The sequence below is a fragment of the Gordonia sp. SCSIO 19800 genome (assembly GCF_018132775.1).
Classification (GTDB): domain Bacteria; phylum Actinomycetota; class Actinomycetes; order Mycobacteriales; family Mycobacteriaceae; genus Gordonia; species Gordonia hongkongensis.
The window spans coordinates 1-459616 of the sequence record NZ_JAGRQM010000001.1 but is presented as its reverse complement, the minus strand read 5'-3'; the positions used below and the strand labels follow the sequence as shown (position 1 = coordinate 459616).

General features: G+C 68.6%; 411 protein-coding genes, 3 tRNA genes, 1 rRNA gene, 2 pseudogenes and 2 riboswitches (1 of these 419 cut by a window edge). Of the genes and pseudogenes, 231 read left to right on the top strand and 186 right to left on the bottom strand.

The window, feature by feature from the left end; translation table 11 throughout:
• The 6 genes from KB201_RS02080 to KB201_RS02055 form a co-directional block, all read right to left on the bottom strand.
• On the bottom strand, window positions 1–314 hold the 5' portion of the coding sequence (locus KB201_RS02080; RefSeq protein WP_058250859.1) for a LysR family transcriptional regulator. It extends 559 nt beyond the left edge of the window; 314 of the gene's 873 nt are visible here — the first part of the coding sequence; the start codon lies at window positions 312–314; the stop codon falls past the left edge of the window.
• A gap of 6 nt (window positions 315–320) precedes the next feature.
• Window positions 321–1223, bottom strand: a complete 903-nt coding sequence (locus KB201_RS02075; RefSeq protein ID WP_068972417.1) for a LysR family transcriptional regulator — start codon at window positions 1221–1223, stop codon at window positions 321–323.
• Window positions 1224–1325: 102 nt separating this feature from the next.
• Entirely contained in the window at window positions 1326–2087 is a 762-nt protein-coding gene (locus KB201_RS02070) for a crotonase/enoyl-CoA hydratase family protein (protein ID WP_211538215.1), read from the bottom strand.
• Between the two features lie 34 nt (window positions 2088–2121).
• Window positions 2122–3246, bottom strand: coding sequence for an MBL fold metallo-hydrolase (locus KB201_RS02065; protein WP_058250857.1), 1125 nt, complete (start codon window positions 3244–3246; stop codon window positions 2122–2124).
• Window positions 3247–3372: 126 nt separating this feature from the next.
• Window positions 3373–4158, bottom strand: coding sequence for an alpha/beta fold hydrolase (locus tag KB201_RS02060; RefSeq protein WP_065630903.1), 786 nt, complete (start codon window positions 4156–4158; stop codon window positions 3373–3375).
• A 56-nt stretch (window positions 4159–4214) separates the two neighbouring features.
• On the bottom strand, window positions 4215–5819 hold the full coding sequence (locus KB201_RS02055) for an ABC-F family ATP-binding cassette domain-containing protein (protein ID WP_068972406.1): 1605 nt from the start codon (window positions 5817–5819) through the stop codon (window positions 4215–4217).
• Window positions 5820–6033: 214 nt separating this feature from the next.
• On the opposite strand from KB201_RS02055, the gene KB201_RS02050 reads away from it, so the two are divergent.
• Window positions 6034–7044 (top strand): enoyl-CoA hydratase/isomerase family protein, encoded by a 1011-nt coding sequence (locus KB201_RS02050; protein ID WP_068972407.1) that lies wholly within the window; start codon window positions 6034–6036, stop codon window positions 7042–7044.
• 170 nt (window positions 7045–7214) lie between these two features.
• Here KB201_RS02050 and KB201_RS02045 read toward each other — a convergent pair whose 3' ends face one another.
• Complete coding sequence (locus KB201_RS02045) at window positions 7215–7943, bottom strand: hypothetical protein (protein ID WP_307848016.1); 729 nt, start codon at window positions 7941–7943, stop codon at window positions 7215–7217.
• A 28-nt stretch (window positions 7944–7971) separates the two neighbouring features.
• The gene (locus tag KB201_RS02040) at window positions 7972–9582 is read right to left on the bottom strand and encodes a peptide chain release factor 3 (protein WP_211538214.1); all 1611 of its coding nucleotides are present in this window, start codon (window positions 9580–9582) and stop codon (window positions 7972–7974) included.
• Between the two features lie 142 nt (window positions 9583–9724).
• Between KB201_RS02040 and KB201_RS02035 the strand changes: the two genes are divergently transcribed.
• Complete coding sequence (locus KB201_RS02035) at window positions 9725–10612, top strand: DUF559 domain-containing protein (RefSeq protein WP_211538255.1); 888 nt, start codon at window positions 9725–9727, stop codon at window positions 10610–10612.
• Between the two features lie 63 nt (window positions 10613–10675).
• Here KB201_RS02035 and KB201_RS02030 read toward each other — a convergent pair whose 3' ends face one another.
• Window positions 10676–11692, bottom strand: coding sequence for a beta-ketoacyl-ACP synthase III (locus tag KB201_RS02030; protein ID WP_004022635.1), 1017 nt, complete (start codon window positions 11690–11692; stop codon window positions 10676–10678).
• A 291-nt stretch (window positions 11693–11983) separates the two neighbouring features.
• Between KB201_RS02030 and KB201_RS02025 the strand changes: the two genes are divergently transcribed.
• Both KB201_RS02025 and KB201_RS02020 read left to right on the top strand, forming a co-directional pair.
• Entirely contained in the window at window positions 11984–13051 is a 1068-nt protein-coding gene (locus KB201_RS02025) for an ATP-binding cassette domain-containing protein (protein WP_058250852.1), read from the top strand.
• The gene (locus KB201_RS02020; protein ID WP_058250851.1) at window positions 13048–13812 is read left to right on the top strand and encodes an ABC transporter permease; all 765 of its coding nucleotides are present in this window, start codon (window positions 13048–13050) and stop codon (window positions 13810–13812) included. The genes KB201_RS02025 and KB201_RS02020 overlap by 4 nt, the downstream gene beginning before the upstream one ends.
• 307 nt (window positions 13813–14119) lie before the next feature.
• Here KB201_RS02020 and KB201_RS02015 read toward each other — a convergent pair whose 3' ends face one another.
• From KB201_RS02015 to KB201_RS02005, 3 genes are read right to left on the bottom strand one after another with little or no spacing between them, the layout of a single operon-like run.
• Window positions 14120–15199, bottom strand: coding sequence for a beta-ketoacyl-ACP synthase 3 (locus KB201_RS02015; protein ID WP_211538213.1), 1080 nt, complete (start codon window positions 15197–15199; stop codon window positions 14120–14122).
• Between the two features lie 49 nt (window positions 15200–15248).
• Window positions 15249–15815 carry an aminoacyl-tRNA hydrolase gene (gene pth, locus KB201_RS02010; protein WP_058250849.1) on the bottom strand — a complete coding sequence of 189 codons (567 nt, stop codon included), beginning with the start codon at window positions 15813–15815 and terminating at the stop codon, window positions 15249–15251.
• A gap of 45 nt (window positions 15816–15860) precedes the next feature.
• Window positions 15861–16508 carry a 50S ribosomal protein L25/general stress protein Ctc gene (locus KB201_RS02005; RefSeq protein WP_078112141.1) on the bottom strand — a complete coding sequence of 216 codons (648 nt, stop codon included), beginning with the start codon at window positions 16506–16508 and terminating at the stop codon, window positions 15861–15863.
• A gap of 240 nt (window positions 16509–16748) precedes the next feature.
• On the opposite strand from KB201_RS02005, the gene KB201_RS02000 reads away from it, so the two are divergent.
• Window positions 16749–17195, top strand: a complete 447-nt coding sequence (locus KB201_RS02000) for a limonene-1,2-epoxide hydrolase family protein (RefSeq protein WP_058250847.1) — start codon at window positions 16749–16751, stop codon at window positions 17193–17195.
• A 24-nt stretch (window positions 17196–17219) separates the two neighbouring features.
• Here KB201_RS02000 and arsC read toward each other — a convergent pair whose 3' ends face one another.
• From arsC to glmU, 3 genes are all read right to left on the bottom strand, one after another.
• Window positions 17220–17561, bottom strand: a complete 342-nt coding sequence (gene arsC, locus KB201_RS01995; protein ID WP_058250846.1) for an arsenate reductase (glutaredoxin) — start codon at window positions 17559–17561, stop codon at window positions 17220–17222.
• Between the two features lie 227 nt (window positions 17562–17788).
• The gene (locus tag KB201_RS01990) at window positions 17789–18766 is read right to left on the bottom strand and encodes a ribose-phosphate diphosphokinase (protein WP_004022643.1); all 978 of its coding nucleotides are present in this window, start codon (window positions 18764–18766) and stop codon (window positions 17789–17791) included.
• Between the two features lie 57 nt (window positions 18767–18823).
• Window positions 18824–20284, bottom strand: coding sequence for a bifunctional UDP-N-acetylglucosamine diphosphorylase/glucosamine-1-phosphate N-acetyltransferase GlmU (gene glmU / locus KB201_RS01985; RefSeq protein ID WP_065630938.1), 1461 nt, complete (start codon window positions 20282–20284; stop codon window positions 18824–18826).
• A gap of 316 nt (window positions 20285–20600) precedes the next feature.
• Between glmU and fabG the strand changes: the two genes are divergently transcribed.
• Window positions 20601–21356 carry a 3-oxoacyl-ACP reductase FabG gene (gene fabG / locus KB201_RS01980; RefSeq protein ID WP_058250845.1) on the top strand — a complete coding sequence of 252 codons (756 nt, stop codon included), beginning with the start codon at window positions 20601–20603 and terminating at the stop codon, window positions 21354–21356.
• 119 nt (window positions 21357–21475) lie between these two features.
• Window positions 21476–21547 (top strand) — tRNA-Gln (locus tag KB201_RS01975).
• 68 nt (window positions 21548–21615) lie between these two features.
• Here KB201_RS01975 and KB201_RS01970 read toward each other — a convergent pair.
• Both KB201_RS01970 and KB201_RS01965 read right to left on the bottom strand, forming a co-directional pair.
• On the bottom strand, window positions 21616–22956 hold the full coding sequence (locus KB201_RS01970; RefSeq protein WP_211538212.1) for an NtaA/DmoA family FMN-dependent monooxygenase: 1341 nt from the start codon (window positions 22954–22956) through the stop codon (window positions 21616–21618).
• Window positions 22953–24125 carry an LLM class flavin-dependent oxidoreductase gene (locus KB201_RS01965; protein ID WP_211538211.1) on the bottom strand — a complete coding sequence of 391 codons (1173 nt, stop codon included), beginning with the start codon at window positions 24123–24125 and terminating at the stop codon, window positions 22953–22955. Before KB201_RS01965 ends, KB201_RS01970 begins: the two co-directional genes overlap by 4 nt.
• 187 nt (window positions 24126–24312) lie before the next feature.
• Between KB201_RS01965 and KB201_RS01960 the strand changes: the two genes are divergently transcribed.
• The 3 genes from KB201_RS01960 to KB201_RS01950 all read left to right on the top strand — a co-directional run bounded on the left by KB201_RS01960 (window position 24313) and on the right by KB201_RS01950 (window position 26236).
• Entirely contained in the window at window positions 24313–25455 is a 1143-nt protein-coding gene (locus KB201_RS01960) for an LLM class flavin-dependent oxidoreductase (RefSeq protein WP_211538210.1), read from the top strand.
• 1 nt (window position 25456) lies between these two features.
• A complete protein-coding gene (locus tag KB201_RS01955) occupies window positions 25457–25651 on the top strand; it encodes a hypothetical protein (RefSeq protein ID WP_211538209.1) in 195 nt (64 codons plus the stop codon).
• Window positions 25652–25726: 75 nt separating this feature from the next.
• Window positions 25727–26236, top strand: a complete 510-nt coding sequence (locus KB201_RS01950) for a pyridoxamine 5'-phosphate oxidase family protein (protein ID WP_068971917.1) — start codon at window positions 25727–25729, stop codon at window positions 26234–26236.
• 14 nt (window positions 26237–26250) lie between these two features.
• On the opposite strand, the gene KB201_RS01945 is transcribed toward KB201_RS01950, so the two are convergent.
• From KB201_RS01945 to KB201_RS01930, 4 genes are all read right to left on the bottom strand, one after another.
• Window positions 26251–27186: a glycine betaine ABC transporter substrate-binding protein gene (locus KB201_RS01945; protein WP_207624970.1), complete on the bottom strand. Its 936-nt coding sequence runs from the start codon at window positions 27184–27186 to the stop codon at window positions 26251–26253.
• A gap of 146 nt (window positions 27187–27332) precedes the next feature.
• Window positions 27333–28151 carry an ABC transporter permease gene (locus KB201_RS01940; protein ID WP_058250826.1) on the bottom strand — a complete coding sequence of 273 codons (819 nt, stop codon included), beginning with the start codon at window positions 28149–28151 and terminating at the stop codon, window positions 27333–27335.
• The gene (locus KB201_RS01935) at window positions 28148–29482 is read right to left on the bottom strand and encodes an ATP-binding cassette domain-containing protein (protein WP_065630916.1); all 1335 of its coding nucleotides are present in this window, start codon (window positions 29480–29482) and stop codon (window positions 28148–28150) included. The genes KB201_RS01940 and KB201_RS01935 overlap by 4 nt, the downstream gene beginning before the upstream one ends.
• The gene (locus tag KB201_RS01930) at window positions 29479–30123 is read right to left on the bottom strand and encodes an ABC transporter permease (RefSeq protein WP_058250824.1); all 645 of its coding nucleotides are present in this window, start codon (window positions 30121–30123) and stop codon (window positions 29479–29481) included. Before KB201_RS01930 ends, KB201_RS01935 begins: the two co-directional genes overlap by 4 nt.
• A gap of 149 nt (window positions 30124–30272) precedes the next feature.
• Between KB201_RS01930 and KB201_RS01925 the strand changes: the two genes are divergently transcribed.
• From KB201_RS01925 to KB201_RS01915, 3 genes are all read left to right on the top strand, one after another.
• Window positions 30273–30923: a vitamin K epoxide reductase family protein gene (locus KB201_RS01925; protein WP_211538208.1), complete on the top strand. Its 651-nt coding sequence runs from the start codon at window positions 30273–30275 to the stop codon at window positions 30921–30923.
• 56 nt (window positions 30924–30979) lie between these two features.
• On the top strand, window positions 30980–31681 hold the full coding sequence (locus KB201_RS01920) for a TetR/AcrR family transcriptional regulator (RefSeq protein ID WP_058250822.1): 702 nt from the start codon (window positions 30980–30982) through the stop codon (window positions 31679–31681).
• 169 nt (window positions 31682–31850) lie between these two features.
• Window positions 31851–33434, top strand: a complete 1584-nt coding sequence (locus KB201_RS01915; RefSeq protein ID WP_211538207.1) for a cation:proton antiporter family protein — start codon at window positions 31851–31853, stop codon at window positions 33432–33434.
• Window positions 33435–33469: 35 nt separating this feature from the next.
• Here the strand turns inward: KB201_RS01915 and KB201_RS01910 are convergent, their stop codons facing one another.
• Window positions 33470–34042 (bottom strand): GNAT family N-acetyltransferase, encoded by a 573-nt coding sequence (locus KB201_RS01910; protein ID WP_211538206.1) that lies wholly within the window; start codon window positions 34040–34042, stop codon window positions 33470–33472.
• A gap of 104 nt (window positions 34043–34146) precedes the next feature.
• Here KB201_RS01910 and mfd point away from each other — a divergent pair, with 104 nt between their 5' ends.
• Both mfd and KB201_RS01900 read left to right on the top strand, forming a co-directional pair.
• The gene (gene mfd, locus KB201_RS01905; protein WP_211538205.1) at window positions 34147–37725 is read left to right on the top strand and encodes a transcription-repair coupling factor; all 3579 of its coding nucleotides are present in this window, start codon (window positions 34147–34149) and stop codon (window positions 37723–37725) included.
• Window positions 37726–37819: 94 nt separating this feature from the next.
• Complete coding sequence (locus tag KB201_RS01900) at window positions 37820–38728, top strand: MazG family protein (protein ID WP_211538204.1); 909 nt, start codon at window positions 37820–37822, stop codon at window positions 38726–38728.
• Window positions 38729–38821: 93 nt separating this feature from the next.
• On the opposite strand, the gene KB201_RS01895 is transcribed toward KB201_RS01900, so the two are convergent.
• From KB201_RS01895 to KB201_RS01885, 3 genes are read right to left on the bottom strand one after another with little or no spacing between them, the layout of a single operon-like run.
• The gene (locus KB201_RS01895) at window positions 38822–40159 is read right to left on the bottom strand and encodes an amidohydrolase family protein (protein ID WP_307848013.1); all 1338 of its coding nucleotides are present in this window, start codon (window positions 40157–40159) and stop codon (window positions 38822–38824) included.
• Window positions 40156–41169: an isopenicillin N synthase family oxygenase gene (locus KB201_RS01890; protein WP_211538203.1), complete on the bottom strand. Its 1014-nt coding sequence runs from the start codon at window positions 41167–41169 to the stop codon at window positions 40156–40158. Before KB201_RS01890 ends, KB201_RS01895 begins: the two co-directional genes overlap by 4 nt.
• Window positions 41170–41209: 40 nt before the next feature.
• A complete protein-coding gene (locus tag KB201_RS01885; protein ID WP_211538202.1) occupies window positions 41210–42391 on the bottom strand; it encodes a nitrate ABC transporter substrate-binding protein in 1182 nt (393 codons plus the stop codon).
• Between the two features lie 299 nt (window positions 42392–42690).
• Here KB201_RS01885 and KB201_RS01880 point away from each other — a divergent pair, with 299 nt between their 5' ends.
• From KB201_RS01880 to KB201_RS01865, 4 genes are read left to right on the top strand one after another with little or no spacing between them, the layout of a single operon-like run.
• Window positions 42691–43470 carry an ABC transporter ATP-binding protein gene (locus KB201_RS01880; RefSeq protein ID WP_065630925.1) on the top strand — a complete coding sequence of 260 codons (780 nt, stop codon included), beginning with the start codon at window positions 42691–42693 and terminating at the stop codon, window positions 43468–43470.
• Complete coding sequence (locus tag KB201_RS01875; RefSeq protein WP_249144937.1) at window positions 43467–44354, top strand: ABC transporter permease; 888 nt, start codon at window positions 43467–43469, stop codon at window positions 44352–44354. The genes KB201_RS01880 and KB201_RS01875 overlap by 4 nt, the downstream gene beginning before the upstream one ends.
• A gap of 51 nt (window positions 44355–44405) precedes the next feature.
• Window positions 44406–45437, top strand: a complete 1032-nt coding sequence (locus tag KB201_RS01870; RefSeq protein ID WP_211538201.1) for an isopenicillin N synthase family oxygenase — start codon at window positions 44406–44408, stop codon at window positions 45435–45437.
• Between the two features lie 34 nt (window positions 45438–45471).
• Window positions 45472–46122, top strand: coding sequence for a GntR family transcriptional regulator (locus KB201_RS01865; RefSeq protein WP_058250812.1), 651 nt, complete (start codon window positions 45472–45474; stop codon window positions 46120–46122).
• Window positions 46123–46143: 21 nt separating this feature from the next.
• On the opposite strand, the gene efeB is transcribed toward KB201_RS01865, so the two are convergent.
• Genes efeB through efeU form a run of 3 tightly spaced genes read right to left on the bottom strand, consistent with a single transcriptional unit; the run spans window position 46144 to window position 49564 of the window.
• Window positions 46144–47463, bottom strand: a complete 1320-nt coding sequence (gene efeB / locus KB201_RS01860; protein WP_211538200.1) for an iron uptake transporter deferrochelatase/peroxidase subunit — start codon at window positions 47461–47463, stop codon at window positions 46144–46146.
• Window positions 47460–48668: an iron uptake system protein EfeO gene (gene efeO / locus KB201_RS01855; protein ID WP_211538199.1), complete on the bottom strand. Its 1209-nt coding sequence runs from the start codon at window positions 48666–48668 to the stop codon at window positions 47460–47462. The genes efeB and efeO overlap by 4 nt, the downstream gene beginning before the upstream one ends.
• On the bottom strand, window positions 48665–49564 hold the full coding sequence (gene efeU / locus KB201_RS01850) for an iron uptake transporter permease EfeU (protein WP_249144936.1): 900 nt from the start codon (window positions 49562–49564) through the stop codon (window positions 48665–48667). Before efeU ends, efeO begins: the two co-directional genes overlap by 4 nt.
• A 324-nt stretch (window positions 49565–49888) precedes the next feature.
• Here efeU and KB201_RS01845 point away from each other — a divergent pair, with 324 nt between their 5' ends.
• From KB201_RS01845 to KB201_RS01795, 11 genes are all read left to right on the top strand, one after another.
• On the top strand, window positions 49889–51295 hold the full coding sequence (locus tag KB201_RS01845) for a sulfatase (RefSeq protein WP_211538197.1): 1407 nt from the start codon (window positions 49889–49891) through the stop codon (window positions 51293–51295).
• Between the two features lie 140 nt (window positions 51296–51435).
• Window positions 51436–52245: a Stf0 family sulfotransferase gene (locus tag KB201_RS01840; RefSeq protein WP_058250810.1), complete on the top strand. Its 810-nt coding sequence runs from the start codon at window positions 51436–51438 to the stop codon at window positions 52243–52245.
• Complete coding sequence (gene cysD, locus KB201_RS01835; protein ID WP_264186743.1) at window positions 52242–53231, top strand: sulfate adenylyltransferase subunit CysD; 990 nt, start codon at window positions 52242–52244, stop codon at window positions 53229–53231. The genes KB201_RS01840 and cysD overlap by 4 nt, the downstream gene beginning before the upstream one ends.
• Window positions 53231–55153 (top strand): adenylyl-sulfate kinase, encoded by a 1923-nt coding sequence (cysC, locus tag KB201_RS01830; protein WP_078112123.1) that lies wholly within the window; start codon window positions 53231–53233, stop codon window positions 55151–55153. Before cysD ends, cysC begins: the two co-directional genes overlap by 1 nt.
• Window positions 55150–56079 (top strand): formylglycine-generating enzyme family protein, encoded by a 930-nt coding sequence (locus tag KB201_RS01825; RefSeq protein WP_374193862.1) that lies wholly within the window; start codon window positions 55150–55152, stop codon window positions 56077–56079. Before cysC ends, KB201_RS01825 begins: the two co-directional genes overlap by 4 nt.
• Window positions 56080–56256: 177 nt before the next feature.
• The gene (locus KB201_RS01820) at window positions 56257–57045 is read left to right on the top strand and encodes a lytic transglycosylase domain-containing protein (protein ID WP_058250808.1); all 789 of its coding nucleotides are present in this window, start codon (window positions 56257–56259) and stop codon (window positions 57043–57045) included.
• Window positions 57046–57229: 184 nt separating this feature from the next.
• Window positions 57230–58513, top strand: a complete 1284-nt coding sequence (eno, locus tag KB201_RS01815) for a phosphopyruvate hydratase (RefSeq protein WP_058250807.1) — start codon at window positions 57230–57232, stop codon at window positions 58511–58513.
• Between the two features lie 12 nt (window positions 58514–58525).
• On the top strand, window positions 58526–59200 hold the full coding sequence (locus KB201_RS01810) for a septum formation initiator family protein (RefSeq protein ID WP_058250806.1): 675 nt from the start codon (window positions 58526–58528) through the stop codon (window positions 59198–59200).
• A complete protein-coding gene (locus KB201_RS01805) occupies window positions 59197–59733 on the top strand; it encodes a DUF501 domain-containing protein (protein ID WP_058250805.1) in 537 nt (178 codons plus the stop codon). Before KB201_RS01810 ends, KB201_RS01805 begins: the two co-directional genes overlap by 4 nt.
• On the top strand, window positions 59730–60677 hold the full coding sequence (locus KB201_RS01800; RefSeq protein ID WP_078112122.1) for a Ppx/GppA phosphatase family protein: 948 nt from the start codon (window positions 59730–59732) through the stop codon (window positions 60675–60677). Before KB201_RS01805 ends, KB201_RS01800 begins: the two co-directional genes overlap by 4 nt.
• 30 nt (window positions 60678–60707) lie before the next feature.
• The gene (locus KB201_RS01795) at window positions 60708–60884 is read left to right on the top strand and encodes a hypothetical protein (protein ID WP_171011688.1); all 177 of its coding nucleotides are present in this window, start codon (window positions 60708–60710) and stop codon (window positions 60882–60884) included.
• Window positions 60885–60895: 11 nt separating this feature from the next.
• On the opposite strand, the gene KB201_RS01790 is transcribed toward KB201_RS01795, so the two are convergent.
• The 4 genes from KB201_RS01790 to KB201_RS01775 form a co-directional block, all read right to left on the bottom strand.
• Window positions 60896–61393: a DUF4395 domain-containing protein gene (locus tag KB201_RS01790; protein WP_065631995.1), complete on the bottom strand. Its 498-nt coding sequence runs from the start codon at window positions 61391–61393 to the stop codon at window positions 60896–60898.
• A 101-nt stretch (window positions 61394–61494) separates the two neighbouring features.
• The gene (locus tag KB201_RS01785) at window positions 61495–61986 is read right to left on the bottom strand and encodes a hypothetical protein (RefSeq protein WP_065631996.1); all 492 of its coding nucleotides are present in this window, start codon (window positions 61984–61986) and stop codon (window positions 61495–61497) included.
• A 90-nt stretch (window positions 61987–62076) separates the two neighbouring features.
• Complete coding sequence (locus KB201_RS01780) at window positions 62077–63234, bottom strand: fatty acid desaturase (RefSeq protein ID WP_374193870.1); 1158 nt, start codon at window positions 63232–63234, stop codon at window positions 62077–62079.
• Between the two features lie 127 nt (window positions 63235–63361).
• The gene (locus tag KB201_RS01775) at window positions 63362–64477 is read right to left on the bottom strand and encodes a ferredoxin reductase (protein WP_078112119.1); all 1116 of its coding nucleotides are present in this window, start codon (window positions 64475–64477) and stop codon (window positions 63362–63364) included.
• A 161-nt stretch (window positions 64478–64638) separates the two neighbouring features.
• Between KB201_RS01775 and KB201_RS01770 the strand changes: the two genes are divergently transcribed.
• On the top strand, window positions 64639–65301 hold the full coding sequence (locus KB201_RS01770; RefSeq protein ID WP_065631999.1) for a TetR family transcriptional regulator: 663 nt from the start codon (window positions 64639–64641) through the stop codon (window positions 65299–65301).
• Window positions 65302–65335: 34 nt separating this feature from the next.
• On the opposite strand, the gene KB201_RS25145 is transcribed toward KB201_RS01770, so the two are convergent.
• A complete protein-coding gene (locus KB201_RS25145; RefSeq protein WP_307848011.1) occupies window positions 65336–65719 on the bottom strand; it encodes an Lrp/AsnC family transcriptional regulator in 384 nt (127 codons plus the stop codon).
• Here KB201_RS25145 and KB201_RS01760 point away from each other — a divergent pair.
• The 4 genes from KB201_RS01760 to KB201_RS01745 all read left to right on the top strand — a co-directional run bounded on the left by KB201_RS01760 (window position 65714) and on the right by KB201_RS01745 (window position 69896).
• Window positions 65714–66076 carry a rhodanese-like domain-containing protein gene (locus tag KB201_RS01760; protein WP_211538196.1) on the top strand — a complete coding sequence of 121 codons (363 nt, stop codon included), beginning with the start codon at window positions 65714–65716 and terminating at the stop codon, window positions 66074–66076. The genes KB201_RS25145 and KB201_RS01760 overlap by 6 nt on opposite strands.
• Before the next feature lie 199 nt (window positions 66077–66275).
• A complete protein-coding gene (locus tag KB201_RS01755) occupies window positions 66276–67454 on the top strand; it encodes an LLM class flavin-dependent oxidoreductase (RefSeq protein WP_078112211.1) in 1179 nt (392 codons plus the stop codon).
• A gap of 67 nt (window positions 67455–67521) precedes the next feature.
• Window positions 67522–68649, top strand: a complete 1128-nt coding sequence (gene sfnG, locus KB201_RS01750; RefSeq protein WP_058250796.1) for a dimethylsulfone monooxygenase SfnG — start codon at window positions 67522–67524, stop codon at window positions 68647–68649.
• Window positions 68646–69896: an SfnB family sulfur acquisition oxidoreductase gene (locus tag KB201_RS01745; protein WP_078112117.1), complete on the top strand. Its 1251-nt coding sequence runs from the start codon at window positions 68646–68648 to the stop codon at window positions 69894–69896. The genes sfnG and KB201_RS01745 overlap by 4 nt, the downstream gene beginning before the upstream one ends.
• 24 nt (window positions 69897–69920) lie before the next feature.
• On the opposite strand, the gene KB201_RS01740 is transcribed toward KB201_RS01745, so the two are convergent.
• Entirely contained in the window at window positions 69921–71132 is a 1212-nt protein-coding gene (locus KB201_RS01740; protein ID WP_078112116.1) for a TerD family protein, read from the bottom strand.
• 215 nt (window positions 71133–71347) lie between these two features.
• On the opposite strand from KB201_RS01740, the gene KB201_RS01735 reads away from it, so the two are divergent.
• From KB201_RS01735 to KB201_RS01725, 3 genes are all read left to right on the top strand, one after another.
• Entirely contained in the window at window positions 71348–72928 is a 1581-nt protein-coding gene (locus tag KB201_RS01735; protein WP_078112210.1) for a serine/threonine-protein kinase, read from the top strand.
• Window positions 72928–73872: a hypothetical protein gene (locus KB201_RS01730; protein ID WP_078112115.1), complete on the top strand. Its 945-nt coding sequence runs from the start codon at window positions 72928–72930 to the stop codon at window positions 73870–73872. Before KB201_RS01735 ends, KB201_RS01730 begins: the two co-directional genes overlap by 1 nt.
• A gap of 162 nt (window positions 73873–74034) precedes the next feature.
• Window positions 74035–74880, top strand: coding sequence for a hypothetical protein (locus KB201_RS01725; RefSeq protein WP_176455889.1), 846 nt, complete (start codon window positions 74035–74037; stop codon window positions 74878–74880).
• 15 nt (window positions 74881–74895) lie between these two features.
• Here KB201_RS01725 and KB201_RS01720 read toward each other — a convergent pair whose 3' ends face one another.
• The 5 genes from KB201_RS01720 to KB201_RS01700 form a co-directional block, all read right to left on the bottom strand.
• On the bottom strand, window positions 74896–76233 hold the full coding sequence (locus tag KB201_RS01720) for a YibE/F family protein (protein WP_078112113.1): 1338 nt from the start codon (window positions 76231–76233) through the stop codon (window positions 74896–74898).
• 83 nt (window positions 76234–76316) lie between these two features.
• Window positions 76317–77255 (bottom strand): MetQ/NlpA family ABC transporter substrate-binding protein, encoded by a 939-nt coding sequence (locus KB201_RS01715; protein WP_058250790.1) that lies wholly within the window; start codon window positions 77253–77255, stop codon window positions 76317–76319.
• Window positions 77256–77342: 87 nt separating this feature from the next.
• A complete protein-coding gene (locus KB201_RS01710) occupies window positions 77343–78050 on the bottom strand; it encodes a methionine ABC transporter permease (RefSeq protein WP_078112112.1) in 708 nt (235 codons plus the stop codon).
• Window positions 78047–79090, bottom strand: coding sequence for a methionine ABC transporter ATP-binding protein (locus KB201_RS01705; protein WP_211538195.1), 1044 nt, complete (start codon window positions 79088–79090; stop codon window positions 78047–78049). Before KB201_RS01705 ends, KB201_RS01710 begins: the two co-directional genes overlap by 4 nt.
• Window positions 79087–80541, bottom strand: coding sequence for an LLM class flavin-dependent oxidoreductase (locus KB201_RS01700; protein WP_211538194.1), 1455 nt, complete (start codon window positions 80539–80541; stop codon window positions 79087–79089). The genes KB201_RS01705 and KB201_RS01700 overlap by 4 nt, the downstream gene beginning before the upstream one ends.
• Window positions 80542–80610: 69 nt before the next feature.
• Here KB201_RS01700 and KB201_RS01695 point away from each other — a divergent pair, with 69 nt between their 5' ends.
• Window positions 80611–81114: a DinB family protein gene (locus KB201_RS01695; RefSeq protein ID WP_078112110.1), complete on the top strand. Its 504-nt coding sequence runs from the start codon at window positions 80611–80613 to the stop codon at window positions 81112–81114.
• Between the two features lie 259 nt (window positions 81115–81373).
• Here KB201_RS01695 and KB201_RS01690 read toward each other — a convergent pair whose 3' ends face one another.
• Window positions 81374–81787 carry a hypothetical protein gene (locus KB201_RS01690; protein ID WP_065631983.1) on the bottom strand — a complete coding sequence of 138 codons (414 nt, stop codon included), beginning with the start codon at window positions 81785–81787 and terminating at the stop codon, window positions 81374–81376.
• A 128-nt stretch (window positions 81788–81915) separates the two neighbouring features.
• Between KB201_RS01690 and KB201_RS01685 the strand changes: the two genes are divergently transcribed.
• The 3 genes from KB201_RS01685 (at window position 81916) to KB201_RS01675 (ending at window position 84201) form a co-directional block, all read left to right on the top strand.
• Window positions 81916–82845 carry an LLM class F420-dependent oxidoreductase gene (locus tag KB201_RS01685; protein WP_078112109.1) on the top strand — a complete coding sequence of 310 codons (930 nt, stop codon included), beginning with the start codon at window positions 81916–81918 and terminating at the stop codon, window positions 82843–82845.
• A 108-nt stretch (window positions 82846–82953) separates the two neighbouring features.
• A complete protein-coding gene (locus KB201_RS01680; RefSeq protein WP_078112108.1) occupies window positions 82954–83343 on the top strand; it encodes a hypothetical protein in 390 nt (129 codons plus the stop codon).
• A gap of 21 nt (window positions 83344–83364) precedes the next feature.
• Entirely contained in the window at window positions 83365–84201 is an 837-nt protein-coding gene (locus KB201_RS01675; protein WP_078112107.1) for an alpha/beta hydrolase, read from the top strand.
• A gap of 15 nt (window positions 84202–84216) precedes the next feature.
• Here the strand turns inward: KB201_RS01675 and KB201_RS01670 are convergent, their stop codons facing one another.
• The 5 genes from KB201_RS01670 to KB201_RS01650 all read right to left on the bottom strand — a co-directional run bounded on the left by KB201_RS01670 (window position 84217) and on the right by KB201_RS01650 (window position 89830).
• A complete protein-coding gene (locus KB201_RS01670) occupies window positions 84217–84663 on the bottom strand; it encodes a hypothetical protein (protein WP_078112106.1) in 447 nt (148 codons plus the stop codon).
• Between the two features lie 110 nt (window positions 84664–84773).
• On the bottom strand, window positions 84774–86255 hold the full coding sequence (locus tag KB201_RS01665; protein ID WP_078112208.1) for an alpha/beta hydrolase family protein: 1482 nt from the start codon (window positions 86253–86255) through the stop codon (window positions 84774–84776).
• A 75-nt stretch (window positions 86256–86330) separates the two neighbouring features.
• The gene (locus KB201_RS01660; protein WP_078112207.1) at window positions 86331–87140 is read right to left on the bottom strand and encodes an alpha/beta fold hydrolase; all 810 of its coding nucleotides are present in this window, start codon (window positions 87138–87140) and stop codon (window positions 86331–86333) included.
• 44 nt (window positions 87141–87184) lie between these two features.
• The gene (locus KB201_RS01655; protein ID WP_078112206.1) at window positions 87185–88117 is read right to left on the bottom strand and encodes an alpha/beta hydrolase family protein; all 933 of its coding nucleotides are present in this window, start codon (window positions 88115–88117) and stop codon (window positions 87185–87187) included.
• Window positions 88118–88405: 288 nt separating this feature from the next.
• On the bottom strand, window positions 88406–89830 hold the full coding sequence (locus KB201_RS01650) for an aldehyde dehydrogenase family protein (protein WP_058250781.1): 1425 nt from the start codon (window positions 89828–89830) through the stop codon (window positions 88406–88408).
• 184 nt (window positions 89831–90014) lie between these two features.
• On the opposite strand from KB201_RS01650, the gene KB201_RS01645 reads away from it, so the two are divergent.
• Entirely contained in the window at window positions 90015–90335 is a 321-nt protein-coding gene (locus tag KB201_RS01645; protein WP_058250780.1) for a putative quinol monooxygenase, read from the top strand.
• Window positions 90336–90341: 6 nt separating this feature from the next.
• Here KB201_RS01645 and KB201_RS01640 read toward each other — a convergent pair whose 3' ends face one another.
• The 3 genes from KB201_RS01640 to KB201_RS01630 all read right to left on the bottom strand — a co-directional run bounded on the left by KB201_RS01640 (window position 90342) and on the right by KB201_RS01630 (window position 94484).
• Window positions 90342–92705: an MMPL family transporter gene (locus KB201_RS01640; protein WP_211538193.1), complete on the bottom strand. Its 2364-nt coding sequence runs from the start codon at window positions 92703–92705 to the stop codon at window positions 90342–90344.
• Window position 92706: 1 nt separating this feature from the next.
• Entirely contained in the window at window positions 92707–93366 is a 660-nt protein-coding gene (locus KB201_RS01635; protein WP_082652880.1) for a TetR family transcriptional regulator, read from the bottom strand.
• 104 nt (window positions 93367–93470) lie between these two features.
• Complete coding sequence (locus KB201_RS01630; protein ID WP_058250777.1) at window positions 93471–94484, bottom strand: LacI family DNA-binding transcriptional regulator; 1014 nt, start codon at window positions 94482–94484, stop codon at window positions 93471–93473.
• Window positions 94485–94603: 119 nt separating this feature from the next.
• Here KB201_RS01630 and KB201_RS01625 point away from each other — a divergent pair.
• A pseudogene (locus KB201_RS01625) lies at window positions 94604–96061 on the top strand (MFS transporter).
• Window positions 96062–96101: 40 nt separating this feature from the next.
• On the opposite strand, the gene KB201_RS01620 reads toward KB201_RS01625, so the two are convergent.
• The 6 genes from KB201_RS01620 to KB201_RS01595 all read right to left on the bottom strand — a co-directional run bounded on the left by KB201_RS01620 (window position 96102) and on the right by KB201_RS01595 (window position 104042).
• On the bottom strand, window positions 96102–97337 hold the full coding sequence (locus tag KB201_RS01620; protein WP_211538252.1) for an alpha-hydroxy acid oxidase: 1236 nt from the start codon (window positions 97335–97337) through the stop codon (window positions 96102–96104).
• A gap of 20 nt (window positions 97338–97357) precedes the next feature.
• Window positions 97358–98845: a rhamnulokinase family protein gene (locus KB201_RS01615; RefSeq protein WP_058250775.1), complete on the bottom strand. Its 1488-nt coding sequence runs from the start codon at window positions 98843–98845 to the stop codon at window positions 97358–97360.
• Window positions 98842–100878 carry a bifunctional rhamnulose-1-phosphate aldolase/short-chain dehydrogenase gene (locus KB201_RS01610; RefSeq protein ID WP_058250774.1) on the bottom strand — a complete coding sequence of 679 codons (2037 nt, stop codon included), beginning with the start codon at window positions 100876–100878 and terminating at the stop codon, window positions 98842–98844. Before KB201_RS01610 ends, KB201_RS01615 begins: the two co-directional genes overlap by 4 nt.
• A gap of 48 nt (window positions 100879–100926) precedes the next feature.
• On the bottom strand, window positions 100927–102087 hold the full coding sequence (gene rhaI / locus KB201_RS01605) for an L-rhamnose isomerase (RefSeq protein WP_058250773.1): 1161 nt from the start codon (window positions 102085–102087) through the stop codon (window positions 100927–100929).
• A gap of 125 nt (window positions 102088–102212) precedes the next feature.
• Window positions 102213–103586, bottom strand: a complete 1374-nt coding sequence (locus KB201_RS01600; RefSeq protein WP_058250772.1) for an MFS transporter — start codon at window positions 103584–103586, stop codon at window positions 102213–102215.
• Window positions 103587–103694: 108 nt separating this feature from the next.
• On the bottom strand, window positions 103695–104042 hold the full coding sequence (locus tag KB201_RS01595; RefSeq protein WP_065631970.1) for an L-rhamnose mutarotase: 348 nt from the start codon (window positions 104040–104042) through the stop codon (window positions 103695–103697).
• Window positions 104043–104219: 177 nt separating this feature from the next.
• Between KB201_RS01595 and KB201_RS01590 the strand changes: the two genes are divergently transcribed.
• A complete protein-coding gene (locus KB201_RS01590) occupies window positions 104220–105074 on the top strand; it encodes an SDR family oxidoreductase (RefSeq protein WP_058250770.1) in 855 nt (284 codons plus the stop codon).
• Here the strand turns inward: KB201_RS01590 and KB201_RS01585 are convergent.
• The 4 genes from KB201_RS01585 to KB201_RS01570 form a co-directional block, all read right to left on the bottom strand.
• Window positions 105071–105289, bottom strand: a complete 219-nt coding sequence (locus tag KB201_RS01585) for a hypothetical protein (protein ID WP_004020299.1) — start codon at window positions 105287–105289, stop codon at window positions 105071–105073. The genes KB201_RS01590 and KB201_RS01585 overlap by 4 nt on opposite strands.
• Window positions 105290–105517: 228 nt before the next feature.
• Window positions 105518–106213, bottom strand: a complete 696-nt coding sequence (locus KB201_RS01580; protein ID WP_139114196.1) for a hypothetical protein — start codon at window positions 106211–106213, stop codon at window positions 105518–105520.
• Window positions 106214–106584: 371 nt separating this feature from the next.
• Window positions 106585–107952: a hypothetical protein gene (locus KB201_RS01575; RefSeq protein ID WP_211538192.1), complete on the bottom strand. Its 1368-nt coding sequence runs from the start codon at window positions 107950–107952 to the stop codon at window positions 106585–106587.
• Between the two features lie 200 nt (window positions 107953–108152).
• Window positions 108153–108226 (bottom strand) — tRNA-Leu (locus tag KB201_RS01570).
• Between the two features lie 189 nt (window positions 108227–108415).
• On the opposite strand from KB201_RS01570, the gene KB201_RS01565 reads away from it, so the two are divergent.
• From KB201_RS01565 to KB201_RS01545, 6 genes are all read left to right on the top strand, one after another.
• Window positions 108416–109294 carry an oxygenase MpaB family protein gene (locus tag KB201_RS01565; protein WP_307848009.1) on the top strand — a complete coding sequence of 293 codons (879 nt, stop codon included), beginning with the start codon at window positions 108416–108418 and terminating at the stop codon, window positions 109292–109294.
• Entirely contained in the window at window positions 109237–109653 is a 417-nt protein-coding gene (locus tag KB201_RS25140; RefSeq protein ID WP_307848008.1) for a hypothetical protein, read from the top strand. The genes KB201_RS01565 and KB201_RS25140 overlap by 58 nt, the downstream gene beginning before the upstream one ends.
• 53 nt (window positions 109654–109706) lie before the next feature.
• Window positions 109707–111977, top strand: coding sequence for an MMPL family transporter (locus tag KB201_RS01560; protein WP_211538191.1), 2271 nt, complete (start codon window positions 109707–109709; stop codon window positions 111975–111977).
• A 55-nt stretch (window positions 111978–112032) separates the two neighbouring features.
• Complete coding sequence (locus tag KB201_RS01555) at window positions 112033–112719, top strand: TetR/AcrR family transcriptional regulator (protein ID WP_058250756.1); 687 nt, start codon at window positions 112033–112035, stop codon at window positions 112717–112719.
• Between the two features lie 144 nt (window positions 112720–112863).
• Window positions 112864–113730 carry a Bax inhibitor-1/YccA family protein gene (locus KB201_RS01550; RefSeq protein ID WP_055474978.1) on the top strand — a complete coding sequence of 289 codons (867 nt, stop codon included), beginning with the start codon at window positions 112864–112866 and terminating at the stop codon, window positions 113728–113730.
• A gap of 133 nt (window positions 113731–113863) precedes the next feature.
• A complete protein-coding gene (locus tag KB201_RS01545) occupies window positions 113864–114424 on the top strand; it encodes a DUF6790 family protein (RefSeq protein ID WP_211538190.1) in 561 nt (186 codons plus the stop codon).
• Window positions 114425–114440: 16 nt separating this feature from the next.
• Here KB201_RS01545 and KB201_RS01540 read toward each other — a convergent pair whose 3' ends face one another.
• Together KB201_RS01540 and KB201_RS01535 are read right to left on the bottom strand one after the other, a co-directional pair.
• Window positions 114441–115664 (bottom strand): acetyl-CoA C-acetyltransferase, encoded by a 1224-nt coding sequence (locus tag KB201_RS01540; RefSeq protein ID WP_211538189.1) that lies wholly within the window; start codon window positions 115662–115664, stop codon window positions 114441–114443.
• Window positions 115665–115729: 65 nt separating this feature from the next.
• Window positions 115730–116665 (bottom strand): SGNH/GDSL hydrolase family protein, encoded by a 936-nt coding sequence (locus KB201_RS01535; protein WP_374193861.1) that lies wholly within the window; start codon window positions 116663–116665, stop codon window positions 115730–115732.
• An 88-nt stretch (window positions 116666–116753) separates the two neighbouring features.
• On the opposite strand from KB201_RS01535, the gene KB201_RS01530 reads away from it, so the two are divergent.
• The gene (locus KB201_RS01530; protein WP_078112090.1) at window positions 116754–118148 is read left to right on the top strand and encodes a cystathionine beta-synthase; all 1395 of its coding nucleotides are present in this window, start codon (window positions 116754–116756) and stop codon (window positions 118146–118148) included.
• Between the two features lie 10 nt (window positions 118149–118158).
• On the top strand, window positions 118159–119331 hold the full coding sequence (locus KB201_RS01525) for a cystathionine gamma-synthase (RefSeq protein ID WP_058250752.1): 1173 nt from the start codon (window positions 118159–118161) through the stop codon (window positions 119329–119331).
• A 15-nt stretch (window positions 119332–119346) separates the two neighbouring features.
• On the opposite strand, the gene KB201_RS01520 is transcribed toward KB201_RS01525, so the two are convergent.
• A complete protein-coding gene (locus KB201_RS01520; protein ID WP_058250751.1) occupies window positions 119347–120453 on the bottom strand; it encodes a class I SAM-dependent methyltransferase in 1107 nt (368 codons plus the stop codon).
• Window positions 120454–120616: 163 nt separating this feature from the next.
• On the opposite strand from KB201_RS01520, the gene KB201_RS01515 reads away from it, so the two are divergent.
• The 4 genes from KB201_RS01515 to KB201_RS01500 are packed head-to-tail and all read left to right on the top strand — an operon-like array spanning window position 120617 to window position 128862.
• The gene (locus KB201_RS01515) at window positions 120617–121324 is read left to right on the top strand and encodes a PIG-L deacetylase family protein (protein ID WP_058250750.1); all 708 of its coding nucleotides are present in this window, start codon (window positions 120617–120619) and stop codon (window positions 121322–121324) included.
• Window positions 121325–121354: 30 nt separating this feature from the next.
• A complete protein-coding gene (locus tag KB201_RS01510; protein WP_058250749.1) occupies window positions 121355–124357 on the top strand; it encodes a BTAD domain-containing putative transcriptional regulator in 3003 nt (1000 codons plus the stop codon).
• A 49-nt stretch (window positions 124358–124406) separates the two neighbouring features.
• Window positions 124407–125606 carry a threonine ammonia-lyase gene (gene ilvA, locus KB201_RS01505; protein WP_058250748.1) on the top strand — a complete coding sequence of 400 codons (1200 nt, stop codon included), beginning with the start codon at window positions 124407–124409 and terminating at the stop codon, window positions 125604–125606.
• 28 nt (window positions 125607–125634) lie between these two features.
• Window positions 125635–128862: a BTAD domain-containing putative transcriptional regulator gene (locus KB201_RS01500; RefSeq protein ID WP_078112088.1), complete on the top strand. Its 3228-nt coding sequence runs from the start codon at window positions 125635–125637 to the stop codon at window positions 128860–128862.
• Here the strand turns inward: KB201_RS01500 and KB201_RS01495 are convergent.
• Both KB201_RS01495 and KB201_RS01490 read right to left on the bottom strand, forming a co-directional pair.
• Complete coding sequence (locus KB201_RS01495; RefSeq protein WP_058250746.1) at window positions 128844–129677, bottom strand: ABC transporter permease; 834 nt, start codon at window positions 129675–129677, stop codon at window positions 128844–128846. The genes KB201_RS01500 and KB201_RS01495 overlap by 19 nt on opposite strands.
• A complete protein-coding gene (locus KB201_RS01490) occupies window positions 129674–130744 on the bottom strand; it encodes an ATP-binding cassette domain-containing protein (RefSeq protein ID WP_058250745.1) in 1071 nt (356 codons plus the stop codon). Before KB201_RS01490 ends, KB201_RS01495 begins: the two co-directional genes overlap by 4 nt.
• Before the next feature lie 292 nt (window positions 130745–131036).
• On the opposite strand from KB201_RS01490, the gene KB201_RS01485 reads away from it, so the two are divergent.
• Complete coding sequence (locus KB201_RS01485) at window positions 131037–131789, top strand: hypothetical protein (RefSeq protein WP_058250744.1); 753 nt, start codon at window positions 131037–131039, stop codon at window positions 131787–131789.
• 15 nt (window positions 131790–131804) lie between these two features.
• Here the strand turns inward: KB201_RS01485 and KB201_RS01480 are convergent, their stop codons facing one another.
• Entirely contained in the window at window positions 131805–132323 is a 519-nt protein-coding gene (locus tag KB201_RS01480; RefSeq protein WP_058250743.1) for an SRPBCC family protein, read from the bottom strand.
• 208 nt (window positions 132324–132531) lie between these two features.
• Between KB201_RS01480 and KB201_RS01475 the strand changes: the two genes are divergently transcribed.
• Window positions 132532–133467, top strand: coding sequence for a hypothetical protein (locus KB201_RS01475; RefSeq protein WP_078112087.1), 936 nt, complete (start codon window positions 132532–132534; stop codon window positions 133465–133467).
• A gap of 152 nt (window positions 133468–133619) precedes the next feature.
• On the opposite strand, the gene greA is transcribed toward KB201_RS01475, so the two are convergent.
• From greA to KB201_RS01460, 3 genes are all read right to left on the bottom strand, one after another.
• On the bottom strand, window positions 133620–134111 hold the full coding sequence (gene greA, locus KB201_RS01470; protein WP_004020945.1) for a transcription elongation factor GreA: 492 nt from the start codon (window positions 134109–134111) through the stop codon (window positions 133620–133622).
• A 128-nt stretch (window positions 134112–134239) separates the two neighbouring features.
• A complete protein-coding gene (locus tag KB201_RS01465; RefSeq protein WP_058250740.1) occupies window positions 134240–135013 on the bottom strand; it encodes a queuosine precursor transporter in 774 nt (257 codons plus the stop codon).
• A complete protein-coding gene (locus KB201_RS01460) occupies window positions 135010–135507 on the bottom strand; it encodes a DUF4307 domain-containing protein (RefSeq protein WP_055474887.1) in 498 nt (165 codons plus the stop codon). Before KB201_RS01460 ends, KB201_RS01465 begins: the two co-directional genes overlap by 4 nt.
• 48 nt (window positions 135508–135555) lie before the next feature.
• Here KB201_RS01460 and mca point away from each other — a divergent pair, with 48 nt between their 5' ends.
• The 3 genes from mca to KB201_RS01445 are packed head-to-tail and all read left to right on the top strand — an operon-like array spanning window position 135556 to window position 137307.
• Window positions 135556–136452, top strand: a complete 897-nt coding sequence (mca, locus tag KB201_RS01455) for a mycothiol conjugate amidase Mca (RefSeq protein ID WP_055474886.1) — start codon at window positions 135556–135558, stop codon at window positions 136450–136452.
• The gene (locus tag KB201_RS01450) at window positions 136452–136781 is read left to right on the top strand and encodes a hypothetical protein (RefSeq protein WP_058250739.1); all 330 of its coding nucleotides are present in this window, start codon (window positions 136452–136454) and stop codon (window positions 136779–136781) included. Before mca ends, KB201_RS01450 begins: the two co-directional genes overlap by 1 nt.
• Before the next feature lie 22 nt (window positions 136782–136803).
• Window positions 136804–137307, top strand: a complete 504-nt coding sequence (locus KB201_RS01445; protein ID WP_058250738.1) for a TspO/MBR family protein — start codon at window positions 136804–136806, stop codon at window positions 137305–137307.
• Here KB201_RS01445 and rocD read toward each other — a convergent pair.
• Window positions 137273–138529, bottom strand: coding sequence for an ornithine--oxo-acid transaminase (gene rocD / locus KB201_RS01440; protein WP_058250737.1), 1257 nt, complete (start codon window positions 138527–138529; stop codon window positions 137273–137275). The two genes, KB201_RS01445 and rocD, sit on opposite strands and share 35 nt — an antisense overlap.
• 97 nt (window positions 138530–138626) lie before the next feature.
• Here rocD and KB201_RS01435 point away from each other — a divergent pair, with 97 nt between their 5' ends.
• Window positions 138627–139073: an Lrp/AsnC family transcriptional regulator gene (locus KB201_RS01435; protein ID WP_058250893.1), complete on the top strand. Its 447-nt coding sequence runs from the start codon at window positions 138627–138629 to the stop codon at window positions 139071–139073.
• 249 nt (window positions 139074–139322) lie between these two features.
• The gene (locus tag KB201_RS01430) at window positions 139323–140411 is read left to right on the top strand and encodes a 3-deoxy-7-phosphoheptulonate synthase (protein WP_058250736.1); all 1089 of its coding nucleotides are present in this window, start codon (window positions 139323–139325) and stop codon (window positions 140409–140411) included.
• 235 nt (window positions 140412–140646) lie between these two features.
• Here the strand turns inward: KB201_RS01430 and KB201_RS01425 are convergent, their stop codons facing one another.
• The 4 genes from KB201_RS01425 to KB201_RS01410 all read right to left on the bottom strand — a co-directional run bounded on the left by KB201_RS01425 (window position 140647) and on the right by KB201_RS01410 (window position 145358).
• Complete coding sequence (locus KB201_RS01425) at window positions 140647–142296, bottom strand: alkaline phosphatase (protein ID WP_058250735.1); 1650 nt, start codon at window positions 142294–142296, stop codon at window positions 140647–140649.
• A 115-nt stretch (window positions 142297–142411) separates the two neighbouring features.
• A complete protein-coding gene (locus KB201_RS01420) occupies window positions 142412–143971 on the bottom strand; it encodes a PepSY-associated TM helix domain-containing protein (protein ID WP_374193859.1) in 1560 nt (519 codons plus the stop codon).
• 107 nt (window positions 143972–144078) lie between these two features.
• The gene (locus KB201_RS01415; RefSeq protein ID WP_307848007.1) at window positions 144079–144630 is read right to left on the bottom strand and encodes a hypothetical protein; all 552 of its coding nucleotides are present in this window, start codon (window positions 144628–144630) and stop codon (window positions 144079–144081) included.
• 59 nt (window positions 144631–144689) lie between these two features.
• Complete coding sequence (locus KB201_RS01410; RefSeq protein WP_058250734.1) at window positions 144690–145358, bottom strand: hemolysin III family protein; 669 nt, start codon at window positions 145356–145358, stop codon at window positions 144690–144692.
• Window positions 145359–145472: 114 nt separating this feature from the next.
• Between KB201_RS01410 and KB201_RS01405 the strand changes: the two genes are divergently transcribed.
• The gene (locus KB201_RS01405) at window positions 145473–146255 is read left to right on the top strand and encodes an isoprenyl transferase (RefSeq protein ID WP_058250733.1); all 783 of its coding nucleotides are present in this window, start codon (window positions 145473–145475) and stop codon (window positions 146253–146255) included.
• Window positions 146256–146282: 27 nt separating this feature from the next.
• Here the strand turns inward: KB201_RS01405 and KB201_RS01400 are convergent, their stop codons facing one another.
• Complete coding sequence (locus tag KB201_RS01400; protein ID WP_058250732.1) at window positions 146283–147746, bottom strand: PLP-dependent aminotransferase family protein; 1464 nt, start codon at window positions 147744–147746, stop codon at window positions 146283–146285.
• Window positions 147747–147828: 82 nt separating this feature from the next.
• On the opposite strand from KB201_RS01400, the gene KB201_RS01395 reads away from it, so the two are divergent.
• Both KB201_RS01395 and KB201_RS01390 read left to right on the top strand, forming a co-directional pair.
• Complete coding sequence (locus tag KB201_RS01395; RefSeq protein WP_058250731.1) at window positions 147829–148608, top strand: SDR family oxidoreductase; 780 nt, start codon at window positions 147829–147831, stop codon at window positions 148606–148608.
• A complete protein-coding gene (locus KB201_RS01390; RefSeq protein ID WP_058250730.1) occupies window positions 148605–149114 on the top strand; it encodes a carboxymuconolactone decarboxylase family protein in 510 nt (169 codons plus the stop codon). The genes KB201_RS01395 and KB201_RS01390 overlap by 4 nt, the downstream gene beginning before the upstream one ends.
• Here KB201_RS01390 and coaA read toward each other — a convergent pair.
• Window positions 149086–150027: a type I pantothenate kinase gene (gene coaA, locus KB201_RS01385; RefSeq protein ID WP_058250729.1), complete on the bottom strand. Its 942-nt coding sequence runs from the start codon at window positions 150025–150027 to the stop codon at window positions 149086–149088. The genes KB201_RS01390 and coaA overlap by 29 nt on opposite strands.
• A gap of 97 nt (window positions 150028–150124) precedes the next feature.
• On the opposite strand from coaA, the gene KB201_RS01380 reads away from it, so the two are divergent.
• The 5 genes from KB201_RS01380 (at window position 150125) to KB201_RS01360 (ending at window position 156793) form a co-directional block, all read left to right on the top strand.
• Window positions 150125–151357 (top strand): hypothetical protein, encoded by a 1233-nt coding sequence (locus tag KB201_RS01380; RefSeq protein ID WP_058250728.1) that lies wholly within the window; start codon window positions 150125–150127, stop codon window positions 151355–151357.
• Window positions 151358–151408: 51 nt separating this feature from the next.
• The gene (gene glyA / locus KB201_RS01375; protein ID WP_058250727.1) at window positions 151409–152716 is read left to right on the top strand and encodes a serine hydroxymethyltransferase; all 1308 of its coding nucleotides are present in this window, start codon (window positions 151409–151411) and stop codon (window positions 152714–152716) included.
• 43 nt (window positions 152717–152759) lie between these two features.
• The gene (locus KB201_RS01370) at window positions 152760–153626 is read left to right on the top strand and encodes an acyl-ACP desaturase (RefSeq protein ID WP_058250726.1); all 867 of its coding nucleotides are present in this window, start codon (window positions 152760–152762) and stop codon (window positions 153624–153626) included.
• Window positions 153627–153967: 341 nt separating this feature from the next.
• On the top strand, window positions 153968–155260 hold the full coding sequence (locus tag KB201_RS01365; protein WP_058250725.1) for a PhoH family protein: 1293 nt from the start codon (window positions 153968–153970) through the stop codon (window positions 155258–155260).
• A 558-nt stretch (window positions 155261–155818) separates the two neighbouring features.
• Window positions 155819–156793 (top strand): L,D-transpeptidase, encoded by a 975-nt coding sequence (locus KB201_RS01360; protein ID WP_211538250.1) that lies wholly within the window; start codon window positions 155819–155821, stop codon window positions 156791–156793.
• A 393-nt stretch (window positions 156794–157186) separates the two neighbouring features.
• Here KB201_RS01360 and KB201_RS01355 read toward each other — a convergent pair whose 3' ends face one another.
• Entirely contained in the window at window positions 157187–157834 is a 648-nt protein-coding gene (locus KB201_RS01355) for a response regulator transcription factor (RefSeq protein ID WP_211538188.1), read from the bottom strand.
• 171 nt (window positions 157835–158005) lie between these two features.
• On the opposite strand from KB201_RS01355, the gene KB201_RS01350 reads away from it, so the two are divergent.
• On the top strand, window positions 158006–159724 hold the full coding sequence (locus KB201_RS01350) for a GAF domain-containing sensor histidine kinase (RefSeq protein WP_211538187.1): 1719 nt from the start codon (window positions 158006–158008) through the stop codon (window positions 159722–159724).
• 357 nt (window positions 159725–160081) lie between these two features.
• Here the strand turns inward: KB201_RS01350 and KB201_RS01345 are convergent, their stop codons facing one another.
• The 4 genes from KB201_RS01345 to glpX form a co-directional block, all read right to left on the bottom strand.
• A complete protein-coding gene (locus KB201_RS01345) occupies window positions 160082–160768 on the bottom strand; it encodes a PIG-L deacetylase family protein (RefSeq protein ID WP_211538186.1) in 687 nt (228 codons plus the stop codon).
• 5 nt (window positions 160769–160773) lie between these two features.
• Complete coding sequence (locus tag KB201_RS01340; RefSeq protein ID WP_211538185.1) at window positions 160774–162198, bottom strand: class II fumarate hydratase; 1425 nt, start codon at window positions 162196–162198, stop codon at window positions 160774–160776.
• 8 nt (window positions 162199–162206) lie between these two features.
• Complete coding sequence (locus tag KB201_RS01335; protein WP_058250888.1) at window positions 162207–163904, bottom strand: fumarate hydratase; 1698 nt, start codon at window positions 163902–163904, stop codon at window positions 162207–162209.
• A gap of 89 nt (window positions 163905–163993) precedes the next feature.
• Window positions 163994–164989 carry a class II fructose-bisphosphatase gene (gene glpX / locus KB201_RS01330; protein WP_058250720.1) on the bottom strand — a complete coding sequence of 332 codons (996 nt, stop codon included), beginning with the start codon at window positions 164987–164989 and terminating at the stop codon, window positions 163994–163996.
• 135 nt (window positions 164990–165124) lie between these two features.
• Between glpX and KB201_RS01325 the strand changes: the two genes are divergently transcribed.
• Together KB201_RS01325 and KB201_RS01320 are read left to right on the top strand one after the other, a co-directional pair.
• Complete coding sequence (locus KB201_RS01325; protein ID WP_211538184.1) at window positions 165125–165706, top strand: DUF4245 domain-containing protein; 582 nt, start codon at window positions 165125–165127, stop codon at window positions 165704–165706.
• A gap of 57 nt (window positions 165707–165763) precedes the next feature.
• Complete coding sequence (locus KB201_RS01320) at window positions 165764–166093, top strand: hypothetical protein (RefSeq protein ID WP_211538183.1); 330 nt, start codon at window positions 165764–165766, stop codon at window positions 166091–166093.
• Window positions 166094–166099: 6 nt separating this feature from the next.
• Here the strand turns inward: KB201_RS01320 and KB201_RS01315 are convergent, their stop codons facing one another.
• From KB201_RS01315 to KB201_RS01305, 3 genes are read right to left on the bottom strand one after another with little or no spacing between them, the layout of a single operon-like run.
• Window positions 166100–166342 carry an exodeoxyribonuclease VII small subunit gene (locus KB201_RS01315; protein ID WP_058250718.1) on the bottom strand — a complete coding sequence of 81 codons (243 nt, stop codon included), beginning with the start codon at window positions 166340–166342 and terminating at the stop codon, window positions 166100–166102.
• Window positions 166339–167625 (bottom strand): exodeoxyribonuclease VII large subunit, encoded by a 1287-nt coding sequence (xseA, locus tag KB201_RS01310; RefSeq protein ID WP_211538182.1) that lies wholly within the window; start codon window positions 167623–167625, stop codon window positions 166339–166341. The genes KB201_RS01315 and xseA overlap by 4 nt, the downstream gene beginning before the upstream one ends.
• Window positions 167622–168326: a lipid droplet-associated protein gene (locus tag KB201_RS01305; RefSeq protein ID WP_211538181.1), complete on the bottom strand. Its 705-nt coding sequence runs from the start codon at window positions 168324–168326 to the stop codon at window positions 167622–167624. The genes xseA and KB201_RS01305 overlap by 4 nt, the downstream gene beginning before the upstream one ends.
• A 52-nt stretch (window positions 168327–168378) precedes the next feature.
• Between KB201_RS01305 and KB201_RS01300 the strand changes: the two genes are divergently transcribed.
• Window positions 168379–169332 carry a 4-hydroxy-3-methylbut-2-enyl diphosphate reductase gene (locus tag KB201_RS01300; RefSeq protein ID WP_058250715.1) on the top strand — a complete coding sequence of 318 codons (954 nt, stop codon included), beginning with the start codon at window positions 168379–168381 and terminating at the stop codon, window positions 169330–169332.
• A gap of 28 nt (window positions 169333–169360) precedes the next feature.
• On the opposite strand, the gene mycP is transcribed toward KB201_RS01300, so the two are convergent.
• Together mycP and eccD are read right to left on the bottom strand one after the other, a co-directional pair.
• Complete coding sequence (gene mycP / locus KB201_RS01295) at window positions 169361–170758, bottom strand: type VII secretion-associated serine protease mycosin (RefSeq protein ID WP_211538180.1); 1398 nt, start codon at window positions 170756–170758, stop codon at window positions 169361–169363.
• A complete protein-coding gene (gene eccD, locus KB201_RS01290; RefSeq protein ID WP_211538179.1) occupies window positions 170758–172311 on the bottom strand; it encodes a type VII secretion integral membrane protein EccD in 1554 nt (517 codons plus the stop codon). Before eccD ends, mycP begins: the two co-directional genes overlap by 1 nt.
• A 97-nt stretch (window positions 172312–172408) precedes the next feature.
• Here eccD and eccCa point away from each other — a divergent pair, with 97 nt between their 5' ends.
• The 12 genes from eccCa to KB201_RS01230 all read left to right on the top strand — a co-directional run bounded on the left by eccCa (window position 172409) and on the right by KB201_RS01230 (window position 187437).
• Window positions 172409–176488: a type VII secretion protein EccCa gene (eccCa, locus tag KB201_RS01285; RefSeq protein WP_211538178.1), complete on the top strand. Its 4080-nt coding sequence runs from the start codon at window positions 172409–172411 to the stop codon at window positions 176486–176488.
• Window positions 176489–176504: 16 nt separating this feature from the next.
• Window positions 176505–177851, top strand: coding sequence for a type VII secretion-associated protein (locus KB201_RS01280; RefSeq protein WP_211538177.1), 1347 nt, complete (start codon window positions 176505–176507; stop codon window positions 177849–177851).
• Between the two features lie 206 nt (window positions 177852–178057).
• Window positions 178058–178501: a 50S ribosomal protein L13 gene (gene rplM, locus KB201_RS01275; RefSeq protein WP_058250710.1), complete on the top strand. Its 444-nt coding sequence runs from the start codon at window positions 178058–178060 to the stop codon at window positions 178499–178501.
• Entirely contained in the window at window positions 178498–179019 is a 522-nt protein-coding gene (rpsI, locus tag KB201_RS25040) for a 30S ribosomal protein S9 (protein ID WP_065629913.1), read from the top strand. Before rplM ends, rpsI begins: the two co-directional genes overlap by 4 nt.
• A 2-nt stretch (window positions 179020–179021) precedes the next feature.
• Window positions 179022–180368: a phosphoglucosamine mutase gene (gene glmM, locus KB201_RS01265; protein ID WP_058250709.1), complete on the top strand. Its 1347-nt coding sequence runs from the start codon at window positions 179022–179024 to the stop codon at window positions 180366–180368.
• Window positions 180365–181069, top strand: coding sequence for an HAD family hydrolase (locus KB201_RS01260; protein WP_058250708.1), 705 nt, complete (start codon window positions 180365–180367; stop codon window positions 181067–181069). Before glmM ends, KB201_RS01260 begins: the two co-directional genes overlap by 4 nt.
• Before the next feature lie 164 nt (window positions 181070–181233).
• Complete coding sequence (locus KB201_RS01255; RefSeq protein WP_058250707.1) at window positions 181234–181614, top strand: hypothetical protein; 381 nt, start codon at window positions 181234–181236, stop codon at window positions 181612–181614.
• Window positions 181611–182738: a hypothetical protein gene (locus KB201_RS01250; RefSeq protein WP_058250706.1), complete on the top strand. Its 1128-nt coding sequence runs from the start codon at window positions 181611–181613 to the stop codon at window positions 182736–182738. The genes KB201_RS01255 and KB201_RS01250 overlap by 4 nt, the downstream gene beginning before the upstream one ends.
• Window positions 182735–182995: a hypothetical protein gene (locus tag KB201_RS01245; RefSeq protein WP_058250705.1), complete on the top strand. Its 261-nt coding sequence runs from the start codon at window positions 182735–182737 to the stop codon at window positions 182993–182995. Before KB201_RS01250 ends, KB201_RS01245 begins: the two co-directional genes overlap by 4 nt.
• Before the next feature lie 10 nt (window positions 182996–183005).
• The gene (locus tag KB201_RS01240) at window positions 183006–183995 is read left to right on the top strand and encodes an alpha/beta hydrolase (protein WP_058250704.1); all 990 of its coding nucleotides are present in this window, start codon (window positions 183006–183008) and stop codon (window positions 183993–183995) included.
• A gap of 100 nt (window positions 183996–184095) precedes the next feature.
• On the top strand, window positions 184096–185958 hold the full coding sequence (gene glmS, locus KB201_RS01235) for a glutamine--fructose-6-phosphate transaminase (isomerizing) (protein ID WP_058250703.1): 1863 nt from the start codon (window positions 184096–184098) through the stop codon (window positions 185956–185958).
• A gap of 9 nt (window positions 185959–185967) precedes the next feature.
• Complete coding sequence (locus KB201_RS01230) at window positions 185968–187437, top strand: NAD(P)H-hydrate dehydratase (RefSeq protein WP_211538176.1); 1470 nt, start codon at window positions 185968–185970, stop codon at window positions 187435–187437.
• On the opposite strand, the gene KB201_RS01225 is transcribed toward KB201_RS01230, so the two are convergent.
• Window positions 187385–187924, bottom strand: coding sequence for a hypothetical protein (locus KB201_RS01225; RefSeq protein WP_231742303.1), 540 nt, complete (start codon window positions 187922–187924; stop codon window positions 187385–187387). The genes KB201_RS01230 and KB201_RS01225 overlap by 53 nt on opposite strands.
• Before the next feature lie 126 nt (window positions 187925–188050).
• Between KB201_RS01225 and alr the strand changes: the two genes are divergently transcribed.
• From alr to groL, 8 genes are all read left to right on the top strand, one after another.
• The gene (gene alr / locus KB201_RS01220) at window positions 188051–189217 is read left to right on the top strand and encodes an alanine racemase (RefSeq protein WP_058250701.1); all 1167 of its coding nucleotides are present in this window, start codon (window positions 188051–188053) and stop codon (window positions 189215–189217) included.
• The gene (locus tag KB201_RS01215; protein ID WP_058250700.1) at window positions 189214–190350 is read left to right on the top strand and encodes an alpha/beta fold hydrolase; all 1137 of its coding nucleotides are present in this window, start codon (window positions 189214–189216) and stop codon (window positions 190348–190350) included. The genes alr and KB201_RS01215 overlap by 4 nt, the downstream gene beginning before the upstream one ends.
• Window positions 190347–190823: a tRNA (adenosine(37)-N6)-threonylcarbamoyltransferase complex ATPase subunit type 1 TsaE gene (gene tsaE, locus KB201_RS01210; RefSeq protein ID WP_058250699.1), complete on the top strand. Its 477-nt coding sequence runs from the start codon at window positions 190347–190349 to the stop codon at window positions 190821–190823. Before KB201_RS01215 ends, tsaE begins: the two co-directional genes overlap by 4 nt.
• Window positions 190820–191524 carry a tRNA (adenosine(37)-N6)-threonylcarbamoyltransferase complex dimerization subunit type 1 TsaB gene (gene tsaB / locus KB201_RS01205; RefSeq protein ID WP_058250884.1) on the top strand — a complete coding sequence of 235 codons (705 nt, stop codon included), beginning with the start codon at window positions 190820–190822 and terminating at the stop codon, window positions 191522–191524. The genes tsaE and tsaB overlap by 4 nt, the downstream gene beginning before the upstream one ends.
• Window positions 191521–192030, top strand: a complete 510-nt coding sequence (gene rimI / locus KB201_RS01200) for a ribosomal protein S18-alanine N-acetyltransferase (protein ID WP_058250698.1) — start codon at window positions 191521–191523, stop codon at window positions 192028–192030. The genes tsaB and rimI overlap by 4 nt, the downstream gene beginning before the upstream one ends.
• The gene (tsaD, locus tag KB201_RS01195) at window positions 192027–193073 is read left to right on the top strand and encodes a tRNA (adenosine(37)-N6)-threonylcarbamoyltransferase complex transferase subunit TsaD (protein ID WP_058250697.1); all 1047 of its coding nucleotides are present in this window, start codon (window positions 192027–192029) and stop codon (window positions 193071–193073) included. The genes rimI and tsaD overlap by 4 nt, the downstream gene beginning before the upstream one ends.
• A 195-nt stretch (window positions 193074–193268) precedes the next feature.
• Entirely contained in the window at window positions 193269–193568 is a 300-nt protein-coding gene (groES, locus tag KB201_RS01190; protein WP_004019185.1) for a co-chaperone GroES, read from the top strand.
• A 132-nt stretch (window positions 193569–193700) separates the two neighbouring features.
• The gene (groL, locus tag KB201_RS01185; RefSeq protein ID WP_058250696.1) at window positions 193701–195317 is read left to right on the top strand and encodes a chaperonin GroEL; all 1617 of its coding nucleotides are present in this window, start codon (window positions 193701–193703) and stop codon (window positions 195315–195317) included.
• Window positions 195318–195416: 99 nt separating this feature from the next.
• On the opposite strand, the gene KB201_RS01180 is transcribed toward groL, so the two are convergent.
• Window positions 195417–195713, bottom strand: a complete 297-nt coding sequence (locus KB201_RS01180) for a WhiB family transcriptional regulator (RefSeq protein ID WP_010841865.1) — start codon at window positions 195711–195713, stop codon at window positions 195417–195419.
• Between the two features lie 416 nt (window positions 195714–196129).
• Here KB201_RS01180 and KB201_RS01175 point away from each other — a divergent pair, with 416 nt between their 5' ends.
• The 3 genes from KB201_RS01175 (at window position 196130) to KB201_RS01165 (ending at window position 198909) form a co-directional block, all read left to right on the top strand.
• A complete protein-coding gene (locus tag KB201_RS01175; protein ID WP_058250695.1) occupies window positions 196130–197089 on the top strand; it encodes a hypothetical protein in 960 nt (319 codons plus the stop codon).
• Window positions 197090–197264: 175 nt separating this feature from the next.
• On the top strand, window positions 197265–197852 hold the full coding sequence (locus tag KB201_RS01170; RefSeq protein WP_010841867.1) for a sigma-70 family RNA polymerase sigma factor: 588 nt from the start codon (window positions 197265–197267) through the stop codon (window positions 197850–197852).
• The gene (locus KB201_RS01165) at window positions 197836–198909 is read left to right on the top strand and encodes an anti-sigma-D factor RsdA (RefSeq protein ID WP_058250694.1); all 1074 of its coding nucleotides are present in this window, start codon (window positions 197836–197838) and stop codon (window positions 198907–198909) included. The genes KB201_RS01170 and KB201_RS01165 overlap by 17 nt, the downstream gene beginning before the upstream one ends.
• 136 nt (window positions 198910–199045) lie before the next feature.
• Here the strand turns inward: KB201_RS01165 and KB201_RS01160 are convergent, their stop codons facing one another.
• On the bottom strand, window positions 199046–199435 hold the full coding sequence (locus tag KB201_RS01160; protein ID WP_058250883.1) for a DUF5319 domain-containing protein: 390 nt from the start codon (window positions 199433–199435) through the stop codon (window positions 199046–199048).
• Between the two features lie 146 nt (window positions 199436–199581).
• On the opposite strand from KB201_RS01160, the gene guaB reads away from it, so the two are divergent.
• From guaB to KB201_RS01140, 4 genes are all read left to right on the top strand, one after another.
• Window positions 199582–201093: an IMP dehydrogenase gene (guaB, locus tag KB201_RS01155; RefSeq protein ID WP_058250693.1), complete on the top strand. Its 1512-nt coding sequence runs from the start codon at window positions 199582–199584 to the stop codon at window positions 201091–201093.
• 87 nt (window positions 201094–201180) lie between these two features.
• The gene (locus KB201_RS01150) at window positions 201181–202338 is read left to right on the top strand and encodes a GuaB3 family IMP dehydrogenase-related protein (RefSeq protein ID WP_058250882.1); all 1158 of its coding nucleotides are present in this window, start codon (window positions 201181–201183) and stop codon (window positions 202336–202338) included.
• A gap of 226 nt (window positions 202339–202564) precedes the next feature.
• Window positions 202565–204352 (top strand): FAD-dependent oxidoreductase, encoded by a 1788-nt coding sequence (locus KB201_RS01145; protein WP_078112082.1) that lies wholly within the window; start codon window positions 202565–202567, stop codon window positions 204350–204352.
• 95 nt (window positions 204353–204447) lie between these two features.
• Window positions 204448–205383 carry an epimerase gene (locus tag KB201_RS01140; RefSeq protein WP_058250691.1) on the top strand — a complete coding sequence of 312 codons (936 nt, stop codon included), beginning with the start codon at window positions 204448–204450 and terminating at the stop codon, window positions 205381–205383.
• 9 nt (window positions 205384–205392) lie between these two features.
• Here KB201_RS01140 and KB201_RS01135 read toward each other — a convergent pair whose 3' ends face one another.
• From KB201_RS01135 to KB201_RS01125, 3 genes are read right to left on the bottom strand one after another with little or no spacing between them, the layout of a single operon-like run.
• Window positions 205393–205995 (bottom strand): energy-coupling factor transporter transmembrane protein EcfT, encoded by a 603-nt coding sequence (locus KB201_RS01135; protein WP_058250690.1) that lies wholly within the window; start codon window positions 205993–205995, stop codon window positions 205393–205395.
• Complete coding sequence (locus tag KB201_RS01130) at window positions 205992–206666, bottom strand: energy-coupling factor ABC transporter ATP-binding protein (RefSeq protein WP_058250689.1); 675 nt, start codon at window positions 206664–206666, stop codon at window positions 205992–205994. The genes KB201_RS01135 and KB201_RS01130 overlap by 4 nt, the downstream gene beginning before the upstream one ends.
• A gap of 23 nt (window positions 206667–206689) precedes the next feature.
• Complete coding sequence (locus KB201_RS01125; protein ID WP_058250881.1) at window positions 206690–207328, bottom strand: biotin transporter BioY; 639 nt, start codon at window positions 207326–207328, stop codon at window positions 206690–206692.
• Between the two features lie 160 nt (window positions 207329–207488).
• Between KB201_RS01125 and guaA the strand changes: the two genes are divergently transcribed.
• Complete coding sequence (gene guaA / locus KB201_RS01120; RefSeq protein ID WP_058250688.1) at window positions 207489–209036, top strand: glutamine-hydrolyzing GMP synthase; 1548 nt, start codon at window positions 207489–207491, stop codon at window positions 209034–209036.
• 60 nt (window positions 209037–209096) lie between these two features.
• Here the strand turns inward: guaA and KB201_RS01115 are convergent, their stop codons facing one another.
• Together KB201_RS01115 and KB201_RS01110 are read right to left on the bottom strand one after the other, a co-directional pair.
• Entirely contained in the window at window positions 209097–209327 is a 231-nt protein-coding gene (locus KB201_RS01115; RefSeq protein ID WP_211538175.1) for a hypothetical protein, read from the bottom strand.
• Window positions 209324–210862, bottom strand: a complete 1539-nt coding sequence (locus KB201_RS01110; protein WP_211538174.1) for a PspC domain-containing protein — start codon at window positions 210860–210862, stop codon at window positions 209324–209326. Before KB201_RS01110 ends, KB201_RS01115 begins: the two co-directional genes overlap by 4 nt.
• Window positions 210863–211035: 173 nt before the next feature.
• On the opposite strand from KB201_RS01110, the gene KB201_RS01105 reads away from it, so the two are divergent.
• Window positions 211036–212304 (top strand): ATP-binding protein, encoded by a 1269-nt coding sequence (locus tag KB201_RS01105; RefSeq protein WP_058250685.1) that lies wholly within the window; start codon window positions 211036–211038, stop codon window positions 212302–212304.
• Window positions 212301–213041: a response regulator transcription factor gene (locus KB201_RS01100; protein WP_211538173.1), complete on the top strand. Its 741-nt coding sequence runs from the start codon at window positions 212301–212303 to the stop codon at window positions 213039–213041. Before KB201_RS01105 ends, KB201_RS01100 begins: the two co-directional genes overlap by 4 nt.
• 16 nt (window positions 213042–213057) lie before the next feature.
• Here the strand turns inward: KB201_RS01100 and KB201_RS01095 are convergent, their stop codons facing one another.
• Window positions 213058–214317, bottom strand: a complete 1260-nt coding sequence (locus KB201_RS01095; protein WP_211538172.1) for a serine/threonine-protein kinase — start codon at window positions 214315–214317, stop codon at window positions 213058–213060.
• Between the two features lie 78 nt (window positions 214318–214395).
• On the opposite strand from KB201_RS01095, the gene KB201_RS01090 reads away from it, so the two are divergent.
• The 4 genes from KB201_RS01090 (at window position 214396) to KB201_RS01075 (ending at window position 219514) form a co-directional block, all read left to right on the top strand.
• Window positions 214396–215421, top strand: a complete 1026-nt coding sequence (locus KB201_RS01090) for an Rv2578c family radical SAM protein (protein WP_065629888.1) — start codon at window positions 214396–214398, stop codon at window positions 215419–215421.
• 258 nt (window positions 215422–215679) lie between these two features.
• On the top strand, window positions 215680–216528 hold the full coding sequence (locus KB201_RS01085; RefSeq protein WP_211538171.1) for a hypothetical protein: 849 nt from the start codon (window positions 215680–215682) through the stop codon (window positions 216526–216528).
• Window positions 216528–218201, top strand: coding sequence for a DNA polymerase Y family protein (locus KB201_RS01080; protein WP_211538170.1), 1674 nt, complete (start codon window positions 216528–216530; stop codon window positions 218199–218201). Before KB201_RS01085 ends, KB201_RS01080 begins: the two co-directional genes overlap by 1 nt.
• An 83-nt stretch (window positions 218202–218284) precedes the next feature.
• Window positions 218285–219514: a UPF0158 family protein gene (locus KB201_RS01075; RefSeq protein ID WP_211538169.1), complete on the top strand. Its 1230-nt coding sequence runs from the start codon at window positions 218285–218287 to the stop codon at window positions 219512–219514.
• A gap of 1 nt (window position 219515) precedes the next feature.
• On the opposite strand, the gene KB201_RS01070 is transcribed toward KB201_RS01075, so the two are convergent.
• The 3 genes from KB201_RS01070 to KB201_RS01060 form a co-directional block, all read right to left on the bottom strand.
• Window positions 219516–220598 carry an alanine racemase gene (locus KB201_RS01070; RefSeq protein ID WP_211538168.1) on the bottom strand — a complete coding sequence of 361 codons (1083 nt, stop codon included), beginning with the start codon at window positions 220596–220598 and terminating at the stop codon, window positions 219516–219518.
• The gene (locus KB201_RS01065; protein ID WP_211538167.1) at window positions 220595–222538 is read right to left on the bottom strand and encodes an SDR family oxidoreductase; all 1944 of its coding nucleotides are present in this window, start codon (window positions 222536–222538) and stop codon (window positions 220595–220597) included. Before KB201_RS01065 ends, KB201_RS01070 begins: the two co-directional genes overlap by 4 nt.
• A gap of 156 nt (window positions 222539–222694) precedes the next feature.
• A complete protein-coding gene (locus KB201_RS01060) occupies window positions 222695–224626 on the bottom strand; it encodes a heavy metal translocating P-type ATPase (protein ID WP_211538166.1) in 1932 nt (643 codons plus the stop codon).
• Window positions 224627–224904: 278 nt separating this feature from the next.
• On the opposite strand from KB201_RS01060, the gene KB201_RS01055 reads away from it, so the two are divergent.
• The 4 genes from KB201_RS01055 (at window position 224905) to KB201_RS01040 (ending at window position 229717) form a co-directional block, all read left to right on the top strand.
• Complete coding sequence (locus KB201_RS01055) at window positions 224905–225267, top strand: metalloregulator ArsR/SmtB family transcription factor (RefSeq protein WP_058250675.1); 363 nt, start codon at window positions 224905–224907, stop codon at window positions 225265–225267.
• 24 nt (window positions 225268–225291) lie between these two features.
• Window positions 225292–226092: an enoyl-CoA hydratase gene (locus KB201_RS01050; protein WP_211538165.1), complete on the top strand. Its 801-nt coding sequence runs from the start codon at window positions 225292–225294 to the stop codon at window positions 226090–226092.
• A gap of 46 nt (window positions 226093–226138) precedes the next feature.
• Window positions 226139–229426, top strand: a complete 3288-nt coding sequence (locus KB201_RS01045) for an error-prone DNA polymerase (RefSeq protein ID WP_058250674.1) — start codon at window positions 226139–226141, stop codon at window positions 229424–229426.
• A gap of 63 nt (window positions 229427–229489) precedes the next feature.
• Window positions 229490–229717: a DUF167 domain-containing protein gene (locus KB201_RS01040; protein WP_058250673.1), complete on the top strand. Its 228-nt coding sequence runs from the start codon at window positions 229490–229492 to the stop codon at window positions 229715–229717.
• Here KB201_RS01040 and KB201_RS01035 read toward each other — a convergent pair whose 3' ends face one another.
• Together KB201_RS01035 and KB201_RS01030 are read right to left on the bottom strand one after the other, a co-directional pair.
• Window positions 229718–230182 carry a tRNA (cytidine(34)-2'-O)-methyltransferase gene (locus KB201_RS01035; protein WP_058250672.1) on the bottom strand — a complete coding sequence of 155 codons (465 nt, stop codon included), beginning with the start codon at window positions 230180–230182 and terminating at the stop codon, window positions 229718–229720. It lies immediately after the preceding gene.
• 55 nt (window positions 230183–230237) lie between these two features.
• Window positions 230238–231170: a serine/threonine dehydratase gene (locus tag KB201_RS01030; RefSeq protein ID WP_058250880.1), complete on the bottom strand. Its 933-nt coding sequence runs from the start codon at window positions 231168–231170 to the stop codon at window positions 230238–230240.
• Window positions 231171–231210: 40 nt separating this feature from the next.
• On the opposite strand from KB201_RS01030, the gene KB201_RS01025 reads away from it, so the two are divergent.
• The 3 genes from KB201_RS01025 (at window position 231211) to KB201_RS01015 (ending at window position 234194) form a co-directional block, all read left to right on the top strand.
• Window positions 231211–232086, top strand: a complete 876-nt coding sequence (locus KB201_RS01025; protein ID WP_175404280.1) for a bifunctional methylenetetrahydrofolate dehydrogenase/methenyltetrahydrofolate cyclohydrolase — start codon at window positions 231211–231213, stop codon at window positions 232084–232086.
• A 101-nt stretch (window positions 232087–232187) separates the two neighbouring features.
• Entirely contained in the window at window positions 232188–232460 is a 273-nt protein-coding gene (locus KB201_RS01020) for a DUF3017 domain-containing protein (RefSeq protein ID WP_058250878.1), read from the top strand.
• A 168-nt stretch (window positions 232461–232628) separates the two neighbouring features.
• Window positions 232629–234194, top strand: coding sequence for an Hsp70 family protein (locus KB201_RS01015; RefSeq protein ID WP_078112076.1), 1566 nt, complete (start codon window positions 232629–232631; stop codon window positions 234192–234194).
• Window positions 234195–234226: 32 nt separating this feature from the next.
• On the opposite strand, the gene KB201_RS01010 is transcribed toward KB201_RS01015, so the two are convergent.
• Window positions 234227–235381: a homoserine O-acetyltransferase gene (locus KB201_RS01010; RefSeq protein WP_058250670.1), complete on the bottom strand. Its 1155-nt coding sequence runs from the start codon at window positions 235379–235381 to the stop codon at window positions 234227–234229.
• 16 nt (window positions 235382–235397) lie between these two features.
• Window positions 235398–236732, bottom strand: coding sequence for a bifunctional o-acetylhomoserine/o-acetylserine sulfhydrylase (locus tag KB201_RS01005; protein ID WP_058250669.1), 1335 nt, complete (start codon window positions 236730–236732; stop codon window positions 235398–235400).
• 62 nt (window positions 236733–236794) lie between these two features.
• A riboswitch (SAM riboswitch) is annotated at window positions 236795–236915 on the bottom strand.
• A gap of 268 nt (window positions 236916–237183) precedes the next feature.
• Here KB201_RS01005 and KB201_RS01000 point away from each other — a divergent pair.
• Both KB201_RS01000 and KB201_RS00995 read left to right on the top strand, forming a co-directional pair.
• A complete protein-coding gene (locus KB201_RS01000) occupies window positions 237184–238884 on the top strand; it encodes a cutinase family protein (protein WP_211538164.1) in 1701 nt (566 codons plus the stop codon).
• Window positions 238885–238975: 91 nt separating this feature from the next.
• Window positions 238976–240253 carry an MFS transporter gene (locus KB201_RS00995; RefSeq protein WP_211538163.1) on the top strand — a complete coding sequence of 426 codons (1278 nt, stop codon included), beginning with the start codon at window positions 238976–238978 and terminating at the stop codon, window positions 240251–240253.
• Between the two features lie 78 nt (window positions 240254–240331).
• On the opposite strand, the gene bfr is transcribed toward KB201_RS00995, so the two are convergent.
• The gene (bfr, locus tag KB201_RS00990; RefSeq protein WP_058250877.1) at window positions 240332–240817 is read right to left on the bottom strand and encodes a bacterioferritin; all 486 of its coding nucleotides are present in this window, start codon (window positions 240815–240817) and stop codon (window positions 240332–240334) included.
• A 100-nt stretch (window positions 240818–240917) separates the two neighbouring features.
• Window positions 240918–241100 (bottom strand): bacterioferritin-associated ferredoxin, encoded by a 183-nt coding sequence (locus KB201_RS00985; protein ID WP_058250667.1) that lies wholly within the window; start codon window positions 241098–241100, stop codon window positions 240918–240920.
• Between the two features lie 149 nt (window positions 241101–241249).
• Here KB201_RS00985 and KB201_RS00980 point away from each other — a divergent pair, with 149 nt between their 5' ends.
• From KB201_RS00980 to KB201_RS00970, 3 genes are read left to right on the top strand one after another with little or no spacing between them, the layout of a single operon-like run.
• Window positions 241250–242086, top strand: coding sequence for an exodeoxyribonuclease III (locus KB201_RS00980; protein WP_078112073.1), 837 nt, complete (start codon window positions 241250–241252; stop codon window positions 242084–242086).
• A gap of 23 nt (window positions 242087–242109) precedes the next feature.
• Window positions 242110–243165 (top strand): tryptophan--tRNA ligase, encoded by a 1056-nt coding sequence (trpS, locus tag KB201_RS00975; RefSeq protein ID WP_058250876.1) that lies wholly within the window; start codon window positions 242110–242112, stop codon window positions 243163–243165.
• Between the two features lie 49 nt (window positions 243166–243214).
• The gene (locus tag KB201_RS00970) at window positions 243215–244315 is read left to right on the top strand and encodes a YhjD/YihY/BrkB family envelope integrity protein (protein ID WP_078112072.1); all 1101 of its coding nucleotides are present in this window, start codon (window positions 243215–243217) and stop codon (window positions 244313–244315) included.
• Between the two features lie 21 nt (window positions 244316–244336).
• On the opposite strand, the gene KB201_RS00965 is transcribed toward KB201_RS00970, so the two are convergent.
• The 4 genes from KB201_RS00965 to KB201_RS00950 form a co-directional block, all read right to left on the bottom strand.
• Entirely contained in the window at window positions 244337–245626 is a 1290-nt protein-coding gene (locus KB201_RS00965) for a D-alanyl-D-alanine carboxypeptidase family protein (RefSeq protein WP_078112204.1), read from the bottom strand.
• A gap of 10 nt (window positions 245627–245636) precedes the next feature.
• Window positions 245637–246416 carry a type 1 glutamine amidotransferase gene (locus tag KB201_RS00960; protein ID WP_058250664.1) on the bottom strand — a complete coding sequence of 260 codons (780 nt, stop codon included), beginning with the start codon at window positions 246414–246416 and terminating at the stop codon, window positions 245637–245639.
• Between the two features lie 73 nt (window positions 246417–246489).
• The gene (locus KB201_RS00955) at window positions 246490–246969 is read right to left on the bottom strand and encodes a hypothetical protein (protein WP_223258988.1); all 480 of its coding nucleotides are present in this window, start codon (window positions 246967–246969) and stop codon (window positions 246490–246492) included.
• 47 nt (window positions 246970–247016) lie between these two features.
• On the bottom strand, window positions 247017–248222 hold the full coding sequence (locus tag KB201_RS00950) for a cytochrome P450 (protein ID WP_058250663.1): 1206 nt from the start codon (window positions 248220–248222) through the stop codon (window positions 247017–247019).
• A gap of 164 nt (window positions 248223–248386) precedes the next feature.
• Here KB201_RS00950 and KB201_RS00945 point away from each other — a divergent pair, with 164 nt between their 5' ends.
• Window positions 248387–248965 (top strand): TetR/AcrR family transcriptional regulator, encoded by a 579-nt coding sequence (locus KB201_RS00945; RefSeq protein WP_058250662.1) that lies wholly within the window; start codon window positions 248387–248389, stop codon window positions 248963–248965.
• A 42-nt stretch (window positions 248966–249007) separates the two neighbouring features.
• On the opposite strand, the gene KB201_RS00940 is transcribed toward KB201_RS00945, so the two are convergent.
• From KB201_RS00940 to sdhC, 4 genes are read right to left on the bottom strand one after another with little or no spacing between them, the layout of a single operon-like run.
• On the bottom strand, window positions 249008–249796 hold the full coding sequence (locus KB201_RS00940) for a succinate dehydrogenase iron-sulfur subunit (RefSeq protein ID WP_058250661.1): 789 nt from the start codon (window positions 249794–249796) through the stop codon (window positions 249008–249010).
• Window positions 249796–251550: a succinate dehydrogenase flavoprotein subunit gene (sdhA, locus tag KB201_RS00935; protein ID WP_058250660.1), complete on the bottom strand. Its 1755-nt coding sequence runs from the start codon at window positions 251548–251550 to the stop codon at window positions 249796–249798. The genes KB201_RS00940 and sdhA overlap by 1 nt, the downstream gene beginning before the upstream one ends.
• Window positions 251551–251564: 14 nt before the next feature.
• Window positions 251565–252020, bottom strand: coding sequence for a succinate dehydrogenase hydrophobic membrane anchor subunit (locus KB201_RS00930; protein WP_058250659.1), 456 nt, complete (start codon window positions 252018–252020; stop codon window positions 251565–251567).
• A 12-nt stretch (window positions 252021–252032) separates the two neighbouring features.
• A complete protein-coding gene (gene sdhC, locus KB201_RS00925) occupies window positions 252033–252437 on the bottom strand; it encodes a succinate dehydrogenase, cytochrome b556 subunit (RefSeq protein ID WP_058250873.1) in 405 nt (134 codons plus the stop codon).
• A 224-nt stretch (window positions 252438–252661) separates the two neighbouring features.
• On the opposite strand from sdhC, the gene KB201_RS00920 reads away from it, so the two are divergent.
• The 3 genes from KB201_RS00920 to KB201_RS00910 are packed head-to-tail and all read left to right on the top strand — an operon-like array spanning window position 252662 to window position 255527.
• Entirely contained in the window at window positions 252662–253066 is a 405-nt protein-coding gene (locus tag KB201_RS00920; protein WP_058250658.1) for a cytidine deaminase, read from the top strand.
• Window positions 253063–254400: a thymidine phosphorylase gene (locus tag KB201_RS00915; RefSeq protein ID WP_211538162.1), complete on the top strand. Its 1338-nt coding sequence runs from the start codon at window positions 253063–253065 to the stop codon at window positions 254398–254400. Before KB201_RS00920 ends, KB201_RS00915 begins: the two co-directional genes overlap by 4 nt.
• Window positions 254397–255527 (top strand): adenosine deaminase, encoded by a 1131-nt coding sequence (locus KB201_RS00910; protein WP_068971758.1) that lies wholly within the window; start codon window positions 254397–254399, stop codon window positions 255525–255527. Before KB201_RS00915 ends, KB201_RS00910 begins: the two co-directional genes overlap by 4 nt.
• A 44-nt stretch (window positions 255528–255571) precedes the next feature.
• Here KB201_RS00910 and KB201_RS00905 read toward each other — a convergent pair whose 3' ends face one another.
• The 3 genes from KB201_RS00905 to KB201_RS00895 all read right to left on the bottom strand — a co-directional run bounded on the left by KB201_RS00905 (window position 255572) and on the right by KB201_RS00895 (window position 258316).
• Window positions 255572–256861: a primosomal protein gene (locus tag KB201_RS00905; RefSeq protein ID WP_211538161.1), complete on the bottom strand. Its 1290-nt coding sequence runs from the start codon at window positions 256859–256861 to the stop codon at window positions 255572–255574.
• 124 nt (window positions 256862–256985) lie between these two features.
• Window positions 256986–257945 (bottom strand): C40 family peptidase, encoded by a 960-nt coding sequence (locus KB201_RS00900; protein ID WP_211538160.1) that lies wholly within the window; start codon window positions 257943–257945, stop codon window positions 256986–256988.
• The gene (locus KB201_RS00895; protein WP_068971760.1) at window positions 257942–258316 is read right to left on the bottom strand and encodes a type VII secretion target; all 375 of its coding nucleotides are present in this window, start codon (window positions 258314–258316) and stop codon (window positions 257942–257944) included. The genes KB201_RS00900 and KB201_RS00895 overlap by 4 nt, the downstream gene beginning before the upstream one ends.
• A gap of 119 nt (window positions 258317–258435) precedes the next feature.
• On the opposite strand from KB201_RS00895, the gene upp reads away from it, so the two are divergent.
• From upp to KB201_RS00880, 3 genes and pseudogenes are all read left to right on the top strand, one after another.
• The gene (gene upp / locus KB201_RS00890; RefSeq protein WP_058250653.1) at window positions 258436–259065 is read left to right on the top strand and encodes a uracil phosphoribosyltransferase; all 630 of its coding nucleotides are present in this window, start codon (window positions 258436–258438) and stop codon (window positions 259063–259065) included.
• 77 nt (window positions 259066–259142) lie between these two features.
• Window positions 259143–260025 (top strand): annotated as a pseudogene (locus KB201_RS00885) (integrase core domain-containing protein).
• Window positions 260026–260142: 117 nt separating this feature from the next.
• Window positions 260143–261402, top strand: a complete 1260-nt coding sequence (locus tag KB201_RS00880) for an HNH endonuclease signature motif containing protein (RefSeq protein ID WP_211538159.1) — start codon at window positions 260143–260145, stop codon at window positions 261400–261402.
• Between the two features lie 349 nt (window positions 261403–261751).
• Here the strand turns inward: KB201_RS00880 and KB201_RS00875 are convergent, their stop codons facing one another.
• Both KB201_RS00875 and KB201_RS00870 read right to left on the bottom strand, forming a co-directional pair.
• Window positions 261752–262417, bottom strand: coding sequence for a hypothetical protein (locus KB201_RS00875; protein ID WP_078112066.1), 666 nt, complete (start codon window positions 262415–262417; stop codon window positions 261752–261754).
• A 41-nt stretch (window positions 262418–262458) separates the two neighbouring features.
• Window positions 262459–263262, bottom strand: coding sequence for a purine-nucleoside phosphorylase (locus KB201_RS00870; protein WP_078112065.1), 804 nt, complete (start codon window positions 263260–263262; stop codon window positions 262459–262461).
• Window positions 263263–263363: 101 nt separating this feature from the next.
• Between KB201_RS00870 and KB201_RS00865 the strand changes: the two genes are divergently transcribed.
• Window positions 263364–264062: an enoyl-CoA hydratase/isomerase family protein gene (locus KB201_RS00865; protein WP_211538158.1), complete on the top strand. Its 699-nt coding sequence runs from the start codon at window positions 263364–263366 to the stop codon at window positions 264060–264062.
• Complete coding sequence (locus tag KB201_RS00860; RefSeq protein ID WP_058250648.1) at window positions 264062–265261, top strand: amidohydrolase; 1200 nt, start codon at window positions 264062–264064, stop codon at window positions 265259–265261. The genes KB201_RS00865 and KB201_RS00860 overlap by 1 nt, the downstream gene beginning before the upstream one ends.
• A gap of 11 nt (window positions 265262–265272) precedes the next feature.
• Here KB201_RS00860 and KB201_RS00855 read toward each other — a convergent pair whose 3' ends face one another.
• Window positions 265273–265752 carry a gamma-glutamylcyclotransferase gene (locus tag KB201_RS00855; protein WP_004021668.1) on the bottom strand — a complete coding sequence of 160 codons (480 nt, stop codon included), beginning with the start codon at window positions 265750–265752 and terminating at the stop codon, window positions 265273–265275.
• Window positions 265753–265995: 243 nt separating this feature from the next.
• Between KB201_RS00855 and KB201_RS00850 the strand changes: the two genes are divergently transcribed.
• The 3 genes from KB201_RS00850 to KB201_RS00840 all read left to right on the top strand — a co-directional run bounded on the left by KB201_RS00850 (window position 265996) and on the right by KB201_RS00840 (window position 269358).
• Window positions 265996–267399 (top strand): NAD(P)H-quinone dehydrogenase, encoded by a 1404-nt coding sequence (locus KB201_RS00850; RefSeq protein WP_058250647.1) that lies wholly within the window; start codon window positions 265996–265998, stop codon window positions 267397–267399.
• Between the two features lie 109 nt (window positions 267400–267508).
• Complete coding sequence (locus KB201_RS00845; protein WP_211538157.1) at window positions 267509–268912, top strand: hypothetical protein; 1404 nt, start codon at window positions 267509–267511, stop codon at window positions 268910–268912.
• The gene (locus KB201_RS00840) at window positions 268909–269358 is read left to right on the top strand and encodes a hypothetical protein (RefSeq protein WP_223258846.1); all 450 of its coding nucleotides are present in this window, start codon (window positions 268909–268911) and stop codon (window positions 269356–269358) included. The genes KB201_RS00845 and KB201_RS00840 overlap by 4 nt, the downstream gene beginning before the upstream one ends.
• A 22-nt stretch (window positions 269359–269380) precedes the next feature.
• Here KB201_RS00840 and glpK read toward each other — a convergent pair whose 3' ends face one another.
• Window positions 269381–270868, bottom strand: coding sequence for a glycerol kinase GlpK (gene glpK / locus KB201_RS00835; protein ID WP_211538249.1), 1488 nt, complete (start codon window positions 270866–270868; stop codon window positions 269381–269383).
• Between the two features lie 76 nt (window positions 270869–270944).
• Between glpK and glpD the strand changes: the two genes are divergently transcribed.
• Complete coding sequence (gene glpD / locus KB201_RS00830) at window positions 270945–272687, top strand: glycerol-3-phosphate dehydrogenase (RefSeq protein WP_137809901.1); 1743 nt, start codon at window positions 270945–270947, stop codon at window positions 272685–272687.
• A gap of 90 nt (window positions 272688–272777) precedes the next feature.
• Entirely contained in the window at window positions 272778–273200 is a 423-nt protein-coding gene (locus KB201_RS00825; protein WP_211538156.1) for a pyridoxamine 5'-phosphate oxidase family protein, read from the top strand.
• A gap of 16 nt (window positions 273201–273216) precedes the next feature.
• Here the strand turns inward: KB201_RS00825 and KB201_RS00820 are convergent, their stop codons facing one another.
• Together KB201_RS00820 and KB201_RS00815 are read right to left on the bottom strand one after the other, a co-directional pair.
• On the bottom strand, window positions 273217–274008 hold the full coding sequence (locus KB201_RS00820) for a DNA-formamidopyrimidine glycosylase family protein (protein ID WP_211538155.1): 792 nt from the start codon (window positions 274006–274008) through the stop codon (window positions 273217–273219).
• Between the two features lie 8 nt (window positions 274009–274016).
• Window positions 274017–278630, bottom strand: a complete 4614-nt coding sequence (locus tag KB201_RS00815) for an ATP-dependent helicase (protein ID WP_211538154.1) — start codon at window positions 278628–278630, stop codon at window positions 274017–274019.
• A gap of 61 nt (window positions 278631–278691) precedes the next feature.
• Window positions 278692–278786: riboswitch (cobalamin riboswitch) on the top strand.
• Window positions 278787–278846: 60 nt separating this feature from the next.
• On the opposite strand from KB201_RS00815, the gene KB201_RS00810 reads away from it, so the two are divergent.
• The 4 genes from KB201_RS00810 to KB201_RS00795 all read left to right on the top strand — a co-directional run bounded on the left by KB201_RS00810 (window position 278847) and on the right by KB201_RS00795 (window position 281809).
• A complete protein-coding gene (locus tag KB201_RS00810) occupies window positions 278847–279083 on the top strand; it encodes a CbtB-domain containing protein (RefSeq protein WP_211538153.1) in 237 nt (78 codons plus the stop codon).
• A 43-nt stretch (window positions 279084–279126) separates the two neighbouring features.
• Window positions 279127–279957, top strand: coding sequence for a CbtA family protein (locus tag KB201_RS00805; protein WP_211538152.1), 831 nt, complete (start codon window positions 279127–279129; stop codon window positions 279955–279957).
• 17 nt (window positions 279958–279974) lie between these two features.
• On the top strand, window positions 279975–280472 hold the full coding sequence (locus tag KB201_RS00800; protein WP_211538151.1) for a histidine phosphatase family protein: 498 nt from the start codon (window positions 279975–279977) through the stop codon (window positions 280470–280472).
• Between the two features lie 113 nt (window positions 280473–280585).
• On the top strand, window positions 280586–281809 hold the full coding sequence (locus KB201_RS00795; protein ID WP_211538150.1) for an acyl-CoA dehydrogenase family protein: 1224 nt from the start codon (window positions 280586–280588) through the stop codon (window positions 281807–281809).
• A 48-nt stretch (window positions 281810–281857) separates the two neighbouring features.
• Here KB201_RS00795 and KB201_RS00790 read toward each other — a convergent pair whose 3' ends face one another.
• Entirely contained in the window at window positions 281858–282121 is a 264-nt protein-coding gene (locus KB201_RS00790) for a three-helix bundle dimerization domain-containing protein (protein WP_211538149.1), read from the bottom strand.
• Window positions 282122–282334: 213 nt separating this feature from the next.
• Between KB201_RS00790 and ppk2 the strand changes: the two genes are divergently transcribed.
• Window positions 282335–283168 (top strand): polyphosphate kinase 2, encoded by an 834-nt coding sequence (gene ppk2 / locus KB201_RS00785; RefSeq protein WP_211538148.1) that lies wholly within the window; start codon window positions 282335–282337, stop codon window positions 283166–283168.
• Between the two features lie 65 nt (window positions 283169–283233).
• Window positions 283234–286014: a cation-transporting P-type ATPase gene (locus KB201_RS00780; protein ID WP_211538147.1), complete on the top strand. Its 2781-nt coding sequence runs from the start codon at window positions 283234–283236 to the stop codon at window positions 286012–286014.
• A gap of 12 nt (window positions 286015–286026) precedes the next feature.
• On the opposite strand, the gene KB201_RS00775 is transcribed toward KB201_RS00780, so the two are convergent.
• The 7 genes from KB201_RS00775 to KB201_RS00745 all read right to left on the bottom strand — a co-directional run bounded on the left by KB201_RS00775 (window position 286027) and on the right by KB201_RS00745 (window position 295708).
• Entirely contained in the window at window positions 286027–287364 is a 1338-nt protein-coding gene (locus KB201_RS00775) for a diacylglycerol kinase family protein (RefSeq protein ID WP_211538146.1), read from the bottom strand.
• The gene (locus KB201_RS00770; protein WP_176455883.1) at window positions 287361–288812 is read right to left on the bottom strand and encodes a hypothetical protein; all 1452 of its coding nucleotides are present in this window, start codon (window positions 288810–288812) and stop codon (window positions 287361–287363) included. Before KB201_RS00770 ends, KB201_RS00775 begins: the two co-directional genes overlap by 4 nt.
• A 102-nt stretch (window positions 288813–288914) precedes the next feature.
• Window positions 288915–289343: a hypothetical protein gene (locus KB201_RS00765; RefSeq protein WP_078112053.1), complete on the bottom strand. Its 429-nt coding sequence runs from the start codon at window positions 289341–289343 to the stop codon at window positions 288915–288917.
• Window positions 289344–289520: 177 nt separating this feature from the next.
• Window positions 289521–292286 (bottom strand): molybdopterin cofactor-binding domain-containing protein, encoded by a 2766-nt coding sequence (locus tag KB201_RS00760; RefSeq protein WP_078112052.1) that lies wholly within the window; start codon window positions 292284–292286, stop codon window positions 289521–289523.
• Window positions 292283–293131 (bottom strand): FAD binding domain-containing protein, encoded by an 849-nt coding sequence (locus tag KB201_RS00755; protein ID WP_078112051.1) that lies wholly within the window; start codon window positions 293129–293131, stop codon window positions 292283–292285. The genes KB201_RS00760 and KB201_RS00755 overlap by 4 nt, the downstream gene beginning before the upstream one ends.
• 181 nt (window positions 293132–293312) lie before the next feature.
• Entirely contained in the window at window positions 293313–294809 is a 1497-nt protein-coding gene (locus KB201_RS00750) for an MFS transporter (RefSeq protein WP_078112050.1), read from the bottom strand.
• Between the two features lie 113 nt (window positions 294810–294922).
• On the bottom strand, window positions 294923–295708 hold the full coding sequence (locus tag KB201_RS00745) for an SGNH/GDSL hydrolase family protein (RefSeq protein ID WP_078112201.1): 786 nt from the start codon (window positions 295706–295708) through the stop codon (window positions 294923–294925).
• A 524-nt stretch (window positions 295709–296232) separates the two neighbouring features.
• Here KB201_RS00745 and KB201_RS00740 point away from each other — a divergent pair.
• Window positions 296233–299622: a pyruvate carboxylase gene (locus KB201_RS00740; RefSeq protein ID WP_078112049.1), complete on the top strand. Its 3390-nt coding sequence runs from the start codon at window positions 296233–296235 to the stop codon at window positions 299620–299622.
• 37 nt (window positions 299623–299659) lie between these two features.
• On the opposite strand, the gene uraH is transcribed toward KB201_RS00740, so the two are convergent.
• Together uraH and uraD are read right to left on the bottom strand one after the other, a co-directional pair.
• Entirely contained in the window at window positions 299660–299986 is a 327-nt protein-coding gene (gene uraH / locus KB201_RS00735; protein ID WP_055475092.1) for a hydroxyisourate hydrolase, read from the bottom strand.
• Entirely contained in the window at window positions 299983–300486 is a 504-nt protein-coding gene (uraD, locus tag KB201_RS00730; protein WP_078112048.1) for a 2-oxo-4-hydroxy-4-carboxy-5-ureidoimidazoline decarboxylase, read from the bottom strand. Before uraD ends, uraH begins: the two co-directional genes overlap by 4 nt.
• A gap of 51 nt (window positions 300487–300537) precedes the next feature.
• Here uraD and KB201_RS00725 point away from each other — a divergent pair, with 51 nt between their 5' ends.
• Window positions 300538–301122 carry an NTP transferase domain-containing protein gene (locus KB201_RS00725; RefSeq protein ID WP_078112047.1) on the top strand — a complete coding sequence of 195 codons (585 nt, stop codon included), beginning with the start codon at window positions 300538–300540 and terminating at the stop codon, window positions 301120–301122.
• 129 nt (window positions 301123–301251) lie between these two features.
• A complete protein-coding gene (locus KB201_RS00720; protein ID WP_078112046.1) occupies window positions 301252–302022 on the top strand; it encodes a hypothetical protein in 771 nt (256 codons plus the stop codon).
• A gap of 22 nt (window positions 302023–302044) precedes the next feature.
• Here KB201_RS00720 and KB201_RS00715 read toward each other — a convergent pair whose 3' ends face one another.
• Genes KB201_RS00715 through KB201_RS00705 form a run of 3 tightly spaced genes read right to left on the bottom strand, consistent with a single transcriptional unit; the run spans window position 302045 to window position 305645 of the window.
• Window positions 302045–304147 (bottom strand): xanthine dehydrogenase family protein molybdopterin-binding subunit, encoded by a 2103-nt coding sequence (locus KB201_RS00715; protein WP_211538145.1) that lies wholly within the window; start codon window positions 304145–304147, stop codon window positions 302045–302047.
• On the bottom strand, window positions 304144–305127 hold the full coding sequence (locus KB201_RS00710; protein ID WP_078112044.1) for a xanthine dehydrogenase family protein subunit M: 984 nt from the start codon (window positions 305125–305127) through the stop codon (window positions 304144–304146). Before KB201_RS00710 ends, KB201_RS00715 begins: the two co-directional genes overlap by 4 nt.
• Window positions 305124–305645, bottom strand: coding sequence for a 2Fe-2S iron-sulfur cluster-binding protein (locus KB201_RS00705; RefSeq protein WP_055475121.1), 522 nt, complete (start codon window positions 305643–305645; stop codon window positions 305124–305126). The genes KB201_RS00710 and KB201_RS00705 overlap by 4 nt, the downstream gene beginning before the upstream one ends.
• A 75-nt stretch (window positions 305646–305720) precedes the next feature.
• On the opposite strand from KB201_RS00705, the gene KB201_RS00700 reads away from it, so the two are divergent.
• Entirely contained in the window at window positions 305721–307031 is a 1311-nt protein-coding gene (locus KB201_RS00700; protein WP_055475086.1) for an NAD(P)/FAD-dependent oxidoreductase, read from the top strand.
• A gap of 105 nt (window positions 307032–307136) precedes the next feature.
• Window positions 307137–308264 carry a nitronate monooxygenase gene (locus KB201_RS00695; RefSeq protein WP_055475085.1) on the top strand — a complete coding sequence of 376 codons (1128 nt, stop codon included), beginning with the start codon at window positions 307137–307139 and terminating at the stop codon, window positions 308262–308264.
• A 49-nt stretch (window positions 308265–308313) separates the two neighbouring features.
• Here the strand turns inward: KB201_RS00695 and KB201_RS00690 are convergent, their stop codons facing one another.
• Window positions 308314–309843, bottom strand: a complete 1530-nt coding sequence (locus KB201_RS00690; protein WP_091344278.1) for a PAS domain S-box protein — start codon at window positions 309841–309843, stop codon at window positions 308314–308316.
• Between the two features lie 178 nt (window positions 309844–310021).
• On the opposite strand from KB201_RS00690, the gene KB201_RS00685 reads away from it, so the two are divergent.
• From KB201_RS00685 to KB201_RS00660, 6 genes are all read left to right on the top strand, one after another.
• Complete coding sequence (locus tag KB201_RS00685) at window positions 310022–311194, top strand: acyl-CoA dehydrogenase family protein (protein ID WP_065632763.1); 1173 nt, start codon at window positions 310022–310024, stop codon at window positions 311192–311194.
• Window positions 311195–311244: 50 nt separating this feature from the next.
• On the top strand, window positions 311245–311607 hold the full coding sequence (locus KB201_RS00680) for a hypothetical protein (protein ID WP_058250620.1): 363 nt from the start codon (window positions 311245–311247) through the stop codon (window positions 311605–311607).
• 76 nt (window positions 311608–311683) lie between these two features.
• Window positions 311684–312961, top strand: coding sequence for a Rieske 2Fe-2S domain-containing protein (locus tag KB201_RS00675; RefSeq protein WP_055475082.1), 1278 nt, complete (start codon window positions 311684–311686; stop codon window positions 312959–312961).
• Window positions 312954–313451, top strand: coding sequence for an aromatic-ring-hydroxylating dioxygenase subunit beta (locus KB201_RS00670; RefSeq protein ID WP_055475081.1), 498 nt, complete (start codon window positions 312954–312956; stop codon window positions 313449–313451). Before KB201_RS00675 ends, KB201_RS00670 begins: the two co-directional genes overlap by 8 nt.
• Before the next feature lie 14 nt (window positions 313452–313465).
• Window positions 313466–314218, top strand: a complete 753-nt coding sequence (locus tag KB201_RS00665) for an SDR family NAD(P)-dependent oxidoreductase (RefSeq protein WP_058250619.1) — start codon at window positions 313466–313468, stop codon at window positions 314216–314218.
• 41 nt (window positions 314219–314259) lie between these two features.
• Entirely contained in the window at window positions 314260–315210 is a 951-nt protein-coding gene (locus KB201_RS00660; protein WP_211538144.1) for a PDR/VanB family oxidoreductase, read from the top strand.
• Window positions 315211–315216: 6 nt separating this feature from the next.
• Here the strand turns inward: KB201_RS00660 and KB201_RS00655 are convergent, their stop codons facing one another.
• Genes KB201_RS00655 through KB201_RS00645 form a run of 3 tightly spaced genes read right to left on the bottom strand, consistent with a single transcriptional unit; the run spans window position 315217 to window position 317448 of the window.
• Window positions 315217–315852 carry a response regulator transcription factor gene (locus KB201_RS00655; RefSeq protein ID WP_374193855.1) on the bottom strand — a complete coding sequence of 212 codons (636 nt, stop codon included), beginning with the start codon at window positions 315850–315852 and terminating at the stop codon, window positions 315217–315219.
• Window positions 315849–316127 carry a hypothetical protein gene (locus tag KB201_RS00650; RefSeq protein WP_058250617.1) on the bottom strand — a complete coding sequence of 93 codons (279 nt, stop codon included), beginning with the start codon at window positions 316125–316127 and terminating at the stop codon, window positions 315849–315851. Before KB201_RS00650 ends, KB201_RS00655 begins: the two co-directional genes overlap by 4 nt.
• 25 nt (window positions 316128–316152) lie before the next feature.
• Window positions 316153–317448 (bottom strand): amidase, encoded by a 1296-nt coding sequence (locus tag KB201_RS00645; RefSeq protein WP_058250616.1) that lies wholly within the window; start codon window positions 317446–317448, stop codon window positions 316153–316155.
• 157 nt (window positions 317449–317605) lie between these two features.
• On the opposite strand from KB201_RS00645, the gene KB201_RS00640 reads away from it, so the two are divergent.
• From KB201_RS00640 to KB201_RS00630, 3 genes are read left to right on the top strand one after another with little or no spacing between them, the layout of a single operon-like run.
• Entirely contained in the window at window positions 317606–319060 is a 1455-nt protein-coding gene (locus KB201_RS00640) for an MFS transporter (RefSeq protein ID WP_058250615.1), read from the top strand.
• A 39-nt stretch (window positions 319061–319099) separates the two neighbouring features.
• Window positions 319100–320272 (top strand): flavin reductase family protein, encoded by a 1173-nt coding sequence (locus tag KB201_RS00635; protein WP_058250865.1) that lies wholly within the window; start codon window positions 319100–319102, stop codon window positions 320270–320272.
• On the top strand, window positions 320269–320826 hold the full coding sequence (locus KB201_RS00630) for a nuclear transport factor 2 family protein (protein WP_058250614.1): 558 nt from the start codon (window positions 320269–320271) through the stop codon (window positions 320824–320826). The genes KB201_RS00635 and KB201_RS00630 overlap by 4 nt, the downstream gene beginning before the upstream one ends.
• Before the next feature lie 22 nt (window positions 320827–320848).
• On the opposite strand, the gene KB201_RS00625 is transcribed toward KB201_RS00630, so the two are convergent.
• Window positions 320849–321211 carry a DoxX family protein gene (locus tag KB201_RS00625; RefSeq protein WP_058250613.1) on the bottom strand — a complete coding sequence of 121 codons (363 nt, stop codon included), beginning with the start codon at window positions 321209–321211 and terminating at the stop codon, window positions 320849–320851.
• A 155-nt stretch (window positions 321212–321366) separates the two neighbouring features.
• Here KB201_RS00625 and KB201_RS00620 point away from each other — a divergent pair, with 155 nt between their 5' ends.
• Window positions 321367–322215 carry a sigma-70 family RNA polymerase sigma factor gene (locus tag KB201_RS00620; RefSeq protein ID WP_058250612.1) on the top strand — a complete coding sequence of 283 codons (849 nt, stop codon included), beginning with the start codon at window positions 321367–321369 and terminating at the stop codon, window positions 322213–322215.
• Window positions 322216–322245: 30 nt separating this feature from the next.
• On the opposite strand, the gene KB201_RS00615 is transcribed toward KB201_RS00620, so the two are convergent.
• The gene (locus KB201_RS00615; protein ID WP_211538143.1) at window positions 322246–323955 is read right to left on the bottom strand and encodes an HNH endonuclease signature motif containing protein; all 1710 of its coding nucleotides are present in this window, start codon (window positions 323953–323955) and stop codon (window positions 322246–322248) included.
• A gap of 217 nt (window positions 323956–324172) precedes the next feature.
• Between KB201_RS00615 and KB201_RS00610 the strand changes: the two genes are divergently transcribed.
• Together KB201_RS00610 and KB201_RS25225 are read left to right on the top strand one after the other, a co-directional pair.
• Window positions 324173–324841: a DUF433 domain-containing protein gene (locus KB201_RS00610; protein WP_307847998.1), complete on the top strand. Its 669-nt coding sequence runs from the start codon at window positions 324173–324175 to the stop codon at window positions 324839–324841.
• Window positions 324768–325151: a hypothetical protein gene (locus KB201_RS25225; RefSeq protein ID WP_374193854.1), complete on the top strand. Its 384-nt coding sequence runs from the start codon at window positions 324768–324770 to the stop codon at window positions 325149–325151. The genes KB201_RS00610 and KB201_RS25225 overlap by 74 nt, the downstream gene beginning before the upstream one ends.
• A 106-nt stretch (window positions 325152–325257) precedes the next feature.
• On the opposite strand, the gene KB201_RS00600 is transcribed toward KB201_RS25225, so the two are convergent.
• From KB201_RS00600 to KB201_RS00580, 5 genes are all read right to left on the bottom strand, one after another.
• Entirely contained in the window at window positions 325258–326163 is a 906-nt protein-coding gene (locus tag KB201_RS00600; RefSeq protein WP_211538138.1) for a hypothetical protein, read from the bottom strand.
• On the bottom strand, window positions 326156–329356 hold the full coding sequence (locus KB201_RS00595) for a type I restriction endonuclease subunit R (protein WP_211538136.1): 3201 nt from the start codon (window positions 329354–329356) through the stop codon (window positions 326156–326158). Before KB201_RS00595 ends, KB201_RS00600 begins: the two co-directional genes overlap by 8 nt.
• A 58-nt stretch (window positions 329357–329414) precedes the next feature.
• Window positions 329415–330464: a restriction endonuclease subunit S gene (locus KB201_RS00590; protein WP_282958879.1), complete on the bottom strand. Its 1050-nt coding sequence runs from the start codon at window positions 330462–330464 to the stop codon at window positions 329415–329417.
• A gap of 76 nt (window positions 330465–330540) precedes the next feature.
• Complete coding sequence (locus tag KB201_RS00585; protein ID WP_211538132.1) at window positions 330541–332166, bottom strand: class I SAM-dependent DNA methyltransferase; 1626 nt, start codon at window positions 332164–332166, stop codon at window positions 330541–330543.
• A 56-nt stretch (window positions 332167–332222) separates the two neighbouring features.
• Window positions 332223–334115 carry a hypothetical protein gene (locus KB201_RS00580; RefSeq protein ID WP_211538130.1) on the bottom strand — a complete coding sequence of 631 codons (1893 nt, stop codon included), beginning with the start codon at window positions 334113–334115 and terminating at the stop codon, window positions 332223–332225.
• 189 nt (window positions 334116–334304) lie between these two features.
• On the opposite strand from KB201_RS00580, the gene KB201_RS00575 reads away from it, so the two are divergent.
• The 5 genes from KB201_RS00575 (at window position 334305) to KB201_RS00555 (ending at window position 337724) form a co-directional block, all read left to right on the top strand.
• A complete protein-coding gene (locus KB201_RS00575; protein WP_211538129.1) occupies window positions 334305–335723 on the top strand; it encodes a Fis family transcriptional regulator in 1419 nt (472 codons plus the stop codon).
• Entirely contained in the window at window positions 335723–336076 is a 354-nt protein-coding gene (locus tag KB201_RS00570) for a hypothetical protein (RefSeq protein ID WP_211538127.1), read from the top strand. The genes KB201_RS00575 and KB201_RS00570 overlap by 1 nt, the downstream gene beginning before the upstream one ends.
• 137 nt (window positions 336077–336213) lie before the next feature.
• Entirely contained in the window at window positions 336214–336597 is a 384-nt protein-coding gene (locus KB201_RS00565) for a hypothetical protein (protein ID WP_211538125.1), read from the top strand.
• A 144-nt stretch (window positions 336598–336741) separates the two neighbouring features.
• A complete protein-coding gene (locus tag KB201_RS00560; RefSeq protein ID WP_065632781.1) occupies window positions 336742–337293 on the top strand; it encodes a hypothetical protein in 552 nt (183 codons plus the stop codon).
• A gap of 113 nt (window positions 337294–337406) precedes the next feature.
• The gene (locus KB201_RS00555; protein WP_249144933.1) at window positions 337407–337724 is read left to right on the top strand and encodes a hypothetical protein; all 318 of its coding nucleotides are present in this window, start codon (window positions 337407–337409) and stop codon (window positions 337722–337724) included.
• Window positions 337725–337751: 27 nt separating this feature from the next.
• Here KB201_RS00555 and KB201_RS00550 read toward each other — a convergent pair whose 3' ends face one another.
• The 5 genes from KB201_RS00550 to KB201_RS00530 form a co-directional block, all read right to left on the bottom strand.
• Window positions 337752–338114, bottom strand: coding sequence for a GNAT family N-acetyltransferase (locus KB201_RS00550; protein WP_211538123.1), 363 nt, complete (start codon window positions 338112–338114; stop codon window positions 337752–337754).
• A gap of 145 nt (window positions 338115–338259) precedes the next feature.
• Window positions 338260–340062 carry an acetyl/propionyl/methylcrotonyl-CoA carboxylase subunit alpha gene (locus KB201_RS00545; RefSeq protein ID WP_211538122.1) on the bottom strand — a complete coding sequence of 601 codons (1803 nt, stop codon included), beginning with the start codon at window positions 340060–340062 and terminating at the stop codon, window positions 338260–338262.
• A gap of 206 nt (window positions 340063–340268) precedes the next feature.
• Entirely contained in the window at window positions 340269–341822 is a 1554-nt protein-coding gene (locus KB201_RS00540) for a condensation domain-containing protein (RefSeq protein ID WP_211538121.1), read from the bottom strand.
• A complete protein-coding gene (locus KB201_RS00535) occupies window positions 341819–342256 on the bottom strand; it encodes a SufE family protein (RefSeq protein WP_058252692.1) in 438 nt (145 codons plus the stop codon). The genes KB201_RS00540 and KB201_RS00535 overlap by 4 nt, the downstream gene beginning before the upstream one ends.
• Window positions 342257–342269: 13 nt before the next feature.
• Entirely contained in the window at window positions 342270–343166 is an 897-nt protein-coding gene (locus KB201_RS00530) for a sulfurtransferase (RefSeq protein ID WP_055475116.1), read from the bottom strand.
• Window positions 343167–343318: 152 nt separating this feature from the next.
• Here KB201_RS00530 and KB201_RS00525 point away from each other — a divergent pair, with 152 nt between their 5' ends.
• A complete protein-coding gene (locus tag KB201_RS00525) occupies window positions 343319–344302 on the top strand; it encodes a metalloprotease (protein ID WP_249144932.1) in 984 nt (327 codons plus the stop codon).
• A 115-nt stretch (window positions 344303–344417) separates the two neighbouring features.
• On the opposite strand, the gene KB201_RS00520 is transcribed toward KB201_RS00525, so the two are convergent.
• The 3 genes from KB201_RS00520 to KB201_RS00510 are packed head-to-tail and all read right to left on the bottom strand — an operon-like array spanning window position 344418 to window position 346968.
• Window positions 344418–345086, bottom strand: coding sequence for a nucleoside triphosphate pyrophosphatase (locus KB201_RS00520; RefSeq protein ID WP_211538119.1), 669 nt, complete (start codon window positions 345084–345086; stop codon window positions 344418–344420).
• Window positions 345087–345088: 2 nt separating this feature from the next.
• Window positions 345089–345307 (bottom strand): acyl-CoA carboxylase subunit epsilon, encoded by a 219-nt coding sequence (locus KB201_RS00515; protein WP_171011626.1) that lies wholly within the window; start codon window positions 345305–345307, stop codon window positions 345089–345091.
• A 32-nt stretch (window positions 345308–345339) separates the two neighbouring features.
• The gene (locus KB201_RS00510; protein WP_055475049.1) at window positions 345340–346968 is read right to left on the bottom strand and encodes an acyl-CoA carboxylase subunit beta; all 1629 of its coding nucleotides are present in this window, start codon (window positions 346966–346968) and stop codon (window positions 345340–345342) included.
• Between the two features lie 158 nt (window positions 346969–347126).
• On the opposite strand from KB201_RS00510, the gene KB201_RS00505 reads away from it, so the two are divergent.
• A complete protein-coding gene (locus tag KB201_RS00505; protein WP_211538117.1) occupies window positions 347127–347918 on the top strand; it encodes a biotin--[acetyl-CoA-carboxylase] ligase in 792 nt (263 codons plus the stop codon).
• 3 nt (window positions 347919–347921) lie between these two features.
• Here KB201_RS00505 and KB201_RS00500 read toward each other — a convergent pair whose 3' ends face one another.
• Entirely contained in the window at window positions 347922–348533 is a 612-nt protein-coding gene (locus KB201_RS00500) for a hypothetical protein (RefSeq protein WP_211538116.1), read from the bottom strand.
• A gap of 141 nt (window positions 348534–348674) precedes the next feature.
• Between KB201_RS00500 and KB201_RS00495 the strand changes: the two genes are divergently transcribed.
• Genes KB201_RS00495 through KB201_RS00485 form a run of 3 tightly spaced genes read left to right on the top strand, consistent with a single transcriptional unit; the run spans window position 348675 to window position 351371 of the window.
• Window positions 348675–349295: a PH domain-containing protein gene (locus KB201_RS00495; protein WP_211538115.1), complete on the top strand. Its 621-nt coding sequence runs from the start codon at window positions 348675–348677 to the stop codon at window positions 349293–349295.
• Complete coding sequence (locus tag KB201_RS00490) at window positions 349292–349966, top strand: response regulator transcription factor (protein WP_159370539.1); 675 nt, start codon at window positions 349292–349294, stop codon at window positions 349964–349966. Before KB201_RS00495 ends, KB201_RS00490 begins: the two co-directional genes overlap by 4 nt.
• A gap of 7 nt (window positions 349967–349973) precedes the next feature.
• Window positions 349974–351371 carry a HAMP domain-containing sensor histidine kinase gene (locus KB201_RS00485; protein WP_058252699.1) on the top strand — a complete coding sequence of 466 codons (1398 nt, stop codon included), beginning with the start codon at window positions 349974–349976 and terminating at the stop codon, window positions 351369–351371.
• Here the strand turns inward: KB201_RS00485 and KB201_RS00480 are convergent.
• Entirely contained in the window at window positions 351343–351903 is a 561-nt protein-coding gene (locus KB201_RS00480) for a GtrA family protein (RefSeq protein WP_197414684.1), read from the bottom strand. The genes KB201_RS00485 and KB201_RS00480 overlap by 29 nt on opposite strands.
• Window positions 351904–352085: 182 nt before the next feature.
• Here KB201_RS00480 and KB201_RS00475 point away from each other — a divergent pair, with 182 nt between their 5' ends.
• Both KB201_RS00475 and purE read left to right on the top strand, forming a co-directional pair.
• Window positions 352086–353282 carry a 5-(carboxyamino)imidazole ribonucleotide synthase gene (locus KB201_RS00475; RefSeq protein ID WP_175404351.1) on the top strand — a complete coding sequence of 399 codons (1197 nt, stop codon included), beginning with the start codon at window positions 352086–352088 and terminating at the stop codon, window positions 353280–353282.
• Complete coding sequence (gene purE / locus KB201_RS00470; protein ID WP_055475043.1) at window positions 353279–353791, top strand: 5-(carboxyamino)imidazole ribonucleotide mutase; 513 nt, start codon at window positions 353279–353281, stop codon at window positions 353789–353791. The genes KB201_RS00475 and purE overlap by 4 nt, the downstream gene beginning before the upstream one ends.
• Before the next feature lie 12 nt (window positions 353792–353803).
• On the opposite strand, the gene KB201_RS00465 is transcribed toward purE, so the two are convergent.
• The 4 genes from KB201_RS00465 to KB201_RS00450 are packed head-to-tail and all read right to left on the bottom strand — an operon-like array spanning window position 353804 to window position 357492.
• Window positions 353804–354634 carry a dienelactone hydrolase family protein gene (locus KB201_RS00465; RefSeq protein WP_058252701.1) on the bottom strand — a complete coding sequence of 277 codons (831 nt, stop codon included), beginning with the start codon at window positions 354632–354634 and terminating at the stop codon, window positions 353804–353806.
• Window positions 354635–354638: 4 nt separating this feature from the next.
• Window positions 354639–355013 (bottom strand): nitroreductase family deazaflavin-dependent oxidoreductase, encoded by a 375-nt coding sequence (locus tag KB201_RS00460; RefSeq protein WP_058252702.1) that lies wholly within the window; start codon window positions 355011–355013, stop codon window positions 354639–354641.
• A 38-nt stretch (window positions 355014–355051) separates the two neighbouring features.
• The gene (locus KB201_RS00455; protein WP_058252703.1) at window positions 355052–355768 is read right to left on the bottom strand and encodes a TIGR03089 family protein; all 717 of its coding nucleotides are present in this window, start codon (window positions 355766–355768) and stop codon (window positions 355052–355054) included.
• Window positions 355756–357492, bottom strand: a complete 1737-nt coding sequence (locus tag KB201_RS00450; RefSeq protein WP_374193851.1) for an LCP family protein — start codon at window positions 357490–357492, stop codon at window positions 355756–355758. Before KB201_RS00450 ends, KB201_RS00455 begins: the two co-directional genes overlap by 13 nt.
• Window positions 357493–358085: 593 nt before the next feature.
• Here KB201_RS00450 and rfbD point away from each other — a divergent pair.
• From rfbD to KB201_RS00435, 3 genes are read left to right on the top strand one after another with little or no spacing between them, the layout of a single operon-like run.
• Window positions 358086–359036, top strand: coding sequence for a dTDP-4-dehydrorhamnose reductase (gene rfbD, locus KB201_RS00445; RefSeq protein ID WP_058252705.1), 951 nt, complete (start codon window positions 358086–358088; stop codon window positions 359034–359036).
• A 5-nt stretch (window positions 359037–359041) separates the two neighbouring features.
• Entirely contained in the window at window positions 359042–359920 is an 879-nt protein-coding gene (locus KB201_RS00440) for a glycosyltransferase family 2 protein (RefSeq protein ID WP_175404348.1), read from the top strand.
• Window positions 359921–359964: 44 nt separating this feature from the next.
• On the top strand, window positions 359965–361098 hold the full coding sequence (locus KB201_RS00435; protein WP_058252707.1) for a sugar phosphate nucleotidyltransferase: 1134 nt from the start codon (window positions 359965–359967) through the stop codon (window positions 361096–361098).
• 20 nt (window positions 361099–361118) lie between these two features.
• On the opposite strand, the gene KB201_RS00430 is transcribed toward KB201_RS00435, so the two are convergent.
• On the bottom strand, window positions 361119–361766 hold the full coding sequence (locus KB201_RS00430) for an O-methyltransferase (RefSeq protein WP_055475035.1): 648 nt from the start codon (window positions 361764–361766) through the stop codon (window positions 361119–361121).
• A gap of 292 nt (window positions 361767–362058) precedes the next feature.
• Between KB201_RS00430 and sigE the strand changes: the two genes are divergently transcribed.
• The 4 genes from sigE to tatB all read left to right on the top strand — a co-directional run bounded on the left by sigE (window position 362059) and on the right by tatB (window position 365472).
• Window positions 362059–362679, top strand: coding sequence for an RNA polymerase sigma factor SigE (sigE, locus tag KB201_RS00425; protein ID WP_055475034.1), 621 nt, complete (start codon window positions 362059–362061; stop codon window positions 362677–362679).
• A gap of 234 nt (window positions 362680–362913) precedes the next feature.
• The gene (locus KB201_RS00420; RefSeq protein ID WP_055475033.1) at window positions 362914–363444 is read left to right on the top strand and encodes a hypothetical protein; all 531 of its coding nucleotides are present in this window, start codon (window positions 362914–362916) and stop codon (window positions 363442–363444) included.
• Window positions 363441–364961, top strand: coding sequence for a S1C family serine protease (locus KB201_RS00415; protein WP_211538114.1), 1521 nt, complete (start codon window positions 363441–363443; stop codon window positions 364959–364961). Before KB201_RS00420 ends, KB201_RS00415 begins: the two co-directional genes overlap by 4 nt.
• Before the next feature lie 31 nt (window positions 364962–364992).
• Window positions 364993–365472 (top strand): Sec-independent protein translocase protein TatB, encoded by a 480-nt coding sequence (gene tatB, locus KB201_RS00410; RefSeq protein ID WP_058252709.1) that lies wholly within the window; start codon window positions 364993–364995, stop codon window positions 365470–365472.
• Between the two features lie 4 nt (window positions 365473–365476).
• On the opposite strand, the gene KB201_RS00405 is transcribed toward tatB, so the two are convergent.
• The 4 genes from KB201_RS00405 to KB201_RS00390 form a co-directional block, all read right to left on the bottom strand.
• Entirely contained in the window at window positions 365477–366622 is a 1146-nt protein-coding gene (locus KB201_RS00405; protein WP_055475030.1) for an Mrp/NBP35 family ATP-binding protein, read from the bottom strand.
• Between the two features lie 58 nt (window positions 366623–366680).
• Window positions 366681–367808: a lytic transglycosylase domain-containing protein gene (locus KB201_RS00400; RefSeq protein WP_058252710.1), complete on the bottom strand. Its 1128-nt coding sequence runs from the start codon at window positions 367806–367808 to the stop codon at window positions 366681–366683.
• A gap of 241 nt (window positions 367809–368049) precedes the next feature.
• The gene (locus KB201_RS00395; protein ID WP_055475028.1) at window positions 368050–368565 is read right to left on the bottom strand and encodes a DUF1003 domain-containing protein; all 516 of its coding nucleotides are present in this window, start codon (window positions 368563–368565) and stop codon (window positions 368050–368052) included.
• Window positions 368562–369908, bottom strand: coding sequence for a magnesium transporter MgtE N-terminal domain-containing protein (locus KB201_RS00390; RefSeq protein ID WP_058252711.1), 1347 nt, complete (start codon window positions 369906–369908; stop codon window positions 368562–368564). Before KB201_RS00390 ends, KB201_RS00395 begins: the two co-directional genes overlap by 4 nt.
• 135 nt (window positions 369909–370043) lie before the next feature.
• On the opposite strand from KB201_RS00390, the gene KB201_RS00385 reads away from it, so the two are divergent.
• From KB201_RS00385 to KB201_RS00365, 5 genes are all read left to right on the top strand, one after another.
• Window positions 370044–370532 (top strand): general stress protein, encoded by a 489-nt coding sequence (locus KB201_RS00385; protein ID WP_055475026.1) that lies wholly within the window; start codon window positions 370044–370046, stop codon window positions 370530–370532.
• A 220-nt stretch (window positions 370533–370752) separates the two neighbouring features.
• Window positions 370753–372165 carry an extracellular solute-binding protein gene (locus tag KB201_RS00380; RefSeq protein WP_211538113.1) on the top strand — a complete coding sequence of 471 codons (1413 nt, stop codon included), beginning with the start codon at window positions 370753–370755 and terminating at the stop codon, window positions 372163–372165.
• Window positions 372162–373382, top strand: coding sequence for a sugar ABC transporter permease (locus tag KB201_RS00375; protein ID WP_307847989.1), 1221 nt, complete (start codon window positions 372162–372164; stop codon window positions 373380–373382). The genes KB201_RS00380 and KB201_RS00375 overlap by 4 nt, the downstream gene beginning before the upstream one ends.
• A 4-nt stretch (window positions 373383–373386) precedes the next feature.
• Window positions 373387–374217 carry a carbohydrate ABC transporter permease gene (locus KB201_RS00370; RefSeq protein WP_055475025.1) on the top strand — a complete coding sequence of 277 codons (831 nt, stop codon included), beginning with the start codon at window positions 373387–373389 and terminating at the stop codon, window positions 374215–374217.
• Window positions 374218–374220: 3 nt separating this feature from the next.
• A complete protein-coding gene (locus tag KB201_RS00365) occupies window positions 374221–375396 on the top strand; it encodes an ABC transporter ATP-binding protein (RefSeq protein WP_058252713.1) in 1176 nt (391 codons plus the stop codon).
• A 28-nt stretch (window positions 375397–375424) separates the two neighbouring features.
• Here the strand turns inward: KB201_RS00365 and KB201_RS00360 are convergent, their stop codons facing one another.
• Window positions 375425–376282 (bottom strand): hypothetical protein, encoded by an 858-nt coding sequence (locus tag KB201_RS00360; RefSeq protein WP_055475023.1) that lies wholly within the window; start codon window positions 376280–376282, stop codon window positions 375425–375427.
• Window positions 376272–376961 carry a metallophosphoesterase gene (locus KB201_RS00355; protein WP_159370549.1) on the bottom strand — a complete coding sequence of 230 codons (690 nt, stop codon included), beginning with the start codon at window positions 376959–376961 and terminating at the stop codon, window positions 376272–376274. The genes KB201_RS00360 and KB201_RS00355 overlap by 11 nt, the downstream gene beginning before the upstream one ends.
• Window positions 376962–377019: 58 nt before the next feature.
• On the opposite strand from KB201_RS00355, the gene KB201_RS00350 reads away from it, so the two are divergent.
• The 3 genes from KB201_RS00350 to KB201_RS00340 all read left to right on the top strand — a co-directional run bounded on the left by KB201_RS00350 (window position 377020) and on the right by KB201_RS00340 (window position 378689).
• Entirely contained in the window at window positions 377020–377613 is a 594-nt protein-coding gene (locus tag KB201_RS00350) for a suppressor of fused domain protein (protein ID WP_058252715.1), read from the top strand.
• Window positions 377614–377772: 159 nt separating this feature from the next.
• Window positions 377773–378489, top strand: a complete 717-nt coding sequence (locus KB201_RS00345) for a HemK2/MTQ2 family protein methyltransferase (protein ID WP_159370550.1) — start codon at window positions 377773–377775, stop codon at window positions 378487–378489.
• The gene (locus tag KB201_RS00340; RefSeq protein ID WP_058252716.1) at window positions 378486–378689 is read left to right on the top strand and encodes a CDGSH iron-sulfur domain-containing protein; all 204 of its coding nucleotides are present in this window, start codon (window positions 378486–378488) and stop codon (window positions 378687–378689) included. Before KB201_RS00345 ends, KB201_RS00340 begins: the two co-directional genes overlap by 4 nt.
• 40 nt (window positions 378690–378729) lie before the next feature.
• Here KB201_RS00340 and KB201_RS00335 read toward each other — a convergent pair whose 3' ends face one another.
• The 3 genes from KB201_RS00335 to KB201_RS00325 form a co-directional block, all read right to left on the bottom strand.
• Entirely contained in the window at window positions 378730–379767 is a 1038-nt protein-coding gene (locus tag KB201_RS00335; protein ID WP_211538245.1) for an iron-containing redox enzyme family protein, read from the bottom strand.
• Between the two features lie 140 nt (window positions 379768–379907).
• Window positions 379908–380567: an endonuclease gene (locus KB201_RS00330; protein WP_211538112.1), complete on the bottom strand. Its 660-nt coding sequence runs from the start codon at window positions 380565–380567 to the stop codon at window positions 379908–379910.
• A 46-nt stretch (window positions 380568–380613) separates the two neighbouring features.
• A complete protein-coding gene (locus KB201_RS00325; protein WP_058252770.1) occupies window positions 380614–381699 on the bottom strand; it encodes a magnesium and cobalt transport protein CorA in 1086 nt (361 codons plus the stop codon).
• 42 nt (window positions 381700–381741) lie between these two features.
• Between KB201_RS00325 and KB201_RS00320 the strand changes: the two genes are divergently transcribed.
• On the top strand, window positions 381742–382362 hold the full coding sequence (locus KB201_RS00320) for a MarC family protein (protein WP_211538110.1): 621 nt from the start codon (window positions 381742–381744) through the stop codon (window positions 382360–382362).
• Between the two features lie 58 nt (window positions 382363–382420).
• Window positions 382421–383371 carry a glycine betaine ABC transporter substrate-binding protein gene (locus tag KB201_RS00315; RefSeq protein WP_211538108.1) on the top strand — a complete coding sequence of 317 codons (951 nt, stop codon included), beginning with the start codon at window positions 382421–382423 and terminating at the stop codon, window positions 383369–383371.
• Window positions 383372–383666: 295 nt separating this feature from the next.
• Here the strand turns inward: KB201_RS00315 and KB201_RS00310 are convergent, their stop codons facing one another.
• Window positions 383667–384494: an SDR family oxidoreductase gene (locus KB201_RS00310; protein WP_137810058.1), complete on the bottom strand. Its 828-nt coding sequence runs from the start codon at window positions 384492–384494 to the stop codon at window positions 383667–383669.
• Window positions 384495–384520: 26 nt separating this feature from the next.
• Window positions 384521–386083, bottom strand: a complete 1563-nt coding sequence (locus KB201_RS00305; RefSeq protein ID WP_211538106.1) for an NAD(P)/FAD-dependent oxidoreductase — start codon at window positions 386081–386083, stop codon at window positions 384521–384523.
• A gap of 188 nt (window positions 386084–386271) precedes the next feature.
• Between KB201_RS00305 and KB201_RS00300 the strand changes: the two genes are divergently transcribed.
• Window positions 386272–386856 (top strand): TetR/AcrR family transcriptional regulator, encoded by a 585-nt coding sequence (locus tag KB201_RS00300; RefSeq protein ID WP_249144950.1) that lies wholly within the window; start codon window positions 386272–386274, stop codon window positions 386854–386856.
• Between the two features lie 16 nt (window positions 386857–386872).
• Here KB201_RS00300 and KB201_RS00295 read toward each other — a convergent pair whose 3' ends face one another.
• From KB201_RS00295 to KB201_RS00280, 4 genes are all read right to left on the bottom strand, one after another.
• Complete coding sequence (locus KB201_RS00295) at window positions 386873–387352, bottom strand: DUF4383 domain-containing protein (protein ID WP_159370554.1); 480 nt, start codon at window positions 387350–387352, stop codon at window positions 386873–386875.
• Between the two features lie 103 nt (window positions 387353–387455).
• Entirely contained in the window at window positions 387456–388874 is a 1419-nt protein-coding gene (locus tag KB201_RS00290) for a condensation domain-containing protein (RefSeq protein ID WP_211538105.1), read from the bottom strand.
• A 6-nt stretch (window positions 388875–388880) separates the two neighbouring features.
• The gene (locus KB201_RS00285; protein ID WP_211538103.1) at window positions 388881–390377 is read right to left on the bottom strand and encodes a condensation domain-containing protein; all 1497 of its coding nucleotides are present in this window, start codon (window positions 390375–390377) and stop codon (window positions 388881–388883) included.
• Between the two features lie 16 nt (window positions 390378–390393).
• Complete coding sequence (locus tag KB201_RS00280) at window positions 390394–391851, bottom strand: condensation domain-containing protein (RefSeq protein ID WP_211538102.1); 1458 nt, start codon at window positions 391849–391851, stop codon at window positions 390394–390396.
• Between the two features lie 600 nt (window positions 391852–392451).
• On the opposite strand from KB201_RS00280, the gene KB201_RS00275 reads away from it, so the two are divergent.
• Genes KB201_RS00275 through KB201_RS00265 form a run of 3 tightly spaced genes read left to right on the top strand, consistent with a single transcriptional unit; the run spans window position 392452 to window position 395198 of the window.
• Window positions 392452–393453 (top strand): ATP-binding cassette domain-containing protein, encoded by a 1002-nt coding sequence (locus KB201_RS00275; RefSeq protein ID WP_058252726.1) that lies wholly within the window; start codon window positions 392452–392454, stop codon window positions 393451–393453.
• Window positions 393450–394280: an ABC transporter permease gene (locus KB201_RS00270; RefSeq protein ID WP_058252727.1), complete on the top strand. Its 831-nt coding sequence runs from the start codon at window positions 393450–393452 to the stop codon at window positions 394278–394280. The genes KB201_RS00275 and KB201_RS00270 overlap by 4 nt, the downstream gene beginning before the upstream one ends.
• Before the next feature lie 39 nt (window positions 394281–394319).
• On the top strand, window positions 394320–395198 hold the full coding sequence (locus tag KB201_RS00265; RefSeq protein WP_058252728.1) for a glycosyltransferase family 2 protein: 879 nt from the start codon (window positions 394320–394322) through the stop codon (window positions 395196–395198).
• A 28-nt stretch (window positions 395199–395226) separates the two neighbouring features.
• Here KB201_RS00265 and KB201_RS00260 read toward each other — a convergent pair whose 3' ends face one another.
• Complete coding sequence (locus tag KB201_RS00260) at window positions 395227–396558, bottom strand: glycosyltransferase (protein WP_231742518.1); 1332 nt, start codon at window positions 396556–396558, stop codon at window positions 395227–395229.
• Window positions 396559–396737: 179 nt separating this feature from the next.
• On the opposite strand from KB201_RS00260, the gene KB201_RS00255 reads away from it, so the two are divergent.
• Genes KB201_RS00255 through KB201_RS00240 form a run of 4 tightly spaced genes read left to right on the top strand, consistent with a single transcriptional unit; the run spans window position 396738 to window position 402265 of the window.
• A complete protein-coding gene (locus tag KB201_RS00255) occupies window positions 396738–398090 on the top strand; it encodes a glycosyltransferase (protein ID WP_254859556.1) in 1353 nt (450 codons plus the stop codon).
• Window positions 398087–399556 (top strand): hypothetical protein, encoded by a 1470-nt coding sequence (locus tag KB201_RS00250; protein WP_058252731.1) that lies wholly within the window; start codon window positions 398087–398089, stop codon window positions 399554–399556. Before KB201_RS00255 ends, KB201_RS00250 begins: the two co-directional genes overlap by 4 nt.
• Before the next feature lie 31 nt (window positions 399557–399587).
• Complete coding sequence (locus tag KB201_RS00245) at window positions 399588–400970, top strand: hypothetical protein (RefSeq protein ID WP_058252732.1); 1383 nt, start codon at window positions 399588–399590, stop codon at window positions 400968–400970.
• Window positions 400967–402265: a glycosyltransferase gene (locus tag KB201_RS00240; protein ID WP_058252733.1), complete on the top strand. Its 1299-nt coding sequence runs from the start codon at window positions 400967–400969 to the stop codon at window positions 402263–402265. Before KB201_RS00245 ends, KB201_RS00240 begins: the two co-directional genes overlap by 4 nt.
• A 64-nt stretch (window positions 402266–402329) precedes the next feature.
• Here the strand turns inward: KB201_RS00240 and KB201_RS00235 are convergent, their stop codons facing one another.
• From KB201_RS00235 to KB201_RS00220, 4 genes are all read right to left on the bottom strand, one after another.
• Window positions 402330–406172 (bottom strand): multifunctional oxoglutarate decarboxylase/oxoglutarate dehydrogenase thiamine pyrophosphate-binding subunit/dihydrolipoyllysine-residue succinyltransferase subunit, encoded by a 3843-nt coding sequence (locus tag KB201_RS00235; protein WP_058252734.1) that lies wholly within the window; start codon window positions 406170–406172, stop codon window positions 402330–402332.
• A 183-nt stretch (window positions 406173–406355) separates the two neighbouring features.
• The gene (locus KB201_RS00230) at window positions 406356–410291 is read right to left on the bottom strand and encodes an ABC transporter ATP-binding protein (protein WP_211538101.1); all 3936 of its coding nucleotides are present in this window, start codon (window positions 410289–410291) and stop codon (window positions 406356–406358) included.
• A complete protein-coding gene (locus KB201_RS00225; protein WP_058252736.1) occupies window positions 410285–411043 on the bottom strand; it encodes a hypothetical protein in 759 nt (252 codons plus the stop codon). The genes KB201_RS00230 and KB201_RS00225 overlap by 7 nt, the downstream gene beginning before the upstream one ends.
• Window positions 411040–412110 carry a glutathione S-transferase family protein gene (locus KB201_RS00220; protein ID WP_058252737.1) on the bottom strand — a complete coding sequence of 357 codons (1071 nt, stop codon included), beginning with the start codon at window positions 412108–412110 and terminating at the stop codon, window positions 411040–411042. Before KB201_RS00220 ends, KB201_RS00225 begins: the two co-directional genes overlap by 4 nt.
• A gap of 265 nt (window positions 412111–412375) precedes the next feature.
• Between KB201_RS00220 and KB201_RS00215 the strand changes: the two genes are divergently transcribed.
• The 4 genes from KB201_RS00215 to KB201_RS00200 all read left to right on the top strand — a co-directional run bounded on the left by KB201_RS00215 (window position 412376) and on the right by KB201_RS00200 (window position 418288).
• Window positions 412376–413932, top strand: coding sequence for an MFS transporter (locus KB201_RS00215; protein ID WP_058252738.1), 1557 nt, complete (start codon window positions 412376–412378; stop codon window positions 413930–413932).
• Between the two features lie 50 nt (window positions 413933–413982).
• Window positions 413983–415173, top strand: a complete 1191-nt coding sequence (locus tag KB201_RS00210) for an exonuclease SbcCD subunit D (protein WP_058252739.1) — start codon at window positions 413983–413985, stop codon at window positions 415171–415173.
• Window positions 415170–418160 (top strand): AAA family ATPase, encoded by a 2991-nt coding sequence (locus KB201_RS00205; protein WP_211538099.1) that lies wholly within the window; start codon window positions 415170–415172, stop codon window positions 418158–418160. The genes KB201_RS00210 and KB201_RS00205 overlap by 4 nt, the downstream gene beginning before the upstream one ends.
• A gap of 55 nt (window positions 418161–418215) precedes the next feature.
• Window positions 418216–418288 (top strand) — tRNA-Arg (locus KB201_RS00200).
• A 157-nt stretch (window positions 418289–418445) separates the two neighbouring features.
• Here KB201_RS00200 and KB201_RS00195 read toward each other — a convergent pair.
• Window positions 418446–418814, bottom strand: coding sequence for a VOC family protein (locus tag KB201_RS00195; protein WP_058252741.1), 369 nt, complete (start codon window positions 418812–418814; stop codon window positions 418446–418448).
• A gap of 157 nt (window positions 418815–418971) precedes the next feature.
• Here KB201_RS00195 and KB201_RS00190 point away from each other — a divergent pair, with 157 nt between their 5' ends.
• Window positions 418972–419844, top strand: a complete 873-nt coding sequence (locus KB201_RS00190) for an alpha/beta hydrolase (RefSeq protein WP_058252771.1) — start codon at window positions 418972–418974, stop codon at window positions 419842–419844.
• Window positions 419845–419858: 14 nt separating this feature from the next.
• Here KB201_RS00190 and KB201_RS00185 read toward each other — a convergent pair whose 3' ends face one another.
• From KB201_RS00185 to KB201_RS00175, 3 genes are all read right to left on the bottom strand, one after another.
• A complete protein-coding gene (locus tag KB201_RS00185) occupies window positions 419859–420287 on the bottom strand; it encodes a bifunctional 2-polyprenyl-6-hydroxyphenol methylase/3-demethylubiquinol 3-O-methyltransferase UbiG (protein WP_058252742.1) in 429 nt (142 codons plus the stop codon).
• An 81-nt stretch (window positions 420288–420368) separates the two neighbouring features.
• Window positions 420369–421262 carry a DUF305 domain-containing protein gene (locus KB201_RS00180; protein ID WP_058252743.1) on the bottom strand — a complete coding sequence of 298 codons (894 nt, stop codon included), beginning with the start codon at window positions 421260–421262 and terminating at the stop codon, window positions 420369–420371.
• A gap of 76 nt (window positions 421263–421338) precedes the next feature.
• Entirely contained in the window at window positions 421339–422157 is an 819-nt protein-coding gene (locus KB201_RS00175; RefSeq protein WP_058252744.1) for a DUF3105 domain-containing protein, read from the bottom strand.
• Window positions 422158–422307: 150 nt separating this feature from the next.
• On the opposite strand from KB201_RS00175, the gene argS reads away from it, so the two are divergent.
• The 6 genes from argS to rho all read left to right on the top strand — a co-directional run bounded on the left by argS (window position 422308) and on the right by rho (window position 431152).
• Entirely contained in the window at window positions 422308–423960 is a 1653-nt protein-coding gene (argS, locus tag KB201_RS00170) for an arginine--tRNA ligase (protein ID WP_058252745.1), read from the top strand.
• The gene (lysA, locus tag KB201_RS00165) at window positions 423957–425378 is read left to right on the top strand and encodes a diaminopimelate decarboxylase (RefSeq protein WP_058252746.1); all 1422 of its coding nucleotides are present in this window, start codon (window positions 423957–423959) and stop codon (window positions 425376–425378) included. Before argS ends, lysA begins: the two co-directional genes overlap by 4 nt.
• Window positions 425375–426715, top strand: a complete 1341-nt coding sequence (locus KB201_RS00160; RefSeq protein ID WP_058252747.1) for a homoserine dehydrogenase — start codon at window positions 425375–425377, stop codon at window positions 426713–426715. Before lysA ends, KB201_RS00160 begins: the two co-directional genes overlap by 4 nt.
• The gene (gene thrC, locus KB201_RS00155) at window positions 426708–427793 is read left to right on the top strand and encodes a threonine synthase (protein WP_058252748.1); all 1086 of its coding nucleotides are present in this window, start codon (window positions 426708–426710) and stop codon (window positions 427791–427793) included. Before KB201_RS00160 ends, thrC begins: the two co-directional genes overlap by 8 nt.
• A complete protein-coding gene (gene thrB, locus KB201_RS00150; protein ID WP_058252749.1) occupies window positions 427774–428745 on the top strand; it encodes a homoserine kinase in 972 nt (323 codons plus the stop codon). Before thrC ends, thrB begins: the two co-directional genes overlap by 20 nt.
• 337 nt (window positions 428746–429082) lie before the next feature.
• Complete coding sequence (rho, locus tag KB201_RS00145) at window positions 429083–431152, top strand: transcription termination factor Rho (protein WP_058252750.1); 2070 nt, start codon at window positions 429083–429085, stop codon at window positions 431150–431152.
• A gap of 330 nt (window positions 431153–431482) precedes the next feature.
• Here the strand turns inward: rho and KB201_RS00140 are convergent, their stop codons facing one another.
• The gene (locus KB201_RS00140; RefSeq protein ID WP_058252751.1) at window positions 431483–432415 is read right to left on the bottom strand and encodes a heme transporter; all 933 of its coding nucleotides are present in this window, start codon (window positions 432413–432415) and stop codon (window positions 431483–431485) included.
• Between the two features lies 1 nt (window position 432416).
• Window positions 432417–433625 carry a sulfite reductase subunit alpha gene (locus tag KB201_RS00135; protein ID WP_058252752.1) on the bottom strand — a complete coding sequence of 403 codons (1209 nt, stop codon included), beginning with the start codon at window positions 433623–433625 and terminating at the stop codon, window positions 432417–432419.
• A gap of 301 nt (window positions 433626–433926) precedes the next feature.
• Here KB201_RS00135 and rpmE point away from each other — a divergent pair, with 301 nt between their 5' ends.
• The 16 genes from rpmE (at window position 433927) to KB201_RS00055 (ending at window position 448465) form a co-directional block, all read left to right on the top strand.
• Complete coding sequence (rpmE, locus tag KB201_RS00130; RefSeq protein WP_010842972.1) at window positions 433927–434139, top strand: 50S ribosomal protein L31; 213 nt, start codon at window positions 433927–433929, stop codon at window positions 434137–434139.
• A gap of 120 nt (window positions 434140–434259) precedes the next feature.
• A complete protein-coding gene (gene prfA / locus KB201_RS00125; RefSeq protein ID WP_058252753.1) occupies window positions 434260–435336 on the top strand; it encodes a peptide chain release factor 1 in 1077 nt (358 codons plus the stop codon).
• A gap of 5 nt (window positions 435337–435341) precedes the next feature.
• Complete coding sequence (locus tag KB201_RS00120; RefSeq protein WP_058252754.1) at window positions 435342–436250, top strand: HemK/PrmC family methyltransferase; 909 nt, start codon at window positions 435342–435344, stop codon at window positions 436248–436250.
• Window positions 436251–436254: 4 nt separating this feature from the next.
• Window positions 436255–436914: an L-threonylcarbamoyladenylate synthase gene (locus KB201_RS00115; RefSeq protein WP_058252755.1), complete on the top strand. Its 660-nt coding sequence runs from the start codon at window positions 436255–436257 to the stop codon at window positions 436912–436914.
• Window positions 436911–438170, top strand: coding sequence for a serine hydroxymethyltransferase (glyA, locus tag KB201_RS00110; RefSeq protein ID WP_078112010.1), 1260 nt, complete (start codon window positions 436911–436913; stop codon window positions 438168–438170). The genes KB201_RS00115 and glyA (KB201_RS00110) overlap by 4 nt, the downstream gene beginning before the upstream one ends.
• A 51-nt stretch (window positions 438171–438221) precedes the next feature.
• Complete coding sequence (locus tag KB201_RS00105) at window positions 438222–439421, top strand: glycosyltransferase family 4 protein (protein ID WP_058252756.1); 1200 nt, start codon at window positions 438222–438224, stop codon at window positions 439419–439421.
• 285 nt (window positions 439422–439706) lie between these two features.
• Window positions 439707–440120, top strand: coding sequence for a hypothetical protein (locus KB201_RS00100; protein WP_004021250.1), 414 nt, complete (start codon window positions 439707–439709; stop codon window positions 440118–440120).
• Window positions 440117–440866, top strand: a complete 750-nt coding sequence (gene atpB, locus KB201_RS00095) for a F0F1 ATP synthase subunit A (protein ID WP_055474992.1) — start codon at window positions 440117–440119, stop codon at window positions 440864–440866. Before KB201_RS00100 ends, atpB begins: the two co-directional genes overlap by 4 nt.
• Window positions 440867–441002: 136 nt before the next feature.
• The gene (locus tag KB201_RS00090) at window positions 441003–441254 is read left to right on the top strand and encodes a F0F1 ATP synthase subunit C (protein WP_004021252.1); all 252 of its coding nucleotides are present in this window, start codon (window positions 441003–441005) and stop codon (window positions 441252–441254) included.
• A 47-nt stretch (window positions 441255–441301) separates the two neighbouring features.
• Entirely contained in the window at window positions 441302–441790 is a 489-nt protein-coding gene (locus KB201_RS00085; RefSeq protein WP_055474991.1) for a F0F1 ATP synthase subunit B, read from the top strand.
• 2 nt (window positions 441791–441792) lie between these two features.
• Window positions 441793–443217 (top strand): F0F1 ATP synthase subunit B/delta, encoded by a 1425-nt coding sequence (locus KB201_RS00080; RefSeq protein WP_211538097.1) that lies wholly within the window; start codon window positions 441793–441795, stop codon window positions 443215–443217.
• 86 nt (window positions 443218–443303) lie between these two features.
• Window positions 443304–444932 (top strand): F0F1 ATP synthase subunit alpha, encoded by a 1629-nt coding sequence (gene atpA, locus KB201_RS00075; protein ID WP_055474989.1) that lies wholly within the window; start codon window positions 443304–443306, stop codon window positions 444930–444932.
• Between the two features lie 45 nt (window positions 444933–444977).
• Window positions 444978–445901 (top strand): F0F1 ATP synthase subunit gamma, encoded by a 924-nt coding sequence (locus KB201_RS00070; protein ID WP_055474988.1) that lies wholly within the window; start codon window positions 444978–444980, stop codon window positions 445899–445901.
• A 69-nt stretch (window positions 445902–445970) separates the two neighbouring features.
• Window positions 445971–447419, top strand: coding sequence for a F0F1 ATP synthase subunit beta (atpD, locus tag KB201_RS00065; RefSeq protein ID WP_010842985.1), 1449 nt, complete (start codon window positions 445971–445973; stop codon window positions 447417–447419).
• Between the two features lie 9 nt (window positions 447420–447428).
• Window positions 447429–447809 (top strand): F0F1 ATP synthase subunit epsilon, encoded by a 381-nt coding sequence (locus KB201_RS00060; RefSeq protein ID WP_055474987.1) that lies wholly within the window; start codon window positions 447429–447431, stop codon window positions 447807–447809.
• 215 nt (window positions 447810–448024) lie between these two features.
• On the top strand, window positions 448025–448465 hold the full coding sequence (locus KB201_RS00055) for a DUF2550 domain-containing protein (RefSeq protein WP_058252759.1): 441 nt from the start codon (window positions 448025–448027) through the stop codon (window positions 448463–448465).
• Here KB201_RS00055 and KB201_RS00050 read toward each other — a convergent pair.
• A complete protein-coding gene (locus KB201_RS00050; protein WP_211538096.1) occupies window positions 448462–449106 on the bottom strand; it encodes a cob(I)yrinic acid a,c-diamide adenosyltransferase in 645 nt (214 codons plus the stop codon). The two genes, KB201_RS00055 and KB201_RS00050, sit on opposite strands and share 4 nt — an antisense overlap.
• Before the next feature lie 97 nt (window positions 449107–449203).
• Here KB201_RS00050 and murA point away from each other — a divergent pair, with 97 nt between their 5' ends.
• The 7 genes from murA (at window position 449204) to KB201_RS00015 (ending at window position 457911) form a co-directional block, all read left to right on the top strand.
• The gene (murA, locus tag KB201_RS00045; protein ID WP_058252773.1) at window positions 449204–450460 is read left to right on the top strand and encodes a UDP-N-acetylglucosamine 1-carboxyvinyltransferase; all 1257 of its coding nucleotides are present in this window, start codon (window positions 449204–449206) and stop codon (window positions 450458–450460) included.
• A 138-nt stretch (window positions 450461–450598) separates the two neighbouring features.
• Complete coding sequence (gene mdo / locus KB201_RS00040; RefSeq protein WP_004021262.1) at window positions 450599–451870, top strand: NDMA-dependent methanol dehydrogenase; 1272 nt, start codon at window positions 450599–450601, stop codon at window positions 451868–451870.
• Window positions 451871–451945: 75 nt separating this feature from the next.
• Window positions 451946–453055 carry a MoxR family ATPase gene (locus tag KB201_RS00035; protein ID WP_058252761.1) on the top strand — a complete coding sequence of 370 codons (1110 nt, stop codon included), beginning with the start codon at window positions 451946–451948 and terminating at the stop codon, window positions 453053–453055.
• Between the two features lie 5 nt (window positions 453056–453060).
• Window positions 453061–454617 carry a VWA domain-containing protein gene (locus KB201_RS00030; protein ID WP_058252774.1) on the top strand — a complete coding sequence of 519 codons (1557 nt, stop codon included), beginning with the start codon at window positions 453061–453063 and terminating at the stop codon, window positions 454615–454617.
• An 86-nt stretch (window positions 454618–454703) separates the two neighbouring features.
• Window positions 454704–455879: an iron-containing alcohol dehydrogenase gene (locus tag KB201_RS00025; protein ID WP_078112007.1), complete on the top strand. Its 1176-nt coding sequence runs from the start codon at window positions 454704–454706 to the stop codon at window positions 455877–455879.
• The gene (locus KB201_RS00020) at window positions 455879–457258 is read left to right on the top strand and encodes a GAF domain-containing sensor histidine kinase (protein WP_058252763.1); all 1380 of its coding nucleotides are present in this window, start codon (window positions 455879–455881) and stop codon (window positions 457256–457258) included. The genes KB201_RS00025 and KB201_RS00020 overlap by 1 nt, the downstream gene beginning before the upstream one ends.
• On the top strand, window positions 457255–457911 hold the full coding sequence (locus KB201_RS00015) for a response regulator transcription factor (RefSeq protein WP_058252764.1): 657 nt from the start codon (window positions 457255–457257) through the stop codon (window positions 457909–457911). Before KB201_RS00020 ends, KB201_RS00015 begins: the two co-directional genes overlap by 4 nt.
• Window positions 457912–457946: 35 nt before the next feature.
• Here the strand turns inward: KB201_RS00015 and mftM are convergent, their stop codons facing one another.
• Window positions 457947–458810, bottom strand: a complete 864-nt coding sequence (gene mftM, locus KB201_RS00010; RefSeq protein ID WP_058252765.1) for a mycofactocin oligosaccharide methyltransferase MftM — start codon at window positions 458808–458810, stop codon at window positions 457947–457949.
• Window positions 458811–459543: 733 nt separating this feature from the next.
• Between mftM and KB201_RS00005 the strand changes: the two genes are divergently transcribed.
• Window positions 459544–459616 (top strand): 16S ribosomal RNA (locus KB201_RS00005); the annotation flags it as partial.

The following is a 459616-nucleotide window of genomic DNA, read 5'->3' as shown; positions in this document are numbered from 1 at the left end:
GGCCCGACCGCGGTCGCGGCGAAGGCCAGGATCTCGAGGTGGCCGGTGAGTTCGTCCGCCGAGGCGGAGAGCAGATCGTCGACGGCGTCCATGTCGCGCACGATCTGTCGCGCGGGACCGACCATCGTGCGCCCGGCCGCCGACAGGACCATCCCGCGACCGATGCGGTGAAACAGCTGGACTCCGAGTTCGCGTTCGAGCGCCCGGAGTGCTTGGGACACGGTGGGTTGCGCGACACCGAGAGCCGACGCGGCCCCGCCGATGCCCTTGTTCTCGACCACCGCCAGGAAGTACTCGACCTGTCGCAATTCCATGGCGTGTCACCAATCCCGTGGTTCGGCGGGGTCCGGCGCGATCCCGCAGTGGACCTTCGCCGCGGAGATGAAGGCGAGGGCTGCCGGCGAGGGGAGCCCGGATCGCAGCACGAGACCCCACGGTCGGGTGAGTGGTGGGTCGAGCGCGAGCCGACGAAGTCCCGCAAGCTGCCGGTCGGCCACGGTGCGTGGGAGAACCGTTGCGCCCGTGCCCTTCTTGACCAGACTCCACACCGCGGACGGTAACTGGCAGTCGACCACCACGTTCTTGGCGTTGTCGTCGAGGAGTCCGCTGAGGAGTTCCGCGCTGATCGGGTCGCTGTGATCGACGACGAGTGGCAGCGAGCGCACCGCAGACTGCGGTATCGGTTCGGGCAGACCGTCGGCGAGCGTCGTCGGCGCCGCGACGATGAGTTCCTGCTCGGCCATCGGGATGGCGGTGAAGGTCGCGTGCTCGGCGGCCGAGTCCATGATCCCGATCTCGGCGTCCCCGGATCGCAACGCCGACAACACCCCGGTGGGACTGTCGGCGGAGACGACTCGAACCGACAAGCGTGGGAACCGTTCCCGGAACAGTCGGACGATGTTGACCACCGGGTCCACACTGAACGCCGCGTAGGTCACGATGTCGACGCGACCGGCGCGCAGTTCCCGAACCGCGTCGACCTTGGCCTTGGCGCGGTCGACGTCGGCCAGGATGCGCCGGGCGGCTACGTCGAGTTTGCGTCCGGCCTCGGTGAGTTCGAGGCGTCGTCCGGTGCGGTCGAACAGGGTGACGCCGAGACGTCTCTCGAGCGTGCGGATCGCCTGGGACAGCGACGGCTGTGAGATGTAGAGCGACTGGGCGGCCTTCGTGATGCCGCCGTGGTCGACCACGGCGACGAAGTAGGTCACGAGGTGCAGGTCCACCCCGGTCACTCTATCCGGCGCCGGGAGCGGACCGAGCGGGCCGAATCAGCCCGGCGCCGGGAGCGGAGCGAGCGGGCCGAATGAGTACTGCGCCCGGACCTGTCACTTGCCGGTCCAGCGCGGCGCGCGTTTCTCGGCGAAGGCGACCGCACCTTCCTTGGCGTCGTCGGAGACGAACACCGGACCGAGGAAGTCCCACTGCTTCTTGATGAGTTCGGGATCGGTGTAGCCGATCGCCATGGAGGTGACCTGTTTGGTGGCGCGGACGGCGAGGGGGCCGTTGGCGGCGATGACGGCGGCCAGTTCGCGGGCCCCGGCGAGTGCCTCGCCGGGTTCGGTGATCCGGTTGACCAGGCCGAACTGGTGGGCGCGTGCCGCGGTGAGCGGGTCGCCGGTGAGCGCGAGTTCCATGGCGAGCTGGTAGGGGAGGATCTTCGGGAGGCGTAGGAGGCCACCGGCGGCGGCGGCGAGTCCGCGCTTGACCTCGGGGATGCCGAACTTGGAGTCGTTTGCCGCGACGACGAGGTCCGCCGACAACGCGAGTTCGCATCCGCCGGCCAGCGCCCACCCCTCGACGGCGGCGATGAGGGGCTTGGTCGGCGGGGCCTCGGTGAGGCCGCCGAACCCGCGTCCGTCCAGCGCGACCTTCTCGCCGCGGGCGAAGGCCTTGAGGTCCATCCCGGCGCAGAACGTGCCACCGGCACCGGTGATGATGCCGATGGTGAGGTCGTCGCGCGAATCGAGTTCGTCGATCGCGGCGGCGATACCCTCCGACACCTCGAGATTCACGGCGTTCTTCGCCTCGGGGCGGTTGATCGTGATGACGGCGACGCCGTCGGCGAACTCGGTGAGCACGGCACTCATGGGGACTCCTGGAGTTGGTGGACGGGATGGGCGGTCAGGTGTTCTCGGATGTGGAGATCTGTTGCGGCTCAGCCGGTGTGGGCTCGCCGGCGGCAAACCAGCGGATCGGTTCCGGGGTGGTCGGATCGGTCGCCGTCTCATCGGGAACGTGGGCGTCGAGGACGCCGCGTTCCTGCAGGACGACGAGATGGGCGTGCGTCTCCCGCAACGCGAGTCGGCTGAGGGTGAGGGACAGCTCCTCGAACGGACGCGACCACGTCACCGACCGGGTGATCTCCCAGGCCGTGCTCTCCGGATACCGGGTCACGGTCGAGGCGATCTCATCGAGCCGCTCCTCGTGATGCGTGAGGAGACCGGTGACGCGGTCGCCGAGGCCTCGGAACCGGTACTCGTGGGACGGCAGCGCCTCGTGGTCACGCATCTTCTCGGTGTTGGCCAGCGAGATCAGGTAGTCGGCGAGGGGACTGTCGGTCTGCATGGGATTGGTCGAGATGTTCGGACTGATCCGCGGCAGCAGGTGGTCGCCGGTGAAGACGATGCCGGCGGTGTCGTCGGCGAAGCAGAGGTGCCCCGCGGTGTGGCCCGGGGTCCAGACGGCGCGGAGATCCCAGCCGGGGATGTCGAGCGGGGCGTCCCCGGTCAGCTCGCGGTCGACGGTCCGCCCGTCGGGCAGGCGGATGAAACCGACCAGCCCCTCGTCGGCGACCTCGGTCGGTGCGCCGAGAGCGCGGAGTTCGGATCGCGCCTGGCCGAGTTGGGTCTCCACCTCGGTATCGGAGTAGTGGCGCAGGTACCGGGAATCGTTGCGATGCATCCACAGCTCGGCGTCCACGTGCTCGAGTAGACGCGGCACGAGCCCGAAATGGTCGGGGTGCAGATGGGTCACGCCGATGGACCTGATGTCGGCGAGGTCGTGGCCGGTGGAGCGGATGCCTGCGACGAGGATGTCCCACGACTTGTCGGACGGCCAGCCGGCGTCGATCAGTGCGAGACCGCCGTCGGGCAATCCGAGGGCGTAGACCAGGACGTATCGCAACGGATTGGATCCCATGGGGACCGGGATCGACCACAGCTGCGGCCGGACCTCCTCGACCGGGGGCAACACCTTGTCGGCCCAGGCCTGCTTCTGCAGCGTGCCGGTGACCTCGATCGTGCCCATCCAGCCTCCCGCCGGGTCCGTCGCGTGGTGACACCGCTGATGATCGTTGCAGTGATCAACAGTCATCCGATCACGAGAGGCGATCGCGCTCAAGCTGGGGGCGGCTCAGACATCCTGAGGTAGGACCTATGGATCCAGGTCGGCGAGTCCGGCCGCGGCGCCGTCGCAGCTCGCCGCGACGTCGTGAACCAGTCGCCCGGCGAGTTCCGGTTGGATGAGCGGGAAGAGATGGCTCGCCCCGGGGACGATGGTCAGCGACGCGTGCTGTGCTGCCTCGACGAAACGTTGTTCGTGGACCCGGAACTGGTCTTGGCTACCGTTGACGAACATCGTTCGGCCGGGGTAGCGCCGGACCTCGCCGAGCGCGTCGAACCGCTTGATCTCGGCGACGACGTCGGCGATCGACCCCAGTGCCAGTCCGCCGATCTCCATGTCGGCGGACACCTGACGTCCCACGGCGAGGCGGGTGGCCACCTGACTGATGATCGCCGCCTGACGCGGCAGGAACGCGGTGACCGCACCGAACGTCTCGAACGGCGCGGCCAGCAGCGGACTGGGCTGCGCGGTCGCGCACATCGGGACGAGGGCCGCGACGGCTTCCGGATGGCGTCCGGCGACCGCCATCGCCACGTAGCCGCCCATCGACATCCCGGCCACGACCGCCGGCCGGCCGAACCCGCTGATCTCGGCGAGCACGGCGTCCACCGCGCCGGACATCGTGAACGTCTCGTCGCGGCGCTGCCCGTGGCCAGGGAGGTCGGGGGTGGCGACCGCGCGCCTCGGGTCGGGACCGGCCACAGCCGCCGCGACCCGGTGCAGGGTCGCGCCGCTCACGCGCAAACCGTGGACGAGGACGACGGGCGTGGGTTCGACCACCGGCGCGTCGACGGGAACGGGTGCGGGCTCGGCCATCGCACGCAGTATGCCGCCGAACGGTTCTCGACGCCGCCGGCGTCACCGACTGTTCGTCAGCGGTCTGCTTCGACGTCGGTTTGTTCGGCACCGATCTGCCCCGGCGTTCCCGCCGGTTCGCCCGGTGGGGGCACCGGTGACACGCGCCGACCGATGCCGATGCGGTCGAGGAAACCGGCGTCGTGGGAGACGACCAGCAGTGCACCGGTCCAGGCCTCTAGTGCGTCCACGAGTTGCGTGACGGTGTCGAGATCGAGGTTGTTCGTCGGCTCGTCGAGGATCAGCAGCTTGGGTGTCGGGTCACCGAGCAGTGCGTCGGCCAGTGCGACGCGCAGCCGTTCGCCGCCGGACAGTTCGGCGAGTGCGCGATCGGCGCGCGCACCCCGGAACAGGAACCGCGCGAGATGCGCCCGCACCTCCTGCGTCGAGATGTCCGGGTGAGTCCGCGCGAGGTGCTCCGCGATCGAGACGGTCGGGTCGGGGAAGGTGATCTGCTGCGGCACGAAGGCGAACGGTACGACGACGGATTCGGAGACGATCAACTCCGCGATCAGTGTCGATTTCCCGGAACCGTTGGGCCCCACCAGAGCCACCCGCTCGGGTCCGTCCAAGCGCAGGCGGTCATCGACGACGATCTGGGCGCGCGGGGCCACGTCCGGCGTCGGCACGACGATCCGCGCGGTGCGGTCGGTGCGGATGTCCTCGCGGGCCTCGTCGAGACGTGTTGCCGCAGAGGCCACGTCGTCACGATGGGCGTTGCGCAGTTTGCCCGCCGACACCTGCGCCTCGCTCCGGCGGTTGTGTGCCACGATCTTCGGCACCCGCTTCTCGCGTTCGGCCGTCGCGCCCGTCCGGGCCCGCCGATCGAGTTTGATCAACGCCTCGGTCATCTCGCGGCGCTGCTTGCGCAGATCGCCGGCGGCGGTGGCAACCGCCGCCTCGGCGGCGTCTTGTTCGGCGTCGATGATCTCGCGGTACCGGGAGTAGGGGCCGCCGAACAGCCGCACCCGACCTCGGTACAGCTCGACTGTCGTATCGACACGTTCGAGGAGTTCGAGGTCGTGACTGACCACGACCACCGTGCCAGGGAACGACTCGATGGCGTCGAAAAGCCGGGCGCGGGAGTCGATGTCCAGGTTGTTGGTCGGTTCGTCGAGGAGCAGGATCGTCGGGTCGGCGATGAGTGCGGCGACGATCGCCAGCAGGGTCGCCTCCCCGCCGGACATGGCGCCGACCGTGCGGTCGAGGTCGGGCGGCAGTCCCATCTGCTCGAGGAGTCCGATGGCACGCTCCTCGACGCCCCAGTCGTCCCCGACTGCGTCGAAGTCCTGCGGATCTACCGAACCGCTCTCGATTCGTCGTATCGCACAACGAATCTCGTCGATGCCGAGCGCTTGCGCCACGGTCGACGACGGGTCGGACTGCGGGTCCTGCACGACCACAGCGACATCGGTCGTCGACGTGTCGCCTGCGATCGTGATGCTGCCCGACGCCGGGCGTGATCGACCGGCGATCAGGCCGAGGAGGGTGGACTTGCCCGCACCGTTCGCGCCGATGAGGGAGTAGGTCTCGGCGCCCAGGGCGAGGTCGAGGTGTTCGAAGACGACTGTCCCGTCGGGCCAGGCGAACGAGACGTCGGACAGCACGATGGAAGACGGCATGAGCGCTCCTGAAGTGGGTCGGGTACACCGACAGGGCGTCGGTGGGGTCCGTCGGCGGTGCCGACGGCCGGGGCCACTTCAGTTCTTCATCGCGGTGGATCACTCCTGGCGGGTCTGGGGGGCAAGTGGTGACCACCGTAGCGGACGCGCTCGGAGTTGCCAACGGAATTAACCGCCGACGAGTCGGTTCCGGGCTCACCGCTACGGTTGGGGTATGTCATTTCTCCGCACCTCGGTGTCCAACGGCGTCGGCGAGATCGTCCTGGACCGGCCCAAGGCTCTCAATGCGTTGGACCAGAGCATGATCGACGACATGTACGTCACGCTCGGCGAATGGGGTGACGACGACGCGATCGACACCGTCCTGGTCACCTCGGCGAGCGACCGGGCGTTCTGCGCCGGAGGCGACATCCGTGCGATCCGCGAGCACGCCATCGACGGCGACCACGCCTCGATCAGCCGCTACTTCGCCGGCGAGTACCGGCTCGATCAGCTCGTCGCCGACTACCCGAAGCCCTACATCAGCCTGATCGACGGGGCGGCCATGGGCGGGGGTCTCGGGATCAGCGTGCACGGCGAGATCAGGGTCGTCACCGAGAAGGCGATGATCGCCATGCCCGAGACCGCGATCGGGTTCTTCCCCGACATCGGTTCGACCTACTTCCTGCCGCGGCTCCCGGAGGGCGTGGGCATGTGGCTCGGACTCACCGGCGCCCGGATCCGCGGTGTGGACGCGGTCGCCGTCGGACTGGCAACGCATTTCGTGTCCTCCGCCGACCTGCCGGCGGTCGCCGACAGCATCCGTTCCGGTGCCCCGCTGGCCGACGCGCTGGCCACGTCGGGGACCGAGGACACCAGCGACGTGCCGTTGCGCAAGATCGGCGAGTACTTCGCCGACGACAACGTCAACGCCATCCTCGGCGGCCTGCGCGGCGCGGTCGGCGACGACTGGGCCCAGGAGATGGTCGGTCTGCTCGAGGGTGCCTCACCCACCAGTCTGTGGGTCACCGCGGCGATGATCAGCGCCGGGGCGAGGTCGGGGATCGACGAGTGCTTCGACCGGGAACTGCATGCCGCAGAGGAGATCACGAAGACCCACGACTTCCGCGAGGGGGTGCGGGCCGTGCTCGTCGACAAGGATCGCAATCCCGAATTCGATCCGGCGCGCATCGACGACGTCGATGCCGCCGTCGTGGCCCGGATCGTCGGTGCCACCGCTGGTTGAGCCGCCTCCCCTCCTGCTCCCTGAGGTGCGAGCGAAGCGAGCCACGAAGGGTTGTGGTGAGATGCGTCGCCGACCCTTCGTGGCTCGTCGCTATCGCTCCTCGCACCTCAGGGAGCAGAGCCTCAGCACGTCGCCAGGCTGGAGACCAGCGGTTCCTCGGATCCTTCGGATTAGGGCGTGAGCTGAAACCACCCCGACAACGACACGCTGTCGGTCGAGTTGCCCTCGGACTCCGGCTGTTTCGTGGCCGACGACTCGTCGAGGTCGTAGCGGACGTCGTCGTCGGGCGCGAGCGGGTTGGCCTCGACCCGTGTCGCCGTCGGGCAGGTGAACGAGCCGGCCGCGAGTGAGCCCGACATGCCGCTCACGCTGAGCTGGCACGCGGACGAGTGGTGGTAGTCGCCGTTGATCGAGACCCCGATCTGGGCGTTGATCGGTCGTGTCAACGGCCCGACGGTCGGACGCGTCGCGCCCACCGGTGGCAACAGGCCGCCGGTCAGTTCGCTGATCAGGAACTCGATCTGCGCGCCGCCGGTGCCGGCGTCCTTGAACACGAAGAGCAGCGAGTCCGGCGGCACGTCGGGCCGCGCCGGGCCCCACCGGTCGAACTCATAGCAGTTGGGCTCGTCGGCGGGGGTGGCGCCCACCGCGGGTCCGCGTCGGGAGTCCGCCGGCGTGTCCGCGACCGCGATTCTGATGTTGCCGTGACGGAACTCGAAGTTCTGGCCACTGCGGTCGACGTTGCCCTGCGGTGGTTTCTCGGTGCAGAGCGTCGAGTCGACCGGGCGTGCGGTCGGCGCCGGCGTCGAGGTGGTGGGCGTGGACTGGGGCGGGGAGTCGGAGCCACAGGCGGTGACGAGCGACGACACCGCCGCGCACATCAGCACGGCGGCGCGCACCGGCCGTCGCCGTGCGCTCGTCGACCGGTCAGTCCGCTGCCGCGACAAGGGGTTCGAGAGTGAGGTCGGGGTGTTCCTTCTCGATGTACTGCAGGCGCCATTTGTCGCTGAAGAGCGCGAGGACGGCGCCGTCGGTGCGGGTGAAGACCTCGACGCCGCGTTGCCGATTCAGTTCGGCCGCGCTGTCGGCATCCGTGCGACGGGCGAGGGTGTAACCGAGCGGCTCGATGATGGTGTCGACGTTGTACTCGGCCTTCATCCGCGCGGTCACGACCTCGAACTGCATCGGTCCGACGGCGGCGAGCACCGGCGACGCATCACCGCGGGTGTCGTTGCGCAGGACCTGGACCACGCCTTCGCTCTCGAGCTGGTCCATGCCCTTGCGGAACTGCTTGTACTTGTCGGCGGTGGTGGCACGCAGGGTCGAGAAGTGTTCGGGCGCAAAGGACGGGATCGGCGGGAACTGCACCTTGGGGCCGTCGTAGAGAGTGTCGCCGGGCGCGAGCGCGGTCGCGTTCACCAGCCCGACCACGTCACCGGGGTAGGCGGTGTCGACCGTCGAGCGGTCGCGGCCGAAGACGGCCTGCGCATACTTGGTGGCGAACGGCTTTCCGGTCTGCGCATGGGTCACGACCATGCCGCGTTCGAACTCACCGGACACGATCCGCATGTACGCCAGGCGATCCCGGTGGCTGGAGTCCATCCCGGCCTGCACCTTGAAGACCACCGCGCTGAACGGGTCGGTCACCGGCCGGGGATCGCCTTCGACGTCGGCCCGCGGCCCGGGCGGGGGAGCGAGCTCCACGAGGACCTCGAGGAGTTGCCGCACACCGAAGTTCAGCATCGCGGACGCGAAGATCATCGGCGAGGTCTGCCCGGCGAGGAACAACTCCTGATCGTGGTCCTGGCCCATCTCGGTGAGCAGTTCGCTCTCCTCGAGTGCCGAGGTCCACTCGTCGCCCTCGCGAGCCAGCGCGTCGTCGGCGGACATGATCTCCTCGGGCGCGATCTTCGCGCCGCCCGCGGTACGTGTGAAGTGCACGTACTCGCCGGTGCGCCGGTCGAGGAGGCCGCGGAAGTCGCCGGCGATGCCGACCGGGAAGAACAGCGGGGTCGGGGTGAGGCCGATGCGCTCGGTGATCTCGTCGATGAGCTCGAGGGGACTCTGCCCCGGCCGGTCCCACTTGTTGATCACCGTGATGACCGGGATGCCCCGGTGGCGACACACCTGAAAGAGTTTGAGGGTCTGCGGCTCGAGTCCCTTGGCGGCGTCGATGAGCATCACCGCAGCGTCGACCGCGGTCAGCACGCGGTAGGTGTCCTCGGAGAAGTCGGCGTGACCCGGGGTGTCGACGAGGTTGATCACGCTCGGGATCTCGGGGTCGGCCTGGGCCGCGGCCGAGTAGTTGAACTGCAGCGCCGTCGAACTGACGGAGATGCCGCGCGCCTTCTCCATCTCCATCCAGTCGGAGACGGTCGACTTACGACCGGCCTTGCCGTGGACGGCGCCGGCCTCGCTGATCATCCGCGCGTGCAGCGCCAACGCCTCGGTCATCGTCGACTTGCCGGCATCGGGGTGGGAGATGATGGCGAAGGTACGACGACGCGTCACTTCGCGACTGATCACCTCGGAACTCACGAGGTTCCAGGCTACCGGGCGTGCAGGGGGCGGCCAAACTCGCTCGCGGCGGAGTGCCGGGGCAGGTTGTGCCGGTATGCGGCACCTTGTGCCCCCGCCCAAAAACTGGGAACCCGTCACCGTTGCTGTGCGTCTGATGGTCGTGCAGCTTCCACCGGGCCTTCGGCGCCGCGTTCTCGCCCGTGACGGGGTACTGACCATGGCGGATGCGCTCGAATTCGGCCTCACGCGGTCCGCGGTCCGGCGTCGAGTCGATTGCGGAGACTGGATGCCGCGCACGCGCGGGGTGTATTTGCTCGCCGATCATCCGACGACGCCGGCCACCCGTGCGCGACTGGCAGTCGCGAGCGTGGGCCGAGGTGCGGCGCTGTCCGGATCGGGAGCGGCGTGGTGGCACGGGCTCCTCGACGAGCCGCCGAAGAAGTTCACGGTCACCGCACCGCGATCGCGGCATGGCTCTCCGGTCGAGGGCGTTCGGGTCCGGCGCCGCTGCCTCGCGGACGCGGAGGTGGTGACCCGCAAGGACTTGCTCGTGACAGCCTTGCCGCTGTCCGTGCTGGAAGCCGCACTCGAGCGCGACAGTGGAGTCCTCGACAACGCGCTGCTCGTTCGCAAGGTCTCGCTGCGCCAGCTGCGCGTCGCCGCTGATCGTCGACGTGGCAAGGAGGATGGACCCGGGATCGCGGCCCTCGTCGACGGCGTCGAATCCGGCGCGCGCTCGGTGGCGGAGCGGCTGGCTGTCGACGTGTTGAGCGCCGGAGGTGTGAGCGGTTGGTCGTGCGGTCACCCGGCCGGCGGGTACTTCATCGACCTCGCGTTCCCGGATCGGCTGTTGGCGGTGGAGATCGACGGGATGGCGTTCCACCGCGACGCGGAGACGTTCCAGCGAGACCGCCGACGCCGAAACGACCTCATCGCTTTGGGTTGGACCGTCCTCAACTTCACGTGGAGTGATCTGCGGGAGCGGCCCGACGACGTCGTGGCGCGTGTCCGCCAGGCGCTCGGCTTGCAGCACGACCGGCCGGCATGACAAATCCGGGGGCATCATGAGCCGCTGAGCGGATCAGATTGCCCCCGGACTCGATACGGCGCCCTACTCGAACGGAACCGGCGGCATGGTGACGACCTGCGCGGCGTAGGAGAGTCCGGCGCCGAAGCCGAGGAGTAGTGCGGTCTGGCCAGGCTGTGCCTTGCCGGTGGACAGCAGGTCTTCCATGGCGAGCGGGATCGAGGCGGCGCTGGTGTTGCCGGTGTACTCGATGTCCTTGGCGACGACCGCGTCGTCGCGGAGTTTGAGGTTTTTGGCGAGGAGTTCGTTGATACGGGCGTTCGCCTGGTGCGGCACGAAGACGTCGAGGTCCTCGGAACCGAGCTTCGCGGCCTCGAGGGCGCGGTGGGCGACCTTGCCCATCTCGAAGGCGGCCCAGCGGAACACCGCGGTGCCCTCCATGCGCAGGTAGGGGCGCTGGGTGCGGTCGCTGTCGAGGAAGGTGACCCAGTCGAAGTCCTGGCGGATCGCGTTGAACTGGGAGCCGTCCGAGCCCCAGATCACCGGGCCGAGCTGTTGCTGTTCGGTGGGTCCGACGACGACCGCGCCGGCCCCGTCGCCGAAGATGAAACAGTTGGTGCGGTCGGTCATGTCCATGGTCACCGAGAGTTGCTCGGCGCCGATGACCAGCACGTGGGTGGCGCTGCCGCCGCGGATCATGTCGGACGCGAGTGCCATGCCGTAGCCGAAACCGGCGCAGCCGACGGTGACGTCGAAGGCGGGCACGCCGTTGCAGCCGAGTTCGGTCGCGACCTTGGTGGCGCCGGCCGGGGTCAGCAGCAGGTGGGTGTTGGTGGCGAGGATGACGGCGTCGATGTCCGAGCCCTGGAGCAGCGCATTGGCGATCGCCTTGCGGCCGGCGTTGACCGACATCTCCATGACGCTCTCGTCGCGACGCGCGAACCGGCGCGTCTTGATTCCCGTACGGGTGTAGATCCACTCGTCGGAGGAGTCGATGTGCTGGCAGATCTCCTCGTTGGTGACGACGCGTTCGGGGCGGTACGCGCCGATGCCGAGCATGCCGATGTTGTTGATGCCAGTGGTGTCTGCGATGACCGCCATGGTGAACCCTTCCCAAAACGTGCCCGGCGAATATGTGACCCGACATACGACGGTACTCACACCGCCTCTTACTGGGAAGTAGCGGGACCCCGCCCGCAATCGTTACGGAGTCGCGGAACGCGGACCGAAGTCGTCCTCGATGAGGGGAATGCTGGTCCGCAGGTCGATCGAACACCGCCGGGGCGTCGGAAAGCGGCCAGCGGCCACGACGATCAGCACACGATGACGTGCGCGCAGCGCCGAACGCACGAGTCAGTACACCATTCGACGACATCGAGAAGGGGAGTCCGCATGATCCACGCACGCGGGTTGGTCCAGGTGTTCAGCACCGGGAAGGGAAAGAAGAAGCGCGAGGTGAGGGCCGTCGACGGCGTCGACCTCGACATCGCCGAGGGGGAGGTGGTCGGGTTCCTCGGGCCCAACGGCGCGGGCAAGACCACCACGCTGCGCATGCTGACGACCCTCCTGCGGCCGACGGCGGGAACCGCGACCGTCAACGGTTACGACGTCGTGGCCGACCCGGTCTCGGTCCGCCGCAGCATCGGTTACGTCTCGCAGGCCGGCGGCACCTTCAGCCAGGCGCAGGCGGGCGACGAGATCGTCGATCACGGCATGCTCTACGGGCTGTCCCGGGCCGAGGCGACCCGCCGCGGCCACGCCCTGTTCTCCCAGCTCCAACTCGACGGCCTGTGGGAACGCCAGCCCAAGAACATGTCCGGCGGGCAGAAACGCCGACTCGACATCGTGATGGGATTGGTCCACGAACCGTCCCTGGTCTTCCTCGACGAGCCGACCACGGGCCTCGACCCGCAGGCGAGGGCCAATCTCTGGGACCACATCCGGCGCCTGCGCACCGAGCGCGGCGCGACGGTCTTCCTTACGACGCACTACCTCGACGAGGCCGACGAACTGTCCGATCGGATCATCATCATCGACAACGGCCGGATCGTCGCCGCGGACACCGCCGACAACCTCAAGGCGCAGGTGTCCGGCGACCTGGTGGCACTCGAGGTCGCCGACTCCGCGGCCGTGTCCACCGCCGCGGAGAAACTGGCCTCGGTCACCGGTGGCCGCGCGGACGGCCGGATCGAGATCGACGGCCGGCACGTCCGGAGCCGGGTGCCGCGGGCGGGCCGGGCCGTCCCCGGACTGCTGCGTGACCTCGACGCCGCGGGCATCACCCTCGACTCCATCGAGGTCATCCGCCCGACCCTCGACGACGTCTTCCTCACCCTCACCGGTCGGTCGCTGCGTGACGCCGAGACCGAGCGGGGCAACGAGATCCATTCGGAAACAACCGATTCGACGAACGCCGACGCCCAGTCGGCCGAACTCCGTCAGCAGGGAGCCAACCGATGACCACGTTCCTCCGCGAGAGCACCATCGTGTTCCGCCGACAGATCCGCATGAACCTGCGCAACCCGGCCTGGGTCCTCATCGGGGTGATGCAACCGGTCCTCTACCTCGTCCTCTTCGGGCCGCTGCTGAAGCCCCTCGTCGCGCAGTTCCCGGGCGGCGCCGACAATCCGTACACGTTCCTGGTCCCCGGTCTGCTCGTGCAGCTCGGTCTGTTCGGCGCGTTGTTCGCCGGATTCAGCCTGATCGGGGAATGGCGCGAGGGTGTGATCGAGGCCGAACGGGTGACCCCGGCCAGCCGCACCGCCCTGCTCACCGGTCGACTCATGCGCGACATGCTGCAACTTCTCGTGCAGGCGCTGATCCTGGTGGTGCTGGGCTATCTGATGGGCATGCGGGGTTCGGTGATCGGCGTGATCCTCGGCATCATCATCACGATGCTGATCGGTGGCGCGTGCGCCGCGGCGTCGAACGCCCTGGCGCTGACCACGAAGAGTGAAGATGTGATGGCGCCGCTCATCAACATGGTCATGATGCCGGTCCTGTTGCTGTCGGGCATCCTGCTCCCGATGACCCTCGGGCCGTCGTGGCTGCAGAGTCTCAGCGACTTCATGCCGTTCCGGTGGATCGTCGACGCGGTGCGCGACACCTTCTCCGGCGACCTCGCCAGTGCTCAGGTCCTCTGGGGCGTCCTCGCGTCGCTCATCCTGGCCGGACTCGGAACCCTCTGGGGCACTTCGGTGTTCCGCAAGGAGAACGCCTGAGGCGTGAGCCGCGAGCTCGCTCCTCAGTATCTGCGCCCGTGTTCTGCGCGAGCCCAATGACTGCTCCCTGAGGAGGCCGGAGCTTGCGAGCTCGACCCCTGCTCCCTGAGGAGCGAGCTTGCGAGCGTCACGAAGGGTCCTGGCGAGATGCGTCGCCAGACCCTTCGTGACGCGCCCTCCGCAAGCTCCGGGCGCTCCTCAGGGAGCGGGGGTTGGCCGCGGCCTCCGCAAGCTCCGGGCGCTCCTCAGGGAGCGGGGGTGACGCTCGCGAGCTCGCTTCTCCAAGAGCAGGGTCGGGCCCGAAGGTTCAGTCGAAACTGGTGATCGCCGGGGCCGGGGGCAGGGTGACGACCGCGCCCGCGTAGCTCAGGCCGGCGCCGAAGCCGAGGAGCAGCGCGGTCTGTCCGCCCCTCGCCTTGCCGGTGGCGAGCATCTCCTCCATGGCGAGCGGGATGGAGGCCGCCGAGGTGTTCCCGGTGTTCTCGATGTCGTTCGCCATCGGCAGGTGGTCGGGGAAGCCGAGGTTCTTCCTCATCAGGTCGTTGATGCGGGCGTTGGCCTGGTGGGGCACGAAGACTTCGATGTCCTCCACGCCGACGCCCGAGGTCTCCAGCACGGTGGCGAGGGCCCGGGGCAGGGTGACGGCCGCCCAGCGAAACACCTTGGGTCCCGCCATCGTCACCACCATGCGACCGACCGGGTCGGTCTCGGGGTCTTTGTCCTGGTAGGCCTGCGCGCGGTCCATGTACTCGGGGATGTCCCAGTTCTGGCCGATCGCCTCGGCGTTCTCGCCGTCGCTGCCCCAGACGGTCGGGGAGATGCCGTTGTCCGCGCTCGGACCGACGACGACCGCACCGGCGCCGTCGCCGAAGATGAATGCGGTGTTGCGGTCGGTGGGGTCCATGACCACCGACATGGTCTCGACACCGACGAGCAGGACATACTCAGCGCTGCCGGCACGGACGGTGTCGGCAGCGACCCCGAGGCCGTACCCGAAGCCGCCGCACCCCGCAGCGACGTCGTAGGCGGGGATGCCGTTCAGCCCGATGTCGGAGGCGACGATCGGCCCGCCGTGGGGGATCTTGGTCTTCCAGCTGTTGGTGGCGAGGATCAGCGCACCGATCTTCTCCTTCGCCACCCCGGAGTTCGCGATCGCCCGCTCGGCGGCTGCGGCGGCCATCGATCGGGCCGACTCGTCGCCGCTGATCCAGCGGCGGTTGCGGATGCCGCTCCGCTCGAAGATCCACTCGTCGGAGGAATCGAGGACCTGGCAGACCTCGTCGTTGCTGACCAGGCGTCGCGGACGGTAGGCGCCGATGCCGAGCATCGAGACGTTCTGGTGTCCGGTCTTCACCGAGAGGTTGACCACTGTTGCCGATCCCTTCATTGCCCGCCGCAGCGATTCTACGGCCGCGCGGCCGCCGAATTCGGTGTCCTCACCAGGCGTGCACGGTGTTCTGCGCGGACTCCAGATCCTGTCCGAGCAATAGTTCGACGGCGTCGCAACCGTTGGCGATGAGGAGTTCGACCTCGCTGCGAGCGGAGGACGGAAACGGTTTCAACACGAAATCGGCTGGGTCCTGCCGGCCGGGTGGCCGGCCGATGCCGATGCGCACGCGCAAATAGTCGCGCGTACCGAGTGCCTGACTGAGCGACCGCAGCCCGTTGTGGCCGCCCTCGCCGCCGCCCCGTTTGAGACGGACGGCGCCGAAGTCGATGTCGAGTTCGTCGTGGACGACGATCAGGTCGTCAGTCGTGACCGAGTAGAACTTGGCGAGCGGGCCGATCTGACGGCCGGACTCGTTCATGTAGGTGCGGGGTTTGGCCACGAGTACCGACTGGCCGCCGAGGCGTACCTCGGCGACCTCGGCACCGGACTTCTTGTGCACCTTCCAGCGCTCGCCGGCCGAGGCGACGAGGCCGTCGGCGACCATCGCGCCGACGTTGTGCCTCGTCTTCTCGTACTTGGACCCGGGGTTGCCGAGTCCGACAATGAGTTTCACCACTTACGCAGTTTCACCACCCGAACCGGGCAGTCGGTGGTCGGATTACTCCGACTCCGCAGCGGCTTCCTCGGTCGCCTCGCCCTCGGCGTCGCCCTCGGCTGCGGCGTCTGCCGAGCCGTCGGCGTCGGACTCGGTGGCGGCGAGCTGCGCCTCGGTGACCGACACGATGAGGGTCTCGGGATCGGCGGTGAGGGTCACACCCTCGGGCAGGTCCAGATCAGAGGCGTGCACGGACAGGCCGATCTCGGCGCCCTCCACGCTGACGACGATCTGCTCGGGGATCGACAGGGCGTCGGCCTCGACCTCGACGACGCTGGCGTCCTGGACGACGAGGGTGCCCGGGGCGGCGTCGCCCTCGACGATGATCGCGATCTCGACGGTGACCTTCTCGCCACGACGGACGATCAGCAGATCGGCGTGCTCGATGTAGTTGCGGATCGGGTGGACGTCGACCTGCTTGGTGAGCGCGAGCTGGCTGGAGCCCTCGATGTCGAGGTCGATGACGGCGTTGAGGCCGCTGTTACGCAGGATGGCGGCGAACTCGCGGGCCGGGAGGTGCAGGTGCTGGGGGTCGGCGCCGTGGCCGTACAGCACGGCGGGGACCTTGCCCTCGCGACGCGCGCGGCGGGCTGCGCCCTTGCCCTTCTCGGTACGGGTGCTGACGGACAGCTTGCTGGTCTGGGTGGCCATGACGGTCTCCTCGCGATCGGTGGGTACGTTCTGTCGGCGTCGCGACGAGCAACACCGGGCACGAGTTCCGACCGCGGGCGTTCCATTCGCCCGGAGGGCGTGAGGAAGACCTGCGATGGCCGCGCCGATCACGGTGACTGGGTCACCCTCGCCGAGACAACGGCGATCAGAGTAGTCGATGACCTGCCGGGATGTCACATCGCCCGCTCGGTTCGCCGCGCTGGGGGATACTGGTCTGCCATGACCTCACAGACGCCGATCGAGATCGTGACGACCCTGCTGGACGAGTTCGCGCGGGGCGACGTGCCCGCCGCGCTGGAGACCATCGACGACGACATCGCCTACACGAACGTCTCGCTGCCGACGATCCGCGGCAAGCGGAAGGTGGCCGGTGTCCTGGGCGGGGTCACGCGCAAGGAGTCGGTGGGCTTCAACTACCAGATGATCAACGTGTCCGCCGACGACACCGGCGTGGTGCTGACCGAGCGCGTCGACGAACTCCGGTTCGGGCGGCTGCATCTCCAGTTCTGGGTCTGCGGCCGGTTCGAGGTACGGGAGGGTCGGATCACGGTGTGGCGCGACTACTTCGACTACTTCGACATGACCAAGGCGCTCGCGCGGGGCGTCGTGGCACTGGCCGTGCCGTCGGTGCAGCGGCCGCTGCCCGCGCCGGCCGTGCCGGCCTGACCTGAGCGCTGCCGCGCCCCTGAGTCAGAGGATCTCGTCGAGTTTCTCGATCGGCCGGGGGATGCGAGTGCCCTTGTCGGTCACCACGATCGGACGTTCGACGAGGATCGGGTGCTCGACCATGGCATCGAGGATCTGCTCGTCGGTGGCCGATGCGAGATCGAGCTCCTTGTAGAGGGCCTCGCGTTTGCGGACCGCCTGTGTGGGTGTGATCCCGGCGTCGGCGAACAGCTCGACGAGTTGTTCGCGGCTGTACGGCTCGTCGAGATACTTCACGACTGCCGGCTCGATCCCGGCGTCGCGCAGGGCCTGCAACGCCTTCCGCGAGGTCGAGCACTTCGGGTTGTGATAGATCGTCGCGTCCACGGGTGACACGGTACTCGGTGGGGCGCAATCTGCTCCCTGAGGAGGGCGCGTCACCCCCGCTCCCTGAGGAGCGTCAATCCCTCTGCTCCCTGAGGTGTGAGGAGCGCAAGCGACGAGCCTCGAAGGGCTGGCTACATCATCTCGCCAGGACCCTTCGTGACGGCCTCCGCAAGCTCCGGCCTCCTCAGGGAGCAGTGGTTGGGCTCGCTCCTCAGGGAGGGGGGCACTCAGGCGATGCCGTCGAAAAGACTTGTGACAGAACCGTTCTCGAAGACCTCGCGGATCGTCTGGGCGAGCAGCGGTGCGATGGAGAGGACGGTGAGGTTCTCGAAGCGCTTCTCGGCCGGGATCGGCAGGGTGTCGGTGGCGATGACCTCCTTGGCGCCGCAGGACGCGAGACGCTCGGCCGCGGGATCGGAGAACACGCCGTGGGTGGTGGCGATGATGACGTCACCCGCGCCGGCGTCCTTGAGGACCCGTACGGCGCCGGCGATGGTGCCGCCGGTGTCGATCATGTCGTCGATGAGGATGCAGGTGCGTCCCTCGACCTCGCCCACCACGCGGTTGGACTTGACCTGGTTGGGCACGAGCGGGTCACGCGTCTTGTGGATGAACGCCAGCGGCGCGCCACCGAGGGTGTCGGCCCACTTCTCGGCGACACGCACGCGACCGGAGTCGGGGGAGACGACGGCGATGTTGTCGGTGCCGTACTTGCCCCGGATGTACTCGGCGAGCTGTCCCTGGGCGTGCATGTGGTCGACCGGGCCGTCGAAGAAGCCCTGGATCTGGTCGGTGTGCAGGTCGACGGTGATGATCCGGTCGGCGCCCGCGGTCTTGAGCAGATCGGCGATGAGGCGGGCGGAGATCGGCTCACGCCCACGGTGCTTCTTGTCCTGGCGGGCGTAGGGGTAGAACGGCAGGATCACGCTGATGCGCTTCGCCGAGCCGCGCTTGAGGGCATCGATCATGATGAGCGCCTCCATGACCCACTGGTTCAGCGGGTACGGGCAGCTCTGCAGGACGAAGGCGTCCGAACCGCGGACCGAGTCCTCGAAACGAACGAACAGTTCGCCGTTGGCGAAGTCGCGGGCGGTCTGCGGGGTGACCTTGATGCCCAGTTCATCGGCGACTGCTTCGGCGAGTTCGGGATGGGCACGACCAGAGAACAGCATCAGGTTCTTCTGGTTGTCAGTGGTCCAGGTCATGAAAACTCTTCTGTTCGTGTCGTTTCGGATCTGCAGGGTCGAGCGCGGGTCGGGGTGTCAGGCCGTCCCGGAGTCGTTGTCGCGTGCCTCGAGGGCCGCGCGCGCCGCCGCGGTGTCGGGCCGCTTGCGCACGACCCAGTCCTCGATGACGCGTTGTTCGCCCGCCGAGACCGCGAGGGCTCCCGGCGGTACATCTTGCCGCACCACGGTTCCGGCGCCGGTGTATGCCCCGTCGCCGACGCTGACCGGCGCGACGAACATGTTGTCCGAGCCGGTGCGGCAGTGGTCGCCGATCACGGTGCGGTGCTTGGCAACCCCGTCGTAGTTGACGAAGACGCTCGACGCGCCGATGTTGGAGTGCTCGCCGATGGTGGCGTCGCCGACATAGGTGAGGTGCGGGATCTTGGACCCGGCACCGATGGTCGCGTTCTTGGTCTCGACGAAGGTGCCGATCTTGCCCGCGTCTCCGAGGGCCGTGCCCGGTCGCAGGTAGGCGAAGGGCCCGACGGTGGCCTCGGCGCCGATGACCGCGTCACTGCCGTGCGTGCGGATCACCTGCGCGCCGCGTCCGACGGTGACGTCGGTGAGAGTGGTGTCGGGTCCGATCACGGCGTCGGCGGCGATGTGCGTGCGCCCGTGCAGCTGTGTGCCGGGCGCGATGTGCGCGTCGGGCTCGATGGTGACGTCGGTGTCGATCCAGGTGGTGGCGGGGTCGACGACGGTCACCCCGTCGAGCTGATGACGACGGATGATGCGGCGGTTGAGCTCGGCGCCCAGGGCGGCGAGTTGGGCACGGTCGTTGCAGCCGGCCACGAGCACCGGATCGGCGACGGTGTGTCCGCGGACGGCCCGCCCCTCGCCGCGGGCGATCTCGACGATGTCGGTGAGGTAGTACTCGCCCTGCACGTTGTCCGTCGACAGCTTCGACAACCCGTCGCGCAGCGCAGCGGCGTCGAAGGCGTACACGCCGGCGTTGACCTCGGTGATCGCGCGCTGCTCCGGGGAGGCGTCCTTGTGTTCGACGATCGCGGTGACGGCGTCCCCGTCGCGGATGATGCGTCCGTATCCGGTCGGGTCGTCGGCGACGAAGCTCGTCAGCGTGACCGCGGCCCCGCCGTCGGCGAGATGGGTGTCGATGAGCGCGCGCAGGGTGTCGGCGTCGAGGAGGGGGACGTCGGCAGCGGTGACGACGACGGTGCCGTCGAAGTCGTCGGGGAGTCCGCCGAGGCCCACCCGGGCGGCATCACCGGTCCCGCGGGGCGCGTCCTGTTCGGCGATCCCGATCACGACGCCGAGGCCTGCCCCGATCTCGCCGATGGCAGCCGAGACCCGTTCGCGTTCGTGGCTGACGACGGCGATGAGATGCTCGGGGTCGATGCCCGCGGTCCCGTGGAGCGCGTGGCCGACGAGCGAGCGGCCGCCGATGGTGTGCAGGATCTTCGGGGTCTTGGACTTCATACGGGTACCGGCACCCGCGGCCAGGACGATCACGGCCACGGACGGCGACGTTCCCGTCATCGAATGCCCACCCTCTTCCTGATCGGTGACTGCCACGATCATGTCTGTCCGACGGCGCCGGCGGGGGTCGCTGACCGGGTTCGCGGTCGCACGTCGGGTGCGATCCTACGCATCGGTACCCGATGGCAGAAATGCAGCGCGCTGTTTGTGGCGAAACCTCGCGACCGGGCCTGATAGAACACATAGGGACCGCAACGCCGAGCGATCAATCGGTAGATCATTGCCGTTGTCGCTGACGGAACAGGGTGGGTGCGGGGGAACCAACCATGCGCGCCGGAGTTGTCCGGCTCGCGAAACGACCACACGGAGGTAGTGAATGAGCACGCAGAAGACGGCGATCGTCACCGGGGCCGCACGGGGGATCGGTGCGGCGGTGGCCAAGCGCCTGGCCGACGACGGGCTCGCGGTGGCCGTCCTGGACCTCGACGCCGACGCCTGTGCCGACACCGTCAAGGCGATCACCGACGCCGGTGGCAAGGCGATCGCGGTGGGTGCCGACGTCGCCGACGAGGCCTCGGTGAACGCCGCGGTGGACAAGGTCGTCGCCGAACTGGGAAAGCCGACGGTCGTCGTGAACAACGCGGGCATCACCCGCGACAACCTGCTGTTCAAGATGACCGTCGATGACTGGGACGCCGTCATGGCCGTGCACCTGCGGGGCGCGTTCAACGTCACCAAGGCCGCCCAGAAGTACATGGTCGAGGCGGAGTGGGGACGCATCGTGAACCTGTCGAGCACCTCGGCACTCGGCAACCGGGGACAGGTCAACTACTCGGCGGCCAAGGCCGGCATGCAGGGCTTCACCAAGACCCTGGCGATCGAGCTCGGCCGGTTCGGCGTGACCGCGAACGCCATCGCGCCCGGGTTCATCGAGACCGAGATGACCGCCGCCACCGCCGAGCGCGTCGGCGTGCCCTTCGAGGACTTCAAGCGCGCCGCCGCCGGCCAGATCCCGGTCAACCGCGTCGGCGTGCCCGAGGACATCGCCCACACCGCGTCGTTCTTCATCAGCGAGGGTGCCGGCTTCGTGTCGGGGCAGGTCGTCTACGTGGCCGGCGGCCCCAAGGACTGATCACTCCCAGACGTCGACTCGACTCCCAGATCTCGATCGAAGTCTGTGAGTCGAGTTGACGTCGAGTGGTCACCTGGCGTGAGTGCCCGCGGGCTGTGGCACAATCGTCAGCGCAGTGATCCGCCATGGTGTAATCGGCAACACTCCTGATTTTGGTTCAGGCATTCTAGGTTCGAGTCCTGGTGGCGGAGCTCATGAGTCGCGGCGCAGCCGCGGCCTCCGGAGAGGCTCACGACGAGCAGCGGGTCCCCGGCGAGGCTCAACCCCCCGGGCGCGCCAGTCCCAGATTGTCCCGCAGCGTCGATCCCTCGTAGTCGGTGCGATATACGCCCAGCTCCTGCAGCACCGGCACCACCTCGTCGACGAACCGGTCGAGCCCGCCGGGCACGATGTGGGGCACCAGGATGAAACCGTCGGCGACGTCGGCCTGCACGAAATCGTTGATCGTGTTCGCGATCGTTTGCGGCGAGCCGACGAACGACTGGCGGCCGGTGACCTCGATGATGAGTTCACGCGTCGTCAGGTTCTTCGCCTCGGCCAGGTCGCGCCATTCGCGCGCCACGGCGACCGGGTCACGGTGCATGCGCACGCTCGCGCGTCCCTTCGCGACCGTGTTCTCGCCCGGGATCGGATCCACCTGCGGCAGCGGACCGTCGGGGTCGTGTTGGGACAGATCCCGGTTCCACAGCTGTTCCAGGAACTTGATCGCCGTCTGCCCGCTGACCTGTTGCAGGCGCACCTCGTGGGCGAGTTCGGCTGCCTGCGCGTCGGTGTCGCCGACGACGAAGGTGGCGGCGGGCAGTACCAGGAGCTGTTCGGGGCGTCGGTCGTACGTGGCGAGTCGCCGTTTGACGTCGGTGTAGAACGCCTGGCCGGCGTCGTAGGTGGCGTGCCGGGAGAAGATGGCGTCGGCGGTCGCGGCCGCGAACTCCCGGCCCTCGTCGGAGTCCCCGGCCTGGAAGATGACCGGTCGCCCCTGTGGCGGACGAGGGGTCGGGAAGTGCCCGCGGATGTCGAACTGTGAACTGGTGAAGTCGAATTCACCCGCCTCGAGGCGTGCCAGGAACCGGCCGTTCTCGGCATCGGCGACGACGTCATCGTCGCGCCATGAGTCCCAGAGAGTCGCTGCGGCGGTGAGGAATTCCTTCGCGCGTGCGTATCGCTGGTCCTCGGGCAGATAGCCGCCACGACGGAAGTTCTCGCCGGTGAACTCGTCCCACGAGGTCACCACGTTCCAGGCCGCGCGTCCGGCGGACAGATGATCGAGGGTGGCGAATTGCCTTGCGACGTCGACGGGTTCGTTGAAGGTCGAGTTGATGGTGCCGGTCAGGCCGAGGTGGGTGGTGACCGCGGCCAACGCGGACAGCACGGTGAAGGTGTCCGGTCGACCGACCACGTCGAGGTCATAGATCAGCCCGTTCTGCTCGCGGAGCCGCAGTCCTTCGGCGAGGAAGAAGAAGTCGAACTTCCCGCGCTCGGCGGTCTGCGCGAGGTGGACGAACGAGTCGAACTCGATCTGGCTGCCCGACGCCGGGTCGCTCCACACCGTGGTGTTGTTGACCCCGGGGAAGTGGGCGGCGAGATGGACCTGTTTGGTCATGCGACACCGGCCTTTCCAGTGGCAAAATAATTGGACGGGCGCGCCAGGCCGAGGTGCCCGCGCAGCGTCGAATGGCTGTACTCATCGCGGAACAGGTTGCGGCGCCGGAGTTCCGGTACGAGCTCTCGGGTGATCGCGCGCAGGTCCTCGGGCAAGGCGGCCGGGTGCAGTCGTATTCCGCTGATCCCTGACACCGCGGCCCAGCGCTCGATCTCGTCCGCGAGTCCGACCGGTGTGCCGGTGAAGACCGCGCTGTCGGGCGTGAACGGTCCATCGGCTAAGTCGTCGAGCCGCGCCCGACGGTCGTCGGCCTCCGCCTCCGATGCGGCGAGCACGACGAACAGGTCGACGAACAGGAGTGCTGGATCGGTGATCTCGCGACCGGCGTCGGAGTGTGCGGTGCCCACGGCGTCCACCGCGCGTACGGCGTCGTCGACGTCGCGCGGGCTGATGAACCCGAGGTCGGCGCCCCGACCGATCAGCCGCAGATCGGTGGGGTGGGCGCCGGTCGCGGCGATGACCGGCCGGCCCTGCGGCGGGCGCGGTGTGATGGCGGGGCCGCGCACCGAGAAATGGTCACCGGCGAAGTCGATGTAGTGCAACTTGTCCCGGTCGATGAAACGGCCGGTCGCGACGTCGCGGATCTCGGCGTCGTCTTCCCAGGAATCCCAGAGCAGTCCCAACACAGTCGCGAAGTCGAGGGACTCGGACGCGAGGTCGGCGAGCACCGCCGGGTCGTCGGGGAATCTCCTTCGACCGAACAATACGGCCTCGTCGGGATCCGCGGTGGTGCGCACCACGACTCCGGCACGGCCGTGGCTCACATAGTCGAGGGTCGCGATCGCCTTGGAGACGTGGAAGGGTTCGGTGTGGGTCGCGGTCGCCGTCGGGATCAGCCCGATCGAACGGGTCGTGGGAGCGAGACGGGAGGCGAGTAGTACCGAATCGAGTCCTCCCGTCGCCCGGTCGGTGCGGGGATGCCCGCGATGCAGGGCGAAGGTATCCGCGAGGGTGACGAAGTCGAGGAGCCCGGCTTCGGCCTCGCCGACCAGTTGCTGCCAGTGCGCCGCTGTCGTGAGCGCGTTTGCCCGGGCCCCGGGCGCACGCCACGCACCCGGATGCGACCCGCAACCGTCCAGCGCCACGGCGACGCGTACGTGTTCGGTCATCGAGTCTCCCCTCGAGTCGTGTCGTCGATGTGTGTCTCCGTCTCGAACAGAGGCGGCATGACACGGGATTCCAGGACCAGGCCATCGGATCGGCGTGGGCCTAACCCTTCCGATGTCCCGCCGATGCCGCTTCGCTGATCAGGATGAGGTGTGTTCGGCACAGGACTCGAGACGGTCGGGGAGCGGTATGACGGGACATGAACCCATACCGCTGTCCGTGCTCGACCTCGTGCCGGTCACGGAGGGGAGTGACGCGGCGACGGCGGTGCGCCGCAGCGTTGCCTTGGCCCGGCACGCCGAACGTCTGGGATATCACCGCTTCTGGCTCGCCGAGCATCACTTCGTGGCAGTGGCCAGCTCGTCGACGACCACGCTCATCGGACTCATCGCCGGCGCGACCGAGTCGATCCGCGTGGGATCGGCGGCGGTCCAGAGTGGCCTGCACACCCCGGTGTCGATTGTGGAGGCCTTCGGGACCATCGACGCGCTCCACCCCGGCCGACTGGACCTGGGTCTCGGTCGTTCCGCGCAGCGTCGCACCGAGTTGGCGACCGCCGACCGGAGATCCGCACCCCGCGAGCCCGCACCCCGACAGCCCGACGAGGTCGTCGACGGCCTACTCATACCGTCGCCGTTCCCTGTCGAGTCGATCCTGAACGCACCGCGGGTCGTCGCCGCGTTCGAGGCCTCGCAGTTCGACGGTGCGTCGCCGCCGGACTTCGACGACGCCGTCGGTGATGTCCTGGCGCTCCTGACGGGCGGGTTCAGTCACCGCGACGTCGAACTGACCGCGGTGCCGGGGCAGGGCGCCGACGTGGCGGTCTGGATCTTCGGGAGCAGCAAGGGGCAGAGCGCCCAGACCGCAGGTGCGCGCGGGTTACCGTTCGTCGCGAATTATCACGTCAGCCCGAGCACGGTCCTGGAGGCCGTCGAGGCCTACCGAAGTGCGTTCCGGCCGTCGCCGGTCCTGGCCGAGCCGTATGTGGTCGTCTCCGCGGATGTCGTTGTCGCCGAGGATGAATCGACCGCACGGCACCGTGCATCCACCTACGGACACTGGGTGTACGGCATCCGCAGCGGAGCCGGCGCGCAACCGTACCCGGACCCTGACACGGCACGGCCGCTCGACGATGACGCGCTCCCACTGGTCGACGATCGCGTGCGCACCCAGTTCGTCGGCGACCCCGACACCGTGGTGGACGGGCTGCGCACCCTCGTGCGGGTGACCGGCGCCGACGAACTGCTCGTCACCAGCGTCACCCACGACTTCGACCACCGGCTGGCGTCGCATGAGTTGCTGGCGGCCGCATGGGGATTGCGAGGGAAGTGAGATGACCGGCTACGCGGCAGAGGGTTTCGGACGACGCGCCGGTGTGCGGTCGTCGTTGAGGGCCCTGTTCACCGGCATCCGGCGTCGCGTCGACGTGGATTTACTCGCCGTGTGTGCGGCGCTGCATCCGGAGGCACCGCACCTGGGTCTCCCGCTGGAGTCAGCAAGAACGGTCGGCCGCGGAAAGGTCTCATAACCGGGTCCCGGTGGCACCATGAGGTTCTCCGGTGACGACGGTCGTCGCCGACGAGCAGCCACGAGGACGCCCACCATGTACGAGACCCCGGATGAACTACACGAACTGCAGACCCTTCTCGACGCGTCCCTGTCCCGATCGACAGATCATCTGCGGTCCATCATCAGCAGCGAGAACACGGTCGACGCACCGCAATTGGTTGACATCCTGACCGGCATGCGTGTTCTCGCGCTCTCGACCGTGACCGCGGCGGGCGAGCCGAGGATCAGCGCCGTCGACGGGCATTTCCTCCACGGGAAGTGGATCTTCGGCACGGCGCGCACAGCTGCGAAGGCTCGGCACCTCGCCGCCCGTCCGGCCGCCAGCGCGGCTCACATCCAGGGCGAGGAACTCGGGGTGTTCACGCACGGGACGGTCGAGATCCTCAACCCGCTCGACGGCGACCGCGCCGATGACTGGCCCGAGTTGGTGGCCCACTTCAAGAAGATCTACGGCGATGATGCGTTCGACTGGGACGTCGAGGTCATCTACTTTCGCCTGCACCCGCATTGGATGACGGTCTACGCACCGAGCCAGTCTCATTGACTGTGAGTCGACGGTCAGTCGACCGGGACGATGAAGCCTTCTTTCACGAGCCAGTCGTAGGCGACGTCGGAGGGGTCGGCACCATCGATGTCGATGAGTCCGTTGAGTTCCTGCATGAGCTCGTCGGTGAGTTTCGCCGACACCGGAGCCATGAGTTCGGCGATCTCCGGGTTCGCGTTGTTGACGCCGGTGCTCACCACGAGGCAGCCGCTGTAGGGCAGGAAGAACTTCTTGTCGTCTTCCAGGACGACGAGGTCGAGGTTCTTGATGCGACCGTCGGTGGAGTAGACCATGCCGAAGTTGCAGGGTTCGCTCCGTGCGGTCGAGGTGTAGACGACGCCGGAGTCCATGGTCGTCACGTTGCTCTTGGGCACGCCGCCGGGGGCGTCGAGCGGGATGTCGTATGCCTCCAGCATGGGGATGAAACCGTCCGCGCGCGAGAGGAACTCGTCGTTGATGCAGAACGTCCGCTCGGATTCGGGCAGCTTCGCGATGTCGGACATCTTGGTGACGTTCAACCGCTCGGCCGTCGGTGCCGAGGCGGCGAAGGCGTAGGTGTTGTTGAACGACGAAGGCGGCAGCCACTCGACACCGTTGGCGCGTTCGGCGTCGCGGACGCGCTCGTACAGCTGCTGCGGATCCGCGATGGTCTCCGTCTCGCCGAGATAGGTCTGCCAGGCGGTGCCCGTGTACTCCCACACGATGTCGGCGTCACCGTTGAGAACCGCTTGCCGCGAGGACATCGATCCCGGTGCGTTGGTGAGGTCGTCGACGTCGGCCCCGGCCGCGGCCAGATAGGTCGCGGTGATCTTGCCGAGCAGGACCTGTTCGGTGAAGTTCTTCGACGTCACGGCGACCGACGTGCCCTCCAGCGGGCGTTCGCCGCCGGGAAGGGAAGCGGGACGGAAGGTTCCGGACGAACTCACCAGACCACACGCCGACAGCGTCATCACGAGGGCCGCCGACGCGGCCAGGATTGCGAGTGCCCGGGAGCGGAGCGAGCGGGCCGAATGTGACCGGCGCCGGGAGCGCAGCGAGCGGGCCGAATGTGACCGGCGCCGGGAGCGCAGCGAGCGGGCCGAATGCGACCGTGTCATCATGCGATCCCCCGTGGTGTCGCGACGAGTTCGACGAGGCGGCCGAGCCAGTCGATCGTCATGGCGAGCAGGGCGACCAGGATCGCGCCCGAGACCAGCAGCTTGGGCAGGAACAGTGTGATGCCGGTGGTGATGAGGGTGCCCAGGCTGTTCGCGCCGATGAACGTGCTGAGGGTGGCGGTGCCGACCAGGATCACCAGTGCGGTCCGCACCCCGTTGAGGATGACGGGTACGGCGAGCGGGAGTTCGACCTGGACGAGGGTGCGGACGGCGGACAGGCCGATGCCCCGGGATGCCTCGACGGTCCGTTGATCGACCTGACGCAATCCGACGATGGTGTTCTGCAGGATCGGGAGTACCGCGTAGACGACCAGGCCGACGACGGCGGTGTTGAACCCGGTCCCGAGCCAGAAGGTGAACAGCACCAGCAGACCGATCGCCGGCGCCGCCTGCCCGATGTTGGCGATGTTCACCGCGATCGGGTTCAGCCACCGGAGCGACGGTCGGGTGAGCGCGATACCCAGTGGGATCGCGATCACGACGACGATGACGGTGGCGACGAGAGTCAGCTGGATGTGATCGAGGATGGTGGCGCGCAGCGCGGCCCACGACATCGACGCGCTCTCGGTGGTGGTGAACGTGGTGTTCGCGTACCAGATGGCGAAACCCACGCCGACGACCACGATCACGAGCGGTTCGAACCACACGTCGATGGGGATACGGGAGAGCCGTCGTCGAAAGCCGCTCGGGACCGACTCCGGGGCAGGCGGTTTCGCGGTCTCCGTGATCCTCGCCTCTTCGGCGATGAAACCCGTCACCGCTCGGCGCTCGTCTCGGGCGTGCCCACCGGCGCTGTCGCGGAACCGGCGCCTGCGGCAGGTTCCAGGCCGGGCTCGTCGTCGGCCGCGACGACCGGGGTCTCGACGGGAGCCGAACCCTCGGCGTGGTCGAGATAGCCGCCGTGGTCGTCGTCCTCCCGCACCGTCGCGAGCTGACCGCGGATCGCTTCCATCACCGAGGCGATGTTCAGCGCACCGACGACCGCGCCGCGTCCGTCGGTGACGAGCACGCCACCCTGGCTCGTCGCGAGCATCGAGTCGAGAGCGTCGTTCAGCGTCGAGGACTTGGCCACGACCGGGAGGCGATGGTCGAGGTAGTCGGAGACCTCCGGCTTGGCGCGGATCTCCTCGACCGACGGCCATGCGCGTGGGCGGCCGTGTTGGTCGACGACGGCGACCCAGTCCTCGCCGGCCGCCTTCGCGCGGGTCACCACGGCGCCGGACGGTTCTCCGACGCGGGCGGTGATCACCTCTTTGAAGTCGACATCGCGGACGCGAGTGAGGGTCAGGTGGGCGAGAGTCGCACCCGATCCCACGAACTCCTCGACGAACGGGCTCGCCGGATTGGCCAGGATCTCCTCCGGCGGCGCGAACTGTTCGATGTGACCGCCCTCGGAGAGGATCAGCACCTTGTCGCCGAGTTTCGTCGCCTCCTCGAAGTCGTGGGTGACGATGACGATGGTCTTGGCCAGCTCGTGCTGGATCGCGATCAGCTTGTCCTGCAGGCGTGTTCGGGTGATCGGATCGACGGCGCCGAACGGCTCGTCCATCAGCAGCACCGGGGGATCGGCGGCGAGGGCGCGTGCGACGCCGACCCGCTGCTGCTGGCCGCCGGACATGTCCTTGGGGAGCCGGTCGGCGAAGGTCGCGGCGTCGAGTCCGACGAGGTCGAGCAGGTACTCGGTGCGCTCGGCGATACGTTTCTTGTCCCAGTTGAGGATTCGCGGGATGGCGCCGATGTTCTTGCTCACCGACCAGTGCGGGAAGAGTCCGCCGGACTGGATGACGTAGCCGATGGACTGCCGCAGCTTGTCCGGGTTCTCCGCGGTGACATCGCGTCCACCGATGTAGATGCGACCCTCGGTGGGTTCGATGAGGCGGTTGATCATCTTCAGCGTCGTCGTCTTGCCACATCCGGACGGGCCGACGAAGGCGACGATGTCACCGGCGTCGATCTCCAGGTCGAGACGGGCGACGGCCGGCGTGGTGGCTCCCCGGTAACGTTTGGCCACGCCGTCGAGCCGGATGGACTCGCCGGTGACGTTGCGGTTGTTGCCGTTCGGCGCGGACGAGGTGGCGGAGTCGGTCATGAGAGTCCCTTGGAGATGGTGAGTCGGCCGAGCAGAACCAGGAGAGCGTCGAAGACGAGGGCGATGATGACGATCAGGATCGTTCCGGCGAGCGCCATTTCGAGTGCATTGGCACCACCGAGGCGGGAAAGCCCGTTGAAGATCAGCGATCCCAGGCCGGGGCCGAGGACGTAGGCGACGATCGCGGCGACACCGACGATCATCTGGGTCGACACGCGGATGCCGGTCAGGATCACCGGCCAGGCGATCGGCAGCTCGACGGTGAGCAGGATGCGCCATCTCGAAAGCCCGATGCCGCGGGCGGATTCGACCACGGCCGGCGGCACGGACCGTAGACCGACGACCGCGTTGCCGATCACCGGCAGCGTGGCGAAGAAGGCCAGCATCAGAAACGACGGCGTCACACCGAGTCCGAACGGCACGATCAACAGGGCCAGGAGGGCAAGCGACGGAATGGTCAGCGCCACACGGCTCGACGTCAGCGTCAGCGCGCTGGCGAGCGGGAGGCGATAGACCACGGCGGCGATGAGGATCGCCACGGCCGTACCCACGAGCACTGTCTGAAATGACAGAGACGCGTGTTGATATGTCAGAAAAGTGAGTGATCGGGCGTTCTCGCTGAGGTAATCCCACAATTGCACTGTCGGTGTCCCATCCCCGGTGTCCCACCCCCGGTGTCTGCGTCGACATTACGCAGAGTTGAACGAGACTGCCGACATTTGGACCGATCCAGTGTGACTTTCACGCGGCGTGGGTCGATCTCCGCTCGACGCGGTGCCATCCTGGATGGGTGAGTGAGACTGCGCTGACCAGCTCGGAGGTCGGACCCGACGACGATCGGGCCCACCTGGCCGAGGCCGTGCGTTCCTGGACGCGCATCGTCGCCTGGGTGCTGAGTGTCGGCGGGGCCATCGGCTTCGTCGCGGCGTTCGTGCTGACCGTGGAACGATTCGAACTGGCCGCCGACCCCGACTACGTGCCGTCCTGCAACTTCAATCCGGTGCTGAGCTGCGGTTCGGTGATGGCGCAGCCGCAGGCGGCGCTCTTCGGGTTCCCCAACCCGCTGCTCGGGATCGCCGGTTTCGCGGTCGCGATCACCACCGGGATGGCCTTGCTGGCCGGGGCGCGCCTCGCCGGCTGGTACTGGGCGGGGCTACAGGTCGGGGTCACCGCGGCGATGGTCTTCATCGGGTGGCTGATCTATTCGAGCCTCTATTCGATCGGGGCGCTGTGTCCCTACTGCATGGTCGTCTGGGCGGTCACACTGCCGATCTTCGTCCTGGTCAGCGTGCGCAACGCGCACGCGAGCGGTCTCACCTCGCGGTCCCGTGTCGCGCTCGCCCTGGCCCGCAATCACGCCCCCATCCTCGTCGCGGGGGTCGGCCTCGTGATCGTGCTGATCGCGGTGCGATTCTGGTCGTACTGGTCCAGCCTCTACTGAACCCGACCTCGCGCGACCGCTCGGAATCTCCCGAGATGCACCACTACGCTGGGCCCATGGCTATCGGGCGTCCATCGGAGGGTTCGGCGGAGGTGCAGCGCGCGCCGCGGGCGCGGATGACCGGCGCGCAACGGCGATTGCAGCTCATCGAGGTGGCGCGCGGACTGTTCGCCGAACGGGGTTTCGAGGGCACGTCGATCGAAGAGATCGCGCAGCGCGCCGGTGTCTCGAAACCGATCGTCTACGAGCACTTCGGCGGCAAAGAAGGTCTGTACGCGGTGGTCGTCGACCGTGAGATGGAGACCCTGCTGGAGATGGTGACCTCGTCGCTGTCGAAGAACCGCTCGCTCTATCGCATCCAGCAGGTCGCACTCGCGCTGCTGACGTACATGGAGGAGCGCACCGACGGCTTCCGCATCCTGGTCCGCGGCGACAGCACCGCGAGCACGGACGAGACGGCGACCTACTCGAGTCTCCTGAACGACGCGATCAGTCAGGTCGAGCACATCCTGGCCGGGGACTTCGAACGACGCGGCTTCGATCCCGCCCTCGCACCGCTCTACGCCCAGGCGCTCGTCGGGATGGTGTCGGTCACCGCGCAATGGTGGCTCGACGTCCGCGAACCGTCGAAGGAGGTCGTGGCGGCACACCTGGTCAACCTGTGCTGGAACGGGCTCACCCGACTCGAACCCGATCCCGAACTCGTCGGGCCCGACTACGTCGAATCGCTCAAGCGGACCACCGTCGACGACGCCTGACCGGGGGCCGCTCGCGTCCCGGCCCACACCCGACCCGAGGTGCACGGCAGTGTGCCCCAACCGCGTCTATTGTTGATTCACTCTGCGTCCCCCGTCCGGAAGGATCAACCGATGTCGACCCCGCACGGCGCCGGCCGGCCGGCCATCGCATCCCGCTGAGGCGCCGCGCGTGGAGACCGTCGGCATCTACCTGGTCGTCATCTTCGCGTGCGGGTTCCTCGCACGTGTGGCCCGCCTGCCGACCCTCGTCGGCTACCTCGCCGCCGGGTTCATCCTGCACGCACCGGGAATCGACGAACTGCCGATCATCGACACGATGGCCGAACTGGGCGTCACGATCCTGCTGTTCACCATCGGGCTCAAGCTCGACGTGCGGATGCTGCTCCGGCGCGAGGTCGTCATCACCACGGCGGCGAACCTGCTCGTCATCCTCGGTCTCACAATGGGTTTCCTCGGCGTCCTGGGTGCCATCGGGGTGCGGCTGCTCGCCGGTGAGGGCTGGGAGACGGTGGCGCTGTTGGGATTTGCGCTGTCCTTCTCGAGCACGGTGTTCGTCGTCCAGGTACTCGACGAGCGGTCGGAGTCGCATTCCCTCTACGGCCGGATCGCCATCGGCGTCCTCGTGCTGCAGGACATCGTCGCCGTCGTCTATCTGACCGCCATGCAGGGCGAGCCGCCGAGCCCCTGGGCGCTGGCCCTGGTGTTGCTGATCCCCGGCGCGTGGATCGTCCGGCGGTTGTGGAACACCCTCGGCCACGGCGAGTTGCAGACGTTGTTCGGGATCGTCATGGCGCTCGTGCCCGGCTACTGGTTCTTCGAATCCGTGGGTGTCAAGGGCGACTTCGGCGCGATGATCATCGGCGTCCTCCTCGCTTCGCACCCGCGTGCGGGGGAGTTGTCGCGGACGTTGTTCGGTTTGCGTGAGCTGCTGTTGGTCGGTTTCTTCGTGTCGATCGGCCTGCACGTCACACCGACGACCGAGACCGTGCTGCTCGGCCTGCTCCTGCTCATCCTGCTGCCGCTCGAGGGAGCGGTGTACACGCTGGTCCTCTCGCTGTTCGGCCTGCGTCGCCGGACGTCGATCCTCACCGGACTCGCCTTGGCCAACTTCTCGGAATTCGGGCTCATCGTGATCGCGACCGGTGTGGGGGCAGGCATCATCGGCGAGGACTGGCTGGTGGTGACATCGGTCGCGGTGGCGGGAAGCTTCGTGTTCTCCACCCTCGTCAACCGTCGCGGCACGGGCCTGGTGACCCGGCTGTCGGCGTTCGTCCCGACCACGGCCGCCGCCCGGGCGCACCCCGACGACGCGCCGATCGTGCTGGCGCCGGCGCGCGTACTCGTCCTCGGGATGGGTCGCGTCGGCCACTCGGTCTACGACCGGCTGGTCGACGAATACGGCCTGCCCGTGATCGGCGTGGAGAACGACCCGCTCAAGGCGAGCGAACTGGCCGAGCAGGGTGTCCGGGTACTCGACGCCGACGCCACCGAGACCGACTTCTGGGACCGGGCCGTCGGCGTCGGCGAGCTCGAACTGCTCGTCCTGGCCATGCCCTTCCACGGCTCGAATCTCGTGGCGCTCGAACGGATCGAGGAGCTCGGCGTCACCGGGACCATCGCCGTCGTCGCGCAGTACGACGACGAACGCGACGAGTTACTCCAGCGAGGGGCCGACGTGGCGTTCCACATCTACGAGGGCACCGGCGTCGGACTGGCCGACGCGGCCGCCGAGGCCGCGGGTCTGGAACGCTGAGCGACGGCTCACCCCGACCCGGTGGACCAGGCCGGTCAGGCGCCCGCGACGGGAGCATCGTCGCCGTTCCAGAGGTCCTTCTGCATGTAGACGCAGTCGATCCACTGCTCGGCCTTGTGACCGATGGCGCGCAGGCGACCCACCTCGTCGAATCCGAACCGCCGGTGCAGTGCGATCGAGCCCTCACCTCCGGTCGCGGCGATGACCGCGACGATCTGGCGGACGTTGTCCGGGTCGGCGCGGGCGAGCAGCGCGGACATCAACGCGGTGCCGATCCCGCGCCCCCCGTGACCGGGCCGCACGTAGATCGAGTCCTCGGTCGACAGGTCGTACGCGGGCATCGTCCGGAACGTCCCCAGGTAGGCGTACCCGACGACGTGCTCGACCCCGTCGTCGATGGCCCGGGCCACAACGAACGGCCGGCCCGCAGCGGTGATCGCGGCGTGCTTGGCATGCCACTGCGAGACCGACGGAACCAGGTAGTCGAAGGTCGCGACGGTGTGCTGCACGTAGTGCGCGTAGATGTCCGCGACGCCCTCGCAATCGTCGATCGTCGCATCGGACACGCGGATCGGGGGCGAGGTCGCGCCGGAGGTGCGGTCGCTCATGCCGATGAGGGTAGGGCAGGGGCGCCGACGGCGAGAACTCCGTCGGCACAACTCCCGCTGACCGGGCGGGGACGGGCGGATCGGCGACCCATACAATCGACGGAGTGTCGACGCTGTCTGCCCTGTCCGGTCTGGCCACACTCGCGTGTGCGGACAAGTCCTTCCGCGAGGTGCACAAGCACCGCGACGAGCGCCGACTGGACATCACCGCGCCGGATGCCGCGCGCCCCTTCCTCGTCTCGTGCCTGGTCACCGATGCGCAGGCGCCGCTGTTGGTCGTGTCGGCCAACGGCCGTGAGGCCGACGATCTGACGGCCGAGCTGGGCGAACTCCTCGACGATGCCGGGGCCGTCGCACAGTTCCCGTCGTGGGAGACGCTGCCGCACGAGCGGCTCTCGCCGAGCGCTGACACCGTCGGACAGCGTCTGGCCGTGCTGCACCGCCTGGCGAACCCCGGGGACACCCCGCTGCGGGTCGTCGTGACCACTGTTCGTTCGCTCGTCCAGCCGATGGCACCGGGCCTCGCCGACGTCGCCACGGTGACCCTGCGTGAGGGCATCGAGGTCGACTTCGACGCACTGCTGTCCCAGTTGGTCGAGATGGCCTATGAGCGCGTCGACATGGTCGGCCGACGCGGCGAGTTCGCGGTACGCGGCGGCATCCTCGACGTCTTCCCGACCACCGCCGATCATCCGGTGCGCGTGGAGTTCTGGGGCGACGAGATCACCGAGATGCGTGCGTTCTCGGTGGCCGACCAGCGCAGCCAGCCCGAGGTCGAGACCAGCGAGGTGCGGATTCACCCGTGCCGTGAACTGCTCCTGACCGAGAAGGTCCGTGCGCGGGCCGCCGATCTCGCGGCCGCCGACTCGGGCGACACGACCATGACCGAGATGTTGGGCAAACTCGCCGAGGGCATCCCGGTGGAGGGGATGGAGGCGCTGATCCCCGCGCTCGTCGACGGCGACATGCAGTTGCTGACCGAGGTGATCCCCGACGGCACCCGGGTCCTCATCCTCGACCCGGAGAAGGTGCGGACCCGGGCCTCCGATCTGTCGAAGACGGGTGCGGAATTCCTCGAGGCGTCGTGGACGGCGGCGGCCATGGGCGCCTCGGCGCCGATCGACGGCCGGTCGTCGGAGAGCCTCGGCATCGACCTGCAGGCCAGCGCGTACCGCTCTCTCGACGAGGTTCGGAAGGCGACGCTCGCCGCGGGCCGGCCCTGGTGGACCCTGAGTCCGCTCGCGACCGGCAGCGGTGACGAACTCGAACTGGACCTGGCTCCCGGCCCGGCGCCACGGGGCGACGACCGCGAGATCGCGGCGACGTTCGCGCAGTTGCGCGCCCACGTCTCCGACGGCAAGACGGCGGCGATCGTGGTGGCGGGCAAGGGCACCGCGCAGCGTGTCGGCGAACGACTGTCCGACGCCGAGGTGCCCTGCGTGCTCGCCGAACCCGGGCATCGGCCGCAGCCCGGCGAGGTGACCGTCTTCTGCGCGCCGCTGCGTGCCGGGATCGTCTGTCCCGACGCGGGTCTCGTGGTGGTCGCCGAGGCCGACCTCACCGGCACACGGGTCGCGAACGTCCGGGACGGCCGCCGGCTGCCGGCCAAGCGGCGCAACCAGGTCGACCCGCTCGCCCTGGCCGCCGGCGACCTGGTGGTGCACGACCAGCACGGCATCGGTCGGTTCGTCGAGATGATCGAGCGGACCGTCTCGGGTGCCCGGCGCGAGTACCTCGTCCTGGAGTACGCCTCGAGCAAACGCGGCCAGCCGGCCGATCGGTTGTATGTCCCGATGGACGCACTCGACCAGCTCTCGCGGTACGTCGGCGGCGAACAACCGTCGCTGTCGAAACTCGGCGGGTCGGACTGGCAGAACACGAAACGCAAGGCGCGCAAGGCTGTTCGCGAGATCGCCGGCGAGCTCGTACAACTCTATGCCGCCCGCCACGCAGCGCCCGGACATGCGTTCGGTCCCGACACCCCGTGGCAGCAGGAGATGGAAGACGCCTTCGACTTCACCGAGACCGTGGATCAGCTCACGGTCATCGCCGAGGTCAAGGCCGACATGGAACGTGCGGTGCCGATGGACCGCGTCGTCGTCGGCGACGTCGGTTACGGCAAGACCGAGATCGCCGTCCGTGCCGCCTTCAAGGCCGTCCAGGACGGCAAGCAGGTCGCGGTCCTGGTCCCGACGACGATTCTCGCGCAACAACATCTGCAGACCTTCACCGAACGGATGAGCGGCTTCCCGGTGCGCGTGCGCGGCCTGTCGCGTTTTACCGATGCCAAGGAGTCACGCGAGATCGCCGAGGCGATGTCGAAGGGCGAGGTCGACGTCGTCATCGGTACCCACCGACTGTTGCAGACCGGGATCGTATGGAAAGACCTCGGACTCGTGATCGTCGACGAGGAGCAGCGGTTCGGTGTGGAACACAAGGAACACATCAAGTCGCTGCGCACCCATGTCGACGTGCTGACGATGTCGGCCACCCCGATCCCGCGCACGCTGGAGATGTCGATGGCCGGGATCCGCGAGATGTCGACGATCCTGACCCCGCCCGAGGAACGGCACCCGGTGCTCACCTACGTCGGTGCCTACGCGCCCAAGCAGGTCGCCGCCGCCATCCGCCGCGAGCTGTTGCGTGACGGCCAGGTCTTCTACGTGCACAACCGGGTGTCGACCATCGACAAGATGGCCAAGGACATCGCGGCGATGGTCCCGGAGGCGAGAGTTGTTGTCGCACATGGGCAGATGGGCGAGGATCAGCTCGAGCGCACAGTGTCGGGATTCTGGAATCGTGAGTACGACGTGCTGGTCTGTACGACGATCATCGAGACCGGTCTGGACATCTCGAACGCCAACACCCTGATCGTCGACCGCGCCGAGAACCTCGGCCTCTCGCAGCTACATCAGCTGCGCGGTCGCGTCGGTCGCAGCCGCGAGCGTGGATACGCCTACCTGCTCTACAGCCCCGACCGGCCGCTGACCGAGACCGCCTACGACCGGCTGGCGACAATCGCGCAGAACAACGAGCTCGGCGCGGGAATGGCGGTGGCGCTGAAGGATCTCGAGTTGCGCGGCGCCGGAAACGTGTTGGGCGCCGAGCAGTCCGGGCACGTCGCGGGCGTCGGCTTCGATCTCTACGTCCGGCTGGTCGGCGAGGCGGTGGAGGCCTACCGCGCGGCCGCGGACGGTAAGCCCGTCGAATCCCGGGAGACGGGCGAGGTGCGCATCGACCTTCCCGTCGATGCGCACATCCCGGTCGAGTACGTCGATTCCGACCGCCTGCGTCTCGAGGCGTACCGCAAGCTCGCGTCGGCGACCGACGACGCCGCGGTCGACTCGGTCCTCGTCGAACTCAACGACCGCTACGGCCCACCGCCGGTGGAGACCACGCGGCTGGCGTCCATCGCCCGGCTGCGCTTGCGATGCCGGGAGCGGGGGATCACCGAGATCGGTCTCGCCGGACAGGGAATGAAGATCTCACCGCTGTCGCTGCTCGACAGCGAGCAGGTGCGTCTTCGTCGCCTGTACTCGTCGGCCACCTACCGGGCGACGACGTCGGTGGTCACGCTGCCCATCCCGCGCACCGGAGGCGTGGGGTCGGCGCGCCTGCGCGACGACGAGCTGATCGAGTATCTGACGACCTTCCTCACCCAACTCCGGCCGGACCCTTCGTGACGCGCCCTCCGCAAGCTCCGGGCGCTCCTCAGGGAGCGGGGGTAGCGCGCCCTCCGCAGGCTCCGGGCGCTCCTCAGGGAAGGGCGTACGACGAATGACGGTGGTGCTGCTGGACCCGGCACGGCCGGATCTGATCCCCATTCGGGCACGCTCATGTCTCGCCGGGCCGGTGCAGGTCACCGAGGACGTGCCCGCGGCGATGCTGTGGGAGTTCGACCACGTCGAACCCGTCTTCGACGACGCACCCGTTGATCCGGGATCGGTGCTCGTCAGTACCGATCCCGAACATCCGCTGGTGCAGGCGCGAATTGCGCGCGGGGACGTGGTCATCGCGGCGCAGACGGTTTCCGGCATGGCGCTTCTCGAGTCCGTGGCGTTGATGGACACATTGCGTCGGAACGGCCCGTGGGAGAGCACGCAGACGCACCACTCGTTGCGGCGTTACCTGCTCGAAGAGGTCTATGAGTTGCTCGACGCCATCGAGGCCGGTGACCCCGTGGAGCTCTGTGAGGAACTCGGCGACCTCCTGCTGCAGGTGCTGTTCCACGCGCGCATCGCCGCCGACGACCCGGAGTCGCCGTTCGACATCGACGACGTCGCACGGAGTTTCACGTCGAAGGTGACCGGCCGGACTCCCGGTGTGCTGTCCGGCGCCCACTCGGATCTGGAGACCCAGATCCGGGAATGGGAGGAACGCAAGGCGGCCGAGAAGCGCCGCGGCTCGGTGTTCGATGGCGTCGCCACGACCCAGCCCGCTCTCGCCCTGGTGCAGAAGGTCCTCGAACGGCTCACCGCGGCCGGTTATCCCGTCGACACCATCCCCGCGGAGACCCTGACCGTGACGGTCGTCGCCGGCGGCGACAGCGTCGAGGCGCAGGCGCGGGACCGAGCGCTCGCGTTGATGGCCGACGTGCGCGCGGCAGAAGCGCGTGCGGCCGAGCGAGGCGTCACCCTCGACTCGCCCGAGGCGTGGTCGGCCGTGCTGGGCGAGAACCCGGCCTGATCATCAAGCGGCGCAGTTGTCGCGTTTCGTTGCGATCCGCGCAACGAAACGCGACGACTGTCGCGGGGTGTGGGAGATGAACCGGATCGAGGCTCAGACGGACAGTGCGGTCAGCTGTTTCGTGAACTCCGCCTCGTCGATTCGCGTGTGGCGTCCGTCCTCGATGACGATCTCGCCGCCGACCATCACCGTGTCGACGATGGACCGTGATCCGGTGGTGAGCAGCGACGCGCCGGGATCCCGGACGGGGAGGGTGGCGTAGTCGCGGTCGAACCGCACCAGGGTGAGGTCCGCGGACGACCCGATCGTCACGCCGCCGGCCACCGGCGACAGACCGAGCGCGGAGTTGGCGCCGCCGCAGGCGATGTCGAGCATCTGGGGGAACCCGAGCAGGTCCGCACGCCGGTGGACGGCACGTTGCAGGTAAGCGGCGATGCGCAGCGTCGCCAGCATGTCCTGGGTGTCGTTGCTGGCGGCGCCGTCCACGCCCAGCCCGACCGCCAGGCCGCGCTCCAGCATCGCCGGGATCGGGGCCACCCCGCTGCCGAGACGCATGTTCGACAATGGATTGTGCGACACCGCCACCTTCCGGGCGGCGAGGGTGCGCTGGCCGGCGTCGTCGAGCTCGACGCAGTGGACGGCGAGCACGCGGTCCCACAGGAAGCCGTTGCGGTCGAGGTGGTCGACGGCCCCGAAGCCGGTGTGCTGCCGGCACATCTGCTCGTCGGTGCCGGTCTCGAGCAGGTGGATGGAGACCGGCAGTCCACGTTCCTGCGCGAAGTCGCGGATCTTTCGCATCCCGGCGTCGGTGACCGAGCGCGGATTGGGTACCGCCAGGGCCATCGAGATCGCTGACCCGGCAACCTCGTTGCGGAGATGGTCGACGTGGTCGAGGACTTCGCCGAGGGGTTGCATCAGCCGCGGTTCGAACCCCCACTTGCGGCTCGGGTCGGTGCGGTCGGCGACCCCGCGGCCGAGGAGTGCGCGGATTCCGGTGTCGCGCAGTGCCTGTACGACGGCGTCATGGATCTCGTGCGACGGGTGCGGCCACATGTGTTCGACGACGGTCGTCGTGCCCGATCGCAACAGTTCGAGGCAGGCCGAGACAGCGGCGAGGTAGGCCCGCTCGGGTGTGATCGCCACCGATTCCTCGCCCACGGCCAGCAACCATTCGAGCAACGGTGTGCATTCGGCGATTCCCCGCATGAGCGACTGCTGGAGGTGCGTGTGGGTGTTGACGAACCCGGGGATGACGTAACCGTTACCGGTTTCTTCGCCCGGACGGGCGGTGGGTGCGATCGCGGTGACGATCCCGTCGACGACATGGACGTCGTGATGGGCTTTCCACTGCCCGGCCGTGTAGACGGTGACGTCGCGAAAGGCCGGGGCCGCCGCGGTGACGGCGGCCCCGGGCAATGATGTGTCGGTCACTTCGCGAAGTTCGCGGCGATGCGCTGGGCGAGGTAGTCTGCGGCGGTGATCGGCGGGTAGGTGCCGCCCGCGCTCTCGATCAGCACGTCGGAGTTCGCTTGGGCGAAAAACGCGAGCGTGTAGCGCGGACCGGTGTACTCGCCCCGGCGGGGAGCCCGGACCCGATGGAAGTTCGACGGCAGTCGGTCGTCGGACCAGCGCATCAGCATGTCGCCGATGTTGCAGGTGATGGCGTCGTCGGACGGCTCGACCGACGTCCAGGCCTCGCCGTCGGCCTCGGCGCCCGGTAGCACCTGCAGACCTCCCTGACCGGACCGCTGGAACAGCAGGGTCAGTGCGTCGAAGTCGGTGTGTGCGCCGGCGCGCCAACTGTTCTCGGAGTCGATCAGTTCGTCGGGGAACGCGTAGTAGTGCAGCAGCCGCAGGGTGCTCTGGTAGGTGTCCGCCGTCGGGTCGTGCGCCCGGGTGAAGAAGTCGCGGTCGAAACCCAGACGCTCGGCGAAACAGCTGAGCAGGGTCATGGCCACCGACCAGCACCGGTGCTCGAAATCCTCGATGGTGGAGCGAAATCCGGCGAGCTCGCGCTCACTCGGCCACAGTCCGTCCATGCGGGGCCGGGTGAACTGGTAGGACTCCTTCTGGTCCGGTGTGCCGATCGACGGGCGTACCTGGGTGCGGTACTCCCAGCCCGCGTTCTGGCCCTTCTTGAGCGGATACTGCTCCTTGATCGAACGGGGGAGCGCGAAGAACCGGGCGGACATCTCGAACGCGTGGTCCACCGCGGCCAGGTCGATGCCGTGGTCGATCACCTGGAAGAAGCCGATGTCGGTTGCGGCCGACCAGAGTTGGTCGGCGATCTCGTCGCGGCGGTTGTCCAGATCGGCCAGACTGATCCGGCGGATCTCGCGGTCGGTGGTCTCGGTTCCCAGCCCGCCCATCCGGCGTTCCCGGTCGAGCTCGGCCAGGCCGGCCGAGGCGGCCGGCGATGGGGGTGTGGTGGTCTCGGTCATCGTGTGTCTCTCTGTGGTCGGGGAAGACGTGGGCGTCGGGTCAGCGGATCTGCTCATCGATGAACTGGGTCGTGAACAGCTGGTCGGCGGGCAATGCGGCCGGCAGGTCGGCGCCTCCGCCGTTCAGGATCGGCACGAGGTCGTTGACCACGTTCTGCGCCTTCACCATGTCGTAGCTGCCGTAGACACCGTCCGCGCCCGGGGCGATGACCGCGCGATCCTTCAGCAGGCCCGCCGAGTACGCCGCCTCCCCGGCCGAATACGGGGTGAAGGAGACGTCCTGGGACACCCAGTCGACGATGGTGGCGTTGACCACGTCGGGCGAGGCCACGTAGTCCTTACCGGTCTGCTGGATCATCGGGACCAGCTTCTCCAGACACGGCGACATCTCCTCGACGTCACCGGCGCGGACCGAGACGTTCGACGCGTAGACGTCGTACCCGGCGTCCTTGACCATCGCGTAGGCGACCGGCTTGTTCCACGACGGGGTCTCGTTCTCGTAGGTGTAGGGCTCGGAGTTGGCGAACCCCTGCTGGGTGATCGACGGGTCGCCGACGAAACGTGCCGGGGCGCCGTCGTAACTGGTGTCGAGCTGATCCTGCTGCAGCAGCCCCTTCGCGACCAGCCACTGCGGGAAGATCTGATCCTTCGACACCACCACGCTGGCGTCGGATCGGCCGATGTCGGCGATCGTCTTCACGTCCGGGTGGGTTGCGGGGTCCCACATGATGATCGAGGGGTTGTACTGCAGCAGGGGCGTCACACCGACCACGCGTTGGTCCTTGGCGGCGGAGATCATCTGGTCGCCGTGGACGAGACCGAGGTGGATGGAGTCGTCGGAGTACATGGCCGAGGGCACCGACTGGAATCCGATGGCCGGTCCGCCGGCGCGCAGCGTGATGTCGACGCCGGTGTCCATGCCGTCGAAGACGAGCGGTCCGGAGACCGACTTGTTGTCGGTGTCGACGGTGTACCCGGGTCCGAGAAGTCCGATGACCCCGGCCATGTCCGACTGCGGTTGCCACTGCAGTTGAACCACCACGTTGTCGGGGCAGGTTCCGGCGAGGGTGGATTCGGCCGGCGCCGAGGGGAGGCTCGACGACGCGGTGTCGTCGGACCCGGAACTCGAGCAGCCGGCGAGAACCGCTGCGCAGATCGTCGCCGCCGTGGCGGCCACGGCCAGACGCGACGTGCGGAGGCGGGACGGTGGGTGAGGGGTCATGGGATCTCCTGGACTGATGCCGTTCATTCGCGACACATTCGCGATCTACATGTGAAAGCTAGGTGGACGTTCCGGATTGCGCCAGCCGGGAACGGTGGTGTCTCGAACGTGTCGAATTCGGCCGTAGATGTGCATTGAACTGGACTTACGGGTCGAAATGCGCGATGTGAGGGGCCCGGTCCGCCGCGGCTGGTGACGCAGTGTTTACACACGGTCATCAACCTGAAATACATGTAACCAATCATCGATTGGCAGTAAGACTGCAACAGTTACATGTAGACAGCACAGGGGAAGGCCGGATGAAACTCTACGACACGGTGAGGGATGTGGATGCGCGTCATCTCACCAAAGATGTGGTCGCGTCCGTCTCCGGGGTGACGAAGCGATTCGAGTCCGGGACCCAGGCGCTGGACCGGGTGGACCTCGACGTGCGCGCCGGCGACTTCGTGGCCGTCGTCGGACCGTCGGGTTGTGGTAAGTCGACCCTGCTCCGGATGGCCGCCGGTCTCGAGAAGCCCACGGAGGGAAGCGTGGCACTGTCCACGGAGTCGGTCGGGTTCATCTTCCAGGAACCGACCCTCCTCGCCTGGCGCAGTGTGCGGGGCAATGTCGAACTCTGCGCCGAGATCGCCCGGCTGCCGCGGGGTGAACGACGACGCCGGGCGCAGGCCGCGATCGACGCGGTCGGTCTCACCGGGTTCGAGTCGCAATTGCCGCGCATGCTGTCCGGTGGCATGAAGATGCGTGCCTCGCTGGCCCGCGCGTTGACCTCCGAGCCCGAATTGTTGCTCCTCGACGAGCCTTTCGGCGCTCTCGACGAGATGACCCGGCTCGACATGCAATCCGAGCTGCAACGGCTCTACGCCGAACGCCGGTTCACCGCGATGTTCATCACGCATTCGGTGTCCGAAGCGGTCTTCCTCGCCAACCGGGTGATCGTGATGTCCGCACGCCCCGGGCGGATCGTCGCCGACATCGGCATCGACTTCGCTCACCCACGCCACCCGGATCTGCGCTACGACAGCCGTTTCACCGACCACGTCGCCGAGATCTCCGAGACCCTCCGAGGTGCACGATGACCACCGCCGCCCGATCTCGTCCCGCCGCCGGCGAGCACCACGGACCGGTCTCCGCGCCGCAGCCCGAACCCACACGCGGCGAACGGTCGTCGCGGAAGAGTGGCGCCCGCCGTATCACGGCAGCCGTGCTGAGGTACGGAGCACCCCCGGTCCTCTCCCTCGCCGTGGGAATCGCCGCCTGGTACGCGGTCAGCTATCTCATCCTCACTCCGGAACGGCGTTTCCTGCTCCCGCCGCCACACAGCGTGCTGACCGAGTCGCTGCTGGACCCGGACAGCGTCGGCCCCATGCTCGACGCGCTGTGGGTCACCGCGAAGGTCTGTCTCGTGGGCTTCGCCTTCGCCGCGCTGATCGGGGTCGCCATCGGCGTCCTGATGAGCCGGGGGTCCTTCCTCGAACGCGCGATCTACCCCTGGGCCGTTGTGCTGCAGGTGATCCCGGTGCTCGCGATCGTTCCGCTGATCGGGCTCTGGTTCGGCTACGGGATGGTCGCCCGCACGATCGTGTGCGTGATCATCGCGATCTTCCCCATCATCGCCAACACGCATTTCGGGCTCGTCTCGGTCGACAAGTCCTCACAGGAGCTGTTCACCCTGTCGAAGGCCTCACCGGTGCAACGCCTGCTGATGCTCGAGTTCCCGTCGGCGCTCCCGTCGATGATGACCGGCTTCCGGACGGCCTCGGGGCTGGTCGTGGTGGGCGCCATCATCGGTGACATGTTCTTCGCCAAGGGCGAACCCGGTATCGGGACCCTGCTCGACATCTATCGGGCTCGCCTCCAGTCCGACGACCTCATCGCGGCGATCGTCCTGGCCTCGGTGTTCGGCATCCTCGTCTTCGGCGCCTTCAGCATTCTCAACGCCGCCGTGAACCGTCGTCGCTGAGGCTATCTCCGCGCTCGCAACCACCTCGACCCGAACCCATCCGGAGGATTCATGTTCACCGTTCCCACCATCGACATCTCGCCCTACCTCGACCCGGAGAGCTCGGCCGCGGCGCGGGACGACGTGGCGCGCGCCCTCGACGACGCCTGTGGCGGAGTCGGTTTCGTCCAGGTCGTCGGTCACGGGATCGCCCCCGGCGTCATCGACGGACTGACCGCGGCGCTCGACGAGTTCTACGCGCTGCCCCTCGAGGTGAAGAAGCAGTACGCCCGGCCGGGGCAGAATCGCGGCTACAGCCCGCCGAAGAGTGAGTCGCTGAGCATGAGTCTGGGTGTGGCCGCGGCGAATCAGATGAACGACTTCTACGAGGCGTTCACCGTCGGCTCGGAGGGGTCCTGGTTCCCGGGCCTCGACCTGCCGGAGTCCAGCTACCCGACGAACACGTGGCCGGACGCGGCGCCGGGATTCCGCCCGGCGGTCGAATCCTGGTTCGACGCGGCGCGGGGCCTCTCGCGAGTTCTGCTCACCGCCTTCACCGATGCGCTCGGTCTGCCGCCCGGTTACTTCGACGGGATGACCGATCACTCCATCGACGCGCTGAAGCTCAACAACTACACCCTCCCGGAAGGCGAGATCGAACTCGCCGGGGAGCTGACCGGGATGGGTGCGCACACCGACTTCGGCATCCTCACCGTGCTGTGGGCCGACCAGGTGCCCGGGCTCCAGGTGCTCGATCACGAGGGGCGGTGGCACGACGTGGCACCCGCCGACGGCGCCCTGCTGGTCAACCTCGGCGATGCCATGGCGCGGTGGACGAACGACCGGTGGCGATCGACTGTCCATCGCGTCGATCCGCCCGTCGTCGACGGCCGGATCCTTCGTCGTCGATCGGCGGCGTTCTTCTTCGACGGCAACGCCGATGCCGTCATCGAGACGCTGCCCGGGTGCGCGCGTACCGACCACCCGGGATATCCGCCGATCACCGTCGCCGAGAACATCGATGCGAAACTCGCCGGGATGAAGAGCGGAATCGCACCCGTCGGCGCCGGGCGCGAGGCGCAGCGCGTGATGGCCGCGGGATGAGGTCGGGGCATCGGCCTTCTACGCTGGGACGATCATGACGGGAAACGGAGACGACGGCGCGCTGCTCATGCAATCGGTCCTGCGCCGGATACGCGACGAGATCTTCGACGGCACGCTGGAACCCGGTGCGTCGCTGTCGGTTCCCGGTCTGGCCGCCCGACTGGACGTGTCCCGCAGCCCCGTGCGCGAGGCGGTCCAACAACTCGTCATGGACGGGCTGGCGGTCTACACGCCTCGTGTCGGTGCGAAGGTCGCCGTCCTCGACGACGAGATGCTGCGGCACGTCTTCGAGGTCCGCGAGGTCCTCGACGGACTCGCCGCCCGCCAGGCCACCATCCGGGTGACCCGTGCCGAGCTGACCGGGCTCTGGGATCGGGTGCGTGAGCAGGAGCGTCTGCTGGAGACCGAGCCCGATCACCGACGCGACGCCGAACTCGATCTCGACTTCCACACCGCGGTCCGGTCGCTGTCGGGAAACGCCCCGCTGTGCGACGCACTGCTGAAGCTCGACACCCAGTCACATCTCTACCGATCCGACATGTGGTCGCACGAGGACAACCGTCGGCACGCCGTGACCGAGCACCGCCGGATAGTCGCGGCATTGGAGGTCGGTGACGCCGACGAAGCGGACCGGGCCGCGCGCGCCCACGCCGCCGGCGTACTAGTCCGGCTGCTCCGCACCTGAGGCCCTTTCAGCGGCCACGGATCAGTCGAAGAGGTGTTGTCCCCACCATTCGCCGGGGGCGAGTCCGGGTGGTATCGCGAAGACCGACGACCCGTTGGGGATGAGGTACTCGGTCATCGCGTCCTTGCGGGACAGGGCATGTTGCATCGGGACGAACTGGCGGCCGGTGTCGCGGTTGAACGCGATGAAGAACAGGCCGGCGTCGAGGTGGCCGAATCCGTCCGAGCCGTCGGTGAAGTTGTACCCGCGCCGCAGGATCCGGACACCTCCGAGGTTGTCGGGATGCGCAAGCCGGATGTGGGCGTCGCGGGGGATCACCGGTGTGCGGCCGGAGGTGACCGCGAAGTCGGGTGTGTCGAATTCGTCGGTCTGTCCCAGCGGTGCGCCGGCCGCTTTCGTGCGGCCGACGATCTGTTCCTGTTCGAGTAGGTGGGCGCGGTCCCATGGCTCGATGTCCATGCGGATACGTCGGGCGACGAGGTAGGTACCGCCGGTCATCCAGCGGGCGGCCGGCGGGTTGTCCTCGGCGCCGACCCACACCCAGCGGTCGAGCAGCTCGGTGTCCTCCGCCCGGAGGTTGTTGGTTCCGTCCTTGAATCCGAACAGGTTGCGCGGGGTCGACTGCGACTGGGTGGTCGACGAGGTGCGGCCGAAACCGAGTTGGGACCACCGCACCGCGGCCACGCCGAAGGCCATGCGGGCCAGGTTGCGGATCGCGTGGACCGCGACCTGAGGATCGTCGGCACATGCCTGGATGCAGATGTCTCCGTAGGACCGTGCCGGTTCGATCTTCTCCGCCGCGAAACCGGGGAGATCCTGCAGGGCAGCGGGTTTACGATCGCCGATGCCGAATCGGTCGGGGCGCGCTGGGTCGGCGGCGCTGGGACCGAACAGTCCCGGACCGAAACCGATGGTGAGGGTGAGGTTCGCGGCACCGAGGCCCAGTGCCTCGCCGGTGTCGGCCGGCGGTGTGTAGTCACCGAGTCCGGCCGCGCCGTCGTCGACGGTCTCTTCCCCGCGGGTCATCCGTTCGGCCGCCGCGGTCCAGCGTTGCAGCATCGCGATGAGGTCGGCGCGGGAGTCGGTGACGACGTCGAAGCTCGCGAAGTGGAGCCGGTCCTGCGCCGCGGTGATGATGCCCGCCTGGCGCTCGCCGCGGAAGTCGACGATCTGGGTGGGCGGGGACTCCGAGGACGCGGACGCCCGCCCGATCGCGACCCCGCCCGCGGCGACGACCAATCCGGCGCCGCCGATCACCGCGCGGCGGGAGAACCCGCGCCGTGGGGACCGGGGCGGGGCGTCGGACTCCGCGTCGCGGGGGTCTGGGGCCGGATCACTCACTGGGCCAACACGATCCCGGGAACCTGCGACAGGGTCGCCGACAGGGCGTCGATCTGGTTGGACATCGCCTTGCGCCGGTCGGCGGAGACCTCGGTGTAGGACACGTACCCGTCGCCGGAGCGGTAGGTGTTCACCGAGTCGCGGACCGTGGCGAACTGGGCGGTGATGGTGTCCATCAGCTGCGGGTCCTTCGCCGCGATGATCGGCTGCAGTGTCGCGATCGCGGTCTCCGAGCCGTCGAGGTTGCCGGCGAAGTCCCACAGGTCGGTGTGGGAGTAGCGGTCTTCCTCGCCGTCGATCTTGGTGGCGGCCACCTCGTCGATGAGCGCCTGGGGGCCCTTCACGAACGACCCGGTCTCGAACTCGAACCCGGGTGCGTTGACCTCGTCGCGGAGCTTCGTCACATCCGCGAGCAGCTGGTCGGCGACCGGCGCAATCGTCTGCGGGTTGTCGGTGGCGGCCGCGTTCTGTGCATCGGCTGGGGTGATCTGGCCGGGCGCATCGCCGATCTCGGCCGGTTGCGGCGGCCACAGGAAACGTTCGATGCGGTGGAAGCCGGTGAACGGCTGGGCGCCGTCTTCGGTGTCGTCCCAACGCATGTCGATGGCGGGGTCGAGGTCGGGGAAGGACTCGGCGACCGGCTCGATGCGCTCGTAGGGCGTGCGCGCGAGCCCGAACTGGGCGCGAGCGGCGTCGAGATCGCCCGCCTTGACGCTGCCGACGAAGGCGGTCACCTGCGCGTGCAGGGTGTTGAGCTGGTTGCGGACGTACTCGAGGTACTGGCCTTTCGCGGCGGTCACGTCCGCGGGTACGTCGGCCTTCTCCTTGCGCTCGCCGCCGACGGTGAGTTCGGTACGGATACCGGTGCCGACCATGCCGGGTTTGCAGGCCACGGTGTACGTGCCGGGTTCGACGATCTCGACACTCAGGTTGCCCGACAGCCCGGGGCCGATGTTCTCGACCTCGCCGAGTACACGGTTGTTGTTGCCGTACACGTAGAACTCGGTGACCTTGTCGCCGGAGTTGGTGACGGCGAAGTCGACGTCGCCCGTGGTCGCCTCGCTGCTCGCCAGGTCGCACGCATCGTTGGTGGAGGTGACCGTGATCGCGCCGTCCGAGGTGGCCTTCTGGGTGCAGCCGGCCAGCAGCACGGGCAACACGAGTGCCGCGGCCGCGCCGGCGGCCATCACGGTTCTGCGATTCACTGAGGGTTCCTTTCGGTTGCGGATTCCGCGGATGCGGGGTTCTGCGTGGTCGTCGTTCCCGGTGCGGAGGTGCCGGTGGGGGAGGCTTCGGTAGCCGGGGTCAGTTGCCGTCGGCAGAAGATCGTCAGCACGACGGCCACGTACACGACCCAGGCGACGACCTGCAGGACGGTGGGGTCGGGCCGGAAGTTGAAGATGCCGCCGAGCACGGTGCCGTACCAGGACGACGCGTCGTAACCCTCGGAGATGTCGAAGGCGACGGCTCCGTGCCCGGGCAGCCACCCGACGGTCTGCAGGGCGCCGATGCCGTACGTCAGGATCCCGGCCGCCACGAAGATCAGGAAGACCCCGGTGTAGATGAAGAACAGACGCAGATCCAGTCGGATCGCGCCCTGGTAGATCAGCACGGTCAGCGCGACCGCGGCCACGACCCCGAGCAGCAAGCCGATCAGCGGCCACAATCCGCCGGAAACACTCTCGGCGTAGCCGACCATCAGCAGGGCGGTCTCGAACCCCTCCCGCCCGACGGCGAGGAACGCCAACCCCATCACCGAGGCCCGGCCGGCGACGAGTGCCCGCGACATCCCGCTCTTGAGATCGGTGGAGATGTGCCGGGCGGCCTTGCTCATCCACAGCACCATGAACGTGACGATGACGACCGCGACCAGTGAGGCGATCCCGGCGATGGTCTCGGCCGCGAGCGGGGTCATGGTCGACGTGCCGAAGTGGATCACCAGGAACACCACGACGACCATCGCCACCGCGGCGGCCACGCCCGACCAGATCCACTTGAGCGCATCTCGCCGGCCGGTCTTGACCACATACGCGACGAGAACCATGACCACTATGCCGGTTTCGAGCCCTTCGCGTAACCCGATCAAGCCACTGCCGAACATCTGCGTGAACGTCGAAGGCGCGTCGCCCGCTGCTGCGAGCAAGCGGCCATGCGCCGCAACCAGTGTCACGAAAGTCGTCCCTTCTCGGTGCCCCTCGTGCTCGAAGGTTCGCTGAGGCTAACCAACCATGAACGTTAGACCCGAAACGACGTCCGGGATAGGGCGAATCGACCCGTTCGGCCGCCTGTGTCCGCGGATTCCCGCCCGGCCTGGACTTTCACCCACGATGATTTGATGTCGTCTCGCTGTGCGGTGAGCGGATTGTCGGAATCGGTCCGAACGGGTGGCACCCGGGACGAGAATCAACTGGGTCATCATGGGTGCATGGTCTCCACCCCCGGCACCGCGCACAGTGACAACGTGATCCTGGTGCACTGGCACGATCTCGGTCGCCATCTGCGGTGTTACGGCGCCGACGGCGTCGAGAGTCCCGTGCTCGACGACCTCGCCGCGTCCGGTATCCGGTTCGCCGACGCGCACGCGACGGCGCCCCTCTGCTCGCCCGCCCGCGGTTCCCTGTTCACCGGGCGCTATCCGCACGGCAACGGTCTCGTCGGCCTCGCACACCACGGCTTCGAGTACTTCCCGGACGTGCAGACCCTCCCGGCGCTCCTCGGCGGCGCCGGGTATCGATCGGCGCTCTTCGGGATGCAGCACGAGAGCGCCGACCCGGGCCGGCTCGGCTTCGACTCGGTGGACGTGTCGGATTCGCGATGCGACTACGTGGTCGACCGCTCCCAGGACTGGTTGCGGCGTCATGCCCACGACGATCGGCCGTTCTTCCTGACCGCGGGCTTCTTCGAGACGCATCGGCCCTACCCGGTCGACGAGTACAAGCCGGCGGACACCAGCACGATCGCGGTGCCCGGATTCCTGCCGGACACCGACGACGTGCGCGACGATCTGGCGGGTCTGCACGGCTCGATCACGAAGGCCGACTCGGCCGTGGGCCGGCTCCTCGACACCGTCGCCGAACTCGGTCTCGACGACTCCACCTGGATCGTGTTCGTCACCGATCACGGTCTGGCGTTCCCACGGGCGAAATCGACGCTGTACGCAGAGGGCACCGGGATCGCATTGATCATGCGCCCGCCGTCGCGGCTGGGGATCACGCCGACGGTCTACGACGATCTGTTCTCGGGGGTCGATCTCACGCCGACGCTGCTCGACCTGGTGGGCGTCGACATCCCGGACACGGTCGACGGTGACTCGCACGCCCCCGCGCTGGTGGGAACCGAATCCACGGCCGTTCGCACCGAGGTGTTCACCGAGAAGACCTACCATGATGCCTTCGACCCGATCCGGGCCGTGCGCACCAAGGACTTCAGCTACATCGAGAACTACGCGGCGCGGCCGGCGTTGTTGCTCCCGCTCGACATCGCCGACAGTTTGTCGGCGCGGTCGCTGGATCGGCAAGAGGTGCAACAGGATCGGTCGCGGGTCGAGCTCTACGACCTGCGTTCCGATCCGCATGAGCGCAACAACCTCGCCGACGACCCGTCGTATGCGCATGTCCGGGACGAGCTCGCGCGGGCGTTGGCCGATTGGCGCGAGCGCACCCATGACGACTTGCCCGATGAAGCGGCCGGCACGGCGACGGCGGAGGCCTTCATGGACGCATTCCACGCCAAGGCGGCGCAGGTCGAGGCCGAGGAGGAGGCATTGCCGTCCCGGCGTCCGCTGGGTGCCCGTCGCGAGTTGGCGGGGGACATCACATCGGGCGAGCGCTGAGGGGCGTCGGCACGAAAGCGTCATCTCGGACACGCGATCTCACGACACCCACAGCGCGGTCTCGGTGTCAATGGTTTCGACCCGGCTGCGCGTAAAAGGCCAGCTTGCGGTGCTTTTCCCGCTCGCTAGACTCGTCTTTCATGTCAGCGAAGTCCTCGTCGGGACCGGCAAATTATCTGGTGTGTGCCAGCCAGCGCAGCGGCAGCACGCTGCTGGTGGAGTCGCTCGCCGCGACCGGCGTCGCGGGTCGTCCGGAGGAGTTCTTCCAGTACTTCTCGGATTCCTCGGCGGCTCCGCAGCCGCGTGAATGGTTCGCCGGTGTCAGCGATCCCACCATCCTCGAGCTCCTGGAGCCACTCGATCCCGGGGTGGTGGACACCCGCGATTCGGCCACCTGGCGCTCGGACGTGCGGGCGGCGGGTCGCACGCCGAACGGGGTGTGGGGCGGCAAGCTCATGTGGAACCAGACTCCGCTGCTGATCTCGCGCAGCCGGGTCGCGTCGGGTTCGTTGCGCGGCGCCGTCCGCTGGCTGTTCGACGGAGCCGATCCGCTCTACGTGCACGTCCATCGAGAAGATGTTGTGCCGCAAGCGGTGTCGATGTGGCGCGCGGTGCAGACCCGCGTGTGGCGGCACGACGGCTCGGACACCGACGAGCACGACGAGGCGGTGTATCACGCCGGCGGTATCGCCCATCTCGCCGGCATCTTGAGCGACCAGGAACGACAGTGGCGCAACTGGTTCGCCGCCGAGGGGATCGAACCGCTCGAGATCGGGTTCCGGGACCTGGTCACCGATCCCACGAAGGCGACCGCACTGGTGCTGGAGAAGATCGGGCAGGACCCGGAGCTGGCGCCGCCGCCACCGCTGAAGCCACAGTCCAATTCGCGGTCCAAGGAGTGGGCCCGACGCTATCGAGAAGACGCCGAACGAAACGGATACCCACTGTGACCGCTGTAGACGAGACCTCGCTCGACCGGGCGACCGGCGACCGGGCCCGGCCCGGGGACGCCGACGACTTCGACCATGTGACCGCCATCCGGGTGTTGGAGGCCGAGGCGGTGCACATCATCCGCGAGGTGGTGGCGGAACTGGAGCGGCCGGTGCTGCTGTTCTCCGGCGGCAAGGACTCCATCGTCCTGCTCCGGTTGGCCGAGAAGGCATTTCGGCCCGCGCCCCTGCCCTTCCCGATCATGCACGTCGACACCGGCCACAATTTCGACGAGGTGATCGAATTCCGTGACCGACGGGTCGCGCCGACCGCCGAGAATCCCGAGGGCATCGAACTCATCGTGGCCTCGGTCCAGGAGTCCATCGACTCCGGACGAGTCGCCGAGTCCACCGACCCGTCGGGTTCGCGGAACCGCCTGCAGACCCGCACCCTGCTCGATGCGCTGGAGGAGGGCGGATTCGACGCCGCGTTCGGCGGCGCCCGCCGCGACGAGGAGCGTGCCCGCGCCAAGGAGCGCATCTTCAGCTTCCGCGACGAGTTCGGGCAATGGGATCCCCGCGCCCAACGACCCGAACCGTGGTCGCTGTACAACGGGCGGATCCGTCGTGGGGAGTCGGTGCGTGTGTTCCCGCTCTCGAACTGGACCGAGACCGACATCTGGCGCTACATCGAGCTCGAGGGCCTCGAGCTGCCCTCCATCTATTTCGCCGCCGAGCGGGAGGTCTTCGACCGGGACGGCATCCTGCTCTCGGTCTCGGAGTACTCACGGCCCCGCGACGGTGAAGAGGTACGGACCGAGTGGGTGCGCTACCGCACCGTCGGTGACCTGACCATCACCGGGGCGGTGCGCTCGCGGGCCACCACGATCGCCGAGATCATCGCCGAGATCAGCGAATCCACCGTCTCCGAACGCGGGGAGACCCGCGCCGACGACCGCACGTCCAGCGCCGCCATGGAAGACCGCAAGCGCGAAGGATACTTCTGATGACTCTCACCTCGCCACAGCCGGTCGTCCCCGCCGGTGACGAAACAAGCACGTCCGCAAGGCAATTCCTCCGGATCGCGACCGCGGGCAGTGTCGACGACGGCAAGTCCACGCTCATCGGCCGGATTCTGCACGACACCGGCAGTCTGCCGACCGATCATCTCGCCGCGGTCACCGACGGCGACGGTGATGTCGACCTGGCCGCCCTCTCCGACGGCTTGCGCGCCGAACGCGAACAGGGCATCACGATCGATGTCGCCTATCGCTTCTTCTCCACGCCCACACGGAGTTACGTCCTCGCCGACACCCCCGGACACGAGCGGTACACCCGCAACATGTTCACCGGGGCGTCGAACGCGCACGTGGCGATCCTGCTCGTCGACGCCCGGCACGGCCTGCTGCGGCAGACCCGACGCCACGCCCGGATCGCAACTCTCGTGGGCGTGCCGCACGTGATCGCGGCGGTCAACAAGATCGACCTCGTCGATTACTCCGAGCACCGTTTCGACGAGATCCGGGCCGACCTCGCCGAACTCGCGGTGCAACTCGGGATCGGGGAGATCTCGGCGATCCCGGTGGCCGCCAAGCACGGGGACAACGTCGTGCACCGCTCGTCGAACACCCCGTGGTACTCCGGGACAACGCTGTTGGAGTACCTCGAGGACGTCGAGCTCCACGCGCCCGCGCCGGTGACCGAGGAACTGCGCCTTCCGATCCAGTGGGTGTCGCGTCCCAGCGAGTCGAACCGGCGTACCTACACCGGCCGGCTCGCCTCCGGAACACTGCGCGTCGGTGACGAGATCGTCGTGCTGCCGTCGGGAAGCCGGTCGACCGTCACGGCGCTCGATACCCTCGATCCCACGAGAGACGTTGCGGTGGCGCCTCTCTCGGTGGGAATCCAGGTCGCCGACGACATCGACATCGGTCGCGGCGACGTCATCGTGAGCGGTGCGGACGGAGCGCATGTACCGGTCCTGGCCCGCGAGATCGATGCGCACGTGTGCTGGTTGTCGAACTCGCCGCTGCGGGCCGGTGACCGCGTCGCCCTCAAGCACGGCCCGTCGACGGTCCGCGCCACCGTCCAGTCCCTCGAGCGGCGCCTCGACCCGGACACCCTCATCGAGCACGTCGCCCCCGGTGAGCTCGTGCTCAACGACATCGGCACCGTCACGCTGCGGACGTCGTCGGTGGTGCCGGCCGACCCCTATGCGAGCAACCGCGACACCGGCGCGTTCATCCTCATCGACGAGGCCTCGAACGACACGGTCGGCGCGGGGACGATCCTCGAGCCGCGCGAGGTCATCCCGGGTAAGGCGACGCGCAACGACATCAAATGGCATCCGAGTTCGCTGGCGCGTGCGGAACGATGGGCGCACACCCAGCAGCGCGGAGCGACGGTGTGGCTCACCGGTCTACCGGCGTCGGGCAAGTCCACCGTCGCCGTCGCGCTCGAGCGGGCCGTCGTCAGCCGCGGGCGCGTCGCCTACCTCCTCGACGGCGACAACATCCGGCACGGGATCTCCGACGACCTCGGCTTCTCCGCCGGTGACCGCGCGGAGAACATCCGCCGTGTCGGCCACGTGGCCCGACTCTTCGCCGACGCCGGGGTCATCGCGATCGCGTCGATGGTCTCGCCGCTGCGTTCCGACCGGGAGATCGCGCGTGAACTGCACCGCGCCGCCGACCTCGACTTCATCGAGGTCCACGTCTCCACGCCGGTCACCGAATGCGAACGCCGTGACCCCAAGGGCCTCTACGAACGCGCGCGTCGCGGCGAACTCCGCGGGCTGACCGGCATCGATGCGCCCTACGAGAGTCCGGAGAGCCCCGATCTGCGATTCGACACCACCGGCGCGGACATCGACCGGCTGGCGTCGCTCATCCTCGGTGCGCTGATGGATCGCGGCATCATGGCGGGGTGAGTTGCTGTCATCCCCCGGGACCCGCGCACGGCGGCCCGGGTGCGCCGTTCCCGCCGGCCGAGCACGCCGGTGGCGGTCCCGGAGTGCACCCGATCGAGACGGTGGACATCCCGGCCGGGGGCTTCGCCATGGGCGACGCCTTCGACGAGGGGTACCGCACCGACGGTGAGCGACCGGTGCACGACGTCGAGCTCGGTGCGTACTCGATCGACGCGACGACGGTGACCAACGCCGCGTTCGCCACGTTCGTCGCGGCGACCGGACACCAGACCGATGCCGAGCGCTTCGGTGGTTCCGCGGTGTTCTACACCTACGCCACCGCGCCGGGCGAACCCGTGCCGGGAACGCCGTGGTGGCTCGCCGTCGAAGGTGCGTCGTGGCGCCACCCGGCGGGTCCCGGCAGCCGGGTCGACGATCTGGCCGACCACCCCGTCGTCCACGTCAGCCACCGCGACGCGCAGGCCTATTGCGTTTGGGCCGGACGTGTCCTGCCCACCGAAGCGCAGTGGGAGAACGCGGCGCGGGGTGGGTTGCGCGGGGCCCGATACCCCTGGGGGAATGAACCACCCACCGCAGAAGCGCCCCGCTGCAACATCTTTCGCGGCGAGTTCCCGGATGCGCCGACCGCCCGGGTCGGTACCGTGCCCGTGCGGGACTTCGAGCCCAACGGCTTCGGCCTGTACCAGTGCGCCGGCAACGTCTGGGAGTGGTGCGCCGACATCTTCGGCGCGCGGTACTACCGCGTCTCCGAACGCATCGATCCGGGCGGGCCGGGGCGGGGCCGCGCTCGCGTCCTGAGGGGCGGCAGCCATCTCTGCCACGACTCGTACTGTCATCGCTACCGGGTCGCCGCGCGATCTCACAACACGCCGGAGTCGACGGCGAGCAACATCGGGTTCCGGACCGTCGGTCCCGCGGCCGGCTGACATCCATCCGGCCGACAACCCGTCCACACGTCGCTGGGAACCGAACTCCGCCGTGGTCAGTTGGATCAGCAGACTGTGTGTCGATTTCCGGGAGACCCGATCGGCTGTGCGATCGTGGTTCCCCTCGGGCGGTGTCCGCCCGAAAGTCGTCGGACCGGAGAGGGGAGTAGGGCAGGAATGCGTGTGGAGGGCCGGGATGCGGCGCGTCGGGAGTCGAGGCGGCCGAACCCGTGGAGGAACGGCCTCATGGCCTCGGCCGTGGCGGTCGCGTCGTCGGTGCTGCTGGCCGGCTGCATCGACCTGCCGTCGCTGACCAGGCCGGACATCCCGGAGGGCATCCCGCCGGGGGCGGGCGTGCCCCAGCCCTACATCGACATCAACGCACCCGGGCGTACCGCGGACAGGATGCACGACTGGGCCGTGCCCATCGCGGAGTCCACCGGTATCCCGGTCGTCTCGCTCCAGGCCTACGGCAACGCCGCCGAGATCCAGCGCCAGCAACACCCCGAGTGCGGACTGAACTGGACCACGCTGGCGGGGATCGCCGGCGTCGAGAGCAAACACGGCCACTACCGCGGCTCCGACGTGGCCGACAACGGCGACGTCAACCCGCCCATCCGGGGCGTCAAACTCGACGGCACCCGCGGCAACATGGAGATCCTCGACACCGACGGCGGCGCACTCGACGGCGACGCCACCCACGATCGAGCGATGGGGCCGTTCCAGTTCATCCCGGAGACGTGGAAGCGCTACGGCGTCGACGCCAACGGTGACGGCGTCCCCGACCCCGACAACATCGACGACGCCGCCCTCTCGGCGGCCCGCTATCTGTGTGTCTCCGCCGGCAACGACATGACGACGCCGGAAGGGTGGGAGAAGGCCGTCCGGACCTACAACAACTCGATGGCCTACGTCCTCGACGTGCGCGATCACGCCAACGCCTACTCGATCAACGTCCGCTTCTGAACCCTGCCGGGAAGGCCTTCTGCGCTTGCGTCGACCTTGTCACGTGCGGCTTCGGCGCAGCCACTAGGCTCTTGCCTATCGGCCGGCACCAGACCCGGCCGTCGTCGGCGTAGGCGGCCCCGTCGGAGGACACATCTCCTGGGATCACGCCGACGAACTCGTCCACCGAGATTGGGGTGCAACCGTGGCAATCATCGAGCAGGTAGGTGCGCGTGAGATTCTCGATTCGCGGGGCAACCCGACGGTCGAGGTCGAGGTCGTCCTGGATGACGGCACCTTCACCCGGGCCGCCGTGCCGTCCGGGGCGTCGACCGGCGAACACGAGGCCGTCGAACTGCGCGACGGTGGCGACCGGTACCTGGGCAAGGGCGTCACCAAGGCCGTCGAGGGTGTCCTCGGGGAACTGGCCCCGGCCGTGATCGGGATCGAGGCCGAGGAACAGCGCCTCGTCGACCAGGCACTGCTCGACTGCGACGGCACCCCCGACAAGAGCCGTATCGGCGCCAACGCGCTGCTCGGTGTCTCGCTCGCGGTCGCCAAGGGCGCGGCCGAATCGGCCGGGCTGCCGCTGTTCCGTTACATCGGCGGACCCAACGCCCACATCCTGCCGGTGCCGATGATGAACATCATCAACGGTGGCGAGCACGCCGACAACGGCATCGACTTCCAGGAATTCATGATCGCCCCGGTCGGCGCGCCGACCTTCAAGGAGGCGCTGCGGTGCGGTGCCGAGGTCTACCACGCCCTCAAGGGCGTCCTGAGCAAGCAGGGCATGAGCACCGCACTCGGCGACGAGGGTGGCTTCGCCCCCGACCTGCCCAACACCGAGGCGGCCATCGCGGTCATCGGTGAGGCGGTCGGCAAGGCCGGCTACAACTTCGGCCGCGACGTCGTCATCGCGCTCGACGCCGCAGCGACCGAGTTCTTCTCGAACGGTGCCTACAAGCTCGAGGGCAAGGAACTCGGCGCCGACGAGATGGTGTCGTTCTACGAGAAGCTCATCAGCGACTTCCCGATCGTCTCGATCGAGGACGGTCTGTCCGAGGACGACTGGGACGGCTGGGCCAAGCTGACCGAGTCGATCGGCGACCGGGTGCAGCTCGTCGGTGACGACCTGTTCGTCACCAACCCCGAGCGTCTCGAGGAGGGGATCTCCAAGGGCATCGCCAACGCGCTGCTCGTGAAGGTGAACCAGATCGGCACCCTGACCGAGACCCTCGACGCCGTCGCACTCGCGCACAACAACGGCTACAAGACGATGATGAGTCATCGGTCCGGTGAGACCGAGGACACCACCATCGCCGACCTCGCCGTCGCCTGCAGCTGTGGACAGATCAAGACCGGCGCTCCGGCCCGCTCCGAGCGCGTCGCCAAGTACAACCAGCTGCTGCGGATCGAGGAAGGACTCGGCGACGCGGCACGGTACGCGGGCGACCTCGCCTTCCCGCGTTTCTCGTTTGGTTCGTGATTAGCTGTCTGCATGGCTTCGCAGCGACGTCACCGCGGTGACGGGCGTCAGCGTGGGCGCGATCGTCGGGTAGACGCGCGCTCACGCGAACGCGCCCGTCGCACGCGGCGGCACGCTCGTCCTGCGTCGTCGGCGGCGCCCGAGGAAGCGGTCGAGGCGGCCGGGCACGAGGTTCCCGCCGATCTCGACGCACCGGTCGCCGACGACACCTCGGATTCCGGGGTCCGTCGGGTGGCGCCGGAGCGCGTGCCTCGAACCCGCCGACGTCCGGCCCGCGCCGGCATCGGCGCCCGCCTGCGTGGTGTCGAGATGACCCCGGCCGGCCTTGCGACGCTCGTCATCACCGTCGTGGTGGTGTGCGTGGTGGCACTGACGCTCGCGATGCCGCTGCGGACGTACTTCAGTCAGCGTTCGGAATTCCGTCAGCTGACCGCGTCGAACGAGCAGCTGCAACGCGAGGTCGCGGACTATCAGCAGAAGGTCAACGAGCAGAACGATCCCGCCTACATCGAGGCCCAGGCGCGGACGCGCCTGCAGTTCGTCAAACCAGGAGAGATCCCGCTCGTGATGTTGTTCCCCGCCGACGAGGCACGGCGCGAGGCCGCCGAACGTGCCGAAGAGCGCGCCCGCGCACCGTGGTACGGAAATCTCTGGGACACGCTGTCGACCCCTCCCGGCGTGCAGTGAGCTCCTCCTCCGGCCACGGTGTCTCCGCGGAGGATCTCGCCACGGTGGCCGCCCAGCTCGGACGCGAACCGCGCGGGGTCCTCGAGATCAGCTACCGCACACCTGACGGGAAGCCCGCGGTCGTCAAGACCGCGCCCCGGCTGCCCGACGGCACACCGTTCCCGACGTTGTACTACCTGACCGATCCGCGTCTGACCGCCGAGGCGAGCCGCCAGGAGTCGGCCGGTGTCATGAAGGGCATGACCGCGCGCCTGCACGACGACGCCGAACTCGCCGCGGCGTACCGCCGTGCGCACGAGGACTATCTCGCCGAACGCGACGCGATCGAACCCCTCGGCACCGATTTCACCGGTGGCGGTATGCCGGACCGGGTGAAGTGCCTGCACGTCCTGATCGCGCACTCCCTGGCCAAGGGCCCCGGGCTCAATCCTCTCGGTGACGAGGCGGTGGCGCTCGCGGCCGCGAACGGGTTGCGCGGCAGCGCGATTCCGGAGGACTGGCCCGAGCCGTCGGATACGGGGACCGACGAGTGACCGTCGTCGGAGCCGTGGACTGCGGCACCAACTCGATCCGCCTGCTCGTGGCGAAGCCGGGCCCGGACGGGCGACTCGTCGATCTCCATCGTGAGATGCGTGTGGTCCGACTGGGTTACGGCGTCGACGCGACCGGGATGTTCGCCGCGGAATCGATCGAGCGGACGCGGGTCGCCCTCAGCGACTATGTCGACACGATGGAAGCGCTCGGCGTCGAGAGAGTGCGGATGGTCGCCACCTCCGCGACCCGCGACGCGTCGAATCGCGACGAGTTCTTCGCCATGACCGCCGATCTGCTCGGGTGCGTGTCCGCAGGCGCGATCGCCGAGGTCATCACCGGCGACGAGGAGGCGCGGCTGTCGTTCCGCGGGGCAGTCGGCGAATTGGATGCGGCGGATGGGCCTTTCGTGGTCACCGACCTCGGCGGCGGTTCGACAGAAGTCGTCCTGGGCGATGCGGACGGTGTGACCGCGGCGTACTCGGCCGACATCGGGTGTGTTCGGCTGACCGAGCGTGCTCTGCCGTCCGACCCGCCCACGCCGGCGGAGCTGGCCGCGGCGACCGAATTCGCACGCGCACGTCTCGCCGAGGCGTTCGCCGCGGTGCCGGTTCAGTCCGCTCGCACCTGGGTGGGCGTCGCCGGCACGATGACGACGCTCGCCGCGCTCGGTGCCGGCCTCCCCGAGTACGACTCGGACGCGATCCATCTGTCGACGATCTCGCTGCCCGAACTCGACCGGGTCTGCCGGAACCTGATCGGTATGACACGCGCCGACCGCGCGGCGCTCGGACCGATGCACCCCGGGCGCGTCGACGTCATCGGCGGCGGATCACTGATCACCCTCGAGCTCGCGAGAGTGCTGTCGGAAAGTGCCGGTATCGACGAACTAGTCGTGAGCGAACACGACATCCTCGACGGGATCGCGTTGGGAATACTCGACTGAGCAATGCTCGATCCAGTTACCATGCGTCGCATGGCATACAACCTGCGTTGCCCCTGCGGTGAGTCCATCACGGCCCTCGAAGCCGACTTCGTGCCGTCGGTCCAGGCCCACCTCGCCGCCGAACATCCCGGCCGCGACTACAGCGAGACCGAGATCATGATGATGGCCATGACCGTTCCCGACCGTTCGGTGAAGTCCGACGGCTGAGCGGCGTCGGATCAGACGGCAGCCGGATCGCGCAGCGAGATGTTGTTGCACGCCTCGCAGACCGACTCGGGGATGACACCGCGGCGCTGCAGGAATCCGAAGATCGTGCAGCCCAGGCAGAAGCCGAAGACGGCCTCGAGCGTAGCGGCGGCGATCAGCACGCCCGTGGCGAGTTGGGCGGCGAGCCCGTAGCCGAGCAGGCTGAGCACGAAGGCGGTCCCGCTGACGACGAGGCCAATGGTCTGGGCGAACCGCTTGGGCGGCCCCGGGACCAGCTTCTCCTTGCGGATGATCTTCGGCACGAGGAAGCGCACCGAGAGTTGCCCGAAAGGTGACAGGGTCGGTCCCGATGCCACACGCAGCGCGAACCCCAGGGCGAGGATGCCATAGAGCACGGGCGTGTTCACCGACACCGCGATGATCGCGAGGACGACGACCAACCCGGCGGTACTGCGCGCGGCGTAGTCGTTGACCGGGTTCGGGAACGTGAGGACAGAGCGCACCGACATCGGGCAACAACCTCCGGAGAGCGGGGACAATCGCCGACCAAGGTACGTGCGACGGCCCCATCGGGCAACGATTGCGCCCAGGGTGAATCGATCGGTGCCGGTCAGGACCCTGCGGTCGGGTCCATTCGCGGCTCGGACGCGGCGATGTCCCGCGGGTCGTCGACGTCCGGTTCGTCCTTGTCGGTCTCGCCGCCGTCGGAGGCGAGTTCCGCCTCGCGGGAGACCTCGCCCTCTTGGTCGATACCGGTCTGCTCACCGACGTCGATGCGGTCTGGCAGTTCGTCCATGTCCACTCCGGTCACCTCTCTGGCCTGTTCGGATTCGGCGTACGGGGCCGAGGTGTCCACCTCGGACGATGCGTCCGCGAACTCGGCGTCGATGATGCCGCTCGCGTCGTATCGCGGGTGGGCGTCGGCTTTGGCCTTGCGGGCCGCCTCGCGCATCTCGAACCCGTCGGTCACGATCTCACCGATCTCGCGGGTCACGCCCGCGACGGCTCCGGTGATGATGGTCGCTATCCGGCCGACGTGGGTGGCCGTGGACTCGATCAATTCCTGGAACAGATCCTTGTTGCGTTCGATGCTGTCGACCATCGCTTCGGGAATCCCCCTGCAGTTGATTGCGGCTGGAGCCTGATCGGTGTGCCCAGAGCCTACCCCCGAGGCACACCGATCAAACCGGCGTCAGGCGACCGAGGCGGGCTTCTCGCGCTCGACGATGACGGTCAGATCGTTGTCGTCGCGCGTCATCCAGTTGGGCAACGACAGCTTCGCGATCTTCTTCCAGGTCGACGCGAGCTGGTGGCTCAGCGAGCCGGTGTTGTACGGCAGTCCGTAGCGTTCGCAGATCTCCCGGACCTCCGCGGACATCTCGGGGTAGCGACTGGCCGGGATGTCGGGGAAGAGGTGGTGCTCGATCTGGTGCGAGAGGTTGCCGCTCATCACATGGAACAACGGGCTGCCGGTGATGTTGGCCGAACCCAGCATCTGCCGCAGGTACCACTGGCCCCGCGTCTCGTTCTGGCATTCCTCGGACGTGAATGTCTGTGCACCGCTGGGGAAGTGGCCGCAGAAGATGATCGAGTAGGTCCACACGTTGCGCACCAGGTTGGCGGTCGCGTTACCGATGAGGGTCGGGACGAAGAGCGGGCCCGTGAGCGCGGGGAAGACGACGTAGTCCTTGAGGACCTGACGACCGGCCTTGCGCCACATGCCTTTCACCAGGCCCTTGATGTCACTCCACTTGCGCTTGCCGGCGATGACGTTCTCGGCTTCGAGGTCGTGCAGCATGACGCCCCACTCGAAGAGCAGCATGAGTGCGGTCGCGTAGCCGAGGTTGCCCAGGTAGTAGGGGTTCCACTTCTGATCGCGGTCCATTCGCAGGATGCCGTAACCGATGTCGCGGTCCTCACCCAGTATGTTGGTGAAGGTGTGGTGCAGGTAGTTGTGGCTGTGCTTCCACTGATCGGCCGGACAGACGGTGTCCCACTCGAACTCGCGGGAGTTGTAGGTGTCCTCGCGCATCCAGTCGTACTGACCGTGCATGACGTTGTGGCCGATCTCCATGTTGTCGAGGATCTTCGACACCGAGAGGGCGCCTACCGCGGCGATCCACGCGGGCGGGAAGAACCCGAGGTACATGAGTGCGCGTCCGCCGATCTCGAAACCGCGCTGGGCGCGGATCACCGAGTAGAGGTAGTCGCGGTCCTTCTGGCCCAGGTCGGCGACGATCCGGGCCCGCAGGGCGTCGAGGTCTTGCCCGAGCGCCTCGACCTGCTCGTAGGACATGACGACGGTGTTGGGATCGTCCGCGACCTTCTGGTCGGCGCCGACGCGATGCATCGCGGGCAGGTTGTCGTCGATGGTGGTCTCGACGTCACGGCTGATGTCGATGGTCATGGCATTGCCTCCTTCTCGGAGAGGAGATGTGGCTGGGAAGGGTGGATCTGGGGCGGTCAGTTCGCGGGCATCAGATGTCGATGTCGACCGAGCCGACCGGCGCGCTGATGCACAGCTGGATCTGGGTGTCGGACTCGTCGTCGATCTCGCCGGTCAGGACGTTGCGGGTGCACCCCGACTTCTTCGTCGCGACGCAGGAGAAGCAGATCCCCATCCGGCACCCGGATTCGGGCGTGAGCCCGGCCGTTTCGGCCTGGTCCAGGATCGGACGGCCGTCGTTGGTCGCCGACGTCCCCGACGAGGAGAACGTGACCTCGCCCTCGACGGAGTCGGGGTCGACGGCGGGGATGACCGGCGCGAAGGCCTCGCTGTGCAACGGCTGGCTGATGGCGAGTTCGGCATGGACCAGTGCGACCTCGTCCATGAGGGCGGCGGGGCCGCAGACGAACACGTCGGCGTCGGACAACCCCGGGATTCCCTCGAGGTGGTCGGCGCTGAAGTGTCCGTCGTCGCGCGTGTGGTACACGCGCAGGTCGAACCGGGGATGGCGGTCCGCGAGTTCACGCAGCTCGTCGCGGTAGGCGACGTCGGCCGGGGTGCGCGCATAGTGCACGAACGTGATCGGTCCCGCGTACTGTCGGGCGACGAGTGTTCGCGCCATTGAGAGTACAGGTGTAATCCCGCTGCCGCCGCTGACGAAGACCGCCGACGTCGGGTCGGTGTCGGGAAGCACGAACTCGCCGTCGGCGGCGGACAGCCCGACGACGTCCCCGGCCCGGGCGTGCTCACGAAGGTGGGTGGACACGAAGCCGTCGTCGTGTGCGGTGATGGTCAGCTCGATCTCGCCGTGCGGGCCCGCGGCGGCGTTGGCCGGCGAGAAGCAGCGGGTGTGCCGAACGCCGTCGATGACGACCTTGAGCTGCACGAACTGGCCGGCCTCGTGGCCTCGCCACTGACGGGTCGGACGAATGGTGAGGCGGACGGTGCGCGCCGTGGGACGCTCGACACGGGTGATCTCGCCGCGCAGATCGCGCCAGGTGATCATCGGATCGAGCAACTCGAGGTAGCGGTCGACCGGATGCGGCGACAGCGCTGCCTCCACGATCGAACCGACCAGACGGCTCCACCGGCCGGGCTCGGCGCCGGTGTCGGCGCGGGTCTGGTCCTGGGGTGTGCGGATGCTCATGGGCTGGGCTCCGTTCGGTCTGTTTCGGTGTACATGTGTACACCGGCAAGTGTGACACAGCGCGATGGTCGATCGTCAAGTGTTCGCTGATGTGACTGCCGTCACGACACCGCCTGTGCCTCTCCGCCGCGTCGGCTGACCCGACGCATAGACTCGGATGCGTGACACGCACGCGAGAGCCGAGCCGGCGCGATGCGCAGACCCGTGCGGACCGCAAGAACCAGACGCGACAGGCGTTGCTGGACACCACGCGGTCACTGGTCGGCGAGCGCAGTTTCGGCAGCATCAGCCTCCGTGAGGTCGCCCGTGGCGCCGGGATCGTGCCGACCGCCTTCTATCGCCACTTCGCATCGATGGAGGATCTCGGGGTCACCGTCGTCGAGGACTCGATGCGCGTCCTGCGACGGGCGCTGCGTGAGGGACGACGCGACCTGGCGGCGCGTGACGCCCTGCCCACCGCACAGAACTCGCTGGCCATCCTGCTGCGGCACGTCCGCGAGAACGAGTCGCAATTCCGGTTCCTGGTGCGCGAGCAGCGGGGCGGCATCGCCGAGATCCGTCGTGCGATCGACACCGAACTCCGGTTGTTCTCCAAGGAACTCGCGATCGATCTCGCCCGGATGCCGGATCTGGCACGCTGGCAATCCGACGACCTCGAACTGGCAGCGGAGCTGATCGTCATCATCATGCTCACCGCGGTGGCCGATCTGCTCGACGGTGAGTATCGCGGACGTTCCGCCGAGCAGGAGATCGTCGAGCGCACCGAGCGACAACTCGTGATGGTCTTCCTCGGTATGGGTCAGTGGCGCCCGTCGACCGACTGAGCTGCGGGGATCGGACGCCCTGGTAGTTGCCGACCTACACCTTGTCGGCGCTCTCGGTGAGTCCCGACCCGCCGGGCGGGAGTAGCGGGCGAGGTGGCAGCGGGGAGGAATAGACCACATTGGTGGTGACGCTGCCGAGGGTTCCGACCATGCCGCTGACCCGTTCCAGGTGCTTCATGTCGGTGGCGACGACCTTCATGATGAAACAGTCGTCGCCGGTGACGTGATGCGCCTCGATGACTTCGGGTAGCTCCGCGAGCAGGGTGTGCAACGGCTCGTACCCGCTGCTGGGATACCGCAGCCGTAGGAAGGCCAGGATCGCGAACCCGAGCCGCTCGGGGTCGACGCTGGCGCTGTAGCCGCTGATCACCCCGGATTCTTCGAGGCGGGCTTCGAGACCGATGCGTCCGACGTGCACGCCGATCAGGAACGCGGTGTGAACTTCGTCTTGATCGACTCACGAGGTGAGGCGGCGTGGGCGCAGGGGCGCATCGTCGGAGCCGTGCACATGCCGACGTCACAGATCGCCGCGCGCGCTGTCGACGAGATAGCAACGAGCACACCGGTTGTGACGTACTGCTGGGGGCCAGGATGCAATGGTTCGACGCGGGCCGCGCTGGAGTTCGCCAAGCTGGGTTACCGGGTCAAGGAGATGATCGGCGGTTACGAGTACTGGGCGCGCGAGGGCTACCCCGTCGAGAATGATCACAGCCGGATCATCAGGTCCAAAGACCCGCTCACCGTGCCACTGGACTCGGTGGTCTGCGACTGCTGAAACAGTCGTACCCGCCGACGCCTAGCGGCCGGGCCCCGCGGTTGTCGATTTGCCCTCAGGGCGATTTCAACTGTGGTCCGCCGACGCGATGGTGCCGGACACTGGGCCGAGGCACCGCGCCGGCCCACTCGCCCCGAGGCGGGAGTCGAGGCGGTGTCGTGCTCGTCACGTGCCGACCCGACCGAAAGGTGCCCTCGCGGTGTCTCTGCATTTCCACTGGTTCCTGCCCACCTACGGCGACTCGCGCAATCTGATCGCGGGCGGCCACGGCAGCCAGATGACAGGGGACCGGCCGGCCGATCTGCGGTACCTCAAACAGCTCGCCGGCGCCGCCGAGGCCAACGGCTTCGAAGCCGTCCTGACCCCGGCAGGTCTCTGGTGCGAGGACGCCTGGCTGACCACCGCCGCTCTGATCGACGCCACCGAGAGCCTCAAATTCCTGGTGGCGTTCCGCCCCGGGCTCATCTCGCCGACGCTGGCCGCCCAGATGGCCGCCACGTTCCAGTGGCATTCGCAGGGCCGCCTTCTGGTCAACGTCGTCACCGGCGGCGAGTCGAGTGAACAGCGCGCCTTCGGCGACTTCCTGGCGAAGAACGCGCGGTACGAGCGTTGCGACGAGTACCTGGAGATCATCCGGCGGCTCTGGACCGAGGAAGAACCCGTCGACGTGGTGGGGAAGTACCTGCGCGTCGAGGGTGCGCAGCTCGGACGCCGCCCCGATCCGACGCCGGAGATCTTCTTCGGCGGATCGTCGCCGGCCGCCGGTGACGTCGCCGCCAAGCACGCCGACACCTACCTCACCTGGGGCGAACGTCCGGACGCGGTGGCCGAGAAGATCGCGTGGGTCAACGGCCTCGCGGCCGCGCAGGGCCGGGAACTCTCGCACGGCATCCGTTTTCACGTGATCGCCCGCGAGACGTCGGAGCAGGCCTGGGCCGAGGCGGCCCGTCTGCTCGGTGCGCTCGATCCGGCGCAGGTCGCGACCGCCCAGCAGAATCTGGCGCGCTCGGAGTCCGAGGGTCAGCGACGTATGTCCGAACTCCACGGTCGTGGAGCCGGTTTCGCCGACCACAACGATCCGCACTCGCTGGAGATCCACCCCGGCGTGTGGGCCGGGGTCGGACTCGTCCGTGGTGGTGCGGGTACGGCGCTGGTCGGCTCCTACGACGAAGTGGCCGCACTCATCGCCGAGTACGCCGCGCTCGGACTCGACCACTTCATCCTGTCGGGCTATCCGCATCTCGAAGAGGCGTACCACTTCGGCGACGGGGTCCGGCCCGCTCTCGCCCGGCTCGGACTGCTCGACCCGGCGTCGGCCGGCCCGTCCGTGGCCGTGCGCACCGCGTTCCTGCCGCGTCTGCAGGCCGCATCATCCTGATCGACAACACTTTTCACCTTCACCACGTCCCTTCTCGCCATGTAACCGACACCTCGCGGAGGTAGCCATGTCCACCGAGTCCATCGCGGACCAGATCAAGTTCGCCTACTGGGTGCCCAACGTCAGCGGTGGCCTGGTCACCAGCACCATCGAGCAACGCACCGGCTGGGACTACGACTACAACGTCAAACTCGCGCAGACCGCCGAGAACAACGGTTTCGAGTACGCGCTGTCGCAGGTGCGGTACGAGGCGAGCTACGGAGCCGAATACCAGCACGAATCCACCAGTTTCAGCCTCGCACTCCTGCTCGCCACGCAGCGGCTGAAGGTGATCGCGGCGGTGCACCCGGGGCTCTGGCATCCGGCCGTCCTGGCCAAGCTCGGCGCCACCGCCGACCATCTGTCCAAGGGTCGCTTCGCGATCAACGTCGTCAGCGGCTGGTTCAAGGACGAGTTCACCCACCTCGGCGAGCCGTGGCTCGAGCACGACGAGCGGTACCGGCGCAGCGGAGAGTTCCTCGAGGTGATCCGCAAGATCTGGACCGAGGACGAGGTCGATTACCGCGGCGACTTCTACCGCATCCACGACTTCACGCTGAAGCCCAAGCCGCTCAACACCGTCGAGCGTCCGAACCCCGAGCTGTTCCAGGGCGGGAACTCCTCGGCCGCCCGCAACAACGGCGGACGCTACGCGGACTGGTACTTCTCCAACGGCAAGGACTTCGACGGCGTGACCGAGCAGCTCGACGACCTCCGCGCCGTCGCACGTGCCCACGAGCGCGAGGTGAAATTCGGGCTCAACGGCTTCATCATCGCGCGGGACACCGAGAAAGAGGCCCGCGACACTCTGCGCGAGATCGTCGAGAAGGCGAATCGCCCTGCGGTGGAGGGCTTCCGGGACGCCGTCCAGCAGGCCGGGAACTCGACAGGCGACAAGAAGGGCATGTGGGCCGACTCGTCGTTCGAGGACCTCGTCCAGTACAACGACGGCTTCCGGACCCAGCTGATCGGCACCCCGGAGCAGGTGGCCGAACGCATCGTCGCCTACAAGCGTCTGGGCGTCGACCTGATCCTCGGCGGCTTCCTGCACTTCCAGGAGGAGATCGAGTACTTCGGTGAGAAGGTGCTGCCTCTGGTGCGCGAGATCGAGGGCGCCCAGAGCGACACCGCCCCGACGCCTGCGGGAGTGGCGTGACCGCAGTGAGCCAGGCGCGGGTTCGGTCCGCCGTGCGGATCGGGTCCGAGGCCGAGGCGCTGTCGATCGCGCGCGAATTGGCCGCCGAATTCGCGGTCGGGGCGGCCGAGCGCGACCGCGAACGTCGGTTGCCCCATGCCGAGATCGACCGTCTGTCGCAGTCGGGGCTGCTGGCACTCACCGTCCCGGCTCGGTTCGGCGGTCTCGACCTGCGTCCCAGTGCGCTCGCCGAGGTGGTGTCCATCCTGGCCGCCGCGGACGCGAGCATCGCGCAGATCCCGCACAGCCACTTCGTCTACCTCAATCTCGTCCGCCTGTCCGCGGGAGAAGTGTTGCAGGAGCGAATCTTCGCCGACGTCCTCGCGGGTGGACGGGTGGCCAACGCGCAGTCCGAGCGGGGCGGCAAGACCATCGCCGACATCTCGACACGGTTGAGTCCGGTGGCCGATCGAGCATCGACGCGTTTCGTCCTCGACGGTGAGAAGTTCTATTGCACCGGTTCGTTGTTCGCGGACACCCTCGCCGTCCTCGCGCGGCTGGACGTCGCCGTCGGCGACCTCGCACCCGGGGAGTACGTGGCTTTCGTCCCGGCCGATGCCGACGGCGTGGAGATCGTCGACGACTGGGATGCGGTGGGACAGCGCACGACCGGCTCGGGGACCGTCCGGTTCAGCGGGGTCGGCCTGGGTCTCGCGGATCTGGTGGCGCGCGCACCGGCAACATCTGCGCCCACCGGTTACGGCGCCTTCGCCCAGCTGCTCCATGCGGCGATCGACGTCGGTATCGCCCGCGGTGCGCTGCGCGCGGCGTCGGAGTTCGTGCGTACGAAGTCACGACCGTGGTTCGAGGCGAATGTCGAACGAGCAGTGGATGATCCGCTGTTGGTGCAGCGCTTCGGCGAGTTGGAGGTCGAGGTCGCGACCGCCGAGGCGACCCTCGCCGAGGCCGGTCGAAGAGTCGACGGGGCAGTGGGAGGTACCCCGGAATCGTCCTCGCGCGAGTTGGTCGCGGAGGCCTCGATCGCAGTCGCGACGGCGAAGGTGGTGGCCGACCGGGTGGCCCCCTCGGTGGCGTCGGCTCTGTTCGAGGTGAGCGGGACCCGCAGTGCCGCCGGTGGTGGGGGGCTGGATCGCTTCTGGCGCGACGCCCGGACGCACACGCTGCACGACCCCGTGCGATGGAAGTACCAGCACATCGGGCGCTGGGTTCTGCGCGGCGAGGAGCCGCCCCTGCACGGCGTGATCTGACCGCGGGGGCGTCCGGCGTCGGCGTCAGAGGTAGCGGCCGACGAGCGGCACGGCCTTCTTCGGGGTCTTCGCGTTGAAACCGTCGCCGATCGCACGCAGTTTCCACTCGCCGCCGTCGCGGGAGATGACCGCCATCGCGACCGCGGTGAACGGCATCCCGCCCTTGAGGGTGTAACGGGCCAGCTCGGCGGAGGTCGTCTCGTCGACGAGCCGGCAGTAGGCGTTCTCGATCTTCTCGAACGTGTGGCCCCGGTACGACGTGACGATGAACATCAACGCGTCGATCTGGGGTGGGACCGACTGCAGCGCAACGCGGATGACCTCGTCGTCGCCCTCGCCTTCACCGGTGAGGTTGTCGCCGGAGTGCAGGATCGAACGGTTCTTGCTGTTGAGGTGACCGTAGTAGACGGTCTCGACGCACTTCCCGCCCGAGAACATGAGCACCGAGGCGTCGAGGTCGATCGAGCCCCCGCGCCCGAATCCGCCGCGCACCGGATCCCACCCGAGTCCCATCTGGATGTCGGTGAGTGCCACGCCACCCTCCTTGCGGAGGGTGACCTTCTGGCCTTTCGCCAAGCTCACCGGGGCGCCCTTGCGCAGACTGACTTCCGCGGGCTGCGCGGGTGCCGGGGGCGCGGAGGTGGGCGGCGCCGCCGGGGGCGCGGGTGACGGGGGAGTGGGCGCCGACGGCCGCGAGTAGCTGATCGGCGCGGGCGGGGCGGGCGTCGGTTGCGGCTCGTCGTCGACGCTCACCCCGTGGTCGCGGACCAGATCGGCGAACCCGCCCGCGTATCCCTGACCGACGGCACGTACCTTCCACTCGCTGTTGCGTCGGTACACCTCGAGAGCGATGACCACCGACTCGCTGGTGAGGCCGGTGACGGTGAAGTCGTACAGCGGCCGGCCCGCTTCGTCGGTGACGTGAGCGACCGGCGGCGCGAAACGGCCGAAGGTCGACGACGCGTCGTCGAGCGTGATGACCGCGCGCACCGCGTCGATGTCGGCAGGTACTCGAGCGGTCGAGATGTGCAGTCGCGCAGAACCTCCGGCGGCCTGTTCCAGCCGGACGCCGGGCCCGGTCGGCTGGTTGTAGAAGACGAAGTCGTCGTCGGTACGCACCACCCCCCGGTCGGTGACCAGCAGGGCCGACAGGTCGGCGGCGGTCGCGAGGTCCACCGAGACGATGACATCGGGGGTCGGCAACGGGCCGTTCTGGCCTTTGGTCAGGGCAGACATCTCCGGGCGTTCCTCATTTCAGTCGGGCCGAATCCGTATCGGCGCCGGGAGCGAAGCGAGCGGGCCGAGTCCGTGCCGTCCGGGTGGACGGCGTCACCAGGCACAGCGTAGTCACGCAACGGCGCGGGCTCGGGGCCCGACGCGACACCCGTACTCCGAAGGTGCAATCGAGTGGTCGACAGACGATGTCCGATTGCCGACATATGCTCCTGCGTATGGCTGGGAGTCGGGTCAACACACAGTTCGGGCCGTACCGCCTCGACGAACTACTGGGCCGCGGTGGGATGGGCGAGGTCTACCGCGCATACGACACGACCAAGGACCGGGTCGTCGCGCTGAAGCTGCTCAACCTCGGGCTGGCACACGATCCGATGTACCAGGAGCGGTTTCGCCGGGAATCGCACGCCGCGGCCCGCCTCGGCGAACCGCACGTCATCCCGATCCACGACTGGGGCGAGATCGACGGCGTGCTGTTCATCGACATGCGCCTGGTCGTCGGAGAAGATCTACGCGCGCTCCTGACGCAGGAGATGCGGCTCCCGCCCGAACGCGCGGTGTCGATCATCGAACAGGTGGCCGCGGCGCTCGACGCCGCACACGCCGAGGGACTCGTGCACCGCGACATCAAACCGGAGAACATTCTCGTCGGGGCGAACGACTTCGCATATCTCGTCGACTTCGGCATCGCGCATGCCGCCGAGGACACCCACCTCACCCAGACCGGGACGGCCGTGGGATCGATCGCCTACATGGCCCCGGAGTTGTTCGACGCCGCCCAGGTCAGCGCGGCCAGCGACATCTACGCCCTGGCCTGTGTGCTTTTCGAGTGCCTGACCGGGCGGGTGCCGCATCCGGCGAAGACGGTGAGTGCGGCGATCAAGGCGGCCGTACTGTCACCGGCCCCGTCGCCGAGTGCGGTCAACGCAGACGTACCGCCGGCGATGGACGAGGTGATCCGCACAGCCCTCGCCGCCGATCCCGCGGCCCGCCATGACTCCGCGGTCGCGCTCGCACGCGCGGCTCGAAGCGCGCTCGCCGGGGGAGTGGAGGGGGTCCGGCCGGGGCCGGATCTCGTCAAGGCGTCGCCACCGCCTCCGGAAGCACCCACCGGTGTCGTCCGCGCTCCGGACACGGTCATCGCGCCCACCGACCCCGGGTACGAACCGACCCTGGTGCGGCACACGACGGGCCCCGAGGGCGGAGCCGGGACCACGCAGTTCTCGGGGCCGCAGCAGTTCTCGGGACCGCAGCAGTTCTCGGGGGCCCAGCACTTCTCGGGGGCGCACAACTACGCAGGACCGCAACCCGGTCCGATGTACGGGCCGCCGGGGTATCCGCCCGCCTATCCGCCGCCGCAGCGGCGCTCGGTCGCGATACCGGTGCTGATCGGGTTGATCGCAGTGGCACTCGTCGGGCTCGCCGTCCTCGGCGGCATCCTGATCGCCGGCTCGGGTGACGACGCCGAGACCCGGGCCGACGAGGAGCCGACGACGCCGACCGTGACCGAGACGGTGGCGCCCCCGCCGACCGTCCAGAACGTTCCGCCGGCCCCGGCTGCGCCGCCGCCCGGTTCGAGTCCGTGCGATGCGACGGTCGGGATCGGTACATCGGTGACCAGCTGCCCGTTCGCGTTCGCGGTGCGCGATGCGTATGTGGGAGCGGGTGCGGCACGGTCGCCGCGTGTCGTGGTCGCGGTCAGCCCGGTCACCGGGCAGGCCTATGCGATGAACTGCGTTCCCGAAGGCGGGATCGTCGCGTGCCGGGGAGGCAATGACGCCGTGGTGCACATCTACTGATGGACACCACCCGACGGCCGTTGTGGCTTAAGCGGACTCGGCGGAACCGCTGCATCGTCGTGCTCGGCGCGCTCGCGCTCCTCGCCGGTTGCTCGACCGAATCCGACCCGAAACCCGTTGTGCCGGTCACCGTCACCGTGACCGCCGACCCATCGGCGTCAACACCCGCCGCACGCGCTACAGACATCCCGACGTCGTCGGCGGCCGTCCCCTCCGCATCGTATGGAGGCCTCGCGGCGAGTTTCCGCAGGGTTGCCGCGTCGACCGGACTGACGGTCGGCATCGCGATCGCACCGGTCGGTGGGTCGGCCGTCCCCGGGCTCACCCTCGGCGATGCCACACCCCGGGTGGCGTGGTCGACGATCAAGGTCCCGCTCGCCGTCGCCGCAGAACGGGCGAACGGCCCGGGCCCGGCGGCGCGGGCCGCGATCGTCGACTCCGACAACGCCGCCGCGGAGAGCCTCTGGTCCTCGCTGGGCGGCGGACAGGCGGCAGCCAACGCCGTCACCGCGGTGCTGCGGGACGGCGGTGACACCACGACGGTGGTCCCGGCGACGCAGCGTCGTGCCGGTTTCACCGTGTTCGGGCAGACGGTGTGGTCGCTGCCGGGGGCCGCGACGTTCACCGCCGGCTTGCCCTGCATCTCGGGTTCGCGACAGGTCGTCGCCCTCATGGGTCAGGTGGGCGGCAATCAGCAGTGGGGAATCGAGATCATGCCGGCGCCCCGCGCAACCGCGGTGAAGGGTGGTTGGGGTCCAGGAGTGTCCGAGGGATACCTCGTCCGTCAGATCGGAATCCTCACCTTCCGCGACGGCCAACGTGCGGCGGTGGCGATGAGCGCGGTCGGGGGCTCGATGTCGGGGGGTATCGCCGCGCTGAATTCGGTGGCGAACTGGCTCGACACCAACCTCGCCCGTCTTCCGCGCGGACGCTGTTCCGCCTGACCGGTCCTCGAAGCGGTGTGACCCCGGTCCCAGCAAGGTTCCGATTGGGTATACAGCCTGGTCCCTGGTGCGTAACCGTCCTAGTCTCATGTGTCTGAAGTGACTCAGGAGACAGATGTGAAAGTTGTGACCAGGATCGGCGTGGTGTTCTGCGCGGTGGCGATGTCGATGGTGATCGGCACGGGCTCGGCGACGGCGATACCGCTCCCCGTGCTGCCGCCGCTGCCGGAGCCCTTCGCCACGTGGTTCAAGCCACCGGAACCACTCGACAAGAAGCTCACGAAGAGCTATGCCGCACTGACGAAGTCGATGCGCAAGTCCTTGCCCGGCCAACTCGGGATCGCGATCGTGCCCGTCGGCGGGGACGAGGTCATCTCCCTCGGGTCGCTCAAATCGGGACGTGCATGGTCGACGATGAAGGTTCCGGTGTCGCTCGCCGCGCAGCGCGAGCGCGGTCCGGCGGTCGCCGCGATGGAGGACAAGGCGATCACGTTCTCCGACAACGATGCAGCCGGCGAATTGTGGGGGGTGCTCGGCGGCGGACATGCGTCCGTCGACGCTGTCAGTGCGGTTCTCCGTGAGGGCCACGACGTCCGGACGCACGTGTCCTCCGAGGTCGACAACCCCCCGTCGTACCCCGGTCACACCGCCTGGGCGCTGCGCGACCAGGCGATCTTCGGCGCCCACCTGCCGTGTCTGCCCGACAGCGAACACCTCATCCGGCTGATGAGCGCCGTCGCCCCGAATCAGCAGTGGGGTATCGCGAAGGTGGGGCGCAGTCAGGGAGCGGTGACCGCGGTCAAGGGTGGCTGGGGTCCGGCGACGTCGAAGTCGTCGGCGCACCTGGTGCGGCAACTGGGCATCATCACCACGACCAGCGGCCAGGTCGCGGTGTCGATGGCGGCGATCCCGCGGAGTGGATCGTTCACCGACGGGACCAAGATGCTGACCCGGCTCGGCAATTGGCTCGGAAAGAACCTGGCCGACCTCCCCAAAGGTCGATGCTGATCGCGGGCCGTGACCTCAGGCCGCGGCGTGCGCGGCCGGTGTACGTCCCGCGCCCGCCGGGGTCGTGAGCGCGGCGGCGATCGCCGTCGTGAGCGGAACCGACAGCGCGATCGCGATACCGCCGACGAACGAGCGGGCCAACTCCACCGCGACGACGTCGGTGGTGAGCAGTCCGCCCAACGGCTGCTGGGCCACGGAGAACAACAGCATCAGCGGCAGCGCACTGCCCGCGTAGGCGAAGACGAGGGTGTACACCGTGCTCGCGATGTGGTCGCGGCCCACGCGCATCGCGGCGCGGAAGGTCGCGAGCCGTGACGGTTCGCCGGCCGCGGCCAGCTCGAAGGCCGCCGAGGCCTGGGTGATCGTGACATCGTTCAGAACACCGAGGGTGCCGATGATGAACCCGGCGAGCAGGAGACCGCTGACCGAGATGTTGCCCTGATACACCTGCAGATTGGTGGTCTGATCCCCCGAGAGCCCCGTGAGATTCATGGTCCGGATGGCGAGCCAGCTCAGGAATCCCGCGAGCAGGAGGGAGGTCAGCGTCCCGAGCAGAGCCGAACTGGTCCGGAGACTGACACCGTGCGCGAGGTAGAGGACCACGAACAGGATCACCGCCGACGACACGACCGCCACCGCAACAGGGGACGACCCGTCGAGGATGGCCGGCAGCGTGAACACGGTGAGTATCCCGAAGGCGATCGCCAGCCCGATGATCGAGCGGAACCCGCGCCACGCCGCCACCAGCACGATCGCGGCGATGAACAGCACGGCCCAGAAGATGATCGCCGGTCCGCGCTGGAAGTCGAAGAAGCTGTACCGGTTGCTGCCGTCGGGGCCGGGAACGGTCGCGAGCCGGATGCCGTCCCCGACGTTCAACGTCGGCTGGCCGGCCTGGGGGTCGTCGAGCGTGCCGGCGGCGGGGGCCACGGTGTCGGGCCCGGATCCGGCCTGTGCCCGGTTGGTCGGGATCTCCAGGACGGTGTACTGGCCGGCCACGTCGCCGGAGGTGAACCGGCCCGCGTTGAGGATGCACGGCCCACCCGGCACCGGATTCACCGGTATGTCGGCGGTCTCGAGCACTGATCCCGCCACCGAGTTGAGGCAATTCGCATGGAACTGGTCCACGATCTCGCCGTCGACCGTGGTGATCGGCCCGCCGTCGGCGGACCGGAACTGGGTGGGGATCGGGTGTTCGGACTCCGACGGCCACAGGACGACCATGCCGACCGCGACCGCGACCGCGGTCACTGCGAGCGTGCCGATGACGAACCACCGGGCGATCGGCGACAGCGTGTGGCTGATGTCGGACAGCGAGTGCGCATGACCGTGCCCGTGATGTGTGCGGCTCACGCGGTGAGCCTATGCGCACCGCACCCGGGTCGCGATGGGCGACCCGGGTGCGGTGCTGGGGTGTGCAGCAGTGCCGACGCTGGTCACAGGGGCAGCAGGATGCCCTTGACCCGCGGATCGGTCCGCAGGAATTCCTGCACGGCAGGGTCTTTGAACGCGGCGACCAGGTTCTTGATGTTCTCGGTGTCCTTCCACTGCGTCCCGATGGTCAGCTGCCCGGCGAACTCGTCGGGAGCGGGCGGAGCGTAGATCTGCTTGGCGATGTCGATGTTCGCGGCGAGGTAGTACTCGGTGTAGCCCACGGTGGCGTCGAGGTCGGCGAGCGAGCGCGACTGGGCGGCGAAGTCGAGCAGGACGAACTGCAGGTTCCGCGGATTCGTGGCGATGTCCTTCTGGGTCGCCTTCCACTTGTCCACGCCTGGTTTCAGCGTGATGAGTCCGGCGCGTTCGAGCAGCCAGAGTCCCTGGGCTTCATTCGCGGGATCGGAGTAGAGGGAGACGCGGGCGTTCTGCGGCAGGTCGGCGACGTCGCGGTACTTGTCCGACCAGATGCCGAATCCCCAGCGGAACACCGGCGTCGCGGCTTCCTCCTGGAAGTCCGGGTTCGCCTCGAGGACCTGCGACAGCCACAGCTTGTGCTGATAGACGGTGCCCGCGACCTCCCCGTCGCTGACCGCACGGTTCAGCGTCGTGGAGTCGGACAGGCCCTTGAATGCGACCTTGATGTCGTACCGGGGTGCGACCTCGTCGGCGATGAACTCGACCAGTGCCTGCTCGGAGGCGTTGCCCTCGGCGGTGACGACGGTCAGTGTCGCACCGGCGGTCTCGTTGGGCGACGTCGAGTCGGACCCGAGGAAGCGCCAGCCGACGACGGCGGCGATCACGGCGACCACGACCAGCGCGCCGACGATCAGCGGCCAGCGGCGACGTGTCGAGATCTCGATTCCGGAACTGCCGGGCGGAGAGGGAGTCTCGCCGGATTTCGATGAGGTGCCGGTGGTGGAACCGGTGTCCTGTGTCATGGGGTGCCTTTCGGGTGTGGCTGGGTGATGCGGTGACGGGCGCTCCGCCGCTCAGGGAGCAGAGCCGGCCGGCGGTTTTGTGGTTCTTCAGTGGTTGACCCGGCGGGACGTGACCGGGTTGAGGCTACGGGCGAGGGCGTCGCCGGCGACCTGGATCACGGCCACCGTCACGATGAGCACGATGATGGTGGCGACCATGACTCCCTGATCGAATCGCTGGTAGCCGTAGGTCACGGCCACGTATCCGAGTCCGCCGGCGCCGATGGTGCCGGCGATCGTGGAGTACTCGATCATCGCGATGGTGTTGATCGTCAGTCCGCCGATTATGCTCGGCAGCGCCTCGGGAACTTGTGCCTTCCAGATGATCTGGGCGTTCGATCCGCCGGACGCACGTGCCACGTCGATCGTCGAGGCCGGGACCGACCGCAGCGAGTTCTCGACGATGCGTGTGAAGAAGGCGATGCCGGCGATCGACATCGGTACCACCGCCGCGGCGATGCCGATGTTCGTGCCCGTGACCAGGCGGGTGAACGGGATGATCGCCGTCATCAGCACCAGGAAGGGCAACGACCGACCGATGCTGATCACCCACGACAGGGGGGTGTGCAACGAGCGTCGTGCGAAAAGCCCGCCGGGAGCGAGGTTGTGGATGAGTGCGCCCAGCGGGACTCCCACCACCAGGACGACGACCATCACGATGCTCACCATCAGGACCGTGTCGATGGCCGCCGGGATGAGCAGGTCGGGGATCTCGTCGAGCGGCACCGTGATGTTCGCCGAATACGTGGTGCTCACGCGGCCACCTCGGAGCCGGTGACGGTCTCGACGGCGGTACCGCCCGCGGTCGCGGTGGCGTCGAGAAGGCGCGCGGCCAGGCCTAGTTCACCCGCGGCGCCGATGAATGCCGACGCGTGTCCGATCGGCACCGACACGGTGAGATCGCCGAAGACGGTGCCGTCGATGGTCTGCACGTTGGCGCCCAGCACCGAGATCGAGATGTCGAGTCGCCTGCCCAGCTGGGTCAACCAGTCCGCGGGGACCGTCGCGGAGTGGTAGACCACCGAGATCGGGGTTTCGGCCGAGGCCGGTTGCGCACTTGGCCCGCGCGGCCGGAGTGCCCGTCCCAGAACCGAATCCGGTTCCAGGACCACCTGTTCCAGTCTTCCGTACTCGACGATGCGGCCGCGTTCGAGACGGCCGACGGTGTCGGCGACCCGCACGACCGTGTCCATCTCGTGGGTGATGAACACCACCGCGAGATCCAGTTCGTCCCGAACGTCGGTGAGGAGCCGTAAGAAGGTGTCCGTGGCCGCGGGATCCAGACCCGAGGTGGCTTCGTCGGACAGCAGGACGGAAGGCTTGAGTGCGAGGGCCCGAGCGATGCCGACGCGCTGCCGCTGACCGCCGGACAGCTGATGCGGATACAGGTCCGCTTTGTCGGCGAGGCCGACCAGATCGAGAAGTTCGCCGACGCGAGCCGTGGTCGATCGCTTTGTCGCACCCAGATATTCGAGAGGCAAAGCGACATTCTGCGCCGCGGTTCGCCGGGACAGCAGACTCGCCGACTGGAACACGGTGCCGATCCGGCGCCGGGCGTCGCGAAGGCCCGACGTGCCCAGTGCGGTGAGATCCTCCCCGTTGACGACGACCCTGCCCGACGTCGGACGTTCCAGCAGATTCAGACACCGGGCCAACGTGCTCTTGCCGGCGCCGGACGGGCCGACGACGGCGAAGATCTCACCGGCGTCGACAGTGAAGTCGACCTCGTCGAGCACCGTCGTCGGGTCGGGCGAACCGACACCGAACACCTTCGTCAACCCCACCACCTCGATCACCGGAGGCCCCCGTTCGCGCTGGTGAGCTGAGCGGCTTCCCTGATCGAATCGTCGACGGTCGAGTTGCTCCCACCGACCCGGTACGTGGACCCGCGATGATTCTCCGGCAGTTGATCGCCACGCCCGAAGAGCTTGTGGCGCAGGGTTCCCGGGACGTAGTCCCGGTCGTAGAGTCCGCGCCGCTCGAGGGCGGGCACCACGTGGGTGATGATGTCCTCGAACGATCCGGGGGTCACCGCGTAGGCGACGTTGAAGCCGTCGACGTCGGTCTCGGTCACCCAGTCCTGCAGGGCTTCTGCCACCTCGTCGCCGGAGCCGATCAGGACCGGACCCATTCCGCCGATGCCGCCCCACGCCGCGATGTCCCGCACGCGCCATTCCTCGCCGGTGTCGCTCGCCTGCTGGAAAGCGGCGACCGCGGACTGGATCGCGTTGCTGTGCACGTTGCCGATCGGTTCGTCGATCTCGTAACTCGCGAGGTCGATCCCCATCCAGCCCGACATGAAGACCAGCGCACCCTCGGTGCTGGCGTAGGACTGGTACTCCGCGGCTTTCGCGCGGGCTGCCTCCGGAGTCGAGTCGGTGATGATCGTCAGCAGCGTGTAGATCTTCGCGTCGTACGGGTCGCGTCCGGCCAGGATCAGCTCGTCGCGCACCTTGCTCACCACATCACGCAGGATGGCCTTGGTCGGCGCGGCGACGAAGATGGCCTCCGCGTTCTCCGCGGCGAAACGCCGGCCGCGAGGCGAGGCCCCGGCCTGGTAGATGACCGGTGAACCCTGCGGCGACGGCTCGGCGAGGTGAATGCCGGGCACGGTGAAGTGGGTGCCGCGGTGCCCGATGTGATGGACCCGGGCCGGGTCGGCGAAGATGCCCGCCTCGCGATCGCGGAGGACCGCGTCGCGTTCCCACGAACCCTCCCAGAGCTTGTACAGCACGGTGAGGTACTCATCGGCCTGGTTGTAGCGTTCGTCGTGCTCGAGTTGATCGTCGGCGCCCATGTTGCGGGCTGCCGCAGGCAGGTATCCCGTCACCACGTTCCAGCCGATCCGGCCACGGGTGAGGTGGTCCAGCGTCGACAGACGCCGTGCGAAGGGGTAGGGATGCTCGAAACCCGTACCGGTGGTGACCCCGAAGCCGAGGTGTTCGGTGGCGTGCGCCATCGCCGAGACGAGCAACAGCGGGTCGTTCACGGGGATCTGCGCACCCTGGCGGATGGCGGCTTCGTCGTTGCCGGCGTACACGTCGTAGGTGCCCAGGACGTCGGCGATGAACAGACCGTCGAATCCGCCGGTCTCCAGCAAGCGGGCGAGGTCGACCCAGTAGTCGATGGTGTTGTAGTCCCACGACCGGTCGTCGGGGTGGCGCCATAGACCCGGTGACTGGTGCGCAACGCAATTCATGTCGAAGGCGTTGAATCGGATCTTACGTGGGGCATTCGGTTCTGACACCGGAGGAATGATGCTGACGGATCGTCGGAGTGGCCATCGTTGTGCCCACCGCGAACCTAAACTTGTGCCATGCGATCTACAGATGTGTTGCTCGACGGTCTCGGTCGAGTCGTTGAGAACGTTCACGCCGTCCTGGACGACATCTCCACCGAGGAATTGAACCGGGCTCCCGCGCCCGGTGCCAACACGATCGCCTGGCTCGTGTGGCATCTGACGCGCGTGCAGGACTCGCACGTCGCCGACGTCGCCGGAACCGACGAGGTGTGGGTGACCGGGGGATGGGTCGAACGGTTCGGTCTGCCGTTCGACCCCGGGGAGAGCGGGTACGGGCAGTCTGCCGACGAGGCGGCGCGGGTCGTCGTCGACGACCCGGACCTGTTGCGTGGCTACTACGACGCCACGCACGCGGTCAGCGTCGACTACATTGGCGCGCTGTCGGATTCAGATCTCGACCGCGTCGTCGACGAGAACTGGGACCCGCCGGTCACGTTGGGCGTACGACTGCTCAGCGTGATCGACGACGACACCCAGCACATCGGTCAGGCGGCATACGTCCGGGGCCTGTTGTCCTGATCCCGTCGCTGTCGCTCCGCGTTCTGAGTAATTGCGGCCTGGCGGCCGTCGTGGACCACGACAGAACCGTTGTGCGCGGTGCGAGCCCATTCACTGCTCCCTGAGGAGGCCGGAGCTTGCGGAGGCCGTCACGAAGGGTCCTGGTGAGTCGGGTTGCGAAGACCCTTCGTGACGCGCCCTCCGCAAGCTCCGGGCGCTCCTCAGGGAGCAGGGGGTTGGTCGCTATCCACGTCGCACCTCAGGCGCCGGTGCGGGACGGTCAGGACAGGCAGCCCTTGAAGGTCTGGAAGTCGCCCGCGAACGCCGGCCCCTTGCAGGTCGGGCCGTTCTTGCCGTCGACGACGACCTCGCCGCCGGGTCCGGCGATACCGATGGCCAGGCCGGGACGGATGCCGTCCATGGTGACCGTCGCTCCGGGACCGAGGGCGATGGCCGCGGGTCCGGCGAAGTTGTCGGCGGTGACGTTGGCTTCGCCGCCGTTGTCGGTGATGGCGAGCGAGAGTCCGGTCGGGCCGGAGTCGGCGCTACACGAGGCCGCAGAGGCGGACTGGCCGGGAAGTGCCGGACATACGGTGGGCGCGGCGCCGGCGGACGGCGCGGCGGCGAGCGATACTGCGGTCGCACCTGCGGCGGCGACGACGAAACCCAGAGCTGTGCGCGTGACTGTCTTCATGTTGGACTCCTTTGTCGAGGAACGGTGTCGTGCGTGGAGCGATTCGGAATGGCCGCCGGGCCGGATGGGGTCCGCTTCGCACGCCGCCTCGCCACCGGTCGTGTGCCCAGCGCGCGTAGGTTGGAAACGTGCAACTGCGAATCTTCACCGAGCCCCAGCAGGGTGCGACCTACGACGATCTGCTCACCGTCGCCAAGGCGACCGAGGACCTGGGCTTCGATGCCTTCTTCCGTTCCGACCATTTCGCCGGAATGGGCGGCGACGGCCTCCCCGGGCCGACCGACGCGTGGATCACGTTGGCGGGCTTGGCGCGCGAGACCTCGCGAATCCGGCTGGGGACGCTCGTCTCGTCGGCCACTTTCCGGCTACCCGGGCCGTTCTCGATCGCAGTCGCCCAGGTCGATCAGATGAGCGGTGGCCGTGTCGAATTGGGAATCGGAACGGGCTGGCACGAGGGTGAGCACGAGGCGTACGGAATCCCGTTCCCGCCGTTGAAGGAGCGGTTCGACCGCCTAGAGGAGAACCTCGAGATCATCACCGGGTTGTGGCAGACCCCGCTGGGCGAGGAGTTCGACTACGAGGGCACGCACTTTCGCCTCTCGAAGTCGCCGGCCCTGCCCAAACCCGTGCAGCATCCGCGCCCGCCGATCATCATCGGAGGCAGTGGCAAGAAGCGGACGCCTGCGCTGGCGGCGCGTTTCGCCGACGAGTTCAATGTCGTGTTCCAACCACTCGACGTCGCCGGGGATCTCATCGGGCGCGTCCGGACGGCGTGCGTCGACGCCGGCCGCGACCCGGAGTCGCTCACCTACTCCGCCGCACTCGTATTGTGTTGCGGCCGAGACGAAGCCGAGTTCCGGCGCCGGGCCGAGGCAATCGGCCGGGAACCGGACGAGCTGCGCGAGAACGGGGCTGCCGGAACCCCGGACGAGGTCGCCGCGAAGATCGCGAGCTACGGCGAGCTGGGCGTCACGCGCATGTATCTGCAGACCCTTGATCTGTCGGATCTCGATCACCTCGAGCTCGTCGCGTCGAAAGTCGCCCCGCAATTGGCGTGACCGCCCCACGACACCCCCGTCCCCTGGGGTGCGGCGAGAGCGGAGTGTCCACGAAGGGTTCACCCGACCCGACACCCGGGCGGACCCCGATGGGCCATAATCCACCTCATGGCCGACAGGGGCGAGCACACATCATCGAGACCGCCGGAACGTCAACGGATCAAGAAGCTGGCGCAGGCCGCGCTCAACGCCGACGTGACCGTCGAGCAACTCGAGGGCATCATCGCCGACATGGGGGAGACCCTCGACGGACTCGGCCCCACCCTGGACGGGCTGAACTCGACGATCGCGAAACTCGACGTGACGCTGGTGCGACTCTCCGGAACCCTCGACCAGGTCGACGCCACCGTCGACCGCATGTCCGACATCGTCGGGCGGCTCGAACGGGTGGTCGGGCGGGTCGAGGCACTCGTCGGTATCGGCGAGGCCGCCTTCCGTCCGCTCGGCGCCCTCGAGTCGGCAGGCAAGTCGGTCGCTGCCCGACTCGGCTGGCACTGAACACCGAAACGAGATCAGGGAATGACACCGGAAGAACACAGTTTTCGCGGCCGGCACGGGCACACCATCGTCTACGACGTCCACCGGCCCGCGGACAGCCCGCGCGGCGTGGTCGTCGTGGTGCACGGACTCGCCGAACACGGACGACGGTATCTGCATGTGGCCCGTCGGCTCGTCGACGACGGTTACCTCGTCGCGATACCGGACCACGTCGGTCACGGCCGCTCGGGTGGCAAGCGACTCCGGTTGCGCCGGTTCGGTGACTTCACCGACGACCTCGACACCGTGCTCGCCCATGTCGCCGACGGCAGCGTCCCGACGTTCCTGATCGGGCACAGCATGGGCGGGTGCATCGCTCTCGACTATGCGCTCGACCACCAGGACAAGCTCGACGGACTGATCCTGTCGGGAGCGGCCGTGCTGCCCGGTGACGACCTGCCCGATCTGGCCGTCCGATTCGCGCCGCTGATCGGCCGGATCGCACCGGGATTGCCCACCACCGAGTTGAGTTCGTCGAGCATCTCCCGGGATCCGGACGTCGTGGCCGCCTACGACGCCGACCCGCTGGTGACGCGCGGCAAGATCCCGGCCGGGCTGGGCGGGGCGATGATCGGCACCATGCGGTCGTTTCCTGAGCGCCTGCCGTCACTGCAACTACCCATCCTGGTGATGCACGGCAGCGAGGACGCGCTCACCGACCCGCGCGGCAGCGAACTCGTCGAGCGGCTCGCCGGGTCGGCGGACAAAACGCTCGTGATCTACGACGACCTGTTCCACGAAATCTTCAACGAACCCGAGCAGGCGGTGGTGCTCGACGCGGTGATCACCTGGCTGCGCGGTCACACCGCGCGCCCGTGACCATCGCGCGACCACTCACGTCAGTCGCACCACTACCCCGGCCAGCAGGACCAGCACGCCGCCGATCTCGCCCACGATGAGCGCGAGCATGAACAGGTAGGTGCCGGGAGTCGGGTCGACGAACTGATTCGTGGTGTCCCGCAGGGCGCCGTGGATGCAATACGCGGCGATCGCCGCGACGAAGAAGACGATCGGGACCGCCGCGGCGATCGCGTTGACGGTCGTCGGGAAGGCGCTGAGCTCGACCAGCGCGGCGAGCACCAGGGTGGCGAACGAGTACATCAGCGCGGCCCGGTGCGCGATGTCGACATACACATGGGCCGTCCGGTCCGGTGAGGTGCGGATGCCGTGGTACTTCCACACGCCCAAGGCGAGTGCCCAGATGAGGATCACACCGGACGCCACGACCACGACGATGGTGTCGACGCCGACGAGGTCGGCGAGATCGGGGTCGGCGGTCATGGCTGAACGCTAGCAGCAGGTGGGTCGACGGGATCGGTCCCTCACACGGTCCGTTCCCGCTCACACCTCTTCCGGTGAGCGGGAACGGAAACCGTGAGCGGGAGAGCCGGTCAGCGGGACGGGACCGGGGTGCTGCTCGAGTTACCGGGTGTGACGGGCCCCGTCGGGGCGAGCTGGGGCACGGTCGGCGTGCTCGTCTCGGAACTGGTGGCCGATTCCGGGACGGAAGCGTCCACCGACTCCGAGCCCGACACCGCGGACGGTGCGAGGTCGGCCGAGGACGACCCGGAGGCCGACGACTCCGCTGCGGACGACTCGGCGGACGAGGAGGCCGACTGAGAGGCGGACTCGGTCTCATCCGAACCACGGGCCGACAGACCCGACAGGTCGAGCGCCGGCGATTCCTCGGCCGCCTTCTTCGCCGCCAGGGTCACCTTCGCGGGGCCGTCGGGATCGGGGCTGCCCGAGGCGGAGACGACGGTCGTCTTCGTGGTCACCGGCGGGTTGTTGCGCAGTGTGGTCAGCACGTGCTCCTTGCCGTCACCGAGCGCACGTCCCCAGTTCTCCCACGTGTGGCCGCCGTAGTTCGGCAACGAGATCACCGATACGCCGGCCTGCTTGGCCTGCAACTGCATGAGCACGGTCGACACCGCGGACAGGATCTCCAGAGCCATCGCACTGAGCTGGTCCTGCGGCGACAGCTTGGCCATCTCCGACGGCGTCAGGAAACCGTTGCCCGAGGAGATGATGAGAACCTGGCCGTTGTCGGCCAGCTGCGTCAGGTTCTTGGACGGGTCGTTGTCGGTCCAGCGGGTGCCGCCCGGCGCGCCCCACATGTTGACGACGCCGTTGACGTAGTTGGACACCATGGTCTGCGTGGCGAACACGCCGAGAGCGCCGATCGGGTTGTCGGTCTGGTAGTAGCCCGACATCGCCTGCACGACCTTGAACTGCTCGGGGTGGCGCTCGGCGAGGGTCACCGCGGGCCCGCCGGACATCGACAGTCCGATGATCGCGTTGTTGTTGCGGGCCACGCCGAACTCACGCTCGAGGTAACCGGGCAGCTCCGAGGTCAGGAAGGTCTCCTGCTTGATGACCGTGTTCTTGTCACCGGCGCCGCCGTCCCAGTCGGTGTAGAACGACGATGCGCCGCCCACCGGCATGACCAGGGTGGTGTCGGCCTTGGCGTCGTAGACCTTGGCGGCCTGCACGTCGGTGGTCCATGCCGAGCGGGTTTCGCTGGCACGCATGCCGTCGAGCAGGTAGACGCCGCTGTCGCTGCCGCTCGAGGCGCGGATCTGCACGATCACGTGCCGTTTCTGCGACTCCGACCAGACCTTGCAGTTCTGGACGTAGTTCCCGGAGGAGTCCCACGTGCAGCCCGGCCGCAGCACTTCGGGATGCCCACGCAGAGCGCTGGCGGTGTTCGACGAGTTGATCAGCGTGCTCGCGCCGAACAGGCCGAGCGTGAGGATCGCGACCACCGAGATGCCGGTGAGGAGTCGGCGACGAGGTGAGGGTCGGCGTGGCGACTCGGGCGTCTGGCCCGCGGGGGTGGAGGGGACGGGCGGTTCGCTGTGCGAGTGCGACATGGAGCTCCTGACATACGCGGCCACCCGACTACACGGTGCCGATGTCAGGGATGTCGTTCGGAGAGTGGACCCGCGTTACCGGGTGAGCGCATTTTTCCGAATGATCTCGGCGGTCTCGTCCGGACGTTCCCACCAGAACATGTGTCCGACGTCGGACCATCGCGCCAGGGTGGCCTGCGGGATGAGGTCGGCGAGCCGCTCGCCCTCGGCGACCGCGATCATCTCGTCGACGTCGCCGTGGATGACCGCCGTCGGCATGTCGAGTGAGCCGATCCGGTCGCGGGTGTCGTGTGCCGCGCAGGCGCCCGCCTGCCACGCGACGACTGCCGACGGAACGCGGCGCTGCCTCGACAGCGAGACGAAATGGTCGAAGGCGCCGGCGCGGGCGATGAACTCGGGAGACAGATTGACCTCGAACGCGATGCGGGCGACGCGGTCGGCGTCGCGCGACGAGATCGCCTCGACGAGGCGGGCGGCGCCAGACGAGCCGGGTGCGCCGATGGCCCCGGGGCCGCCCGCGGTGGTGCAGCCGAGGACGAGACTGCGCACCCGGTCCGGCGAGTTCAGGGCGAGTTCCTGCGCGATCATGCCGCCCATCGACGTGCCCAGCACGTGGGCGGAGTCCCAGCCGAGGCCGTCGAGGATTCCGCGGGCGTCGGCGGCGAGGTCGGCGATGGTGAACGGTCCCTCGGCCCGACTGCTCGTGCCGATGCCGCGATGGTCGTAGGCGGCCACCGAGAAGTGCGGGGTGAGGGCGTCGAGGAGCTCATCGGTCCACATCCCGCGGTGTGCGGACATGCCGCCGATGAGCAGCAGCGGTTCGCCGTCGCCGAACACCTCGGTGTCGAGGACGGGACCGGTATCGGACGCGACGGGGATCTGCATGCGGAGATGGTAGCCACGCGGCTGACCGGATTCCGTGATTCGCCTCAGAGTGCCGGCGAGATCGCCGCCCACATGTTGGGGAGTTCCTTCTCCCAGTAGTACCAATGGTGGGTTCCGACCTCCTGCAACGCGTCGGTGAACGGCAGACCCGCACCGCGCAACAACCCGGCGAACCGGCGCGAACAGTCGCTGGTCGCGATCTCGAACGCCGACGATGCGGCGAGTACCACCTGGTAGAGGCCTTCCTCGGGCGTCACGTTCCGCTTGAGGTCGGCGGGACCGAGCCGGCCCGCACCGGAGTACAGGTACAGGGCCTTGCCGCGGAGACGGTCCAGATGCCGCGCCGGGTCGTGGTCCCGCCATCCGGCCGAACCGACCGGCCCCCAGAGGTTGTCGGCGTTCGCCCCACCCCGGGCGAGGGTGGCCCGCACATACGACTCTCCCTGCGGGGAGGACACCGGAGGACATCCGCTGATCGAGGCCACCGCGCGGTACAGCGCCGGGGCCCGTGACGCGAGCGTGAACGCCGCCTGCCCGCCCATCGAGACGCCCGCGATCCCGCGCGAACCGTTCGACTCGAAGCGGGCGTCGATGAGGGGCGGGAGTTCCCTGGTCAGGAACGTCTCCCACATCGGTTGTCCGACGCGCGGATCGCGACGCTGCCAGTCGGCGTACTGGCTGCCGTACGCACCCGTCGGGAGTACGACGTTCACGTCCTTGTCGGCGAAGAACTCGTCGGCATTGCCGGCTCCGCGCCACCCACTGTCGTTGCCGCGCGAACCCGCCCCGTCCAGGAGGTAGAGCGTCGGCCGGGGTCCGGTCTTCGTTCGTGGCGTGAGGACGAAGAGCTTGATGTTCTTGGCCATCGCCGCCGAGTAGACCCAGACCGCGGCGCGGGTCGGGGACTCCTGCACGATCGAGACCACTCGCGACGCAGCGGGTGCCGCCATTGCGGGCGCGGCGGCCAGACACAGCATCACCAGACATGCGGCACAGACCGCACGAAGAATCACTCGAAGCACCGTTCCCCCATGTGCGCCGCGCGGACGCTCTTCCCCCGAAGAATGTGGATTCGATCGGTAGGCGCCGGGCCGCCGGATCGAAGTCGTTCGGCAAGCGTAGGACGTTCGCGCAGTCCTGTCCGGGCCTTGCGAAATCCTGGGGTACCGCAGTGGGCGCGACTCCGCGGCTCTCGACGAACGACGCCGCCGGGCACATCCGTTGAGGATGCGCCCGGCGTCGACGGGAAAGGGAACGGGCTGTTGTCAGGCCCCGAAACCGAGCAGCGACTTCACTTCGAGGAACTCGTCGAAGGCGTAGTCACTCCACTCGCGGCCGTTGCCGCTCTTCTTGTATCCGCCGAACGGTGCGCTCGGGTCGAGCTGGGCGCCGTTGAGCGAGATCGAACCCGCACGGATCTGCGATCCGATGCGGCGGACCTCGTCGACGTCCTTGCCGGAGACGTAGCCGGCGAGGCCGTACTCGGTGTCGTTGGCGACCTTGATCGCTTCGTCGATCGAGTCGTAACCGATGACGACGAGGACCGGGCCGAACACCTCGGTGCGGGCGATCTCCATGTCGTTGGTGACGTTGGTGAACACGGTCGGTTTCACGTAGTAGCCGGTCTCGAGACCCTCGGGGCGCCCGGGACCTCCCACGACCGCGGTCGCGCCGTCGGCGACGGCACGCTCGATGAGACCCTGGATCTTGTCGAACTGCGCCTCGGACACGACCGGGCCGAGCTTCACGTCGGTGGTGGGATCGCCGACGGTGAGCTCGGCGGCGACCCCCTTGGCGATCTCGGCGACCTCGTCGACGCGGCCGGCGGGGACCAGCATGCGGCTCGGGGCGTTGCAGGACTGGCCCGAGTTCATCATCATCGTCGCGATGCCGCCGGCGACGTTCTTCGCGAAGTCGTCGTCGTCGAGGATGATGTTCGGGCTCTTGCCGCCGAGTTCCTGGGCGACGCGCTTGACGGTCGGCGCGGCACTCTTGGCGACCTCGATGCCGGCGCGGGTGGACCCGGTGAACGAGATCATGTCGATGCCCTCGTGGCTCGACAGCGCGGCGCCGACGCCGGGGCCGTCACCGTTGACGAGGTTGAACACGCCTGCGGGTACGCCGGCGGCGTCGAAGATCTCGGCGACGATCGCCGCGCTGAACGGCGCGACCTCGGAGGGCTTGAGGACCATGGTGCAACCGGTGGCGAGTGCCGGGGCGACCTTGCACATGACCTGGTTGAGCGGCCAGTTCCACGGAGTGATGAAGCCGCACACGCCGATCGGCTCCTTGGCGATGCGCGAGCTGCCGCGGTCCTCGACGAACTTGAAGTCGGGGAGTTGCGCGGCGGCGGTCATCAGGTGGCCGAGACCGATCGGCACCTGGGCGGCGTTCGTGAGGCCGACCGGCGAACCCATCTCCTCGGTGACCGCGGCGGCGAGGTCGCCCATGCGGTTCTGGTACTCGGCGATGATCCGGTTGAGGACTTCGAGACGTTCCTCGACGGTCGTCTGTCCCCAGGTGACGAATGCGCGACGGGCGGCGTCGACCGCTGCGTCGACGTCGGCCGCGCTGCCGATGGCGACCTGTCCGGCCGACTTCTCGGTGGCCGGGTTGATGACGTCGATGAGGTTGAGCTCGGCGGGCTCGACCCACTGACCGTCGATGTAGAACTTGGTGATGTCCGGCATGGTGCCTCCGTTGCAGCCTGAAGTGAGGACAATTGTTGTCTGTTTCACACTGTAGGCGCTGCCGCGACCGGGGTCTCGCGAATCCCGGCGTTCCGGGGGCGACACTTTGTGACCGGTTCTGGAACAGCCGTCCCAGTCGCATGCTGCGACGCTCGGCCCGGCCGCGAACGACTAGGGTCGAATCATGATCCTCATCGTCGTGAAGTTCCCCATCAAGCCCGAATTCGCCGACGAGTGGCCCGAGTTGTCCCGCGAGTTCACCGAGGCAACCCGCGCCGAACCGGGTAACATGTGGTTCGACTGGTCGCGATCGCTCGAGGACCCCAACACCTACGTCCTGGTCGAGGCGTTCGACGACGATGCCGCGGAGGCACATGTCACCGCCCCGCACTTCAAGCAGGCCCAGCAGGAACTCCCCAAGTACCTCCAGCGCACACCCGACGTCATCAACACGACGATCGAGGGCGACACCTGGTCCGAACTCGGGGAGTTCCGGGTCGACTGAGCTCTCTCAGCGGCCGGCGCGGACCTCGGAGTCCGTGTCGGCCCCCGCCGGGTCCGCCGGTCGCGCCGCGTCGTCGCCGATGCCGAGCTTCTCGCCCTCGATGTCCACGTCGGGCAGGATGCGGTCGAGCCAGCGCGGGATCCACCACGCCTTGTCGCCGAGGACGGTGAGCACCGCCGGCATCAGGGTCATCCGGACGACGAAGGCGTCCAGGAACACCGCGGCGGCCAGGGCGAAGCCCATCACCATGATGAAGGCCATGTCCTGCAGCATGAATGCGGCGAAGACCGAGATCATGATGGCCGCGGCCGCCGCCACGACGCGGGCGCTGTGGCGATATCCCTCCACCACCGCGGTCTTCGCGTCGGCGCCGTGCACGTACGCTTCCCGCATCCGGGTCACCAGGAACACCTGATAGTCCATGGCGAGTCCGAACACGATGCCCACCAACATGATCGGCAGGAACGACACCAGCGGTTGCGGGTTGTCGACGATCCCCAGGGCGCCGTCGGTGAAGAGGGCGACGGTCACACCGAAGGTCGCGGCGACGCTGAGCAGGAAGCCGAGCGCGGCGGTCAGCGGCACGAGGATCGAGCGGAACACGATGATCAGCAGGATGAAGGCGAGACCCACCACGACCAGGAGGTAGGGGATCAGCGAACTGGACAGGCGGTCGGAGATGTCGAGTTCGATCGCGGTCTGTCCGGTCACCCCGTAGGAGATGCCCGTCGTGCCCTGCACCCGGGACTCCATCTCGCGGAGCGATTCCACGAGTGCGGGCGTCGCCTCGTCGGCCGGCGCGGTCGACGGGATGATGGTGATCTTCGCGGTGTCCTGGGCCTCGTTGAGCCCGCCGGCACCGATCTGCGCCACCTCGACGTTGTCGACGCGACCCAGGTCGTCGACGAGTGAGTCGAAGGCGCGCAGGCGCTCCCCGGTGTCCTGGATCTCGCGACCGTCCGCGACGACGACCAGCGGTCCGTTCACGCCGGGGCCGTAACCCTCGGCGACCATGTCGTAGGCCCGGCGCTGCGTCTCCGACGGCTCGGCGGTCCCGTCGTTGGGTAGCGCGAGCTTGAGCCCGGCCATCGGGATCGCGAGGACGACGAGGATGCCGACGATCGCGACCGTCACGGTGCGCGGCCGGGCCACGATGCGCTGGACCCAGCGCTGGCCGTTGTGCAACCGCTCCGCATCGTGCGGTCCGACATCGGGAGCGTTGAGGCGCGGCACGCGTCCGGCGAACGCCTTGCCGCCGAACAGGCCGAGGATGGCCGGCAGGAGGGTGAGCGCGACCAGCACGGCAGCCACCACGGTGCCCGCGGCGGCGATACCCATCGCGGTGAGGAACGGGATGTTCACGATGGCCAGTGCGGCCAGAGCGATGACGACGGTGCTGCCGGCGAAGACGACCGCCGAACCCGCGGTGCCGACCGCCCGGCCCGCCGCGTCGGCGCGGTTCGCCGACCGATGGATCTCGTGGCGGTAGCGGGACACGATGAACAGCGCGTAGTCGATGCCGACCGCGAGGCCGATCATCGTCGCGAGAATCGGTGTCTCGTTGCTGAGGTCGAAGAAGTGGGTGCCCATCTGCACGCCGAGCATGCCGATCGCGACGCCGACGATCGCGGTGATGATCGGCATGCCCCACGCGACCAGGGAGGCGAACGTCAGGATGAGGATCAGCGCACCGACCCCGATGCCGATCAGCTCAGAGGTGATCCCGAGCTCGAATTGCTGTGTGGCCGAACCCTTCATCTCGACGGTGAGGCCGGCGGCCCGCGCGTCGTCGGCGATGGCGTCCATCTGTTCGCGCATGGTCTCGGTGACGTCCGAGGATGCCTTGACGTCGAAGGAGGCGCCGAGCTGCGCAACCGTGCCCGCCGCGTTGATCGGCGAAGTGGCCTGCGCGTCGGCGGCGGCCTCGTCCGCACTCTTGCCGAAGGTTTCCCGCTGGAAGGTCGCCGAGAGTTCACGGAGCTGACCGGGGGATTGCTCGGTGCCGTACGAGACGAACGGGTTGGCGATCGAATCGGGGCTCTTCACGTTCTCGACGGTCTTGAGGCCGGCCACCATCGAGTCGATGGTGCTCTGGAACCGGGGCTCGCTCAGCGTCGAACCCTCCGGTGCGCGCACGACATACGTGACACCGATGTCGGAACCGAACGTCGCTTCCCCGGGGAAGCGTTCGATCATCAGGTCCTGGGCGCGCTCCGACGGGATGCCCGGGATCGAGAACGACTCCGAGGTCGGTTTGGCCAGCAGGCTCGCGCCGATGCCCAGCCCGATCAGGACCAGAACCCAGATCGCGATGGTCTTGAGGCGGTTCTCGTACGCCCATCGCCCTAGTCGGTACAGGTGTGTTGCCACGTCAGTGCTCCTCGAGGGATGGGTCGGCGAGTTCGTTCAACGGTGGGATGGGTTGTGCGAGCCCGGACGCCAGTTGGTCGAAGGCGGACTCCAGCACGGTGGCCAGGTCGGCAGTGGTGCCCGGGGTGTCGTCGTGATGGGTCACCCAGAATTCGAGGGCGACGCGGATGGTGGTGATCGCGTTGTGCAGGACGAGGCGCGGATACAGGGTGTGTGCCGGCTGTCCGCGCTGCGCGCACAGTTCGGCGAGACGCGCTTCGACGGTGTCGCCCAACTCCATGTCGCGGGACCTGGCCGTCAGCCCCGGATCCGTGTCGAGGAGGCGCAGGAGCGCGACGATCTCGGCGGGTTCGCCGACGTCGGGCGAGGTGGCGGCCTCGATGAGGGCGGTTCGGACCGAGCAGAAGAAGCTCTCGTCCGTCGGTCGGGCCTCGATCCGCTCCACGAGCGTGTCGAACAGTGACGACACGAAGTGCAGCAGCGCATCCTCTTTGCCGCTGAAGTAGTTGTGGAACGTGCGGACCGAGACGTTCGCCTCCGCCGCGACGGCGTCGATCATCACGTGATCCATCCCGACGCTGGTGGACAACCGCAGCACAGCGCGGGCGAGCGCCGAACGGGTCGCCGCCTTCTTCGCCTCGCGGAGTCCGGGGGAGTTCACCTCACCCACGGTACGGAACTTGCAGAACCCTGCAAACTTGCAGGACTACGCAATATTAGGAGAGTCCTCACACCGTCTACCCGGCGATGGCGTGCGTCACACCTTCAGCCCAGTGTCGATGCGCGGGCGACCAACTCGGGCTGGAACACGAGGTTCGACGGGACGTGGCGTTCGGCGGGATCGTCGGCCGCGCTCATCAGCAGATCGACCGCGGTGACGCCGATGCGGGAGGTCGGCTGCCGGATCGACGACAACGGGACGACGGCCGAGCGGGCGAAATCGATGTCGTCGTAACCGATGAGCGCGATGTCGTCGGGAACGCGGACGTCGCCGCCGAGCATCGTCAACGCCTGCAGGACCCCGATCGCGAGGAGGTCGTTGGCGCAGAACACCGCATCCGGTCGGTCGCGGGGGGCCCTGGCCAGCAGGGCCTGTCCCGCCTCGCGTCCGGCCAGCACACTCAGGTTCGTCGTCTGCACGACCTCGAGCGTGGCGTCCTCGACGGCGTCGACGGCCTCCTGCGCGCCCCGCCGACGGTCCGCGACCTGCCGCAGTCCGGGCGGTCCGCCCACGAAGACGATCCGGCGACGACCGGTCTCGCACAGGTGTGACACCGCGAGCCGCCCGCCCGCGATGTCGTCGACGGCGACGGAATCGAAGGGGGAGCCGCCGGCGTCCCGGTCGACGAGGATCACCGGGGTACCGCGACGTCGCAGCGAGTCGAACCGCCGCAGATCGTCGCCGATCGGCGAGACGAGCAAACCGAACACCCGCTGCTCGTCGAAGGTGTCGAGATAGGCCTGTTCGCGTGATTCGTCGTCGTCGGAGGTGCCGAGCAGCACCGTGAGGTCGTGCTCGCCGGCCCGTTGTTCGGCGGCGCGGGCGATGTCGGTGAAGAAGGGGTTACCCACGTCGAGTACCACCATGCCGACGCAACGCGAACGGCCCGCACGGAGTTGGCGCGCGGCGTCGTTGCGCACGAAACCCAGCTTGTCGATCGCCGCCTGGACCCGCGCGACGGTCGCGGGCGAGACCTTTCCGGGCGAGTTGAGCACGTTCGAGACCGTGCCCACCGACACCGAGGCCGCCGCCGCGACATCCCGCATGCTCACACCCATGTGTCCATCTCACCAGATGCGATGCCGGTACTCGCGTTTCGCGGACTCGGGAGGGTCGCCCATCTCGCGAGCTGATTGACTACGAACACCCGCGGTACCCCCTGTAGGAAAGGCGATCCATGTCGACTCCGGCCAGCCCGTTCTCCGCGGACTACGAACCCGACCCGCGGCGCTGGAAGGCGCTCGCGGTGTGCCTGGTGGTCGGCTTCATGACCCTTCTCGACGTCTCGATCGTCAACGTCGCGCTCCCGTCCATCGAATCCGGTCTCGGCGCGAACTCGGCCGACCTGTCGTGGGTCGTGTCCGGCTACGCCCTCGCCTTCGGCCTCGTCCTGGTCCCGGCCGGCCGGGTCGGGGACGCGCGCGGCCGCAAGGTGACCTTCCTCATCGGGCTGTCCCTGTTCGTGCTGGCGTCGGCGGCATGTGGGTTCGCCCAGGGCCCGACGCAACTCGTCGTCTTCCGCCTGATCCAGGGCGTCGCGGGCGGCATTCTCGCGCCGCAGGTCTCCGGGCTCATCCAGCTGCTGTTTCGCGGGGCCGAGCGTGGCCGGGCCTTCGGCATGTTCGCCGCGACCATCGGGATCTCGACCGCGGTCGGGCCGCTGCTCGGTGGGGTCCTCATCTAGCTGGGCGGGTCCGCCGACGGGTGGCGCTGGATCTTCTTCGTGAACGTGCCGATCGGCATCGCGGCCTTCCTCGCCGCGATCCGGTTGATCCCGGCTCGGCCCGAAGAACTCAAACAACCGCTGCGGGGGAGTTTCGACCCGGTGGGCGTTGTGCTCCTGGGCACCGGGGTGTTCGCGCTGATGCTGCCGATGGTCCAGGAGCAGGAGTGGCCCGGCGGGCGGAAATGGCTGCTGCTCGTCGTCGCGGCGGTGCTGATCGGTGCGTTCGTCCTGTGGGAACGCCGGCAGGGCCGCGTCGGCCGCCAGCAACTCGTCGACCTCTCGTTGTTCTCCATGCGGTCGTACACGTTGGGGTGCATCATCGCGATGGTCTACTTCGCCGGGTTCACCACGGTGTTCTTCATCTACACGCTGTTCGTCCAGCAGGGCCTGGGCTACTCGGCACTGCAGGCCGGTCTGGCGGTGACCCCCTTCGCGCTCGGCTCGGCGGTGTCGGCCAGCGTCGGCGGTAACATCGTCAACCGGGTCGGGCGCTCGCTGGTGTTGCTCGGTCTGGGCCTGGTGGTCGTGGGGATGATCGCGACGATCGTCGCCGTCGCGCTCGTGTCTGGTCCCGGTGTCGGGTACGCCGCCGCGCTGCCGCTGCTGGTGGCGGGTATCGGTTCCGGTCTCGTGATCTCGCCCAACCTCACGCTCAGCCTCGACCAGGTGCCGGTGACCAAGGCGGGCATCGCCGGCGGCGTCCTGCAGACCGGTCAGCGCATCGGGGCCGCCGCGGGGATCGCGCTCGTCGGTGCGGTGTTCTTCGCCCAGGTGGCGAACACCGGAGGCGACTGGGCGCGGGCGTTCCAGATCGGGCTGGCGACCGCCGCGGTCCTGGTGCTGATCGCGCTGGTGGTGGGCCTCGTGGATCACTTCGCCCACCGCCGCGAGGACGCGGAGGTCGCGTAGGCGGCCGGTCTGATGCCCACGCGACCTCGGCAGTCGAGCCTCAGGAACGCGCCCGGGGCACCAGCCGCTCGAGCTGGGTCACGTGCGCGGGTGTCAGCTCGTCCAGCGAGGCGACACCGAGCAGCCGCATCGTACGTGCGATCTGCTCGCCGAGGATCTCGATCATCCGGTCCACCCCGGCCTCCCCGCCGGCCATCAGGCCGTACAGGTAGGCCCGGCCGACGAGCGTGAACCGCGCGCCGAGGGCGACCGACGCCACGATGTCGGCACCGCTCATGATGCCGGTGTCGAGCATGACATCGGTGTCCGCGCCGACCTCGCGGGCCACCTCGGGCAGGAGGTGGAACGGGATCGGTGCGCGGTCGAGTTGGCGCCCTCCGTGATTCGACAACACGATGCCGTCGGCGCCGAGGGCCGTGACGGCCTTGGCGTCGTCGACGGTCTGAATGCCCTTGACCACCAGCTTGCCCGGCCACTGCGACTTGATCCACGCCAGATCGTCGAAGGTGACGGTGGGGTCGAACATCGTGTCCAGCAGTTCGGCCACCGTTCCGGACCATCGATCGAGCGAGGCGAACGCCAGGGGCTCGGTGGTGAGGAAGTCGATCCACCACTGCGGGCGCGGGATGGCGTTGAGCACGGTCTTGGCGGTCAGCGCCGGCGGGATCGACATGCCGTTGCGCTTGTCGCGCAGACGAGCCCCGGCGACCGGCACGTCGACGGTCACCAGCAGGGTGTCGTATCCGGCCTTCGCCGCGCGGTCGACCAGGGCCATCGAGCGCTCCCGGTCCTTCCACATGTACAGCTGGAACCAGTTGCGGCCGTGCGGATTCGCATCCCGGACGTCCTCGATCGACGCCGTACCCATCGTCGACAGCGAGAAGGGGATCCCGGCCCGGCCGGCGGCGCGCGCACCAGCGTATTCGCCCTCGGTCTGCATCATCCGGGTGAACCCGGTGGGTGCGATGCCGAACGGCAGTTCCGAACGCCCGCCGAGGATCGTGCACGAGGCGTCGACCTTGGACACGTCACGCAGGATGGCCGGGTGGAACTCGATGTCGGCGAACGCCTGTCGCGCGCGTTCGATGGACAGCTCGGCCTCGGCCGATCCGTCGGTGTAGTCGAAGGCCGCCTTCGGGGTGCGGCGCTTGGCGATCGCGCGCAGGTCCTCGATGGTGAGGGCGGCGTCGAGACGGCGCTTCTTCGCGTCGAACTGGGGCTTCTTGAACTGCATCAGCGGCGCGAGGTCGCGCGGTTTGGGAACTCGACGCTTCATGGGAGAACTGCCTTGCATGGTCATGCCTTTCCTGTCCCCACCGCGGTCCGGGAGCGCGTGCCGCGGGAGTGTCGGGGTGCGTAGTGTTGCGGCGGGAACCTATCGGCGACGATAGACCTCATCGCCTCGAGGTCGCCATCGATCAGGCCGTGGGCGCGGGCGGTGATCAGCACGTTGCCCAGCGCGGTCGCTTCCACCGGACCGGCCTGCACCGGCAGACCCAGCCGGTCGGCGGTGAGTTGGCACAGCAGCCGGTTCTGCGAGCCGCCGCCGACGAGATGGACGGTCTCCACCGTCGTGCCGGACAGTTCGGCCGCTCGCGCCACCCCGTCGGCGAAGGCCGCCGCGAGGCTCTCGACGATCGCGCGCACCATCTCGGCGCGCGTCATCGGCGGACGCATGCCGCGCTCGTCGTACCAGTCGCGAATGCGTCCGGGCATGTCTCCCGGTGGGAGGAACCGGGCGTCGTCGGTGTCGAAGATCTCGACCGTCGCCGGCGCCTCGGCGGCCTGCGCGAGCAGTTCACCGAGATCGGCGCGATACCCTTCGCGCTGGTACTGGCGGACCGTCTCGCTGAGCAGCCACAGGCCCATCACGTTGTGCAGGTAGCGGATACGGCCGTCGGCGCCGACCTCGTTGGTGAAGTTGGCCTTCCACCCGTCGCGGGAGACGACCGGCTGCTCGAGTTCGACGCCGACCAGACCCCAGGTCCCGCACGAGATGTACGCCGACCGCGACGGGTCCATCGGGATGGCGGCGACCGCCGACGCGGTGTCGTGGGACGCGACCGCGGTGACGCGGGTCGACGTCGACAGTCCGAGGCGCTCGGCGACGTCGCCGAGCAACGGGCCCTGGTCGGTGCCGGTCTCCACGAGGTCGGGGAACAAGCCGACGGGCAATCCGAGACGCTCCATCATCGCGGTGTCCCACCGCCCGTTGATGCCGAGCAGTCCGGTGGTCGAGGCGTTGGTGCGTTCGGTGCCGCGCCGGCCCGTGAGCCAGTACGTGATGAGGTCGGGGATCAGCAGGGCGGTGTCGGCCTGATCGAGCAACCCGTCGGCCTTCTCGGTGGCCAATTGGTACACGGTGGTGAACGGCAGGAACTGTAAACCGTTGCGCACGTACAGGTCCGCGGGACCGAGTTCGGCGTGCACGGCGTCCACCCCAGCCGCGCTCCGGGTGTCCCGGTAGTGGTGCGGCAACCCGAGCATGCGGCCCTCCCGCAGGAGCGCGTAGTCCACCGCCCAGGAGTCCACCCCGATCCCGACCAGATCGTCGGACTGCCTGCCCGCCTCGGCGAGGCCGGCCGACGCGGCGCGGAACAGCGCCGGGACTTCCCAGTGCAGAGCGGACCTGCGCCCGTTCCAGATGTGGACCGGGTCGTTGGTGAACCGGGCGACCTGTTCGAGCTCGAGTCGTCCGCGCGAGACGTCGGCCAGCATGACCCGGCCGCTGGTCGCGCCCAGGTCGATCGCGGCGACCTGGGCGGACCGGGTGGATCGGCTCATCGCAGGAACGCGGCGGCGACGCCCGCGTCCACCGGCACGTGCAGGCCGGTGGTGTGCGAGAAGTCGGACGTGCAGAGTGCGAACGCGGCGTTGGCGATGTTCTCCGGCAGCACCTCGCGCTTGAGCAGGGTGCGCTGCGCGTAGAACTTGCCGAGATCCTTCTCCTCGACGCCGTAGACGGCAGCGCGCTTGGCGCCCCAGCCGCCGGCGAAGATCCCCGAACCACGCACCACGCCATCGGGATTGATGCCGTTGACCTTGACCCCGTGCTCGCCGAGCTCGGCGGCCAGGAGACGGACCTGATGGGCCTGGTCGGCCTTCGTCGCCGAGTAGGCGATGTTGTTCGGCCCGGCGAAGACCGAGTTCTTCGACGAGATGTACAGGATGTCGCCGCCGAGCTTCTGATCGATGAGGGCGCGTGCGGCGGCCTTGCTCACCAGGAACGAACCGCGGGCCATCACGTCGTGCTGGAGGTCCCAGTCGGCGGCGGTGGTGTCCAGCAACGACTTCGACAGCGACAGGCCGGCGTTGTTCACGACGAGGTCGATGCCGCCGAAGGCGAGCACCGTTGCGTCGATCGCGGACTGTACGGCCGCTTCGTCGGTGACGTCGGCGGCCACCCCGATGGCGACATCGGTCGAACCGATCTCCTCGGCGGCCGCCCGTGCCTTCTCGGCGTCGAGGTCGGCGATCACCACGCATGCACCTTCGGCGGCCAGACGCGTCGCGATGGCCTTGCCGATGCCGGATGCCGCCCCGGTGACCAGGGCGATGCGGGTCGCGAGCGGCTTGGGCTTCGGCATGCGGGCGAGCTTGGCCTCCTCGAGCAACCAGTACTCGATCCGGAACTTCTCCGACTCGTCGATCGGTGCGTAGGTCGAGATGGCCTCGGCGCCGCGCATCACGTTGATGGCGTTCAGGTAGAACTCGCCGGCGACACGTGCGGTCTGCTTGTCCTTGCCGAAGCTGAACATTCCGACGCCCGGGATCAGCACGATGGCCGGGTCGGCGCCGCGCATCGCGGGGCTGTCCGCGGTGGCGTGACGGTCGTAGTACGCGCGGTAGTCCTCGCGGTAGGCCTCGTGCAGTGCCGTGAGGCGCTCCTTGCACTCCTCGACGCTCGCGTCGGCCGGGAGGTCGAGGACCAGCGGCTTGACCTTGGTGCGCAGGAAGTGGTCCGGGCAACTGGTGCCGAGTGCGGCCAGGCGCGGATGCTCCTCTGCCGCCAGGAATTCGAGGACCGGGTCGACGTCGGTGAAGTGACCGACCTGCGGCTTGTCCATCGAGGCGAGGCCGCGGATGAACGCGGCGAGCGCCGCGGCCTTGGCCCGGCGTTCCTCGGCGGGCAATGCGCCGTAGCCGTCGATCGGGCCGCCGAAGGGTTGCGGCCGACCGTTGGCGGCGATGTACTCCTCGGCGGTGCGGATGATCTCCAGCGAATGTGCCTGCGCCTCATCGGAGGTGTCGCCCCAGGCGGTGATCCCGTGGCCGCCGAGGATGCAACCGATGGCCTGCGGGTTGTCCTTCTTGATCGCCGAGATGTCCAGCCCGAGCTGGAAACCCGGACGACGCCACGGCACCCACACGACGCGGTCACCGAAGATCTTGTGCGTCAAGACCTCGCCGTCGGCCGCGGTCGCGATGGCGATACCGGAGTCCGGGTGCAGGTGGTCGACGTGCGCGGCGTCGACGAGGCCGTGCATCGCGGTGTCGATCGACGGTGCGGCACCGCCCTTTCCGTGCAGGCAGTAATCGAAGGCGGCGACCATCTCGTCCTCACGGTCGAGGCCGGGATAGACGTCGACGAGCGCACGCATGCGATCGAGCCGGAGCACGGCCAGGCCCTTCTCGGTGAGGGTGCCGAGATCACCGCCGGAGCCCTTCACCCAGAGCAGTTCGACGTCTTCACCGGTGACCGGGTCGGTGTCGGAGCCCTTGGCGGAGGTGTTGCCGCCGGCGTAGTTGGTGTTCTTCGGATCCGATCCGAGTCGGTTGGACCGCTCGATGAGGGCGGCGACTGCGGGATTGGTCATTAGGGGTGATCTCCTCGGGAGTTCAGGGAACTGGGGCTGGGGGAGGGCTCAGGCGCCCCAGGACGACTGGGTACCGCCGACACGCTCGGCGACGATGCGCTCGTGGTATCCGGAGTCGACGTATGCGGCCATCGGGTCTGCGGGCAGGCCGCGACGGACACGACGCTCGGCGAGCATCGGACGGACGTCGGTGTAGAACGCGTCCATCACGATCGCGTTCGCGCCCAACACGTCTCCGGCGGCCTGTGCCTCGGTCAGCGCATCGGTGTCGACGAGTAGTGCGCGGGCCGTCATCTCCTCGACGTTCAGCACCGAACGGAGCTGGCCGGGGATCTTCTCCTCGACGTTGTGGCATTGATCGAGCATGAGAGCGACCGGCGACCCGGCGTCGAGCCCGCCGCCGCGGATCACCTCGAACAGGATCCGGAAGAGCTGGAACGGATCCGCGGCACCGACGATGAGGTCGTCATCGGCGTAGAAGCGCGAGTTGAAGTCGAAGGAACCCAGCTTTCCGAGGCGAAGCAGCTGCGCGACGATGAACTCGATGTTGGTTCCCGGCGCGTGATGGCCGGTGTCGAGGCAGACCATCGCCCGCTCGCCGAGCGCGGTCACATGGGCGTAGGAGGTGCCCCAGTCGGGGACGTCGGTGACATACGTCGCGGGCTCGAAGAACTTGTACTCCAACACGAGTCGCTGGTCGTCGCCGATGTGCTGGTAGATGGTCGCGAGCGACTCGGCGAGCCGGTCCTGGCGTCCGCGGATGTCGCCCTGTCCGGGGTAGTTGGTGCCGTCGGCCAGCCAGATCTTCAAATCGCGCGAACCGGTCGCGTTCATCACCTCGATGCAGGCGAGGTGATGGTCGATGGCCATCTGCCGCACCGTCTTGTCGGTGTGGGTCAGGCTGCCGAACTTGTAGGCGTCGTCCTGGAAGGTGTTGGAGTTGACGGTGCCCAGGCCGACGCCGAGATCCTTCGCGTAAGCGGCCAGGGCGGTGTAGTCGTCGACGGTGTCCCACGGGACGTGCAGGGCGACGGTGGGTGCCAGCCCGGTCAGCTCGTCGACCTTCGCGGCGTCGGCGATCTTCTCGTGGATGGTGCGGGGGGTGCCCGGGGTGCCGAACACCTTGAACCGGGTGCCGGAGTTGCCGAACGCCCAGGAGGGGAGCTCGATCTCGAGGTTGTCGAGGATCGTCTCGTCAAAGGTGGCCATGAAATTTCTTTCGGTTGGGATTCCCCGCCGCCGGCGTCGGGGTCAGCCGGCGGCGGGGAGGTCTGAGTGGAACATTCGAACTGGTGGAACGTTTCAATCGCGCACCGCGCGATCAGGCCGTGGTGTCAGGCCGGGGCCCGGTGTCCCGACTCCGCGGCCGGGTTGGTGCCCGGGGTCGGGTGCGCGGCGGATGCCGGTGTCTCGATGAGCTCGGGTGACAGCGGAGCGCCGTAGCGCTCGACCTCGATCTGCTGCAGCGTCTTGCCCTGGGTGTCCGGAGCCGCGATGGCGCCGATGATCAGCGCGACGGTGAGCAGTGCGACCAGCAGGATGCCGACCGTGGTGAGTCCGGTCGCCGCGAGCATGGTGGGGAAGAAGTAGCTCAACAGACCGGTTGCGGTGCGGACGGCGAAGAACATGACGCCCTGGGCGCTGGCCCGATAGGGCGTCGCGAACATCTCGCTGGCCCAGAGGCTGTAGAACGCTTGCGCGCCGATGCCCGAGGAGATGCCCCACAGGACCGCGAAGACGAGCATCGTGGCGACACCGCTGTCGGTGAAGGCGACCAGCACGATCCAGGCGACGATGCCCAATGCGGCGCCGAAGACGTACAGGGCGCGCTGGGAGACCCGGTCGGCATATCGCATGAAGCCGAAGTAGGTCGCGAGGACGGTGCATCCCCAGACCAGCACCTGCAGCAGGTTCTGCTGGACCGCGCTCTCGACGCCCGCGGTCTCGTAGACACGCGGCATGAAGATGCCGGCCTGTCCGGCCACGGTGTTCCAGAAGAGGTAGATGCCACCGAGCAGGAGTAGTGCGGTGATGTTGACCTTCTTGGAGAACAGGCCCTTGATTCCCCGGGCGCCGACGGAAGCGGTGAGCTCACGGGTCTCGTTGACCGCCTCGTCGGACCAGATCTTGGACTCCGCGAGCCCTTGGCGAATCCACCAGACGACCGCGGCGACGACGAAGAGGTGCAGGAAGATGATCCGCGAGCCGAGTAGGCCCATCGGGGCGAGCGCGGCCGCCAGTGCGAAGCCGATCAGGGGTCCGACCGACCAGGCGAGCTGGGCGGTGCCGACGTGTTTGGCGCGTTCGACCGATGGCGCCTCTTCGGCGATGTAGGTCCAGGACGCGGGTACGCCCGCGCCGACCGCGAGGCCGGTGATGATGAACGCCGCCAGCAGCATGGTGAAGTTGAGCGCGAAGGCGGCGAGCAACACGCCGGCCATGTAGACCAGCAGGTCGTAGGTGTAGATCGCCTTGCGGCCGTAGCGGTCGCACAGCGGTCCGCCGATGGCGGCGCCGACCGCCGCGCCGAACGCGTTGGCGCTCAGTGCGGCCAGCAGGCCGACGGCGAAGTTGCTGATGCCGAACTCGTCCTGCCAGAAGGTCAGGCTGGTGGCGATCGCGATGATCGAGCCGGCTTCGATGTAGTTCGACATGGCAACCGAGATGGTCGCCCGCCAGCCGGTGGTGGAGCGCGCTCCTACTTTCATGGGATTCCTAGCGTCGGAGATCAGTAGAGAGGGTCGGGATCGGAGGGGTCAAGCCGGGTTCGCTGATGTCGGTGTGCCCGTCAGTACGCGTCGTGTGTTCGATGTCGGTCAGTCGAGGTGGAAGTACTCGAGGAGTTCGGTACGGATGGTGTCGGGATTGGCGCCGTCGGCGTCTCCGCCGGTGGCCGGGAGGAAGTACTCGGACATGTGCGCCTGCCACCGGGCGTTGACGTCCGTTGCCTCCATGGCGGCGGCGGTCGTCGCGAAGTCGTCGGTCTCGAGGTAACCCACGACCATGCCGTCGTCCTTGCGGAGGAACAACGAGTAGTTGCGCCATCCGGTCTCGCGCAGGGCGTCGAGCATCTCCGGCCACACCTCCGTGTGGGCGTCGAGGTAGTCCTCGACGCGCTCCGGGCGGAGCTGGAGCACGAAGCAGACGCGCTGGGTATCGGGCATGGCTGCTCCTGACAAACGACGTGATGGGAAACGCAGACCGTCGAGAGAGGATCAACCCGGCGAATTAAAACGTTTCAATTTGTGATGGCAGCAACACTAAGAGCGGCCTGTGAGGATGTCAAGACCCGGTTCGCACAAAGCGCACCCCGCCGGAACGGGATCGGTCATGCTCTGTTCGTGCTGGAATTCGGGAAGACGCGCGGAGCAGATGTCGGGGGCAGGATCGCGATCGTGACCGGGGGCGGGTCCGGTATCGGGGCCGCGCTCACGCGCGCGCTGGTGACCCGGGGAGCCCACGTCACCTGCGCGGACATCGCCCTACCCGCGGCGCAGCGGGTGACGGACTCCTTGTCCGGTGGGCCGGGCACCGCACGGGCGGTGCAACTGGATGTGACGGATGCTGCCGCTGTGCAGCGGGTGGTCGACGAGGTCGTCGCCGAGTGGGGGCGCCTGGATCTGATGTTCAACAACGCAGGGATCACCTGGGGTGGTCCGACCGAGATGCTGACGCCGGAACAATGGGACGCGATCATCGACGTCAACATCCGGGGCGTCGTGCACGGGGTCGCGGCCGCGTACCCGGTGATGATCGAGCAGCGTTCCGGACACATCGTCAACACGGCGTCGATGGCCGGGCTCGTCGCCGCCGGACTGATCACGAGCTACGTGATGACCAAACATGCGGTCGTGGGGCTGTCGCTCGCACTACGGACCGAGGCTGCGGGCCGCGGGGTGAACGTGCTGGCGGTGTGTCCCTCGGCAGTGGAGACCCCGATCCTGGACAAGGGATCGGTCGGCGGATTCGTCGGTCGCTCTTATTATCTGGCGAGTCAGGGTTCGTCGACCGCGTACGACGCCGACCGCCTTGCCCGGGACACGCTCGCCGCCATCGAGCGGAATCAACCACTGCTGGTCGTCCCGCGTCGATCCCGGATCACCTGGCGCGTCCAGCGATTGGCGCCCGGCCTCACGAATCGGCTTGCCGCGCAATTCATCGATCGGCAACGCGCGGAGTTGCGGCCGGAGGGTTAACCGCCGGCGGTGCTGCTCAGGATGGCGATGATGACACCTGCCACGGTCAGTACACCGACGACCCAGGCCATCGTGATCGCGACCCGTCTGCGTCCGAACCGGGCCGCGTTGATTGCGATCCCGAGGCACACCAGGACCGCGATCGAGTACACCGAGATACCGAGGGTGAGCAGGGCGACGGAGGAGTCGGCGAGCAGGACAACCCGAGTGGACATGACACCGAGTACATCATCAGCGGGCTCGGGGGATGCACGCGGATCGAGACAGCCCAGTGGCGTGCCGGCTTTCCGTGACACTTCGTCTCGTGCTTTCGACGCAACGCGTTTGCAACGACGCAGGTAGCGGGATCAGGCGCAGAGGTCTGGCGGTGTTCTTGACGTGCTCCCGCGCAATTGGGATGTCGCCGTTGCGCACTGCGGAGTGAGTCGGGATGGGCGATCTGGCTATCGGTTCGGAACAAGCTCCCAACGACCTTGCTCCCAGGTGTAAGAATCCCTGATCCCTGAGTAATCGAAGGGCAGGGTGACAAAATCCTCGCCATTGTCGCGCCTCAGGTCATAGCGCACAGTTTTGCCGTTGACGATGAAGCGCAGCCGCAGGAACCACATGGTGGGTCGACTGGTGGTGTACGCGTGTACTCGGAAGACTTCGGTCGAACCTTGTGGTATTTCGAAGCGAAATGGCACGCGTGGGGCACTTGGGTCGTCACCGCGATGGCATACAAGTGTTTCGTCATCGAGTGACACGAGGAGATAGTTACCCTCTAATGGCCCGCCCGCGGGCGGAGGGAGAATCGCTATGCCATCGACACTGCCGAAGCCGGGCCGCAAGACGGGTTTACCGCCCGTCAGGGCAACGGTCGCATTTTGAGCTTGTACTTCGAACTCGAACACGGTGTGCCCCAGCTCGATTCCCCTGTTCTCATTGATCCAATCAAAGGGCTTACTGTAGCTGGTCCGAGAACCTAGATCCCGCAGCTCGGTCAACTCGTCCGGCGTCCCTACGGGGAAGAAGAAGCGTTTGACCCTCATGTCACCGAAGGTGTCATAGTCCTCGTCGACGCTAACTGTGACTCGGGATCGACGCAGATAGGCCTGCGCCGCTTGTCCTGCCAATGCCGCTCCTGCTACCGGGTCCATTCACATATCCTCTCACTCCCGGCGTTTCTGCCGAGCCAAAATGTTGGCGTCCGAGTTCGGGTTGCGCCGACACTCGGCGACTGCGGGCCAGGCGTAGGTGTCGTCCGCCGCACGATTTTCCCTGCGGTAGCGGGCGGCCGCGAAAGGCGAACGGCATCGCTAAGCCTGCGCCACACGTTCGCGGAGATGCAACTTATGGAGGGGAGCACTTCATGTGGTCAGCCGGTGGATGGGTCGCAGCACCTTCACCCCACACACTCGACGCCTACGGTGACTGGATTCCTGAGGAAGGCGGCGGCGCACTGAACGATTTGCCCGATCCCTCCCAGCTGATTCCGCATGAGGCCCCCGAGTCGTCGGATGACGTTCCTCTATTCGGACGGTGAAGGTAAATGGGCGTAGTTGCTCGCGTACGTCAAGACACGTGGCGCGAGTAAAATGTAGGGCGGAACCGGAACCTTCCGTGTGAACCCTAGACCGGACTGCAACGCGTAAAGACCCTCTTTTCCTTCGAAACGGTCGACAAGGTCTTTCACAGTCGCGACATCGTCAGCGATATCGGGATACAGAATCGCATCCAGTTGGTCTTGTAGTTCAGCAATCTGAGGTTGGGCGGCCTTGATCATGTCCAAGACGCTAGGATCGTAGTCGATGGCCTCGAGTTCGGTGATCTTGATCCATTTTTCTCGTGCAGCCCTGTTGGATTTGATCATGTAATCACGGTCCATAAACACGTTCGCGGTGCTCTCGCCTTCTAGGCGAGCATTGAGTTCAATCTTGAAAGCATTAATGTCGCCATGAAGCAGGGCGTCACGCATTTTGATTAACCATCGGTAATCAAACGATGACACGAGCAGATCATCAAACAGATCGAGAGCTTGTTTCTCCTCTACGGTCTTGCGGCCGAACTGCTCGCGAACTGCGCGGATGGACTGATCTCTATGACTGTGGAGCGCGCTAGTGAAAGATATGAGCGCTGAACGGATTCGCCTTCGGCGCTCGTCGAAAGCATCTTGATCGGACAGTGAAATTCGCCGACTAGTGACATCGGAAATTACTGCAATAAGCAAATCGCAGAATCTCTCATTTTCATCAGAAATGTGCTGGAGAAGTTCGCTGTCAATCATGCGGCGGAGGCGCTCGTGTGCCGTGCGATACTCTGCGTCTTCATCTGCAGTGAATGAGCAGAGCTTTTTGAAGATGATAGCAGCATCGATACCCGGATCGGAATATCCCAACATTGCTCCGTACGGGTCGGAGGCGGCAGCTGCGTCGTCGTCAGCGTCCTGTTTTATCTGTTGCTCTCCCTGTTCCTGTATCTTATTGAACACCGACAGAGAATTGGTGATTATTTCGCGAATCTCATCTTCTGTCGGGAGCTTTGTAGATAGCCAGTTGCGAGCGCGCTGAGCGACTTCTTGTAGTGCGGTGCGCATTGAGTTCTGGACGTCGTTTCTCGTCATTCGGTCGCGGGCGTCTGGTGTGTTCGCGTAGTCCATTGCCGCGGAGGCCAAGACCTCCGCTTGAGCCCGCATTGTCTCCAGCACAATGACCATGGCCGCGCTCTGAGGCGGTGGCGCGGTTTCCCTGGAGATTAGGTCCCGCCACGCGTCCATGAAGTGTTCGCAGAAGTCAAATGGGCTGTCGCCGTCGAATTCGTCTAACTTGGCGATCAGTCCGTCTAACTTTCGTATCCAGTCTTCCAAACTGGTCTTGGCTTCATCGTCTTCCGGTGGCACACTTCGACTCCTGTCATGCTCGAACTTCGCGGCCTCGTCGTGGACAGCCTGTAAGCATCGCACGTACGCAACTCATTGCGTCTGACATCTGATCCCGCGTGTCGCGCTGATGCGGCAGCTTAGGTAGCACGGGGGTGGCACTGTAATCGTTCGGATGACGCGAGGGAACGGCAATAGTCAATCTACCTGCGGCGATGCGGTGCCCCCAGTCGGACTCGAACCGACACTGTGCCGATTTTAAGTCGGCTGCCTCTGCCAATTGGGCTATGGGGGCGAAGGGTCCGCTCGACGACGGTCCCCACGGTGAGCATAGTCAGCCGCGGCAGCGTGTCCGAATTCGTCCGGCGTTGCCACCGACAGACGTCAACTCGACCGCCAGACCTCGATCGAGGTCTGGCAGTCGAGTCGACGTCTGGGAGTCAGCCGTCCTTGACCGGCCCAGTCGCCGGGGTGATCATGGGGCATGGACGCGGCAGCGGTGACCGGGGCACGCAATTGGGAGGCCGTCCGAGAACGGCATCCCGCCATCGTCGAGCGCCTCGAGGCGGGTCTGACGCAGGGTGATCCGCTCGCCGACACGGTGATCGTCGAGGCCAGAGAACGCGGAATCTCTTTCTCCACACTGGTCGCGCTCTTGGAAGAGCACACCTCCGCCGAGGAGGAGACCGATGTCGAACACCTCGAGATGCCCGCCTCGATGACGCATCTGTTGCAGGTCGCGAGCGCCCCACCTCCGTGGTTCGACCCGGCCTGGGCGGAGGCCGGCGCCCGCGCCTGGTGGCGGTTCGGCACGTTGCAGTCGTCGACGCTGTATCAGTCGCTGATCTACGGGTTCAAGGCGCAGGGATTCGTCCGTCCGCTGGTGGCCACCGGCCGGCTGGGATCGGGGACACGTGATCGAGTCGAGTCGACGGCCCGCTGGGTCGCCGAGGCGACCACGCCCGGATCGATGCTCCCGGGCCGTCCCGGTTGGGTTGCAACGCTTCGTATTCGGCTGCTACATGCCTACATCCGCGACGTCCTGCGGCACCCGCCCGGCGGCGATCCGACGGACGACGCCGGGGCCTGGGACGAAGGGGAGTGGGGCGCACCCATCAACCAGACGTATGCCGTGATGACCATCTCGTGCGGCTTCCTGGCTCTACCTCTCGTCGTCGCACGGGATTTCGGGATCCACTACAGCAGTGCGGAATGTGAGGCGATCACGCATCTGTGGCGCTGGATCGGCTGGGTCATCGGGGTCGACGACGACCTCCTGCCGCCGAGTTACGAGCGTCGAGCGAATTGTTCCGTATCGCAGGCGAATTCGAGCTGCAGCCCGACGATTCGTCGAAGGTGCTGATCAAGGCGCTGCTTCGCGAGGGGTACGACCTTCCGCGCGTCGTGCACGGGGCCGCGCCGATTCCGGTGCCGGGGTTGCTGGTCTCCGCGGTGGATGCGATCACCAGACCCCTGCTCATGTCGTCGTTCTCGGCCATCAGCACCAGATGGGTCGAGCGCCCGGTCGCCCGGCGGATGGGTCTGCGCCGGACGCCGTTGCACCATCTCGTCGACGTCGCACGGCCCGCCGTCAGGCTGCGCGAGATCGCGCGGGCGACCGGACTGCTCGGATCGGAGTCGACGGTGATCGAGCGCGAACTGCGAACGGTCCGACGCGGACTCGGCATGCCGCACGTCCCTGAATCGTCCTTGACCGCCTAAATTACTGCTGATAACTTAACGCCGTAAAGTCGACCGACGCGACAGGGGTCCGCATGCTGGTCAGATTGACACGGCTGGTCATATCCATGCCCAAACGAGTGCTGCTGGGTGCACTCATCCTGCTGGTGGTGTGCGGCGCGTACGGCGCCACCGCGGCCGAACATCTGCTGGCCGGAGGGTACAGCGATCCGAACTCGGGGTCGGCGCGGGCGGAGAGAACGCTCGACGAGACGTTCAACCGCGGCGGGGTCCAGGTCGTGCTCAAACTGGACGGTCCCGACGGAGTCGACGTCTCCCGCGACCCGACGGCCCGGGCGGTCGGTGAGGACATCGTCGCCGACCTGAATCGCAATCAGTACGTGCAGGACCAGATTTTGTCGGTGTGGGCCAATCCGGCGCTCGACTCCGCGCTCGTCAGTCGCGACCGGACGTCGACGCTGATCATCGCCTCGCTCGACGGTGGCGAGGATTCGGCGCCGGGGCACGCCGAGGAGATCGCCGCGGCCCTGGCCGGTGACCGCGACGGGATCACCGTGCAGGTCGGCGGTCAAGGAATGGTCTTCGCACAGGTCAACGATCAGACCGCGTCCGATCTCCTCGTCGCCGAGGCCATCGCGATCCCGATCACGTTCATCGTGTTGATCTTCATCTTCGGCGGATTGCTCGCCGCGGCCGTCCCGGTCGGCATCGGCATCGTCTCGATCATCCTCACCTTCGCGCTGCTCCGGGCGATCGGATCGGTCACCGACGTCTCGGTCTTCGCGCTCAACCTCACCACCGCACTGGGTCTCGCGCTCGCGATCGACTACACGCTGCTGATCCTGACGCGCTACCGGGAAGAGGTCGGACACGGTCTGAGCCGGCCCGACGCGATCGTCCGGACCCTGGCCACGGCCGGGCGGACGGTCGCCTTCTCCGCGGTGACCGTCGCCCTGTCGCTCAGCGCGCTCGTGCTGTTCCCGCAGTACTTCCTGCGCAGCTTCGCCTTCGCGGGTCTCGGCGTCGTGGTCGTGGCCGCGGTGTCGGCGCTCGTGCTCACGCCGGCCGTGCTCATGCTCCTCGGTGATCGCATCGACGCGTTCGATGCCCGGAAGCCACTCCGGCGCCTGCTTCGGCTGCCGCCGGCGCGGCCCGTCGAACCCGAGGACACCTGGTGGTACCGGCTCGTCCAGTGGGTGCTGCGCCACGCCTTGCCGGTCGCCGCGGTCGTCACGGTTTTCCTACTGGTACTCGGTGCGCCGTTCCTGTCGATGAAACTGGGGTTCCCCGACGACCGGGTGCTCCCCGAGTCGGCGAGCGCCCACGCGATCCAGCAGGAGATCCGAGACGACTACGAGGACGACCTGTCCGCAGCGGTCACCGTCGTCGTGCGGGGGCCGGTGGACGATGCGGCCCTGGCCGACTACACCCGCGCCCTGTCGACGGTCGGAGATGTCAACTCCGTAGGGTCGTCGGCCGGGACGTTCGTCCGGGGTGCGCCGGCCGCACCGGGCAGCCCGGACGACACCCGGGGCGACGTACACGTCCTGCAGGTGTCGACCGACCGCGACCCGATGAGCGAGTCGGGGATCGCCCAGCTCGACGAGCTGCGGGCGGTGCCGCCGCCGGCGGGAACGGAGACCCTGTTCAGCGGGCTCGCCGCCGCCACCGACGACACCGTCGGGTCGATCTACGCGCATCTGCCGTGGGTGCTCGGACTGATCGCGATCGCGACGTTCGTGCTGCTGTTCCTGTTCACCGGGAGCGTCGTGTTGCCGCTGAAGGCGCTCGTCCTCAACATCCTGTCGCTGTCGGCGACGTTTGGCGCGATGGTCTGGTTCTTCCAGGAAGGGCACCTCGGAGGTTTGGGGACCACCGCGACGGGCACCCTCAGCGCGACCATGCCGGTGCTGCTGTTCTGCGTGGCGTTCGGCCTGTCGATGGACTACGAGGTGTTCCTGTTGGGACGGATCCGCGAGGAGTGGTTGCGATCGGACCGGACGCGGGGGGCCACCGACCATGCCGTGGCCCTGGGCTTGGCCCGGACCGGCCGGGTCATCACGGCCGCGGCACTGCTGATGAGCATCGTCTTCGCCGCCATCGCGGCGTCGGAGGTCTCGTTCATGCGGATGTTCGGGGTCGGTCTCACCCTGGCGGTCCTGATGGACGCGACGATCATCCGCATGTTCCTCGTCCCCGCCTTCATGCGGCTGGCCGGGCGGGCGAACTGGTGGGCGCCGGGTCCGCTGCGACGGCTACATGATCGGATCGGGTTGTCCGAGGAGGCCCCGGAGGTCGGGCGTCCCGAGAAAGCGGCGCCGGACACCGCGCCGACGAGGGTCTGACACCGAATACGTCATGGCGACGGATGAACGGCGGCGGGACAGGTGCAGGAGTGCAGTGACGACACGTAGACGAGCGAGATCACCGCGCGGGTCCGGAGAGAACCTCGCGGAGGAGATCATCGAGGCGGCCGGCGAGCTGCTGGTGGAGAACGGTGACGACACCGCGATGTCGATCCGTGCGGTCGCCAACCGGGTCGGTGTCACACCGCCGTCGATCTACCTGCACTTCGCCGACAAGGAAGCCCTGCTCGACGCCGTGTGCGCGCGCTACTTCGAGCGTCTCGACGACGAGATGGCGGCCGCGTCGGAGGGCGTCGACGACGCCTTCCGGCGCGCACTCAACCAGGGGATGGCCTACGTACGCTTCGCCGTCGCCACCCCGGTGCTCTACCGGGTGGCGTTCGGCAAGCCCACCTCCGCGGGGCATCCGTCGAAGGTCGACGAGGTACTCGCCGCCAGTGCGTACTCGCGGTTCGCCGGAACCGTCACCGAGCTGGCCGACGAAGGGGTGTTCGATCACGCCGAGATCGCCGACATCGTTCTCGAGTTCTGGGCCGCCGCCCACGGGATCGCGTCGCTGATGCTCGCCAAACCGGGTCTCGCCTGGGGGGACGACTTCGCGCGTGCGGAAGCCATGCTCACCGCCATGTGCCTGGGCCGGGCCTCGCTCGCGACCGACGGCGGTATCGATCAGACCGCAGTGGGCCGCCGGTTGAGGTCGCTGCGCGACCGGGTGAACTGACCCGGTGGCGGGTGTCTGACGACAGAAGGGTCAAGAGTCGGTAAAGTCGACGTCGACTCGGTCGTTGCGAGCTCTCGTCAGGGAACTCTCAGAAACGGCCCGACGTTGAGACGGCAGACATCCGTACCGATGAAGGAGCGCTTCGTGCGAGAAAGCAGCAATCCGGTGATGCGCGGCGTGGTCCGCGACAATCAATCCGGATACGCGGGTTTCGGGGCCGGCATGGCCGGCGCCGGCGCCGCGGCCAACCAGTTCGGTCAGGCCACTGACCCCTACACCCAGCCGGCACCGCCGGCCACTCGTCAGCTCACGATCGACGACGTCGTCACCAAGACCGCGATCACGCTCGGAGTGCTGACGCTGGCCGCCGCTGCCACGTACTTCGCGATCAGCAGCCGCGCCACCGAGGCCGCCCAGGCGGCTCTCGCCACGCCGCTGATGCTGGTCGGCGCCATCGCCGGTCTCGTTCTCGTCCTCGTGGCGAGCTTCGGTCGCAAGCAGGACAACCCGGCCATCGTGCTGGCCTACGCCGCGTTCGAGGGCCTCTTCGTCGGTGCCATCTCGTTCGTGTTCGCGAACTGGGCGGTCGCCGGTGACACCTCGGCCGGTGCGCTGATCGGACAGGCAGTCCTCGGCACCTTCGGTGTGTTCTTCGGCATGCTGTTCGTGTACAAGGTCGGCGCCATCCGCGTGACGCCGCGATTCACCCGCATGCTGTTCGCTGGCATGATCGGTGTCCTGGTCCTGATGCTCGGCAACCTGGTCATCGGTCTGTTCACCGGTGAGGCCGGAGTCCTGCGCGACGGTGGCCCGATCGCCATCATCTTCTCGCTGGTCTGCATCGCCCTCGCCGCGTTCAGCTTCCTGCTGGACTTCGACGCCGCGGATCGCCTGATCCGCGCCGGCGCACCCGACCGGGCCGCCTGGGGCGTGGCACTCGGCCTGACCGTCACCCTGGTCTGGCTGTACGTCGAGATCCTGCGTCTGCTGACCTACTTCAACTCCGACTAGTCAGTCATGTGACAGTGGCCCCGCACCTCGGCAGGTGCGGGGCCACTGTCGCGTCAGGGTCGGTTGGCGACAAAGTGTGCCACCCGGTGCGTTTGCGGGAACAACCCAATCACCGCGGTTCTACCGTGCGGACATGGTGTTCTTTCTGATCCAGCTGGCGCTGATGATCATCGGCGCCGTCGTACACATACTGGTGGACCGATCGACGCGACGACGCACCGTCGGCCGCGCAGCCGAACTCGTGCTGCTCTGGATACTCGTCCCCGGCGGCGCATTCGGCATCCTCGCCGGGGTCGGCCACGTCGGCCCGAACGCCCCCGAGATCGCCGAGGGCATCGGGCCGGACTTCATCCCGTCCATGTTCCAGTGGGAGCTGGGGTGGAACGACATCGCCGTGGGCGTGCTCGGCGTGCTCTGCTACCGGGTGCGCAATCGTGGCGGATGGCTCGACGCCGCCGTGTGGGCACTGGCGATCAGCTACGGGGGAGACCTCGCCGGTCACATCTCGCAGTACTACATCCACGACAACACCGCGACGAACAACGTCTGGGCGATCCCCGCCGAGATCTACATCGTCGGTGCCGTCGTCATCGCCTGGTTCGTGTACCGGCGAACGACCCCCCGCAGCGTCGCGGTCCTGGGACCGAACGCGGCGAGGGATGTCGACGAGACGGAGACGGCCTCGCTCAGCTGAGGCGCTCCAGCACTGATCAGCTGAGGCGCTCGAGGACCATGGCCATGCCCTGACCGCCACCCACGCACATCGACTCGATGCCGAAGGTCTTGTCGCGGGTCTGCAGGTTGTTGAGCAGGGTGGTGGTGATGCGGGCGCCGGTCATCCCGAACGGGTGACCCAGGGCGATGGCGCCGCCGGACACGTTGAGCTTGTCGTGGTCGATGCCGAGATCACGGGCCGAACCGAGGACCTGCACGGCGAAGGCCTCGTTGATCTCGACGAGGTCGATGTCCGACAGCGACATCCCCGAGACCCGCAGCACCTTTCGGATCGCCTCGATCGGACCGAGCCCCATGATCTCCGGCGACAGGCCGGTGGCCGCGGTGGCGACAACGCGCGCCAGCGGGGTGAGGCCCAGTTCCTTCGCCTTGGTGTCGCTCATGATGACCAGCGCCGCGGCGCCGTCGTTGAGCGGGCATGCGTTACCCGCGGTGATCGTGCCGTCCGGGCGGAAGACCGGCTTGAGCTGCGAGATCTTCTCGTAGGTCGTGCCCGCGCGGGGGCCGTCGTCGGCGGTGACGAGCGTGCCGTCGGGCAGGGTGACCGGGTCGATCTCCCGCTCGAAGAAACCGGACTTGATGGCTTCCTCGGCGCGGTTCTGGCTCAGGACGCCCCACTTGTCCTGGTCCTCGCGCGAGATGCCGGTGAACGAGGCGACGTTCTCGGCGGTCTGGCCCATCGCGATGTACACGTCCGGGATGACCCCGTCCTTGCGCGGATCGTGCCAGATGCCCGCGTCACCGGCGGCCGCCTTCTCCGTGCGGGCCATCGCGTCGTCGAACAGCGGGTTCTTTGAATTCGGTGCGCCGTCGGCGCCGCCGGAGATGCCGAAGCTCGACACGCTCTCGACGCCACCGGAGATGAGGACGTCGGCCTCGCCGGCCTTGATGGCATGCAGCGCCATCCGGGTGGTCTGCAACGACGACGAGCAGTAGCGGTTCACCGTGACGCCCGGGATGTGGTCATGACCCAGCTCGACCGCGATGACCCGGGCGATGTTGTAACCGCCCTGTCCGCCGGGCTGGCCGATGCCCCAGTGGATGTCCTCGATCAGCGCCGGGTCGAGCTCCGGCACCTTGGCGAGCGCGGCTTCGACCATCTGACGGGACAGTTCGTCGGGTCGGATGTCTTTGAGGGATCCCTTGGCGGCGCGGCCGATCGGGGAACGGGCGTGGGCGACGATGACGGCTTCAGGCATACCTCGAAACTACCGCACCAAGCATCTGCTTGGTCGCGAGGCCGGTCAGCCCGGGTCGTGGCTGGTCACCGACGTGTCAGGCGTCTCCTGAGACGTGTGACGAACCGTGTTTCTTCGACGGCCTCGGACACCTTCGGCGGTTCGGGCAGCGGCGTCGGACCCCACTCGCCGATCGAGGCGAGCACCTCGGGCACCAGGATGTCGGCGGCGAGCTCATACCCCGCGGCCGACGGGTGGAATCGATCGGGCGACAGCATGTGCTCGGGGCGCGCGAGGAACTCCTCGGTCAGCAGGTCGGCCAATGGGACCGGCCGCCCCCCGGCGGCCCGGACCGCCGATCGCTGCGCCGCCGCCAGCGTGAGTCCCCAGCGTCGCAACACCATTCGCAGGGGCTGGGGGATCGCGGTCACCACGCCGAAATCCGGGCAGGTGCCGACGACGACCTTCGCGCCTTCGTCGACGAGTGCGTGGACGGCATCTCCGAGCCGGCGCGCCGACGGGAGCGGACTGTTGCGGGCGGTGACGTCGTTGGCGCCGACGAGGATGACGGCCACGTCGGGTCGCTCGTGATGGACGAACATCGCCTCGATCTGGGCCGCGAGCCCCTTCGACGTCGCGCCGACGATGGCCTTGTTGGCGTAGCGGACCACCCGATCGGTCTCCGCGGCCACGCGGCGGGCGATCTGGACTCCTGGCGTCTCGTCCGCGGTCTCGGCACCCAGTCCGGCCGCGGTCGAGTCCCCGAACACCACGAGATACAGGTCGTACACGGTGTCCCGGGTGAAACGTGCGCTGGTGCCGTCGGGGCGGTACACGCCGTCGCCGTCCGGGGCGTTGTCGGTACGGTGCGGGATCACCACGCGGGCCTCGGCGGCCTGACTGTTCAACAGGTTGTAGGCGGCCCAGCCGGCGCCGGCCGCGCCCGCGGTCGCAACCGCTGTCGCGCCGACGTCGCGCACGATCCTGGCGGGGACGATTCCTCGACGACTCGAACCGGACACGAGTGCCAGTTTAGGCGTTCAGCGGGATCTGCTGACTGGGGCAGCGGCCGGGTGTCGCTGTTCGCGGTGGCTCTGGGACCATGGACACATGCGCATCGCCAATCACGTCGTCGACCTGGTGGGCAACACCCCGCTGGTCAAGCTGAACTCGGTGACCTCACCCGGATCGGGCCTGGTCGCCGCCAAGGTCGAGTACCTCAATCCCGGTGGCAGCAGCAAGGACCGCATCGCCGTGCGGATGATCGACGCGGCGGAGGCCTCGGGTGAGCTGAAGCCGGGCGGGACCATCGTGGAACCGACGTCGGGAAACACCGGCGTCGGCCTGGCGCTCGTCGCCCAGCAGCGCGGCTACAAGTGCGTGTTCGTGTGCCCGGACAAGGTCGGTGAGGACAAGCGCAACGTCCTGCGCGCCTACGGTGCCGAGGTCGTCGTCTGCCCGACCGCGGTGGAGCCGTCCCACCCGGACAGCTACTACAGCGTCTCCGACCGCCTGGTCACCGAGATCGACGGTGCGTGGAAGCCCAACCAGTACGCGAACCCGGCCGGTCCGCAGAGTCACTACGAGACCACCGGTCCCGAGATCTGGGCCGACACCGACGGCAAGGTGACGCACTTCGTGGCCGGCGTCGGCACCGGCGGCACCATCACCGGCACCGGCCGGTACCTCAAGGAGGTGTCCGGCGGCTCGGTGAAGATCGTCGGCGTCGACCCTGAGGGGTCGGTGTACTCCGGCGGGACCGGGCGCCCCTACCTCGTCGAGGGTGTCGGGGAGGACTTCTGGCCGTCGGCCTACGACCCGGACATCCCCGACGAGATCATCGCGGTCTCCGACGCCGACTCGTTCGACATGACCCGGCGTCTCGCCCGCGAGGAAGGGCTGCTCGTCGGCGGCTCGTGCGGGATGGCGGTGGTCGCGGCCCTGCAGGTCGCCGAACGCGAGGGACCCGACGCCGTCGTCGTCGTACTGCTGCCCGACGGTGGCCGCGGCTACATGGCCAAGATCTTCAACGACCAGTGGATGAGCAGCTACGGCTTCCTGCGGACGCCGCTGGACGCCACCACCAAGGAATCCCTCGTCGGAGATGTGTTGCGCGGCAAGACCGGCGCCCTGCCCGACCTCGTGCACACCCACCCGCAGGAGACCCTGCGCGACGCGATCGAGATCCTGCGCGAGTACGGCGTCTCGCAGATGCCGGTCGTCGGCGCCGAGCCACCGGTGATGGCCGGCGAGGTCGCGGGTGCGGTCACCGAGCGCGACCTGCTCAGCGCGGTCTTCGAAGGTCGTGCCAGCCTCGCCGACCCGGTGTCGGCGCACATGGGAGAGCCGTTCCCGCTCATCGGTTCCGGCGAACCGGTGTCGGCGGCCACCAAGGCGCTCGGCGACTGCGACGCGCTGATGGTCGTCGAGGACGGCAAGCCCATCGGCGTGATCACGCGCCACGACCTGCTCGCCTTCGTGTCGAGCCACCCGATCGTCGGATAGGAGCATCACCGTGAGTGAACGACGCAGTGCCGCGGATTCGGTTCGCTGGCAAGGCTTCTCGACCCGCGCCATCCACGCCGGCTACGATCCGGATCCGCAGACCGGGGCGGTGAACGTCCCGATCTACGCCAGTTCGACCTTCGCCCAGGACGGCGTCGGCGGACTGCGCGACGGCTTCGAGTACGCGCGCACCGGCAACCCGACCCGACGCGCCCTCGAAGCCAATCTCGCTGCGCTCGAGAGCGGCACCTACGGACGGGCTTTCGCTTCCGGTATGGCCGCCACCGACTGCGTTCTGCGTTCGACGCTGCGGCCGGGCGATCATCTGGTGATCCCCAACGACGCCTACGGCGGCACCTTCCGGCTCATCGACAAGGTGTTCAGCCAGTGGGGCATCACCTACTCGGTGGCCCCGGTGTCCGACGTCGCCGCGGTGCGCGACGCCATCCGGCCGGAGACCAAGCTGGTCTGGACCGAGACGCCGACCAACCCGCTGCTCAACGTCGGCGACATCGAGACCCTCGCCGCCGTCGCGCACGAGGCCGGCGCGAAGCTCGTGGTCGACAACACCTTCGCCTCGCCGTACCTGCAGCAGCCGCTCGTCCTGGGCGCCGACGTGGTGCTCCACTCCACGACCAAATACCTGGGCGGGCACTCGGATGTCGTCGGCGGCGCACTGGTCACCGACAGCGAGGAGCTCGACGAGGCGTTCGCGTTCCTGCAGAACGGCGCCGGGGCGGTCCCCGGACCGTTCGACGGGTTCCTCACCCTGCGCGGCATCAAGACCCTCGGCGTCCGGATGGACCGGCACTGCGACAACGCGGAGAAGGTCGTCGACTATCTGAGCGGCCACGACAAGATCGACGCCGTCCTGTACCCGGGCTTGGAGAACCATCCGGGCCACGAGGTCGCGGGCAAACAGATGAAGCGCTACGGCGGCATGGTGTCGGTGCTGGTCAAGGGCGGGCTCGACGCCGCCAAGGAGTTCTGCGCCCGCACCGAGGTGTTCACGCTCGCCGAATCGCTCGGCGGCATCGAGTCGCTGATCGAACACCCCGGTGCGATGACGCACGCCTCGACGGCCGGATCGCTCCTCGAGGTCCCCGCCAACCTCGTCCGGCTCTCGGTCGGTATCGAGGACATCGACGACCTCCTCGGGGACCTGGAGAACGCGCTGCGCTGAGGAGTCGGGTGGGCGTCAGACCCGCGCCTCGAGGAGCAGGTTCGACGCAGTGGTCGCCGCGACACGCGCCGAGGTCAGACCGGCCGCCCGGAAGGTGTCGAGCAGTCGAGTGGGGCCGGCCTGGGCGCCCAGCGAGGTCGTGCCGTCGGCGATGCTGTGCGGTACGCAGAGGTATGAGCTACCCGAATAGAACAGCAGTGCAACGGGATTGGTCAGATTCTCGGCCAGTGTGTCGTGCGCCAGCGGTTCGACGGCGATCACCTGACCGCCGGGACGCAGTGACGACCGTGCGTGTGCGAGCGCACCCACCGGATCGCCGAAGTCGTGCAGGGCGTCGAAGATCATGATCGCGTCGTGGTCGCCGGCGTACGACTGGGCCGTGGCCACCTCGAAGCGGACCCGGTCGTCGACCCCGGCCGCATGGGCGGCTGCGGTGGCGCGCCGGACGGACTCCTCGTGGCTGTCTACGCCGACGAACGTGGAGTTCGGGAAGGCCTCGGCGAGCAGGATCGTGGGGACCCCGTACCCGCACCCGACGTCGAGAACGCGGATGCCGTCGGTGAGGCGCTGTCCGAGGCCGTCGATCGCCGGAACCCACTCGCTGAGCAACGACGCGCGGTAGATCGTGCCGTAGAACCGTTCGACGCCGGAGAACAGCCGGGAATCGTGGGCGTGCCAGGGCACGCCGTCGCCGGTCGCGTACGCATGCGCGAGCTGGTCGACCGAGGACCACACCGCGGCAGCGACCTCGAAGCCGGCCACGATCGCCGCCGGACTGTTGTCCTCGGCGAGCACCATCGCGTGCTCGGCGGGGAACACGAACACCTCTGGGCCATTCGCGGCGTCATCGCCGGCGTCGTGGAGCAGGACGTATCCGGCCGCGGCCTGCACGCACAACCATTCGTGCACATACCGTTCGGCGAGTCCCGAGCGTTCGGCGAGCTCGGCGCTCGTCGCCGAACCGAGTTGCGCCAGAGCCCGCCACAGTCCCAGGCGGTCGCCGAGGTAGGTGCTGATCGAGTGATAGGCATGGGTGAGATCGGCGCTCACCTGGCCGGCGAAGGCCTCGACCCGAGCGAAGTCGGTCGCGGTGCCGGAACCGGCGGCGTGTGTGGTGGTCATGGGATGAACCTCTCGTGTGCGATGTCGTAACCACGCCGGGCGGCGTGTGCACCGAGCGTGCGCCGGCGTCCTGTCGCGGCGCTGTCATGACCGGACCGTGACCCGCTGGGCGGTGAGCCGATGGTGACAGCCCCGTGACAGCGGGCTCGGAGACCGTCGACGCATGAGAACAACACAGATCAGCGACCTGGGCACCGTGATGTCCATCTGGGCTCACCCCGATGACGAGACCTACCTCGCCGGCGGCGTGATGGCCGCCGTCCGCGACGCGGGTGGGCGCGTGGTGTGCGTGACCGCGACCCGCGGCGAAGCGGCCGACGAGAATGCCACCGCCGCAGAGCGTTCGGAGCTCGCCCTGGTCCGGACCGGCGAGCTTGAGAAGGCTTTTATCGAGCTCGGCATCCAGGAGCACCACTGGTTGGACCTACCCGACGGTTCACTGGCGGCGATCGACGAGAGCGGCCCGGTCGGACGCATCACCGCCCTCCTCGACGACGTGTCACCCGACACCGTCCTGACCTTCGGTCCCGACGGCGTGACCGGGCACCCCGACCACCGCACCGTCAACCGGTGGGTCCGCCTCGCCGTCGACCGTTCGTCGACCTGCCCGCGAATCCTTCACCCGGTGGGCACCGGGCGGGGGATCGAGTTCGACCTCGCCCGTGAGTTCGACATGTGGGCGCTGGGCGGGCCGCGCCAGTGTCCGAAGGAGATGGTCGCGTTGCGAATCGATCTCGACGGGGCCGAACTGGACCGTAAGGTGCGAGCCCTGCTGGCTCAGCGCTCGCAGACCGCGGACCTGGCCGCGGCGATCGGCCTCGAGCGATATCGAACATGGGTGTCGGTGGAGACCTACGCTCATCCTGCATAGGCCGTCGGAGAACAGAGAGCGACGATCGGGATGGTGGTGCGCGAAACCGAAGACGGGCACGTGTCGCCCGCGGTCGAGGTCGGCCTGCTGGGTGCACTGAGGTTGCGGGTCGACGGTGCCGAGGTCGCGGTCCCCGGGGAACGACGACGCGCCCTGCTCGCGCTGTTGACCGTCGCCGGCCGGCACGGCATGGGTATCGGGCGGCTCGTCGACGCGCTGTGGGGCGACGATCTGCCGCGGGAACCGATTGCCGCACTGCACAATCTGGTGTCCCGGCTGCGACGCCATCTCGGCCGACACGCCGATCTGTTGGAACGACGCCCCGACGGCTACCGGCTCCGGGTGTCCGTCGTCGATGTGACGATCGTGCGCGACCTGCTCGCATCCGCCGCCGACACGCCCGATCCCGCCGAGCGTCTCCGTCTGACCGTCCGGGCCCGCGAACTCTGGCGCGGCGAGCCGCTCGGCGAGTTCGCCGGCATCCCGGACCTGGACACCGAACGCGTTGCGTTGGAGGACCTCCACAATCGGCTCGCCGACACCCACGTCGAAGCGCTGGTGGAGTGCCGCGACCCGAGCGCGACCGCGACAGCGAGGGCCGGTGTCGCGTCCGCGCCGCTCCGCGAGAGTTCGGCACGACTGCTCATCCGCGCACTCGCCGCCGACGGGCGTGTCGGCGACGCGATGGCGGTCGCGATGGAGTTCCGCGACCGGTTGCGCGAGCGGACGGGTCTCGATCCGAGCCCGGCCCTCGCGTCGCTCGAGCAGCGGGTGGCGGCGGGCTCCGAATACGGGCAGGCCGAGACGAATCCGGGGCCCGGCGTGACGTCGCGGCGTCGACCTGCTGCGCCGGCCGGGCCTCTGGTGGGGAGGGAGCGAGAACGCGCCGAGATCATCCGGCTGTTGTCGGCGCATCGGGTCGTGACCCTGACCGGTACGGGCGGCGTCGGCAAGACCAGTCTCGCGCTCGACGTCGCCGCCGACCCCGCGGTGTTCCCCGGGTACGGCGTTGCCGTCGTCAACCTCGCCGCGGTCGCGCGAGCCGACCGCGTCCTCCCGTCGGTGGTGTCCACCCTGGGTCTCGAGGTCGGGGTGGGTGCTTCCGTGGACGCGATCGCGCGCGCCGTCGACGGGTCGCTCCTGCTCGTCCTCGACAACTGCGAACATGTGTTGTCGTCCTGCCGCGAATTGGTCGCGGCGATCGTCGAACTGGCTCCTGCAGTGCGGATCCTGGCCACCTCCCGAGTCGTGCTCTCACTCTCCGCCGAGTACGTCCTGCGTCTGCAGCCCCTGACCTTTCCCACCCGCGTCGACGACGTCGACGCGGTCGTTCGGCAGCCTGCAGTGCGCGCGTTCGTCGAGCACGCGCTGCGACGCAATCCGACCTTCGCGGTGTCGAGTCGTGAGCTCACGGACCTCGTCGACGTCGTGCGCCGTGTCGACGGGCTCCCGCTCGGCATCGAGCTGGCGGCGCGTCAGGCCGCCGTGATGCCGATGTCGGCCGTGGCCCGAATGCTCGATGGTGCACTCGATCTCGCGACGGGAACCGGAGCCGACGACCAGCGGCGGCTGACGCTCCGCAGCAGCATCGACATGTCATTCCGACGGCTGAGCGTGGTCGATCAAGCCGTACTCGCCGCCCTCGCACCGTTTCCCGGCGGTGTGTCGCTGCGCACGTTCGAATCCGTCGCACTGAGCGTCGAAGCGGAGGTCGTCGGCGCAGCGGGCATCGGCACGCGAGGTGACGGCGGGCTCGACCCGGTGGAGACCCTGCACCGTCTGATCGACAGCTCGTTGCTCGTCGCCGACGCGTCGGGCGGCAGATACCGTCTCGTGCATCTCATCCGCACCCATCTGCTTGATCACCTCGACCGTGCGGGCGTGCTCGCCGCGGCCGAGGACCGGTTCCTCGACGAATGTGTCGCAACGGTGCGGGACATCGGCGACGAGTGGCTCGGCGTCGCGGAGTTCGAGGCGAATGAGCGTCTCCATGCCGAGATGGACAACCTGCGGTCGGCGCGGGACCTGGCACTGGCGCGCGGACGCGTCGACGTACTCGTGGCGATCACGACATCGCTGTCGCTGATCAGCACATGGCGCAACCTCAACGAATTGTGGACGTGGGCCGTCGAATCGGCGCGTTCGGCGTGGCTCGATGGTCATCCCGATCGCGCCGAGATGCTGTCCGCGGCGGCCGAGGCCGCGCGGCTCGTCGGCGAGTTCGACCTCGCCGTCGACTTCGCGACCTCCGCCCTACGTCCCGATGCCTCCGGGGCACCACCGGATCCGGATGCGCCCGCGTTGGTCGGCGCGCGGGCGGCCAGGGCGGCGGTCGCGCACTTCCGTGGCGACTTCGCGGTGGCGGTACGGGAATGGACCCGCTGCGGCACACACCCGTCCCTGGGGTCGGCGTTCCTCGCGTCTGCGGCGCTCGCCGCGTCGTACTCCGGTGACTCGAGCGGGGCTGCCCGGCTGTTGGCCGAGGCCCGGTCGACGCTGGACCCGTCGGCGGGGCCGTCGCAGCACGCCTTCCTCGACTACGTCCACGGCGAGCTGCTGTCCGCGCACGACCCGTCCAGCGCGCTCGCCCTCTACGAACGCGCCCACGAACGGGCCGCCGGCGTCGGGGCGACGTTCATCGTCGGGGTCGCTCGTGTCGGCGCGGCGGCGTGTCTCGTCCGCGTCGGCGATGTAGCGCGTGCCGCGGAGGCCTACGTCGTCCTGCTCGGGGCATGGCGCGACAGCGGTCAGCCGACGCAGCTGTGGACCACGGCGCGCGACGCCGCCGCACTGCTGCGCGTCCGGGGCCGGATCGACGTGGCCGACCTGCTCGTCGAGTGTGCCGATCTCGACCCCGCCGCGGCCTTCGACACACGCAGAGGTGCCGCGGACCGTGCTTTCGGGGACCTGGTGCACGCCGACAACACGGTCCACGCCGACACCGAAGTCGTGCTCGACCGGGCGATGCGCGAACTCCGAGAGATCAGGGAGTCGACGTCATCGGACGACCGCGGGAGCTCGGCGGCGCGATGACGTCTCCTCGGGTGGCTCCTGCAGGGCGGAGATGGCCGATACTGGTCGCATGCTGCTGACTGCCGACGACGTCGACCGCGCGACCGACGAGCTTGCGTCCGTGATCCGGCGGACCCCGACGATCGCGTCGCGGGTGGTGTCCGAGCGGAGCGGTGCGCAGGTGTGGCTCAAGTGCGAGAACCTGCAACGCACCGGATCTTTCAAGCCACGCGGCGCGTACCTGCGTATCTCGCGGTTGTCGGCGGGGGAACGTGCCCGTGGGGTCGTCGCGGCCAGTGCGGGCAATCATGCGCAGGGAGTCGCCTGGGCGGCATCGGAACTGGGGATCGCCTCACGGGTCTACATGCCGGTCGGAGCCGCGCTGCCGAAGATCGCCGCGACGAAAGCCTATGGCGCAGAGGTGGTGCTCGCCGGATCGACCGTCGACGAGGCGCTCGTCGAGGCGCAGCGTCATGCCGGTACGACGGGCGCGGCTCTGATCCACCCGTTCGATCATCTCGACATCGTTGCCGGACAGTCGACGGTCGGCGTCGAGATCCTGGAGCAGATCCCGGACGTGTCAACGATTCTCGTGCCACTCGGCGGCGGTGGGCTGCTCGCCGGCGTCGCCGCGGCGGCGCGTCTGCGACGACCGGAGGTCGAGGTGATCGGCGTGCAGGCGGCGCAGGCCGCGGCCTGGCCGACATCACTCGCCGAGGAGCGACCGACGCCGGTCGCGGCGATGAACACCATGGCCGACGGCATCGCCGTCGCGACACCCGGGAAGGTCCCGTTCGCGCACGTCTCCGAGTTCGTCGACCGGATCGTCACGGTCAGCGAGGAAGAGTTGAGCACCGCGCTGCTGCTCATGCTGGAGCGGGCGAAGCTGGTGGTCGAGCCTGCCGGGGCCGCGGCGGTGGCGGCGGCGGTGAGCGGTCGGCTCGCGCTGTCCGGGACCGTGTGCGTCGTGTTGTCCGGCGGCAACATCGACCCGCTGCTGCTGCGCCATGTGACGACCCACGGCCTGACCGCCGCCGGACGATTCCTGACCGTGACCGCGACCGTCTCCGACCGGCCCGGTGGACTGGTCGCACTGCTGGAACTGCTCCGCGACCTCGGCGCGAGTGTGCTCGACGTCGTCCATTCCCGCGTCGCCGACGATTTGTATCTCGGCGAGGTGCAGGTGACCGTCAGTGTCGAGACCCGCGGACACGACCACCAGCACGACGTCCGGCGGGCCCTCGCCGACGCGGGGTTCCTGCGGGACTGAGGGCGAACGTCGGCGCTAACCTGTCTGGGTGGCTGCCGACGGACCCGCCCTGATCGGTGTGCTGGGCCCGATCGCGGTCGGCGCGTGCCCGGTGGGCGCCGAGAGCCCCGATCGGCTCGTCGCGGTGCCGGGGCTGCGGGCCCGACGCCTGCTCGTGTCGCTCGCCCTCGCCGACGGGCGCGTGATCTCGGCGGACCGCCTCATCGACCACGTCTGGGCTGACGATCCGCCGCGTTCGCCGCACAGTGCGTTGCACACCCAGGTGTCCCGGCTGCGCAAGCTCCTGCCCGAGGGGGTTCTGGAGGGCACCGAGAACGGTTATCGACTGCGCAACAGCCGCACCGACCTCGACGTGGTCGACACGCTGCTCGCCGAAGGCGGCCGGGATGCCCACGACCGGGCCCGGCAGTGGTGGCGCGGCGTGCCCGGAGACGATCTCGGGGACGGGTCCCCGGTGACGGTGACACTGTCCGCACGCATTCGACGTACCCAGGACGCGCTCGACGGTGCGCAGCTGACGGCCTCGCTCGCCGAGGGTGACTTCGCGACCGCGCGATCCATCGCCGAACAACGCTGCGCGCGAGACCCGTTCGACGAGCCGGCACACACCGCCCTGATGCGGGCGCTCGCCGGGGAAGGCCGCGCCGCCGACGCGCTCGTGGTGTTCGACCGGCTCCGACGGCGGTTGTCGACCGAGCTGGGGACGGACCCGGGTACCGAGATGGCGCGGGTCCACGCCGAGATCCTCACCGCGACATCACCACCTGAGATCAGCGCGCCACGGCCGGTGCGTGCCGTCGGATTGCGCTCGCCCACCACCGAACTCATCGGACGCGGTGCCGACCTCGACGCCGTGGCGAGCATGCTCGACACCGGGCGCGTGGTGACCGTGCTCGGTCCCGGCGGCGTCGGCAAGACGCGGATCGCGACCGAGATCGGCCATCGGCTGCATGCGGCGGGCGCCCCGGTCTACTTCGTGTCGCTCGCCTCGGTGCGGTCCGGCGAGGACGTGATCCCGGCGATCGCCGCGACGCTCGGGGTCGGCGAATCCGATCTCTCCGCAACCGGCCGTCCCCGCATGACCCCCGGAGACCTGACCGCACGTCTCGAGGACGCGCTGCGCGAGCGGGCGTCGGTGGTGATCCTCGACAACTGCGAGCAGATCATCGGCGCGTGCGCCCGGATCGTCGCCGAACTCACCGCGGCCGTGCCCGGCGTCCGCGTCCTGTCCACCAGCCGAACGCCGCTGGCCATCGTCGGCGAGCAGGTGCATCAGCTACCCGTACTTGCGGCGGTGGACGTGAATTCATCTGCGGTGCAATTGTTCCGGACCCGCGCTCGGGCTGTGCGTCCCGACGCGGAGCTGCCCGCGGGGCGCGTCGTCGAGCTGTGCCGCCACCTCGACGGACTGCCGCTGGCCATCGAGCTGGCGGCGGCCCGGATCCGGACGATGACGGTCGAGGAGATCGCCGACCGCCTGGGGGAGAAGTTCGCGCTCCTGCGGTCCGCCGACCGCACGACGCCGGATCGCCATCGCACCCTCTACGCGGTGATCGAGTGGAGCTGGGAACTGCTCGACGACGCCGGCCGGGCAGCGCTGGTGCAGCTGTGCCGCTTTCCCGGTGGGTTCAGCCGATCGGCTGCCCGGGCGGTGACCGGGGCCTCCGGGACGGTTCTCGACGACACCCTCGAGAGTCTGACCAACCAGTCGCTGCTGTCGGTCGTGGAGACCGACGGTTCGGTCCGTTTCCGCATGCTGGAGATGGTTCGTGAGTTCGGCGAGACCCGGATGGCCGCCGACCTGGCGGCCCGGGTCGAGTCGCAAATGCGTGGCTGGGCCATCGAATTCGTTTCCCGTATGCGCGACCTGGCCGAGAACGGCGACCACCCCGCCGGTGCCGGCGGTTTGGCCCGGGAGGCCGACAACCTGACCTGGATTCTCCGGTCGGCCTGCGAGTCCGCGGTCGTGGCGCCCACCGACGACATCGTCGCGGTACTCACGACGCTGTACCCGGCACTGGCGTATCACTGGACGGTTCGTGGTCTGCACGGGGAGACGCGCGCGTGGGGCGCGCGGGTCCTGATGGCGTTACCGCGCCCACCCGCGGCACCCGACGACGCCCTGCGCGAGAACTGGCAGGTGACCGCCATCGTCGGTGCGGTGCACGGCATGATGACGGGCGAACTCCGAGTGCAGGCCACCGCCCGGTTCCTCTTGCGCTCGCTCCATCGTGCCCACCTCACATTCCACCGGGCGAGCGAGTTCCTGTCGGCCGTGGCGCTGGCCTCGACGTCGACGGGCGCGTACCGGATCATCTGCGAGGCGGCCGAGACCGCGGTCGACGACGAGGTCCGGGCACTGGCCCTGACGCTACGGTCACATCTCCGAGAGAATCGCGGGCTGGTCGGTCCGGCACTCCGGGACTCGACGGCTTCCGGCCGATGGCTCGCGGGCAGCCGCTACGCCTCGTGGTTCCAGGGCATGCGGCAGTCGAGCACGGGCGGTCTGTACGGACAGCAGGGCAGGTATTCCGAAGCCGCGGCGACCTATCGAGCCGGAATCGACTTGCTGGCACCACTGGGCGCCGTCGAAGACGTCCGCCAGATCAGGACCATGCTGGTCCTCACCTTGCTCGCCGGCGACTTCCCGGACGACGCGCGTCGCGAACTCCACGTGATCACCGACGACTGGGACCTCGAGGCCGAGGACCCACAGGGCAATCCGGAGGTGATCGGGCCCGCTCTGCTGGGTGTTGCCGAACTCGCCTTCGCAGACGGCGCGTCGAATCCGGAGGTGGCCGCGGGTTTTCTGCGCGCCGCACGGGTCATGCTGCGGGAACACCCCTTCGGCGTCGCCGACCCCGCGGTGCTCATGGTGGTGTCCGCCGCCGTCGCGGGCCTCGTCCGCAGCGGAGATGTCGACGCCGCGTGGGAGCTGGTTCCGGAAATGGTGAAGGGACTCGACGACATGACGTTCGGTCCGGGGTGGCAGGACCTGCCGCAGGCGGGCACGGTGGCATCGGCCTTCACCGTGCTGTGGAACGCCGGCCGCCCCACGGATTCCGTCGGCCGACGCCTCGTCGAGTTGGCGGTGAGTCTGCCCGGACGACGAGACTGCCCGTCGCTGGACTGGGCATGGCACTGGACACAGGAGCAGGCCGGAAAGGACGGGGTGGCGCGACACCCTGCGGTGCCGCGCCACGTGGCCGTCGAGGAGCTGCAGCGACTACTGCACGATCAGGCGTTTCGCATATAGGCCCGCACGGCGAGTGGTGCGAACACCGCGGTGATCACCGCGGCGCCGATCAGGGCCCACACGACGTGGATTCCGGCGTGACCGGAGTTCGTCAGTTCGCGGACCGCCGTGACCAGATGGCTGACCGGGTTGACGTTCACGAAGCCCTGCAGCCAACCGGGCATGCTGTCGACCGGGACGAAGGCATTCGACATGAAGGTCAGGGGGAACATGATCATCATCGAGATGCCCTGCACGGCTGATGCTTTGCTCATGAGGCAGCCCATGAGTGCGAAGATCCACGAGACCGCGAAGCTGCACACGATGATGAGTGCGGCCGAGGCGATGACACCGAGAACATCGGGGCGCCAGCCCATCAGCACGCCCATCACGACGGTCAGTACGGTGGCGATGGAGTAGCGGATGACGTCGGCGAGCAGGGCGCCGGCGAGTGGGCTGATCCGGGCGATCGGTAGCGAACGGAACCGGTCGAAGACGCCCTTGTCCATGTCCTCCCGCAACTGGGTGCCGGTGACGATGGAGGTCATGATCACGGTCTGCACGAGGATGCCCGGAATGATCACCGGGAGATAGGCTTCCACGTTGCCGCTGATCGCGCCGCCGAAGATGTAGGTGAACATCAGCGTGAAGATGATCGGCTGGAAGGTGACGTCGAAGAGCTGTTCGGGGTTGTGCCGGATCTTGAGCACACCGCGGTAGGCCATGCTGAAGGACTGCCGGAACGACTCGGCAAGGCTGATGGAGGTCTTGACCTGCGCGCGTGCGGCGCGGGTTGTGATCGAGGTCGACGGGGGATTGTCGAGGGTCGTGGTCATGAACGGGCCTCCTGGGTGGTGTCGGAAGAATCTGTGTCGGATGGCCGGTGCCCGGGTGCGCCGGTGTCGGCGTCGGATTCCGCGGGCCTACCGGTGATGGTGAGGAACACCTCGTCGAGGCTCGGCTTCTGCACGGTGATCTCTTCGACGCCGATCCCGTTCTCGCGCAGTGCGATCAGGACGTCGGGCACAAGCTCGGCCGAACTCAGCGGCACGGTCGTCCGCGCGGCCTCCGGACTCAACGTGGCCTTCTGCCCGAGGATCGACTCGGCGATCTCGCACACGCGGGGTGCGTCGGCACGGTCGGCCGCGACGAGCTGGAGTGTGCTGGCGCCGATCGAGTGCTTGAGTTCGTCAGCCGTGCCATCGGCGATGACGCGGCCGTGATCGATGACGGCGATCCGGTCGGCCAGCTGATCGGCCTCGTCGAGGTACTGGGTGGTGAGCAGGACTGTCGATCCGCCGGCGACGAGCCGGCGGATCGTGTCCCACATCTGGGCGCGGGTTCGCGGGTCGAGGCCGGTCGTCGGTTCGTCGAGGAACAGCAGCGGCGGGGTGTCGATCAGGCTGGCCGCGAGGTCGAGGCGCCGTCGCATACCGCCGGAGAAGTTCTTCAGCGGTCGAGCCGCGGCGTCGGTGAGGGCGAATGCTTCCAGCAACTCGTCTGCGCGCGAGCGGGCCGCGGTCCGTGAGAAGCCGAGCAGGCGGGCGAAGAGCACCAGGTTCTGGGTGGCGGTGAGGTCCTCGTCGACGGAGGCGTATTGACCGGTGACGCCGACGAGCGAGCGCACGGCGACCGCGTCGTCGACGACGTCGTAGCCGAACACGCGCGCCTCTCCGGCGTCCGGCCGCAGCAGGGTCGCCAGCATGCTGACGGTGGTCGTCTTTCCCGCACCGTTGGGGCCGAGGACGCCGTACACCGATCCGGTCGGCACGGCGAGGTCGACGCCGTTGACCGCGCGGGTCGAACCGAAGTGTTTGACGAGGCCGCGAGCGTCGATCGCGAGGTCGGTGCGGAGGGACCGGGCCGACCCGACGTCGGGCCGGGGAGTGGTTGTCGTTGTCATGCCGACAACTGTGGCGCCGTCGCCTGTCGTCGGGCTTGCGTCGGCTTACGTGGTGCTGTCGCGCGGGGCGAAGTGTTCCGCGGAACGCTCCGGAGGGACGTCGCCGCCGACGGGAGACCGGCGTGGATTCGACGCGGCGGACACGAGGAGTTCTGTGGATGGGCTTTCTGCTGTGGATTCCCGCCCGGCTGCGATAGCGGGACAGATTACGTTGCCCGCCATGGGACGACGTACACACTCCGCTGAGGCGGCCTGGACACCGCGGATTGCTCACCGCGTCCGTCACGAGCTCATGGATGACGTTCACGAGCAACGACGGAAGGCCTACCGGCGGCTGGACGAACTCGAGGCCGAAGCGAGTCTGCTGGCCGAAGATCTCAACGATGCGGACGATGGCTCGCTGCATCTCGATCCGGACGAGTACACCGACAGGGAGGCCGCACTCGAGGAGGCGGACCGACTCCTCGGCCTCATCAACTGGTGGTCTTCGTCGCTCGCGGTGACGGTGTTGAATCTCGCCGACGCGCCGGTGCACTGGGTCACTGCCCCGGCAGTAGAGCTGATCACAGGCGTGCGGAACGAGGAAGCCACCGCCGGGGGTGGCGGTGTGGACACCCGCGTCCTACCAACATTGGGTAGCGCCGGTCTCGCCTTGTTCGAGAGGTCCGCCGGACGCCATCGACCATCGAAGAGATGTCCGGGTCTCGACAATCGCGACGTCGGGATCGACGGCTTGTGCTGGTGGCGAGCAACACTCGGTGGGGAGAACTCGCCGCCGCCCGTCGTGGACATGATCACGCTGCACGTGCTGACCCGCGACCGGAAGCTCTGCCGCTCCGCAGTGGTCGACGGGCGACGCCCGGCGGTCGTCGACGTGGATGCGTTCACCGTGGCGGTCGAGCCTGCGTGGACGGGGAGCGCACAAGCGTCTCCATCGGTTCGCGTGCTGATGCGTCTCGCCGATGACCTGGTCCGGGGCACGCTGACTGCCTCGCCTGTGCCGACGACGGGTCGAACTTCGGCGGCCGTCGCGGTGGTGGCCTGACAACCGGCCGGCGGCTCACTTCGCAGGTTCGAGGTTCGCGAAGTGCTTGAGGGTGTCGGCCTCGATGGTTTTGTAGACCGTCGACGACGCGGGACCGGAGAACGCGGTGACCACACGGGACGAGGTGGGCAACTCGAGCGCGAAGGTCCAGCTGAGTCGGCAGCCCACGTCGGCGGGCAGGATCTCGGTCGCCTCACCAAAGCGTCGGATGCCGGGTACGTTCGCCCTCAGGACCCGGAAACCGTTGCGGTAGTGACCGTTCGCCGGGTCCTCGGTCCAGTCGAAGAAGTCCTCGTCGAGGGTCACGTAGCCGGGACCGAGGACCGCGCGGCGTTGCGTTCCCACACCGTACGGCGGCGGTGAGACGAACTCGATCTTCTTGATCGCGCGGCACCAGTCCAGCGTGTGCTGACGGGTGAACTCGGCCCACGCGCGTTCCGGCGTGACCGGCAGGCGCACGTCGATGACGTGCCGCACCGGCGCATCGTCGAAGAAGTCGAGATCGAAGGACTCCAGCTCATGGGAACGTGCCATGGGTCACATTGAAGCACGGTCTTCCGGGTCGAGCCTCGGGCGAGCGTGGTCGAAACAGGGTCGGCCTCCTGTTCAGGTCTACCGGTGCACTTCAACTCGACTCCTGGACTTCGATCGAAGTCCAGGAGTCGAGTCGAGGTTCGCCGGTCGTGGGGTGCACGACCCTCGCAAAATGGATCCGCCAGCGGCCCTGGTGCGTCCTAGTGTCATGACCTCTTTCCCCACCGACAGGTACGGGCTGATTCGCCGCACGGCAACGCTGCGACTCGGCATCAACGACGACGCTGTGACAGCCGCCGTACGGCGCGGCGAACTGATTCGTCTTGCCCCGGGGGTCTGCGCACTGGCGGCCGACGAGGCGTCCGCCGAGGACCCGGGTGACCGTCTGTACCGACTCAGATCGATCGCGGTCGCGACGTCTGTTCGAGACTGTGACGCGTCGATCCTGAGTCACGACTCGGCGGCAGCCGTTCACCAGCTGCCGCTGCTGCACCCGGAACGCGAGGTCGTGCATCTGACGAAGAAGTCGAAGGTGGGCGGGTTCGGGCACGGGTTACGGATCGTCCATGCCGGGCCGGTGGCGCCCGACGAGGTGGTCGACATCGGCGGAATCAGGGTCACGTCTCGTGAGCGAACCGCTGTAGATGTTGCGATGTCCGGTGACTTCGCCCAAGCGCTGGTCGTGTTCGATCGCGCGCTGGCGTCCGGCGCCGACATCGCCACGGTGACCCGTATCCTCGCGTCGCGGAACCGTTGGCGCGGTGCGGGGACCGCGCGTCGTGCCCTTGCGCATGCGGACGGTGCGTCGGAGAGTGTCGGGGAGTCGTGGAGCCGGGCGCAGATGATCGAGGCCGGGTTGCCGACTCCGCGACTGCAGCACACGTTTGAGACGGGCGCCGGAGACGCGCGGACCGACTTCGACTGGGACGGAACACTTGTCGGTGAGTTCGACGGACTACAGAAGTACGGCCGACTGTTGCGCCAGGTTGAGAGCCCGCGCGATGCACTCATCCGGGAGAAGCGTCGGGAGGATGCGCTGCGCGCACAGGGGATCATGGTGATCCGGTGGACGTGGGGAACGCTCCAACGCGGCGAGCTCGCCGATATGCTCCGGCCGTGGTTGGACAAGCTGACCGCGGCTTGACCGATGAACCCCAACTCGACTCCTGGACTTCGATCGAAGTCCAGGAGTCGAGTCGAGGTTCGCCGGTCGCGCGACCGGCGGTAGTTCACGGGCACCCTGAAAACACGAAACCCGGGACGGTCATGCCGTCCCGGGTTGTGTTCGTCGTCCGATCAGCCGTGGTAGGGCTCCGCGCTGACCAGGGTCACCTTGATGGTGGCACCGCTGGGCACGGAGTACTCGCGGGTCTCGCCGACCTTGGCGTCGATGAGGGCGGCACCGAGCGGGGAGCTCGGGGAGTAGGTCTCCAGGCCGCCCTGGCCGCTCTCCTCGCGGGTGGCGATGAGGAACGTCTCGGTGTCCTTCTCGTCACCGTCGTAGTAGACGGTCACGACGGAACCGGGCAGTGCGACGCCGGACTGGGTCGGCGCCTCGCCGACCTTCGCGTTGTTCAGCAGTTCCTGCAGCTGGCGGATACGCGCTTCCTGCTGGCCCTGCTCCTCGCGAGCGGCGTGGTAGCCACCGTTCTCCTTGAGGTCGCCTTCTTCGCGACGCTCGTTGATCTCGGCGGCGATGACCGGACGGTTGGCGATCAACGAATCGAGCTCGCTCTTGAGGCGGTCATGCGACTCTTGGGTCAGCCAGGTCACCTGGGTGTCGGTCATCGGTCACTCCTTTGTGTTGTCCGCGCCCCGGGCGACCGTTTACACCAGGGGCATATGGACTGCTGAAAATGCAGCAACACGACCCCTCGCGGAGCCGTGTATCCGTTCAGGGTACCAGGTGGTGAGACCTATGGCACATCGGTACTGCCGCGCGACAGCGCGCCGAGAGCGTCCTGATACGTCGGTTCCATCCGTTTCAGCCATCCCACAACGAAATACGTCACAGGCATGAGGATGACCTCAACAAGTGTTTTCCAGACGAATCCGACGATCGTGTAATTGACGAAATCTCCCCAGGTCGAGATACCCAGGGCGGTGGCGGCGATCGAACAGAAGACGATGGTGTCGGCCAACTGGCCGACAATCGTCGAACCCAGCAGGCGCGCCCAGAGACGATTTTCCCCGGCGCGTTCCTTCATTTTGACCAGGACGAAGGAATTGAGGAATTCGCCCACGACATAACCGGCCAATCCGGCTAGCAGGAATTGTGGGACGACTCCGGCAACCGTCTCGAAAGCCGCCTGGCCTTCATAGAATTCAGCGGCCGGGAGGTGAATGGTCAACCAGAAACACAACGACGCGAGAATCAGGACCGCGAACCCGGCGAGGATCGTCCGGCGCATGGCACGGAACCCGTAGACCTCGCTGATCACGTCGCCCAGCACGTACGCGAGCGGGAACAGGAAGAAGGCGCCGTCGGTCACCAGGCCGTCCATCTGGATCGGCCCGAGATCGACCTGCAGCCATTCGTCGAACAGGACGACGCCCTTGGTGCCGGTGACGTTGCTGATGAGCATGACGCCGACGAAGACGGCGACCAGAAGGGGGAAGTAGCGGCTGCCGATGGAGGCGAAGGCGGCGCGCGGCGACGGCAACTCACTGCCGGTGGACGCGGCGGTCACGAGGCCGACGGCTTCAGGTAGGCCGGCACGTCAAGGGTGCACCCGAAGACCTCGCCGATGACCGGTGGTTTCGACGTCGTGACCTCGGTGCGGACGCCGATCCGTTCTGCGGAGTCCGCGGGGATCAGGATCTCGCGACGCCCGGTCTCGCCGCCGTCGCGGGAGCGGCCGCGCACCACACAGGCAGCCGCCCGGCTCGGATCGGAACGCTCGACGGTGAACTGCACCGCGACGGTCGAGCCGTCGATGATCTCGTAGCCGGTGGCCTCACCGGTCACGTCCGCCGACGAGAACTTGCTGTAGCCGATGACGGCGAGGGTCACGCCGGCCGCGACGACCAGGATCGACAGGGCGATGAACCAGCGACGACGCCCAGAGGCGGTCTCCGAACGCTCCGGATAGGTGGCGCGCGGACCGCTGTGCGGTCGCAAGGTGTCGGGTGTCGCGCGCGGCGCGTCACCGGCGTCTGCGGCGCCCCCGTCCGAACTGTTCACGCGTCAATACCTACCATGGGAGGAGTAGCGATCCGAAGGTGAGGAACTGTGACCGAATCCCACGTCGGCGACCCCAAGTCGGGTGTGTTCCGGCTGATGGCGGTGCACGCGCACCCAGACGACGAGTCGAGCAAGGGTGCCGCCACGACCGCGAAGTATGCGGCCGAGGGCAACGAAGTGCTCGTCGTCACACTCACCGGCGGTGAGCGTGGCGACATCCTGAATCCGGCGATGGACCGCCCGGGCATCAAAGAGCGGATGACCGAGGTCCGTCGCGAGGAGATGGCCAAGGCCGCCGAGGCGCTCGGCGTCCGACAGACATGGCTCGGCTTCGTCGACTCGGGCCTCCCCGAGGGCGACCCGCTCCCGCCTGTTCCGGAGGGTTCCTTCGCCTCGGTGCCGCTCGACGAGGCCACCGAGGCCTTGGTGCGCGTGGTCCGCGAGTTCCGCCCGCACGTGATCGTCACCTACGACGAGCACGGCGGATATCCGCATCCCGATCACATCCGCTGCCATGAGGTGTCGGTCGCGGCGTACGAGCAGTCCGGCGATCCGGACGCGTTCCCGGACGCCGGCGAACCGTGGACGGTGTCGAAGCTCTACTACACCCACGGGTTCATCCGGGACCGGATGGTCCTGTTCTCCGACGAGTTCGCGCGGCACGGCCAGGAGAGTCCGTTCGCCGAGTGGCTCAGCAAGTGGGACCCGAGCCGTGGCGATCTGATGGGACGTGTGACGACCCAGGTCGAGTGCTCCAAGTACTTCCCGCAGCGTGACGACGCGCTGCGCGCCCACGCCACGCAGATCGATCCGAACGGGGTGTTCTTCGCGGTGCCGCTGGAGTGGCAACAACGCCTGTGGCCGACGGAGGAGTTCGAGCTCGCCCGGACCCGGGTCAAGACCGCGTTGCCGGAGACCGATCTCTTCGCCGGGATCGAGGCGTGATGGGCACCAGCACAGTCGTGAACGACACCCTGATGGTCCTGGCGCAGGAACCCCAGGGGCCGGAGTTCGGCAAGGCCTCACCGCTGGGCCTGCTCGTGATCCTGTTGCTGCTCGTCGGGACCGCGTTCCTCATCTGGTCGATGAACCGGCAGCTGAAGAAGCTGCCCGCGTCCTTCGACGCCGAACACCCGGAGGCCGACCAGGCCTTCGACGAGGGAACCGATTCGCCGGGCCCGGCCGGTTCGGACGCGGTCGCACCGAACCCGCCCGGGACCCCGGGTGCCACCAGTGCCGCGGGCACCGACGACCGGCGGCCCGCCGACACCTGAGTCGAGGCGTAGAAGTGGAGTCATGCGCATCTCCACTCTGATCGGGACGTCACTCGCGACCGCTGCGGCGGCAGCCATCGGCAGTGTGGTCACCAAGCCGGCGGTCGAGACCTGGTATCCGAAGCTGGCGAAACCGTCCTTCGTACCACCGAACTGGGCGTTCCCGCTCGCCTGGACCTCGCTCTACGCCGACCTCGCGGTGACCTCGGCAGTCACCCTCGACGACCTGGCCGACGACGGCGACCACGAACAACGTCAGCGGTATCTCGCGGCGCTCGGCGCCAACCTCGTGCTCAACGGCGGGTGGAGCTGGATCTACTTCGGCCGGGGCGCCCTCGGAACCGCGTCGGTCGCGGCGGCGGCGCTCACCGTGAGCAGCGCCGACCTCGCCCGGCGCACCGCACGGACGAACCGGACGGCAGGTGCCGCGCTCGCCGCCTACCCGGCGTGGTGCGCGTTCGCCACCGTGCTCTCGACGAGCGCCTGGTGGCTCAATCGTGGTCGGCGGTCACCGGCGCCTGCCTGAGCGTCGCGGCGAATCGGTCCATCGCCCAGTCGATCTCGGATTCCGTGACCACGAGCGGTGGTGCGAGTCGCAGCGTCGAGCCGTGGGTGTCCTTGGCGAGGACATTGCGTTCGGACAGCCGCAGACAGAAGTCCTTGCCGGTGCCGAGCGCGGGGTCGAGATCGATCCCTGCCCACAGGCCGAGGCCGCGCACCGCCACCACCCCGTTCCCGACGAAGTCGCGCAGTCGGGCGTGCAGATGATCGCCCAGTTCCGCCGCCCGTCGTTGCCAGGTCCCGTCGGCGAGCATGTCGACGACGGTGTGACCGACGGCTGCGGCGAGCGGGTTACCGCCGAAGGTCGATCCGTGCTGACCGGGATGCAGCACGCCGAGGACGTCGTGGTCGGCAACCACCGCCGACACCGGTAGGAGCCCGCCGCCGAGTGCCTTCCCCAGCAGGTAGACGTCGGGTTCGACGCCCCAGTGCTCTACTGCGAAGGTCCTACCGGTGCGGCCCAGACCGGACTGGATCTCGTCGGCGATGAACAGCACGCCGCGTTCGGAGCAGAGGGCCCGCGTGCCGGGCAGGTAATCGTCGGGAGGCACGACGACGCCGGCTTCGCCTTGGACGGGTTCGAGCAGGACGGCCACCGTGTTCTCGTCGATCGCGGCATCGAGGGCAGCCAGGTCGCCGAACGGGACACGAACGAATCCCGGTGTGTAGGGGCCGAATCCGGCGCGCGCCTCGGGGTCGTCGCTGAACGAGACGATCGTCGTCGTGCGGCCGTGGAAGTTCCCGGAGGCCACCACGATCGTGGCGCGGCCGTCGGGTACGCCTTTGACGTCGTAACCCCACTTGCGGGCGACCTTGATCCCGGATTCGACCGCCTCCGCACCTGTGTTCATCGGCAGGACCATGTCCTTGCCGCACAGGGAAGCCAGTGCGGCGCAGAACGGTTCGAGTCGATCGGACCGAAATGCGCGGCTGGTGAGGGTGACCCGCGCCAGCTGATCGAGTGCGGCGGCGACGATGCGTGGATGGCGGTGGCCGAAATTGACCGCGGAATAGGCCCCGAGACAGTCGAGGTGTCGACGGCCGTCGATGTCGGTGATCCAGGCCCCCTCGGCGGTGGCCGCGGTCACCGGGATCGGCGAATAGTTGTGCGCCACATGAGGTTCGACGACGCCGAGCGGTGCGCCCGCGCTGGTGTGGGTGCCGGTGCCGGGGCTCGTCATCGTCATGAATCGAGGGTATCGTCGAGGTCTGGTGCAAACAATCGACGTCGATTGCGTCTGAACGCAACGGATCGCCGGTATGGAAGCAAAGGGGAGCGGTCTGTTGCGGACACTGGACGACCTCGACGAGAGGGTGCTCGCGCACCTCACCCGGGACGCCCGGGCGACCTACCAGCAGATCGGGCAGCAGGTGGGGTTGTCGGCCCCCGCGGTGAAACGACGCGTCGACCGCCTGGTCGCCGACGGCGTCATCCGGGGTTTCACCGCGGTCGTCGACCCGCACGCGATGCAGTGGACCACCGAGGCATACGTGTTGGTGTACTGCCGGGGCAACATCTCGCCCGACGAGTTGAAGGCGGCGTGGGAGCCCATACCGGAGGTGGTGGGTGCGGCGACGGTCACAGGTCAGGCCGACGCCGTCCTGCGCGTGATGGCCCGCGACGTACGGCACCTCGAGCAGGCGCTCGAACGCATCCGGCGGGCCGGCCCGGTGGATCGATCAGAGTCGATCCTCGTGCTCAGCGAGCTGATCGACCGGGGGCACCCGTGAGAATCGGGGTGTCGAAACCGTTGTGCTAGTGTGGTCGCCGTGATCAGCACCGTGCGCGCGTATTGGCGCTTTATCGAGGCTCCGGGTGGGGCCACGATGATGCGTTGACCTGACGCGCGCACGACACACCCGGAGCCCGAGCAGCGACCCCACGGTCGCTGCTCTTGTCATTTGAGCGGGGCTCCGACCACACCCAGGGCATGCCTCGTCACCACAACGACACGGGCATGACCTCGAAAGGCACACAACGTGACCACCTTGCCGGACCTCCCGATCCGATCCGACGACAACGCCGAATCGACCTCCGACCGCCGCATCCGGGCGTTCCGTCCGATCCCGTCGCCCGACACCGTGCGCAGCGAATTGCCCCTCTCGGCACGACGAGCCGTCGCCGTCCAGCGCGACCGGGACGAGATCGCCGACATCCTCGCCGGCCGCGATGACCGGCTGCTCGTCATCGTCGGGCCCTGTTCGGTCCACGATCCGATCGCCGCCATCGACTACGCCCGGCGCCTCGCGCCGCTGGCCGATGCCTACTCCGAGCGACTCAAGATCGTGATGCGCGTCTACTTCGAGAAGCCGCGCACCACCGTGGGGTGGAAGGGCCTGATCAACGACCCCGGGATGGACAACACCTTCGATGTCGAGCGTGGCCTGCGCACCGCCCGGTCGTTGCTGCTCGACATCATCGACCTCGGTCTGCCCGTCGGATGTGAGTTCCTCGAACCGACCAGCCCGCAGTACATCGCCGACGCGGTCGCGTGGGGTGCCATCGGCGCCCGCACCACCGAGTCCCAGGTCCACCGGCAGCTGGCGTCGGGCCTGTCGATGCCGATCGGCTTCAAGAACGGCACCGACGGCAACGTCCAGGTCGCCATCGACGGCGTGAAAGCCGCTGCGGCCGAACACGTCTTCTTCGGAGTCGACGACTTCGGCAACGGTGCCGTGGTGGAGACCGCGGGCAACGAGGACTGCCACATCATCCTGCGCGGCGGCACGCGCGGCCCGAACTTCGACGCGGAGTCGGTGTCGGCGGCCGCCGAGGCGCTCGCCGCGGCCGGCCTGCCCGCCCGGGTCATGATCGACTGTTCGCACGCCAATTCGGGCAAGGATCATGTCCGTCAGGCGGAGGTCGCCACCGAGATCGCGACGCGACTCCGGGCGGCGCGCGAGGCCGGTGAGCCCTCGAACGTCAGCGGCGTGATGCTGGAGAGCTTCCTCGAGCCCGGCGCGCAGTCGACCGAGGCCACCCCGCTGGTGTACGGCAAGTCCGTCACCGACAAGTGCATGGGCTGGGAGGCCAGCGCCCAGGTCCTGGCGGCGCTCGCGCGGGGCTGACCCTTCCCTCGCCTCAGTATCTGCGGCTCGGCGGCCGTCGTGGACCATGAAAGAACACTCGTGAGCGTCCGAATCTCATGCTCCCTGAGGTGCGAGCGAAGCGAGCCACGAAGGGTGTAGCAACGTGTCTCACCAGGCCCTTCGTGGCTCGTCGCTTGCGCTCCTCGCACCTCAGGGATCAGTGGGTTGTGTGCTTCTTTCGGACCGGGGAACGATGGGAGACGCTTCGCTCGGGTCAGACGACGTCGACCTCAGACGTCGAGTCCGGGATCGTGATCAGTGCTCGACGACGCAGTGTTCCGCGGGGCGACCGTACCGACGGCGCCACGCGGAACTCGGCCTCCCACCGATCGGAGTGGATCCGGTTGAGCAGGTAGCCGCGTTGCGAGTTGCCGAACCGGACGTGGGGTGACGCTTCCTTGAGGCGGCGGTCGCCGTCGTCGCTGTCCTCCCCGTCCCCGCCGGAGGTGATCGACGTCGCGGCCAATTCGACGCCGCGCGTGAGCGATTCATCGGTGTAGGAGGTCCGGAGGTCGGCGACCACGCTGCGATGGATGTCGCCGGCGAGGGACACCAGATTGCGCACGCCCCGGTCGGCGGCGCCGCCGAGGATGCGGGAGCGCGAGGCCTCGTAGCCGCTCCACCCGTCCATGCTGACCGCCCGGGTCGAGCCGACGGTTCGGGCGAGGTCGGCCATCGGTACCTGCTGGGCGAGGACGTTCCACCGGTGCCGGGACGAGGCGAAACCGTCGAGCACCCATCGTTCCTGTTCGGCGCCGAGGATGGTGCGGGAGACGTCCGCGGTGCGCGCGTTCTGCCCGGTGTCGTTGTCCCCGTTGGCCTGATCGCTGCGGTGACTGCGGGTGTCGAGGAGGGTGAGGTCGACGAGATCGCCGAAACCGAGCCGCCGATGCGCGCGGATGACGGTTCCGTTCGGTCGGGCCGCCACCCGCACCGGCGTGTTCTCCCACCAGGCGCGCAGCGCGCGGGCGCGACGCAGCGCGAACGCGGTGAGTGGGGTGTGGTCCTCGGGAATCGCTGCGGCCCAGTTGTTGTCGACCTCATGATCGTCGAAGGTGATCACGAACGGTGCCATCGCGTGGGCGAGTTGGAGGTCGGGGTCGGACTTGTACAGCGCGTAGCGCTCGCGGTAGTCGTCGAGGTCGACTGCTTCCCGTGTTGCCGAGAGAGGAAGCACCGCATCGGGTCTCGCACCACCATGAACCGGGATCGGCTTCTCGTAGATGTAGTCACCGAGGTGGAGCACCACGTCGGGTGCATGCGCCGCCAGGTCGGCGTACGCATGGTAGTAGCCGTCGGACCAGTTCTGGCAGGACGCGACGGCGACCGTCATCTTCTCGACGCGTGCGAAAGGTGCTGGTGCCGTTCGGGTCCGGCCGACCGTCGAGACCTCGCCGAGTGCCCGGAACCGATAGAAGTAGTCGGCGGCGGGCGCGAGACCGCGGACATCGACGTGCACGCTGTGCCCCCATTCCGCGGTGGCGTGGACCGTACCCCGACGCACGATGCGGGTCATGGATTCGTTGGCGGCGATCTCCCAGTCGACTCGCACCGGGCGTGGTCCCATGCCGCCACCGGGCGCGAACGGGTTGCGCGACAATCGCGTCCACAGCACAACGCCGTCGGGGAGGGGGTCACCGGACGCCACCCCGAGTCCGAACACGCCGGCGGGGTGAGCCGGTGTGGGTAGGGCCGGCGAGGTGCCGCCGAGGAGGCCGGGCGTGAACGCGAGACCGGCGACGAGTGCCGACCAGGTGAGGAAGCGGCGTCGGGAAGTGCCGCCGCGGAGCGTGAGGTCGGGATGACAACGGATGGTCGACGGTGTGAGAAGGGCCGGTGATGCGTCGGCCGGGTTTCCCCGCATGGCCTCAGCCGACCAGGATCACCTGACCTGGGCTCCACCTGCAGACGGCGGGGACATGATGCGGAGGTGAAGTCTCCGACCTCCACGCGTACGTCCCCGCCGCCTGCCCGACGGGCTACCGCGAGTCGATCAACCCGCTCGACTCGCTCTCGGCGTCGGTCACGACGCCGACTCGCTTGCGACGGGCGCGGATTCCGAGTGCGGCGTCGACCACGAGGAACCCGAGCAGGCTGAGTCCGAGCAACGGCACGAACCAGCCCACCACCGCGGCCACCACCACGATCGCGACCGCGCCGGCCACCGGCACCCGACGCAGTGCACCCCGTGCCGGCGGGCGACCCACCGCGACCGCGCCGCCACGCTTCGGCCGCCGTTGCCACCACATCTGATAGCCGCGGACGATCAACACCACGAGCGCGATCGCCAGGAGCAGGAGAACCAGCTGGCTCACCCAGCCGAACAGGATGCCCATGTGCAGTGCGATGCCCCAGGTCGTGAGTTTCGCGGCGAGCGGCCAGTCGGCGAACCGCAGTTCGTCGACAACGGCACCGGTCGCGCCGTTCACGGTGACGGTGTCCTGGGCGAACTGCCAGGGCTGCCTGGTCTCGGCGATGGTGAAGGCGGTGTCCGCATCGGTCGGGATCGAGACCTCCACCTGGCCGTCCACACCGGCGGCCCGAGCGGTGCCCAGCACCCGGTCGAGCTGCGCGATCGTCTGCCCGGACGCTTCCGGAACGTGCTGCTCGTGACCCGCGCCGCCGTGATCGCCGTGCCCGCTGTGATCACCCAGCCCGTCCGATCCGGACGTCGATCCGGACAGCGAGGTGTCGACCGTCGGGGTCGTCCAGCTCAGCGCCGTGCGCACATCGGAGACGTGCTCACCGGCGTACTTCGACCAAGTCAGACCGGTGGCCGACAAGAACACCAACCCCACCGCGATCCAGACGCCGATCACGCCGTGCCGGTTGCGGGTGCGGTTGCGTCCGGTCGCCGATCGGTCGAAGGCGACCAGGTCGGCGGCGCGTCGTTTTCGGCGCGCGCGATACGCGGAGATCCACAGCGTGAGGCCGGCCACGGCGATGACCCACAGCCAGGAGGCGGCGAGCTCGCTGTAGATCCGGCCGGGCTCGCCGAGATGGAGGTGACGGTGCAGTTCGCTGATCCAGGTGCGCATCGGCAACGCCGCGCTGCTGCCGTAGGACACCAGCTCTCCGGTCGATTCCAGGGTCACCGGATCGATGAACACGGCCTGGCGCTTCGACGCCCCGAGGGAGGGATCGTCGAACAGGACGCGGGTCGTGTCGCCGGCCTCGGCGGCCGGGCGCACCGCGGACAGGGTGAGGTCCGGGCGGAGCCGGGCCGCCGCCTCGACCTGTTCGGAGATCGGACGTGCGTCGCCGGTGCTGTCGGTGGAGAGTTGATCGCGGTAGACGACCTGTTCCAGCGACGGGGAGATCGCGTAGAGCCCGCCACTGACCGCCGCAACGATCAGGAACGGCGCGATGAAGATGCCTGCGTAGAAGTGCAAGCGGCGCAGCAGAGGTTGCCAGCTGTTCGGGGTCACCCGCCGGTCTGGTGCGGCGGCTGGTGGAGTGGGGTTGTCGTCGGATGTTTTGGGACGGGGGTCGGGCGGCCCGGTGGGTTCACCGGGGCGGGACAGGTTCGACAGGGACACGGTGGGCCTCTCATGCGGAAGACGGCGCGCGGCATCGACCGCGGTCAGGCGGGATGGCAGACGCGCACCGACCGGCCCGTCGGGTGACGGGTCGGCGGAGTAGGGAATCAGCGCGTGAGGGCCGGGGGTCCGCGGGTGTCGAGAGCGGCGATGGCGCGCAGGCGGGGCCGCGCGTCGTCGTGGGTCGCCCGCGGGGCGCGCAGGATCGCGTCGTCAGCGGGCGGGTCGAGGACGGCCCGGATGAGAGCGACGACCGCGGTCAGGACGCTGAGCAGGGCGGGTTCGACGACGTGGATGGCGGCGGCGGCGAGCAGAGTCGCCACCGCGTGGACGAACAGCATGGTCCCGCTCGGCGCGTGTGCAAGCGCACTCACACCGGCGTGGTGCGCCGACGAGGCATCGAGCGCGGTGAGGGACACGTGTGCGAGCACCTGTCCGGCCGCGAGGAGCCCGATCGTGCCGAGCCACCCGGGACGACGACGGGCCGTCGCGCCGATCGTCCAGCCGAGTACGGTGCACGCCGCGATCATGAACACCAGAGATGAGGTGGCGGGGAGAGAACCGGCCGCGAGCCCGTGCGCGGCCACCGCGGTGCTCGCCGACAGCGCGCCGACGACCCCACCGCGAAGGCGGTGGAGGGCGCGCACGTCCGGGTTCACGGAAGGAGCATAGCGACGGCGGTCATGCCCGAACCGCGCGCGGTCAGCGAACGGGCAGGTCAGCCCAACACCAGGAGCCAGGCGGCGACGTAGTGCAGCAGGGCCGCGACTGCGGTGCATGCATGGAACACCTCGTGATGACCGAAGGTCTCCGGCCAGGGGTCGGGCCAGCGTGCCGCATAGAGGACGCCACCGACGCTGTAGAAGACACCGCCGAGCGCGAGCAGGATCAGAACGGGCAGACCGGTCTCGCCGACGAGCGCCGGGGCGACGGCCACGATCACCCAGCCCAGCACGATGTAGAGGGTGACCCCGAGCCAGCGGGGTGCGCCGGGCCACGCGATCTTGAGGGTCGCACCGGCGGCTGCGCCGGCCCAGACGATGCCGAGGACCCACCAACTGGTCGGCGAGGGAAGCCCGAGGGCGCAGAACGGCGTGTAGGTGACGGCGATGAACAGGAAGATCATCGCGTGGTCGGCACGTTTCATCCGGGTCCGCGCGCGGGCGGTCTTCCACGGAATCCGGTGGTAGCCGGCGCTGATCGCGAAGAGTCCGAGCACGGTGACCGCGTAGACGGCACACGGGACGACGGCGACGGGGTCGCCGACCGTGGCCGCGCCGATCACCAGGGCCAGCCCCGCGACCGCGGCCACATAGGCGGAGTAGTGGTGGATGACCCCGCGCAGTCGTGGGCGGACGTCAGCCGGCGGGTTCAGCAACGTGCTCACCGAACCTACGGTACCGTAACTTCGCGCGTCCACAGCGTCACCGGCAAGGCGCGATGCGACGCGTAAGGTGTCCTGCGTGACACGAGGCCGACACGACGCGGGAACGACGCGAGGATGAAGCTCCTGCCGGACCGGCTTCGACGACCCGTTCTCTCCGTCTACGAACGGCGGCTCATCCAGCTCCTCGACACCGAGCGCCTGCCGCGTCACGTGGCGATCATCTGCGACGGCAACCGGCGGTGGGCGCGTGAGGCTGGTTTCGAGGACGTCAGCCACGGACATCGCGTGGGTGCCCAGCGCATCGCGGACATGCTCGGCTGGTGCGCCGGCCTGGGCATCGAAGCCGTCACGATCTACCTGTTGTCGGCCGAGAACCTCAACCGGTCGTCGGACGAGCTCGACGCACTCCTCGAGATCGTGCCGGACATCGTCGACGAGATCTCCGCGTCCGAGGGCGAGTGGCGGATCCGCATCGTCGGCACCCTCGACGCACTGCCCGAGCCGGTGGCCGGACGTCTGCGGGCGGCCGCCGACCGCACCGCCGAACGGCAGGGGATGAACGTCAACGTCGCCGTCGGATACGGCGGGCGCCAGGAGATCGTGGACGCGGTTCGCGCACTCCTGGAGGAGAAGGTGACCGCCGGGGCGACTGCGGCCGAGATGGTGGATGCGGTCACCGTGGAGGCGATCGACGCCAATCTCTACACCAAGGGTCAGCCCGACCCGGATCTCGTGATCCGGACCTCCGGAGAGCAGCGGCTGTCGGGATTCCTGTTGTGGCAGAGCGCCTATTCGGAGATCTGGTTCACCGACGCCTACTGGCCGGAGTTCCGTCGGGTGGACTTCCTGCGCGCCTTGCGCGACTACTCCGCGCGGAGCCGGCGGTTCGGCAAGTGACTCCGCCGGTGTCGATCCGCGCCGGGTTCAGCGTGCGGCGGAGTCGGCCAGGAGCCCGGTCAATGCGGTGAGATCGGCGCCGAAGGTCGACGCCGCGGGAGTGCCGAAGCCGACGCCGATCCCGCCGGAGGGCAGCGGGTCGGCGTCGGGATGCCGGAACAGGGACTGTCCGGTCACCGCGATTCCGCGTTCGTAGGCCCGGTGGACGATGGTTCCCTCGTCGGCATGGTCGACGGGGATCAACGCGTGCAGTCCGGCGGCGATGCCGGGGAGTTCGAGTCCGATTCCGGCCAGGGCCGACACCAGCGCATCGCGCCGGGTCCGGTAGGCCTGACGGCTGCGCCGGATGTGCCGGTCGTAGGCTCCGGAACCGATCAGTTCGGCCAGCGTGAGCTGATCGACGATGCTCGCGTCGGCCTCACGGAAGCCCTTGCCGCGCAACACCGGTTCGACCAGGTGGGCGGGAGTGGCCAGCCAGCCCGCGCGTACCGCCGGCGACAGGCTCTTGCTCAGCGAGCCGGTGTGGACGACGACGTCGGGGCCGAGCGCCTGCAACGCACCGACCGGTTCGCGGTCGTAGCGGAACTCGCCGTCGTAGTCGTCCTCCACGATGACCGCGCCGGTCCGCCGCGCCCAGTCGACGACCTGCATCCGGCGCGCCGGCGAAAGAGCGACACCGGTGGGGAACTGGTGGCTGGGGGTCAGCACGACCGCGGCCGCCCCGGTGCGTTCGAGCTCGTCGATCACCATGCCGTCGGCGTCGATGCGCACCGGTACGACCCGCGCGCCGCCGCGCTCGAGGGCGTGCCGATGAAAGGGCAGACCGTGGCTCTCGACCGCGACGACACCACCGATCACCGTGCGCGCCAACAACTCCAGTGCCGACAGCACCGACGTCCCGAGAACGATCAGGTCCGGTGCGGTGCGGACACCCCGCGTGCGGGCCAGGTAACCGGTGAGGGCGTTCCGCAGCTCGAGGCGCCCGCGGGGGTGAGCCGGTCCGAAGGCGTCGTCGGGGGTCTCGGTCAGGGCGCGTCGGGTGGCGCGGATCCAGTCGTTGCGCGGGAACATCCCGGCGCAGGGTCGTCCCAGCGAGAAGTCGTGACGCAGGGCCGGCAAGGCGGTGGACGCACCGGGATCGTCGATGGCCGGTGGCCGTGCCGCACCGTCGGCGACCCGGGTGGCCGAGCCCTGGCGCGCGGTCAGCCACCCTTCCGCGATCAGTTCGGAGTAGACCGCCGACACGGTGCCGCGAGCGAGACCGAGGTCCGCGGCGAGGGATCGGTACGGCGGCAATGCGGTGCCCGCGGGCAGCCGGTTGTCGAGGATGGCCGAGCGCAGCGCCTCGGTGAGGGCCCGGCGCAGGGTGGCACCGCGCCCGCGTGCACCCGCGCCCGGATCGGGCTGCAGATCGAGGAAAAGGTCCGCGCCAAGCCGCTCGGCTACTTCGGCCCAGGGATCCGCCATCGAATTGACCCGCTTTTCTGCCATCGGATTGGACCACTTTCTTGAGCTAATTGCGGCATAGCCTAAACCCACAACACAGAGCTGTCCGTCCTTGAGGAGGAACGAGATGAAGATCGTGGTCGTGGGTGCCAGCGGTGCGCTGGGAAGTCGGGTCGCCGACCTGCTCGTCGAGCGGGGCCACGAGGTGGTGCGCGCCAGCCGGGCGACCGGCGTCGACGCCTACACCGGAACGGGTCTGGCGGCGGCGTTCGACGGTGCCGACGCCGTCGTCGACTGCCTCAGTCTCCAGACGCTGAAGGCGAAGGAGGCGATCGACTTCTTCGAGACCACGGCGACCAAGATCGGCCGCGCCGCGACGACGGCCGGCGTCGCGCACGTCGTCGTGGTGTCGATCGTCAACGCCGGCGATCCGGCGGTCAACGCCAAATTCGGTTACTACCAGGGCAAAGCGGCACAGGAGGCCGCCTACGGCGAGGTCGTCGACCCCGCGGCACTCAGCATCCTTGCGTCGGTGCAGTGGTTCGAGCTCGCCGAGCAGATGATGTCGTCGATGGGGTTCGGTCCGATCGCCGCGGTGCCCAGGATGCGGTGCGCCCCGGCCGCGGTCGCCGACGTGGCCGTGGCGGTCGCCGACGTGGTGACCGCGGGTCCGACCGGGAAGCGGACGATCGAGGTGAGCGGACCGGTGGAGATGGACCTGGTCGATGTGGCGAAAGCGGTTGCTGCGCAGACCGGCTCACCGCGATGGATATTCGGCGTCCGGTTCGGGGGGCCGGCGATCCGCGGGGGCGGACTCGTGCCCGCCGATCCCGACGTCGTCACGTCGACGACGCTCGACGGGTGGCTGGCCGGTCGCGAGAGTGCGAATGCCGGGGAACGGCGATGAGCGCCGCCGCCCGGCCGGCGACGAGAATGTGGATACCGCAGGACAATCCGTCCGTGTACAAGGCCCTCGTGGCTCTGCAGCGGGCATCGTCGGCCGGCGTTGACCCAGAACTCGCCGAACTGATCGTCATCCGGGCCTCGCAACTCAACGGGTGCGCCTACTGCCTGCACATGCACACCTCCGATGCCCTCGCCAAGGACATCGACCCGCACAAACTGATGATGATCGCCGCGTGGCGGGAGGCCGGATCGGCGTTCACCCCGGCCGAACGGGCGGCGCTGGCTCTCACCGAGAGCGTCACGCTGATCGGCGAGAACGGTGTCCCCGACGACGTGTTCGATTCCGCACGAGCCTATTTCGACGCCGCCGCGATGGGTCAGCTGGTCGCGTCGATCGTGATGATCAACGCGTGGAACCGCATCGCGCTGGCCGGCGGGTACCCGGCCGGACTCGACGAACGCCGGGCCGCGTCGTCGGTCAGAGCTTCCGCAGGCGCACCCGGTTGATGGAGTGGTCGTAGTCCTTGCGCAGCACCAGTGACGCCCGCGGCCGGGTGGGCAGGATGTTCTCGATCAGATTCGGACGGTTGATCGAGGTCCACAGATCCCGGGCCGCGGCGGTCGCCTGATCGTCGGTCAGCGACGCGTACGCGTGGAAGTGCGAGTCCGGGTTGGCGAACGAGGTGGTCCGCATCTGCAGGAAGCGCGAGATGTACCAGGATTCGATGTCGTCGATCTTGGCGTCGACGTAGATGGAGAAGTCGAACAGGTCCGAGACCATCAGCGTCGCTCCGGTCTGGAGCACGTTGAGGCCCTCGAGGATCAGGATGTCGGGCTGGCGCACATAGTGATAGACGTCGGGCACGATGTCGTAGGCGAGGTGCGAGTAGACCGGCGCGGCGACCTCGCGCGCACCCGACTTCACCTCGGTGACGAAGCGCAGAAGGGCCCGGCGATCGTAGGACTCGGGAAATCCCTTGCGGTGCAGAATGCCCCGACGCTGCATCTCCGCGGTGCGCAGCAGAAAACCGTCGGTGGTGATCAGGTCCACCTTCGGGTGGGACTCCCAGCGGGCGAGCAGGGCGGCGAGCACGCGTGCCGTCGTCGACTTCCCGACCGCCACACTGCCGGCGATCCCGATGACGAAGGGCACCTGCCGATTGGTCTGTCGCTCACCGAGGAAGGTGGAGGTCGCGGCGAACAACCGTTGCCGCGCAGCGACTTGCAGGTGGATCAGACGAGAGAGCGGCAGATACACGTCGGCGACCTCGTCGAGGTCGATCTGCTCACCGAGGCCGACGAGCTCGGCCAGTTCGTCCTCGTTGAGGACCAGGGGCATCGACTCGCGGAGTTCGCGCCACTGCCTCCGGTCGAGTTCCAGGTACAGACTGGGATCCCGATCGGTGGCGTTGCGGGCCATCAGGGCAGCTCCGCCGATGTCGGTTCCGCCGCTCCCGGAGTGATCATGCGTACAGCTTAGGGCGACGTGTGACAGCGTCGATCGGTAGCCTGCCGGTATGCCGTCCCCGACCGTCGCCGACACCGACCACGCCTCGGACCCGCTGGTGGCCGAGTACCTCCGCCTCGGCCTCGCTTTCGACCGCCTCGAACGGGGCTTCGTCGACGCCTACACCGGCGATCCCGCGCTGAAGGCGGAGGTCGAGAACGCGTCCGCACCCGATCCCGCCCGGCTCGCCGACCGCGCGCGCGGGCTGCTCGCCGACCTGCCCGGTGCTCTCGACGCGGCGCGCGCCGAGTTCATCGGCGCCCACCTGCGCGCGCTGGAGTGCTCGGCGCGCAAATTCGCCGGCGACGACGTCGGATTCGTCGACGAGGTCCGCGCCTACTTCGACGTCGACATCGCGATGGCCGATCCGGACCGGTATCGGCAGGCGCACGCCGACCTGGCGGAGGCCCTCGGCGTCCCGGGCGCCACCGGCGACGAGCTCCGCGACATCTACGCCGCGCACCGGCGTGCCGACGAGATCCCGCCCGAGCGGGTCGACGAGTGTGTCCGCGCGTTCAGCGGCGCGCTCCGCGAACGAGTTCGGTCCGCATATCCGTTGCCGGACAACGAGATCGTCGAGTTCGAGGTCGTCACCGACAAGCCGTGGTCGGGATTCAACTACTACCTCGGCAACTATCGCTCACGCGTCGCCATCAACGCCGATCTCACGCAGTACATGTCCTCCCTGCCCGCGCTCATCGCGCACGAGGCCTACCCCGGTCACCACACCGAGCACTGCCGTAAAGAGCAGTTGCTCGTCGGCGCGGGGCACGACGAGCAGTCGATCTTCCTGGTCAACACCCCGCAGTGCCTGATGGCCGAGGGCCTCGCCGACCACGCGCTGGCCGCGATCGTCGGTCCCGAGTGGGAAACGTGGGCACAGGAGATCTACGCCGACCTCGGACTCCGCTTCGACGCCGGCCGGGCGATGGGCGTCGGACGCGCCACCGCCGGGCTCCTCGGCGTTCGTCAGGACGCCGCGCTGCTGCTGCACGACCGCCACGCCGACGCCGACACCGTCGCCGAACATCTCCGGCGCTGGCTTCTCGCACCCGAGGAACGGGCCCGGCAGATGCTGCGATTCCTCACCTCGCCGCTCTGGCGCGCGTACATCAGCACCTACGTCGAGGGATACCGATTGGTCGAGGCGTGGCTCGAGCAGGCCGACGACCGCGCGGCCGCCTTCGGTCGCCTACTCGACGAACCACTCATCCCGGCGAGTCTGCGGCGCGAACTGCTGTAGACACTCGGCCCGCTCGCTTCGCTCCCGGCGCCTGGTACCTAGAATCGGGGCATGACCGCGAATCCGTCATCCTTGAACTCGATGTCCCTGGCCGAGCTCGACCCCGACGTCGCAGCCGCCATGAACGGTGAACTCAGCCGCCAGCGGGACACCCTCGAGATGATCGCCTCGGAGAACTTCGTGCCGCGTGCGGTGCTGCAGGCCCAGGGCAGCGTGTTGACCAACAAATACGCCGAGGGATATCCGGGACGTCGCTACTACGGCGGGTGCGAGTACGTCGACGTCGTCGAGGACATCGCCCGCAACCGGGCGAAGGAACTGTTCGGCGCCGACTTCGCGAACGTGCAACCGCACTCGGGTGCCCAGGCCAACGCCGCGGTGCTGCAGGCCCTGATGGAGCCGGGGGAGACCATGCTCGGTCTCGACCTCGCGCACGGCGGTCACCTCACCCACGGCATGCGCCTGAACTTCTCCGGCAAGCTCTACGAGAACGCCTTCTACGGCGTGAGCAAAGAGGACTTCCGCATCGACATGGACGAGGTGCGCAAGATCGCCCTCGACGTCAAACCGAAGGTCATCGTCGCCGGGTGGTCGGCCTACCCGCGCACGCTCGACTTTGAGGCGTTTCGCTCCGTCGCCGACGAGGTCGGTGCATACCTCTGGGTCGACATGGCCCACTTCGCCGGTCTCGTCGCCGCCGGCCTGCATCCGTCGCCGGTCCCGCATGCCGACGTCGTGTCCTCGACCGTGCACAAGACCCTCGGCGGCCCGCGTTCGGGGATCATCCTGGCCAAGCAGGAGTGGGCCAAGAAGCTGAACTCGGCGGTGTTCCCCGGTCAGCAGGGCGGGCCGCTCATGCACGCGATCGCCGGTAAGGCGGTGGCCCTGAAGATCGCCGCCACCGACGAATTCGCCGAGCGCCAGCGGCGCACCCTGTCCGGGGCGCGGATTCTCGCCGAACGCCTCAACGGCACGGATGTGGCCGGCGCCGGCGTCTCGGTCCTGACCGGCGGTACCGACGTCCACCTCGTGCTCGTCGATCTGCGCAACAGCGCACTCGACGGCCAGCAGGCCGAGGACCTGCTGCATCAGGTCGGCATCACCGTCAACCGCAATGCGGTGCCGTTCGATCCGCGGCCGCCGATGGTCACCTCGGGCCTGCGCATCGGCACCCCGGCGCTGGCCACCCGCGGCTTCGACGACGAACAGTTCACCGAGGTCGCCGACATCATCGCCACCGCGCTCGCGGCCGGCGACGCCGCCGACGTCTCGGCGCTGCGTGGTCGCGTGTCCAAGCTCGCGCTCGACTTCCCGCTCTACGACGGTCTCGAGGAGTGGGGCCTGATGAGCCGGATCTGACCTGGATTGCCTGTCCCGGCGGCGCGTCCGTATCCTTTCAGCGATGAACGCCCTCACTGAAGACGACCTGATCATCGCGCTCGAGAAGGCTCTTCCCGAGATCGCCGAAGACCACCAGTCGGCCGCGGCTCCGTGGAATCCGCACGACTGGGTGCCGTGGGACGACGGACGCAACTTCGGGTTCCTCGGCGGAGCGGATTTCGATCCGTCGGAGGCCTTCCTGTCCGATGAGGCACGTGCGGGACTGCTCGCCCTCCTGCTGACCAAGGACAACCTGCCGTCGTACCACCGGGTGCTGGCCAAGCACTTCCCGGCCTTCTCGGACTGGCGGCAGCTCGTGGGCGTGTGGACCGCCGAGGACAACCGCCACGCGATCGTCCTGCGCGACTACCTCGTCGTGCGGCGCGCGATCGATCCGGTGGACGCCGAGGAGCGTCGTCGCATCCACGTCACGCAGGGGTATCGGCAGACGCCGGAGCAGGTCGAGCCGCTCGGCCCGCTCGACGTGCTCGCGCTGATGGCGGTACACGAGAACCAGTGCGTGCACTTCATCAAGCGCCTGTCGGCGGTTGCCGGCGACGAGGCGCTCGTGGAGATCCTGACGAAGATCTCCAACGACGACCAGGGCCAGGCCACCACCTTCGGCGCGTCCCTCAACGCCGGTGTCGTCGCCGACCAGGACACCACGGTCCTCGCCATCGACCGGGCGCTGGCCCTCGACGAGCCGATCGGCCACGACATCGCCGACTTCGACGCCGAGCGCGCACTCCTCGCCGACTACGAGAACGCCGAGGTGAAGGCGGCCATCGCGGCGGCCCTGGCCGACGCGGTCAAGCTCGACACCGTCTCCGGTCTTGGTGAGGAGGCGGAGGCCGCGCGCACCCGCATCCTCGCCCGCACCGGCCGCTGACGACTCGCGCCCAGTACGAACACGGCGCCACCGGGACGACGAAAGTCCTGGTGGCGCCGTGTTGCGTCTCCGGTGGAAACGATACGGCGGTTTACCCACAATTCACGCCGACACACCGGATTCCGGCGCGCCGCCAACGATTTCCGCGCGTACGTTGGCGAGTGACGGACCGCGGGGAAGCGGTTCGTTCGGGAGGTTCAATTCGTGGTTTGTGCGAGCAACGCGAGGGGACCGGCCCCGGTCCTCGTCCCCCTCGGCTGACGCCGGGACAACGGACAACTGGACCGGCCGGTCGACCAACACTGGTTTGTGCGGGAGCCGCACGAACGTAGGAGCCCCACGTGACCACACGCACCTACGTCCTCGATACCTCCGTGCTGCTGTCCGATCCCTGGGCGGTCATGCGTTTCGCCGAACACCACGTCGTGCTGCCACTGGTGGTCATCAGCGAACTCGAGGGCAAACGTCACCACCACGAACTCGGCTGGTTCGCGCGTGAGGCGTTGCGCATGCTCGACGACATGCGACTCGAACACGGCCGGCTGGACCTGCCGCTCGAGATCGGCGACGAGGGCGGCACCCTCCAGGTGGAGCTCAACCACACCGACCCCGCGGTGCTGCCCGCCGGCTTCCGCACCGATTCGAACGACTCCCGGATCCTCGCCTGCGCACTGAACCTGCGCGCCGAGGGCAAGGACGTGACCCTGGTCTCGAAGGACACACCGCTGCGGGTGAAGGCCGGCGCGGTGGGCCTGGCCGCCGACGAGTACCACGCGCAGGATGTCGTGGTCTCGGGGTGGTCGGGCATGACCGAACTCGATGTCGCCACCGCCACGGTCGACACGCTGTTCGCCGAGGGCGTCGTCGACCTCGACGAGGCACGCGAACTGCCGTGTCACACCGGTGTTCGACTGCTCAGCGCCACGTCGAGTGCCCTGGGCCGGGTGAACGCGGACAAGCGGGTGCAACTGGTCCGCGGCGACCGCGAGGCCTTCGGACTGCACGGACGGTCGGCCGAGCAGCGGGTCGCCCTCGACCTGCTCCTCGACGAGAGCGTGGGGATCGTCTCGCTCGGCGGCAAGGCCGGTACCGGAAAATCGGCGCTCGCGCTTTGTGCGGGACTGGAAGCGGTCCTGGAACGGCGTACCCAGCGGAAGGTCGTCGTGTTCCGGCCGCTGTACGCCGTCGGCGGACAACAGCTCGGCTATCTGCCCGGTAGTGAGTCCGACAAGATGGGTCCGTGGGCGCAGGCGGTCTTCGACACGCTGGAGGGGCTCGCGTCGCCGGAGGTCATCGACGAGGTCTTGAGCCGCGGCATGCTGGAGGTGCTGCCCCTGACGCACATCCGCGGGCGGTCGCTGCACGATTCGTTCGTCATCGTCGACGAGGCGCAGTCGCTGGAACGCAACGTGCTGCTCACCGTACTGTCCCGCCTGGGGTCGGGATCTCGCGTGGTGCTGACACACGATGTCGCGCAACGTGACAATCTTCGCGTGGGCCGCCATGACGGCGTCGCCGCGGTCATCGAGAAGCTGAAGGGACACCCGCTCTTCGCGCACATCACGCTCACCCGCAGCGAGCGGTCGCCGATCGCCGCACTCGTGACCGAGATGCTCGAGGAGTTCGCGCCGTAGGGTCGGCGCCGACCTCTGGGTTCCAATTGCTCGGTGGCCGTAAGGATTTCGCCGCCGGAAACTCGAAGGCCGCGTCGACTCCGGAAGGGAGTCGACGCGGCCCTCGTGTGTCAGATCAGGCGGTCGGCGGTTCGATCGGGGTGAAGTCGCGGAGCGAATTCAAGAGGTCGACGATGGCGGTGAGCAGTTCGACGTTCTCCAAGGATGTCATTGTTCTCCTTTAATCGAATGGCTATCCGTTTCGACGGCCGCCTTTATTCGACGCCGTCGTTCGCAACAGTAATGATCTGATAACAAACGCGCAAACAAAGTCCAAGAGAATTCGACCCCTTTCTCAGATTAATTCGTCGAATGCGTTTTTGTACTGCATCTCGAATCATGGCAATTCGGTGTTTTCGAATCGAGAAATCGACCTCGACCGAGTGAATCCGGCTTCTGTCCATACGCTGACCGACTCGTCGCCGACACCCGATCCGAACCGCACCGTGACCAGGACGTGACTCATGGTCTCTTGCGTACTGTCAGACTGGCATGGTGCAGAAGTTACTGATGAGGCGAATGAGACTGCTGGGACTGTTGGTGATCGCGGTGCTCGCCGCGGTTGTCGGCGGCGCCGGGCAGTCGGTCGCCGCCCCAGAGACAACTACACCCGAGACATCCACGCCGGGGACGTCCACCACGCCTAGTCCGGGAACGACGCCCGGGTCGGGCATGCCGCTGCTCGACGGCATTCTCGACCAGCTCGCCGGTGGGACCGGGTCGGACGACGGCACCGGCGGTGCCGGTGTACCCGGGGCGGGTGGGCCGACGAGCCAGATGATCGTCGTGACCGCGCCGAAGGCGTCCGACACCACCGCCACCCTGACGGCCTTCGACCGGGGCGCCGACGGCAGTTGGAAACCCGTCATCGGCCCGACGAAGGCCTACCTCGGTTCGCTGGGCATGGGCGAGCCGAAGGACAACGTCCACCGGACCCCGCAGGGCACCTTCCCGCTCGACCAGGCCTTCGGCCGTGCGGAGAATCCCGGGACCAAGATGCCGTATCGCAAGGTCGACCAGCAGGACTGGTGGGACTCGAACATGAAGTCGCCGACCTACAACACGCACGTGCGTCAGCCGCAGAGCCCCGGCGGAGACAGTGAGAACCTCTACAACTCCGGACCGGTCTACGACTACGCGGTCAACATCGCGCACAACCCGCAACGCACCCCGGGGCGGGCGTCGGCGATGTTCCTCCACGTGACGAACGGTGAACCGACCATGGGTTGTGTCGCGATCGAACGCGAGCTGATGAAACAGATCCTCGTGTGGCTCGATCCGGCCAAGAACCCGAAGATCACCATCGGTGTCAACCAGGGTGCACCCGCAGGCGACGTGCCCGGAGCAACCCCTCAAACCGCTCCGGGCACGACGCCGGGGGCGACGCCTCCCACCACCTCGGGCGTTCCGGGTGCCGACGTCCTGACCGGTCTGCTCTCGCAGCTCGTCGGCGTGGTTCCGGCCCTCTTCGGGCTCGGCGGTCAGGCGGGCTGATCGGTCCGGCCGGGCCGGGCGCGAACGTCGGACAAACTCATCCGGGCACATTGGCAGCCGGGGCACCACGTGGCCTCGGTGCCGGTGTGCCACCCGTTGACCCGGGCGAGATCGTCCAGATCGGACTGGCGGAGCGGCGTACGGATCGCGAACGCGCGTCCGCAACTACCGCAGTGCCGGTCGGAGGGGGAAGTCCCGGTTTCCACGAATGCGGAAACAACTGTCATCTCGATGGATCTCTCTGTCACGGTTCGGGCGTCGGTCCGCACTCGTCCGAGAGCCCTCCCAGTCGGACGAGCGACCATTTCAGTGTCAGCTTATGTGATGTAGATCTCAAGAGTCGAATGACACATCGTTCGATCGACCCCTCCGCGTGGCCCCCCGCGCGGCGTTTCAGCGTCGTCGGTCGCGGTTCGCGGTCTTCGCCGCGTACACCGCCGCCTGGGTCCGGCGCTCCATGCCGAGCCTGCCGAGCAGTCGCGAGACATAGTTCTTGACGGTCTTCTCGGCGAGATGCATCCGCGCGGCGATCTGCCGGTTGGTCAGGCCCTCGCCGAGAAGGGCCAGCAGCGTCCGATCCTGCTCGCTGAGTCCGTCGTCCGCCGGTTCCGCGGCGTCCTGCCGGGCGCGTAGCCGATCCATCAACGCCGCCGCGGCGCGGTTGTCGAGCAGAGACCGGCCGGCGCCCACCTCGGCGATCGCCCGCGCCAGTTCCAACCCGGTGATGTCCTTGATGACGTATCCGCTGGCCCCGGCCAGGATGGCGTCCATCATCGCCTCGTCGTCGGTCAGTGAGGTCAGCATGAGGCAACGCAGGCCGTCCACCCTGCTGAGGAGCTCACGGCACAATTCGATGCCGTTGCCGTCCGGAAGCCGGACGTCGAGCACGGCGACATCCGGAGACACCGCGGGAATGCGCGCGAGCGCCTGCGCGACGCTGGCGGCCTCGCCGACGACCTCCACGTCGGAAACGGAGTCGAGCAACTCGACGAGTCCCCGTCGGACGATTTCGTGGTCGTCCACCAGGAAAACCCTGATCATGCCGTCTCCCTCCGGATCGGACACCTGAGTCGGATTGTAGGACGGGCCGAACGAATTAGACGAATGTGTGCAGGTCTAACCAAATGTCATCGCTCGTGTCCCAACCCGAGCGAAACCGCGTTCGAACCCGAAGTGCAGCACCCGGAAATGAACCTGACTATGATCCGGTACATGGTTTCCGAATTCTCGGAACTGGATCCGAGATCGCTCGAATTGCGGAAAGCGCTGTCGCAGATGCGTTTGCGCGAACTGCTCGACGAGGTCTCCGACCGGATCAGCCAGATCGCCGACGTACGCGATCAGACCGACGGGCTCCTGCAGGCGATGCTGGTCGTCAGTTCCGGACTCGATCTGGAAACCACCCTCGAATCGATCGTGGCGTCGGCGATCCGTCTCGTCGACGCCGAGTACGGGGCGCTGGGCGTGCTCGGGAGCGGGCATCACCTGTCCGCGTTCCTCTCCCAGGGCATCGACGCCGAGACCCGGGTACTGATCGGCGACCTGCCCACCGGTGGCGGCGTCCTCGGTCAGCTCATCGACCAGCCCGAGCTCCTGCGGTTGTCCGACCTGTCCGAGCACCCCGAATCGGTGGGTTTCCCCGCCAACCACCCGCCGATGACGAGTTTCCTGGGCACACCGATCCGGGTCCGCGACGAGGTCTTCGGCAATCTCTATCTGACCGAGAAGAGGAACGGCGGCGTCTTCACCGAGGACGACGAGGTGGTCATCCAGGCACTGGCCTCGGCTGCCGGGATCGCGATCGACAACGCCCGGCTCTACGCGCAGGCGCAGAACCAGCTGGCCTGGATCGAGGCCAACCGCGACGTGATGACCGAATTGCTGACCGGCGCCGATCATCAAGACGTCCTCGAGCAGATCGCGCGGAAGGTGCTGACCCTGGCCGATGCCGACCTGGTCTTCATCGCCGAGCCCCACGACACCGAAGAACCCGTGGAACTGATCGACGAACTGGTGATCACGGTCGCCGAGGGAGAAGACGGACACGTCTTCCGCGGCCAGAGCATCCCCATCACCGGGTCGACCTCGGGGACGGCGTTCGTCCAGCGCCGGCCCGTGCTCCGGAATCACCTGGAGTACGAGGTCGGCGATTCGACGCGCTACGGGCCGGTCATGGCCGCCCCGCTGCGCACCGTCGATTCCACACGAGGCGTGCTGATCGCGATGCGGGCCGACGGGCGGGAGCCGTTCGCCCGGGATCTCCTCGGGCTGAGCGCCGACTTCGCCGACCAGGCCGCACTCGCGATGCAGCTGGCCACCGCGACGATGCAGGCCCACCACATGCGCGTGCTCGAAGACCGCGAGCGTATCGCGCGCGACCTCCACGATCATGTGATCCAGCGGATCTTCGCCGAGGGGCTCAGCCTACAGGCGACGCTGCAGCGCACCCACTCACCCGATATCCGGTCGCGGCTCACCCGCTCGATCAACAACCTCCAGGACATCGTCCAGGAGGTGCGCTCGACCATCTTCGACCTGCAGACGGAGGACATGACCGTCACTCGGTTGCGCCAGCGTGTGCAGGAGGTCATCGACCAGCAGATCGACGACCTGCCGATCCAGATGCACGTGCGGACCTCGGGTCCGCTGTCCGTGGTCGATCGCCCATTGGCCGAGAATGTCGTCGCGGTGATACGCGAGGCGGTCAGCAACGTCGTGAAGCACGCCCGGGCCACGACGGTGACGGTGTCGATCACGGTCGCCGACGAGCTGGTCGTCGAGGTCATCGACAACGGCATCGGGCTGCCGGCGGACGTGACTCCGAGCGGTCTGGCCAACCTCGCGCTCCGGGCCGAGAAGGCCGGCGGAACGTTCACGACGACCCCGCCGCCGGGCGGCGGTCTCGCGCTGCGGTGGTCGGCGCAGCTCTAGTGACACACCACTAGGGGGCGTCCGCCTCGGCCGGTAGTCGCCATGCCGACATGCGTTCGGTCAGCCAGGCGACCGTTTGGAGTCCGGTGAGCACGCCGAAGAGCACGAGCAGCCACACGGACAATCCGATGATCGCGCAGACGGCGAATGCGGCGAGGAAAGCGACGAGAACGGCCGTGAGAGTGATGACGGTCCCCCTGGGAGAGCTTGCTCCGACTGTGTGCGGAGAAATTGACCCTCACACCATCCACCGACGTCGCGCCCGCCGGGAGGGGCCGAAGGTCACCGATCCGAGGGGCCAAGGAAACGTCGGGTCGTCGCCGCTGCCGCTGCTGATGCGCGGCGGGTCGTGCCGACTCAGGCGGGCCGACCCCGTTTGAGCTCGAAGCCGGTCACATGACGGGGGTCGCCCTCTCGAGGCGCGGTCGCCATCTCGATCTGCGCCCGCGCCTGGTCGACGACCGGGGTGTCCGGATCGAGGACGGAGAGGTAGCGGTCGTGGGCGGCGAGTGCTCGAACGGCCGCGTCGAGTTGTTCCTCGACCTCGACGCCGTGGGTCGCCGCCGGACCGTTCTCGAACAACCACGACGGCGGGGCTTCCAGGGCGTCGTAGGCCTCGAGGACCGCCGCGGCGAACTCCATGTGGTCGCGCTGATTGGGCATGCCCGGCGCCCACTCGGGTCCACCGAAGAGCGAGACGATCACCTGCGGCCGCACCCGTTCGACGGTCTCGGTGATCTTGTCCCGCAACTCCGGCACGTTGCGGATGTCACTGTCGGGGAACCCCCAGAACTCCACCTCGTCCACGCCGACGATCGACGCGGACGCGCGCTGCTCCGCTTCCCGCAGGGGGCCGCACTCGGCGGGCGGCAGACCCTCGATGCCCCGCTCGCCGCTCGAGGCCAGCGCGTAGACGACGCGCTTGCCCTCGCCGGTCCAGCGGGCGACGGCCGCCGCCATCCCGTACTCGGGGTCGTCGGGGTGGGCGACGAGCACGAGCGCGGTCTGCCAGTCGGTGGGGAAGGGGAGCAGCTGCGCCGTCACGGTTCTCAGCGCTCCCGGTCGAGATTGGCCATCTTCAGCACGTCGAGCCGGGCGTCCAGTTCGTCCTCGGTCAGCTTGTCGCCGACCAGGCCACGTTCGAGGACGGTCTCGCGGATGGTCTTGCCCTCCTTCAGTGCCTGCTTGGCGACGGCCGCTGCCTCCTCGTAGCCGATGGCGCTGTTGAGGGGGGTGACGATCGACGGCGAACTCTCCGCGAGCGTGCGCAACCGCTCGGTGTTGGCCTGCAGACCGGTAATACAGCGGTCGGCGAACAACCGCGAGACGTTCGCGAGCAGCTTCAGGGACTCGAGGACGTTGCGCGCCATCATCGGGATGTAGACGTTGAGTTCGAAGGCGCCGTTGCCGCCGCCCCAGGTGACCGCGGCGTCGTTGCCGATGACCTGCGCCGCCACCTGCGTGACAGCTTCGGGCAGAACGGGATTGACCTTGCCCGGCATGATGGAGCTGCCCGGCTGCAGGTCGGGGAGCAGGATCTCGCCGAGCCCGGTGAGCGGACCCGAGCCCATCCAGCGGACGTCGTTGGCGATCTTGGTCAGCGACACCGCGATCGTCTTCAACTGGCCGGAGAGTTCGACGAGCCCGTCACGGGCCGCCTGCGCCTCGAAGTTGTCCTTCGCGAGGGTGAGTGACTCGACGCCGGTGAGCGACACGAGTTCGGCGACCACCTTGGTACCGAAGCCATCTGGCGCATTGAGGCCGGTGCCGACCGCGGTACCGCCGATGGGCAGTTCGCCGACGCGCGGGAGGGCGGCGGTGATGCGCTCGATGCCGGCCTCGACCTGACGCGCGTAACCGCCGAATTCCTGTCCGAGCGTGACCGGTACCGCGTCCATCAGATGCGTGCGCCCGCTCTTGACGACCTCACGCCATTCGGTTGCCTTGTCGGCCAACGTCTTCTGCAGATGTTCGAGCGCCGGGATCAGGTCGGTGACGGCGGCCTCGGTGGCGGCGACGTGCGTCGCCGTCGGGAAGGTGTCGTTGGACGACTGGGACATGTTGACGTGGTCGTTCGGATGCACCTCGACGCCGTTGGACTTGGCGATCGACGCGATGACCTCGTTGGTGTTCATGTTCGAGCTGGTGCCCGAACCGGTCTGGAACACGTCGATCGGGAACTGGTCGTCGTGGCGTCCGTCCGCGATCTCGGTGGCCGCGGCGACGATCGCGTCGGCCTTCTCCTTGTCGAGGAGACCGAGGTCGGCGTTGACGGTGGCGCAGGCCGCCTTCAGCAGTCCCATCGCCCGGATCTGCGTCCGTTCGAGGGGGCGTCCGCTGATCGGGAAGTTCTCCACGGCACGTTGCGTCTGTGCCCGCCACAGGGCGTCGACGGGTACCCGGACCTCGCCCATGGTGTCGTGCTCGATGCGGTACTGCTCGCCCTGCGCGTCGGTCTGTGTTTCCTCGGTCATCGGCGTGCCTACTCCTTCGATCGAATCCTTATGCCGCTCAGCGGGACGTTGACGGCCCCACTCGGGTCGGTGAAAAAGTCGTTGCCCTTGTCGTCAACGACGATGAAGGCGGGAAAATTCTCCACCTCGATCTTCCACACGGCCTCCATGCCGAGTTCGGGATACTCGATGATCTCCTGGCTCTTGATGCAGTCGAGCGCGAGACGTGCCGCGGGCCCGCCGATGGAGCCGAGGTAGAAACCGCCGTGCGCGCCGCACGCCTCGGTGACCTGCTTGGATCGATTCCCCTTGGCCAGCATGACCATCGAGCCCCCGGCGGCCTGGAACTGCTCGACATAGCTGTCCATCCGGCCGGCCGTCGTCGGACCGAACGATCCGGAGGCCATGCCCTCGGGGGTCTTCGCCGGCCCCGCGTAGTAGACCGGGTGGTCGCGCAGGTAGTCGGGCATCGGCTCGCCGGCGTCGAGGCGTTCCTTGATCTTGGCGTGGGCGATGTCGCGCGCGACGACCAGCGGTCCGGTCAGCGACAGGCGCGTCTTGACCGGATACTCCGAGAGCTGCGCGAGGATCTCCGGCATCGGGCGGTTGAGGTCGACCTCGACCACCTCGCCGCCCGAGATGTCCTCGGCCACACCGGCTGCGGGCATATAGCGGGCCGGATCGGTCTCGAGCTGCTCGAGGAAGACGCCGTCGGCGGTGATCTTGCCGAGGGCCTGACGGTCGGCCGAGCACGAGACCGCGATCGCCACCGGGCACGACGCTCCATGGCGGGGCAACCGGACCACGCGCACGTCGTGGCAGAAGTACTTGCCGCCGAACTGCGCCCCGATGCCGAACGACTGGGTGAGCCGGAAGACCTCGTCCTCGAGCTCGAGATCGCGGAAACCGTGCGCCGACATCGATCCCTGCGTGGGCAGGTTGTCGAGGTAGTGCGCCGACGCGTACTTGGCGGTCTTGAGCGCGAATTCGGCTGAGGTGCCGCCGATCACGACGGCCAGGTGGTATGGCGGGCAGGCCGCGGTGCCCAGTGAGCGGATCTTCTCGTCGAGGAACTTCAGGATGCTCGTCGGGTTCAGGATCGCCTTCGTCTCCTGGAACAGGAACGACTTGTTGGCGCTGCCACCGCCCTTGGCCATGAACAGGAACTTGTACTCCGGACCGTTGGGCCCCTGCTCGGTGGCGTAGATCTCGATCTGGGCGGGCAGGTTCGAGCCGGTGTTCTTCTCCTCGTACGTCGTCAGCGGGGCGAGCTGCGAGTACCGCAGGTTGAGCTGCGTGTAGGCGTCGTAGACACCGCGGGAGATGGCTTCGGCGTCGTCGGTGCCGGTCAGGACCCCTTCGCTCTTCTTGCCCATCACGATGGCGGTGCCGGTGTCCTGGCACATCGGCAGCACGCCGCCGGCGGAGATGTTGACGTTCTTCAGCAGGTCAAGGGCGACGAACCGGTCGTTGCCCGAGGCGTCCGGGTCGTCGATGATCTTGCGCAACTGCGCGAGATGAGCCGGGCGGAGATAGTGGCTGATGTCGTGCATGGCCTCCGCGGTGAGCCTCCGGATGGCCTCCGGGTCGACCTTCAGGAAGGTCCGACCGTCGACGGAGAACGTGGACACACCCTCGGTCGTGATCAACCGGTACGGGGTCTCGTCGGCGCCGGTCGGGAGCAGATCGGAGTAGAGAAACTCGGGGGCTGAGGCTGGTTTACTCACGGACCGCATCGTATCGCCCACGACATCGGCCCCACGCCAGAGGTTGACTCGTGAAGTCACCGGTGTTGGTGTGGGGCCGATGTCGTGTCTCAGAGATCGATTCGGGAGTAGCCGCGAAGCTTGGCCGGCTTGTGGACGGCCTCGATGCGGCGGACGGTGCCGGACTTCGAGCGCATCACCAGCGACCGGGTCGTCGCGCCATTGGGCCGGTAGGTGACGCCGCGCAGCATGTCGCCGTTGGTGACCCCGGTGGCGCAGAAGAAGGCGTTCTCGCCGCTGACCAGGATGTCGTTGGTCAGCACCCGGTCCAGGTCGTGGCCGGCATCGATGGCCTTCTGACGTTCGTCGTCGTTGCGAGGCCACAGCTTGCCCTGGATCTCGCCGCCCATGCACTTCATCGCGACGGCGGTGATGATGCCCTCGGGAGTGCCGCCGACGCCCATCAGCATGTCGACGGTGGAGTAGTCGTCGGCGGCCGCGACCGCACCGGCGACGTCGCCGTCGGAGATGAGGCGGATCTTGGCGCCGGCCTGGCGGATCTCACCGATGAGATCGGCGTGGCGAGGACGGTCGAGGACGATCACGGTCAGATCGGCGACGTCGATGCCCTTCGCCTTCGCGACCGAGTTGATGTTCCACTCGACGGACTCGTTGATGTTGATGGCGCCCTTGGCCTCGGGCCCGACGGCGATCTTGTCCATGTAGAAGACCGCCGACGGGTCGTACATGGTGCCGCGCTCGCTGACCGCGATCACCGAGATCGAGTTGGGGCGGCCCTCCGCCATCAGCGTGGTGCCGTCGATGGGATCCACGGCGACGTCACAGTCGGGGCCTTCGCCGTTGCCCACCTCTTCGCCGTTGTAGAGCATCGGCGCCTCGTCCTTCTCGCCCTCACCGATGACCACGACACCGCGCATCGAGACCGACGACAACAGTTCGCGCATCGCGTCGACCGCCGCGCCGTCGCCGCCGTTCTTGTCGCCACGACCGACCCAACGACCGGCCGCGAGTGCAGCCGACTCGGTCACGCGGACCAACTCCATCGCGAGGTTGCGGTCCGGGGCCTGATGGGTGCTGACGGTCATGGGCAATCGACTCCTCTGTTCGGCGCGGGTCGACTCCAGCGGCGCCGAGTGATGGTGGCGGTGGTCTCGACCACCATCCTTGCATGTCACACCGGGCATTCGGTCAGTGACCCTGCTGGTGGGATACTCGGCGCCATGGCAGACAAACCCCGCATTCTGAACAACGGCAAGGACATGTTCTGGTCGTTGGTCCCGTTGCTCGCGCTGTGTGCGCTGGTGGCGATCGCGTCGGGGAACTGCTCGATCGGGGCCTCCAAGGACGTGGCCGACAGCAAGCTGCCGCCGTTCGACGTGGTCAGCGCATTGAACGCCGACGCCGCCCAGCTCCCGTTCCCGATCCGCCGCCCGCCGACGCCGGAGGGCTGGCGGCCCAACTCCGGTTCGTCGGACGCGATCGAGGGGCACCGGGTCAGCACGGTGGGATGGCTCAGCAGCGACGGCGCCTACGTCCAGCTCAGTCAGTCCGATGCGCCCGAGGACGTGTTCGTCCCCTACCTCGGCCGCGGCAGCGGGGGTGATTTCGCCGACATCTCCGGTACCGGTACGCGCCAGGCGGGCGGGCGGCAGTGGGTGACCTACGAGACGTCGGAGGGCAAGCGGTTCTGGATCACGGACCTGGGCAAGGTACGCATCGCGGTCCTGTCACGCGGCAGCGACGCCGACATCGAGACGATCGCGTCGTCGGTCGTCGCCCAGCAGCCGCTGCAATTGGGGTAGCGCACTACTCGTGAGAACCCGGCCCGCGGTTCCTAGCGTCTTCGGCAGGAGGCGCTCATGGATGGGGGATCGGGGTTCGGCTTGCACCTCGTGTGGGCCAGGCTCGTGCTCGTCGCGGTCCTCGTGCTGCTCGTGGTGACCGTTCCGGTGCAACAGGCGGGCGCCATTGATGCGCCGACCGACCCGCGATCCGGGGCCGCGACCGCATCCGGTCTTCCGTACATCGTCGGGCCGCCTCCGGATTGCGCTGTGGGGCGGCCGCTTTCCTCCTCATCGAGGGGTGGGGAGGATCGTCGGCCGGTCCTCGCGCGGGCCGGTGCGCGACCGACCGCCGAGCACACGCGCATCAGTGTTCTCGACCGCGAGGCGCTCACCCGGTTCGACTGATCGGTCTCAGTCGTCCTCGGGGTCGTCGGGATCGGAGCCGGTGCTGATGACCGCCTCGATGCGCTCGCGGGCACCGCGCAGGTGCTCCTCGCAGCGGGTCGCGAGGGCCTCGCCACGCTCCCAGAGCGCCAGCGAGGCGTCGAGGTCGAGTCCGCCGTGCTCGAGGGCGGTGACGATCTCGGCGAGTTCGTCGCGTGCTTCCTCGTATCCGAGTTCCTCGATCGGAGTGGATGATTCGTCGGTGCTCACGCATTTCCTCCGTGTTCCGGCATGGTCGTGGGTTCGTCGACCCGGGCGGTTGCGGCGCCGTCGGCGACCCGGATGCGCAGGGGTGCACCCGGCGGCAGGTCCGCGAGCGTGCCGACCACATGGGGTGGGTCGGTGTCGGTGCGCTGTACCACCGCGTAGCCGCGGGCCAGGGTCTGCGCGGGACCGAGTGTCGACAGGCGCGCACCGAGATGGTCGGTACGTCGTTCCTCGGAGTCGATGTGGCGCAACACATCTCGGCGCAGGGCGCGGACCAGCTCGGCCACCTGCCCGGCTTCGGAGTCCACGAGCACCCCGGGACGGGCGAGCACCGGCCGCGCCCGCAACGCGGCGACGACGCCGGACTCGCGGCGCACCCAGTTGCGCAGGGCCTGCGCGCTGCGTCGCCGCAGATCCGCGATGCCCGCGAGTTCGGCCTCGACGTCGGGAACGACGCGCTTGGCCGCATCCGTCGGAGTGGCGGCGCGCAGATCCGCGACGAGATCGAGCAGTGGATTGTCGGGTTCGTGCCCGATCGCGCTGACGACCGGGGTCCGGCACCGCGACACCGCGCGCAGCAACGCCTCGTCGGAGAACGGGAGCAGGTCTTCGACGCTACCCCCGCCGCGCGCGATGATGATGACCTCGACATCGGGGTGGGCATCGAGATCGGCGAGGTGGGTCAGGATGCGGGCGACCGCCGTCGGCCCCTGCACGGGGGCCTCGCGGATGTCGAAGCGCACGTTCGACCATCGAGCGGCCGCGACGCTCACGACGTCGTGCTGCGCTGCGCTCGCGCGGCCACTGATCAGGCCGACGGCGCGCGGCAGGAACGGCAGCGGCCGTTTGAGCCGTGAATCGAAGAGGCCCTCGGCGGCCATGAGCTGCCGCAGCCGTTCGATGCGCAGCAACAGCTCGCCGATGCCCACGGCCCGGATCTCGCTGACCCGCAGCGACACCGTGCCGCGCCCGGTGTAGTAACTCGGCCGGCCCAGGACCACCACGGAGCTGCCGTCCGTCAGCGGGACCTCGGTGCGTGCCAGCAGGTCGGGGCTGCACGTCACCGAGATCGAGATGTCGGCAGCGGGATCGCGCAGGGTGAGGAACGCGGTGCGGGTCCCCGGCCGCCGGCTGATCTGGGTGACCTGTCCCTCGACCCAGATCTGTCCGAGCCGATGGATCCAGTCGGCGATCTTGGTGTTCACCGTCCGGACCGGCCAGGGATGCTCGGCCGAGTTCGGTGACGAGGAACGTCGCGGTGTGTCGCTCGTGTCGGCCCCGGTCACGCTTCGGTGGAGCGCTTGTTCTGCGCGGCGATCCGGTTCTCGAGCATCGTCACGAACGGCGCGCGGTCGCGGCGGGATTTCTCATAGTCGACGAGTGCGATCAGGTCCTCGACGGCGACCGACCGCAGGCGGGCCCGGAGTTGCGCGAGGGTGAGGGTGTCGTAGTCGATGAGCTCGACGATCTCGGGCCCCGAGCCGTCGGCGGAACCCACCGCCTCGGTGCCCGGCACCTCGGCCGCGACGACCTCGTCGGGGGTCGAGCTGTACAGCGCGAACCGCCCGGCATCGGCGCGCGGCGGTGCGGCGAGATCGGCGTCGGCGGCCGCCTCCTCGATCTCCTCGTCGATGGTCGTGGGTGACGGGGTCGTCGCGGCGGCCTTCGGCTTCTCGTCCTGCACAGACGTGTCGGTGATCGCCGCGGGCGCGGCGGGCGCGACCGGGTCGGGACCCGCTGCGTCGTCCTCGTCGAAACGTGCCCACTCGGGCTGTTCGTCGGGCCGGTCGAAGAGCATCTCCAGGGCGGCGTCGCCTTTGATGGCCAGTTCGGCGATGTTCTGTTGCGCTCGCATACCGGCCTGGAGGGTCTGGCTGATGGCGGTCATCGGCAACGTGATGAGCAGCGCCGGGAGTTTCCGTGTCTCCTCGAGGGCGGTGACGATCAGACCTGCGGCTATCCGGGCGGGGTACGGTGCGCGATCCATGCCAACACTCTGCCATCACGGGCAACGCCGCGTAACCCGTACCCTGGGAAGCATGTCTGAGACGAAGCGTGTCCTGCTCGCCGAACCCCGCGGCTACTGCGCTGGTGTCGACCGTGCGGTGGAGACGGTCGAGCGTGCCCTCGACAAGCACGGCGCTCCCGTCTACGTGCGCAAGGAGATCGTGCACAACCGGCACGTCGTGGAGACCCTGGCCGAGCGCGGGGCGATCTTCGTCGGCGAGACCGACGAGGTGCCCGAGGGTGCGTTGGTCGTGTTCTCCGCGCACGGGGTGTCCCCGCTGGTGCACCAGACCGCCGCGGAGCGCAACTTGCGCACCATCGACGCCACGTGTCCGCTGGTCACGAAGGTCCATCAAGAGGCGAAGCGATTCGCGCGCGACGACTACGACATCCTCCTGATCGGCCATGAGGGCCACGAGGAAGTCGAGGGCACCGCCGGCGAGGCCCCACAGCACATCCAGCTCGTCGACGGTCCCGACAGCGTGGACGCGGTCGAGGTCCGTGACGAGTCGAAGCTCGTCTGGTTGTCGCAGACCACCCTGTCCGTCGACGAGACCATGGAGACGGTCCGTCGACTCCGCGAGAAGTTCCCGCTGCTCAACGACCCGCCCAGCGACGACATCTGCTACGCCACCCAGAACCGGCAGGTCGCGGTCAAGGCGATGGCTCCCGAATGCGACCTGGTGATCGTCGTCGGATCGCAGAACTCCTCGAACTCGGTGCGCCTCGTCGAGGTGGCCCTGCAGGCCGGCGCGAAGGCAGGCCACCTGGTCGATTACGCCCGTGAGATCGACGACTCGTGGCTCGACGGTGTGACGACTGTCGGGGTCACCTCTGGCGCGTCGGTGCCCGAGGTGCTGGTCCGGGGGGTTCTCGACTACCTGGCCGAACGCGGCTACGGCACGGTCGAGACGGTCAACACGGCCAACGAGACGCTGACCTTCGCGCTCCCGCGCGAGCTGCGCCCCGCACGTTCGTCCAGCTGACCTCGGGCCACGATCCGGCGTCGACAGATCAGAACTCGTCCGGGTCGAGCTTGCGCACCCGTCGGTGGGGTAGTGCGATCGCGAGGACGGCGGCGATGACGATCGCCGCGACGGCGCTGCCGATGATCGCGACGTTGCGCGCGGAATCGTCCGGTGGCTGCGCCACGGGAGGTGCGGCGATGGGCGCCGAGGCCCGGTCCTGCTGCTGATCGGCCGGCACTTCGGCGGTCAGGGCGGCGACCGGATCGATGACACCGTGTCCGATCCGCTGATCGCGCCCGGTTCCCGGGGAGTGGGCGGTGGCGATGATGCGGTCCATCACCTCGCGCGCGGTCAGATCCGGGAAGCGGGCCCGGATCAGCGCGGCGGTGCCCGCGACGTACGGCGCGGCGAAACTCGTGCCGATCAAGGGCACCGGCCCGCCGTCGCTCTGCTGGGCCGACGCCAGCCGGCTCGAACCGCGCTTGCTGTCCAGGCTCACGATGTCGGTGCCCGGCGCTGCGACGCTCACCCACGGGCCATGCAGGCTGAAATCGCTCGGTGAGCCGGTGTCGGCGTCCACCGAGCCGACCGTCAGCACGTACGGCGAGTACCAGGCGGGACTGGCGACGGTCGCGACCGACCGCCATCCGTCGGGGTCGTCGGCGGCGGGAGCCGGATTCTGGTTCTGGCAGGCGCCGTCGCGCGTCAGGTTGCCGGCTGCCACGACGACCACGACGTTCCGGTCGTAGGCGTGCCGGATGGCCGCACCGAGCGCCCGGTCGTCGACCGAATCCGCCGCCGACGCGCACGCCACCTCGGAGATGTTGATGACGGTGGCGCGTAGATCGACCGCGCGCACGATGGCGTGCGCCAGCGTCCGGACGGACCCGTAACCCGAGCCGACCACCGGCGCGGCGTCGTCCCGGGCGCGGTCGTTCTTCTTCTGGAAAGCGCTGCTGGACTGGCGGATCGCGATGATCGATGCCGCGGGCGCGACGCCGGCGAACGCGTCGGCGGTGCTGGGCCGGGCGGCGATGATCCCGGCGACCAGGGTGCCGTGGGCGTCGCAGTCGTCGAGTCCGTTGCCGCCCGAGACGTAATCGCCACCGGCGACGACGCGACCGAGCCGCGGATGGGGCGTCACCCCGGTGTCGATGACGGCCACTCGCTGACCCTGTCCGCGACTGAACCGCCACGCCTCCGGGAGATTCATCATCGCCTGCGCCGCGGTCGGTTTCGTCACGGTGCGCGTCAGTTCCGGGATGTTGCACAGGTGCCGCTGCTCGGTCGGTTCGAGCGGGGCGACCGGGGCCGACCGGACGAGGGCGCCGGGATCGATCCGAGGCGGGGTCACCGCCGCAGCGGGCGTCGCCGAGGCCCCGACGAGTGCCGCGACGAGGGTCGTCGCGAATACTCCAGCACCACGGACACGGTTGTCGCGCATCAGATCTCGCGGACCATTCGGTACAGGTCGAGCAGCCACAACAGCAGGGGCACGATCAGGGCGACGAGGATGTACTCGCCGATCTCGGCCCACCGACGCATCACGGGTGAGAAGTCCTGGTTCGGTGCGACGACCCCGAAGACGAGGGCGCCGATCACCACGAGGATGCCGAGGGCGAAACCGATCACCGGCCACTGGTCGTCGCCGAACGCGAGACCGGTGATCAGGGTGATCACCACGAGCGATCCGCCGATGACGAGGATTCCCGCCTGGAACAGGTCGCTGTGAGAGCGGCCCCGCAGACACAGCACGACGCCGATGATCGCGGCGTAGACGGCGTTGCGCCATTCGAACCCGGCGAGCGGGGCGGCGGTGAGCACGGCCGCGATGGCGGTGACGATCGTGAGCCCGCCGACGATGCCGGTCAGGTACGCGTTGGCGAGGTAGGAACGACGTTCCAGCGCATCGGCTTTGGGAAGGGCGGTTGCGCCGATCGCCCCGATGCCCTCGATGGCCGGTCGCGGTTCGATGTCCTTGACGTCGATGGCGGCACCCGCGGTCGGCACCGGGGGCAGCGGCAGTTTCGCGAGCAGGATCGTCGTGCGGGGAGCCAGACCGATGCACAGCAGACCGACCGCGGCGATGACGGCGGCGACATCGGCCACCGGCGCATCGATGAGGAGTCGCGCCCCACAACCGGTGGCGCCGAGCAGCGCCGCGCTGGTCACGGCGCTGTGTGCGGTCGCCCCGGCCGCGGTCATGCGATAACTGACGACCGCGGCGACGAGTGCGAACGCAAAGCCCAGGGTGAGGTGTGCGGCGCCGTATGACCCGGGCGTCACGATCATCCCGGTCACGAAGGCCATCGGTGCGGCACACAGGGACAGCACCGTCGAACTCTGCTCGTCGCGGTAGTAGCGGGACACGATCGTCGAGGCGGTGACGAATCCGACGACCGCCAGCCCGGACAACCCGGCGAACCACAGGGCGCCGGTGCCGGACCGGACCGCGGCCAGGGACGCCGCCGCCGCGACCGCGGCGACGAGTGCCAGTGCGTAACCGACCTTCCGGGCGGACGCCGCGGTCCAGTCGACGAACTGCGATTCGTTCAATCGGGCGACAGCGTCGACCACATCGTCGAACAGCACCGGGGACTCCCCGGTCCGCGTGGAGGTCAACAACAGCAGGTCGCCGTCACGGATACCCGACTCCGACAGCGACCGGTGCAGGGGTAGTGGGTCCTGTCCAACGAGCGCGAGCGTCCACTTGTTCTGCCGGTCGTGCGGGCGGCCGGGATTGCGGGCGTCGGCATCCGGGTCGTCGGGGTCCGACCTCGTGGGATTGCGCGATTCGATCTGGGCGACAAGGTCACCGATGAGTCCGGCGATGGGGATGCCGGCCGGCAGTCCGACGTCGAGCTGGGTGTTGCCGCCCAGCACGGACACCCGTACGAGTTGCGGCTCGACGGCCCCCTCACCCCGCCGGCGATCCCCGGTGTCCGCGTCGGCAGCGGTGGCCGGGTACCCCGGTGCGAATCCGTCCACAGACGACATCAGGTCAATCCTCCCCCTAGATTCAGCAGCTAACATAGCCAACCGCGGCGGGTTCGACCGCCCGGGGATACACAGCGCGACATGTCAGGGGGGACGTGTGGTCACGACGACGGAGGGCTTTGTGCGTCGCCCGCGCATCACGCCCCCACGCACGCCCGGAGGCGAGGTCAACATCCAGGCGCCGCCGGATGTGCCGCGGGTGGTGCCCGGCGGCCTCCTGATGAAACTGCTGCCGGTGGTGATGGTCGTCGCCGTCGTCGGCATGGTGGCACTGATGGTCGTCACCGGTGGGCGCAACATCCTGACCAACCCGCTGTTCATGATGTTCCCGCTGATGATGCTGATGTCGATGTTCGGCATGTTCGCCGCCGGCGGCCGTGGCGGGGGCAAACGCGCCGGAGAACTCAACGAGGAACGCAAGGACTACTTCCGCTATCTCGGCCAGCTGCGCGGCCAGGTCTTCGAGACCGTCGACAACCAGCGCGCGGCACGCACCTGGAGCCACCCGGACCCGCGTGCGCTGCTCGACGTGATCGGCAGCAGGCGCATGTGGGAACGCCGCCCCAGCGACGCCGACTTCGCCCATGTGCGCGTCGGGGTGGGTGTCCAGCGACTCGCCACGCGGCTCATGCCGCCGGAGACCGGGCCCCTCGAGGACATCGAGCCGGTGTCGATGGTGGCCCTGCGCCGGTTCGTGCGCACGCACTCCGCGGTGTACCGCCTGCCCACCTCGATCTCGCTGCGCGGCTTCCCGGCCATCAACATCGAGGGTGCGCGGCAGGAGACCCGCGAACTCATCCGGTCGATGGTCGTGGAGCTGTGTGCGTTCCACGGTCCCGATCATCTGCACATCGGCATCGTGACCGGTGATCCGGCGGGGGAGGCCTGGGACTGGGCGAAATGGCTTCCGCACGTGGGACATCCGACGCTGCGCGACGGCGTCGGGGCGATGCGGATGATCTATCCGACGCTGGCGGACCTCGAGAACTCGATGGCCGCGGACCTCCTCGAGCGCGGCCGGTTCAGCCGGTCGGCGCCGCCGAACGCCAACCGCGCACACCTCGTGGTGATCATCGACGACGGTTACGTCGTCGGCGACGAGCGGATCATCAACGACGCCGGCATGGAAGGCGTCACGATCCTCGACCTGACCGCGCCGCCGGACGGTCTCGCGGTGCGGCGCGGGCTGCAACTCGTCGTGCGCGGGGGCAAGGTCTCCGCGCGCAGTGCCGCCGGCGTCGAGGAGTTCGCCGACATGGACTCGCTGACGATTCCCGAGGCGGAGGCGATCGCCCGGCGCATGGCGCGCTACCGGCTGGCCACCGCGGCGACGCTGGCCCACCTCGAGTCCGAGGCGACCTCGGCCGACCCCGGCCTGCCCGCGCTGCTGGGCATCGACGACGCCGCACGCTTCGATCCGGCGACGGCCTGGCGCGGTCGTACCGGCCGGGAGCGCCTGCGCGTGCCGATCGGTTACACGCCGACCGGCGCGCCCGTGGAGATCGACATCAAGGAGAGCGCGCACGGCGGCATGGGTCCGCACGGGCTGTGCATCGGCGCCACCGGATCGGGGAAGTCGGAGTTCCTGCGCACGCTGGTCCTGGCGATGCTGGCGACTCATTCGCCGTCGGAGCTGAATCTCGTGCTCGTCGACTTCAAGGGCGGCGCGACGTTCCTGGGCCTGGAATCCGCGCCGCACGTCGCCGCGATCATCACGAACCTCGAGCAGGAACTCTCGATGGTCGACCGGATGAAGGACGCGCTCTCGGGCGAGATGAACCGGCGCCAGGAGGTGTTGCGGGCGGCGGGCAACTACGCCAACGTCGCCGACTACGAGCGCGCCCGCGCCTCGGGGGTGCGCCTCGATCCGCTGCCGGCGCTTTTCATCGTCGTCGACGAGTTCTCCGAACTGCTCTCGCAGAAGCCCGATTTCGCCGAACTGTTCGTCGCCATCGGTCGTCTGGGTCGCTCGCTGCACATCCATCTGCTGCTCGCCTCGCAGCGGCTGGAAGAGGGCAAGCTGCGTGGCCTGGACTCGCACCTGTCCTATCGGATCGGCCTGAAGACGTTCTCCGCCAACGAGTCCCGCTCGGTTCTCGGTGTTCCCGACGCCTATCACCTGCCGAGCGTCCCGGGTTCGGCATACCTCAAGTGCGATTCGGCGGACCCGATCAGGTTCAACACCTCCTACGTGTCGGGGGCCTACTACTCGCCGACGGTCACGGAGTCGGCCGATCCGACGACCACGGCGTCATCGCGTCGCGGAAACCTCAAGGTGTTCACCGCACTTCCGGTGCCGCTGGACGAGGGCGCGTCGCGTTCGCTGCTCGACCAGGCCGAGAGCCTGCTCGACGAGGAACCGCCGGCACCCGAGGCGCCCACCGAGTTCGAGCCGGTCTCGGCGCAGGTGCCCACGCTCATGGAGACCATCGTCGAACGCATGGAGCACGCGGGCCCGCCGGCCCACCGCGTGTGGCTGCCGCCGCTGGACGACTCGCCCACCGTGGAACATCTTCTCGGCGAGCGGGACTGGTCCCACCCGGCGGTGCCGGGGCATCTCACGGTTCCGATCGGCGTCGTCGATCGGCCCTACGACCAGCGACGCGACCCGCTCGTCATCGACCTCGCGGGGGCCGCGGGCAACGTGGCGGTGGTCGGCGGTCCGCAGTCGGGCAAGTCGACGACGCTGCGCACGATCATCATGTCGGCCGCCGCGTCCCACACGCCCGAACAGGTGCAGTTCTACTGTCTGGACTTCGGCGGCGGCAGTCTGGCCGGTCTCGCCGGCCTCCCGCATGTCGGCTCGGTCGCCTCGCGCGGCGACATGGACGCGGTCCGCCGTACGGTCGCCGAGGTGGCGGCCGTGGTCCGGTCGCGCGAACTGCTGTTCACGCGGCTGGGCATCGAGTCGATGCGCGACTACCGGTCCCGCCGGGAAGCGTGGTTCCGGTCCGGCGTCACCTCGCCGGCGTCGGACCCGCTGGCGCAGGACCGGTTCGGCGACGTGTTCCTCGTCCTCGACGGCATGAACGTGCTGCGTACCGAACTGGAATCGCTCGAGGAACAGATCACCGCGATCGTGGCCCAGGGGTTGAGCTATGGCGTCCACGTCATGGTCACCGCGTCCCGATGGGCCGAGGTGCGCCCGGCGGTCCGCGATCTCATGGGTACCCGGATCGAGCTGCGGCTGGGCGACCCGATGGATTCCGACATGGGTCGTCGCGCCGCCGCGCTGGTCCCGCAGAACCGACCCGGCCGCGGCCTGACCGGGCAGGAGCTGCACATGCTGATCGCGCTGCCCCGGCTCGATTCGGTCAGCAGTGCCGAGTCGTTGCCCGCGGGCGTCGCCCAGTCGGTCGAGAAGCTCACCGCCGCCTATCCGGGCCGCTCGGCGATGGCCGTGCGCAAGCTGAGCACCGAGATCGACTACGCATCGGTGCAGCGCGCGGTTGCCGCCGCCGGGCTGACGCTGGCACCCAATCAGGTGGCGATCGGTGTCGGTGAGCTCGAACTCGCCCCGGTGGTCCTCGATTTCACCGCCCAACCGCATTTCATGGCGTTCGCCGACGTCGAACACGGCAAGACCAACCTGCTGCGGACGATCGTCACCGGGCTGGTCGCGGGTGCCACACCCGAGCAGGTGCGCATCGTCTTCGTCGACTACCGCCGCACGATGCTGGGGATCATCGACGGCGATCATCTTGCCGGCTACGCGAGTTCGCCCGACCGCGCGGCGTCGATGATGACGGAGCTGGCGGCGTATCTGAAGAACCGGATGCCGCCTGAGGACGTGACGGTCCAGCAACTGCGGGACCGCACCTGGCTCGAGGGCCAGCCCGAGGTGTACGTGGTGGTCGACGACTACGACATGGTCGTCACCTCGACCGGCAATCCGATGCTGCCGATCGTCGAACTGGCCTCCCATGCGCGCGACATCGGGCTGCACATCGTGCTCGCCCGACGTTCCGGCGGCCTCGGTCGGGCGATGTTCGATCCGCTGATCGCGCGCCTCAAGGACCTGTCGTCGGACATCCTGCTGATGAGCGGCGACCGGGACGAGGGATTCATCACCGGCCGGTCGAGGCTGCAGACGCTGGTGCCCGGCCGCGGCGAACTGGTGTCGCGCGTCCGGCCGCAGGAGATGATCCAGGTCGCCCATCTCCCGATCGGCGACTAGGGGTGGGTCGGGCCGGATGACACAGCCGGGCGAGGTGCAACCGATCGGCGACGGGAACCGTCCGACGGTGGTCGATCTCGCGTTCGGGACGCCGCTGGTCCATGACCCGGAGCGCGGGCTGCGCCGGGTGGATCGCGATGTGCGGCCGCTGCTCGAGTCGGTGGACCAGATGAGTGTCGTGGCCGACGGTCGGCGCGAACACCTGCGCCAGGTGTGGCGACGGGTCTTCGCCGGCCTCGACTTGCCCGCGGGCCGACCCCTCGTCGTCGGGCACCCGAGCACCTGGGGACCCCGTCGGGCATCGACGCTCGCCGACCTCGGCGACGGCCGCGCGCCGGTGGCACTCCTACCGCGGGCGGTGCTCGTCGCGCGCAGTCACGCCGATCTCACCGTGCGGCGGTGCGCCGTCGTCGAGACCACACATCTCCCGCGCCCGCCCGCCGATCCCGGCCACCCGCGACCGGCGTGGTGGGACGTGCAGATCGTCGGGCGCGGTCCGGACGGCTGGGTGATCGAGCGCTCCGGGCTCATTCGTCCCGGTGCCGACCGTGCGCCGCGCTCCTCGTCGAACGCGGACGGCCTCGACGTCATCGACGACTCGGTCGAGGCGGTGTTCGTCGACGGGGACCGCCCGGACGAGGTGTCCGCGGCGATCGGCGTCATCGCCGGGCACGCGGTCGCGGGACGCGTGGTCGCCGTCGACCGCGAGCTCGTGGTCCGGCTCGGCCACCGCACCGGCGGTGCGGACGAGGACACGATGGCCCCGGGCGCCGATCCCGGACCCTCGCTCCCGGTCGGCGCCACCCGGCGCCGGTCGGGGACGCTGCTCGCCGCGGCGGTGATGGCGATCCTGGTCGTGAGCGGTGCGATCGGGGTGGGACTCTGGCAGCGCGGCACCGCACCGGACGCGGCGTCGACGGAGGTCGGCCTCGGGCGTGCGACGCTGGCGGTGCCCGGCGACTGGCGGCAGTCCGAACAGCGGACCCCGAGCGGTTCGGCCGACGACCCCTCGACCACTCGCGCGGTGTTCGTCGATCCCGACGACGGCCGGCGCATCATCGCCGTCCTCACCGAGGTGCGCGCCGGCTCCACCCGGGAATCGGTCGCGGGGAGCCTGCGCAACCGGATCGAGCAGCGCGGCGACGACGTCGTCACCGAGTTCTCCGCCGCCACCCGGTTCGGCGGGCGGGACGTCATCGGCTACCGCGAGTCACCGGCCTCGGGCGGCGCGATCCGCTGGTACGTCGTGGTCGACGATGGTCTGCAGGTCTCGATCGGTTGTCAGGCGGGTACCGCGGCCGAGTCCCCCGACGACGAATGCGCGGCGGCGGTGCGGTCGGTCCGGGTGTCGCCGTCGTCGTGAGGGCCGAGTCCGTTGTGACCCCGGCCGGAGGCCGAGTCCGTTTTGACCCTGACCAGCGCGGTCGCGTAGCCTGGGTCGCTGGTGCTCGGCGCCTGGCGCACAGCTGTGTGTCCAGGTCAGCGGAGGCCCGGGTCCCCACTGGTCGCCGGGAACAATCTCTGCCGTGCACCCGACCAGCATCCATTCGACAAGAGTTGAGGACAACTGTGCCTACCTACACCCCGAAGGCCGGTGACATCACGCGTACGTGGCATGTCATCGACGCCGAGAACGTGGTGCTCGGCCGGCTGGCCGTGCAGGTCGCGAACCTGCTTCGCGGCAAGCACAAGCCGACCTACGCCCCGCACATGGACGGCGGCGACTTCGTCGTCATCATCAACGCGGAAAAGGTCGCGCTGACCAGCAACAAGGCTGATCGCAAGCTGAACTACACCCACTCGGGGCACCCCGGTGGCCTGAAGTCCCGCACCACCACCGAGCTGCTCGCGACCTACCCCGAGCGGGTCATCGAGAAGGCCGTCAAGGGCATGCTGCCGTCGACCAAGCTCGGCCGCGCCATGGCCTCGAAGCTGAAGGTCTACGCCGGCCCGAACCATCCGCACGCGGCCCAGCGCCCCGTCCCCTTCGAGATCAAGCAGGTGGCCCAGTGAGCAACGAGAACATCAACGACGCCGTCGAGGCCGTCGACGAGGCTGCCGTCGAGGTCGTGGAGGCCGTCGAGGTCGCCGCTGACGACTACGACGCCGCTGTCGTCGAAGAGGTCCGCGAGCCGGTCGTCATCGACCGTCCGATCCAGACCGTCGGCCGCCGCAAGGAGGCCGTCGTCCGCGTTCGCCTGGCGCCGGGTTCCGGTGAGTTCACCCTCAACGGCCGTTCGCTGGAGGACTACTTCCCCAACAAGGTGCACCAGCAGCTGATCAAGGCCCCGCTGGTCACCGTCGAGCGCACCGAGTCGTTCGACATCTACGCCAAGCTCGTCGGCGGCGGCCCCTCGGGCCAGGCCGGCGCGCTGCGTCTCGCCATCGCGCGTGCGCTCATCGAGGTCACCCCGGAGGATCGTCCCGCCCTGAAGAAGGCCGGCTTCCTCACCCGTGACCCGCGTGCGGTCGAGCGCAAGAAGTACGGCCTCAAGAAGGCCCGCAAGGCGTCGCAGTACTCCAAGCGCTGATCTTGGCACGCCTTTTCGGAACCGACGGCGTCCGAGGCCTGGCCAACGACGAGCTCACCCCCGAGCTCGCGTTGCGCCTGGCCTCGGCCGCCGCGGTCGTTTTTGCAGAGAGTTCGGCGACCGAGTCGCACCGGCGTTCGCGCGCGGTCGTCGGTCGTGATCCGCGGGCATCCGGCGAGATGCTGGAAGCCGCGGTGTGTGCGGGGCTCGCCGCCACCGGAGTCGACGCCATCTGTGTCGGCACCGTGCCGACCCCGGCGGTCGCATTCCTGACCGCGGACTACCACGCCGACTTCGGCGTGATGATCTCCGCGTCGCACAACCCCATGCCCGACAACGGGATCAAGTTCTTCTCCGGCGGCGGGCACAAGCTCGACGACGCTGTCGAGGACCGCATCGAAGCGACCATGGACGGCGAGTTCATCCGCCCGATCGGGGCTGCGGTGGGCCGGATCGTCGCTGCGCCGGACGCCGGCGACCGCTACCGGCGCCACCTCGCACAGGCCGTCGACACCCGCCTCGACGGATTGACCGTGGTCGTCGACTGCGCGCACGGCGCGGCGTCGGAGCTCGCTCCGCAGGCCTACGCCGACGCCGGGGCGACGGTGATCGCGATCCACGCCGAGCCGGACGGCCTCAACATCAACGCCGACTGCGGGTCCACCCACATGGACAAGTTGCAGGCGGCCGTGCTCGAGCACGGAGCCGACCTCGGACTCGCTCACGACGGTGACGCAGACCGTTGTCTCGCAGTCGATTCCACGGGTCAGATCGTCGACGGCGATGCCATCATGGCCGTGCTGGCGACGTCCCTGAAAGACCAGGGCAAGCTCCACGACGATGTGCTCGTCGCGACCGTCATGAGCAATCTCGGACTGCACATCGCCATGCGCGAGGCCGGGATCACCGTGCACACCACCGGAGTCGGGGACCGGTACGTCCTCGAGGAACTGCGGCGGGGCGGTTATTCGATCGGCGGGGAACAGTCCGGTCACATCGTCGTCCCGGGTTCGGGCACGACGGGTGACGGCATCCTGACCGGGCTGATGCTGATGGCGCGGATGGCCGCCACGTCGACGCGGCTCGCCGACCTGGCCGGCATCGTGACGGTGCTGCCGCAGGAGCTCATCAACGTGCGCGTGGGCGACAAACACGCAGTGGCGCAATCGCAATCGGTGAAAGAAGCGGTCGTGGCCGCCGAAGCCGAGCTGGGGGAGACCGGTCGCGTCCTGCTGCGTCCGTCGGGAACCGAGCAGCTCGTCCGCGTGATGGTCGAAGCCGCGACCGCCGATCAGGCGCTGGCGGTGGCCGGCCGTCTGGCCGACGTCGTCCAGGGGGCCGGGGCATGACCGGTTCGGTTCCGCGCGCGGTCCTGTTCGACTTCTCCGGCACCCTGTTCCGCTTCGAGGCGCGCGACGAGTGGTTCGCCGACCTGCGCGACGACACCGGTGCCGAGTTCGACCGCGACCGTCAGGCGGACATCATCCGGCGCATGGTCGCACCCGTCGGTCTGCCCGACGGCGTCGTCGGTGCCGACCAGGACGCCTGGGAACGTCGCGATCTCGACCCGGCGCTGCATCGGACCGGTTACCTGGCGTTGCTGCGCACGGTCGGGATGAGCAATGTCGACCACGCGAACGCTCTCTACAACCGGGTGCTCGACCCGGCCTCCTGGGTTCCGTTCGCCGACACCGTCGCGGTGCTGCAGAAGCTCGGTGCGGTAGGGGTTCCGGTCGGCATCGTCAGCAACATCGCCTTCGACCTGCGCAAGGTGCTGGCCCTGCACGGCGTCGAGGACCTTGTCTCGGCGTTCGCGCTGTCCTACGAGGTCGGGGCGATCAAACCCGACCCCCGGATCTTCCACGCCGCGCTTGATCCGCTGGGTGTGCCGGCCGACGAGGTGCTGATGGTCGGGGACAGCGAGACCGCCGACGGCGGGGCGCGCGCCCTCGGCTGCGCGTTCGCGCTGGTCCACGACGTCCCGGCCGCCGACCGGCCCACCGCTCTGCTCGACGCCGTGACCTCGCACGGCATCGAACTGCCCGACTGACCGCTCGCCTGATGGCGCACTGGCGCCTCGCCCCTCCGTACGCGACAATTCCCTGCGTGTCCGGAGAAGTCCCGGGAACCGGCGGCCGCTGCCGTGCGTCCAAGAATGCAAGGCCGCTCGGAAGATCGCGGTGAACTGGCGGACGCGCGTCGGGGAGGGGTGACATGAACGGCGACGGTGCGGACGGTGTCGGGTCGCGCCCGATCTCGATGGACACCGCCCAGGTGTCCGCGGTGTCGGCGTACTACCGCAGGTCCTCGCTGGTGTTGTCGGCGGTCGCCGACGATCTGGCCGCACACGACTTCGGGACCTGGGCTCGGGAGTCGATCGCAGGAGACGGGAACCCGGTCGCCTTCGGGCCGTCGGCCGCGGCGTACGCCGAGATGAGCGCGACCCTGTCGCGCCGGTTACGGGTGCAGGCCACGGCCGCTGCGGCGCTCGCGGACACTCTCCGCAACAGTGCGCTGACCATGGCGGACGGGGATCGGCGCGTGGCGGACGAGATCTCGCGAGCGCTGCCGCCTTCGGGGGTGGACGGCCGGTGAGACGAGGCGTGGACTCGTTGTCGGTGCTCAGGTCCGACGCCCGGGGTGGCGTCGAGGCGTTGATCGAACTCGTGTCGGCCGGTCGTCTGATGGGGGTCGCCGCCCCCGACGATGCCACCCTCCGCAACGGACTCCGCGTGGTCGACGGATTCGACATCGCGGCCTTGTCCGCGGACAGTCGCGCCCTGGTGTCGGCGCACCGGGCCGTGTCCGAACAACTCCACCATCTCCCCGAACAGCAGGTCCGCCTCGACGACGGCTGGAACAGCGAGTCCGCGACTGTCGCCCTCACGACGGTCATCGACCATCAGCGTCGCGCCGAATCGGACCTGCACATTCTGCGCACCCTCACCGACGCCACCTCGGCCGCGGCGTCGGGCATCGACCGCCTGCTGCGCACCTTCTATCTGACCGTCGCCCGGTTGTCGGCACCGACCGCGGCCGGGGTGCCGCCGGCGGAACTGCCGCAGGCGGTGCTCACCGGTCGCGTGCCGATCGGGGTGGCGGTCGAGGACATCTCGTCCCGGCTGGCCCTGTTCAGCACCTCGCAGGAGACGACGACCCGCGGGATCGCCGGAATCCTCGACCTCCTGAACCGGTCCGTCGACGGCATCGACGACGAGTCCTATCCGGTCGACGCCGGGCCCCCGGACGCCGTCCCGGTCGTGTCGCCGGGATCACCGTCGGCGGCGGCACCGGCTCAGACCGTCGCCGCGCCCGCATCGGGACCCCAGACCTGGATGGCCGAATCGACCACCGATGCCCGGCCGGCGGAAACCGGGGCGGCGACCGCCGCGGCACGATCAGAGCCCCCGGTGTCGGTGTCAGGTGCGGCCGCGTCCGAGCCCCCGGCGTCCGTACGGTCGTCGGAGCCCGACGAGTCGGCGCGCGCACCCCGCGACGACGGCGTCGACGTCCCGTTCCGGCTGGGCGGCGCCGAGGGACACGACGCGCCCGTCGCGTCAGGGCCGACGGCCTCGGCCACCGTCGAGGCGGCAACCGGGGCGGTCGCCGAAACCGAAGCCGCGGAACCGAATCGGTCGAAACAGAATCGGTCGGGGCCGGAACCGGAGGCATCGCCGGACCGATCGTCGGGTGATCTGGCGTTGGCGGGTGACCAGTGAACCTCGCCGACCAGATCGAGGCCCTCGCCCGCACCGCGACCGCCGGCGTCGCGGAGGCGTCACACGTGTTCTCCGCTCGACAGCGGGACCTCGAACTCGCCATGGACGAGCATCGCCGCAACGCGGTGCGGTCGGAGACGCAGCAGCTCCGGGACGAGCTCGAGAACGCCGCCGACGCCGCGGACGCCACCCCGGGCATCATGTTGCCGGCCGACGTGGCCGACGCCAGTCCCCATCTGCCGCCGCGCAACACATAGGCTGTCTGCTGTGCCAGGCAAGAAGCAGCAGAAGCCGACGCAGTCGCCCGCGAAGCTGATGAAGGTGCTCGCCCGACGCGGCCCCCATCGCGTGTTGCGCGGCGACCTCGGGATCGTCGGGACCCCGGGTGTCGTGTTCACTCCCGCCGAGGGCGAACGACTCCCCGCCATCGCGTTCGGGCACGGGTGGATGACGTCGGTCGAGCGCTACCGCGACCTGTGCCACCACCTCGCGTCCTGGGGCATCGTCGTCGCCGTCCCGGCGGGTCAGCGAGGCCTGCTCGCGTCCGACGACACGATGGCCGCCCAGCTCCGTTCAGCGCTGTCGATCGTGACCCGGGTCCCACTCGGCTTCGGCGAGATCACCGTCGACCCGCGCAAGATCGGGTTCGCCGGCCACGGCTTCGGTGCCGCCGCAGCGGTATTGGCCGCGTCGGAGGGCGTGCTGCACGGTCAGCCGCAACCGCCGGCGCGGGGGGTGGTCGCTCTGTTCCCGGCGCCGACGACTGCGCAACTCCTGCCCGCGGCCCGCCGGGTGAGTGCTCCGGGACTCATCGTGTCGGCGATCGGCGAACTCGACACCATCGACGGCAACGCCCTGCCGCTGGCACAGGCGTACGGGTCGGAGTCGGCCGCCGATCCCCGTCCCGGTGTGGTGCTGCGTACCCCGCCGGCCGCGACCTCCCGCGGGCTGATCGAGCACCGATCGATCAAATCACTCCTCGGCGGCAACGGCGCCGACAAGAAGACGCACACCGCCGCACGCGCCCTGACCACGGGATTCCTGCTGCACACCCTCGACGACGACAGCCGGTACGAGGCCTTCGCCGACTCCGACACCGAGCTCGGCAAGGTGCCCGCGGTGGACCTCGACGATCCGCCGGAGATCCAGGACAAGATCGCCAAGTTGCTCGGCGCGAAAGAACGCAAACGCCGCCGCGCGGCGAGTCCGGTGCCGTCCCGGGCCCCGAACGCGGTGGTGCCCGACACCATCGAGTGACGTCCGTGCCGCGGCACCCGACGGCGGCCTGCTGTGACCCCCGCTCGGCACCCGACGCGCCGCGCTGCCGCTCGCGCGTCCGCAGGTACCCTGACTAGCTATGTGTGGAATCGTGGGATACGTGGGGCGGCGCGATGCCCTGGACATCGTCGTCGACGCGTTGCGGCGGATGGAATACCGCGGGTACGACTCGGCGGGCGTCGCAATCCTCGACGGCGAGGGAAGCACCGCGATCCAGAAGAAGGCACTCCGGCTGGAGAACCTCGAGAAGCAGATCGCCACGGTCGGGCGCGAGTCGCTGTCGGGCACGACCGGGATCGGACACACGCGGTGGGCCACGCACGGCAAGCCGACCGATCGGAACGCGCATCCGCACGCCAGTGACGACGGCAAGCTCGCCGTCGTCCACAACGGCATCATCGAGAACTACGCCGAGCTACGCGCCGAACTCGAGGACGACGGCATCGAGTTCGTGTCCGAGACCGACACCGAGACCGCCGTGCACCTCGTGTCGAAGTACTACGCGTTCGGGCCGACCGCCGGCGACTTCGTGGCTAGCGCGTATGCGGCGCTGCGTCGCCTCGAAGGTGCGTTCACGCTCGTGTTCACCCATGCCGACCACGCGGACACCATCGTCGCCGCGCGGCGGTCGACCCCGCTCGTGGTGGGTGTCGGGCAGGGCGAGATGTTCCTCGCGTCGGATGTCACGGCCTTCATCGAACACACCCGGGACGCGGTCGAGCTCGGCCAGGACGAGGTCGTGGTGATCACCGCCGACTCGTACACGGTCACCGACTTCGACGAGAACGCCCGGGACGGCAAGCCGTTCCACATCGACTGGGATCTCGCGGCCGCGGAGAAGGGCGGCTACGACTTCTTCATGCTCAAGGAGATCGCCGAGCAGCCGCGCGCGATCGCCGACACCCTCCTCGGGCACCTGCAGAACGGTCGCATCGTGCTCGACGAGCAACGCCTGACCGACGACGATCTGCGCGACGTCGACAAGGTGTTCGTGGTGGCCTGCGGCACCGCCTACCACGCCGGGCTGCTCGCCAAGTACGCGATCGAGCACTGGACGCGCCTCCCGGTCGAGATCGAACTCGCCAGTGAGTTCCGCTACCGCGACCCGGTTCTCGACCGGTCGACCCTGGTGGTGGCCATCTCGCAGTCCGGTGAGACCGCCGACACGCTCGAGGCGGTCCGGCACGCGAAGGACCAGAAGGCACGCGTCCTCGCGATCTGCAACACCAACGGGGCACAGATCCCCCGGGAATCCGACGCGGTTCTCTACACCCACGCGGGCCCCGAGATCGGCGTCGCGTCGACGAAGTGCTTCCTCGCGCAGATCGTCGCCGCCTATCTCGTGGGGCTCGCGCTTGCGCAGGCACGCGGCACGAAGTACGCCGACGAGGTCGCCCGCGAGTTCGCGGCCATCGAGGCGATGACCGACTCGGTCGCGCAGGTGTTGGACACGATGGAACCGGTCCGGGAGCTGGCGCGTTCGCTGGCGCACCACAACACGGTGCTGTTCATCGGCCGGCATGTCGGGTATCCGGTGGCGCTCGAGGGCGCTCTCAAACTCAAGGAACTCGCGTACATGCACGCCGAGGGGTTCGCGGCCGGCGAGCTCAAGCACGGGCCGATCGCGCTGATCGAGGACGGGCTCCCGGTGATCACGGTCATGCCCTCGCCGGACGGCCGCGCCGTGCTGCACTCGAAGATGGTCAGCAACATCCGCGAGATCCAGGCCCGCGGAGCCCGCACGATCGTCATCGCCGAGCCCGACGACGCGGCCGCCCGTGCCGTCGCCGACGAGTTCATCCCCATCCCGAAGACGCCGACGCTCCTGCAACCGCTGGTCTCGACCGTGCCGCTGCAGGTGTTCGCGGCGAGCGTCGCGCAGGCCCGTGGCTACGACGTCGACAAACCGCGGAACCTGGCCAAGTCGGTGACCGTCGAATAGCGGTTCCGCATGCCGATCCGGTACCTGACGGCCGATGAGGTCCGCGCCGCCGAGCGGGCGACGGGGAACCTGCTCACCGACGGCGTCCTGATGCGCCGGGCGTCGCACGGCGTCGCCCGGGTGATCGCGGCAGAGCTGAGCCGGACCGGCGGATGTTATGGACGGCCGGTCGGGCTGGTCGTCGGTGCGGGGGACAACGGCGGCGACGCGCTGTTCGCCGGTGCCGAGCTGTGCCGCCGCGGCGTGCGGGTCGACGCGGTCCTGCTCGCCCCGGACCGCGCCCACGCCGCCGGGCTGCGGGCATTCCGCGCCGCCGGCGGACGGATCGGCGAGCGGCTACCCGACGGCCTCGAGGTGATCGTCGACGGCGTGGTCGGACTCGGTGGCCGGGGGCCGCTGCGGGCGAACGCCGCCGAGGTCTTCGCGGGTGTCGATCCGGACACCGCGGTCGTCGCGGTGGATCTGCCGTCGGGTGTCGACGCCGACACCGGTGAGGTCCACGATCCGGCGGTCCGTGCCGACATCACCGTCACCTTCGGCTTCCGTCGCCGCGCGCACCTGCTCGCCGCCCCACAGTGCGGGCGGGTCGTCCTCGTCGACATCGGCCTCGATGACGCCGGCCTCGGCGACCCCGCCGATTCGGCGCTCGCCACCTTGACCGACGACGAGATCGATTGGCCGACACCGGGTCCCGGGGACGACAAGTACACGCAGGGGGTGGTCGGGGTGATCGCCGGGTCGCATCGGTACCCCGGTGCGGCCGTCCTCGCCACCGGCGCGGCGGTGACTGCGACCTCCGGAATGACCCGGTTCGTCGGCTCCGCCCACGCCGAGGTGGTGGCGCAGTGGCCGGAGGTCGTCGCCACGCCCGACCTCGCCGGTGCCGGACGCGTGCAGGCGTGGGTCCTCGGCCCCGGCATGGGTACCGACGATGCGGCCGCGACGACCCTGCGCACTGTCCTGGACACCGATCTGCCGGTCCTGGCCGACGCCGACGCGCTCACCCTGATCGCCCGCGACCCCGGGCTCGTCGACGGGCGGACGGCACCGACGCTGCTGACCCCGCACGCCGGCGAATTCGCCCGCTTGACCGGTACCGAACTGGGCGCCGACCGTCTGACCGCCGTCTCCGGTCTCGCTGCACGGTGGGGCGTCACGGTGCTGCTGAAGGGACGTATCACGCTGGTCGCCGACCCGACGGGTCACGTCCTGGGCACCGACGCCGGGTCGTCGTGGGCGGCGACCGCCGGGGCCGGCGACGTCCTGTCGGGGATCGCCGGGGCCCTGCTCGCCGCCGGGAGGTCGCCGCTGGTCGCCGGTGCGTCGGCGGCGCGCGTCCACGCCCGGGCGGCGCAGCTCGCGAGTGGCGGCGCGCCGATCGGGGCGTCGACGCTGCTGGGGGCGCTGCGGCCGGCGATCCGTGAGTTCACCACGCCGCCAGCACGAACGCGAGCGGGTACAGCGCCGTCAGCACGCTGAACGCGGTGACCGACGACAGCACGATCGCGTCGGCGATGACGCCCGGGCGCCGAAAGGCGCCGTGCCTGACCCGCTGGACGAATGACACGACGAGACCTGCGCAGGCGGCGATCGTCGCGAGTACTCCGACGCCGAAGGCGACGAGAGCCGCGACCCCGTACCCGTCGGCGGGTTCGCCCGCCATGGCGTGCCCGAGGGCGAGCAGGAAGAGCACCGCGGCCGTGGCGAACGCCACCCACCCGATCGTGTTGGCGGCCCACGACGTGAGCGATGCGCGCAGGCCCGGCCGACCCGGGCGCGCGGGCGGGACGATCGGGTCGACGGGCACGAAGCCGGCGGGCACGAAGCCGGCGGGCACGAAGCCGGCGAGGTCGTGGGCTGGGCGCAGGCGGACCGGGGCGAGAACGGCGGGGTCCTGCGGATTCGAGTTCGTGTACATGGTGACTTCCGGTGGATGCGGCGGTTCGGGATCAGCGTCGGGGTCCACTCAACCGTCCTCCCCGACGCCGCGCATCGGTGTGACTACTCAGACCATCTCCGCAGAACGACGCGCACCTCACGCCGGAGGCAGCCGGGACGAGCCGCACCCGGCGATCTGGGACAATGGTCGACGATGACTTCCCCTGCTCTGACCGCGACCGTGGATCTCGGCGCGATCGCCCACAACGTCGGCGTGCTGCGCGCCGCTTCGGGCGCTGACGTGATGGCGGTCGTGAAGGCCGACGCCTACGGCCATGGCGCCCTGCCGGTGGCCCGCGCCGTGCTCGCCGCCGGCGCCGCCGAACTCGGGGTCGCGCACCTCACCGAGGCCGCCGCGCTTCGCGCCGCCGGCATCGACGCCCCGATCACCGCGTGGCTGCACACGCCGGGAGCCGACTTCGCCGGAGCGATCGTCGACGGCATCGACATCGCACTCTCGTCGATCTCCCAGCTCGACGCGGTGATCGCGGCGGCACACCGCACCGGCCGGTCCGCGGTCGTCACCGCGAAGGTGGACACCGGCCTCAATCGCAGCGGCGTTGCGGTGGACGAGTGGGCGGATTTCGCCGAGCGGGTGGCGAAGGCGCACGTCGACGGCTCGGTGACCCTGCGTGCGGCGATGTGCCACCTCGCGCGCGGCGACGAACCCGAGCACCCGCTGAACGACGCGCAGGCGCAGCGACTCGACGCCGCGGTCGCCGACCTGGCCCGCCTCGGCGCTGCACCGCAGGTGGTCCACATCGCCAATTCGCCTGCCGCGCTGACCCGTCCGGATCTCGCCCGCGACCTGGTACGGCCGGGGGTCGCCGTCTACGGCCGGACCCCGGTACCGGCACGCGGCGACTTCGGGCTGATCCCGGCGATGACCCTGACCGCGACCATCGCGCTCGTGAAGAAGGTCGCCGCGGGGCAGGGTGTGTCCTACAGCGAGACGTGGATCGCGCCGCGCGACACGGTGGTGGCCGTGGTCGCCGCGGGGTACGCCGACGGCGTGCCGCGCCTGCTGTCGGGCCGGATCCGGGTCCGGATCGGCGAGCGGATGTTCGACGGGGTGGGCCGGATCTGCATGGATCAGCTGGTCGTCGACCTCGGACCCGACGGCGCGGGTGTCCGCGAGGGCGACCAGGCCGAACTGTTCGGCACCGGCGCCTCGGGCGGCCCCACCGCGAAGGACTGGGCGGACGCGATCGGCACCATTGACTACGAGATCGTCTCCCAGGTCGGGACGCGCGTGGTCCGTCGTTACCTCGGCGAGAGGCAGGTCGGGCTCGCCGCCGAGACAACGGAGACCGGACAGTGAGCGAGGCAGCAGTGGTGGAATCCGACCGGGTCGGACTGCTGGCCGGGGTGGCGGGGATCGCCGCCCTGGGCGGCATGGCAGCCGTCGGGGCAGCGCGCAACATCGCCCGCAAGAGCGTGGTGGGCCGGCCGGACCCGCACGCCGATGTCGATCTCACCGCGCTCTACCGCGAGCGGGGGACCACGGTCACCGCCGATGACGGCCTGGATCTCGCGGTGCGGATCGTCGACCTCGGGACGGTGTCGGAAGGCTCCGTGCCCGACCTCACGATCGTGTTCGTGCACGGCTTCAGCCTCCGGCTGTCGAGCTGGCATTTCCAGCGCGAGCAACTCGCCGCCGAGTGGCACGATCGCAACTACCGGCTGGTGTTCTTCGATCACCGGGGGCACGGGGAGAGCGACCCGGCCCCGACCGAGACCTGCACGATCGCGCAGCTGGCCGACGACGCGGCAGCGGTGATCCGTGCCACCGTACCCATGGGACCCGTTGTGCTCGTGGGTCATTCGATGGGCGGGATGACGCTGATGGGGCTCGCGCGCCGGCACCCGGCATTGTTCTCGTCGCACGGTCCGGTCGCCGGGGTGGCGCTGGTGGCGACGGCGTCGCGCGGTGTCACCGACGCCGGACTCGGTGAGGGACTGCGCAATCCGGTGGTGGATGCCTTCCGGATGAGTGTGCGCCGCGCGCCGCGCCTGGTCCAGGCGGGCCGCGGCCTGACCCGCGCCGCCCTCGAACCGGTGCTGGTCGCGGCGAGTTTCGGGCCGACGTTCTACAGTCCGGCCCTCGGCGCCGCGGTGGACACGATGATCCAGAGCACGCCGATCGAGACCATCGTGAACTTTCTGCACGCCTTGGAGATCCACGACGAGTCGACCGCCCTGCCGGTGGTCGCCCAGGTGCCGACCACGGTCGTGTGCGGAGACCGGGACCGGCTCACACCATTACGCAACTCGGTCCGGATGTACTCCCAACTGGGCGCCGATTCCCGCCTGGTCGTCGCCAAGGGCTCCGGCCACATGGTCCAGATGGAGGAGCCCCGGCTCGTCAGCGACGCGATCGCCGAACTGGTGGATCGCGCGCGGATCGCTCTGCCGGCCCCCCGTCGGCGCTGGTGGAAGCGAGGCCGCCGATGAGCGGCGTGGGTCCCCGCGGTACGCGCGACCTCCCCGAGGTCGATGACACCGAGGCCTTCGGCGCCGAGCTGGCGTCGACCCTGTCCGCAGGTGACGTGGTCATCCTCGACGGTCCGTTGGGCGCGGGAAAGACGGCGCTGGCCCGCGGGATCGGTGCCGGTCTCGGCGTCGAGGGACGGGTGACCTCGCCGACGTTCATCATCGCCCGCGAGCACCGGCCGGGCCGGCCCGACCGCCCGGGGATGGTCCACGTCGACGCCTATCGGCTCGGCGGTACGGGAAGCGGGTCCGGGATGCTCGACGAACTCGATGCCCTGGACCTGGACTCCGACCTGGACGAGGCGGTCGTCGTCGTCGAGTGGGGCGAAGGTGTGGCCGAGCGGCTCGCCGACCGGCATCTGGTCGTGCGGCTGCGACGGGACACCGAAACCGATGTGCGACACGCCGAGTGGGAGTGGGTGAGCGCGGAATGAGTCAGGGTCTGGTGCTGGCGGTCGACACCGCCACCGATTCGGTGGTGGCCGGAGTGGCCGAACTGCGCGACGGTGAGGTGCGCGTGCTGGCCGAACGGGTGGTCGCCGACCACCGACGGCACGCGGAACTGCTCACCACCCTGGTCGCCGAGTGTCTTGCCGAATCCGGCACGGCCCGAACCGAACTGACCGCGGTGGTCGTCGGCTGCGGGCCCGGGCCGTTCACCGGACTCCGGGTGGGGATGGCGACCGGCGCCGCCTTCGCCGACGGGCTGGGGATACCGGCGTATGGCGTGTGCTCCCTCGATGCGCTTGCCGTCGACGCCGGTCCGGACGACGCAGGATCGCGGGCTCTGGTGGTGACCGACGCGCGCCGGCGCGAGGTCTACTGGGCGCTCTACGAGGGTGGCCGCCGTGTGCGCGGCCCCGAGGTGACCGCGCCCGCGGTGGTCGCCGAGGAGCTCGCCCCCGATGTCGCCGGGGGGCGGATCGGTGCGGTGGCGGGTTCTGCGGCCCACCTCGAACTCGCCGGCTGGACCGGTGATCCACCCGCGACCGGCGTGCCGACCGTACGCGGGGTGGTCATGGCGGCTGCCGCCGACATCGTCGCGGGCGCCGAACCCGAACCCCTTGTGCCGCTGTATCTACGACGCCCCGACGCGGTCGAGCAGAAGGCCCGTCGGGCGGGTGCGGCGCGATGACCACACCGGAGCTGGTCATCGACGCGCTCACCTTCGGTGACATCCCGCGCTGCGCCGCGCTGGAACGGCGGATGTTCGCCGACGACTCACCCTGGCCCGCCGCGGCTTTCCGCGCCGAACTCAACGCCCCGTACAACACCTATTTCGCGGCTCGGGAGCGCCTCGGCGCCGACGTCATCGGTTACGCCGGGATCTCCACGCTCGGGCAACCCGACGCCTGGGAGTGCGAGATCCACACCATCGCCGTCGATCCGGACCATCGGGGACGGGGAGTGGGCCGGGCGCTGCTCGAGGCCATGCTCGCCGTCGCGGACGAGAACGACGCCGCGGTGTTCCTGGAGGTACGCACCGACAACGAGGTGGCGATCGGGCTGTACTCACATCACGGGTTCAGCACCGCGGGTATTCGCCGCAACTACTATCAGCCGTCCGGCGCGGATGCCTACACGATGTTGCGGCTCCCGGTGTCGGGCCGGCCGCTCGAACCGGAGGAGGGCCCGGCGTGATCGTTCTCGGCATCGAAAGCTCCTGCGACGAAACGGGTGTCGGCATCGTCCGGTGGACGCCGGGCGACGGCGACACACCCGGATTCGCGACGATGCTGGCCGACGAGGTCGCGTCGAGCGTGGACGAACACGCCCGGTTCGGCGGCGTGGTCCCCGAGATCGCCTCCCGAGCGCACCTGGAGGCGATCGTCCCCACGATGCGTCGGGCGCGGGAGGCGGCCGGGATCGACCGCCCCGACGCCATCGCGGTCACCATCGGGCCGGGACTCGCCGGCGCGTTGCTCGTCGGGGTGGCCGCGGCGAAGGCCTACGCACTCGCCTGGGACGTGCCGCTGTACGCGATGAACCATCTCGGCGGGCACGTCGCGGTGGACACCCTCGAGCACGGACCGATGCCGGAGTGCGTCGCACTGCTGGTCTCCGGTGGACATACGCACCTGCTGCACGTCACCGATCTCGCCGAGCCCATCGTCGAACTGGGCACCACGGTCGACGACGCGGCCGGGGAGGCCTTCGACAAGGTCGCCCGCCTGCTCGATCTCGGTTTTCCCGGGGGGCCGGCGCTGGACCGCGTCGCCCGTGAGGGTGACCCGGGTGCGATCGCCTTCCCACGCGGTATGACCGGTCCCCGCGACTCGCGGCACGACTTCTCCTTCAGCGGACTCAAGACCGCGGTCGCACGGTATGTCGAGAAATGCGTGCGCGACGGTGTGGAGGCACCGGTGGCGGACGTCGCGGCCTCGTTCCAGGAGGCGGTGGCGGACGTGCTGACGATGAAGGCAGTCCGGGCCTGCGGTGACCTCGGGGTGGACACCCTGGTCCTCGGCGGCGGTGCCACCGCCAATTCGCGCATCCGATCGCTGGCGGAGGAACGCTGCGCGGCGGCCGGGATCGACCTGCGGGTTCCGAAGCCGCGCCTGTGCACCGACAACGGCGTCATGATCGCGACGCTCGGCGCTCATGTGATCGGCGGGGGCGCGGCGCCCTCGCCGCTGACCGTGGCGTCGGACCCGGCGATGTCGGTGCGTGTCAGTCAGCTGTAGCGGACGGAGCCCGGCCGTCTTCGCGGGGAGCGAACACGGCCGGGTTTTTGCAGCCTCCACCCTTGAGTGCTGGCACTCGCATGTATAGAGTGCTAGATGGCGCTGACCGAAGCCTCGGACACCCGCGACGACGGGGTTTTGCAGGGCCGTGAACGTGCAGATTCTTTCTCAGTACGAAAGTTGAGGACTCACATCGTGGCGAGCGTGAACATCAAGCCGCTTGAGGACAAGATCCTGGTGCAGGCCGTCGAGGCCGAGACGACCACCGCGTCGGGCCTGGTCATCCCGGACTCCGCCAAAGAGAAGCCGCAGGAAGGCACCGTCATCGCTGTCGGCGAGGGTCGGGTCACCGAGCAGGGCAACCGCGTCCCCGTGGACGTCAAGGAAGGTGACACCGTCATCTACAGCAAGTACGGCGGCACCGAGATCAAGTACGCCGGCGAGGAGTACCTGATCCTCTCGGCGCGCGACGTCCTCGCCGTCATCGGCAAGTAGGACCGGCACCGAACTCCGGCCGAGTTAGACCCCGCGAGCCTTCATCGCGTCTCACATCGCCCCGGCGCCCCGTGCAGGGGTACCGGGGCGATGTGCGTTACGCCGACAGGCTCCCGTTGCAGAAAGTGATTCATGGCCAAGCAGATTGAATTCAACGAAACCGCGCGCCGGGCGCTCGAGCGAGGCATCGACCAGCTCGCCGACACCGTGAAGGTCACCCTCGGCCCGCGCGGACGGCACGTGGTCCTCGCCAAGGCGTTCGGCGGACCGAGTGTCACCAACGACGGCGTCACCATCGCGCGCGACATCGAGCTCGACGATCCGTTCGAGAACCTCGGCGCGCAATTGGTGAAGTCCGTCGCCACCAAGACCAACGACGTGGCGGGCGACGGCACCACCACCGCGACCGTGCTGGCACAGGCGATGGTCAAGGCCGGCCTGCGCAACGTCGCCGCCGGGTCCAACCCGATCGCTCTCGGGCAGGGCATCAGCAAGGCTGCCGATGCGCTGAGCGAGGCCCTGCTCGCCGCTGCGACCCCCGTCGCCGGTGAACAGGCCATCGCCCAGATCGCCACCGTGTCCTCCCGCGACGAGGAGATCGGCGAGATGGTCGGCAAGGCGATGACCGCGGTCGGCGCCGATGGTGTCGTGACCGTCGAGGAGAGCTCGGGGCTGAGCACCGACCTCGAGATCACCGAGGGCGTCCAGTTCGACAAGGGCTTCCTCTCGCCCTACTTCGTCACCGATCTCGACAGCCAGGAAGCGGTTCTCGAGGACGCGCTGGTCCTGCTCTACCGCGACAAGATCAGCTCCCTGCCGGACTTCCTGCCGCTGCTGGAGAAGGTCGTCGAAGCAGGCAAGTCGCTGCTGATCATCGCCGAGGATGTCGAGGGCGAGCCGCTGTCGACCCTCGTCGTGAACTCGATCCGCAAGACGATCCGCGCCGTCGCCGTCAAGGCGCCGTTCTTCGGCGACCGCCGCAAGGCCTTCCTCGAAGACCTCGCGATCGTCACCGGCGGAACCGTCGTCTCCTCCGACATCGGCCTGAGCCTGCCGACGGTCGGTCTCGACGTGCTCGGCTCGGTCCGTCGCGTCGTCGTCACCAAGGACGCCACCACCCTCGTCGAGGGTGCCGGCACCAAGGACGCGATCGCGGACCGTTCGGCGCAGCTGCGACGGGAGATCGAGCAGTCCGACTCCGACTGGGACAAGGAGAAGCTCGCCGAGCGTCTGGCGAAGCTCTCCGGTGGTGTCGCGGTGATCCGCGTGGGTGCGGCCACCGAGACCGCGCTCAAGGAGCGCAAGCACCGCGTCGAGGACGCCGTCGCGGCGGCCAAGGCCGCCGTCGAGGAGGGGATCATCCCCGGTGGTGGCTCGGCCATCGTGCAGGCGTCGAAGAAGCTCGACGCCCTCGCCGAGTCCCTGACCGGTGACGAGGCCCTGGGTGTGCGGGTCGTCCGCGACTCCGCGCGGGCGCCGCTCTACTGGATCGCCGCGAACGCTGGACTCGACGGTGCGGTCGTGGTCGACAAGGTCGCCGGTGGGGCCGAGGGCTCGGGGTTCAACGCCGCGAGCCTGTCCTACGGCGACCTGGTCGCCGAAGGCATCATCGACCCGGTGAAGGTCACCCGGTCGGCGGTCGTCAACGCCGCGTCGGTGGCCCGCATGGTGCTGACGACCGAGACGGCGATCACCGATCAGCCGGCCGACGAACCGGCCGGTCACGCGGGACACGGGCACGCGCACTGACGTAACTCCGCGCAGTTCGACGAACACGAGAGCCGGGCATCCTCGCAGGGATGCCCGGCTCTCGCGGTCGTGGTCTGGTCGGGTTCGACGCCCCTGGCCTCAGCTGGCCATCCGGCGGCCGACGCCCCGCTTCATCAAGATGCTGCGCTCGGATTCGGACAGTCCGCCCCAGATGCCGTACGGCTCCGCCACCGCGAGTGCGTGCTCCCGGCATTGCGCGATGACCGGGCACTGGTGGCACATCTCTTTGGCGCGTCGCTCACGCTGCGCTCGGGCGCGGCCGCGTTCGCCGTCCGGATGGAAGAACATCGACGAGTCGACGCCGCGGCAGAGTCCTGACATCTGCCAGTCCCAGATGTCAGCGTTGGGGCCGGGGAGATGATTGGGCTGAGGCATGACAGCTACTCCTTGTCGTGGGCCGCACCGGGGTGCTTCGGTGGGAAACGTCGATTTCCTGCAACGCTGAACTCACATTAAGCGGGCCTGAGAAATTGCGTCAATAGCCCTGAAATGGGACCGGATTGCTGCGAAAGTCTCAGAAATGTTAACGGCGGGTTAGGTGATCGCGGTTGGATAGCACAGCGCGGATGCGTCGTTGCGGTGCCCCCTGATCCGGGGTGACCGACCCGGTGTGACCTGCAATGATGACTGCCGGGTCCAGGTGTCTGTCCAGTGCGTCGGACGTAGGGGTGTGGTGACGTCGATCGAACCGATTTACACGGCGGAAATCTTCCGATGATGCACCCGTGATCTGTCCAGAGAATTAACGTTGGGAATCGTTCGTTAAATTCATGCAAACCGAAAAAGATCGAGTGACCAAGAACACCTCCTCGACGCTCGACAAAGCCGTTGAGCTGCGTCGACACCCCTCGATGCGACCTTCGGTGGTCCCGCTGCTGCATGCGTGGGCCGCGGCGGTCTCCGCCGGCGGGGACGGGAACTACGCCCGCGCGCTCACCGAGCTCGCGTCCCTCGAACGGGTCGCCGGTGTGCGAGCGCGGGGATTCGCGCCCACCGACCCCCACCTCGCCGTGCTGTCTCTGTGTCAGAGCACGCGGGCCTCGCTGATCCGCCAGGCCGGGCGACACCACATCTCGCATGGGGTCGACGGTCGAGCCCTCCTCACCGTCGGAATCTCCGGCGCCCGGGCCGAGCCGGGTGCACCGGGCCCCGGGCCACGCGAGGTCTCGCTCATCCGAGCGGCGGTCGCGGACGGACTCGTCGGGCTCGCGGCCGACAATCTGGGTCTGCTGCGGTTCGATGCGTCCCGTCGGCTGCTCGACCGGGCGCGAACGGTCCTCGATCCCACGGACGAGCGGCCGGTCGGGGCGAACCCCGAACAGTGGTCCTGGCGGCCGGCGGACGCGGACTGGATGACGGCCACGCGCTGCCGCCTGCGCTGGGAATGGGTGAGCGCCGAACTCGGTCTGTACCGCGGTGACGTGGCGTCCGGGCTCGAACACGCCCGAGCGGGGGCACTGCTGGTGCGGGAGATGCACGACGCGGCGACTCCGGTCCCGGCCCGCCATCGAGTGAAGACCGCGTTGATCGCCGCGGCTGCCGCCGCGGGCGCGGGGGATCGGGGTGGCACCGCGAACGCGGCGCGGGACGTCGTCGCCGACGCTCGCGACGAGGCCCTCCTGCCCCTGGAGTGGGCGGCGATGAGCCTGCTGCTGGGCACCGGAGCCGCGTCCGGCGACGAGGCCGTTCACCACCGCCGGCTCCGCGCCACGCTGATCGGCAAGGGCATGGCGCTGATGCCGGACGGTTGATCGCTAAGGTGTGTTGGGGTCTGCCACGTCGTCGCCGCCGGAGACGTCGCCGGAACGCGCTCTCCAGCCGCGTGCCACGACGATCGCCACCGGCGGCGTCACCGTGCCGGGGCCCGGACCAGGACCGGCAATTAGACCGGTTGGCCGACTTGTAACACGGGGATTCCTACGCGCGATGAAGTTGACAGGTGGTGAGTTGAACGACGCCGTTCGGGCCGCGGGCCAAGGCGATCGGGCAGCTCTCACGTCAGTTCTCGAAAGCGTGCAGGAACCGATCCTGCGCTACTGCCGAGGACGCATCGGGGTAGGGGAACGGCATCTGTTCTCCGCCGACGACATCGCGCAGGAGGCATTGATGGCGGTGATGACCGCGTTGCCACGGTACCGTGACCAGGGCAAACCGTTCATGGCCTTCGTCTACGGCATCGCCTCGCACAAGGTCGCCGACGCCATGCGGGTGGCGGCACGGGTGAAGTCGGACCCGGTCGAGGAGATCCCCGAGGTCTCACACGTCACCGGTGGCCCCGAGCAGTTCGCGATCGATGCCGACGGCAGCAGGCGGATGAGAGCCCTGCTGGGCATCCTCCCCGAGAAACAACGCGAGGTACTGGTCCTGCGGTTGATCGTCGGGATGTCGGCGGAGGAGACCGCGCAGGCGATCGGCAGCACCGCGGGAGCAGTACGAGTCGCCCAGCATCGAGCGCTGGCGAAATTGAAAGACGAGTTGAGACGGACAGGAGGTCACGATGAGCGGACAGTCTGATTGGCGTAGACGCCGTGTCGCCGGTGGTGACCAGCCGAATCGACCCGGTCAGCCGCCGGCGCACCGTCGCGCGCCCGGTTCGAGCGGCCCGGCGCCCGCCGGGCCCGGACCCCGCCCGGTTGACCCGTTCTCCTCGGACGCGGAGTCCGGACTCGACGCGTTCGATCTCTCCGCTTCCGATGACGCGCTCGATCTCTCCGAACTGAACTTCGACGAGAACTTCCTCGACGCGCTGACCCGCGATGTGCCGGTGCCGACCCGCGACGCGGCCGAGTATCAGCTGGCCGAGATGCTGTCGGGCTGGCGGTCGGAGATCGTGTCCACCCCCGAGCCCGAGCTGCTGTCCGTCGACGACGTCGAGCGGGCAATCGGGACCAGCGAGCGCGCGAGTCGCGGCCGCCGCATGGTCCGTCACCTGCGCGTCGTGTCGGGTGCCGCCGCGATCGTCATCGTTGCGGCTGCCGGCCTGACCGTGCTCTCCGAGGGCTCGCAACCCGGCGACCCGCTGTGGGGCATCAAACAGGTCGTGTTCGCCGAGGCCGCGTCGCAGACGCAGGCGGCCCACGACGTCCGGAACAACCTCGAGCGTGCCGAGGCCGCGATCGCCGCCGGTGATCCGGGTGCGGCGGCCAGCCTGCTGGCCGAGGCGCAGGAGCGCATGGGTCCGATGGACAACGAGATGCGTGACGAGATGACGGACTGGATGAACCGCATCCGCGCGGGTGCGGGTCTGCCGACCGAGACCACCGATCCCGCACCGTCGACCGGTGCGGAACAGCCCGGGACGATCGACCCGACCCGGCCCGATCTCCGGAACTCCGAGGACCAGCCCTCACCCGACGCGTCGACGCCTCCGGGCGGCGGGACGGATGAACCGACCACGCCGTCCGAGCAGACGAGCGAACCGCAGGAGCCGTCGTCGGTCCCGCCCTCGAGCGAGCCGGCAGAACCGTCGACGCCGTCGTCGAGCACGAAGGTCACCCGTTTCCCGGCCGAGTTCCCCGAGATCCCGTGGACGCCGCCGCCCGGCGTGGACGCCGGTCGGCCGATCGGCTGACGCGACCGCACCATCGCCGGCCCCAACGGTCGTTGGAGATCATGAGCGAGGCCCCGCACCGGATCGATCGGTGCGGGGCCTCGCTCATTGGTGGTGCCGGAGAGTCGGCGACAGTTACCGCCGCGTCCGTGGAGGATCAGCGCTCGTCGTCGAGATGACTACGGGCGTCGGCGTAACCGCGGCAGTAATCCCACGTGACGTAGGCGTCCGGACGGGGATCCACCGCGGGCTCGTGCGGCCGGACGGTGCCGTCGATGAGAAGCTGGATCAGGTTGGCGCGCAACATGTCCCAGTCGTGGTAGTGGTCCTCGCGGCAGTCCTCACACACGACGACCAGGCCGCGTACACCGCGATTGGCCAGTAGGGCCTCGTAGAGTGCGAGATCGGCGAGGTCTTCTTCGACCGCGAGCCGCTCGTTCTCGTCCAACGGGATACCCGGCTCCACGCTGTCCAATGCGGATGCGGGATCGCTGGGATCGTCGGCGAACGGATCCGGCGGGAGGCCGGGTGGCAGGTGGTCACGCACCACACCACCGTAGCCGATCCGCGGGTGCGCGCGCCGCAGGCGTTCACCGGTCGAGCGCACCTGTTGAGAGTGGGTCGGGCGACCTCATCGGCGCGAAGACTCCTGTGTGACGATCGCCGCAACAAGGGACTCGATACCATGGTCCGATGACTGCTGTTCGTACCGGTGGAGACGATCCCGGCAAGGTCGCGATGCTCGGCCTGACCTTCGACGACGTCCTGTTGCTGCCCTCGGCGTCGGACGTGATACCCAGCGAGGTCGACACCTCGTCGCGGGTGACCAAGAACGTGACGCTGCGTGTCCCGCTGGTGAGTTCGGCGATGGACACCGTGACCGAGTCCCGGATGGCGATCGCGATGGCGCGCGCCGGGGGTATGGGTGTCCTCCACCGCAATCTGTCGATCGAGGAGCAGGCCGGCCAGGTCGAGACCGTCAAGCGGTCCGAGGCGGGCATGGTCACCGATCCGGTGACGTGCACCCCCACGCACACGCTCGCCGAGGTGGACGCCATGTGCGCGCGCTACCGCATCTCCGGTCTGCCCGTTGTCGACGACAAGGGTGAGCTCGTCGGCATCATCACCAACCGCGACATGCGGTTCGAGGTCGACCAGAGCCGTCCGGTCGCCGAGGTGATGACCAAGGCCCCGCTCATCACCGCCCAGGAGGGCGTCTCCGCAGAGGCCGCACTGGGACTGCTCCGCCGGCACAAGATCGAGAAGCTGCCGATCGTCGACGGCAACGGTCGCCTGACCGGACTCATCACCGTCAAGGACTTCGTCAAGACCGAACAGCATCCGCTGGCGACCAAGGACTCCGACGGACGGTTGCTCGTCGGGGCGGCCGTCGGCACCGGTGACCCGCAGTGGGACCGGGCGATGGCGTTGGCCGACGCCGGGGCCGACGTGATCATCGTCGACACCGCCCACGCGCACAACCGGCTCGTGCTCGACATGGTGGCCAAGTTGAAGGCCGAGGTCGGCGATCGGGTGGACGTGGTCGGCGGCAACGTCGCGACCCGCGAGGCCGCGCAGGCCCTCGTCGACGCCGGCGCCGATGCGGTGAAGGTCGGCGTCGGACCGGGCTCGATCTGCACCACCCGCGTCGTGGCGGGTGTCGGTGCCCCGCAGATCACCGCCATCCTCGAAGCCGTGGCGGTCTGTCAGAAGGCGGGAGTGCCCGTGATCGCCGACGGTGGTCTGCAGTACTCCGGCGACATCGCCAAGGCCCTCGCGGCGGGGGCGTCGACCGCGATGCTCGGTTCGCTCCTCGCCGGCACCGCCGAGGCCCCCGGCGAGCTGGTCCTGGTCAACGGCAAGCAGTTCAAGAGCTACCGCGGCATGGGTTCGCTGGGTGCGATGCAGGGTCGCGGACAGGCGAAGTCGTACTCCAAGGACCGCTACTTCCAGGACGACGTCCTCAAAGAGGAGAAGCTGGTTCCCGAGGGCATCGAGGGACGGGTGCCGTTCCGCGGTCCGCTGTCGCAGGTGATACATCAGCTCGTCGGCGGCCTTCGTGCCGCGATGGGCTACACCGGCGCGTCGACGATCCCGGATCTGCAGACCGCGCGGTTCGTCCAGATCACCGCGGCCGGCCTGAAGGAATCCCACCCGCACGACATCACGCTGACCGCAGAGGCACCCAACTACTATTCCCGCTGAACTCCCCGAGGTCGTTCCCGCCGGACTCGTCCGGGGGGCCAGGCCGTAGGGTCGTTGTGCAGCTGAACTCCGCAGAAAGGCGCAGTGGTGCGTGACCTCGTCGAAATCGGCATGGGCCGGACAGCCCGACGGACCTACGAGCTGGGGGACATCAGCATCGTCCCGTCCCGTCGGACCCGTTCGTCCAAGGACGTCTCCACCGCATGGCAGATCGATGCCTACCGGTTCTCCTCGCCGATCCTGAGCCACCCGACGGATGCCCTGGTGTCGCCGTCGGTCGCGATCGAACTGGGCAAGCTCGGCGCGCTCGGCGTCCTGAACGGTGAGGGGCTGTGGGCCCGTCACCGCGACGTCGAGGCGAAGATCGCCGAACTCGTCGCCATCGCGGCGGAGGACCCGGATCCCTATGCGGCGGTTCGACACCTGCAGCAACTCCACTCGGCCCCGCTCGACAGCGGGTTGCTCGGCGAGGCCGTGGCCCAGGTCCGCGACGCGGGGGTCACCACGGCCGTCCGCGTCAGCCCGCAGCACGCACCCGAGCTGACCCCGGCGCTGCTGGCCGCCGGGGTGGAGATCCTGGTGGTGCACGGCACGATCATCTCGGCGGAGCACGTGGCGCAGGTCGATGCCGACGGCACGCAGCGGGAACCGCTGAACCTGAAGACCTTCATCGCCGATCTCGACGTACCGGTCATCGCGGGCGGCGTGCACGACCACCGCACCGCGCTGCACCTGATGCGGACGGGTGCCGCGGGCGTGATCGTCGGCTACGGTTCCGCCGCGGGAGCCACCACGACGGGCGAGGTGCTCGGCATCGGTGTGCCGATGGCCACCGCCATCGCCGACGCCGCCGCCGCGCGTCGCGACTACCTGGACGAGACCGGCGGCCGCTATGTCCACGTCATCGCCGACGGCGACATCCACAGCTCGGGCGACATCGTCAAGGCGATCGCCTGTGGAGCCGACGCCGCGGTCCTCGGGACCTCGCTCGCCGCAACGAGTTCCGCGCCCGGCAACGGGTGGTACTGGCCGTCGGCCGCTGCTCACCCCGACACCCCGCGCGGCGCCCTCCTGCAGGTCGCCGCGGGCGAGGACCGACCGAGTCTCGAGCGGGTCCTCTACGGCCCCTCCGACGACCCGTACGGCGAGCTGAACGTCGTCGGCGCACTGCGTCGGGCCATGGCGAAGGCCGGTTACTGCGACCTCAAGGAATTCCAGCGCGTGGGGTTGTCCGTCCGCGGCTGAGCTGAGGAGCGCCCGGAGCTTGCGGAACGGCAGCGGCCCCTCCGCTCCCTGGGGAGCGCTCGGAGCTTGCGGGACGGCAGCGGCCCCTCCGCTCCCTGGGGAGCGCTCGGAGCTTGCGGGACGGCAGCGGCCCCTCCGCTCCCTGAGGAGCGCCCGGAGCTTGCGGAGGGTGCGTCACGAAGGGTTAGGGTGACCTGGGTCTCGTTATGTGACAAGGCGCGTTAGTATGTTCGGCATGGGATTCGACAAGTCGACCGAACGCGCCACCGACTTCGACGTTCTGATCGTCGGCTCCGGGTTCGGCGGCAGCGTGAGTGCGCTGCGGCTCGTGGAGAAGGGGTACCGCGTCGGCGTGGTCGAGGCCGGTCGTCGGTTCGAGGACGAGGACTTCGCCAAGACCAGCTGGCGCCTCAACCGGTGGTTGTGGGCACCGAAGCTGGGCCTGTACGGCATCCAGCGGATCCACGCCCTGAAAGACGTGATGATCCTCGCCGGGGCGGGCGTCGGCGGCGGCTCGCTCAACTACGCCAACACGCTCTACAAGCCCCCGACGCCGTTCTTCACCGATCCCCAGTGGAATCACATCACCGACTGGGAGGACGAGCTCAGCCCGTACTACGACCAGGCCCGGCGGATGCTCGGCGTGGTCACCAACCCGACGGTCACCGCGTCCGACCGCGTGGTCGCCGAAGTCGCCGCCGAGATGGGTGTCGGGGACACGGTGACCCCGACGCCGGTCGGTGTGTTCTTCGGTGCGAAGACGGGTCTGTCCGGGGCGCCCGGCGAGACCGTCGCCGACCCGTACTTCGGCGGTGCGGGTCCGGACCGGACCGCCTGCACCGAGTGCGGCGCGTGCATGACCGGGTGCCGGGTGGGTGCCAAGAACACCCTGCTGAAGAACTATCTCGGCCTCGCGGAACGCCACGGCGCCACCATCATCGACCGGACCACGGTGGACTCGCTCCGGCAGCGCGCCGACGGTGTCTGGGAGGTGGGCACGCATCACTCGTCGTCGTGGGGTCCGCTCGGACGCCGTCGACGCACGATCACGGCGGGTCAGGTCATCCTGGCGGCCGGCACGTTCAACACCCAACGACTGCTGCACCACGCGAAACTCGGTACGCTGCCGCAGATCTCGGACGCGATGGGTCGGCTCACGCGCACCAACTCGGAGTCGATACTGGGTGCGATGGGGTCGCGGATCGATCCGGAGAACGACTACTCGCGCGGCGTCGCGATCACTTCGTCGTTCTATCCCGAGCCGAACACGCACATCGAACCGGTGCGATACGGCAAGGGCTCCAACGCGATCGCGTACCTGCAGACCCTGCTCACCGACGGCGGGTCCCGGCGCAATCGGTTCGGGCAGTTCCTGCGTCAGGTCGCCCGCAACCCGTTCCTGCTGGTGCGGTTGCTCGTGGTGCGACAGTGGAGCGAGCGGACCGTGATCGCCCTGGTCATGCAGAACAACAACAACTCGCTGACCACCTTCGTCCGCAAGCGCGGACCGGTGCGGTACGTCACCAGCAAGCAGGGCCACGGCGAGCCGAACCCGACGTGGATTCCGAAGGGCAACGAGGCAACTCGCCGGATCGCGGCGAAACTCGACGGCGGCGTCGCCGGCGGGACCTGGGGCGACATCGTCAACATGCCGCTGACCGCGCACTATCTCGGCGGCTGCGCGATCTCCGACGACCCGGACAACGGCGTCATCGATCCCTACCAGCGCGTGTGGAACTACCCGACGTTGCACATCGCCGACGGCGCGTCGGTGTCGGCGAACCTCGGCGTCAATCCGTCGCTGACGATCTGCGCGCAGGCGGAACGCGCGGCGGCACTGTGGCCGAACAAGGGCGAACAGGACCGGCGTCCTGCGCAGGGCGACCCGTACCGCCGCATCGAGCCGACGACGCCGGCGTCCCCGGTGGTGCCGGCCGACGCACCCGGCGCCCTGCGGCTGCCGATCACCCCGGTCGTCCCCGCCACTCCACTCACGGCACAACGCATCTCGTAGCGCCGGTGCGCCGTCACGCGCACTGTGACCACGAAATCCCGGTCGGAGGCGTCGGCGGGTAGTGTCGTCGTCCAGTGCCGAACGGGGGGAGACGCATGTCGGGTACAGAGCCGCTGACCGTGGTGTTGGCGGGCGGAAGTGGCTCGCTGGGAACGCATCTGGCGACCGATCTCGCCGAGCGTGGATACCATCCGGTCATCCTGACGCGGCGGGTCGATCCGTCGTCGCCGTTCGAGCAGGTGGTCTGGGACGGCAGGACCCAGGGCGACTGGGTCGAGACGCTGGCCGCAGATCGTCCGACGGCGGTGGTCAACCTCGCGGGCAAACTCGTGGATTGCCGCCCCACGGACGCCAACATCGCCGCACTGCGGAACAGTCGGGTCGACGCGACGCGAGCACTCGTCACCGCATCGCGCGAACGCACGACGCCGATCTCGTACTGGCTGCAGTCCAGCACGACCGCGATCTGGAGCGACGCGGGTGAACTGTGGTGCACCGAATCGACGCCGATCCCGGTGGGCCTCCCGCAGATGACCGGTGTGGCGCAGCCCTGGGAGGAGGCGGTGGACGGCGCGAACACCGACCATCTGACCGTGCTGCGCACCTCGATCGTGCTCGATGCGGATTCGCCGGCCATCCGACGCCTCGTGGGCCTGACCAGGTTCGGACTCGGCGGGCGGGTCGGCGACGGCCGGCAATGGTTCAGCTGGATTCACATCGACGACTGGCTCGCGATCGCCCGCGCGGCGCTGCGGGTCGACGGCGCGGTGTCGCTGCCCGACGGTGTCGTCGTGGCGGCCAGTCCGAATCCGGTGCGCAACTCCGAACTTATGGCGATGCTGCGCGCGGAGATCGGACGGCCGCCCGCGCCGCCGACGCCCGCGTGGTTGCTGAAGCTCGGTGCGGTGGTGCTGCGCACGGACCCGGCCCTCGGACTCACGGGGCGCCGCGCGCGGTCTGATGTACTGGCCGACGCCGGTTTCGAATTCCGCTTCCCACGGCTCGAGGACGCACTCTCCGATCTGCTCTGAGAGGTCGCCTCAGTCCAGTCCGCGCGCGGTGAGGGTGTCGGCGAAACCGTCGGCGGTGCGCAGGGCGGCGAGGACAACCGGCGCGACGAGGATGCGTGGACCGGGCCGGAGCCCGCGAGCCTTGCGTGCCTCGTCGACCTCCCGCACCACCTCGACCATCAGCGGGATCGCCCGAATGGTCAGCGCCAGCGCGAGGGCGATGAGGTCCACGCGCACCCCGAGCCGTCTCAGGGGGCCGAGCGCACGGACGATCGTGTCGAGCATGTCCGTCGTGCGGGTGGTCAGCGAGACGGCCGCGGCGAGTGCGACCGACAGCGCGAGGACGCCGCAGACGATTACCGCCCGCCGCCAGTCGGTGAAGACGACCTGGAACGCGAAGATGAACAGCAGCAACCACATCAGTGGCCGCAGCTGCCGCCACGCCTCGCGCGGCCCGATCCCCGCCAGCGCGTAGACGACCGCGACCCCGGCCGTCGCGATGCCGAGGGCGGTGAGCGACCGGACCGTCAGCGACAGCACCAGGATCACCACGCCCATCGCGACGAACTTGACGCCTGCGGGCAGTCGGTGCAGCAGCGTGTTGCCGGGACGGTAGACGCCGAGGACGTTCACGACATCATCCCGCGGTAGGCGGCCAGCGCAGGCCGAGGTTCGTCGTCGACGACGACCCGCCCCTCGTCGATGACGATGACGCGGTCGAAGTCGGCCAGGATGTCGAGATCGTGGCTGACGACGACGAGTTGCTCGTCGAGGGTCGCGAACACGTCGGTGAGCATGCGGGTGTTGCGCAGGTCGAGCAGGGTGGTGGGTTCGTCGGCGACGATGATCGCGGGGTCGGTCACGAACACCGACGCCAGGGCGAGGAGCTGCTTCTGCCCGCCGGAGAGCCGCTGGGCCGGATGGTCCGCGTGGTCGGCGAGGCCGAATCGGGCGAGCACCTCGCCGGCACGCTCGGCGCGCGCGGACTTGTCGAGATCGGTTCGACGAAGCGACAGTTCGATGTCCTCGCGGACCGTCGGCATGATGATTTGACGGTCGGGGTCGGAGAAGATGAAGCCCACCCGGCGTCGGACCTCACGCTTGTTCTTCGCGACCGATAGCCCGTCGACGATGACGGTCCCGGAGTCGGGCACGACGAGCGCGTTGATCATCCGCGCCAGCGTCGACTTGCCGCTGCCGTTGGCGCCGACGATCCCGATCCGGTTCTCCGACAACGTCAGTGAGACCTCGCGCAGGACGACCCGGTCGCCGTAGGCGTGGGTGACATCGGTGAATTCGATCATCGCCGCTGGGGTGGGGCGGCTTCTCAGCCGGCCACGGTGCCGGATCGGCGCGCGCGCAACGGTTCGATGAGGCCCGGCCGGCCGCGGTGGACCTGGGCCGCGACCAGGGCCGCGATGACGCACTTGGCGATGTCGCCGGGGATGAACGAACCGTTGGTCGCGATGGCCGCCCACAGTGTCAGGTCGGTCCGCACCAGCAGGCCGAGCACCCCGCAGGCGTAGAGGACGACGATGCCGCCGAGCGCGTTGATGCCGATGCCCCACAGCACGCGATATTTCCCGGAGCCCGTCTTCCCGCCGGTCGAGACCATGAGTGCGGTCAGCACCCCGATGACGATGACCGCCGGGAGGAACCCGATGAAGTATCCGGCCGTCGGGGAGGACAGCGCGGTGAGGCCGTTGCGTCCGCCCGAGAGGATCGGGAGTCCGGCGATCGCCAGCACCATGAAGATGACCACGGCCAGCGTGCCCTTCCGCGGGCCGAGGACCGCCCCGGCGAGGATGACCCCGAGCGACTGGAACGTGATCGGCACACCGCTGGTGCCGATGTTGATGGTCCCGGGCAGGCCGAGCGCGGCGATCAGCGCGGCGAACACGGCGGCCTGGGTGAGGTCGCCGATGCTCAGCGACCAGCGGTTGGGGGATTTCGGCGATGCAGTCATGTCGATTCCGGAGTATTTCACGCGGCGGCGGCGCAGCCGCACCCACCGGGCGGGGTGACCAGGTATCGACGCCGGTCCGCCCACTAGACTCGGCCCGGTGACAGACACTTCTTCTGCGAACTCGTCCTCTCCCGAGGATTTCCTCGAGGGCCCGCGGCCGGTGCTCGTCGTCGACTTCGGCGCGCAGTACGCGCAGCTGATCGCGCGTCGGGTGCGGGAAGCGCGGATCTACTCGGAGGTGATCTCGCACGAGGCGCCGATCGCGGAGATCCAGGAGAAGGATCCGGTCGCGATCATCCTGTCGGGCGGACCGTCGTCGGTGTACGCGGAGGACGCGCCGGACCTCGATCCCGCCCTCTTCGACCTCGACGTCCCGGTCTTCGGCATCTGCTACGGCTTCCAGGCGATGGCGGACAAGCTGGGCGGCGAGGTGGCCAACACCGGCGGGCGCGAGTTCGGCCGGACGACGTTCACGACCAACGGCGAAGGCGTTCTCCACCAAGGTCTCTCGGACACCCAGCCGGTCTGGATGAGCCACAACGACGCCGTCCAGTCCCCGCCGGAGGGGTTCACCGTCACCGGGTCGACGCCCGGCGCGCCGGTCGCATCCTTCGAGAACCTGAAGCGCCGGATGGCCGGTGTGCAGTACCACCCCGAGGTGCTGCACACACCGCACGGCCAGCAGATCCTCACCCGTTTCCTGTACGAGATCGCCGGTCTCGAGGCCACCTGGACGGCGGCCAACATCGCCGACGCGCTGATCGACGCGGTCGCCGACCAGATCGGTGACGGGCGGGCCATCTGCGGGCTCTCCGGCGGCGTGGATTCCGCGGTGGCCGCCGCGCTGGTGCAGCGCGCCATCGGCGATCGTCTGACCTGTGTCTTCGTCGACCACGGTCTTCTGCGCGCCGGAGAACGCGAACAGGTACAGCACGATTTCGTCGGGGCGACCGGGGCGAAGCTGGTGACGGTCGACGCCGCCGACACCTTCTTGCGTGAGCTGTCCGGCGTCAGCGACCCCGAGACCAAGCGCAAGATCATCGGCCGCGAGTTCATCCGGTCGTTCGAGGGTGCGGTCAGCGAGGTCCTCGGCGAGGAGGCCGAGGCGGGGGAGAAGGTCGACTTCCTCGTGCAGGGCACGTTGTACCCCGACGTCGTCGAGTCCGGCGGCGGCAGCGGTACCGCGAACATCAAGAGTCATCACAACGTCGGCGGTCTGCCCGACGACCTCGAGTTCAGTCTCGTGGAACCGCTGCGTCTGCTGTTCAAGGACGAGGTGCGTGCGGTCGGCCGCGAACTGGGGCTGCCCGAGGAGATCGTCGCCCGCCAGCCGTTCCCCGGGCCCGGCCTGGCGATCCGCATCGTCGGCGAGGTGACCGGCGACCGACTGGAGACGCTGCGCAAGGCCGACCTGATCGCGCGCGAGGAACTGACCGCCGCCGGCCTCGACTCGCAGATCTGGCAGTGTCCGGTCGTGTTGCTGGCCGACGTGCGCAGCGTGGGCGTGCAGGGAGACGGCCGCACCTACGGCCACCCGATCGTGCTGCGCCCGGTGTCGAGCGAGGACGCGATGACCGCGGACTGGACGCGTGTGCCCTACGAGGTCCTCGAGATCATCTCCACCCGCATCACCAACGAGGTCGCCGAGGTCAACCGGGTGGTGCTCGACGTGACGAGCAAGCCGCCGGGCACCATCGAGTGGGAATGAGCTGACGAGAGCGGCCGGTGGCGTCTGCCACCGGCCGCTCTCGTCTGCGCGTGCCGGGTCTCAGCGCCGGGAACGCGTGCCGGACACGATCAGCACGAGTCCGACCAGCAGCCCGATTCCGACGACGACCCATCCGAGGTCGGCGGCGTCGGGAAGTGCCGGCCCGTCGGCGAGCCCCCACCCGGCGACCGCAAGGGCGGCGATTCCGAGCAGCCCCAGACCGGGAGCGCGATGGGTCGCGCCACAACCTCGGTCGTCATCGGTGCCGGAAGCGTTCATCTCGGTGCTCATCGCAGGACCTCGACCTCTCCCAATCCGGTGCGGGCCTCGATCTGCAGGACCGGGCCATCGGTGCCGTCACGTCCGCCGTCGAGCCCGGTGGGGCAGTTGTAGTCGCCGACACCGGTCTGGCAATCGGCACGCACGTTCATCGTCTCTGGCACGTGCACCGTGATCTTGCCGACCCCGCTCTCGAGTCGTACGGTCCGGTCGGCGGTGAGTTCGACCGCGCGTAGGTCCAAGGCCATCTCGCCGATGCCGAGTGAGTACTCGGCCTGGATGTCGTTCTCGGTCAACGGCTTCCACTCGCGGTCACCGACCCCGCCGGGCGGCAGCGGGCCGGACAGGCCGTTGACCCCGGAGATCACGGTGGTGACGATGACCGCGGCACCGAGAGAGACCGCGATGGGCGCCAGGCCCGTGCTGTGCTCACCGGTGCGGCGCTTGACGACGGCCGCGACGAGGAGTCCGGCTCCGATCACGGCGAGGGAGAGCGACAGGATGTGGGGGACGGTGAACCACTCGACACCCATCTGGTGCAGGCCCGCACCGATCGCACCCACGATGGTCGCCAGACCGACCACGATCAGGGTCAGCGGTGAGCGTCGGTGCCGACGGACGGCCGGTTCGGCCGGGCGGGTCGGCTCGGGCAGATCCCAGGCGAACCGCGCCGCTCCCAACGGATCCCACGCGGGTGGACTCGCCTCGAAGTCGGCATCGAGTTCTCGACTGCTCTGGGTCTGCACGTCGCTCGACCCTCCGCTCCCTGAGGTGTGAGGAGCGTCAGCGCCCCTCTCTCCGCTCCCTGAGGTGTGAGGAGCGTTAGCGACGAGCCTCGAAGGGTCCTCTGACAGTTCGACGCCCGGCACCGGGGTGGCCGGGTGTTCGGTGGCCGGATTCCCGCCGATCGCGGACGTGCCCGGTGCTTTGGTCATGGATACTCCTGGGGTCTGGGGGCCGTCCGTGGGGGTGACCGCGCCGGGGGCCGGGTGGCTCATCGCGCGCGGCACCCACCGTTCGAACTGCCCGGCCGCCGGTGGCGGGACGACGATGTCGGTGACCGCCGCGGTGTCGATGCTGGTACCGGCCGGTGGAGTCGGGGTCCGCAGGTACAGCAGGTACCAGCCGCCGAGCATCAGGATCGCGCCGACGAGCCCGCCCGAGCCCCAGGTGCGATTGGGGCCGAATGAGGTGACGATGACGATCGCGAGCACGACCAGCAGGATCACCTGCGGATTCCCCAGGCCGTGCATCGAGTTGTGCGACGCGGTGTGACCGGCCCGGGGGGAATCGACACGGAGCGCATCGGCGCGGGCGCGTCCGGCGCCCGGGAACGCGACCCAGGCCGCGAGGTAGAGGATGAGTCCGCTGCCGCCGAAGAAGGCGGCCACCACGAACGCGACCTTCACCAGAGTCGGGTCGACGCGATACCGGGCGGCGATGCCGGTGCACACGCCGGCAATCGTCCGATCGTCGGGCCGATACGGACGGGTCGCCCACAGGCCCTGGATCTGCTGCTGGAACTCCTTGGTGTCCATGACGATCATCGTGCCGCCCGTCCGGCCCCGGACACATCGGGTGATCCCCTGAATTGTCCCCCGGAGAATCCGCCAGGCCCGGGGGCGGCGGAGCGGACACACCCTGAGATCGCGGCGCATGAACCGGGGTTGACCCCGATGTCGCGAAGCCGATCGCATGGGACGATCGAGGAGTGAGTCGAATGGAGGTCGAGCCGGTCCCGAAACTGGTGCGCCGCGACGGCGGCCGCGTCGTCGCCGGTGTCGCCGGCGGATTGGCCGATCATCTCGGGGTCGAGGTCTTCCGCGTGCGGATCGTCTTCGTGGTCCTGGCCGCGCTGGCCGGCGCCGGGGTCGCCGCCTACGGGCTGCTGTGGTTCTTCTGCCCGCAGGGCGACGACACCGCGTCACCGGCACCGGGAGAGCGTCGTCAATCCCTCGGTCTGGCGATGGTCGGGCTGGTGGCCATGGGCGTGGTCGGATTCGCGGCGTCGGGGACCCCGGCGGAGTACCTCATCCCGTTCGTCTTCATCGCGTTGGGCGCCGCCCTCGTGTGGCGCGAATTCGATACATCCCCGCGCGCACCCCGCACCCCACTGCGCACTTGGACGCGGTTGATCGGCGGCGTCGCGCTCGTTGTCGGCGGCCTCGTGGTCGTGGTGGTGGCCGGGGATCGCAGCTTCGGCGGTCTCAATTCCACGATCCTCGCGGTCGGGGCGACCCTGATCGGCGTCGTCCTGTTGACCGTGCCCCTGTGGATGCGGATGCTGCGCACCATCAACGAGGAGCGCTCGGCCCGCATTCGCAACGCCGAGCGCGAGGAGATCGCCTCGCATCTGCACGACTCGGTCCTGCAGACCCTGGCCCTGATCCAGAAGAAGGCGGGCCGCCCCGAGGAGGTGGCACGCCTGGCCCGGAGTCAGGAACGCGAGCTGCGGGCCTGGCTGTTCGGCGACCCGGCCACCGAACGCGGCTCGCTCGCGGCCGCACTCCGGAGTGTCGGCGCCGAGGTCGAGGACGCCTACGGTATCGAGGTGGAGATCATCACCGTCGGCGATCTGCGTCCGGACAACACCCGGGACGCCAAACGCTGGTCGGCTCTCGTGGGGGCCACCCGCGAGGCGCTGGTCAACGCCGCCAAGCACTCCGGTGAACGCACCGTGGACGTGTACGGCGAGATCACCGACGACGAGGTCGAGGTGTATGTCCGTGACCGGGGAATCGGTTTCGACCCCGACGCCGTCGACGACGACCGCCAGGGCATCTCCCGGTCGATCCGCGCACGTGTGGAGAGGATGGGCGGCCGCGTGCGGATCACGTCGACCCCCGGGCGCGGGACGAACGTGGGTCTGATGATGCCGCGTGGTGACGGGGGATCGGGATCGATCGACGAGAGAGCGGACGACACCCGACGCTCTGCCGAGGTGACCGTCGACGCGGTCGCCCCGACCGACAACAGGAAGGCACGATGACGCCGAGTTCCCCGAGTTCCGACCCGACCGGCCCCGGTCCGGTGACCTTCTATCTCGTCGACGACCATGCGGTCTTCCGCTCCGGGGTCCGTGCCGAACTGGCCGACGAGCCGGGCCTGCGCGTCGTCGGCGAGGCGGGCACCGTACCCGAGGCAATCGACGGGATCGTGGCGGCGGCTCCCGATGTGGTCCTGCTCGACGTGCACATGCCGGCCGGCGGCGGGGTGGCGGTCCTGCGCGGAGTGCTCGATCGACTCGGATCGAACGGAACGGGTTCGAATGCAACCGGTTCGAATGCCACGGGTTCGACACCGCCGGTCTTCCTGGCCCTGAGTGTGTCGGACGCGGCCGAGGATGTCATCGCGACCATCCGGGCCGGTGCCCGCGGTTACGTGACCAAGACGATCGCGGGCCCGGAACTCGCCGACGCGGTCCGCCGGGTCGCCGACGGCGACGCGGTGTTCAGCCCACGTCTCGCGGGTTTCGTCCTCGACTCGTTCACCGGGAAGTCCGCGGCACCCGAACCGCCGCTCGACCCCGAACTCGACTCGCTGACCAGGCGCGAACTGGAGGTGTTGCGCCTGCTGGCGCGCGGGTACACCTATCGGGAGATCGCCGAGGAGCTGTTCATCTCGATCAAGACGGTCGAGACACATGCGTCGAACGTTTTGCGGAAGACCCAGCAGTCCAACCGCAATGCCCTCACCCGATGGGCGGCCACCCGTCACATCGGCTGACCGCAGCGGCGCCGGCTCAGCGCAACAGCGCGATCGCGAGTACGACGACGACCGCGAGCACGGCGAAGAACACGAAGATCGACACCGCCAGTGCCGTGCTCGACGTGCCCGGCGCCGGCGGACCGGGGTTCGGTTGCCGGGATCCGGATGAGTACTGCTGGGAGGCAGGCGGTCTCGGCGTCGACGAATGTGGTTGCGGCGTCGACATCAGGGTCGGGGACATGCCGCGACGTGTGTCCGGAAGGTCGCGGGAGCCGCGATCGGCGGACATCGTCGGGGCGTATGGGGGCAGGGTGGCACCGGCCGGACGATGCGAACCGGTCGTCGACGACCGGCCGCCGCGCTGTGACCAGGTCGGCGTGCCCGCTCCGGGCCGGGTGATGAGGCCGGTCAGGACCGCCTCGCGGGTGCCTCGGGAACCGGCCGCGAACGAGGTGAGCATGTCTCGTGCCTGACTCATCGTCGGGCGTTTGGTCGGGCTCGGTTCCAGGAGGCGCAGCAGGATCGGCTCGAGCTCGGCGGCATTCTGCATGGGATTGATGCGTGCGCGTGCGACCTTGTGCAGCAGCGCGATCGAGTTGTCGTCGACACCGAAGGGCGGCTGACCCTCCACCATCGTGTAGACGGTCGCGCCCAGCGAGTAGACGTCCGAGGCCTCCTGCGGATCGGCGCCGCGCGCGACCTCGGGTGCGAAATACGCAGGCGTTCCGGTGATCACGCCGGTCTGGGTGAGAGTGACATCGTCCTTCGCCCGCGAGATCCCGAAGTCGGTGATCTTGACCAGGCCGGTCTGCCGTCCGCCCTCGGCGATGAGGATGTTGCCGGGCTTGATGTCGCGGTGCACGATCCCCGCGGCGTGGGCCTCGACCATCGCATCGGCCACCTGGGCGCCGATCTGGGCGGCCTCGGCGGGCGCGAGAGTCTTTGTGGCGTGCAAGATCTGGGCCACACTGCGGGAGGGTAGGTATTCCATGACCAGCCAGGGCTCGCCCCGGTCGAGGGCGACATCGTGCATGGCGATCGCATTGCGGTGGGAGAGCTTTGCGGCGATCCGCCCCTCCCGCATGGCCCGCTTGCGCACGTTGTCGGCGGAGTCCTCGGTGAGGCCCTCGGTGGAGACGACCTGCTTGACGGCGACGTCACGGTCGAGGAGTTGGTCGCGGGCGAGCCACACGGTTCCCATGCCGCCGCCGCCGATGCGCGACTTCAGACGGTACCGGCCGGCCACCAGGTACTGGGGACCCGGCGCATGGTGGGTTCCGGCGGTCGTCGACATACGGAGATGATAGCGGCGAGGTCGACGCCGCGGGCACCGCACTTGACAGCCATCTCGTACGTATGTTCGACTCCCATCATGCGATGGTCGGATCAGGCGGTCGAGGTCGACGACGGGTCGCTCCCGGGGCTGAGCCGCTCGGGTCTGGTGCGGTCGGTGCGTACGCCCGATTTCGAGGGTGTCACATTCCACGAGGTACTGGCCAAGAGTGCGCTCAACCGCGTGCCGGAGGCCTCGCAGCTCCCGTTCCAGTTCACGGTCAACACCTTTCGTGGGTGCACGCATGCCTGCCGCTACTGTTTCGCCCGTCCGACGCACGAGTATCTCGACCTCGACGCGGGCACCGATTTCGACACCCAGGTCGTGGTGAAGCTCAACGTCGCGGCAGTGCTGCGCAAGGAGCTCAAGCGCCGGTCGTGGACCCGGGAGACGGTGGCGCTGGGCACCAACACGGACCCGTATCAGCGTGCCGAGGGGCGGTACCGACTCATGCCCGGCGTGATCTCCGCGCTCGCCGAGTCCCGGACGCCGTTCTCCATCCTGACCAAGGGCACCTTGATCCGTCGGGATCTTCCGCTGTTGCGTCAGGCTGCGGGGGAGGTCTCGGTCAGCGTCGGGATCTCGCTGGCGATCCTCGATCAGGACCTGCAGAAGAAGATCGAACCGGGGACGCCGTCGCCCCAGGCGCGGCTGTCGGTGATCCGCGATCTCGCCGACGCCGGCATCGCGCCGCACGTGATGGTGGCCCCCGTCATCCCGTACCTCACGGATTCGACCGCGCATCTCGACTCGTTGCTAGAGGCCCTCGCCGAGGCGGGCGCGTCGGGTGTGACCGCGTTCCCGATGCATCTGCGCTCCTCGACCAAGCCGTGGTTCCTCGAGTGGCTGGCGGGGGAGCATCCGGCGCTCATCCGCCGGTACCGGGGGCTCTACGGGCGTGGCGCCTATGTCACCCCGGAGTACTCCTCGTGGCTGCGTGACCGGATGAAGCCGCTCGTGCACCGGCATGGCCTGGCCGGTTCCGGCGGTCTCCGGCAATCGGGTCCCGACTCGCCGGCGACGGTGGCCGCGCCCGAGTTGCAGCACGCCCTCACCCTGTTCTGACCCGTGCCGTCCTGACCGCGCCCGCTGAGCTGGGCGGATTCGACGTGGATACGAAAATCCTATGCTGCGCAACGGCTTTCGGCTTCGGTTGACGCTTGTCGGTGGTTGGTTCTACTCTCGAACAATCGAAACAGTGTTCGAATGATCGGCGGACGAGGGGCCTCCCTCGGGATCGTTCGGGAACTGTGTCGAGAACCCTGATGGCGCGCACCTTCCCGGCTCGTCGAGAACTACTCATGTCGACTGGAGGGTGCCGGAATGGATGTCTCTGCTGGTGTGGCCGTGACCGATGCCGTGACCGATACGGCGGCCGGTGGCCGGGCCGACGAGCTGGCGGGTCTGCGCCGGCGGATGGCGGCCATGTCCGGTCGGCCCGACCAGCGGGTGGTCGAGGTCCGAGACCGGTCGGTGGGTGTCCTCCCCGTGCCGGAATCGTTGTCGGATATCTTGCCGCACAACGGCATTCCGCGAGGTTCGGTGGCCCGGCTCGACGGCGCCCGTTCGGTGCTGATCGCGATGATCGCTTCGGTGACCCGTGCGGGTGGACAGGTGGGGATCGTCGGGTTGCCCCGGTTGAGTCTGCTGCCCGCGGCGGAGATGGGCGCCGACCTGTCCCGCATCGCCACCATCCCCGATCCCGGTCCCGACCCGGTCGAGGTGGCAGCGGTGCTGCTCGACGGTATGGACCTGGTGATCCTGGACCTGGGGAGCGGCGGCGAGGGGGCCCGCCCGCGGAACGAGATGGTGACCCCCTCGCGTGCCCGGGTGGTCATGGGCCGCGTGCGCAAGCAGTCGTCGGTGCTGCTGGTGACCGGTGGTGCATGGCCGGGTGCGCAACTGGCCATCGAGGCCCGTGTCCTCACCTACCGGCACAGTCCGGTCCTGCCCGGCCGGTCTGCTCCCGCCTCCCGCGCGGCCGGTCTCGACTCCGCACGCAGCGGCTACGGCCGCATCGGCGGGATGCGGCTGCAGGTCACGGTGTCGGGTCGCGGCCGGCAATCCGAGAGCACCGAGGTCGAGCTCCGGGCGACGGGCCACGGTGCCGATCGCACGGTCGAGATGGTCGCGGCGACGACCGTCTCCCCGGTGCTCGCGGTGGCGAACTGATGCCCTCCGGAGAGCCGGGGTCTCGGCGTATCCTCGCGCTCTGGTGCCCGGACTGGCCGGCGATGGCCGCGGCGGCCGAGGCGGATCTGCCCCCGCTGCATCCGGTCGCGGTGCTGTCGGCGAATCGGGTGGTGGCCTGTTCGGCCTCGGCACGGGCCGCCGGTGTGCGGCGGGGGATGCGGAAGCGACAGGCGCAGGCGGCGTGCACGGAGATGACCGTGGTCGCCGCCGACGAGAACCGGGACGGACGGCTGTTCGAACCGGTGGTCGCCGCGGTCGCCGAGGTGATCCCCGCCCTCGAAGTGCTCCGGCCGGGTCTCCTGGTGATCGCCGGCGACCGTGCCGCCCGCTACTTCGGCGGGATGGAGGCCCTCGCGGAGGAGCTCGTCGACGTGGTGTCGGCGTGCGGCATCGAGTCGCAGGTCGGCATCGCCGACGAGATCTTCACCGCCGTCCTCGCCGCCCGGCACGGACATCAGGTGGAGCCCGGGGGTGACCGGGAGTACCTCGCCGGCCGCCCCGTCGCCGACCTCGCCGTCGAACCCAGCATGAGCGATCCGTCCCGTGCCGATCTCGTGGAGTTGCTGCGCCGGCTGGGGATCGGCACGATCGGCGCCTTCGCCGACATGTCCGTCACCGACGTCGCCACCCGGTTCGCCCGGGATGCGGTCGTCGCGCACCGGCTGGCCAATGCGGTGCCGGGGCGTGTCCCGTCGTCACGTGGTGTGCCGGCCGAACTCGACGTCGACCACACCTGCGACCCGCCGGTCGACCGCATCGACGTCGCGGCGTTCATCGGTCGCACCCTCGCCGACGTGCTGCACCGACGCCTGCGTGATGCCGCGGTGGCCTGCACGCGACTCACCATCATCGCGACCACCGAACGCGGACAACAGCATTCGCGGACCTGGCGATGTGCCCAACCGCTGACGCCGGAGACAACCGCGGATCGTATCCGATGGCAACTCGAGGGGTGGCTGACCGGCGCGGCGCGGCCCACCTCCCCGCGGGTCGAGCCGCGCGCAGCGAGGAGCAGTGCCCGACCCGACTCGCCGATCGTCCGGCTGCGGCTCGAACCGGTCGAGGTCGTCGAGGCCGGGGCCCTGCACTATCAGCTCACCGACGATCTCTCCCGTGGCGGGCTGGCCGGTGAACCGGATGTGGAGGAGCGCGCCCGGCGTTCGCTGGTGCGGATACAGGGGCTGCTGGGCGGGGATGCGGTCCGTATTCCCGTGCTGAGCGGTGGTCGTGGACCCGCCGAACGGATCACCATGGTCTCACTGGGCGACGAGCCGGTGCCGCGCCGGGATCCGTCGGCGCCATGGCCCGGACGCCTGCCACAACCCAGCCCGACGGTGCTGGTGGAGACCGCGATCCACGTGCTCGACGCCGTCGGGCAACCGGTGAAGGTGACCGATCGCGGGGCCTTCACCGCCGAACCGGTGACCGTCGCGCTGGCCTCGTCCCGGGCGCGCCGGTCGAGTTGGGGTCTGTGCTGGTGGGCCGGGCCGTGGCCGGTCGGAGGCGCCGACCGGCCCGCCGGGGCCTCGGTGCCGACCGGAGCCGCCGAGACCGGACTGACCGCGCGGGCGCAGGTGCTGCTCGACGATTCGCGCGCCCTGCTGCTGTGCTACCGCGCCGGGGAGTGGATCGTCGAAGGTGTCTACGAGTGACTGCGTCCCGCGGAGTGGCCTTCGGGAAGAAACGCCGCGACCGAAAGCGTGCGCGTTCGCCTCGAAGATGCCACTCTCGACGCATGGCACGTACCTGGTTGTCGGTCACCGTGGAATTGCTCGGTGGTCGTGGAATCGATTTGTGGCCCTGGCCCGGAAGGGTTTTCGCGGTCGGGCCGGCGCACACGTTCAAGGATCTGGCGACCGCCATCGATGACGCGTTCGCTCGATGGGATCGTTCCCATCTGTCACTGTTCACCCTGGACGACGGCCGGGTCGTCGCCGACGCCGCGCTCGGTTCCGACCTGGCCGGTGGTATCGGCGGCCCGATCTCCGAGCCCGTGGACATCGCCACGGCCAAGGTCGCCGCGTTCGCAGCGACCGGCTCCGAGTTCCAGTACACCTTCGATCTCGGCGACGGGTGGACCCATCGGTGCGTCGTGGGGGATCTGAAGGTCGACCCGGTGGACGTGTTGGGCATCAAGCCGAAAGCGCCGTTGCCGTACTTCGGGTGGGGTGACATCCCGGATCAGTACGGTCGACGGACGGCCGATGGGGACGACGACACGCCACCACGCCCCACCGTTCCTCATCCGATGCTCGTCGGACAGTGGCCCGCGCAGAAGGAGATACGTGAACTCGATCTGGGCGAGGTACGCGGGTCGATCGCGTCGTCGGATGCCGATCGTTTCCTGGATGCCGTCATCGGATGCGATCTGCACGACGCACTCCAGCAGGTCGGCCCCGGGGTACCGATGGCACTGCAGAAGCGCCGCGAGCGAGCCGAACCGGTGGCCGTGTCGATCGTCGAACAACTCAACCGACGGGGAGAGGCCGGCGACGCCGAACTCGCCGAGGAACTGCTCGCGAGCCTGCGCGGGGAACCCGCGCCGGGACGGCCGATCGCGGTGGATCTCGAGATGCTCAGCGACGAGATGGAGGGTGATCCGAACCGGTCAACCGGCGGACTCATCGACCTGAGCACCGGCTTCGTGTACAACGACGAGATGCTCGACCCGGGCGTGCTCGATGAGGAGATCGACGTCGAGGAGGACCCGGACCGCTGGCTGCGCTTCGACTGCATCGGTTCGCGCGACAGCTGGCGGGACATGGCCGATTTCGCCACGCGCACCACTGATCCCGACCTGCGAAACCGTCTGGAGCGCGCGATAGAGGGACGAGGTGCGTTCCGCAGGTTCCGGGACGTCGTCCACGAAGCGGGTGTGAGTCAGCAGTGGTACGCGTTCTCCACCGACCGCAAGTTCGGACGGGCACGCAAATTCCTGGTCCGGCAAGGAATCCGACCCGTCTGACTCAGCTGTTGCGCCCCCGCGCGATGACCGGCCACCGGCTGTCCGAGCCGTCGGTCGCCACCAGTTCGTCGACGAGATTGACCGCGGTGCAGACGTGGTTGGGCACCGCCCGGATCACGTCGCCCAACCGGGGGGCTGACGTCGATTCCGCCGGGAACTCCACCACCGCATGATGTTCGGACAACTGCACGACGCGGGCGTCGGGGTGATCGAGGAGGCGTCCGTGGCCGGTCGCCCAGGCGGCTCGGTCGGCGCCGAGGATCTTGCTGCCCGCGTCGACGACGATCCGTCCGGGTTCGCTCCGTACCACGGTCGCCACCGCAGTCAGTGCGACGTCGTCGAATCCGCAGGTGCCGATCTCGACCTGCTGGGCGTCGTTGAGGGGATACACGCCCGGACGGATCTCGGTGAGCACGCCCGCATACGCGGGGTCGCCGACGAATTCGACGGTGGGTGTGGACCCGCCGCTACGCACCCGCGGATCGATGCCCTGCGCTCGGAGACTCTCCGCCGCCGTACGCAGTGCCGCCACCTCCTGTTCCGCGGCCCGCCGGCGGGTGTCGCCGACGCCGTAGCCGTGGCCGGGAAAGGTGAAGACGCCGACGACGTCGAGCCCCGCTGACACGCCCGCCACCGCAACGCCTCCGGCGTCCCCGGGCACGGCCCCGGTGCGGTGTTGTCCGGAGTCGACCTCGACGAGCGCCTCGATCCGCTGCCCGCCGAGCAGCGCCCCGAGATGCCGTGCGCCCTCCGCCGAGTCGACACCCACCCGTAGCGACACCCGGTCTGCAAGGGCGCGCAACCGGGCGGCTTTCGCCGGGGTCGGCCAGATGGGATAGGCGATGAAGATGTCGGTGCACGAGGTGATGTCGGCGGCGTCGGCGAAGGCCTCGGCCTCGCCGATGGTGGCCACCGCCAGCCCCGTGGCACCGGAATGGATCTGCATCCGCGCGATCTCGGCGCATTTGTGGGTCTTCGCATGCGGCCGGAAGTCGACGCCCGCCGATCGCGCGCGGTCGGCGAGCACCGCGAGGTTGCGCGTCATGCGGTCGACGTCGACCTCGAGATACGGGGTGTCGATCACGCGTCCCGCCCGCCGGCGTCACGATCCGAACGGCCCAGCGCCGCCGCCGATTCGCCGAAGACCAGGTACTCCTGGTGCAGGATGCGAGTGGTCAGTCCGGGGGTGACGCGGTGCCCGATCTCGACGACGAGCCCGACCAGCGAGTCGACGCGCTTGGGTCGATCGATGATCGCGTGCAGCACGCGCGCCGCGGCCCGGTCGACGTTCCAGGTCCCGGGCTGGTTGTCGTAGGCCTCGGTGGGCGCGATCATCCGCGTCTTCACGAGGGGGAGACGGACATTGGAGAAGGTCACGTGGTCGGAAACCGTCTCGGTACCGGTGACGTCGCTGAAGGCCTCCAAGGCGGCCTTCGACGCCGCGTAGGCACCGAACCGCGGGCCACGCGACTGCACCGCGATCGAGGTCACGTTCACCACATGACCCGCCTGCCGGGCGATCATGTGCGGCAGCAGTCCGAGGACGAGGTTCACCGCGCCGAAGTAGTTGACCGCCATCACCCGGTGGTAGTCGTGAGACCGATCCACCGAGTTGACCGTGGCACGACGGATCGACCGGCCGGCATTGTTGACCAGGACGTCCACGTGACCGTGCGCGGCCAGCACGGTCTTGACGAGCGCATGGACCGATTCCTCGTCGGTGATGTCGCACTGGTATGCGGTCACCTGACCGGGCGGGATGCCCTTCTTGCTCGTCGTCGAGTTCAACTCCTCGGTCGCCGACTCGAGTTCGTCGGCGTTGCGGGCGACGATGAGGACGTTGGCCCCGCGTGCGACACACATCCGTGCGGTGGCCTTGCCGATTCCGCTCGACCCGCCGGTGATCAGGACGTTCTTGCCGACGAGCGGCCCGCGCGGATCGGTGCGCCGGTTGCGCGACCGGTCGAGGTGTCGTGACCAGTAGGTCCACAGGCGCGGGGCGTAGTCGGCGAAGGCGGGCACGGTGATGCCGAGGTCACCCAGGACCGCCACGGTGGTGTCGGCGCGGAAGTCGACCGGCAGCGTCACCGCGTCGAGTACTGCCCCGGGGATGCCCTGCTGAGCGGCGACGAGGTTGCGTCCGACGCGCGCGACCCCCATGCCGGACAACGTCATCACCGGTTCCACCGCAGCCCGTGGGATGGCGTCGAACCCCTTCGGCGCGTTGAACGCCGGTGCCAGCGCGTTGTACATCTCGGTGGTGGTGAGCGACTTCGGGTCGCTGAGATGGAACACCAGTCCGCTGCGCGTGGGGTTCACGCCGAGGAGGGCGACCATTGCGGCGGCGACGTAGTCGACCGGCACGATGTTGAGCGTCCCGAGATCGGGCATCGGCAGTCGCAGCATGGAGGGCAGTCGGCCGAGCGTCGCGAGGTGGCCGAAGAAGTAGTAGGGACCGTCGATCTTGTCCATCTCGCCGGTGCGCGAGTCGCCGACCACGATCGACGGCCGGTATATGCGCCAGCGGAGTCCCTCACGTTCGCGCACAACGCGTTCGGCCTCGAACTTGGTGCGATGGTAGGGAGTCGGAAAGCCCTGTCCGACTTCGAAGTCCATTTCGGTGAAACGCCCGCGGTGATCACCGGCCACGGCGATCGAGGAGACGTGGTGGAACAGCGCATCGTGCGCGATCGCGAAGTCGGCGGCGCGCGAGGTCCCGGCGACGTTGGCGGCGCGCTGTGATTCCGCGTCGGCGGCCATGTCGTAGATCGCCGCGAGGTGGATGACGTGATCGATCGCGGGGACGGTGTCCGGTGCGATACCGAGTCCGGGTGCGGTCAGGTCGCCGACCACGGGGGTGACGCGGTCGCCCGCGTCGAGGTCGTCGAGCATGGCGACGAACGCGGAGCGCGAGGTCTCACGTACCAGTGCGTGGATGGTGGCGTCGGGAGCGACGGTCAGGAGGCGTTCGAGTACGCGTCGCCCGATGAACCCGCTGCCCCCGGTGATGAAGTAGCTCGTCATGGATGAGATCCCATCAGATGGGCGGGCCGACGGCCCGCTGGCTGTCCACGGCCCGCGGGCCGCGGATCTGTCTGGTACTCAGGGTGACACTAACTTGCGGTGATGGCAACGACTACGCGCGCGGCGTCGCGCGCCCGAATGCGTCGACCGTGCGCCTCAAGTCTTCGATTGTGCGCCCCGAGGGCCTGACCAGGCCGACTTCCGCAACAGGCGGGCGCCGTTGAGGGCGACGAGCACGGTCGAACCCTCGTGCCCGGCCACGGCCAGGGGAAGTGGCAGGGTGCCGATGAGATCCCAGGTCACGAGGGTGAGGATCACGGTGGCGGCGATGCACAGATTGGCGATGACGTAACGGCGGGCGAGGCGGGACAGCCGTATCAGTGCGGGGACCGCGGTGAGGTCGTCACGCACGATGATCGCGTCGGCGGTCTGGACCGCGAGGTCCGCACCGCGACGACCCATCGCGATGCCGGTCCCCGCCGCCATGAGTGCCGGTGCGTCGTTGATGCCGTCGCCGACCACGAGCACGTGTCCCTCGATCTCGCCGACGATCCGGACCTTGTCCTCCGGCAGCAGGTCGGCGTGTACCTCGCGGATTCCGGTCCGGTCGGCGACGTCCGCGGCGACCGATGGCCGGTCGCCGGTCAGCAGCAGGACCGAACCCGACGTGACGTCGCCGATCAGCCGCACCGCCTCGGCGGCGTCGTCCCGGAGGCGGTCGACGAGTTCTATCCGGCCGATCTCCCACCCGTCGACGAGTACGCCGACCACCGTCCCGGTCGAGCCGGCGACGGCGCGCTCCACGGTGACGCGGCGCCCGCCGACCGCCCCCGTCACCCCGCGTCCGGGAAGTGCGCGGAAATCCTCCACCGATTCGACGCCCAGTCCGCGGTCGGCGGCGGCGGTCACGATCGCGCGACCGAGGGGATGCTCGCTGGGGTACTCGACCGCGGCGGCCAGCGCCAACACCTGTGACGGGTCGTGACCGTCGAACGCCGTCACGTCGACGACCTGCGGGCGTCCCTCGGTGAGGGTGCCGGTCTTGTCGAACGCGACGACCGAGGTCCGTCCCACCGACTCCATCACCGCGGCGGACTTGACCAGGACGCCGTGCCGACCGGCATTGGCGATCGACGCGAGCAGCGGCGGCATCGTCGACAGGACGACGGCGCAGGGCGAGGCGACGATCATGAACACGATGGCACGAAGCAGAGCCTCGTCGAATGTGTTGCCGAACAACACCATTGGGACGCCCAGCACCAGCAGGGTGGCGACGACGACGATGACAGAGTACGTCTGCTCGACCTTCTCGATGAAGAGCTGGGTCGGTGCCTTCGTCTCGGATGCCTCGGCCACGAGCGTCGCGATGCGGGCGATGACCGACTCCGACGCCGGATGGGCGACCTCGACGATCAGTGCGCCGGTGCCGTTGACGGTGCCGGACAGCACGTCGTCGCCCGCCGCCCGCACGACCGGGACCGACTCGCCGGTCACGGCCTGCTGGTCGACCTCGCTGCGGCCGTCGACGACGACGCCGTCCGCGCCCACCCGTTCGCCCGGACGGACGAGGATACGCTGGCCGACTTCGAGTTCGCGGCAGTCGATCTCGCGTGTCATGCCGTCGGGCGCATACAGGGTGGCCCGTTCGGGGGCCAGTCCGAGCAGGGCGGTCACCGAATCGGCGGTGCGCTGGGTGACGACGACCTCCAGAGCTCCCGAGGTCGCGAAGATCACGATCAGCAGCGCGCCGTCGAAGACCTGCCCGATCGACGCGGCGGCGACGGCGGCGACGATCATCAGCAGATCGACGTCGAGTCGTCGTTCCCGCAGTTCCTGCAGGCCCGATCGCGTCGGTTCCCATCCGCCGGCCAGATAACACGCGAGATATGCGGTCCACCAGGACCATTCGGGCGCCTGGCTGATCTGGAGCAGCCAACCCGCGAGAAAAAGCGCCAGCGCGAGGCCCGCCCAGCGCACCTCGGGTAGCCGAAGTCCCGTCCGGAAGATCGACGGCGGGGTGGTCCCGCGGTCTGCTCCCGTAAGCGTCGAGTCGCGGGCCGTTCGTTCCGTCGTCTCCGCCGTACCCATCGTGTCTCCCGTCTGTCGTCGGCCCTTCTGCTGGTTGAGCCGGCACCGAGTCGAAGCCACTCGCCGGCAGCCACCCTCCTGCTGGTCGAGCCGGCACCGAGCGCGAGCGAGGCGCCGAGTCGAAGCCACTCACCGACAGCCACCCTCCTGCTGGTTGAGCCGGCACCGAGCGCGAGCGAGGCGCCGAGTCGAAGCCACTCGCCGACAGCCACCTCTTAGACAGTAACAGTTCATATGAAGATGTTTTCATGTGATGTCCAGCCGGTAGCATCCGCTGCATGGGACACGGCATCGACGAAGGGATGCGGCCGGTTGCGCGGCTCGATCCGGAATCTGCCGTGCACGTCGCCACCACCCTGCAGGCGCTGGCGACCCCGAGCCGGTTGCTCATCCTCACCGAGTTGCGGTCCGGACCGCGCTCGGTGACCGATCTCGCCGACGCCGTCGGCATGGAGCAATCCGCGGTCTCCCATCAGCTCCGGTTGCTCCGCAACCTCGGCCTGGTCACCGGCACCCGGTCGGGCCGGTCGATCAGTTACAGCCTCTATGACAGCCATGTCGCCCAGCTGCTCGACGAGGCGGTCTACCACAGCGAACACTTGCGGCTCGGGCTCGCCGAGCGTCCGCAATCGGCGGGTTGATCCGACGTCACCGAAAGGCATCGCATGACCAGTGACCACACGGCCACGTCGGGAGAACCGCTTCTGCTGATCGAGCAATCCGGGCGGGTGCGGACGTTGGTCTTCAACCGTCCGGAGGTCCGGAATGCGCTCAGCTCCGATCTGATCGACGCTCTCCGTTCCGAATTGGCGAACGCGGATCACGACGATGACGTCGACGTCGTCATCCTCACCGGCGCGGGCTCGGCATTCTGCGCCGGCCTGGACCTGGCCGAGTTGGGCTCGTCGACCGACGGTGCTCGACTGCTCGATCATGCGGACGTACCTGTCGGGCATCCGTGGCGCCCCATCTCGAAGCCGATCATCGGCGCCGTCAACGGTGTCGCCGCCACCGGTGGTCTGGAGTTCGCGCTCGCGTGCGATGTCCTGATCGCGTCCGAACGGGCCCGCTTCGTCGACACCCATTCGCGGGTCGGGGTGTTGCCGGGCTGGGGTCTGACGTCCCGATTGCCGGAAGCGGTCGGCCGGGGTTTCGCGCGCCGTATGAGCCTGTCCGGGGAGTTCGTCGATGCCCAGACGGCGCTGCGGGTCGGTTTGGTGACCGAGGTGGTGGCCCACGATCAGCTGATGGCCGCGGCGATGGAACTCGCGGTGTCCATGGCCGGGAGTGACCAGCTCGCGGTGCGGACCATGCTCGACTCGTATCGGCGTGCCGAGCAGCATCTCGTCGGCCCGGCGCTCGACGTGGAGAACGACACGTCGGTCGAGTGGATGGCAGGTTTCGACCCCGCTCGGGTCGCCGATCGTCGGTCCGGCATCGTCGAGCGGGGCCGGGCCAACAGCTGAGTCCTCCCCGCTGTCTTATCGAACTTGTGTTCGATAAGCTTGGCGGGTGGGCTGGGATCAAGGACCACCGACGTGGTCGGAGATGGAACGGGTGCTCGCCGGCCGGGCGCCCGGCAGTGCCGACCGGCCCGGCACCGAGTTCGGTCCCGACCTCAGCGAATGGGCGCCGTTCCCCGGGGATGGCGGCGACAGTCCGGCCTGGTCGCGCAAACGCGGCGCCTACCAGGCCGAGGACATCGCGCGCGGCTCGTCGGCGGTGCCCTACGCCGAACTGCACGCCCACAGTTCGTACAGCTTCCTCGATGGTGCGTCGATGCCGGAGGAGCTGGTGGAGGAGGCGCAACGGCTCGGACTCCGCGCACTGGCCGTCACCGATCACGACGGGTTCTACGGCATCGTGCGCTTCGCCGAGGCGGCCCGTGAGTTCGGCATGCCGACCGTCTTCGGTGCCGAGCTGTCACTGGAACCCGACATCGCGCGGACGGGTCAGAACGATCCACCGGGCGAGCATCTGCTGGTCCTCGCCCGGGACGGTGAGGGCTACCGCCGTCTGTCACGGACCATCGCCGACGCGCACATGGTCGCGGGGGAGAAGGGCCTGCTCCGCTATGACCGCGAGGCCCTCGCCGCGGCCGGTGGCGGGCACTGGCTCATCCTCACCGGATGCCGGAAGGGTGCCCTCCGACGCGCCCTCGATCGCGGCGGCGTCCCGGCCGCCGAGCAGGCGCTGCGAGAACTGATCGAGACCTACGGCCACGACAACATCGTCGTCGAGCTGACCGCGCAGGGCATGGCCGACGACGACGAACGCAACGCGGTGCTCGCCGGCCTCGCCGCCGGGGCAGGCGTGCCGACCGTGGCCACCACCGGCGCCCACTTCGCCGCGCCCCGGCGCCGACGGCTGGCGATGGCGATGGCCGCCGTCCGGGCCCGCACCGACATCGACACCATCTCCGGGTGGATGCCCGGCGTTGCCGGATCACATCTGCGCAGCGGCGACGAGATGGCGCGGCTGCTGCCCGCACATCCCGATGCCATCGACAACGCGGTGGGCATCGCCGCGGACTGCGCATTCCACCTGGGCCTCATCGCACCGCAGTTGCCACCCTTCGACGTCCCCGACGGGTACACCGAGGCGAGTTGGTTGCGCGAACTCACCATGACCCGGGCACGCCGCCGGTACGGCACCCCCGCCGAACATCCGCAGGCCTACCGGCAGATCGAGCACGAACTCGCCATCATCGAGACGCTCACGTTCCCCGGCTACTTCCTGGTGGTCGCCGACATCGTCGATTACTGCAAGGCCAACGACATCCTCTGCCAGGGCCGGGGGAGCGCGGCCAACTCGGCCGTCTGTTACGCCCTCGGCATCACCAACGTCGACCCGGTCGCCAACACGCTGCTCTTCGAACGGTTCCTGGCCCCCGAGCGCGACGGCCCGCCCGACATCGACATCGACATCGAATCCGACCGACGCGAGGAGGCCATCCAGTACGTCTACCGCCGCTACACCCGGGAGCGCAGCGCGCAGGTCGCCAACGTCATCACCTACCGGGGGAAGTCGGCGATCCGGGACATGGCCCGGGCGCTCGGGTACGCGCCCGGTCAGCAGGACGCCTGGGCCAAGATGCCTGACACCGCTCCCGCCGACGTCGCCGAACTCGCCGGCGAGATCCTCGGCATGCCAAGGCATCTGGGTATCCACTCCGGCGGCATGGTGATCTGCGACCGGCCGATCGCCGATGTCTGCCCCACGGAGTGGGCGCGGATGGAGAACCGCAGCGTGCTGCAGTGGGACAAGGACGACTGCGCCGCCATCGGACTGGTCAAGTTCGACATGCTGGGTCTCGGCATGCTCTCCGCCCTGCACTATGCGATCGACCTGGTCGCCGAACACAAGGGGATCGACGTCGACCTCGCCACCCTCGACCTCGCTGAACCCGCCGTGTACGAGATGCTCTGTCGCGCCGACTCGGTCGGCGTGTTCCAAGTGGAGTCCCGTGCGCAGATGGCCACCCTCCCGCGGCTGAAACCGCGCTGCTTCTACGATCTCGTCGTCGAGGTGGCCCTGATCCGGCCCGGCCCCATCCAGGGCGGCTCTGTGCATCCGTTCATCAAGCGGCGCAACGGAGAAGAGCCGGTGACGGTCGAGCATCCGTCGATGAGCAGGGCGCTCGAACGCACCCTGGGGGTGCCGCTGTTCCAGGAGCAGCTGATGCAGTTGGCCGTCGACGTGGCCGGGTTCGACGCCTCCGAGGCCGACCAGTTGCGCCGGGCGATGGGTTCCAAACGGTCGCCGGAGAAGATGGAACGCCTGCGGCAACGTTTCTACGAGGGCATGGAGAACCTGCACGGCATCACCGGGGACACCGCCGACCGCATCTTCGAGAAGATGGCCGCGTTCGCCAATTTCGGCTTCCCGGAGAGTCATTCGCAGAGCTTCGCGTCCCTGGTGTTCTACTCGTCGTGGTTCAAGCTGCATCACCCGGCGGCGTTCTGCGCCGCGCTGCTACGGGCGCAACCGATGGGTTTCTACTCACCGCAGACCCTGGTGGCCGACGCCCGACGGCACGGTGTCGCGGTCCATCGCCCCGACATCAATGCCTCACTCGCGCACGCCACTCTGGAGAACGAGGGTCTCGATGTCCGGTTGGGTCTCGACGGTGTACGCGGGGTCGGGGAGGAGGCGGCGCAGCGCATCGTCGACCGCCGGTCCGACGGTCCCTACCTCGACATCACCGATCTCTCCCGGCGCGCCCGGCTGACGACCAAGGAACTCGAGGGGCTCGCCGGTGCCGGCGCCTTCGACGGGTTCGGCCTCAGCCGGCGTCAGGCCCTGTGGGAGGCCGGGGCCGCCGCGACGGTGCGCGACGATCAGCTGGCCCTGGAATCGGCGCAGGCGACCCCCACCCTTCCGGGTCTCTCCGACGTCGAGCTGGCGGCCACCGACGCCTGGGCCACGGGGATCACCCCCACGTCGTATCCGACGCAGTTCCTGCGTCCCCGGCTCGACGCGATGGGAGTGCTGGCCGCCGATCGCCTGCTGTCGGTGCCCGACGGTTCGCGCGTGTTGGTCGGTGGCGCGGTGACCCATCGGCAGCGTCCCGCCACCGCGTCCGGGGTGACCTTCATCAACCTCGAGGACGAGACCGGGATGGTCAACGTGGTGTGTTCGGTCGGTTTGTGGGCGCGGTACCGTGTACTCGCTCAGACGGCACCCGCTCTGCTGATCCGCGGCCGGGTGCAGAACGCCGAAGGCGCTGTGACCGTCGTCGCAGATCGACTGCAGCGCATGGATCTTCGGGTGGGGAGCAGATCCCGGGACTGGCAGTAGTCCTCCGGCGGACGCGCCGGGATGTCCGAGCCGGATCGGTGTTCACGAAGAACAGGAAGAGTCATGCCGCAACAGGTCGTGGTGACCGTCAAACCGAAGAGCAGCAAGGGCCCGTTGGTCGAGACGGGTCCCGGCGGCGCGATCACCGTCTACGTCCGCGAGCCGGCCACCGAGGGCCGGGCGAACAAGGCCGTCTCCGAACTGCTCGCCGCCCACCTCGGGGTCCCGAAGAGCAAGATCGCGCTCATCGGCGGTGCCACGGCACGCATCAAGCGCTACCGCGTCGGCTGATCACACCGCGCCGGCGAAACCGTGCTGACGCCACGCCTCGTAGACGACGATGCTCGCGGCGTTGGCGAGGTTGTGGGAACGACGTCCGGCGAGCATCGGGATGCGGACCCGGTCGGTCACCTCGGGTTCGTCGAGGACCTCCGCCGGTAACCCGGTCGGCTCGGGGCCGAACAGCAACACGTCGCCCGGCTGGTAGTCGACGTCGGTGTGATAGCGCTCGGCATGGGCGGTGAACGCGAAGACCCGTTCCGGCTTCAGCGTCGTCCAGGCGGTCACCAGGTTCGGATGCACGGTGACGTTGGCCATCTCGTGATAGTCGAGTCCCGCGCGCTTCACCTGCGCGTCGGACATCGAGAACCCCAGCGGTTCGATGAGGTGCAGTTCGCACCCCGTGTTGGCGGCCAGCCGGATCGCGTTGCCGGTGTTCGGCGGGATGCACGGCTGGTAGAACATGATTCGGAACATGATGGTGTCAGCGTAGTCGGTGACGACCGTCGCAGATGTCGCGCGATCGCGCCGGTCACACGGCGAGCGCGGTGTTGGCCCCGCAGAGCACGATGCACAGCGTCGAATCGGGTTGCGGCCGAACAGCTCCCGAGACCACACCGGCGACCGCGGTGGCGGTGCCGTGTTCGACGAGGATGCGGTGGGTGTCCCAGAGCATCCGTCGCGCCGCGATGATCTGTTCGTCGGTCACCAGGACGCTCCCGACCGCCGGGTTCCCGGCGACGGCGTTCCAACAGAGCCCGCCGACGCTGGTGGCGCCGAGCGAGTCCGCGGCGATGCTCTCGAGTTCGACGGGTACGGGAGTTCTCGCGGCGAGGGCCTGATGCAGACATGACGCGCCGAGTGGTTCGACGCCGACGATGCGGTCGCCCGGGCGCAGCGTCGCCGCGAGGCCCGCCAGAAGCCCGCCCCCGCCCACACAGACGACGGTCGTGAGCGGTCCGGGCACGTCGTCGATCATCTCGAGACCGATGGTGCCGGCGCCGGCGACGACATCGGGGAGATCGTAGGCGTGCAGCGCGAGCGCTCCGGTCTGCTCTGCCAGCGCGACGGCGGCGTCGGCGGCCTCGGAATAGCGCCGTCCCATGAGGTGGACGCGCGCTCCCGCGGCGCGCAGCGCGTCGATCTTGACCGGCGGCGCGGTCTCGGGGATCACCACGGTGACCGGCACGCCGACGATCCGCGCCGCGATTGTCGCGCCGATCGCGGCGTTGCCGCCGGAGGCGACGAGCACACCGGCGTCGGTCAGCAATCCCTGGTCTTGGGCGTGCAGCGTCGCCCAGAGGCTGCCGCGCGGTTTGAAACACCCGCCGACTTGGGCGTACTCGAGTTTGAGAACCACCTCGACCGGCCCGTGGACGGTGTCGATGGTCGTGCGTAGTGTCGGCGTGCGACGGAGGTGGGGTGCGATCGCCGCGCGGGCGAGGTCGACGTCGCTGCGCACCACGGTCACCGTTCCGACAGTAGCGCCGTGGAAGAATGTCGGCGTGACCGCGATACGACTCGATGGCAAGACCACGCGCGACGAGATCTTCGCTGATCTGGCCGAGCGGGTGGAGAAGCTCAGGCTGGCGGGTATCACGCCTGGTCTGGGTACCGTTCTGGTCGGCGACGATCCGGGTTCGCACTCCTATGTCAAGGGAAAGCACGCCGATTGCGCCCGGATCGGCGTTGCCTCCATCCGCAAGGACCTGCCGGCCGATGCCACCACCGAGCAGCTCAACGCGGCGATCGACGAGCTCAACGCCGATCCGGCCTGCACGGGCTACATCGTGCAGTTGCCGCTGCCCAAGCATCTTGACGAGAATGCCGCCCTCGAGCGGATCGACCCGCTGAAAGACGCCGATGGACTCCACCCGATCAACCTCGGGCGGTTGGTGCTGGGCAAGGAGTCGACGCTGCCGTGCACCCCGCGCGGGGTCATCCACCTCCTGCGACGCTACGACGTCCCGCTGGCCGGCGCCCGGGTCACGGTGGTCGGGCGCGGGGTCACCATCGGCCGGCCCATCGGGCTGCTCCTGACCCGGCGGAGTGAGAACGCCACGGTCACGCTGTGCCACACCGGCACCACGGATCTGGCGTCGGAGATCGCCCGGGCCGACATCGTGATCGCCGCGGCCGGCGTGCCGCACCTCATCACCGCGGACATGGTGAAGCCCGGCGCCGCGGTGGTCGACGTGGGTGTCAGCCGTACTGACGAGGGTCGTCTCGCCGGCGACGTTCATCCCGATGTCTGGGAGGTCGCGGGCCACGTCTCGCCGAACCCCGGTGGTGTGGGTCCGCTGACGCGGGCGTTCCTGCTGGTCAACGTGGTCGAACGTGCTGAGCAGATGCTCGCCTCGGGGAGTGGTAGCGACGCGTGACCCGAGAGGAGCACCAGAGTGGGTCCGCTCACTCCGAACCGCCCGGCGCCGCGGACGCCCGTCCCGGACACCGGGGGCGTCGTGCCGCCGACTCCTCCCGGTTGCGGGCAGTGCTCATCCAGCTCCCGTACCTGCTGGTGATGTTGGGTGTGCTGGCCGCCGCGCTGCTCGTGATGTTCGATCGCTGGCGGCGTGGGTCCTTCGTTTTCGGGGCGGCTCTGCTCGTCGGAGCCGTACTCCGTGCCTTCATCCCCTCCTCGCAGGCAGGCCTGTTGCAGGTCAGGGGCAAATCGTTCGACGTGACGGCGATGGCCACGGTCGGCGGCGTGATGCTGTGGCTGGCGGCGTCGATCGACTCTTTGGGCACGGATTGATTACAATAGAGACCTGAGCGTGACCTGGCGGACCAGTCATGCGCTCAACCAGGCAATTTTCCGCTGCTCTGCGCAGACACACCGACCGCTGGAGTTTGTATCACCGCATCACCAACCGACGGCACCGTGAATGAAGTGACGTCCATGGGCGTGTCAGCAGGGGCTGGCATGATTCACTACGTCCTCTTGACGCGTGACGATCTCGGTCGCAGTGTGGTCGATTCCCGCGTGATCGACGTGGATCCCACCGACGGCCTCGATTCCGCCGGCCGGGTCAACGCCGGGATCGACGTGATGCTCAGCGCCGCCCGCGAGACCGGGACGCGAGTGGGCCCGATCGGGGTCGCCGCACGCACGGGGAGCCAGCGTCGGCAATTGCGTTCACGGGGCAGCGGACCCCGGCGTCAGGTCCGTCTCGCCGGCGAGGACGAGGCCGTGCTGGCCTACCTGACCGACACCGGGGAGATCGACCGTTTCTCGTCTGCCGTCGTCGTCGACTGCGGCGACACCGGCATGTCGCTCTACACCGTCGATCCCCGCGAGGGTCGCATCGGCGACGCCGAGCACTCGACCGTGCTGAGCGGTCGTCGTCTCGACCGGTCCATCGTCGACCAGCTGACCGCCGACAATCCCGTCCTGGGCGACGCCACTCGGACGCGGGCGGAGCGCAGCGAGTTGCGCAGCGCGTGCCGGACCGCGAAAGAAGAGATCGCCTACGGCGGCGTCGCGGCCGCCGAGTCGGTCGTCGCGGTCTCGGCGAACACCGGTCGTGTGGCGCTGTCCGCGACCCAGGTCGAGCAGGCGATCGCGCCGATGATCGGTGATGCGAAAGAAGTGTTCGCCCGCTATGTAGCGGCCGTCAGGTCACGCGGCGTACGACCGGACGCGGTGGTGTTCATCGGCGGACTCGCCAACCTCCCCGCGGTGCGCGCGATCGCGGCAGAGCATGAGCTCGAGGTCGTGAACCCGACGGCGCCGGAGCTGGTCGTGGCCACCGGCGCAGCCTTGCTGGCCCTCCAGAGTTATTCGGGCGCAGCGCGTCTGGCGTTCATCGGGGGCAAGCCGCAGCGCGAGTGGCTTTCCGCGACCCCAATTGCGGTTGCCGGGGCGGTCATCGCGGCCACATTGATGACGATCTACGCGGTGAGCTCGTCGTTCGCCGACCGTCCGGCCGTCGAGCCGCAGCCGTCGGTCAGCAGTGTGCCCCCCGCGGCGGCGACCAGCGAGGAGGAGCCGCCGTCCACCGCGCGGCCCACCTCCCAGCCGATCACCCGAATCCCGGCCGAACCCGTCGAGCCCACCGTCGTCACTCCCGTTCCGACGCAACGGCCCGCGCCCGAGACCGGCTGGAACGACCCGCCGGCATGGGCGACGACGGAGTTGCCGCCGACGCGGCCGTCCACGAGTACCAGCACCCGCACCCTCTCGCCGTTCCCGTGGCCGGACCTGACCTTCCCGCCCGGTTCGACACCGACGATCCCGCCGGACCTGCTGCCCCCGGGTATGCGTCCGCCGAGTGTGGCGCCCACTCCGCCGCCGCCCACGTACTCGACGTCGACGTTGCGCTCCGCGCCCAGCGGCCCGCCGCGGCCGAGCAGCACCCGCGCCACCGGGTCGACTGAGATTCCGGGTGTAGCCGAACCGGGGAAATCCGTTGACGGGGAGTCGGGCTCACCGGTGACCCCGGTACCTCGGTCCGGCAGCCCGGTCCCGTCGGTGCCGGCGCCGCGCTGACAGGACGCCGCCGACAGCTGGGTTACGGTCCGTCAGGCGTCGCGACGCGCGAGTTCGACAGTGCGCTTGAGTAGATCGCTGATGGCATCGAATTCGGTGAGGAATCCGTCGTGGCCGGTCTCGGAGTTGACGACCTGGAGCCCGCCGACGCAGTTGCCCAGCTCGTCGGCGAGTTCGACCTGCAGCCGGATCGGGTAGAGACGATCGGAGTCGATCCCCCCGACGATCACCGGAACGCGGCAATTGTTGAGCGCCTTGGCGACTCCGCCGCGACCACGGCCGACGTCGTGGTGGTTGAGGACCTCGGTGAGGACGACGTAGCTGGCCGGGTCGAAGCGGGACATCAGCTTCGACGCCTGGTGGTCGAGATAGCTTTGCACGGCGTAGCGCCCGCCGGTCAGGGGATTCTCGTCGCCCTGGGCGTCGTTGCCGAAGCGGGAGTCGAGCTCCGGCTCGCTGCGGTACATGAGGTGGGCGATCCGACGCGCGATCCCCATGCCCTGCAACGGAATGCGGCCGGTGCCGTGGTAGTCGCCGCCGCACCAGTCCGGGTCGGCCTTGATCGCGGCGATCTGTGCGGACTGGATACCGATCTGATCCGCGGTCGCGCGGGCGCCGACGGCGAGCACGAGGGCGCTGCGGACGCGGTCGGGGTACTCGATGGCCCACTCGAGCGCGCGGGCGCCGCCCATCGAACCGCCGAGAACCGCACCGACGCTGCGGATTCCGAGGCGGTCCAGCAGTGCCACCTCGGCGCGGACCTGGTCGAGCACGGTGATCTGTGGGAAGCGTGAGCCCCAGGGCCGACCGTCGGGGGCGATGGAGCCCGGACCCGTCGAGCCCTTGCATCCGCCCAGGACGTTGGCGGAGATGACGCACCATTCGTCGGTGTCGATGGCCTGTCCCGGGCCGATCAGCCCGTCCCACCATCCGGCCGAGTCGTGGTCGGCGTCGGCGGGTCCGGTGACGTGCGAGTCGCCGGTCAGTGCGTGGAGCGTGAGGATGACGTTGTCGCGGGACGGCGACAACGTCCCCCAGCGCTGGAACGCCAGGGTGACGTCGTCGATCCGTGCTCCGCTGTCGAGAGGCAACGAGCCGATGGGAATGCCGACGAGTTCCCCGTCCGGGAGGGTCTCCCAGTCGGGCTGATCAGATGCTGTCGCATTCAGGTCGATACTCACCGACAAAGCTGCCTCACCTGTTTCACTTGGCCGCCGCGAATCCCTGTTCGAGATCGGCCAAGATGTCGTCGATTCCCTCGATGCCCACGGCGAGCCGGACCAGTCCCGGGGCCACGCCCGCGGCGAGCTGCTCCTCGGGGGTGAGCTGGCTGTGTGTGGTCGAGGCGGGGTGGATGACCAGCGACCGCACATCGCCGATGTTGGCGACGTGGCTGTGCAGGCTGAGCGCGTCCACGAACTTCTTGCCGGCGTCCACTCCGCCCTGGATCTCGAAGGCGATGATCGCACCCTGACCCTTCGGGGCCAATTCCTGACCGCGCTTGTACCAGGGCGAGGACTCCAGACCCGCGTACGCCACGGACTCGACCTGCGGGTGTGCATCGAGGAAGGCGGCGACCTTCTGCGCGTTGGCGACGTGGCGCTCGATGCGCAGACTCAGCGTCTCCAGGCCCTGTGCCAACAGGAACGCGTTGAACGGGGAGATCGCCGCGCCGGTGTCACGCAACCACTGCACGCGTGCCTTGAGTGCGAAGGCGGGCGCGCCCAGGTCGGCGAAGACAGCACCGTGGTAGCTCGGGTCCGGCGTGGTGAAACCGGGGAACAGGTCCTTCCCGTCGCGCTGGACCCGCCAGTCGAAGGTGCCGCCGTCGACGATGACGCCGCCGATCGCGGTGCCGTGACCGCCGATGTACTTCGTCGCCGAGTGCACGACGATGTCGGCGCCGTGGGCCAGCGGGCTGATCAGGTACGGGGTGGCGACGGTGTTGTCGATGATGAGGGGTACGCCGTTGCGGTGCGCGACCTCCGCGATCCCCGAGATGTCGAGGATCTCGTTGTTGGGGTTGGAGATCGACTCACCGAAGAACGCGCGGGTGTTGTCCTTGACCGCGGCCTGCCACGACGCCGGGTCCTCGGGGTCCTCGACGAAGCTCACCTCGACCCCGAGTTTGGGCAGTGTGTAGTGGAAGAGGTTGTACGTGCCGCCGTAGAGGCGGGGGCTGGACACCACGTGCCCGCCGGTCTCGACGGCGTTGAGGATCGCGTAGGTCTCGGCGGCCTGGCCCGACGCGACGAGCAGCGCGGCGACGCCGCCCTCGAGCGCGGCGATCCGCTGCTCGACGGCATCCTGCGTGGGATTCATGATGCGTGTGTAGATGTTGCCCGGTTCGGCGAGACCGAAGAGATTGGCCGCGTGCTGGGTGTCGTTGAAGACATACGACGTCGTCTGGTAGATCGGCAGCGCACGGGCGTTGGTCACCGCGTCCGCGGACTGCCCGACGTGGATCTGCTTCGTCTCGAAGCTCCAGTTCTCGCTGGGATCGTTGCTGTCGAGGGTGCCGTCAGGGACATCAGACATGGCGATTCATCACTTTCTACGGTCGGCAGGGCCAACTCGACCCTGTTGGGGTCCGACCTTCGGACCCGCGCTTGCCGGGGATCGCCACTGCGATCCCGCAACCCGGTCATCACCCGGAGCACCCCACCGCGGAAGGAGGGTTGCCGATCAGCCAGCCGGGGCTTCGCACTGATACTCATGACCTGGCGACAAGGATATAACACGGATGTGAGCGCCCGAGAACCGTCCCGGTCACGCCGCGCCCAACCCTTGAGAAGTGCACCGGAAGGGTGCCGGTGGCTGTCCTCCGACCGAGTGAAATCGGGTGTGGTCAGATACGAAACCACTGGTCAAGGTAGTTAGCGACGCTCAGCGTGCTGTCGGTTCCGCGATCGCGGATCTAGAGTTCGGGACAGCCCCGGCTGCACCGGAATGCTCCGCTCAGGTGGTCCGGGTTCGCACAGGAGCGCTCATGGCCGTGATGGCTCATCTCCGGACCCGACGCGTCGCTCTGTTGGTCGCCTCGATGTCGACGTTGTCGACCCTCGCCGCATTCGGCTTCACCGGGGTGGCGGCGGCGACAGCCGGCGGGCCCTCGTGCAGCGGTGCCGTCGTGGTGGTCGGGGGGACCGTCGACGCTGAGTCGCTATTGCTCGAGGGCGTCAAGGAGCGTTACCGCGAGCAGGGCTATGAGGTGATCAACGCGCCCTACCCGGCGACCATATGGCCGCTCGGAGCGACGGGGTACGACCGCAGTACCGAACAGGGGATCGCATCGACGGCGTCGGCGATCTCGTCGTATCGAGACGCGTGCGGGTCCGAGCCGCCGGTGGTGGTGACGGGCTATTCGCAAGGGGCGCGCATCGCGGGAGACGTGCTCGCCGGTATCGGCACCGGCCGGAAGTTCGATGTCGCGAACACGCCCGACGATCCCAGCGACGACGTCGTGATCTCCGACGTCGGGGTGTCGGGCGAGCTGTATTCGGATCCGCGGCAGGCCGGTGACAAGACCGGGCGAGGTATCGAGTTGTCGCTGATCGGGATCATCCCGGGCCTGACCATGTCGGGGTCGCGTGGTGCCGGCAGCACGGACGCCGGCTTCGGGACGGTCAGCGACCGGGTCGTGTCGGTGTGCATCGAGGGCGACCCGATCTGCGACCTGCCCGATCCCGTCTACGACCCGATCGGCGCCATCGACGGCATCCTCGGCTACCAGGTCAAGCATTTCCTGTATCCAGAGGAGATGTCGGGCAACCCGCTGCAGCCGGGATACACGTGGGCGAAACGTCCGGTCGAATGTGCGGACGGCGTCTGTATGGTCGCTGCGGACTCCGCACTCGCCGAACTCGTCCAGGGCTGGGCTCGCAACCTCGGCTACCAGGGCGCCATCGGCGATTTCTTGTCCGATCGTCCGACCATCGGGCTTCCGTTCGGCATCGAACTGGCGAATCTGCAGCCGGTGGTCCGGCTGGTGCAGGGCTTGCTGCCGCCACTCCCACGTCTCGGGTACGGCGCATACCTACCCGACATCTTCGTCTTCGAGGACATCCTGCAGGGCATCGTCACCGCGACACCGGCTCGGTTCGTGCGCGGTGTCAGCGCCCTGGCTGCCAGCGTGCGCAGCATCGTCCTGCTGCCGGTCAATTTCGTCCGATACTGGGCGGGCGCGCTCATCGGGCCGGTGGCGTCGGAGGGCGGCGCCGTCACGATTCTCGCGGCGGACACGTCGCACCTGCGATCGTCCACGTTCGCGCGACTGGCAGCCGTACCCGACGAGTCCGTGGGGCCGGTCCGCGCTGACGAAGTGGGCGGGTCCGGCCCCTCGTCCGAGCCGTCGGCGGCCCGGGGTGCCGAACCGGATGCCACCGACCCGTCACCGGCCGAGCAGCCCCCGGTGGGCCACACGACCGACACGTCCTCGGGGGCCGACACGGGCACCGATACCGAGACCGGTACGCCGGACGCGGAGCCCGCGCCTGCCCCGCCTCGCGACGACGACTCGCCGGCCGTCACCGATCCCTCGGGAAGCGATGTCAAGACGTCTGGAACCGACGGTCACGGGGGAGAGGACGGCGAGAGGGCCGGCTCGTCCGACACGGCTTCGGATCCAGACGGGCCCTCCCCAGATCCGTCCGAGCCCGACAGCGATGGGGGCTCCGAAGCCGGCGACTGACACCCCGCGCGATGCTGAGGACACTGCGCGTGTGAATGAACTCACCACCGGCTGAGGAATCAGCGCTGACGGGCGCGGGTTGGCATCAACCGTGCCTGATGCTCTCTCGACGACCGAAGCCCCGGCCGACCCCTCACTGACGGGTCCGTCCACCGCCGGGGAACTCCGCAGCCCCGCGCGGGCCGAATCGGCCGAGGTGTCCCGCCGGGTGCGTCGGTGGACGATCCTCGCCCTTGCGCTGGGTGGATTCGGGATCGGGACGACCGAGTTCGTCGCCATGGGCCTCCTGCCCAACATCGCCGGATCTCTGGGTGTCTCGGAACCGACTGCCGGACATGTCATCTCGGCCTACGCGATGGGTGTGGTGGTGGGTGCGCCGCTGATTGCGGCGCTCACCGCGCGGATGTCCCGTCGGACGCTTCTGATCGGCTTGATGGTGGCGTTCACGGTCGGCAACCTCGCGACCGTCCTCGCACCGGATCACGGTTTGCTGCTGGTGGCGAGATTCGTCGCCGGCCTCCCGCACGGCGCCTACTTCGGTGTCGCGGCTCTGGTCGCCGCTCATCTGGCCGGCCCGCGCAACCGTGGCAAGGCCGTGGGACAGGTGATGCTCGGTCTGTCCGTCGCGAACGTCCTCGGCGTACCGGCGGCCGCCTGGCTCGGCGAGACGTTCGGCTGGCGGTCCGCGTTCGCGATCGTGGTCGTGATCGGAATCGCCACCGTCGTCGCGCTGATCCGGGTGCTTCCCGCGCTCAGCGGGATGAAGACCACCGACCCGCTCACCGAGCTCGGTGCACTCAAGCGGTCCCAGGTCTGGTTCACACTGGTCATCGGAACCGTCGGGTTCGGTGGGATGTTCGCGTTCTACACGTACCTCAACTCTGCGCTGACCACCGACACCGGGCTGTCGGTGTCGGTCGTGCCGTTCGCCCTGATGTTGTACGGACTGGGAATGGTGACCGGCAACTTCGTCGGCGGTTATGTCGCCGACCGCAGCGTGGCGGTGGCAATCCTCGGCGGACTCACCGCCACCGCAGTCTCCCTCGGCGCTTTTGCGGTGCTGGCCGAGAATGCTTGGGCGGCATTGATCCTCACCTACCTCGTGGCGCTCACGGGATCGATGATGCTACCCGCGCTGCAGACCAGGCTGATGGATGTGGCGGCCGATGCACAGACCCTGGCCGCGGCCCTGAACCATTCCGCGCTCAACATCGCCAACGCGGCCGGAGCGCTGCTCGGTGGCGTGGTGGTCGGTGCCGGCTACGGATACCTGGCGCCGTCGGTGGTCGGGGTGATGCTCGCGGTGGCGGGTATCGCGGTCACCGTCGTGGCCCTCGCGACCGCGCGGCGCCAGCCCGTCGGGTCCTGAACGAGCGCGGCCGTTCTACCTACGACGAGGGCCGACCGGATAAGTCCGGTCGGCCCTCGTGTCGTCGAGTCGGTGCAATCAGCCGTTCGTGGGCGGTGTGGCGATCGTCTTCGACAGGTAGAGCTGCTCGCCGAGCTTGTTGATCAGCTCGAGTTGCGTCTCGAGATAGTCGATGTGTTCCTCTTCGTCGGCGAGGATCTGCTCCAAGAGGTTGGCGCTGGTGATGTCGCCCTTGGACCGGCACATCGCGATTCCGGGGCGGAGTCGTTCCACCACCTCGACCTCGATCGACATGTCCGACTCGAACTGCTCCCGGATCGACTGCCCAATACGCAGCGGCAGCAGGCGCTGATAGTTGGGCAGGGCGTCGAGGAACAGGATGCGGTCGGTCAGGACCTCGGCGTGAGTCATCTCCTCGATCGACTCGGCCCGTGTCTTCGCGGCGATCTCGGTGAGACCCCAGCTCTGCTGCATCTTCGCGTGCAGGAAGTACTGGTTGATCGCGGTCAGCTCACTCGTGAGCTGTTCGTTGAGGAGGTCGATGACCTCGGGGTCGCCACGCATCTGTCCGCCTCCCATTTCCCGTGTATGTCCGTTCGAACCGTAACACGACAAAACCCCCCGCGCGTCGTCTCGCGCGAGGTTCGTCGGGTCGGAGGTCAGGTCATGCAGCGGTCGTCGCGGTTGACGCCCTTTCGCTCAGGATGGTGTGCAGTTCGTCCAGGCAGGTCCCGCAGCCTTCGCCCGCGCCGCAGCGGTCGCTGATCGCGTCGACCGTGTACGCGCCCGCATCGCAGTGCGCATGGACCTCGTCCACGGTGACGGCGCGGCATATGCAAACGAACATCTCGGAAACTCACCTTCGTGCCTGGATTAGGCAATGCTTACATATTTTAGGGTGTCCGCACAAGGGTTGCCTTACCTTTTATCGACGCTGTCCGAGTGGCGCGATCACGGCCGATGGGCTGTCGGACCGCCGCCGTAGGATGTGGCCCCGTGCCACTCACGATCTCCACGGTGAACGTCAACGGAATCCGCGCAGCGGTCAAACATCGATCGGAGGCCAACCGCGGCCTGCTGCCCTGGCTCGACACATCTGGACCGGATGTGGTCCTGCTGCAGGAGGTCCGCGCGAGCGAGGAACTCGCCCGCGACGCGCTGGTGCCGGTGCTCGACACCGGATGGCATCTGACGATGAGCGAGTCCTCGGTGAAGGGTCACGCGGGCGTCGGTGTGCTGACACGTAGCGCGCCGTCGGCGGTGCGCGTCGGATTCGGGAGCGCGGAGTTCGACGACCTCGGCCGCTATCTCGAAGTCGACGTCGACACCGACCTGGGACCGCTGACCGCGGGAAGCCTGTACCTGCCGAAGGGTGCCGCGCTCTCCGACGCCGAGAAGGACATCGCCAAGCACGACGAGAAGGTCCGTTTCATGCGTGAGTTCGGCGCATACCTGGATCGGTTGGTCCGTCGACGCCGCCACGTCGTCGTGGGTGGCGACTGGAACATCGCGCCCGCCGAAGCCGACATCAAGAACTGGAAGGGCAATCTCAAGAGCCCCGGCTTCCTACCGCACGAACGGGCCTGGGTGGCCGACCTGCTCGCCGCCGGGTGGCGCGACGTCATGCGCGAACTCTTTCCCGACGACGCCGGGCCCTACTCGTGGTGGTCGTGGCGCGGTAAGGCCTTCGACAACGATTCCGGATGGCGGATCGACTATCAGCTCACCAACAAGATGCTGGCCGGCCGGGCGACCAAGGCCGAGGTGGAACGTGCGGCGGCCTACGACCTCCGCTGGTCCGACCACGCTCCGGTCACCGTGCGGTACGAGTGACCGGGTCTGACAAACTGGGCGTCATGACCAGCGACGTAGAGCGCAACGGAGAGCCCGCGGCCGAGTCAATGCCGACCCGTCCGCGTGTGCTGTCCGGTATCCAGCCGACGAGTGACTCCTTCCACCTCGGGAACTATCTCGGTGCGGTCCGGCAGTGGGTGGCCTTGCAGGACGACTTCGAGGCGTTCTACTTCATCCCGGACATGCACGCACTCACGGTGCCGTTCGACCCCAAGGTCCTCGCCGAACGCACCCGCCTGAGCGTCGCGCAATTGCTCGCCGTCGGTGTGGACCCCGAGCGGTCGACGATCTATGTGCAGTCCCACATCCCCGAGATCGCCCAGCTGACGTGGGTCCTGTCGTGCATCACCGGTTTCGGCGAGGCCAGCCGGATGACCCAGTTCAAGGACAAGTCGGCCAAGCAGGGCGTCGACGCGGCGGGCGTCGGCCTGTTCACCTACCCCATCCTGATGGCCGCGGACATCCTCGCCTTTCAGGTCGATCGGGTTCCGGTCGGGGAGGACCAGCGGCAGCATCTCGAACTCACCCGCGACCTCGCCCAGCGATTCAACTCCCGGTTCGGCAAGGTGCTGAAGGTGCCCCAGGCGCACATCGTCGCCGAGTTCGCCAAGATCTACGACCTGCAGAACCCGACGGCCAAGATGAGCAAATCCGCCGAGACCGACAAGGGTCTGATCAATCTGCTCGACGATCCGAAACGTTCGGCGAAGAAGATCCGGTCGGCTGTCACCGATACCGGTTCGGAGATCCGGTTCGATGTCGTCGATAAGCCTGGTGTCTCCAACCTGCTGACCATCCAGTCGGCCCTGTCCGGTGTCGGCGTCGACGATCTGGTCGCCAAATACGAGGGCAAGGGATACGGCGACCTGAAGGTCGACACCGCGGAGGTGCTGACCGAGTTCGTCACCCCGCTGCGCGGGCGGGTCGAGGAGTACCTGTCCGATCCGGCCGAACTCGACGCCATCCTGGCTCGGGGCGCGGCCCGCGCGCGTGCCATCGCCTCCGAGACGCTGGCGTCGGTCTATGACAAGGTGGGGTTCCTGGCGCCTGGCCGGTGAGACCGCATCCGCCGGACGCCGTCCCGCGATCCGACCAGGAAGGCGATCCATGACCTCCGCGCGCGACTCGGCGAGATCACCGGTGGACACGGCGAAATCGGCGGTGGACAAAGGGATGACGACCGTCGACAAGGGCAAGTCGGCCTTCGCCGCGGCGCGGGAGAAGTGGCCCGCCGTCGAGCACCTGGTGCAGACCGTCGAACGCTACAACGACCGGCGCGGAAACGTGTATGCGGCGGCCATCAGCTTCAACGGCATCCTCGCGCTCGTCCCGATCATCATGGTGGTGTTCTCGGTCGCCGCGTTCGTGTTGGCGAATCAGCCACAGCTGCTCGAAGACCTGCAACAGGCGGTTGTCGACGCCGCGCCCGGCAAGATGGGCGAGCAGCTCAGTGAGGTCATCGATTCGGCGATCTCCTCCCGCGCCGCGGTAGGGATCGTCGGTCTGATCGGTGCCGCCTTCACCGGGATCGGGTGGATCTCCGGCGTCCGGGTGGCCTTCACCGAGATGTACGGGGGTCGCGTCGACCGCAACCCCGTGCTGTCGAAGGTGTGGGATCTCCTCACGTTCGCATTGCTGGGCATGGCCTTCGCCGTGACGATGGCGCTGACGACGCTGGGCAACAGCGGGCTCACCACCACGATGCTCTCCTGGGTGGGCCTCGACGACGCGTCATGGGCCCCGGTCGTGGTGCGGGCCGTCGCCATCGTCGTGTCGGTGTTCGCCAGCTGGCTGCTCTTCACCTTCGTGCTGGCGCGGCTACCGCTGGTGCCGCTGCCGATGACGCACGCCATGAAGGCCGGACTGGTCATCGCGATCGCGTTCGAGCTGATGAAATCCCTTGGCGGGCTGTATCTCCAGTCGGTCCTGGGCTCGCCGGCCGGGGTGGCGTTCGGTCCGATCTTCGGTGTGTTCGTCTTCGCGTACCTTGCGTCGCGGATCGTGTTGTATGCCACCGCGTGGTGCGCGACCGACCCCATCAACAGCAAGTACCAGGTGGTGGAAGAGCCGGACGCGGAACTGCACCGGCCGGTCCAGATTTCGCCGACGGTCGAGGTGAGCCCGGCGCCCCGGCCCGGCGCCCTCGCGGCCGCCGTCGGACTGGGCGCAGTCGCGGCCGCGCTGATCGGAGCCCTTCGGCGGCGTTGACCTCCGGCGCTGGTCGTCTGATCAGCGGCGTCCGGCGAGCTTCAACCCGATGAGCAGGAGGATGACCGCCGCGAGTGCGGCCACGAGCCCGATGAGGATCTGGACGGAGGTCGACGACGCCTGGTCGGAACCTGTTGCGACGGCGCGGTTCTCGGTCTGCGTCGGCGCTGGTGTCGAGGTCGGTCCGGACGCGGCCGACGGCTCGACGAGGCGGCCCACCGAGATGGCGGGGTCGGTTCGGAATCCGTAGTCGAACATCGCCTTCGCCTGGTCCCAGTACGGATCCCCGTCGACGGACAGGCCGAACATCTGCACGATGATCACCGTCTGGCCGTCGCGTTCGGCGGCACCCACGAACGTCTTCCGTGCGTCGTCGGTGTAACCGGTCTTGCCGCCGAGCATTCCCGGATACCCATCGAGGAGGAGGCGGTTGGTGCTGTACATGTCGTAGGGCGGATGATCCTTGTCGCCCGGCACATCTGGACGCCGCGGGTAACCCGGGAAGCGGATCGTGGGCATCGCGATGATCTCGCGAAAGGTCGGCTCGGTCATCGCGGCCCGGAACAGCAGCGCCAGATCGTAGGGCGAGGAGGACATCCCGGCGGCGTCCAGTCCGGACGGGCTGGCAGCACGCGTGTCCGTCGCGCCCAGCTGCGCGGCCCGGTCATTCATCTTCTCGAGCGTCGCGTCGACGCCGCCGAGCTGACGCGCGAGCGCATTCGCGCAGTCGTTGCCGGACACGAGCAAGAGTCCGGTGAGCACGTCGCGAACGGTGTAGACACCACCGGGCCCCATGCCACAGGAATCACCCTCGGTGCTCGAGTCCTCGACGGTGGGCACGACCGGCGCGCCGAGGTCGAGTTCGTCGAGGACGACCAGTGCGAGCAGCACCTTGATCGTCGACGCCGGCCGGTACCGGCCGTGGGGATCCTTGGCTGCGATGACCTGCCCGGACTCGAGATCGGCGATCAACCAACCCGCGGAGGTCAGTCGCGGCGGAACGGGACCGGCCGACGGATCGGCGATGACCCCGCAACCGGCGAGTTGGTCACCGCCGACGGCCGGTGCGGGAACAGGAAGGGGAGTGGGGGTCGTCGAACCCGGTGCGACGACCTCGGATTCGTCGACGGCCGGAGGCGTGGCGACTTTGTGCGGGCAGTGATCGGTGACCGGCGTGGTGATCGCCGGAGGCGGTACGGTCGGCAGCGGGACGGCCACGGCCGGGCCGACGCGAAGGACGAGGCCGAGCACTCCGACGGTCAGCACGGCGACGAGCGCGCACGCGGTACGACGAGTCCACGTCGGGGTCATCGGCCGCACGTTACCAGCGGGGCCGTGCGCTGCCGACGACATCGTGCAACCAGCGCCGCATCACTGCCTCCGCCGTCGGCACGGTCACTTTCTCGGCGGCCGCGGCGTCGATCGGGAAGCGGTCGGTGGCCGACTCACCCAGGACCTCGGCCACCGCGGACCGTGATTCCTGGTGTGACAGCCACCCCCTGACGAGATCGCCGCCGGCTTCGAGGTGGAACTGCACTCCGTAGCAGTTGTCCACGCGGAACAACTGATTGACGCAGGCGTCGGAGGACGCGAGCAGGGTGGCCCCGGGTGGCAGGGTGAACGTGTCGAAATGCCACTGGACTGTGTCGATGTCGCGTGGTGCGGGTGCGATGACCGCCCCGCCCCACACCGGGTCGGCCATCCCTGCGTCGTTGAGACGCACCCGGCGTACACCGAGTTCCGGTATGTCGCTCGTGTGCACCTCGCCACCGAGAGCCGCTGCCAGCATCTGCGCGCCCAGACAGACACCCCAGATGGGCACACCGCGTTCACGGGCACGGCGGAGCAGGTCGATCTCGTCGGCGATCCACGGGATGCGGTCCGCGTCACCGACTCCCATCGCTCCGCCGAGAACGAGGATGGCGTCGAAATCCGCTGGATCGACGGTCGCGGGTTCGCGCCAGATCCGCAGGGTGGCCGTCTCGGTGATCGCGTGCAGGGCGGGTCCGTAGGCGCCGGGTGGTTCGGACTCCGCGTGCCGGATCTCCAAGACCCGCAACCGCTCCCGCGGGCGCTCGACCGGCTGTGTTCTGGTGCTCATGACGAGTGCAAGAGTACGGTCTCGGTGGCGATTCCTCTCGCCGACGCGGGGTCGGAACCCACGCCGGGCTGCGTCAACCGGAATGACATGAACTCGTCGGACGGGACCCGTGCGCGGTGTGGTCGGCGACCCGTTCACCGTCGACGGTGATCTCGCACCGGGCGAACCGCCCGCCGGACTGGAACAGCGCGTCGACCGGTGCCTCGGCCGCGGCCCGCGTGTACACCAACGACGCCTTGAACTTGCCGTCTGGATCTCGTTGCGACAGCGGCACTTCGGACTGTGTGCGGAGTCTTCCGTCTGCGTCCGTCCACGCTGCGGCGCCGTTGTGCTCGTGGTCGGAGATCAGCGTGATCGTGATGCGTTGCGTGTCGGTGGTGGGTGCTGCCGCGGCCGGTGCGAACACCAGGAGGCACGCGAGCGCACTCACCGCGAGTGTCAGCAGCAGCCGGAACAGAAGGGCGCGGGCCATGAAGTACTCCGTTCGATGGGCGATCACCGGTCCGGCGACGGGCCGGGTTCCTCGGTCTTCCTTCGACGCATCGGACGGCATATCGGTTCCATCGCGCTGCTGAGCGAGCGGAAGTCGGGATTCTGCTGTCAGCGGGTGATCGTCAGCGGCAGCGTGGTGAAACGACGGACGAGAACCCCGGGCTCCCACGCCGTCTGCGTCAGATCGACCCGGAAAGCGGTCGTGGAGCGCAGCAGATGCTCGACCGCGAGGCGCGCCTGCAAGCGTGCCAATGTCGCCCCGACACACAGGTGCAGGCCCTTGCCGAACGCCAGGTGCGACCGCCGCGCCGCCGGATCGAGATCGATCGCGCCGGGATCGTCGAAATGCGCGGGATCCCGATTGGCGGCACCCCACATCAGGAACACATGTGACCCCGCCGGCAATGCGGAGTCGCCCAGCGTCGTGTCGGCGACCACGTGCCGGAAATGCCCACGAAACGGGGTCTCGAGCCGAAGGGCCTCCTCCACGAACACCGGGATGAGCCCGGGGTCGCTGCGTAACCGTTCGACGACGTCGGGATGGCGGTCCAACAGCCAGACGGCACTGTTGAGCAGGCTCGTGGTCGACTCGGCCCCGGCGGCGACCAGTTGGAACAGGATCATCACCGCGGTCTCGTGATCGAGACCGCCCTCGGCGACGCGGCGTGCCACCTCGACCAGCGCGGTCGGCCCGCTCGCTTCGCTCCCGGCGCCGGTGTCATTGTCTGCGTTGCTCATCGCCGCCGACAGATAAGCCGTCAGCTCACCGACCGCCGCGGTTGCCGTCGTCAGCTGGTCCGGCGTGATGACGCCGTCGATCAGGACGTTCGTCGCGATCGCCCACCGGGTCAGCGTGGCACGGTCGGCGACCGGCAATCCGATCACCGCCGTGGCGACCTCCATCGGAATCCGTTGCGCGACAGCGCTAACCCAATCGATCCGGCCACCACGGAGATCGTCGGCCCATGCCTCCGTGATGTATCGACGAATGGTCGGTTCGAGCTCGCGGGTACGTGCCGGAGACACCGACCGCATGGCGAGCTTCCGATGATCGCGGTGCCTGGCCCCGTCGGCGGTGGCGAGGACGTGCATAGCGTCGCCCAGGCCGGCGACCGGGAACTCCGAGACCGTGCCGTCGCCGTGCCACACCATCGTGGCGGTCAGGTTCGACGAGAAGTCCTCCGGGCGTCGGACCGCGTCGGCGATCAGGTCCCAGGAGCCGACGGCGAAGAACGATGAATCCCCGATTCGCTGCACGGGCGAACCGGTGTGCAGACGCGAGTAGAAGGTCGTGGGATCGGCGGTGGTGTCCATGGAGTCCAGCGTGGGCGACCCCGGGCCGTCGACGCACGCATATCCCCGAAGTCGAGATCGGTGAGAAGTCACAGCACCATCCGGTGTCTCAGGCTAGCCTCGTGAACAGCTGGAACGTCCTTCATCGACAGGATGGTTCGTCTCACCATGAGAACGGGGGAGCGATGGCCCGGGACTGGCTGGTCGACGGAGACCGGCACGATGCTGCACGCGAGCGTCTGATCGCGCACGCGGCGGCCCTCATCGCACGCCGTGGCCTCGACGGGTTCGACCTCGACGAGCTCGGTCGTCGGGCGCACTGTTCGAGGGCGACGATCTACCGCCATGCCGGCGGTCGGTCCGCGCTGATCGAGTCCGTGCTGGCCACCACGTCGGCACCGGTGCTCGCCGCCATCCGTGCGACCGTCGCGGATCTCACCGGGCCCGATCGCGCCCAGACGGCGATCATCGAGACCCTGCGCGCACTACGCGGCGACCGGGTCATCCGGCAGTTCCTCCGGCCCGACAACCTCATCGGCGCGACGCCAACCGTCCTGTCGTCCCCCGCGGTGCACGCGGTGGCCGCCGATCTGGTCGGCGTCGACCCCGATGATCCCGCGGATGCACGGTTCCTCATCCGTTCCGTTCTCGCCCTGCTGCTCTGGCCCGCCGAACCCGACGAGGAGGCGCGGAGCGCGGAATCGATCGTCGCCGGCATCTTCCGTCGGGACCCCGGCACCGACGACGACGGCCCGCACCCCTGAGGGTGCGGGCCGTTGCCGGGCTGCAGAGAAAGTTCGAATCGGCTAGCGCGAGAACATGAGTGCGCGCTTGACCTCCGAGATCGCCTGGGTGACCTGAATGCCACGCGGGCACGCGTCGGTGCAGTTGAACGTGGTGCGGCAACGCCACACACCGTCGACGTCGTTGAGGATGTCGAGTCGCTCGACGGCCCCCTCGTCGCGGCTGTCGAAGATGAACCGGTGCGCGTTGACGATCGCGGCGGGACCGAAGTACGAACCCTCGGTCCAGAAGACCGGGCAGCTCGTCGTACAGCAGGCGCACAGGATGCACTTGGTGGTGTCGTCGAACCGGGCGCGGTCGGCCTGGCTCTGGATGCGTTCGCGGGTCGGCTCGTTGCCCGAGGTGATCAGGAACGGCTTGATCGCGCGGAACGCGTCGAAGAACGGTTCCATGTCGACCACGAGATCCTTCTCCACCGGCAGGCCGCGGATCGGCTCGATGGTGATCGTGATCTCCTTGGACTTGTCCTTCGGGAGCATGTCCTTCATCAGCAGCTTGCAGGCGAGACGGTTGACGCCGTTGATCCGCATCGCGTCCGACCCGCACACGCCGTGGGCGCAACTACGACGGAACGTGAGCGTCCCGTCCAGGTAGCCCTTCACGTACAGGAGCAGGTTGAGCAGGCGGTCGGTCGGCAGCGCCGGGACGCGGAAGCTCTCGAAGCCCTGGGCGTCGGGATTCTCCGGGTTGAAGCGGAAGATCTTGAGCGTCACCATGGTGGCCTCGTCGGGCACCGGAGGCAACGGCGGATCGTCGGAAGACGGTGCGGGCTTGTCCAGAACAGATGTCATCAGTACTTACGCTCCATCGGCTCGTAGCGGGTTTCCACGACCGGCTTGTACTCCAACTCGATGTCTGAAAGGAGGTCAGTGCCCTTTTTGTAGGCCATGGTGTGCCGCTTGTAGTTGACGTCGTCACGATCCGGGTAGTCCTCGCGTGCGTGACCGCCGCGCGACTCCTTGCGGTTCAGGGCTCCGGCCACCGTCACCTCCGCCATCTCCAGCAGGAAGCCGAGTTCGATGGCCTCGAGGAGATCGCTGTTGAAGCGCTTGCCCTTGTCATGGACTCGGATGTGGGCGTAGCGCTCCTTGAACCGGTGGATGTCGGTCAGGGCCTGCTTGAGGGTCTCCTCGGTGCGGAACACCGAGGCGTTCGCGTCCATCGAGGCCTGCAGCTCGGTACGGATGTCGGCGACGCGCTCGTGTCCGTGGTCGCTGAGCAGCAGCTCGAGCCACGAGTCGACCATCTCGGTGGGCGTCTCGGGGAGCTCGGCGAACTCGGCCGAGTTCGCGTAGTCCGCGGCCGCGATTCCCGCGCGTCGTCCGAAGACGTTGATGTCGAGCAGCGAGTTGGTGCCCAGCCGGTTGGCTCCGTGGACCGACACGCACGCACACTCGCCGGCGGCGTACAGGCCGTGGACGACCTCGTCGTTGTTGCGCAGCACCTGACCGTTGATGTTGGTCGGGATGCCGCCCATGACGTAGTGACAGGTGGGGAACACCGGCACGTACTCGGTGACCGGGTCGACGCCGAGGTAGGTACGGGCGAACTCGGTGATGTCGGGGAGCTTCTCGTTGAGGACGTCCTCGCCGAGGTGGGTCACGTCGATGTAGACGTAGTCCTTGTTCGGGCCGGCACCGCGACCTTCGAGCACCTCGAGCACCATCGACCGGGCCACGATGTCGCGCGGCGCGAGGTCCTTGATGGTGGGGGCGTAGCGCTCCATGAAACGCTCGCCGTCGGCGTTGCGCAGGATGCCGCCCTCACCGCGGACCGCCTCCGAGATGAGGATGCCGAGCCCCGCGAGACCCGTCGGATGGAACTGGTGGAACTCCATGTCCTCGAGGGGCAGGCCCTTGCGGAAGATGATGCCCATGCCGTCGCCGGTCAGCGTGTGCGCGTTCGAGGTCGTCTTGTACATACGGCCCGAGCCGCCGGTGGCGAACACGATCGACTTGGCGTGGAAGACGTGGATCTCGCCGGTCGCGAGCTCGTAGGCGACGACACCGGTCGCGACCTGCTCGCCCTTCTCGTTCTCCGTGAGGCAGATGTCGAGGGCGTAGAACTCGTTGAAGAACTCGACGTCGTGCTTGACGCAGTTCTGGTAGAGCGTCTGCAGGATCATGTGGCCGGTGCGGTCGGCGGCGTAGCAGGCCCGCCGGACCGGGGACTTGCCGTGATCGCGGGTGTGGCCGCCGAAGCGTCGCTGATCGATCTTGCCCTCGGGTGTCCGGTTGAAGGGCAGGCCCATCTTCTCGAGATCGAGCACCGCGTCGATGGCCTCCTTGGCCATGATCTCGACGGCATCCTGATCGGCGAGGTAGTCACCACCCTTGACGGTGTCGAAGGTGTGCCACTCCCAGTTGTCTTCCTCGACGTTGGCGAGTGCCGCACACATGCCGCCCTGGGCCGCGCCGGTGTGGCTGCGGGTCGGGTACAGCTTGGTCAGCACCGCGGTGCGGGCCCGAGGGGCGGCTTCGATCGCCGCGCGCATGCCTGCGCCGCCGGCGCCCACGATGACGACGTCGTAGCGATGTTCCTGCATGTTGTGGGTCTCCTTTAGCCGACGCTGTTGACGTCGAAGGTCAGGAGGGCGTAGGTGCCCATCGTGAGGACGAGGATCATCGACACGGCGAGCAGCACGTTCAGCCAGAAACGGGTCGAGTCCTTGCGGGAGTAGTCGGCGATGACGGTGCGCACACCGTTGCCGCCGTGCAGTTGGGCCAGCCACAGCATGGTGAGGTCCCAGATCTGCCAGAAGGGTGAGCTCCACCGCGCGGCGACGAACGAGGAGTCGATGCGGTGCACGCCGCCGTCCCAGGCCAGCATGATGAACATGTGGCCGATCGTCAGGACGACGAGCAGCAGCCCGGAGAACCGCATGAACAGCCATGCGTTCTTCTCGAAGTTGCCGCCCTTGGGCTTGCGGGGCGAGCGCGGGTTGTCCAGGCTCGCGGGACGGTCGTGCTGAGTACCGAGGGTCTTGGCGACACCGGTGGCTTCCGAGGTGGTCATCTCTGGTGTCTCCTACAGGTGGCTGAACATGATCTGCAGCAGGCGGACCGTGCCGGCACCGAAGACGATGACGAACAGGGTCATGGCCACCCACAGCATCTGTCGCTGGTACTTGGGTCCCTTGGACCAGAAGTCCACGAGGATCAGGCGCACACCGTTGAAGGCGTGGAACAGGACGCACGCGACCAGGGCAATCTCCATGAGACCGATGATCGGCGTCTTGTAGGTCTCGATGATCTCGTCGTACTGATTGGGGTCGACTCGGATGACCGCGGTGTCGAGCACGTGTACGAAGAGGAAGAAGAAGATCGTGACGCCGGTGATGCGGTGCAGGACCCACGACCACATGCCGGGATCGCCGCGATAAAGAGATCGTCTGCGCACCGGGTCGGGTGCGACTTCGGTCGAGGTGCTCATCGGGAAAGTGGCCTCCAACATCGTCGATGGACGCGTCGAATCGGCATGCTCCGACTCGACCATGGACCCATACGAAGAGACTCTAAACCCATGCACATTCCGGTGGTAAATTGCCCGAACCGATCTGGGCGACAAGACATTACGACTTAGGTTTGCCTTACCCAAGCTTTGCGGTGATGAAATCCGGATGAACGGCCGATGACGCCGGGCGACAGGAGATCCACGTGGTTACAGAAATCGATTGGGATGTGTTGCGGGACAAGGCCAGATCGATGATCGGTCGTGCTTACGCACCCTACTCCCGGTACCCGGTGGGCGCCGCCGGGATCACAGCCGAGGGCGGTGTCGTCGCCGGTTGCAATGTGGAAAATGTCTCATATGGCCTGGGTATCTGCGCCGAGGTCGCACTGGTCGCGGCCCTGGTGAACGACGGAGGCGGAGCGCTGCGGGCGGTCAGCGTCTGCGACGCCCGCGGGGCGGTTCTGATGCCGTGCGGACGGTGCCGACAGGTCCTGCTCGAACACGGCGGGCGCGAGCTCCTCGTCGACCACCCCGGTGGTCCCCGGATGCTCGCCGAGCTGCTTCCCGATGCCTTCGGACCCGACGATCTCGAGGCGGTCCGTTCATGACGGTCGACGCCCGGGAGATCATCCACGCGGTGTCGGTGATCGCCACCAAGCGGGGCGGACACGAACTCGCCGACGCACAGATCGCGTGGATGGTCGACGGCTACACCCGCGGCGAGGTGGCGGCGGAACAGATGTCGGCATTGCTGATGGCCATATATCTGCGCGGGATGAATCGCCGTGAGATCGCGTCCTGGACGCACGCGATGATCGACAGCGGGCGCCGGATGGACCTGTCCGGTCTGCAGCGGGACGGGCGGCCGCTGGCCACCGTGGACAAACACTCCACCGGCGGCGTCGGGGACAAGATCACCCTCCCGCTCACGCCGCTCGTCGCGTCGTTCGGTGTCGCGGTGCCGCAGCTGTCCGGTCGGGGGCTCGGTCACACCGGTGGGACGCTCGACAAGCTGGAGTCCATCCCGGGGTGGCGGGCCGAGGTGAGCACGTCTGACATGCTCGACCAGCTCGAGCGGGTCGGCGCGGTCATCTGTGCCGCAGGCGCCGACCTGGCACCCGCCGATCGCAAGCTCTACGCCCTGCGCGATGTCACGGGCACGGTCGAGTCCATTCCGCTGCTGGCGTCGTCGATCATGAGCAAGAAGATCGCCGAGGGCACCGGTGCGCTGGTCCTCGACGTCAAGACCGGGTCGGGTGCCTTCCTGCCCGACGAGGACGACGCGCGCGAACTGGCGTCGACCATGGTCGAACTCGGTCACGACGCCGGTGTCGACACCCGTGCGGTCATCACCGACATGGGCACACCGCTCGGACTCGCGATCGGCAACGCCGTTGAGGTGGCCGAGTCGGTGGAGGTACTCGCCGGCGGCGGACCCGCCGACGTCGTCGAACTGACCCTGGCCCTCGCCCGGGAGATGCTCGACGCCGCTGGGCTCGTCGACGCCGACCCCGCAACCCATCTCGCCGACGGCCGGGCGATGGACACGTGGCGGGCGATGATCGCGGCGCAAGGTGGCGACCCCGATGCGCCCCTGCCGACGGCGCGCCACCACGACACCGTGACCGCGTCGGGCGACGGCATCGTCACCGAGATGGACGCGCGCGCGGTCGGCGACGCCGCGTGGCGACTCGGCGGCGGCCGATCGCAGCCGGGGGAGGCGGTCGCGGCAGAGGCGGGAGTGACCATCCATGCGAAGCCCGGTGATCGTGTCCGAGCCGGTCAACCGCTGTTCACCCTCCACACGCAGGATGAGGACCGGATCCCCGGAGCCCGCTCCTGCCTGGCCGGGGCGACGACCGTGGGGCCCGACTCCGCCGAACACGCGGGCGGCGCGCGCACCCGTCCACTGATCATCGACCGCGTTAGGTTTCCATCATGACGACGCTGACCCCGGCGAACATCTCCCTCGCCCCGAAGGTGCTCCTCCACGACCACCTCGACGGCGGACTCCGGCCCGCGACGGTCCTCGAGTTGGCCCACGAGGTGGGATACGACGGCCTCCCGGCGGATGAGAACGGCAGGCAGATCGACGACGCCGAGACGCTCGGGCAGTGGTTCCGACGTGCGGCCGACAGCGGCTCGCTCGAGCGCTACCTCGAGACCTTCTCGCATACGGTCGCGGTGATGCAGACCGTCGGCGGGTTGGAACGCGTCGCGCGCGAGTGCGTGGAGGACCTCGCCGCCGACGGGGTCGTGTACGCCGAGGTGCGTTATGCGCCCGAACAGCATCTCGAAGGCGGGCTGACCCTCGACGAGGTCGTCGAGGCGGTGCTGCGGGGCTTCGCCGAGGGCGAGGCGGTCGCGGCCGAGCGGGGCCGGACGATCACCGTGCGGTGCCTGGTCACCGCGATGCGCCACGCCGCCCGGTCACGCGAGATCGCCGAACTCGCGGTCCGCTACCGGGACCGGGGTGTCGTCGGTTTCGACATCGCCGGCGCCGAGGCGGGGCATCCGCCGACCCGCCATCTCGACGCCTTCGAATACATGCGGGCCAACTGTGCGCCCTTCACCATCCACGCCGGCGAGGCATTCGGGCTGCCGTCGATCCACGAGGCCATCGGCTTCTGCGGGACGGACCGGTTGGGTCACGGCGTCCGCGTCTTCGACGACATCGAACTCCCGGAGGGGGTCGATCTCGCGGCGCACTCGTTCGCGGGTGCGCGGCTGGGTCAGGTGGCGAACATCGTGCGGGACAAGCGGATTCCGCTGGAGCTGTGCCCGAGTTCGAATGTGCAGACCGGGGCGGTCGGTTCACTCGCCGAGCATCCGTTCAACGTGTTGGCGCGCCTACGGTTCCGGGTGACGGTGAACACCGACAACCGACTGATGTCCGACACCACCATGAGCAAGGAATTCGGCCTGCTCGCCGATCGGTTCGGCTACGGCTGGGCGGATTTCGAACGGTTCACGGTGAACGCGATGAAGTCGGCGTTCATCCACTTCGACGAGCGGCTGGCGTTCATCGACGACGTGATCAAGCCCGGCTACGCGGTGCTGCTCGGCTGAGCAGCACCGTCGCGGCCGGTTATGGGCGGAGAGGACTGCGCCCGTCAGCCCTTCTTGGTGAGCCGGGCCTCGAAGTCGTGCTCGAGCGCGCGCCACGCCTCGGCCTCGTTGTCGAACGGACCGCTGGGCGCCATGCGCTTGGGGTCGGGGTTGACGGTGTAGTCGACGAACCATCCCAGCGGGGTGGTGGTGCCGAGGGCCTCGGAGACCGTGTTGTCACCGGCGTAGTCGGCTGCGTCGGTGAAGAGTTCGACGGCGAGGTCGAGCTGGTCGCGATCCATTCGGCGGGGGCCGTCGGCGATGTCGTCGGCGAGACCCGGCAGGACGTAGACGTTGTCGTCGATGACGTCGAACTCGAGGGATCCGTTGGTCGCCTCGGTGCGGACCTCGTCGAACGTGGACAGGTCGGCGAGGTCATGCGTGTTGTCGTCGGCGAGGAACCGCGAGAGCGAGCGCGCCGAGGTGAACACGAAGATCTTGCCCTTGGTGCCGAGGAACACCGGGTCGTCTCCGAGATAGCACCGCAGTGTCAGGTACTCGTTCGCGCTGGTGACGATCTTGATCGGGTCGATGCCGACCGACGCCCAGAAATCGTCGTCGTCGTAGTCGTCCTCGTCCTCGTCGTCCGTGTCCTCTTCGAGGTCATCGTCGTCGGCGGCGTCCGAGGACTCGGCGTCGGGGGCACCGACGATCTCGATGTCATCGTCGGTCGGCTCGTCCTCGTCCTCGGCGGACGCGGCGGCCTCGAGTTCGGCCTCGGCGGTCTCGACGGCCTTGGCGTCCACCTTCGGTGTGCTGATGACACCGTCGATGGCATCGAGCACGTCATCCCAGTGCTTGGCGATGAGCCGGCCGATGCGCACCCAGAGGTCGGTGCCCTCGCGGCCGTCGAAGTTGCGTGTGCCGGTGGTGACGGCGCCCAGGATCGGGTTGCCGTTGAAGAACTTGGTGACCGGTGTCAGTTCGCAGACCTCACCGAGGATGCGCACGATCTCGAGTGCGTCTTCGAGTTCGGCGATGACCTCGGCGGTGGGGTCCTCCGCGGCGAGCTCGGGTACGCCGACGAGGTCGTAGCTGTGGCGCTCGTCGGGGACCAGTTCATCGGCCTGCAGGCCGACCACGGTCGACCACGCCGGATGCTCGACGAGATCGTTGTCCTCGTTGGTGCGGATGAACGCGGCGAGCTCGGCGACAGAGGGCAGGACGTACAGGTCCTCGTCCAGTCCGAGGAAGGCCTCCCATTCGTCATCGCCCTCACGCCAGCGGGGTGCCCACAGGGTGAAGCTGTTTCCGTCGGTGAGTCCGAGCTCAATCGGGACGATGTCTCCGGCCATGGGGACACAGCCTAGCGATTGTCGGCGGCGGATCCAGTAGTGCCCCCACAGACGGTCGGTGGTGTGCCGACGACTTTTCGATGAACTCCTGACTCGCCCGCGGGTGCGACCATCGGCGCGGCTCTCATCGTGGACGGAAGAATCCTTCGAATGCCTGGTCGAGGTTCGAGGTTCGCACCGGCGAGACGCCTACGGGGTCACCGGCTTCGATCATTTGACCATTGCCGATGTACATCGCCACGTGGCCGGACCACACCGCGAGGTCTCCGGGCTGCAGCTGCGCCTGGGACACCTGATACCCGGCGGTGTCCTGCTCCTGGGCGAGGCGGGGGATTTCGAGCCCGGCCTGCCGGTAGGCCCACTGTGTGAAGCCGCTGCAGTCGAATCCGTCGGGCGTCGTCCCGCCCCAGACATAGGGCACCCCGCGTTGACTCAGCGCGGCCCGCACCGCGGTCGCCGCGCGTTCGTTCGGAGCGTGGGCGACCGAGCCGTCGGGCAGCGTGATGGGGACGCCGCCGGGCGTGGGGACGGGCGACAGTCTGGCGGCGTCGCCGCCTGCGACTCCGACCATCTCGGCCGGCGCCGTGCGGCGGGCCAGGGCGGCCATCGCCTCGGTGTCGGAGCCGAGCTCGGCGCGAGCACGACCGATGATCTCCACGCCGCGGCTCAGATGCTCGACGGCGATCGGCAGGACCGCGAGAAGGACTGCCGGAGTGGCCAATCCGCCGTTGAGGCCACGGACATGCCGTTCCAGGGAGTCCACGAGGCCGTTCAGCGCGGTCGACGCCATGTGGACGGTACGGCCGGCGCTCTCGACGAGCCGGCCGAACTGGGCGGCGCATTCGGTGAGTTCGGTGAGTCGGCGCTGGTTCGCCGCGGTCGCGGCTGCGGCTCCGGCGGCCCCGGCTCCGTCCCACCGCGTGCGGACGGACTCGGCGGCCGACGTCGACCGCTGGCGCACCGACTCGACGGTGCCCGCTACGGTCCGGACCTGCTCGGCGGGGTTGCCCGGTGCCAGGATGCCGGTCCCCAGCGCGGCGATCAGTTGCCGCAGTGGCTCGATGAGGAGTTCGACGGGGATCACAGCGTCAGCTCACCGGCCGTCGCGATCCGGTCGGCGGCGGCGCAGTCGCAGTCGGCGTAGGACGTTGCGGCCGAGCTCGTCGTGAGTCCGACGCGTTCCTCGCGCGCCGTCGCGGCCTCGATGGTGCGACGGTGCAGGTCGAGGAACTCGACGACGGCGGTGAGGAACTCGATGCCGATGAGACCGAAGGTGATGGCTAGTTCGACCACGGCGGCGTCGTCGCTGCCGGTCCCGCCCTCGAGCATCTGGGCGTTCGTGCGGTGTGCGCCGGAGAACTCGTGCAGCGCAGACGAATCGGCGAACAGTCGGCCACCTGTGTCCGGGCCTGGCCGGGTGGGTGCGGGATAGGGATGGGGGGAGGACGGGCTCATGGGTTTTCGACGCGGCGCGGCCCCGTTGGGTTCCATCAAATTCTCGCGGCGACCCAGACCGGCGTGGTGGAGCTCGCCCAAGCGGCACGCGAGCGCCGGGGAGGAAATAGGGTGTCGGCATGGAGTCCCTGATCGTCGACCATCCCCTCGCAGCCGCGCGTCTGACCACGATGCGTGACGAGACCACCGACAACGCCGGATTCCGGGCTGCGCTGTCCGACCTCACCCAGATGCTGATCTACGAGGCGCTTGCCGGTGCGCCGCGCGCCGACGTCGCGATCAACACGCCGATGACCGCGCACACGGGATCGAGGCTGGCATCCCCGCCTCTCCTGGTCCCGGTCCTGCGGGCCGGCCTCGGGATGGTCGAGCAGGCGCACGCGATGGTGCCCGAGGCGCATGTCGGTTTCGTGGGCCTCGCCCGCGACGAGGAGACCGCACAACCCGTGCCGTACCTGGAGTCGCTGCCGGAGGACCTGTCGGGACGGCCGGTGTTCGTCCTCGACCCCATGCTCGCCACCGGCGGCTCCATGCTCCACACCATCGAGTTGCTGGTCGCCCGCAATGCCACCGACATCACCGCCGTGTGTGTCGTCGCCGCACCTGAAGGGGTTGCGGCGCTGGAGAATTCCGGTCACCCGTGCCGGCTCGTCGTGGCTGCCGTGGACGACGGGCTCAACGAGGTCAACTACATCGTGCCCGGTCTCGGTGACGCGGGCGACCGGCAGTTCGGTCCGAGGTATTCGTGAGTATGGCTGAACCTCGCGCGGCACGTCGCTGAGACAAGCCACACGTCGTCATTCAAAGGCCCTCATGACCCGCCCTGATGTTCTTTTCGCCGAACGCCGCCGTCTGGTACTGGCAGGATGCTTCGTCGATCACCGATCACGGACGGCCGCTGCGGTGGGCCGCCGGACGGTTTGAATGCTCGAGCGACGGCCGAGAAACGGGTCGACGGCTACCGCGTTCACGGCGAAGCCGGCATGACAGATCACTCCAGCCGCCCCACCTGTCACCCAACGAACCCCGGTGCGACGTGAACGTCGAATCATCGAGCTACGCCTATCTCCCCGCCGGGACGCAGCTCCTATTGCCACGCATCTACTGCTGCGAGATCGACCGTCGAGGCGGTGCTGCGCCGATACGGGATGCCACTGTTGCGACACCTCGCCCAGGCCACCGCGCTGCCGGTACGCCGAACCCCACCGCGCCGCTTAGATCACGGCGCTCCCGGAGGCCTCCATATCGTCGACGACCACACTCGGCTGCGTACTCCGAGATCCTCACCGACGAACGCACAGAGACCGATACGCAATTCTGGGGCCGGGCACGCCCTTCTTCCACGCGCACGGCATCACGGACAAGAGTTGTTGACCGACTACGGCGGCAGTTGCCGCCCAGGGCTTTCCGCGCATGCCCTCGGCCATGAGATCGCGCACCAGAGACCCGTCTGTACCGGCCACAGACCACAACAGAGTTGAACGCTTCCACCGGTTGCTCGCCTCGGAAAGGGCCTACGCGAGGTCTACACCACTGAGGCCGCCCGAGCGGCGACCTACGACGACTGGCTGCACGACTACGAAAACCACCGAATCCACACCGGTATCGGCGGATTCGCCCGAACGCCTACGCGTCCACAACTTCACCGGGGCTACAGCGAGTCCGCGGCAAGAACACCGTTGGAAGAACGAATTCCGAAACGGGTGTGACTGAAGTTCACCACTGTCATCGATCCACGCACTGCAAACGCACGGTGGACGAAAAGCGCTGCACAGTCATTGGTTTCGTAATTTCTGGGCTTGTGGAGTTTTCTCGTAATCGAATGGATGTTCCTGTACCTTGGAGTCATGTCAGAGCTAGCCACTCTCCTCGATCAACTCATCGAGACCACCCCACCCGCCGACGACCCCACCGGCAGAGCAACATTCGACGCCCTCGACACATGGCGCCTGATCCGCAACCTTGCTGATCATCAGATCGTCACCCACGCAGCGCAACTCGACGAACTCGGCGTCGCGCAGAAAGCCGGCAGTACCACCAAGAAGTTGCTGATCGAAAGCGGCCACGCACCTGCCGCTGCTCTTCGCACCGTGCGAAGTGTCAACGCCCTACCGACGCTGCCCGTGGTGGCGCGTCACGCGGCCGACGGGAGACTGGCTGGCGAGATCGTCGACGCCATCGTGCGCGGGGTGAACGAGATCGAGAAACGTTGTCACGAAGGGCTTTCCGACGACGATCGCACCCGGCATGAGAGCGAGCTCGTCGCCCAGGCGCTGTCGGGCGCGACACCGACTGAAGTACTCAAGCACGCTCGAGCCATCGGCAACACACTCTGCGACGACTCTGACACCGGTGTACCGGCGGCCGACGACCCATCGCTGAACTCGGTCAACGCACACACCACCGACGACGGCCGCGTCGAGGTCCGTGCCGATCTCACCCAGGTGGTCGGCGAGAAGTTCCTGGCCATGATCGACGAACGCTCCTGCCCAAAACCCGAACCCGACGGAGCCGAGGATCGTCGCACCGCCGAGCAACGCCGCGCCGACGCTTTCGAGTTGATCCTCGACCAAGCCGCGATCGGCGCGACCATCGATACCGTTGGTTCCCCGCGCACGCAACTGATGCTGACGATCCCCGCGACCGGAGAGCTGGCAACGCTGCCGTGGACCGGGACGGTCAGCCAAGCGACCGCCAAAAAGGTGTCGTGCGACGGGTCCCTGACCGAGATAATCCTCGACCGTGAGGGCGTACCGCTGCAGATGGGTCACACCCGCCGGTTGTATCCGGCACACCTCCGCAAAGCAATCATCGTGCGCGACGCCTGCTGCATCAAATGCGGTGCACCACCCTCACATACCCAAGTCCACCACATCCGGTCATGGGCCGACGGCGGACCCACCGACCTCGACAACGGCTGCCTGCTCTGCCAACGCTGCCACACCCAGGTCCACCACCACGGCTGGGACATCGTCATTGGTTACGACCGGCACCCGTGGCTCATCCCACCCGCGTCGATCGACCCGCACCGCCGGCCACTACCCGCCTACAACCGACGCACCATGCGACTCGACGACGCCGCCTGACCACACCTTCGCGCAGCACCTTCCGCACCCGGGCCACACCCGGGACCGAACCTGTCCCTTGACAACTCAACAGTGTCACCCCAGCGGCAACCGCCCGTACGAGACCGGAACGTCTCGTCGTCGTGGGTGGAAGGCGACTGCCGAGCGCCGAATGAGGGCCCGGACCTGGGCCAGTGCTGCCGGGTGTTCCAAACTGCCGGGGACGGTGGTCGTCTGTGCCCCAGGCGAACTGGCGGCACGTCCAAGCGGGGGCGGCAACGTCGGCGTGGCAACGGTCGTCCCGTCACGCACGCTTCGAATTACGGTGACCGGGCTGCGCCGAACCGCGGTCAGCGAGGTGCGGCGGGTCTCAGCCGGGCAGCGACCAGTACGCGAGCATCGGCTCCTCGGTGAGCACGGCGCCGCCGTCGACGATGGTGAGACTTGTCGGCGAGACGAGGTAACGCACCGAACCGTTGCGCGCCTCGAAGGTGTCGCCGGTGCGGGTCGGGAACTGGAGTTCGATCCCGCCCTCGGGTGCGGCGCCCTTGTAGTACAAGCGGCCCGTCTGGGTGCCCACCTGGCAGATCACCACGCGCGACCGGGCGGTCTGTCCGACGGCCACGGCGGGGTCGTCGGCGGCGTTGCAGCGGGGGCCGCTGGTGAATCCCTGCCAGTCCGCGCCGGCGACGGTGGGGGTCGGCCGGACCGGGGGCGGCGGCGTCGTGGTGGTGGTCGCGGTGGTGGGGGTCGTCGTCTCCGCGGGGCGGGTGACGGTACTCGTGAAGGTCGACGCCGACGGTTGTCCGCCGTCCGCGCTGTCGCGGTCCGCGGACTCGTCGTCCGCGGGGATCAGGAGCAGCGCCGCGAGGACGCCCACCACCACCAGCAGCACGCCCGCGCCGATCGCCACCAGCACCGCCGGCGACGACCACGGGGACCGAGGCGGGCCAGGTGGCACCGGGCCCTGCGGGTAACCGCCCGACGGATAGCCATACTGGGGATAGCCGCCTGGACCGCTCGGTGGATAGGTCATCTCGCTCCTTCGGTTCGGCCGGCCGCCGGTTCCGTTCGGTCCTACAGTTCGCCGATGATCCGGGCCAACAGCTCGCCCATCCGGGTTGCCGACGCGCGGCCGACCTCCAGGACCTCTGCGTGGCTCAGGTGTTCGCCGGTCATGCCGGCCGCGAGGTTGGTGACAAGGGAGATGCCGAGCACGTCGAGTCCGGCGGCGCGCGCCGCGATGGTCTCGTGCACGGTCGACATCCCGACCAGGTCCGCACCCATCGTCCGCAACATCCGGATCTCGGCGGGGGTCTCGTAGTGCGGGCCGGGGAGCCCGGCGTAGACCCCATCGGCGAGGCCCGGGTCGATGCCGCGCGCGATCTGTCGCAGCCGCGGTGAATACGCATCGACCAGGTCGACGAACTGGGCCCCGACCAACGGGGAGCGGGCCGTGAGATTCAGATGATCCGAGATGAGCACGGGTTGCCCGACCGACATGTCCTCGCGCAGACCGCCCGCCGCGTTGGTGAGCACGACGGTGTGGACACCGGCCGCGGCTGCGGTGCGGACCGGGTGGACCACGCGAGCGAGGTCGTGGCCCTCGTAGGCGTGAATACGTCCCAGCATCAACAGGACTCGTCGATCACCGATCCGGACGGAGTGGACCACGCCGCCGTGGCCGGCGGCCTTGGGCGGGACGAATCCCGGGATCGACGCCATCGGCAACGAGCGGATGGGCCGCCCGAAGGCGTCGGCGGCGGGTGACCATCCCGACCCGAGGATGACGGCCACATCGTGTGTAGCGGCGTCGGTCTCGGCAGCGATCGTGGCCGCGGCGACGATGGCCGCGGCATCGGGGTCGGCGGTGGGCTCCATGCGCCAACCCTAAACCGTTCCCCGGCCCACACGGCCGCGCGTCGCACCGCGCCGACCGATCGGGTCGGTGGCGACGAGACCGGGAGCGATAAGGTCGGGACATGCCATTTCTGAACGGTGACGGGGAGGTCGTCGAGCTCCATCTCGGAGCGCGCGGTGAGGAGATCAGCGAGTCCAATCCGGAGAACCGCTTCCGGGCCGACTGGTTGGACGAGGTCGATGCACTGCTGGACCAGGTGGTCGCCGACCCGACACGACCGCTGGTGATCACCGCCACCGGGAAGTTCTTCTCCAACGGCCTGGACACCGACCACATCTTCGCCGCTCCCGACCAGCTGCCCGGTTACCTCGACCGCGTGCACGCCCTGTACGCGAAGGTGCTCACCCTGCCCGTTCCGACGGTCAGCGCCGTCAACGGACACGCCTTCGGCGCCGGAGCGATGCTCGCGTTGTGCACCGACCACGTCCTGATGCGCACCGAACGCGGTTTCTGGTCGCTGCCCGAGGCCGCTCTCACCATGCCGTTCACCCGTGGGATGGCCACGTTGCTGCGCACCCGACTGACCGATCGCACCGCCACCGAGGCGATGTACACCAGCCGGCGGTACGGCGCCGACGACGCGGTGCGTGCGGGAATCGTCGACGAGGCCGTGGACGCCGAGCTCCTCGTGAAGCGGGCCACCGAGATCGCGGCCGCCCGCTCCGCGACCGCCGGACCCAACCTGGCGCTGATCAAGCGCGGACTCCGTGGCCCCCTGCTCGACGACCTCGCACGTCAGACCCCGCCCGGAGTCTTCTGATGTCGGCCGCGGGAGCGGACTTCGCCGCGGCGGACGATCCCATCGACGCCTGGCTGGCCGAGCACGGCGGCGATCTCATCGCGTGGCGCCGGCAGATCCATGCGCATCCGGAACTGTCCCGGCAAGAGGTCCGCACCACCGAGCTGGTGATGAGCGAGCTCACCGCTGCCGGACTCACCCCGCGCCGGCTGCCGCTGGGCACCGGAGTGGTGTGCGACCTCGGTCCCGCCGGTGAGCCCCGTATCGCGCTGCGCGCGGACATGGATGCCCTGCCGGTGACCGAACACACCGGCCTGCCGTTCACCTCGGCGGTGGAGGGCGCGTCGCACTCGTGCGGTCACGACGCGCACACGGCCATCCTGATCGGCGTCGCGAAGCTCCTCGCCGCGGCCGAACCACTTCCGGTCGGCGTGCGTCTGATCTTCCAGGCCGCCGAGGAGGTCATGCCCGGCGGAGCCCTCGACGCCATCGAGGCGGGCGTCACCACCGGTCTCGGCCGCATCTTCGCCCTGCACTGCGACCCTCGCCTGCCGGTCGGCACGGTCGGCCTGCGGTCCGGCCCGTTGACGTCCGCGGCCGACCACATCGATCTGCAACTGCACTCGGCCGGCGGGCACACGTCGCGGCCGCACCTCACCGGGGATCTCATCTACGCGATGGGCACGGTGATCACCGGCCTGCCCGGGGTGCTGTCGCGACGGATCGACCCGCGTTCGGGCACGGTGATGGTGTGGGGCGCGGCGAATGCCGGCAGCGCCGCCAACGCCATCCCGCAGGAGGGTCGCATGCGCGGCACGGTCCGCACCGGCGATCACGCCACCTGGGCCCAGCTCGAACCGCTGGTCCGCAGCGTCGTCGGCGAGCTGCTGGCACCGCTCGGCGTCCGTTACGACCTCTCGTACTTCCGCGGGGTGCCGCCGGTCGTCAACGACGAGGTCGCGGTCGGGATGTTCGAACGGTCGGTCGCCGCGATCGGGCCCAACGCGATCGCGGACACCCCGCAGTCACCCGGCGGCGAGGATTTCTCCTGGTATCTCGAACACGTGCCGGGAGCGATGGCCCGCCTCGGCGTGTGGGACGGATTCGGACCGCAGGTCGATCTGCACGCGCCCAACTTCGATCTCGACGAACGTGCCCTCGCCATCGGTGTGCGCGCGCTCGCCGGGATCGTGCTGAACGCGACCAGCGCCGCCGGCTAGGACACCTCGTTCTATTCCGCGGGCCCCGGTCCGGGTCCGACATTGCGCGACTCGCGCAACCGGAGGTCCTGCACATACTCCGCGGGTGCGCCGGCGATCTCCGCCGCCTCGGCCATGACGCCGAGGTAGCGCGCCGAGGGCAACCCGCCCTCGAAGGCGTCGAGGACGTACAACCAGGCCAGTACCGGGCCGTCGGCGGTGTCGACGCGGGCGCGGATCTTGCGGTGGATGCCGAGCTCGGAACCCTCCCACCGGTCGAGCAGATCCTCATCCTCGGTGGTGACGTCGTAGAGAACCACGAACACCCGGGCGTCGGGGTCGTCGCGGTCCTCGGTGACCGTGGCCAGGGACCCCTCCCACCCGATGTCGCCGCCGCCGAACGTCAGACGCCAGCCGCGGAGCCATCCGGTGCCCGACATCGGGGAGTGCGGCGCGCGCTCGGCCATCTGCTCGGGATGCATGTTGGATCCATAGGCGGCATAGATGGGCACGGATGGAGCCTAGATGGTCTCCGCCGAGTCCGGAAGGCGACACCGTGGCCCGGCCCCGGTGTGCGACCACGTTCACAACGACGGACCCGCCCGACTAGTTTGGTAGGCGGCGCGAACGGGGTCGACCGTCTCGCGCGACCCGAGGAGCGTGTCACCCCGCGTTCCCGTCGAGCCACGACACACAGCCGGGCGCAGCTTCCCCACGAAGGACGCGGCGAGCCGGCGTGGAGAACAGGAGTCACAGTGACCAGGATCGTCATCATCGGCGGAGGACCCGCGGGTTACGAGGCGGCGCTCGCGGCGGCCGCCTACGGGGCCGACATCACGGTGATCGATTCGGACGGGATCGGCGGTGCCTGCGTGTTGTGGGACTGCGTCCCGTCCAAGACGTTCATCGCGTCCACCGGCATCCGCACCGAGGTCCGTCGCGCCGTCGACCTGGGCATCAACATCAAGACCGACGACACCTCCGTCACGTTGCCGCAGATCCACCAGCGGGTCCGCGACCTCGCGTTCGCCCAGTCCGCGGACATCCGCTCGCGACTCATCAGCGAAGGCGTGACGCTCGTCTCCGGTACCGCCGTGCTCGACGAGCGGCAGGTCGGCGTCTCGACGCATACCGTCGTCGCGACCCTCGCCGACGGAACCACCGAACGCTACGACGGCGATGTGGTCCTGCTGGCGACCGGCGCCTCGCCCCGCGTGCTGCCCGACGCCCAGCCCGACGGCGAGCGCATCCTCACCTGGCGTCAGCTCTACGACCTCGAGGAGCTGCCCGAGCACCTCGTCGTCATCGGTTCCGGCGTCACCGGCGCCGAGTTCGTCCACGCCTACACCGAACTGGGCGTCAAGGTGACGCTCGTGTCGAGCCGCGACCGGGTCCTCCCGCACGAGGACGAGGACGCCGCGCTGGTGCTCGAGGACGCACTCGCCGAACGCGGCGTCGAACTGGTCAAGCACGCCCGCGCCGACAAGGTCGAGCGGCACGGCGATTCGGTCACCGCGCATCTGGCCGACGGCTCGACCGTGACCGGCAGTCACGTGCTGATGACCGTCGGTTCGGTCCCCAACACCACCGATCTCGGACTCGATCGTGCCGGGGTCGCGGTCGGCAAGGGCGGTTACATCGAGGTCGACCGGGTGTCCCGCACGTCGGTCGCGGGGATCTATGCGGCCGGCGACTGCACCGGGCTGTTCCCGCTGGCATCGGTGGCCGCCATGCAGGGCCGCATCGCGATGTACCACGCACTCGGCGAGGGCGTGAGCCCGATCAAGTTGAAAACCGTTGCGTCCGCGATCTTCACGCGACCGGAGATCGCCACGGTGGGGGTGTCGCAGAACGCCATCGACACCGGTGAGTACCCGGCGCGCACCGTGATGCTGCCGTTGGCCACCAACCCGCGCGCCAAGATGAGCGGTCTGCGCCGGGGCTTCGTGAAGATCTTCTGCCGGCCGGCCACCGGTGTGGTCATCGGCGGTGTCGTGGTGGCGCCGAACGCCTCCGAACTGATCCTGCCCATCGCCCTCGCGGTGCAGAACAAGCTCACCGTCGGTGATCTGGCCCAGACGTTCTCGGTGTACCCGTCGCTGACCGGGTCCATCACCGAGGCGGCGCGGCAGCTGGTTCGGCACGACGACCTGGACTGAGCGCCGCCCGCCCGCTGTGCACAGCCGGTGCCGGTGTGCGCCGCCGGGTGCGTCGTCACGGTAGGGTCGGACGAATTCGTTCGTCCCGGCCGGCGACCAAGGGGGTGTCGTGAGCTCGCCGCAGCAGTCCTACAACACCTACGGCAGTCGCAACGACCGCGCGTTCGCTCGCGGTCGCACGCAGTGGGCGGGCATGAGCATCGACGAGATCCTCGACGTCCTGAGCACGATGGAACCCGGTCGTGCCGGCGGTGACGTCAACACGATCCTGCAGGCGATCGAGTCCGTCCGCCGCGCGGCCGAACGGATGCACGCGATGTTCGGCGACGGCATGCTCGGTCAGGCTTCCGACGCGGCGCTGGAGGCGGGCCGGTCGCTGTCGGCCGATCTGGCGACAACCTCGGAGACCGCCGGTCAGATCGGGGATGCGCTGGCCGGCGCGACGGGCATCCTCGGGTCGGCTCGCGGGCAGGAGGGACGGTTGCGTGAGCTACAGCAGCACATCCGTGACAATCCCGAGGACGCGCCGGCGGTCCGGCACGAGGTCGACCGGGCGATGACGGGCGCCTACTCCTCGCCGATGATCGGGCTGCAGCGCTCCCTGCCGAACGACCCGTCCGGGGCGAACGGGGTGACCGCAGGACTCGGCGGCGGGCCGACCGCAGGCGGTTCCGGGGCCGCGGGCTCCGGGCCGGACGCTCCCCGCGGTCAGGCCGCCAACACCGTCGACGCCGGCGACTTCGGGCGTGCCACTCCGACTGCCGGGCCGGTGCCGGTCGCTGCGGGCGGTCCACCGCCCGGTGGCGGCGGACCCGGTGCGTCGTCGACGCCGCCAGGGCCTGCGGGTCCGGGCGGCGGACCATCCGGTCGTGGCAACACGGACGGCCCCGACGGGTTGGTGCGTGGTGGTCGGGCGACGCCCGAGTCGACGACCCGCGGCGCCGCGGCTCCGGGAACGCACCGGTCGGAGGGCGCCGACGGGATCGGCGAGAACAGCGGATCCGGTTCCGGTGCCGGTGCGCCGGCGAGTGGAGGCGCCGGGGTCCCGGTCGCGATGCCCGCTCCCGGCTTGCTCCCACCCGCATCGGCGCCGACGCCGACCCCGGGCGCCGGCGGCTCACCGACGCCGGCGACCCCCGCCACCGCCGGGCCGGTTGCCCAGCGCCCGACGGGGATGCCGCTCGCCGGGGCCCCGGGCGGCGGACGGCGGCCCGGCGCCGACGACGACAGCCACCGGGCCGCGCCGTACCTGCACACACGGGAACACGGCGCGCAGCTCGTCGGCGACATGCCGCTCGTCGGTCCGCCCGTCATCGGCGACTGGATCCGGCAGGCCTCCCCGGCGGTCGACGACGCCGCGCCGGCCGGGCCGGATCAGGCCTTGTCCCTGCGGCCCGCGGCACCCGGCGACGCCGTCTCCCGGACCCCCGTCGACGGTGCGGCGCAGGGGATCTCGGACGACACCGGTGCACCGGCGGGCGGTTCGGCCACGTCGAAACCGGAGACCGTGTGAACGCCGGACTGAAGCGTGTCGACCGGTTACCGGGCGGCGTCGCCCGCCTCGTCGACTCGGTGCCCGACGAAGACCTCACGGCGTGTCTGCACCTGATCGTCGCGACCGTCCTGGACGTCACGGCGGTCTCGACGCCCGAGATCCGGGAGGCGATCAGCCAGTGGCGGCGGCAGGGCGGTGCGTCGACGGCCGGCATCGCACGTCTGCGGCTCGTCGCGGCACAGCACGACTTCGACGCCTTCGCGCATCAGCGTCGTGGCGACGTGGACGCCCAGCGCGACAGCTTTCGCCGCGCCCGCGCCGTTGACTGCCTGGTAGCCGCGATGTCGACGCCCGCCGCTGGTGAGTCACTGCGCGATGCGCTCCGCGAATCGGCCTACGAGGCCGCCGCGGCACTGGGCGGCACGGCCGGTGTGGTCGCCATCCTCGCCGACCACGTGATGTGAGGCGGCGGCGCCGTCGCGCCGGTCAGGTCAGGCCGAAGCTGTGCTCGACGGCTCGGTTCCATCCCGCGTAGAGGCGGTCGCGGTCGTCGGCGGCCATCCCGGGCTCCCACCGGCGGTCTTCGGCCCAGTTGGCGCGGATGTCGTCCTCGCTCTCCCAGAAACCGACGGCCAGGCCGGCCGCATAGGCCGCGCCCAGAGCGGTCGTCTCGTTCACGACCGGCCGCACGACGGGTACGTCGAGGATGTCGGCCTGGAACTGCATGAGCAGTTCGTTCACGACCATTCCGCCGTCGACCTTGAGCGTCGACAGTTCGACCCCGGAGTCGGCCTGCATCGCCTCGATGACCTCCCGCGTCTGAAAGGCGCTGGCTTCCAGTGCGGCTCGGGCGATGTGGCACTTGTCGGCGAACCGGGTGAGACCCACGATGACGCCGCGGGCATCGGGGCGCCAGCGCGGCGCGAAGAGTCCGGAGAACGCCGGCACGAAGTAGACGCCGCCGTTGTCGTCGGCCCCGGCCGCCAGCTTCTCGACGTCAGATGCCTGCGGGATCAGGCCGAGATTGTCACGCAGCCACTGGATGAGCGAACCGGTCACCGCGATCGAACCCTCCAGCGCATAGCGGGCCGGCTCGTCGCCGATGCGGTAGCAGACGGTGGTGAGCAGTCCGTGCTCACTGAAGACCGGCTCGGTACCGGTGTTGAGAAGCAGGAAGTTCCCGGTGCCGTAGGTGTTCTTGGCCTCGCCGGGGTCCAGGCAGGCCTGGCCGAACGTCGCTGCCTGCTGGTCCCCGAGGATGCCCGCCAGCGGCACGCCCGGTAGCGGTCCGTTGCCGCGAAGGGCGCCGAAATCGCCCGAGGAGCTGCGGATCTCGGGCAGCATGGCCATCGGGATGCCCATCTCGGCGCAGATGTCGGGATCCCACTGCTGAGTCCGGAGGTCCATGAGCATCGTCCGCGAGGCGTTCGTGACGTCGGTGACGTGCTGGCCGCCGTCGACGCCGCCGGTCATGTTCCACGCCATCCAGGAATCCATGGTGCCGAAGCACAATTCACCGTTCTCGGCGCGTTCGCGGAGGCCGTCCACCGAGTCGAGGAGCCAGCGGGCCTTCGGGCCGGCGAAATAGGTGGACAGCGGCAACCCGGTGCGGTCGCGATAGCGGTCCATGCCCACGTCGCCGGCGAGCTCGGTGCACAGGTCGTCGGTGCGCGTGTCCTGCCAGACAATGGCGTTGTGCACCGGCTTGCCGGTCTCGCGATCCCAGATCACGGTGGTCTCGCGCTGGTTGGTGAGTCCGCACGCGACGATGTCCTTGGCGGTCAGCTCGGCCGAGGCGAGGGCCGCGGCGCCGACGCGGCGCGTGTTGCGCCAGATCTCGGCGGCGTCGTGTTCCACCCAGCCTGCCCGCGGAAAGATCTGTTCGTGTTCGAGCTGCTCGACGCCGACGACGCGACCCTCGTGATCGAAGATCATCGCCCGGGTCGAGGTGGTGCCCTGGTCGATCGCCGCCACGTATTTGCCTGACCTACCCACGCCGGACAGTGTCGCACGCTGTCGAGGTCGTCGAGATCAATTAGGCTCGGCAACCATGAACACCGAGTTCAATCCGGACCGGCCCGCCGACATGGGGCCCCTCTACCGCGCCGAGGCGTGGCGGAGGTTCGGGGAGGAACAGTTCGACGTGGTGGTCATCGGTGGCGGCGTGGTGGGTGTCGGTGCCGCACTCGACGCCGCGACACGCGGTCTGCGCGTGGCGCTCGTCGAGGCACGCGACATCGCCTCGGGCACATCGAGCAGGTCGTCGAAGATGTTCCACGGTGGGCTCCGCTATCTCGAGCAGCTCGAATTCGGCCTCGTGCGAGAGGCTCTACGCGAACGCGAGTTGTCGCTCCGGTTCCTCGCGCCCCATCTGGTCAAGCCGTTGCCGTTCCTGTATCCGCTCACGCAACGGGTGTGGGAGCGGCCGTATGTCGGAGCCGGCATCTTCCTCTACGACCGGATGGGCGGCGCCAAGTCCGTTCCCGGACAGCGTCATGTCACCCGATCTGGTGCCCTGCGCGTGGCGCCGGCGCTCAAGCGCAGCTCGCTGATCGGCGGGATCCGGTACTACGACACCGTCGTCGACGACGCGCGGCACAGCCTCACGGTCGCCCGCACAGCGGCCAATTACGGTGCGGTCATCCGGACCTCGACCCAGGTCACCGGATTCCTGCGCGAATCCGACCGGGTGCTCGGAGTCCGGGTGCGCGACACCGAGAACGGCGATGTGACCGAGATCCGTGCCCATTGCGTGATCAACGCCGCGGGGGTGTGGACCGACGAGGTGCAGGCACTGTCCAAGCAGCGCGGGCATTTCAAGGTCCGGGCCTCCAAGGGCGTGCACATCGTGGTGCCGCGCGACCGGATCGTCAGCGAGACCGCGATCATCCTGCGCACCGCCAACTCGGTGCTGTTCGTCATCCCGTGGGAGACGCACTGGATCATCGGCACCACCGACACCGACTGGAACCTCGACCTCGCGCATCCGGCCGCCACCCGCGCCGACATCGACTACATCCTCGAACGCGTCAACGAGGTCCTGGTCACCAAGCTCAACCACGACGACATCGAAGGCGTCTACGCCGGCCTCCGGCCGCTGTTGGCCGGGGAGGACGACGAGACCTCGAAGCTGTCCCGGGAACACGCGGTCGCGACCGTCGCGCCCGGTCTCGTGTCGATCGCCGGCGGCAAGTACACCACCTACCGGGTGATGGCCGCAGACGCCGTCGACGCGTGCGACGACTTCATTCCCACCCGGGTGGCGCCGTCGATCACCGAACGCGTCCCGCTGCTCGGGGCGGACGGTTACTTCGCGCTCATCAACCAGTGCGAGCACCTCGGACGCCGATTCGGGTTGCACCCGTACCGGATTCGCCGGTTGCTGAACCGCTACGGCTCGCTGATCGACGACGTGCTGTACTACGCCGACGGCGACAAGAGCCTGCTGCAACCGCTGGCCGCGGCGCCGCAGTATCTGCGCGTGGAGGTGGTGTACGCCGCGGTCGACGAGGCGGCGCTGCACCTCGAGGACGTCCTCGCCCGGCGGACCCGCATCGCCATCGAATACTCCCATCGTGGCGTCGACTGCGCCGACGAGGTCGCCGACCTGCTGGCGCCCCTCCTCGGCTGGACCACCGAGCAACGCGACTTCGAGGTGGCGACCTACGTCGCGCGCGTGGAGGCCGAGGTGGCATCGCAGCAGCAACCCGACGACGACTCCGCCGACGCCCTGCGCGCCGCGGCCCCCGAGGCCCGGGCCGAGATCCTGGAGCCGGTTCCCGTTCCGAAATGACCTGGCTCCGGTCGAGTCGGGACGTTGGCCTCTGTCTCCGCCCCCTGATGCCGCGGCACGATCGGGGTGGGGGAAGAAGGAGGCGAGATCATGGTCGACGAACCGGTACGGGTACTCACTCCCGACCAGGCCTGGGATCTGTTGGGAGGAACCGAGCTCGGTCGGATCGCATTGGCCGTCAACGGTCAACCCGACATCTTCCCGGTGAACTTCCATGCGCACGACGGCCGCATCCTGCTGCGGTCCGGCGAGGGCACGAAATTGTCGGAGCTGGCTGTGAATTCCCGGGTGGCGTTCGAGGCCGACGGACACACCGAGACCGACGGGTGGAGTGTCGTTGCCAAGGGGACGGCGCGGATCCTGGTGTCGCTCCACGAGATCGAGGCGGCCGACCAGCTGCCGCTGCGCCCGTGGATCGCCACGATGAAGTACAACTACGTGGAGATCGCGGTCGACTCGATCACCGCCCGCCGCTTCGAGTTCGGGCCCGAACCGGAGCGCTACCCCGTGTGAGGGGGCCTCGGTCGGATCACACCTGGCACCGTGGACACCAGTAGACGGATCGTTCGCCGCCGGGGGATTCGAGTTCGCCCCGCTTCACCGGGGTGGCGCAGCGCCGGCACAGCCGCCCGTGGCGTCCATAGACCCACATCCGCGCATTCGGCGACGTGTTGCCCGTGGTGGTACGGGCCGACCGCATCCGGTTCGCCCACAGCAGGCGTCGGCTGAGGTCCACGACCGGCCCGAGGTCGACCTCGCCGACCGGCCGGGTCGGCAGGACTCGCCGCAGGAAACAGATCTCGCTGCGGAAGACGTTGCCGATTCCCGCGATCAGCCGCTGGTCGAGCAAGGCCGCACCGATCGTCGCGTCCGGGTCGGAACCGAGGCGTCGGATCGCCTCCTCGCGATCGAAGTCGTCGGCGAGCAGGTCGGGGCCGAGGTAGGCGAGCGCGGCGTCGGGGTCGGCGAGCAGTTCCAGTACGCCGAGGTCGAAACCGACCGCCTCATGGTCGGCGGTGCGCAGGACCGCGCGGGCCTGGTAGGCCGGGCGGCGCCACCGTTGCCCCCGCGGGTGCACGTGCCAGGCGCCCTCCATCTTCAGATGCGAGTGGATGCTGAGGGTGTCGCCGACACCCGGACCGCTCTCGGCGACGTCGATCAGCAGGTGCTTGCCCACCGATCGCACCGCGAGGACCTCGCGTCCGGAGAGGTCCGCGGTGGCCAGCGACGGGATGCGGAAGTCCGACGACTCGAGCACCCGTCCCGCGAGCCCCGCCCGCAGTCGTGCGGCGGCCGCGTAGACGGTGTCGCCCTCAGGCATGATCCGCCTCAGGCATGATCACCGAAACGCAGCCGGATGCCGCGCGGGGTCGTCGAGAATCCCGCTTCGACGAGCACCTTGCCGAAGTCGGTGGCGCGCACGGGTTCCGAGTCGATGTGGTCGATCGTCAGACGTGCGATCCGGCCCTTCCGGACCAGTGCGACCAGCGCGCCCGCGGCCGACTCCAGCCGCGGGATCGAGTCGCTGAACGTCAGCAGCGTCTTGCCGCCGCGTTCGACGAAACACACCACGTCACCGTCGACGATGACCACGAGCGCCCCCGGTTTGCGGCCCGGGCGGTGACCGGCCTCGGTGTCGCGAGACGCCGGCCACTCGAGCGCCGCCCCGTAGGGATTGGCCGGGTCCGTCGCGGCCAGCACGGTTGCCTCGCGGGGCGCTTTGCGATCGGGCAGCGCGTGCCGGCGCAATTCGTCGACGGTGGCCGGCGAGGCGAACTGCGCCCCGCCGAGGCCGTCGACGTAATAACCGCGACGAACGTGTCCGTTGTCCTCGAAGACGGTGAGGGCCTTGTAGACCCGCGCGAAGCCGCCGGTCACCTCCTCCGAGACGACGCTGCCGCGCGTGATCACGCCGTATCGGGTGAGCAACTGATCGCAGAGGCACTGCGTGGCTATGGTCGGCTCGGTGGACGGGTGGTCGAGGGCGAACCAGCGGCCACTCGCCGTCGGCGACACCGGGGGAGCGACGGAGTGTTCGGTGAGGTACCGGGCCGACAGGCGGCCGGCGCGGAGCCGGGGTGCGCGTCCGCGTGCCCGATGCGCGGGCGCCGAGCGCGGTGCGGACGGGCTGCGCCGCGGTTGCAGCAGGGCTCGGACGGGCGCGAAGCTGTCGTTGCTGACCCGCCCCGCCCACACGAGGTCCCACAGGGCACTCTCGATGTCGGCGGCCGGCGTGGTGGTGCCGGTGCTGATGTCGGCGGCGATCTGTGGGAACCGCAGGGCACCACCGGGTTCGAGTGCGGCCGTGACCCCGTCGTGGACCGGGGTGGTGTCGATCTCGTCGGCGTCGGGCAGCGTCAGGACGGCGACGTCCGCGGGATGCAGCGCCACCCAGCCGTCGGAGTTCCCGATGCGGCCGTGTCCGGACCAGATGACCTCACCGGCGCTGAGCAGTTCGTCGAGCATCGGCGCTGCGTAATCGGACACCCGGGCCGGCAGTACGAGGGACTCCCACGCCGACGCCGGCAGCGGGAACCCGGCCAGCTGGTCGATGACCGTCGCCACTCCGTCGACACCCCGGAGCTGGGTGCCCGACGACGCGTGCTGCCAGTCGAGGAGGAACCGGGTGAGGACGTCGGTACCGACGGGAGCCACCTCGGCGCGGCTCGCCGCCAGGGAACCGCGCCGGATCTGACCCAGCACGTCGCTGTGACACCACTGGCCCTCGCGAGGTGTGGCCTCGCCGCTCTCCGGCAGGAAATCACCTTCGACGACGCGTCGCTCTGATGCGAGACGGTTGAGGGTGTCGCGCACGACCCCGGTCGCGATACCCAGAGCCGCGGAGGCCTCGGGCACGGTGAACGGGCCATGGGTGCGGGCGTACCGGCCGATGAGGTCTCCGACGGGGTCGGGCACCTCCTCGAGATAGGCCGCCGGGATGCCGAGAGGTGCGGGCACCCCGAGGGCGTCACGGAGGCGGGCGGTGTCGTCGATGGCCGCCCACAGCGCACGTGCGTTGTGGTTGACCGAGATGATCTGCCCGACCCGGTGCAACTCGGTGAGCAGGTCGGCGGCCGGCTCGTCGCCGCGATACCGGGCCGCGACCTCCTCGGTGGTGAGCGGGCCCAGCCATCGCAGCAGGTCGACGATGTCCTCGGCGTCGCGCGCCTGACGCTCGGGGGACAGGCGTTGGAGCCGGGCGATCACGTCGGCGATGACCGCCGGATCGAGGAGCTCGCGCAGGTCGACGCGCCCGAGCAACTGGGCCAGCAGGCTGGTGTCGAGGGAGAGGGCGGCCGCGCGGCGCTCGGCGAGCGGCGCGTCGTCGGCGTACATGAAGGCTCCCACGTACCCGAACAGCAGCGACGCGGCGAAGGGAGACGGGCTCTGGGTCTCGGTCTCCACCACCCGGATCCGGCGCGTGCGGATGCGGGTCAGCAGATCGAGCAGGGCGGGGAGGTCGTAGACGTCCTGCAGGCATTCGCGGACGGCTTCGAGCACGATCGGGAACTCGGGGAATTTGGATGCGACGGAGAGCAGTTGGGCGCTGCGCTGGCGCTGTTGCCACAACGGGGCGCGCCGGCCCGGATCTCGGCGCGGCAAGAGCAGGGCGCGGGCGGCGCATTCGCGGAAACGGGACGCGAACATCGACGAGTCGGCCAGACCGTCGGTCACGAGTTGCTCGACCTCATCGGGGTCGAGGAGGAACACATCGGCTCCGGGTGGGGCGTCGTCGGTGTCGGGCATTCGCAGGATGATGCCGTCGTCGGAGGCGGTGGTGGCGCCCTCGATGCCGAGGGTCTCCAGCAGGCGCTGCGAGATGGCACTCGCCCAGGGGGCGTGCACACGTAAGCCGTAGGGGGAGTGGAGGATCACCCGCCAGTCGCCGAGTTCGTCGCGGAACCTCTCGACGACCAGCGTGCGGTCGGTGGGCAGGTGTCCGGTCGCCTCGCGCTGCTCGGCGATGAGTGTCGCGAGGTTGCTGCGGGCGTTGTCGGTGAGGCCGAGCCGGTCTGCCTGGTCGTCGAGCTTCCCGGGATCGGCGATCGACTGGGTGAAGGCGCCGATCGCGGCGCCCAGTTCGGCGGGGCGTCCGATCGCGTCACCGATCCAGAACGGCAGCCGGCCCGGTTGACCGAACGCGGGGGAGACGAGTACGCGGTCGTGGGTGATGTCCTCGATCCGCCAGCTGGTGGCGCCCAGCGCGAACACGTCGCCGACCCGGGACTCGTAGACCATCTCCTCGTCGAGTTCGCCTACGCGAGTGGCCTTCTCGCCGACCATGAACACGCCGAAGAGCCCGCGGTCGGGTATGGACCCGCCCGAGGTGACGGCGAGCCGCTGGGCGCCGCGCCGGCCGGTGATGACTCCGGCGTCGCGGTCCCAGTTCACCCGGGGGCGCAGTTCGGCGAACTCGTCGGACGGGAAGCGGCCCGCGACCAGGTCGAGGGTCGCGTCGAAGACGCCCCGGCCCAGTTCACGGTAGGGCGCCGCGCGCCGGACGACCTCGTACCAGTGATCGACCTCGAGGTCGTCGACCGCGGCCGCCGCGATGGTCTGCTGGGCGAGGATGTCGAGCGGATTCTGCGGGACCTTGATCTCCTCGATCGCGCCGTCGAGCATCCGGCCCACCGTCACCGTGCAGTGCAGCAGATCGGTGCGGTGCTTGGGGTAGAGGATGCCCTGGCTGATCTCGCCGACCTGGTGCCCGGCGCGGCCGATCCGCTGCAGTCCACTCGCCACCGACGGCGGGGACTCCACCTGGATGACGAGATCGACCGCACCCATGTCGATGCCGAGTTCGAGTGAGCTGGTGGCCACCACACACGAGAGGCGGCCGGCCTTCAGGTCGTCCTCGATCTGGGCGCGCTGCTCCTTGCTGACCGAGCCGTGATGGGCGCGGGCGAGAACCGGCTCGGCGCCGGAGCTCGCGCCGCTGCCCATCACGAACGCCGGGGCGCCGCCCGCGACCGACGGATTGCCGGTCGGTTCGGCAGTCTCGCCGTGGCGCTCGGCGTGGATCTCGTTGAGCCGAGCGGTGAGCTTCTCGGCGAGGCGTCGGGAGTTGGCGAAGACGATCGTGGCGCGGTTCGCCTCGATCTGGTCGACGATCGAGGCCTCGACGTACGGCCACAACGAGCCGGCAGTCGGCGAGAATGCGTCGTCCAGCGCCGCGGGATCGGCATCGGACACCGGCGGCGGGATGTTGGCCATGTCCTCGACGGGGACGTCGACGCGCAGGTCGAATGTCTTGTCGGCCTTGGGTTTGACCACCTGGCACGGCGCGGCGCCGGACAGGAACCCCGCGACCACCTCGGGCGGGCGGACCGTCGCCGAGAGGCCGATCCGCTGGGCAGGTTTGTCCAGCAGTTCGTCGAGGCGCTCGAGGGTCAGCGCGAGATGGGTACCGCGTTTGGTCGCGGCGACCGCGTGGACCTCGTCGACGATGATCGCCTCCACGCCGGTGAGACTCTCCCGCGCGGCCGAGGTGAGCATCAGGTACAGCGACTCGGGGGTCGTGATGAGGATGTCGGGTGGGGTCTTGACCAGCGCTCGCCGATCGGCGGCGGAGGTGTCGCCCGACCGCACGCCCACGGTGATGTTGGGCTCCGGAAGGTTCAGTTCCTGGGCCGCCCGCGTGATGCCGGTCAGCGGGGCCCGCAGGTTGCGTTCGACGTCGACGGCCAATGCCTTGAGTGGCGAGATGTAGAGGACCTTGGTGCCGGCGGGCCGCGAGTCCGGGTCGGCGGCGAGGCGGTCGAGGGCCCACAGGAACGCGGCGAGGGTCTTGCCCGATCCGGTGGGGGCGATGACCAAGGTGTGCGAGCCGTCGGCGATCGACGTCCACGCACCCTTCTGCGCGGCGGTGGGAGCGGTGAAGGCGCCGGAGAACCACCGTCGGGTGGGGGCGGTGAAGCGGTCGAGCACCGAAGCGCGGGGCATCTCTCCACTATGTCTCACGCGTACGACAGAACGCGGTATAGAGTCATCCCACGCCTGTGCGGGGAATCCGGTGAGAGTCCGGAACGGTCGCGCCACTGTGAACGCAGCCCAGATCGACACGGTCGACGTGACGGGGCATGCGTGAGTCAGGATGCCGTGCCGGCGTGCACCACCACCCGTGAACTCTCCGACGCGAGATCGGCGAAAGGACCCACCATGACAGCTCCCCGTACCGAGGCGGCATCACCGGTCGCCCCGGCCCGTGCCCTGCCCGTACCGAACCTGTCGGTCGCCAGTGCCGCCCTCTGGCTCAGCCTGACCGTGCTCCTGGCCGGTCTCGCCTACTACTTCCTCGGCTACGACCAGGGCGTCGTGTCGGTCTTCGGCTCCGACACCCACGTGCACGAGTTCGTCCACGACGCCCGCCACTTCCTCGGCTTCCCCTGCCACTGAGTCGGCCTGAACCGACCACGTCCGACTCAGGAGTCAACTTCATATGGAGAAGAAGTTCATCGGCGCGGGCCTGCTGGCAGGACTGATCGCCGGCATCGTCTCGTTCGTGTTCGCCCGGTTCCACCTCGAACCCGTCGTCGGCAAGGCCATCGACTACGAGAGCGCCCGCTCGGCGGCCGAGGAGGCCCTGGCCCATGCCGCCGAACCGGGTGGTCACACCCATGGTGAGGGCGGAGAGTTGTTCACCCGCGCGATGCAGGAGAACCTCGGCGCGGGGATCGGCAACGTCGTGTTCGCAGTGTGCATGGGCGCGTTCTTCGCGGTGGCGTTCACGGTCTTGTGGAGCCACGTCGGCAGCCGTCACCCGGCCACCGATCCCCGTGCGGTCGCCGGCGTGCTCGGCGGCATCGGTTTCGTCGCCGTCTTCGCCGTCCCGTTCTTCGCCTACCCGGCGAACCCACCCGCCGTCGGCGACGACGACACCATCGGCGAACGAACCGGTGCCTTCCTCACCATCACCGTGTCGTCGGTGATCCTCGCCATCGCGGCGGTGGTCCTGGCGTCGTGGTTGCGTCCGCGCATCGGTGGGTTGGTCTCGGCGTTCGCCGCCACGGTCGCCTATCTGGCCGGCATCGCGATCGTGCTCGCCTTCCTGCCGTCGTTCAGCGAGGTCCCCGGCCCGGTCCGCGACGACGCCGGACAGGTCGTGTTCCCGGGCTTCCCCGGTGACGTGATCGGGGATTTCCGGGTGTACGCGATCGCCAACCAGGTCATTCTGTGGACGGTTCTCACCGTCTCGTTCGCACTGATCGTGGGGGCGATGGCCCGGTCGCGGGCGACTGACCGCGCTCGCGCGGTCTCCGCGCCGAACTGAGGCGATCACTGCCCGGCATGCAGATCATCACCGCCGGGCGCACCGGCCCCAACCGGTCGGTGCGATTCGGCGGTGACCCGGTTCTCGATCAGCGGGGTCGACGCGACGTGCTCGTTCTGAGCGCGTCGCTCACGCGCCCGATCGACATCTGCGGCCCGGAGGCGGCGACCCGCGCCACCGCCGAGGTACTCGGCGCGACAGGCGGCCTCATCGTCGACGACGCGCTGCGGACGCTCGATGTCGGTGCGTGGTCGGGCCTGTCCCCGGAGGAGATCGACCCCGTCGACCTCGGCGGGTGGTTCACCGACCCGGAGGCCCGCCCGCACGGGGGTGAGAGTGTCGCGCAGTTCGTCGACCGAGTCCATGCCTGGCGTGCCGGGCAGGCCGAGCACGGCGATGGCTACGTGGTGGTCGCGATGCCGGTGGCGCAGGCCCTGCTGTGCGCCGATGCGGACGGGTTCTTCGCGCGGGAGGTGCGCCCGGCCACCCTCTACACCTGCACCGATGTTCGGTAGGAACAGATCTGCGACGACGTACCTAGACATCGGCAGTGACTCCTGACACAGTTGGGGACGACAAAACTGAAACGTGTTCGCCCCGGCGCGGACACCGGTCTGGGAGTGTGACGATGTTCGAGTGGTCCGACGAAGATCTGATGGTTCGGGACGCCCTGCGGGCGTTCATCGACAAGGAGATCCGGCCACATCTCGACGAACTCGAATCCGGCACGCTGCCGCCCTACGACATCACCCGCAAACTGCTGTCGAGCTTCGGTGTCGACGCGATGGCCAAGGACGCTCTCGAGAAGGAACTCGAGGCCGAGGCCAACGGGGAGAAGAAGCCCTCGGGCGACGGCGGCGGTATGGGCGGCTCGATGTTCATGATGGTCAACATCGAACTGGCGGGGGTCTGTCTCGGTCTCGTCGCATCCCTGGGCGTGAGCATGGGCCTGACCGCCTCGACCATCCGCGGCAAGGGCACGCTCGCCCAGAAGAAGCGGTGGCTGCCCGAACTGGTGACGATGGAGAAGGTCGGCGCCTGGGCGATCACCGAACCCGACTCCGGTTCGGACGCGCTGGGCGGCATGAAGACGACGGTCCGTCGCGATGGTGACGACTACATCCTCAACGGACAGAAGACCTTCATCACCAACGGTCCGTACGCCGACACCATCGTCGTGTTCGCCAAGCTCGACGACGGCAGCGGCACCCCGATGCGGGACCGCAAGGTCCTGTCGTTCGTCCTCGACAAGGGGATGCCGGGACTGACCCAGGGCAAGCCGTTCAAGAAGATGGGCATGATGAGTTCGCCGACGGGCGAGCTGTTCTTCGACAACGTGCGCGTCGGCAAGGACCGCCTGCTCGGCGAGACCGAGGACACCGGTTCGGACGCGCGCGGATCCGAAGGCGCCAAGGCCGGTTTCACCGCGGAGCGGGTCGGGATCGCGGCCCTCTCGCTGGGCATCATCAACGAGGCGCAACGGCTTTCGATCGACTACGCGAAGAACCGCAAGCTGTGGGGCCAGGAGATCGCACAGTTCCAGCTCATCCAGCTCAAGCTGGCCGAGATGGAGGTCGCGCGTATCAACGTCCAGAACATGCTCTTCAGTGCCCTGGAGCGGGGCAAGGCGGGCAAGCCGCTGAGCTTGTCCGAGGCGTCGGCGATGAAGCTCTACTCGTCGAAGGCGGCCACCGACGTCGCGATGGAGGCGGTGCAGTTGTTCGGCGGCAACGGCTACATGGCCGAGTATCGCGTGGAGCAGCTCGCGCGCGACGCCAAGTCGCTGATGATCTACGCCGGCAGCAACGAGATCCAGGTGACCCACGTCGCCAAGGGGCTGCTGCGGGGCTGACGAACAGGCCCGGTCGTGTCGGACCATGCCGACACGACCGGGCCGGGTTCAGGCACCCTCGTCGGCCCGTACCTCGGGCGCCCGCGGCGTGGTACCGGGCGTCGGCGACACGAGCGTCAGGTGGCCCGGCTGTGCCAGGAAGTCCTCGATGTCGCGTCGAGCCGCTTTCTCGACCAACAACGGCACGAAGATCCTGACCTTACAGTCGGCGAAACGTCCGTGAATGGCGCGCACACGAGCGTTGATGTCATCGACAGCCATAACCGGAAACCGTGCGATCAGGCGACGAATCACCTGTTCGACTTCGAGCATCTCCTCAACCCGAGCCATTGGGTCATTTTGCGGCAAAACCCCCCGCGGCTGCCGGCTCATCGAGGAAACGACTGGTCACGATCGAGCAGGCGCCGATTTCCCGCAGTCGCCACGACAATTGCGCGTCCTGTTCGTCGGTTACCGCGCGTATGTCTCGGACGTGGCACAGAATGACCAGTTAGTCATTCGGTCCAGCCACGGGAGCGTACGGCCATGCCTGATTTCTCATCGTCCTCGGGTGAACTGCGAGGCCCGGGTCGCGACGGCCCGCCCGCCCCGATGTCGGGCAAGAAATACCGCAAGCATCTCGAACCGCTGCATGCCGAGTTGGTCGCCATGCAGGAGTGGGTGCGTGCGACCGGGGCGAAGGTCTGCATTCTCTTCGAGGGCCGGGACACGGCAGGCAAAGGCGGTGTCATCAAGGCGATCACGGCCAGGGTGAGTCCGCGGGTCTTCCGCGTGGTCGCGCTGCCCGCGCCCACCGAACGGGAGAAGTCGCAGATGTACCTCCAGCGGTACATTCCGCATCTGCCCGCGGCCGGCGAGGTCGTCATCTTCGACCGCAGTTGGTACAACCGGGCCGGTATCGAACGAGTGCTCGGGTTCTGCACGGAGAAACAGGCCCACCAGTTCCTGGAACAGGTGCCCACGGTGGAACGGTCGATGGTCGAGTCGGGGATCATCCTGCTCAAGTACTGGCTCGAGATCAGTGAGGAACAGCAGACCCTTCGCCTGCAAAGCCGGATCGACGATCCGCGGAAGATCTGGAAGCTCTCCGACATGGACCTCGCGTCCTACAGCCGCTGGTACGACTATTCGCGGGCCCGAGACGAGATGTTCCGGTTCACCGACACGGGCTGGGCGCCCTGGTATGTCGTCTCCACCGACGACAAGAAACGGGGTCGGTTGAATGTGATCGAGCACCTTCTCGGTCAGGTTCCCTACACGCCGCTCGAACGTCCCCGGATCGAACTGCCGAAGCGGCAGAAGGCCAAGGACTATCGGCCACCCGAGCAGGCCCTGCACTGGATCCCGACCCCGTATTGACGACCCGAAACCGAACCGCAGTCGAGTAGTCACGACACCGCCCGAGCCCGAGGCAGGAGAGTTGTATGGCCATCGCACGCCCGCCGTCGTCACCGGAACGTCGGGAGGACGACGCCCCCGCACCGGCCTGGCACGTCCAGGACGTCGAATCCGTCGTGTCGGCGCTCGAGTCCGACAGCACCGGTGGACTGTCGTCGGCCGAGATCGACGACCGACGGACGCGGTTCGGCGACAACGTGATCGCCGCGGAACCGGCCCCGTCGGTGGCTGCACTGGTGCTGCTGCAGCTCAGGGATCCGATGAACCTGATGCTGATCGCCGTGGTGATCGTCAGCCTGGTGATCGCGGAGGTCTCGACCGCGCTGGTGGTCGCCGCCCTGGTGGTGCTCAACCTGGTGCTGGGCACTCGGCAGGAGCTGAAGGCCCGGGCCAGCGTGGACGCCCTGGCGCGGATTCAGGTTCCGCAGGCCCGCGTGGTCCGGGGTGGAGTCCTGGTGGAAGTTCCCGCGGCGCAACTCGTTCCCGGGGACATCGTGCAGCTCGAAGCCGGCGACTTGGTGCCGGCCGACGGACGTCTGGTGCGGGCCGCCACGCTGGAGACGCAGGAGGCCGCGCTGACCGGCGAGAGCGCGCCGATCCCGAAGGACCCCGCCGCGCTCACCGATGTCGAGCTGGCCCTGGGTGACCGCAGCAACATGCTCTTCCAGAACACCTCGGTCACCCGCGGCACGGCGACGATGGTCGTCACCGAGACCGGGATGCGGACGCAGATGGGACAGATCGCGTCGATGCTGTCGGCGATCGCCCCACAGCGGTCACCCCTGCAGCGGGAGCTGGATTCACTCACCAAGATCCTGGGCGTGATCGCCTGGACCGCCGTGGCGATCATCGTGGTGATCGGGCTGGTGCGCGGACAAGACCTGGCGACGGTGATGCTGCTCGGTATCTCGATGGGCATCTCGGCGATACCCTCCGGTCTGCCCACTTTCGTCCAGGCGATGCTGGCCTTCGGGGCCCGGCAGCTCGCGGATGCGAAGGCGGTCGTCAAGAACCTCACCGACGTGGAGACGCTCGGCGCGACGAGTCTGATCAACTCGGACAAGACCGGGACGCTCACCATGAACCAGATGATGGTGCGCTCGTTGTACTTCCACGGTCAGTGGTTCGCCGTCGACGGTGAGGGCTACGGCAAGACCGGGAGCATCACCCAGGCGGCGGGCGAGCCGGTTCCCGACTTCACCATGCTCGCGTACGGACTGTGCCTCGACAGCGACGCCACCGTGTCGGACGCCGGCGCCGTCATCGGCGATCCGACCGAGGCGGCGCTGATCGTGCTGGCAGCCAAGATGGGGGTCGACGCGCCGCTCACCCGCCAGACCTATCCCCGTCTCGCCGAGGTTCCATTCGACTCGGCCTACAAGTTCATGGCGACGTTCCACCGGCTGCCGGTGGACGGCACCGTCCGTTTCGTCGAGATGGTCAAGGGCGGTCCGGATGTCGTGCTGAACCGCTGCCGCTGGGCGTTCCGCCCCGGACGGGAGAGGGTGGAGCTGGCGGAGGTCCGGGCCGAGATCGAGGCGGCCAACGAGCAGATGTCGGCCGAGGGCCTACGTGTGCTGGCCTTCGCCGCGCGCGTGCTCGACGGCCGGGAGGACGAGGTGACCGCCGACCCGATGGCGTTCGTGGACGATCTCGTCTTCGTCGGGATGGTCGGGATCATCGACCCGTTGCGTGCCGAGGCCGTCGACGCCGTCCGCACGGCGCACGCCGCGGGGATCGATGTGCGGATGATCACGGGGGACCACACGGGAACCGCGTCGGCGATCGGTGCGCAGCTGGGACTCGGTCCCGGGGCCATCAGCGGTACCGAACTCGCCGCGATGTCCGACGAGGAACTCGCCGAGGCGCTTCCGCGGTTGCATGTGTTCGGGCGTGTCACGCCGTCGGACAAACTCCGGCTCGCCGACGTGATGCAGCGCCAGGGCGCGGTCGTCGCGATGACCGGCGACGCGGTCAACGACGCGGCCGCGCTGAAGAAGGCCGACATCGGGGTGGCGATGGGCTCGGGCAGCGAGGTCACCAAGCAGGCCGGCAAGCTGATCCTCACCGACGACAACTTCGGGACGTTGATCACCGCGATCCGGTTGGGGCGCAGCGTCTACGACAAGATCGTCGCCTACATCCGCTACCAGATGTCCAAGCTGTTCTCACTGGTGCTCCTGTTCCTGGTCGCGAGCATCTTCGACATCAACGAGGGCGTCGCGCTGGCGCCGCTGATGGTGGTCTTCCAGCACTTTTTCATCACCCTGTTCCCGGTGATCGTGATCATGCAGGACCCGCCGGCACCGGATCTGATGGCCAAACCACCACGGGACCCGAAACAGCCGATCACGAATCGCGCGTCGTTCGTGCAGTGGTTCGCCTACGGGGTCCTGCAGTTCGCGGTGACCTTCGTCGCGATGATGGTGGCGCCCGGTCCGATGAGCCCGACCGAACCGAACGTCCCGATGACCATGGGCTTCGTGGTGCTGTCCCTGGGTTCGGTGTTCGCCGGGTTGGTGATGCGGCGCGATCCGGAGTCGGGCCTCACACCGCCGATCGTCAACGCCGTGAAGATCCTGTCGATCCCGATCATCGTCACCGTGCTCGCGGTGGAGCTCGGATTTCTGCAAGACCTGCTGCAGACGACCTCGCTGACCGGCGGCCAGTGGCTCGCCTGCATCGGATGGTCGCTGATCATCCCCGTCGTGGTGGAGGCGGAGAAGTGGGTGCGACGTCGCCGGAGTCCGGCGGTGTCCGCGATCTCGGCCGTGGAAGCGGTGGCACCCCGGCGAGCTCTTCGCTGACCGAACGGGCGGCTACGAGGCCCGGTGTGGGTTCCACGCCAGGTACCACAACTGCAGCCAGTCCAGTTGCGGTGGCGCGATCCGGGTCTCGGGGCGGTGCCGTGGGACGCGGACGCGCAGCGCACCGGGCGTGATCGTGCATAGCACCGGCGTCGTGAGCTGGAGCGATTCGCCGTCGACCCCGACCGGGATGACCTCGGCGTCGGCGTCGACGGTCACCTCGGTGGCGATGCGCTGGACGAGTCCGCGGTCGTGGGTGCGCCGCAGGAGGCCGACGGCCTGCCGGGTGTCGGACACCGAGACGGTGACGACCCCGAGCCGTCCCTCGTCGATGCGGGTGCGGCGACCGAGCCCGGCCACGTCGTTGGTGGCATAGGGGCCGTTGCTGACGAGGACGGCCTGTGGATCGGCGACGGTCTCGCTGCCGATGACGGCCCGCAGACCCGACCTCGTCCCTCTCCCCAGGAGGTCGGGAAGCATGCGTAACACCGTGCGTGTCTTGTCATCTCGATACTGCGGACTCTGGACCACCTCGGCGTAGATGCCGAACGACGCGTTGTTGACGAACGGCCGACCGTTGATGTGACAGAGGTCGACATGGAATTCGACGCCGTCGCGCAGCGCGTCGAGACACCGGGCGGGGTCCTGGCGGTCGAGCCCGAGATCGAGAGCGAAATGGTTTCGGGTGCCGGCACTGATGACCAGGAAGGGTACGCCCGCCTCGGCCGCGACTCCGGCGACGAGGGCCTGGGTGCCGTCACCTCCCGCGACACCGAGCAGGTCGGCCCCGCGCGCCACCGCGTCCCGTGCCAATTGCTCCACGTCGATCTCCACCGGCCCGTCCAGCAATACGACTTCGGCGCCGAGGGATTCGGCCTTGCGCTGCAGATCGAATCGGACGACCTTCCCGCCACCCGAACGCGGGTTCATGATGATGAACGGGCGGTGGACGTCCGGCGCCGGGTGTTCGGGCATCAGGGAGTCGATGCGCGACGGCCGCAGCGCGCGCCGACCGCATCCGACCGCGGCGGCCGCCAGCAGCGCGGCGGCGATCACGACCCAGAGCTGTCGCTCGCGAAGGAGGAACACCACGAGAACCGCCACCGGCAGGACCGCGAGAGCGGCCGAGACGATGCGGAGGACACCACGGCTGATGAGGAACCAGTACACCGCGGCGACGATGACGACGGCACAGACACCACAGATCGCCAGGAGGCCCAGCAGGCGGAGGAGGCCGGCGGCGGCCACCGGCAGCAGGATCGCGGCGACGGCCAGCGCCATGGCCGCGCGCGCCCACCATCTGCGTGTCGTGGGCGGCGCGACCTCGGCGGCGACCGACGCCTGACTCATACCGTCTCGACGGCCGGCGTCGCCGCGCCGGGCGTCTCCTGATCCGGCGGATCCGACTCCTCGTTCCGGTCCTTGGCGGCCCAGTCCTTCGCCGGCCTGATCACGAGTTCGAGGATCAGGAGTGCGAGGAGTCCGAAGACGGCGATGAGGAGGACCACCAGACCGGTCGGATAGCTCCAGAAGACGAGCAGCAGCGCCGCGATGCCGATGATCGCGCTGCGCAAGGCGATTCGCGTGCGGAACAGGCTCTCCTCGAAGGCATTCGGCGGCCGCGAGCGTCGTATCCGCTGTACCGAGTCGAGCCCTTGCCCGAATCCGCGCCGAACGGCCGTGGCCGAGGCGGACCCGCCCAACAGGTAGGCCCCGACGGCGACCACGAGCCCGAGGACCGCCACGGCACGTAGCGCCAACCGCAGCGGATCGAGCACCGTGTCGATGGTGGCGGCCGCGGCATCGGGGGCGAGGATGTCGGGCGGCATCGCGTCGAGATAGAGCGCTCGGCCGATCAGCAACGCGATGGCGAGGACGAGCATGGCGAGGACGAGTGACAGTCCGGCGAGCGAGAGGGCCCGCAGACGCCGACCGCGGGGTGCGACGGCCACGGCGGCGAAGGCGAGCGCGATCGTCAGCCAGGGCAGGACGTCGGCGGCGGTGTCGAGTGCCGAGACGGCACGCTGGGCGCGGACCAGTTCTGGTGAGCGGAACAGGACGAACTGCGTGTCGACGGCGGGGATCTTCTCGGCGAAGGTGAAGCCGCGGTCGAGGAGGCGTGCCTTGACGTTGTCGATCACGGTGCCGAGCGAGATGCTGACGGTGCCGGAGTCGTCTACGGTCACCGACGACGGTCCGACGTCGCCGGTCACGACCGCGACCAGGGCGGTGTGTGCGGACCGATTCGCCTGCAGCCACAGGGATTCGAACTGATCGCCGGCGACGAACGACGACACGGTCTGTTGCACGAAGCCGCGGGCCTGGCCGGCCAGGACGGGAGCGAGGCCCTCGACCGCCCGGTCGACGCGTGGTGCGTTCTCGGTGGCCGGAACCGCGTCGGTCAGGGTCGTCAGCGCCGCCGCGGTGAGTCCCTCGACGTCGATGCGACTGAAGATCTCACCGGTGATCGTGTTCGAGATCTCGGCTTGCACTGCGGGATCCGAGGCGAGCGGAGCGACGGTGCTGACGTAGCGGTCGGTGTCGAGGATCTCGCCACGGACGAATCGCGAAGTCACCGAGGTGATGGCGAGTACGGCGACGAGGATGCACAGGACCGCGACCGCGAACCAGCGCCACCGGGTCCGACGGGTCGGGTCGGGGGTCTTGGTGGCCGGCCCGGTGCCGGCCGCGTCGCGCAGGCGCGCGACCTCGGCTCGTAGTCGTTCGAGTTCGGCGCGCTCGGAGTCGGTGATGCATACGCTCGGCTCCGCGCTCTGTCCGTTGGTGTCCGTGGTCATCTCGACGCCGCCCTTCCGGCCGCTGATCGTCTGGGGTTCCGGTGCTGACAGAACGCGCTCCACCGCCGAGGGGTGCCTCGACGGTGCAGCGGGGGTCGGGATCTAGCGGTATTCGGCCTTCGGCGGCCAGGTCGAGACGGCCCAGATGACCACGATGTCGAGAGCGATGATCAGGATCGACCACCAGGGGTAGTAGGGCAACCACAGGAAGTTGGCGATGATCGACAGACCGGCGATCACGATCGCGGTGAACCGAGCCCAGGTCGCGCCGGTGACGAGTGCGATGCCGACGCCGGCCATCACGATCCCGAGGGCGATGTGAATCCAGCCCCACGTGGTGAAGTCGAGCTTGTAGACATACTCGACGCCGCGGACGAAGACCTCGTCTTCGGCGACCGCGGCGATGCCCTGGAAGAGTTGGATGACACCGAGGACGATGAGGATGATCGCGGCGCCGATGGAGGTCCCCGCGGCGATGTTCTGTGAGGTGGATGGACGGTTGTTCTCGTGGGTGGGTGCGGTGTGAGTCATGATGACGCCCTTCTCTGGACAACCTTGACTGTGGACTACACGTACAGGGGGAGTGTCCTCCGAGTCATGCCGCCCGGCAACCGTTTCGGCGAGAGCGGGCCCAGAATTGTGACCATGTGCGGGAACTCGATGCCGTTGCCGCGCAGAATCATTGCGCATTGCTAACGAAAAAAGGGTTCAGGTCTCTTGCCGAGCGAGTCGCCAGATGCGGTCGCGTGACATCGGCGTCTCACCGGGCCGGCTCCCGAGTGCGCGACGGATGGCGTTCGCGAGCGCCGGCGCCACCGGGTTGTACGGTGACTCGCTCATCGATTTGGCGCCGAACGGGCCGAGTTCGTCGCTGGTCTCGGCGAAGTAGACCTCCGTGACGGGGATGTCGGCCATCTGCGGGACGCGGTACACCCGGAAGACGTTCGTGATCGGCCGTCCGCCGTCGTCGATCATGATCTCCTCATAGAGCGCGGTGCCGATGCCTTGCGCGACACCGCCTTCCACCTGACCGCGGCATTGCTCGGGGTTCATCACGGTGCCCGCGTCGGCCGCGTGGACCGATTGCAGGATGCGGACGGTGCCGGTCTCGGTGTCGACCGCGACGCGGAAGGCCTGCACGTTGAACGCGATGGATCGCATCTCCCCGCGTTCGGCGCCCGCGGCGACGGCGCGCGGTCCCGCGGGGTGCTCGACCCGGTTCGGCGGATCGACAGCGCCGATGAGATCGGCGAACCCGACGATCCGGCCGTCGACGAGCGCGCCCTCCGCGCCGAGTCCGACCTGTGCCGGGTTCGTTCCGGTGAGCCGCGCCGCGGCATCGACAAGGGCGTCACGCAATGCGAGACATGCTGAGTGCAGCGCCTTCCCGGCCACGGTCGTGCCCGCCGAGGCGAACGCCCCGGTGTCGTGCACGACGGCATCGGTGTCGCCGTGCCACAGCGAGACCCGGTCGAGTCCGGTCGACAGCGCGGTGGCGACGATCTGGGCGTGGACCGTGGTCGTGCCGTTGCCGAACTCGGCGGTGCCCACGCCCACGTGGTACGTGCCGGCGGCGTCGACCGCGACGGTGACGTCGGCGAAGTGCCCGCGGGGGGCCATGGTGGCGATCGCGGCGATGGCCATGCCCTCGCCGACGCGCCAGCGGTCCCCCGACGGTGCCTCGACCCCGTTGCCGGCGTGCAATGCACGCTCGGCCAGATCGAGACACTGGTCGAGTCCATAGCTGCCGTAGACCAGGTCGACCTCGGGTTCGGCGCGTGCGATGAGGAGGGGATCGCCGTCGGCGACGGCGTTGCGGCGTCGGAACTCGAACGGGTTGATGCCGAGTTCGATCGCGAGTTCGTCCATCGCGCTCTCCACGGCGAAGACCACCTGGCCGAGGCCGTAACCCCGGAACGCGCCGGACGGCGGGTTGTTGGTGTAGACGACCTCCGCGTCGAGGCGCTTCACCGGGCAGTTGTACACCGACACCGATTCCGCGCACGCGTGGAACATCACGCCGATCGCGTGGTTGCCGTAGGCGCCGGTGTCCGACAACAGGTTCACGCGCAGGCCGGTGAGCCTGCCGTCCGCGTCGGCTCCGACATCGACGGTGACCCGCATCGGGTGCCGGTACGTGGTCCGGGTCAGTTCGTCGGTGCGGCTCATCTCGTAGGCGCAGGGTTTGCCGGTGCGGAGTACGGCCAGGGCGACGAGGTCCTCGGTCAGCATCTCCTGCTTGCCGCCGAACCCACCGCCCACCCGGGCGCTGAAGACCCGGATACGCTCCGGCGGCAGATCGAAGAGGAGCGCGAGCTCGTTGCGGACCAGGAACGGGACCTGGGTGCTGGTCCGGATGACGAGGCGCCCGTGTTCGTCGAACCACCCGATCGACCCGTGGGTTTCCAACTGGGCGTGGGAGACCCGCCCGCTGGACCAGGTGCCGTGCACAGTCGCCGACGATGCGGCGAGTGCGGCCTCGACGTCGCCGCCGAACCCCTCGTGAAAGGTGGCGATGACGTTGCGATGGGCCTCGGCGACCCGGTCGGCGGGAGTGCGATCGGGGTGCAGCAGTGGGGCTCCGGGGCTTCTGGCCGCTTCCGGGTCGAAGACCGCGGGCAGAACTTCGTAGGTGACGTCGATGAGCGCCAGGGCCTGGTCGGCGACGGCCGGGGACGACGCGACCACCGCGGCGACCCGCTGACCGACGAATCGCACCACCGGGTCGAAGACGAGTGTGTCGTCGGGATCCTCGAGGCGGCTCTCGTGGCGTCCCGTGGAAAACCGCGGAGTGGAGACGTTTTCGTGGGTGAGGATCAGCTCGACGCCGGGTAGCGCGGCGGCGTCGGTGGTGTCGATGGCGGTGATCCGTGCGTGCGCGTGCGGCGAACCGAGTACGTGGATGTGCAACGTCCCGGGCGTGGGGACGTCGAAGGTGTACGGCTCGGTTCCGGTCACCACGCGCCGGGCGGCGAGCGGAGCGACCGACTCGCCCACGAATGGCCGTTGCGCGGGCTCCGCGGGCGCAGCGGGGGACGCGGTGCCCGTGGCGGCCGCGGTGATCGCGTCCCGGATGGAGCGGTAACCGGTGCAGCGGCAGAGGTTTCCCTTCATCCGCCGCGGCAGGTCGGGGAGATGCTCGGCGGTGACGGTGGAGGCGGTCACGATCATTCCGGCGGTGCAGAAACCGCACTGGAATCCGAAGTTGTCGACGAAGGACTGCTGGACGGGGTGCAGGTCGTCGGGGGTGCCGAGCCCGGCCACCGTCGTCACCGACTTCCCGGCGGCGCGGTGAGCGGGATAGATGCAGGAGTGCACGGGCTGTCCGTCGACGAGCACCGAACACGCCCCGCAGTCGCCGGCGTCGCAGCCCTTCTTGACCTCGTAGTGTGCGTGTTCGCGGAGCAGCATCCGAAGGCACTGTCCCGCAGCGGGTTCGGCGTCGAGCGACTCTCCGTTGACCTCGAATCTCATGCGCCGGCTCCGAATCCCATGTCCTTGATTCCGTTCGTCGCCGACGACAACTCCGTGCGGATCTCCTCGCCCAGCACCGCCGAGACGCCGCGGCGCCAGTCGGCCGAACCCAGCGCGTCGGTGTAATAGCCACTTGCCGAGACGATGTCGTCGTGCAGCGCGTCGCGGGTCGGTAACCCGGTGTAGCGCAGAACGGTCGGCCATTCGGTGGCCGCGGTGATCCCGAAGGTGGCGGCGCCGTCGTCGTCGACCCGGCCGGTCACCACGGCCCCCGAGCGACCGAGCTCGGCGAGGGCGATCTTGCGCACGGAGGTGCGGGCGCGTAACGCGTGGGCGGGGAAGTCGATGGCGCGCAGGACTTCTCCCGGTGCCAGGAGGTTGATGCCGTTGCCGATGACCAGCTCGACGACGGGTAGATCGCGGTCGGTGCCATCGGGACTCCACACGTGGGCGGTCGCGTCGAGCCCGACCGCCAGCGAGACCATCGACGCCGCCGCGTACGACCGGCAGATGTTGCCGCCGACGGTCGCCATGTTCCAGATCTTGAACGACGCCAGCAGTGCGTTCGCGCACTGCGCGAACATCGGGTGGGCCACGAAGCCGGGGCGCGGGGGGAGTGCGACGAGTTCGGCGATCGTGCAGGTGGCCGCGATCCGGAGACCACCTCCCGGCAGGTCTTCGACAGGTGCCCAACCCATCTCGCTCAGGTCGACTAGTCCCGTGGTCGCCGGCTGCGGCTCGGAGAACACCCAGGTGCCACCGGCGACGATCTGTTCGCCGGGGGCGGGGAACGCCTCATCCCGCGTGCGCGCGAACCGGTAGTGGGAGACGGCGGTGAGGTCCATCAGCGTGCCTTGTCGAGGAGGCGGGATGCGGCGGTGGGTGGCTCCCACCGTACGAGGCCGATGCGCCCGTCGGAGCGGATCGCGGAGATCGACGTCGAGAGAAGCACGGCGTCACGCTACGTGCATCCGGTGCGGTCCGCATCTCGTGGGCCGGCGACCCGGCCCACAGGTGACCGGGTCGTCAGACCGGGGTCTCGGTGCTGCGGCCGTGCGCGGGAATCGCGAAGGCGACCACGGCGGCGATCGCACTCATGACGAGGGCGATGGCCGACGCCCACAGGTAGCCCTCGGCGGTCGGCACCTCGATCGCGGTGCCGTCGGCGACGGGAACCGAGATCATCGACCACGTCAGCAGCATGCCGACCGCGGCGGCGGCCGTCGAGGTGCCGATGATCCGCATGAGGGCGTTGACGCCGTTGGACTCGCCGGTCTGCTCGACGCTGACCGACTGCATGATGAGGGCCGGCATCGCCGAGTAGGCGATGCCGAGACCGGCGCCGATGCAGCAGGCGATGACCATCATGTGGATCCAGGTGAGGTCCCACGGGCCGGCGATGCCGACGATGAAGATCACGTAGCCGATGCCGATGATGACCGCGCCCAGGGCGAGGGAGATGCGGGCGCCGAAGACGGCGTTGATGCGACCGCTGATGTGTGAGAACACGAACATGACCAGACCGCTGGGCGCGAGGATGAGACTCGCGTGCACCATGTCGTACCCGAAGCCGTCCGGGCTGTCCGTCGGGGCCATCAGCAACTGGATCGGGATGAGTTGCATCGCGTAGAAGGCGAAACCGGTCGCGATCGAGGCCAGATTCGTCAACAGCAGCGGGCGCTTGCCCAGGATACGGAGATCGATCAACGGACTGTCGCGACGGAGTTCGACGAGGACCCACACGCCCAGCGACACGAGGAAGCCGGCGAACAGGCCGAGCGTCAGCGGAGCGGACCATCCCCACTCGGCGCCCTTGGACAACGGCAGCAGCAGACAGACGAGGAGCACCGTCAGACCGAGGGCGCCGAGCGCGTCGAACCGGCCGCCGGAGGGCTTGGCGGTGGAGCGGACCGTGAGGGCCACGCCGACACCGGCCAGCGTCGCGGCACCCGCACACGACCAGAACAGGGCGTGCCAGCTCACGTGTTGGGCGATGAGGGCGGCGACGGGGAGCCCGAGCGCACCGCCGATGCCGAGTGAGGCGCTCATCGTTCCCAGCGACGAGCCGAGGTGGCGGGGCGGGACGATGTCGCGCATGACGCTGATGCCGAGCGCGACGATGCCGAAACCCAGCCCCTGGAGACCGCGGCCGATGATGAACAGCGGGAGCGACGTCGCGACCGCGCAGGCCACGGAACCCGCTGCGACGAAGCCGAGACTGACCAGGATGGCGAGGCGTTTGCCGTACATGTCGCCGATCCGCCCGCCGATGGGGGTGGCGACCGCGCCGAGCAGCAGCGTGATCGTGATCGCCCACGTGGTGTCGGAGGCATCGGCGTGCAGCAGCGCGGGGAGCTGAGGGATGAGCGGCACGATGATCGTCTGCATCAACGCGACGACGATGCCGGCGAGGCAGAGCACGGCCACCGCGAGCCGCGGGTGGGGCTTCTCGGCGGTGGGATCGGGGGGCGGGAGGTCCGGAGTGCTGTCCGTCGTTCCGTCGGCGTCGGTGCGGCTGGTCACGCCGTCATCCCGCTGGTTCCGCTCATCGATTGTGCACACCTCCGAACGACCAGGATATCCGGCGGGCCGCGGGTGCAGACGTTCGCACCCGGCGGGAAGCCTCGGCGTCCGGGCTACGCGAGGTCTGCCAGGCCGACGGGACGGGGCCAGCGCGGGGTGAGTCCGTCGCCCGACGAGACGCCGCGGATGCGGCGCACCACCCAGGGGCCGAGAAAGGTCCGCGCCCACTCCGCGTTCTGACGCCGCTGCTCCCGCCGGGTGGCGACCGCGGCGGCGGCCATCGTCTCGGGCGTGATGTGGTGGTCGACGCCGAGCAGGTCGAGGACCCGGCCGGCCATCTGTGCGTGACCGAGCGGCGACATGTGCAGGCGATCGGCGTCCCACATGCGGTAGTCGTCATAACCGGCCATCCGCCAGAAGTCGCAGATCAGTGCACCGTGCTTCTCGGCGACCGCCCGGACGAGTTCGTTGTAGATGGCGACCCGTCCACGCAGCATCCGGAACACCGGAGCCCATCCGGTGTCGTAGGCGGTGAAGACGACGACGGTGGCGCCCGTCGCGGTCAGGTCGCGCAGGGCCTCGTCGTACCGCGCGATCATCGCGTCGAGGTCGAGGGACGGGCGCATGAGATCGTTGCCGCCGGCGTAGATGGTGACCAGGTCGGGCTCCAGGGCGATCGCCGGACCGATCTGCTGGGCGAGCACCTCGTCGAGCAACCGGCCGCGGATGGCCAGGTTCGCATAGCCGAAGCCCGCGCCGCCCTCGGCGGGCGCCGCGACGGCGAGTTGTTCGGCGACACGGTCGGCCCACCCGCGTACCCCGTTGGGTCGGGCCGGGTCCGGATCGCCGACTCCCTCGGTGAACGAGTCGCCCAAGGCGACGTAACGGGTGAAGCCCACGGCAACGCCTTCCGGTCGGATCGGAGTGGTTCCGACGACGCTAATCCCGTGCGCCGTCGGCCGACAAAGCGAGCCCGTGACAGAGCGATCGGTCGGCATTCCGACGGAGCGATCGATCGGCATTCGCGAATTCTCGACGCCGCGGATCTCTCATTGTCGAATCCTGCTGGAGAGTATTTCTCAACACTGCGGCAATGAGTGCCACGTACATTGCGCGGCAATTGTTTTCGATCACCTCTCCGGAGGCGTCACAGTGCCGTGCAGCCGCCTTTCCGACGCGGTGGACGGCGTCGGGGAGCACGGTTTCCGAGGGGGTCGAAGGCGGTGTGAGGGGGTGGCCGAACGGCCGGTCTCGGTGAGTAGGATCACGACGTGAACTGCCCGTGGAAACGGGTCGGCGTCGTCGGGACATTCGCGTCGATCCGTGCCCGCCGGGAGTTTGTTCGCGCGATCTCCACCGCGATTGTGCGAGTCGCTGAGCACGCGCCGGACCGGCGCAGGCGTGAGAGAAAGAGAACACCACGATGTTCGACAAGGTTCTGGTCGCCAACCGCGGCGAGATCGCCATCCGCGCATTCCGCGCCGCCTACGAACTGGGTGCGCGCACGGTCGCGATCTTCCCGTACGAGGATCGCAACTCCGTGCACCGGCTGAAGGCCGACGAGTCCTACCAGATCGGGGTGCCGGGACATCCGGTGCGGGCCTACCTGTCGGTCGACGAGGTCGTCGGCGCGGCGGTCCGGTGTGGCGCCGATGCGATCTACCCCGGTTACGGATTCCTGTCGGAGAACCAGGGTCTCGCCGCCGCGTGCGCGGCGGCGGGCATCACCTTCGTGGGCCCGAGCGCCGACATCCTGGAGATGACCGGCAACAAGGCGACCGCGGTGGCCGCGGCGAAGGCGGCGGGGATCCCCGTGCTCGCGAGCTCGGAGCCGTCGTCGGATCTCGACGAGTTGCTCGCCGCGGCGGAGGACATGCAGTTCCCGGTCTTCGTCAAGGCGGTCGCGGGTGGCGGCGGGCGGGGGATGCGCCGCGTCGACGAGCGTGCCGACCTCGCCGAGGCCATCGCGGCCGCGTCGCGCGAGGCCGAGGCCGCGTTCGGCGACGCGACGGTGTTCCTGGAGCAGGCCGTGGTCAACCCGCGGCACATCGAGGTGCAGATCCTCGCGGACACCTACGGCAACGTCATCCACCTCTACGAGCGCGACTGCAGCCTGCAGCGCCGCCACCAGAAGGTGATCGAGCTCGCGCCCGCACCGAACCTCTCCGACGAGTTGCGCGAGCAGATCTGCTCGGACGCAGTGGCTTTCGCGCGATCGATCGGCTACTCGTGCGCGGGCACGGTGGAGTTCCTGCTCGACGAACAGGGTCGCCACGTGTTCATCGAGATGAACCCGCGTATCCAGGTCGAGCACACGGTGACCGAGGAGATCACCGACGTCGACCTCGTCAGCGCGCAGCTGCGCATCGCATCGGGGGAGTCGCTGGCGGATCTCGGACTGACCCAGGACACGATCCGCATCCGCGGTGCCGCGCTGCAGTGCCGGATCACCACCGAGGACCCCGCCAACGGCTTCCGGCCCGATGTCGGGCGCATCACCGCCTACCGTAGCCCCGGCGGTGCCGGCGTCCGGCTCGACGGCGGTGCGAACCTCGGCGCCGAGGTGAGTGGCCACTTCGACTCGATGCTCGTCAAACTGACTTGTCGCGGACGGGATTTCCCGACCGCGGTGCGGCGTGCGCGCCGCGCCGTGGCCGAGTTCCGAATCCGTGGCGTCGCGACCAACATCCCGTTCCTGCAGGCGGTGCTCGACGATCCGGATTTCCGCGCCGGGCGCGTCACGACCTCGTTCATCGACGAGCGTCCCGGTCTGCTGACCTCGCGTTCGTCAGCCGACCGCGGTACCAAGATCCTGTCGTACCTGGCCGACGTCACCGTGAACAAGCCGCACGGTGAGCGGCCCACCACGGTGTACCCGCGCGACAAGCTGCCCACCGTCGAGCGGTCGGTGCTCGCCTCGCCGCCGAACGGCTCGCGGCAGCGTCTGCTGGAGCTCGGACCCGAGGGGTTCGCGCGCGACCTGCGCGAGAACCCGCGGCTGGGCATCACCGACACGACGTTCCGCGATGCGCACCAATCGCTGCTCGCGACTCGCGTGCGCACCAACGGGCTGCTCAACGTGGCGCCGTACGTGGCCGCGCTGACCCCCGAACTGCTGTCCGTCGAGTGCTGGGGCGGGGCGACCTACGATGTGGCGCTTCGCTTCCTGAAGGAAGACCCGTGGGATCGGCTGGCGCAGTTGCGGGAGGCGATCCCCAACATCTGTCTGCAGATGCTGTTGCGCGGCGCCAACACGGTCGGTTACACGCCGTATCCCACCAAGGTGACGACCGCGTTCGTGTCCGAGGCGACCGACGTCGGCATCGACATCTTCCGGATCTTCGACGCGCTCAACAACATCGACGCGATGCGACCCGCGATCGACGCGGTCCGCGAGACCGGTACGGCGGTGGCCGAGGTGGCGATGAGCTACACCGGCGATCTGTCCGACCCGGGCGAGGACCTCTACACGCTCGACTACTACTTGCGGCTGGCCGAACAGATCGTGGAGGCGGGCGCGCACGTCCTGGCGATCAAGGACATGGCGGGTCTGCTGCGCGCTCCCGCGGCGACCACCCTGGTGTCGGCGCTGCGGCGTGAGTTCGATCTGCCGATCCACGTGCACACCCACGACACCCCGGGCGGACAGCTGGCGACCTACATGGCCGCGTGGCAGGCGGGGGCCGACGCGGTCGACGGCGCCAGTGCCGCGCTGGCGGGCACCACGAGCCAGCCGCCGCTGTCGGCGATCGTCGCCGCGACCGCCCACACCGAGCGGGACAGCGGCATCGACCTCGCGCGGGTGTGTGACCTCGAGCCGTACTGGGAGGCGCTGCGAAAGGTGTACTCGCCGTTCGAGTCCGGTCTCCCGGCGCCGACCGGGCGGGTCTACTCGCACGAGATCCCGGGCGGGCAGCTGTCGAACCTGCGGCAGCAGGCCATCTCCCTCGGGCTGGGCAACCGGTTCGAGGCCGTCGAGCAGGCGTACGCCGCCGCTGATTCGATGCTCGGCCGACTGGTCAAGGTGACCCCGTCGTCGAAGGTCGTCGGCGACCTCGCGCTCGCGCTGGTCGGCCGCGGCATCACCGCCTCGGACTTCGCGGCCGACCCGGCGTCCTACGACATCCCGGACTCGGTGATCGGCTTCCTGCGCGGCGAGCTGGGCGACCCCCCCGGTGGCTGGCCCGAACCGCTGCGCACCCTCGCGCTGCAGGGTCGCGCGCCGGCCCCCGAGGTCACCCCACTGTCCGCCGACGACGAGGCCATCCTCGACAAGCCGGGTCGTGACCGTCAGGTCCGGCTCAACCACCTGCTCTTCCCCGGTCCGGCAAAGGAATTCGAGGAGCACTACGAGGCCTACGGTGACACGTCGAGGCTCTCGGCCAACCAGTTCTTCTACGGACTGCGCTACGGCGAGGAACACCGCGTCGAACTCGAACCCGGTGTCGATCTGCTCATCGGGCTGGAGGCGGTCAGCGAACCGGACGAGCAGGGCATGCGGACCGTCATGTGCGTCCTGAACGGTCAGCTGCGCCCGATCGCGGTGCGCGACCACTCCGTCGACTCGGCTGTCGCGTCGGCGGAGAAGGCGGACCGCTCCAACCCGCACCACATCGGTGCCCCGTTCGCGGGCGTCGTGTCGCTGTCGGTCGACGTCGGCGACGAGGTCGCCGCCGGCGCGACGATCGGCACCATCGAGGCGATGAAGATGGAGGCGGCGATCACCGCCCCGGTCGCGGGCACCGTGACCCGACTCGCCATCGGACAGGTGACGCAGGTCGCGCCGGGGGATCTGTTGATCGAGATCCGCTGAGCAGATCGGCGGCGGGGCGCCTGGCCCCGCCGCCGGTTCAGCTACCCCGGTACGTCGAGTAGGCGAAGGGGCTCAACAGGATCGGTACGTGGTGATGTCGCCCGGGATCGTCGATCTCGAAACAGACGTCGATCTCGGGATAGAAACCCTTGATGTCGTTGTCGGCGAACCAGTTACCGGTGTCGAAGACGAGATGGTAGATCCCGGGGACGAGCGCCTCGGTGTTCACTGCGGTGATGCGACCGTCCGAATCAGTGCTGCCGCTGGACAATTCGGTCCCCGACGCATCCTGGAGGGACACCTCGAGGCCGACGGCGGGTGAACCCGACACCGCGTCGAGGACGTGCGTGGACAGACCGGTCATCTCGAAATCCCTTCGTCGGCGGCGTGCTCGGTCGACAGCATACGGAGCAGGCGGGCGCGGTTGATCTTCGCCAGTTCCGCACGCAGTACCCGGCGTTCGGTGGAGGCGTCGTTGGTCATCCGCGTCCGGAGGATGGCGAGCAGCTCGTCGGCGGGCCGCCCGTTCGCGAAGACCAGGTAGACGTGCCCGAACCGCGCCTCGTAGGCGACATTAGCGTCTCTCAGCTCGGCGAGCACCGAGGCCGACGAGCCCGCCACCCCGGACTGTTCGCGCGCCGACGAGGCGTTGTCGGGCCGGTCGCCGATCCGCGGATGCCCGGCGAGCGCCTCGTCGAGGTCGTCCTCGCTGATCTCGGCCAGTGCTCGATCGGCGGCATCGGGCACAGCGGGTACATCGCCGAAGGGCCGCGCGAGCATCATGCGCTCGACCCAGGCCGTCGATGCGCAACAGCTGCGCAGCGCTGCACGGGCTTCGTCGTCGTCCATCTCGTTGAGCCGCATGATGACCAGCCTAGGAGGCGTGGTCGCTGACGGCGCGTGGAAGATGGGGCGATGGACGACGTCACCGGGACAGCGCCCCCGGACGACCCCGCGGGACGGGTGCTCGGTGTGGTACTCGCCGCCGGAGCCGGGACCAGGTACGGGATGCCGAAGATCCTCGCGCACGACGGCCGGTGGCTCGAGCGGGCGGTCGCGGCGTTGCGCGACGGCGGTTGCTCCGAGGTGACGGTCGCCATGGGCGCCGCGGTCGTCGAACCACCGGCCGGTGCCGAGACGCTGATCGTCGAGGACTGGGCCGACGGCGTCGGCGCCACGGTGGCGGCGGCCCTGCGGTGGGCGATGGCACGACCGGACGCGGCGGGGCTGACGGTGCACGTGGTCGACACCCCGGCCACGGGCGCCGACGTCGTAGCCCGCGTCCTGGGCGCGGCATCGGGTGACCGCGCACTTCTCGCGCGAGCGGTCTTCGACGGCAGTCCGGGGCACCCGGTGTACATCGGTGCCGACCATTTCGGACCGGCTCTGCGTGTGGTCGATGGTGACGTGGGTGCTCAGGTGTATCTCCGGTCCCGGGCGGTGACCCGCGTCGAGTGCGGGGATCTGGCGCCCGGCGTGGACACCGACGAGCGGCCCTGACCGGGGATCAGCGTGCCCATTTCGAGACCTTCTCGTCGCCGTTCCGGTGCACGGTGATCCCACGTGGGACGACGTCCATGTCTAGGGTGCAGACATAGCCGGGTAACGGAGCGCTATTCGTCGAAGCGGGTGATCACCGTGGCGCACGATCGTCGTCGACGCCTCACCGCGATTCTCGCCGCGCTCGTCGTGGGAGCCGGCCTCGCGGCATGCGCCACCGGGCCCGACGGACCGGAGCGGACACCGCCGGCCCACGCCGCGCAGGACGCGCATCTGCCGCCCGGATTCGACACCACCTTCCGCTGGACCGCGACCGGTGTCCTCGATCCACAGTCCGCCGAGGGCACCTTCGTCCGAGCCTTCACCGAGTCCTTCGAACTCGCCAACGCCGGACGGTCGGCGCGGTGGGGCTACCCCGGTTTCGCCGACGCCGCGCCGTCGAACATCGACCAGATGGTGACGGCGTACCCCCCGATCCAGTCGACCTCGGGCCGCGAGGTCGGCACCGCCTTCTATCAGGGGTTGCGCCGCGTCGACGACAACGGCTGGGCGCGAATCGTGATGTGCCGTCACGGGTATCGGTCGGTGCAGCAGAACGGCGAGTGGACCGTCGGGTACGACACCCCGCGGCCGGTGGAGATCGACATCCGCCGCGTGGGAACCGATCCCGCGGCCGCACCACGCGGGGGCGAGCGGACCCCCGGCGCCGACGTGTTCGGCGGCTGGTACACCTCCCGCTACGACTTCGCGGCCCTGTATCCGACGCCGACCCCGGATCAGAAAGCGTGCGCCGCAATGACTCCGGACGGTATGCCGCATTGGCTGCCGATGGCCGACACCGAGCCGTGGCCGGCCCAGCAGCCGGTACCGGGGTGGTCGAGCTATCCGGGCGCGGCCTGACTCCGCACCGCTGGGGCAGCGACTACTGGTCGGGCAGTCCGCCGAGCAGATCGTCGAGGTGCGCCGGCAGGTTCCGGACCCGTACCCCGGTGGCGTTGTAGATCGCGTTGACCACCGCGGCGGCACTGCCGACGATCCCGATCTCGCCCGCACCGCGCGAACCCATCGGGGTGGCGTGCTCGTCGCGGTCGTCGAGGCAGATCGCGTCGACGTCGGCGATGTCGGCGTGCACGGGGATGTGGTACTCGGCGAGATCCTGCGTGACCACGTGTCCGAACCGGTGATCGCGGACGCTCTCCTCATGCAACGCCATCGAGATACCGAAGGTCATGCCGCCGATGAGTTGCGAACGGACGGTGCGCGGGTTGATGGCGCGGCCGATGGAGAACACCCCGAGCATGCGCGGGATGCGGATCTCCCCGGTGTCGATGTCGACGCCGACCTCGACGAAGTGCGCGCCGAACGAGGCCACGGTGAACTTCTCGAGATCGGGGTTGTCCGCCGCCTCCGCGCTGAGTTCGGCGTCCGGAGGCGGATCGTCGCCGAAACGTGCACGGAACTGATGCGCGGCGGTGACGATGGCCGATCCCCAGGACGAGGTGCCCGACGAACCGCCGGCGACGGTCGCGCTGGGCAGCGCGCTGTCGCCGATCTCGATGTCGACGACGTCGGTGGGTACGTCGAGCGCGTCGGCGGCGATGATCTTCAGGGTCGTCCACGCACCGGTGCCGATGTCGGTGGCGGCGATCCGGACCGTGTACCGGCCGTCGCGATGGGTGATTGACGCCGCGTTGCCCGGCTGCACCATGTGGGGATAGGTCGACGACGCGACCCCCAGGCCGACCAGCTGCCGACCGTTCCGGCGGGCCGCCGGCTCGGCCACACGCCGCTCCCAGCCGAATCGTCGGGCTCCCTCGCGGAAACAGTCGAGCAGCCGCCGCGACGACCACGGGTTGCCCGTCTCGGGGTCCTCGGGCGGTTCGTTGCGCACTCGCAACTCGATCGGATCGAGGTCGAGGGCATGTGCAAGTTCGTCCATGGCGACCTCGCCGGCGAACATCCCCGGAGCCTCGCCGGGCGCACGCATCCAGAACGGGACCGGGACATCGAGGGGGACGACGTGGTGATCGGTCCGCCGATGGTCGGCCGAGTACATCGATCGTGAGGTGACCGCGGCCTGCTCGGCGAACTCCCCGGCGTGTGCGCTGTGGGTGAATGCCTCGTGCACCATCGCGGTGATGTGGCCGTCCCGATCGGCGGCCAGCCGCAGACGGGATCGGGTGGGCGCGCGGTGTCCGACGTAGACGAACATGTGCTGCCGGGTCACCGCGAACTTCACCGGACGACCGGGCAGGCGCATGGCCGCCATGGCCGCGAGCACGTCGTGCGAGTGCGGCGAGCCCTTCGACCCGAATCCACCGCCGACGTGCGGCGCCATCACCCTCATCTGCTCGGGTTCGAGACCCAGCACCGGCGCCAGCGAGGACACCACGCCCTGGGTCGACTGGGTCGAGTCGTAGAGCGTGAGGACAGCGGCATCCGCATCCCAGGTGGCCACCACGGTGTGCGGCTCCATCGGGTTGTTGTGCTCCTCCGGGGTGGAGTACCACTGGTCGACCGTGACCGTGTCCCCGCCGGTGGTACTGGCCGCTTCGTCCAGGATTCGATCGGGGTCGCCGTCCTGTGAGGTGGGCTCGAACCCGCCGTTGACCTGTTCGGGCCGGTAGCTGTCGGGGTGATCGACGCGGAACTCGGTGTCGTGGGCGTCCTCGTCGTAGGTGACGGTCACCGCCGAGGCGGCTTCGCGTGCCGTCTCGGGACTCTCCGCGACGACGGCGCCGATCAGCTGCCCGCGGTAGGCGATTTCGGGCGACTGCAGGATCGTGAGGTCGCCGCTGGAGGTGTCGGCCAGTTCCGGTGCATTCTCGGGTGTGAGTACGTACAGCACACCGGGCGTCGATTCGGCTGCGGCCGTGTCGAATCCGGTGATGCGTCCGCGCGCGATGGTCGCGGTGATCGGCCACAGGTACGCGGCCTCGGTGAGGTGCTCGTAGGCATACGGCGCGGTGCCGCGCACCTTGTCGGCGCCGTCGATGCGGGCGTGGGAGGTACCGATCGCGGTCATCGAGTGCTCAGCTCCCGCAGGGTGGCGATCAGGGTGCGGCGGGCGAGGGGCACCTTGAACTCGTTGCCCTCGAGTGCACGGGCCTCGCCGAGTTCGGCATCGGCTGCCGCGGCGAACAATTCGGTCGACGGTCGCTGACCACGCAGCACCTCTTCGGCCCGCGCGGCCCGCCAGGGCTTGTGCGCGACACCGCCGAACGCGATCCGCGTTTCGCCGATGGCGTCACCGTCCATGCTCACCTCGGCCCCGACGGACACGAGCGCGAAGGCGTACGACGCACGGTCGCGCACCTTGCGGTAGGTCGACGACGAGTCCGGCAGGGGCGGTGGCACGTCGATGGCCACGATGACATCGTGCGGCTCGAGCACCGTGTCGCGCTCGGGATGCTCACCCGGGAGCCGGTAGAAGTCACCGATGTCCACCACGCGCTCGCCGTCGGGGCCTTGCACGACGATGCGCGCGTCGAGGGCGGTGAGGGCCACCGCCATGTCGGAGGGGTGGGTCGCGACGCAGGTCTCGGATGCACCCAGGATGGCGTGATACCGCGTGTATCCGCCGACGGCCGAGCAGCCCGAGCCCGGCGTCCGCTTGTTGCACGGGGTCGTGACGTCCTGGAAGTAGACGCATCTGGTGCGCTGCAACAGGTTTCCCGCATTGGTCGCGAGGTTGCGCAACTGCGCCGAGGCGCCCGAGAGCAGGGCGCGGGCCAGGACGGGGTAGCGGCGCCGGACGAGGGGATGGGCGGCGGTGTCGGCGTTGCGGGCGGTGGCGCCGAGCCGGAGCGAGCCGTCGGGGCGTTCGGTGATGTCGTCGAGCGGCAGGCGTGAGATGTCGAGCAGCGCCGGCGGGTCGGCGACGCCCAGCTTCATGTGGTCGACCAGGTTGGTGCCGCCGGCGATCAGCTTCGCGCCGTCGTGATCCCGCAGGAAGTCCACGGCGGTGGGGACGTCGGTCGCGCGCTCGTAGGTGAACGGGATCATCGATCGGCCGCCTGTCGGATCGCCGCGAGGATGTTCGGGTACGCCGCGCATCGGCAGAGGTTGCCGCTCATCCGTTCCCGGATCTCGTCGTCGGCCAGCGGACTCGCGTCGCCGCTCGACGACGGGTCGAGGTCCTCGGTGACGTGGCTGGGATACCCCTGTTTCGCCTCGTCGAGCATCCCGATGGCCGAGCACAACTGGCCGGGGGTGCAGTAGCCGCACTGGAAGGCGTCCTCGTCGATGAACGCCTGCTGCATGTCGTGTAGCTCGTCACCGTCGCCCAGGCCCTCGGCGGTGACGATGTCGCTGCCTTCGTAGGAGACGGCGAAGGACAGGCAACTGACGATGCGCCTGCCGTCGACCAGCACGGTGCACGAACCGCACTGGCCGTGATCGCATCCCTTCTTGGGCGAGAAGATGCCCAGCCGGTCACGCAGACCGTCGAGCAGTGTTGTTCGCGTGTCCACGACGACGTCGTGTTCGGCACCGTTCACGGTCAAGGAGACTTTGGCTTCCACGTCGCGAGGCATACCCGTCCGTAGAGGCGGTAAACACCCGCCGAGAACCGCGAAATGTCTGGAACAATCGGTCGAATGGCCCCCTCGAGACCCAGAGTTGTTGTGATCGGTGCCGGATTCGCGGGTATGCACTGCGCCCGCAGGCTCAAGAACGAGCCGGTCGACGTCACCATCGTCGACCGCGGGACCAGCCATCTGTTCCAGCCGCTGCTGTACCAGTGCGCCACCGGTCTGTTGTCCGAGGGCGCGATCTCCAGCCCGGTTCGGCATCTGACCCGTCGGCACAAGAACCTCGACGTCGTCCTCGGCGAGGCGTCGGCCATCGACGTCGAGGGTCACGAGCTGACGGTCGACCGCATCGACGGGTCGTCGTTCCGTCTCGGCTACGACTACCTCGTGGTCGGCGCCGGCATGCGCACCGCCTACCGCGGCAACGAGACGTTCGCGGAGTTCGCGCCCGGGATGAAGACGCTCGATGACGCGCTGTCGATCCGCCGCAAGATCATGGCCGCGTTCGAGATGGCCGAGACGATCACCGACCCGGAGGAGCAGCGGTCGTGGCTCACCTTCGCGGTGGCGGGCGGCGGCCCGACCGGCGTCGAGCTCGCCGGACAGATCCGGGAGGTCGCGACCCTGGCGCTCGAGCGCGAGTTCGACGCGATCGATCCGGCGCAGGCGCGGGTGCTGCTGCTCCACGGCGGCGACCGCGTGCTGCCGTCGTTCTCGACGCGGCTCTCGGCCAGCGCCCAGCGCACGCTCGACAACCTCGGCGTCGAGACCCACCTCGGCGTGCACGTCACCGGGGTCGGAGAGGACCACGTCGAGACGACCCGCAAGGCCGACGGGACCAAGAACGTCTACCCGGCGCGCACGACGCTGTGGACGACGGGCGTCGAGGCCGTCCCCTTCGCCACCACACTCGCCCGGTCGCTGGGTGTCGAACAGGACCACGGCGGGCGGATACCGGTCGAGGACGATCTCTCGGTCCCGGGCCATCCCGACATCTTCGTCTGCGGCGACATGAGTTCCTACCGAGACCTGCCCGGGGTCGCCGAGGTGGCGATGCAGGGCGGCCGGCACGCCGGGGCGGTGATCGCGGAAACCGTTGCAGGGCAACAGGAAAGAAGTCCGTTCAGATACCGCGATCTGGGTACCGCGGCCTACATCGCCCGCCGCCACGCGATCGTCCAGTCCGGCCCGCTCCAGCTGTCGGGGTTCCTCGGCTGGGTGGCCTGGGGCGTCATCCACATCGCCTTCCTGGCGGGTGTCCGCAACCGGATGGGGACCGTCATGACGTGGGGCGCAACGCTGCTCACCGACACTCGGCGGGAGCGCGCCATCACCTACGGCAGCCCGGAGACGGCGAGGCAGCCCTACGGGCAGTGAGCGGGTAGATTCGGCCCGCTCGCTTGTCCGTGACCGGCTCGCCTGGTATCCAGAGTAGAACACGTTCTAATTCTGGTCGTTCTTCCGACGGGCGAGGAGTCCTCCATGCACACCCCGATCTGCGACGAGCTCGGTATCGAGTTTCCGATCTTCGCGTTCACCCACTGCCGGGACGTGGTGGTCGCGGTGAGCAAGGCGGGCGGTTTCGGAGTGCTCGGCGCGGTCGGCTTCACCCCCGAAGAGCTCGAGATCGAGCTCAACTGGATCGACGAGCACATCGGCGACCGTCCCTACGGCGTCGACATCGTCATCCCGAACAAGTACGAGGGCATGGACTCGAACATGTCGGGCGAGGAACTCACCAAGATGTTGCAGTCGATGGTGCCGGCGGAGACCCTCGACTTCGGGCGCAAGCTCCTGCGTGACCACGGCGTGCCGCTCAACGAGGACAGTGACAACTCGCTGCAGCTTCTCGGTTGGACCGAAGCCACTGCCACGCCGCAGGTCGAGATCGCGCTCCAGCACCCCAAGGTCACCCTGATCGCGAATGCCCTCGGGACGCCGCCCGCCGACATGATCGAGAAGATCCAGTCCGCCGGCCGCAAGGTCGCCGCGCTGTGCGGGTCGCCGAAGCAGGCCCGCAAGCACGCCGATGCGGGTGTCGACATCATCATCGCCCAGGGTGGCGAGGGTGGCGGGCACTGCGGTGAGGTCGGCTCCATCGTGCTGTGGCCGCAGGTCGTCAAAGAGGTTGCGCCGGTGCCGGTTCTGGCCGCCGGCGGCATCGGCAGCGGAGAACAGATCGCGGCCGCGCTGGCCCTGGGTGCGCAGGGAGCCTGGACCGGCTCGCAGTGGCTCATGGTCGAAGAGGCCGAGAACACCCCGGTCCAGCAGCAGACCTACATCGACGCCTCCAGCCGGGACACCGTGCGGAGCCGATCGTTCACCGGCAAGCCGTGCCGCATGCTGCGCAACGACTGGACCGAGGCCTGGGAGGATCCGAAGAATCCCGATCCGCTGGGGATGCCGTTGCAGTACATGGTCTCCGGGATGGCGGTGGCCGCGACGCACAAGTACCCCGACGAGAGCATCGACGTCGCCTTCAACCCGGTCGGGCAGGTGGTCGGGCAGTTCCGCAAGGTCGAGAAGACCTCCGCGGTGATCGAACGGTGGGTCACCGAGTACATCGACGCCACGAGCAGTCTGGACTCGTTCGCGAACGCGAACGCCTAGTCGGGGCTAATTCGCGCGGCCTCGTTTCCGTCCCGCTGATTGGATTCAATCAGCGGGACGGAAACGGCGACGCGGGAGCCGGGGAGTGGCCGGCGCCGTCCTCGGCGATCGTCGCGAGAGGGAGCGTCACCTGGACGGTGGTTCCCGACGGTTCGTTCGGCAGGTACCGGATCGTCCCGCCGTGGCGTTCGACGATGTGCTCGGAGATGATCAGCCCGATTCCCGAACCGTCCTGCTTGGACGAGAACGCCCCGGACGCGAGGCGGTCCGCCGGTACGCCGCCGGTCATGCCGCGTCCCTGATCGCGGATCCACACCGAGGCCAGTCCGTCGGCTTCACCGGTCTGGATCGTCAGTTCCTTCACCTCGGTTGTCGGACGGACGATCTCGTCGAGTGCATTGACGCACAGGTTGATGATGACCTGTCCGATGAGCACGTTCTCGCCCTGGATCGGCAGGTCGCGGTCGGGGATCTCGGCGTACACGCGCACGCCCTGCTCGGCCGCGCGTAGTCGCACGAAATACAGGCTCTCCTCGACGGTCTCGTTGAGATCCATGAGCGTCGAGGTGCTCTCGATGCGTCGTACGTAGCGGCGGACCGATGCCACGATGTCGGCGGCGCGGCGGAGTTGCTTCTCGATCTGGTCGATGCCGTAGGCGAGGCTGCGGGCGTCGACGGTCTCGGCGGAGACGCGGGCCTTGAGTCCGCTCAGGTAGTTCGTCGACGCCGCGAGCGGCTGCCCGAGCTCGTGGGCCAGGATCATCGCCATGTCACCCATCGCGTGGTAACGGCTCAGATATTGGAGGTTGGCCTCCTGGTAGGCGTTGCGGCGTTCCCATTCGACGCGGTCGGTCACGTCGCGCACGGTCAGGACCCGCGAGGAGATGCCGTCGTGGGCGACGATCTCGAGTTCGCCGGCCAGCCACACGGTGCTGCCGTCGTCCTTGATGATCTCCTGTTGGATCTCGACCGAGCCCGCTCCGTCCGTCAGCCGTTCGACGACGGGGTCACTGGTCAGCCGGGGCTCACACCGGCCGAGGTCTTCCAGATGGACGCCCGACAGCTCCGCGGGGGTGCGGCCGAACAGCTTGGCGGCCAGTGGGGAGATGTCGTCGATGCAGTTGTCGTCGTCGAGCACGACGATCCCGGCCGACGTGTGGGTCATGATGCGCTGCAACGACTCCGACACCCAGGTCAGTTCTTCCTGCAACTCGACCTCGTCGGAGATGTTGCGGAACTCGACCATCACGACCGGCCCGTCCTCGCAGCGCACCAGGGTCGCGCGGGCATCGGTGAGGAACTCGGTGCCGTCCTTGGCGCGGTACTTCCACTGTTTGCGGCTCGACCCGTGCACCACCGCGGACTGGAGCCATGCCACGCCGACCTCGCGGCGGTACTGACGCTCCTGGGCGCTCATGTGGTGTGCCTTGAGGGGCTTGAGTTCCTCCAGGGTGAACCCGAAGATCCGGCACGCGGCCGGGTTGGCCCACAGGATGTTCTTCGAACTCGCCTCGTGGATGAGGATGCCGGTGCCGGTGTGCAGGATCATCTGCTCGAAGTCCCGACGGGCGGGGAACATCGCCATCACCTCACCTTCGCCGAGTTCTCGTCTTCGCCCCCGCCACGATGCCATGCGGGTGAGGACACGCAAGTAAGGAATTGCTTACCCGCGGCGCGGGAAATCCCGATACCGCGTCGGGTCCCGCGTCCATAGTGTCGGACTCGAGATCGAGAGTCGATTCCGAACGGAGACAGTGATGACCGCGGAGAGCCTGACCGAACGGGTGTGTGCGGAACCGGCGGGGGCGGCGCGCGACGCCGCGTTCGACCACGCGCTCGACGTGCTCCGGGATCGTCGGGACGAGTTCAACTCGCAGCGCTACGTTCCCGCCGACTTCATCGCGTTGCTGAAGCGTGCCGGCATGTACCGGGCCTCGACGCCGGCGGCGTTCGGTGGCGAGCCGATGGCACCGTCGGATTTCATGTCGCTGGTCGAACGCATCTCCGCCGTCGACCCCGCCACCGGGTGGGTGTCCAGTTTCGGATCGTCGCTGGTCTACTTCGCCGCGCTGCCGGCCGAGACCCAGCAGAAGATCTACGCGCACGGTCCCGATGTCGCCTACGCGGGCGGGCTGTTCCCCATGCAGGAGGCACAGCGGGTCGACGGCGGCTACCTGTGCTCGGGGGTCTGGCAGTTCGCCAGCGGATGTCGCGGCGCCGACCTCCTCGGGATCGGTCTGGCCGGCGGACCCGAGACCGGCGGCAAACCGCTGACCGCGCTGGTCGATCCGGCCGAGGTCGAGATCGTCGACAACTGGGATGTCGCCGGGATGAAGGCGACCGGCTCCCATGCCATCCGCGCCGACCGCGTGTTCGTGCCCGAGGAGATGACCTTCGTGCGCGGCGGCGCTCCGCAGATCGACGAACCCCTGACCCGGTACCCCGCGCTGGCCTACGCCGCGCAGGTGCTGGCGGTGGTGACCCTAGGCGCGGCCCGGGGCGCCCTCGACTACGCGATCGAGGTCGGCGCGGCGCGGACCTCGATCACCGGAGGTGCCAGCAAGGGCAACCGGCCGGCGTACAAGAGCGGCCTGGCGGTCGCCGAGGCCGAATTGCGTTCGGCGCGAGCGTTCTTCTACGACAGCACCGACCGGGTGTGGGCCAAGGCCGTCGCGGGACAGCACATCTCGACCGACGATCAGGCCCTGTTGCGGTTGAGTGCCACCCACGCCGCGCACGTCGGGCGCAGCGTCGTGCTGCAGGTGTTCGACCTCGCCGGCACCGGGGCCATCTACGAGACCCATCCGCTGCAGCGGTTCCTGCAGGACGCGTTGGTGCCCGCGCAGCACGCGATGCTGCAGACCAACACCTACGAGGCCGCCGGTGCACTGCTTCTCGGCCTCGAGGCCGGAATCCCCAGCTTTCCCTGACCCACCCGTCATCCAGCCCAGACGTCACGACCGCGAGGAGACCATCACCCATGTTCGACGAACCGTTGCGCACGCTGTTCTGTGTCGGGAACAATCAGAACTTCTTCGACCTGCCCAAGGCCGACATCGGTCCGGTGTGGGAGGCCACGATGGAGTTCCTCACGAGTCTGAAGAACCTCGACGGTGTCGAGATCATCGGGACCTTCGACGACGACGCCCACATGGTCGGCCCGTCCGACGGCTGGCCGTGGACGTTCTACGTCCTCGCCGACGTGCGCGACCAGCCGACCGTCCGGGCGGCCTGCAACCTGTTGCGCACCATCATGGTCGGTGAACATGCGCTCTGGAAGTACTTCAAGGTCGAGGCGCGGATGGGACGAGCCCTCACCATCCGCGACGACGTCCCCTCATGAGCACCGCCTCCTGATCTCTCGCGCACCGACAGCCCCTCTCCGCGCCCCGGCGCGGTCGACACACGAAGGAACATCGATGACCACCATCGAGCGGCCGACCCGCGGCTTCGCGGACCTCGCCGAGAAGGACCGCGTCGCCGGTCAGCTGTACACCGATCCCGAGATCTTCGCCGAGGAGATGCGCAAGATCTTCTACCGCACCTGGGTGTGGGTCGCGCACGAGAGCGAGGTCCCCGAGGCGGGCTCGTTCAAGACCACCCAGGTCGGGGATCAACCGGTCATCGTGACACGGGATCGCAAGGGCAACTTCAACACCCTGCTCAACCGGTGCCGGCATCGCGGGGCGACGGTGTGCGACCAGCGCAGCGGCAAGGCCAACGGCTTCACCTGCCCGTACCACAACTGGTCGTACACCCTCGACGGTCGACTGCGCGGCATCCCGTACCCGGACGGTTACGAGGGCGTCGTCGAGAAGAACGACTTCCCCCTGCAGAAGCTGCGCACCGAGAGCTATCTCGGCATGATCTTCGCGACGTTCAACACCGAGATCGAACCGCTCGAAGACCACCTGGGTGATGCGAAGATCTGGATGGAGCGATTCCTGAAGCAGTCCAACGGATTCCCCACCAAGGTCCTCGGCAGTCACAAGTTCCGGTTCAAGGGCAACTGGAAGATCCAGCTCGAGAACACCACCGACGGTTACCACTTCCCGATGGTGCACAAGTCGTGGATGGCCTCTGTCGACGCCGAGACCGCGAACATGATGTCGTTCATGGACGATCCGGCCGCCGAGACGCACGCGCTCGGCAACGGTCACAGCGTCGCGATCATGGCGGCCGCGCACGCGGACCTCGACATCGACGACGGTTCCGAGGAGGTGCAGCCGCGGTTCCAGCATCTCGTCGACGAACTCGCCGAGGCGGGGGAGAGTCCCGAACGCATCCGTCGCTACATGCGCTCGATGCACGGCTGCGGGTTCAACCTCAACATGTTCCCGAACATCGCCATGTCGTCGTCGTTCTTCCGGGTCCTCATCCCGATCAGCGTGGACGTGACCGAGGTGTGGCACATGGCGATCGGCATGGACGGCGGGCCGGAGAGCATCAACCGCGAGCGCTTGCGGATCCACGAGCACTTCCAGGGCCCCTTCGGCTTCGGCAGCCCCGACGACGCCGAGGGATGGGATCGCGTCCAGATCGGCGCCGGTGGCAACCCGAACATGCCGATCCTGGTCAACCGCGGGGAGAACCGCGAGTACACGACCGAAGAGGGTTGGCCCACATCGCATGTCACCGACGAGACGGGGATGCGTGAGTCCTACGCCATGTGGAAGAAGATGATGAGCGATGACTGAATTGCACAGTTTCAACGACCCGCGCGTCCTGCGCGCGATCGCGCTCGTGTGGAAGGAAGCCGAACTCCTCGACGCCAAGGACTACCCGGCGTGGGAGGCCCTCTACACCGATGACGCGCACTACGTCATCCCGATCGATCCCGACACCGACGATTTCGACTCGTCGCTGAACATGGTGTACGACGACCAGCGGATGCGGCGCCTGCGCGTCGAACGGATGATGCAGGGTTACGCACCGTCGGCGGTCGCCGCTGCCCGCACGGTCCGGGTCATCTCGCGGTTCACCGTGTCGGACGTCAGCGACGACACCGTCATCCTGCGGTCCGCGCAGATCCTCAACGCGTTCAAGCGCGATGCCTTCTCGACGATCGGCGCCGAGCTCACCCACACCATCAGCCTCGGTTCCGACGGTAACGACCGGATCAGTCTGAAGGTGGCCCGTCTCATCGACAGCGAGGACGCGGTCAGCGCCTCCGGTTACCTGGTGTGAGGACGGACCTGGACATGAGTTCGACGAACAAGGGGATCGCGGTCGTCACCGGTGCCGCCGGCGGCATGGGTTCGCACATCGCCCGCCGGCTGCACCGGGACGGTCATCGCGTCCTGCTCACCGACATCGCCCTCGATCCGGCCCAGCGCATCGCCGAAGAACTCTCGCCCGACGGGTCGGCCGCACGGGCGGCCGTCCTCGACGTGGCGCACCGGCAGGGTTTCGTCGACGCGCTGGCGCATGTGCAATCCGTCTGGGGCACACCGACGATCGTCGTGAACAACGCGGCATTGACCCAGGCGGCCGATCTCATGACGCTCGACGAGCCGGACTTCACCCGCGTGCTGAACACGAACGTCAACAGCATCTTCTTCGGCTGCCAGGTCTTCGGGGCCGCGATGGCCGACGAGGGGTACGGCCGCATCGTCAACATGGCGTCGCTGGCCGGTCAGAACGGCGGCACCGCCACCGGCGCGCACTATGCCACGTCCAAGGGCGCGATCCTGACGGTCACCAAGATCTTCGCCAAAGAGCTTGCGGCCAAGGGTGTCACGGTCAACGCGATCGCGCCCGGGCCGCACGACCTGCCCGTCGTGAAGGCGACCGTGCCGCCGGAGAAACTCGACGCCGTGATCGCCGGCATCCCCGTCGGGAAGCTGGGCCGCCCCGAGTTCATCGGGGACATGGTCGGCCTGCTGACCGCCGAGAACGCCTTCTTCGTCACGGGTGCGTGCTGGGACGTCAACGGCGGGCTCTTCGTCCGCTGATCGCACCTCGAGAATTATTCGCCACCACCAGGAGCACCGCCATGGCCCTCACCGACGTCGTCGTCTCCGCGATCGTCCAGGAGACCCCGAGCATCAAGACCTTCTACCTGTCGAGGCCCGACGGCTCGACGATGGGGGAGTACACGCCCGGAGCGCACATCGATGTCGTCGGGCCGACCGCCATCACCCGCCAGTACTCGCTGTGCAGCCGGCCCGACGGGCGGGAGTCCTTCGCCGTGGCCGTCAAGCGCGAGGATCAGTCCCGAGGTGGTTCGGCCGCACTGCACGAACTGCGCGTCGGCGACCGGCTGCAGATCAGCGAGCCACGGAACCTGCTCGGGATCGATTCCACGGCAACGCATCACGTCCTGGTGGCGGCCGGCATCGGGATCACCCCGATGCTCAGCATGGCGCGCTACATGGACGTGCACGGGATCAGCTTCGAACTGCACTACTTCGCCCGGACGGTCGATGACGCGGCGTTCCTGCCGCTGCTGCGGGAGCGTTGCCCGGAGAAGCTGCACGCGCATGTCGGCGTCGGTCGTGAGGCCCACGGACCGATTCTGACCGCCGCGCTGGAATCGGCGCCGCAGGGCTCGCATGTCTATGTCTGCGGCCCGGACGGGTTCATGACCAAGGTCCGCGAACTGGCGGAACAGTACATCCCGGCCGACGCGGTCCACTTCGAGAACTTCCACGCCACCGATCAGCCGGATGCGTCGGAGAACACGCCCTTCGACGTCGAACTCGACGGCGAGACCTATCACGTCCCGGCCGACCGGAGCATCGTCGAGGTCCTCGAGGAGAACGGCTGCGACGTCGACACCTCGTGTCAGGAGGGCATCTGCGGTACCTGCATCATGCAGGTCCTCGCCGGTGAGCCCGAGCACCGCGACAACGTGCTGACCAAGGCCGAGCGAGAGTCCGGAGAGGTCATGGCGGTCTGCGTCTCGCGGACCACCGGCGAGAAGATCGTGCTCGACTATTACTGACCCCGATCAAGGGTTGGTCGGCACCTCGACGTCGAACCGCAGGATGTCCCGGACCAGCGTGCTGATGCTGTCGGCGTCGGTCTTGCTCTTGATCCGGGCACGGTGCACGTCCACCGTCTTGACGCTCATGTCGAGGCGGCGGGCGATGTTCTGGCTGGGTAGACCTTCGACGACCAGCGCGAGGATCTCGCGTTCCTGCGGGGTCAACAGCGCGACCTTCGATTCCACCCACCGCTTCTGCGCGTGGGTGCGGAAGCGTTCGACCGCCTTCTCCATCCCCGCCTGGACGGCGTCGAGCAGCCGCTGCGGGTCGTAGGGCTTCTCCAGGAAATCCATCGCGCCGGCCTGCAGGGTGGACACCGACATCCGGATGTCGCCGTGCGCGGAGACGAAGATGATGGCGACGTGCGGTGCTAACTCGTTGAGCTTCTCCTGCAGCCGCGGGCCGCTCATCGTCGGCATGCGGACGTCGAGCACGATGCACGCGGGGGTGTCCCCGGAGTACTGCGCGAGGAAGTCGTCGGCACTGTGGCAGATCCGCGGCGAGATCCCGATGCTGCCGAGCAGCCAGTCGACCGATTCGCAGAGTTCCGGGTCGTCGTCGACGACGTACACCGCCGCGGTCACATCCGATGCGGTCACGTCCACGCCGCGTCGGCCGTCCAGTAGTTCATCCCGACGGCACTCACCTGATGGCGCCACTCCGACGTCCGGTTGAGCCAGGGTTCCTCGCGCCGGACCGACTCGTCGGCCGCCTCCGGGCCGTCGGCCTCGACGGTCCAGTGCACCCAGTTGACCTCCCGGCCGTACTCGTCGTGCACGAACAGGTCGACATGGTGCCAGCCGTAGTTGAAGGTGTCCTCGTAACACGTGAGGAACATCCGGTGGTGCGTCTCGGGACGGGGTTTGACTGTCATGCAGATCTTCTCTCTCGCAACCGGATCAGACCGGGACGACCGGATGGGACCGGAGCTCGTTCTCGAGCACCGCGGCGACCTCGAACAGGGCCGACTCCCGCCCCGGCAAGCCGATCACCTGTAGTCCGAGGGGCATCCCGGAGTCCGTGGTCGCCCCCGGGACGACGACGACCGGGCAGCCGAGCAGCTGCCACGGTCGGCTCAGGACCGGCGACCCGGTCGCGTCGAGGCCGCTCGGTGCGGGGCCGGGTGCGGCGGGACCGACGATCACCGTGTGATCGCCGAGCGTCTCGGCCAGCAGATCCCGCGAGCGGTCGCGGCGGATGAGGGCGGCCGCGTGGTCCGCGGGCCGGACCGCGCGGCCGGCGTCGACGAGGTCGAGCAGCGCGGGGCTGAGCGCGGCCGCATGGTCCCGGACGACATCGTCCAGGGTCTCGGCCGCCTCATGGGACATGACGGTCACGTGGTCGTCGGCCAGGGTGCGGACATGATCGTCGAATTCGAGTGCGCGGGTCTCGACGTCGGCTCGCTCGAGCAGGTCCGGCAGCCGGTCGACCAGGTCTGCCATTGCCGGGTCGATCGGGTGCAGGTCGCTGCCGCCCCACACCACCACGGTCCGGACGGTGGAGCGACCGGGAACGATCGGCGAGCGGCCGGTGAAGGCGGTGTACACGTACTGCAGGTCGGCGATGTCGCGGGTGAGGATGCCCAGCGAGTCCAGCGACTCCGAGAGTCCGGTGACGCCGGACAGATCCGTCGAGCCGTGCGCGAGGACCATGCCCGCGGCGCCGCAGTAGGCGGCCGGCCGGGTCAACGAGCCGGCGGTCTGCGTACCCAGCGCCACCGGGATGACGCCAGCCCCGACGGCGGCGGCCGAACCGCTCGACGACCCGCCCGGCGTGTGCCCGGGGTGGTGCGGATTGCGCGTCGGCCCGGGCGAGAAGTAGCCGAACTCGGTCGTGACCGTCTTGCCCTGGATCACCGCGCCCAGATCGCGAAAACGACTGACACAGGGCGCATCCGACGCCGCCGGCGACGACGACGTGACGGGTGAACCGGCACGGGTCGGCAGACCCTCGACGTCGATGAGGTCCTTGACCCCGAGCGAGACGCCTCGCAGGGGCCGGCGACCCGGTATCCCATCCTGCCGTCGTGCCTCGTCGACGACGCCCGGGGACAGCTCGACCCACGCGCGCAGATCGGTGTCGGTGCCGACGATCTCCTCACGGACCTGTTCCGCGAGAATTTCCGCCGACACCACCTTCTCGTGGACCGCGGTCGCCTGCTCACTGATGGGCTGTTTCCAGTAGGCCGAGCTCACCGTTCCTCCTTCATGTGCTGGGACCAGTCTGCCCTGTCGCGCATCGCGGCGACAGTAAAGATTTCCCTCGTATCCCCGTAGGGACGGGTGGCCATAACGTCGTTGCCAGCCCCCGACAGCCCGGCGTCTTCGCACCCTGCCAGTCCAAGGAAACCCAATGAGCCTCAGAGAACCCGCGGTGACGACGCCGTCGTCGCCGACCGCCCCCGATCGACGAATCGACTTCGGCCGCATGTCGAGACGGGCCTGGATCGTCACCGGCATGCTCGTGCTGTTCCAGATCATCGCCTTCGCCGACAAGGCGGTGCTCGGCCTGGTCTCGGCCGACGCGATGCCCGAACTCGGCTTGACCGCAACCGAATTTGGATTCATCGGCAGTGCCTTCTTCTTCCTGTACGCGATCGTCTCGGTCGTCACCGGGTTCCTGGCGTCGAAGATCTCGGTGAAGTGGATCCTGTTCGCGATGGGCGTCACCTGGGCGGTGCTGCAATTCCCGATGCTGCTCGGCGGCGGCGCCGCCATCCTGCTGGTGACGCGGATCATCCTCGGCGGCGCCGAGGGACCCGCGACGGCCATGTCGCTCACCTCCGCGCACACCTGGTTCTCGCCCACCCGTCGTGCGCTGCCGTCGAACCTGATCGCCGCCGGCTCCACGCTGGGACCTGTCTTCGCGGCGCCGCTGCTGGCCTGGGTCATCGCCGTGTGGGGTTGGCGCTGGGCGTTCGGTGTTCTGGGAATCATCGGCCTGGTGTGGGTGATCGCCTGGTGGGCGATCGGCGCGGACGGTCCCTACCGTCCCAAGAAGGCCTCGTCGCCGGACGAGCCGGCACTCGACACCGACGAGACGGTTGACGATGCGAAGGAGGTCGCGACCTCCGCGGTCGACGAGCAGAAGCCGGTCAAGATCTGGCGTGCGCTGCTCAGCTTGGCGTTCATCTCCGCCGTGATCGGCGGGGCGTCGAACTTCTGGGTGCAGGGCTTCCTGACGACCTGGCTGCCCCAGTACCTGGGCACCGTGGTCGGGCTGTCGCTCGGTGAGGTCGGTGCGGTGACCACCGTGCCGTGGGTGGTCGGCGCGCTCGTCCTGCTCGGACTGGGTGCGCTCGGGCACCGGATGCTGCACCGGGGGAGTTCGGCACATCGGGCGATCGCCGTCCCGTTCGGCTGCGCCGCGGTCCTGGCCGGGTTGTGCTTCATCGCCATCCAGGCGTCGTCGGGGATCACGGCGGTCGCGCTGCTGTGCCTCGCCGGTGGATGCAGCCTGGCGTTCCCGATGACCGCCACCGCGATCGGTTATGCGGTCGGCGCTCGGCAGCGACCGATCCTCATGGCCACCCTCGGCGGCGTGGCGTCGTTCGGCGCGGTCATCTCGCCGATCCTGGTCGGCTGGCTCATGACCGACGCGGGGTATGTGTCGCCGCCGAAGGGTGAGAAGCCCAGCGCGGAGATGGCCGACAACATGGCGGCCGGCGTGCACCAGGCGTTCACGATCACCGGCATCGTCCTGCTGGTCGGCGGCGCACTGTGCATCGCCTTCCTCCGGCCGGAGCGACTCGGTGCCATTCTGCAGAAGCGTTACGTCCAGGAGCCGGTCGAGGCCCGGTCCGCCTGAGTGCCCGACCACCGCGACGATTCGATCCCAGGAGAAGACATGTCCGACAATGTGATCAGTGCCATCGACCCAGGCATCTTCCGAAATGTGATGGGGCACTATCCCACCGGCGTGGTCGTGGTGACGGGACGCGGTGACGACGGCTCCGTGCTGGCCATGGTCGTCGGGACTTTCAGCTCGGTGTCGATGGACCCGCCGTTGGTGTCCTTCATGCCGATGAAGACCTCGCGCACCTTCGAGAAGATGCGGGCCTGCGAGTCGTTGTGCATCAACATCCTCGGCGGTGAACAGGAGGACGTCGTCCTCACCATCGCGCAGCGTTGGGAGGACAAGCTCGCGGGCATCGACTGGTTCCCTTCGCCGTCGGGCGATCCGGTTCTCGCGGATTCGGTGGCCTGGATCGACACCCGCATCAGCAACGTCGTCGAAGCAGGCGATCACTGGATAACGCTCTGTGAGGTGCGGGATCTGGCCGTGACCAACCCGGTGTCGCCGCTGATCTTCTTCCAGGGTGGTTACGGCAGTTTCGTGTCGACGTCCCTGATGGCCCGGATGGACCACGAGATCCTGCCGACGATCCATGCCGCACACGCGGCGCGCCCGCAGGTGGAGGCATTGGCGACGTCCGTCGGCTGCGAGGTGTCGGTCCTCACCGCGGTCAGCCGCGACGAGATGGCCGTCGTGTTGTCGGCCACCGCGCCGGGCGTCGACCGTGACGAAGGCCTCGCGTACCGCATCCCGATGGTGCCGCCCATCGGGGACACGTACGTGTTCGACCAGGACGACGAGACCCGGGAGCGGTGGCTGGCGAAGCTCCGGCATGCCGACGATGATGTGCGACAGGTACATCGCGACCGTCTCGACTTCGTGCGGCGGCACGGTTACCTGGTGTCCTTTCTGCCCGATGCCTCATCGACTGCGTACGAGGAGATGCGAGAGGCGACGAAATCCTATGAGCGGGGCCGGTTGACGCCTTCGCAGGAACGCGAGATCTGCGAGTCCATCGGGAAGTCGGCCGTCGACTATCGCCTCCGCGAGGTGCGACCCGATCAGACCTATGACGTCGGTTCCGTCGTGCTGCCGATCCGGGACGCACGTGGCGGATACTCGATGACGCTCCGGTTGTCGCAGTTGCCGCTGGGCGTGAACGGCTCTGAGGTCGAGGCCTGGATCTCGGAGGCGCGTGCGGTGGTCGAGGTGCTTGGCCGATGAGCGACGACGATGCCAGGATCTCGGCGCTCGTCGCGCGGGTCGAGATTCTGGAGGCCGAAGCCGAGATCCGACGAATCCAGGCTCGATACATGTTCCTCTGTGACACCCCGTGTCCCGAACCCGGTCTCGCGGATGACGCCGAGCGCATCGAGCGCATCCTGGACCTCTACACCGACGACGCGGTGTGGGAGGGCGTCGGCGAGTACTACGACGGACAGTTCGGGCGTGCCGAGGGCAAGCCGGAGATCCGCGAACACTTCCAGCGCTTCTGGGATGAGAAGCGGGACCCGGCACTGGTGCTCAACGCGCACTACCTGACTTCGGAGCAGGTCCATGTCGACGGCGATGACGCCGAGGGACAGTGGATTCACATGCAGCCGTGGCTCTTCGGCGACGGCTCGGCCCTGTTGCGGTCGAGTCGGCTGAACAACGCCTTTCGCAAGCACGACGGCCGGTGGCGGATCACTCGTACCCGCACCGAGAACGTCTTCATCGCGCCGCTTCCCGACGGATTCGCCGAGAGCTACCCCTCGGCGTCGGCGTTGATGGGCTGAGGCGTTCGACGCCGGTGACGGGTCACGCGCCTGTGGTCAGTCGGATCATGTAGACCGTAGCCGCCACGCCGAGGAGCAGGAAGGCGCCCGGGAACGCGATGTTGTAGAAGACGCGGGCCCGCACATGGGCGATGACCGCGCCGACGAAGAACAGAGTGAGCCCGGTTCCGGCGGCGACGCCGATCCAGGGTTCGATCGTCAACCCGAGGACAAGCCCTGCTGCTCCGGCGGCCTTGAGTGTCGCGAGGTGGGGCAGGAACCGAGGTGGGACGTGGACCTCGGCCGAATTGGCCAGCACGAACTCGGCCCGGGCGAAGTCGGCGATGGCGATACCGCCATTGGCCACGATGCAGATGATCGTGGCGACGAACAGGGTGGTGGTCATCGCCGGGGGCCCTTCGCTGGTCGGGTTCCGCCGCGCGGTGGCCGGGTCGGTACGGTCGACATGTGTCCTCCTCTGAGGTGGGTTGTCGGATGGACGATGTGAGTGTGGTGCTCTCATCCGTACCGACGTCCTACCCCACGAGAAGGTGACATCCGGTGGTACCGACCTCAGAGTTCGAAGATCTACGACCGCAGCTGACCGCCATGGCGTTCCGGATGCTCGGCTCGATCCACGACGCCGAGGACGCCGTGCAGAGCACGTGGCTCAACTCGCTGCGTGTCGACGGCACCGAGATCCGCAACCCTGCCGCATGGTTGACGACAACACTCACCCGGGTGTGTCTCGATCAGTTGCGCGCCCGCGGCAGACGACAGGAAGATCCGCTGTTCGCCGACGCTCTCCCCGCGGAGGCTGTCGCGGCCGACGAGCTCTACCTGCAGCGCGAGAACGTGTCACGTGCGCTGATGGTGGTCCTCGATCGGTTGACGCCGTCGCAACGCGTGGCCTATGTGCTGCATGACCTCTTTGCGGTTCCGTTCGGTGAGGTCGCAACGATCCTCGACACCAGTGTGGACGGTGCGAAGAAGCATGCGAGCCGGGCACGCGGACGGATCGCGTCTTCGCGGTTGAACTCCGAGCTGGACCCTGAACTGCCGTCGGGTGATGCGTCCCTGGTCGTCGACGCCTTTCTGGCCGCGGCGCGCGGCGGCAGTCTTGATGCGATGGTCGCGCTGTTGGGCGAGGATTGCATCCGTGTCGCCGACCGGTCACTGGTACCGCCGGACACACCGACCGTGGTCCGGGGCGCCCGGGCGGTCGCGGAGGAGACCCGATTCTTCGCCGACCGTATCCGGGCAAGCACGCCGATGTGGCTGGGAGGTCGGATGGTTCATGTGATCGCACCGGGCGGTCACCCGCTCGCCGTCATCGACATCGCCGTGAAGGGTGGGCGAGTCGTGCGGATCGACATTCGTCGCATGACGTCACCCGCCGTGTCCAGGTAGTCCTGACCGGCGATGTGGCCTCTGCGGTGTTCAGAAGGGCGGCGGGTTGGCGTCGTTCCAGCGCTTCTCGGCGCGTTGGTGGCGTCGGAAGTCGTTGTCGCGCTGCGTGTCGAGTCTGTCGCGGGCGGGATGATCGGGTGACCGTCTGGGGAAGAGCTTGTTGAACAGGTCGCGTCCGCTGAAGGCGTTGCCGACGAACATGTGCCCGGTGGGGGTGGTGAACCAGGCGGTGCGGGACTCGTCTTGGTGGTCCTGCCAGCTGGTGAAGGTCTTGATGCGGTGATGGAACCGGCACAGCGGTTTGAGGTTGCGCGCATCGGTCGGGCCACCGCGACGCGGGTCGGTGTGATCGAAGGGTTCGGTGTGGTCGAGATCGATCTGCCAGACCGGGGCGTTGCAGCCGGGGAAGGTGCAGCACAGTTCGCCGGCGCGCACCAGCGCCTGGAGCTTCTTCGAGGGGGTGTATCGCGTTGTCGAACTGTCCGCGTCGGGAGCCGGTGAACCGTCGGGTGCGTCGGGTGCGGGATGGATGTAGGTGCGGCGGGCTTCGGCGAGGAGTGTTCGGGCGGTGTCGGCGTCGATGATGCCGTGGCGGTCGAGGAAAGCGGGGTCGTTGTCGAGACCGAACAGGGTCGACAGGTTCACCACGATGTGAAAGGTCGCGCGCGGCGCCAGCGATGACGACGGCGACGCGTCCGGACCCGGAGGGTCGGCGACAACCGTGTCGCTGTCCGGGGTGTTGGTGTCATCGTTCCCGGAGTGGCGCGCGGGTGCCTCAGTCGTGTGGTCGGCGGTGTCCACTGTCGCTGCGTCGACGTCCCCGGTGGTGTCGGCTTCAATGTCCATTGCGGCAGGTCGGCAGTCGTCGCATTCGCACGCGATAGAAGCTTCGCCCCGCGCGAGCGCTTTCAGAGCATCGACCCGGCGGTTGGCCAACTTTCGAGGGTCGCCGGCGTGGACCGCGGTGGCCATCGCCGTCAGGCGGGCGTCGAACTCGGCGGCATCAGCATGGGGCAGCGTGCCGGAGATCCGGGACTGCCCGGGTGTGAAGCGGTCGGGGGTGACGGTCACCTTGCGGTCGGATTTCACTCGCTCCTTGCGTCGGCGGATCGCGTCGGGTGCCCACTTGGCGACGATGGAATCGACCATGGCGGTGAACCGGGCCGTGGACATCGGTGCGCGGGCGAAGATCGCTTCGGCGAGATGGGCGTCGACGGTCTGCATCTCCTCGTCGTTGGTGATGAGGTCGGTGCGTTTGAGGGCGATGAGGAAGCGGCGCTTGTCGATTCGACCGCACGCGAGTGCGTGTCCGGTGAAGGAGAGTCGGTAGCGCAGTGCGTCGCCGGCTTCGATGAGGTTTTTCGCCTCAGCCGGTGTCACGGTGAGGGTGGCACCGACTTCGGCGATGGCCTGCTCGAGACCGTTGGGCCCGAACTGCTCGTAGGGGTTCTCGCCGGCAGCCACTCGCGCGGACAGGTGCTCGAAGGCTTCGATGGAGTCGAGTTCGCCGCTGTGCGTCTCGGCGCGCCGCTGGGCGTAGTCCATCTCGCGTTCATCGTGAATGAGGCTGGCAACGACCATCATTCGATGCGCGGACGCCGCCGCCAGGCCGGCGCAGTGATTCAAGACCTCGATGAGTTCAGAAGCGGAGAGTTCATGGTCGGGACGAAAGCGTGGCTCGACCGACTCCTGTGATGGGTCCACCGATGTGGTGGATCCGGCCCCCGCCCCCGATGACATGCCACCACTATACTCGAACATGCGTTCGAGTCAAGTGTTGATTATCAACTTCCTCAGACTCTTGTCGAATGAAATCACGACGCACCGACAGGTCGGAGGGTGCTCACTGCCTACCGCAGTTGGTGTGCAGACTCCTCAGAGCTGCTCACGGTGCCATCATGGTGTGGCTACAACCGACAACTTGTAGTCCAGGGTCAGGCGGGAGGTAGAACGCAGCGTGACCACCATCGGCGATCCTCGCTTTGATGCAGGCATTCTCACCATGAGCGATGCGGCTCGCTATCTAGCCATCAGTCAGCAGACGTTTCACCGGTGGGCGAAAGGCTACGACCGTGGGGAACCGCTTCTACATGTGGTGGACGCGCCACAGCGACAAGCAAACGTGTCCTTCATCGCCCTGACCGAGGCATACGTACTCGACGCCCTTCGCAGCGCAGGCGTTCACGTTCGCAAGATCCGTCCCGCGCTCGAGCAGCTGCAACGGGACTTCGGTCGTGACTACGTGCTGACAGCGCCGAATCTGGCCACAGGCGGTGTTGATGTCCTGTGGGACTTCGCCAAGACCCGAGCCGGTGCCGGGCTCATCGAAGCGCGATCCGGGCAGAATGTCATCCGCGAGATCGTCCAGGACTACATCTCATATGTCAGTTGGGACGGTGAGCATCCGAACCGCCTACAACTACGCGAATGGGAGCCGGAGAAGGTCATCGTCGACCCAGATGTTGCGTTCGGGCAGCCTCGGTTCGGAGCATCAGGACCTCGCCTTGCGGACGTCGCTGCAATGCTGAAAGCCGGAGAGGACGGCGAGGTCGTTGCCGAGGAGTTCGACATCTCGAGATCCCAGGTTCGAACCGCCGCCCGCGTCCTCCTGGGCCGCACCGCCTGAGTTCTATCTGGACGAGAATATCGCCGGCAGGACCTTGCGGCGATCGATCGAAGAGCTCGGCTATATCGTCCATACTCCGGCTGCGGTGTACGGAACTCGCGCGGCAGCCGAGGGGACGCCAGATGAACGCTGGCTCCGTGATGTCGGCCGGAACGGGTGGGCGGCAATAGGTCGGGACACCACAATTCTCGTCACGCCCTCGGAATTGCAGGCCTACAAGCGCGCTCGCATCCACCTGTTCCTGTTTCACGGTCAGGCAACCAGGCAGCAGCTGGTTGATACCCTCCACGCGAACCTGCGCGACATCTGAACGCACTGCATGAGCGGCACCCCGTCCGTGTGGCGCGTCTTCGGTGACCCACGCCCGCGTCTCGAGCAGTTGATGTAGCCGTCGTCGTTGGCCTCCAGGCGTGACGTCAGCGATGTCCATGGGGCGGGCCGATGCGGACAAGGCGTGGGTCCTGCGTGATCTCGCGTACCTCAAACGACGGGTCGATGTCCTCGGTGAAACGTTCGACGACCAGAGAACCGTTGCTGTCGAACCCGATTCGGTGATGAGTCAATCTTGTGGTGAACTTCCAGACGGCCATCTCTTCGATGTCGGTGGTGACAGAGTCTTCGCACTGGACGCATTCCAGTGCCTCGTCGCTGTCCGGGTCGTCGGTGTGTTCGTCGCACGGCTTCCACTCGGAGGTGACGAGATACCCGGGGGTCCACAGTGTGGCGTCGGTCGGAGGCCATTCGACCGAGTACCACTCGCCAGGGGCGACGCCGTACGCGCTGGCGGCTTCGTCGAGGGCGATCTTGCGGTCGGCTTCGGTCCATACGACCCGGGGCGGAATCGCCACGTCTTCGATGGGATCGATTCCGGCGTAGTCGGCGGGATCGCCGAGCAGTTCGGTATCGGTGGCATCCTGCTGACTTGCCGGACCACCTGAGCGGTGCGAGTCGAGCGTCGCTGCTTCGGCTGTCGCCGCGTCGATCTCGGCTGCGAGATACGCAGCGGAGTTCATCCGCTCATGAACCGATTTCGCTGGGATCCGCGAGACGAGCTCGTCGATCACTGCTTGGTCGGCGGCGTACAGCACTTCGGAAACCTGGCGCAGAGCGGTTTTTCCATCCTGCACCGGGATTTCGGACGCCTTGGAGTCCCACGTTTTGGTGGCGATCTGATCGCGCCGGTCAAGCATGTCTGACACGAGCGAACTGATGTCGTCTGCGGACGTCGTGTCAGGGAGGAGCGACAGCTCCCTCAGATCGGAGATGACACGCGTGAATCGATCGCGTGCATCAGAAGACCAATCGATCCAGCGCTCAGTCATCGTCGTCTCCCGGGGCGTTCTCTGCTGCGAACCTAGGTGCCATCATCTCCATCTGCTCGAACACCGTGGTGATGGCGGCCGGCTGCTTGTCCGGCGGGTATTTGTACTTGACCAGCAAGCGTTTGATGGAGGACCGCAGTTTCGCGCGCACGTCGTCGCGGACGGTCCAGTCGAATTTGGTGTCGCGCTGCATGATCCGGACCAGCTCGCGCGCGATTTGGGCGAGGACTTCGTCGCCCTGGAACTCGACCGCCGACTCGTTCTTCGCAACGGCGTCGTAGAAGGCGAGTTCGTCCTCGCTCAGAGCGGGTGAGAAGCGTTCACCGCGGCTTCCCTCCGCCGCCACTTCTTTGGCCATCGCGATGAGCTCGGCGATGACTTCGGCGGAGGTGATCTGTTGGTTTGTGTAGCGCTTCATCAGATCGGTGATCCGCTCGGAGAAGTCACGCTGCCGAACGACGTTGTTCCGCGTTGCACGCGCCGATTCCTCGGTCAGGGTCGCGCGAAGCGCTTCGATCGCCAGGTGCGGGTTGGTGGCGGCCTTGGCCTTGGTCTCGAAGTCGGGCCCGAGGTCGGACAACGACGGCTTGGGAAGTCCTGCCGCGTCGTAGATGTCGACGATCTCACCGCTCGCGGTGGAGCGCGCCACCAAGGACGACAGCAGGCGTTTGATCTCCTCCGGAACCGGGCGACCTTCGGCCTGCCGGTCGGCGGCGTCGAACTTGCCCATCCAGACGCGGACTTCTTCATAGAACTGGACCGTCGGCCGCAACTCGCCGAGCGACTTCTCTCCACCGGCTAGTGCCCAGGCTCTTGCGAGATGGGCGGAGAGGGAGCGGTAGCGTCCGCCGAGAGTCTCCTCGTCTTCGGACCCTGCGTTGCCCGGGGTTTCGGGCGAGCGCAGGTACTCGGTCAGGCCGACGGCCGCTTTCATCCACCCGCGGTCGGGGTCCTTGGCCTTGCTTCGCCAGTCGTATCCGGAGCACACGTCATCGAGTTGTGCGAGCAGCTGCTGGGTGAGTGCGACCGCCTCGTCGATGTTCCGGCCGACCGGTTGCTGTGCCTGGTCGGTCTCGGTGTATTCGGCGAGTGCCTTGTGCAGGTTGTCGGCCAGGGGCGCGTACGCGACGAGCAAACCGGACGGCTTTCCTCGAAAGGTCCGGTTCACGCGCGCCAAGGTCTGCATGAGCAGTGCGCCCTTGAGAGGACGATCGAGATACAGCGTGTGCAACGGAGGCGCGTCGAAGCCGGTGAGCATCATGTCCTTGACAATGACGATTTGCAGCTCGTCATCGGCGTCCTTCAGTCGCTTCTGGATTATCTTGTTCTGTGCATCCCGCCGAACGTGCTTTGCGACGAGGCCCTGGTCCTTGGCGCTTCCGGAGTAGACGACCTTGATGATTCCTCGGTCGACCGCGTCGTCGTGCCACTCCGGACGGAGTGTGACGATCTCCTCGTAGAGCCGGGCGGCGATGTCACGGGTGGCGGTGACGACGAACGCCTTACCGGGGGTCGAGATGAAGGTCTCGAGGGATGCCGACCGGCCGTCCCAGTGTTCGACGATGTCGGCAGCGAGTGCTTTGACGCGTTCAGGAGCGCCGTACACCGCGTTGATGACGGCCACGGACTTCTCGATCTGAGCGCGTTCGGCGTCGTCGAGGCCGCGAGTTGCTTCGTCGGCGGCGCGGTCGAGATCGTCCTCGGTCACTTCGTCGGTGAGTCCGACCTTGATCAGTCGCGGCTCGAAGTAGACCGGCACGGTGGCGCCGTCGTCGACGGCCCGGGTGAGGTCGTAGATGTCGATATAGGGGCCGAAGACCTCTCGGGTGTTGCGTTCGGCGAACGAGATCGGGGTGCCGGTGAACGCGATCAGAGTCGCGTGCGGCACCGCATCGGCGAGATGTCGGGCGTATCCGTCGAGGTCGTCATAGTGACTACGGTGCGCCTCGTCGACGACGACGATCACATTGCGACGGTCGGTCAACAACGGGTGGTCGGCGCCCGCCTCGCGCTCGGCTTGTGTCCGACTGAACTTCTGCAGGGTGGTGAAGTAAATGCCGCCGGTCGTTCGGTTCGACAGTTCATCCCGCAGTTGTTCTCGCGAAGTAACTTTCACCGGCGATTCGTCGAGGAGTTCGGACCGGTTGAAGGTCTCGAATAGTTGTCCGTCGAGTTCACGTCGGTCGGTCACCACGACGATGGTCGGGTTCTTGAGCTTCGGTTGACGTGCCACGAGATGCGCGTAGAGCTCCATCTCCATGGACTTGCCCGACCCCTGGGTGTGCCACACGACGCCGGCCTTGCCGTTGCTCTCCGCAGCCGCAACGGTGTTCCCGACGGCCTTGGTGACCGCGAAGTACTGATGCGGCTTCGCGATTCGCTTCAGGTAGCCGTCGGCGCCGGCGTCGAAGGCGGTGAAGTTGCGCAGAATCTGCAGAAAGCGTTCCGAATTGAACACGCCGTCGATGAGGTACTCGAGTTCGAGGCCGAGCTTGTCGGGATCGTTCGAGTGGCCCGACGCGATGGGCTTGCCGTCGTCATCGACGTTCCACGGTGCGAAGTGCTCCAGCGGCGTGAACGGTGTGCCGTACCGGGCGGTGATTCCGTCACTGATCACCGAGATGACAGCGAACCGGAACACCATCGGGAATTCGTGCAGATAGGTCCGGAGCTGAGCGTGGGCCGACGCGAGGTCGGCCTGCGCCGAACCTGCCTGTTTGAGTTCGAAGAACGCAACCGGGAGACCGTTGAGGTACACGACGACATCGAATCGACGCTGGTGCTCCGAGTTGCGCACGGTCACCTGCTGGACCGCGAGCATCTCGTTGTCCTCTGGGCGAGCACCGATAAGACGGATGGTCGGGGTCTGCTCGAGGCCTTCGTGATCGACGTAGGAGATGCCTCGGAAACCCTTGACGAGGATCTCGTGCAGCCGATGATTCTCCGCCAGTGGGTCTCCCGACTCAGGAGCGAGAATGGCCGCCCTCGCCTGAACGAGATATTCGTAGGGCACATCGGGATTCAGCTCTCGCATCTTCGTGAGAAGCCGGTCGGGGAGGACGATGTCGTCCCACGCCGTACGACCGTCCTCGGTGCCCGGTGCGATCTCGGAGCCGTGTGTCGGCTGCCACTCCTGGTCAGCCAGCCACTCGAGTGCCAACGTCTCCCACTCGGATTCGGGAATCATACTCATCTAGTGGTCCTCCGACTGTCGATGTCCGCGGATGTCGATGCCCCCGCGTCGGTGTGTGTTAGACGATGTCTTCGATGGTGCCCTCGACGTCCTTGACTGTCACCCTTCCAGACATCAGCAGGGGGAGGAGCTGGTCGCGGGTTTGGGCGAGACAGCGGGTTTGCTCTCGTAGGGATTTCGCGAGCTCGAAGTCGCGCTCGAGCCGCCTCGCCAGCTGTTCTGCGTCCGAGCCGAGAGGCACTCTCAAATACTGGCCATACGCTTCATCGCGATTGAGGCCCGGTACAGCCGAATCCGAATTGAGTTCACTCAGTCTGGCGGCGCGAAGCGCGTAGTAGAGAATGTACGGCGACACGCCAGGCTTGGGAACCACATAGTAGGTGGTGTCGATTGGAAAGTGCGGGCCGTCAGACCAATAGAGTGCGCCGACCGTGCCCTTTCTACCGACAACAATTCCGGGGCCGTCGACCAGCGCCGTGTCGTGGGTGCCGACCGCACCGCCGCTGCCATAAACAGTGACAATCCCGGTCGTCCTCGATGCGACGGGGAGTGCTTTTCCATACAAGAAATCTGCGACCGTGCGAACTGTGCTCGGCGCAACAGTCAACGCTTGCTGGTTGACCGCCGCCTCGCCGAGATTGTCAAGGAGACGGCCTACCCGCTCATTCGCCGCGATCTTGTCGTCGAGAACGCCGAGGACATCCGCGATCTCCTTCTGCTTGACAGCATCCGGAACCTCGATTGCCATCTTGTCAACTCGAGTGATGTAGATGTGCTTGATGGTCGAACCATCTGCGTCCGCAGCCATTGCTGTTTGGTATCTCGGAGCCTGCAAAAGGTACGCCAGAAATCGTGGGTTGACGTCTGACTTTGGCTGCAGGAGGGCAACTGACTGATTGATACAGATGTCGTCCCGATCGCATACGGCAACGCGGCCAATACTTCCATCCTTGGTCAAGAGGATGTCTCCGACTCGTGGCCGACTCTTGTCGGTTAACCTTTCTCGGAACGCTTCAGCGGACGTATGGCGCACGGTGCTGTAGTCAATGCGGCCTCCCCGGATGTCTTTCGCAGTCACCATGGTGGGTCCGGAGTCTGTAGTCGGCATCGGGTTGGTGAAACCGTACGTGATGCGTGTCAAGAGGTCGCCAAGCTGGACCTGTTGCCACGAGGTATTTTGTGACTTAACCATGAAGCCGCTCCATCTGCGCGCGAACAACCTTCTCCAGCCGCGTGGATTCATCGAGAGCGGCAAACAGCTCCGTCCGGAGGCGAGCGACCTTCTCATCGATCGGCTCGCCGTCATCCTCGACCTCGCGTGCGTCCACGTACCGCCCGGGCGTCAGCGCATAGCCCGCAGCCTTGATTTCCTCGAGCGTCGCCGACTTGCAGAACCCCGGGACGTCCTCGTAATCGACCTCTTTCTCGGCAGCCGAGGTGGACCCGCGCCAGGCGTGGAACGTATCGCTGATCTTGACAATCTCCTCGTCGGTCAACGCGCGTTCCGCGCGGTCGATCATGTAGCCCATCTCGCGGGCGTCGATGAACAAGACCTGTCCGCTTCGGTCGACTGACCCCTGCTTGCCCTTCGTCTTGTCCTTCGCGAAGAACCAGAGGCACACAGGGATTCCGGTGCTACGGAACAGCTGCGTCGGTAGCGCGATCATGCACGACACCAGGTCGGCATCTACGATCTGGGCGCGTATCTCGCCCTCGCCGTTGTTGTTCGACGACATCGATCCGTTCGCCAGCACGACGCCCGCCTTGCCGCCAGGAGCCAGCTTCGACAAAATGTGCTGCAACCAGGCGTAGTTGGCGTTCCTCGCAGGCGGAACGCCGTACCGCCATCGGGGATCCTCCTCGTTCCTGGACCAGTCCTTGATGTTGAACGGCGGATTGGCCATCACATAGTCCATTTGAAGATCCGCGTGCTGATCCCGTGCGAACGTGTCACCCCACCGAGCGCCGAGACCATTGTTGTCGATGCCGTGGATCGCGAGATTCATCTTCGCCATCCGCCATGTCTCCTCGATGGCCTCCTGGCCATAGACCGAGACCTGTTTCGGGTCGCCGTCGTGCTCGTAGATGAACTGCTCGGTCTGCACAAACATGCCACCCGAGCCACAGCATGGGTCGTAGACGCGACCCTTCGAGGGCTCGAGGACCTCGACGATCACCCGGACGACGCTGCGCGGGGTGAAGAACTCGCCGCCCCGCTTTCCTTCCGCACGAGCGAAGTTGCCCAGGAAGTACTCGTAGACCTCACCCATCAGGTCACGCGCCTTGTGTTCACCTTGGCGGCTGAACCGGGCGCTGTTGAACAGGTCAACGAGCTCGCCGAGGCGACGCTGATCGATGTTGTCGCGGTTGTAGATCCGGGGGAGCGTACCCGCGAGCGACTTGTTGGCGGCGATGACCGCGTCCATCGCCTCGTCAATCAATTGGCCGATGTTCTTGTCTGGCGAACCGTCGTCGGAGGCGAGACCCTTGGCGTTGTCCGCCAGAAATGACCAGCGTGCGATCGGCGGGACCACGAAGACCCCGGCACCCTGGTACTCGCCGGCGTCGTCGATGACATCGGCTATCTGCGACTCGTCGAAACCGTCATCGGCCAGTTCGCGTCGGATGTCTTCTCGACGTTCGTCGTACGCATCCGAGACGTACTTGAGGAAGACCAGCCCCAGGATCACGTCCTTGTACTGACTCGCCGACAGCGACCCGCGGAGCTTGTCCGCCGCTTTCCACAGTGTGTCCTTGAGCTCTTTCATCGTCGACGGAGCCGACGGCTCTGCCTTGCGCCTCGCGGCCATTGGTGGTTCCTCTCTATCGAAGCTGCGGTTGGGACAGGGGAGCGGTCATCGACCACTCATCCCCGCCCCGCCGTTGTCCTCACGGCCGTTATGCCCGGTGTGGTTTCGGTGGTGTCAAGGGAGATGTCGCCGGCGGCGACGCCATCGATGAGCGCGACGGTCAGTTCTCTGGCGGCCGCCACCTTTCGCTCGACGGCGCGCTGGTAGTCCGCGACGTCGGCGAGAGCTCGTTCGAGTTGGTCGGACTCGGTGGAGGTGAGCCCGGGTACACGCCAGGTCTGCCACTCGGAGCCGGGTTCGCATCGCGAGTTGATGATCGCCGCGAGCGTGTGGGGACCGAGCGGCGCCCGCGGGTCGATTCGCAGGAGCTTCGCTGGAGCCTTCACGAGCGACCCGCCCACGTTGTCGATGACCGCGTGCGGGACCGGCTTCTCGACGAACACGATGTCGCCCGGATCGGTTCGTCGGGCGCGTGGATAGCGTTGCGCCGCATCGAACGGATCGAAGCGTAGCGTTCCCTCCGGCAAGACAATCACCGTTCCATGTGGGTCGGCATCCGACTCGTCGAAGCGGTTTCCCGAGCGCACCGTGATGAGTTTGCTCTCCTGTAACTCGGCTAGCGACTGATCGTGCGTCCGGAACCGTCCGGACGCTGCCTTGATGAGCACGTCCACCGTGCGTGCGGGAGTCGACGTCTGCAGCGTGGCGTGGTGGACACGGTCAGCGTGGTCGGCGAGCGCGCGGGATCGGAGGCGCGGCGCACTGGTCCCGCGGGGAACGACCGTGCCGCTTCCCCGGATCGCGATCAATTCGCGCGACCGAAAATACCGGTGGGCGCGCCGGGCATCCCGGTCGAGGATCGCGGTGACGTCGCTGGCGAGGTCGCCCAGGTCGTCGACGGAGAACCTGTCCAGGTCGGCAGTGCCGATGAGGTCCGAATCCGTCCCGCCCCGACAGATCCACAAAGCCTGGCTTTGCCGATGTGCCTCGCGCCAGAGACCGCGCGGAAGGCGTAGTGCCGCAACGACACTGCCGAGCTTGAGCGTCTCGGATCGGCGGATCTGCAAGTCGCCGGCGAGGTGATCGGTGAGCGCGGCCGCCGGTGCCATGACCACCGCGACGTCGCCGTCCCGCAGATCGAGAAGGAGTGCATCCACAGCTTCGAGCACATCGCACACCTCGGACCCGATGAGCGAGGCGACAACTGCGCCGCGTGCCTGTACGGCGGTGCTCACGTCGACTCTCGCGATCGCCGCTCGCCGCCGGAGATCCCGGGCCTCGCTGTCGGTGCCCCGGACGACCAGCTCCGACGCCAGGTCGGCGCACGCGAGCGCCAGGGTCGGGTCGCCGGCCGGGACGATGGACACATCTGCGTCGAGGTGCGCCACTGCGGCGCCGACAACTCCGCGGACGAGACCCAGAGCGTCGGGGGTCAGGTCGCGTACGCCGCGTGCTCTGCCCAACCGTCCTCGCTCCAGACGCGTCAGCGCATCAGGTGTGCCCAGGGAGGCGTCGACGAGCTGCTCGGTGAACCGCACCGAATCCGATGTTGCCGTGAACGCGTCGATTTCGCGTCGGATCAGTTGATCGTCAGGGTCGACTCGCGCGGCCGCAGTGGTCAGTTCGCCGTGTGATGCATCCGCGAAGTCGACGCCTGACAACGCGTACAGAGCCAGTAGGCAAACGACATCGTCGAACCGGACGTGCTCCGGCACTGCCAGAGCGTCGACGTCCAGATGTTGTTCGGCGCGGTTCTTGCCACGACCCGTTCGGTCGAGCCACTCCACGATCTCGGTGCGGTCGAAATGTTCGATGCCACCGATCGTCGAGACCGCAGTAGGGAAGGGGAACGACTCGCCGCGCACGATCGGGCGTTTGCGCCACTGGCTGACTGCCGGCCGCGTTACTCTCGCAAGGTCGGCGATGTCCTGCATCGTCAGTGTGGTCATTGCGGTCACCTCCTCGCCCTTGTCGACTGCTCATCGTTTCCCGGAGAACACTACCCAGCCGGCACTTGTACAGGTTCGTCTCACTGTTAAGGCGGCTTAACAGTGAAATAGTATCGGCAAACGGCGGCCCCGGCGCAGTCTGTGTTCGGCAGCCGATCCCCTTGGTCGGCCAGACCGGGAGGAGCTGAAATGACCGAACCGAAAGCACCCGCACACTTTGATGAACTGGCCGCAGCCGTCGTCATCGAAGGGGTGACACTCCGAGACAAAGACGTTGTCCGCGAAGCGCAGCGATGGACCACCGGCGAACGAGGGCCGATCGTCGAAGACCAAGCGACCCTCGTCGAGGCGGACCTCGGAGATTTCGTTGCCAAGGCGATCACCATTGGTTCTCACGCCCTGTCGGCGACCGGCGACGCCCAGGAATCGCGTGCCCTCAAGCGGATGATCACCGAACTCGGTGAGAGGGCTGCGTCGTCGACGGCAGAGGCCGCTTCGATGACCGACCGCAGCGTGAAAGCCGCGTCGGAGGCCGTCAGCAAGGCTGCCGCGGAAGCGCAGAAGAACCTTCGCGAGGCCGACGAGGCAACTCGCAAGTCACTCTCGGAGGCCATTGCACTGATGCGCCGCGAGACCGAAGCCGAACTCAAACGGCTGTTCGGAGGTACCGACCCGGAGGTCGTCGACCGCTTCGCGCCACTGCTCGAACGTTTTGCCGCGAACCTCGACAAACGAGCCGCCGAGAACACCAGCGAACTGCTCGCCAAGGCGGCCAAACAGTTCGATCCTGCCGACCCGACATCTCCCATGGCCAAGCACACCGCAGACCTCGCCAAGCGTCAGGACGCTCTGACTGCCCAACTCGCAGAACAGCACTCGGCGGTGGCCCGGCGGCTCGACGAGGTGGTCACGGCGCTGAAGGTAGCCGAGGCGAAAGCGTCGGTGAGCAAGGTGTCCCCGATCAAGGGGAGCACCTACGAGGCCGAGATCCATCAGGTTCTCCACCAGGTCGCCGCCGGCCTCGGGGATGAGTACCTCGAAACCGGTGCCGTCGTCGGCTCGGTCGTTCGCTGCAAGAAGGGCGACGGCGTGCTGGTCGTCGACGGCGGAGACGCGCGCGTCGTCGTCGAGGTGACCGACTCGAAGCGGGATCATTGGGGGGCGTACTTCGACGAAGCTGAACGAAACCGGAACGCCACTGCCGCGATCGGCCTGGTCCGGTCCGTGGAACAGAACTGCGGTGAGACGATCCGCGTGCTCGGTCGGCGTCGAATCGTGCTCGCTTTCGACCCGACTGCCGATGACCCCGACCTCATGCGTGCGGTCGTCATGCTCCTGCGGACCGCATCCCTGGCTGCGGCCACCAGGTCGGGCGCGCAGGAGATCAACACCGCGGAGGAGAAGATCACCGCCGCAGTCAAACAACTCGAAAAGATCGACGAGATCAAGAAGTCTGCCGGTGCGATCGCGAACAACGTGCGCAAGATCGAGAGCACCTGCGGGGCTGTCTACTCGGCCATCGACCGACTGCTGGCCGACGCACTGAACGCGCTGGCGGGCGTGGATTCTGACGACTCGGCAATCGCCACCGAACGCGGCGTCGCGTGATGCCGGAGCCTGTCCGACTTCCCGACGCGATGGCGCCTCCGGCCGTTGACTGTTCCGTCAACACAGGGTGGTATCCGCTTCTGGTCCGTCTCCATCGTCAACTCACCGCCGTCACCGACGATTTCACCTACGTGCAGATCAAGGAGAAGTTCGGGGTCCTGCGCTGCTACGTGAACTACGGAGACTCGGTCGACGAATTCACCCGCGGTGTCTGCGAGCTCCTGATCGACGCCAGCGTGGAGGAGTCCAGCACGATCTGCGAACTGTGTGGCCGGCGCGGACGAATCCGAACGGGCATCGCCCGCATCCGTACCGCATGCGAGTGGTGCTTCCGAGGAGTCGACATGCAGTAGGCATCCATCGGCTGTCGGGCGACCAGACGATTGCCTGGTCGGCCCTGTCAATCACGCGGGTGAATTCCGTCCGACACGCACACGTGCGCTGTGTCCGCGGCGTCACCTGGAACCATCGCTACACAAGGAGAATTGAAATGCGCAAGATCATCCGCACGGCTCTCATCGGCGCCGGAGCCATCATCCCCGCGCTCGCACTCGCGGTCCCTGCCGAGGCCGTGATCACCGACCAGTACGACCGCGTGAAGACCGTATTCTGTTCGTCCGAGCGGTACGGCAACGACGTCGAATACGACAACGGCAACCGCCACTACGATCAGCGGGTCCAGCTGTCGGAGCGGAACAACGGACTGTGGTGCGGATCGTCGAGCTTCACCGAGTACAAGGAGTACGGCCAGTACATCTCGGCAGACATCCAGAACGACAACGCGAGCTACGTGTACTGCGCGATCTGGATCAACGGGCAGATCGCTGAACGCGACGAGGACCGCTCCGAGTACGGCGCTTGGGCCATGTGCTGATCGAAGCCTGCTCGACCGGGGCGCCCTTGTCTGGACGTGTAGTCCGTCCGTACCAATTTGAGCCGCGGGCCATCCGTTGAGCGCGCTGTCCGTATCGAGCCGTGGGACGATGCCGTGTCTGTCGGTACTGAGAAAGGGTCGCACATGCGTCGGATCGTGCTGGGAATCATCGGGATCGCCGCTCTGGGTGTGATCACAGGGTGTGCGGAGGAGCAGGCGCCTGCGCCGGAGACGGTGACCGCAACCGTCACCGCCACTCAGGCCACCAGCTCCACGACCGCGGTCTCCACCGGTGCCGCCGCATACTCGTCGGGGACCAGTGCTGAAGCGAGTGCCGACGTCGATGCGATCCGGTCTGTGAAGCTGGAGTTCTACAGCGGGGACAAAGTGGGAGACAAGATGATCCAGCTCAATCGACGCGGCGGTACGAGCTTCCCGGGAGTGAGCTGGACGTCGCGGTCGGAGGACGGCGACCTCGAGTCGGATGACTGTGCGGTGGTGATCGATGTGACCGGTCCAGGCGATGTCGATGAACGGTACCGGAGCGATGAATGCAGCGGCGGGCGGACGTTCAGCCAGATGCCATCGATCACCGTACCGGGCGACTACCGGATCACGGTGTCGGTGACCCCGCCCATTGGTGGACAGCCGATCGTGGCCACCGAGACGATCAAGGTGATCGGAGTCGGACAGTGAGGTGGGACGATTCACCGGTCCGGAGGACAGACCTGCTTGATCTTGCACCGTAGATTTCGTCCAATGCGTGGAGTCTTCGATCCGCGCACTTCGCGCATCGGAAGGGATGACCAATGAGAAAACGATTGACCGCCACGATGGTTGCGAGCGCTGCGGCACTGACACTCGCGGTGGGCGGAGCAAGTGAAGCATCCGCAGCGCCGACCCAGTGCACCAAGGGTGGGGGCTTCACCTACTCAGATGCGTTGTGCAAGGGCGGAAACGGTTCGTACCAGGCATATGCGGTCTGCTTCAACACAGTCAACCCCAAGCTGTTCGGGAAGAAGTTCGTGCAGAGTTCGTGGCAGAAGGCGAGAAGCGGTAAGACGGCCCGAGTGTGGTGTCCCGCGCCGTATGCCGTCGAGAGCCGCGGCATCGGATTGAAGAACTAGGTCCACACCGTCCGCTGACTACGGACCTCAGCCGATGCCGCGCGAAAATGGTTGCTCGACAGCCAGACCCAGCGCACCCTCGGCAAACCTCGAGACCGGACCGACGGCGGTGTCCAGCGCCTCGTCGTAGCCGTCGCGAGCCCGGCCCCACAGGCGGCCCGACGAGCCGTTCGGCGTGACCCCGATCAGGGCGATGAGCTCACCGGTGGTGGGGATGCAGATCGCCCAGACGAATCGTGTCTCCGACTCCCAGTCACGCTGCGCCGCAGCGACGTACGCGGCGGGGTCGTCGACCTCGAGATGAGACAACGCCGGGACGTCGGTGATCCGCTCGTCCGCACGAAGCGCACGCAGATACCACGTTCCGGCGTTGATCTCGACTGGTTGCACAACGTCCCTTCGATGCGCTTGCGCCCACTGTTCCCTGAGGTGCGAGCGAAGTGAGCCACGAAGGGCTGGCGAGATCGTCTCACCAGGCCTTCGTGGCTCGTCGCTATCGCTCCTCGCACCTCAGGCAGCGAGGGAGCGGTGTGTCTTACTTCAGCTCGAGCAGCACCGTGCCCTGGGTGACGGCAGCGCCGGCCTCGATGGTGAGGCCGGTGACGACGCCGTCCTTGTGGGCGGTGACCGGGTTCTCCATCTTCATGGCCTCGAGGACGACGACCAGATCACCGGCGGCGACCTCCTGGCCCTCCTCGACGGCGACCTTGACGACGGTGCCCTGCATCGGAGCTGCCACGGCGTCGCCGGAAACGGCTGCGCCGCCACCCTTTTTACGCGAACGTGCCTTCGGCTTCTTGCGGACGACGCCGTTGGCCGAGCCACCACCGCCACCGAGGGCGAGATCGCCGGGCAGCGACACCTCGACGCGACGGCCGCCGACCTCGACGACGACGTTCTGCCGCGGGGCGGCCTCCTCGTCCTCGATGGGCTCGCCGCCGGTGTACGGCTCGATCGGGTTGTCCCAATCGGTCTCGATCCACTTGGTGTAGACGTCGAACTTCTCGCCGTCGCCGATGAAGGCGGGATTGGAGACGATGTGCCGGTGGAACGGGATGACCGTCGCCAGGCCCTCGACCTCGAACTCGGCCAGTGCACGACGCGAACGCTCCAGCGCCTGCTCACGGGTCTCGCCGGTGACGATCAGCTTGGCCAGCATCGAGTCGAACTGGCCGCCGATGACGTCGCCCTCGACGACGCCGGAGTCGACGCGGACGCCGGGGCCGGTCGGCTCCTTGTAGACCGAGATCGGTCCCGGGGCGGGCAGGAAGTTGCGGCCGGCGTCCTCACCGTTGATGCGGAACTCGAAGGCGTGGCCGCGCGGGGTCGGGTCCTCGGTGATCTCCAGCTTCTCGCCGTTGGCGATGCGGAACTGCTGACGCACGAGGTCGATGCCCGCGGTCTCCTCGGTGACCGGGTGCTCCACCTGCAGGCGGGTGTTGACCTCGAGGAACGAGACCAGCCCGTCGCTGCCGACCAGGAACTCGACCGTGCCGGCGCCGTAGTAGCCGGCCTCGCGGCAGATGGCCTTGGCGGACTCGTGGATCTTGGTGCGCTGCTCGTCGGTCAGGAACGGGGCCGGGGCCTCCTCGACCAGCTTCTGGAATCGACGCTGCAGCGAGCAGTCGCGGGTGCCGGCGACGATGACGTTGCCGTGCTGGTCGGCGATGACCTGGGCCTCTACGTGGCGGGCTTTGTCGAGGTAGCGCTCGACGAAGCACTCGCCGCGACCGAACGCCGCGACGGCCTCGCGGGTGGCCGACTCGAACAGGTGCGGGATCTCCTCGATCGTGTACGCGACCTTCATGCCACGTCCACCGCCGCCGAATGCCGCCTTGATGGCGACCGGCACGCCGTGCTCCTGGGCGAAGGCGACGACCTCGTCGGCGTCCCTCACCGGATCCTTGGTGCCGGGGGCCATCGGTGCGTCGGCCTTGAGCGCGATGTGGCGCGCGGTCACCTTGTCGCCGAGGTCGCGGATCGACTGCGGGGACGGACCGATCCAGATCAGCCCGGCGTCGATGACGGCCTGCGCGAAGTCGCCGTTCTCGGACAGGAAGCCGTAACCGGGGTGGATCGCGTCGGCGCCGGACTTCTTGGCCGCGTCGAGGATCTTGTCGAAGACCAGGTACGACTCCGCCGATGTCTGCCCGCCCAGTGCGAAAGCCTCGTCGGCGAGTTTGACGAACAGTGCGTTCGCGTCGGGCTCGGCGTAGACCGCGACGCTCGCGATGCCTGCATCCCGGGCGGCGCGGATCACGCGGACAGCGATTTCGCCACGGTTGGCGATGAGGACCTTGCTGATTGCGGACGGAGTGTTCGCAGAGGTACTGGGCACTTGTTCTCCTGGGCCTTACTCGTACTCAGGTGCACGACGCGGTAGCGCACGCGACACGTTGGGCGGACGTCGGTCAAGTCTGGCGGCCCGCCGTCACCGGCCGGGATGCGGACGGCGAGGGCGATGCGACACCTTCGCGGTGCAGGTGTCGCGACCTTCCGGGCAATACCCTAGCCCACCGAGCAATCGTTCGGTGGAGCCCTGGGTCACAACGCCGGGGAGAATGTGCTCGCATCACCGAGGCGTCGGACCAGTTCGGCGAAAGCACGCAGGTAGGCGTGGACGGGACCACCTGTCGGGTCGATTGCCCAACCGTCTTCGGAACGGGCCTCGGCGGCGGGAAATGTGACGTTTCCCTCATGTTGTGCACCCGGGGTGTTCGCCGAGGCGGCGACGCCGAGCTCACGCAGTGGCGACTCGCGCGGGAACCGGGCGGAGTACCGCAGCCCCGACGGGGTGCGGTTGATCCAGATGTACACCTCGTCGGGCGAGTAGCTGTGACTGCGGAGGACCTTCGCACGCCCCGCGTCGGCGGCCCCGGCGCCCGGCGCATAGCGCGTGTCGATGAACGAGATGACGAACCGCGGGCCACCCTCGTGCCCGATCAGGTCGGCCACCCGCAGGAACGGCAGCGAAGCGCCCTGACGCCCGTGCTTGAGCGCGGCGGTGGATCGGACGACGGCCTGGTCGAACGTCGGGGAGTCGGACATGTCCAGACAGAAGGGAGCGACCCCGACGAACCAGCCGAGGGAGGTCAGCCAGCGGGCGTCGTCGCGCGTGTGCCGCGGCAGCACACACCGGAACTGCCGATCGCCGGTCAGTTCGTGGTGCACGACGGCGAAGGCCGCCAGCACCCCGGCGGTCAGCGTGCCGCCGGCCTCCGAGCAGATCGCGGTGAACCTGTTGGCCGTCGCGTCGTCGGCGACGACACCCCACAGCGACTCCTGGGGGAGTGCCGCGTCCTTGTCGACATCGTCGGGAGCGGCATCGTCGTGGGTGCGGTGGCCGGTGGCCGGGTCGGCCGTGTGCAGACCGGGCATGTCACCGTTGCCGGCGGCCAGGAACTCCGACCACAGGCCGACGGCCGGATGATCGCGCCCGGTCTGGTCGGCGAGCCGGCGTTCCTCGGCGCTGAAGTCGACATAACTGCCGACCTCGGGCAGATTCGCGCCGCGATGCTCCCGCGCCGCCCGGTACATCGACACCAGCTCCTGCTGGGCCATGATCAGCGAGTACCCGTCGACCAGCGAGTGATCGGCGGCGAAGAGGAGCGTGAACGAGCGTTCGCGTCCGACCGTCGCGAACCGGTAGGCCGGCCAGTGCAGCGGCGCGGTGGCGCGATCGAACGAGCCCGCCAGTTGCTCCACGAGCGGACCCGACTCGGCGTACCAGCCGACCCGGCCCATCTTGAGTTTCACGGTCCCCGGCGCGGTGGTCAGCCGCTGCAGGCCGGACCCCTTGATCACGACGTGACTACGCAGCACCTCGTGCCGGTCGATCCACTGGGTCAGCACCGACCGGATGGCCGGAATCGACAGCGGCTCGTCGAACTCGATGCTCAACCCGAGCCAGGCCTCACGTCCGCCCTCGCGACGCGTGCGGACCCGGTACTCGAACGCCGCCCGCAGATGTTGCTCGTGATTGTGCGAGGTCAGGCGCGAGTCGTAGTCCCAATTGCCCAGTCCGCCAGGCACATACGGCGTCCACTCGACGAGACCGCCGGGCGCGATGGGTTCGTCGCGGATCTGGATGAACTTCATGCCCCGGGGGTGTCGGGCACCTGGGCGCGAACCTGCGCCTTGATGCGGCCCAGCATGCCCGCCATACCCCGCAGGCGCAGCGGACTCACGGCGCTGCCGAGTCCCAGGTCGTAATAGAAATCCGATGGCACGTCGAGGATTTCGCGCGCCGACGCGGTGTCGAGTCCCTGATGCAGGATGGCGGCGAAACCGCGGGTCGTCGGCGCCTCGCGCGGAGCGCTGAAATACAGCCGCACCGACGACGGGTCCGCGGCGTCGACGGACAGGAAGACCGGCGACTGGCACTCGGGTACCGGTTCCATCGCATCCTGCTCGAGATGCGCCGGTATGTCCGGCAATTCGCCGGCGAACTCGAGCAGGAGGGTGACCTTGTCGGAGTCGCCGAGTGCGCCGAAGTCGTCGACGATCTCGGCCAGGGCTGGAGGCAGACTCATCGTGCGGTCGGGTTCACTCGGTGCCGGGAACGGCGCCCGGCTCCTCGCCGACGGCGATCGGCACGCGCACCGCGTTGCCCCACTCGGTCCACGATCCGTCGTAGTTGCGGACCGCGGTGTGCCCCAGCAGATGTGTCAGCACGAACCAGGTGTGGCTCGACCGCTCACCGATGCGGCAGTAGGCGATCGTGGGCGTCTTCGGGTCGAGCCCGGCGTAGATCTCGTCGAGTTCGGCGCGGCTGCGGAAACGGCCGTCGGGGGCGGCGGACTTCGCCCACGGGATCGAGATGGCGGTCGGGATGTGCCCGCCGCGCAGCGCGCCCTCCTCCGGGTAGTCCGGCATGTGCGTGCGCTCGCCGGTGTACTCCTGCGGGGAACGGACGTCGACGAGGGGCTCGGTGCCCAGGGCCTCCAGGACCTGCGGCGCGAACGCGCGGATCTTGGCGTCGTCGCGCTCGACCACCGGGTAGTCCGACCGCGGGTAATCGGGGACGTCGAAGGAGGTGTCACGGTCCTCGGCCATCCAGGCGTCGCGGCCACCGTCGAGCAGGCGGACGTCCTCGTGGCCGAACAAGGTGAAGACCCACAGCGCGTAGGCGGCCCACCAGTTGCTCTTGTCGCCGTAGATCACGACAGTGTCGTCGCGTTCGATTCCCTTGCTGCGCATCAGTTCCGCGAACTGCTCGCCGTTGATGTAGTCGCGAGTGACCGGGTCGTTGAGATGAAGGTGCCAGTCGATCTTCTGAGCGGTCGGGATGTGGCCGATGTCGTAGAGCAGCACATCCTCGTCGGACTCGATGATCTTGAGTCCTTTGGCGCCGAGATGCGCCGACAGCCACTGGGTCGTCACCAGCCGCTCGGGGTGGGCGTAGTCGGCGAAGGCCGGATTCGGGTCGGTGTCAACGCTCACGGTGCTCTCCAGCTCGCTGTTCGGACGTTCCGCGTGGATCACGCGCGGACCATCTGCGGTCCCGCTGATAAAGCGTAGGGCATCGGCCGGAGCGTGCTTCGATCAGACGACAAACCCCAGGTGAAGCGGGTCCCGCCTGCTACGTTCGCCGAATGATCGATCGACGCGGGCCCCTCGCGATGCGGTGGGCGGTCGCTCTGGCCGCCGTGGTGACACTGACCGTCGGAAGCGGATGCGCACTCATCCCGTCCGAGAATTCCGGGGAGTCCCGTCCGTCGTCCGCGTCGACGAGCAGCGCACCGAGTCCGACGCTGTCGCGCTCAGCGGACCCGACCGGCCACGCCGACGCGGCGCAGTGCCGGCCCGACGACTGCCCGAAGTTGCCGACGCCGACCGCGGAACTCATGACCAGCGGGGTCACCCCGGCCAACGTGGACACCGCGGTGCCCGACTACCTGACCACGCTCCTCGACGACCTCGACCAGACATGGGGTGGGTGGTTCGACGAACTGGGCTGGGGCGACCCGGCACCGGGACGGGTGCTGATCGAGTCCGGCACCTCCTTCGCCACGGAGTGCATTGCCGGCGACGAGGATTCGAACCCCGTACCGATCCCGTCCGACGAGGCCAACGCGTTCTTCTGTGGAGTGGACACCGAACCGAACGGAGAGGGCACCCCGACCGAGGGCAGCATCGTGCTCCCGGTCGACACCTTCGCGGCCATCTGGGACGGCAACGTCTTCGGGGTGCCATCGCCGATCGTCGGCGACTTCACCGCGGCGATCGTGGTCGCGCATGAATACGGCCACAACGTCGTGTTCCGGATGGCCGAGGCGTTCGACATCCCCGACAGCCGTCTCCCGGCCGGCAAGAACAGCGAGCTCATCGCCGACTGCCTGGCCGCGAACTGGGGTGCAACCGCCTACCAGCGTGATGCGCTCGGCGCGCGGGAGATCCTGCAGGTCGCGACGCTGCTGCCGATCATCGGCGACACCGGCGGCGCCTCCGGACACGGCTCGGCGCGCGAACGTGCGGTGGCGTTGACGGTCGGACTGACCGGCCCGCAGTTCAACCGCCAGGGTCAGCCGGTCGACTGCATCGAGCGGTACTGGCCGGAGTTCTTCGAGGTGGAGTGACCCTTCGTGACGCGCCCTCCGCAAGCTCCGGGCGCTCCTCAGGGAGCGGAGGGGGTTGATGCGCTCACCGCAAGGAGCCGGGCCGGGCGGTCGCGCCTCAGGGAGCGGGTCGTCGTCAGTGGCGCCAGAAGTCGGTGACCGAGAGCCCGACGTCGGCCAGGAGGGTGCGGACCAGCGGCAGGCCGATACCGATGACCGACGACGGGTCGCCCTCGATGCGCTCGACCAGCCAGCCACCCAGACCGTCGAGGGTGAATGCGCCGGCCACCTGTAGAGGTTCACCGCTGGCGACATACCGCTCGATGACGTGGTCGTCGGCGGCGGCGAAATGGATCGTGGTGGAGCTCGTCCCGCCGGCGGTCGCGGGCCGGTCGAGGCGGATCAGGTGATGGCCGGTCAGCAGGTCCGCGCTACGACCGCCCATCTCCGACCACTGCGCGACGGCGCGTTCGGGGGTGTGCGGTTTGCCGAGCAGCCGGCCGCCTAGATGGAGCATCGAGTCGCAGCCGATGACGGCCACGGCGCTGCCGGACCCGGCGAGTTCGGCGATCTCCGGAAGTGCCGCAACGGCTTCCGCCTTCGCGCGGGCGAGTTCGGCGACCACCACACCGGCCGGTGTGGAATCGGGGATCGCGGCGAGGAGCGCATCCTCGTCGACATCCGACACCCGCACGACCGGCTCGACGCCTGCCGCCCGAAGGATGCGGAGCCGGGCAGGGGAGGCCGAACCGAGTACGAAGATCGGGCCGGGAGTACCCGGCCCGATCTCGGATTCGGATGTCATCGTCAGTAACGCAGGTTGGTGAAGCTTCCCGGACCGCCCCACTGCGGACGCAGCCGGTCGATCGGGTGGCCCCAGTCGTTCCGGGTCTCGGGCTCGGCCGAACCGCCGCCCGAACCGGCACCGGCGAGGACGGTCACCAGCACGGCGAGGTCCTCGTCGGTCGGATTGCCGCCGACGACCGTCAGGAACGGACGCTCGGACTTCGTGGAGTCTTCGCTCACGGAATTCTCGCTCTCGGAACTGACCGCTGGTGTCACAGGGGGATGTTGCCGTGCTTCTTCGGCGGCAGGTTGACCATCTTGCGCTCGAGCAGCTTGAGCGCGGTGGCGATCTGACCGCGGGTGTGGCTCGGCGGGATCACCGCGTCCACGTATCCGCGGGCGGCCGCGACATACGGGTTGACGAGGGTGTCCTCGTACTCCTCCTGCAGCTGCAGACGCAGTGCGTCGACGTCCTCGCCCTTGGCGGCCGCGTCCTTGAGCTGGCTGCGATACACGAACCCGACCGCACCCGAGGCGCCCATGACGGCGATCTGGGCGGTGGGCCACGCCAGGTTCACGTCGGCACCCATGTGCTTGGAGCCCATGACGTCGTACGCGCCGCCGTAGGCCTTCCGGGTGATGACGGTGATCTTGCCGACCGTCGCCTCGCCGTAGGCGTAGAGCAGCTTCGCACCGCGACGGATGATGCCGCGGTACTCCTGATCGGTGCCGGGAAGGAAGCCCGGGACGTCGACCAGGGTGACGATGGGGATGTTGAAGGCGTCGCAGGTGCGCACGAACCGGGCGGCCTTCTCCGAGGCGTCGATGTCGAGGCAGCCGGCGAACTGCGTCGGCTGGTTGGCGACGATGCCGACGCTGCGGCCGTCCACCCGGCCGTAGCCGATGATGATGTTCGTCGCGTACTCGGCCTGCACCTCGAGGAACTCGTCGTCGTCGAGGATGCGACGGATGACCTCGTGCATGTCATAGGGTTGGTTCGGCGAATCCGGGATCAGGGTGTCGAGCTCGAGGTCTTCTTCGGTGAGGGTGTCCTCGATGGAACCGGCGGCCGGCTGCGCGACGGGCAGACGCGGGGCATCGGCGCGGTTGTTGCTCGGCAGGTAGCTCAGGAGTTCCTTGACGTACTCCAGGGCGTCCTCTTCGTCGGAGGCGACATAGTGCGCGGTGCCCGACTTCGACATGTGCGTGTGCGCACCGCCGAGCTCCTCCATCGTCACCTCTTCACCGGTGACCGTCTTGATGACGTCCGGACCGGTGATGAACATCTGGCTGGTCTGGTCGACCATGACCACGAAGTCGGTGAGCGCGGGGGAGTACACGTGACCGCCGGCCGCGGCGCCCATGATCAGCGAGATCTGCGGGATGACACCGGAAGCACGCACGTTGCGGTGGAAGATCTCGCCGTAGAGGCCGAGCGAGACCACGCCCTCCTGGATGCGGGCGCCGGCGCCGTCGTTGATGCCGATCAGGGGGCGACCGGTCTTGATCGCGAGGTCCATGACCTTGACGATCTTCTCGCCGTAGACCTCGCCGAGACTGCCGCCGAAGACGGTCGAATCCTGCGAGAAGACGCAGACCTCGCGACCGTCGATGGTGCCGTAACCCGAGACGACGCCGTCACCGAGCGGGCGGCGCTCGGCGAGTCCGAAGTTGGTGCTGCGGTGCCGGGCGAGGGCGTCGAGTTCGACGAAGGACCCCTCGTCGAGCAGGTGGGTGATCCGTTCCCGCGCGGTGAGCTTGCCCTTGGCGTGGGTCTTCTCGACGGCGGCCTCACCCACCGGATGCTTGGTCTCCTCGAGACGATTGCGCAGATCGGCGAGCTTTCCCGCCGTCGTGTGGATGTCGGGAGCGGCGGCGTCGTCGCGCGAAGCAGTGGTCATGACTGACGATGCTAACTACCCGAGTGTGAGCCACGTCAACCGGATCAACGTGAGATATCCCTCAGGTTTACGAGCGATCGGTCGGTGGGCCGGCGGGTCGACCGTGAAACCGGTGGTATCCGTTCGTGCAAAGGCGGCGGCCAGTAGTTTCGTCAGGTATGAGTCTCGACGCCGATCTGCTCCGCACCCGTCTCACCGGCACCCGCTGGCACCGGATCGAGGTGGTCGAGGCGACCGGTTCGACCAATGCGGACCTCGTCTCGCGCGCCTCCGGCGAATCCGTCGGGGGCATCGTGCGGATCACCACCGACCAGACCGCCGGACGTGGCCGCCACGCCCGCACCTGGACCGCGCCGGCCGGCACGCAGCTGGCCATGTCGGCCGCGCTCGACGTCGCCGACCACACCGAGGACCTGGGCTGGCTGTCGCTGCTGGCCGGACTCGCCGCCGTGCAGGGTGTCGACGACGCGATGGGGATCCGTCCGACGCTCAAATGGCCGAACGACGTGCTCATCGACGGCAAGAAGGTCGCGGGCATCCTCTCGGAATACACCCGCAGCGAGCATGCCGCAGGGGGCCCGGGAGGCGTGGCGGTGATCGGCACCGGGCTCAACACCACGATGGCGGAGGAGCAGCTGCCGGTCCCGACCGCCACCTCGCTCCGGCTCGCCACCGGCCGCGACGTCCCCCTGACCGAGCTCGCCGCGTCGTACCTGCGGGCGCTCTCCGAGCTGCTCGACCTGTGGCCGCACGACCTGGACGGGCTCGCGGCGCGGTACCGCGACGACAGCGACACCATCGGCCGTCGCGTACGGCTGGTCCTGCCCGGCGATCGTGAGGTCGTCGGCACCGCGACCGGTGTCGACTCCTCCGGCCGGATCGTCGTCGACGCCGACGGTGAGCAGGTGGTGGCCGCCGCGGGGGACGTCACCCACCTGCGGCCGGAGTGACTACTAGCGCTGGACGCTCTTGCCGGCCATCGCCGGGATGATCGTCAGCGAGGGCAGACCGATCACCAGGTGCACGATCGCGGTCTCGATGCCCACCGAGATCTGGTTGTAGGTCAGGATCGGGATCAGCACGGCTGCCACCAGCAGCAGGCCGACGATCCACCGGTAGAACTGATCGGGTGACGGCGTGATGAGGTGCAGCACGTACCAGAGCGCACCCGCGGCGAGCGCGCACAGGAAGCCGACGACGCCGAACCAGAGCTCGCTGGCGGCGACCGGGTTCCACACGCCGAACTTGCCCGACTCGTTCACCTTCTCCACGAATGCGGAGATGATCCAGGCGACGAGCCATGCCGCGAGACCGGTCACCACGCCGGTCATGACCACACCGCCGGCGAACGTGACGGGGTTGATGTCCGGGCCACGACGGGGCTTGGCGGGTTGGCCGGGCCGGCCGTAGGCGCCCTGGCCCCCGTACGGATCCCCCGCATAGGGATCGGCCGCGTATGGATCGCGCGCATACGGGTCGTTCTGGCTGCTGTAGGCACGCGACTCGGGTGTGTAACCGGACTCGTAGCGCGCGGTCCGCGGGGCGCGGGGATCCTGGTAGCTCATGGCGTTCTCCTCCCCGACCGGTCGTGGGAGCCGATGGTCGGATCTGGTGTCGGTCGGATCTGGTGTCAGGGCCCTGGCATGCTCACGGCACGAGGACGGCGGTCGGCGTGATTGGCAGTCTACTGCGGCACCCGGCCGTTTATGCTGAGCCGCATGGCCTATCCGCGGGAGAACCTGGCGTCGGGGGAACGCGTCGTCCTCCATCGGCACCCGCACTGGAAATGCCTGCTCGGGCCGTTCCTGTTGTTCGGGCTCCTCACCGCCGCCGCCGGCGTACTCCTCGGCGTCATCACGTCGTCGGGGTTGCGGTCGACACCGCAGACCGTGCTGCTCATCGCGGTCGCGGCGGTCTGGGCCATCGGCTTCTGCTGGTACTTCGTCCGCCCGCTGATGTCCTGGAAGACAACGCATTTCGTGCTCACCGACCGGCGGGTGATGTTCCGCAACGGAATCATCACCCGGTCGGGCATCGACATCCCGATCCGCCGGATCAACACCGTCGAGTTCCGGCACGGCCTCGTCGACCGGATGCTGCGCACCGGCACGCTGGTCATCGAGTCGGCCTCCGACGAACCGCTGTCCTTCGACGACATCCCGCAGGTGGAGAGGGTGCACGCGCTGCTGTACCACGAGGTGCTCGACGTCCACGACGACGAAGATCATCCGTGGGACGGACACCGGCGAGACTCCTACGACCAGCCCGCCGACGGTCCCGTGCACCCCGGTGACCGGGCGGAGAACCGGGGGGTCCGCGACCGATGACGACCGTGCTGCTCGCCGAGGACGACGCCGCGATCGCCGAACCGCTCGCGCGGGCGCTGTCGCGTGAGGGTTACGGCTGCGAGGTGGTCTCGACCGGGGCGGATGCCCTGGAGAAGGCCCTCGATACCCGCTTTGAACTGCTGATCCTCGACCTCGGGCTACCGGTGCTCGACGGTCTGGAGGTGTGCCGGCGGGTACGGGCCCAGCGACCCGCGCTCGCGGTGCTGATGCTGACCGCACGCACCGACGAGGTGGATTTCGTGGTCGGCCTCGACGCCGGCGCGGACGACTACGTCGGCAAGCCGTTCCGCCTGGCCGAGCTGCTGGCGCGGGTGCGTGCCCTCCTGCGGCGTCGCCAGCCCGGCGACGTCGTCCTCGAGGGCGGTGCCCTGCGCCTGGACGCGCGGGCACGCCGCGTCCTGGTGAACGGACACGATCTCACCCTGGCCAACCGCGAGTTCGACCTGCTGCGCTTCCTCATGGAACGCGCGGGCGAGGTGGTGACGCGCGAGGAGATCCTCACCGAGGTGTGGGGTTCGGCCGACCTGCGGTCGTCGAAGACCCTGGACATGCACATCTCGTGGCTGCGCCGGAAGATCGGCGACGACCGCCACGACCGTCCCCGCCACATCGTGACCGTGCGCGGCGTCGGCTTCCGGTTCGACCCCTAGTCGTCTCATGCGCCGTCGCCTGCTCACGACCATGATCGCCGTCCTGCTGGCGGTCGGTGGGCTGCTGGGCATCCCGCTGAGTGTCGTCGCGTGGTGGTGGGTCGCCGACAACGCGCACCAGGACCTCGACAACCGGCTGAAGGTCATCGCAGACCAGCTGATCCGGCAGGAGGGGGCCGACGGCCGGATCCCGCCGGAGTCCCTCGACCGTGAGGCGTTCCAGCTGCTGCTGCCGCCGAACGGCAGCCTGATCGTCACCTTCCCCGACCCCACCGGCACCCTGCAGCGCACGGTGGTCGGGGCGGACATCAGCGAGCCCCGGCTCTCGGAGTCCATCTCGCTCGGCGCAGCCGGGACGCTGACCCTGTCCATCCCGCGCGACGAGGTCCGCAACGACCAGTTCACCGCCGCGTCGATCGTGGCCGTCATCGTCGTCGCGTCCGTCATCGGCGGCACGCTGGTCGCCGCGGTCACCGCGGGTCGGATCGTCGATCCGCTGACCGATCTCGCCGATCGGGCCGCGACCATGGGCCGGGGCGACTTCCGGACCCAGTGGAAGATGTACGGCATCGCCGAACTCGATCGGGTGTCGCGTGCACTGGCCGACGCGAACGCCGAACTCGCCCTGCGCCTCGAGCGCGAGCGAGAGGTCGCCGGTGACGCCTCCCATCAGCTGCGCAGCCGCCTCACCGCGATCCAGCTACGCCTGGAGGAACTCTCCCTGCACGATGACCCCGCGGTCGTCACCGAGGCCGAGGCCGCCCTCGATCAGATCGAGCGGCTCGCCGCCGAACTCGACGAGCTGGTCGAGGCGTCCCGGGCCGACGAACCCGCGCCCGAGTTCGTCGACGTGTCGGACATGCTGACGACGCTGGTCGGGGATTTCCGGCACGCCTTCGAGGCGAGGGGCCGCGAACTGCTGGCGACCTTCGACGGCGTCCCGCACGCGCTGACCGCGAACCCGGGTCGTCTCCGGGAGGCGGTCAGTGTGCTGGTCGACAATGCCCTGCAGCACGGCCGCGGGACCTGCCGGATCCACGTCGGCACCCTGCCCGCGGGGGACCTGGTGCGCATCACCGTCGCCGACGAGGGTGACGGGGTCGCCGACGAGATCGCCGCACACATCTTCCGTCGGGGTTTCTCGGCCGGCCGACGGCCCGGCGCGGGCCGGAGCGGGGTCGGCCTGTCACTCGCGCGGGCACTGATCGAATCCGACGGTGGCCGACTCGAACTGACCGTCCGGCGACCGCCGGTGTTCGCGATCGTCGTGCCCGCGCGGCTGGTCACCGGACGCGATCAGCTCGGCACCGACCGGGGCGACTCCGAACTCGCCGACGAGATCGACGAGAACTCTGGTCGGCCCCCGCGATCGGGCGTCAGGCGTGACCGAGTTCCTCATCGTTGAGCTCGGCGAGCGAGGGGTGCAGGTCGGTCGATCCGGCGTCCCCGCCGCGCAACTGTTCTTCGGGGAAGGCGAACTTGCGCAGTGCCCAGAACCGGAACGCCATCTGCATGAGGTTGCCGATGATGTAGCCGAGCACGAAGTCGATGACCACGATCTCGGACACGCTCAGGTTGGAGCGCATGTCGAAGATGTTGTTGGCGACGAACAGTGGAGCGGCCTGGAGGATGACGCCGATACCGCTGATGGCGAAGAACAGCATCGCCTCGTGGTGACGTTCGCGGCCGCCGCGGTTCTTGAACGCCCACTCGCGATTGAGGATGTAGCTCAGGATGGTGGCCAGGACGCCGCCGATGACCTTGGCGATGACCGGCTTGGTCTCCAGGACCGTGAGGCTCAGGCTGTAGAAGATGGCGAGGTCGAAGACGAAGGTGGTCCCGCCGACCATCGCGAACTTGATCAGTTCGTGGTGCCGCATCACGAGCCGACGGACCGGCGCTGGGAGGCGGGCGATCATCTCGTCGATCAATGGCACAAGATCCGAGTGTACGAAACGAAACCGCCGGGACACGTGCCGGGCGGTTGTGCGAATGATGCCGCATACATGCCACGATGGTGCGCGTGAATTCACGCGAGCAGGTCGGCGGGGCCGTGTCCCCGTCGTCGCAGGTGCCGCCGGTCCCTGAATCGGGGCGCCCGGGCGGCCGGGCGTCGGGGATGCCGACCGTGACGATGATCGGCGGTGGGCAGCTCGCTCGGATGACCCACCAGGCCGCCATCGCCCTGGGCCAGTGCCTGCGAGTGCTCGCCGCGTCCGAATCGGACCCGGCCGCCCAGGTCAGCGCCGACATCGTCCTGGGGTCGCACGACGACCTCGACGATCTGCGGCGCGCCGCGTCCGGGTCGGTCGCGGTGACCTTCGACCACGAGGGCGTCCCGCTGGCGCACCTGCAGGCACTCGAAGCCGACGGGGTCGCGGTGCTGCCGCCGTCGAAGGCGCTGCATTTCGCGCAGGACAAGCTCGCCATGCGGTTCCGGCTGGCCGAGCTCGGCCTGCCCGTGCCCGACTTCGCCGACCTGTCCGGGGACCGGGCCGCGGCCCGGTCTCGTCTGATCGAGTTCGGCGAGGCCAACGACTGGGCCATCGTCGTCAAGGCGGTCCGCGGCGGTTACGACGGCCGCGGGGTGTGGCTCGTCGACGGCGCGGACGACGCTCTCGCGGTCTTCGACGAGTACCCCGACGACGCACCGGCGCTGCTCGCCGAACAGAAGGTGCCGATGCGACGAGAGTTGTCGGCGATGATCGCGCGGTCGCCGTTCGGTCAGGGTGGGGCGTGGCCGGTGGTCGAGACCATCCAGCGCCACGGGCAGTGCGCGGTCGTCCTGGCACCGGCTCCCGGGCTCGACGACGAGGTCGCCGCGCACGCACAGCAGATGGCCTTGCGGCTCGCCGACGAGCTCGGCGTGGTCGGTGTGATGGCGATGGAAATCTTCGAGACCGTCGACGGCGAGCTGGTCGTCAACGAACTGGCGATGCGTCCGCACAACAGCGGGCACTGGACGATGGACGGTGCGGTGACCTCGCAGTTCGAGCAGCACCTGCGCGCCGTCCTCGACTATCCGCTGGGCAGCACGGCACCGAGTGCGCCGGTGACGGTGATGGCCAACATCCTCGGTGCGGCGGACGCACCGGCGATGTCGATGGACGAGCGGCTGCACCACCTCATGGCCCGGATGCCCGAGGCCAAGGTGCATCTCTACGGCAAGGGCGAGCGACCCGATCGCAAGATCGGGCATGTGAACATCGTCGGGCGCGAAGGGGATCGGCCGGAGTCGGTACGGGAGCGTGCCGAACGCGCGGCCCAGTGGATGTCGCGGGCGACGTGGACCGACGGATGGGATGAACATTCATGAGTGAGACGCACGGCCCGCGGGTGGGCCTGATCATGGGCAGTGATTCGGACTGGCCGACGATGAAGGCGGCCGCCGAGGCCCTCGCCGAGTTCGACGTGCCGTTCCAGGTGGGTGTCGTCTCGGCTCACCGCACGCCGCAGCGCATGCTCGACTATGCGGCCGGCGCGGCAGGCCACGGCATCGAGGTGATCATCGCGGGCGCCGGTGGCGCCGCGCATCTTCCGGGCATGGTCGCGTCGGCGACCCCGCTGCCGGTGATCGGGGTACCGGTCCCGCTGCGGCATCTCGACGGACTGGATTCGCTGCTGTCGATCGTGCAGATGCCCGCCGGGGTCCCGGTGGCCACGGTGTCGGTCGGGGGTGCGCGCAACGCCGGGCTGCTCGCGGTCCGGATCCTCGCCGCGGCCGACGCCGACCTGCGCGCCCGAATGGTCGAATTCCAGCAGGGGCTCGAACAGATGGTTCTCGACAAGGACGCGGCACTCCAGCAGGAACTGTTGGGGGAGTAGCACTTCCGCCGATCAGATCGTCGGCTGCAGGCCGAGCTTCGCGGTGAAGAAGTCGATGACCCGATCGTAGGCCTCGCGGGTCGGCTGCCCTGGCTCGTCGAGGAGGTCCTCGGTGAGCACCGAATGTGGCCGCGGCAGCATCGAATCCGGGTTCGCGGACTCGTCGGGTAGCTCGATGCCGATGAAGGCGTCGCCGAGGATCTCCCGGAGATACGCGAATCGGGCTCCCGGCACCAGACGGTCGCCCTGGAAACGCAGACCCATCACCTCGAGGCCGCGTGCGCACCGCGCCTGCACCAGAGCGAGATCCGACTCGCTCACGTCGATGGCCCGCGCGCGTCCCGGCAACACCGCGAACGGCAGTGAGGGCTGGGACAGCACCGGGGCGAGCATCCGCTCGTCGGTGGCCATCGCGAGTGCGAACCCGCCGGTGAAACACATCCCGACGGCACCGACCCCGGGGCCGCCGCACCGGTCGTGTTCGCGGGCGGCCAACGCCCGCAGCCACGACGCGACCGGTGACGTCTTGCCGGTGGCCAGGATCGTGAACTCGCGGGTGATGCATGCCCGGGCGATGGTGCCGAGCATGTTCGTCGCCGAGCCGACCGCGCCGAGGTTGTCCGGGCGAGGATCACGGCCGTCGACGCCGAACAACGACGGCAGCACCGCGGTGGCGCCCGCCCCGGCCACCCGGCGCGCGACGTCGGCGACCTTGGGGCTGATCCCCGGCATCTCGGCGATGACGATGACGGCGGGACCACTGCCGAGGCGATGCACCCGGCGGGTGGTCCCGTACAGGGTCACGTCCTCGGCGTCGAAGTCGTCGAGCGGGTCGTCGGCCATCAGATCACGCCGCGTGCAGTGTGCCGAGGAGTGCGGAGTCGAAAAGTCGCGCCGGGATGCGGGCACCCCGGGCGATGTCCGGCGAGTCCGACGGCACCACCCGCGGACCGGTCACCCGGTAGTGCCGGTTCTTGCGGATCAAGCCGAAGGTCCCGGCGGCCTGCACGTTGCGGACCCAATCGGTGTGCCGCCCGTACGTGAGGATGATGGTGAGCCGATTGCCGTCGACCCACGCCATCACCGGGATGGAGTAGTGCTTGCCGGACTTACGTCCGACGTGCTCGACCATCGCGAACGGAGCCAGTCTGGGCGCCCATTGTCGCTGGATGGGGTTGGTCACTCGCTTGTTCAGCCGGGCCACCGCGCGGGGGATTCGCATGTCCCCACTGTGCCCGATCGGCGGCGTGCCCGCGGGGTTCACGACAGGATCAGGGTGGCCTTTTCCATCTCAGCGATGGCCGCGAGCCGTTCCGGTGAGGCCGCGGAGACGTGGACGAGGCTGCCGCCCGCCAGCAGAGGTGCCAGGAGGTGAGCGTTCACCCGGTCGCCGGAGTACCACGGCCGGGTGGACACCACGCGGGCGCCCGGTCCGATTCCCTCGCGCTCAGCCGTCGCCCGGGCGTCGTCGAGCACCTCGCCGATGGGGGCGCCCTCCAGGGTGGCCGATGCAGGGTACCGAGACGAGAACTGATCGCCGTGGACGCGGACCACGCTGCCGTAGTCGCCGACGCCGGGCGGCAGGTCGCGCAGCGGCAGCGCGAACGGATCGAGCGAGGCGACCACGACCTCGTCGACGTCGGGATGGCTGCCCAGGCGATCACGGCTGGTGAACACGATCATCGGGACTTCGGTGGAGTCGAAGTGCACCTCGGCGCCCGCCCAGAGCGCGCCCAGCAGGATGCCGGCCGTCTGCCAGTGCTCCGGGAGATCGACCGCGACGACATCGCCTTCGGCGACCCCGATCTCGTCGCGTAGGTAGTTCGCGGTCTTGGCCGCCCAGTTGCCGAGGGTCGCCGCCGAGAGCTCGGTGCGCTCACCGGTCGCGTCGTCGTAGTAGGTCAGCAGCGGACGCGAATGATCGGCGACCGCGGCGAAGATCGCGTCGGTGAGAGTGTTCGGAGTCAGTTCACGCACATGGGCCCCTCGTTGCCCGCGGTGATCGGCGGGCGCTTGTTGCCGACACGCTCGCTCGCCGGGGTGTTGTCGGTCTGGTCGCCGGTGTCGCTGATCGAGCCCGGACCGGCGTAGGTGTTGGTCAGCACCACCTTCAGCTGGTCGTCGGCGAGAGCGGGATCGGCGACGACCTGGGCGCCGCCGAGATCCTTGGCGAGGAGCCGAGCGGCGTCGCTCTCCTCCTTGGCGTACACGATCGAGTCCTTCGTGTCGGCCTTGCCGCTGGAGGTGGCTCCGACCCGGAAACCCTTGTTGGTCAGGATGTTCGCGACATTCGAGGCGAGCCCGTCGATGGTTCCTGCGTTGACCACGTCGACCGTGTAGTCGCCGCGCTGGATGCCCTGCGTCTGCTTCGGTGCCAGCAGGTCACCGGTGAAGGCCTGGACCTCGCGCGGGTCCACCTGGACGACGCTCTGCTGACCGTCCTCGCTCCAGCCCTGCTCCGTCACGATCGGGATGGTCGCGAACTTCACCCGGCCGCCGCTGAGATCCTTGAGCTGTTCGGCGAACCGGATGATGTCCCAGTCGTCGTCGATGACCACCGACCGCGACACCGCGTCCTGCAGCTCCGACAGCTTACCCGGATCGGTCAGGGTGTTCGCCGAGATGATCTTCTGCGTCAGCGACGCCATGAACGCCTGCTGGCGGGTGATGCGGTCGAGATCGCCGCGGGGGAGGCCGTGACGCTGGCGCACGAAGCTGAGCGCCTTGGGCCCGTCGAGAGTCTGACGGCCGGCGCGGAACCGCGCGCCCGTAAAGGGATCCCGGACCGCGTCGTTCAGGCAGACGTCGATGCCGCCGGCCGCGTTCGTCAGCAGCACGAAACCAAGCAGGCCCACCTCCGCGTAGTGGTCGACCTGCACGCCGGTCAGGTTGGCGACGGTGTCCACCAACGCCTTCCGGCCCGCCAGGGTGCCCTCGGACTCGGCCTCGCTCTCGGACTTGCCATCGGTGACCGCTTGCGCGCGAACGGTTTCGCGCGTCGTGCCGTAGGCGGCGTTGATCTTGCTCATCCCGACACCGGGTACGTCGACATACGAGTCGCGGGGGATCGAGATCGCGGTCGCCGACGAGCCGTCGTCGGGGATGCGGATCAGCAGGATGGTGTCGGTGTTGGTCGCGACCTCGTCGCCCGACCGCAGGAGTCGGAGTTCCTCCGGCGACAGCGGATTGCCCTTGGCGTCGGTCCGCGAATCGGTGCCCACGAGGAGGATGTCGACGGCCCCGTCTTCGGCGCCACCGCCGAGATCGAGTCCGCCGAGCTGGGTGATGCGGGTCTGCAGGTCCGACATGGTGTTCCAGGCGTATCCGGTGCACAACAGCACCGCCACCGAGGCGACCGCGATGAGCGCACGACCCCAGCCGGCCCCCGGGGTGCGGGCACCTTTGCGTCGGCTGTCGGCCGGCGGCTTCGACGGTGGTTCGGGTGCCGACGACGTCGCCGCCGTGCGCCGGTCGCCGGACTTCGGTCCGGCCGATTTCGGTCCGGTCTGTTTCGGTCCGGTCGGCTTCGGGTCGGTGGACTGACGTGCGGTCGGCTTCCGCGGGCTCGTCTTGGGGTCGCCTGGCTTCTGCTCGGACGTCCGCTTCGCGGCCGGGGCCGGGCGGGTGTGGATCTCGCCGGAGGTGCGTCGGACGGGCCGCGGCTCGCCGGGGCGGCGCTGCCGGGTCGGGGTGGGTTCCACGGCTTCTGGCGTGGCTCGTCGATCGCCGGGGTCGCGACGTTCGGAGTTACGGGGGTCGGCGGCCGGCCGACGCCGGGGGTCGCGGGGTTCGCGTGGATCGGCAGCGCGACGTCGCGGGTCCGGCGGGGGCTGGCGTCGCGCTCGGGGTGGGGGATTGCCCGGTTCACCGGGGAGCGGTGCCGCGCGGCGCGGGGATTCGCGCCCATCTGGTCCACCGTCGTACGGGGGCCGGGCCGGGCGCCTGCGCGCGCCGGGCTCCGGGGCGCGCCGATCGCCGGACATCGGCTGACGCCCGTCCGGACCCGGCCGTGCCGGACGGCGCGGCTGCGCGCGCCGACGCGGGCCGTCGGATGGTGAATCCACTGGTGAGCGGTCCCTTTCGAGGTCGGCACATCGGGTCCGGGGTCGACGCGGCGAGCGTTACGCCTGAGGATGTCGATGCTGATGTGCAAGGCGGGTCGGCTGTTGTGTGCTGTCGCCAGGCTACTGAAGTGATTCGCGAATTCGAGAACGCAACGCCGGTCGTGTGAGTAGCCGTCGTCACGTGTGCCGGCGAGCGCGTCGCCGCGTGGGTACCGCCGGACTCCGGCACGATGGTGCTCATGCGTGTGACGCCGAGCAACCCCACCGTGTACATCGTCGGCGCCGGCGGGCAGCTGGGAACTGCCCTGCAAGCACGGTCGACCGAGGTTCCCGACGTCGTCGTGCGGCCGCTCACCTCAGCCGACGTCGACATCGCCGACCCGACCTCGGTGGCCGCCGCGCTGGGCGACCTCGGCCCCGACGACATCGTGGTGAACTGCGCGGCCTACACCGACGTCGACGGAGCCGAGGCCGACTCGGAAGGCTCGCGGCGGGTCAACACCACCGGGCCCGAAGTGCTCGCGCGCCGGACCGCCGACGCCGGCGCGTGGTTCGTGCACGTGTCGACCGACTACGTGTTCCCCGGGGCCGCCGCGGAGGGTTCCCGGCCGGTCGAGCGGAACGGATACGAACCCGACGACGTGAGCGGAACGCCCGCGACCGTGTACGGCCGCACCAAGCTCGACGGCGAACGCGCCGCGCTGTCGGCGGACCCGCGGGCCACCGTCGTGCGGACGGCATGGGTCTACACCGGCGGACCCGACAGCCGCGACTTCGTCGGCACGATGCGGCGGCTCGAACAGTCACGGGAGACGGTGTCGGTCGTCGACGACCAACTCGGGTCCCCGACCTACTCGTACGACCTCGCCGACGGGCTCTGGGAACTCGTCGTCGCGGGCCCGCGCGAAGACGTGTGTGGCGCGGTTCTGCATGCGACGAACTCGGGCACCGCCACCTGGTTCGACGTCGCCCGCGGGGTCTTCGAAGAGGTCGGGGCGCAGCCCGACCGGGTCCTGCCCACGACGACCGCCGACTTCCCGCGCCCGGCCCCGCGGCCGGCGTTCTCGGTGCTCTCCGGCCACTCCTGGGAGGCCGCCGGCCTCACCCCGCTCCGGCCGTGGCGACCCGCGCTGCACGCGGCGATCGCCGCGTCGGACGCCGACCCCGGTTCGTTACCCTGAGCGGCGTGCCAGTTCAGCCAGCCGTGGTGACGGTGACCTATTTCTCCGGCGATCACCTCGTGACCTTCCTGCGCAGCCTCGACGCCGTCACCGACGTCATGCCGCAGGTCATCATCGCCGACAACGGGTCCGACGACGGCGCGCCCGAGCGGGCCGAGCAGGAGTACGACACGGTCACGCTGGTCCGCACCGGCGGCAACATCGGCTACGGCGGTGCGATGAACCGCGGTGTCGCCGAGCTCGACCCGGATGTCGAGTTCGTGCTCATCTCCAATCCGGATGTCGAATGGAAGCCCGGTGCCATCGACGAGCTGATGGCCGCCGCGCAGCGCTGGCCGCGAGCGGGTTCGCTCGGGCCGCTCATCCGCGAACCCGACGGCTCGATCTACCCCTCGGCGCGGCGCGTTCCCGACCTCGTGTCGGGCACCGGACACGCGATCCTCGGCACGGTGTGGAAGTCCAATCCGTGGACCGCGGCCTACCGCGCGGACGACGAGACACCGTCGGAACGTCCGGTGGGGTGGCTGTCGGGCTCCTGCCTGCTCGTGCGGCGCGAGGCCTTCGACGCCATCGGCGGCTTCGACGCCCGCTACTTCATGTACATGGAGGACGTCGATCTCGGCGACCGCCTCGGCAAGGCCGGGTGGCAGAACGTCTATGTGCCGAGCGCGGAGGTCGTGCACACCAAGGGGCACAGCGCCGGTCGGCATCCGGAGAGGATGCTGCCCGCCCACCACCGCAGTGCCTACCGGTTCCAGGCCGACCGCAATCCGGGACCGTGGCGGGCGCCGCTGCGCCTGGCGTTGCGCATCGGCCTGGAGGTCCGATCCCGGCTCGCCGTGCGCGCGGCGCGACGCGCGTCGGCGAGCGAGAACTCCCGATGAATGCTGAAGTGAACACCAGTCACCTCGAGGAAGGACCCGATCCAGTGGACAACTACACCGTGCGTGAGTCGGTGGAAAGACCGTCCGTGGGGGGATCGGACAACATCAGGGAGGACGTCGAGGCCGTCGTCCTCGTCGGCGGGAAGGGAACCCGCCTGCGCCCACTCACCCTGTCGGCGCCGAAACCGATGCTGCCCACCGCCGGGCTGCCGTTCCTGACCCATCTGCTGTCCCGCATCCGGGCGGCCGGTATCCGCGACATCGTGCTCAGCACCTCGTTCAAGGCCGAGGTCTTCAGCGAGTACTACGGCGACGGTTCGAAGCTGGGCCTGCGCATGCGCTACGTCACCGAAGACGAGCCGCTGGGCACCGGCGGCGGTATCCGCAACGTCCTCGACGAACTGACCGCGAGCACGATCGTGGTGTTCAACGGCGACGTCCTCGGTGGCACCGATGTCGGCGACGTCATCGACAGTCACCGCGCCGCCGACGCCGACGTCACCATCCACCTCGTGCGGGTCAGCGACCCCCGCGCGTTCGGCTGCGTCCCGACCGACGCCGACGGCCGGGTCACCGCGTTCCTGGAGAAGACCCAGGACCCGCCGACCGACCAGATCAATGCCGGCACCTATGTGTTCAAGCGCGAGGTCATCGAATCCATCCCGGCCGGCCTGCCGGTGTCGGTCGAGCGTGAGGTGTTCCCCCGGCTGCTCGTCGAGGGCAGTCACGTCCACGCACACGTCGATCACGCGTACTGGCGGGACATGGGTACGCCCGAGGACTTCGTCCGCGGCTCGGCCGACCTCGTCCGCGGGATCGCGCCGTCGCCCGCCCTGGGGGACCGTCGCGGCGAGTCCCTCGTGCACGAAGGCGCGGGAGTGGGCCCGGGTGCCCTTCTGATCGGCGGCACGGTGGTCGGCCGTGGCGCCGAGGTCGGCCCGCGCGCCCGTCTCGACGGCGCGGTCGTCTTCGACGGCGCCGTGATCGAGGCCGGCGCGGTCGTGGAACGGTCGATCATCGGCTTCGGTGCCCGCATCGGGCCGCGTGCGCTGGTCCGGGACACGGTCATCGGCGACGGTGCTGACATCGGCGCCCGTTGCGAGTTGCTGCGCGGCGCCCGGGTGTGGCCGGGAATCGAGATCCCCGACAACGGGATTCGATTCTCGACGGACGTCTAGTCCAGCAGGAGCGCGGCCGACTAGCGGATCTTCGCGGCGGCGAGCACGCCGGGCCCGAGCGGGATGACCACGGGAAGCAGCTGCTCGTCGTCGGCGATCAGCAGGGCCGCCTCGCGGGCCGCCGCCGTCGGCGGTTCGGTGCGGGCCGGGTCGCCGACCGTTCCGTGCGCGGTCGCGTTGTGGACGACCACGACACCTCCCGGTCGCAACATCCGGACGGCCTCACGCACGAACCGGGGCAGGTCCAGCAGTGGTCCGTCCACGAAGACCAGGTCATAGGACGCGTCGGACAACCGCGGCAGCACCTCGACCGGCGTGCCGTTGATCAGCCGGGTGCGGCCCGGGGCGATGTCGGCGCCGGCGAACGACGCCCGTGCGGCCCGGTGATGTTCGGGCTCGGGATCGATCGTGGTCAGCACGCCGTCGGCCGACATGCCGTTGAGCAGCCAGAGGCCGCTCACCCCGGTGCCGGTCCCGATCTCCACGACGGCCCGCGCATCGGCCGCGCGGGCCAGCAGAGCCAGTAGCGCGCCGACCGCCGGGCTGACCGGTGTCGCGCCGAGCTCCTCGGCGCGAGCGCGGGCGGCGATGACGGCGTCGTCCTCGACGATGGCCGACTCGGCGTAGGCGATCAGGTCGGGGCGTGTGGACGGCGTTGACTCGGTCACGCGTCGAGGTTAGTCCGGCCCCGCGGCGGAACCCGATCCGGCACGCCAGACCTGGGCGAATCCGCTCACGGCGAGACCGCCGACGCATCCTCAGGCAACACTCAGGCGCCTCATACGGCGGCCACACTCCGATAGGAGAGGGTGAGAGCTGTTCCGGTTGGGACAGGTCCCGGGAGGTCGGTGTGAACTCCCTGGCAGCTCGGGAATACCCAGCCGGAATCATCCGTTCGTCTTCGGTGAGTGCTTGGGTCACCGGGTGCGTGTTTCACGAGAGAGGAACCGACCACCGACCATGACCGATCCCCGCGATCCCGCCGACGCCGTGCCCGCCGTTCCGGCGGGCACCGCAGGTTTCGACGCCACCGGCGACGAACTGCTCATGCCGTCCTGGGACGACCTGGTCCGCGAACACGCTGACCGCGTCTACCGTCTGGCCTACCGTCTGTCGGGGAATCAGCACGACGCCGAGGACCTCACGCAGGAGACCTTCATCCGGGTCTTCCGCTCGTTGTCGAACTACCGTCCCGGCACCTTCGAGGGCTGGTTGCACCGCATCACCACCAACCTGTTCCTCGACATGGTCCGTCGCCGCAGCAAGATCCGGATGGAAGCCCTGCCCGAGGAGTACGACCGGGTGCCGGCCGACACCCCGGATCCGCAGCAGGTCTTCGACGCGACGAACCTCGACCCCGACCTGCAGCGCGCCCTGGACTCGCTGGCTCCCGACTTCCGCGCGGCCGTGGTGCTGTGTGACATCGAGGGCCTGTCCTACGAGGAGATCTCCGCCACCCTCGGTGTCAAGCTGGGTACCGTCCGCAGCCGCATCCATCGCGGTCGGCAGAGCATCCGCGACGCACTCGCGGCCCAAGGACACACCAGTAGCCGTTCGGTCGCGCTCGGCTCGCACGCCTGAGGTCGCTGCCGGGAACCCTGCTCCGCCGAGCATCGTTGAGAGTCTCGGATACGCTGAGACGTTGCCTGTGTCACGGGACACGATGCGATCGGAGGCCGCAGCCCGCGGACGCCCGCGCGTTCGGGGGACGGCATCGGATGCCGCCGGTCGGTACCGTGGCAGACAGCAGCAGAGCCCAGTGGCAACACAGGATTCATCGTGCGGCGGTTTCGTCGTGGAGAGGGGTGAACGACGATGATGGACGGCGATCGCGGGCGTCCGACCGGAAGTGGCGGTGTCGAACCGCCGACTCCCAACCTTCGTCGCCGGCGGTCCTCCTGGACCCCAGCCAGGTGGAATACGAACACCTGGAGTCCGGCTCCCTCGTCGTTCCTGCCCAACCGCGGCTACCGCGCGCCGGGTACGGCCGGCGGACGCGGCTTCGCACCCACCGAGCACCTGGCCCCCGAGGCGGTCGCCGCCTTCGTCGACGGCGAGCTCGGGATGTCCGCGCATGCGCGGGCCGCTCATCATCTGGCGCTGTGCCCCGAGTGCGTCACCGCGGTCGAGGCGCAGTCGTTGGCCCGCACCCGACTCCGCGAGTCCGGCCGCGTGTCGATCCCGGACTCCCTCCTCGGTCAGCTCTCCCAGATCCCCACGCGTGAGATCGATCTGAGCTCCGAGCCACCCCGCCCGGCAGGGTTCGGGCCGACCGTGTCGCCCGATGCGCCGACCGACGGCATCCCCGCGGCCCGCGGCCGCGCCTTCCGTCGCCGGGGCCGGTGACCGTGGCCCCCGACGCCGATTCTCCCGATACCGGTGACGCACAGTTCGCGCGGCGCGCCGAACCGCCCGAGTCGCAACGTCTGACGCCGTCGCGGACCCGGCACTCGCCCGTGTCGCCGTCCACCGCGCAGGTGTTCGGCCGCCCGTCGGGTGTGCGCGGCTCGTTCGCCACCTCAGACGGCGACAAGCGGCCGCCCGAGCCGCAGATCGCACCCCCGGACCCGGTGCTCGCCGAGGCCTTCAGCCGGCCGGCCGGATCGAGCGACACCCTGCAGCGGGATCCGCTCGCGACCTACGGCCACACCGAGCAGCCGCAGGCGCCGGACGACCCGTGGCGCGACCCGGAGAGCCCGGCGCGGCTGGACGCACCCGCGCTGGCGTCCGCATCGTCGGACATCCCGACCGAGACCGGCCCCAAGCTCGGTGTCCGCGACATCCTGCTCGGCAATCGCCTGAGCTGGGTCGCCCTGGCCACGCTCGCGGTGATCGCGTTGCTGATCGGGCTCGTCGGCGGGCTGATGGGCCGGTACACCGCCGAGGTGGCCGCGCCGCTCACCAGTGACACGGTCGAGTTGTCCACTGAGGACACCGGCGGCGACGCCGGACCGCGGTCGTCCGTGGCCGAGGTGGCCCGGGCGGTGGAGAAGTCGGTCGTCGCCATCGACGTCCGCGCGGCGGGCGCCTACGCCACCGGGTCGGGATTCGTCATCGACAAAGAGGGTTACATCCTCACCAACAACCACGTCATCTCGATGGCCGCGAACGACAAGAGCGCCAAACTGGAGGTCGTGTTCTTCGACCGTCAGCGGGTCCCGGCGCGCATCGTCGGTCGCGATCCCAAGACCGATCTCGCCGTGTTGAAGGTCAACAATGTCGAGAACCCGACGGTCTCGGTGCTCGGTCGCTCGGGCGACCTGCAGATCGGCGAAGAGGTGGTCGCCTTCGGATCTCCATTGGGGCTCAACCGAACCGTGACAAGCGGCATCGTCAGCGCGACCGACCGTGCCGTGGCGCTGACGCCCGACGCGGAGTCCGACACCGACGCGGTGATCGACGCGATCCAGACCGATGCCGCGATCAACCCGGGCAACTCGGGCGGTCCGCTGGTCAACGGCGAAGCCCAGGTGGTCGGCATCAACACCGCCGGGCGCCTCGGCGCCGGGGGCGGCAACATCGGGCTCGGATTCGCGATCCCCATCGACGAGGCCAAGCCCATCGCGGAGGCGCTGATCCGCGACGGCCGCGTGAACCACCCGCAGATCGGCGTCAACGCCAGTTCGGTGCGCAACGAGCGCGTGCTGGGCGCACAGGTCCGCAACGTCGTCGCCGGCAGCCCCGCCGAACGCGCGGGCATCCGGGAGAACGACGTGATCACCTCGTTCAACAATCGCCCGATCGAGAGCGCCGACGAGCTGAACGTCGCGATCCGAACCGCCAGCATCGGCGAGTCGGTCCCGTTCCAGTACTGGCGGGCGGGTCGCACGTTCAGCGGTACCATCACTCCGGCGAGCGACTAACCACACCACCGCACAGGTCAGGACGAGGCACATGTTCAGCAGCATCGGATGGGGCGAGATAGCGATCCTGGTGGTCGCGGCACTCGTCATCCTCGGCCCCGAACGTCTCCCCGGTGCCGTCTCCTGGACGATGCAGTCGGCCAAGAAGGTCCGTGATTACGCGACCGGTGCGAGCAATCAGCTGAAGGACGAGCTGGGTCCCGAATTCGACGACCTGCGCAAGCCGCTCGCCGACCTCAACGAACTGCGGGGTATGACGCCGCGGTCGATCGTCACGAAACACCTTCTCGACGGCGATGATTCACTGTTCCGGCTGAACGAGAGCGCCACCACGGTCGACCGGAAGACCACCCCGGCGGCGCCAGAGATCAAGCCCGTGTCGGCGCCCCTGTCGTTCGAGAAGCAGGAGAGCGGGAATCAGGACTCCGCCGGCCCGGCGGGATCCGCGGCGTCGGACCGCCGGTCGCGGTCGGGGTCGCGTCCCGCCGCGGCCGACTGGGACGCGACCTGACCGGTCAGGAATTCCGGATGGTGTCGAGTCCCAGACTCATACCCGCCAGGCCGCGCTTACGCGCCGCGAGCTTGCCCGCGATGGCGCGCAGGGCGGAACCGGACGCCGATTCGGGTGCCGACAGCACCACCGGGACACCGGCGTCGCCGCCTTCGCGTAAGGCCGTCTCGAGCGGTACCTGACCCAGCAGGTCGACCTGGGCGCCCACCGCGCGCGTGAGGCGTTGCGCCACCTGCTCGCCGCCGCCGGACCCGAACGGTTCCATGCGGCTGCCGTCGGGCAGTTCCAGCCACGACATGTTCTCGACGACGCCGAGGATCTTCTGCCGCGTCTGCAGCGCGATGGCCCCGGCGCGCTCGGCGACCTCGGCCGCGGCCTGCTGGGGTGTCGTCACCACCAGGATCTCCGCGCCCGGGATGAGCTGCGCGATCGAAATCGCGACGTCACCGGTGCCCGGCGGCAGGTCGAGGAGCAAGACGTCGAGATCGCCCCAGTAGACGTCCGCGAGGAACTGCTGCAGGGCTCGGTGCAGCATGGGACCGCGCCAGGTCACCGGCGTGTTGCCGTCGGTGAACTGTCCGATCGAGATGAAGCGGACGCCGTGGTTGCTGGGCGGCATGATCATGCGTTCGACCTGCGTGGGTTTGGCGTCGCTCCCGAGCATGCGGGGGACCGAGTGGCCGTAGATGTCGGCGTCGAGAACGCCGACGGTGAGCCCGCGTTCGGCGAGCGCCGTGGCGAGGTTGACGGTCACGCTCGACTTGCCGACGCCGCCCTTACCCGACGCGACGGCGTAGACACGGGTCAGTGAGCCGGGCTGGGCGAACGGGATGACCGGCTCGGCCTTGTCCCCGCGGAGCTTCTTGCGCAGCTCGGTGCGCTGCTCGTCGTCCATGACGTCGAGTTCGACGCGGATCGCGCCGACGCCCGGGACGTCGGCGACTGCTGTTTCCACGCGCTGCGAGATCTCGGTGCGCATCGGGCACCCCGATGTCGTGAGGTACACCCCGACGTCGACGCTCGCGTCGTCGTTGATCGTGACCGACTTGACCATCCCGATGTCGGTGATGGGCTTGCCGATCTCGGGATCCTTGACCTTGCCCAGAGCGGCGCGAACTGCCGATTCCGTGGGCGCGACTCCTGTTGTCATCTGGCCCAGACTACCGGCGGCGCCGACGGTTCCGGGCGCAGGTCCTCCGGTGGCGCCGTCAGCGGACGGGAACCGGGGTGCTCGCCCCTCCGGGCCTCTTCGGACCGGCGTTCCCCGCCGGTCCCTGTTGTACCGCCGGGGCCTCCCTCTTGGTGGGCGGGGGAGCGGGCTGGCCCGGGAACAGCGGCGGGATCGACGGCAGGCAGACGATGATGCACGGCGGCGGCGGAGGGCTCGGCCGCCGCGTGGTGGAGGACGACGACGACGACGAGGACGACCCGGACTCCGGCTGCCTGGGCTTGCTGGACGAGCTCGAGCTGCTCGACGGCTTGCGCTTCATCTCCGGGATGGGGTCGGTCGGCATCACGCCCGTCGCGTAGGCCCCGGCCCAGCCGAGGACGTTGGCGACATACTCCATCGAGCGGTTGTACCGCAGCACCGCCGACACGCGAGTGCGCTCGTTCATGATGTCGGTGACGCCGGCGCAGAGATACCGGCCGGCCGAGTACGTGGCGTCGAAGATGTTGTTGGGGTCGGGTTTTCCGTCGCCGTTGGCGTCGGAGCCCCACGCTGCCCACGTGCTCGGGATGAACTGCATCGGGCCCATCGCGCGGTCGTGTCCGGCGTCGCCGTCGATGCGTCCGCCGTCGGTGTCCTTGATGACCGCGTTGCCGGCCAGCGAGCCGTCGAGGACCGGCCCGGCGATCGGGTTGATCGTCGTGCCGTACTGATCGACCGAGCCGTTGCTCGCATGATTGGACTCGATGCGTCCGATGCCGGCCAGCAGGAACCACGGCAGTTTGCAGGCCGCGCTCTCGGCGGCGACGCGGTTGGCGGCCAGCTTGTAGGCCTGGAGTACGACGCCCGGGATCCCCAGCGGGCCCGAGGGGAGGTCGCTCGCGAGCCGGAACTGCGGCGCCGGCAGCGCGGTCGCGGGCTTCTCCGGCGGCGGCGCGAAGCCGAGGAGTGCGCCCGGCGAACCCGCGACGAGTTCGGCCACCATCACGGGGGCATCGGGCTCGACGACGGCCGACGCGACGTTGCCGCCGGAGGCGCTCGACGTCGCGGTCCCCAGGACCAGTGCACCGACCAGACCGCCGCCGACGACCAGCGTCGCGGCGCGTCGTGGGAACGAGGACGGACGGCGCGGACCACGGCGACGGCGGACGAGGTCGAGGGGCCTCACCGGAGGCCTCCTGCACATCGTGCGGCCCCGGGCCGCTGCCCGGTCCTGTTCACTCCGTTGTCAACACACACTTCTGCCCCCGAGAACGCGGCGATGCTCACCCGCGGCCCAGGTCCAGAGCCGCTCACATGGATGTGTCGGAGAATCTCGTCGCGCCGTGACAGACGCCGGGATCCGGTCCGAACTGTGACCCACCATACATATGGGTCTGACGTCCCAGACACGAACCCGGCTTTTGGTGTCAGTGATCCTTGGAACCGCGGCGGCCGGATTCGTCGCCGGCGGGGGCGCCGAGCCGTTCGGTGAGTTCGTCGAGCAGGTCGTCCAGTTCTTTGCGCAGGTAGTCGCGCGTGACGGTGTCGCCGACCGCGAGACGGACCGCGGCGAGCTCCCGGGCCAGGAACTCGGTGTCGGCCTTCGTCTGGGCGGACCGCATCCGGTCCTCTTCCAGCGACACCCGGTCGCGGTTCTCCTGCCGGTTCTGGGCCAGCAGGATCAGCGGCGCCGCGTACGCCGCCTGCGTGGAGAACGCGAGGTTCAGCAGGATGAACGGGTACGGGTCCCACTGGATCGACACCGCGACCAGGTTCAGCACGATCCAGACGATGACGATGACCGTCTGGATCGCCAGATATCGTCCGGTGCCCAGGAACCGGGCGATCCGCTCGCTGTACATCCCGACGACGTCGGAGTCGAGATTGAACGAGATCGTGCGGCGGGTGCTGGGGGTGTCGAGCTTGCGTCCCGGCTCGCTCATCGGATCCGCACCTGGGGGCCGCCCGATGCCGGTTCCGGGCCGCTCCCGACGCCGTACCCGTCGGCCTCGACGACGTCCTCGGGTTCGGTCTCACGCCAGTCGCGCGGCAGGATCTCGTCGAGCAGGTCGTCGACGCTCACCGCGCCGAGCAGGTGGCCGGCCTCGTCCACGACGGGGCCGCAGACCAGGTTGTAGGTCGCGAAATATCTCGTCATCGTCTCCAGGGAGTCCTCGGGATGGAGTTGGGCGAGGTCGGTGTCCAGGATGCCGCCGACCAGGTGCGCGGGCGGTTCCCGGAGCAGGGCCTGCAGATGCACGCATCCGAGATACTTGCCGGTCGGCGTCGAGGTGGGCGGGCGGACGACGAATACCAGACTCGCCGCGGCCGGCGTCAGGTCGGGGTTGCGGACCCGGGCGAGGGCCTCGGCGATGGTGGTCGATGCGGTGACCACGACCGGCTCCGAGGTCATCACGCCGCCCGCGGTGTCGGGGGAGTGCAGCAGGAGTCGGCGGAGGGGCTCGGACTCCACGGGGTCCATCTCCTCGAGGAAGGCCTCGGCCTCGGTGTCGGGCAGTTCGCCGAGGAGGTCGGCGGCGTCGTCGGGGTCCATCGCCTCGAGGATGTCGACGGCGCGGTCGCGTCCGAGCGCGGCCAGCACCTCTTTCTGGTCGTCGGGCGGCAACTCCTGCAGCACGTCGGCGAGCCGTTCGTCGTCCAGGGCCGCTGCGATCTCGTCGCGACGTTTCGCGGGCAGTTCGCGCAGGGCGTTGGCGACGTCGGCCGGGCGCATGCCCTCGAACTGCAGGAGGGCCTGCGCGACTCCTTGTCCGGGCAGGTTCAGCGAGCTCTGGGTGATGCCCTGCACGCTGGACCACTCCACGACCTGTGTCTCGTGGCGCCGGCGCAGGCCGCGACGTCCCGCCCGGATCGCGACGCGGGAGACGACCCAATCGCGGGTCCGGGTCTTCTCGATCCCGAGGTCGATCACCGTCACGTCGGCGTCGGCGAGCTCGGGGAGATCCGGATCGACGACCCGGACGTGGGTGTCGAGGACCTGTCCGATGGCGAGCGCCTCGCCGGGCCGCAGGTGGAGCCGGCGGAGGCTCACGGTGCCGGTGTTGAGGGCCACGGCCTGGGGCTCGATCGCGGTCACCCGCAGCATCGGCACGAAAATTCTACGCCGAGTGGTCAATTCGACCGCGAGACCGAGGACGCGCGGTTGCTGCCCGGACATGCGGATCGAGATCACCACGTCGCGGACGCGTCCGATGGACTCGCCGTCGGGACCAAGGACGGCCAACCCGACTAATCTGGCCACGAACACCTTGCTCACCGACGACATGGGAGTAAGGGTAGTGCCATCGGTGCAGCGGAGGCCGACGGCAGACACGAACGCCCACCGGTGGGAGACCAGTCCCACTGTCGGGTCTCACCGCGACGTTCAGCACTGGAGTCTGACAACAGGGAAGGCCCCGATATGACCAATCCCATGCGCCCGAGCCGCGAGACGCCGGGACTCCCCACCCCGCCCAAGGGCTGGCCGATCGGTTCGTACGGAACCTACGCCGAGGCCCAGCGCGCGGTGGACTTCCTCTCCGACGAGAACTTCACCGTCCAGGACGTCACCATCGTGGGCGTCGATCTGATGCAGGTCGAGCGGGTCATCGGCCGGCTGACGTGGGGCAAGGTGATCGGCGGCGGGTTGGTCTCGGGTGCCTGGCTCGGCTTCTTCTTCGGCTGTCTGGTGGCGCTCGTCTTCGCCGGCTCGCCCATTGCGCCCATCCTGGTGGGCATCGTCGGCGGCATGGTCTTCGGTGTGATCTCCGCGACCATTCCGTACGCGGCGACCCGGGGCCAGCGGGATTTCGCGTCGACCATGCAGCTGGTCGCCGGCCGCTATGACGTGCTGTGCGACCCGAAAAGCGCAGAGAAGGCGCGCGACATGCTCGCCCGTCTCACCTTCTGACGTCGCCTCCCGCGGTCGGACACGGAGCGATCACAATCGCCCGCGGAATGGCACGCCCATGCCGAATGTGTTGCATGTCACGAATCCTCACGTATAGCGTTGCTCTTCGGACGCTCACGGCGGAGCACCGCTGCGGCGCCGCGTACGACATCGAGGAGGCTGCGTGCGGAGCAGGGTCAGCACGGACGGATCCATCAGCACCGACGGATCTACCAGGCGCGTGAGACGAAAGGTCCTCGCCGCGGCGGTGGCAGCGGTGGCCATGCTGCCCGTGCTGTCCGCATGTGGCTCGGGATATGAAGCGGGCGTACTCAATTTCTATCCGCCGGCCGACGGCGCGGACACCTTCGCCGAGATCGGCGACAAGTGCTCGGCGGATTCCGGTGGTGCGTACAAGGTCGTGACCACCCCGTTGCCCAAGGGCGCCGACGATCAGCGTTTGCAGCTCGCGCGGCGCCTCGCGGGCAACGACAGCGGGCTGGACCTGATGGGCATGGACGTGGTGTGGACGGCCGAATTCGCCGACGCGGGTTGGATGGTGCCGGTGCCGGACGCCATGGCCGCCGAGGTGTCGGCGCGCACCCTGGGTGGTCCGCTCGACACCGCGGTCTGGAAGACCGACGACGACGAGCGGGAACGGCTCTACGCCATCCCGTTCTCCACGAACACCCAATTGCTCTGGTACCGACCGGATGTGCTCGTCGAGGACGTCGACCGCCGGCGCCCGGCATCGACGTGGAACGGCATGCTCGAGGACGCGCTCGTCAGCGGTCGCAACGGCGGACCGACCTACATCATGGTGCAGGGCAGGCAGTACGAAGGCCTGATGGTGTGGTTCAACTCGGTACTCGCCAGCGCCGGTGGGCAGATCGTCGACCCGGACGACCCCGACAAGGTCACCCTCAACGACACCCCCGAACACCGCGCCGCGACGGTCCGCGCACTGGAGACGCTGAAGCGGGTCGCCACCGCGCCCGGTGCCGATCCGTCGCTGACCAACTCCGACGAGGGCGCCGCGCGGCTCGGCATGGAGAGCGGTGAGGCCCTGTACCAGGTGAACTGGCCGTTCGTCTTCGCCGGGATGCGCGAGAACGCCGTGGCGGGCAGCGTCGCCTTCCTCGACCTCACCGAATACGCGAACCTGTACGCGGACACCGCGAATCCGCCGACCCCGGCGCAGGTGGTCCCGCTCAACCGCGAGATGCGGCAGGTCTTCGACTTCGCGCCCTATCCCGGCTTCGAGGGACTTCCCACCAAGACGACCCTGGGCGGCATCAACATCGCCGTCGCGAGCACCTCGCAACAGCAGGACCTCGCCTACCAGGCCGCCGAGTGCATCACCAGTGAGGCATCGCAGAAGGCGTTCTCGTTCAGTGCGGGTCCGCCGCCGGTCATCGAGTCCATCTACGACGACGCCGATTTCCGCCTCGCGTACCCGATGGCCGACGAGATCAAGCGGCAGCTCGAACCCGAGCACGCTGCTCTGCGGCCGAAATCGCCCGACTATCAAGCAATCTCGACGCTGCTGCAGGCCAAGTTGAGCCCGGTCGGCGCCTGGGAGCCGGAGGCCCTGGTCGACGAGCTCGCCGAAGCGGTCCAGAAGGCCATCGACGGGGAAGGGCTGGTCCCGTGAGCGACAACGACACTCCGCGCAACGACGCCGAGAACGCGGGCGGCAACCCCGACGACGCGGGGTTCCGCGCCGGGCGACACGCCCTCCCGGATGATGCGCCACCGCAAACGGGTCCGATCCCGATCGTCGGCGACACACCCCCGGTGCAGTCCGATCAGGTGTGGACCGCTCCGCCGGGAGGTCGGCACGAGGTGACCGCGGCGTCGTCGCACACCGACCGGCCCGCCCCGGATCCCGCGCCCGCCTCGCTGTCGAAGCCGGCGACCGGGACGGGCGGGGGTACCGCGGTGATCGATCGGCCCCGGGCCGACACGCCGCCGGCCGCCCCGCGCAAGCGCAGCGAGGGCAAAACCGCCGAGCGCCGGCTGGCCTTCTGGCTCGTGGCGCCGGCCGCACTGATGATGCTCTTGGTCACCGGATACCCGATCGTGTACGCGGTCTGGCTCTCGCTGAACAAGATGAGCCTCTCGGCGCCGGGGGAACGCGAGTTCGTCTGGTTCGCCAACTACGCCACCGTCCTCACCGACAACTACTGGTGGACGGCTTTTGCCGTCACGGTCGGCATCACGGTCGTCTCGGTACTCATCGAACTCGTGCTGGGCATGGCGATCGCGCTCGTCATGCACCGGACGATCTTCGGGCGGGGCACCATCCGCACCGTCGTCCTGATCCCGTACGGCATCGTGACCGTGGCGGCGGCGTTCTCCTGGTACTACGCGTGGACGCCGGGCACCGGATATCTCGCCAACCTGCTACCCGACGGCTCCGCACCGCTCACCGAGCAATGGCCGTCGCTGGCGATCATCGTCCTCGCCGAGGTCTGGAAGACGACGCCGTTCATGGCCCTGCTCCTGCTGGCCGGCCTCGCGCTCGTCCCGGACGATCTGCTCAAGGCGGCCCAGGTCGACGGTGCCGGGGCGTGGACGAGATTGTGGCGCATCATCCTTCCGCTGATGAAGCCGGCGATCCTGGTGGCGCTGCTGTTCCGCACACTCGACGCGTTCCGCGTGTTCGACAACATCTACGTCCTCACCAGCGGGTCCAACAACACCTACTCGGTGTCGATGCTGGGTTACGACAATTTGTTCGGCGCCTTCAATCTCGGCGTCGGCTCGGCGATCTCGATTCTGATCTTCATCTGTGTCGCGATCATCGCGTTCGTGTTCATCAAGGGGTTCGGCACCGCCGCACCGGGTTCCGACGACGAGGGGAGGTAAGCCGTTGAATGCGAGCGGAAAGTCCAAGGCCTGGTGGTCGATCGCCAACATCCTGGTGATCCTGTATGCACTCATCCCGCTGCTGTGGATCATCAGCCTGTCCTTCAAGCCGGCGAGCAGCGTGACCGACGGGAAGTTCTGGCCGAGTGAGTTCACCCTCGACAACTACAAGAGCATCTTCGAGACCAGCGCCTTCACCTCGGCGCTGATCAACTCGATCGGCGTGGGTCTGATCACCACGGTGATCGCGGTGCTGCTGGGGACGATGGCGGCCTATGCGGTGGCCCGCCTGGACTTCCCGGGCAAGAAGCTCCTGATCGGTGCCGCGCTGCTGATCGCGATGTTCCCCCAGATCTCGCTGGTGACACCGCTGTTCAACATCGAGCGGGCCATCGGGTTGTTCGACACCTGGCCCGGCCTGATCCTGCCCTACATCACCTTCGCGCTGCCGCTGGCGATCTACACCTTGTCCGCATTCTTCCGCGAGATCCCATGGGAGCTGGAGAAGGCCGCCAAGATGGACGGCGCCACCCCGTGGCAGGCCTTCCGCAAGGTCATCGCACCGCTCGCCGCCCCGGGCGTCGTGACGGCGGCGATCCTGGTGTTCATCTTCGCCTGGAACGACCTGCTCCTGGCCCTGTCGCTGACGTCGACCGAACGGGCGATCACCGCGCCGGTGGCGATCGCGAACTTCACCGGCAGTTCGCAGTTCGAGGAACCGACCGGGTCGATCTCGGCCGCCGCGGTGGTCATCACCATCCCCATCATCATCTTCGTGCTCTTCTTCCAACGTCGAATCGTGGCCGGCCTGACCTCCGGCGCCGTGAAGGGATAACCCATGGCAGACATCGTTCTGGACAACGTCTCCAAGCAGTATCCCGACGGCTCGACCGCCGTACACGGGGTCGACATCGAGATCGCCGACGGCGAGTTCGTGATCCTGGTGGGCCCGTCGGGATGCGGGAAGTCGACGACGCTCAACATGATCGCCGGACTCGAGGACATCTCCGGCGGCGAGCTGCGGATCGGCGGGGAGCGGGTCAACGAGCGCGCACCCAAGGACCGCGACATCGCGATGGTGTTCCAGAGTTACGCGCTCTACCCGCACATGTCGGTGCGCGAGAACATCGCCTTCCCACTGACTCTCGCGAAGATGCCGAAGGATCAGGTGGCCGCGAAGGTCGACGAGGCCGCGCGCATCCTCGACCTCGGGCAGTACCTCGACCGCAAGCCGGCCAATCTCTCCGGCGGTCAGCGGCAGCGCGTGGCGATGGGCCGGGCGATCGTGCGCTCCCCGAAGGCGTTCCTGATGGACGAGCCGCTGTCGAACCTCGATGCGAAGCTGCGCGTGCAGATGCGTACGGAGATCTCACAGCTGCAGCAGCGCCTGGGGACCACCACGGTCTACGTGACCCACGACCAGACCGAGGCGATGACTCTCGGTGACCGGGTCGTCGTGCTGCGCAACGGGTATGTGCAGCAGATCGGTACGCCGCAGGAGCTGTACAACAATCCGACCAACGTGTTCGTGGCCGGTTTCATCGGCTCCCCGGCGATGAACTTCCTATCCGGTCGCCTCGGCAGCGAGGGCATCGAGACCGCGATCGGCACGATCGTGCTCGACGACCACCGTGCGGTGGTCTCCCGCGCCGGCGACGTCGGCAGTGGCGGCGATGTGCTCATCGGCATCCGGCCCGAGCACCTCGAAGACGCGTCGCTCGTCGACTCGACGACCCGTGGGCACGGCGGGACCTTCACCGCGAACATCGACGTGCTCGAATCGATGGGGTCCGACATCTACGCCTACTTCGGCGTCGGGTCGAGCCGGGCGTCGAGCGACGCCCTCGCGGAGTTGTCCGCCGATTCCGGAACCGATCTCGGCGGCAACCAGTTCATCGCGCGACTGTCCCCGGACTCGAAGGTGAGCCGCGGCGGTTCGGCGGAGCTGTTCTACGACGCGTCTAAGATCGCGGTGTTCGACCAGAGCTCGGGGCAGTCCCTGCGCGTCCGCTAGTGTCCCGCCGGTCCCTGCAGGCGTCGGCTCAGCGCCGGCGCCTGCGGGAGTGGTCGAGCAGTTCGTCGAAGACGTGTTCGTCCCAGATGTGCCTGCGCACAAGCCGATACCGTTCGCAGGCCACCCACATGTACAGCTCGGCGTCGCTGTCGAGGTCGGGCCGGATGCCCGCCCGGCGCGCCATCCGCACGACCGGCAGGAACTCCTCACCGAACCAGCGCCGGGCGGTCTCGGTGCGGTTGAGGAACTCGCCGATCTCCTGGCTCAGGCGGAAGCCCCACGCCTCGACGTTCTCGGCGAGTTCGGCGTAGTCGAACGGGAAGCTGAGTCGGATGGCCTCGGCCTGGGAGCCCTCGAGCGGCACGCGTGACAGGAAGATCCGACGATGGTCCTTGAGGACCAGGTCGGAGGTCGCGGTGATGCCCTCGGGGGAGATGCGCGTGTGGATCAGGGTGACGTAGGCGTCGATCGTGACCCAGTTCCGCGCGATCGCGATGGACACGCGGTGATGGCCGTCGATGACGAAGTGCATCGATCCGATCCGGTACAGCTGTACCGGAGGGACGGATTCGCCGCGGCGTTGCGCGGCCGCCAGCCGCTGCCAGCGCTCCCGGCCGCGCGACGAGGTGGGCCGGAAGTAGCGGTCGAAATCCTTGGTGCGGTCGACACTTCCGACGATCGAGGACACCTCGACGACCTGCAGTCCGAGTGAGGTCTCCCCGGTCCGTCCGAGCGCGGCGACGACCTCGTCGAACGGGAGGATGGTGTTCACGTCGGCGGGCTGACGCATGAACCACTGCGCGAGCCGCGCGCGTTCGGCCTGGCGTCGCATCCGGGCGAAGTCGTTCTCCGCGTCGGCGTCGGGAAATCCGGTGTCACGCGCCATGTCTGCGCCTCACGATCTCTACCTCCCGGGTGGCGGGATCGAAGTCGAACTGGCAGTAGCCGACGACGTTCATCGAGGTCGTCGAGGAGCCGATGGGCAGGTCAGCGGGTTGTTCGCCGTACGGATGGACGTGGCCGTGAACCAGCAGCGCCGGTTGCAGCGACCGGACCAGCGGGTGGAAGCAGTCGAAACCCCGGTGGGGCAGATCGTCGCGGTCGCCGACGCCGCGAGCAGGGCTGTGCGTGAGCAGGATGTCGGCACCGCGGGGAGGTGACAGGGCGGTGGTGCATCGTAACCGGAGGGACCGCAACCGCTGCTGGGTGTCGGTGTACTGGTTGGTGCCGTTGTTGTAGCGGCGACTGCCGCCGAGGCCGCTGATACGGAGTCCGGCGACCGTCACGGTCCGGCCGTCGGCGTTGATTGCACCGCACGGTCCGGGGTCCTCGACGGGGAGTCCGGCGCGCGTCCAGCCGGTGCGGCCGCGGCGGTACCCGCGCAGGTCCCGGTCGTGATTGCCGGGCACGAACACGCACGGCGCGTCGCACAGGGACGACAGGATCTCGAGGTACTCGAACGGGAGGTCACCCGCACCGAGGATGAGGTCGGGCCGGGACTCGATCCCCACCCCGAAGGTGAGGGAGTCCACCACCTCGTCGGCGACCGCCAGAACCCGGACCATTGCTCCAGGCTAGAGGAGCACCCCGGGCCCGTGCGCCGGAGTCGGTAGCCTGTCGGATGTGAGCGAAGCCGTGACTGAGGTCGTCGGACGATTTCTCGAAGACCGGCTGGGGGCGACCCCCCAACGTGCGTCGGTGACGTTCCTCGGTGTCGAACCGATCGACGTCCTGCGGTTCGTGCCCGACGAGGCCGGCGATCGGGGCGAGGTGGTCTACGTGACGTCGGGGTGCGCACGGCACCCGATGTCCGATCCCACCGACCTGCACGCCGATCCGGTCCGCGGCCCCCGCGCCGAACTCGTCGTGCGCGTGTCGTCGGGAACGCCGCTGCCCGGTCTGCACAAGCGCATGGCGACGCTGGCGGCCGCGCCGGCGGTCGAGGGCCTCGTCATCGCCGCCGATGCGCTGGTCGACCTCGGCGAACCCCTGTGGGACGGTTCGCCGTTTACCGCGGTCCTGCTCGAGGCGGACGAACTCGGGATGGTCGAGCTGCCCACGCCCATGGACCCGGTCAGCATGCTCCGGGCGGTGCCGATCACCGCCAACGAGGCCGCGTGGGTCCGACTGAAGGGTGCCGACGCACTCCGCGAGGCCTGGCGTGAGGCGGGTATCGATGTGCGGCGGCCGGATCGGGCCTCGGCAACCCCGGCCTGACCGGCCGGCGGATTCCCGGCGGACTCATCCGCGTCGAGGTTTCGGAACGTATGACAGAGGGAACATCTGACCAACTGAGTACGGTCCGTCTGAGAAGTGAGGGTGCATGGAGTCACGGGGAGCAGGGACCATCGGCACGACGGACGGGCGGTGCCCGGCGTGACCATCACCTCATCGTCGCTTCCCACAACGACCGCAGCGCGACCCGAGCTCGATGTCTACCTGCCACAGCAGGACACCCAGTTGCTGATCGACACCCTTCGTTCCCGCGGCGTCTCGGGGGCCCGCGTGCTCGATCTCTGCACCGGCAGCGGGGCCATCGCGATAGCGGCCGCCCGGGCGGGTGCGTCGCACGTGACCGCGGTGGACGCATCGGCGGACGCGGTCGCCTATGCCCGGCGCGCGGCAGCCGACGCCGGCGTCCGGATCGAGGTGGCGCACGGTGATCTCCGGCGTCATCAGGGTCACTACGACGTCGTCACCTGCAACCCCCCGTATGTTCCGACCCCGCCGGAGTCCGAGTCGGAACTGCATCCGGCCGGCCCGTCGCACGCCTGGGACGCCGGACTCGACGGCCGGGCCGTCCTCGACCCGCTGTGCGCACGCGTTCCCGAATTGCTGGTGCCCGGCGGCGCTTTCGTGTTGGTCCACTCGGAATTCGCGGACGAGGAAGCCTCGCTGCGCGCCCTGCGCGCCGGGGGACTGACCGCAGAAGTGGTGGCCGAGCGGGTCATCCCGTTCGGTCCGGTCCTCACCGCACGCGCGGGCTGGATGGAAGAGTGCGGCATGCTCGAACGCAACCGTCGCATCGAGCGTCTCGTCGCGATCGTCGCTGTCGCCCCGGGTGGTCCCGCCCCGGCCGGAGCGTCGCGGTGAGCGGGGACAAGAAGCCGAATGCGGTGCGGGTGATCCGAGGCGGACCCGTCCTGGTGTCCGGTCCCGTCGACATCGAACTCCCCGACGGCGCCCGGGTGCAGTCGGATCGGTTCATGGTCGCGGTGTGTGCGTGCGGGCGGAGCAAGAACTACCCCCTGTGCGACACCAGCCACCGCAAGAAGCGCCGCCGCGCGACCTGACGGCTCACGAGCGCCCGCCCGAACGAGCGCCTTGCCCGGATCAGATACCCGGGAAGGCGCTCTTTCCGTCGTCCCACGCGGACAGCACATGCCGGTCGAGGGCGTCCTCGACGAACAGGAAGGCGCGGATCCCGAAGATCACATCGGCTTCGGTGTCCGGCTCGGTGCGGATGAGATCGCCGACGACATCGGTACGCAGGATCTGCTCGTGCACGGCGTCGGCCTCGACGTGTTCGCGATAGAACCGCCGGCACGCCTCCGGAGCGTCGAGCTGCTCCAAACCGGCCAGCAGGCGCTGCGAACCGGGCGGCGAGGTGATCTCGGTGGCCGCCAGATGCCCGACCGCCGCGCCCCGGTAGCGCCGGTGAAGCCCGAACAGCGACATCAGATTGACCGGCGTGAGGGCGACGCCGGGAACGGTGTCGAGGTAGCCGAGGTAGTCGGCGCTGAGATCGGCAGCGCGGAGCAGATCGGCGAACAACTCCTGATGTACGGCGTCGCCGCGCCCGCCGCCGAACTCGTCGAACTCGACAGCGACGTAGGCGGCCTTGGCGTGCCCGCGCAGACGTGGGATGGCGAAGGCGTGCGGATCGGCCTCCTTGAGGTGGTACAGCGAGCGCAGGGCGAAGAGCTGCCGGTACTGCTCCCACGTCCCGGCGTCGCGGAGCCGGTAGGAGGCGCCGTCACCGTCGGGGTTCTCGATGCACAGCTCGTCCATCTCGTGATCGGCGGAATCGTCGGCGGTCATCGCCGGGACGTCGCGATGTAAAGCGGCGAGGAACCGCTGCTCGAGGGTGGCCCGGACCGTGAGCAGGGCCGGACTCCATTCCCAACCGGCGTCGGCGTCGACGAACCCGACGTAGTGCATCTCGTAGCAGAGGTACAGCGCGAGCTGCAGATCGTCGCCGTAGGGGTCGGCATCGACGACCCTCGGGTCGTCGGCCGGCAGGTCGAGGACTGATGCGGACGTAGGGTCACCGCGGAGGAGATCGATCACGAGGGCCGAGAGCGGTCCGCGCGCACCAGGCAACAGGGGGCGTCGGAAGGCCGTGTCGTGCGCCGTCGGATCGTCGACCATCGGGTCAGCTGACACCTGGGAGTCCTCCTGTCGGGTACGGGCGTCGGGCACCGCGGTGCGCGGCGGACGCCGGCTCTCCTGGGTAACCGGATCGGGGACGGCACAAACCATCACCGGGTGGTTGTGACCGTCGTCCCAGCCTAGGCCCGGTTGTCGGATCCGGCGATCTCCGCGCGCAACTGCTCGTCGAGCGAGACACGCACCAGCGCCGCTGCCAGCACCTCGGGCCGGCCGTCGGCGAGATCGGCGAGCCGTGCCGGGTCCTCGGGTAGTCCGAGGTCGCGGGCGGCGGCGAGCGCGCGTCTGTCGAAACGCGGCGCGACCCACTCCCACACCGACTGCACCTCACGCAGGAAGATGTCGGCCCCGACCGGACCGATGCCGGTGAAATCCTGGAGCAGTTCTGCCGCCCGGGTGGGGTCGGAGTCGGCGTCGTCGGCGAGCCGACGGAGATCGCCGTGGTAGTCGTCGAGGACCTTCTGCGCCGCCTCGCCGAGGCGGGTGGCGGTGCTCTCGTCGTAGCGGACGTAGTGGCCGCGGCCGAGCGCGTCGACCAGCTTCTGCCAGTCGGCGCGGGCCATCTTCTCCGGGGTCCGGTAACCGGCGGTGAACAGTTCGCGCGCGGCGGCCACCGCGATGTCCGCGGAGATCCGCGTACTGAGGAGCAGGGCGAGCACCAACAGTTCGAAGAGCGGTGACGGCGTGTTCTTCAGCGTGATGCCGGCGTCCTGCGCGTAGGTGCGGCCGGCGCGGTCGATCAGTTGTCGCGCCGTGTCCTCGGCGTGGTCCGTGCGGGTCATCGAAGCCGGTTACCCACGCCGGTGCGTGGGCAATCCCAGTCGCGGGTCACAACCAGTGACTGCGGCGGAACACGACGAACAGCGTCGCGCAGAGGGCCACCAGACAGCCCAGCACGACGGGATAACCCCACTCCTGGTGCAGTTCGGGCATGTGGTCGAAGTTCATGCCGTAGATCCCGGCGACCATGGTCGGCACCGCGGCGATCGCGACCCATGCCGAGATCTTGCGCATGTCGGTCGACTGCTGGATGCCGACCTTCGCGGCCGCGGCCTGCAGGAGGGAGGTGAGCAGTTCGTCGTACTCGAGGACCCGGTCGATGACGGTGGTGAGATGGTCGGCGACGTCGCGGAACTGGCGCCGGATCTCCTTGGGCACCAGTGGATTACCGCTCGCCGTGAGACTCTGCAGCGGGGCCGCCAGCGGTGTCACCGCACGACGGAGTTCGAGCACCTCGCGCCGCAGGAGATAGACGGGATCGATGTCGAGTGCGTGACCCTGCCGACCGAACACGACCTCCTCGATCGCCGCGACATCGGCGTCCATCCGGTCGGTGACGGCGAGGTAGCTGTCGACGACCTTGTCGGCGACGGCGTGCAGCACCGCGGTCGGGCCGAGGGCCAGACGCTCGGGGTGCGTCTCCAGGCGACGGCGCAGTTCCGACAGTTCGGTGTGCTCACCGTGGCGCACGGTCAATACGAAGTCCGGCCCGGCGAAGACCATGATCTCGCCGGTCTCGACGACCTCACTCGCCTTGGCCATCGTCTCGTGCTCGATGTACTGCACGGTGCGCAGGACGAGGAACTGGGTGTCGTCGTAGACCTCGAGCTTCGGCCGCTGGTGCGCGTGTACCGCGTCTTCGACGACGAGTTCGTGAAGGCCGAACGTGGCGCCGACGTCGGCCATCTGAGCGTCGTCGGGGGCGTGGAGTCCGACCCATACGAAGCCCTCGCCGGCGGCCCGCACCCGGGCGAGACCCTCGGTGTAGCTCACCCGTCCCGGTTGCCGGTGGCCGTCGACGTACACCGCGCAATCGACGATCGCCCGCGCCACGGGGACGCGGATCTCGGGGAGCGGGCGGCGCTCGCGGCGCGGTGACAACCCGCGCGGACCAGGCCGGGGGATCGAGGGCACGAGTGCCGATGCTACCCGGCGGGCCCCGTACACTCTCCGAACGTGTCCTTCGACGTCACGGTGTACACGACGACGTTGATCACGCTGCTCGTCATCATGGACCCGCCTGGCCAGATCCCGCTGTTCCTCAGCCTGGTCGGTCAACGCTCGCCGGAGTACCGGCGGCGCGCGGCCTGGCAGGCGCCGCTCGTCAGCCTCCTGGTGATCAGTGTGTTCGCCGTCGCCGGCAAAGCCATCCTGAACTATCTCCACATCGGGATCCCGGCGCTGCAGGGCGCCGGCGGTTTGTTGTTGCTGCTCGTGGCGCTGCAATTGCTCACCGGCCTCGGCAACGCCGGTAAGCCCACGGCCGCCGACGACGTCAACGTCGCGCTCGTCCCGCTCGGCACCCCGCTGCTCGCCGGACCGGGTGCCATCGCCGCGGTCATCGTCGGTGTGAGCGGCGTCGACGCCGGATCGGGTGGTTATCTGGCCATCGCGGCAGCCATCGTCAGCGTTCACCTGGTGGTGATGTTGGTCCTGCGCTATTCGACGGCGCTCATCCGCCTCCTGGGCATCGGCGGCATCACGCTGCTCGCCAAGATCGCGGGCCTGCTCCTCGCCGCGATCGCCGTGCAGCTCATCGCCGACTCCGTCATGGGATTCATTGCCGAGGGAGCGTGAGCCGACCCGGGGACCCGCCTCGTTCGGACGTGGGACGTGCTGCGGATACGGTGGCGGGGTGACTGAACGTCGTGTCCGCAAACGTCTCATCACGGTGGCCGGTCTGATCGTCGTCCTGGCGGTGGTCATCGCCGGGTGCGCCGACGACTCGTCGTCTCCACCACGCGGGGTGGTGATCGGCTCGTCGGAGGATCCGGCGATGCGCGTGATGGCCGAGGTGTACGCGGGTGCGTTGCGCAATTCCGGATCGGTGGTGTCCGGTGACCAGCTCCGCGGCGACGCGCCGGCGCTGTTGGACGAGATGGACCGCGCTGCGCTCGATCTCTTCCCGGCTTTCACCGGGGAACTGCTGACGTTGTTGTCCCCGTCGTCTACCGCGATCGGCGCCGAGGACGTCTACAACGACCTGAACCGCTCACTCCCGCAGGGGGTTTCGGTCGGCGATGAGACGCCGGTGTCGGCGGCGCCGCAGATCTTCGTGTCGACGGCCCTCGCCGGGGACGTCGGGGCCACCGGACTCGAGGACTGCGGCCGACTGCCGGCGGGCCTGCCGGTCGTGGCCGTCGCCGAACCCGATGACTCGACGATGCGTGCCTTCGCCGACGCCGGTTGTGCCTTCGGTCCGGTCGAGGTCACCGCCACCGGAGAGGAGGTACTCCGACGTGCCGCCGACGGCGGCGCGGTCGGACTGCTGACCCCCCTCGAGATCGCCGGCGAGGACGCCGACGGGGCGTCGTCGGAGGTCCAGGCGCTCCGCACATCACCGGGTGGCGGCGACACCGCGGACGGTGCCGCGGCTGCCGAACCTGCGGACGAGACGGGTCCGCGGGCGGAGGTGCTGGTCCCGGTGTTCCGTTCCGCGGCGCTGAACCGCGATCAGGTGAAGGCCATGAACAAGGTGGCGGGCGAGATCACGACCGCCGATCTCGCCACCATGGCGGCCGAGGTCGACGGCGGTGCGGACCCGCGCGACGTCGCGCTGGCCTGGCTGGGCGAACACGGGCTGTAGGGACGACACGACAACGCCGTGCTCATTCGGCCCGCTCGCTTCGCTCCCGGCGCCGTGCTCATTCGGCCCGCTCGCTTCGCTCCCGGCGCCGTGCTCATTCGGCCCGCTCGCTTCGCTCCCGGCGCCGTGCTCATTCGGCCCGCTCGCTTCGCTCCCGGCGCCGTGCTCATTCGGCCCGCTCGCTTCGCTCCCGGCGCCGTGCTCATTCGGCCCGCTCGCTTCGCTCCCGGCGCCGTGACACCGACACGCCCCGACCGCGTGTCGGTGTCACGACCCGTGCGCGAACACGGACCTATTACGCCTTCGACAGCGCCCAGCCGGTGAGCTTCGCCGACACCCACTGGTACTTCGAGGCGACGAGGCGCACTGCGAGGTCGAGGATCTTGGCGTCGGTGCCGACCAGGATGCGTGCCTTGTTCTTCCGGACGCCCTCGATGATCACCTCGGCCGCATCCTCACTCGTCATCCGGGCGAGGTAGCGGTCGAAGAACGCGGCCGTGGCCTTCTGGTCGTGATCCCCGGACACGGTGGCGTTCCGGGCGATCGCGGTCTTGATCCCGCCGGGATGCACACACGACACCTCCACCGGGTGCTTGGCGATGATCATCTCCTGCCGCAGCGCCTCGGTGAATCCGCGCACCGCGAACTTGGCGGAGTTGTAGGCGGCCTGGCCCGGTTCGGCCAGCAAGCCGAACAACGACGAGGTGTTCACGATGTGCCCGTCCCCGGACGCGATCACGTGCGGCAGAAACGCCTTGGTGCCGTTGACGACTCCCCAGTAGTCGACGTCCATCACCCGTTCGATGTCCTTGAACTCGGTGCGCTCGATCTCACCGTGGTGGGCGATGCCGGCGTTGTTGAACACGACATTGACCACGCCGAAGTGCTCGGCGACGGTGTCGGCGTAGGTGAGTACCGCTTCGCGCTCGGCGACGTTCAGCAGCTGCGAATGCACCTCGGCGCCGGCCTCTGTCACCAGCTTCTCGGTGACGGCCAGGCCGTCGGGGGTGACGTCGGAGATGGCCAGCCGCGCACCGCGACGCGCGAGCTTGACGGCGATGTCACGGCCCATTCCCGAACCGGCGCCGGTGATCACGACGACCTTGCCGCGAAAGTCCTTCATGTCTTGTCTCCTGTGGGTGGGTTCGGTCAGGCGTTGGCGGTGGCGGGCGACGCGATGTCGTCGCCGGTGGCGGAAGCGGCCGGCACCGCGGGTGCGGCGGATCGCCGGGCACCGCGGGTCACATCGTAGGCGGCGACGTCGAAGGAACGGGTCGTCTGCCGGAACGCGAAGGTGAAGCCCGGCCACAGCGTGGTGATGTTGCCGTTGGCGTCCTTGTACCAGGAGGCACACCCGCCGTTCACCCACACGCTGTTGCGCAGCTTGTGCTGGATTCCGGCGTTGAACTCCTGCTGGGCGGACAGCTTCACCTCGGTCCGGGTGATCCCCAGCGCGCGAGAGGTTTTCAGGTAATCGACGAGGTAGTTCAGCTGCGACTCGATCATGTACACCATCGAGGTGTGGCCCAGCCCGGTCGACGGGCCCACCATCAGCATCATGTTCGGGAAGCCGTGGACGAACGAGCCCTTGTAGCCCTGCATACCGATCTCGTTCCACACCTGCGCGAGGCTGCGGCCGTCCTTGCCGATGATCTTCTCGAACACGGGGGAGTCGGTGACGTGGAATCCGGTGGCGACGACGATCACGTCCACCTCGCGGACGGTGCCGTCCTTCGACACGATCCCGGTCGGGGTGATGCGGTCGATGCCGTCGGTCACGAGATCGACGTTCGGGCGGGCGAGGGCCGGGTACCAGTCGTTGGACCGCAGGATGCGCTTGCAGCCCACCTGGAAGGTCGGGGTGGCCTTGCGCCGCAGCTCGGCGTCGCGGCCGATGCCGCGCAGGATGTTGGCGCGGCAGAGCAACTCGACCGGCTTGAGGGCCTTGGGGGAGTAGGTCAGACCGAACGCGACGACCTCGTTGGCGGCGTAGATGCCACCGCGGACCGCGGATTGGTACCCGGGGATGTTCTTGTAGGCCCAGTGCTCGACGGAGCTGTAGGCGCGCTCGGTGCGGGGGACGATCCACGGTGCGGTCCGCTGGTACACGTCGAGGCGCCCGGCGACCTTCGCGACCTCGGGAACGAGCTGGATCGCCGACGCACCGGTGCCGATCACCGCGACGCGCTGGCCGCCGAAGTCGTGGTCGTTGTCCCAGCGGGCGGAGTGCACGATCTTGCCCTCGAAGGACTCGATGCCCTCGATGTCGGGGAGGTTGGGCTCACAGAGCGGGCCGACACCGCCGACCAGGACTCGTGCCCGCACTTGATCGGTCTTGCCGTCCTGCAGGGTGTCGATGATCCACCGGCCCTCGTCCTCGTTCCATGCGGTCCGCGTCACCTCGGTGCCGAAGCGCGCCTTCGCGGGGATGCCGAACCGGTCGGCGACCCCGTTGATGTAGTCGTGGATCTCAGGCTGGTGAGAGTAGGACCGCGACCAGGTGGGGTTCTTCGCGAACGAGAAGGAGTAGAGCTGCGAGGGCACGTCGCACGCCGCGCCCGGGTAGGTGTTGTCGCGCCAGGTCCCGCCGAAGTCGCTACCGCGATCGAGGAGCACGAAGTCGTCGAAGCCGTTCTGCTTGAGACGGACCGCGGCGCCCAGACCCGAGAAGCCGGCACCGATGATGGCGATCTCTACATCGTTCGTTGTCATGGTGTCACCATAAGGTGGTACTGAACACGTGTCAATAGCTATTGAACAACACTCAATAGAGGGTAGGCTGGCGGCGTGCCCAGTAGACGAGGACGTGCGCGGTGTCGGTGACCAACGGCAAGGCGATCGGCGACGAGTCGATCGGCGACGACGGCGGTGACCGGCGCGTGCCGCACAAACGCACGCGCATGAGTCCCGAGTCACGTCGTGACCAGCTCATCGACTACGGGCTCGCGATGGTCAGGGAACGACCGCTGGAGGAGATCACGATCGACGCGATCGCCGAGGCCGCCGGGGTGTCGCGCGCCCTGCTGTTCCACTACTTCGCGTCGAAGCAGGAGTTCCACGTCGCGATCGCACAGGCCCAGGCCGACCGGATGCTCGCCCGCACCGAGCCGGACGAGTCCCTCGGCGACCCGATCGCGATCCTGACCGCGTCGATGGCGGCCTTCGTCGACTACGTGAGCGAGAACCGGACCGCCTACACCGCGCTGATCCGCGGCGCGTCGAGTTCGGACGCGGCGATGCGGGAGGTCGTCGACCGCACCCGCGAGGTGATGGTCGGCCGGGTTCTCGACCACGCGCCCGTGTTCGGGGTCGAGGTGACGCCGATCGTTGAGATGAGCGTGCACGGCTGGATCGCGTTCGTCGAGGAGACCACGATCCGCTGGCTCACCGCCGAACCGATCGACGCCGAAGCGCTCACCCGAGACGAACTGCTCGCCCTCATCACCGCCGCGCTGCCCGCCCTCGCGGCGGCGACGATCCAGTAGAGGCCGGCGACCGGGTTCAGATCCGCTGACCGCCGACCGGTCCCGTGCGGCGGGTGCCGGCCGGCACCGAACGACCGCGCAGGAGCAGGCCGAGACCGACCATCCCGACGCCGAGTACGAAGTGCAGCCAATTGTCGGCGGTGTTCACCGGGACGAAATTGGCGGCACTGTGCTGGTCGATCAGGAGTCCGTACACCCAGAGCACCAGGTACACCGCGCCGCCGGCCACGAGGTACAGAAACGACGACGACGCCGTCCGCGCCATCAGGATGCCCGCCACGCCGAAAAGCAGGTGGACGATGTTGTGCAAGATCGACACCTGGAAGATCCCCAGCAGGGCAGCCTCGGAATGGTGGCTCGCGAAGGTGAGGGTGTCGTAGCCGGTGGTGATGCCCGGGATGAAACCCAGGATGCCGACGAGAAGAAACACCGCACCGACAGCCAGTGCCGCGATCTGGATGGGTGACCGGGCGGTTCGCGCGTTCGCAGATGTCATGAGAGCCGACCTCCGGAAGAGACCTGGATCGTCGCGGCGGTTTCTTCACCACGGCAGGGGACGACTGGGGGATATCCACCTCGCGACCTCCCAAACCTGGTGGTCAGAGACCGACCACGTGCGCGGTGTCCGCGCCTCCGTCCAGCTCCTCGATGTCGGTGTCGCCGGCCGCCGCCAGTTCGACGCCCGCCCGCAGGGTGCGGATCAGCTCGTCGGTGAACCGGCGGATGGTGCGATGCGCGGTCAGCGTGTCGGGGTGCCGGGCGCGCAGCGCGAGTCCGTCGTCGGTGCGCGAGATCCAGAACTGCGCGTCGTCGGCGGTGGTCGCGTTCGAGATGTGGTGGGCGTCGATGGTCCGGTGCCGGTCGGCGCCGGGGAGCAGCCGGTAGTCGACATAGGACACCATGAAGATGTCCGAACGGGTGCGACGGAGTCCGCCCATCGCCTCGATCACCTGTGGGACGGGAACCTCGCCGAGCGCGACCGCGCGACGGAGCTCGGGCCCGGTACGCCGGATCGTCTTCAGCAGGTCGCCGGTGCCCACGACCCGCAGCGGGGCATTGGTGGTGAACCATCCGACCGCGTTGCGCCACCTCTCTTCCCGTCGCGTGTGCATCGGGAACAGAAGGGGCAGTTCGGGTCCGCCGCCGCAGCGGCGCACGGCGTCGGCCATCGCGGCCAGCGTCCCGCCGAACACGCTCGCGCCGCTGCGCCGGCACAACTCGGCGAACTGCTCCGTCGCCCGCCGGTCGAGGAGTGCGCGCACCTCGGTGGCCTGTGGCGCGGTGGCGCCGGGTTCGACCCCGAGATCCAGCGGGAAGGTGGGCAGTGTGCCGTCCCGGTCGTCGAAGAACCGAAGCCACCGGCGCATCCGCGGGTCGGACAGTGCGACCGGGGGCGCCTGTGACTCCGCGGCGCAGAAGTCGACGAAACTCCCGCTCATCGCCAGGGCGGTGGGATCGAAAAGCTCGCCGTGGCAACGGAATCCGTCGTACAACCGGTGCAGGTCGTCGATGACGATGGAGATCGAGTAGGCATCCACATGGGAGTGGTCGAATCCGCAGATGATCGTCGACGCGTCGTCGCGGTCGATCGCCGCGAACAGGAACGCGGGGTAACCGAAGGGGTGACACGCGTGATCGAGGGTGTCACGAAGCCGGTCGCGCAGGACGGTGTCGGCGGTCGTGTCGACCACGCTGCCGAGGTGCAGGACCAGGTCGTCCGGATCGTATGCGTGTCGCCGGATTCCCGCGGGGCCCGCCGAGAACGACGACCGCAGGGTGCCGTGCCGGGCGATGAGCGCCCGGTAGGCGGACCCGAGCGCCGCACGGTCCACGCGCCCGCGGACGGTGAACGCGGCGGCCAGCCACGTACTCGAGTCACCGGCCGTGGCCAGGTGCACGGTCTGGTTGAACGACGGTGGTACGTCGGACATCTCGGGCCGGGCGGCCGAGACGTCCACGGTCCAGGTCAACAGCTCGCCGGCGGGCGGGCAGTAGCGATCGATGGTGGTGACGTGCACGCCCGCTCACGCTCCTCTGCGTAGCGCCGTGTCGGTGGGCGGGGCAGATCGCCCGGAACCGGCCGCCGGCGCCTGGATCCGCCGGTCGCCGATGGCGGCGATGTCGGTCATGATGTCGCGTAGCCGCTCGTAGTAGGGGCGGGCCACCGACTCGGCGAAGCGCGTGCCCGGGATCTGGCTACCCAGGTAGAGCTCGTCGTGGTCGCGATTGATCCACGCCGACGCGTTGGCCGTGCGCCCCTCCCCGGTGAACAGCGCACCGCGCCGGAAGGCCTCGCGCGAGGTGCCGGGGAACCAGCGGAAGTCTATGTACGACAACAGGTTCGGTGCGGTGATGATCGCGTCCGGGGTGGCCCCGGCGGCGGCGATGGCGGCCAGTGCGGCGGCGACCGGGACGGCGGCCAGGTCACGAGCGCGGCGACGGGCCGCATGAGCCGCCGGGATGAGTTCGGAGAACGTCGACGCACCGGCGAGGGAGAACTCGACCGGGGCGAAGTTGCAGAACCATCCCTGCGACGTCGCGTACCCGTCGAGCGCGGCCCGGGTGTTGAACACCGTCATGCCGTAGTAGTCGTCGGCGCCGGCCAGTTCCCGGTCCGCGACGGCGATGGCGGCGTAGATGCCGTCGACGAACCGACCCCCCGCCGCCCGGCAGACGGCGTCGAAGGCGACGATGCCGGCACGATCGAGCAGTGAGACCTCGACCCCGGCCACCTGCGCTGTCTCTCCCGGCCCCAGGCCGAGGTCCAGTGGGAAACGCGGCATCTGGAGGTCGTGGCGTCGGAAGATGTCCTGCCATGCCCTGGTCTGGGGCGATCCGGCCAGATGCACGGCGGTCACCTCCGCTTCCGCGGCCGCATAGGCGAAGTAACTCCCGGCGGCGGGCGTCGCGGGGTCCGACTCGGGGTGGCCGTGCCCGTCCGGCCGGATCAGTTCGGCGTAGATCTGCGCGATCTCGTCGAGGGCGAGGGCCTGTGAGGCGCCGTCGGAGAGCGCGTGATCGCACGCCAGGAAGATGGCGAAGCCGCCCGGGCGGCGGATGGCTCCGAAGGAGAAACCGGGGAAGGAGTCGCTCGGGGTCTCGCGGTCGAATCGGTCGACGAGATAGGGGTGGATGTCCTCGGTGCTCGCCAGTTCGCCGTCGACGTGTGCCTCGAACTCGATGTCGGACGGCTCGACGACATGGGCGGTGACCTCTCCGTCGCGGCATTCGAACCAGGTGCGCAGCACCTCGTGTCGCCGGACGAAGAGCGTCAGGGCGGTCCCGAGTGCCACGGTGTCGAGGTCGCCGTCGATCTCCGTGCCCGATCCCAGGTACCCGCGATGAGTACGGCCCGCGGCCCGGGCCACCGCAGCACCGCGGACGTGGTTCTGGGCCAGGAAGGTCACCGGTGCGGTGTGGGCGGGAGTGGCCGCCGCGGCCTCGCGGCACGCCTCGGTCGGATCGAATCGCACGGCGGTCCCCGGTTGTGGGCGCCAGTTGCCCATGGCCGTGATTCTCATCGGGTCCTCTCGTCGGTCATGCGGGGCGGGCGCCGTCGATCGCGGTGGCGCCGGCGAAGTTCGCGTGGGTGTAGGAGGACAGGGCCAGTCCGGTGCCGGTGGTGGCGAGCACTCGCAGCACTGTCGCGTAGGTCGTGACGAGGTCGCGCATGCTCGCGTCGGCGGGGTCATGGCCGGGATGCCGGGCGGACAGGGTGATCCCGCCGGGTACACGCGCGATCCAGAGGTAGACCTCGCGGTCCGACCGTGAGCCGCCCCGCAGGATCTGCGCGCGGGCCGCCTCCCATTCGGCCGCCCCGGGGACGTGGCGGATGTCGAGATACGACACCACGAACTCGGGTTCGCCGCCGCTACCGAGCAGTTCGACGATGCGCTGATAGGGGAAGGACGGCAGATGGCGCACGGCGTCGATGGCGGCCGCGGTCGCGTCGAGCGCGTCGTCGAACGTGTGGGCGGCGGTGAGGTCGACCTCGAGCGGCGCCAGACCGACATACCAGCCGACCGACCCGGCATACCGTGCCTCGGATCGGGTGTGCATCGGCATCGTGAGCCGCAGCGTGGCCCGGCCGGTGAGTGCGCGGAGGGTGACCGCGAGGGCGGCGAACACCGCGGTCTGAGTACCGTGTCCGCGCGCACGCGCCGTCGAGGTCATGAAGGTCGCCTGGTTGTCGGTGGCGACATACTCGGAGATGCCGCGCTGGCGCGGGGTGCGCGCACGGTCCCGGGTCTGCAGGTGCGGACGGACCAGCGGGAGGTCGAAGCCCGGGGACTCGGCGGAGCTGTCCAGGAAGGCGCGCCATCGTGCGACGACGGGGTGATCGACGGTGAGTCCGAGTCCCACCGCCCGATCGTGGACGCTGAAGTCGAGGTGGCTGCCGACCTCCGCCATCTCGGTGGACGAGCCGTGCCGTGGGGAGAGGTAGAGCCGGCGGATCTCGCTCATGCTCAACAGGATCGAGTACGCATCCATCACCACGTGGTCGGCGGCGAAGGCGACGGTGAAGCCGCGCTCGGACTCGATCGTGGCCACGATGCAGTGCGGCCACCGCGTCGGCGCGAGCCTGGTGTCGAAGACCGCGGTGAGCAGCTCGCGGACGTCGTCTCCCGAGTCGAATCCGCCGACCGCCTCGGCGTCGACGCCGAGATGCGCACCGCGGTAGGTGCGGCGGCCGTCGTGCGGGTCGTCGGCTGTCGGGTCCGAGGTCGAGCGGAGGGCTTCGTGCCGGGTGATCCACCCCCGCAGGCAGGCATCGAAGTGCTCGTCGTCGAGATCATCGTCGATCTCGAAAATGGCCCCGAGCCAGGAGGTCTCGTCGGAGTCGTAGGCGGTCGACCGTCGTATCGAGGCGGACTGGTCGTAGGTGAACGGTCGCGGATCGGTGTGCCAGCCCGCGGAATCCGCGCGTGTGGTCGGTGTCCAGATCGTCACCGTCCCGGGCGGGACGGGATAGTCGGACAGTTCGGTGAACTTCATTCGCGGTCGTCCATGCGTCGGTCATCCGTTCTCGGGCCGCGACGCCATGCCATGCCTTCGCCGGCAAGGCCCCCCGGCCCATGAGTTCTGATCTGAGACAACAGGAATCGCCCGTACCCCGATGCACGCGCACGACCTTGTCCGACGACGTCCCGGAGGTCTCTCCGGTCGAACGGACCGCATCACGGCCGCCTGTGTCTGAACCGAGCCTAAGCGGTCACATCGGACATGTGCAGCGGCAGGAGTCCGTGAGCTTCATCACGGGGACGGTGTCCAGGTGTGCACGGACGCACCGCCGGTTTCGGAATCGCGCTGCGAGACAGAGGTTTTTAATCCGAATTGGGTGTTCGGACCTGCGGTCAAGGGCGTTTCGTTGCGTTCATGTAAAGAACTCATGACGAGCGGCTGCCGCACAGGGGTGGCATCGGAGGGAATGCGCGGTCAGGCCGGGTTGCGCCGAAATGCATTGCCGGGCAGCACGGTATGCCGGGACAGGTCACGTTGCGGCACCCGGAGAGCTCACCTACCGTGGGCCGAGAAGGGTGCCGGCAGCGGATCGAGCGGGCCCACTCGAAGTCGAATACACGCATCGGGGGTGCCATGTCCACGACCGTCCCGGCCATCGAGGCCCACGGTCTGACCAAGCAGTACGGCGGGACGCGTGCGGTCGACGCCGTCGACCTCCACGTACCCGCGGGCGGGGTGTTCGCTCTGCTCGGAACCAACGGTGCGGGCAAGACCACCACCGTGCGCATGCTCGCGACCTTGCTGCGCCCGGATGCCGGGGGCGCCCGGATCTTCGGGCACGACGTCGTCGCGGAGGCGACGGCGGTTCGATCGCTCATCGGGGTCACGGGGCAATATGCCTCGGTCGACGAGGATCTCACCGCTCGCGAGAACCTGATGATCTTCGGTCGTCTGATCGGGTCGTCGCGCCGCCGAGCCCGGGTGCGTGCCGACGAACTGCTCGAGGAATTCGGGCTGGGGGCGGTCGCCACCCGCCGGGTGGGGCACTTCTCCGGCGGGATGCGCCGGCGCCTCGATCTCGCGGCTTCGCTGATCACCCGGCCACGCCTGCTGTTCCTCGACGAGCCGACCACCGGACTCGACCCACGGACGCGGGCGCAGATGTGGCAGACGGTTCGTGAGATGGTGGCGCGCGGTTCGACCGTGCTGCTGACCACCCAATATCTCGACGAGGCCGATGAACTCGCCGATCACATCGCGGTCATGGATCGCGGCCGGGTGGTCGCCGACGGGACCGCCGACGAATTGAAAGCCGGAGTCGGCGACATGAGTGTGAAACTCGAATTGGCCGATGCGGACGATCTGATCGCCGCGGCAGAGGTGTGCGCGCCGTTCACCGCGAACGGCGAGGCGACGATCGCGCGCGGCGAGGGCATCCTCGTGCTGCCCATGTCCGACATCGACCCCCTCGCCGACATCCTCGGTGCGCTCCGCGCGCGCGGGCTCGGGCTGACGTCGGTCAACGTCGTGCGCCCGACCCTCGACGAGGTGTTCTTCGCGCTGACCGACGGGGGCGACCCCACGCGATCGGCACCGATGGCCGCACGGGCGGATTCGGCAGGAGCCCGCGCATGACCACCGGTTCCCTGCAGCCGAGCGCACTCGCCGCCGGCGACGCCCCGGCCGAACCCCACGACCGCGTTCGGCCGACCGCCGCGGTGATGCAGTCACTCACCATGACCCATCGTGGCCTGCTGAAGATCAAACACAACCCGCAGCAGCTGTTCGACGTCATCGTGCTGCCCATCGTGTTCACGGTCATGTTCTCCTCGATCTTCGGCGGCGCGATCGCCGGGAACGTGGTGGGCTATCTGCCGCTGCTCATTCCCGGCGTACTGGTCCAGGTGTGTGTCGCGGCGTCGGTGGTCACCGGCGTCCAGCTGCGCGAGGACCTCGATCGCGGGGTGTTCGACCGGTTCAAGTCGCTGCCGATCGCGCGCATCGCGCCGCTGGCCGGCGCCCTGGTGGCCAACACGTTGCGGTACGTGGTGGCCTCGGCCATCACGGTCTGCGTCGGGGTGATCATGGGGTACCGGCCGGCGAGCCCCGTGGGGGTCGCCATCGCCTGTGCCCTGATCGTGGTGGTGGCATTCTCGCTGAGCTGGATCTTCGCGCTGCTCGGCGTCCTGCTCGACAAGGCGTCGACCGTCCAGGGCGTCTCGATGCTCGTGCTGATGCCGATCACCTTCGTGTCGAACGCCCTCGTCCCGATCGACACCATGCCCGGATGGATGCAGGCCTGTGCGTCGGCGAATCCGGTGTCCCATCTCGTCACGGCAGCGCGCGGACTGGCCGCGGGCGAAGACGTGGGAACCGACATCGCCTACACGCTCGTGGGCGCGGCGGCCGTCCTCGCCGTCGTGGTGCCGGTGACCCTGCGGACCTACATGCGGCGGACCTGAGTGTCCGCACCGAACCGATCAGCGCAAGGAGTAGCCATCATGGGCACGCCGCTCACCTTCTCGGTGGTCGTCCCGGTCTTCGACGAGGAGGACACGATCGGCGACTGTTTGACCCGCCTGGCCGCACAGTTCGACCAGATCACCGAGATCGTGGTGGTGGACAACAACTCGACCGACGGCGGCCGGGCGGTGATCGATGCCTGGTGTTCGGCTGATCCCCGTGTCCGGGTGATCGACGAAGCACGACAGGGGTTGGTCTACGCGCGCAACGCCGGACTCGACGCCGCGACCGGTGATCTCATCGCCCGCATCGACGCCGACACCCGGGTGCCGCCGGACTGGGCGCGGACGATCGTGGAGTTCTTCACCGCGGATGTCCGCGGTGACTGGGCGGCCCTGTGCGGGCGCGGGGAGGCCTACGACGTGCCGCTCGCCGGCAGGTTCGACCGGTGGAAGACCCGGCTGCACCCGCTGAACAAGTTGCGGAGCGAGAAGTCCGTGTCCGAGGTGCCTGTCCTGTACGGCTCGAACATGGTGCTGCGCCGTGCGACCTGGGTGCGGATCCGGGACCGTGTCAGCATGCGACGCAACATCTTCGAAGACGTCGACATGGGACTGTGTGTCGGTGACGCCGGGGGCCGTAACGCGTTTCTCCGCTCGCTGACCGTCGGGGTGTCACCGCGCCGGATGGAGACCGGCATGGTGCCGTTCGTCCGCTACATGAGTTTCCTGCCGCGAACGTTCCTGCTGCACCGTCGCTTCGGGTTGGCAGCGGGTTCGGCGGCGGTGTACGTGCCCGCTATCACGGTCGCGCATGCGCTACGACTTGTCGTGTTGCGGTCCTACGACTCCCGGACCGGGCGCGTCGACCCGCGAAACCTGTTGCGGGGCGGTGGTTCCGATCGAGTCCTCCCGTAGGGTCGGGCGGTCGGTCGGCGTTCCGGGATCAGCCGGCGCCGCGCACCGTCGTGACGCGCACCGTGTCCTCGACGATGTCGGCCGCCGTGTGTACGGCCTCGTCGGGGGCGATGAGTCGACTGCGGAGCTCGGCGGACCGTCCCCGGACCTCGGTGTCCAGGATCGTGTCGAGGGCGCCGATCAGCGACTCCGCTGTCACCCGAGCCATCGGCAGCGTGGCCCCGACCGCGGCCTTGCTCACCGCCCGGCCCCAGATCGGCTGATCGGCGCCGACCCACGTGATCAGCGTCGGCAGGCCGGCACGCAACCCGGCGGCCACCGAACCCGCGCCGCCGTGGTGGACCGCGGCCCGACACCGCGGCAGCACGGTGTCGTGATCGACGTGTCCGACGACGCGGATCGCATCCGTGAGTCCCGATGCCTCGGATTCAGATGTGGCAGAGCCGGATTCGGTCGACATGAAACCGCTCCAGCCGCCCGACACCAGCAGGCGGATCCCGAGTCGCCGCGCTGCGGTCCGGAATGCATCGGCCAGACCGTCGGGGTCGGCGGGCAGCATGCTGCCGAAGCCGACGTACACCGGGGCGTCGCCGGCGTCGAGCCAGTCGGCCAGCGTCCCCGCTCCCGAGGCCCCGTCGAGTCCGGCGTCGCCCACCCCGGCGCGTTGCGCGGCCGCAAGGGTGAAGAACCCGACCAGCGGCCGGCGCCGGCCCCACTGGGTCGCGAGTCCGTCGAAGAGGGCCGGATCGTAGGCCTGGATCTCGGGAACGCCGGTACGGCCGATGAGTTCGGAATACGGGTGGTTCAGCGGCGACAGTCCGAGATCGGCCCGCAGCGTGGTCTCCGCCGAGCGGGTGGCGAGCCACAGGGCGCGTTCGGCGACGCGCCAGCTCAGGTCGTTGACGATCGCCGGGGCGTCGATGCCCAGGTGCGCGAGCAACGACACCGAGCTGTTGCGCCGGATGGGGCAGTAGTGCAACGGGATGTGGGGGATGCCGAGGACCGCCGAGACATTGTGGGCGCGTTCCTGACCGGCGCTGCTCGCGATGATCGCATCCGCGCCGTCGGCGAGTTCGAGCAACCGCTGCTGCATCGCCCGGCCGTCCCGCACCGACATCGCCGACACCGCACGCAACCGGGTCCGGGGGTTCTTCGACCGCATGTCCTCCCGGACCATCTCCGAGTCGAGCAGGGCACGGGTGCTCGACCCGTACGACTCGGTGGGAACCCCTGCGCCGCTGCCGAAGTCGACCAGGTCGGGTGGCAGCGCGAGAGTCGCCGTGTGGCCCCGGCCCACGAGCTCGGCGGCCAGGGCGACGGCCGGCTGGGCATCGCCGCGACTGCCGTTGACTGCGATCACGAACCTCAACGTCGAACCCCTCACGTCTGGGTGCGGTCGGATGGGCGACCCGTGCCCGGCGGTGGCGGATCGGGACCGATTCTAAACACGGTCGGCCACCGCGGCGCGCGGCCGGAGACCGGGATCACCACCCGGCCGGGAACCAGGATCACCGGGCGGTCGGCATGAGGATCTCGTTCGTGATCAACGGAACCCGCGGGGACGTCCAACCGGCGACGGTGCTGGCCTGCGCGCTCGCGCGGCGCGGACACGACGTCCGTCTCGGGGTGCCGCCCAACATGATCGGGCCGGCTCTCGATTGGGCAGACGGCATCACCGGGCTCGAGGTCGTGCGTCTCGGCTTGGACACCCGGGCCCACCTCGAGTCGGTGGCGCGAGCCCGGAAGCAGGCCGGCCGTCATCCGCTGCGACGGCTGCGCGTGCTGCTGTCGCTCCGGAACGCCGGGTGGGACCAGCTCGTCTCCGACATGGCCGAGGTCGTCGACGGTGCCGATGTCATCGTCACGGGATTGATCACCGAACAGCCCGCTCTCGCCTTCGCCGAGTCCGCCGGCGTCCCCCTGATCTCCCTTCATCACGCGCCGGTGCGGCGTAACAGTCGGGTCGCACCGGTGCCCGGTCACCTCCCGGGCGGACCGCGTGCCGTCCGGACGCAATGGGTCGCCTACGACGCCGCGTTCGCCGTCCTCACCCGACGGCGAGAGCGCCGGCTGCGCATGCACCTCGGGTCGCCCGGGTCGTCGGCGTCCTACGCCGCCCGACTGCGGGCAGCGCCCGGCCTCGAATTGCAGGCCTACGACCCGATGTTCGGCGTGGAGCACGAACGCAGGTGGACCGCCGACTCCGCGGTTCGTCGTCGTCCGACGGTCGGTTTCCTCGGATCGCCGGCAGACCAGCCCGTCGCCGGGTCCGACGCGCTCACGTCCTGGCTCGACGCCGCGGACGCCCCGATCTATGTCGGATTCGGGAGCATGCCGCTGCGGGGAGAGGCGGCCACCTTACGCGTCGTCACCGAACTCGGTCGGCGGCTCGGTCGACGAGTCCTGGTGTGCGCCGGCTGGACCGAAATGGACGCCGAGGTCCGGGCCGAGATCGCATCCGAGGCGGTGCGGATCGAGTCCCAGGTCGATCACCGCACGGTCTTCGGCCGATGCGCGGTGGTGGTCCACCACGGCGGCGCCGGAACCACGGCGGCCGTTCTGCGCGCGGGCCGGCCGTCGGTCGTCTGCTGGTACGGCGCGGATCAGCCGTTCTGGGGCGCCGAACTCGAACGCCTGGGGGTCGGCGTGGCGATGCCCATGGCCCGCGCGGGACGGGACCTGGACGTGGACCGGTTGACCGACGCCGTCGCGTCGATGCTCGATCCCGCAGCCGCCGAGCGGTCCGGACGGCTCCGCGACGCCCTGGTGGCCGAGGATGTGGCGCTCGGGGACGCCGTGCGCGAGATCGAGCGTTCGGTGACAAGCTCGAGCACGGGGCCACGGCTCCCACAGGGACCACACAGTCACAGCGCAACGAAGGTGGACGTATGACGACGACGAAGTCGCCCATGGCCGAACAACCCGACGCCGGGCGGGCACCGGGTCTGCGTGGCCTCGCAGCCCGGCTCCGCGACGAGCGGGCGGCGATCCGAGGCGAGCGCCTGACCTCCGAGGACGCCCCGTTCTGGTTCGTCACGCCGGCACTCGGCTGGTCGGTGGTGCTCCAGCTCGTGTGGGTGTTCGACGAGGAGGTCTCGATCGAGACGCTGACCGCGATGAACGCCGCGTTCGCGCGAGGGCGCCTCAACCGCATGCTCGTCGTACCGGATGTCGTCGGAGCCCGCCCGCGGTGGGTTGCCGCGCCCGACGCACCCGGGCTGGCCGCCGACAGCCGACCGGTGCCGGAGGCGGAGATCGACGACTGGGCGACCGCCGAGATGTCCTCGGTTCCCCTCGACGCCGAGGGCGGGCGGTGCTGGCGCCTGCGGTCGGCGCCCACCGCGTCGGGTGGAACGGTGGTGTCCCTCTGTGCCCTGCACGTCGTCACCGACGGTCGCGGCATGCTCGCGGCGGCCGCCGAGGCCGCCTCGGCGTCGGAGGTGCCACTGGCTCGCGACGCGGACCGGGCGTCCGGGGCCGATCCGGCGGCGACGACGCGTCCGCCGGTCTCGTGGCGGCGGCAGCGGATCGGCGACCTCGCCGACGCCGGGTCGCAGGCCGGCGCGGTCCTCGCCGGGCTCGTGCGGGCGGCACTCGAGCAGCGCAAGGCCGGTGGCCCCGAACCCGACCCGCGTCCGGTCCGCGCGCCGATAGCCGAACGGTCGCCGGCCGCCGACTTCACCTGGGCGACCGCGACGGTCCCCGCGACGGACTTCGACCGGGTCGCCGCCGAGCACGACGGCACCGCGAACACGCTGTTCATCGCGGTGGTCACCGGCTTGCTGCGCTCCAGTGGCCATGCGCCGCTGCCGAATCCGATCAAGGTCGGGGTCCCCGTCGACCGTCGTGAGAGCGAGGCGGACACCCGGTCCAACCCGATCGCCGGTGTGTCGGTGTACCTCACCGACGAGCCGGTCGCCGGTGGCGATCTCGGCGGCATCCGGGCGGCGTGCAAGGCGGCTTTCGTCCGGCTGTCGGAGGGTCGCCGGGCACCGCACATCCACCTGCGGCCGTTGGCCTGGTTCCTGCCGCCCGCGGTCATCGTGAAGCTGGTCAGCGCGGGCAACGGGATCCCCGACGCGGTGATCTCCAACCTCGGCGACATCCCCCCGGAGGCAACGGTGCTCGGCGGGCGGTCGGCGCGCAAGGTCGCATTCCGCGGCATGGCTCAGGGCGTCGACGCCTCGGTCGGCCAGCGCTTCGGTGACGGCGTCCAGTCGTGGCTGGTCCGCACCCGTGATCAGGTGACCTTCACCGTGCTCGGTTGCGACGAGACGAGTTTTCCCTCCGATGCCGTGGTCGCGGACCTGCTCGACCGGGAACTGACGGCCTGGGGTCTGCCCCATGAGATCTGGTGATCATGACACCTCGTGAAGCTGAGGAGCACACGTGACGGCAACGGCAACCGACACCCGTCCCGCCGAGGTACTCCGCGTGACCGGCCCCGACGAGTCGTACCTGCTCGTCGCGGAACTGTTCGGGATGGGTGCGCCCATCCAGATCACCTGGGTCTTCGACGACGACCCGGGGGACGCGGCGATCGAGTCGTTGTGCGCCGGACTCGCGGCCGGGCCGCTGCATCGTGCGGTGTCGCGCCGTCGGGTCCCGTTCGCCCGGCACCGCTGGGTGCGATCGACGATGCCGGTCCGACCCGGGCCGGTGGCGGTCGTCGAGGCCGACGCCGTCGGGGAGTGGGCCGACGCCGTCCTCCGCGCGAGCCGTCTCGATCCCGTGCGGGGAACCGGTTGGCAGCTCGACTCGGCTCGGATCCGCGGCGGCGGGCGCGCGGTGTCCCTGCTCGCCTCCCACATGATCACCGACGGTCACGGCCTCTACCGGCTGGTGGCCGACGCCGCGGCGGGCCGCACCGCCGGTCTGCCCGCTCCCGTCAGCGGACACTCTTGGGAGGCGGTCCGCGCCGACGCCGCCGACGCCGCCGAGTCGGTGCGCGCAGCCGCCCGATCAGCGCGAATCCTGATCCGCGAGGCCCGGGCGGCGCGAGGCACCGACACCGGGTCCGCCGACACCCGATCCGCGCCGGAATCGTCGCGTACCACGCGTCCGGCGAGACCACGGTCCGCGCCCGAGCCGGACACGACGCTGGCGACGGTCGACGTCTCGGCAACCGAATGGGCCGCGCGCGCCACCGAGCACGGCGGTACCGGCAACTCCCTGTTCACCGCCTTGCTCGCCGGTATCGTGCACCGTTCGGGTCGCCCGCTCGACGGTCCGATGAAGGTGTGCATAGCGGTCAGCAAGCGGGACGGCGACGACGACAACCGCGCCAATGCGTCGGGCGGGGTGTGGATCCGCCTTGCCGACCCCGTCGAACCGGACACCGACCTCACCGCCATCCGGTCATCGAGCAAACGGGCCTTCGTCGACTACGCCGAGTCCGGGGCCGATCAGGCCGCCGACAACCTGCAGCCGATCGTGCGCATCCTGCCGAGACGACTCATCGGTCGGTTGATGCGCGGAATCCCCGGACCCGACACCACCGTGTCGAATCTCGGGGCCACGCCCGACTCGGCGATGCGGATCGGCGGTCATACGGCGTCCCGGTTCGCCATCCGCGCGGTGATGCAGGGGATGCCCGCCCAGGAGCGGCGCGAACGCGGCCCGGCGGTCGCCGCCTGGGCGGTCACCTACGGCGACACCGTCACGCTCACGTTCTTCGGCATCGACCCCGACGATTTCGGCGATCCCGTCCGGCTGCGCACACTGATCGCCGACGAGTTGACCGCCTGGCGGATCGGACATCGATTCTGGTGACGCCGGCACACATCGCGATCATTCTGTACGGCAGCCGGGGCGACATCCAGCCCGGTATCTGCCTCGCCCTCGAACTCCAGGTGCGCGGCCACCGCGTGAGCGCCCTCGTCCCGCCGAACCTGGCCGGCCTCGCGCGGGCCACCGGCGTCCGCGACGTCCACGAGATCGGTCTGGACTCCGACACCGCGTGGTCGTCGGAGGACGCGCGGTCGGCGCGCAACAGTCGTAACCCATTGGCGCGGATGGCGTTTGCGTTGCGGACGGTCCGCGGCGGATTCGACGCCCTGGACGCCGCGCTCGAGCGACTCTTCATCGCGGGTACGGCGCCGCTGCACGACACCGACCTCCTCGTCGTCGCGCCGCTGTGCCAGGACCGCGGGCTGGCGGTCGCCGAACATCTGGGCATCCCGCTGACCGTGCTGAGATACGGCCCGATGTCGGAGAACGGACTCCTCGGCGCCGTACCGGGACTCACCGACAGATGGTCGCCGGAGTGGAAGCGGCGCTCCTGGCGCCTCGCCGACCGGTTGACCTGGGCCGCGACCGCATGGAACGAGAATCGGTTCCGGCGCCGACTCGGGCTCGACCGGGCTCGGCGACCGCTGCCGGTGCGGCTGAACGCCTCCGGGATCCCCCAGATCCAGGCCTACGATGCGGAGATGGTTCCGGGCCTCGCCGCGGAGTGGGACGATCGCAAACCCGTCGTCGGATTCTTCGACCTGCCCGCGGGAAGCCGGGCGGGTATCTCCGAGATCGACGCCGGGGCAACCGATCTCGGCCGATGGCTGGCCGCCGGCGAAGCTCCGCTGTTCGTGACGTTCGGCAGCATGCCGATCCTCGACCCGGAGGCTCTGATCGCCCGCTGGCGGACAGCCGCCCGTGCCCAGGGGGTGCGCTGCCTCATCGCCATGGGAGATCCGACCGGAGTCGATCCCGACGACCCGGACGTGTTCTACGTCGCGGGTGTGGACCACGCGTCGGTCCTGCCGCGATGCGCGGCCGCAGTCCATCACGGCGGCGCCGGCACCACCGCGGCGAGTCTGCGGGCCGGCCTCCCCACCCTGGTTTGCGCGGTCACCGCCGATCAGCCGTTCTGGGCTGAACGGGTCCGTGCCCTGGGCGTCGGGGCGGCCGTCCGGCTGTCGAGTTTCACCGACGACGACGCGCGCGCGGGTCTCGCGGTCCTGTTCGACGACGGAACCCGTTCGGCCGCTGCTGCTCTCGCCCGCCGGATGACGCCCGCCGACAAGGCCGCCGCGGCGGCCGCCGACATCTGCGAAGCCCGGCTGACCTAGAACCCACAGACGACTGCGGCCACCGACCCTCTCGGGTCGGTGGCCGCAGGCGTCGTCTGGCAGGTTACTCGCCGAAGGCCTCGTCGAGGATCTCCTGCTGCTCCACCGCGTGGACCTTGCTCGATCCCGACGACGGCGCGGACATCGCGCGGCGCGAGACCCGGCGCAGTCCGCCGAGCACATCCGGCAGCACCTCGGGCAGCCAGAGGCCGAGGAACGGCCACGGACCCTGATTCGCGGGCTCTTCCTGGACCCACCGGAACTCACTCGCGTTGCCGTACTGCTCGAGCGTCTTGCGCAGGCGGCGGTGCGGCACCGGGTAGAGCTGCTCGATCCGGACGACCGCGATGTCGTCGCGCTTCTCCTTGTCGCGGCGCGCGGCGAGTTCGTAGTAGAGCTTGCCGCTCACCAGCAACACCCGCTTGACCTTGCTGCGGTCCGCGCCGTCCTTGAGGAAGTGCGGGTCGTCGATCACCGAACGGAACTTGTCCTCGGTGAAGTCCTCCACCGGGCTCACCGCGGCCTTGTTGCGCAGCATCGACTTCGGGGTGAAGACGATGAGCGGACGGCTGATGCCGTCGAGCACGTGGCGGCGCAGCAGGTGGAAGTAGCTCGCCGGCGTCGACGGCAGCGCCACCGTCATCGAACCCTCGGCGCACAACTGCAGGAACCGCTCGATGCGGCCCGAGGTGTGGTCGGGTCCCTGTCCCTCGTGGCCGTGCGGCAGCAGCAGCACGACGTCGGAGAGCTGGCCCCACTTGGCCTCGCCCGAGGAGATGAACTCGTCGATGATCGACTGCGCGCCGTTGACGAAGTCACCGAACTGCGCTTCCCACACCACGAGGGCGTCCGGGTTGCCGACGGAGTAGCCGTACTCGAAGCCGACGACCGCGAACTCCGAGAGCGGGGAGTCGAAGACCATGAACCGGCCGCCGTTGCTCTCCTCGTCTGCGGGCTGCAGGTGGTTGAGGGGGGTGTACTCCGAGCCGGTGCTGCGGTCGATGAGCACCGAGTGGCGCTGGGTGAAGGTGCCACGGCGCGAATCCTGGCCGGACAGACGCACGGTGCGCCCCTCCATGACCAGCGACCCGAACGCCAGCAGTTCGGCGAACGCCCAGTCGATGTTGCCCTTGCGGGCGGCCTCGGCGCGGCGCTCCAGGACCGGCTTCACACGCGGGTGCGGGGTGAAGCCGTCGGGCACGTTGACGAACGCGTCGCCGATGAGCTCGAGCGTCTTGCTGTCGACCGCGGTCACCAGCTTCGTCGGCAGCGTCTGGTCGGCCTCGACCGAGGGCGACGGCTCGACACTGAACTTCTCGAGTTCCTTGACCTCGTTGAAGACGCGCTCGAGCTGTCCCTGGTAGTCGCGCAGAGCGTCCTCGGCCTCCTTGGTCGAGATGTCACCGCGGCCGATGAGGGCCTCGGTGTAGCTCTTGCGGACGCCGCGCTTGGTGTCGATCACCTCGTACATCGCCGGTTGCGTCATCGACGGGTCGTCGCCCTCGTTGTGTCCGCGACGGCGGAAGCACACGAGGTCGATGACGACGTCCTTGTGGAACGCCTGGCGGTAGTCGACGGCGAGCTTCGCGGCCCAGACGCAGGCCTCGGGGTCGTCGCTGTTGACGTGGAAGATCGGTGCGCCGATCATCTTCGCCACGTCGGTGCAGTACTCGGTCGAGCGCGAGTGTTCCGGTGCGGTGGTGAAGCCGACCTGGTTGTTCACCACGATGTGCACGGTGCCGCCGGTGCGGTAACCGGGCAGCATCGCCATGTTGAGCGTCTCGGCGACCACACCCTGACCGGCGAACGCCGCATCGCCGTGCAGCATGAGCGGGAGGATCGGGAACCGATCGTCCTCGTCCATGAGGTCCTGCTTGGCGCGCACCAGACCCTCCAGCACCGGGTCGACTGCCTCGAGGTGGCTGGGGTTGGCGGTCAGCGACACGTTGATCTCGTTGTCGCCGAACATCTGGTAGTACTTGCCCTCGGCGCCGAGGTGGTACTTCACGTCGCCCGATCCGTGCGCCTGCGACGGGTTCAGGTTGCCCTCGAACTCGGTGAAGATCTTCGAGTACGGCTTGCCGACGATGTTGGCGAGCACGTTCAGACGGCCGCGGTGCGGCATGCCGATGACCACCTCGGAGAGGCTGTGCTCGGCGCTCTGGTCGATGACCGCGTCCATCATCGGGATGACCGACTCGGCGCCCTCGAGCGAGAAGCGCTTCTGCCCGACGTACTTGGTCTGCAGGAACGTCTCGAACGCCTCGGCGGCGTTGAGCTTGCTCAGGATGTACTTCTGTTCACCGACCGGCGGCTTGACGTGCTTGATCTCGACGCGTTCCTGCAGCCACTTCTGCTGCTCGGGCTCGAGGATGTGGGTGTACTCGACACCGACGTGCCGGCAGTACGCGTCGCGCAGGATCGACAGCACGTCCCGCAGCTTCATCTTCTCCTGGCCGTGGAACCCGCCGACCTTGAAGCTGCGGTCGAGATCCCACAGCGTCAGCCCGTAGTTCTGGATGTCCAGATCCGGATGGCTGCTGCGCGCATCGCTGTCCATCATGAGGGGATCGATGTCGGCCATCAGGTGGCCGCGGCTGCGGTAGGCCGCGATCAGCTCGAGGACGCGGGTGCTCTTGTCGACGAGGCCTGCGGGCAGGTCGCGACGCCAGCGGATCGGCTCGTAGGGCACATGGAACGCGGTGAAGATCTCGTCGTAGAACGCGTCGTCGATCAGCAGCTCGTGGATGGTGCGGAGGAAATCGCCCGACTCCGCGCCCTGGATGATCCGGTGATCGTAGGTCGACGTCAGGGTCATCAGCTTGCCGACGCCGAGTTCGGCGATCTGCTCGTCGCTCGCGCCCTGGAACTCCGCCGGGTACTCCATCGCGCCGGCGCCGATGATGGCGCCCTGGCCCTTCATCAGGCGCGGCACCGAGTGCACGGTGCCGATCGTGCCCGGGTTGGTGAGCGAGATGGTGACGCCGGAGAAGTCGGCCGCGCCGAGCTTGCCGTCGCGGGCGCGACGGACGATGTCCTGGTACGCCGTGTAGAACTCGGCGAAGCCCATCGTCTCGCATTCCTTGATCGCGGCGACGACCAAGGTGCGGTTGCCATCCTTGCCGACCAGGTCGATGGCCAGGCCGAGGTTGGTGTGCGCGGGTGTGACGACGTTCGGCTTGCCGTCGATCTCGGCGAAGTGCCGGTTCATGTTCGGGAACGCCTTGATGGCCTGCACGATCGCGTAACCCAGGATGTGGGTGAAGCTGATCTTGCCGCCTCGGGTCCGCGCGAGGTGGTTGTTGACGACGATCCGGTTGTCGATCATCGCCTTGGCGGGCACCGCACGGACGCTGGTGGCCGTCGGGATCTCCAACGACAGCGCCATGTTCTTCGCGATGGCCGCGGCGGGACCGCGCAGGACCTTGTTGCCGTCGGCGCTCTCGGACTTCTGTGCGTCCGACTTCGCGGACCCGGACTTCTGGGCCTCGGGCGCGGCGGTCTTGCCCGCCTCGGGCTTGGGCTGCGAGCGGGCCGACCCGTCGCGGCTGGCGACGCTGTGCCCCGACGCCGCCTTCGTGGCGGTCGACTCCTTGGCGGGGGTGGGTTTGCGCGGTGCCGTGCGCGCCGGGGTCTGATCCAGGGTGACCTGCTTGCGCGGCGTGGTCTCGGTGGCCGGCGCGGAGGTGTTGCGTGCCGACCCGTTGGTCGACGCACTCGTGGTCGAGGAGGAGGACGAGGTGGCCGCTGTGGTGGCCGAAGTCTTTGCGGCAGTGGGCTTTGCGGAATTCGAGGGCGGAGCGGCGGCCGGGGCGGAGCCACCGTTGTCGCCGGGTTCGTAGTTCTTCAGTAGTTCGTGCCAACTCGGGTCGACCGAGTTCGGGTCTTCTTGGTATTGCTGGTACATTTCCTCGACCAGCCACGTGTTCTGTCCGAAGTCTGAAATCGAACTGCTGCTCACAGCGGTATCTCGCCTCAATTCCCTGAAGGTGCCGGGTTCTCTGCCACGCGTCGTCTCTTGTGGAGACTATCGGTGAACCACCTGACGATGCTACGCGTCGTCGACTCGCTCACACCTACCGACCTGTTACTACGGAGTCAGTTCCGAGGTGGCCCGCGTGACCGCCGTGGCGGCCCTCCGTGCGCTGGTCGGAGCGGGTGAGTCGGGGCGGGGCACCGCCGGCTCGTCGGGATCGACGCCGGCATCCCAGAAGCCGCGGTACCTCTGTCCCAACGCGAGCAGCTCCTCGTGTGTTCCGAGTTCGACGATCCGTCCGCCGTCCACCACCGCGATGGTGTCGGCGCGGGCGGCCGTGGCCAGTCGGTGGGCGACGATCACCGACGTGCGGTGCCGGGTCACCGCCCGTCCGGCGGCGAGGACCTGCGCCTCGGTGGCCTGGTCGAGGGTCGCGGTCGCCTCGTCGAGCAGCAGCAGATCGGGCTCGACGAGTTCGGCCCGGGCCAGTGCGATGAGTTGGCGCTGGCCCGAGCTCAGCCCCTGGCCGCGTTCCCCGATGGGATGGTTCATCCGGCCGGGCAGGGCGGTGATCATGCGCAGTGCGCCGACCGCGGAGGCGGCGTCGACGATCGCGGCCCGATCGGCGTCGGGCCGGCCGTAGGCGATGTTCTCGGCGACGGTGCCGGTGAACAGGTGCGGCTCCTGCGGGACGAGGCCGAGCCGCCGCCGATATCCGGCGAGTTCGTAGTCACCGATGTCGGTGCCGTCGACCAGGACCCGTCCGGTGGTCGGATCGTAGAAGCGCGCCAGCAGCTTGACGATCGTCGACTTGCCTGCGCCCGTCCGGCCGACGAGGGCGAGCGACGACCCGGCCGGGATGTGCAGGTCGACGGCGGACAGCGCATCCGTCGTCGAACCCTGGTAGCGGAACCCGACCCGGTCGAAGTCGACGACGCCGTCGAACCCGCCGTGTGGCGGGGACTCGGCTGTCGCCGAGGTGCGCAGCGAACTCGGCGTGCGCAGCAGGTCGCCGATCCGGCGGAGGCCCACGGCGGCCTGCTGATAGCCGTCGAAGACCTGCGAGAGTTGTTGCACCGGGCCGAACAGCATCGTCAGGTAGAGGACGAAGGCGACGAGTGTGCCCGCCGAGAGCGAACCCGACGCCACCTGCCCGGCGCCGACGCCCAGCGCGATCGCGGTCGCGATGTCGGACATGAGCTGGATGAGCGGGAAGTACGAGGCGATCGCCCGCTGCGAGACCATCCGGGCCTCGACCCATTCTCCGGAGCGACGCGCGAACCGGGCCTGGGCGTCGTCGGTGCGCAGGTAGGTCTGCGTGGTCTTGATGCCGGCGATGTTCTCCTGGAAGTCCGCATTGACGACGCTGATCAGTTCGCGCGAGCGCGTGTAGGCGCGGCTTGCGACGCGGCGGAAGACGACCGTCGCGGCGATCAGGAGGGGGAAGACGGGCAGCACCAGGAGTCCGAGCAGCGGGCCGGTGATCAGGAGCGCGACACCGACGCCGACGAGCGTCAGCACCGCCACGATCGCCGAGGTCAGTCCGGTCTGCAGGAACGTCGACAAGGCGTCGATGTCGGTCGTCATCCGGGTCATGATCCGGCCCGACAGCTCGCGCTCGTAGTAGTCGAGTCCGAGGCGCTGGATGTGGGCATAACTGCGGATCCGAAGTCCGAACAGCACCCGTTCGCCGGCCCTGGTCGAGGTGATCGCCATCGACGACGCGGCGACCCAGCCGACTCCGACCAGTACGACGCCGCCGACCGTGGCCCACATCAGGGTCGACCCCTCGGTGTGTCCGGTCGAGTCGATGACCGCCCGGGCGATGCTCGGGAAGGCCAGGCCGACGAGCGTGTCGACGGCGATGGCGAGCAGTGCGGCGGCGAGCAGCCACCGGACCGGCGCGAGGAGTCCGCGCAGGGTGAAGACCGGGTTCTCGCGTCGGGCGGCGGCGACGTCGACCTCTGGCTGCTCGACCGCAGGGGGGAGTGCGTCCACCGAGGCCTGGAGCTGGGGAGTGGCCGGCATCGAACCGAGCGCGCTGGCCACGCCGCCGCCGCGACCGGTCCGTGAGCCCGCCCCCATCGCCGGAGAGGTTCGGGCCGCGACGTCGATCGAGTCGGAAGCGATGCCGGGCCACAGGCTCTCGATCTCGGTCGGGCCCGGTCCGCGCAGCGGTGGCGCGGTGTCGGCGACCGCGGCCGCGCCGGGGATGTCGTCGTGGACGCCGTCGGGTGCCGGTTGCGTGGTGCTCGACATCAGCTCGCGGAAGCGCGGTGAGGTCGCCTCGAGTTCGGCGAGCGTCCCCAGCGCGGTGATCCGGCCGTCGTCGAGCACCGCGACGCGATCGGCGAGGACGAGCGTCGAACGTCGATGGGCGAGGACCAGCATCGTGGCGCGGCGGTCGCGGAGCCCGCCCAGGATGCGCGCCTCGGTGGTGGCGTCCACTGCGGACGTCGCGTCGTCGAGCACGAGGATGCGGGGGTCGGCGAACAGGGCGCGGGCCAGAGCGATGCGCTGACGCTGCCCGCCCGACAGAGTGAGCCCGCGTTCGCCGATGACGGTGTCGTATCCGTCGGGGAGCGCCTCGACGAATTCCGCGGCGTCGGCCGCGGCGGCTGCCGCCCGAACCCGGTCGGCGGCGTCGGCCCCGGCGGCTGCCGGGCCCATCGCGATGTTCGCGGTGATGGTGTCGGAGAACAGGAACGGCTCGTCGAACACGACGGCGACGGCACGGTGGAGCGCCTCGGGCGCGAGGTCGTCGATCCGGTATCGGGTCCGGGACGGCTCGTCACCGGTGCTCTCGCCGAGCAGCGAGATCGTTCCGGAGTCGGGTCGTTCGAACCGGCTGACCAGGTCGGCGATGGTCGACTTGCCGGAACCGGGCGGACCCACGATCGCCACACATTCGCCCGGCTCGATCCGCAGGTCGATACCGGACAACACGGCGGGCGGGTCGTCGGCGTCATGGGTGTGGTGGGCGAACCCCACAGCGTCCAGTTCGACGCCCAGGGGGCCGCCGGGCAGCGTGCCGGTCGCGGCGTCGCCCGGATCGTGGGGATGGTCGATGACGTCGTAGACGCGTTCGACGGCCGCCCGCGCCAGCTGGGCGTTGACGATCAGGTTCGTCAGGAGTCGGGCGATGCCGGTCATGGTGGCGACGTACGTGCTGAACGCGACGAAGGTGCCGGCCGTGATCGCGCCGGTCATCGTGAGGTAGCCGCCCACGACGATCACCCCGACCATGCCCAGCTGCGGGATGGCGGCCAGGGTCGGGGCGAATCGAGCATTGATCCGGGCGGCGCGGAGCCGGCGAGCGAACACCGTCCGGCACCGGGTGACGAGGTCGTCGACCGCGCGTTCCTCCTGGCCGAAACCCTTCACGACCCGCACGCCGGTGACGGTCTCCTCCACGTGCTGGGCGACGTCGGCGGCGGCCTGCTGCGCCGACCACGTCGCCGCGAACAGCCGACGCCGGGTACGCCACACCTCGAGGGCGATGAGCGGGGCGATCAGCAACGCCACCCCGGTCAGGAGCGGCGACAGGTACGCCATGATGGCCAGGGCCACGACCATCTGCACCGCGGCGCCCAACGACAGTGGCGCCATGGCCAGGAGACTCTGGACGACCTGGATGTCGGAGATCGAGCGGGACACGATCTGTCCGGTGCGGATCTGGTGCTGGCTGCGGCCGTCGAGGTGCAGCAGGGTGTCGAGGAGTCGGAGTCGCAGCGTGTTCTGCACGTTCACCGCGAGCCGTCCCGCGAACACCCGCCGGCCGAGATGGCAGGCGTAACGGACGACGGCGAAGACGACCAGCGCGACGATCACGGTCTGTAGCGAGAGGCCGTCGTCGACGACGCCGGTGGCGTGGTCGATCGCGGCCTTGGTCAGCAGCGGCATCAGCACGTCCACCCCGACGGCGACCAGGGTGAAGATCATCGTGACGACGGCGACGCGTCGGTATCGCCAGGACTCGCCGACGAGCCGGCGGATCCAGCCGGGCGTGGCTGCCGACTGTGGGGACGGTGCGGCCGCCGCGGTCACCACGAACCGGGTGGGAGCGGATCCGGGGTGGGTGCCTCACTGAAGTCGACGTCGATGACCCACGTCCGGGGTGCCGGCCCGAACGCCTCGCGCGCGTTGTGGACGACCTTCCGGCCGAGGGCGCGACTCCCCACACCACCGATGACCGCACCGATACCGGCGGGCATGAGCTTGCCGAAGATCAGCGGCGCCCGGCGGATCGCGTACTTCTTGACGAGTTTGTTCACCAGGGTCTTGTTCAGTTTGGTGATCGCACCGGATGGCAGGGCGGCTCCACCGAGTCGGCGCAGCGCACCGCCTCCGGTGCCGACCACGCGACCGAGGGCCAGCACACCCTCTTCGCCCAGCGCGACGGTCATGACCAGGGCCTTGCGACGCTCGGACTCGTGCACCGGGATGCCGTGCACCTCGGCGATCGACAGCGCGAGCAGGGCCGACGCCTCGAGGAAGAACGCCGTGTCCCCGGTCATCGCCCCGAACGCGGTCATCGTGCCGACACCGGGCACCGCGGCCGCCGCGCCGACGGCGCCGCCGGAACCGGTGACCGCGTTCAGGTAACGCTTCTCGAGCCGCTCGATGATCTGCGCGGGTGAGTCGTCGGGGTACTTCCGCCGCAGTGAATCGACGTACTTCTTCACCGCGGGTGCCTGCAGTCGCTGTGCCCGGTCCAGGATTCCGCCGGTCACCTCGACGGCCTTGCCGGGGGGCGTACGGCCGTGGTCTGCCGAAAGTCCCTGTGACGCCTTGTCTTTCATTCCGCCGCCGCTCGTTCCGTCGGTACCCAGTCCGCTGCGGGCACGACCTCGGCCGGTGGTGGGGGACCGGGGGGTGTGCCGTCACCGAACGGGCGACCGCCCAGGTCGTCGCGATGGTGTGCGGTGAGCCAGCCGCGGAGGTCCGGGCCCTTCGGCACGATCTGCGTGGGATTCACGTCGGTGTGGACGATGTAGTAGTGCTGTTTGATCTGGGTGAAGTCGGTGGTGTCGCCGAAGCCGGGCGTCTGGAACAGGTCCCGGGCATAGGCCCACAGCACCGGCATCTCGCTCAGCTTGCTCCGATTGCACTTGAAGTGGCCGTGATACACCGCGTCGAAGCGCGCCAGGGTGGTGAAGAGCCGGACGTCGGCCTCGGTGATGGTGTCGCCGACCAGGTAACGCTGCGTCGACAACCGCTCGGACAACTCGTCGAGTTTGGTGAACAACCGGTCGTACGCCGCGTCGTAGGCTTCCTGGCTGCCGGCGAATCCGCAGCGGTAGACGCCGTTGTTGACCTCCGTGTAGATGCCGTGGCTGACCTCGTCGATCTCGTCGCGCAGACGCTCCGGGTAGAGCTCCGGCGCGCCGTCGCGATGGAAGGCGGTCCATTCCAGCGAGAAGTCGATGGTGATCTGCGGGAAGTCGTTGGTGACGACCTCGCCGGTCGGCACGTCGACCATCGCCGGCACGGTGATCCCCTTCGGGTAGCCGGGGATCCGCTTCTCGTAGGCGTCCTTGAGTCGCGGGATCTGCAGGACCGGGTCCACCCCGCCGGGGTCGAGGTCGAAGGTCCACGAGTTCTTGTCGTGCGTGGGACCGCACAGCCCGAGCGAGATGGCGTCCTCGAGGCCGAGTAGCCGCCGCACGATGAGGGTCCGGTTGGCCCACGGGCAGGCCCTGGCTGCGACGAGCCGGTACCGGCCGGCCTCCACCGGATAGCCGTCCCGGCCGTCGGCGGTGATGCGGGTCTCGATGTACTTCGTGTCCCGGACGAACTCCTCGCCGGTCATCACGTACGAACCCTGTTCGCCCTCGGACGCGGTGCTCTGCTCGGACTCTGTGCTCATGGGCTCCACAGTAATGATCCGGAGCGACATCCCGCCCCGAGCTGCCGCGAAACCCGTGATCGCGCGGGCCGTTCACGAATCGGACAGGGTGAGTGGTGTGTCTCGGAAACAGGCGACTGGTCTCCGGCGTTCGATCGGCGCCTGGCTGCGTTGTCGTCGGTCGAGATAGCTCCGCTATCGCTCCCTCCTCCGCCTTGCCAGCTCACCGATCGCTCCACCGGAGACCGGCCACCTCTTTCCGAGACACACCACTAGCATCGAGGAAATGCAGTCGAGCGACGCCGCCCGCGGCCAGAACGCGGGCACCGACGAGATGGTCACCGGCCGCCCGTGGGCCGCGATGCTGGCGCTCTGCGTGGGCTTCTTCATGATCCTCGTCGACATGACGATCGTGGCCGTGGCCCAGCCGCGTATCCAGGCCGACCTCGACACGAACGTCAACGGCGTCGTCTGGGTCACCAGTGCGTACCTGCTCACCTACGCGGTGCCGCTGCTGATCACCGGTCGCCTGGGCGACAAGTTCGGCCCCAAGACGATGTACCAGCTCGGTCTCGCGGTCTTCACCGCGGCCAGCCTCTGGTGCGGCCTGTCGTCGTCGATCGGTGAGCTGATCGCGGCCCGCGGTCTGCAGGGTGTCGGCGCCGCCCTCATCACCCCGCAGACGATGGCGCTGATCACTCGCATCTTCCCGGCCGAGAAGCGCGGCGCCGCAATGGGCGTGTGGGGCACGGTCGCCGGGGTGGCGACCCTCGTCGGTCCGCTGCTCGGCGGCGTGCTGACCGACGCGTTCGGCTGGGAGTGGATCTTCTTCATCAACCTGCCCGTCGGCCTCGCCGGTCTCGTCCTCGCGGCCGTTCTCGTCCCGCGGGTCAGCACCAACGACCACCAGTTCGACTGGATCGGTGTCGGTCTCTCCGCGGTGGGTCTGTCCGCGTTGGTCTTCGGCATCCAGGAGGGGGAGACCTTCGACTGGGACACCTGGATCTGGCTGCTCATCGTCGGCGGGGTCGCCGTCCTGGGGGTCTTCGTCTACTGGCAGTCCCGCATCCGCACCGAGCCCCTGGTCCCGTTGTCGTTGTTCCGCGACCGCAACTTCTCGCTGTCGACCATCGGCATCGCGTCGATGGGCTTCGCGGTGTCGGCGATGATGATCCCCCTGACGTTCTTCCTCCAGCTCGTCGGTGGGATGTCGCCGACGGAGTCGGCGGTCGTCCTGGTGCCGATGGCGGTGCTGACCGGTGTCCTGGCTCCGATCGTGGGCCGGGTGGTCGATCGCGTCCACCCACGCACGATCGTGTCCTCGGCACTGCTGCTGAACGCGATCGCCATCGCGTGGCTGGGCTTCGTCGCCCGCCCGGAGACCCCGGTCTGGTTGATCGTGATTCCGTTGTGCCTGATGGGCGTGGCCTCGGCCGGTATCTGGGCGCCGCTGGCCGCGACCGCCACCCGCAATCTGCCGTGGCATCAGGCCGGGGCCGGGGCCGGCGTCTACAACACCCTGCGGGTCATCGGTTCGGTCCTCGGCTCCGCCATGATCGGAGCGCTCCTGCAGACCCGGCTGGCGGCCGAGCTGCCCGGCGTCGACGCCGAGAACGCCCAGGACGGTGCGGCCGGGCAACTGCCGGAGTTCCTGCGCGAGGGGTTCGCGACCGCCATGGGGCAGTCTCTCTACCTGCCCGCGGCCGCGCTGCTGATCGGCGTCGTGGCGACCTTCTTCTTCGTCCGGCCCGCGCATCAGACGGTCCCACCGCAGGTCGTCGACCCGCACGCGGTGGGCGCCGACGCCGGTCGGTCCGACTCGGTGCCGGGGTCGACGGCGTAGGCGAGCGCGCGTCCCACGATCTGTCGGCACCCGACCGTAAGGTTGCGCCCATGCGGATCGTGCACACCTCCGACTGGCACCTGGGCCGGACGTTCCACGGGGTCGAGCTGCTCGCCGACCAGCGTCGCGCACTGTCGCATCTGGCCGCACTGGTCGACGCGGAGTCGGCCGACGCCGTCATCGTCGCCGGTGACGTGTACGACCGGTCCGTCCCGTCCGCCGACGCGGTCCGCGTGTACGACGAGGGCCTGGCCGAGATCGCCGCTGCGGGAGCACAGATCGTCGTCACCTCGGGCAATCACGACTCGCCCACTCGCCTCGGTGCGGGGTCGGGATTCGCCGCCGCCGGTGGCCTGCATCTGCGGACCTCGATCGCCGACATCGACCGTCCGGTCATCCTGTCGGACGCCCACGGAGACGTCGCGTTCTACGGCATTCCCTATCTCGAACCCGACACCGCGCGACGCCACCTCGGCGTCGAGTCGATCGGCGGGCACACCGCTGTCCTCGACGCCGCCATGACTCGCGTCCGCACCGATCTGGCTGCGCGCCGGGTTCGGTCCGTGGTCGTCGCCCACGCCTTCGTCAGCGGGGCCGCGGCCTCCGGTTCGGAGCGCTCGATCAGTGTCGGCGGGGTGGAAACGGTTCCCGCCGAGACGTTCTCGGGCGCCGACTACGTCGCCCTCGGGCATCTGCACTCGCCGCAACGTGTCACCGACACGGTCCGGTACAGCGGTTCGCTGCTGCCGTACTCCTTCGGTGAGCGAACCCACCGGAAGGCGGCGCTGGTGGTGGAGCTCGACGCCGACGGCGTCGCCGAGGTCCGCGCACACGAGCTGCCCGTCGTCCGCGAACTGAGCTCTCTCACCGGCGTTCTCGGCGACCTGCTGACCGACGAACGGTACGCCGCGGCGCAGGACCACTACGTCGAGGTGACGCTGACCGACCCGGTCCGCCCGACTGACGCGATGCGTCGGCTGCGCGAGCGGTTCCCGTTCGCGGTCCATGTGCAGTGGGAGCGGCCGCATTCCGGCTCCGGCGTCGACTACCGTTCCCGCGTGCGCGGCCGGACCGACGCCGAGATCATCGCGTCGTTCATCTCCGACGTGCGCGACGAGCCGACCAAGGGGGAGCGGGTGCTCCTCGAACGCGCACTCCGCGCCGTGGTCGGTGAACCCGAGTCCGACGCGGCCGAACTGACCCTGTTCGACATCGAGGCGATCGTCGCGGAGTCCGCATGAGGCTGCACCGTCTGCGCGTCCGGGCCTTCGGTCCGTTCGCCGACGAGATCACGGTCGACTTCGACGACCTCGGCGGTGACGGACTGTTCCTGCTGCACGGCCAGACCGGCGCCGGCAAGACCACGGTCCTCGACGCGGTCGCCTTCGCGCTGTTCGGCCGGGTACCGGGCGTGCGCGACACCAACCGGCGCCTGCACTCGGATCACGCTGCGGCCGAGGATGTCCCGGAGGTCGAACTCGAGGCGACGATCGCGTCCCGCCGACTCCGGATCACGCGGTCGCCCGAGCACGAACGACCCAAGAAGCGCGGCGACGGCACCCGCAAGGTGAATGCCCGGGCGACTCTCGTGTGGGTCGACGGATCCGGGCCCGACCTGACCCGCATCCCCGAGATCGGCGACGCCGTGGTCCGGCTGCTCGGGATGAGTGCCGATCAGTTCTTCCAGGTGGTCCTGCTGCCGCAGGGCGACTTCGCCCGATTCCTGCGCGCGCACTCCGATGAGCGGGAAGCGTTGCTGGAGCGGTTGTTCGACACTGAGCGGTTCGGTGACCTCGAGGAGTGGTTGCGTGACCGGGCGCGGGAGAGCGCGGCGAAGCTGACCGAACAGACCGCCGTGCTCGAGCGGGTCGCCGGTCAGATCGTGGCGGTGGGCGGGGTCGAACCGACCGCCGAACCCGACTTCGACTGGGCGCAGGAATGTCTCGAGCGTGCGCGCACCGCCGCGGAGCGCACGCGCCTCGAGTCAGGTGCGGCGCAGGCCGCGGCCGACCAGACGCAGGCCGCGTACGAGAGCGGGAGCCGGCTCGCCGAGCTGCGTCGCCGGGGGCGTGCGGCCACCGAGCGACTCGCACGGCTCGCGGACGGCGAAGCCGCTCTGAGCGCGGCGGCGCAGGCTCGTCGGCAGGCCCTGCAGGCGGCGCCCATCGTGCCGCTCGCCGACGACGCCGACCGTGTCACCCGCGAACTCACGGTCGCCGAGCAGGCCGTTACGCGTGCGCACGCAGAGCTGTGCGCGCTGCCGGAGGGTGAGTCGCTGTGCGCCGGCGGGTCAGACGAGGATCTCGACGCACGCCTGGATGCGGCGATCGACCGCTGGACCGAGGAGTCGGGGCGGTGGGAGCCCCTCGCCGAACGCGTCGCGCAGCGGCCGGCTCTGGTCGCCGAGATCCAGACCCTGGACTCGGCCATCGTCGAGGCGGACCGCCGCACTGCCCAGACCCGGACCCTGCTCGACGCCGCGCCGGGCCGTCGCGCCGAGGCCGTCGCCGCACTGGCGGAAGCGGGGGAGTTGCGGATGCAGGGCCCGAAACTCCGGGCCGAGCGCGACGCACTCCGCCGCGTACGCGACGCACTCACCGACCGGGACGAGGTGCTGGTCCGGCTCGCGACCGCGGAGAAGGAGTTGCTCGACGCCCGCGACGCCCATGCCGCTGCGCGGGAGCGCGTGCTCGACGCCCGCGAGCGTCGCCTCGCCGGGATGGCAGTGGAACTGGCGGGCGGGCTCGTCGAGGGTGAACCCTGCGTCGTGTGTGGTTCAGAGACGCACCCTCGACCGGCCACCGACGACGGCGACGCCCCGGCGTCCGAGGTCACAGCCTACGAAGACGCGGCAGCGGCCGCCGAGGAGCGGGCGAGCGCGATCAAGGCCATCGCGCAATCCGCGGTGGCGGCTCTCGTCGAACGCCGTACGCATCTCGACGCCGTGATCGGTGGTGCTCGTTCCGACGCCGTCGACGCCGACCTCGCCCGGGTGGGCGCCGAACTGGCTGCCGCGGAACGTGCCGCGTCGCGACTACCCGCGCTGCAGACGGCGGTCGATCGGATCGACGCCGAGGTCGATGGGTGGCGCACCACCCTCGCCGACGACGAGTCGGCCCAGTCCGCCCGTCGCGAGCGGGTGACCGCGTTGCGGCAGAACCTCACCGAGCTCGATGAGGCCGTCCGGGAGGCAACCGGCGGACGCGGCGGGGTCGCCGAGCGGCGCCGTGAACTCGCCGAGCTGGTCCGTCGCACACGTCGTCACCGGAACGCCCGGCAAGAAGCTGCGCGAGCGCGGGACCGGGTCGCCGAGGCGACCGATCGATTGTCCGCGGCGTGTGCCGACGCCGGGTTCGACGATGTCGCCGCCGTCCGAGCGGCATTCGCCCCGGACAAGCAGATCGCGGCGTGGGACACGTTGCTGCAGGAGGCCGCCAGTCTGCGCGCCGCTGCCGAGGAGACCCTCGCCGACGAGGATGTGCGCGCCGCGATGTCGGCTCCGGAGCCGGATGTCGAACAGCTCACCGCAGACCGTGATGCCGCCCGCCGCCGCCTGGACACCGCCGCGAAGGAACACGCCGTGGCCGGCCGGCAGGCGGCCGACCTCCAGGAGTACGTCACCCACTTCTGGGAGGCCATCGACGCCCTGGCGCCTCTGCAGGCACGCCACGCCGAACTCCAGGGACTCGCCGAATTGGTCAGCGGGCGCGGACAGAACGCGCGCCGGATGTCGCTGCGGTCCTACGTGCTGGCCGCGCGTCTCGACGAGGTCCTCGTCGCCGCGTCGGGGCGTCTCCGCGAGATGTCCTCGGGGCGTTATGAGTTCGTCCACACCGACGCCGCGGGTGTGCGGGGCCGGCGTGGCGGCCTCGGTATCGAGGTCCGCGACGAGTACACCGGCGCGCTCCGCCCGACGACGACGCTGTCCGGCGGCGAGACCTTCTTCGCATCGCTTGCCCTCGCACTCGGACTCGCCGATGTCGTCTCCGCGGAGTCGGGCGGCCGCGTGCTCGACACCATCTTCATCGACGAGGGATTCGGCACCCTCGATCCCGAGGCGCTCGACCTCGTCATGGGGGTCCTGGATGACTTGCGGGCCGGCGGGCGTGTCGTCGGCGTGGTGAGTCACGTTGACGAACTCCGGGCCCGAATCCCTGCCCAGCTGCACGTCCTCCGCGGCGAGCACGGGTCGTCGGTCCGAGTGCAGAGCCCGCTCGGCGTGTCCTGAGCTGCCGATTGGGATGTCGACGGATCGGTGCGCTAGGCTGAGTCCCGCCCGATGAGCCCCCGTAGCTCAGGGGATAGAGCGTCTGCCTCCGGAGCAGAAGGCCATAGGTTCGAATCCTATCGGGGGCACTGTGACATCCATGCCAGCCTCCGCCTGGTGTGCGCCCACTGTGTAGTTGGAAAGAGATTCGCGCGGGCGCACCATTGCCGCAGAAGCGCCACTCGCGATCAGAAGTGCCGGTGACAACCGGCGCAGAGGTCCTCGTGTGGCGTTCTTGCGTTGGCGTCACACGTACGGCTCGGTGAGCATTTCGAGCAACTGGCCCGACGGGTCCTTGAAGTACACCCGCCGGCCCTCCTCGGTCGAGATCTCGTTCGGGCGACGCATCTGCGGATCGGCCCAGTGGTCGACGCCCCTACGACGAAGTGCGTCGTAACCGCGGTCGAACTCGATGTCGTCCATCAGGAACGCCATGTGGATGGGCTCGGCGACCGGCGCCGGTGCGAGCTGCAGCAGCGTGTCGTCGTCGAGGAGGATGTTGACGAACGGGCCCCAGCCGGGGGCGGGCCGAGCCCCGAGTACGTCGAGGTAGAAGTCGGCGGATTCCTGCGGATCGTGCGCACCGATGATGATGTGATTGAAACTGACTGGCATGACGAAACTTTCGTCCTGGCGCCTCCATGCCGGACGCGGTCCGCCACCGGCACGCGACGCTGGGCAGCAGCATGCCACAGTCGTGAGCAAATCGCGACAATCCCGCGCGTGGGTGACATCGGGCGAATAGTCTCCACCTGTGCTGAACCGCTGGAGAATCCGGAACGACTTTGCGCCCGACCTGCGCCGGGTGGCGCTGATCGCGCCCGCACAACTCGTGTCCCGGCGCACGCTCCCCGTCGTCCGTCGGCTCTACCGGGTACGCAACGGACGGGCGCCGGTCACCACCGCGACGACACCCAGCGGCGTCGAGGTTCGGGTGTTCCGTCCGGCGCACTCCTCAGGTCGCCTGCCCGCGCTGCTGTGGATCCATGGGGGCGGTTACATCACGGGCAGTGCCGCCCAGGACGATCGCTGGGCGCGGGCGATGGCCGAACGTGTCGGCATCGAGGTGGTCTCCGTGGACTACCGCCTGGCCCCGGAACATCCGTACCCGGCGGCCATCGAGGACTGTTTCGACGCGCTGCGGTGGATGACCGGCCAGCCGGACATCGACACGACCCGCATCGCGATCGGCGGCAACAGCGCCGGTGGGGGACTCGCTGCGGCACTTGCCTTTCGCGCACGCGATGAAGGGGTGGGGTTGCGATTGCAGCTGTTGACCTACCCGATGCTCGACGACCGCACGCGCGAGCCCGATCCGCACCACCGCCTCTGGAACGCCTCGGCCAACGCCTTCGGGTGGTCCAGTTATCTCGGTGGTGCGGACACACAGGAGGCCGTCCCGGCGCGGCGTACCGACCTCGCGGGATTGCCGGCCGCGTGGATCGGGGTCGGCACCCTGGACCTGTTCGCCACCGAAGACCGCGACTACGCCGAGCGGCTGCGCGCGGCAGGGGTCGACTGCCAGGTGGACGTGGTGCCCGGCGCTTTTCACGGTTTCGACATCGTCGCGCCCCGAACGTCGATCGCGCAGGATTTCTTCGGCCGTCAGTGTGAGGCCGTCAGACGCGCTCTCGCGCACGACTGAGCCGACCGGTCACCTCAACCCATTGGCAACTCGATGCGCCGCAACGGATCACCGCCGTCGACAAGCAGCACTCCGCCCGGACGCAGCGCCCGGGCCACGGCCCCCACGGCCGCGTCGTAGAGATCGGGGTGTCGCCCGTCGAGTGCGCCGACGCGCAGAGCGAACGCCACGTCGAACGGGATGCGCGTGCCGAGATCGAAGTCCTCGATGGCGCTGCAGTCGAAGTCGAGTCGGTCCGGACCGAAGCCGCCGGCGATCGCGGCCCGGCGGGCGGCGTTCACGGCCTGAGGCGACCGATCGATGCCGAGTACGAAGCCGTCGGGTCCCACCCGCTGCGCCACCTCGCGTGCTGCCGGCCCGGGCCCGCAGCCGATCTCGAGGACTCGCAGACCAGGGGCCAGTGGCAACGCGGCGACCGCGGCAGCGAGGCGTGGTGAGAGCATGCCGCCATCATCGCCGTTTGGAGAGCCGCGTGGCCCGACCGAACTTGCTCACCTCACCGGCGTGCCCGCCGTGCGGGGCGCTCAGTTCAGCGGAAGTGGTTGTGCGCCACGCAGGGCCAGCATCTGGGTGATGATGGCGATCTCCTTGTCCTGGGTCCGTTTCATGCTCGACGCCAGGTCGCGGACATAGGCCTGCTCGACGTTCGCCGGGTCGGCGGCGTACTCCATCATGTGCAGACCGCCCTCGTGGTGACGCAGCATCAGCTGGAGGAACCGGATGTCGACCTCGGGACCCCGCATCGCACGGAACTGTTGCATCTCCGCCGACGTCGCCATCCCGGGCATCGGCGGCTGTTCGGCGTCGGATTCCGCGGCACCCGCCGCTGGTGCGCCGGAGGCGGGTGCGGACATGTCCCCGTGGTCCATGTCTCCGTGGTCCATGTCCCCGTGGTCCGAACTGCCGTCGCCACCGTGGCCGTGATCGTGACCGCCGGCTGTGTGATCCGCGGGATCGGAGTGGTCGTGCCCGTTAGTCTCGGAACCGCCGTGGCCCATCCACGCCATGGTCGCGCCGGGGTTGGTGACGGGCTGACCCCACCGCGTCAGCCACGACTGCATCTGGCCGATCTCATTGCTCTGGGCGGTGAGGATGTCGAACGCCATGCTCCGCACCTCGGGGTCGGTGCCGTGTTCGAGTTCGATGGCGGCCAGTTCCACACCCTGCTCGTGGTGGCGGGTCATGTCCTGCGCAAAGCCGACGGCCGCCGAGTTCGCAGCCGGGGAATCGTCGCCGGTGGAGTCGTCGGCGAGGCTCGCCTGGATCAGCAGTCCCAGGCCGAGACCGAACAGGAGGAGTGCGGCGCCGCCCAGGGCGAGCAGGATCCGTGGGCGCGACGACGGCTCGGCCGTGTCGTCCGGACCCTCGGGAGTCGTTGTCCCGTCCCGCGATTCGGGCCGGTCGCTGTTGTCGGTCATCGCTGGTCCTCGCCGATCTCGTCGGGGCGTGCGGCCCGGTCCGTTACCTGGTCTGCTGGTCGGGTGGGAACCCGCGTCAGCCCGCGGGCTGCTGGTTGCCGCCATCCATCGGGACGGCGTCGGGGCCGGGCTCACCCTCGTCGGCCGGCGGGGGGTTCGACGGATCGAACCCGGGGATGGCGGTACAGGTGGCCTGGGTCTCGGGGTACGCGGCGGTCTGCGGGTTCTCCGGGTAGACCCCGGGCATCATGTTGCGGCGTAGCGCGGTGATGAACTGGTTGACGCGCGGATCGCGGGCGGATTCGAGCTTGAGCTGGTGTCCCCAGCTCTGCAGCGACACCGGCTGGTCGAGTCCGGGGTAGGGCGAGAGGAACAGGTACTGCTCACCGCGGACGAGCTGCTTGAGGTAGTCGAGGTCCTCCGGTGAGATCGTGTCCGGGTTGTAGGTGATCCAGACCGCGCCGTGTTCGAGGGCGTGGACGGCGTTCTCCGACCGCAGCGGGTTCGGGTAGACGACGCCGGTGCAGGTCGCCCAGATCTCGTCGTGCGGTCCGCCGAACGGAGGCGACTGGTCGTAGGCGACACGCTGGGTCGCGGTGACGTGCCGCGCGGCCTCGTAGTAGCGCTTCGTGACACCCGGGATGTTCGCCGACGGATCGGGATTCTGCGGTGAGGGCACGAACTCGGACACCGTTTCCACGGCGAAGTCGTCCTTCTGTTCGGCCCGCCGCTCGTTGAACTTGGGGACGAGGTAGATCGCGAGTCCGGCGATGAGGCCGATGACCACCACGACGGCGCCGATCAGCATCCAGTCGACCTGACGTCCCGTCGCCGAGGGAACGGATCCTGCTCGCTTGCGGGACTTGGGGACGTTGGCCCCTGGTTTGCGCGCCATTGACTTCTTTCCTCATCCGACTGCGGTGGCCGAGCGGACCCGCGGGAGACCCGGCCCGCGCTCGGCGCACACGAGTGTACTGGTGGGCCCGATGGGTGGAGCAGGGTGCGATTGTCGGTGTAGTGGCCGCGGCCAATAGGATGGTGTCCTGTGACTCCCGCCGACCTGGCCGCGCTGCTGCGCGACGTGACCCTGACCGTGGTCCGCGACCGCGGACTGGACGAGAACCTGGTGCCCGACTCCATCGTCGTCGAGCGCCCCCGTCACGCTGACCACGGCGACTATTCCACCAACGTCGCCCTGCAGATGGGCAAGCGGCTCGGCGTGAACCCGCGGGAACTCGCCGGCTGGCTCGCGGAGGCGTTCGCCGCGGCCGAGGGTGTCGCGAAGGCCGAGATCGCCGGTCCCGGGTTCGTGAACCTCTGGCTCGGGGCCGCCGCGCAGAACACCGTCGTCGCGGCGGTGCTGGCCCGGGGTGCGGACTACGGCCGCGGAAACGAACTCGCCGGCTCGGTCATCAACCTCGAATTCGTGTCGGCCAATCCGACCGGGCCGATCCACCTGGGCGGTACCCGCTGGGCGGCCGTCGGCGACGCGCTCGGCCGCGTGCTGGCCGCTCGCGGTGGTGCGGTCACGCGCGAGTACTACTTCAACGACCACGGTGCCCAGATCGACCGGTTCGCCCGGTCGCTGGAGGCCGCGGCACTGGGCAACCCGACCCCGGAGGACGGCTACGCGGGCGATTACATCGCCGACATCGCCGCGAAGGTCGTCGAGACGGTCCCCGAGGTGCTGTCGCAGCCCGACGCCGACCGCCTCGAGACGTTCCGTTCGGTCGGGGTGGACCTGATGTTCACCCACATCAAGCAGAGCCTCCACGACTTCGGCACCGACTTCGACGTCTTCACCCATGAGGACAAGATGTTCGCCACCGGCCTCGTCGACGAGTGCATCGGCGAGCTCAAGGCCAACGGCAACCTGTACGAGAAGGACGGCGCGTGGTGGCTGCGGTCCACCGAGTTCGGTGACGACAAGGACCGTGTGGTCCTCAAGAGCGACGGCAACGCCGCCTACATCGCGGGCGACATCGCCTACTACCGTGACAAGCGCAACCGCGGCTTCAACCTCTGCATCTACATGCTCGGCGCCGATCACCACGGGTACATCAGCCGGCTCAAGGCCGCGGCGGCGGCGCTCGGCGACGACCCGGCCACCGTCGAGGTGCTGATCGGCCAGATGGTCAACCTCGTGCGCGACGGCACGCCGGTCCGTATGAGCAAGCGTGCCGGCACGGTCATCACGCTCGACGACCTCGTCGACGCGGTCGGCGTCGACGGCGCGCGCTATTCGCTGATCCGCTCGTCGGTCGACGTCAACATCGACATCGATCTCGACCTGCTCACCAAACAGTCCAACGACAACCCGGTGTACTACGTGCAGTACGCCCACGCGCGGATGTCCGCACTGGCCCGCAACGCCGCTGACCTCGGGGTCGTGTCGTCGCTGGACCATCTCGACCTGCTCGACGATCCCGCCGAGGGCGAATTGATCCGCACCATCGGCGATTTCGACGATGTCGTCGCGACCGCCGCCACGTTGCGCGAGCCGCACCGGGTCTGTCGCTACCTCGAGGTCCTCGCCGGCACCTACCACCGGTTCTATGCCAAGTGCCGTGTCCTGCCGCAGGGTGACGAAAAACCGGCGGACATCCACCGGGCCCGGCTCGCCCTGTGCGAGGCCACCCGTCAGGTCCTGGCCAATGGGCTGGGTCTCGTCGGCGTCACCGCGCCGGAGCAGATGTGAACGCCCACCCCGCCGGCCCCCGGCACGCCGAACTGCTGGCCGCGCCCCATCTCGCCGAGCGTCCGAACGACCCGGCCGTGCTCGCCGCCATCCCCGCACAGGTGTGGCCACGCAACGCATCCCGCGACGAATCGGGCGAGCTGCGGTTGGCCGGCGTGCCGGTGAGTCAGCTCGCCGAAGAGTTCGGGACGCCGGCGTTCGTCGTGGACGAGGCCGACTTCCGGTCGCGCTGCCGGGACATGATGGCGGCGTTCGGCCCGTACGGGCGAGTGCACTATGCGTCGAAGGCGTTCCTGAGCACCGAGATCGCGCGCTGGGTCGACGACGAGGGGCTGTCCCTGGACGTCTGCAGCGGTGGTGAACTCGCCATCGCACTGCGCGCCGGTTTCCCGCCGGAGCGAATCGCATTGCACGGCAACAACAAGAGCGTCGACGAGCTGCGCGCTGCGGTCGATGCCGGAATCGGGCACGTCGTCCTCGACTCGATGATCGAGATCGATCGGCTCGACGCGATCGCCGGCGAACGCGGTGTCGTCGCCGACGTGCTGGTGCGCGTGACCGTCGGTGTCGAAGCGCACACCCACGAGTTCATCTCGACCGCACACGAGGACCAGAAGTTCGGATTCTCGCTCGCCGGTGGGATCGCGATGGAAGCCATCCGGCGGGTCTTCGCGACCGACAACCTCAGGCTTGTGGGTCTGCACAGCCACATCGGGTCGCAGATCTTCGACATGGACGGATTCGAGCTGGCCGCCCACCGGGTGCTCGGACTGCTCCGCGACGTCGTCGGCGAGTTCGGTGTCGAGAAGACCGCGCAGATGTCGGTCGTCGATCTCGGTGGCGGACTGGGGATCTCGTACCTCCCCGACGAGCGTCCGCTGCCGGTGCAGAAGGTGGCGGAGACGCTCGCGGCGATCGTCGAGCGGGAGTCGGCAGCACTCGGGCTGCCCATGCCGACCATCGCCGTCGAACCGGGCCGCGCCATCGCCGGTCCCGGCACGATCACGCTGTATCGCGTCGGCACCGTGAAGGACGTCGCACTCGGCGGCGGCGCCGTACGACGCTACGTCTCCGTCGACGGCGGCATGAGCGACAACATCCGCACCGTTCTCTACGACGCCGAATACGACGTGCGGCTCGTGTCCCGGGTGTCGGAGGCCCGTGCGGTGGTGTGCCGGGTCGTGGGAAAGCATTGCGAGAGCGGCGACATCGTGATCAAGGACTGTTGGCTGCCGGAGGATCTCGGCCCCGGCGACCTGATCGCGGTGGCGGCGACCGGTGCCTACTGCTACTCGATGTCGAGCCGATACAACATGACCATGAGACCGCCCGTGGTGGCGGTGGCCGACGGGAACGCCCGGCTACTGCTGCGCCGGGAGACCATCGACGACTTCCTCAGCCTGGAGGTGGGCCTGTGACCGAATCCGTGCAGAACACAAGTGGCGCAACCGATGCGGACTCGCGCACCATCGGTGTCGCGGTGCTCGGCATGGGCAATGTCGGTGCCGAGGTGGTGCGCATCATCACCGACAACGCCGACGACCTCCGGGCGCGCGTCGGGGCTCCCGTGGAGATCCGCGGCGTCGCGGTGCGGGATCTCGGCCGTCCCCGCAAGATCGCGCAGGATCTCCTGACCGACGACCCGGCGGCACTCGTCGCGCGCGACGACGTCGACATCGTCGTGGAGTTGATGGGCGGCATCGACCCGGCCCGCGGTCTGATCCGGTCGGCGCTCGAGAGCGGCAAGTCGGTGGTGACGGCGAACAAGGCGCTCCTCGCCGAATACACCGGCGAACTCGCGACCGCCGCGGCAGATGCCAAGGTGGACCTCTACTTCGAGGCCGCGGTCGCCGGCGCCATCCCGGTCATCCGTCCGCTGATGCAGTCGCTGGCCGGCGACACCGTCGAGCGGGTCAACGGCATCGTCAACGGCACCACCAACTTCATCCTCTCCGCGATGGACGAGACGGGCGCCGACTACGCCGACACCCTCGCCGAGGCCGGCCGCCTCGGATATGCCGAAGCCGATCCGACGGCCGACGTCGAGGGCTACGACGCCGCGGCCAAGGCGGCGATCCTCGCCTCGATCGCCTTCCACACGCGGGTCACGGCGGCCGATGTGCACCGCGAGGGCATCTCCTCGGTCACGTCCGCGGACCTGGTCGCGGCCAAGAAGTTCGACTGCACGATCAAACTGCTCTCGATCTGCGAGCGCGTCCGCGACGCCAATGGCGCGCAACGGATCTCGGCGCGCGTGTACCCCGCGCTGATTCCGCTGACCCACCCGCTGGCGACCGTGAACGGCGCGTTCAACGCCGTCGTCGTGGAAGCCGAGAACGCCGGGCGGCTGATGTTCTACGGGCAGGGTGCCGGGGGATCACCGACGGCATCCGCGGTTCTCGGCGACATGGTCATGGCCGCCCGCAACCGCGTGCACGGCGGGCGCGGACCGCTCGAGTCGACCTACGCCTCCCTGCCCGTCGCCCCGATCGACGACGTGTTCACGCGGTATTACGTCTCGATGCGGGTGGCCGACAAGCCCGGCGTGCTGGCGCAGGTCGCGGGGGAGTTCTCGAAGCGGTCGGTCAGCATCGCCGCGGTGCGCCAGGAGGGTGCGGGCGACGACGCCCGCCTGATCCTGGTCACCCACCGCGCCCCCGACCGAGCTCAATCGGATTGTGTTGCGGCGCTTGAAGACATGGACGCCGTCATCAAGGTGTCGAGTGTGTTGCGATTGGAAGGTACCGATGACTGAAGCGACTTCTACGCCTGTGCACCGCGCGTGGCCGGGCCTCATCGAGGCCTACCGGTCGCGGTTGCCCGTCGCCGACGACTGGAAGGTCGTCACGCTGCTCGAGGGTGGCACCCCGCTGATCAGTGCGCCGCATCTGTCGTCGCTGACCGGCTGCGAGGTCTACCTCAAGGTGGAGGGCCTCAACCCCACCGGTTCGTTCAAGGACCGCGGCATGACGATGGCCGTCAGCAACGCGGTCAACAACGGCAAGACCGCGGTCCTGTGCGCATCCACGGGCAACACCTCGGCATCAGCCGCCGCATACGCCACCCGGGCCGGGATCACCTGCGCCGTCCTGATCCCGCAGGGCAAGATCGCGATGGGCAAGCTCGCTCAGGCGGTCATGCACGGCGCCAAGATCATCCAGGTCGAGGGCAACTTCGACGACTGTCTCGAACTCGCGCGCAAGGCGACCGCCGAGTTCACCGAGATCGAACTCGTGAACTCGGTCAACCCGGCGCGGATCGAGGGTCAGAAGACCGCCGCCTTCGAGATCGTCGACGTGCTGGGCCGTGCCCCCGACGTCCACGCTCTGCCGGTCGGCAACGCGGGCAACATCACCGCGTACTGGAAGGGCTACAAGGAGTATCACGCCGACGGCGTCTCGTCGTCGGTGCCGCGCATGCTCGGTGTCCAGGCCGCCGGCGCCGCGCCGCTGGTGAACGGTGCGCCGGTGAAAGACCCGGAGACCGTCGCCACCGCCATCCGCATCGGCTCCCCGGCCAGCTGGAACCAGGCCGTCGCCGCGAAGCACGAGTCGAACGGGCAGTTCCTGGCGGCCACCGACGAGAAGCTGCTCGAGGCCTACCGCCTCGTCGCCGGCAAGGAGGGCGTGTTCGTCGAGCCGGCGTCGGCGGCCAGCGTCGCGGGTCTGCTCGCCGCGAGTGCCGACGGCTGGATCGAGCGGGGCTCGACCGTGGTGTGCACGGTCACCGGCAACGGTCTGAAGGACCCCGACACCGCGCTGGCGGGCATCCCGGCGGTCGAGGCCATTCCGGTGGACCCGGTGGCGGTCGCGAATGCTCTCGGTGTCGGCTGACGGGGCCGGGTCCGCGGCGGCTGCCGCGGGAACGGTGCCGGTAGGGCTCTCGACGAGGGTCCGCGTGCCCGCCTCCAGTGCCAATCTGGGGCCCGGATTCGACTGTCTCGGAATAGCTCTCGGAATCTACGACGAGGTGATCGTCGAGACGGTCCCGGATGGCGTCACCCTCGAGGTCGAGGGTGAGGGCGCCGACGCCGTGCCCCGCGACGACTCGCACCTCGTGGTGCGGGCGCTCACCCGCGGACTGGCACACGCCGGGCTGCGGGCCCCCGGTCTGACATTGCGCTGCGTCAACCGGATCCCGCATTCGCGGGGTCTGGGTTCGTCCGCCGCCGCCGCGGTGTCGGGTCTCGCCGCCGCGTCGGGCCTGATCTCGGCCGCCGGCCTCGGTCCGGGGCTCTCGGCCGACGAACTGGTACAACTGTCCAGCGAATTCGAGGGCCACCCCGACAACGCGGCCGCGAGCGTGCTCGGCTCGGCGGTCGTCACGTGGACCGAATCGGCCGACGGCGTCGCCTCGTATCACGCGCACCGCCTCCCGGTGCACCCCGACATCTACGCAACGGTCTTCGTGCCCGACACCGAGTCGTCGACGTCGTTCACCCGCGGACTGCTCCCGGATTCGGTCCCGCGCGCCGACGCCGTGTTCAACCTGAGCCGGTCGGCCCTCGCCGTCGTCGCGCTGACCACCGATCCGCGCAACCTCATGGCCGCGTCCCAGGATCGGCTGCACCAGCCGTACCGGGCGTCGGCGATGGCGCCGACGCACGATCTGGTCAGCGCGCTGCGTGCGCGTGGACATGCCGCGACCGTGTCCGGAGCGGGACCGACCGTCCTGGTGCTCGGTACGGCGCCGGTGCCCGCCGAGATCCGTCAGCTGGCGCAGGGCCTCGGATTCGACGCCCGGTCGGTCGCCGTCGCCGGCGGCGTCGAGATCACCGTCGGCTGATCGGCGTCGTCCGCACGACCGCCGGAGTGAATGCGCATTCATTTGGCGCTTCCGGCGTGTTGCCCCTATCATGCGAACGGGGTTACCATATTCTGGTCTAGCCGCGCAGGCTTGTCCTGCCGCTTCTCATCCTTCACCGATCGGAGATGACCGGCTGTGTATCCGGGCCGGGGTCATGGATCTCTGTCGACGGTGCCGAAGCGCAGGTGTTTCCGGGCACGCTCGCAGCGGACCACACATTCTCACCGTCCACCGCGGACGGACTCCCTAGCGCACAGAAGCAGGGAAACGTAGACCTCACGCAGTTCTCGTCTGCGGGAGGAACGAAAGGACTTCCGTGACCGATACGGACCTGATCACCGCACCTGCCGAGCAGGAATCCGCGGGTTCGGCCGGCCCCGACTCGGGACGACCGGCCACCAAGACACGTGCACGAACCGGCCTGTCCGGCATGGTGCTCAGCGAACTGCGGACGGTCGCCGGTGAACTCGGCATCAAGGGCACCTCCGGGATGCGCAAGGGCGATCTGATCGCCGCGATCAAGGAGCGCCAGGCGGGTGGCGACGCCCCGGCCGCGAAGAGCGCTCCCGCCCGGTCGAAGGCCGGCACGTCGAAGCCGGCGACGAACGACGACCAACTGACCATCGGCGACTCCCCGGCAACGGCCGGGGCGGACTCGACCGAGAAGAACGACGCCCCCCGGAGCGGCGCGCGCACCCAGCGCGGCGCCGGCCGCAAGGCCGCTGCCGCCGACGCACCGGCCGAGGCGTCGTCCACCGAGACCGCGAACGCCGACGCTTCGGGACCAACGAACAACCCGGCTGCCACCCAGGCCGACGGCTCGAGGAACGGCGCCGACGCGGTGAAGTCCGAGGCCCAGGCCGGGGATGCACCCAAGGGTGGCAGCGCTTCCGAGACCGACTCGTCGGAGACCGGTGCGGGACGCGAGCGACGCCGCGGCCGTGACGGCTCGGGCGAGGCCGCGGGTGACTCCGACGGCAACGACCAGCGCACTCGCCGCAACCGCAACCAGAACCGCGACAACCAGAATCGCGACGGGGGCCAGAACCGCGACAAGCAGAACCGCGACGGCAACCAGAACCGCGACGGAAATCAGAACCGTGACGGGGGCCAGAACCGCGACGGTGGTCAGGACGACGACGGCGAGGGCGGCGGTCGCCGTCGGGGTCGCCGGTTCCGTGAGCGTCGTCGCGGCCAGAATCGCGACACCCCGAACGAGCCGCAGGTGTCCGACGATGACGTGTTGCAGCCCGTCGCCGGCATCCTCGACGTGCTCGACAACTACGCCTTCGTGCGCACCTCGGGGTACCTCGCCGGTCCGAACGACGTCTACGTCTCGATGAACCTGGTCCGCAAGAACGGACTTCGACGCGGCGACGCGATCACCGGTGCGGTCAAGGTGCCGCGCGAGGGCGACCAGCAGAACCAGCGCCAGAAGTTCAACCCGCTGGTGCGGCTGGACACCGTCAACGGCGGAGACGTCGAGACGGCCAAGCGTCGCCCCGAGTTCAACAAGCTCACGCCGCTGTACCCGAACCAGCGCCTGCGGCTGGAGACCACCCCCGAACGACTCGACACCCGTGTGATCGATCTGATCATGCCGATCGGCAAGGGGCAGCGGGCCCTGATCGTGTCGCCGCCGAAGGCCGGTAAGACGACGATCCTGCAGGACATCGCCAACGCGATCGCGACCAACAATCCCGAATGCCACCTCATGGTCGTCCTCGTCGACGAGCGTCCCGAGGAGGTCACGGACATGCAGCGTTCGGTGCGGGGTGAGGTCATCGCCTCGACCTTCGATCGGCCGCCGTCAGACCACACCTCGGTGTCCGAGCTCGCGATCGAGCGCGCCAAGCGACTCGTCGAGAGCGGGAAAGACGTTGTGGTGCTGCTGGACTCGATCACCCGTCTGGGTCGTGCGTACAACAACGCGTCGCCCGCGTCGGGTCGGATCCTGTCCGGTGGTGTCGATTCGACCGCGCTGTACCCGCCGAAGCGGTTCCTGGGTGCGGCGCGCAACATCGAGAACGGCGGATCGCTGACGATCATCGCCTCGGCGCTCGTCGAGACCGGCTCCACCGGCGACACGGTGATCTTCGAGGAGTTCAAGGGCACCGGCAACGCCGAGCTCAAGCTCGACCGCAAGATCTCCGAGCGCCGGGTGTTCCCGGCGGTGGACGTCAACCTGTCGAGTACTCGTAAGGACGAGCTGCTGCTGTCGCCGGAGGAATTCTCCATCGTGCACAAGCTGCGTCGCGTGCTCTCGGGTCTCGACTCGCAGCAGGCCATCGACCTGCTGATCAGTCAGCTCAAGAAGACCAAGACGAACATCGAGTTCCTGATGACCGTGCAGAAGACCGCACCGGGCGGGAACAACGACGACTGAGTTCGTCCGGCATATCCCCGCTCCCTGAGGAGCGAGCTCGCGAGCGTCATATCCCCGCTCCCTGAGGAGCGAGCTTGCGAGCGTCACGAAGGGTCCTGGTGAGACGACGGGTTGCGAAGACCCTTCGTGACGCGCCCTCCGCAAGCTCCGGGCGCTCCTCAGGGAGCGGGGTTGGACGCGCCCTCCGCAAGCTCCGGGCGCTCCTCAGGGAGCGGGGTTGGACGCGCCCTCCGCACGCTTCGGGTGCTCCTCAGGAGCAGGGGGCAGGTCGTTCTCTCGGCTTGGAGAAGCAGTGGGACGGTACGGGTGCGCGACTCGCGCGGTACCCTCTCAGCCGGCGAGGTCGGCCGCCAGGTGTTGCCACGCCTGCGCACTCGGCGGTGCGACGGCCCCGGTCTGGGTCACGATCAGCGCGCACTCGCCTCCGCGGCTGTAGATCTCGAGTGATCCCGAGCGGTCCCACACCCCGCGGGGCCACGTCACCCAGCACTCGCCGACGAGATCGAAGTTGATCATCACGCGGGTGCTGCCGGATGCCAGCACCATCTGGCCCCGATGCTCGCGGGCTCCGTCGAGACGGTCCTGGCGCATCTGGATGCATCCCGGCGCCGCCGTCGCGAAGGTCACGGTCATCCCCAGTCCCGCTGCGTGCTCGAGTGCGGCGATCACCGCACGTGTCTCGACGCGGACGGTACGCGCGCAGTCGAGATGGGGGAGGGCCGCCAGGCGGGCGACACCTCCGTCGGTGAGTACCGCGTCGAATTGTGCGACCTGATCGTCGTCGATCGAGGCGGACGGCTCCACGCACTGTGGCGCAGGCGAATCCACGAAGGGCCCATCGAGGACCGCGGCCGCGCCGGTGCAGGTCATCGCCTCGAACGCCAGCCGGTCGGAGTTCTCCGTCAGGTAGGTGGCGTGAGCGGTGTTGCCGCGGTGGTCGAACAGTCGCAGGGTCGGCGGAACGTGGGCGGCGGGATCGCTGAGCAACGCCGACGACAAGCGAGAGGGGTTGAGCCGCAGTGCGATCTGCTGCGAGTCGACACGTAGCGGACCGCCCACGGCCGTCGGGAGGTCATGGACTCCGACCGCGTTCATGATCACCGGACCGGCAACGGTGACGCCGACGACCTGGGCCAGACCGGGCAGGCGCGCGGCGACCGCGGGGACGTCGTGATTCACCGAGGATTCCGCGAATCCGGCTGTCCGCAGCAGGATCTCGAGATCGCTGCGGGCGTGCGGATGGTCCCCGGCGGAGTGGGTCATCTCAGTAGACGTCGCGAGAGTAGCGATTCTCCGCGCGCAGGCGATCGACGTACGCCACGGCCTGGTCGGGCTCGAGACCACCGTGTTCGGCGACGATCTCGTGCAGCGCCGCGTCGACGTCGTCGGCCATCGTCGTGGCGTCGCCGCACACGTACAGATGCGCGCCGGCCTCGAGCCACGCGAACAGCTCACCGCCGTGTTCGCACATCCGGTCCTGGACGTAGATCTTGTGTTCCTGATCGCGGGAGAAGGCGAGGTCGAGCCGGTCGAGAAGCCCGTCGGTGACGAACCGGTCGAGCTCCTCGGCATAGAGGTAGTCGTGGCCGCGATGCTGGTCACCGAAGAACAGCCAGTTGCCGCCGGGTGCGCCGGCCGCGGCCCGCTCATGCAGGAAACCGCGGAACGGGGCGATGCCGGTGCCCGGGCCGATCATGATGGCCGAGACGTCGTCGGCGGGCAGCCGGAACTTCTTGTTGGGGGAGATGAAGACGGGCACGGTGTCGCCGGGCGCGCAGCGGTCGGCCAGGTGGGTGGAGCACACACCTCCGCGATCCCGGTCGGCGACGCGGTAGCGCACCGTGGCCATCGTGATGTGGACGGTGTCGCCGTGGACCCGCGGGCTCGACGACATCGAGTACTCGCGGTGCGCGAGGGGACTCAACTCCTCGAGCAGTTCCTCGGGAGTCGGGGTGAAGGTCGGGTCCAGATCCAGCAGATCGAGGACGTCGAGGCCGTGGAGCCACGCGTCGAGTGCCTGCGGGTCACCGGCGTCGAGAAGTCGGGCGAGTTCGGGGTGTCCGGTGCGTTCGGCGACGACCCGGACGAGGTACTTCGACGGCGCGCCGATCTCGTACCTGCTGGTCAGTGCCTCGCGCAGGGTATAGGTCGCCTTGCGGTCGGCGATGATCTCGTCGCCCACCGCGCGCAGCCGGGCGAGCAGGAGATCGACCAGCGCGGGATCGTTCGTCGGAGCGATGCCGATGCCGTCGCCGGGCTCGTAGGTGATGCCGCTGTCGCCGAGATCGAGTTCGAGATGCCGGACCTCCTTGGCCGATCCGGGACCGGAGAGGAGTTCGTTCCGCACGACCGTCGCCGGGTAGGGATTGCGCCGGTTCCACGGCGATCGGGCCGTCTTGCCGGTACGACGGGCGGGGGAGGTCCGTGCGGTGTCGACTGCGAGGCTGCTGCCGGTGGAGGCGGCGTCGTACATCGAGGATTCCTTCGGGGACGGGGTGCGGGGGAGCGTGTGCCGCCGACAGGGCGGGCGACGCCACGGTACTACACTTAGGCAACCCTTACGAGGATCGCGATCTGCGTCACGTGCAGTGGAGTGCGGGTGGCCGTGCCGGGAATGGATCCGAGCGGCCTGCCGTTGAGGCACCTGCGACCGCGGTGACCGGGATTTTTCCCGGGTGATGCCCCCGTGGCATACTGATCGGTCGAGTCCGGTTCCGGTTCACACCGTCGACAAGCGACGGTGACCCGGCGACCTCAGAAAGGGACAGTCAGACATGAAGCAGGGAATCCACCCCGAGTACGCGACGACCACCGTCGTCTGCGGCTGCGGCAACACCTTCGAGACCCGCAGCACCGCTGCCAACGGTCGGATCAACGTCGAGGTCTGCTCGCAGTGCCACCCGTTCTACACGGGCAAGCAGAAGATCCTCGACACCGGCGGCCGCGTTGCCCGGTTCGAGAAGCGCTACGGCAAGCGCGCCAAGTAGACCACGCTGCGACGCCCGCCCGACGATGTCGGGACGGGCGTCGCTGTGTTTTCCGGTCAGAGTTCTTCCCGGTGTCGCCGATCATCCGGCGTGCGCCGGTCGACAAGTGAGGTCGCCTTCATGAGTACGCAGAGTCCCTCGGCCATCGACGACATCCTGGCCGAGCACTCGGGTCTCGAACGCCAGCTGGCCGATCCCGCCCTGCACGACGATCCCGCCGCGGCCCGTCGCGTCGGCAAGCGATTCGCCGAGCTCGCGCCCGTCATGGCGACCTACACCCGGTTGAAGGCGGCACGCGAGGATCTCGAGGCCGCACGGGAACTGGCCGCCGATGACGCGTCGTTCGCCGCCGAGATCCCCTCTCTCGAAGAGGCCGTCGAGGAACTCGACGCGACGTTGACCGACCTGCTCGCCCCGCGCGACCCCCACGACGCCGACGACGTGGTCTTGGAGATCAAATCCGGTGCGGGCGGCGAGGAATCGGCACTGTTCGCGGCGGACCTGGCCCGGATGTACCTCAAGTACTGCGAGCGTCACGGCTGGAAGGCGCAGGTGCTCGGCGTGACCGAGTCCGATCTCGGCGGCTACAAAGAGGCCACCTTCTCGATCAAGTCGAAAGAGGCCGTGCGCGACGGGGTCTGGTCGCGACTGAAGTTCGAGGGCGGTGTGCACCGCGTCCAGCGGGTGCCGGTCACCGAGTCGCAGGGCCGCATCCACACGTCGGCGGCCGGGGTGCTGATCTACCCCGAGCCCGAAGAGGTGGCCGAGGTGACGATCGACGAATCGGAACTGCGCATCGACGTCTACCGCTCGTCCGGCAAGGGCGGCCAGGGCGTGAACACCACCGATTCGGCGGTCCGGATCACCCACCTGCCCACCGGAATCGTCGTCACATGCCAGAACGAACGTTCGCAGTTGCAGAACAAGGCGCGCGCGATGCAGGTCCTCGCCGCCCGGCTGCAGTCCGCAGCCGAGGAAGAAGCGGAGGCCGCCGCCGCGCAGGGTCGTGCGGCCCAGATCCGCACCGTGGACCGGTCCGAGCGGATCCGGACCTACAACTTCCCCGAGAACCGCATCACCGATCACCGCATCGGTTACAAGGCCAGCAATCTCGACGCGGTGCTCGCCGGTGACATGGACAACCTGCTCGACGCGCTCGTCGCCGCGGACCGGCAGGCCCGCATGGAAGCGGAATAGGTGTTGTGACCGGCAGGCCGACCCCGGTGCTGGACGAACTGCGTGCCGCAACCGCCCGTCTCGCCGCGTCCGGGATCGACTCCGCCCGCCGTGACGCCGAATGGCTGATGGCGCACGTGCTCGGGATCGATGCGGGCCGTCTCGTGCTGGTGGACGCGATCGACGACGCGCCGGCCCGCGCGTTCCGGTCCGCGATCGACCTGCGGTCGCAGCGAATTCCGTTGCAGCACATCATCGGGACCGCCGCGTTCGGCCCGGTCGAGCTGGCCGTCGGCCCCGGAGTGTTCATCCCCCGGCCGGAGACCGAGTACCTCCTCGAATGGGCGGTCGACCGACTCCGCGCCACCCCCGGGCCGCATTCCGCGGCTGATTTCTGCAGCGGCAGTGGGGCACTGGCGATCGGCATCGCCGCGATGAGTCCGGCGACCCGGGTCGTGGCGGTCGAGGCCGACGAGGATGCGCTGGTGTGGTTGCGTCGCAACGTCGCCGCCGCGACACCGGCCGGCGGGTCACGGGTCGACGTGGTCGCCGCGGACGTCACCGATCCGGATCAGGTCGCGGGAGCCATCCCGGCCGGCAGCGTGTCGGTCCTGGTCACGAACCCGCCCTACGTGCCGCTCGACGCCGTGGTCGGACCCGAGGTCGCCCACGACCCGGCTCGCGCCGTCTTCGGCGGCGCGGACGGGATGTCGGTCATCGTGCCGATGGTGCCGGTCATCGCCCGCACGCTGACGCCGGGTGGCGTCGTCGGGATCGAACACGACGACACGACCGCCGACGCCGTCGTGTCGTGCCTGCACGCGCACGGCGACTTCGAGGAAGTCACCCGGCACACGGATCTGACGGGCCGGCCGAGGTTCGTGACGGCGCGCCGACGGCAGGCCGGGTCCGTCGGACGCGGCATGGCAGGATGATCGCGTGAGCACTGTTTTCGACTGCAACGATCCACAGAACCGCTCGTCGGGGATTCGGGCGGCGGTCGGGGCGGCGAAGGCCGGACGGCTGATCGTGATGCCCACCGACACGCTCTACGGCGTCGGATGCGACGCGTTCGATTCCGACGCCGTCGGTGCGCTGCTGGCGGCCAAGCACCGCGGCCGGGACATGCCGGTGCCGGTCCTGGTCGGCTCTTGGCACTCGATCGACGGACTGGTCCTCTCGGTGCCGCAGCCTGCCCGCGACCTGATCGAGGCCTTCTGGCCGGGCGGCCTGAGTCTGGTTGTCCGACAAGCACCCTCGCTGGCGTGGGACCTCGGCGACACCGACGGCACCGTCATGCTGCGGATGCCGCTGCACCCGGTCGCGATCGACGTTCTGCGCGAGGTGGGGCCGATGGCGGTCTCGAGCGCGAACGTCTCGGGGCGTCCGCCGGCGACCACCGCCGACGAGGCGCGCGAACAACTCGGTGACGAGATCGCGGTGTATCTCGACGGTGGCCCGGCGCCGGCCGCGCAGGCGTCGACGATCGTCGATGTCTCCGGGCCGAGTCCGCGCATCCTGCGCGAGGGTGCGGTCTCGACGGACGCCGTCGCCGACGTACTCGACACGGACCCGGCCGCGCTGCTCGCGGAGCGATGAGCCCCGACGCGCCGAGGTTCGGACCACACGGCGTCGAGGCGGGCAGCGCCCCGACCGGTGACGCCGCGGTCGACGCCCTGGTGAGCCGCGAGGTCGGCCGGCGCCGCGACACCTTGCAGCTGCTCGCCAGCGAGACCGAGCCGACGCCCGGGGTGCGTGCCGCGATGGCGTCGGTCTTCGACGCGAAGTATGCGGAAGGGTATCCCGGGGCGCGCTACCACGGCGGTTGTGAGGTGGCCGACGAGCTCGAGGAGCTCGCCGTCGGACGGGCCCGCGCGCTGTTCGGCGCCGAGTACGTCAATGTCCAGCCGCTGTCGGGGAGTGCGGCGAACCTCGCCGTCTATGCCGCCTTCGCCCAGCCCGGAGACCCGGTGCTCGCGCTGCGCCTCGAACACGGCGGCCACCAGACGCATGGTTCTCGGGCGAACTTCTCCGGCCGGTGGTTCTCGCCATTGCACTACGAGGTCCGCCGCGACGACGAACTCGTCGACTACGACCAGGTCCGGGATCTCGCGCTGGTGCACCGCCCCCGCATCCTCGTCGCCGGCGCCGCGTCCTACTCGCGGACGTTCGACTTTGCGTCCCTGCGCCGGATCGCCGACGAGGCCGAATGCATCCTCTGGGTCGACGCCGCACATCTCGCCGGGCACATCGCGGCCGGCCTGCTGCCCTCGCCGGTGCCGCACGCCGACATCGTCACCCTGTCCACCAACAAGGTGATCCGCGGTCCGCGCGGCGGGGTCATCCTCGCGCGGGCCGAACACGGCGAGGCCCTGCGCAAGGCGGTCTTCCCGTTCGTGCAGGGCGGTCCCGCGATGCACGCCGTCGCCGCGAAGGCGGTCGCCTGCGCGGAATCCGGTACCGACGAGTTCGCCGGCTACGTCCGTCGTGCGGTGGACAACGCCCGCGGTCTCGCCGCGGAACTGGCGTCTCGGGGCGCCCGGGTGGTGTCCGGCGGCACCGACATCCACCTCGCGGTCGTCGACGTCAGCGGCTTCGGCATCTCCGGGATGGAGGCGCAGCACCGGCTCGGCGCGGCCGGGATCGTCGTCGACAAGGCGGTCCTCCCGTTCGACACCCGCCCCGTCTCCGAGGGATCGGCGATCCGGATCGGTACGCCGGTGGCCACCGAGCGCGGCATGACCGCCGCGATGCATCCGGTCGTCGCCGACGCGATGGCCGCGGCGATGTCGACGCGCGACCGTGAGACACACGAGCGGATCCGTCGCGAGATCGCCGCGCTGGCCTACGGGTAGCGTGGTCGCAATGTCAGAGACCCTTGCCCGTCTGACACCGGTGGTGGCGCGATGACCGGTGCCGCACCGGTGTTGCTCGCCGCCGCCGCGGACGGGGGAGGGACGGGGGTCCCCCTGCGCGAGCTCCTGCTCGTGGGGCTCACGGCCGCGGCCATGACCTACCTCCTGACCTCGGCGGTCCGCGTCTTCGCGATCCGCGCCGGCGCGGTCGCCGTGCCGCGGGTCCGCGACGTGCACGTGATCCCGACACCTCGCCTCGGCGGGCTCGGGATGTTCGGTGGAGTGGTCGCCGGCATCGCGCTCGCCGCGAACCTCCCCGCGCTCAATCGCGGATTCGCCTACACCACGGACATGACGGCGGTGATCGCCGCCGGCACGGTGATCGTCCTCGTCGGCGTCGTCGACGACCGGTGGGGCCTGGACGCGCTGACCAAATTCGTCGGTCAGCTCACCGCCGCCGGCGTCCTGGTGCTGCTCGGCATCAGCTGGCTGCAGCTCTACATCCCGTTCGCCGACATCGGCACGCTGGTGCTCGACCCGCTGCAGGCCGGTCTCCTCACGGTCGCGATCACGGTCGCGACGATCAACGCGATCAACTTCGTCGACGGCCTCGACGGTCTGGCCGCGGGATTGGGACTCATCGCCGCGGCGGCGATCTGCATGTTCTCGCTCGGTCTGCTGCGCGACCAGGGCGGCGACGTCAGCTACTACCCCCCGGCCCTCATCTCGGTGGCACTGGCCGGCGCGTGCCTCGGATTCCTGCCGCACAACTTCTCGCCCGCACGGATCTTCATGGGTGACTCGGGTGCAATGCTGATCGGTCTGCTGCTCGCCGCGGCCTCCACGAGCGCCTCGGGCCGTATCGCCGTGAACGCCTACGGACCGGCCGATATCTTCACGCTGCTGTCCCCGCTGATCCTGGTCGCCGCCGTCGTCTTCATCCCGATGCTCGACATGCTGCTGGCGGTGATCCGGCGGACCCGGGCCGGCGTCGGTTTCTACACCCCGGACAAGATGCACCTGCACCACCGGCTGCTCGAACTCGGGCACTCGCAGCGCCGGGTCGCGCTGATCATCTATCTGTGGGTCGGGGTTCTCGCGTTCTCGGCGGCGGCCAGCACGCTGTTCCCGCTGTCGGTCGTCGCGCCGGCCTTCGGTGCGGGCCTCGTCGTCGCGATGCTGGTGACGATGGCGCCGCGCCTGCATCGACGCCTCGCCGAACTGCGAACGTCGACGAAGGCGTACCGCTGACCGGTGTCCGGCGACCCTGTGGTTACCGTGATGGCGGTACCTCGGCCTAAGGTAAGGAAACCGTAAATTTTCGTGTACTATCGCCCGTAGTAGTCAACATGTGCGCAGGCCCGGACACAAAGCCCCGGTTCTGTCTCACACGACGCAATACCCCCCGGTGAGACACCAAGAATGGTGTTGGTAGGGTCACAACGAAACGCGAGCTGACGCCCAGCGGCCATGTGTTGCTGCACGTACGCGGGTGATCCGTGCCATCGGTATGGAGTAGGAGAGCTGAGGAGGGACATGACCGCATCTGCCCCTGATTCGGCCCCCGTCTATCCCCAGGCGCCGACCGGACTGCGCCGCCCCGCGCTCATCGCGGGCGGGTTCATCGTGGTGGTGGCTGCCGTCTCGCTCGCCGTCGGACATCCGCTCTTCGCGGTGTTCTTCCTTCTCGGTGTCGCCGGGATCTTCGTCAACGCGATCCTCGTCCGACGTGCCGTCGACGTCGTGGTCGCCGACGAGAACCCGCGCAAGACCGCCCTTGCACTCAACTCCGCCATGCGACTCGGTGCCATCACGGCGCTCGCGCTGCTGGCGGCTTTCCTGGTCCAACCCGACGGGTTGGGCGCGATGTTCGGACTCGCCATCGGCCAAGTGGTCTTGGTGCTGAACACGGTCATTCCGGTGATGAAAGGACTTCGTAGCCAACCATGACGACCGCCTTCAACCTTGCCGCAGAGGATGGCGAACCGGCCATCCAGGTGGGTCATTACACCAAATTCGAGCTGTTCGGACTGACCTTCAACCTGGAGACCATCATCGCGACGGCGCTGGCCGCGGCGATCATGCTCGCGCTGGCGTTCTACCTGAAGTCGAAGGTCACCTCGACCGGCGTGCCGTCGGGTGTGCAGCTGTTCTGGGAGGCCATCACCATCCAGATGCGTGGTCAGGTCGAGAGTGCCATCGGCATGAAGATCGCCCCCTACGTTCTCCCGCTCGCGGTCTCGCTCTTCACCTTCATCCTGATCTCCAACTGGCTGTCCATCCTGCCGGTCCAGGTCGGTCACCACGAGATCCTCAAGCCGCCGGCCGCGGACGTGAACTTCGCCTACGCCCTCGCGCTCTTCGTCTTCGTCTGGTACCAGATCGCCGGCTTCCGGAAGCGCGGCCTGCTGGGTCACCCGAAGCGGATCATCAAGGGCCACGTCGCATTCCTCGCGCCGATCAACGTCATCGAGGAGTTCACCAAGCCGATCTCGCTCTCGCTGCGACTCTTCGGCAACGTCTTCGCCGGCAGCATGATGGTCGCCCTGATCGCACTCTTCCCGCCGTACATCATGTGGGCGCCCAACGCGATCTGGAAGTCCTTCGAGCTCTTCGTCGGTCTGATCCAGGCGTTCATCTTCGCGCTGCTGACGATCCTCTACTTCTCGCAGTCGATGGAGACCGAGGATCACTGACCCGCCCGAACCCGGGCACCGCGCGGAGACGGACACGGCCGCGCCCACAACCGAACATGACGACCTGCTCCGGCACCTGTCGGCGCAACTCCAGACCTGACACACCAGATGTCAGCAACGAAAGGGAAATATCACAATGGATCCAATGATTGGCCTCGGCGCACTCATCGGTGGCGGCCTGATCATGGCCGGTGGCGCCGTCGGTGCCGGTATCGGTAACGGTCTGGCCGGTAGCCAGCTGATCGCCGGTATCGCTCGCCAGCCCGAGGCACAGGGTCGCCTGTTCACCCCGTTCTTCATCACCGTCGGTCTGGTCGAGGCGGCCTACTTCATCAACCTGGCCTTCATGGCGCTCTTCGTGTTCGCCACCCCGATCAGCGCCGGCTGATCGTCGCTCTCCCTTTTGTCGCCGAGTAGAAACGACACCTCACCACAATGACGCTTGCTGCAGAGAACTTCCTGCTCCCGAATGGAACGTTCTTCGTTGTCCTGCTCATCTTCGTGATTTTGCTGCTGGTCATCCGCAAGTTCGTGGTTCCGCCGATCCAGCAGGTCCTCGAGGAGCGGGACGCGATGATCCACCGCACCGTGGAGGACAACCGGACCGCCGCCGCCGAATTCGAGGATGCGGACGTCCAGTTCCGTTCGCTCCTCAAGGAAGCGCGCGGTGAGGCCACCGCCAAGCGCGACGATGCTCGCGCCCAGGGGCGGGAACAGCTGAACGAGATGAAGCAGCGAGCGACCGCCGAGGCCGACGCCGCCCTGCAGTCGACCAGCTCCGAGCTGGCGACGCAGGGTGAGCAGGCCGCTTCGACGGCTGCAGCTGATGTGGACGCACTCGCCAAGACGCTTGCGGCGCGTGTGCTCGGTGTCGACTCGGCAACTCTTTCCGATACCCGATCGACGAGCGGAGCGGTGAACTGATCATGGCTGCCAACACTGAGACCGAATCCGACCAGGGCCCCATCGGCACCTGGCTGCACGACATCGGTGCTGCGTTCGACCCCGCGATCTTCATCGCTCAGCTCTTCGGCTTCGCGGTCATCCTCTTCCTCCTGTGGAAGTACGTCCGGCCGCCGGTGGCGAAGATGATGCGGGATCGACAGGAGACCGTGCGTCAGCAGCTCGCCGAGAGCGAGGCCGCTGCCAAGCGCGTCGCCGACGGCACGCAGGCCCGCGAGAAGGCGGTCGCCGAGGCCAAGGCCGAGGCGGAACAGATGCAGAAGGACGCCGCGGCCGACGCCGAGGCGATCACCTCCGACATCCGCGCACAGGCCGACCACGAGGTCAAGCGCATCTCCGAGCACGGCCGCAACCAGGTCGCCCTGGTGCGCGCCAACCTCGTTCGTCAGCTGCGCACCGATCTCGGACTCACCGCGGTCGACAAGGCCGGCGAACTGGTGCGCAACCATCTCGCCGACGACTCGGCCCAGGCGGCGAGCGTCGACCGGGTCATCGACGAACTCCAGGAGATGTCGTCGGGTTCGGCGAACGCGGTTCCCTCGAGCGCCTCGCTCGTCGGTCTGCACGCGATGCGTGCCGCCAGCCGCGACGCCGCTCTCGCCGTGTCGGAGCACTTCGATTCGGCGGCAATCGATCTCGACGGTTCGGCACTTGCCGACGCCTCGGGTGACCTCACCGCGGCCATCAACTTCCTCGGCGAGAACCCGGTCCTGCGCAAGCGCCTGGTCGAGGACGACGAGAACCCCGAGGGCAAGAAGGCCATGGTGCACCGTCTGTTCGACGGCAAGCTCGCCCCGGTCGTCGTCGAGGTGCTCGCGACCGCGTCGAGTCAGCGGTGGTCGTCGTCGAGCGACTTCGTCGTCGGTCTGCGTCGTCAGAACTCCCTGATCGTCCTCACCGCCGCCGAACGCGACGGGGTCATCGAGCAGGTCGAGGACGAGCTCTTCCGGGTGAGCCGAGTCCTCGAGGCCAACCCGCAGCTGTCCTCGCTGCTGTCCGACCACGGCAAGGACGCCGACAAGCGCGTCGACCTGCTGAAGAAGCTGGTCGGCGACAAGGTCGGCACCCACACCTGGACGCTGCTGTCCTCGACCGTGCGCCTGCTGCACGGCCAGGCCGCCGACGTCGCGGTCGATCAGCTCGCCGAGCTGGCCGCCGCCCGTCGCGGCGAGTCGGTCGCCCACGTGGTGTCCGCCTCACCGCTGTCCGATGCCCAGATCGATCGACTGTCGGGCGTGCTCGGCGGAATCTACGGTCGGACCATCTCGGTGCAGACCGAGATCGCCCCGGAACTGCTCGGCGGTCTCCGGATCAGTGTCGGCGACGAGGTCATCGACGCCGATGTCGCGACACGGCTGGCCAAGGCCGCCGAGACGCTGCCGCGCTGACGACCACCCCGACACACCCGAACCCACGAAGCCCAGAGCTCAGAGCCTTCGAGACTCCGAGCCACATCAAGGAAAGACGAGAACCCATGGCGGAGTTGACGATCTCACCAGACGAGATCAAGGGAGCGATCGAGCAGTACGTCTCGTCGTTCGAAGCCGAAGCGTCGCGTGACGAGGTCGGCATCATCACCGATACCTCGGACGGCATCGCCCACGTCAGCGGCCTTCCGAGCGCAATGGCCAACGAGCTCCTCGAGTTCCCCGGCGGCGTCCTCGGCGTCGCACTGAACCTCGACGAGGACGAGATCGGCGCCGTGATCCTGGGTGACTACGAGTCCCTGGAAGAAGGCCAGCAGGTCAGCCGCACCGGCGACGTGCTCTCCGTCCCCGTCGGTGATGCGTTCCTGGGACGCGTCATCAACCCGCTGGGTGCCCCGATCGACGGCCAGGGCGACATCGAAGCCGACGAGCAGCGCGTCCTCGAGTTGCAGGCCGCCACCGTGCTCGAGCGCCAGCCGGTCGAGGAGTCCCTCGCCACCGGCATCAAGGCCATCGACGCCATGACCGCCATCGGCCGCGGACAGCGTCAGCTCGTCATCGGCGACCGCAAGACCGGCAAGACCGCGGTCTGCATCGACGCCATCCTGAACCAGAAGGCCAACTGGGAGACCGGCGACCCCACCAAGCAGGTTCGCTGCATCTACGTCGCGATCGGTCAGAAGGGTTCGACCATCGCCGGCGTCAAGTCCGCCCTCGAAGAGGCGGGCGCGATGGAGTACACCACCATCGTCGCGGCTCCCGCCTCGGACTCGGCCGGCTTCAAGTGGCTGGCCCCGTACACCGGCTCGGCCATCGGCCAGCACTGGATGTACCAGGGCAAGCACGTCCTCATCGTGTTCGACGACCTGACCAAGCAGGCCGAGGCCTACCGCGCCATCTCGCTGCTGCTGCGTCGTCCGCCGGGCCGCGAGGCATACCCCGGTGACGTCTTCTACTTGCACTCCCGTCTGCTGGAGCGTTGTGCGAAGCTGTCCGACGAGCTCGGCGGTGGCTCGATGACCGGTCTGCCGATCATCGAGACCAAGGCCAACGACGTCTCGGCGTTCATCCCGACCAACGTCATCTCGATCACCGACGGCCAGGTCTTCCTGGAGTCGGACCTCTTCAACAAGGGTGTTCGACCGGCCATCAACGTCGGTACCTCGGTGTCGCGCGTCGGTGGCGCCGCCCAGACCAAGGGCCTCAAGAAGGTCTCGGGATCGCTGCGTCTGGAGCTGGCCCAGTTCCGTGAGCTGGAGGCCTTCTCGGCCTTCGCCTCCGACCTCGACGACGCCTCGAAGGCACAGCTCGAGCGCGGTGCCCGCTGGGTCGAGATGCTGAAGCAGGACCAGTACAGCCCCTTCTCGGTCGAGGATCAGATCGTCTCGATCTATCTCTGCGGTGAGGGCCACTACGACTCGGTCCCGGTCGACGACGTGCGCAACTTCGAGACCCAGCTGCTGAGCCACCTGCACCACAACGCGACCGGTGTCTACGACTCGATCGCCGGCGGCAAGGTGCTCAGCGACGACCAGGCCGAGGCCCTGATCGCCGAGACCAACAAGTTCAAGAACGGCTACCTCACCCACGACGGCCGTCGCGTCGTCAACGAGGCCGAGGCCGAGGCGATGGATGCCGACAACGTCGAGAACGAAGAGATCAAGATCCGCAAGTGATCTCAGACGTCAACGGACATCGCGAAAAGGAAGGGGTGAGGGCTCATGGCCAGCATTCGTGAGCTGCGCTCACGCATCCGGTCGGTCCAGTCGACCAAGAAGATCACCAAGGCTCAGGAACTGATCGCGACCTCGCGTATCACCAAGGCACAGGGACGGGTGGCGGCGGCCAAGCCGTACTCGCAGGAGATGACCGCCGTGCTCTCGGAGCTGGCGAGCAACTCGGGATCGCTGGACAACCCGCTGCTCAACGAGCGGGAGAACCCGAAGCGCGCGGCGATCCTGGTCGTGACCAGCGACCGCGGTATGTGCGGTGGTTACAACGCGAACGTGCTCAAGGCGACCCGCGAACTCATCGCGCTCCTGCGCGACGAAGGCAAGGAAGCGGTCCTGTTCGTCATGGGTCGCAAGGGTGTCGGGTTCTTCAGCTTCCGGGGTCTGGAGATCTCGGACTCGTGGACGGGCTTCTCGGAGTCACCGCAGTACTCGGACGCGGCGACGGCGACCAGCTTCCTGGTGGACCTCTTCCAGGCAGGATCGGGCACCGAGGTCGAGCGCCCAGAAGGAGACGGCACCCTCGAGGGTGTCGACGAGCTGCACCTGGTCTACACGCGGTTCCAGTCGATGCTGGCGCAGGTGCCCGAGGTCCGGCGGATCGCCCCGCTGGTCGTGTCGCACGACGAGGATTCGTCCGACGACACGCCGTCGCGCAACTACACCTTCGAACCCGGGGCCGACGCCCTGCTCGACGCGCTGCTGCCGAAGTACGTGGCGACGCGGGTCTACGCGGCGCTGCTGGATTCGTCGGCATCGGAGTCGGCCGCGCGCCGCACCGCGATGAAGGCCGCGACGGACAACGCCGAAGAACTGTCCAAGTCGTTGTCGCGCGAGGCCAACCAGCTCCGCCAGGCCCAGATCACCCAGGAAATCAGCGAGATCGTCGGCGGCTCGAGCGCACTGGCGAATTAGCGTGCGCGCCAGCCGAGTCCGGATCGACGAGAACCCATACTTCGATAAAGAGGAAGTGACCCAAGCACCATGACCGCAGCAGTAGAAACCCCCTCCGCGCAGTCGGCGGGTTCCGCCGACGGGCGGGTCGTCCGCATCATCGGCCCCGTGGTCGACGTCGAGTTCCCGCGGGGCTCGATTCCTGAACTGTTCAACGCCCTGCACGCCGAGGTCGCTCTCTCCTCGGTCGCCAAGACCCTGACCCTCGAGGTCGCGCAGCACCTCGGTGACAACCTGGTGCGCACGATCTCGATGCAGCCGACCGACGGCCTGGTCCGCGGCGCGGCCGTGTCCGACACCGGCAAGTCGATCGTCGTGCCGGTCGGCGACGTCGTCAAGGGCCACGTGTTCAACGCCCTCGGTGACTGCCTCGACAGCCCGGGCCTGGGTCGCGACGGCGAGCAGTGGAGCATCCACCGCAAGCCGCCGGCCTTCGACGAACTCGAGGGCAAGACCGAGATCCTCGAGACCGGCATCAAGGTCATCGACCTGCTGACCCCGTACGTCAAGGGCGGCAAGATCGGTCTGTTCGGTGGTGCGGGCGTCGGCAAGACCGTCCTCATCCAGGAGATGATCACGCGTATCGCGCGTGAGTTCTCCGGCACCTCGGTGTTCGCCGGCGTCGGTGAGCGCACCCGTGAGGGCACCGACCTCCACCTCGAGATGGAGGAGATGGGCGTTCTCCAGGACACCGCGTTGGTGTTCGGTCAGATGGACGAGCCGCCGGGCACGCGTATGCGCGTGGCGCTGTCGGCGCTGACCATGGCGGAGTACTTCCGCGATGTGAAGCACCAGGACGTGCTGCTCTTCATCGACAACATCTTCCGCTTCACGCAGGCGGGCTCGGAGGTCTCGACCCTCCTCGGCCGTATGCCGTCCGCGGTGGGTTACCAGCCGACCCTGGCCGACGAGATGGGTGAGCTCCAGGAGCGCATCACCTCGACCAAGGGTCGTTCGATCACCTCGCTGCAGGCGATCTACGTCCCCGCCGACGACTACACCGACCCGGCACCGGCCACGACCTTCGCGCACCTCGACGCGACCACCGAGCTCTCGCGTCCGATCTCGCAGCTGGGTATCTACCCCGCCGTGGACCCGCTGACCTCGACCTCGCGCATCCTCGAGGCGTCGATCGTCGGCGACGAGCACTTCCGCGTCGCCAACGAGGTCAAGCGCATCCTGCAGAAGTACAAGGAACTGCAGGACATCATCGCCATCCTCGGTATGGACGAGCTCTCCGAAGAGGACAAGGTCACGGTGCAGCGTGCGCGCCGTATCCAGAAGTTCCTCGGCCAGAACTTCCTCGTCGCCGAGAAGTTCACCGGCCAGAAGGGCTCGGTCGTCCCGCTCGCCGACACCATCGAGGCCTTCGACCGTGTCGCCAAGGGCGAGTTCGACCACCTGCCCGAGCAGGCGTTCAACAGCTGCGGTGGACTCGACGACGTGGAGGCCGCCGCCGCCAAGATCAGCGGAAAGTAGCGGTTCGCCATGGCTGAGAAGTCCTTCCACGTCGAGGTTGTCTCCGCGGATTCGAGCCTGTACTCGGGAGAGGCCACGTTCGTGATCGCGCAGACCACCGTCGGTGAGCTGGGTGTCCTGGCCAACCACGAGCCGCTCCTGGGCCAGCTGGTCCCGGGTGGCTTCGTGGTCATCGTCGAGGAGAACGGCAACCGTCGTGCGGCAGCGGTCGAGGGCGGGTTCCTCTCCGTCACCGGCGAGGCCGTCACGGTGCTGGCGGAGTCGGCCGACTGGGCCGACGACGTCGACGTCAACGCGGAGAAGACCGCGCTCGACGAGGCGGAGCCGGATTCGCCCGAGTACCACCGTGCTCACGCGCGTCTGACTGCGGCACAACACCTTTCCCGGTAGAGCGAGCCGCGCGAGCGGTTAGGGTCAACGACCGACCTCGGCCGGCCATCGGAATTCTCCGATGGCCGGCCGAGGTCGTTTGGCGTCTCATGTGCACGTTCTGGCATGCTTGTTCCACAGCCCCCCTGTCCCGCGTGTATGCAGCCCAAGCCGTCTGGAGCCCTACCGGGTTCGACGCTTCGCCTATCCGCGGTGACTGCACGAAGGAGTAGGTGATGTCGCTGGCGGTCGTGATGCTCAGTGTGCTGCTGGCGGTGGCGCTCCTGTTGTGTGGCTTCCTGGCGCTGCGTCTGGCGCAACTCCGTCGCGCGGGCACTCCGGTCCTGCTGCGCACGGTGCCGGCCGGCGTCGACCAGGGATGGCGTCACGGCACCGTGCACTACAGCGACGACTCTCTGCGCTACTACCGGCTCACGTCGCTGAAACCGGGGCCGAACGTGACGTTCGCACGACAGGGCATGGAGATCTCCGGTCGTCGCGCCCCCGAGGGCACCGAGACGGAGATCCTCGACGGCATGCTCATCCTCCAGGTGCAGACCGCCGGCCGCGCCGAGGACGACTACGAACTGGCGATGGGCCCGGGTGCGGTGACCGCGTTCCAGTCCTGGCTCGAATCCCGGCAGTCCGCGAGATCGCAGCGGCGCCGCAGCGCCTAGGATTCCGGCCGCGCCGGGGGACGTTGCCGGTTGCCGCCCGGAACCCACTTGACGTCGCCGGGCGAGTTCGCGCCCTGCTGGCCGCCTCCCGCGGCGGGGCGAGTGCGGTTCGCCACCCGCGACAGGATGAACAGCAGATCCGACAACCGGTTCAGGTATTTCGCGGGCAGCACGCTGGTGTCGTCGGGGTGGGCGGCGACCGCTGCCCACGCCGAGCGCTCGGCCCGTCTGGTCACCGTACGTGCCTGATGCAGCAGGGCAGCCAGCGGTGTGCCGCCCGGCAGGATGAACGAGTCCAGTGCGGGCAGATCGGCACCGAAGGAGTCGCACCAGCGCTCGAGGGCATCGATGTAATCCTGCGCGATGCGCAGCGGTGGGTACTCGGGGTCGTCGACGACCGGCGTGGAGAGGTCGGCGCCGGCGTCGAAGAGGTCGTTCTGGACGGTCGTGAGCACTTCCCGGAGGTCGTCGGGGACGTCACCCCCGAGTGCCAGGGCGAGACCGATGACGGCGTTCGCCTCGTCACAGTCGGCGTAGGCGACGACACGCGGATCGGTTTTGGGCACCCGGGAGAAGTCGCTCAGCCCGGTGGAGCCGTCGTCGCCCGTTCGGGTGTAGATCCTCGTCAGGTGTACCGCCATGCGTCGAATGTACTGCGCCGACCCACGGGATCGGACGCACGGTCGGAGGACGTACTGGCCGGTGGGCCGGTGACCCCGGACGGTTAAGGTGGCAGTCGTGAGCGATCGGTTTCTGGTGTCCGGGGGAGCGCGTCTGTCCGGCGAGGTGGCAGTGGGGGGCGCGAAGAACAGCGTCCTGAAACTCATGGCCGCGGCCCTCCTCGCCGAGGGGACGACCGTGCTGACCAACGCACCCGAGATCGCCGATGTCCCGCTGATGGCGGACGTTCTCCGCGGTCTCGGTGCGGTCGTCGACATGGACGGCGAGACGGTCACCATCACGGCGCCGGCGGAGCCGAAGTTCCACGCCGACTTCGCGGCGGTCCGGCAGTTCCGCGCCTCGGTCTGTGTCCTCGGCCCGCTGATGGCGCGTTGTCACCGAGCCGTCGTGGCGCTGCCCGGCGGAGACGCGATCGGGTCGCGGCCGCTCGACATGCACCAGGCGGGTCTGCGTGCCCTCGGCGCCACCAGCTCGATCGAGCACGGCTGCGTGGTGGCCGAGGCCGACACGTTGGTCGGCGCACCGATCGCGCTGGAGTTCCCGTCGGTGGGGGCGACCGAGAACATCCTCATGGCCGCCGTGCTCGCCGAGGGACAGACCACCATCGACAACGCCGCCCGCGAGCCGGAGATCGTCGACCTGTGCGTGATGCTGCAGCAGATGGGCGCACAGATCGACGGCGCCGGCACCTCGACGCTGACCGTCGTCGGTGTGGACCGGCTGCATCCGACGACACACCGGGTGGTCGGAGACCGCATCGTCGGTGCCACCTGGGGGATTGCGGCCGCCATGACGCGCGGTGACGTGACCGTGCGCGGCGTGAAACCCGAGCACCTGCAGCTGGTTCTGAACAAACTGGGCGACACCGGCGCGGTGGTCGACACCTTCGACGACGGCTTCCGGGTCCGGCACGACCGCCGGCCCACCGCCGTCAACGTCTCGACGCTGCCGTTTCCCGGATTCCCCACCGATCTGCAGCCGATGGCGATCGGCCTCGCCGCCATCTCCGACGGCATGTCGGTGATCACGGAGAACGTCTTCGAGGCCCGGTTCCGCTTCGTCGAGGAGATGGTCCGTCTCGGTGCGGATGCGCGGACCGACGGCCACCACGCCGTCATCCGCGGGATCGACCGCCTGTCAAGTGCGCCGGTCTGGTGTTCGGACATCCGGGCGGGCGCCGGCCTCGTGCTGGCCGGGCTCGTCGCCGACGGCGTGACCGAAGTACACGACGTCGAGCACATCGACCGCGGGTACCCGCACTTCGTGGAGATCCTGCGCAGTCTCGGCGGTGAGATCGAGCGCGTGCGCGACTGAACCCTGTCCGATCGGACAGGTACCGGCCCGTCCGGCCGGGTGCACTGTGGTCGAGGACGGGCAGGACCCCTTGTCCCGGTTGTGATCTGGACGACATTCTCGTTGTGACAGACCAACCGTCACAAGGAGTTCACCACCATGGCCATTGAGCTGAACCAGATCTGGGACTTCCCGATCAAGGAGTTCCACCCGTTCCCGAAGGCGAAGCTGGGTGTCGGCGCGCACGACATGCTCGGTGTCGAGGCCAAGGACCTGGGCATGACCCGTGCGCTCCTGATGACGACGGGTCTACGCGGCTCCGGGATCATCGAGGAGCTGATCGGCAAGATCGAGTACCAGGGCGTCGACGTGGTGCTCTACGACCAGGTGGAGTCCAACCCCAAGGACTACAACTGCATGGACGCCGCGGCCCTCTACCAGTCGGAGAAGTGCGACGGCATCATCTCGGTCGGTGGCGGCTCCAGCCACGACGCCGCCAAGGGTGCACGTATGGTCATCGCCCACGACGGCCGCAACATCAACGAGTTCGAGGGCTTCTCCAAGGCCACCAACAAGGAGAATCCGAAGCACATCGCGGTCTCGACGACGGCCGGCACCGGCTCGGAGACCTCCTGGGCCTACGTCATCACCGATACCTCGGACATGAACAAGCCGCACAAATGGGTGGCCTTCGACGACACCTGCCTCGTCGACCTGGCGATGGACGACCCGCTGCTCTACTACACGTGCCCCGAGCACTTCACCGCCTTCTGCGGTTTCGACGTGCTCGCGCACGCGAGCGAGCCCTACGTGTCGCGTCTGGACTTCGCACCCTCGCTGGGCAATGCCAAGTACTCGATCGAGCTGATCCGCGACCATCTGCGCACCGCCGTGTACGACCCGCGAAACCTGGCGGCCCGCACCGGGATGATGTACGCGCAGTACATCTCCGCGCAGGCGTTCAACTCCGGCGGCCTCGGTCTCGTGCACTCGCTGTCGCATGCGGTGAGCGCGTTCTATGACAGCCATCACGGGCTGAACAACGCCATCGCCCTTCCCCGCGTCTGGGAGTACAACCTGCCGTCTCGCTACGAGCGTTACGCCGAGATCGCCGCGCTGCTCGGTGTCGACACATCGAAGATGACGACGGTCCAGGCCGCCGACGCCGCCGTCGAGGAGGCCATCCGGCTGGGCAAAGACCTTGGTATCCCGGACAACTTCGGTCAGCTGTCGACGAGCAGTTACGACAAGAACCGGATGAACACCGGCAAGTACGAGGGTCGTGGCGAGACCATGGATACCTCCGACAAGCAGATCCGCGCCATCGCCGAGCACATGATGGACGACTGGTGCACGCCGGGCAACCCGCGTGAGAGCACCGTCGAATCGCTGATTCCGATGGTGGCGCACGCATTCACGGGCAGCTACTGATCCGCCCGCTCGCCCGCCTGATCCGAGATCCCGACTGTTCCGAGAACCGCAGGCCGACAAGGAGTCCGACATCCGATGACGCACGTGTGCGCACCTCGGGAAACCGCCGAGGACATCACCCGGGACATCACCCCGGACAGCCGTTCCTTCCCGTCCGTGGAGGAGCTGACCGACGCGTTGGGTGAGCAGGGCTACCTGATCGGTCCGGAACTCGCGGTCGTCGTCCATCTCGCGACGCTCCTCGACCGGCCCCTCCTGCTGGAGGGGCCGGCCGGGGTCGGCAAGACGGAGCTGGCGAAGGCGTTGGCGGCGGCTTCGGGGCGCGAGCTGGTACGGCTGCAGTGCTACGAGGGTCTCGACGAGTCGCGTGCCCTCTACGAATGGGATTACGCACGACAGCTTCTCCATGTGCAGATGCTGCGCGATCGCATCAGTGCGGAACTCGCCGCCGAGACGACCCTCTCGGCCGCGAGTTCGGCGCTGGCGCGCGCCGAGGTCGGCGTCTACACCGAAGACTTCCTGGTGGCCCGGCCACTGATGGCGGCCATCACGTCGCCCTCGCCGACGGTCCTGCTCGTCGACGAGATCGACCGCACCGACGAGGCGATGGAAGCGGTGATGCTCGAGGTCCTCGCCGAGCGCCAGGTGACGGTCCCCGAACTCGGGACGTTCACGGCACGGTCGTCGCCGTGGGTCATCCTGACCTCCAACGACACCCGCGAACTCTCGCCCGCGCTCAAACGTCGCTGCCTGCACTTCCAGGTCGACTACCCGGATCCGCAGACCGAGCGGGACATCGTCGCGGTCCGCGCCCCCGACGTCGAGGAGACGATCATCGGCGAGGTCGTCGACCTCGCCCGGCGGCTTCGCGATCTCCCGTTGCGCAAGAGTCCGTCCATCGCGGAGGTCATAGACGCCGCGCGGGCCGCCTCGTACCTCGGAGCACGGGACGGACAGGTGGGCACGCCGATCGACGCCGAGCATCGCAGCGCTCTGCTGGCGTTGCTCGTGAAGTTCGGTTCGGACGGCGAGATCGCCCGTCGCGCTCTGTCTTCCGAACACGGAGGGTCGCCGCCGGCAGGCTCGCCGGTCGGCGTGGACGGGACCACGCCCGGAGGGTCGGTGACCGCGCGCGCCTTCGGAGCGGGGCGCGCCCGCAGTGCGGGTGTCCGACCGGGACGATGACGCCGATGACTGCGGCGTCGGCCACCCCGGTACCCGTCGCGAAGGCGAGGCGGGCGGACCCGCTCGACCTGCTCGCGGTCGCGTTCGGAAGGGTCCTGCGGAGCTCCGGGATCGCGGCCTCGCCCGCCGAGGTCATCGAGATCCGGCGGACCCTGTCGATGGTCGGCTGTGCCGAGCCGGCGGTCCTGCGTGCGGCGCTACAGAGCGTGTGCGTCAAATACGGCTACGAGACAGCGGGTTTCGAGCGGGCCTTCGAGCTTTTCTTCCTCGGCGCCGAACCCGATAGCGCCGACGAGGACGACCTTCCCCGGGCCCGCGGCGTCGCGGCCGATCTGCCCGATGACGTGGTCTGGGACGAGGAATTCGAGGGCGCTGCCCGCCAGATCGGCGCCGACGAACACACCGACGAGATCGGCCACCTGATGGCCGACGATCCCGACGCCGCGCACCGGAACGCCGAGAGCGCTCACCGGGAGGAGAACGACTTCAGCGTCTCGGCCGGCGCCGAGCAGCTCGGCGTCGACCCGGACGGCGGCACGACCGGTGGGGGAGTGACCTACACGGTCGAGGTCGACTCCGCCGACTCGTCGACCGTCGGCGAACTGACCGGATCGGCGGCCCGGGTCTCGAGTCGGCCGCTCGGGCTGACCGGCGCCCACGCCATCCTCGCCGCACTCGACGCCTACGATCCGCGCAAGGCATACGGCACCGACGGCAACGACGACCTCGGCGATGCGCGGAGAGCCGAACTCGAACGCGCACTGGGTGCTTTCGTCGACGCACTGGTCGCCCGACTGGACGCCGACGGAGTCGTCGAGGCAGTGTCCGGCGCGGACCGGCGGGCCGAGGGGTACGTCGACCAGGCGGAGATCGATCGCGCGTGCCACCGGCTGATCCAGCGCATGCGCGGCGCGCCGCGACGGGTGGTCCGTCCGGTCGACCGTGGTGCGCTGGACATCAGGGCAACGATGCGAGCGGCGGCCGCGACCGACGGTGTGCCCGCCGAACTGTGGCGACGCCGCCGGCGCCCCGGTCCGGTCCGGATGCTCGTCCTCGTGGACGTCTCGCTCTCGGTCCGGCCGGTCACGGGGTTCATCCTGCGTCTGGCACAGACACTGCACCGCTTCGGTGACCGTTGCGAGGTCATCGCGTTCGTGGATAGGCCGGTGCGCGTCACGACCGCATTGCGGACCGCGGCCGCCGACTCGGCCCTCGCAGCGGTGCTGGCCGCCGACGGTCTCGATCTCGCCGCGACGAGCGATTACGGGCGCATGTTCGGCGAACTGCTGGGCGAGTTCGGAGACCTGATCAGCAGACGGACCTCGGTACTGGTCGTCGGGGACGCGCGCAGCAACGGACTCGACCCGCGCGTCGACCTCGTCGCCGAGGTGGGCCGGCGATCGCATCGGATCGCCTGGATCACACCGGAACCCGAACGCTACTGGCAGCAGTCCGGGTGCGCGATGGCCGACTACGCCGACCACTGCAGCGGCGTCGTCAGCGTGCGCGACGGTGCCGAGATGCTCGCGCGCTGCGACGAGTTGGGTGCGGCGCTCCGATGAGGTGGGTAGCGTCGGGGTACCGGTGAGACGACCGGCCGGTGTGGTCGAGCGGAGTGGTCGGGACGGATGGATCGGAGGCAGGTCGGATGCTGGGTGACGCGCGCCGCCGGACCTCGGGCCAGGTCGCCAAGTTCCACACCCCGGAGATCGTCCTCGGACCGGGAGCCTTCGGAGAGGTGCCGGTGGCGACGGCGGGACTCGGGATGCGCAGACCGTTCGTCGTCAGCGACCGTTGTCTCGAGCGCACGCCCTGGTACGCCCAGCTGATCGCCGGGCTGCGCGCCGGTGGACTCGACGCGGCGTCGTACCTGGATGTGTCGCCGAACCCGCGGTCAGGCGAGGTCGCGGCCGCGTTCCTCGCCTACAAGGCGCACGACGCCGACGGACTCGTCGCACTGGGTGGCGGCTCGGTGATCGACGCCGCGAAAGGGGTCGCCGTGCTGGCTGCAAACGGCGGCCACATCCTCGAGTACGAGGGGATCGACCGCGCGCGGCGACCGCTCCCACCGCTCATCGCGGTGCCGACGACGGCAGGTAGCGGCGCGGACGTCTCCCAGTTCTGCATCATCAACGACGCCGAGCGGCGCACCAAGGTGACCATCATCGGGCGGTCGCTGGTGCCGGATGTGACGGTGAGCGACCCGACCCTGCTGATGACCGCGCCCGCCGAGGTCACCGCGCAGGTCGGCATGGACGTGCTGACCCACTGCGTCGAGGCCTATGTCTCGCTCGCGCACGGGCGGCTCACGGATTCGCTTGCGCTGGAATCGATTCGCGGTGTGTGGACGCATCTCGAACGGCTCGTCGACGATCCGCGTGACCGGGTGGCGGCCGAGGAGATGTCGCTCGCGGCGCTACGGGCGGGGATGGCGTTCACCAACGCGATACTCGGCGCCACGCACGCGATGAGTCACCCGGTCGGCGGGCACTGCGACGCCCCGCACGGCGCGATCAACGCCGTCCTGCTGCCGCACGTGATCCGCTACAACGCCCATGTGTGTGCCGACGGCTTCGTCGACCTGGCCGACGCCATCGGGGTCGAGACATCCGGTGACGCCCGGACCGTCGCCGACCGACTGGCCGATGCGATCGCCGCGCTCGGCGCCCGGGTCGGCATGCCGGCGTCGCTCGAACCGCTGGGCGTGCGCAGCGCCGACCTCGACCGCCTCACCGCCCACGCGCTGGCCGATTCGTGCATGACCACCAACCCGCGGCGTCCGCAGGCCGCAGGCATCCGGGACCTCTACGCCGAAGCGCTGTGATGACCGGTCCGTCGCCCGAGCGAAGCGCTCTCCCCGAACAGGCCGACCTCGAGAGCCTGGTCGGACTCCGCAGCGTCAAGGGCAGCCATTACGCGGCGCTGCGCGGTGTCGAGGCGCGACTGAGTCGCGTCGTCGATGCGCTGGAACGGATTTCGCGCGCGCTCGTCCGTACGGCTGAGGGGCCCGAGGCCCTGGTCATCGCGGTCGTCGAGGCGGCACGGGACCATCTGGGCGCGGACTGGGTCGTCTTCGCGCTCGCGGACGGCCGACTCGAGCAGTCGGCCCCGCGCCACCTGATCAGCGCGAGCGGTGGTCGGCTCTACGCCTTCGAAGGGTCCGAGCGGGCCGCCACACCCGACGACCTGCCCGACGAGGTGCTCAACCGGCTCAACGACATCCTCCGCGGACACGAGACCGTCCTGCACGGCGCGATCCTCCAGGAGGACCACGTCCACGTCCCCGTCGAACTCGACGGCAACGTCGTCGGGGGACTGTCGGCCTGGACACCGGTCGGTCGCATGGTCGATCCCACCGATCTCGTCGTGCTGCGCATCCTGGCCAGCCAGGCGATCGTCGCACTGCTCAACGCCGAGCTGTTCTCCGAGACCGACCGCCACGCAATGGAACTCGCCGAGCGCAACACCGAACTGGAACGTACCCAGCGCGAACTGTCGGCGGCGATGCGGGCGACCGTGCTCAACGAGGAGCGCGGACGGATCGCCCGCGAGCTCCACGACTCGGTCACCCAGTCGGTGCTGTCGGCGGGGGTGCAGATCGAACTGTGTCGCGGCATCGTCGAAGGTCCCGCACTCGATCGCCTGGAGATGGCGGGCCGGCTGACCAAGGAGGCCGTGGAGCAGTTGCGGTCGTTCATCTACGCGCTCAACAACGCCACGAACGCGCCGTCGCCGAGTGTGCGCGACGTCCTGACCGAGCTGTGCTCGTTGCACATGCCGCCGGACCTGCGCACGGCGGTCCACATGCGCGGCCGGGAGCGCGATCTTGCCGATGAGGTCCAGCACGCCCTGCTGCGGATCGCCGGCGAGGCCCTCTTCAACACCGCCGTACACTCGCGTGCCCACCAGGTCACGGTGACCCTCACCTACGCCATGGACACCGTCGCACTGTCGGTCGACGACGACGGCGTCGGTGATCCCGAACATCTGCGCCGGGTGATGCGCACTGCGTCGCTCGGCGATCTCACGGCCGGACGGCACCGCGGCCTGGCCAACATGTCCTCGCGCGCCGCCGAGCTCGGAGGCGAACTGCGGATCCGCCGGTCGCGCATCGGCGGTATCCGCGTCGCGGTGGTGCTGCCGATCGGCACGGCCGGCACCGCGACGCCCGACGACCCGCTCAGAACGAAGGAGTTCGGTTGAGTGACAACGACATCAGGCGCCCCATCCGGACCCTTCTCGTCGACGACCACGCCCTCCTGCGCCAGGGGATGCGGTCGCTGCTGGAGCGCGAGGACGTCGTGGACGTGGTCGGCGAGGCGGGATCGGCCGACGCCGCGCTGGCCGAGGTGAACGCCCGACACCCCGATGTCGTCGTGGTCGACCTCAAGCTGTCGGCGGGCACCGAGTACGAGGGGCTGCGGCTCATCGAGCAGATCGCGCAGCGCCACCCGGAGGTCGCCGCGCTGGTGCTGACCACGTTCCTCGACGACGATCTGGTCGTGCGCGCCGTGCGGGCGGGAGCCCGGGGGTACGTGGTCAAGGATGTCGACACGACCGAACTCGTGCGCGCGATCCAGGCGGTGTCCGGCGGCGGCAGCGCCTTCGACCCGCGCAGCGCGGCCGTCGTCCTCCGCGCGGTGTCCGGCGAGAACGAGAAGTCCGAGGCACTCAGCGACCGGGAGCGCGAGGTCTTGCGGCTCCTCGCCGACGGGCTGTCGAACAAGCGGATCGGCGAGACGCTCTACATCTCGGAGTCAACCGTGAAGTTCCACATTCGCAACATCATTCGCAAGCTCGGGGTGTCCAAGCGGACCGACGCGGTGTACATCGCCAGCAAACGCGGGCTGATATGACGCGGTCGCTCGGTACCGCGGCCGGACTCGAGGAATCAGGACCCGGGGGTGAGGACGAGCCATCCGCCGTGATCGACGAGGACCTCGGCGCCGGCATGCGGGACGGCTCGAGCCCAGCCGCACAGGTCGTTCTCGGTGAGCCGGACGAGGTGGCCGAAGTGCGGGCTCGGCTCGTCTTCGAACGGCACGCCGATGACCACGCGCTGCCGGGCGACCCGGAGGGCCTCGCCGATCGCGGCGTGCGCCCCCGCGGGATCGAGGTGTTCGAGGAGATGGATGAGCGTGACGGTGTCGGCCGAGTCGTCGGCGTAGGGGAGAGCGATCGCGTTCCCGACGGTTGCGACGACGGGCAGTCGGAGTCGGTGAGCGGCGTCGGAGAGCAACGACACCGCTCCGGGCGAGATGTCGCAGGCCGCGACCTGGAGACCGTCCAGGGCGCAGGCGAGAGCGAAGAAGCCGAAGCACGATCCCACCTCGAGGACGGCCCCGCCCGAGACGAGTCTCCGCGCGCGTTTGTGGACGGGCGCGAATGCCGATGCGCCCGTGCGTAGTTCGCGAAGCGAGTTGTCGTAGAAAGCCGCCCACGCGTCGGTGGACCTACTCGCCGAGGTGCGGATGATCCCCATCGCGGCGGATTCGAACTGCGACTGCCCGGCCAACACGCCGGCCTCGACGAGAGCGACGAGTCCGTCGACGACCACGGCGTCGGAGATGCTGTGCTCGTCGAAGGGATGGGCGATGTGCAGGACGCCCGCCTGTCGGCGCCAGGAGAGGAGACCGCAACGCGTGAACCCCTCGGGGACAAGCGCGGACGAGACAACCCGCGGTGGGAGTCCGGGTACCGGCGATGCGCCGATGGGCGCGGTCGTCGGGGTCGTGGCCAGTTCGGTCGCGGTCATGTTTCGACCGTATGAACCCTCTGACCTGCGCATAACTGACCGACCGGGGGTGATGACCTGTCCGAAAGGACGGTCTGCGACGCACGTCACATCGATGTGATTCACCGAAATCCGCGCGCAGCAGCGGGATTCGACTCCGATGGGAAAGCGATGACCTGCGACGATGGCTGTACTGGCGGGCGGCGAGCAGGCGATTTGACCCCAGCGATCCGCTTGCGTAACTTTCTTCAAGTCAGCGAGCCACGGCGCCGCCCCGGAAGGGCCTGGAAGGGTCTGAGGTGGGGAGTGGAGACCGGGTTTCTTGGCTGGCCGCCCCTGAGTGTTTTGGCTTGAGTCGTTGTGGCTCGGGTAGAGTGTTTGGGGTTGCTGGGTCTTTCAGTGGTTCGGAATTCTTCGGGGTTGCGGGCTGCGGGTGGGGTCTGGTAGGCTGGAAGAGTTGCCCCGGAGACGGGGTGGCTGGCAAGGTTGAATGCGAAGTCTGCTGGTGAGAGCCCTGATGTGGGGTGGGTAGCTGGTGGGTGTGTGTTCTTTGAGAACTCGATAGTGTGATGATGAATTGTCTGATGCCAATGTGGCATCGTGCATCTTTGTGGATGTAGATGTTTGTTTTTTGTGTGGCGTTCGGGCCCCGTCCTGGGTGTCACATTTTGCTAGGTTTATTTTGGTCAGGTTGTGCTTTCCTGATTGTGTTGAAACGCCGGCCCTTGTGGGGTTGGTTTTGTTTCACGGTTTTTTCATGGAGAGTTTGATCCTGGCTCAGGACGAACGCTGGCGGCGTGCTTAACACATGCAAGTCGAACGGAAAG

What these genes read in the sequence shown, in the direction of transcription:
- KB201_RS00665 (WP_058250619.1), top strand. Translation starts at nt 313,466, where the DNA reads ATGAGTTCGACGAACAAGGGGATCGCGGTCGTCACCGGTGCCGCCGGC.
- KB201_RS00580 (WP_211538130.1), bottom strand. Translation starts at nt 334,115, where the DNA reads ATGACCACACTGACGATGCAGGACATCGCCGACCTTGCGAGAGTAACG.
- KB201_RS01425 (WP_058250735.1), bottom strand. Translation starts at nt 142,296, where the DNA reads ATGCGGGGAAACCCGGCCGACGCATCACCGGCCCTTCTCACACCGTCG.
- KB201_RS00795 (WP_211538150.1), top strand. Translation starts at nt 280,586, where the DNA reads ATGTTCGAGTGGTCCGACGAAGATCTGATGGTTCGGGACGCCCTGCGG.
- KB201_RS01280 (WP_211538177.1), top strand. Translation starts at nt 176,505, where the DNA reads ATGACACAGCCGGGCGAGGTGCAACCGATCGGCGACGGGAACCGTCCG.
- KB201_RS01935 (WP_065630916.1), bottom strand. Translation starts at nt 29,482, where the DNA reads ATGACCGACTCCGCCACCTCGTCCGCGCCGAACGGCAACAACCGCAAC.
- KB201_RS01820 (WP_058250808.1), top strand. Translation starts at nt 56,257, where the DNA reads ATGCGTGTGGAGGGCCGGGATGCGGCGCGTCGGGAGTCGAGGCGGCCG.
- glpX (WP_058250720.1), bottom strand. Translation starts at nt 164,989, where the DNA reads ATGACCGTCAGCACCCATCAGGCCCCGGACCGCAACCTCGCGATGGAG.
- KB201_RS00175 (WP_058252744.1), bottom strand. Translation starts at nt 422,157, where the DNA reads ATGGCGCGCAAACCAGGGGCCAACGTCCCCAAGTCCCGCAAGCGAGCA.
- KB201_RS01785 (WP_065631996.1), bottom strand. Translation starts at nt 61,986, where the DNA reads ATGGTCGACAGCATCGAACGCAACAAGGATCTGTTCCAGGAATTGATC.
- KB201_RS00805 (WP_211538152.1), top strand. Translation starts at nt 279,127, where the DNA reads ATGGAGAAGAAGTTCATCGGCGCGGGCCTGCTGGCAGGACTGATCGCC.
- rfbD (WP_058252705.1), top strand. Translation starts at nt 358,086, where the DNA reads ATGGTGCTCATGCGTGTGACGCCGAGCAACCCCACCGTGTACATCGTC.
- rpmE (WP_010842972.1), top strand. Translation starts at nt 433,927, where the DNA reads ATGAAGCAGGGAATCCACCCCGAGTACGCGACGACCACCGTCGTCTGC.
- KB201_RS01740 (WP_078112116.1), bottom strand. Translation starts at nt 71,132, where the DNA reads ATGTCTGCCCTGACCAAAGGCCAGAACGGCCCGTTGCCGACCCCCGAT.
- KB201_RS01965 (WP_211538211.1), bottom strand. Translation starts at nt 24,125, where the DNA reads ATGACCGAACACGTACGCGTCGCCGTGGCGCTGGACGGTTGCGGGTCG.
- KB201_RS01970 (WP_211538212.1), bottom strand. Translation starts at nt 22,956, where the DNA reads ATGACCAAACAGGTCCATCTCGCCGCCCACTTCCCCGGGGTCAACAAC.
- KB201_RS00555 (WP_249144933.1), top strand. Translation starts at nt 337,407, where the DNA reads ATGAGAAAACGATTGACCGCCACGATGGTTGCGAGCGCTGCGGCACTG.
- KB201_RS00560 (WP_065632781.1), top strand. Translation starts at nt 336,742, where the DNA reads ATGCGTCGGATCGTGCTGGGAATCATCGGGATCGCCGCTCTGGGTGTG.
- mycP (WP_211538180.1), bottom strand. Translation starts at nt 170,758, where the DNA reads ATGCGCGACAACCGTGTCCGTGGTGCTGGAGTATTCGCGACGACCCTC.
- sfnG (WP_058250796.1), top strand. Translation starts at nt 67,522, where the DNA reads ATGTCCACCGAGTCCATCGCGGACCAGATCAAGTTCGCCTACTGGGTG.
- KB201_RS00755 (WP_078112051.1), bottom strand. Translation starts at nt 293,131, where the DNA reads ATGGACCTCACCGCCGTCTCCCACTACCGGTTCGCGCGCACGCGGGAT.
- KB201_RS01165 (WP_058250694.1), top strand. Translation starts at nt 197,836, where the DNA reads ATGAGCGGACAGTCTGATTGGCGTAGACGCCGTGTCGCCGGTGGTGAC.
- KB201_RS01520 (WP_058250751.1), bottom strand. Translation starts at nt 120,453, where the DNA reads ATGACCACCACACACGCCGCCGGTTCCGGCACCGCGACCGACTTCGCT.
- KB201_RS00960 (WP_058250664.1), bottom strand. Translation starts at nt 246,416, where the DNA reads ATGAGCACCAGAACACAGCCGGTCGAGCGCCCGCGGGAGCGGTTGCGG.
- KB201_RS00220 (WP_058252737.1), bottom strand. Translation starts at nt 412,110, where the DNA reads ATGAGCACAGAGTCCGAGCAGAGCACCGCGTCCGAGGGCGAACAGGGT.
- KB201_RS01140 (WP_058250691.1), top strand. Translation starts at nt 204,448, where the DNA reads ATGTCGGGTACAGAGCCGCTGACCGTGGTGTTGGCGGGCGGAAGTGGC.
- uraD (WP_078112048.1), bottom strand. Translation starts at nt 300,486, where the DNA reads ATGCGGCTCAACGAGATGGACGACGACGAAGCCCGTGCAGCGCTGCGC.
- KB201_RS00565 (WP_211538125.1), top strand. Translation starts at nt 336,214, where the DNA reads ATGCGCAAGATCATCCGCACGGCTCTCATCGGCGCCGGAGCCATCATC.
- uraH (WP_055475092.1), bottom strand. Translation starts at nt 299,986, where the DNA reads ATGACCGGTCTGTCCACGCACGTCCTCGACGCGGTGTCGGGTTCACCC.
- KB201_RS00945 (WP_058250662.1), top strand. Translation starts at nt 248,387, where the DNA reads ATGGCCCGGGACTGGCTGGTCGACGGAGACCGGCACGATGCTGCACGC.
- KB201_RS01725 (WP_176455889.1), top strand. Translation starts at nt 74,035, where the DNA reads ATGTCGATGGTGATCGGCACGGGCTCGGCGACGGCGATACCGCTCCCC.
- KB201_RS00235 (WP_058252734.1), bottom strand. Translation starts at nt 406,172, where the DNA reads ATGTACCAGCAATACCAAGAAGACCCGAACTCGGTCGACCCGAGTTGG.
- KB201_RS00740 (WP_078112049.1), top strand. Translation starts at nt 296,233, where the DNA reads ATGTTCGACAAGGTTCTGGTCGCCAACCGCGGCGAGATCGCCATCCGC.
- KB201_RS00100 (WP_004021250.1), top strand. Translation starts at nt 439,707, where the DNA reads ATGACCGCATCTGCCCCTGATTCGGCCCCCGTCTATCCCCAGGCGCCG.
- KB201_RS01400 (WP_058250732.1), bottom strand. Translation starts at nt 147,746, where the DNA reads ATGGCAGAAAAGCGGGTCAATTCGATGGCGGATCCCTGGGCCGAAGTA.
- KB201_RS01515 (WP_058250750.1), top strand. Translation starts at nt 120,617, where the DNA reads ATGAGAACAACACAGATCAGCGACCTGGGCACCGTGATGTCCATCTGG.
- KB201_RS00140 (WP_058252751.1), bottom strand. Translation starts at nt 432,415, where the DNA reads ATGACCCACTCCGCCGGGGACCATCCGCACGCCCGCAGCGATCTCGAG.
- KB201_RS01580 (WP_139114196.1), bottom strand. Translation starts at nt 106,213, where the DNA reads ATGGACCCGGTAGCAGGAGCGGCATTGGCAGGACAAGCGGCGCAGGCC.
- KB201_RS00540 (WP_211538121.1), bottom strand. Translation starts at nt 341,822, where the DNA reads ATGAAGTTCATCCAGATCCGCGACGAACCCATCGCGCCCGGCGGTCTC.
- KB201_RS01130 (WP_058250689.1), bottom strand. Translation starts at nt 206,666, where the DNA reads ATGATCGAATTCACCGATGTCACCCACGCCTACGGCGACCGGGTCGTC.
- ppk2 (WP_211538148.1), top strand. Translation starts at nt 282,335, where the DNA reads ATGCCTGATTTCTCATCGTCCTCGGGTGAACTGCGAGGCCCGGGTCGC.
- KB201_RS00970 (WP_078112072.1), top strand. Translation starts at nt 243,215, where the DNA reads ATGACCTCCGCGCGCGACTCGGCGAGATCACCGGTGGACACGGCGAAA.
- KB201_RS00505 (WP_211538117.1), top strand. Translation starts at nt 347,127, where the DNA reads ATGAGTCTCGACGCCGATCTGCTCCGCACCCGTCTCACCGGCACCCGC.
- KB201_RS00285 (WP_211538103.1), bottom strand. Translation starts at nt 390,377, where the DNA reads ATGAGAATCACGGCCATGGGCAACTGGCGCCCACAACCGGGGACCGCC.
- KB201_RS00405 (WP_055475030.1), bottom strand. Translation starts at nt 366,622, where the DNA reads ATGACAACAGGAGTCGCGCCCACGGAATCGGCAGTTCGCGCCGCTCTG.
- KB201_RS01585 (WP_004020299.1), bottom strand. Translation starts at nt 105,289, where the DNA reads ATGTCCACTCGGGTTGTCCTGCTCGCCGACTCCTCCGTCGCCCTGCTC.
- thrB (WP_058252749.1), top strand. Translation starts at nt 427,774, where the DNA reads ATGCTCTCGGTGTCGGCTGACGGGGCCGGGTCCGCGGCGGCTGCCGCG.
- KB201_RS00205 (WP_211538099.1), top strand. Translation starts at nt 415,170, where the DNA reads ATGAGGCTGCACCGTCTGCGCGTCCGGGCCTTCGGTCCGTTCGCCGAC.
- KB201_RS01105 (WP_058250685.1), top strand. Translation starts at nt 211,036, where the DNA reads ATGGAGGTCGAGCCGGTCCCGAAACTGGTGCGCCGCGACGGCGGCCGC.
- KB201_RS00475 (WP_175404351.1), top strand. Translation starts at nt 352,086, where the DNA reads ATGCCGACCGTGACGATGATCGGCGGTGGGCAGCTCGCTCGGATGACC.
- KB201_RS00865 (WP_211538158.1), top strand. Translation starts at nt 263,364, where the DNA reads ATGCCATTTCTGAACGGTGACGGGGAGGTCGTCGAGCTCCATCTCGGA.
- KB201_RS00680 (WP_058250620.1), top strand. Translation starts at nt 311,245, where the DNA reads ATGTTCGACGAACCGTTGCGCACGCTGTTCTGTGTCGGGAACAATCAG.
- KB201_RS00090 (WP_004021252.1), top strand. Translation starts at nt 441,003, where the DNA reads ATGGATCCAATGATTGGCCTCGGCGCACTCATCGGTGGCGGCCTGATC.
- KB201_RS01065 (WP_211538167.1), bottom strand. Translation starts at nt 222,538, where the DNA reads ATGACGAGCTACTTCATCACCGGGGGCAGCGGGTTCATCGGGCGACGC.
- KB201_RS00035 (WP_058252761.1), top strand. Translation starts at nt 451,946, where the DNA reads ATGACGCACGTGTGCGCACCTCGGGAAACCGCCGAGGACATCACCCGG.
- glmS (WP_058250703.1), top strand. Translation starts at nt 184,096, where the DNA reads ATGTGTGGAATCGTGGGATACGTGGGGCGGCGCGATGCCCTGGACATC.
- KB201_RS01645 (WP_058250780.1), top strand. Translation starts at nt 90,015, where the DNA reads ATGATCCTCATCGTCGTGAAGTTCCCCATCAAGCCCGAATTCGCCGAC.
- KB201_RS00030 (WP_058252774.1), top strand. Translation starts at nt 453,061, where the DNA reads ATGACTGCGGCGTCGGCCACCCCGGTACCCGTCGCGAAGGCGAGGCGG.
- KB201_RS01360 (WP_211538250.1), top strand. Translation starts at nt 155,819, where the DNA reads ATGAGACTGCTGGGACTGTTGGTGATCGCGGTGCTCGCCGCGGTTGTC.
- KB201_RS01775 (WP_078112119.1), bottom strand. Translation starts at nt 64,477, where the DNA reads ATGAGCATCCGCACACCCCAGGACCAGACCCGCGCCGACACCGGCGCC.
- KB201_RS00670 (WP_055475081.1), top strand. Translation starts at nt 312,954, where the DNA reads ATGACTGAATTGCACAGTTTCAACGACCCGCGCGTCCTGCGCGCGATC.
- KB201_RS00390 (WP_058252711.1), bottom strand. Translation starts at nt 369,908, where the DNA reads ATGTCGTCGGTGAGCAAGGTGTTCGTGGCCAGATTAGTCGGGTTGGCC.
- KB201_RS01875 (WP_249144937.1), top strand. Translation starts at nt 43,467, where the DNA reads ATGACCACCGCCGCCCGATCTCGTCCCGCCGCCGGCGAGCACCACGGA.
- glmU (WP_065630938.1), bottom strand. Translation starts at nt 20,284, where the DNA reads ATGACGGGAACGTCGCCGTCCGTGGCCGTGATCGTCCTGGCCGCGGGT.
- KB201_RS00725 (WP_078112047.1), top strand. Translation starts at nt 300,538, where the DNA reads ATGGACGACGTCACCGGGACAGCGCCCCCGGACGACCCCGCGGGACGG.
- KB201_RS00490 (WP_159370539.1), top strand. Translation starts at nt 349,292, where the DNA reads ATGACGACCGTGCTGCTCGCCGAGGACGACGCCGCGATCGCCGAACCG.
- KB201_RS01450 (WP_058250739.1), top strand. Translation starts at nt 136,452, where the DNA reads ATGGGCACCAGCACAGTCGTGAACGACACCCTGATGGTCCTGGCGCAG.
- KB201_RS01095 (WP_211538172.1), bottom strand. Translation starts at nt 214,317, where the DNA reads ATGTCGACGACCGCCGGAACCCACCATGCGCCGGGTCCCCAGTACCTG.
- KB201_RS00815 (WP_211538154.1), bottom strand. Translation starts at nt 278,630, where the DNA reads ATGCCCCGCGCTTCGGTGCTCGACCGCTTCACCGCCCCCACCCGACGG.
- eccD (WP_211538179.1), bottom strand. Translation starts at nt 172,311, where the DNA reads ATGTCGTCTGTGGACGGATTCGCACCGGGGTACCCGGCCACCGCTGCC.
- mftM (WP_058252765.1), bottom strand. Translation starts at nt 458,810, where the DNA reads ATGACCGCGACCGAACTGGCCACGACCCCGACGACCGCGCCCATCGGC.
- KB201_RS00780 (WP_211538147.1), top strand. Translation starts at nt 283,234, where the DNA reads ATGGCCATCGCACGCCCGCCGTCGTCACCGGAACGTCGGGAGGACGAC.
- KB201_RS02015 (WP_211538213.1), bottom strand. Translation starts at nt 15,199, where the DNA reads ATGAAGGGATCGGCAACAGTGGTCAACCTCTCGGTGAAGACCGGACAC.
- KB201_RS00180 (WP_058252743.1), bottom strand. Translation starts at nt 421,262, where the DNA reads ATGACCGACAACAGCGACCGGCCCGAATCGCGGGACGGGACAACGACT.
- KB201_RS00590 (WP_282958879.1), bottom strand. Translation starts at nt 330,464, where the DNA reads ATGCCGACTACAGACTCCGGACCCACCATGGTGACTGCGAAAGACATC.
- KB201_RS00225 (WP_058252736.1), bottom strand. Translation starts at nt 411,043, where the DNA reads ATGAAAGACAAGGCGTCACAGGGACTTTCGGCAGACCACGGCCGTACG.
- KB201_RS01845 (WP_211538197.1), top strand. Translation starts at nt 49,889, where the DNA reads ATGGTCTCCACCCCCGGCACCGCGCACAGTGACAACGTGATCCTGGTG.
- KB201_RS00760 (WP_078112052.1), bottom strand. Translation starts at nt 292,286, where the DNA reads ATGAGATTCGAGGTCAACGGAGAGTCGCTCGACGCCGAACCCGCTGCG.
- KB201_RS00690 (WP_091344278.1), bottom strand. Translation starts at nt 309,843, where the DNA reads ATGTTCCCCGCCCGTCGGGACTTCGAGCAGATGATCCTGCACACCGGC.
- thrC (WP_058252748.1), top strand. Translation starts at nt 426,708, where the DNA reads ATGACTGAAGCGACTTCTACGCCTGTGCACCGCGCGTGGCCGGGCCTC.
- KB201_RS00535 (WP_058252692.1), bottom strand. Translation starts at nt 342,256, where the DNA reads ATGAGTCTGCCTCCAGCCCTGGCCGAGATCGTCGACGACTTCGGCGCA.
- KB201_RS00195 (WP_058252741.1), bottom strand. Translation starts at nt 418,814, where the DNA reads ATGCCAGTCAGTTTCAATCACATCATCATCGGTGCGCACGATCCGCAG.
- KB201_RS00625 (WP_058250613.1), bottom strand. Translation starts at nt 321,211, where the DNA reads ATGACCACCACCCTGTTCGTCGCCACGATCATCTGCATCGTGGCCAAT.
- KB201_RS02060 (WP_065630903.1), bottom strand. Translation starts at nt 4,158, where the DNA reads ATGGCCGAGCCCGCACCCGTTCCCGTCGACGCGCCGGTGGTCGAACCC.
- sigE (WP_055475034.1), top strand. Translation starts at nt 362,059, where the DNA reads ATGACCGATCCCCGCGATCCCGCCGACGCCGTGCCCGCCGTTCCGGCG.
- KB201_RS00275 (WP_058252726.1), top strand. Translation starts at nt 392,452, where the DNA reads ATGTCCACGACCGTCCCGGCCATCGAGGCCCACGGTCTGACCAAGCAG.
- purE (WP_055475043.1), top strand. Translation starts at nt 353,279, where the DNA reads ATGAGTGAGACGCACGGCCCGCGGGTGGGCCTGATCATGGGCAGTGAT.
- KB201_RS01480 (WP_058250743.1), bottom strand. Translation starts at nt 132,323, where the DNA reads ATGGCACGTTCCCATGAGCTGGAGTCCTTCGATCTCGACTTCTTCGAC.
- KB201_RS01650 (WP_058250781.1), bottom strand. Translation starts at nt 89,830, where the DNA reads ATGCCGGACATCACCAAGTTCTACATCGACGGTCAGTGGGTCGAGCCC.
- KB201_RS00420 (WP_055475033.1), top strand. Translation starts at nt 362,914, where the DNA reads ATGATGGACGGCGATCGCGGGCGTCCGACCGGAAGTGGCGGTGTCGAA.
- bfr (WP_058250877.1), bottom strand. Translation starts at nt 240,817, where the DNA reads ATGCGTGGCGACCCCGAGGTCATCGACCTCCTCAACGAACAGCTCACG.
- KB201_RS01630 (WP_058250777.1), bottom strand. Translation starts at nt 94,484, where the DNA reads ATGGGTGTGAGCATGCGGGATGTCGCGGCGGCGGCCTCGGTGTCGGTG.
- KB201_RS01040 (WP_058250673.1), top strand. Translation starts at nt 229,490, where the DNA reads ATGCCGCAACAGGTCGTGGTGACCGTCAAACCGAAGAGCAGCAAGGGC.
- KB201_RS00585 (WP_211538132.1), bottom strand. Translation starts at nt 332,166, where the DNA reads ATGGCCGCGAGGCGCAAGGCAGAGCCGTCGGCTCCGTCGACGATGAAA.
- KB201_RS01665 (WP_078112208.1), bottom strand. Translation starts at nt 86,255, where the DNA reads ATGTCGCACTCGCACAGCGAACCGCCCGTCCCCTCCACCCCCGCGGGC.
- KB201_RS01495 (WP_058250746.1), bottom strand. Translation starts at nt 129,677, where the DNA reads ATGACCACGACCCTCGACAATCCCCCGTCGACCTCGATCACAACCCGC.
- atpB (WP_055474992.1), top strand. Translation starts at nt 440,117, where the DNA reads ATGACGACCGCCTTCAACCTTGCCGCAGAGGATGGCGAACCGGCCATC.
- sdhA (WP_058250660.1), bottom strand. Translation starts at nt 251,550, where the DNA reads ATGCAGGAACATCGCTACGACGTCGTCATCGTGGGCGCCGGCGGCGCA.
- KB201_RS01730 (WP_078112115.1), top strand. Translation starts at nt 72,928, where the DNA reads ATGGACACCACCCGACGGCCGTTGTGGCTTAAGCGGACTCGGCGGAAC.
- KB201_RS01260 (WP_058250708.1), top strand. Translation starts at nt 180,365, where the DNA reads ATGACCGGTTCGGTTCCGCGCGCGGTCCTGTTCGACTTCTCCGGCACC.
- KB201_RS00810 (WP_211538153.1), top strand. Translation starts at nt 278,847, where the DNA reads ATGACAGCTCCCCGTACCGAGGCGGCATCACCGGTCGCCCCGGCCCGT.
- KB201_RS01340 (WP_211538185.1), bottom strand. Translation starts at nt 162,198, where the DNA reads ATGACCGAGGAAACACAGACCGACGCGCAGGGCGAGCAGTACCGCATC.
- KB201_RS00635 (WP_058250865.1), top strand. Translation starts at nt 319,100, where the DNA reads ATGTCCGACAATGTGATCAGTGCCATCGACCCAGGCATCTTCCGAAAT.
- KB201_RS00860 (WP_058250648.1), top strand. Translation starts at nt 264,062, where the DNA reads ATGTCGGCCGCGGGAGCGGACTTCGCCGCGGCGGACGATCCCATCGAC.
- KB201_RS02020 (WP_058250851.1), top strand. Translation starts at nt 13,048, where the DNA reads ATGACCACGTTCCTCCGCGAGAGCACCATCGTGTTCCGCCGACAGATC.
- KB201_RS01600 (WP_058250772.1), bottom strand. Translation starts at nt 103,586, where the DNA reads ATGAAAGTAGGAGCGCGCTCCACCACCGGCTGGCGGGCGACCATCTCG.
- KB201_RS01885 (WP_211538202.1), bottom strand. Translation starts at nt 42,391, where the DNA reads ATGACCCCTCACCCACCGTCCCGCCTCCGCACGTCGCGTCTGGCCGTG.
- KB201_RS01680 (WP_078112108.1), top strand. Translation starts at nt 82,954, where the DNA reads ATGGCCGACAGGGGCGAGCACACATCATCGAGACCGCCGGAACGTCAA.
- KB201_RS00265 (WP_058252728.1), top strand. Translation starts at nt 394,320, where the DNA reads ATGGGCACGCCGCTCACCTTCTCGGTGGTCGTCCCGGTCTTCGACGAG.
- KB201_RS01670 (WP_078112106.1), bottom strand. Translation starts at nt 84,663, where the DNA reads ATGACCGCCGACCCCGATCTCGCCGACCTCGTCGGCGTCGACACCATC.
- KB201_RS00280 (WP_211538102.1), bottom strand. Translation starts at nt 391,851, where the DNA reads ATGAAGTTCACCGAACTGTCCGACTATCCCGTCCCGCCCGGGACGGTG.
- KB201_RS00570 (WP_211538127.1), top strand. Translation starts at nt 335,723, where the DNA reads ATGCCGGAGCCTGTCCGACTTCCCGACGCGATGGCGCCTCCGGCCGTT.
- coaA (WP_058250729.1), bottom strand. Translation starts at nt 150,027, where the DNA reads ATGGCCCGCAACGCCACCGATCGGGATCCCAGTCTGTACCTGGAACTC.
- KB201_RS01090 (WP_065629888.1), top strand. Translation starts at nt 214,396, where the DNA reads ATGCGATGGTCGGATCAGGCGGTCGAGGTCGACGACGGGTCGCTCCCG.
- KB201_RS01255 (WP_058250707.1), top strand. Translation starts at nt 181,234, where the DNA reads ATGAACGGCGACGGTGCGGACGGTGTCGGGTCGCGCCCGATCTCGATG.
- KB201_RS00270 (WP_058252727.1), top strand. Translation starts at nt 393,450, where the DNA reads ATGACCACCGGTTCCCTGCAGCCGAGCGCACTCGCCGCCGGCGACGCC.
- KB201_RS00055 (WP_058252759.1), top strand. Translation starts at nt 448,025, where the DNA reads ATGTCGCTGGCGGTCGTGATGCTCAGTGTGCTGCTGGCGGTGGCGCTC.
- KB201_RS00820 (WP_211538155.1), bottom strand. Translation starts at nt 274,008, where the DNA reads ATGCCTGAGGGCGACACCGTCTACGCGGCCGCCGCACGACTGCGGGCG.
- KB201_RS00025 (WP_078112007.1), top strand. Translation starts at nt 454,704, where the DNA reads ATGCTGGGTGACGCGCGCCGCCGGACCTCGGGCCAGGTCGCCAAGTTC.
- KB201_RS00395 (WP_055475028.1), bottom strand. Translation starts at nt 368,565, where the DNA reads ATGAGCGAGCCGGGACGCAAGCTCGACACCCCCAGCACCCGCCGCACG.
- KB201_RS00185 (WP_058252742.1), bottom strand. Translation starts at nt 420,287, where the DNA reads ATGCTCTCACCACGCCTCGCTGCCGCGGTCGCCGCGTTGCCACTGGCC.
- KB201_RS01595 (WP_065631970.1), bottom strand. Translation starts at nt 104,042, where the DNA reads ATGCCCGATACCCAGCGCGTCTGCTTCGTGCTCCAGCTCCGCCCGGAG.
- KB201_RS00775 (WP_211538146.1), bottom strand. Translation starts at nt 287,364, where the DNA reads ATGAGTCAGGCGTCGGTCGCCGCCGAGGTCGCGCCGCCCACGACACGC.
- KB201_RS00310 (WP_137810058.1), bottom strand. Translation starts at nt 384,494, where the DNA reads ATGAAGGACTTTCGCGGCAAGGTCGTCGTGATCACCGGCGCCGGTTCG.
- KB201_RS02070 (WP_211538215.1), bottom strand. Translation starts at nt 2,087, where the DNA reads ATGAGTGCCGTGCTCACCGAGTTCGCCGACGGCGTCGCCGTCATCACG.
- KB201_RS01060 (WP_211538166.1), bottom strand. Translation starts at nt 224,626, where the DNA reads ATGGGTACGGCGGAGACGACGGAACGAACGGCCCGCGACTCGACGCTT.
- ilvA (WP_058250748.1), top strand. Translation starts at nt 124,407, where the DNA reads ATGCTGCTGACTGCCGACGACGTCGACCGCGCGACCGACGAGCTTGCG.
- KB201_RS01695 (WP_078112110.1), top strand. Translation starts at nt 80,611, where the DNA reads ATGCGATCTACAGATGTGTTGCTCGACGGTCTCGGTCGAGTCGTTGAG.
- groL (WP_058250696.1), top strand. Translation starts at nt 193,701, where the DNA reads ATGGCCAAGCAGATTGAATTCAACGAAACCGCGCGCCGGGCGCTCGAG.
- KB201_RS00020 (WP_058252763.1), top strand. Translation starts at nt 455,879, where the DNA reads ATGACCGGTCCGTCGCCCGAGCGAAGCGCTCTCCCCGAACAGGCCGAC.
- KB201_RS01735 (WP_078112210.1), top strand. Translation starts at nt 71,348, where the DNA reads ATGGCTGGGAGTCGGGTCAACACACAGTTCGGGCCGTACCGCCTCGAC.
- alr (WP_058250701.1), top strand. Translation starts at nt 188,051, where the DNA reads ATGACTTCCCCTGCTCTGACCGCGACCGTGGATCTCGGCGCGATCGCC.
- KB201_RS00685 (WP_065632763.1), top strand. Translation starts at nt 310,022, where the DNA reads ATGACCGCGGAGAGCCTGACCGAACGGGTGTGTGCGGAACCGGCGGGG.
- KB201_RS00950 (WP_058250663.1), bottom strand. Translation starts at nt 248,222, where the DNA reads ATGGACACCACCGCCGATCCCACGACCTTCTACTCGCGTCTGCACACC.
- KB201_RS01840 (WP_058250810.1), top strand. Translation starts at nt 51,436, where the DNA reads ATGTCAGCGAAGTCCTCGTCGGGACCGGCAAATTATCTGGTGTGTGCC.
- KB201_RS00050 (WP_211538096.1), bottom strand. Translation starts at nt 449,106, where the DNA reads ATGGCGGTACACCTGACGAGGATCTACACCCGAACGGGCGACGACGGC.
- KB201_RS01075 (WP_211538169.1), top strand. Translation starts at nt 218,285, where the DNA reads ATGGCACGTACCTGGTTGTCGGTCACCGTGGAATTGCTCGGTGGTCGT.
- KB201_RS00700 (WP_055475086.1), top strand. Translation starts at nt 305,721, where the DNA reads ATGGCCCCCTCGAGACCCAGAGTTGTTGTGATCGGTGCCGGATTCGCG.
- KB201_RS00060 (WP_055474987.1), top strand. Translation starts at nt 447,429, where the DNA reads ATGGCTGAGAAGTCCTTCCACGTCGAGGTTGTCTCCGCGGATTCGAGC.
- KB201_RS00520 (WP_211538119.1), bottom strand. Translation starts at nt 345,086, where the DNA reads ATGACATCCGAATCCGAGATCGGGCCGGGTACTCCCGGCCCGATCTTC.
- rhaI (WP_058250773.1), bottom strand. Translation starts at nt 102,087, where the DNA reads ATGGCCACCTTTGACGAGACGATCCTCGACAACCTCGAGATCGAGCTC.
- rocD (WP_058250737.1), bottom strand. Translation starts at nt 138,529, where the DNA reads ATGACGATGACGAGCCCCGGCACCGGCACCCACACCAGCGCGGGCGCA.
- KB201_RS01050 (WP_211538165.1), top strand. Translation starts at nt 225,292, where the DNA reads ATGACCAGTGACCACACGGCCACGTCGGGAGAACCGCTTCTGCTGATC.
- KB201_RS00650 (WP_058250617.1), bottom strand. Translation starts at nt 316,127, where the DNA reads ATGACAGTCAAACCCCGTCCCGAGACGCACCACCGGATGTTCCTCACG.
- KB201_RS00600 (WP_211538138.1), bottom strand. Translation starts at nt 326,163, where the DNA reads ATGACTGAGCGCTGGATCGATTGGTCTTCTGATGCACGCGATCGATTC.
- KB201_RS01890 (WP_211538203.1), bottom strand. Translation starts at nt 41,169, where the DNA reads ATGACCGAGACCACCACACCCCCATCGCCGGCCGCCTCGGCCGGCCTG.
- KB201_RS00825 (WP_211538156.1), top strand. Translation starts at nt 272,778, where the DNA reads ATGGTCGACGAACCGGTACGGGTACTCACTCCCGACCAGGCCTGGGAT.
- KB201_RS01945 (WP_207624970.1), bottom strand. Translation starts at nt 27,186, where the DNA reads ATGACGCTGTCGGCGTGTGGTCTGGTGAGTTCGTCCGGAACCTTCCGT.
- KB201_RS00085 (WP_055474991.1), top strand. Translation starts at nt 441,302, where the DNA reads ATGACGCTTGCTGCAGAGAACTTCCTGCTCCCGAATGGAACGTTCTTC.
- KB201_RS01565 (WP_307848009.1), top strand. Translation starts at nt 108,416, where the DNA reads ATGGACGCGGCAGCGGTGACCGGGGCACGCAATTGGGAGGCCGTCCGA.
- KB201_RS01180 (WP_010841865.1), bottom strand. Translation starts at nt 195,713, where the DNA reads ATGCCTCAGCCCAATCATCTCCCCGGCCCCAACGCTGACATCTGGGAC.
- KB201_RS00250 (WP_058252731.1), top strand. Translation starts at nt 398,087, where the DNA reads ATGACGACGACGAAGTCGCCCATGGCCGAACAACCCGACGCCGGGCGG.
- KB201_RS00910 (WP_068971758.1), top strand. Translation starts at nt 254,397, where the DNA reads ATGACGACGCTGACCCCGGCGAACATCTCCCTCGCCCCGAAGGTGCTC.
- guaB (WP_058250693.1), top strand. Translation starts at nt 199,582, where the DNA reads ATGACTGCTGTTCGTACCGGTGGAGACGATCCCGGCAAGGTCGCGATG.
- KB201_RS01540 (WP_211538189.1), bottom strand. Translation starts at nt 115,664, where the DNA reads ATGCCTGAAGCCGTCATCGTCGCCCACGCCCGTTCCCCGATCGGCCGC.
- KB201_RS01795 (WP_171011688.1), top strand. Translation starts at nt 60,708, where the DNA reads ATGGCATACAACCTGCGTTGCCCCTGCGGTGAGTCCATCACGGCCCTC.
- KB201_RS00460 (WP_058252702.1), bottom strand. Translation starts at nt 355,013, where the DNA reads ATGCGAATCCCCCGCGCGGTGGCCCGGCTGAACAAGCGAGTGACCAAC.
- KB201_RS01990 (WP_004022643.1), bottom strand. Translation starts at nt 18,766, where the DNA reads ATGACCTGGACCACTGACAACCAGAAGAACCTGATGCTGTTCTCTGGT.
- KB201_RS01115 (WP_211538175.1), bottom strand. Translation starts at nt 209,327, where the DNA reads ATGAGCACCGAGATGAACGCTTCCGGCACCGATGACGACCGAGGTTGT.
- KB201_RS00930 (WP_058250659.1), bottom strand. Translation starts at nt 252,020, where the DNA reads ATGACCACCTCGGAAGCCACCGGTGTCGCCAAGACCCTCGGTACTCAG.
- KB201_RS01810 (WP_058250806.1), top strand. Translation starts at nt 58,526, where the DNA reads ATGGCTTCGCAGCGACGTCACCGCGGTGACGGGCGTCAGCGTGGGCGC.
- KB201_RS00710 (WP_078112044.1), bottom strand. Translation starts at nt 305,127, where the DNA reads ATGATCCCGTTCACCTACGAGCGCGCGACCGACGTCCCCACCGCCGTG.
- KB201_RS01610 (WP_058250774.1), bottom strand. Translation starts at nt 100,878, where the DNA reads ATGACCAATCCCGCAGTCGCCGCCCTCATCGAGCGGTCCAACCGACTC.
- KB201_RS01950 (WP_068971917.1), top strand. Translation starts at nt 25,727, where the DNA reads ATGTACGAGACCCCGGATGAACTACACGAACTGCAGACCCTTCTCGAC.
- atpA (WP_055474989.1), top strand. Translation starts at nt 443,304, where the DNA reads ATGGCGGAGTTGACGATCTCACCAGACGAGATCAAGGGAGCGATCGAG.
- KB201_RS02000 (WP_058250847.1), top strand. Translation starts at nt 16,749, where the DNA reads ATGACCTCACAGACGCCGATCGAGATCGTGACGACCCTGCTGGACGAG.
- KB201_RS00955 (WP_223258988.1), bottom strand. Translation starts at nt 246,969, where the DNA reads ATGCCGTCCGATGCGTCGAAGGAAGACCGAGGAACCCGGCCCGTCGCC.
- KB201_RS01485 (WP_058250744.1), top strand. Translation starts at nt 131,037, where the DNA reads ATGGATGACGTTCACGAGCAACGACGGAAGGCCTACCGGCGGCTGGAC.
- KB201_RS00800 (WP_211538151.1), top strand. Translation starts at nt 279,975, where the DNA reads ATGCAGATCATCACCGCCGGGCGCACCGGCCCCAACCGGTCGGTGCGA.
- KB201_RS01530 (WP_078112090.1), top strand. Translation starts at nt 116,754, where the DNA reads ATGCGCATCGCCAATCACGTCGTCGACCTGGTGGGCAACACCCCGCTG.
- KB201_RS02030 (WP_004022635.1), bottom strand. Translation starts at nt 11,692, where the DNA reads ATGGCGGTCATCGCAGACACCACTGGCATCAACAACATCGGCATGCTC.
- KB201_RS01405 (WP_058250733.1), top strand. Translation starts at nt 145,473, where the DNA reads ATGAAGCTCCTGCCGGACCGGCTTCGACGACCCGTTCTCTCCGTCTAC.
- KB201_RS00070 (WP_055474988.1), top strand. Translation starts at nt 444,978, where the DNA reads ATGGCCAGCATTCGTGAGCTGCGCTCACGCATCCGGTCGGTCCAGTCG.
- KB201_RS01395 (WP_058250731.1), top strand. Translation starts at nt 147,829, where the DNA reads ATGAAGATCGTGGTCGTGGGTGCCAGCGGTGCGCTGGGAAGTCGGGTC.
- KB201_RS00915 (WP_211538162.1), top strand. Translation starts at nt 253,063, where the DNA reads ATGACGGTCGACGCCCGGGAGATCATCCACGCGGTGTCGGTGATCGCC.
- KB201_RS00875 (WP_078112066.1), bottom strand. Translation starts at nt 262,417, where the DNA reads ATGACCTATCCACCGAGCGGTCCAGGCGGCTATCCCCAGTATGGCTAT.
- KB201_RS01100 (WP_211538173.1), top strand. Translation starts at nt 212,301, where the DNA reads ATGACGCCGAGTTCCCCGAGTTCCGACCCGACCGGCCCCGGTCCGGTG.
- KB201_RS00385 (WP_055475026.1), top strand. Translation starts at nt 370,044, where the DNA reads ATGACCAATCCCATGCGCCCGAGCCGCGAGACGCCGGGACTCCCCACC.
- KB201_RS01655 (WP_078112206.1), bottom strand. Translation starts at nt 88,117, where the DNA reads ATGCTGTGTCTGGCCGCCGCGCCCGCAATGGCGGCACCCGCTGCGTCG.
- mdo (WP_004021262.1), top strand. Translation starts at nt 450,599, where the DNA reads ATGGCCATTGAGCTGAACCAGATCTGGGACTTCCCGATCAAGGAGTTC.
- efeU (WP_249144936.1), bottom strand. Translation starts at nt 49,564, where the DNA reads ATGTTCGGCAGTGGCTTGATCGGGTTACGCGAAGGGCTCGAAACCGGC.
- KB201_RS00355 (WP_159370549.1), bottom strand. Translation starts at nt 376,961, where the DNA reads ATGGTCCGGGTTCTGGCGGTCGCCGACGAGGTGGTGGACTCCCTCACC.
- KB201_RS00660 (WP_211538144.1), top strand. Translation starts at nt 314,260, where the DNA reads ATGGCCCTCACCGACGTCGTCGTCTCCGCGATCGTCCAGGAGACCCCG.
- KB201_RS01615 (WP_058250775.1), bottom strand. Translation starts at nt 98,845, where the DNA reads ATGAGCCGATCCACCCGGTCCGCCCAGGTCGCCGCGATCGACCTGGGC.
- glyA (WP_078112010.1), top strand. Translation starts at nt 436,911, where the DNA reads ATGAGCCCCGACGCGCCGAGGTTCGGACCACACGGCGTCGAGGCGGGC.
- KB201_RS01170 (WP_010841867.1), top strand. Translation starts at nt 197,265, where the DNA reads ATGAAGTTGACAGGTGGTGAGTTGAACGACGCCGTTCGGGCCGCGGGC.
- KB201_RS01350 (WP_211538187.1), top strand. Translation starts at nt 158,006, where the DNA reads ATGGTTTCCGAATTCTCGGAACTGGATCCGAGATCGCTCGAATTGCGG.
- KB201_RS01870 (WP_211538201.1), top strand. Translation starts at nt 44,406, where the DNA reads ATGTTCACCGTTCCCACCATCGACATCTCGCCCTACCTCGACCCGGAG.
- KB201_RS01545 (WP_211538190.1), top strand. Translation starts at nt 113,864, where the DNA reads ATGGTGTTCTTTCTGATCCAGCTGGCGCTGATGATCATCGGCGCCGTC.
- KB201_RS00300 (WP_249144950.1), top strand. Translation starts at nt 386,272, where the DNA reads ATGAGTCCCGAGTCACGTCGTGACCAGCTCATCGACTACGGGCTCGCG.
- KB201_RS01620 (WP_211538252.1), bottom strand. Translation starts at nt 97,337, where the DNA reads ATGAAGCGTCGAGTTCCCAAACCGCGCGACCTCGCGCCGCTGATGCAG.
- KB201_RS01560 (WP_211538191.1), top strand. Translation starts at nt 109,707, where the DNA reads ATGCTGGTCAGATTGACACGGCTGGTCATATCCATGCCCAAACGAGTG.
- KB201_RS01690 (WP_065631983.1), bottom strand. Translation starts at nt 81,787, where the DNA reads ATGAAGACAGTCACGCGCACAGCTCTGGGTTTCGTCGTCGCCGCCGCA.
- KB201_RS00495 (WP_211538115.1), top strand. Translation starts at nt 348,675, where the DNA reads ATGCTGAGCCGCATGGCCTATCCGCGGGAGAACCTGGCGTCGGGGGAA.
- KB201_RS00905 (WP_211538161.1), bottom strand. Translation starts at nt 256,861, where the DNA reads ATGGCCGGAGACATCGTCCCGATTGAGCTCGGACTCACCGACGGAAAC.
- KB201_RS01445 (WP_058250738.1), top strand. Translation starts at nt 136,804, where the DNA reads ATGCGCATCTCCACTCTGATCGGGACGTCACTCGCGACCGCTGCGGCG.
- KB201_RS01490 (WP_058250745.1), bottom strand. Translation starts at nt 130,744, where the DNA reads ATGACAACGACAACCACTCCCCGGCCCGACGTCGGGTCGGCCCGGTCC.
- KB201_RS00640 (WP_058250615.1), top strand. Translation starts at nt 317,606, where the DNA reads ATGAGCCTCAGAGAACCCGCGGTGACGACGCCGTCGTCGCCGACCGCC.
- KB201_RS01355 (WP_211538188.1), bottom strand. Translation starts at nt 157,834, where the DNA reads ATGATCAGGGTTTTCCTGGTGGACGACCACGAAATCGTCCGACGGGGA.
- KB201_RS00895 (WP_068971760.1), bottom strand. Translation starts at nt 258,316, where the DNA reads ATGAGCCCGTCCTCCCCCCATCCCTATCCCGCACCCACCCGGCCAGGC.
- KB201_RS00630 (WP_058250614.1), top strand. Translation starts at nt 320,269, where the DNA reads ATGAGCGACGACGATGCCAGGATCTCGGCGCTCGTCGCGCGGGTCGAG.
- KB201_RS01390 (WP_058250730.1), top strand. Translation starts at nt 148,605, where the DNA reads ATGAGCGCCGCCGCCCGGCCGGCGACGAGAATGTGGATACCGCAGGAC.
- KB201_RS01300 (WP_058250715.1), top strand. Translation starts at nt 168,379, where the DNA reads ATGTCTGAGACGAAGCGTGTCCTGCTCGCCGAACCCCGCGGCTACTGC.
- KB201_RS01475 (WP_078112087.1), top strand. Translation starts at nt 132,532, where the DNA reads ATGACCTCTTTCCCCACCGACAGGTACGGGCTGATTCGCCGCACGGCA.
- KB201_RS01080 (WP_211538170.1), top strand. Translation starts at nt 216,528, where the DNA reads ATGCCCTCCGGAGAGCCGGGGTCTCGGCGTATCCTCGCGCTCTGGTGC.
- KB201_RS01325 (WP_211538184.1), top strand. Translation starts at nt 165,125, where the DNA reads ATGGCAGACAAACCCCGCATTCTGAACAACGGCAAGGACATGTTCTGG.
- KB201_RS00465 (WP_058252701.1), bottom strand. Translation starts at nt 354,634, where the DNA reads ATGGCCGACGACCCGCTCGACGACTTCGACGCCGAGGACGTGACCCTG.
- trpS (WP_058250876.1), top strand. Translation starts at nt 242,110, where the DNA reads ATGACCAGCGACGTAGAGCGCAACGGAGAGCCCGCGGCCGAGTCAATG.
- KB201_RS01910 (WP_211538206.1), bottom strand. Translation starts at nt 34,042, where the DNA reads ATGAGCGACCGCACCTCCGGCGCGACCTCGCCCCCGATCCGCGTGTCC.
- KB201_RS00335 (WP_211538245.1), bottom strand. Translation starts at nt 379,767, where the DNA reads ATGGTCGACGATCCGACGGCGCACGACACGGCCTTCCGACGCCCCCTG.
- KB201_RS00790 (WP_211538149.1), bottom strand. Translation starts at nt 282,121, where the DNA reads ATGCTCGAAGTCGAACAGGTGATTCGTCGCCTGATCGCACGGTTTCCG.
- KB201_RS00985 (WP_058250667.1), bottom strand. Translation starts at nt 241,100, where the DNA reads ATGTTCGTTTGCATATGCCGCGCCGTCACCGTGGACGAGGTCCATGCG.
- KB201_RS01305 (WP_211538181.1), bottom strand. Translation starts at nt 168,326, where the DNA reads ATGGATCGCGCACCGTACCCCGCCCGGATAGCCGCAGGTCTGATCGTC.
- KB201_RS02025 (WP_058250852.1), top strand. Translation starts at nt 11,984, where the DNA reads ATGATCCACGCACGCGGGTTGGTCCAGGTGTTCAGCACCGGGAAGGGA.
- KB201_RS00295 (WP_159370554.1), bottom strand. Translation starts at nt 387,352, where the DNA reads ATGACATCTGCGAACGCGCGAACCGCCCGGTCACCCATCCAGATCGCG.
- upp (WP_058250653.1), top strand. Translation starts at nt 258,436, where the DNA reads ATGGAGTCCCTGATCGTCGACCATCCCCTCGCAGCCGCGCGTCTGACC.
- KB201_RS00940 (WP_058250661.1), bottom strand. Translation starts at nt 249,796, where the DNA reads ATGACATCTGTTCTGGACAAGCCCGCACCGTCTTCCGACGATCCGCCG.
- rimI (WP_058250698.1), top strand. Translation starts at nt 191,521, where the DNA reads ATGACCACACCGGAGCTGGTCATCGACGCGCTCACCTTCGGTGACATC.
- KB201_RS00305 (WP_211538106.1), bottom strand. Translation starts at nt 386,083, where the DNA reads ATGACAACGAACGATGTAGAGATCGCCATCATCGGTGCCGGCTTCTCG.
- KB201_RS01675 (WP_078112107.1), top strand. Translation starts at nt 83,365, where the DNA reads ATGACACCGGAAGAACACAGTTTTCGCGGCCGGCACGGGCACACCATC.
- tsaB (WP_058250884.1), top strand. Translation starts at nt 190,820, where the DNA reads ATGAGTCAGGGTCTGGTGCTGGCGGTCGACACCGCCACCGATTCGGTG.
- KB201_RS00330 (WP_211538112.1), bottom strand. Translation starts at nt 380,567, where the DNA reads ATGACCCGCACGGACCACGCCGAGGACACGGCGCGACAACTGATCGAC.
- KB201_RS00880 (WP_211538159.1), top strand. Translation starts at nt 260,143, where the DNA reads ATGTTCCTGTACCTTGGAGTCATGTCAGAGCTAGCCACTCTCCTCGAT.
- KB201_RS00675 (WP_055475082.1), top strand. Translation starts at nt 311,684, where the DNA reads ATGACCACCATCGAGCGGCCGACCCGCGGCTTCGCGGACCTCGCCGAG.
- glyA (WP_058250727.1), top strand. Translation starts at nt 151,409, where the DNA reads ATGACCGCGAATCCGTCATCCTTGAACTCGATGTCCCTGGCCGAGCTC.
- KB201_RS02005 (WP_078112141.1), bottom strand. Translation starts at nt 16,508, where the DNA reads ATGGCCACCCAGACCAGCAAGCTGTCCGTCAGCACCCGTACCGAGAAG.
- prfA (WP_058252753.1), top strand. Translation starts at nt 434,260, where the DNA reads ATGAGTACGCAGAGTCCCTCGGCCATCGACGACATCCTGGCCGAGCAC.
- KB201_RS01660 (WP_078112207.1), bottom strand. Translation starts at nt 87,140, where the DNA reads ATGCAGATCCCCGTCGCGTCCGATACCGGTCCCGTCCTCGACACCGAG.
- KB201_RS00615 (WP_211538143.1), bottom strand. Translation starts at nt 323,955, where the DNA reads ATGTCATCGGGGGCGGGGGCCGGATCCACCACATCGGTGGACCCATCA.
- KB201_RS01005 (WP_058250669.1), bottom strand. Translation starts at nt 236,732, where the DNA reads ATGTCTGATGTCCCTGACGGCACCCTCGACAGCAACGATCCCAGCGAG.
- KB201_RS00510 (WP_055475049.1), bottom strand. Translation starts at nt 346,968, where the DNA reads ATGACCACTGCTTCGCGCGACGACGCCGCCGCTCCCGACATCCACACG.
- KB201_RS00365 (WP_058252713.1), top strand. Translation starts at nt 374,221, where the DNA reads ATGGCAGACATCGTTCTGGACAACGTCTCCAAGCAGTATCCCGACGGC.
- KB201_RS01370 (WP_058250726.1), top strand. Translation starts at nt 152,760, where the DNA reads ATGAACGCCCTCACTGAAGACGACCTGATCATCGCGCTCGAGAAGGCT.
- KB201_RS00715 (WP_211538145.1), bottom strand. Translation starts at nt 304,147, where the DNA reads ATGACCGCGATCGGTACCTCCCACGCCCGCATCGACGGCGCCGACAAG.
- KB201_RS00105 (WP_058252756.1), top strand. Translation starts at nt 438,222, where the DNA reads ATGACCGGTGCCGCACCGGTGTTGCTCGCCGCCGCCGCGGACGGGGGA.
- KB201_RS00135 (WP_058252752.1), bottom strand. Translation starts at nt 433,625, where the DNA reads ATGTACGACGCCGCCTCCACCGGCAGCAGCCTCGCAGTCGACACCGCA.
- KB201_RS00770 (WP_176455883.1), bottom strand. Translation starts at nt 288,812, where the DNA reads ATGACCACGGACACCAACGGACAGAGCGCGGAGCCGAGCGTATGCATC.
- KB201_RS01055 (WP_058250675.1), top strand. Translation starts at nt 224,905, where the DNA reads ATGGGACACGGCATCGACGAAGGGATGCGGCCGGTTGCGCGGCTCGAT.
- tatB (WP_058252709.1), top strand. Translation starts at nt 364,993, where the DNA reads ATGTTCAGCAGCATCGGATGGGGCGAGATAGCGATCCTGGTGGTCGCG.
- KB201_RS00485 (WP_058252699.1), top strand. Translation starts at nt 349,974, where the DNA reads ATGCGCCGTCGCCTGCTCACGACCATGATCGCCGTCCTGCTGGCGGTC.
- KB201_RS02050 (WP_068972407.1), top strand. Translation starts at nt 6,034, where the DNA reads ATGTCATTTCTCCGCACCTCGGTGTCCAACGGCGTCGGCGAGATCGTC.
- KB201_RS01000 (WP_211538164.1), top strand. Translation starts at nt 237,184, where the DNA reads ATGGCCGTGATGGCTCATCTCCGGACCCGACGCGTCGCTCTGTTGGTC.
- cysC (WP_078112123.1), top strand. Translation starts at nt 53,231, where the DNA reads ATGACTCTCACCTCGCCACAGCCGGTCGTCCCCGCCGGTGACGAAACA.
- KB201_RS00595 (WP_211538136.1), bottom strand. Translation starts at nt 329,356, where the DNA reads ATGAGTATGATTCCCGAATCCGAGTGGGAGACGTTGGCACTCGAGTGG.
- KB201_RS00525 (WP_249144932.1), top strand. Translation starts at nt 343,319, where the DNA reads ATGATCGATCGACGCGGGCCCCTCGCGATGCGGTGGGCGGTCGCTCTG.
- KB201_RS01085 (WP_211538171.1), top strand. Translation starts at nt 215,680, where the DNA reads ATGGATGTCTCTGCTGGTGTGGCCGTGACCGATGCCGTGACCGATACG.
- KB201_RS01900 (WP_211538204.1), top strand. Translation starts at nt 37,820, where the DNA reads ATGACGGTGGTGCTGCTGGACCCGGCACGGCCGGATCTGATCCCCATT.
- KB201_RS01125 (WP_058250881.1), bottom strand. Translation starts at nt 207,328, where the DNA reads ATGACTGCATCGCCGAAATCCCCCAACCGCTGGTCGCTGAGCATCGGC.
- KB201_RS01015 (WP_078112076.1), top strand. Translation starts at nt 232,629, where the DNA reads ATGATTCACTACGTCCTCTTGACGCGTGACGATCTCGGTCGCAGTGTG.
- sdhC (WP_058250873.1), bottom strand. Translation starts at nt 252,437, where the DNA reads ATGAGCACCTCGACCGAAGTCGCACCCGACCCGGTGCGCAGACGATCT.
- KB201_RS01035 (WP_058250672.1), bottom strand. Translation starts at nt 230,182, where the DNA reads ATGTTCCGAATCATGTTCTACCAGCCGTGCATCCCGCCGAACACCGGC.
- fabG (WP_058250845.1), top strand. Translation starts at nt 20,601, where the DNA reads ATGAGCACGCAGAAGACGGCGATCGTCACCGGGGCCGCACGGGGGATC.
- KB201_RS01110 (WP_211538174.1), bottom strand. Translation starts at nt 210,862, where the DNA reads ATGATCGTCATGGACACCAAGGAGTTCCAGCAGCAGATCCAGGGCCTG.
- KB201_RS01320 (WP_211538183.1), top strand. Translation starts at nt 165,764, where the DNA reads ATGGATGGGGGATCGGGGTTCGGCTTGCACCTCGTGTGGGCCAGGCTC.
- KB201_RS00360 (WP_055475023.1), bottom strand. Translation starts at nt 376,282, where the DNA reads ATGGCGCGTGACACCGGATTTCCCGACGCCGACGCGGAGAACGACTTC.
- KB201_RS01920 (WP_058250822.1), top strand. Translation starts at nt 30,980, where the DNA reads ATGGCTATCGGGCGTCCATCGGAGGGTTCGGCGGAGGTGCAGCGCGCG.
- glpD (WP_137809901.1), top strand. Translation starts at nt 270,945, where the DNA reads ATGAACACCGAGTTCAATCCGGACCGGCCCGCCGACATGGGGCCCCTC.
- KB201_RS00080 (WP_211538097.1), top strand. Translation starts at nt 441,793, where the DNA reads ATGGCTGCCAACACTGAGACCGAATCCGACCAGGGCCCCATCGGCACC.
- tsaE (WP_058250699.1), top strand. Translation starts at nt 190,347, where the DNA reads ATGAGCGGCGTGGGTCCCCGCGGTACGCGCGACCTCCCCGAGGTCGAT.
- KB201_RS01510 (WP_058250749.1), top strand. Translation starts at nt 121,355, where the DNA reads ATGGTGGTGCGCGAAACCGAAGACGGGCACGTGTCGCCCGCGGTCGAG.
- KB201_RS01865 (WP_058250812.1), top strand. Translation starts at nt 45,472, where the DNA reads ATGACGGGAAACGGAGACGACGGCGCGCTGCTCATGCAATCGGTCCTG.
- KB201_RS01230 (WP_211538176.1), top strand. Translation starts at nt 185,968, where the DNA reads ATGCCGATCCGGTACCTGACGGCCGATGAGGTCCGCGCCGCCGAGCGG.
- KB201_RS00500 (WP_211538116.1), bottom strand. Translation starts at nt 348,533, where the DNA reads ATGAGCTACCAGGATCCCCGCGCCCCGCGGACCGCGCGCTACGAGTCC.
- KB201_RS01145 (WP_078112082.1), top strand. Translation starts at nt 202,565, where the DNA reads ATGTTCGGCATGGGATTCGACAAGTCGACCGAACGCGCCACCGACTTC.
- atpD (WP_010842985.1), top strand. Translation starts at nt 445,971, where the DNA reads ATGACCGCAGCAGTAGAAACCCCCTCCGCGCAGTCGGCGGGTTCCGCC.
- KB201_RS01780 (WP_374193870.1), bottom strand. Translation starts at nt 63,234, where the DNA reads ATGCATCGCGTCGGCGCCGACCAGAAGGTCGCGGACGATCCCAACACC.
- greA (WP_004020945.1), bottom strand. Translation starts at nt 134,111, where the DNA reads ATGACCGACACCCAGGTGACCTGGCTGACCCAAGAGTCGCATGACCGC.
- KB201_RS00215 (WP_058252738.1), top strand. Translation starts at nt 412,376, where the DNA reads ATGCAGTCGAGCGACGCCGCCCGCGGCCAGAACGCGGGCACCGACGAG.
- KB201_RS00210 (WP_058252739.1), top strand. Translation starts at nt 413,983, where the DNA reads ATGCGGATCGTGCACACCTCCGACTGGCACCTGGGCCGGACGTTCCAC.
- KB201_RS00765 (WP_078112053.1), bottom strand. Translation starts at nt 289,343, where the DNA reads ATGACTCACACCGCACCCACCCACGAGAACAACCGTCCATCCACCTCA.
- KB201_RS02055 (WP_068972406.1), bottom strand. Translation starts at nt 5,819, where the DNA reads ATGCCGTCTTCCATCGTGCTGTCCGACGTCTCGTTCGCCTGGCCCGAC.
- KB201_RS00575 (WP_211538129.1), top strand. Translation starts at nt 334,305, where the DNA reads ATGACCGAACCGAAAGCACCCGCACACTTTGATGAACTGGCCGCAGCC.
- KB201_RS01715 (WP_058250790.1), bottom strand. Translation starts at nt 77,255, where the DNA reads ATGACACAGGACACCGGTTCCACCACCGGCACCTCATCGAAATCCGGC.
- KB201_RS01380 (WP_058250728.1), top strand. Translation starts at nt 150,125, where the DNA reads ATGCCGTCCCCGACCGTCGCCGACACCGACCACGCCTCGGACCCGCTG.
- KB201_RS00870 (WP_078112065.1), bottom strand. Translation starts at nt 263,262, where the DNA reads ATGGAGCCCACCGCCGACCCCGATGCCGCGGCCATCGTCGCCGCGGCC.
- KB201_RS00965 (WP_078112204.1), bottom strand. Translation starts at nt 245,626, where the DNA reads ATGACCCCGACGTGGACTCGTCGTACCGCGTGCGCGCTCGTCGCCGTG.
- KB201_RS02065 (WP_058250857.1), bottom strand. Translation starts at nt 3,246, where the DNA reads ATGGGCACGATCGAGGTCACCGGCACGCTGCAGAAGCAGGCCTGGGCC.
- KB201_RS01955 (WP_211538209.1), top strand. Translation starts at nt 25,457, where the DNA reads ATGACCGGCTACGCGGCAGAGGGTTTCGGACGACGCGCCGGTGTGCGG.
- KB201_RS00695 (WP_055475085.1), top strand. Translation starts at nt 307,137, where the DNA reads ATGCACACCCCGATCTGCGACGAGCTCGGTATCGAGTTTCCGATCTTC.
- KB201_RS01880 (WP_065630925.1), top strand. Translation starts at nt 42,691, where the DNA reads ATGAAACTCTACGACACGGTGAGGGATGTGGATGCGCGTCATCTCACC.
- KB201_RS01790 (WP_065631995.1), bottom strand. Translation starts at nt 61,393, where the DNA reads ATGTCGGTGCGCTCTGTCCTCACGTTCCCGAACCCGGTCAACGACTAC.
- KB201_RS01960 (WP_211538210.1), top strand. Translation starts at nt 24,313, where the DNA reads ATGACGGGACATGAACCCATACCGCTGTCCGTGCTCGACCTCGTGCCG.